Origin of the sequence: Pseudomonas frigoris, from assembly GCF_047758635.1 — a bacterium.
In the GTDB taxonomy this organism is placed as follows: Bacteria; Pseudomonadota; Gammaproteobacteria; order Pseudomonadales; family Pseudomonadaceae; genus Aquipseudomonas; species Aquipseudomonas frigoris.
Genome location: NZ_CP180479.1, coordinates 5430543 through 5887229, shown reverse-complemented (window position 1 = coordinate 5887229; position 456687 = coordinate 5430543). Strand labels below are relative to the sequence as shown.

General features: G+C 58.9%; 427 protein-coding genes, 5 tRNA genes, 1 other RNA gene, 6 pseudogenes and 1 riboswitch. Of the genes and pseudogenes, 248 read left to right on the top strand and 191 right to left on the bottom strand.

Going from position 1 to position 456687, the window contains the following annotated elements; all coding sequences use genetic code 11:
* The first annotated feature begins 53 nt into the window (after positions 1-53).
* Complete coding sequence (locus tag ACMXYH_RS27110; RefSeq protein ID WP_129441357.1) at positions 54-1190, top strand: acyl-CoA dehydrogenase family protein; 1137 nt, start codon at positions 54-56, stop codon at positions 1188-1190.
* A 104-nt stretch (positions 1191-1294) separates the two neighbouring features.
* Here the strand turns inward: ACMXYH_RS27110 and ACMXYH_RS27105 are convergent, their stop codons facing one another.
* Positions 1295-2335: an NADP(H)-dependent aldo-keto reductase gene (locus ACMXYH_RS27105; protein ID WP_415765496.1), complete on the bottom strand. Its 1041-nt coding sequence runs from the start codon at positions 2333-2335 to the stop codon at positions 1295-1297.
* A gap of 245 nt (positions 2336-2580) precedes the next feature.
* Between ACMXYH_RS27105 and rplM the strand changes: the two genes are divergently transcribed.
* From rplM to ACMXYH_RS27070, 7 genes are all read left to right on the top strand, one after another.
* Positions 2581-3009 carry a 50S ribosomal protein L13 gene (rplM, locus tag ACMXYH_RS27100; RefSeq protein WP_007905295.1) on the top strand — a complete coding sequence of 143 codons (429 nt, stop codon included), beginning with the start codon at positions 2581-2583 and terminating at the stop codon, positions 3007-3009.
* A 14-nt stretch (positions 3010-3023) separates the two neighbouring features.
* Positions 3024-3416, top strand: coding sequence for a 30S ribosomal protein S9 (gene rpsI / locus ACMXYH_RS27095; protein ID WP_003216038.1), 393 nt, complete (start codon positions 3024-3026; stop codon positions 3414-3416).
* A 267-nt stretch (positions 3417-3683) separates the two neighbouring features.
* Complete coding sequence (petA, locus tag ACMXYH_RS27090) at positions 3684-4277, top strand: ubiquinol-cytochrome c reductase iron-sulfur subunit (protein WP_129441361.1); 594 nt, start codon at positions 3684-3686, stop codon at positions 4275-4277.
* A complete protein-coding gene (locus ACMXYH_RS27085) occupies positions 4277-5488 on the top strand; it encodes a cytochrome b (protein WP_201185763.1) in 1212 nt (403 codons plus the stop codon). Before petA ends, ACMXYH_RS27085 begins: the two co-directional genes overlap by 1 nt.
* Entirely contained in the window at positions 5488-6270 is a 783-nt protein-coding gene (locus ACMXYH_RS27080) for a cytochrome c1 (RefSeq protein WP_129441363.1), read from the top strand. The genes ACMXYH_RS27085 and ACMXYH_RS27080 overlap by 1 nt, the downstream gene beginning before the upstream one ends.
* A gap of 148 nt (positions 6271-6418) precedes the next feature.
* The gene (locus tag ACMXYH_RS27075; RefSeq protein WP_008155978.1) at positions 6419-7036 is read left to right on the top strand and encodes a glutathione S-transferase N-terminal domain-containing protein; all 618 of its coding nucleotides are present in this window, start codon (positions 6419-6421) and stop codon (positions 7034-7036) included.
* A 16-nt stretch (positions 7037-7052) separates the two neighbouring features.
* A complete protein-coding gene (locus ACMXYH_RS27070; RefSeq protein ID WP_008155980.1) occupies positions 7053-7466 on the top strand; it encodes a ClpXP protease specificity-enhancing factor in 414 nt (137 codons plus the stop codon).
* A gap of 184 nt (positions 7467-7650) precedes the next feature.
* Here the strand turns inward: ACMXYH_RS27070 and ACMXYH_RS27065 are convergent, their stop codons facing one another.
* The 4 genes from ACMXYH_RS27065 to ACMXYH_RS27050 all read right to left on the bottom strand — a co-directional run bounded on the left by ACMXYH_RS27065 (position 7651) and on the right by ACMXYH_RS27050 (position 11097).
* Positions 7651-8229, bottom strand: coding sequence for a BON domain-containing protein (locus ACMXYH_RS27065; RefSeq protein ID WP_008147477.1), 579 nt, complete (start codon positions 8227-8229; stop codon positions 7651-7653).
* Positions 8226-8819, bottom strand: coding sequence for a phosphoheptose isomerase (locus ACMXYH_RS27060; protein WP_123365680.1), 594 nt, complete (start codon positions 8817-8819; stop codon positions 8226-8228). Before ACMXYH_RS27060 ends, ACMXYH_RS27065 begins: the two co-directional genes overlap by 4 nt.
* Positions 8820-8923: 104 nt before the next feature.
* Positions 8924-9286 (bottom strand): YraN family protein, encoded by a 363-nt coding sequence (locus ACMXYH_RS27055; RefSeq protein WP_019582357.1) that lies wholly within the window; start codon positions 9284-9286, stop codon positions 8924-8926.
* On the bottom strand, positions 9286-11097 hold the full coding sequence (locus tag ACMXYH_RS27050) for a penicillin-binding protein activator (protein ID WP_129441365.1): 1812 nt from the start codon (positions 11095-11097) through the stop codon (positions 9286-9288). Before ACMXYH_RS27050 ends, ACMXYH_RS27055 begins: the two co-directional genes overlap by 1 nt.
* Positions 11098-11273: 176 nt before the next feature.
* Between ACMXYH_RS27050 and rsmI the strand changes: the two genes are divergently transcribed.
* From rsmI to lpxC, 18 genes are all read left to right on the top strand, one after another.
* On the top strand, positions 11274-12179 hold the full coding sequence (gene rsmI / locus ACMXYH_RS27045) for a 16S rRNA (cytidine(1402)-2'-O)-methyltransferase (protein WP_165353260.1): 906 nt from the start codon (positions 11274-11276) through the stop codon (positions 12177-12179).
* 75 nt (positions 12180-12254) lie between these two features.
* Positions 12255-12608, top strand: an RNA gene (rnpB, locus tag ACMXYH_RS27040) — RNase P RNA component class A.
* 356 nt (positions 12609-12964) lie between these two features.
* On the top strand, positions 12965-13420 hold the full coding sequence (gene mraZ / locus ACMXYH_RS27035) for a division/cell wall cluster transcriptional repressor MraZ (RefSeq protein ID WP_008147486.1): 456 nt from the start codon (positions 12965-12967) through the stop codon (positions 13418-13420).
* Entirely contained in the window at positions 13417-14364 is a 948-nt protein-coding gene (gene rsmH, locus ACMXYH_RS27030) for a 16S rRNA (cytosine(1402)-N(4))-methyltransferase RsmH (RefSeq protein ID WP_008147489.1), read from the top strand. Before mraZ ends, rsmH begins: the two co-directional genes overlap by 4 nt.
* Positions 14361-14654 (top strand): cell division protein FtsL, encoded by a 294-nt coding sequence (ftsL, locus tag ACMXYH_RS27025; protein WP_033053422.1) that lies wholly within the window; start codon positions 14361-14363, stop codon positions 14652-14654. Before rsmH ends, ftsL begins: the two co-directional genes overlap by 4 nt.
* Positions 14654-16393 carry a peptidoglycan D,D-transpeptidase FtsI family protein gene (locus ACMXYH_RS27020; RefSeq protein WP_178084128.1) on the top strand — a complete coding sequence of 580 codons (1740 nt, stop codon included), beginning with the start codon at positions 14654-14656 and terminating at the stop codon, positions 16391-16393. Before ftsL ends, ACMXYH_RS27020 begins: the two co-directional genes overlap by 1 nt.
* Positions 16393-17856: a UDP-N-acetylmuramoyl-L-alanyl-D-glutamate--2,6-diaminopimelate ligase gene (locus tag ACMXYH_RS27015; protein WP_415765495.1), complete on the top strand. Its 1464-nt coding sequence runs from the start codon at positions 16393-16395 to the stop codon at positions 17854-17856. Before ACMXYH_RS27020 ends, ACMXYH_RS27015 begins: the two co-directional genes overlap by 1 nt.
* The gene (locus tag ACMXYH_RS27010; RefSeq protein WP_415765494.1) at positions 17849-19216 is read left to right on the top strand and encodes a UDP-N-acetylmuramoyl-tripeptide--D-alanyl-D-alanine ligase; all 1368 of its coding nucleotides are present in this window, start codon (positions 17849-17851) and stop codon (positions 19214-19216) included. The genes ACMXYH_RS27015 and ACMXYH_RS27010 overlap by 8 nt, the downstream gene beginning before the upstream one ends.
* Positions 19216-20298: a phospho-N-acetylmuramoyl-pentapeptide-transferase gene (mraY, locus tag ACMXYH_RS27005; protein ID WP_033061333.1), complete on the top strand. Its 1083-nt coding sequence runs from the start codon at positions 19216-19218 to the stop codon at positions 20296-20298. The genes ACMXYH_RS27010 and mraY overlap by 1 nt, the downstream gene beginning before the upstream one ends.
* A gap of 5 nt (positions 20299-20303) precedes the next feature.
* Positions 20304-21650, top strand: coding sequence for a UDP-N-acetylmuramoyl-L-alanine--D-glutamate ligase (gene murD, locus ACMXYH_RS27000; RefSeq protein WP_415765493.1), 1347 nt, complete (start codon positions 20304-20306; stop codon positions 21648-21650).
* A complete protein-coding gene (gene ftsW / locus ACMXYH_RS26995) occupies positions 21647-22864 on the top strand; it encodes a putative lipid II flippase FtsW (protein ID WP_095130486.1) in 1218 nt (405 codons plus the stop codon). The genes murD and ftsW overlap by 4 nt, the downstream gene beginning before the upstream one ends.
* Positions 22854-23924, top strand: a complete 1071-nt coding sequence (gene murG / locus ACMXYH_RS26990; RefSeq protein ID WP_415765492.1) for an undecaprenyldiphospho-muramoylpentapeptide beta-N-acetylglucosaminyltransferase — start codon at positions 22854-22856, stop codon at positions 23922-23924. Before ftsW ends, murG begins: the two co-directional genes overlap by 11 nt.
* A complete protein-coding gene (murC, locus tag ACMXYH_RS26985; RefSeq protein WP_415765491.1) occupies positions 23917-25377 on the top strand; it encodes a UDP-N-acetylmuramate--L-alanine ligase in 1461 nt (486 codons plus the stop codon). The genes murG and murC overlap by 8 nt, the downstream gene beginning before the upstream one ends.
* A complete protein-coding gene (locus ACMXYH_RS26980) occupies positions 25374-26342 on the top strand; it encodes a D-alanine--D-alanine ligase (protein ID WP_415765490.1) in 969 nt (322 codons plus the stop codon). Before murC ends, ACMXYH_RS26980 begins: the two co-directional genes overlap by 4 nt.
* Positions 26343-26346: 4 nt before the next feature.
* Entirely contained in the window at positions 26347-27216 is an 870-nt protein-coding gene (locus tag ACMXYH_RS26975) for a cell division protein FtsQ/DivIB (protein ID WP_008147517.1), read from the top strand.
* 14 nt (positions 27217-27230) lie between these two features.
* On the top strand, positions 27231-28490 hold the full coding sequence (gene ftsA, locus ACMXYH_RS26970) for a cell division protein FtsA (protein ID WP_033061341.1): 1260 nt from the start codon (positions 27231-27233) through the stop codon (positions 28488-28490).
* Between the two features lie 67 nt (positions 28491-28557).
* Positions 28558-29751 (top strand): cell division protein FtsZ, encoded by a 1194-nt coding sequence (gene ftsZ / locus ACMXYH_RS26965; RefSeq protein WP_134418962.1) that lies wholly within the window; start codon positions 28558-28560, stop codon positions 29749-29751.
* 112 nt (positions 29752-29863) lie between these two features.
* On the top strand, positions 29864-30775 hold the full coding sequence (gene lpxC / locus ACMXYH_RS26960) for a UDP-3-O-acyl-N-acetylglucosamine deacetylase (RefSeq protein ID WP_095130494.1): 912 nt from the start codon (positions 29864-29866) through the stop codon (positions 30773-30775).
* Positions 30776-30928: 153 nt separating this feature from the next.
* Here the strand turns inward: lpxC and ACMXYH_RS26955 are convergent, their stop codons facing one another.
* From ACMXYH_RS26955 to ACMXYH_RS26925, 7 genes and pseudogenes are all read right to left on the bottom strand, one after another.
* Positions 30929-32425, bottom strand: a complete 1497-nt coding sequence (locus tag ACMXYH_RS26955; RefSeq protein ID WP_134418961.1) for a sensor domain-containing diguanylate cyclase — start codon at positions 32423-32425, stop codon at positions 30929-30931.
* 147 nt (positions 32426-32572) lie between these two features.
* Positions 32573-33892, bottom strand: coding sequence for an OprD family porin (locus ACMXYH_RS26950; protein ID WP_415765489.1), 1320 nt, complete (start codon positions 33890-33892; stop codon positions 32573-32575).
* Positions 33893-34086: 194 nt separating this feature from the next.
* Positions 34087-34311 (bottom strand): hypothetical protein, encoded by a 225-nt coding sequence (locus ACMXYH_RS26945; protein WP_129441387.1) that lies wholly within the window; start codon positions 34309-34311, stop codon positions 34087-34089.
* Between the two features lie 298 nt (positions 34312-34609).
* Positions 34610-35674 (bottom strand): annotated as a pseudogene (locus tag ACMXYH_RS26940) (heavy metal sensor histidine kinase); the annotation flags it as partial.
* 28 nt (positions 35675-35702) lie between these two features.
* Positions 35703-36092 (bottom strand): annotated as a pseudogene (locus ACMXYH_RS26935) (response regulator); the annotation flags it as partial.
* 9 nt (positions 36093-36101) lie between these two features.
* Positions 36102-39203, bottom strand: a complete 3102-nt coding sequence (locus tag ACMXYH_RS26930) for a multidrug efflux RND transporter permease subunit (protein ID WP_415765488.1) — start codon at positions 39201-39203, stop codon at positions 36102-36104.
* Positions 39200-40360, bottom strand: a complete 1161-nt coding sequence (locus ACMXYH_RS26925; protein WP_129441393.1) for an efflux RND transporter periplasmic adaptor subunit — start codon at positions 40358-40360, stop codon at positions 39200-39202. Before ACMXYH_RS26925 ends, ACMXYH_RS26930 begins: the two co-directional genes overlap by 4 nt.
* Positions 40361-40672: 312 nt before the next feature.
* Between ACMXYH_RS26925 and ACMXYH_RS26920 the strand changes: the two genes are divergently transcribed.
* Both ACMXYH_RS26920 and ACMXYH_RS26915 read left to right on the top strand, forming a co-directional pair.
* On the top strand, positions 40673-40930 hold the full coding sequence (locus tag ACMXYH_RS26920; RefSeq protein WP_007943495.1) for a hypothetical protein: 258 nt from the start codon (positions 40673-40675) through the stop codon (positions 40928-40930).
* Positions 40931-41071: 141 nt separating this feature from the next.
* Positions 41072-42211, top strand: a complete 1140-nt coding sequence (locus ACMXYH_RS26915) for a transporter substrate-binding domain-containing protein (RefSeq protein ID WP_415765487.1) — start codon at positions 41072-41074, stop codon at positions 42209-42211.
* 60 nt (positions 42212-42271) lie between these two features.
* Here the strand turns inward: ACMXYH_RS26915 and ACMXYH_RS26910 are convergent, their stop codons facing one another.
* The 5 genes from ACMXYH_RS26910 to norR all read right to left on the bottom strand — a co-directional run bounded on the left by ACMXYH_RS26910 (position 42272) and on the right by norR (position 46800).
* Entirely contained in the window at positions 42272-43021 is a 750-nt protein-coding gene (locus ACMXYH_RS26910; protein WP_415765486.1) for a YkgJ family cysteine cluster protein, read from the bottom strand.
* Between the two features lie 83 nt (positions 43022-43104).
* A complete protein-coding gene (locus tag ACMXYH_RS26905) occupies positions 43105-43431 on the bottom strand; it encodes a hypothetical protein (RefSeq protein ID WP_129441399.1) in 327 nt (108 codons plus the stop codon).
* Positions 43432-43588: 157 nt separating this feature from the next.
* The gene (locus tag ACMXYH_RS26900) at positions 43589-44047 is read right to left on the bottom strand and encodes a GNAT family N-acetyltransferase (RefSeq protein WP_134419038.1); all 459 of its coding nucleotides are present in this window, start codon (positions 44045-44047) and stop codon (positions 43589-43591) included.
* A gap of 27 nt (positions 44048-44074) precedes the next feature.
* Positions 44075-44977 (bottom strand): chemotaxis protein CheV, encoded by a 903-nt coding sequence (locus ACMXYH_RS26895; protein WP_008147551.1) that lies wholly within the window; start codon positions 44975-44977, stop codon positions 44075-44077.
* A 272-nt stretch (positions 44978-45249) separates the two neighbouring features.
* Positions 45250-46800, bottom strand: a complete 1551-nt coding sequence (norR, locus tag ACMXYH_RS26890; RefSeq protein WP_415765485.1) for a nitric oxide reductase transcriptional regulator NorR — start codon at positions 46798-46800, stop codon at positions 45250-45252.
* A 157-nt stretch (positions 46801-46957) separates the two neighbouring features.
* Between norR and hmpA the strand changes: the two genes are divergently transcribed.
* A complete protein-coding gene (hmpA, locus tag ACMXYH_RS26885; protein ID WP_129441405.1) occupies positions 46958-48139 on the top strand; it encodes an NO-inducible flavohemoprotein in 1182 nt (393 codons plus the stop codon).
* 88 nt (positions 48140-48227) lie between these two features.
* Here hmpA and ACMXYH_RS26880 read toward each other — a convergent pair whose 3' ends face one another.
* From ACMXYH_RS26880 to ACMXYH_RS26860, 5 genes are all read right to left on the bottom strand, one after another.
* On the bottom strand, positions 48228-48884 hold the full coding sequence (locus ACMXYH_RS26880; protein WP_129441407.1) for a helix-turn-helix transcriptional regulator: 657 nt from the start codon (positions 48882-48884) through the stop codon (positions 48228-48230).
* Positions 48885-48976: 92 nt separating this feature from the next.
* The gene (locus tag ACMXYH_RS26875) at positions 48977-50104 is read right to left on the bottom strand and encodes an NAD(P)/FAD-dependent oxidoreductase (RefSeq protein ID WP_415765484.1); all 1128 of its coding nucleotides are present in this window, start codon (positions 50102-50104) and stop codon (positions 48977-48979) included.
* A gap of 157 nt (positions 50105-50261) precedes the next feature.
* On the bottom strand, positions 50262-51209 hold the full coding sequence (locus ACMXYH_RS26870; protein ID WP_415767755.1) for an ornithine cyclodeaminase family protein: 948 nt from the start codon (positions 51207-51209) through the stop codon (positions 50262-50264).
* Between the two features lie 126 nt (positions 51210-51335).
* Positions 51336-52823, bottom strand: a complete 1488-nt coding sequence (gene rhlB / locus ACMXYH_RS26865; RefSeq protein ID WP_415765483.1) for an ATP-dependent RNA helicase RhlB — start codon at positions 52821-52823, stop codon at positions 51336-51338.
* A gap of 98 nt (positions 52824-52921) precedes the next feature.
* Positions 52922-53578 (bottom strand): alpha/beta hydrolase, encoded by a 657-nt coding sequence (locus tag ACMXYH_RS26860; protein WP_129441415.1) that lies wholly within the window; start codon positions 53576-53578, stop codon positions 52922-52924.
* Positions 53579-54044: 466 nt separating this feature from the next.
* Here ACMXYH_RS26860 and ACMXYH_RS26855 point away from each other — a divergent pair, with 466 nt between their 5' ends.
* The 4 genes from ACMXYH_RS26855 (at position 54045) to ACMXYH_RS26840 (ending at position 58204) form a co-directional block, all read left to right on the top strand.
* Positions 54045-55073, top strand: coding sequence for an amino acid ABC transporter substrate-binding protein (locus ACMXYH_RS26855; RefSeq protein WP_415765482.1), 1029 nt, complete (start codon positions 54045-54047; stop codon positions 55071-55073).
* Between the two features lie 65 nt (positions 55074-55138).
* A complete protein-coding gene (locus ACMXYH_RS26850) occupies positions 55139-56320 on the top strand; it encodes an amino acid ABC transporter permease (RefSeq protein WP_149628835.1) in 1182 nt (393 codons plus the stop codon).
* A gap of 10 nt (positions 56321-56330) precedes the next feature.
* Positions 56331-57428 carry an amino acid ABC transporter permease gene (locus tag ACMXYH_RS26845; protein ID WP_046048227.1) on the top strand — a complete coding sequence of 366 codons (1098 nt, stop codon included), beginning with the start codon at positions 56331-56333 and terminating at the stop codon, positions 57426-57428.
* Between the two features lie 11 nt (positions 57429-57439).
* Entirely contained in the window at positions 57440-58204 is a 765-nt protein-coding gene (locus tag ACMXYH_RS26840; protein ID WP_129441418.1) for an amino acid ABC transporter ATP-binding protein, read from the top strand.
* Positions 58205-58267: 63 nt separating this feature from the next.
* Here the strand turns inward: ACMXYH_RS26840 and ACMXYH_RS26835 are convergent, their stop codons facing one another.
* Entirely contained in the window at positions 58268-58756 is a 489-nt protein-coding gene (locus ACMXYH_RS26835) for a type II toxin-antitoxin system MqsA family antitoxin (RefSeq protein ID WP_403144776.1), read from the bottom strand.
* A 32-nt stretch (positions 58757-58788) separates the two neighbouring features.
* The gene (locus tag ACMXYH_RS26830) at positions 58789-59064 is read right to left on the bottom strand and encodes a type II toxin-antitoxin system MqsR family toxin (RefSeq protein ID WP_129441422.1); all 276 of its coding nucleotides are present in this window, start codon (positions 59062-59064) and stop codon (positions 58789-58791) included.
* A gap of 165 nt (positions 59065-59229) precedes the next feature.
* Between ACMXYH_RS26830 and ACMXYH_RS26825 the strand changes: the two genes are divergently transcribed.
* From ACMXYH_RS26825 to ACMXYH_RS26805, 5 genes are all read left to right on the top strand, one after another.
* Positions 59230-59889, top strand: a complete 660-nt coding sequence (locus ACMXYH_RS26825) for a FadR/GntR family transcriptional regulator (RefSeq protein ID WP_129441424.1) — start codon at positions 59230-59232, stop codon at positions 59887-59889.
* The gene (locus ACMXYH_RS26820) at positions 59879-61186 is read left to right on the top strand and encodes a CynX/NimT family MFS transporter (protein ID WP_415765481.1); all 1308 of its coding nucleotides are present in this window, start codon (positions 59879-59881) and stop codon (positions 61184-61186) included. Before ACMXYH_RS26825 ends, ACMXYH_RS26820 begins: the two co-directional genes overlap by 11 nt.
* A 127-nt stretch (positions 61187-61313) precedes the next feature.
* Positions 61314-61784 carry a nuclear transport factor 2 family protein gene (locus ACMXYH_RS26815; RefSeq protein ID WP_415765480.1) on the top strand — a complete coding sequence of 157 codons (471 nt, stop codon included), beginning with the start codon at positions 61314-61316 and terminating at the stop codon, positions 61782-61784.
* Between the two features lie 40 nt (positions 61785-61824).
* Complete coding sequence (locus ACMXYH_RS26810; RefSeq protein WP_415765479.1) at positions 61825-62145, top strand: GIY-YIG nuclease family protein; 321 nt, start codon at positions 61825-61827, stop codon at positions 62143-62145.
* An 88-nt stretch (positions 62146-62233) separates the two neighbouring features.
* Positions 62234-63169 carry a glutathione S-transferase family protein gene (locus ACMXYH_RS26805; protein WP_415765478.1) on the top strand — a complete coding sequence of 312 codons (936 nt, stop codon included), beginning with the start codon at positions 62234-62236 and terminating at the stop codon, positions 63167-63169.
* A 113-nt stretch (positions 63170-63282) separates the two neighbouring features.
* Here ACMXYH_RS26805 and ACMXYH_RS26800 read toward each other — a convergent pair whose 3' ends face one another.
* Positions 63283-63633: a glutaredoxin family protein gene (locus tag ACMXYH_RS26800; RefSeq protein ID WP_415765477.1), complete on the bottom strand. Its 351-nt coding sequence runs from the start codon at positions 63631-63633 to the stop codon at positions 63283-63285.
* The gene (gene yejK, locus ACMXYH_RS26795) at positions 63633-64637 is read right to left on the bottom strand and encodes a nucleoid-associated protein YejK (protein ID WP_415765476.1); all 1005 of its coding nucleotides are present in this window, start codon (positions 64635-64637) and stop codon (positions 63633-63635) included. The genes ACMXYH_RS26800 and yejK overlap by 1 nt, the downstream gene beginning before the upstream one ends.
* A 395-nt stretch (positions 64638-65032) precedes the next feature.
* On the opposite strand from yejK, the gene ACMXYH_RS26790 reads away from it, so the two are divergent.
* Positions 65033-65314: an HU family DNA-binding protein gene (locus ACMXYH_RS26790; RefSeq protein WP_007905514.1), complete on the top strand. Its 282-nt coding sequence runs from the start codon at positions 65033-65035 to the stop codon at positions 65312-65314.
* 182 nt (positions 65315-65496) lie between these two features.
* Here ACMXYH_RS26790 and rlmF read toward each other — a convergent pair whose 3' ends face one another.
* The 5 genes from rlmF to ACMXYH_RS26765 all read right to left on the bottom strand — a co-directional run bounded on the left by rlmF (position 65497) and on the right by ACMXYH_RS26765 (position 72233).
* Positions 65497-66519 carry a 23S rRNA (adenine(1618)-N(6))-methyltransferase RlmF gene (gene rlmF / locus ACMXYH_RS26785; RefSeq protein ID WP_129441436.1) on the bottom strand — a complete coding sequence of 341 codons (1023 nt, stop codon included), beginning with the start codon at positions 66517-66519 and terminating at the stop codon, positions 65497-65499.
* A 267-nt stretch (positions 66520-66786) separates the two neighbouring features.
* Positions 66787-69633 carry a valine--tRNA ligase gene (locus ACMXYH_RS26780; RefSeq protein WP_415765475.1) on the bottom strand — a complete coding sequence of 949 codons (2847 nt, stop codon included), beginning with the start codon at positions 69631-69633 and terminating at the stop codon, positions 66787-66789.
* A gap of 217 nt (positions 69634-69850) precedes the next feature.
* Positions 69851-70246, bottom strand: a complete 396-nt coding sequence (locus ACMXYH_RS26775) for a DNA polymerase III subunit chi (RefSeq protein WP_129441440.1) — start codon at positions 70244-70246, stop codon at positions 69851-69853.
* A gap of 8 nt (positions 70247-70254) precedes the next feature.
* Entirely contained in the window at positions 70255-70683 is a 429-nt protein-coding gene (locus ACMXYH_RS26770) for a DNA polymerase III subunit chi (protein WP_046048214.1), read from the bottom strand.
* Positions 70684-70742: 59 nt separating this feature from the next.
* A complete protein-coding gene (locus ACMXYH_RS26765) occupies positions 70743-72233 on the bottom strand; it encodes a leucyl aminopeptidase (protein ID WP_415765474.1) in 1491 nt (496 codons plus the stop codon).
* Positions 72234-72539: 306 nt separating this feature from the next.
* Between ACMXYH_RS26765 and lptF the strand changes: the two genes are divergently transcribed.
* The 8 genes from lptF (at position 72540) to pdxJ (ending at position 81116) form a co-directional block, all read left to right on the top strand.
* Entirely contained in the window at positions 72540-73658 is a 1119-nt protein-coding gene (lptF, locus tag ACMXYH_RS26760; protein WP_415765473.1) for an LPS export ABC transporter permease LptF, read from the top strand.
* Complete coding sequence (gene lptG / locus ACMXYH_RS26755) at positions 73651-74712, top strand: LPS export ABC transporter permease LptG (protein ID WP_415765472.1); 1062 nt, start codon at positions 73651-73653, stop codon at positions 74710-74712. The genes lptF and lptG overlap by 8 nt, the downstream gene beginning before the upstream one ends.
* 171 nt (positions 74713-74883) lie before the next feature.
* The gene (gene lepA, locus ACMXYH_RS26750) at positions 74884-76683 is read left to right on the top strand and encodes a translation elongation factor 4 (protein ID WP_129441448.1); all 1800 of its coding nucleotides are present in this window, start codon (positions 74884-74886) and stop codon (positions 76681-76683) included.
* A gap of 5 nt (positions 76684-76688) precedes the next feature.
* Entirely contained in the window at positions 76689-77543 is an 855-nt protein-coding gene (lepB, locus tag ACMXYH_RS26745) for a signal peptidase I (RefSeq protein ID WP_415765471.1), read from the top strand.
* A gap of 184 nt (positions 77544-77727) precedes the next feature.
* Entirely contained in the window at positions 77728-78417 is a 690-nt protein-coding gene (gene rnc / locus ACMXYH_RS26740; RefSeq protein WP_033053426.1) for a ribonuclease III, read from the top strand.
* Positions 78410-79312, top strand: coding sequence for a GTPase Era (era, locus tag ACMXYH_RS26735; RefSeq protein WP_008151577.1), 903 nt, complete (start codon positions 78410-78412; stop codon positions 79310-79312). The genes rnc and era overlap by 8 nt, the downstream gene beginning before the upstream one ends.
* A 167-nt stretch (positions 79313-79479) precedes the next feature.
* Positions 79480-80163 carry a DNA repair protein RecO gene (recO, locus tag ACMXYH_RS26730; protein WP_140677777.1) on the top strand — a complete coding sequence of 228 codons (684 nt, stop codon included), beginning with the start codon at positions 79480-79482 and terminating at the stop codon, positions 80161-80163.
* Between the two features lie 209 nt (positions 80164-80372).
* Positions 80373-81116, top strand: coding sequence for a pyridoxine 5'-phosphate synthase (gene pdxJ / locus ACMXYH_RS26725; RefSeq protein WP_150654752.1), 744 nt, complete (start codon positions 80373-80375; stop codon positions 81114-81116).
* 126 nt (positions 81117-81242) lie between these two features.
* Here pdxJ and mltF read toward each other — a convergent pair whose 3' ends face one another.
* The gene (gene mltF / locus ACMXYH_RS26720) at positions 81243-82703 is read right to left on the bottom strand and encodes a membrane-bound lytic murein transglycosylase MltF (protein ID WP_415765470.1); all 1461 of its coding nucleotides are present in this window, start codon (positions 82701-82703) and stop codon (positions 81243-81245) included.
* A 274-nt stretch (positions 82704-82977) separates the two neighbouring features.
* On the opposite strand from mltF, the gene purL reads away from it, so the two are divergent.
* Positions 82978-86874, top strand: coding sequence for a phosphoribosylformylglycinamidine synthase (purL, locus tag ACMXYH_RS26715; protein ID WP_415765469.1), 3897 nt, complete (start codon positions 82978-82980; stop codon positions 86872-86874).
* Positions 86875-86894: 20 nt separating this feature from the next.
* On the top strand, positions 86895-87206 hold the full coding sequence (locus ACMXYH_RS26710) for an NGG1p interacting factor NIF3 (RefSeq protein WP_415765468.1): 312 nt from the start codon (positions 86895-86897) through the stop codon (positions 87204-87206).
* Positions 87207-87400: 194 nt separating this feature from the next.
* Here ACMXYH_RS26710 and nagE read toward each other — a convergent pair whose 3' ends face one another.
* The 7 genes from nagE to ACMXYH_RS26675 all read right to left on the bottom strand — a co-directional run bounded on the left by nagE (position 87401) and on the right by ACMXYH_RS26675 (position 96148).
* Positions 87401-89116 (bottom strand): N-acetylglucosamine-specific PTS transporter subunit IIBC, encoded by a 1716-nt coding sequence (nagE, locus tag ACMXYH_RS26705; RefSeq protein ID WP_415765467.1) that lies wholly within the window; start codon positions 89114-89116, stop codon positions 87401-87403.
* Between the two features lie 46 nt (positions 89117-89162).
* Positions 89163-91679 (bottom strand): phosphoenolpyruvate--protein phosphotransferase, encoded by a 2517-nt coding sequence (gene ptsP, locus ACMXYH_RS26700; RefSeq protein ID WP_415765466.1) that lies wholly within the window; start codon positions 91677-91679, stop codon positions 89163-89165.
* Between the two features lie 167 nt (positions 91680-91846).
* Entirely contained in the window at positions 91847-92869 is a 1023-nt protein-coding gene (locus ACMXYH_RS26695) for an SIS domain-containing protein (protein ID WP_415765465.1), read from the bottom strand.
* The gene (nagA, locus tag ACMXYH_RS26690; RefSeq protein ID WP_415765464.1) at positions 92850-93956 is read right to left on the bottom strand and encodes an N-acetylglucosamine-6-phosphate deacetylase; all 1107 of its coding nucleotides are present in this window, start codon (positions 93954-93956) and stop codon (positions 92850-92852) included. Before nagA ends, ACMXYH_RS26695 begins: the two co-directional genes overlap by 20 nt.
* 33 nt (positions 93957-93989) lie before the next feature.
* Positions 93990-94721 (bottom strand): GntR family transcriptional regulator, encoded by a 732-nt coding sequence (locus ACMXYH_RS26685; RefSeq protein WP_008151596.1) that lies wholly within the window; start codon positions 94719-94721, stop codon positions 93990-93992.
* Between the two features lie 307 nt (positions 94722-95028).
* Complete coding sequence (locus ACMXYH_RS26680) at positions 95029-95532, bottom strand: L,D-transpeptidase family protein (protein ID WP_129441472.1); 504 nt, start codon at positions 95530-95532, stop codon at positions 95029-95031.
* A gap of 64 nt (positions 95533-95596) precedes the next feature.
* Positions 95597-96148 carry an NUDIX hydrolase gene (locus tag ACMXYH_RS26675; RefSeq protein WP_415765463.1) on the bottom strand — a complete coding sequence of 184 codons (552 nt, stop codon included), beginning with the start codon at positions 96146-96148 and terminating at the stop codon, positions 95597-95599.
* A 304-nt stretch (positions 96149-96452) separates the two neighbouring features.
* Between ACMXYH_RS26675 and ACMXYH_RS26670 the strand changes: the two genes are divergently transcribed.
* From ACMXYH_RS26670 to purT, 5 genes are all read left to right on the top strand, one after another.
* Positions 96453-97052: a CoA pyrophosphatase gene (locus ACMXYH_RS26670; protein WP_129441476.1), complete on the top strand. Its 600-nt coding sequence runs from the start codon at positions 96453-96455 to the stop codon at positions 97050-97052.
* A 68-nt stretch (positions 97053-97120) separates the two neighbouring features.
* Positions 97121-97645: a gamma carbonic anhydrase family protein gene (locus ACMXYH_RS26665; RefSeq protein ID WP_007954617.1), complete on the top strand. Its 525-nt coding sequence runs from the start codon at positions 97121-97123 to the stop codon at positions 97643-97645.
* The gene (locus tag ACMXYH_RS26660; protein WP_129441480.1) at positions 97642-97857 is read left to right on the top strand and encodes a DUF1289 domain-containing protein; all 216 of its coding nucleotides are present in this window, start codon (positions 97642-97644) and stop codon (positions 97855-97857) included. The genes ACMXYH_RS26665 and ACMXYH_RS26660 overlap by 4 nt, the downstream gene beginning before the upstream one ends.
* Positions 97858-97992: 135 nt before the next feature.
* On the top strand, positions 97993-98460 hold the full coding sequence (locus ACMXYH_RS26655) for a preQ0 transporter (protein WP_415765461.1): 468 nt from the start codon (positions 97993-97995) through the stop codon (positions 98458-98460).
* Positions 98461-98559: 99 nt separating this feature from the next.
* A complete protein-coding gene (purT, locus tag ACMXYH_RS26650) occupies positions 98560-99741 on the top strand; it encodes a formate-dependent phosphoribosylglycinamide formyltransferase (protein WP_415765460.1) in 1182 nt (393 codons plus the stop codon).
* Positions 99742-99856: 115 nt separating this feature from the next.
* On the opposite strand, the gene ACMXYH_RS26645 is transcribed toward purT, so the two are convergent.
* The 4 genes from ACMXYH_RS26645 to ACMXYH_RS26630 all read right to left on the bottom strand — a co-directional run bounded on the left by ACMXYH_RS26645 (position 99857) and on the right by ACMXYH_RS26630 (position 104838).
* On the bottom strand, positions 99857-101173 hold the full coding sequence (locus tag ACMXYH_RS26645) for an MFS transporter (RefSeq protein WP_415765458.1): 1317 nt from the start codon (positions 101171-101173) through the stop codon (positions 99857-99859).
* 439 nt (positions 101174-101612) lie between these two features.
* Positions 101613-102638: an IS110 family transposase gene (locus tag ACMXYH_RS26640; protein ID WP_415764593.1), complete on the bottom strand. Its 1026-nt coding sequence runs from the start codon at positions 102636-102638 to the stop codon at positions 101613-101615.
* Positions 102639-102768: 130 nt separating this feature from the next.
* Positions 102769-104013 (bottom strand): transporter associated domain-containing protein, encoded by a 1245-nt coding sequence (locus ACMXYH_RS26635; RefSeq protein WP_415765456.1) that lies wholly within the window; start codon positions 104011-104013, stop codon positions 102769-102771.
* A 12-nt stretch (positions 104014-104025) separates the two neighbouring features.
* On the bottom strand, positions 104026-104838 hold the full coding sequence (locus tag ACMXYH_RS26630) for a cytochrome C assembly family protein (protein ID WP_046053341.1): 813 nt from the start codon (positions 104836-104838) through the stop codon (positions 104026-104028).
* A gap of 210 nt (positions 104839-105048) precedes the next feature.
* Here ACMXYH_RS26630 and ffh point away from each other — a divergent pair, with 210 nt between their 5' ends.
* From ffh to ACMXYH_RS26575, 11 genes are all read left to right on the top strand, one after another.
* Entirely contained in the window at positions 105049-106425 is a 1377-nt protein-coding gene (ffh, locus tag ACMXYH_RS26625) for a signal recognition particle protein (RefSeq protein ID WP_129441490.1), read from the top strand.
* A 249-nt stretch (positions 106426-106674) separates the two neighbouring features.
* Positions 106675-106926 carry a 30S ribosomal protein S16 gene (gene rpsP / locus ACMXYH_RS26620; RefSeq protein WP_045059142.1) on the top strand — a complete coding sequence of 84 codons (252 nt, stop codon included), beginning with the start codon at positions 106675-106677 and terminating at the stop codon, positions 106924-106926.
* 5 nt (positions 106927-106931) lie between these two features.
* Positions 106932-107468 carry a ribosome maturation factor RimM gene (gene rimM / locus ACMXYH_RS26615; protein WP_008014731.1) on the top strand — a complete coding sequence of 179 codons (537 nt, stop codon included), beginning with the start codon at positions 106932-106934 and terminating at the stop codon, positions 107466-107468.
* A complete protein-coding gene (gene trmD / locus ACMXYH_RS26610; protein WP_415765455.1) occupies positions 107450-108223 on the top strand; it encodes a tRNA (guanosine(37)-N1)-methyltransferase TrmD in 774 nt (257 codons plus the stop codon). Before rimM ends, trmD begins: the two co-directional genes overlap by 19 nt.
* Before the next feature lie 45 nt (positions 108224-108268).
* Entirely contained in the window at positions 108269-108619 is a 351-nt protein-coding gene (rplS, locus tag ACMXYH_RS26605) for a 50S ribosomal protein L19 (protein WP_063322826.1), read from the top strand.
* Between the two features lie 197 nt (positions 108620-108816).
* Positions 108817-109713: a site-specific tyrosine recombinase XerD gene (gene xerD / locus ACMXYH_RS26600; RefSeq protein ID WP_008151625.1), complete on the top strand. Its 897-nt coding sequence runs from the start codon at positions 108817-108819 to the stop codon at positions 109711-109713.
* A gap of 303 nt (positions 109714-110016) precedes the next feature.
* Positions 110017-110748, top strand: coding sequence for a bifunctional protein-disulfide isomerase/oxidoreductase DsbC (gene dsbC / locus ACMXYH_RS26595; RefSeq protein ID WP_129441493.1), 732 nt, complete (start codon positions 110017-110019; stop codon positions 110746-110748).
* A gap of 134 nt (positions 110749-110882) precedes the next feature.
* Positions 110883-112187, top strand: coding sequence for a homoserine dehydrogenase (locus ACMXYH_RS26590; RefSeq protein WP_129441495.1), 1305 nt, complete (start codon positions 110883-110885; stop codon positions 112185-112187).
* Between the two features lie 66 nt (positions 112188-112253).
* Entirely contained in the window at positions 112254-113663 is a 1410-nt protein-coding gene (thrC, locus tag ACMXYH_RS26585; protein WP_129441497.1) for a threonine synthase, read from the top strand.
* A 133-nt stretch (positions 113664-113796) separates the two neighbouring features.
* Positions 113797-115155: a transporter substrate-binding domain-containing protein gene (locus ACMXYH_RS26580; RefSeq protein WP_129441498.1), complete on the top strand. Its 1359-nt coding sequence runs from the start codon at positions 113797-113799 to the stop codon at positions 115153-115155.
* A 286-nt stretch (positions 115156-115441) separates the two neighbouring features.
* Entirely contained in the window at positions 115442-115729 is a 288-nt protein-coding gene (locus ACMXYH_RS26575; protein WP_129441500.1) for a DUF3509 domain-containing protein, read from the top strand.
* Positions 115730-115899: 170 nt separating this feature from the next.
* Here ACMXYH_RS26575 and ACMXYH_RS26570 read toward each other — a convergent pair whose 3' ends face one another.
* Both ACMXYH_RS26570 and ACMXYH_RS26565 read right to left on the bottom strand, forming a co-directional pair.
* A complete protein-coding gene (locus ACMXYH_RS26570; RefSeq protein ID WP_415765453.1) occupies positions 115900-116895 on the bottom strand; it encodes a TIGR02285 family protein in 996 nt (331 codons plus the stop codon).
* Positions 116822-118021: a CaiB/BaiF CoA transferase family protein gene (locus tag ACMXYH_RS26565; protein WP_129441504.1), complete on the bottom strand. Its 1200-nt coding sequence runs from the start codon at positions 118019-118021 to the stop codon at positions 116822-116824. The genes ACMXYH_RS26570 and ACMXYH_RS26565 overlap by 74 nt, the downstream gene beginning before the upstream one ends.
* A gap of 147 nt (positions 118022-118168) precedes the next feature.
* Here ACMXYH_RS26565 and ACMXYH_RS26560 point away from each other — a divergent pair, with 147 nt between their 5' ends.
* The 3 genes from ACMXYH_RS26560 to ACMXYH_RS26550 all read left to right on the top strand — a co-directional run bounded on the left by ACMXYH_RS26560 (position 118169) and on the right by ACMXYH_RS26550 (position 121873).
* A complete protein-coding gene (locus ACMXYH_RS26560) occupies positions 118169-118711 on the top strand; it encodes a YaeQ family protein (RefSeq protein ID WP_007897614.1) in 543 nt (180 codons plus the stop codon).
* 66 nt (positions 118712-118777) lie between these two features.
* The gene (recJ, locus tag ACMXYH_RS26555) at positions 118778-120487 is read left to right on the top strand and encodes a single-stranded-DNA-specific exonuclease RecJ (RefSeq protein ID WP_134101866.1); all 1710 of its coding nucleotides are present in this window, start codon (positions 118778-118780) and stop codon (positions 120485-120487) included.
* Positions 120488-120766: 279 nt separating this feature from the next.
* Complete coding sequence (locus ACMXYH_RS26550) at positions 120767-121873, top strand: NADH:flavin oxidoreductase/NADH oxidase (RefSeq protein ID WP_134418918.1); 1107 nt, start codon at positions 120767-120769, stop codon at positions 121871-121873.
* A gap of 222 nt (positions 121874-122095) precedes the next feature.
* Here the strand turns inward: ACMXYH_RS26550 and ACMXYH_RS26545 are convergent, their stop codons facing one another.
* Positions 122096-123721, bottom strand: coding sequence for a glucan biosynthesis protein D (locus ACMXYH_RS26545; RefSeq protein ID WP_415765451.1), 1626 nt, complete (start codon positions 123719-123721; stop codon positions 122096-122098).
* Between the two features lie 391 nt (positions 123722-124112).
* On the opposite strand from ACMXYH_RS26545, the gene ACMXYH_RS26540 reads away from it, so the two are divergent.
* Positions 124113-124298: a hypothetical protein gene (locus ACMXYH_RS26540; protein ID WP_129441512.1), complete on the top strand. Its 186-nt coding sequence runs from the start codon at positions 124113-124115 to the stop codon at positions 124296-124298.
* A 311-nt stretch (positions 124299-124609) separates the two neighbouring features.
* Here the strand turns inward: ACMXYH_RS26540 and ACMXYH_RS26535 are convergent, their stop codons facing one another.
* Positions 124610-125122 carry a BRO-N domain-containing protein gene (locus tag ACMXYH_RS26535; protein ID WP_415765450.1) on the bottom strand — a complete coding sequence of 171 codons (513 nt, stop codon included), beginning with the start codon at positions 125120-125122 and terminating at the stop codon, positions 124610-124612.
* A gap of 439 nt (positions 125123-125561) precedes the next feature.
* On the opposite strand from ACMXYH_RS26535, the gene ACMXYH_RS26530 reads away from it, so the two are divergent.
* Positions 125562-126815, top strand: a complete 1254-nt coding sequence (locus ACMXYH_RS26530; RefSeq protein ID WP_415765449.1) for an AAA family ATPase — start codon at positions 125562-125564, stop codon at positions 126813-126815.
* 2 nt (positions 126816-126817) lie between these two features.
* Positions 126818-127444, top strand: a complete 627-nt coding sequence (locus ACMXYH_RS26525; RefSeq protein ID WP_415765448.1) for an RloB family protein — start codon at positions 126818-126820, stop codon at positions 127442-127444.
* Positions 127445-127488: 44 nt separating this feature from the next.
* Here the strand turns inward: ACMXYH_RS26525 and ACMXYH_RS26520 are convergent, their stop codons facing one another.
* The 8 genes from ACMXYH_RS26520 to ACMXYH_RS26485 form a co-directional block, all read right to left on the bottom strand.
* Positions 127489-128973 carry an APC family permease gene (locus ACMXYH_RS26520; protein ID WP_415765447.1) on the bottom strand — a complete coding sequence of 495 codons (1485 nt, stop codon included), beginning with the start codon at positions 128971-128973 and terminating at the stop codon, positions 127489-127491.
* A 227-nt stretch (positions 128974-129200) separates the two neighbouring features.
* Positions 129201-130625, bottom strand: a complete 1425-nt coding sequence (locus ACMXYH_RS26515; protein ID WP_129441521.1) for a gamma-aminobutyraldehyde dehydrogenase — start codon at positions 130623-130625, stop codon at positions 129201-129203.
* A 179-nt stretch (positions 130626-130804) separates the two neighbouring features.
* Complete coding sequence (locus ACMXYH_RS26510; RefSeq protein WP_046048179.1) at positions 130805-131647, bottom strand: ABC transporter permease; 843 nt, start codon at positions 131645-131647, stop codon at positions 130805-130807.
* Positions 131637-132584 (bottom strand): ABC transporter permease, encoded by a 948-nt coding sequence (locus tag ACMXYH_RS26505; protein ID WP_415765446.1) that lies wholly within the window; start codon positions 132582-132584, stop codon positions 131637-131639. Before ACMXYH_RS26505 ends, ACMXYH_RS26510 begins: the two co-directional genes overlap by 11 nt.
* 1 nt (position 132585) lies before the next feature.
* On the bottom strand, positions 132586-133623 hold the full coding sequence (locus ACMXYH_RS26500; protein WP_129441529.1) for an ABC transporter ATP-binding protein: 1038 nt from the start codon (positions 133621-133623) through the stop codon (positions 132586-132588).
* A 191-nt stretch (positions 133624-133814) separates the two neighbouring features.
* The gene (gene ydcS, locus ACMXYH_RS26495) at positions 133815-134966 is read right to left on the bottom strand and encodes a putative ABC transporter substrate-binding protein YdcS (RefSeq protein ID WP_415765445.1); all 1152 of its coding nucleotides are present in this window, start codon (positions 134964-134966) and stop codon (positions 133815-133817) included.
* 82 nt (positions 134967-135048) lie between these two features.
* A complete protein-coding gene (locus tag ACMXYH_RS26490; protein ID WP_415765444.1) occupies positions 135049-136536 on the bottom strand; it encodes a gamma-aminobutyraldehyde dehydrogenase in 1488 nt (495 codons plus the stop codon).
* Between the two features lie 100 nt (positions 136537-136636).
* The gene (locus tag ACMXYH_RS26485; protein WP_008151654.1) at positions 136637-137551 is read right to left on the bottom strand and encodes a LysR family transcriptional regulator; all 915 of its coding nucleotides are present in this window, start codon (positions 137549-137551) and stop codon (positions 136637-136639) included.
* A 187-nt stretch (positions 137552-137738) separates the two neighbouring features.
* Between ACMXYH_RS26485 and ACMXYH_RS26480 the strand changes: the two genes are divergently transcribed.
* The 15 genes from ACMXYH_RS26480 to ACMXYH_RS26410 all read left to right on the top strand — a co-directional run bounded on the left by ACMXYH_RS26480 (position 137739) and on the right by ACMXYH_RS26410 (position 154230).
* On the top strand, positions 137739-138461 hold the full coding sequence (locus ACMXYH_RS26480; protein ID WP_415765443.1) for a tellurite resistance TerB family protein: 723 nt from the start codon (positions 137739-137741) through the stop codon (positions 138459-138461).
* A 156-nt stretch (positions 138462-138617) separates the two neighbouring features.
* Complete coding sequence (locus ACMXYH_RS26475) at positions 138618-140240, top strand: methyl-accepting chemotaxis protein (protein WP_415765442.1); 1623 nt, start codon at positions 138618-138620, stop codon at positions 140238-140240.
* Positions 140240-140776: a chemotaxis protein CheW gene (locus tag ACMXYH_RS26470; protein WP_415765441.1), complete on the top strand. Its 537-nt coding sequence runs from the start codon at positions 140240-140242 to the stop codon at positions 140774-140776. The genes ACMXYH_RS26475 and ACMXYH_RS26470 overlap by 1 nt, the downstream gene beginning before the upstream one ends.
* Positions 140773-142044, top strand: coding sequence for a CheR family methyltransferase (locus ACMXYH_RS26465; protein ID WP_415765440.1), 1272 nt, complete (start codon positions 140773-140775; stop codon positions 142042-142044). The genes ACMXYH_RS26470 and ACMXYH_RS26465 overlap by 4 nt, the downstream gene beginning before the upstream one ends.
* The gene (locus ACMXYH_RS26460) at positions 142041-142724 is read left to right on the top strand and encodes a chemotaxis protein CheW (RefSeq protein WP_415765439.1); all 684 of its coding nucleotides are present in this window, start codon (positions 142041-142043) and stop codon (positions 142722-142724) included. Before ACMXYH_RS26465 ends, ACMXYH_RS26460 begins: the two co-directional genes overlap by 4 nt.
* Positions 142721-145009 carry a hybrid sensor histidine kinase/response regulator gene (locus tag ACMXYH_RS26455; protein WP_415765438.1) on the top strand — a complete coding sequence of 763 codons (2289 nt, stop codon included), beginning with the start codon at positions 142721-142723 and terminating at the stop codon, positions 145007-145009. Before ACMXYH_RS26460 ends, ACMXYH_RS26455 begins: the two co-directional genes overlap by 4 nt.
* Positions 145006-146016, top strand: coding sequence for a chemotaxis response regulator protein-glutamate methylesterase (locus ACMXYH_RS26450; protein ID WP_415765437.1), 1011 nt, complete (start codon positions 145006-145008; stop codon positions 146014-146016). Before ACMXYH_RS26455 ends, ACMXYH_RS26450 begins: the two co-directional genes overlap by 4 nt.
* A 47-nt stretch (positions 146017-146063) precedes the next feature.
* On the top strand, positions 146064-147065 hold the full coding sequence (locus tag ACMXYH_RS26445; protein WP_415765436.1) for a diguanylate cyclase domain-containing protein: 1002 nt from the start codon (positions 146064-146066) through the stop codon (positions 147063-147065).
* A 282-nt stretch (positions 147066-147347) separates the two neighbouring features.
* Positions 147348-148443 (top strand): peptide chain release factor 2 gene (prfB, locus tag ACMXYH_RS26440; protein ID WP_149631234.1). Its coding sequence is split into 2 segments (ribosomal slippage): positions 147348-147419 and positions 147421-148443, totalling 1095 coding nucleotides; the frame shifts between segments, so codons are not numbered across the junction.
* A 71-nt stretch (positions 148444-148514) separates the two neighbouring features.
* Positions 148515-150017, top strand: coding sequence for a lysine--tRNA ligase (gene lysS / locus ACMXYH_RS26435; RefSeq protein WP_415765435.1), 1503 nt, complete (start codon positions 148515-148517; stop codon positions 150015-150017).
* Positions 150018-150119: 102 nt separating this feature from the next.
* Positions 150120-150836 (top strand): TetR/AcrR family transcriptional regulator, encoded by a 717-nt coding sequence (locus ACMXYH_RS26430; protein WP_046048164.1) that lies wholly within the window; start codon positions 150120-150122, stop codon positions 150834-150836.
* 136 nt (positions 150837-150972) lie between these two features.
* Positions 150973-151527, top strand: a complete 555-nt coding sequence (locus ACMXYH_RS26425) for a hypothetical protein (RefSeq protein WP_129441555.1) — start codon at positions 150973-150975, stop codon at positions 151525-151527.
* Between the two features lie 37 nt (positions 151528-151564).
* The gene (locus ACMXYH_RS26420) at positions 151565-152842 is read left to right on the top strand and encodes a flavohemoglobin expression-modulating QEGLA motif protein (protein WP_129441557.1); all 1278 of its coding nucleotides are present in this window, start codon (positions 151565-151567) and stop codon (positions 152840-152842) included.
* Positions 152843-152989: 147 nt separating this feature from the next.
* Positions 152990-153904, top strand: a complete 915-nt coding sequence (locus ACMXYH_RS26415) for an alpha/beta hydrolase (RefSeq protein WP_415765433.1) — start codon at positions 152990-152992, stop codon at positions 153902-153904.
* Positions 153901-154230, top strand: coding sequence for a hypothetical protein (locus ACMXYH_RS26410; RefSeq protein WP_033056344.1), 330 nt, complete (start codon positions 153901-153903; stop codon positions 154228-154230). Before ACMXYH_RS26415 ends, ACMXYH_RS26410 begins: the two co-directional genes overlap by 4 nt.
* 165 nt (positions 154231-154395) lie before the next feature.
* Here the strand turns inward: ACMXYH_RS26410 and ACMXYH_RS26405 are convergent, their stop codons facing one another.
* From ACMXYH_RS26405 to ACMXYH_RS26390, 4 genes are all read right to left on the bottom strand, one after another.
* A complete protein-coding gene (locus ACMXYH_RS26405; RefSeq protein ID WP_134418898.1) occupies positions 154396-155184 on the bottom strand; it encodes an OmpA family protein in 789 nt (262 codons plus the stop codon).
* Positions 155185-155232: 48 nt separating this feature from the next.
* The gene (locus ACMXYH_RS26400) at positions 155233-155646 is read right to left on the bottom strand and encodes a DUF4398 domain-containing protein (RefSeq protein WP_129441563.1); all 414 of its coding nucleotides are present in this window, start codon (positions 155644-155646) and stop codon (positions 155233-155235) included.
* 272 nt (positions 155647-155918) lie between these two features.
* On the bottom strand, positions 155919-156263 hold the full coding sequence (locus tag ACMXYH_RS26395; RefSeq protein ID WP_129441565.1) for a pilin assembly protein: 345 nt from the start codon (positions 156261-156263) through the stop codon (positions 155919-155921).
* Positions 156264-156510: 247 nt separating this feature from the next.
* On the bottom strand, positions 156511-157815 hold the full coding sequence (locus ACMXYH_RS26390) for an IS4 family transposase (RefSeq protein ID WP_415764263.1): 1305 nt from the start codon (positions 157813-157815) through the stop codon (positions 156511-156513).
* A gap of 796 nt (positions 157816-158611) precedes the next feature.
* Between ACMXYH_RS26390 and ACMXYH_RS26385 the strand changes: the two genes are divergently transcribed.
* From ACMXYH_RS26385 to ACMXYH_RS26350, 8 genes are all read left to right on the top strand, one after another.
* On the top strand, positions 158612-159916 hold the full coding sequence (locus tag ACMXYH_RS26385; protein WP_415764263.1) for an IS4 family transposase: 1305 nt from the start codon (positions 158612-158614) through the stop codon (positions 159914-159916).
* Positions 159917-160111: 195 nt separating this feature from the next.
* Positions 160112-162742 carry a phosphoenolpyruvate carboxylase gene (gene ppc / locus ACMXYH_RS26380; protein WP_415765432.1) on the top strand — a complete coding sequence of 877 codons (2631 nt, stop codon included), beginning with the start codon at positions 160112-160114 and terminating at the stop codon, positions 162740-162742.
* Positions 162743-163031: 289 nt separating this feature from the next.
* Positions 163032-163682, top strand: a complete 651-nt coding sequence (adk, locus tag ACMXYH_RS26375) for an adenylate kinase (RefSeq protein WP_415765430.1) — start codon at positions 163032-163034, stop codon at positions 163680-163682.
* 93 nt (positions 163683-163775) lie between these two features.
* Positions 163776-164450 (top strand): tRNA (adenosine(37)-N6)-threonylcarbamoyltransferase complex dimerization subunit type 1 TsaB, encoded by a 675-nt coding sequence (gene tsaB / locus ACMXYH_RS26370; RefSeq protein WP_415765429.1) that lies wholly within the window; start codon positions 163776-163778, stop codon positions 164448-164450.
* Between the two features lie 243 nt (positions 164451-164693).
* Entirely contained in the window at positions 164694-164999 is a 306-nt protein-coding gene (locus ACMXYH_RS26365) for a hypothetical protein (protein WP_008156859.1), read from the top strand.
* Positions 164996-165856, top strand: a complete 861-nt coding sequence (locus ACMXYH_RS26360; protein ID WP_415767754.1) for a DUF72 domain-containing protein — start codon at positions 164996-164998, stop codon at positions 165854-165856. Before ACMXYH_RS26365 ends, ACMXYH_RS26360 begins: the two co-directional genes overlap by 4 nt.
* Positions 165857-165889: 33 nt before the next feature.
* Positions 165890-166711 carry an isocitrate lyase/PEP mutase family protein gene (locus ACMXYH_RS26355; protein WP_129441571.1) on the top strand — a complete coding sequence of 274 codons (822 nt, stop codon included), beginning with the start codon at positions 165890-165892 and terminating at the stop codon, positions 166709-166711.
* A gap of 2 nt (positions 166712-166713) precedes the next feature.
* Positions 166714-167409: an extensin-like domain-containing protein gene (locus tag ACMXYH_RS26350; RefSeq protein ID WP_415765428.1), complete on the top strand. Its 696-nt coding sequence runs from the start codon at positions 166714-166716 to the stop codon at positions 167407-167409.
* A gap of 17 nt (positions 167410-167426) precedes the next feature.
* On the opposite strand, the gene ACMXYH_RS26345 is transcribed toward ACMXYH_RS26350, so the two are convergent.
* The gene (locus tag ACMXYH_RS26345; protein WP_415765426.1) at positions 167427-168047 is read right to left on the bottom strand and encodes an energy transducer TonB; all 621 of its coding nucleotides are present in this window, start codon (positions 168045-168047) and stop codon (positions 167427-167429) included.
* A gap of 93 nt (positions 168048-168140) precedes the next feature.
* Here ACMXYH_RS26345 and ACMXYH_RS26340 point away from each other — a divergent pair, with 93 nt between their 5' ends.
* On the top strand, positions 168141-168923 hold the full coding sequence (locus ACMXYH_RS26340) for a class I SAM-dependent methyltransferase (RefSeq protein WP_033056325.1): 783 nt from the start codon (positions 168141-168143) through the stop codon (positions 168921-168923).
* A 124-nt stretch (positions 168924-169047) separates the two neighbouring features.
* On the opposite strand, the gene ACMXYH_RS26335 is transcribed toward ACMXYH_RS26340, so the two are convergent.
* The gene (locus ACMXYH_RS26335; protein WP_129441577.1) at positions 169048-169692 is read right to left on the bottom strand and encodes a TetR/AcrR family transcriptional regulator; all 645 of its coding nucleotides are present in this window, start codon (positions 169690-169692) and stop codon (positions 169048-169050) included.
* Positions 169693-169786: 94 nt separating this feature from the next.
* Here ACMXYH_RS26335 and ACMXYH_RS26330 point away from each other — a divergent pair, with 94 nt between their 5' ends.
* The 3 genes and pseudogenes from ACMXYH_RS26330 (at position 169787) to ACMXYH_RS26320 (ending at position 175424) form a co-directional block, all read left to right on the top strand.
* Positions 169787-170887 (top strand): efflux RND transporter periplasmic adaptor subunit, encoded by a 1101-nt coding sequence (locus ACMXYH_RS26330; RefSeq protein ID WP_415765425.1) that lies wholly within the window; start codon positions 169787-169789, stop codon positions 170885-170887.
* A 6-nt stretch (positions 170888-170893) separates the two neighbouring features.
* On the top strand, positions 170894-173965 hold the full coding sequence (locus ACMXYH_RS26325; protein ID WP_415765424.1) for an efflux RND transporter permease subunit: 3072 nt from the start codon (positions 170894-170896) through the stop codon (positions 173963-173965).
* A 96-nt stretch (positions 173966-174061) separates the two neighbouring features.
* Positions 174062-175424, top strand: a pseudogene (locus tag ACMXYH_RS26320) (Fic family protein).
* A gap of 97 nt (positions 175425-175521) precedes the next feature.
* Here ACMXYH_RS26320 and ACMXYH_RS26315 read toward each other — a convergent pair.
* The 4 genes from ACMXYH_RS26315 to plsB form a co-directional block, all read right to left on the bottom strand.
* Positions 175522-176211 (bottom strand): DUF4197 domain-containing protein, encoded by a 690-nt coding sequence (locus ACMXYH_RS26315; RefSeq protein ID WP_415765423.1) that lies wholly within the window; start codon positions 176209-176211, stop codon positions 175522-175524.
* Positions 176212-176240: 29 nt separating this feature from the next.
* Positions 176241-176639: a YbaY family lipoprotein gene (locus ACMXYH_RS26310; protein WP_129441587.1), complete on the bottom strand. Its 399-nt coding sequence runs from the start codon at positions 176637-176639 to the stop codon at positions 176241-176243.
* A gap of 105 nt (positions 176640-176744) precedes the next feature.
* Positions 176745-177371, bottom strand: a complete 627-nt coding sequence (locus tag ACMXYH_RS26305) for a hypothetical protein (protein WP_415765422.1) — start codon at positions 177369-177371, stop codon at positions 176745-176747.
* An 86-nt stretch (positions 177372-177457) separates the two neighbouring features.
* Positions 177458-179941: a glycerol-3-phosphate 1-O-acyltransferase PlsB gene (gene plsB, locus ACMXYH_RS26300; RefSeq protein WP_415765421.1), complete on the bottom strand. Its 2484-nt coding sequence runs from the start codon at positions 179939-179941 to the stop codon at positions 177458-177460.
* 165 nt (positions 179942-180106) lie between these two features.
* Between plsB and ACMXYH_RS26295 the strand changes: the two genes are divergently transcribed.
* Positions 180107-180316 (top strand): cold-shock protein, encoded by a 210-nt coding sequence (locus ACMXYH_RS26295; RefSeq protein ID WP_008146705.1) that lies wholly within the window; start codon positions 180107-180109, stop codon positions 180314-180316.
* 135 nt (positions 180317-180451) lie between these two features.
* Here the strand turns inward: ACMXYH_RS26295 and ACMXYH_RS26290 are convergent, their stop codons facing one another.
* The 4 genes from ACMXYH_RS26290 to ACMXYH_RS26275 form a co-directional block, all read right to left on the bottom strand.
* On the bottom strand, positions 180452-180829 hold the full coding sequence (locus ACMXYH_RS26290) for a hypothetical protein (protein ID WP_074879738.1): 378 nt from the start codon (positions 180827-180829) through the stop codon (positions 180452-180454).
* 84 nt (positions 180830-180913) lie between these two features.
* The gene (locus ACMXYH_RS26285; RefSeq protein WP_134418745.1) at positions 180914-181723 is read right to left on the bottom strand and encodes a putative RNA methyltransferase; all 810 of its coding nucleotides are present in this window, start codon (positions 181721-181723) and stop codon (positions 180914-180916) included.
* Positions 181723-182874, bottom strand: a complete 1152-nt coding sequence (dapE, locus tag ACMXYH_RS26280; protein WP_415765419.1) for a succinyl-diaminopimelate desuccinylase — start codon at positions 182872-182874, stop codon at positions 181723-181725. The genes ACMXYH_RS26285 and dapE overlap by 1 nt, the downstream gene beginning before the upstream one ends.
* 240 nt (positions 182875-183114) lie before the next feature.
* A complete protein-coding gene (locus ACMXYH_RS26275) occupies positions 183115-185706 on the bottom strand; it encodes a glycosyltransferase (protein ID WP_415765418.1) in 2592 nt (863 codons plus the stop codon).
* 289 nt (positions 185707-185995) lie between these two features.
* Between ACMXYH_RS26275 and tcdA the strand changes: the two genes are divergently transcribed.
* Positions 185996-186814 (top strand): tRNA cyclic N6-threonylcarbamoyladenosine(37) synthase TcdA, encoded by an 819-nt coding sequence (gene tcdA, locus ACMXYH_RS26270; RefSeq protein WP_371927044.1) that lies wholly within the window; start codon positions 185996-185998, stop codon positions 186812-186814.
* Positions 186815-186906: 92 nt separating this feature from the next.
* Here the strand turns inward: tcdA and ACMXYH_RS26265 are convergent, their stop codons facing one another.
* From ACMXYH_RS26265 to ACMXYH_RS26245, 5 genes are all read right to left on the bottom strand, one after another.
* Positions 186907-187314: a SufE family protein gene (locus ACMXYH_RS26265; protein WP_415765417.1), complete on the bottom strand. Its 408-nt coding sequence runs from the start codon at positions 187312-187314 to the stop codon at positions 186907-186909.
* A complete protein-coding gene (locus ACMXYH_RS26260; protein ID WP_415765416.1) occupies positions 187311-188516 on the bottom strand; it encodes an aminotransferase class V-fold PLP-dependent enzyme in 1206 nt (401 codons plus the stop codon). Before ACMXYH_RS26260 ends, ACMXYH_RS26265 begins: the two co-directional genes overlap by 4 nt.
* Before the next feature lie 158 nt (positions 188517-188674).
* Complete coding sequence (gene dapD, locus ACMXYH_RS26255) at positions 188675-189709, bottom strand: 2,3,4,5-tetrahydropyridine-2,6-dicarboxylate N-succinyltransferase (RefSeq protein ID WP_123365799.1); 1035 nt, start codon at positions 189707-189709, stop codon at positions 188675-188677.
* 33 nt (positions 189710-189742) lie between these two features.
* Positions 189743-190105, bottom strand: coding sequence for an ArsC family reductase (locus ACMXYH_RS26250; protein WP_129441607.1), 363 nt, complete (start codon positions 190103-190105; stop codon positions 189743-189745).
* Positions 190106-190694: 589 nt separating this feature from the next.
* The gene (locus ACMXYH_RS26245) at positions 190695-191243 is read right to left on the bottom strand and encodes a peptidase M12 (protein ID WP_415765415.1); all 549 of its coding nucleotides are present in this window, start codon (positions 191241-191243) and stop codon (positions 190695-190697) included.
* Positions 191244-191601: 358 nt separating this feature from the next.
* Here ACMXYH_RS26245 and ACMXYH_RS26240 point away from each other — a divergent pair.
* Positions 191602-191928 (top strand): annotated as a pseudogene (locus ACMXYH_RS26240) (Na+/H+ antiporter); the annotation flags it as partial.
* A 39-nt stretch (positions 191929-191967) separates the two neighbouring features.
* Here the strand turns inward: ACMXYH_RS26240 and ACMXYH_RS26235 are convergent.
* From ACMXYH_RS26235 to map, 4 genes are all read right to left on the bottom strand, one after another.
* Positions 191968-192699, bottom strand: a complete 732-nt coding sequence (locus ACMXYH_RS26235) for a M12 family metallopeptidase (RefSeq protein ID WP_415765414.1) — start codon at positions 192697-192699, stop codon at positions 191968-191970.
* 159 nt (positions 192700-192858) lie between these two features.
* Positions 192859-194058 (bottom strand): succinyldiaminopimelate transaminase, encoded by a 1200-nt coding sequence (dapC, locus tag ACMXYH_RS26230; protein ID WP_134418752.1) that lies wholly within the window; start codon positions 194056-194058, stop codon positions 192859-192861.
* 43 nt (positions 194059-194101) lie between these two features.
* A complete protein-coding gene (locus tag ACMXYH_RS26225; protein WP_415765413.1) occupies positions 194102-196804 on the bottom strand; it encodes a [protein-PII] uridylyltransferase in 2703 nt (900 codons plus the stop codon).
* A 45-nt stretch (positions 196805-196849) separates the two neighbouring features.
* On the bottom strand, positions 196850-197632 hold the full coding sequence (gene map, locus ACMXYH_RS26220; protein WP_123365851.1) for a type I methionyl aminopeptidase: 783 nt from the start codon (positions 197630-197632) through the stop codon (positions 196850-196852).
* Between the two features lie 373 nt (positions 197633-198005).
* Here map and rpsB point away from each other — a divergent pair, with 373 nt between their 5' ends.
* The 23 genes from rpsB to ispD all read left to right on the top strand — a co-directional run bounded on the left by rpsB (position 198006) and on the right by ispD (position 224154).
* Positions 198006-198743 (top strand): 30S ribosomal protein S2, encoded by a 738-nt coding sequence (gene rpsB / locus ACMXYH_RS26215; protein WP_003219330.1) that lies wholly within the window; start codon positions 198006-198008, stop codon positions 198741-198743.
* 192 nt (positions 198744-198935) lie between these two features.
* On the top strand, positions 198936-199799 hold the full coding sequence (gene tsf, locus ACMXYH_RS26210; protein ID WP_129441615.1) for a translation elongation factor Ts: 864 nt from the start codon (positions 198936-198938) through the stop codon (positions 199797-199799).
* A 210-nt stretch (positions 199800-200009) separates the two neighbouring features.
* Positions 200010-200753 (top strand): UMP kinase, encoded by a 744-nt coding sequence (gene pyrH / locus ACMXYH_RS26205; RefSeq protein WP_003172271.1) that lies wholly within the window; start codon positions 200010-200012, stop codon positions 200751-200753.
* On the top strand, positions 200750-201307 hold the full coding sequence (gene frr, locus ACMXYH_RS26200; RefSeq protein ID WP_033056300.1) for a ribosome recycling factor: 558 nt from the start codon (positions 200750-200752) through the stop codon (positions 201305-201307). The genes pyrH and frr overlap by 4 nt, the downstream gene beginning before the upstream one ends.
* Positions 201308-201320: 13 nt before the next feature.
* Entirely contained in the window at positions 201321-202076 is a 756-nt protein-coding gene (uppS, locus tag ACMXYH_RS26195; RefSeq protein ID WP_074879695.1) for a polyprenyl diphosphate synthase, read from the top strand.
* Positions 202076-202882 (top strand): phosphatidate cytidylyltransferase, encoded by an 807-nt coding sequence (locus tag ACMXYH_RS26190; protein ID WP_415765412.1) that lies wholly within the window; start codon positions 202076-202078, stop codon positions 202880-202882. The genes uppS and ACMXYH_RS26190 overlap by 1 nt, the downstream gene beginning before the upstream one ends.
* On the top strand, positions 202879-204069 hold the full coding sequence (gene ispC / locus ACMXYH_RS26185; RefSeq protein ID WP_415765411.1) for a 1-deoxy-D-xylulose-5-phosphate reductoisomerase: 1191 nt from the start codon (positions 202879-202881) through the stop codon (positions 204067-204069). Before ACMXYH_RS26190 ends, ispC begins: the two co-directional genes overlap by 4 nt.
* Before the next feature lie 53 nt (positions 204070-204122).
* The gene (gene rseP / locus ACMXYH_RS26180; protein ID WP_129441623.1) at positions 204123-205475 is read left to right on the top strand and encodes a sigma E protease regulator RseP; all 1353 of its coding nucleotides are present in this window, start codon (positions 204123-204125) and stop codon (positions 205473-205475) included.
* Positions 205476-205549: 74 nt separating this feature from the next.
* Entirely contained in the window at positions 205550-207940 is a 2391-nt protein-coding gene (bamA, locus tag ACMXYH_RS26175) for an outer membrane protein assembly factor BamA (protein WP_134418754.1), read from the top strand.
* 45 nt (positions 207941-207985) lie between these two features.
* Positions 207986-208489, top strand: coding sequence for an OmpH family outer membrane protein (locus ACMXYH_RS26170; protein WP_008028980.1), 504 nt, complete (start codon positions 207986-207988; stop codon positions 208487-208489).
* A gap of 2 nt (positions 208490-208491) precedes the next feature.
* Positions 208492-209547 (top strand): UDP-3-O-(3-hydroxymyristoyl)glucosamine N-acyltransferase, encoded by a 1056-nt coding sequence (lpxD, locus tag ACMXYH_RS26165; RefSeq protein ID WP_415765410.1) that lies wholly within the window; start codon positions 208492-208494, stop codon positions 209545-209547.
* A gap of 107 nt (positions 209548-209654) precedes the next feature.
* Positions 209655-210095 carry a 3-hydroxyacyl-ACP dehydratase FabZ gene (gene fabZ / locus ACMXYH_RS26160; RefSeq protein ID WP_128607522.1) on the top strand — a complete coding sequence of 147 codons (441 nt, stop codon included), beginning with the start codon at positions 209655-209657 and terminating at the stop codon, positions 210093-210095.
* Positions 210092-210868 (top strand): acyl-ACP--UDP-N-acetylglucosamine O-acyltransferase, encoded by a 777-nt coding sequence (gene lpxA / locus ACMXYH_RS26155; protein WP_134418755.1) that lies wholly within the window; start codon positions 210092-210094, stop codon positions 210866-210868. Before fabZ ends, lpxA begins: the two co-directional genes overlap by 4 nt.
* Positions 210869-210870: 2 nt before the next feature.
* Positions 210871-212001 (top strand): lipid-A-disaccharide synthase, encoded by a 1131-nt coding sequence (gene lpxB, locus ACMXYH_RS26150; protein ID WP_134418756.1) that lies wholly within the window; start codon positions 210871-210873, stop codon positions 211999-212001.
* Between the two features lie 11 nt (positions 212002-212012).
* A complete protein-coding gene (rnhB, locus tag ACMXYH_RS26145; RefSeq protein WP_161990825.1) occupies positions 212013-212639 on the top strand; it encodes a ribonuclease HII in 627 nt (208 codons plus the stop codon).
* An 83-nt stretch (positions 212640-212722) separates the two neighbouring features.
* On the top strand, positions 212723-216244 hold the full coding sequence (gene dnaE, locus ACMXYH_RS26140) for a DNA polymerase III subunit alpha (protein ID WP_129441635.1): 3522 nt from the start codon (positions 212723-212725) through the stop codon (positions 216242-216244).
* 150 nt (positions 216245-216394) lie between these two features.
* Complete coding sequence (locus tag ACMXYH_RS26135; RefSeq protein WP_008154040.1) at positions 216395-217342, top strand: acetyl-CoA carboxylase carboxyltransferase subunit alpha; 948 nt, start codon at positions 216395-216397, stop codon at positions 217340-217342.
* A 126-nt stretch (positions 217343-217468) separates the two neighbouring features.
* Positions 217469-218797, top strand: coding sequence for a tRNA lysidine(34) synthetase TilS (gene tilS / locus ACMXYH_RS26130; protein ID WP_415765409.1), 1329 nt, complete (start codon positions 217469-217471; stop codon positions 218795-218797).
* 274 nt (positions 218798-219071) lie between these two features.
* A complete protein-coding gene (locus ACMXYH_RS26125) occupies positions 219072-220703 on the top strand; it encodes a CTP synthase (protein ID WP_140677631.1) in 1632 nt (543 codons plus the stop codon).
* 5 nt (positions 220704-220708) lie between these two features.
* Positions 220709-221554, top strand: coding sequence for a 3-deoxy-8-phosphooctulonate synthase (gene kdsA, locus ACMXYH_RS26120; protein ID WP_046054578.1), 846 nt, complete (start codon positions 220709-220711; stop codon positions 221552-221554).
* Between the two features lie 156 nt (positions 221555-221710).
* Positions 221711-223000, top strand: coding sequence for a phosphopyruvate hydratase (eno, locus tag ACMXYH_RS26115; protein ID WP_033059918.1), 1290 nt, complete (start codon positions 221711-221713; stop codon positions 222998-223000).
* A 171-nt stretch (positions 223001-223171) separates the two neighbouring features.
* A complete protein-coding gene (gene ftsB, locus ACMXYH_RS26110; protein WP_008028992.1) occupies positions 223172-223450 on the top strand; it encodes a cell division protein FtsB in 279 nt (92 codons plus the stop codon).
* Complete coding sequence (gene ispD, locus ACMXYH_RS26105; protein WP_415765408.1) at positions 223447-224154, top strand: 2-C-methyl-D-erythritol 4-phosphate cytidylyltransferase; 708 nt, start codon at positions 223447-223449, stop codon at positions 224152-224154. The genes ftsB and ispD overlap by 4 nt, the downstream gene beginning before the upstream one ends.
* Positions 224155-224254: 100 nt before the next feature.
* Here the strand turns inward: ispD and ACMXYH_RS26100 are convergent, their stop codons facing one another.
* A complete protein-coding gene (locus tag ACMXYH_RS26100) occupies positions 224255-225151 on the bottom strand; it encodes a LysR substrate-binding domain-containing protein (protein ID WP_129441643.1) in 897 nt (298 codons plus the stop codon).
* A 107-nt stretch (positions 225152-225258) separates the two neighbouring features.
* On the opposite strand from ACMXYH_RS26100, the gene ACMXYH_RS26095 reads away from it, so the two are divergent.
* The 8 genes from ACMXYH_RS26095 (at position 225259) to rpoS (ending at position 232393) form a co-directional block, all read left to right on the top strand.
* Positions 225259-226371: an S-(hydroxymethyl)glutathione dehydrogenase/class III alcohol dehydrogenase gene (locus ACMXYH_RS26095; RefSeq protein ID WP_129441645.1), complete on the top strand. Its 1113-nt coding sequence runs from the start codon at positions 225259-225261 to the stop codon at positions 226369-226371.
* An 8-nt stretch (positions 226372-226379) separates the two neighbouring features.
* Positions 226380-227225 (top strand): S-formylglutathione hydrolase, encoded by an 846-nt coding sequence (fghA, locus tag ACMXYH_RS26090; RefSeq protein ID WP_415765407.1) that lies wholly within the window; start codon positions 226380-226382, stop codon positions 227223-227225.
* 43 nt (positions 227226-227268) lie between these two features.
* Complete coding sequence (gene ispF / locus ACMXYH_RS26085; protein WP_010462780.1) at positions 227269-227742, top strand: 2-C-methyl-D-erythritol 2,4-cyclodiphosphate synthase; 474 nt, start codon at positions 227269-227271, stop codon at positions 227740-227742.
* The gene (gene truD, locus ACMXYH_RS26080; protein ID WP_415765406.1) at positions 227739-228797 is read left to right on the top strand and encodes a tRNA pseudouridine(13) synthase TruD; all 1059 of its coding nucleotides are present in this window, start codon (positions 227739-227741) and stop codon (positions 228795-228797) included. Before ispF ends, truD begins: the two co-directional genes overlap by 4 nt.
* On the top strand, positions 228785-229534 hold the full coding sequence (gene surE / locus ACMXYH_RS26075; RefSeq protein ID WP_415765405.1) for a 5'/3'-nucleotidase SurE: 750 nt from the start codon (positions 228785-228787) through the stop codon (positions 229532-229534). The genes truD and surE overlap by 13 nt, the downstream gene beginning before the upstream one ends.
* 41 nt (positions 229535-229575) lie before the next feature.
* The gene (locus ACMXYH_RS26070) at positions 229576-230211 is read left to right on the top strand and encodes a protein-L-isoaspartate(D-aspartate) O-methyltransferase (RefSeq protein WP_177327881.1); all 636 of its coding nucleotides are present in this window, start codon (positions 229576-229578) and stop codon (positions 230209-230211) included.
* Positions 230212-230422: 211 nt separating this feature from the next.
* On the top strand, positions 230423-231280 hold the full coding sequence (locus ACMXYH_RS26065) for a peptidoglycan DD-metalloendopeptidase family protein (RefSeq protein WP_415765404.1): 858 nt from the start codon (positions 230423-230425) through the stop codon (positions 231278-231280).
* 105 nt (positions 231281-231385) lie between these two features.
* Positions 231386-232393, top strand: coding sequence for an RNA polymerase sigma factor RpoS (gene rpoS / locus ACMXYH_RS26060; RefSeq protein WP_008154012.1), 1008 nt, complete (start codon positions 231386-231388; stop codon positions 232391-232393).
* Positions 232394-232878: 485 nt separating this feature from the next.
* On the opposite strand, the gene fdxA is transcribed toward rpoS, so the two are convergent.
* Both fdxA and mutS read right to left on the bottom strand, forming a co-directional pair.
* A complete protein-coding gene (gene fdxA / locus ACMXYH_RS26055) occupies positions 232879-233202 on the bottom strand; it encodes a ferredoxin FdxA (RefSeq protein ID WP_008154011.1) in 324 nt (107 codons plus the stop codon).
* 142 nt (positions 233203-233344) lie between these two features.
* Entirely contained in the window at positions 233345-235924 is a 2580-nt protein-coding gene (gene mutS, locus ACMXYH_RS26050) for a DNA mismatch repair protein MutS (protein WP_415765403.1), read from the bottom strand.
* A gap of 211 nt (positions 235925-236135) precedes the next feature.
* Here mutS and ACMXYH_RS26045 point away from each other — a divergent pair, with 211 nt between their 5' ends.
* The 4 genes and pseudogenes from ACMXYH_RS26045 to ACMXYH_RS26030 all read left to right on the top strand — a co-directional run bounded on the left by ACMXYH_RS26045 (position 236136) and on the right by ACMXYH_RS26030 (position 239794).
* Positions 236136-236870 (top strand): XRE family transcriptional regulator, encoded by a 735-nt coding sequence (locus ACMXYH_RS26045; RefSeq protein WP_134418891.1) that lies wholly within the window; start codon positions 236136-236138, stop codon positions 236868-236870.
* Between the two features lie 541 nt (positions 236871-237411).
* Positions 237412-237846, top strand: a complete 435-nt coding sequence (locus tag ACMXYH_RS26040; RefSeq protein WP_415765402.1) for a tail fiber assembly protein — start codon at positions 237412-237414, stop codon at positions 237844-237846.
* 141 nt (positions 237847-237987) lie between these two features.
* Positions 237988-239324 (top strand): annotated as a pseudogene (locus ACMXYH_RS26035) (IS4 family transposase).
* A 122-nt stretch (positions 239325-239446) separates the two neighbouring features.
* Positions 239447-239794: a phage holin family protein gene (locus ACMXYH_RS26030; RefSeq protein WP_056739181.1), complete on the top strand. Its 348-nt coding sequence runs from the start codon at positions 239447-239449 to the stop codon at positions 239792-239794.
* Positions 239795-239939: 145 nt separating this feature from the next.
* Here ACMXYH_RS26030 and ACMXYH_RS26025 read toward each other — a convergent pair whose 3' ends face one another.
* Positions 239940-240086 (bottom strand): hypothetical protein, encoded by a 147-nt coding sequence (locus ACMXYH_RS26025; RefSeq protein ID WP_415765401.1) that lies wholly within the window; start codon positions 240084-240086, stop codon positions 239940-239942.
* Positions 240087-240302: 216 nt separating this feature from the next.
* Here ACMXYH_RS26025 and ACMXYH_RS26020 point away from each other — a divergent pair, with 216 nt between their 5' ends.
* The 8 genes from ACMXYH_RS26020 (at position 240303) to recX (ending at position 245329) form a co-directional block, all read left to right on the top strand.
* Positions 240303-240908: a tail fiber assembly protein gene (locus tag ACMXYH_RS26020; RefSeq protein WP_415765400.1), complete on the top strand. Its 606-nt coding sequence runs from the start codon at positions 240303-240305 to the stop codon at positions 240906-240908.
* Between the two features lie 85 nt (positions 240909-240993).
* The gene (locus tag ACMXYH_RS26015; RefSeq protein WP_415765399.1) at positions 240994-241572 is read left to right on the top strand and encodes a gp53-like domain-containing protein; all 579 of its coding nucleotides are present in this window, start codon (positions 240994-240996) and stop codon (positions 241570-241572) included.
* Positions 241573-242019 carry a phage tail assembly chaperone gene (locus ACMXYH_RS26010; RefSeq protein ID WP_415765398.1) on the top strand — a complete coding sequence of 149 codons (447 nt, stop codon included), beginning with the start codon at positions 241573-241575 and terminating at the stop codon, positions 242017-242019.
* Between the two features lie 35 nt (positions 242020-242054).
* The gene (locus tag ACMXYH_RS26005; RefSeq protein ID WP_415765397.1) at positions 242055-242618 is read left to right on the top strand and encodes a glycoside hydrolase family 19 protein; all 564 of its coding nucleotides are present in this window, start codon (positions 242055-242057) and stop codon (positions 242616-242618) included.
* On the top strand, positions 242600-243136 hold the full coding sequence (locus ACMXYH_RS26000; RefSeq protein ID WP_415765395.1) for a lysis system i-spanin subunit Rz: 537 nt from the start codon (positions 242600-242602) through the stop codon (positions 243134-243136). Before ACMXYH_RS26005 ends, ACMXYH_RS26000 begins: the two co-directional genes overlap by 19 nt.
* Positions 243137-243216: 80 nt before the next feature.
* Complete coding sequence (locus tag ACMXYH_RS25995; RefSeq protein WP_415765394.1) at positions 243217-243717, top strand: CinA family protein; 501 nt, start codon at positions 243217-243219, stop codon at positions 243715-243717.
* A gap of 83 nt (positions 243718-243800) precedes the next feature.
* Positions 243801-244853 (top strand): recombinase RecA, encoded by a 1053-nt coding sequence (gene recA, locus ACMXYH_RS25990; protein WP_007907270.1) that lies wholly within the window; start codon positions 243801-243803, stop codon positions 244851-244853.
* Between the two features lie 8 nt (positions 244854-244861).
* Positions 244862-245329: a recombination regulator RecX gene (gene recX / locus ACMXYH_RS25985; RefSeq protein WP_046046277.1), complete on the top strand. Its 468-nt coding sequence runs from the start codon at positions 244862-244864 to the stop codon at positions 245327-245329.
* A gap of 39 nt (positions 245330-245368) precedes the next feature.
* On the opposite strand, the gene ACMXYH_RS25980 is transcribed toward recX, so the two are convergent.
* Positions 245369-246487, bottom strand: a complete 1119-nt coding sequence (locus tag ACMXYH_RS25980) for a TIGR00730 family Rossman fold protein (RefSeq protein ID WP_129441697.1) — start codon at positions 246485-246487, stop codon at positions 245369-245371.
* Positions 246488-246854: 367 nt separating this feature from the next.
* Here ACMXYH_RS25980 and ACMXYH_RS25975 point away from each other — a divergent pair, with 367 nt between their 5' ends.
* Positions 246855-247049 (top strand): hypothetical protein, encoded by a 195-nt coding sequence (locus ACMXYH_RS25975; RefSeq protein ID WP_123365876.1) that lies wholly within the window; start codon positions 246855-246857, stop codon positions 247047-247049.
* Here ACMXYH_RS25975 and ACMXYH_RS25970 read toward each other — a convergent pair whose 3' ends face one another.
* The gene (locus ACMXYH_RS25970) at positions 247050-247475 is read right to left on the bottom strand and encodes a PA3611 family quorum-sensing-regulated virulence factor (protein ID WP_008153984.1); all 426 of its coding nucleotides are present in this window, start codon (positions 247473-247475) and stop codon (positions 247050-247052) included.
* A gap of 189 nt (positions 247476-247664) precedes the next feature.
* Here ACMXYH_RS25970 and ACMXYH_RS25965 point away from each other — a divergent pair, with 189 nt between their 5' ends.
* From ACMXYH_RS25965 to ACMXYH_RS25955, 3 genes are all read left to right on the top strand, one after another.
* Positions 247665-248399: a tRNA-uridine aminocarboxypropyltransferase gene (locus ACMXYH_RS25965; RefSeq protein ID WP_129441701.1), complete on the top strand. Its 735-nt coding sequence runs from the start codon at positions 247665-247667 to the stop codon at positions 248397-248399.
* 234 nt (positions 248400-248633) lie between these two features.
* Positions 248634-249281 (top strand): response regulator transcription factor ErdR, encoded by a 648-nt coding sequence (gene erdR / locus ACMXYH_RS25960; RefSeq protein WP_415765392.1) that lies wholly within the window; start codon positions 248634-248636, stop codon positions 249279-249281.
* Between the two features lie 80 nt (positions 249282-249361).
* Positions 249362-249724 carry a diacylglycerol kinase gene (locus ACMXYH_RS25955; protein WP_008010143.1) on the top strand — a complete coding sequence of 121 codons (363 nt, stop codon included), beginning with the start codon at positions 249362-249364 and terminating at the stop codon, positions 249722-249724.
* Here the strand turns inward: ACMXYH_RS25955 and ACMXYH_RS25950 are convergent.
* Positions 249721-250647, bottom strand: a complete 927-nt coding sequence (locus tag ACMXYH_RS25950; protein ID WP_008153977.1) for a LysR family transcriptional regulator — start codon at positions 250645-250647, stop codon at positions 249721-249723. The two genes, ACMXYH_RS25955 and ACMXYH_RS25950, sit on opposite strands and share 4 nt — an antisense overlap.
* Positions 250648-250795: 148 nt before the next feature.
* Between ACMXYH_RS25950 and fpr the strand changes: the two genes are divergently transcribed.
* Positions 250796-251575, top strand: a complete 780-nt coding sequence (gene fpr / locus ACMXYH_RS25945; protein ID WP_003443014.1) for a ferredoxin-NADP reductase — start codon at positions 250796-250798, stop codon at positions 251573-251575.
* A 169-nt stretch (positions 251576-251744) separates the two neighbouring features.
* Here the strand turns inward: fpr and tsaA are convergent, their stop codons facing one another.
* The 6 genes from tsaA to rimO form a co-directional block, all read right to left on the bottom strand.
* A complete protein-coding gene (gene tsaA / locus ACMXYH_RS25940) occupies positions 251745-252446 on the bottom strand; it encodes a tRNA (N6-threonylcarbamoyladenosine(37)-N6)-methyltransferase TrmO (RefSeq protein WP_129445120.1) in 702 nt (233 codons plus the stop codon).
* 158 nt (positions 252447-252604) lie between these two features.
* Positions 252605-253375 carry an SDR family oxidoreductase gene (locus tag ACMXYH_RS25935; protein WP_415765391.1) on the bottom strand — a complete coding sequence of 257 codons (771 nt, stop codon included), beginning with the start codon at positions 253373-253375 and terminating at the stop codon, positions 252605-252607.
* A gap of 216 nt (positions 253376-253591) precedes the next feature.
* The gene (locus ACMXYH_RS25930) at positions 253592-254062 is read right to left on the bottom strand and encodes a DUF1456 family protein (protein WP_008153972.1); all 471 of its coding nucleotides are present in this window, start codon (positions 254060-254062) and stop codon (positions 253592-253594) included.
* A 75-nt stretch (positions 254063-254137) separates the two neighbouring features.
* Positions 254138-254848, bottom strand: a complete 711-nt coding sequence (locus ACMXYH_RS25925) for an rRNA pseudouridine synthase (RefSeq protein WP_008153970.1) — start codon at positions 254846-254848, stop codon at positions 254138-254140.
* Positions 254849-255038: 190 nt separating this feature from the next.
* Positions 255039-255512, bottom strand: coding sequence for a GNAT family N-acetyltransferase (locus tag ACMXYH_RS25920; protein WP_129441707.1), 474 nt, complete (start codon positions 255510-255512; stop codon positions 255039-255041).
* 113 nt (positions 255513-255625) lie between these two features.
* Entirely contained in the window at positions 255626-256963 is a 1338-nt protein-coding gene (gene rimO / locus ACMXYH_RS25915) for a 30S ribosomal protein S12 methylthiotransferase RimO (protein ID WP_064676142.1), read from the bottom strand.
* Between the two features lie 289 nt (positions 256964-257252).
* Between rimO and ACMXYH_RS25910 the strand changes: the two genes are divergently transcribed.
* On the top strand, positions 257253-259154 hold the full coding sequence (locus ACMXYH_RS25910; protein WP_129441709.1) for a potassium transporter Kup: 1902 nt from the start codon (positions 257253-257255) through the stop codon (positions 259152-259154).
* A 233-nt stretch (positions 259155-259387) separates the two neighbouring features.
* On the opposite strand, the gene ACMXYH_RS25905 is transcribed toward ACMXYH_RS25910, so the two are convergent.
* A complete protein-coding gene (locus tag ACMXYH_RS25905; protein ID WP_415765389.1) occupies positions 259388-259702 on the bottom strand; it encodes a DUF3077 domain-containing protein in 315 nt (104 codons plus the stop codon).
* Between the two features lie 519 nt (positions 259703-260221).
* Here ACMXYH_RS25905 and ACMXYH_RS25900 point away from each other — a divergent pair.
* Together ACMXYH_RS25900 and ACMXYH_RS25895 are read left to right on the top strand one after the other, a co-directional pair.
* A complete protein-coding gene (locus ACMXYH_RS25900) occupies positions 260222-260512 on the top strand; it encodes a type II toxin-antitoxin system Phd/YefM family antitoxin (RefSeq protein WP_134418782.1) in 291 nt (96 codons plus the stop codon).
* Between the two features lie 11 nt (positions 260513-260523).
* Positions 260524-260811, top strand: coding sequence for a type II toxin-antitoxin system RelE family toxin (locus ACMXYH_RS25895; protein WP_415765388.1), 288 nt, complete (start codon positions 260524-260526; stop codon positions 260809-260811).
* A 54-nt stretch (positions 260812-260865) separates the two neighbouring features.
* Here the strand turns inward: ACMXYH_RS25895 and ACMXYH_RS25890 are convergent, their stop codons facing one another.
* The 5 genes from ACMXYH_RS25890 to ACMXYH_RS25870 all read right to left on the bottom strand — a co-directional run bounded on the left by ACMXYH_RS25890 (position 260866) and on the right by ACMXYH_RS25870 (position 265774).
* Entirely contained in the window at positions 260866-262161 is a 1296-nt protein-coding gene (locus ACMXYH_RS25890; protein WP_415765387.1) for a virulence factor family protein, read from the bottom strand.
* Positions 262161-264803, bottom strand: coding sequence for a bifunctional lysylphosphatidylglycerol flippase/synthetase MprF (mprF, locus tag ACMXYH_RS25885; RefSeq protein ID WP_134418784.1), 2643 nt, complete (start codon positions 264801-264803; stop codon positions 262161-262163). The genes ACMXYH_RS25890 and mprF overlap by 1 nt, the downstream gene beginning before the upstream one ends.
* 278 nt (positions 264804-265081) lie before the next feature.
* A tRNA-Met gene (locus tag ACMXYH_RS25880) sits at positions 265082-265158 on the bottom strand.
* Between the two features lie 231 nt (positions 265159-265389).
* Positions 265390-265466, bottom strand: a tRNA-Met gene (locus ACMXYH_RS25875).
* A gap of 231 nt (positions 265467-265697) precedes the next feature.
* Positions 265698-265774 (bottom strand) — tRNA-Met (locus tag ACMXYH_RS25870).
* A 301-nt stretch (positions 265775-266075) separates the two neighbouring features.
* Between ACMXYH_RS25870 and dinB the strand changes: the two genes are divergently transcribed.
* Complete coding sequence (gene dinB, locus ACMXYH_RS25865; protein WP_056739239.1) at positions 266076-267137, top strand: DNA polymerase IV; 1062 nt, start codon at positions 266076-266078, stop codon at positions 267135-267137.
* Between the two features lie 93 nt (positions 267138-267230).
* Here dinB and ACMXYH_RS25860 read toward each other — a convergent pair whose 3' ends face one another.
* The 4 genes from ACMXYH_RS25860 to ACMXYH_RS25845 form a co-directional block, all read right to left on the bottom strand.
* Positions 267231-268184 (bottom strand): hypothetical protein, encoded by a 954-nt coding sequence (locus ACMXYH_RS25860; protein WP_415765385.1) that lies wholly within the window; start codon positions 268182-268184, stop codon positions 267231-267233.
* 17 nt (positions 268185-268201) lie between these two features.
* Positions 268202-269917: a proline--tRNA ligase gene (locus tag ACMXYH_RS25855; RefSeq protein ID WP_415765384.1), complete on the bottom strand. Its 1716-nt coding sequence runs from the start codon at positions 269915-269917 to the stop codon at positions 268202-268204.
* Between the two features lie 144 nt (positions 269918-270061).
* Positions 270062-271627 carry an AmpG family muropeptide MFS transporter gene (locus tag ACMXYH_RS25850; protein ID WP_046046261.1) on the bottom strand — a complete coding sequence of 522 codons (1566 nt, stop codon included), beginning with the start codon at positions 271625-271627 and terminating at the stop codon, positions 270062-270064.
* Between the two features lie 44 nt (positions 271628-271671).
* Positions 271672-272025, bottom strand: coding sequence for an MGMT family protein (locus ACMXYH_RS25845; protein WP_008153938.1), 354 nt, complete (start codon positions 272023-272025; stop codon positions 271672-271674).
* Positions 272026-272188: 163 nt separating this feature from the next.
* Between ACMXYH_RS25845 and ACMXYH_RS25840 the strand changes: the two genes are divergently transcribed.
* A complete protein-coding gene (locus ACMXYH_RS25840) occupies positions 272189-273196 on the top strand; it encodes a DUF481 domain-containing protein (protein ID WP_415765382.1) in 1008 nt (335 codons plus the stop codon).
* Positions 273197-273305: 109 nt separating this feature from the next.
* Here the strand turns inward: ACMXYH_RS25840 and ACMXYH_RS25835 are convergent, their stop codons facing one another.
* Positions 273306-273515, bottom strand: a complete 210-nt coding sequence (locus tag ACMXYH_RS25835) for a cold-shock protein (RefSeq protein WP_002554837.1) — start codon at positions 273513-273515, stop codon at positions 273306-273308.
* 354 nt (positions 273516-273869) lie between these two features.
* On the opposite strand from ACMXYH_RS25835, the gene dcd reads away from it, so the two are divergent.
* Together dcd and ACMXYH_RS25825 are read left to right on the top strand one after the other, a co-directional pair.
* Positions 273870-274436, top strand: coding sequence for a dCTP deaminase (gene dcd / locus ACMXYH_RS25830; protein WP_074874089.1), 567 nt, complete (start codon positions 273870-273872; stop codon positions 274434-274436).
* 106 nt (positions 274437-274542) lie between these two features.
* Complete coding sequence (locus ACMXYH_RS25825; RefSeq protein ID WP_134418892.1) at positions 274543-274752, top strand: hypothetical protein; 210 nt, start codon at positions 274543-274545, stop codon at positions 274750-274752.
* Positions 274753-274905: 153 nt separating this feature from the next.
* Here ACMXYH_RS25825 and ACMXYH_RS25820 read toward each other — a convergent pair whose 3' ends face one another.
* The 9 genes from ACMXYH_RS25820 to ACMXYH_RS25780 all read right to left on the bottom strand — a co-directional run bounded on the left by ACMXYH_RS25820 (position 274906) and on the right by ACMXYH_RS25780 (position 285665).
* Positions 274906-275670, bottom strand: a complete 765-nt coding sequence (locus tag ACMXYH_RS25820; protein WP_415765381.1) for an ABC transporter ATP-binding protein — start codon at positions 275668-275670, stop codon at positions 274906-274908.
* 13 nt (positions 275671-275683) lie between these two features.
* Positions 275684-276802 carry a succinylglutamate desuccinylase/aspartoacylase family protein gene (locus ACMXYH_RS25815; protein WP_415765380.1) on the bottom strand — a complete coding sequence of 373 codons (1119 nt, stop codon included), beginning with the start codon at positions 276800-276802 and terminating at the stop codon, positions 275684-275686.
* Between the two features lie 24 nt (positions 276803-276826).
* Positions 276827-277537, bottom strand: a complete 711-nt coding sequence (locus tag ACMXYH_RS25810; protein ID WP_415765379.1) for an ABC transporter permease — start codon at positions 277535-277537, stop codon at positions 276827-276829.
* Positions 277534-278262 (bottom strand): ABC transporter permease, encoded by a 729-nt coding sequence (locus tag ACMXYH_RS25805; protein ID WP_415765378.1) that lies wholly within the window; start codon positions 278260-278262, stop codon positions 277534-277536. The genes ACMXYH_RS25810 and ACMXYH_RS25805 overlap by 4 nt, the downstream gene beginning before the upstream one ends.
* 56 nt (positions 278263-278318) lie before the next feature.
* Complete coding sequence (locus ACMXYH_RS25800) at positions 278319-279101, bottom strand: transporter substrate-binding domain-containing protein (protein WP_415765376.1); 783 nt, start codon at positions 279099-279101, stop codon at positions 278319-278321.
* A gap of 341 nt (positions 279102-279442) precedes the next feature.
* Positions 279443-281131, bottom strand: a complete 1689-nt coding sequence (locus ACMXYH_RS25795; protein WP_415765375.1) for an ATP-dependent DNA ligase — start codon at positions 281129-281131, stop codon at positions 279443-279445.
* The gene (locus ACMXYH_RS25790) at positions 281128-282162 is read right to left on the bottom strand and encodes a ligase-associated DNA damage response exonuclease (RefSeq protein WP_415765374.1); all 1035 of its coding nucleotides are present in this window, start codon (positions 282160-282162) and stop codon (positions 281128-281130) included. Before ACMXYH_RS25790 ends, ACMXYH_RS25795 begins: the two co-directional genes overlap by 4 nt.
* Positions 282163-282359: 197 nt before the next feature.
* Positions 282360-284810, bottom strand: coding sequence for a penicillin acylase family protein (locus ACMXYH_RS25785; RefSeq protein WP_415765373.1), 2451 nt, complete (start codon positions 284808-284810; stop codon positions 282360-282362).
* Between the two features lie 210 nt (positions 284811-285020).
* Positions 285021-285665, bottom strand: coding sequence for a glutathione S-transferase N-terminal domain-containing protein (locus ACMXYH_RS25780; RefSeq protein ID WP_415765372.1), 645 nt, complete (start codon positions 285663-285665; stop codon positions 285021-285023).
* 146 nt (positions 285666-285811) lie between these two features.
* On the opposite strand from ACMXYH_RS25780, the gene ACMXYH_RS25775 reads away from it, so the two are divergent.
* Positions 285812-286363, top strand: coding sequence for a cysteine hydrolase family protein (locus ACMXYH_RS25775; RefSeq protein ID WP_415767753.1), 552 nt, complete (start codon positions 285812-285814; stop codon positions 286361-286363).
* Between the two features lie 146 nt (positions 286364-286509).
* Here the strand turns inward: ACMXYH_RS25775 and ACMXYH_RS25770 are convergent, their stop codons facing one another.
* The 4 genes from ACMXYH_RS25770 to ACMXYH_RS25755 all read right to left on the bottom strand — a co-directional run bounded on the left by ACMXYH_RS25770 (position 286510) and on the right by ACMXYH_RS25755 (position 288333).
* A complete protein-coding gene (locus ACMXYH_RS25770; protein ID WP_415765371.1) occupies positions 286510-286728 on the bottom strand; it encodes an SEC-C metal-binding domain-containing protein in 219 nt (72 codons plus the stop codon).
* On the bottom strand, positions 286725-287219 hold the full coding sequence (locus tag ACMXYH_RS25765; RefSeq protein ID WP_129441748.1) for an LEA type 2 family protein: 495 nt from the start codon (positions 287217-287219) through the stop codon (positions 286725-286727). The genes ACMXYH_RS25770 and ACMXYH_RS25765 overlap by 4 nt, the downstream gene beginning before the upstream one ends.
* Before the next feature lie 135 nt (positions 287220-287354).
* On the bottom strand, positions 287355-287831 hold the full coding sequence (locus ACMXYH_RS25760) for a YchJ family protein (protein ID WP_348127446.1): 477 nt from the start codon (positions 287829-287831) through the stop codon (positions 287355-287357).
* A gap of 4 nt (positions 287832-287835) precedes the next feature.
* Positions 287836-288333 (bottom strand): DUF6231 family protein, encoded by a 498-nt coding sequence (locus ACMXYH_RS25755; protein ID WP_415765370.1) that lies wholly within the window; start codon positions 288331-288333, stop codon positions 287836-287838.
* 191 nt (positions 288334-288524) lie between these two features.
* Between ACMXYH_RS25755 and ACMXYH_RS25750 the strand changes: the two genes are divergently transcribed.
* The 4 genes from ACMXYH_RS25750 to ACMXYH_RS25735 all read left to right on the top strand — a co-directional run bounded on the left by ACMXYH_RS25750 (position 288525) and on the right by ACMXYH_RS25735 (position 291202).
* Complete coding sequence (locus tag ACMXYH_RS25750; protein WP_129441754.1) at positions 288525-289220, top strand: OmpA family protein; 696 nt, start codon at positions 288525-288527, stop codon at positions 289218-289220.
* A gap of 90 nt (positions 289221-289310) precedes the next feature.
* Positions 289311-290027: an OmpA family protein gene (locus tag ACMXYH_RS25745; RefSeq protein WP_129441756.1), complete on the top strand. Its 717-nt coding sequence runs from the start codon at positions 289311-289313 to the stop codon at positions 290025-290027.
* Positions 290028-290172: 145 nt separating this feature from the next.
* Positions 290173-290451 (top strand): DUF1145 domain-containing protein, encoded by a 279-nt coding sequence (locus ACMXYH_RS25740; protein WP_283183272.1) that lies wholly within the window; start codon positions 290173-290175, stop codon positions 290449-290451.
* A complete protein-coding gene (locus ACMXYH_RS25735; RefSeq protein ID WP_415765369.1) occupies positions 290444-291202 on the top strand; it encodes a collagen-like triple helix repeat-containing protein in 759 nt (252 codons plus the stop codon). The genes ACMXYH_RS25740 and ACMXYH_RS25735 overlap by 8 nt, the downstream gene beginning before the upstream one ends.
* A 168-nt stretch (positions 291203-291370) precedes the next feature.
* Here ACMXYH_RS25735 and ACMXYH_RS25730 read toward each other — a convergent pair whose 3' ends face one another.
* Entirely contained in the window at positions 291371-291835 is a 465-nt protein-coding gene (locus tag ACMXYH_RS25730; protein WP_134418799.1) for a CopD family protein, read from the bottom strand.
* A 98-nt stretch (positions 291836-291933) separates the two neighbouring features.
* Here ACMXYH_RS25730 and dinG point away from each other — a divergent pair, with 98 nt between their 5' ends.
* From dinG to pdxH, 5 genes are all read left to right on the top strand, one after another.
* The gene (dinG, locus tag ACMXYH_RS25725) at positions 291934-294078 is read left to right on the top strand and encodes an ATP-dependent DNA helicase DinG (protein WP_129441764.1); all 2145 of its coding nucleotides are present in this window, start codon (positions 291934-291936) and stop codon (positions 294076-294078) included.
* Positions 294079-294173: 95 nt separating this feature from the next.
* The gene (locus ACMXYH_RS25720) at positions 294174-296702 is read left to right on the top strand and encodes a beta-galactosidase (RefSeq protein WP_415765368.1); all 2529 of its coding nucleotides are present in this window, start codon (positions 294174-294176) and stop codon (positions 296700-296702) included.
* A 242-nt stretch (positions 296703-296944) separates the two neighbouring features.
* Positions 296945-298090 carry a serine hydrolase domain-containing protein gene (locus ACMXYH_RS25715; protein ID WP_129441767.1) on the top strand — a complete coding sequence of 382 codons (1146 nt, stop codon included), beginning with the start codon at positions 296945-296947 and terminating at the stop codon, positions 298088-298090.
* A 113-nt stretch (positions 298091-298203) separates the two neighbouring features.
* Positions 298204-299319, top strand: a complete 1116-nt coding sequence (locus ACMXYH_RS25710; protein WP_415765367.1) for an OmpA family protein — start codon at positions 298204-298206, stop codon at positions 299317-299319.
* A gap of 24 nt (positions 299320-299343) precedes the next feature.
* Complete coding sequence (gene pdxH, locus ACMXYH_RS25705) at positions 299344-299991, top strand: pyridoxamine 5'-phosphate oxidase (protein WP_129441771.1); 648 nt, start codon at positions 299344-299346, stop codon at positions 299989-299991.
* A gap of 5 nt (positions 299992-299996) precedes the next feature.
* Here the strand turns inward: pdxH and ACMXYH_RS25700 are convergent, their stop codons facing one another.
* Positions 299997-300233, bottom strand: a complete 237-nt coding sequence (locus ACMXYH_RS25700; protein ID WP_415765366.1) for a hypothetical protein — start codon at positions 300231-300233, stop codon at positions 299997-299999.
* Between the two features lie 170 nt (positions 300234-300403).
* Here ACMXYH_RS25700 and ACMXYH_RS25695 point away from each other — a divergent pair, with 170 nt between their 5' ends.
* The 3 genes from ACMXYH_RS25695 to ACMXYH_RS25685 all read left to right on the top strand — a co-directional run bounded on the left by ACMXYH_RS25695 (position 300404) and on the right by ACMXYH_RS25685 (position 303925).
* The gene (locus ACMXYH_RS25695; protein WP_134418803.1) at positions 300404-300868 is read left to right on the top strand and encodes a glycine zipper 2TM domain-containing protein; all 465 of its coding nucleotides are present in this window, start codon (positions 300404-300406) and stop codon (positions 300866-300868) included.
* 91 nt (positions 300869-300959) lie between these two features.
* Entirely contained in the window at positions 300960-302534 is a 1575-nt protein-coding gene (locus ACMXYH_RS25690) for a recombinase family protein (RefSeq protein WP_415765365.1), read from the top strand.
* A 506-nt stretch (positions 302535-303040) separates the two neighbouring features.
* Positions 303041-303925 (top strand): hypothetical protein, encoded by an 885-nt coding sequence (locus tag ACMXYH_RS25685; protein ID WP_415765364.1) that lies wholly within the window; start codon positions 303041-303043, stop codon positions 303923-303925.
* Between the two features lie 485 nt (positions 303926-304410).
* On the opposite strand, the gene ACMXYH_RS25680 is transcribed toward ACMXYH_RS25685, so the two are convergent.
* Entirely contained in the window at positions 304411-304716 is a 306-nt protein-coding gene (locus ACMXYH_RS25680) for a hypothetical protein (protein WP_415765363.1), read from the bottom strand.
* Between the two features lie 118 nt (positions 304717-304834).
* On the opposite strand from ACMXYH_RS25680, the gene ACMXYH_RS25675 reads away from it, so the two are divergent.
* From ACMXYH_RS25675 to ACMXYH_RS25650, 6 genes are all read left to right on the top strand, one after another.
* The gene (locus ACMXYH_RS25675) at positions 304835-305083 is read left to right on the top strand and encodes a helix-turn-helix domain-containing protein (protein ID WP_415765362.1); all 249 of its coding nucleotides are present in this window, start codon (positions 304835-304837) and stop codon (positions 305081-305083) included.
* Positions 305084-305373: 290 nt separating this feature from the next.
* Positions 305374-305595: a hypothetical protein gene (locus tag ACMXYH_RS25670; protein ID WP_415765361.1), complete on the top strand. Its 222-nt coding sequence runs from the start codon at positions 305374-305376 to the stop codon at positions 305593-305595.
* A gap of 131 nt (positions 305596-305726) precedes the next feature.
* Complete coding sequence (locus ACMXYH_RS25665) at positions 305727-306296, top strand: recombinase family protein (protein WP_415765360.1); 570 nt, start codon at positions 305727-305729, stop codon at positions 306294-306296.
* 406 nt (positions 306297-306702) lie between these two features.
* A complete protein-coding gene (locus ACMXYH_RS25660; protein WP_415765359.1) occupies positions 306703-307368 on the top strand; it encodes a hypothetical protein in 666 nt (221 codons plus the stop codon).
* Positions 307369-307567: 199 nt separating this feature from the next.
* Positions 307568-308038 (top strand): hypothetical protein, encoded by a 471-nt coding sequence (locus tag ACMXYH_RS25655; protein ID WP_415765358.1) that lies wholly within the window; start codon positions 307568-307570, stop codon positions 308036-308038.
* 115 nt (positions 308039-308153) lie between these two features.
* Positions 308154-308873: a hypothetical protein gene (locus tag ACMXYH_RS25650; RefSeq protein ID WP_415765356.1), complete on the top strand. Its 720-nt coding sequence runs from the start codon at positions 308154-308156 to the stop codon at positions 308871-308873.
* Positions 308874-308880: 7 nt separating this feature from the next.
* On the opposite strand, the gene ACMXYH_RS25645 is transcribed toward ACMXYH_RS25650, so the two are convergent.
* The gene (locus tag ACMXYH_RS25645; protein WP_415765355.1) at positions 308881-309186 is read right to left on the bottom strand and encodes a hypothetical protein; all 306 of its coding nucleotides are present in this window, start codon (positions 309184-309186) and stop codon (positions 308881-308883) included.
* 147 nt (positions 309187-309333) lie between these two features.
* Between ACMXYH_RS25645 and ACMXYH_RS25640 the strand changes: the two genes are divergently transcribed.
* Positions 309334-310062, top strand: a complete 729-nt coding sequence (locus ACMXYH_RS25640; protein WP_415765354.1) for a hypothetical protein — start codon at positions 309334-309336, stop codon at positions 310060-310062.
* Between the two features lie 210 nt (positions 310063-310272).
* Here the strand turns inward: ACMXYH_RS25640 and ACMXYH_RS25635 are convergent, their stop codons facing one another.
* From ACMXYH_RS25635 to nhaA, 3 genes are all read right to left on the bottom strand, one after another.
* Positions 310273-310503, bottom strand: coding sequence for a DUF7683 domain-containing protein (locus ACMXYH_RS25635; protein WP_134418804.1), 231 nt, complete (start codon positions 310501-310503; stop codon positions 310273-310275).
* The gene (locus ACMXYH_RS25630; protein WP_415765353.1) at positions 310500-311684 is read right to left on the bottom strand and encodes a colicin E3/pyocin S6 family cytotoxin; all 1185 of its coding nucleotides are present in this window, start codon (positions 311682-311684) and stop codon (positions 310500-310502) included. The genes ACMXYH_RS25635 and ACMXYH_RS25630 overlap by 4 nt, the downstream gene beginning before the upstream one ends.
* A gap of 121 nt (positions 311685-311805) precedes the next feature.
* Positions 311806-312993, bottom strand: coding sequence for a Na+/H+ antiporter NhaA (nhaA, locus tag ACMXYH_RS25625; protein WP_134418806.1), 1188 nt, complete (start codon positions 312991-312993; stop codon positions 311806-311808).
* A gap of 208 nt (positions 312994-313201) precedes the next feature.
* Between nhaA and ACMXYH_RS25620 the strand changes: the two genes are divergently transcribed.
* Positions 313202-314296: a PLP-dependent cysteine synthase family protein gene (locus ACMXYH_RS25620; RefSeq protein WP_149629062.1), complete on the top strand. Its 1095-nt coding sequence runs from the start codon at positions 313202-313204 to the stop codon at positions 314294-314296.
* A 134-nt stretch (positions 314297-314430) separates the two neighbouring features.
* Here the strand turns inward: ACMXYH_RS25620 and ACMXYH_RS25615 are convergent, their stop codons facing one another.
* From ACMXYH_RS25615 to ACMXYH_RS25605, 3 genes are all read right to left on the bottom strand, one after another.
* Positions 314431-316044, bottom strand: coding sequence for an NAD(P)/FAD-dependent oxidoreductase (locus ACMXYH_RS25615; protein ID WP_415765352.1), 1614 nt, complete (start codon positions 316042-316044; stop codon positions 314431-314433).
* A gap of 95 nt (positions 316045-316139) precedes the next feature.
* Positions 316140-316793: a COG3650 family protein gene (locus ACMXYH_RS25610; RefSeq protein WP_415765351.1), complete on the bottom strand. Its 654-nt coding sequence runs from the start codon at positions 316791-316793 to the stop codon at positions 316140-316142.
* 180 nt (positions 316794-316973) lie between these two features.
* On the bottom strand, positions 316974-317573 hold the full coding sequence (locus tag ACMXYH_RS25605) for a short chain dehydrogenase (protein WP_415765350.1): 600 nt from the start codon (positions 317571-317573) through the stop codon (positions 316974-316976).
* Positions 317574-317678: 105 nt separating this feature from the next.
* On the opposite strand from ACMXYH_RS25605, the gene ACMXYH_RS25600 reads away from it, so the two are divergent.
* Positions 317679-318599, top strand: coding sequence for a LysR family transcriptional regulator (locus tag ACMXYH_RS25600; RefSeq protein ID WP_129441788.1), 921 nt, complete (start codon positions 317679-317681; stop codon positions 318597-318599).
* Positions 318600-318708: 109 nt separating this feature from the next.
* Here the strand turns inward: ACMXYH_RS25600 and ACMXYH_RS25595 are convergent, their stop codons facing one another.
* The 6 genes from ACMXYH_RS25595 to ACMXYH_RS25570 all read right to left on the bottom strand — a co-directional run bounded on the left by ACMXYH_RS25595 (position 318709) and on the right by ACMXYH_RS25570 (position 324507).
* Positions 318709-318960 (bottom strand): DUF6124 family protein, encoded by a 252-nt coding sequence (locus ACMXYH_RS25595; RefSeq protein ID WP_134418809.1) that lies wholly within the window; start codon positions 318958-318960, stop codon positions 318709-318711.
* 544 nt (positions 318961-319504) lie between these two features.
* Positions 319505-320206, bottom strand: coding sequence for an ABC transporter ATP-binding protein (locus tag ACMXYH_RS25590; protein ID WP_008147292.1), 702 nt, complete (start codon positions 320204-320206; stop codon positions 319505-319507).
* Positions 320207-320974, bottom strand: coding sequence for a high-affinity branched-chain amino acid ABC transporter ATP-binding protein LivG (gene livG / locus ACMXYH_RS25585; RefSeq protein ID WP_129441792.1), 768 nt, complete (start codon positions 320972-320974; stop codon positions 320207-320209).
* A complete protein-coding gene (locus ACMXYH_RS25580; RefSeq protein ID WP_129441794.1) occupies positions 320971-322227 on the bottom strand; it encodes a high-affinity branched-chain amino acid ABC transporter permease LivM in 1257 nt (418 codons plus the stop codon). Before ACMXYH_RS25580 ends, livG begins: the two co-directional genes overlap by 4 nt.
* Positions 322224-323147, bottom strand: a complete 924-nt coding sequence (livH, locus tag ACMXYH_RS25575) for a high-affinity branched-chain amino acid ABC transporter permease LivH (protein ID WP_046046220.1) — start codon at positions 323145-323147, stop codon at positions 322224-322226. Before livH ends, ACMXYH_RS25580 begins: the two co-directional genes overlap by 4 nt.
* A 232-nt stretch (positions 323148-323379) precedes the next feature.
* Entirely contained in the window at positions 323380-324507 is a 1128-nt protein-coding gene (locus tag ACMXYH_RS25570; RefSeq protein ID WP_056739311.1) for a branched-chain amino acid ABC transporter substrate-binding protein, read from the bottom strand.
* A gap of 338 nt (positions 324508-324845) precedes the next feature.
* Here ACMXYH_RS25570 and ACMXYH_RS25565 point away from each other — a divergent pair, with 338 nt between their 5' ends.
* Positions 324846-325151, top strand: coding sequence for a DUF2288 domain-containing protein (locus tag ACMXYH_RS25565; RefSeq protein ID WP_129441798.1), 306 nt, complete (start codon positions 324846-324848; stop codon positions 325149-325151).
* A gap of 316 nt (positions 325152-325467) precedes the next feature.
* Here ACMXYH_RS25565 and ACMXYH_RS25560 read toward each other — a convergent pair whose 3' ends face one another.
* A complete protein-coding gene (locus ACMXYH_RS25560; RefSeq protein WP_415765348.1) occupies positions 325468-327669 on the bottom strand; it encodes a hypothetical protein in 2202 nt (733 codons plus the stop codon).
* A gap of 199 nt (positions 327670-327868) precedes the next feature.
* Between ACMXYH_RS25560 and ACMXYH_RS25555 the strand changes: the two genes are divergently transcribed.
* Positions 327869-328765 carry an NAD(P)-dependent oxidoreductase gene (locus ACMXYH_RS25555; protein ID WP_129441801.1) on the top strand — a complete coding sequence of 299 codons (897 nt, stop codon included), beginning with the start codon at positions 327869-327871 and terminating at the stop codon, positions 328763-328765.
* On the opposite strand, the gene ACMXYH_RS25550 is transcribed toward ACMXYH_RS25555, so the two are convergent.
* On the bottom strand, positions 328656-330938 hold the full coding sequence (locus ACMXYH_RS25550) for a putative bifunctional diguanylate cyclase/phosphodiesterase (RefSeq protein ID WP_415765347.1): 2283 nt from the start codon (positions 330936-330938) through the stop codon (positions 328656-328658). The genes ACMXYH_RS25555 and ACMXYH_RS25550 overlap by 110 nt on opposite strands.
* A gap of 288 nt (positions 330939-331226) precedes the next feature.
* Here ACMXYH_RS25550 and ACMXYH_RS25545 point away from each other — a divergent pair, with 288 nt between their 5' ends.
* A complete protein-coding gene (locus ACMXYH_RS25545) occupies positions 331227-332576 on the top strand; it encodes a spinster family MFS transporter (RefSeq protein WP_415765346.1) in 1350 nt (449 codons plus the stop codon).
* Positions 332577-332757: 181 nt separating this feature from the next.
* Here the strand turns inward: ACMXYH_RS25545 and rapA are convergent, their stop codons facing one another.
* Complete coding sequence (rapA, locus tag ACMXYH_RS25540; RefSeq protein WP_415765345.1) at positions 332758-335604, bottom strand: RNA polymerase-associated protein RapA; 2847 nt, start codon at positions 335602-335604, stop codon at positions 332758-332760.
* Positions 335605-335856: 252 nt separating this feature from the next.
* Here rapA and ACMXYH_RS25535 point away from each other — a divergent pair, with 252 nt between their 5' ends.
* The 3 genes from ACMXYH_RS25535 (at position 335857) to ccoM (ending at position 336718) form a co-directional block, all read left to right on the top strand.
* Complete coding sequence (locus tag ACMXYH_RS25535) at positions 335857-336198, top strand: aspartate-semialdehyde dehydrogenase (RefSeq protein ID WP_095128015.1); 342 nt, start codon at positions 335857-335859, stop codon at positions 336196-336198.
* A 100-nt stretch (positions 336199-336298) separates the two neighbouring features.
* On the top strand, positions 336299-336460 hold the full coding sequence (locus ACMXYH_RS25530; protein ID WP_095128014.1) for a hypothetical protein: 162 nt from the start codon (positions 336299-336301) through the stop codon (positions 336458-336460).
* Positions 336461-336604: 144 nt separating this feature from the next.
* Positions 336605-336718, top strand: coding sequence for a cytochrome c oxidase subunit CcoM (ccoM, locus tag ACMXYH_RS25525; RefSeq protein ID WP_010462558.1), 114 nt, complete (start codon positions 336605-336607; stop codon positions 336716-336718).
* Between the two features lie 283 nt (positions 336719-337001).
* Here ccoM and ACMXYH_RS25520 read toward each other — a convergent pair whose 3' ends face one another.
* The 3 genes from ACMXYH_RS25520 to ACMXYH_RS25510 all read right to left on the bottom strand — a co-directional run bounded on the left by ACMXYH_RS25520 (position 337002) and on the right by ACMXYH_RS25510 (position 339364).
* Positions 337002-338477, bottom strand: a complete 1476-nt coding sequence (locus ACMXYH_RS25520; RefSeq protein ID WP_415765344.1) for an inorganic phosphate transporter — start codon at positions 338475-338477, stop codon at positions 337002-337004.
* A gap of 375 nt (positions 338478-338852) precedes the next feature.
* Positions 338853-339053: a hypothetical protein gene (locus ACMXYH_RS25515; RefSeq protein WP_007935837.1), complete on the bottom strand. Its 201-nt coding sequence runs from the start codon at positions 339051-339053 to the stop codon at positions 338853-338855.
* Between the two features lie 47 nt (positions 339054-339100).
* Positions 339101-339364 carry a hypothetical protein gene (locus tag ACMXYH_RS25510; RefSeq protein ID WP_415765343.1) on the bottom strand — a complete coding sequence of 88 codons (264 nt, stop codon included), beginning with the start codon at positions 339362-339364 and terminating at the stop codon, positions 339101-339103.
* 365 nt (positions 339365-339729) lie between these two features.
* Between ACMXYH_RS25510 and pcaR the strand changes: the two genes are divergently transcribed.
* The 11 genes and pseudogenes from pcaR to pcaC all read left to right on the top strand — a co-directional run bounded on the left by pcaR (position 339730) and on the right by pcaC (position 350621).
* Positions 339730-340572, top strand: a complete 843-nt coding sequence (gene pcaR, locus ACMXYH_RS25505; protein ID WP_150746117.1) for a pca regulon transcriptional regulator PcaR — start codon at positions 339730-339732, stop codon at positions 340570-340572.
* A gap of 141 nt (positions 340573-340713) precedes the next feature.
* Positions 340714-342060: an MFS transporter gene (locus ACMXYH_RS25500; RefSeq protein WP_111450928.1), complete on the top strand. Its 1347-nt coding sequence runs from the start codon at positions 340714-340716 to the stop codon at positions 342058-342060.
* A 284-nt stretch (positions 342061-342344) separates the two neighbouring features.
* Complete coding sequence (locus tag ACMXYH_RS25495) at positions 342345-343202, top strand: CoA transferase subunit A (RefSeq protein ID WP_007947285.1); 858 nt, start codon at positions 342345-342347, stop codon at positions 343200-343202.
* Entirely contained in the window at positions 343202-343981 is a 780-nt protein-coding gene (locus ACMXYH_RS25490; protein WP_415765341.1) for a CoA-transferase subunit beta, read from the top strand. The genes ACMXYH_RS25495 and ACMXYH_RS25490 overlap by 1 nt, the downstream gene beginning before the upstream one ends.
* Entirely contained in the window at positions 343978-345183 is a 1206-nt protein-coding gene (gene pcaF, locus ACMXYH_RS25485; RefSeq protein ID WP_415767752.1) for a 3-oxoadipyl-CoA thiolase, read from the top strand. Before ACMXYH_RS25490 ends, pcaF begins: the two co-directional genes overlap by 4 nt.
* 37 nt (positions 345184-345220) lie before the next feature.
* On the top strand, positions 345221-345925 hold the full coding sequence (gene pcaH / locus ACMXYH_RS25480; protein ID WP_129441815.1) for a protocatechuate 3,4-dioxygenase subunit beta: 705 nt from the start codon (positions 345221-345223) through the stop codon (positions 345923-345925).
* Between the two features lies 1 nt (position 345926).
* Positions 345927-346493 (top strand): protocatechuate 3,4-dioxygenase subunit alpha, encoded by a 567-nt coding sequence (pcaG, locus tag ACMXYH_RS25475; RefSeq protein WP_415765340.1) that lies wholly within the window; start codon positions 345927-345929, stop codon positions 346491-346493.
* A 194-nt stretch (positions 346494-346687) separates the two neighbouring features.
* A pseudogene (locus tag ACMXYH_RS25470) lies at positions 346688-347990 on the top strand (MFS family transporter).
* A 45-nt stretch (positions 347991-348035) separates the two neighbouring features.
* The gene (locus ACMXYH_RS25465; RefSeq protein WP_415765339.1) at positions 348036-349400 is read left to right on the top strand and encodes a 3-carboxy-cis,cis-muconate cycloisomerase; all 1365 of its coding nucleotides are present in this window, start codon (positions 348036-348038) and stop codon (positions 349398-349400) included.
* Positions 349401-349411: 11 nt separating this feature from the next.
* Positions 349412-350218, top strand: a complete 807-nt coding sequence (gene pcaD, locus ACMXYH_RS25460) for a 3-oxoadipate enol-lactonase (protein WP_415765338.1) — start codon at positions 349412-349414, stop codon at positions 350216-350218.
* Between the two features lie 10 nt (positions 350219-350228).
* Positions 350229-350621 (top strand): 4-carboxymuconolactone decarboxylase, encoded by a 393-nt coding sequence (pcaC, locus tag ACMXYH_RS25455; protein ID WP_033060940.1) that lies wholly within the window; start codon positions 350229-350231, stop codon positions 350619-350621.
* 159 nt (positions 350622-350780) lie between these two features.
* On the opposite strand, the gene ACMXYH_RS25450 is transcribed toward pcaC, so the two are convergent.
* The 7 genes from ACMXYH_RS25450 to emhA form a co-directional block, all read right to left on the bottom strand.
* Positions 350781-351599, bottom strand: coding sequence for a methyltransferase domain-containing protein (locus ACMXYH_RS25450; protein WP_415765337.1), 819 nt, complete (start codon positions 351597-351599; stop codon positions 350781-350783).
* Between the two features lie 20 nt (positions 351600-351619).
* Positions 351620-352003 (bottom strand): DUF1641 domain-containing protein, encoded by a 384-nt coding sequence (locus ACMXYH_RS25445; protein ID WP_415765336.1) that lies wholly within the window; start codon positions 352001-352003, stop codon positions 351620-351622.
* A gap of 22 nt (positions 352004-352025) precedes the next feature.
* On the bottom strand, positions 352026-353216 hold the full coding sequence (locus ACMXYH_RS25440; protein ID WP_129441826.1) for an NAD(P)/FAD-dependent oxidoreductase: 1191 nt from the start codon (positions 353214-353216) through the stop codon (positions 352026-352028).
* Between the two features lie 197 nt (positions 353217-353413).
* Positions 353414-354673, bottom strand: coding sequence for an OprD family porin (locus ACMXYH_RS25435; RefSeq protein WP_415765334.1), 1260 nt, complete (start codon positions 354671-354673; stop codon positions 353414-353416).
* A gap of 439 nt (positions 354674-355112) precedes the next feature.
* On the bottom strand, positions 355113-356573 hold the full coding sequence (gene emhC / locus ACMXYH_RS25430; protein WP_415765333.1) for an efflux RND transporter outer membrane subunit EmhC: 1461 nt from the start codon (positions 356571-356573) through the stop codon (positions 355113-355115).
* A complete protein-coding gene (gene emhB / locus ACMXYH_RS25425; protein ID WP_134418825.1) occupies positions 356573-359734 on the bottom strand; it encodes an efflux RND transporter permease subunit EmhB in 3162 nt (1053 codons plus the stop codon). The genes emhC and emhB overlap by 1 nt, the downstream gene beginning before the upstream one ends.
* A gap of 3 nt (positions 359735-359737) precedes the next feature.
* Positions 359738-360895 carry an efflux RND transporter periplasmic adaptor subunit EmhA gene (gene emhA, locus ACMXYH_RS25420; RefSeq protein ID WP_415765332.1) on the bottom strand — a complete coding sequence of 386 codons (1158 nt, stop codon included), beginning with the start codon at positions 360893-360895 and terminating at the stop codon, positions 359738-359740.
* A 265-nt stretch (positions 360896-361160) separates the two neighbouring features.
* Between emhA and emhR the strand changes: the two genes are divergently transcribed.
* A complete protein-coding gene (emhR, locus tag ACMXYH_RS25415; protein ID WP_415765331.1) occupies positions 361161-361799 on the top strand; it encodes an efflux system transcriptional repressor EmhR in 639 nt (212 codons plus the stop codon).
* 292 nt (positions 361800-362091) lie between these two features.
* Here emhR and ACMXYH_RS25410 read toward each other — a convergent pair whose 3' ends face one another.
* The 4 genes from ACMXYH_RS25410 to ACMXYH_RS25395 all read right to left on the bottom strand — a co-directional run bounded on the left by ACMXYH_RS25410 (position 362092) and on the right by ACMXYH_RS25395 (position 366032).
* Positions 362092-363192, bottom strand: coding sequence for a hypothetical protein (locus ACMXYH_RS25410; RefSeq protein WP_415765330.1), 1101 nt, complete (start codon positions 363190-363192; stop codon positions 362092-362094).
* A gap of 278 nt (positions 363193-363470) precedes the next feature.
* Positions 363471-364520: an alkene reductase gene (locus tag ACMXYH_RS25405; RefSeq protein ID WP_415765329.1), complete on the bottom strand. Its 1050-nt coding sequence runs from the start codon at positions 364518-364520 to the stop codon at positions 363471-363473.
* A gap of 21 nt (positions 364521-364541) precedes the next feature.
* Entirely contained in the window at positions 364542-365708 is a 1167-nt protein-coding gene (locus ACMXYH_RS25400; RefSeq protein ID WP_046055779.1) for an MFS transporter, read from the bottom strand.
* Between the two features lie 3 nt (positions 365709-365711).
* Positions 365712-366032: an ArsR/SmtB family transcription factor gene (locus tag ACMXYH_RS25395; RefSeq protein ID WP_129441841.1), complete on the bottom strand. Its 321-nt coding sequence runs from the start codon at positions 366030-366032 to the stop codon at positions 365712-365714.
* A gap of 154 nt (positions 366033-366186) precedes the next feature.
* Between ACMXYH_RS25395 and ACMXYH_RS25390 the strand changes: the two genes are divergently transcribed.
* Positions 366187-366765 (top strand): ACP phosphodiesterase, encoded by a 579-nt coding sequence (locus ACMXYH_RS25390; protein WP_129441843.1) that lies wholly within the window; start codon positions 366187-366189, stop codon positions 366763-366765.
* Positions 366766-366873: 108 nt separating this feature from the next.
* On the opposite strand, the gene ACMXYH_RS25385 is transcribed toward ACMXYH_RS25390, so the two are convergent.
* Positions 366874-367665: a lysophospholipid acyltransferase family protein gene (locus ACMXYH_RS25385; RefSeq protein ID WP_415765327.1), complete on the bottom strand. Its 792-nt coding sequence runs from the start codon at positions 367663-367665 to the stop codon at positions 366874-366876.
* On the bottom strand, positions 367665-368420 hold the full coding sequence (olsB, locus tag ACMXYH_RS25380; protein ID WP_008152922.1) for an L-ornithine N(alpha)-acyltransferase: 756 nt from the start codon (positions 368418-368420) through the stop codon (positions 367665-367667). Before olsB ends, ACMXYH_RS25385 begins: the two co-directional genes overlap by 1 nt.
* Before the next feature lie 154 nt (positions 368421-368574).
* Here olsB and ACMXYH_RS25375 point away from each other — a divergent pair, with 154 nt between their 5' ends.
* The 5 genes from ACMXYH_RS25375 to ACMXYH_RS25355 all read left to right on the top strand — a co-directional run bounded on the left by ACMXYH_RS25375 (position 368575) and on the right by ACMXYH_RS25355 (position 373015).
* Positions 368575-369462, top strand: a complete 888-nt coding sequence (locus ACMXYH_RS25375; protein WP_134418831.1) for an acyl-CoA dehydrogenase family protein — start codon at positions 368575-368577, stop codon at positions 369460-369462.
* 172 nt (positions 369463-369634) lie between these two features.
* On the top strand, positions 369635-370729 hold the full coding sequence (locus ACMXYH_RS25370; protein WP_415765326.1) for a serine hydrolase domain-containing protein: 1095 nt from the start codon (positions 369635-369637) through the stop codon (positions 370727-370729).
* On the top strand, positions 370726-371055 hold the full coding sequence (locus ACMXYH_RS25365) for an amidase (protein ID WP_415765325.1): 330 nt from the start codon (positions 370726-370728) through the stop codon (positions 371053-371055). Before ACMXYH_RS25370 ends, ACMXYH_RS25365 begins: the two co-directional genes overlap by 4 nt.
* Before the next feature lie 210 nt (positions 371056-371265).
* Entirely contained in the window at positions 371266-371856 is a 591-nt protein-coding gene (locus tag ACMXYH_RS25360) for a YceI family protein (RefSeq protein ID WP_415765324.1), read from the top strand.
* 1 nt (position 371857) lies between these two features.
* Positions 371858-373015, top strand: a complete 1158-nt coding sequence (locus ACMXYH_RS25355; RefSeq protein ID WP_415765323.1) for a phospholipase D-like domain-containing protein — start codon at positions 371858-371860, stop codon at positions 373013-373015.
* Between the two features lie 97 nt (positions 373016-373112).
* Here ACMXYH_RS25355 and bglX read toward each other — a convergent pair whose 3' ends face one another.
* On the bottom strand, positions 373113-375404 hold the full coding sequence (bglX, locus tag ACMXYH_RS25350; protein ID WP_415765322.1) for a beta-glucosidase BglX: 2292 nt from the start codon (positions 375402-375404) through the stop codon (positions 373113-373115).
* 236 nt (positions 375405-375640) lie between these two features.
* Here bglX and ACMXYH_RS25345 point away from each other — a divergent pair, with 236 nt between their 5' ends.
* The 4 genes from ACMXYH_RS25345 to ACMXYH_RS25330 all read left to right on the top strand — a co-directional run bounded on the left by ACMXYH_RS25345 (position 375641) and on the right by ACMXYH_RS25330 (position 379188).
* The gene (locus ACMXYH_RS25345) at positions 375641-376252 is read left to right on the top strand and encodes a LemA family protein (RefSeq protein ID WP_129441859.1); all 612 of its coding nucleotides are present in this window, start codon (positions 375641-375643) and stop codon (positions 376250-376252) included.
* Between the two features lie 43 nt (positions 376253-376295).
* Entirely contained in the window at positions 376296-377054 is a 759-nt protein-coding gene (locus tag ACMXYH_RS25340) for a TPM domain-containing protein (RefSeq protein WP_415765321.1), read from the top strand.
* Between the two features lie 43 nt (positions 377055-377097).
* The gene (locus ACMXYH_RS25335) at positions 377098-377715 is read left to right on the top strand and encodes a TPM domain-containing protein (protein WP_415765320.1); all 618 of its coding nucleotides are present in this window, start codon (positions 377098-377100) and stop codon (positions 377713-377715) included.
* 255 nt (positions 377716-377970) lie between these two features.
* On the top strand, positions 377971-379188 hold the full coding sequence (locus ACMXYH_RS25330; RefSeq protein WP_415765319.1) for a class I SAM-dependent methyltransferase: 1218 nt from the start codon (positions 377971-377973) through the stop codon (positions 379186-379188).
* Positions 379189-379280: 92 nt separating this feature from the next.
* Here ACMXYH_RS25330 and ACMXYH_RS25325 read toward each other — a convergent pair whose 3' ends face one another.
* Complete coding sequence (locus ACMXYH_RS25325) at positions 379281-380171, bottom strand: DMT family transporter (protein ID WP_415765318.1); 891 nt, start codon at positions 380169-380171, stop codon at positions 379281-379283.
* 330 nt (positions 380172-380501) lie between these two features.
* On the opposite strand from ACMXYH_RS25325, the gene ACMXYH_RS25320 reads away from it, so the two are divergent.
* The 3 genes from ACMXYH_RS25320 (at position 380502) to ACMXYH_RS25310 (ending at position 381889) form a co-directional block, all read left to right on the top strand.
* A complete protein-coding gene (locus tag ACMXYH_RS25320; protein ID WP_008152949.1) occupies positions 380502-381083 on the top strand; it encodes a DJ-1/PfpI family protein in 582 nt (193 codons plus the stop codon).
* Between the two features lie 14 nt (positions 381084-381097).
* The gene (locus tag ACMXYH_RS25315; RefSeq protein WP_415765316.1) at positions 381098-381397 is read left to right on the top strand and encodes a ribbon-helix-helix domain-containing protein; all 300 of its coding nucleotides are present in this window, start codon (positions 381098-381100) and stop codon (positions 381395-381397) included.
* 147 nt (positions 381398-381544) lie between these two features.
* On the top strand, positions 381545-381889 hold the full coding sequence (locus ACMXYH_RS25310; protein WP_134418842.1) for a YegP family protein: 345 nt from the start codon (positions 381545-381547) through the stop codon (positions 381887-381889).
* Positions 381890-381952: 63 nt separating this feature from the next.
* On the opposite strand, the gene ACMXYH_RS25305 is transcribed toward ACMXYH_RS25310, so the two are convergent.
* Complete coding sequence (locus ACMXYH_RS25305; RefSeq protein ID WP_415765315.1) at positions 381953-382972, bottom strand: DUF4917 family protein; 1020 nt, start codon at positions 382970-382972, stop codon at positions 381953-381955.
* A 157-nt stretch (positions 382973-383129) separates the two neighbouring features.
* On the opposite strand from ACMXYH_RS25305, the gene yiaY reads away from it, so the two are divergent.
* Complete coding sequence (gene yiaY / locus ACMXYH_RS25300) at positions 383130-384278, top strand: L-threonine dehydrogenase (RefSeq protein WP_415765314.1); 1149 nt, start codon at positions 383130-383132, stop codon at positions 384276-384278.
* On the opposite strand, the gene ACMXYH_RS25295 is transcribed toward yiaY, so the two are convergent.
* Both ACMXYH_RS25295 and ACMXYH_RS25290 read right to left on the bottom strand, forming a co-directional pair.
* The gene (locus tag ACMXYH_RS25295) at positions 384275-385441 is read right to left on the bottom strand and encodes an MFS transporter (RefSeq protein WP_415765313.1); all 1167 of its coding nucleotides are present in this window, start codon (positions 385439-385441) and stop codon (positions 384275-384277) included. The genes yiaY and ACMXYH_RS25295 overlap by 4 nt on opposite strands.
* Before the next feature lie 21 nt (positions 385442-385462).
* Entirely contained in the window at positions 385463-386698 is a 1236-nt protein-coding gene (locus ACMXYH_RS25290; RefSeq protein ID WP_134418846.1) for an aminotransferase class I/II-fold pyridoxal phosphate-dependent enzyme, read from the bottom strand.
* 239 nt (positions 386699-386937) lie between these two features.
* Between ACMXYH_RS25290 and ACMXYH_RS25285 the strand changes: the two genes are divergently transcribed.
* The 4 genes from ACMXYH_RS25285 to ACMXYH_RS25270 all read left to right on the top strand — a co-directional run bounded on the left by ACMXYH_RS25285 (position 386938) and on the right by ACMXYH_RS25270 (position 391733).
* Complete coding sequence (locus tag ACMXYH_RS25285; protein WP_415765312.1) at positions 386938-387846, top strand: LysR family transcriptional regulator; 909 nt, start codon at positions 386938-386940, stop codon at positions 387844-387846.
* Positions 387847-388097: 251 nt separating this feature from the next.
* Positions 388098-389291: a CaiB/BaiF CoA transferase family protein gene (locus tag ACMXYH_RS25280; RefSeq protein ID WP_415765311.1), complete on the top strand. Its 1194-nt coding sequence runs from the start codon at positions 388098-388100 to the stop codon at positions 389289-389291.
* Complete coding sequence (locus ACMXYH_RS25275) at positions 389288-390214, top strand: hydroxymethylglutaryl-CoA lyase (RefSeq protein ID WP_415765310.1); 927 nt, start codon at positions 389288-389290, stop codon at positions 390212-390214. The genes ACMXYH_RS25280 and ACMXYH_RS25275 overlap by 4 nt, the downstream gene beginning before the upstream one ends.
* 187 nt (positions 390215-390401) lie before the next feature.
* The gene (locus tag ACMXYH_RS25270; RefSeq protein ID WP_415765309.1) at positions 390402-391733 is read left to right on the top strand and encodes an MFS transporter; all 1332 of its coding nucleotides are present in this window, start codon (positions 390402-390404) and stop codon (positions 391731-391733) included.
* Positions 391734-391801: 68 nt separating this feature from the next.
* Here ACMXYH_RS25270 and ACMXYH_RS25265 read toward each other — a convergent pair whose 3' ends face one another.
* Positions 391802-392290, bottom strand: coding sequence for a DMT family transporter (locus tag ACMXYH_RS25265; protein ID WP_129441881.1), 489 nt, complete (start codon positions 392288-392290; stop codon positions 391802-391804).
* Positions 392291-392367: 77 nt separating this feature from the next.
* Here ACMXYH_RS25265 and ACMXYH_RS25260 point away from each other — a divergent pair, with 77 nt between their 5' ends.
* On the top strand, positions 392368-393279 hold the full coding sequence (locus ACMXYH_RS25260) for a LysR substrate-binding domain-containing protein (RefSeq protein WP_415765308.1): 912 nt from the start codon (positions 392368-392370) through the stop codon (positions 393277-393279).
* Positions 393280-393438: 159 nt separating this feature from the next.
* Here ACMXYH_RS25260 and ACMXYH_RS25255 read toward each other — a convergent pair whose 3' ends face one another.
* Complete coding sequence (locus tag ACMXYH_RS25255; RefSeq protein WP_415765307.1) at positions 393439-393630, bottom strand: hypothetical protein; 192 nt, start codon at positions 393628-393630, stop codon at positions 393439-393441.
* 54 nt (positions 393631-393684) lie between these two features.
* Between ACMXYH_RS25255 and fos the strand changes: the two genes are divergently transcribed.
* The 5 genes from fos to ACMXYH_RS25230 all read left to right on the top strand — a co-directional run bounded on the left by fos (position 393685) and on the right by ACMXYH_RS25230 (position 397090).
* Positions 393685-394101, top strand: coding sequence for a fosfomycin resistance glutathione transferase (fos, locus tag ACMXYH_RS25250; protein WP_415765306.1), 417 nt, complete (start codon positions 393685-393687; stop codon positions 394099-394101).
* Between the two features lie 62 nt (positions 394102-394163).
* Positions 394164-394802, top strand: coding sequence for a LysE family translocator (locus ACMXYH_RS25245; RefSeq protein WP_129441883.1), 639 nt, complete (start codon positions 394164-394166; stop codon positions 394800-394802).
* A gap of 85 nt (positions 394803-394887) precedes the next feature.
* Positions 394888-396237, top strand: a complete 1350-nt coding sequence (locus ACMXYH_RS25240) for a sensor domain-containing protein (RefSeq protein ID WP_129441884.1) — start codon at positions 394888-394890, stop codon at positions 396235-396237.
* Positions 396238-396354: 117 nt separating this feature from the next.
* Positions 396355-396513, top strand: a complete 159-nt coding sequence (locus tag ACMXYH_RS25235; RefSeq protein ID WP_129441885.1) for a KGG domain-containing protein — start codon at positions 396355-396357, stop codon at positions 396511-396513.
* 73 nt (positions 396514-396586) lie between these two features.
* Positions 396587-397090 carry a DUF4142 domain-containing protein gene (locus ACMXYH_RS25230; RefSeq protein ID WP_415765305.1) on the top strand — a complete coding sequence of 168 codons (504 nt, stop codon included), beginning with the start codon at positions 396587-396589 and terminating at the stop codon, positions 397088-397090.
* 45 nt (positions 397091-397135) lie between these two features.
* Here the strand turns inward: ACMXYH_RS25230 and ACMXYH_RS25225 are convergent, their stop codons facing one another.
* The 3 genes from ACMXYH_RS25225 to ACMXYH_RS25215 form a co-directional block, all read right to left on the bottom strand.
* Positions 397136-397546: a low affinity iron permease family protein gene (locus tag ACMXYH_RS25225; RefSeq protein WP_134418853.1), complete on the bottom strand. Its 411-nt coding sequence runs from the start codon at positions 397544-397546 to the stop codon at positions 397136-397138.
* A gap of 202 nt (positions 397547-397748) precedes the next feature.
* On the bottom strand, positions 397749-398288 hold the full coding sequence (locus ACMXYH_RS25220; protein ID WP_415767750.1) for an AidA/PixA family protein: 540 nt from the start codon (positions 398286-398288) through the stop codon (positions 397749-397751).
* 124 nt (positions 398289-398412) lie between these two features.
* Complete coding sequence (locus tag ACMXYH_RS25215) at positions 398413-398916, bottom strand: inclusion body family protein (RefSeq protein ID WP_415765304.1); 504 nt, start codon at positions 398914-398916, stop codon at positions 398413-398415.
* A gap of 445 nt (positions 398917-399361) precedes the next feature.
* Here ACMXYH_RS25215 and tam point away from each other — a divergent pair, with 445 nt between their 5' ends.
* A complete protein-coding gene (gene tam / locus ACMXYH_RS25210; RefSeq protein ID WP_134418854.1) occupies positions 399362-400132 on the top strand; it encodes a trans-aconitate 2-methyltransferase in 771 nt (256 codons plus the stop codon).
* A gap of 79 nt (positions 400133-400211) precedes the next feature.
* On the opposite strand, the gene ACMXYH_RS25205 is transcribed toward tam, so the two are convergent.
* Entirely contained in the window at positions 400212-400553 is a 342-nt protein-coding gene (locus ACMXYH_RS25205; protein ID WP_129441891.1) for a hypothetical protein, read from the bottom strand.
* 439 nt (positions 400554-400992) lie between these two features.
* Here ACMXYH_RS25205 and ACMXYH_RS25200 point away from each other — a divergent pair, with 439 nt between their 5' ends.
* The 5 genes from ACMXYH_RS25200 to ACMXYH_RS25180 are packed head-to-tail and all read left to right on the top strand — an operon-like array spanning position 400993 to position 406025.
* Complete coding sequence (locus tag ACMXYH_RS25200; RefSeq protein ID WP_415765303.1) at positions 400993-402465, top strand: c-type cytochrome; 1473 nt, start codon at positions 400993-400995, stop codon at positions 402463-402465.
* Between the two features lie 50 nt (positions 402466-402515).
* A complete protein-coding gene (gene ctaD / locus ACMXYH_RS25195) occupies positions 402516-404291 on the top strand; it encodes a cytochrome c oxidase subunit I (protein ID WP_415767749.1) in 1776 nt (591 codons plus the stop codon).
* Positions 404288-404974 (top strand): cytochrome c oxidase subunit 3, encoded by a 687-nt coding sequence (locus ACMXYH_RS25190; RefSeq protein WP_415765302.1) that lies wholly within the window; start codon positions 404288-404290, stop codon positions 404972-404974. Before ctaD ends, ACMXYH_RS25190 begins: the two co-directional genes overlap by 4 nt.
* 6 nt (positions 404975-404980) lie before the next feature.
* The gene (locus ACMXYH_RS25185; protein ID WP_415765300.1) at positions 404981-405694 is read left to right on the top strand and encodes a heme-copper oxidase subunit III family protein; all 714 of its coding nucleotides are present in this window, start codon (positions 404981-404983) and stop codon (positions 405692-405694) included.
* 13 nt (positions 405695-405707) lie between these two features.
* Positions 405708-406025 carry a cytochrome C oxidase subunit IV family protein gene (locus ACMXYH_RS25180; protein ID WP_033061398.1) on the top strand — a complete coding sequence of 106 codons (318 nt, stop codon included), beginning with the start codon at positions 405708-405710 and terminating at the stop codon, positions 406023-406025.
* Positions 406026-406057: 32 nt separating this feature from the next.
* Here the strand turns inward: ACMXYH_RS25180 and ACMXYH_RS25175 are convergent, their stop codons facing one another.
* The 13 genes from ACMXYH_RS25175 to ACMXYH_RS25115 form a co-directional block, all read right to left on the bottom strand.
* On the bottom strand, positions 406058-406618 hold the full coding sequence (locus tag ACMXYH_RS25175; protein WP_129441895.1) for a magnesium transporter: 561 nt from the start codon (positions 406616-406618) through the stop codon (positions 406058-406060).
* A gap of 293 nt (positions 406619-406911) precedes the next feature.
* A tRNA-Gly gene (locus tag ACMXYH_RS25170) sits at positions 406912-406985 on the bottom strand.
* Positions 406986-407164: 179 nt separating this feature from the next.
* Complete coding sequence (locus tag ACMXYH_RS25165) at positions 407165-408049, bottom strand: alpha/beta fold hydrolase (protein ID WP_129441896.1); 885 nt, start codon at positions 408047-408049, stop codon at positions 407165-407167.
* Positions 408050-408362: 313 nt separating this feature from the next.
* Complete coding sequence (locus ACMXYH_RS25160; RefSeq protein WP_415765299.1) at positions 408363-409055, bottom strand: pseudouridine synthase; 693 nt, start codon at positions 409053-409055, stop codon at positions 408363-408365.
* Positions 409056-409111: 56 nt separating this feature from the next.
* Positions 409112-409306 carry a cysteine-rich CWC family protein gene (locus tag ACMXYH_RS25155; RefSeq protein WP_008153014.1) on the bottom strand — a complete coding sequence of 65 codons (195 nt, stop codon included), beginning with the start codon at positions 409304-409306 and terminating at the stop codon, positions 409112-409114.
* Between the two features lie 6 nt (positions 409307-409312).
* Positions 409313-410800: a sensor domain-containing diguanylate cyclase gene (locus ACMXYH_RS25150; RefSeq protein ID WP_415765298.1), complete on the bottom strand. Its 1488-nt coding sequence runs from the start codon at positions 410798-410800 to the stop codon at positions 409313-409315.
* Between the two features lie 158 nt (positions 410801-410958).
* Positions 410959-412737 carry an allophanate hydrolase gene (atzF, locus tag ACMXYH_RS25145; protein ID WP_415765297.1) on the bottom strand — a complete coding sequence of 593 codons (1779 nt, stop codon included), beginning with the start codon at positions 412735-412737 and terminating at the stop codon, positions 410959-410961.
* Positions 412738-412762: 25 nt separating this feature from the next.
* Entirely contained in the window at positions 412763-416422 is a 3660-nt protein-coding gene (uca, locus tag ACMXYH_RS25140; RefSeq protein ID WP_415765295.1) for an urea carboxylase, read from the bottom strand.
* A gap of 306 nt (positions 416423-416728) precedes the next feature.
* On the bottom strand, positions 416729-417370 hold the full coding sequence (locus ACMXYH_RS25135; RefSeq protein ID WP_415765293.1) for an urea amidolyase associated protein UAAP2: 642 nt from the start codon (positions 417368-417370) through the stop codon (positions 416729-416731).
* An 11-nt stretch (positions 417371-417381) separates the two neighbouring features.
* The gene (locus ACMXYH_RS25130; protein ID WP_415765292.1) at positions 417382-418107 is read right to left on the bottom strand and encodes an urea amidolyase associated protein UAAP1; all 726 of its coding nucleotides are present in this window, start codon (positions 418105-418107) and stop codon (positions 417382-417384) included.
* 14 nt (positions 418108-418121) lie between these two features.
* Positions 418122-418910 (bottom strand): ABC transporter ATP-binding protein, encoded by a 789-nt coding sequence (locus ACMXYH_RS25125; protein ID WP_129441908.1) that lies wholly within the window; start codon positions 418908-418910, stop codon positions 418122-418124.
* Positions 418907-419722, bottom strand: coding sequence for an ABC transporter permease (locus ACMXYH_RS25120; RefSeq protein WP_415765291.1), 816 nt, complete (start codon positions 419720-419722; stop codon positions 418907-418909). Before ACMXYH_RS25120 ends, ACMXYH_RS25125 begins: the two co-directional genes overlap by 4 nt.
* 16 nt (positions 419723-419738) lie before the next feature.
* A complete protein-coding gene (locus ACMXYH_RS25115) occupies positions 419739-420806 on the bottom strand; it encodes a putative urea ABC transporter substrate-binding protein (protein ID WP_415765290.1) in 1068 nt (355 codons plus the stop codon).
* 62 nt (positions 420807-420868) lie between these two features.
* A riboswitch (guanidine-I (ykkC/yxkD leader) is annotated at positions 420869-420969 on the bottom strand.
* 277 nt (positions 420970-421246) lie between these two features.
* Here ACMXYH_RS25115 and ACMXYH_RS25110 point away from each other — a divergent pair.
* Both ACMXYH_RS25110 and ACMXYH_RS25105 read left to right on the top strand, forming a co-directional pair.
* The gene (locus ACMXYH_RS25110) at positions 421247-421489 is read left to right on the top strand and encodes a hypothetical protein (protein WP_134418866.1); all 243 of its coding nucleotides are present in this window, start codon (positions 421247-421249) and stop codon (positions 421487-421489) included.
* 167 nt (positions 421490-421656) lie between these two features.
* The gene (locus ACMXYH_RS25105) at positions 421657-422085 is read left to right on the top strand and encodes a hypothetical protein (protein ID WP_415765289.1); all 429 of its coding nucleotides are present in this window, start codon (positions 421657-421659) and stop codon (positions 422083-422085) included.
* Between the two features lie 60 nt (positions 422086-422145).
* Here the strand turns inward: ACMXYH_RS25105 and ACMXYH_RS25100 are convergent, their stop codons facing one another.
* Positions 422146-423249 (bottom strand): enoyl-CoA hydratase/isomerase family protein, encoded by a 1104-nt coding sequence (locus tag ACMXYH_RS25100; RefSeq protein WP_415765288.1) that lies wholly within the window; start codon positions 423247-423249, stop codon positions 422146-422148.
* Positions 423250-423381: 132 nt separating this feature from the next.
* Between ACMXYH_RS25100 and ung the strand changes: the two genes are divergently transcribed.
* A complete protein-coding gene (gene ung / locus ACMXYH_RS25095; protein WP_129441919.1) occupies positions 423382-424074 on the top strand; it encodes a uracil-DNA glycosylase in 693 nt (230 codons plus the stop codon).
* Between the two features lie 119 nt (positions 424075-424193).
* On the opposite strand, the gene ACMXYH_RS25090 is transcribed toward ung, so the two are convergent.
* From ACMXYH_RS25090 to ACMXYH_RS25070, 5 genes are all read right to left on the bottom strand, one after another.
* Positions 424194-425234: an AbrB family transcriptional regulator gene (locus ACMXYH_RS25090; RefSeq protein WP_415765287.1), complete on the bottom strand. Its 1041-nt coding sequence runs from the start codon at positions 425232-425234 to the stop codon at positions 424194-424196.
* Positions 425227-426741 carry a tripartite tricarboxylate transporter permease gene (locus tag ACMXYH_RS25085; protein WP_129441923.1) on the bottom strand — a complete coding sequence of 505 codons (1515 nt, stop codon included), beginning with the start codon at positions 426739-426741 and terminating at the stop codon, positions 425227-425229. The genes ACMXYH_RS25090 and ACMXYH_RS25085 overlap by 8 nt, the downstream gene beginning before the upstream one ends.
* Before the next feature lies 1 nt (position 426742).
* Positions 426743-427201 carry a tripartite tricarboxylate transporter TctB family protein gene (locus tag ACMXYH_RS25080; protein WP_134418869.1) on the bottom strand — a complete coding sequence of 153 codons (459 nt, stop codon included), beginning with the start codon at positions 427199-427201 and terminating at the stop codon, positions 426743-426745.
* Positions 427202-427260: 59 nt separating this feature from the next.
* Positions 427261-428238 carry a Bug family tripartite tricarboxylate transporter substrate binding protein gene (locus tag ACMXYH_RS25075; RefSeq protein ID WP_129441926.1) on the bottom strand — a complete coding sequence of 326 codons (978 nt, stop codon included), beginning with the start codon at positions 428236-428238 and terminating at the stop codon, positions 427261-427263.
* Positions 428239-428322: 84 nt separating this feature from the next.
* Complete coding sequence (locus tag ACMXYH_RS25070; protein ID WP_415765286.1) at positions 428323-429615, bottom strand: OprD family porin; 1293 nt, start codon at positions 429613-429615, stop codon at positions 428323-428325.
* Between the two features lie 235 nt (positions 429616-429850).
* On the opposite strand from ACMXYH_RS25070, the gene ACMXYH_RS25065 reads away from it, so the two are divergent.
* Positions 429851-430522 (top strand): response regulator, encoded by a 672-nt coding sequence (locus ACMXYH_RS25065; protein WP_415765284.1) that lies wholly within the window; start codon positions 429851-429853, stop codon positions 430520-430522.
* A complete protein-coding gene (locus ACMXYH_RS25060; RefSeq protein ID WP_415765283.1) occupies positions 430515-431900 on the top strand; it encodes a sensor histidine kinase in 1386 nt (461 codons plus the stop codon). Before ACMXYH_RS25065 ends, ACMXYH_RS25060 begins: the two co-directional genes overlap by 8 nt.
* A 127-nt stretch (positions 431901-432027) precedes the next feature.
* Here ACMXYH_RS25060 and ACMXYH_RS25055 read toward each other — a convergent pair whose 3' ends face one another.
* Together ACMXYH_RS25055 and ACMXYH_RS25050 are read right to left on the bottom strand one after the other, a co-directional pair.
* Entirely contained in the window at positions 432028-432849 is an 822-nt protein-coding gene (locus ACMXYH_RS25055) for an HDOD domain-containing protein (protein WP_129441932.1), read from the bottom strand.
* 34 nt (positions 432850-432883) lie between these two features.
* Positions 432884-433825 (bottom strand): YgfZ/GcvT domain-containing protein, encoded by a 942-nt coding sequence (locus tag ACMXYH_RS25050; protein WP_134418872.1) that lies wholly within the window; start codon positions 433823-433825, stop codon positions 432884-432886.
* Between the two features lie 149 nt (positions 433826-433974).
* Between ACMXYH_RS25050 and ACMXYH_RS25045 the strand changes: the two genes are divergently transcribed.
* Both ACMXYH_RS25045 and ACMXYH_RS25040 read left to right on the top strand, forming a co-directional pair.
* Positions 433975-434229 (top strand): succinate dehydrogenase assembly factor 2, encoded by a 255-nt coding sequence (locus ACMXYH_RS25045; protein ID WP_033054070.1) that lies wholly within the window; start codon positions 433975-433977, stop codon positions 434227-434229.
* The gene (locus ACMXYH_RS25040) at positions 434213-434665 is read left to right on the top strand and encodes a protein YgfX (RefSeq protein ID WP_415765282.1); all 453 of its coding nucleotides are present in this window, start codon (positions 434213-434215) and stop codon (positions 434663-434665) included. The genes ACMXYH_RS25045 and ACMXYH_RS25040 overlap by 17 nt, the downstream gene beginning before the upstream one ends.
* Here the strand turns inward: ACMXYH_RS25040 and nadB are convergent.
* Entirely contained in the window at positions 434634-436250 is a 1617-nt protein-coding gene (gene nadB, locus ACMXYH_RS25035; RefSeq protein ID WP_033054068.1) for an L-aspartate oxidase, read from the bottom strand. The two genes, ACMXYH_RS25040 and nadB, sit on opposite strands and share 32 nt — an antisense overlap.
* A gap of 558 nt (positions 436251-436808) precedes the next feature.
* On the opposite strand from nadB, the gene rpoE reads away from it, so the two are divergent.
* The 4 genes from rpoE to ACMXYH_RS25015 all read left to right on the top strand — a co-directional run bounded on the left by rpoE (position 436809) and on the right by ACMXYH_RS25015 (position 440582).
* Positions 436809-437390: an RNA polymerase sigma factor RpoE gene (rpoE, locus tag ACMXYH_RS25030; protein ID WP_007944079.1), complete on the top strand. Its 582-nt coding sequence runs from the start codon at positions 436809-436811 to the stop codon at positions 437388-437390.
* A gap of 30 nt (positions 437391-437420) precedes the next feature.
* Positions 437421-438008, top strand: coding sequence for a sigma-E factor negative regulatory protein (locus ACMXYH_RS25025; RefSeq protein ID WP_033054066.1), 588 nt, complete (start codon positions 437421-437423; stop codon positions 438006-438008).
* 8 nt (positions 438009-438016) lie between these two features.
* Positions 438017-438973 carry a MucB/RseB C-terminal domain-containing protein gene (locus tag ACMXYH_RS25020; RefSeq protein WP_415765281.1) on the top strand — a complete coding sequence of 319 codons (957 nt, stop codon included), beginning with the start codon at positions 438017-438019 and terminating at the stop codon, positions 438971-438973.
* A gap of 181 nt (positions 438974-439154) precedes the next feature.
* Positions 439155-440582 carry a DegQ family serine endoprotease gene (locus tag ACMXYH_RS25015; protein ID WP_129441940.1) on the top strand — a complete coding sequence of 476 codons (1428 nt, stop codon included), beginning with the start codon at positions 439155-439157 and terminating at the stop codon, positions 440580-440582.
* Positions 440583-440659: 77 nt separating this feature from the next.
* On the opposite strand, the gene ACMXYH_RS25010 is transcribed toward ACMXYH_RS25015, so the two are convergent.
* Positions 440660-442093, bottom strand: coding sequence for a M48 family metalloprotease (locus tag ACMXYH_RS25010; protein WP_415765280.1), 1434 nt, complete (start codon positions 442091-442093; stop codon positions 440660-440662).
* A 97-nt stretch (positions 442094-442190) separates the two neighbouring features.
* Here ACMXYH_RS25010 and ACMXYH_RS25005 point away from each other — a divergent pair, with 97 nt between their 5' ends.
* Both ACMXYH_RS25005 and ACMXYH_RS25000 read left to right on the top strand, forming a co-directional pair.
* A complete protein-coding gene (locus ACMXYH_RS25005) occupies positions 442191-442430 on the top strand; it encodes a sulfurtransferase TusA family protein (RefSeq protein WP_020300476.1) in 240 nt (79 codons plus the stop codon).
* Positions 442431-442461: 31 nt separating this feature from the next.
* On the top strand, positions 442462-443532 hold the full coding sequence (locus tag ACMXYH_RS25000) for an AI-2E family transporter (protein WP_415765279.1): 1071 nt from the start codon (positions 442462-442464) through the stop codon (positions 443530-443532).
* A 131-nt stretch (positions 443533-443663) separates the two neighbouring features.
* On the opposite strand, the gene ACMXYH_RS24995 is transcribed toward ACMXYH_RS25000, so the two are convergent.
* On the bottom strand, positions 443664-444137 hold the full coding sequence (locus ACMXYH_RS24995; protein ID WP_008153083.1) for a peroxiredoxin: 474 nt from the start codon (positions 444135-444137) through the stop codon (positions 443664-443666).
* A gap of 10 nt (positions 444138-444147) precedes the next feature.
* Positions 444148-444708 (bottom strand): glycine cleavage system protein R, encoded by a 561-nt coding sequence (locus tag ACMXYH_RS24990; RefSeq protein WP_008034925.1) that lies wholly within the window; start codon positions 444706-444708, stop codon positions 444148-444150.
* 329 nt (positions 444709-445037) lie between these two features.
* On the opposite strand from ACMXYH_RS24990, the gene dapA reads away from it, so the two are divergent.
* The 5 genes from dapA (at position 445038) to ACMXYH_RS24965 (ending at position 448727) form a co-directional block, all read left to right on the top strand.
* Entirely contained in the window at positions 445038-445916 is an 879-nt protein-coding gene (gene dapA / locus ACMXYH_RS24985; protein WP_046046122.1) for a 4-hydroxy-tetrahydrodipicolinate synthase, read from the top strand.
* A 17-nt stretch (positions 445917-445933) separates the two neighbouring features.
* Entirely contained in the window at positions 445934-447049 is a 1116-nt protein-coding gene (gene bamC, locus ACMXYH_RS24980) for an outer membrane protein assembly factor BamC (protein ID WP_129441948.1), read from the top strand.
* Positions 447050-447053: 4 nt separating this feature from the next.
* Entirely contained in the window at positions 447054-447812 is a 759-nt protein-coding gene (locus ACMXYH_RS24975) for an MBL fold metallo-hydrolase (protein WP_008153089.1), read from the top strand.
* 28 nt (positions 447813-447840) lie between these two features.
* Entirely contained in the window at positions 447841-448554 is a 714-nt protein-coding gene (gene purC, locus ACMXYH_RS24970) for a phosphoribosylaminoimidazolesuccinocarboxamide synthase (protein ID WP_008034929.1), read from the top strand.
* Between the two features lie 83 nt (positions 448555-448637).
* Positions 448638-448727: transfer RNA gene (locus ACMXYH_RS24965), tRNA-Ser, on the top strand.
* Positions 448728-448873: 146 nt separating this feature from the next.
* Here the strand turns inward: ACMXYH_RS24965 and ACMXYH_RS24960 are convergent.
* On the bottom strand, positions 448874-450040 hold the full coding sequence (locus ACMXYH_RS24960) for an MFS transporter (RefSeq protein ID WP_415767748.1): 1167 nt from the start codon (positions 450038-450040) through the stop codon (positions 448874-448876).
* A gap of 330 nt (positions 450041-450370) precedes the next feature.
* Here ACMXYH_RS24960 and ACMXYH_RS24955 point away from each other — a divergent pair, with 330 nt between their 5' ends.
* Positions 450371-450715, top strand: coding sequence for a hypothetical protein (locus ACMXYH_RS24955; RefSeq protein WP_415765278.1), 345 nt, complete (start codon positions 450371-450373; stop codon positions 450713-450715).
* A gap of 290 nt (positions 450716-451005) precedes the next feature.
* The gene (locus tag ACMXYH_RS24950; RefSeq protein WP_129441952.1) at positions 451006-451197 is read left to right on the top strand and encodes a YegP family protein; all 192 of its coding nucleotides are present in this window, start codon (positions 451006-451008) and stop codon (positions 451195-451197) included.
* 53 nt (positions 451198-451250) lie between these two features.
* Here the strand turns inward: ACMXYH_RS24950 and ACMXYH_RS24945 are convergent, their stop codons facing one another.
* Positions 451251-451457: a hypothetical protein gene (locus ACMXYH_RS24945; protein ID WP_129441954.1), complete on the bottom strand. Its 207-nt coding sequence runs from the start codon at positions 451455-451457 to the stop codon at positions 451251-451253.
* A 231-nt stretch (positions 451458-451688) separates the two neighbouring features.
* Here ACMXYH_RS24945 and ACMXYH_RS24940 point away from each other — a divergent pair, with 231 nt between their 5' ends.
* Positions 451689-452612 (top strand): LysR substrate-binding domain-containing protein, encoded by a 924-nt coding sequence (locus ACMXYH_RS24940; protein WP_415765277.1) that lies wholly within the window; start codon positions 451689-451691, stop codon positions 452610-452612.
* A 57-nt stretch (positions 452613-452669) separates the two neighbouring features.
* Positions 452670-453035, top strand: a complete 366-nt coding sequence (locus tag ACMXYH_RS24935) for a 5-carboxymethyl-2-hydroxymuconate Delta-isomerase (protein ID WP_415765276.1) — start codon at positions 452670-452672, stop codon at positions 453033-453035.
* A 3-nt stretch (positions 453036-453038) separates the two neighbouring features.
* Here the strand turns inward: ACMXYH_RS24935 and ACMXYH_RS24930 are convergent, their stop codons facing one another.
* The 3 genes from ACMXYH_RS24930 to ACMXYH_RS24920 all read right to left on the bottom strand — a co-directional run bounded on the left by ACMXYH_RS24930 (position 453039) and on the right by ACMXYH_RS24920 (position 456225).
* On the bottom strand, positions 453039-453974 hold the full coding sequence (locus ACMXYH_RS24930; RefSeq protein WP_415765275.1) for a LysR family transcriptional regulator: 936 nt from the start codon (positions 453972-453974) through the stop codon (positions 453039-453041).
* Positions 453975-454106: 132 nt separating this feature from the next.
* The gene (locus tag ACMXYH_RS24925; protein WP_415765274.1) at positions 454107-455024 is read right to left on the bottom strand and encodes a DMT family transporter; all 918 of its coding nucleotides are present in this window, start codon (positions 455022-455024) and stop codon (positions 454107-454109) included.
* 16 nt (positions 455025-455040) lie between these two features.
* Complete coding sequence (locus tag ACMXYH_RS24920; RefSeq protein WP_415765273.1) at positions 455041-456225, bottom strand: cyanate transporter; 1185 nt, start codon at positions 456223-456225, stop codon at positions 455041-455043.
* Positions 456226-456687: the final 462 nt, after the last annotated feature.

The window sequence follows — 456687 nt, the reverse complement described above, 5'->3', positions numbered from 1 at the left end:
CGAGGCATAGTCTCTGAAGGTCAATTCCGGCTAACAATAACGACAGGTGCCGCATGATCCCCAGAACCTTGTTCAGCTCCGAGCACGAACTTTTTCGCGACAGCGTGCGAACGTTCCTCGAAAAAGAGGCCGTGCCGTTCCATGGGCAATGGGAAAAACAAGGCTATATCGACCGCAAACTCTGGAACAAGGCAGGGGAGGCGGGGATGCTGTGTTCGCATCTGCCGGAAGAGTACGGCGGCCTGGGGGCGGACTTTCTCTACAGCGCGGTGGTGATCGAAGAGATCGGTCGTCTCGGCCTGACCGGTATCGGTTTTTCCCTGCATTCGGACATCGTCGCGCCTTACATCCTGCATTACGGCAGTGAAGCGCTGAAACACAAATACCTGCCGAAACTGGTGTCTGGCGAGATGGTCACGGCGATTGCCATGACCGAGCCGGGTGCCGGTTCCGACCTGCAAGGGGTGAAAACCACCGCGGTGCTCGATGGCGACGAGTATGTGATCAACGGTTCGAAGACGTTCATCACCAACGGCTTTCTCGCTGACCTGGTGATTGTCGTGGCCAAGACCGATCCGAAGGCTGGCGCGAAAGGCACCAGCCTGTTTCTGGTGGAAGCCAACACCCCAGGCTTTGCCAAAGGCAAGCGCCTTGAAAAAGTCGGCATGAAGGCTCAGGACACCTCGGAATTGTTCTTCCAGGACGTGCGAGTGCCAAAAGAAAACCTGCTGGGGCAAGCCGGGATGGGCTTCGCGTACCTGATGCAGGAATTGCCGCAGGAGCGTCTTACCGTTGCCATCGGCGGGCTTGCTTCGGCTGAAGCTGCGTTGCAATGGACGCTGGATTACACCCGCGAGCGCAAGGCATTCGGCAAGGCGATCGCCGACTTCCAGAACACCCGCTTCAAACTGGCGGAGATGGCGACCGAGATTCAGATCGGTCGGGTCTTCGTCGATCGCTGTCTGGAACTGCACCTGCAAGGCAAGCTCGACGTGCCGACCGCGGCGATGGCCAAATACTGGGGCACTGACCTGCAATGCAAGGTGCTCGACGAATGTGTGCAGTTGCATGGCGGTTACGGTTTCATGTGGGAATACCCGATCGCCCGGGCGTGGGCGGATGCGCGGGTGCAGCGGATCTATGCGGGGACCAATGAAATCATGAAGGAGATTATTGCGCGGTCGCTTTGACCTTGCGGTGACTGTTAGACCGCCATCTCGAGCAAGCTCGCTCCCACAGGTATTGCGCAAAACCTGTGGGAGCGAGCTTGCTCGCGATGGGGTCTATGAATCAATCAAGGTGCCGGGTTCGGGTGATCCTTGTGAATCGCCTCGATCCCCTCCAGTACTTCATCCGACAGTTTCAGCTCGAAGCTCGCTAAATTGCTTTCAAGCTGCTCCATCGTTGTTGCGCCAATGATGTTGCTGGTCACAAATGGCTGCTGAGTGACAAACGCCAACGCCATTTGCGCCGGGTCCAGGCCGTGTTCACTCGCCAGTGCCACATAACGACTGCACGCAGCTTCCGACTGCGGGTTGAAATAGCGGCTGAAGCGGCTGTAGAGGCTCAGGCGGCCTTTAGGCGGACGCGCGCCACCTTCGTACTTGCCTGACAGGAAACCGAACGCCAGCGGCGAATAGGCGAGCAGGCCGCACTGTTCGCGGATGGCGATTTCCGCCAGACCGACTTCGAAGCTGCGGTTGAGCAGGTTGTACGGATTCTGGATCGACACCGCGCGTGGCCAGCCACGGGCTTCGGCCAGGGCGAGGAAGCGCATGGTACCCCATGGCGTTTCATTGGACAGGCCGATGTGGCGGATCTTGCCGGCCTTGACCTGTTCGTCCAGCGCTTCGAGGGTGTCCTCCAGCGGCGTGAGGTTGGCTTCGATTTGGTGTTTGTAGCCGAGCTGACCGAAGAAATTGGTGCTGCGCTCCGGCCAATGCAGCTGGTAGAGGTCGATGTAGTCGGTCTGCAAGCGCTTGAGGCTGGCGTCCACGGCTTCGGTGATGTGCTGGCGGTTGTGCCGCAGGTTTTTGTCGCGGATGTAGTCGATGGTGTTGCCGGGGCCGGCGATCTTGCTGGCCAGGATCCAGTCGGCGCGATCACCGCGGCTTTTGAAGTAATTGCCGATGTAGCGCTCGGTGGTTGCGTAGGTTTCGGCTTTTGGCGGCACCGGGTACATCTCGGCAGTGTCGATGAAATTGATCCCGGCGCTTTTGGCCCGTTCAATCTGGGCGAAGGCTTCAGCCTCGCTGTTTTGTTCGCCCCAGGTCATGGTTCCGAGGCAGATGGCGCTCACGTTCAGATTGGTTCGGCCTAGCTGTCGATAGTCCATCGGGTGCTCCTTGGGCAAAACAATCATAAAAGCAGGTTGAATTATTTTTCGCAATCTGCATAATTGCGCACCTCTTTCTGCAGTGGAAGTGATGCGCCGCCGCCGAAGAATCTTGCCGTTGAACGGACGCGCCGACCCGAGCCCCCGAAAGCGTCTGTATCCGGCTGCCTTTGACTTGTCAAAGTACGCACTATTCAGTAAGATCCGCCGTCTAATTTACAGGGCGGCCCCTGAGGCTATAAAGAATGAAAACTTTTACTGCTAAACCGGAAACAGTACAGCGCGACTGGTTTGTCGTCGACGCTGCAGGTCAGACCCTGGGTCGTCTGGCCACCGAAATCGCGAGCCGTCTGCGTGGCAAGCATAAAGCTGAGTACACTCCTCACGTTGACACCGGCGATTACATCGTCGTTATCAATGCCGAGCAGATTCGTGTAACCGGTGCTAAAACCACCGACAAAATCTACTACTCCCACTCCGGTTTCCCGGGCGGCATCAAGTCGATCAACTTCGAAAAGCTGATCGCTAAAGCCCCTGAGCGCGTGATCGAGACCGCGGTCAAAGGCATGCTGCCTAAGAACCCGCTGGGTCGCGACATGTATCGTAAGCTGAAAGTCTATGCGGGCGCTGTACACCCTCATACTGCTCAGCAGCCCCAAGAACTGAAGTTTTAACGGAATAGTTCATTATGTCGGCGACTCAAAATTACGGCACTGGCCGTCGCAAGACCGCAACCGCACGCGTTTTCCTGCGTCCGGGTACTGGTAACATCTCCATCAACAACCGCACCCTGGAAAATTTCTTCGGCCGCGAAACTGCCCGCATGGTAGTTCGTCAGCCGCTGGAACTGACTGAGACTGTCGAGAAATTCGACATCTACGTCACCGTGATCGGTGGTGGTGTAAGTGGTCAAGCTGGCGCAATCCGCCACGGTATCACTCGCGCACTGATGCAGTACGACGAAACCCTGCGTGGCGCTCTGCGCAAAGCTGGCTTCGTTACTCGCGATGCACGTGAAGTTGAACGTAAGAAAGTTGGTCTGCGTAAAGCGCGTAAGCGTCCGCAGTACTCGAAGCGTTAATTCGCTTTTACGTTCAAAAAGAACGCCCAGTTTCCTCGCGAAGCTGGGCGTTTTTTTATGGGCGCGATTTATCAAAGAATTGCTCTGTGACAACTTGCCACAGCCGTAGAAGCCCTATACTGCAAGGCTTGGCAGTGGAGCCCCTCGGTAATTACCTTGTCAGAATTGGGGCTTTTCATTACCATTCGGCAAAATTTTTATAAGTTCAGATTTTTACTTAGTAGACGCCTGATTTAACAGGCCACAAAGCTGATGGGAGAGGACTGAATGAGCAATGACGGCGTGAATGCAGGCCGGCGTCGCTTCTTGGTAGCAGCCACATCCGTGGTGGGTGCTGCAGGAGCGGTGGGGGCTGCGGTCCCGTTCGTGGGGTCATGGTTTCCCAGTGCCAAGGCGAAAGCTGCAGGTGCACCGGTGAAGGTGAATGTCAGCAAAATCGAGCCAGGCCAGCAGATGATTGCTGAGTGGCGCGGTCAGCCGGTGTTCATTGTCCGCCGAACCGCGGAAATCCTGGGGAATCTGAAAAAGATCGAGGGCCAGCTGTCTGACCCGACCTCCAAGAACTCGACACAACCGACCTACGTCGATCCAGAAACGCGTTCGATCAAGCCAGAGGTTCTGCTGCTGATCGGTATCTGCACACACCTGGGTTGTTCGCCGACCTTCCGTCCAGAAGTGGCACCTGCGGATCTGGGCAAGGACTGGGTAGGTGGTTATTTCTGCCCTTGCCACGGCTCCCACTACGATCTGGCTGGCCGCGTCTACAAGTCGCAACCTGCGCCTTTGAACCTGCCAGTTCCCCCGCATTCCTATGAAACCGATGACGTCATTGTCATTGGCGTCGATACGGAGAAAGCGTGATGAGCAAGTTCATGGATTGGGTTGATGCGCGCTTTCCCGCGACCAAAATGTGGGAAGACCATCTCAGCAAGTACTACGCCCCGAAGAACTTCAACTTCTTCTATTTCTTTGGCTCCCTCGCACTGCTCGTTCTGGTCAACCAGATCGTTACCGGTGTCTGGCTGACCATGAGCTACACCCCGTCGGCGGAAGAGGCGTTTGCTTCCGTCGAATACATCATGCGCGACGTCGAGTACGGCTCGATCCTGCGTCTGCTGCACTCCACCGGCGCCTCGGCGTTCTTCATCGTGGTCTATCTGCACATGTTCCGTGGCTTGCTCTACGGTTCGTACCAGAAGCCGCGTGAGCTGGTGTGGGTCTTCGGCATGCTGATCTATCTGGCGCTGATGGCTGAAGCCTTCATGGGTTACCTGCTGCCGTGGGGCCAGATGTCCTACTGGGGGGCTCAGGTGATCATCTCGCTGTTCGGTGCGATCCCGGTCATCGGCAACGATCTGACTCAGTGGATCCGTGGTGACTACCTGATTTCCGGTATCACCCTGAACCGCTTCTTCGCCCTGCACGTTGTTGCGTTGCCGATCGTGATCCTCGGTCTGGTGGTGCTGCACGTTCTGGCGCTGCACGAAGTCGGTTCGAACAACCCGGACGGCGTGGACATCAAGAAATTCAAAGACGAAAACGGTGTACCGCTGGACGGCATTGCCTTCCACCCGTACTACACCGTGAAAGATATCGTCGGCGTGGTGGTGTTCCTGTTCATCTTCTGCTCGATCGTGTTCTTCTTCCCGGAAATGGGCGGCTACTTCCTCGAGAAGCCGAACTTTGAAGTGGCGAACGCCTTCAAGACGCCAGAGCACATCGCTCCGGTCTGGTACTTCACGCCGTTCTACGCGATTCTGCGGGCGATTCCGGACAAGCTCCTGGGCGTTATCGCCATGGGCGCGGCCATTGCTGTGCTGTTCGTCCTGCCATGGCTCGATCGTAGCCCGGTCAAGTCGATGCGCTACAAAGGCTGGCTGAGCAAGATCTGGCTCTGGGTGTTCTGCATCTCGTTCGTGATCCTGGGCGTGCTGGGCGTACTGGCCCCAACCCCTGAGCGGACGTTGCTGTCGCAGATATGTACCTTCCTGTACTTCGCCTACTTCATTCTGATGCCGTTCTACACCAGGCTCGAGAAGACCAAACCGGTTCCGGAAAGGGTGACTGGCTGATGAAAAAGCTATTTGCTGTACTGATTCTTGCTGCTTTGCCTGTGCTGTCCTTCGCGGCCGAACACGGTGGTCCTGAGCTGGAAAAGGTCGATATCGACGTTTCCGACAAAGCTGCAATGCAAGATGGCGCGCGTACATTCGCCAACTACTGCATGGGCTGTCACAGCGCCAAGTTCCAGCGTTACGAGCGTGTCGCCGATGACCTGGGCATCCCGCACGACCTGATGCTCTCGAAGGTGGTGTTCACCGGCGCCAAGATCGGCGACCACATGAGCATCGGCATGCAGCCGGCTGACGCCAAGACCTGGTTCGGTGCGGCGCCGCCCGACCTGACCCTGGTCGCCCGCGTTCGTGGCACTGACTGGCTCTACGGTTACCTGAAATCTTTCTACGAAGACCCATCGCGTCCTTGGGGCGTGAACAACAAGGTGTTCCCGAACGTCGGGATGCCTAACGTTCTGGTCGGCCTGCAGGGTCGTCAGGTGGTAGGCTGTAAACAAGTTCAAATCGTCGAAGACGGCAAGAAGCAATACGATCCGCTGACCGGCACGGCTTTGACTCATGAAGCCTGCGACCAGCTGACCATACTGCCGAAAACCGGCACGCTGAACGAAGAGCAGTTCGACGAGAAGGTCAAGAATCTGGTGACCTTCCTGGCCTACTCGGCCAACCCGGTGAAGCTGCAGCATCAGCGCATCGGTACCTATGTGTTGCTGTACCTGGCGTTCTTCTTCGTATTCGCATACTTGCTCAAGCGTGAATACTGGAAAGACGTCCATTGATAATGCTGTAAAATTGCTGTCAATCGCGCGCGCCCAAGGGCGTCTCTGAAGGTGTAACGAGCCTGGTGATCCAGGCGTTACGGGAGGCGCCCTCTGGGCGCGCGCGTTTTTCCGTTTCCGATAATTTCAACAAGCGAGGAGGACCGCCATGGGCGTGACCAATCGGTTGGCCTGTTACTCCGACCCCGCCGACCACTATTCCCACCGAGTGCGTATCGTACTTGCAGAGAAGGGTGTCAGCGCCGAGATCATTTACGTGGAAGCTGGTCGCCAGCCGCCTAAACTGATTGAAGTGAACCCTTACGGCAGCTTGCCCACCCTGGTCGATCGTGACCTGGCGTTGTGGGAGTCGACCGTGGTGATGGAATATCTGGATGAGCGTTACCCGCACCCGCCTTTACTGCCGGTTTATCCAGTGGCGCGTGCCAACAGCCGTCTGCTGATTCATCGTATTCAGCGTGACTGGTGTGGTCTGGTGGATCTGATCCTGGATTCCCGGTCCAAGGAAGCAGCCCGTGTCGTGGCTCGTAAAGAGCTGCGCGAAAGCCTGACCGGCGTGTCGCCGTTGTTCGCCGACAAGCCGTTTTTCCTCAGTGAGGAACAAAGCCTGGTGGATTGCTGCCTATTACCAATACTCTGGCGATTGCCGATTCTGGGTATAGAACTGCCGCGGCCTGCCAAGCCGCTGCTTGATTACATGGAGCGCTCGTTTGCGCGTGAGGCTTTCCAGGCGAGTCTGTCTGGTGTCGAACGCGATATGCGCTAAGGCTTAAGGAGCCGCTATGAACTCCAGTCGACCTTATCTGGTCCGCGCGCTCTACGAGTGGATTGTGGACAACGATTGCACCCCGCACATGCTGGTCAATTCCGAGTATCCGTCGGTACAGGTGCCTCAGGGTTTTGCCAGTGACGGACAGATTGTCCTGAACGTATCGCCGGCAGCCGTGCGTCATCTGCACATGGACAACGAAGCGGTCAGCTTCGAAGGGCGCTTCGGTGGCGTGCCGCACACCTTGTACGTGCCTATCGCATCGATCCTGGGCATTTACGCCCGGGAGAACGGTCAGGGTATGGTGTTCGATCTGGAATCGCCTATGGAAGACGAGGAAGAGATCGAGCCGGATGACGACATTCCGCCACCCGACAGCGAGCCGCCGCGTCCCAGCGGTCGACCGAGTTTGAAGGTGGTGAAATAAAAAAAGGGTGATCCGCAAGGATCGCCCTTTTTTTATTTCCTTCAAACGTAGGAGCTGTCGAGTGAAACGAGGCTGCGATCTTTTGATCTTTTAAAAGCAAAATCAAAAGATCGCAGCCTCGTTTCACTCGACAGCTCCTACAGGTCGATGGCGATCCAAGGATGCCATCACCTGCAAGCAAATATCAGTCGATGTACTCAAACAGTTTCACGATCTTCTGTACGCCGGAAACGCCTTGCACCAGGTTGGTCGCTTGGGCAGCTTCCTGTTTGGTCAGCAGACCCAGCAGGTAGACGATGCCGTTCTCGGTGACAACCTTGATGCGCGAGCCCGGAATGTTCGGATCGGTGAGCATCTGGGTCTTGATCTTGGAGGTCAGCCAAGTGTCGTTCTGGCGGGCAAGGAAGCCGGAAGGTGGCAGGACTTGCAGTTCGTTGTGGACTGTCTTCACCCGCTGAACAGCCGCAGCGGCCTGTTCGGCCTTGGCCTTGAGGTCGGCACGCGGGGTTTGCCCGGCGAGCAGCACGACGCCATTGAAGCTGGTGACGACGATGTGCGAGTCGTTATCCAGGGCTGGATCGGCCTTGGCAATGTTCACGCCGACCTTGGTGTCGATCAGAGAGTCGTCGATCTTGCTGCCGAAGGTGCGGGTGCCGCGGTCATCTTCGATCGGTGCTTCACGGCTGGCGTTAACCACCGAGGTGCAGCCGCTGATGCCGAGGCACAGGGTCAAGGCCAGAAGGCCTAGGCGATTAGGGGTCATTCTTCACTCCCGAACAGTTGGCTGTCGATCAAATCGCAAAGGCAATGGATCGTCAGCAGGTGGACTTCCTGAATACGTGCGGTGACGTTGGCCGGTACGCGAATCTCGACGTCCTCGGGCAATAGCAACGACGCCATGCCGCCGCCATCGCGACCGGTCAATGCTACGACAATCATTTCGCGATCATGTGCGGCCTGGATCGCTTGAATAATGTTTGCCGAGTTGCCGCTGGTGGAAATCGCCAGCAAAACGTCACCCGGCTGGCCGAGGGCGCGGATCTGTTTGGAGAAAATTTCGTTGTAGCTGTAGTCGTTGGCGATCGAGGTGATCGTCGAGCTGTCGGTGGTCAGCGCGATGGCTGGCAGGCTCGGACGTTCGCGCTCGAAGCGGTTGAGCAGCTCGGACGAGAAGTGCTGGGCATCACCGGCAGAGCCGCCGTTGCCGCAGGACAACATTTTGCCTTCGTTGAGCAGGGCGTTGACCATCACCTGGCTGGCTTGCTCGATGTGCGGTGCAAGTACGTCCATCGCCATTTGCTTGGTATCGATACTGGCCTGAAAAAGCTGGCGAATTCGGGATTGCATGTCCATCTGTGTGACCTTAATTAGCGCGGCTACTCGGCACATGAATGTGCAGCCCGCAAAGCAAAGAGCAAAAGTGTTGGGTGAAAGTGTCCGGTTCGGAACGTACGCGATCAGCTGTCGAAGGCATTCTGCAACCAGTTCAACTGATCGAGGTTGCTGTCGATGGCAACCACGTCGAAACGGCAAGGGGAATTGGCCCAACGCGACTCGCGCTGAAGAAAATACTGCGCGGCAAAAATCAGTTTCTGCCGTTTGCGCTCATCAATGCTATCGAGCGCGCCACCCCATTGAGTGTTTTTTCTGTAGCGGACTTCAACGAATACTACTGTATCGCCATCAAGCATGACCAGATCAAGCTCGCCGCGTTTACACAACCAGTTCTGCGCCAGCAGGCGCAGACCTTGTTGTTGAAGATGCTCGAGCGCATGGCGCTCGGCATCTTTACCGCTTTGCTGGCGTGACCTGTCGGGCATCAGCGCGGGGTGTCCGGCAGGCGTTGAACCTGACCGCTCACGAACTGTGCCCATGGCAACTGACGCACGACTCGCTGGTTTGCAGTCATGCCCAGGCTGCCCGATTGACCTTCGATGCGGCTGTCCGGCAATGCCTTGAGTTGCCCCAGGCGTGGTGCCAGGCGATAGGCGTCAACGCCCATCGCGTACAGACGACCCAGACTGCCAGCAGCTTGTGGCCATTGAGCGGTAACCTGTTTGCGCAGTGGATCGTTGGCCTCCAGCAACCATGGGGTTTCGCAGAAGCGAATGCCGTTCATGTCGTTGTACTGATTCACATCGCCGCTGGCGCTGAACACGTGGGAGGTGGCATAAACCGGCACGTCGCCAGCGTACTGGAAGTTCAGTGTCGGCTTGATCTGCTGGGCTTGCTGAGGCGTTGCGGCCAGGAAGATGAACTCGATGTCCTGGCGACGCGAAGGCTGGGCGGCTACCTGCCCGCCAACGGTGCTTTGCAGGCTCTTGGCACGACCTTCGCTCTGACGCAGCTGGAACATGTCGGCAATCTGCTGGGCCAGTTGAACCGGTTGGTCGACACGTTCGGTAGCGACGATGCTGCCACCGTTAGCCTGCCAATCCTGGCTGAACGCTCTCAACACGCGATCGCCCCATTCGCCTTTCGGCACCATGATGGCTGCGCGATGCAGGCCATCGGCGCGAGCACGGCGGGACACTTCACGGGCTTCGTCTTCAGCCGCAAGACCAAACTGGAACAGCTGGGCCGGACCTTGTTCGCCTTCGCTGTAGTTCAGCGCCAGGGTGGTGATCGGCAGTTGCGGGCGAGCGCTGAGCTGTTTGACCAGCGGCTTCTCCAGCGGGCCGACGACCAACTGCACGCCATCGGCTTGGGCCTTGCGGTAGAACTCGTCCATCGAAGTGAGTTTCGAGCTGTCATAGAACTCGATGGCTGGCGGCTTCTGCCCGGCTTGTTGGGCCTGGTAGTGAGCCGCCATGAAACCTTCGCGCAGTGCTTTGCCGACCGACGCCAACGGGCCGTCTTGTGGCAGCAGCAGGGCGATTTTGCTCAGGGGCTGGCTGGCCAGTTCCTTGAGTTTGGTCAGTGGCAACGGCAGTTGAATGGCGGCCGGGTGCTTTGGATTCTGTGCGCGCCAGTTGTCGATCGCCGCTTGCTGTTGTTCCACGGTGCCGGCACTTTTCACTGCCAGCGCCAGGCCCATCCAGCCGCCGAGGTCGTCGGAGGTGTTTGGCTGCAATTGGTCGGTCGGCAGCGAAGCGATCAGGGTCCAGATCGCTTCGTGGTTTTTGCTTGCCGCTTCACCTTCGAGCATTGGCGCAATGAAGATGCGCTCCCGTGCGGCAGCCAGGGTCTGGCCATCGGCTTCAAGGGCGCGGGCATGAACAGTGCCGGTGCGAACCTGTTGCTCAACCGGCAGTTCACTCAGGCGTTGCAGGCTCGGATGACTCAAGGCTGTCAGCGCCGCTTTCGGCTGATTGCGAACCATGGCCAATTCAGCCGCCAGGGTGCTGGCGAAAACCTGTTGGCCAGGCTTGAGTGTTTCGACGGGGACTTGTTGCAGGATTTGCGCGGACTGGCCGGCATTCCCCTGACGATAGGCCAGGTCTGCCGCGCTCAGGCGCAACAGGGAGGCTTTTTCCGGGTCTTTGCTTTGAGCGGCCTGTGCGAGCAATTGCTCGATACTGGCATCCGGGGTCCGTGGAAGTTCGCCAAGGCTGGAGGAGGGCGAGCTGGCGCAAGCCGCCAGCAAGGCAGCGAGGCAGAGGGCAGTGAACAGCCGCAGGCAAGCGATCATGTAGTGTTCCTGATACTCGATCAAATTAGCGTGGAATTGTACCCAAGCACTGGCCGGGGCGCGATGTTACTGGTGTGAATCGATCAATTTAGCTCGTGCAAATGTTGCGGCACTGCACAAAAGGCTGCAAAACCGAGGGTTGCTTGCGCGTATCGCGAACGTCGCGACGCGCTACAATGGCGGCTTTTACCGATCATGAGGTGTGCGCTTTGACTGCTCCAGGTGCTTTGAATTCCGCTGCTGGCTCGCTTTATGTGGTGGCGACGCCCATCGGCAACCTGGACGACATCAGTGCGCGTGCGCTGAAGATCCTGCGCGAGGTCGCCCTGATCGCCGCCGAAGATACCCGTCACTCTCAGCGATTGATGCAGCATTTCGGCATTCCTACACCGCTGGCGGCCTGTCATGAACACAATGAGCGGGATGAAGGTAGCCGCTTTATCACCCGCTTGCTCGCCGGCGACGATGTGGCGCTGATTTCCGATGCCGGCACGCCGTTGATTTCCGATCCGGGTTATCACCTCGTGCGCCAGGCTCGTGCTGCGGGAATTAATGTTGTGCCGGTTCCGGGCGCCTGCGCTCTGATCGCAGCGTTGTCGGCGGCGGGGCTGCCGTCAGACCGTTTCATCTTCGAAGGCTTCCTGCCGGCCAAGGCTGTCGGTCGGCGCGCCCGACTTGAGTTGGTAAAGGAAGAACCGCGCACGCTGATTTTTTATGAGGCGCCACACCGCATCCTTGAATGTCTGCAAGACATGGAACTGGTGTTCGGTGGGGAGCGCCCGGCTTTGCTGGCCCGTGAAATCACTAAAACCTTTGAAACCCTTAAGGGCTTGCCACTGGCTGAGTTGCGCGAGTTCGTCGAGTCAGACAGCAATCAGCAACGCGGCGAATGCGTGGTGTTGGTGGCGGGTTGGTCTGCCCCCGAGACCGAGGACGCCGTCAGCAGTGAAGCCATGCGCATTCTGAATTTGTTGCTTGAAGAAATGCCGCTCAAGCGAGCCGCGGCGTTGGCGGCGCAAATTACCGGCGAGCGCAAGAATGTGCTCTATCAGGTCGCGCTGGATAAACAGAAGGGCGAGTAAAAACCGACGTGCAGGCGCGGCCCAAGGCGTTTAGCGCTTGTCCTTCGGCCGCTCTGCCGTTAATCTTCGCGGCGGAGAGTCGATCGGACAGTCGCTGCCCTCTATGAAAATTAGGGGGGGGAGGAAAGTCCGGGCTCCATAGGGCGAAGTGCCAGGTAATGCCTGGGAGGCGTGAGCCTACGGAAAGTGCCACAGAAAATAACCGCCTAAGCGCTTCGGCGCCGGTAAGGGTGAAAAGGTGCGGTAAGAGCGCACCGCACGTCTGGCAACAGTTCGTGGCTAGGTAAACCCCACTTGGAGCAAGACCAAATAGGGTCCCAAGGCGTGGCCCGCGCTGGGACCGGGTAGGTTGCTAAAGATGTCCAGTGATGGCCATCGTAGACGAATGACTGTTCAAGACAGAACCCGGCTTACAGATCGACTCTCCACCTTTTTCCCCCTCCCTGCTTTAATCATTGAGCAGGGCGCCTGTAGTAGCAATTTCCCTCCTTACAGAATCAACAGCAGAAGCACTTTCCTAATACCGAAAAAATCTTACTCTTAACAAATTACTTTAACTTTCGAACGCAGCCTTCTGTGCTGATTCAAGTTATTGAGCAGGACGACAGGTCAGATTCTCGCTACCCCTCCTTTTACACTCCTAAATCTCAGTTCTGTAAGGGTTTTCCTTTAATCCGCGCCTTGACGGTGCGGTGGCCGCATTCCTATAGTGTGCGCAAGTGGCGGAAAGTGGCATGAAGTGGGTTTTTTGAGCTCAAAACGCTAATATTTGGAGAAACGCTGACGTGTTTCGCGGAGCTAACGCTATCAGTCTCGACGCAAAGGGCCGTCTCGCTATGCCGAGCCGGTACCGTGACGAGCTCGTTTCGCGTAGTTCCGGTCAGTTAATCGTCACAATTGATGCCGTTGATCCGTGTTTGTGTGTTTACCCCCTCGACGAGTGGGAAATTATTGAAACCAAACTGCGCGCACTGCCTTCGCTTCGCGAAGAGAACCGCCGCCTGCAACGTTTACTGATTGGTAATGCCGTCGACCTCGAGCTCGATGGCAGTGGTCGTTTTCTGGTTCCGCCGCGTCTTCGTGAATATGCCAAGTTGGATAAGCGCGCGATGTTGGTAGGCCAACTGAACAAGTTCCAATTGTGGGACGAGGATGCCTGGGATGCGGTTTCTGCCGCTGACCTGGCTGCCATTCAACAACCGGGCGCCATGCCTGATGAACTGCGTGATTTGATCCTGTGACTATTGATAGCGGCTTTAACCACATCACCGTACTGCTTGACGAAGCCGTGGAGGCTCTCGCCGTACGTCCTGATGGCTGCTATCTGGACGGTACGTTCGGGCGCGGCGGACACAGCCGGTTGATCCTCAGCCAGCTCGGCCCCGATGGTCGGGTGCTCGGATTCGACAAAGATCCTCAAGCGATTGCCACCGGGCAAACGCTAGCGGCCGAAGACGGCCGCTTTGTCGTTGTACAGCGCAGCTTCGCCGAGCTCGGTTCGGAAGTCGCCGAACGTGGTCTGGCCGGCAAGGTCAGCGGCGTTTTGCTCGACCTCGGCGTATCTTCGCCGCAGCTCGACGACCCTGAGCGCGGCTTCAGTTTCCTCAATGATGGCCCGCTGGACATGCGCATGGACCCGTCCCGCGGGATCAGCGCTGCCGAATTCGTCAACACCGCCCCGGTGGAAGAAATCGCCCGGGTGTTCAAGCAATACGGCGAAGAACGTTTCTCCGGCCGGATGGCCCGTGCCGTGGCCGAGCGTCGCGACATCAAGCCGTTCGAGCGCACTGCCGATCTGGCTGAAGTCCTGAAAGTCGCCAACCCTGCATGGGAAAAGGGCAAAAACCCGGCGACCCGTGCGTTCCAGGGCTTGCGTATTCACGTCAACAACGAACTGGGTGATCTGGAAGCCGGCCTCGAAGCCGCACTGGAATGCCTGGAGGTCGGCGGCCGCCTGGTGGTCATCAGCTTCCACTCGCTGGAAGACCGCATCGTCAAACTGTTCATGCGCAAACTGGTGAAAGGCGAAGCCGACAACCTGCCGCGCAACCTGCCGGTACGTCACGTCGCCTTCGAACCAATAATCAAAATCCATGGCAAAGCGCAGTCCGCCTCCGAGGCCGAACTCAAAGCCAACCCACGCTCCCGTAGCGCCGTCATGCGCGTCGCGGAGAAGCTGCGGTGAGCAAGCTTTTCGCCAAGCCACTTCCCGGCGGAAGCTTTTTCATGTTTCTGCTGTTTATTGGCGTGCTCGTGTCGGCCATCGGCGTTTCCTATAGCGCCCACTGGAACCGTCAACTGTTGAACTCCCTGTACAACGAGTTGAGCGTGCGCGACAAGGCGCAAGCGGAGTGGGGCCGTTTGATTCTCGAACAGAGCACCTGGACCGCCCACAGCCGTATCGAAGTCCTGGCGACCGAGCAATTGAAGATGCGCATTCCTGGCGCCGCTGAAGTGCAGATGGTGGCGCCATGATGAAACTCGAGGGCGCACTCTTTCCATGGCGGTTCCGCCTGGTGCTGGGTTTGCTCGGCGTCATGGTCGCGGCGATTTCCTGGCGCATTATCGATCTGCAAGTAGTCGACCGTGCCTTTCTTAAAGGTCAGGGCGATGCGCGCAGCGTTCGTCATATCCCGATTCCGGCTCACCGTGGTCTGATCACCGACCGTAACGGCGAGCCTTTGGCCGTGAGTACCCCAGTCACCACCCTTTGGGCCAATGCCAAGGAAATGCAAACGGCCAAAGAGAAGTGGCCTGCACTGGCGGCTGCCTTGGGGCAGGACCCGAAAGCCCTGGCCGAACGTCTCGAGGCCCAGGCCAACAAAGAATTCATTTATCTGGTGCGCGGGCTGACCCCCGAACAGGGCCAGTCGGTGCTCGATCTGAAAGTGCCGGGCGTTTATGGCATCGAAGAATTTCGTCGTTTCTACCCGGCCGGTGAAGTCACTGCCCATATGGTCGGTTTTACCGACATCGATGACCACGGTCGTGAAGGCGTCGAGCTGGCCTACGACGAATGGCTGGCCGGGGTCCCCGGCAAGCGACAGGTGATCAAGGATCGGCGTGGCCGACTTATCAAGGATGTTCAGGTCACCAAAAACGCCAAGGCCGGAAAGCCCTTGGCGTTGTCCATTGACCTGCGTCTGCAATACCTGGCCAACCGTGAACTGCGTAACGCGATCATCGAGAACGGCGCCAAGGCCGGCAGCCTGGTGATCATGGACGTGAAGAGCGGCGAGATCCTCGCCATGGTCAACCAGCCGACCTACAACCCGAACAACCGTCGCAACCTGCAACCGGCGATGATGCGTAACCGCGCGATGATCGACGTGTTCGAACCGGGTTCGACCATGAAAGCGATTTCCATGAGCGCCGCGATCGAAACCGGGCGCTGGAAACCAAGCGACACTGTCGAGGTGTATCCGGGCTCCTTGCAGATTGGTAAGTACACCATCAAGGACGTATCGAAGACCGAAGGCCCAGTGCTCGACCTCACCGGCATCCTGATCAACTCCAGTAACGTCGGCATGAGTAAGGTCGCCTTCGATATCGGTGGCGAAACGATTTTCCGTCTGGCGCAAAAAGTCGGCCTCGGCCAGGACACCGGCCTGGGCTTCCCGGGCGAGCGCGTCGGCAACCTGCCGAACTACCGCGAATGGCGCAAGGCTGAAACCGCCACGCTGTCGTACGGCTACGGTATCTCTGTGACCGCGATCCAGTTGGTCCACGCCTTCTCGGCCCTGGCCAATAACGGTCGCCTCGCGCCGTTGACCCTGATCAAAACGGACAAGCCACCGCAAACCACTCAGGTATTGCCGGAAGCGGTCGCGAAAACCATGCAAGGCATGCTGACCCAAGTGATCGAAGCCCCGCGCGGTGTGTTCCGTGCGCAAGTACCGGCGTATCACGTGGCAGGCAAGTCGGGTACTGCGCGTAAGACATCTGTGGGCACCAAAGGCTACGCCGAGAATTCCTATCGGTCGCTGTTCGCAGGCTTTGGCCCGATGAGCGATCCGCGTTACGCAATCGTGGTGGTGATCGATGAGCCGACCAAGGCCGGTTACTTCGGTGGTCTGGTATCGGCCCCGGTGTTCAGCAAAGTGATGTCCGGGACCTTGCGCCTGATGAACATCACCCCGGACAACCTGCCACCTACTCAACAAGCGAACGCAGCACCGGTCGTTCCGCTGAAAGCCAATGGAGGGCGCGGCTGATGTCTCTGAGTCTGAACAAGATTTTCGCCCACGCCGGCCGCGATCTGTTGATCCGCGAACTGACCCTGGACAGCCGCAACGTGCGGGCTGGCGATCTGTTTCTCGCCGTCCCTGGCGGCAAGTTCGACGGTCGCGCACACATCGCCGACGCCCTGCAACGCGGCGCTGCCGCTGTGGCGTATGAAGTCGAAGGCGCGACCGTATTGCCGATTACCGATGTTCCGCTGATTCCGGTCAAAGGCCTGGCGGCGCAGCTGTCGGACATCGCCGGACGTTTTTACGGTGACCCTAGTCGGCACCTGAACCTGATCGGCGTGACCGGCACCAACGGCAAAACCAGCGTGACGCAGTTGGTTGCGCAAGCCTTGGATTTGCTCGGCCAGCACTGCGGCATCGTCGGCACGTTGGGCACCGGTTTTTACGGCGCGCTCGAAAGCGGCTTGCACACCACGCCGAACCCGATCGCCGTGCAGGCAACCCTCGCCGACCTGAAAAAGGCTGGTGCCAAAGCCGTCGCCATGGAAGTTTCTTCCCATGGTCTGGATCAGGGCCGCGTTACCGCACTGGCGTTCGATGTGGCGGTGATGACCAACCTGTCCCGCGATCACCTGGATTACCACGGCACCATGCAAGCCTACGGTGAAGCCAAGGCCAAGCTGTTTGCCTGGAACGATTTGAAGTGCCGGGTGGTCAACCTCGACGACGAATTCGGCCGCCAACTGGCAGCCGATAAACGCGAGTCGCGCTTGATCACCTACAGCCTGGAAGATGCCAGCGCTTATCTTTATTGCCGTGAAGCGCAGTTCGATGACGAAGGCGTGCGCGCCACGCTGGTCACGCCGCAGGGTGAGCATCACTTGCGCAGCACCTTGCTCGGTCGCTTCAACCTGAGCAACGTACTGGCCGCGGTCGGCGCCTTGCTGGGTCTGGACTACGCGCTGGATGAAATCCTCAACGTGCTGCCGAAACTCGAAGGCCCGGCCGGACGCATGCAGCGCCTCGGCGGCGGTACTCAGCCGCTGGTAGTGGTTGATTACGCCCACACACCGGATGCGCTGGAAAAAGTCTTGATGGCCCTGCGTCCTCACGCCAAAGGCCGTTTGCTGTGCCTGTTCGGTTGCGGTGGTGATCGCGATCGCGGCAAACGTCCGCTCATGGCTGAAGTGGTCGAGCGTCTGGCTGACGGCGTGCTTGTGACCGATGACAACCCGCGCACCGAAGACCCTGCCGTGATCTTCGACGACATCCGCGCCGGTTTTACCGCTGTGGATAAAGTCACCTTCGTCGCTGGCCGTGGCCGGGCGATTGCACAATTGATCGCCAGCGCTTCGGCAGATGACGTGATTGTCCTGGCCGGTAAAGGTCACGAGGACTATCAGGAAATCAACGGCCAGCGTCACGCTTTCTCCGATCTGGTCGAGGCCGATCACGCCTTGACCGCGTGGGAGGTGGCCCATGCTTAAGGCCTTGAAACTGAGCGAACTGACCGGCGCGCTGAATGCCCGCTTGGTCACTGCCGATGCCAGCTTCGACGGGGTCAGCATCGACAGCCGCGCGATCAAACCAGGCCAACTCTTTATTGCCCTGACCGGTCCGCGCTTCGATGGTCATGACTATCTCAATGACGTAGCCGCAAAAGGCGCCGTAGCGGCGCTGGTCGAGCATGAAGTCGCCGACAGCACACTGCCGCAATTGCTGGTGAAAGATACTCGTCAGGCGCTGGGGCAACTCGGTGCGTTGAACCGTGCGGCCTACACCCATCCTGTCGCAGCGATCACCGGTTCCAGCGGCAAGACCACGGTCAAGGAAATGCTCGCCAGCATCCTGCGCACGCGCGGTCCAGTGTTGGCGACCCGTGGCAACCTGAACAATGACCTCGGCGTTCCGCTGACCCTGCTCGAACTCGCACCGGAACATACCGCTGCGGTGATTGAACTGGGTGCTTCGCGGCTCGGCGAAATTGCCTACACCGTCGACATGACCAAGCCTCATGTGGCCGTGCTCAACAACGCCGGGACCGCCCACGTCGGCGAGTTCGGCGGGCCGGAAAAAATCGTTGAAGCCAAGGGCGAGATTATTGAAGGGCTGGATGCCGATGGCGTCGCCGTTCTCAATCTTGACGACAAGGCGTTCGACATCTGGAAGACCCGCGCTGCCGGTCGCAAAGTGCTGACCTTCGCCCTGAGCAATGTCAGTGCCGATTTCTACGCCAGCGATCTGGACCGCGACGCTCGCGGTTGCCCGGTGTTCAACCTGCACACTCCTGAAGGTATGGAGCGCGTTCAACTGAACCTGCTCGGCACCCATAACGTCGCCAATGCCATGGCCGCCGCCGGCGCCGCCCATGCGCTGGGCGTGTCTCTGTTCGGCATCGCCACCGGTCTCGGCGCGGTGCAACCGGTCAAAGGTCGCACCGTCGCGCAACTGGCCACCAATGGCATGCGCGTAATCGATGACACGTACAACGCGAACCCCACCTCCGTGTGCGCCGCCGTTGATATACTCGCCGGCTTTTCCGGCCGCACCGTTCTGGTGCTCGGGGATATCGGCGAGTTGGGCGATTGGGCGGAGCAGGGGCACCGCGATGTGGGCGAGTACGCCCGCGGCAAGGTTTCCGCGCTTTACGCTGTCGGGCCAATGATGGCCCACGCCGTGAACGCTTTCGGCGAGCAGGCCTATCACTTCAGCACTCAGGCTGAACTGATCAAGGCCCTGGGCGCCGAGCAAGACACAAACACCACCATTTTGATCAAGGGCTCGCGCAGCGCTGCGATGGAAAACATCGTCGCCGCTTTGTGCGGGACCAGCCTGGAGAAACATTAATGCTGCTGCTGCTAGCGGAGTATCTGCAACAGTTCTACAAAGGCTTCGCGGTCTTTCAGTACCTGACCCTGCGCGGGATTCTCGGTGTGCTGACCGCGTTGGTTTTGTCGCTGTGCTATGGCCCGTGGATGATCCGCACTTTACAGAACCGTCAGATCGGTCAATCCGTTCGTAACGACGGTCCACAATCGCACCTGTCCAAGTCCGGCACCCCGACCATGGGCGGCGCGCTGATCCTGTCGTCCATCGGCGTCAGCACGTTGCTTTGGGCTGACCTGACCAACCGTTATGTGTGGACCGTTCTGCTGGTGACCTTGTTGTTTGGCGCGATCGGCTGGGTCGACGATTACCGCAAAGTGATCGAGAAGAACTCCCGTGGCTTGCCGAGCCGCTGGAAGTACTTCTGGCAATCGGTGTTCGGCCTGGGCGCGGCGATCTTCCTTTATATGACCGCAGCGACACCGGTGGAAACCACCCTGATTTTGCCGATGCTCAAGGACCACAGCATTCCGCTGGGCATAGGCTTCGTCGTCCTGACCTACTTCGTGATCGTCGGCTCGAGCAACGCGGTCAACTTGACCGATGGCCTCGACGGTCTGGCGATCATGCCCACCGTAATGGTCGGCGGCGGGTTGGGGATCTTCTGCTACCTGTCGGGTAACGTGAAATTCGCTGAATACCTGCTGATCCCGTATGTACCGGGCGCAGGCGAGTTGATCGTGTTCTGCGGCGCCTTGATCGGCGCGGGCCTCGGGTTCCTCTGGTTCAATACGTATCCGGCTCAGGTGTTCATGGGCGACGTCGGCGCACTGGCGCTGGGCGCGGCACTGGGCACCATCGCGGTGATCGTCCGTCAGGAAATCGTCCTGTTCATCATGGGCGGCGTGTTCGTGATGGAGACCCTGTCGGTCGTCATTCAGGTTGCTTCCTTTAAGCTCACCGGTCGCCGTGTGTTCCGCATGGCACCGATTCACCACCACTTTGAACTCAAGGGCTGGCCCGAGCCGCGCGTGATCGTCCGTTTCTGGATCATCACCGTGATTCTCGTGCTGGTTGGCCTTGCCACCCTGAAGCTGAGGTAGAACGAGTGTCTCTGATCGCTTCTGACCACTTCCGCATCGTTGTCGGCCTCGGCAAGAGCGGCATGTCCCTGGTTCGCTTCCTGGCGAACCGGGGCACGTCGTTTGCCGTCGCCGATACGCGGGAAAATCCACCGGAACTGGCCACGCTCAAGCGTGACTATCCGCACGTGGAAGTGCGTTGTGGCGAGCTGGACGTCGAATTCCTGTGCCGCGCCGACGAGCTCTACGTGAGCCCCGGCCTGGCGCTGGCGACCCCGGCCCTGCAGGCTGCCGCCGCCCGTGGCGTGAAATTGTCCGGTGACATCGAGCTGTTCGCGCGTAACGCGAAGGCGCCGATCGTCGCCATCAGCGGTTCCAACGCGAAAAGCACCGTCACCACACTGGTCGGCGAGATGGCTGCGGCGGCCGGCAAGCGTGTCGCCGTTGGCGGCAACCTTGGCACGCCGGCGCTGGACCTGCTCAGCGACGACGTCGAGCTGTACGTGATGGAACTGTCGAGCTTCCAGCTCGAAACCACCGATCAACTCAACGCCGAAGTGGCGACCGTGCTCAACGTCAGCGAAGACCACATGGATCGCTACAGCGGTCTGCCGGCCTATCACCTGGCCAAGCACCGGATCTTCCGGGGTGCCAAGCAGTTTGTGGTCAACCGTCAGGATGCCCTGAGCCGTCCGCTGATTGGCGAAGGCCAGCCGTGCTGGACCTTCGGTTTGAGCAAACCTGATTTCAAGGCATTCGGTATCCGCGAAGAAGACGGCGAGAAGTACCTGGCCTTCGAATTCCAGAACCTGATGCCGGTGCGCGAGTTGAAAATTCGCGGCGCCCACAACCAGTCCAACGCCCTGGCGGCATTGGCGCTGGGCCACGCGGTCGGCCTGCCGTTCGACGCCATGCTGTCGAGCCTGCGTACTTTTGCCGGGCTTGAGCATCGCTGCCAATGGGTCCGTGACCTGAATGGCGTGGGCTACTACAACGACTCCAAAGCCACCAACGTCGGCGCCGCACTGGCTGCCATCGAAGGCCTGGGCGCGGACATCGACGGCAAGGTCGTGCTGATCGCCGGTGGAGATGGCAAGGGCGCCGAGTTCAATGATCTGCGTGCTCCGGTGGCGGTCAACTGCCGCGCCGTGATCCTGATGGGCCGCGACTCCGACAAGATCGGTGAGGCCATTGGCGATGCCGTGCCGCTGATCCGCGCCGCTTCGCTGATCGAAGCAGTCGAGCAGTGCCGCGCCGCTGCGCAACCGGGCGACGTCGTGCTGCTGTCGCCCGCCTGCGCCAGTTTCGACATGTTCAAGAATTACGAAGACCGTGGTCACCAGTTCGTCCGCGCTGTGGAGGATCTGGTATGAGCCTGATGAACATCATCAAACCCTATCCGTCGCCGATCATCACCGGACGCGGCATCGACCTCGACTTCCCGATGCTCGCCGGCTGCCTGGCATTGATCGGCCTCGGGCTGGTCATGATTGCATCGGCATCGACCGAAGTGGCGGCTGTGCAGTCGGGCAGTGCCCTGTATTACATGATTCGCCACCTTATCTACATTGTGCTGGGCCTGGGTGCCTGCATCGTCACCATGATGATTCCGATCGCCACTTGGCAACGCCTGGGCTGGCTGATGCTGATTGGTGCGTTCGGTTTGCTGGTAATGGTGATCATCCCGGGGATCGGCCGTGAAGTGAACGGTTCGATGCGCTGGATCGGCTTCAGTTTCTTCAACGTTCAGCCGTCGGAAATCGCCAAGGTATTTGTCGTCATTTACCTTGCCGGTTACCTGGTGCGTCGCCAGAAAGAAGTGCGTGAAAGCTGGATGGGCTTCTTCAAGCCATTCATCGTTTTGCTGCCGATGGCGGGTCTGTTGCTGATGGAGCCGGACTTCGGTGCCACCGTCGTGATGATGGGGGCTGCTGCTGCGATGCTGTTCCTCGGCGGGGTCGGGCTGTTCCGTTTTTCCCTGATGGTTGTCCTGGCGGTCGCGGCGGTGGTGTTGCTGATTCAAGTGCAGCCGTATCGAATGGCGCGCCTGACCAACTTTGCGGATCCGTGGGCCGACCAGTTCGGTGCCGGCTATCAGTTGTCTCAAGCGTTGATCGCTTTTGGTCGCGGCGAATGGCTGGGCGTTGGCCTGGGCAACAGCGTGCAGAAACAGTTCTACCTGCCGGAAGCCCACACCGACTTCGTGTTCTCGGTCCTGGCCGAAGAACTGGGTGCCGTGGGTTCGTTGTGCACGGTAGCGCTGTTCGTCTTTGTCTGTATTCGTGGCATGTACATCGGTTATTGGGCCGAGAAGGCCAAGCAGTTTTTCGCCGCCTACATCGCGTACGGCTTGTCGTTCCTGTGGATTGGTCAGTTCCTGATCAATATCGGGGTGAACGTCGGTCTGCTGCCAACCAAAGGTCTGACCCTGCCGTTCCTCAGTTATGGCGGTAGCTCGTTGGTGATCTGCTGTGCCTGTCTCGGCTTGTTGCTGCGCATTGAATGGGAAAGTCGAACCCACTTGGGCAGCGAAGAGATGGAGTTCCATGAGAGCGACTTCGCCGAGGAGCCGACCCATGGGCGCTAACGTATTGATCATGGCGGGCGGCACCGGTGGCCACGTGTTCCCGGCGCTGGCCTGTGCTCGCGAATTCCAGGCCCGTGGTTACACCGTGCATTGGCTCGGGACCCCGCGTGGCATCGAGAACGATCTGGTTCCGGTGGCCGGCATCGAATTGCATCGGATCAATGCCAGCGGTCTGCGTGGCAAGGGCAAGCTGTCCCTGCTCAAGGCTCCGTTCATGTTGCTCAAGTCGATCTGGCAGGCGCGGGCGATCATTCGTCAGCTGCGGCCGGTGTGTGTCGTCGGCTTTGGCGGTTATGTGACCGGTCCTGGTGGCGTTGCAGCCAAACTGGCCGGCGTGCCGGTGATCGTTCATGAACAGAACGCCGTAGCCGGTACCGCCAATCGGTTGCTGGTGCCGTTGGCCGCCCGAGTCTGTGAAGCGTTCCCCGACACCTTTACCCTGTCGGGCAGCCGTCGGACCACCGGTAACCCGGTGCGCACCGAGCTGTTCCTCGAAACACCGCGACAGGCTCTGGCCGGTCGCAAGGCGCGTTTGCTGATCCTGGGTGGAAGCCTGGGCGCAGAACCGTTGAACAAGTTGCTGCCTGAAGCCCTGTCGCAAGTCGCCCCCGACCTGCGTCCGGAAGTGTTTCATCAGGCCGGCAAAAACCACGATGAAGTGACTGCAGAGCGCTATCGCGCGGCTGGCGTCGAGGCGCAAGTGCAGCCTTTCATCAATGACATGGCCCAAGCCTATGGCTGGGCCGACCTGGTGGTGTGCCGCGCAGGCGCGCTGACCATCAGTGAACTGGCCGCCGCCGGTCTGCCCTCGATGCTGGTGCCTTTGCCCCACGCGATCGACGATCACCAGACCCGCAACGCCGATTATTTGGCCCGTGAAGGCGCTGCCTTCCTGATGCCGCAAAGAACGACTGGCGCAGCGGATCTTGCCGCACGCCTGACAGAGGTCCTGATGCAACCACAACGACTCACCGACATGGCCACCGCGGCACGCCGCCTGGCGAAACCCGATGCAACCCGTAACGTGGTCGACACCTGCCTGGAGGTGGCCCATGGTTGAGAATCAGAAAGCCATGCCGCAACCGGAAATGCGCCGCATCCGTAAAATCCACTTCGTCGGTATCGGCGGCGTGGGCATGTGCGGCATCGCGGAAGTGTTGTTGAACCTGGGCTATGAAGTGTCCGGTTCCGACCTGAAAGCCTCGCCGGTGACCGAACGCCTGGAATCCTTTGGCGCGCACATCTATATCGGCCACCGCGCCGAGAACGCGGCGAACGCTGACGTGCTGGTCACCTCCAGCGCCGTGAACACCTCCAACCCAGAAGTCGCCACTGCCCTGGAACGCCGCATCCCGGTGGTGCCTCGCGCTGAAATGCTGGCTGAGCTGATGCGCTACCGCCACGGCATCGCCGTCGCCGGTACCCATGGCAAAACCACCACCACCAGCCTGATCGCTTCGGTGTTTGCCGCCGGTGGCCTGGACCCGACATTCGTGATCGGTGGCCGTCTGAATGCAGCGGGCACTAACGCCCAGCTTGGCACCAGCCGTTACCTGATCGCTGAAGCTGACGAAAGCGACGCCAGCTTCCTGCACTTGCAGCCGCTGGTGGCCGTGGTCACCAACATCGACGCCGATCACATGGCGACCTACGACGGCGACTTCAACAAACTGAAGAAAACCTTCGTCGAGTTCCTCCACAACCTGCCGTTCTACGGTTTGGCGGTGGTGTGCCTGGACGATCCGGTGGTGCGTGAAATCCTGCCGCTGGTCAAACGCCCGACGGTCACCTACGGCTTCGGCGACGATTGCGACGTGCGCGCGATCAATGTGCGCCAGCAAGGCATGCAGACCTTCTTCACCGTGCTGCGCCCTGACCGCGAGCCGTTGGATGTCTCGGTGAACATGCCGGGCAACCACAACGTGTTGAACGCACTGGCAACCATCTGCATCGCCACCGATGAAGGCGTCAGCGATGAAGCCATCGTCCAGGGCCTGTCCGGGTTCCAGGGTGTCGGCCGACGCTTCCAGGTCTACGGCGAACTGCCGGTAGAAGGCGGCAACGTGATGCTGGTCGACGACTACGGTCACCACCCGACCGAAGTCGCAGCGGTCATCAAAGCCGTGCGCGGTGGCTGGCCGGAACGCCGTCTGGTGATGGTCTACCAGCCGCACCGTTACAGCCGGACCCGCGACCTGTACGACGATTTCGTCAATGTATTGGCCGACGCCAACGTTCTGCTGCTGATGGAAGTCTACCCGGCCGGTGAAGAACCGATCCCGGGCGCTGATAGCCGCAAGTTGTGCAACAGCATCCGTCAGCGCGGTCAGCTCGACCCGATCTACATCGAGCGCGGCGTTGACCTCGCGCCCATCGTCAAGCCGCTGCTGCGTGCTGGCGACATCCTGCTGTGCCAGGGCGCCGGTGACATCGGCGGTCTCGCACCGAAACTGTTGAAAAGTCCGTTGTTCGCTGGCGCCATTGCCGCGCCAACTGTGGGGAAGTTGAAATGACTGCTGCTTACGCCAACCTCGTCTCCACTATTGCGCCGAAAGATTTCGGCCGCGTCGCCGTGTTGTTCGGCGGCAAAAGTGCCGAGCGTGAGGTTTCCTTGAAGTCGGGTAACGCAGTTCTCGACGCGTTGCTGAGCGCCGGTGTGGACGCGTTTGGTCTCGACGTGGGCGATGATCTTTTGCAGCGTCTGCTGAACGAAAAAATCGATCGCGCCTTCATCATTCTCCACGGTCGTGGCGGTGAAGACGGCAGCATGCAGGGCCTGCTGGAATGCCTGGGTATTTCGTACACCGGCAGCGGCATTCTTGCTTCCGCGCTGGCCATGGACAAGCTGCGGACCAAACAGGTCTGGCACAGCCTCGGTATTCCGACGCCACGCCATACCGTACTGAGCTCCGAGGCCGATTGTATTTCGGCGGCGACGGAACTGGGCTTCCCTTTGATCGTCAAACCGGCCCATGAAGGTTCAAGTATCGGGATGGCCAAAGTGACCTCCGCGTCGGAGTTGATCGACGCGTGGAAAGCGGCCAGTACCTACGATTCGCAAGTGTTGGTCGAGCAATGGATTCAAGGTCCGGAGTTCACCATCGCCACCCTGCGTGACCAGGTGTTGCCACCGATTGCCCTGGGCACGACGCACAGTTTCTACGACTACGACGCCAAGTACGTGGCTTCCGATACCCAGTACCGGATTCCGTGTGGCCTGGAGAGCAGCAAAGAAAAAGAACTGATGGACCTCACGGCGAAAGCCTGTGAGGCGCTGGGTATCGCCGGTTGGGGCAGGGCTGACGTGATGCAGGACGCCGACGGGCAGTTCTGGTTCCTGGAAGTCAATACCGCACCGGGCATGACCGATCACAGTCTGGTGCCGATGGCGGCTCGTGCTGCCGGTCTGGATTTCCAGCAACTGGTTTTGGCGATTTTGGCCGCTAGCGTTGCCAATAATGTTGAGCCGCGAGGTTAAGACCATGCAAGGCGCACAGCTGAGACATCAGCCCTCCGCACCACCCGGCCGCAAGCCGGTACCGCGGGGTGCCAGCCGAATGGTGGCCAAAGAGCCGATGTCTGCGCGCCTGCCGAAAGCCAATTTTGGTTTTCTGAAAAGCCTGTTCTGGCCCGTGCTGCTGGTCGCACTGGGTTTCGGTACTTACGAAGGCGCACAGCGTTTGCTGCCGTACGCCGACCGGCCGATCACCAAGATCAACGTGCAGGGCGACTTGAGTTACATCAGCCAGCAAGCGGTGCAGCAGCGGATCGCCCCGTACGTGGCGTCGAGCTTCTTCACCATCGATCTTGCGAGCATGCGCACCGAGCTTGAAACGATGCCATGGATTGCCCACGCCGAAGTGCGTCGGGTGTGGCCGGATCAAGTGGTGATCCGCCTGGAAGAACAACTGCCGGTGGCCCGTTGGGGCGATGAGTCGCTGTTGAACAACCAGGGGCAGGCGTTCACCCCGCGAGAGCTGGCGAACTACGAACACTTGCCACAGCTGTTCGGCCCACAACGGGCCCAACAGCAAGTGATGCAGCAATACCAGGTGCTGAGCCAGATGCTCAGGCCGTTGGGCTTCTCGATTGCGCGCCTGGAGTTGCGTGACCGAGGCAGCTGGTTCCTGACCACCGGCGCCGGCAGCGCAGGCCCGGGAATCGAACTGCTGCTGGGACGCGGCAACCTGCTGGAAAAGATGCGCCGCTTCATTGCCATCTATGACAAGACGCTTAAAGAACAGATTACGAACATTGCGCGCATCGATCTGCGCTACGCCAACGGCCTCGCTGTTGGCTGGCGGGAACCTGTAGCGCCCACGACAGCCCAACCCGCTGTCGCGAAGAATTAAGAAGAGGCAGGACCATGGCAAACGTGCAAAGCGGCAAAATGATCGTCGGTCTCGATATCGGCACCTCCAAGGTGGTGGCGCTGGTCGGCGAGGTCTCGGACGACGGCACGCTGGAAATCGTCGGGATCGGTACCCATCCGTCCCGTGGCCTGAAGAAAGGCGTGGTGGTGAACATCGAGTCCACCGTGCAATCGATCCAGCGCGCGATCGAAGAGGCGCAGCTGATGGCTGGTTGCCGCATTCACTCGGCGTTCGTCGGCGTGGCTGGCAATCATATCCGCAGCCTGAACTCTCACGGCATCGTGGCGATTCGTGATCGCGAAGTCAGCTCCGCCGACCTCGAGCGCGTTCTCGACGCCGCCCAGGCTGTAGCGATCCCGGCTGACCAGCGCGTGCTGCACACCCTGCCGCAGGATTACGTGATCGATAACCAGGAAGGTGTTCGCGAGCCGCTGGGCATGTCGGGCGTACGTCTGGAAGCCAAGGTTCACGTGGTCACCTGCGCCGTCAACGCCGCACAGAACATTGAAAAATGCGTGCGTCGCTGCGGCCTGGAAATCGACGACATCATTCTCGAGCAACTGGCGTCGGCCTACTCGGTCCTGACCGACGACGAGAAAGAGCTGGGCGTGTGCCTGGTGGACATCGGTGGCGGCACCACCGACATCGCGATCTTCACCGAAGGCGCGATCCGTCACACCGCGGTGATCCCGATTGCGGGCGATCAGGTGACCAACGACATCGCCATGGCGTTGCGCACCCCGACCCAGTACGCCGAAGAAATCAAGATTCGCTACGCCTGCGCCCTGGCCAAACTGGCCGGTGCCGGTGAAACCATCAAGGTCCCAAGCGTTGGCGACCGTCCACCGCGCGAGCTCTCCCGCCAGGCCCTGGCCGAAGTGGTCGAGCCGCGTTACGACGAGCTGTTCACGCTGATCCAGGCCGAACTGCGTCGCAGTGGCTACGAAGACCTGATCCCGGCCGGCATCGTGCTGACCGGTGGTACGTCGAAGATGGAAGGCGCGGTCGAATTGGCCGAAGAAATCTTCCACATGCCGGTTCGCCTGGGCGTGCCGCATGGCGTCAAGGGCCTGGACGACGTGGTTCGTAACCCGATTTATTCCACTGGCGTTGGCCTGTTGATGTACGGCCTGCAAAAGCAGTCCGACGGGATTTCGTTCTCGGGCATCAGCAGCCGCGACAGCTACAGCAACGAAGAACCGAAAGTCGCCTTGCTCGATCGCTTCAAGAGCTGGGTACAAGGCAACTTCTAAAGATTTACCGCAGCACCGCAGCAAAAAGCAGTAGGCGAAAAAACTAGAGAATGTAAGGAGAGGGAAAATGTTCGAACTCGTAGACAACATCCCCGCAAGCCCGGTTATTAAAGTTATCGGTGTTGGCGGAGGCGGCGGCAACGCCGTCAACCACATGGTCAAGAGCAACATTGAAGGCGTTGAATTCATCTGCGCCAACACTGATGCCCAAGCGCTGAAAAGCATCGGCGCGCGGACCATCCTGCAACTGGGCACCGGCGTGACCAAAGGTCTCGGCGCTGGCGCCAACCCTGAAGTAGGTCGTCAGGCCGCTCTCGAAGATCGTGAGCGCATTGCCGAAGTCCTGCAGGGCACCAATATGGTGTTCATCACCACTGGCATGGGCGGTGGTACCGGTACCGGTGCTGCGCCGATCATTGCTGAAGTGGCCAAGGAAATGGGGATTCTCACCGTTGCGGTGGTGACTCGTCCGTTCCCGTTCGAAGGCCGCAAGCGCATGCAGATCGCCGACGAAGGTATCCGTCTGCTGTCTGAAAGCGTCGACTCGTTGATCACCATTCCCAACGAGAAGCTGCTGACCATCCTTGGCAAGGACGCAAGCCTGCTGTCCGCATTCGCCAAGGCCGACGATGTACTGGCCGGTGCCGTTCGCGGTATCTCCGACATCATCAAGCGTCCGGGCATGATCAACGTCGACTTTGCCGACGTACGGACCGTGATGAGCGAAATGGGCATGGCGATGATGGGCACTGGCTGCGCCAGCGGTCCGAACCGTGCACGTGAGGCCACTGAAGCGGCCATTCGCAACCCACTGCTGGAAGACGTGAACCTGCAAGGTGCACGCGGCATCCTGGTGAACATCACCGCCGGTCCTGACCTGTCCCTGGGTGAGTACTCCGACGTGGGTAGCATCATCGAAGCCTTTGCTTCCGAACACGCAATGGTCAAGGTCGGTACCGTTATCGATCCGGACATGCGCGACGAGCTGCACGTGACTGTAGTTGCCACTGGTTTGGGCGCGAAAATCGAGAAGCCTGTGAAGGTTATCGACAACACCATGCACACGTCCGTGGCATCGCAGCCGCAGCAACAAGCTTCTGCTCGTCAGGAAGCGCCTGCGGTAAACTACCGTGACCTGGACCGTCCGACCGTCATGCGCAACCAGGCTCAGGCCGGTGCTGCGACTGCCGCGAAGATGAATCCGCAAGATGATCTGGACTACCTGGACATCCCGGCTTTCCTGCGTCGTCAGGCCGATTAATGGAATGTATCAGGGCTATGAAGGTGATTGGTGTTCAGCAAAGGTCTGGTCTGCTATCATCGCCAGCCTTTGTTGATACCAGTTCGCAATTTGCGCTGAAGCGGCCCAAGCCATGATTAAACAACGCACACTGAAAAATATTATCCGTGCTACAGGTGTAGGCCTGCACTCCGGGGAGAAGGTATACCTGACCCTCAAGCCCGCACCTATCGACACCGGCATTGTGTTTGTTCGTGCCGATCTCGACCCTGTGGTGCAGATTCCTGCCCGCGCGGAAAACGTTGGTGAAACCACGATGTCGACCACATTGGTCAGTGGTGACACCAAAGTGGATACGGTGGAGCACTTGCTCTCGGCCATGGCTGGCCTGGGCATCGATAACGCCTACGTCGAGCTCTCCGCGTCTGAAGTTCCGATCATGGATGGTAGCGCTGGACCTTTCGTATTCCTGATCCAATCGGCCGGCCTGGAAGAACAGGACGCCGCCAAGAAGTTCATCCGGATCCTGCGGGAAGTGACAGTGGAAGACGGCGACAAGCGCGCCACTTTCGTCCCTTTCGAAGGTTTCAAAGTGAGCTTCGAGATCGATTTCGATCACCCGGTTTTCCGTGACCGCACACAAAGTGCAAGCGTGGATTTTTCCAGCACTTCGTTTGTAAAAGAAGTCAGCCGCGCCCGTACCTTTGGTTTCATGAGTGATATCGAGTACCTGCGCAAGCACAACCTCGCACTCGGCGGCAGCGTTGAAAACGCTATTGTGGTCGACGCGGATGGTGTACTGAACGAAGACGGCCTTCGCTATGAAGACGAATTCGTGAAGCACAAGATCCTCGATGCAATTGGTGACCTCTACCTGCTGGGCAATAGCCTGATTGGTGAGTTCAAGGGCTTCAAGTCCGGACATGCATTGAACAACCAGCTGCTGCGCAAGTTGATTGAGCAGACAGATGCTTGGGAAGTCGTGACTTTCGAAGACGCCAGCACTGCACCGATCTCTTACATGCGTCCAGTTGCGGCCGTGTAAGTAAAAAACCTCTCTAGTTTTTTAAAGGCTGCCTTCGGGTGGCCTTTTTTATGCCTGGATCCAGGATCAAAAGATCGCAGCCTTCGGCAGCTCCTACAGAGAAACGCGTTCCAAAATGAGCTGCCGAAGGCTGCGATTTTTTGATTCTGGCTTCTAATCCGCGCAAACCACCCGATTACGCCCGCTTTCCTTGGCCTGATACAGCGCCTTGTCCGCTGCAAACAATAGCTGTTCCAGACTGATCTCGGCGGAGGTGGTCCAGGTACTGATACCGATACTGACAGTAATCGGCGACTCGGCATCTGCCACCAGCGGCAATTGCTCCACTGTCGCTCGGATGTGTTCGGCAATCTGTTGCGCACCCTGGCTGTCGGTTTCCGCGAGAATCACCGAAAACTCCTCACCGCCGTAACGGGCGACCAGATCGGCTGGTCGTCTCACATTGTCAGAGATCAACTTGGCCACCGAGCGCAACGCATCATCGCCAGCCTGATGCCCATGACGGTCGTTGAAGGCCTTGAAGTGGTCGGCATCAATCATCAGCAGCGATAACGGCTGGCCGGAACGTTGAGCGCGGAACCACTCATGACGCAGGACCTGATCCAGCGTTCGGCGGTTGGCCAGGCCGGTCAAGGCATCGGTGGCCGCCAGTTGCGCCAGTTCCTGTTCGGCGTTGTGGCGCAAGCGCAGTTCTCGGCTGAGCAGCCAAGTCAGCCAGAGCAAGCTGATGCACAGCGCAATAGTCGCAACGCTAACCACTACCGTCGTACGCTTCCACGAGGCAAACACTTCATCACTGGACAGTGCAACGATGACGATCAACGGCAAGTTGCCCACCTTGGAGAACGTGTACAGGTGTTTGTCCTTGTAGCGGCTTGAAACACCGGTGAAGCTGCCGTTGCCTTCTTTGACGATGCGCTGAAAGTTGGGACGGTTGCTGAAGTCCTTGCCAATCAGCTCTTCAGCCAAGCGGGGTTCCTGAGCCAGAAGAATCCCGTCCGAGCTGATCAGGTTGACCGAGCTGTCACGACCGATGCTCAAGCTGTTGAACAGCTGATCGAAATAACTCAAGCGCATGGCGGCTTCGGCCACGCCAAGAAATTCGCCCTGTGAGCCGCTGACCCGGCGACTGAAGCTGATTCGCCATTCATGTTCAGCCTGTCTGGACCGGAAGGGACGGCTGATGAGCATGCTCGGATCACGATTGGTCACGTGCGACTGAAAGTATTCGCGGTCAGCAAAATTGCCCTTTCTAGGCTCTACCGAGGCCGAGTCAGCGATCACGTCGCCCTTGTTGTCCAGCAACAAAATGTCGCCCTTGTACGGCGCGGCAGTGGCACGGTCAAACAAGGCCAGATGCCGGATAGCCGGGGAGACGTTCTTGAGGTCTTCACGCTGCGAGGCAGCGATCAAACCGAGCAAGGACAGGTCATAGAGTTCGACATTGCGCAGCACGTCGGCGTCGATCAGTTGCACGATGTTGGTTGCTGCGCGAGTGGCAGACTGTTCAGCATTGGCGCGTTCGCGTATGAGCAGGAACGCCACGATGCTCAATATCGCAATCACCAGCAGCAAACTGCCGAGAACCAGAAGCCGCTCCGATCGCGTCGACCGGATCGGCTGGTGAGATGTTGCACTGCTCACACTCATGGTTCTGACTTCTGCTAATGAGGCGTTATGAAAGTGTTTTGCAAGACTCGGGCAGAATCCCAGAAACCGTTTGCGTTCGGAGCGCCTGTATAAATCCCGGATAAAAAAAAGGCCAGCAAAACGTGCTGGCCTTTTACTTATTGAAGCTTAGAAGACATTGATCGGGTAGTCGACGATCACCCGGTATTCATCGGTGTCCTGATCCAGCGCGCCGTAGCCGTTGCCTCCACGGTTGGTCGCCCATTGCAGGCGCAGCGCCAGGTTTTTGGCCTTGCCGCCCTGAACCACGTACTTGAGATCAATGTCGCGTTCCCAGTGCTTGGCGTTTTTGCCATCAGCGCTGTACCACGAAGCATAACCGGGGCTGGCCGGATCGACCTTGGTCAGGTCCAGCTCGCCCCTGGAGTAAGAGACCGCCGAGGTCAGGCCGGGCAGGCCGAGCCCGACAAAGTCGTAGGCGTACTTGAGTTTCCATGAGCGTTCGTTCGGGCCGTTGAAGTCCGAATATTGCTGGGAATTGTCGAGGTAGACGCTGTCACCCTGGCTGATGTAGTCGAACGGCGTGTTGCCATTGACCCGCTGATAGGCCGCGGTAACGCTGTGATTGCCCACACCAACGGTGAAATGCAGGCTGTAGGTGTTGTTGTCGATGTTGCCCAGCAGCGCATTGCCGGTGTCTTGCGTGTGATAGGCGTGCAGACCCGGGTTGAGGCTGACCAGATCATTCAGCGCGTAGGTGTAGTCCAGATCGTAGTAATACTGGTTCCAGATGTCCTTGAGTTCGGAAGCATAGAGGCTGCTGGTCAACCCCGGCAGGCCGCTCCAGGCCACGCCGGCCCAATTCAGGTGCTTACTTTCGTCACCGTCCGCCAGGCTGCCGTAGGACGTGCCGATTCGGGTGTGTCCGCTCTGGTTGTAAGGCTTGGTGAAACTTGCCTGGCCACCTTCAATCATCCAGCCGTCAAAACTGTGGTTGGTCAGGCTGACGCCGCGAAAGGTCTGGGGCAGCATGCGGGTTTCGCCGCCGGCGATCACCGGGTTGGTGATAAACAAATCACCGGCCTTCAGTTCGGTATCGAAGGCACGCATTTTCAGCGTGCCGCCCGCCGTCGAGAACGAACTTGGCGCTTTGCCGTTGCCATCGCTGATCGGCAGGATACTCGACCCGTCGGTACCGCCACCGCCGTCGAGCTTGAGCCCGAGCATGGCGTGGGCATCAACACCGAAACCGACGGTGCCTTGGGTGTAGCCCGATTCGAAGAGGCCTAGGAAACCCTGGCCCCATTCAATATTGTCGTCCGTCTGCTGCAGGCGATTGCGGTTCATGTAGTAGTTGCGGGCGTTGAGGTTGAGGCTCGATCCTTCAACGAAACCTTCGGTGTTTGAGTCGTCTGCGGCGTGAGCAGCAGGAGCCACCGTTGCAGTGATTGCAATGAATAACGGGCTGAACCTAAGAGGGAAACGCACTAGCGGTAAAGCTCCTTGGGTCAACTAAGAGCCTCAATGTTTGAGACTCAGGATGTTTCTTGTTAGGGAAGACGAACTGAAGCTGTTTAAAACCACAACGAAAAAAAGCCGCTGATAGCAGCGGCTTTGAAGACAACTTTTCAAAGGGAAGAGCCGGTGAAAAGTGTCGAGGGAAACAAAGTGATACTGGGCAATCAGCTGTCTTTCTCAACCGTTGGCTGGGCCTGAGTGGTCGACGCTTGAGGGGTTTGCGCAGCTTCCTGAGCCTTGGCTGTCATTTCGCTCTGATACTGTTCGAATGCAGCAGCGCGTGCGGAATTTTGCGCGACGAACGTCTGCGACTCTTCAGCGATGGCGAACGGAGACAGAAACAAAGAGGACAAAACGAAAGCGCTGGCAATACCCATAGTGTTGGACATCTTTAAACCTTCTTGCTTGGCAAGTGCTGTTTGGTGCGGCAAAGATAAGGGGGATTGGAGAAGGGAAAAAGAGCGGATTCATGAAAGGACTGTTGCGCTGAAAGCAATAGTTGGCAGACCGGCGCCCGAACCTGTAGCAGCTGGCGAAGCCTGCGTCCGGCTGCGAAGCAGTCGCGAGATCAAGCACTGCGGTCTGTCAGATAGACCGCGCGTGTAGGGTTTACGACTGCTACGCAGCCGGACGCAGGCTTCGCCAGCTGCTACAGGACCGGGGGGGCAGTCCGGGTGTCGTATGGGGTCAGACAGGGAGGTGAATCCCAAACGTATTCATCCCATGATCACTGCGCACAAACACATCCCCGCCGTGCATCAGTGCAATCGCCTTGACGATCGCCAACCCCAACCCATGGTTGTTGCCACTGTTGCTGCGCGATGCATCCACCCGATAAAAACGCTCAAACAGCCGCGACAAATGCTCGCTGGCAATCGGCGACCCAGGGTTCGCAACTCCGATGCTCACCTGATGCTCCTCAACCTCGATGCGCACCTCAATCACCTGCCCAGGTTCGGTGTGTTGCACCGCGTTGCTTAGCAGATTAATTAACGCCCGGCGCAGATGAGCAATCTCGATCCTCACCTGCGCGTCTCCGCTGACCTGCACCCGAACCTGCGCGTCCTCAAGGATGAAATCCAGATACTCCAGCGTCGTCGCCACTTCATCGGCCAGCGACGTAGAGGTCAGTTTGGTGGCCTTGCTGCCTTGATCCGCGCTGGCGAGAAACAGCATGTCATTGATGATCGAGCGCAGTCGCTCAAGCTCTTCAAGGTTCGATTGCAGCACTTCAAAATAGTGTTCGGCGGATCGCCCGCGAGTCAGCGCAACCTGGGTCTGGCCGATCAGATTGGTTAGCGGCGAGCGCAGTTCATGGGCGACGTCCGCGTTGAACGACTCAAGGCGCGAGTAAGCCTGTTCGACCCGCTCCAGTGTCGAGTTAAACGAATTGACGAACTGATTCAGTTCCGGCGGCAGAGGCGACAATTGCAGGCGACCGGACAACAGCGGCGGGGCCAGCCGCTGGGCTTCCTGGGACAACTTGATCAGCGGTTTGAGGCCGATCCGCGCCACCCAATAACCGAGGGCCGACGCCAGCAACACGCCGATGATCGCCAGGCTGATCAGGGCAATCAGCAGATGATGTTGAGTCTGCAGAAACGTCTCGGTGTCGATGCCGATCATGAAGCGCAACGGTGGGCGTTGATCCTTGGCCGGGAACTGGCTGACCAGCACTTTCAGCGGATAAGGCTGATCCGGCAGATTCAAGTCGCGCATGCCCAGCGGGCCTTCGGCAAAGGCGCGGATCTGCGGTGTCAGGTTGCCGTATTCGTAGTGCGTCGGCGATGCTCACCTGCACCGGTTCATGGCCACCGCTGCGGCGGGTCAGCGCTTGTAGGCGCGCCACCAGTTCGAGGAAGGAAAATGGTTTGCCGAGGTAATCGTCGGCACCGTCGCGCAGGCCTTTGATCCGGTCTTCCACTCGCTCGCGGGCGGTGAGCATGATCACCGGGGTTTGCTTGCGCGCACGCAACGCGCGCAGTACGCCGAAGCCGTCGAGGCCCGGCAGCATGACGTCGAGGACGATCACCGCGTAGTCGCTTTCCAGCGCCAGGTGCAGGCCTTCGACGCCGTCTTGCGCCAGGTCCACGGTGTAACCCTGTTCCGTCAGGCCGCGGTGCAGATAATCCGCGGTTTTTTCTTCGTCTTCGATAATCAGAACGCGCATGACCCCGCCTCAGTCTGTGGTTGCCAGCGCCGGCATCGGTGCGGGTTTGGGCTTATGGAAAAGCCGCTCAAGCCACAAGTATATGACCGGAGTGGTGAACAGCGTCAGCGCCTGGCTCACCAGCAAGCCACCGACCACTGCGATCCCCAAGGGCTGGCGCAGTTCGGCGCCGGTGCCGTAGCCGAGCATCAATGGCAGCGCGCCGAGCAGGGCGGCGAGGGTGGTCATGATGATCGGCCGGAACCGCGTAATACAGGCCTGGTAGATCGCCTCTTCCGGCGGCAGCCCGCCCTTGCGTTGCGCTTCGAGGGCGAAGTCGATCATCAGGATGCCGTTCTTCTTCACGATCCCGATCAGCAACACCAGCCCGATCAGCGCCATGATCGAAAAGTCCTGCCCGCAAATCCACAACATGATCACAGCGCCGAGCCCCGCCGACGGCAGCGTCGAGATGATGGTCAGCGGATGCACGAAGCTCTCGTACAGCACGCCGAGAATGATGTACACCGCCACCAGCGCCGCCAGGATCAGCCATGGCTGACTGGCCAGCGAACTCTGGAACGCCTGGGCCGCTCCCTGGAAGTTGCCGCTCATGGCGGCCGGCATGCCGATTTCGGCCTTGGCCTGATTGAGCATGATCACCGCATCGCCCAACGCCACACCGGGCGCGAGGTTGAACGACAAATTGGCAGCCGGGAACATGCCGTCATGGGCGATGGACAGTGGGCCGACCGTCGGCGCATCGAATTTCGCCAGCGCCGACAGCGGCACCATTTCCCCGCTCAGGGGCGAGCGCAGGTAGAAATAGTTGAGGCTTTCGGCCTTGCCGCGCTGCTTGGTGTCCAGTTCCAGAATCACGTTGTACTGGTTGATCTGAGTCTGGAATTCATTGATCTGCCGCTGGCCGAAGGCGTCGTACAGCGCTTCATCGACATCACTGGCAGTCAGGCCGAAACGCGCGGCGGCGCTGCGGTCAATGCTGATGTGGGTGATGCTGCCGCCCAGTTGCAGGTCATTGGAAATGTCACGGAACGCCGGGTTACTGCGCAGTTTTTCCGTGAGGCGCTGGGTCCAGGTGCTGAGGACTGCACCGTCGTTGCTCTTGAGCACGTATTGGTACTGTGCGCGGCTCGGGCCGGAGCTGAGGTTGATGTCTTGGCCGGCGCGCAGGTACAGCACGATGCCCGGGACTTTCATCAATTGCGGACGAATCCGGTCAATGAACTGGCTGGCGGAGACGTCGCGGTCGCCGCGTTTTTTCAGGGATATCCAGAAGCGACCGTTGGCGATGGTCTGGTTACTGCCAGAGACGCCGACCGAGTGGGAAAACGCCGCGACCGCCGGATCCGCCGCGACGATTTCGGCCATCGCCAGGTGTTTTTTCACCATGTCGCCGTAGGAAATATCAGCGGCGGCCTCGGTGGTGCCGAGGACAAAACCGGTGTCCTGCACCGGGAAGAAACCCTTGGGGATAAAGATGTAGCCGGCAATCGCCAGGCCCAGAGACAGGCAGAAGACCCCGATCATCAGCTTCTGGTGGGAGAGGGCGCGGCGCAGAAGTTTTTCATAGCCTGCCAGCAAGCGTTCGCCAAACGTAGGTTTGCTGTGGGCGTGATGCACCGGCGCGCGCATGAACAGCGCGGCCAGCGTCGGCGCCAACGTCAGTGAGACCACCACCGATATCATGATGGTCGAAGTGGCGGTCAGGGCGAACTCCTTGAACAGCCGTCCGACCACGCCGCCCATGAACAGCAACGGAATAAACGCCGCCACCAGCGAAAAGCTGATGGAGACCACGGTGAAACCGATCTCGCCGGCACCTTTGATCGCCGCCTCGCGCATGCCGTCACCAGCTTCAAGGTGACGGTGAATGTTCTCCACCACCACAATCGCATCGTCGACCACAAACCCCACGGCCACCACGATCGCCACCAGCGTCAGGTTGTTCAGGCTGAAACCCATGATGTACATCAGGGCGAAACTGGCGACCAGCGAAACACCCAGCACGGCGGACACGATCAGGGTCGCCGACCATTGGCGCAGGAACAGCGCCATCACCGCCACCACCAGCATGATCGCGATCAGCAGGGTGACTTCCACCTCGTGCAGCGAGGCGCGGATGGTCTGGGTGCGGTCGACTAGCACCTTGACCTGCACCGAGGCTGGCAGCATGGCTTCGAGGCCGGGCAGGGCGGCCTGGATGCGATCCACGGTTTCGACGATGTTGGCGCCCGGTTGCCGGGAAATCACCAGGTTCACCCCAGGCTTGTCACCGGCCCAGGCTTGCACGTAGGCATCTTCCGAACCGTTGACGACTTTGGCCACATCCTTGAGGTGAACCGGGGCACCGTCCTTGTAGGAAACGATGAGTTGGCTGTATTCCTCAGGATGGAACAACTGGTCGTTGGTCGACAGCGTCGAAATGCTCGACTCGCCGTACAAAGCACCTTTGGCCAGGTTGAGGCTGGTTTGCTGGATCGCCAGACGGATGTCCGCCAGGGTCAGGCCGATGGCCGCGAGTTTGTCCGCCGAGGCTTGAACACGAATCGCCGGACGTTGCTGACCGGTAATGTTGATTTGCCCTACGCCGTCGATCTGACTGATCTGACGGGAGAGCAGGGTTTCCACCAGGTCACTGAGTTCGGTGCCGGGCATTTGGGTCGAGTTGACGCTGAGGATCAGCACCGGGCTGTCGGCCGGGTTGACCTTCCTCCAGGTCGGTAGGGTCGGCATGTCTTTGGGCAGTTTGCCGGCGGCAGTGTTGATCGCTGCCTGAACTTCCTGAGCGGCGGTGTCGATGCTTTTGTCGAGGGTGAATTGCAGGGTCAGGTTGGTCGAGCCCAGCGCGCTGCTCGAGGTCATCTGGGTCACGCCCGGGATGGCGCTGAATTGCACTTCAAGCGGCGTGGCCACCGACGAAGCCATGGTTTCCGGACTGGCACCGGGCAATTGCGCGGCGACCTGGATGGTGGGGAATTCGGCTTCCGGCAATGGCGCGATGGGCAGGCGCGGGAAAGCGATGACACCGAGCAGCACCAACGCAAAGGTCAGAAGAATCGTCGCAACCGGATGGTCGATGCACCAGGCAGAGACCGAGCCATGGCCCTTCATGGTTTCGGCTCCGATTGAACCACTTGCGGCGGGTCAGTCACTACGTGCACCGTCGAACCGGGCTTGAGCCGCGACTGGCCGTCGCTGACCAGCACGTCGCCCGGTTTGACACCTTTGATGATGTCCTGACCGCTGCCTTGATAGACCATTTGTACGGTGACGGTTTCGACCTTGTCGCCGTTGACCCGGTACACGAAATGTTGATCGAGACCGCGTTGTACGACAGTGGGTGGCACCACCAGCGCATCTTTATCCAGAGCCGTCTGAATCTTTACCGTCACCAGCAGGCCCGGCCAGAGTTTCTGCCCGGGGTTGTTGAATTCAGCTTTGGCGCGAATGGTCCCGGTGTTGGCGTTGATCTGGTTGTCGATCAGGGTCAGGTGGCCTTCGCCCAGTAGATTGCCGGTTTCGCCGTCAGTGTCGGCGCCGATGTAGGCCTTCACCTGAGCATGTTCCGGATCGTTGATCAGACCCTGCAGGGTCGGAAGCATTTGCTGTGGCAGGGAGAACTCCACGGCGATCGGGTCGATCTGGGTCACCGTGAACAGGCCTTGAGCGTCGGTCATGCGCAGGAAGTTGCCTTCGTCTACCGTGCGAATACCGACGCGACCGGTGACCGGAGATCGAATCTGTGTGTAGGAAAGCTGCACCTGAGCGGCGTCGATCGAGGCCTGGTTACCTTGGGCGGTGGCTTTGAGTTGGTTGACCAGGGCTTGTTGCTGGTCGTAGGTCTGCTTGGAAACGCCGTCGTCCACGCTCAGTAGCTTGTAGCGCTTGAGGTTGACCAATGCGACTTGCAGCTGCGCCTGGCTTTCACCGAGTTGCGCCCGGGCCTGATCGAGGCTGGCGCGGATCGAGCGGTCGTCGATGGTGGCGAGCAGGGCGCCTTTGTTCACCAGTTGGCCTTCATTGACCAGGATTTTGGTGAGGATGCCGTCGATTTGCGGACGCACTACCACGCTGTGCAGCGACAGCACCGAGCCGATGCCGCTGACGTAGCGGGGGACGTCTTTTTCGGTGACGCTGACGACCCGTACGGGAATGGCGGTCGGAGCGGCCAGTTTTGCCGTGGCGGGTTTGGTGAGGTACCACGTGCCCAGCGCTGCCAAGGCAATCAGCAGACCTGCGATCAAGGCGGTTTTTTTCTGAATTCGCATGCGAGTGAGGCGCCGGGCTAAGTGGTCGGGGTTTTGTCAGGTTTATACCTTCCTTTATAAACCTGTTCGCCCGTCAGGAAGGTGACTGCTAACTGACGGCGCTGTCAGTTTGGACCTCTGCGGATCGACGCCTATCCCCCCGTAGTTGCCGGAGGCTGCGATCTTTTGATCTTGGCGCCAGGTAGCCGACCAAGACACAAAACCCGACGGACTCGCTTGCGGCTTGAAGCTTGCAGCTCCCGACACAGGTATACTGCCGCCTTTCGCGGCTCGCTGACCGGGCCCGACTCTATGGCATCACCCGGAGCTTTCATGACTTCCCCGACACAACCGCCGGTTGCCGACGCTTTGAGCGACGACCAGGCAGACCTGCCAGACAGCGTCGACTCCAGCGCAGACAGCGAAACCAAGGCCGCGATCCCGGCGTTCAAGTTCCCGTTCAAACCGGGCGACCTGGCCGCTGCCAAGAACGCCAGCCAGCCTTGGTACAAGAATGGTGCCAAGAATGGCCATACCAAGACGCCGGGGGCGGCGCCTCCCGGCACTCGTCGCTCCATGGGTAAACGCTGACTGTCAGGTATTTTGTTGAGCGGTAATTGTCCTTCCTGTCATTGAGACATTTCCCACAAGGATGAGCGATTCGTCCTCTGGGAGGTCGGCGGCCACTCGTCAAAGATTCATACCCCTGAATTTTTGATGAAGGCCGCCAAAATGTCTCTTGTAAAAACCCTCTCTCTCCTTTCGCTAGTGGCCCTAACCACCGGCTGCATGTCGTTTGTGCCCGATCCGCAGATCCGTTTCGGTGTCGAAGCCCTGGTTCCACCGTTCGAGAGTCGTAACGACAAGGGTGAGCTGGTCGGATTGAATATCGAGTTGGGCAATGCACTGTGTGCCGAACTCAAATCCCGCTGTGTCTGGGTTGATCAGGATTACGCGACCAACATTCACGCCCTCGAATCCAACCTTTTCGACGTGATCATGCCGATGACGGCAACATCGGCGCGTCGAGAGCGGGTCGATTTCACCGATAATCTTTACCCCCTGAGCAGCCGTCTGGTGGCGCGCAAAGGGGCGAATCTTCAACCGGATGTGCAATCGCTCAAGGGTAAGCGTATCGGCGTCCTGACAGGCACCAGCCGCGAAGCGTTCGCCAAGTCCCGTTGGGCCCCGGCCGGAGTGACGGTGCGCAGTTTCGATTTCAACAACCAATTGGTCGCCAGCCTGCTGGCGGGTGAGCTCGACGCGACCCTGCAAGACTCGATTGAAATCACCCAGGCGCTTTTAAGTCAGCCTCAGGGGCAAGGTTTCGATTTTGTCGGTCCGGCGCTCAAGGACCCCATGCTGGGCAGTGGCGTGGCCATGGCTGTGCGAAAAACCGACACCCTGCTGCGCGATAACCTGAATGCGGCGCTTGAGCGTCTTAAGCAAAATGGCCAGTACCTGGCGATTACCCAGCGTTATTTGCCACCAGCAGCGCCGGATTCACCACGTTACTTTCCGAATGAGGAAGGTCTGGCATTCTCCGATGCGGTGCAGATCGGCGAGACCATTTACCTTTCCGGGGTGCTCGGCCTCGGGGCTGATGGTGAACTGGTGAAGGGCGGCATAGGCCCGCAGACGACGCAGGCCATGGAGAACTTGCGTACCGCGCTGCAACGCAACGGTTCGTCCCTGGCTCATGTAGCCAAATGCACGGTCATCCTTGCCGACATGAGGGATTTTTCCGCCATGAGTGCTGTGTATCGCAGCTTCTTTCCGGCGGATCGTTTGCCCGCACGTACGACGTTTGCTGGCAAGTTGGTCGAGAACGCGCGGGTAGAAGTGGAATGTCTGGCGGTGACGGGCAGCTAATTTTTTTGACGACGAGCCACTGCGCAACGGGATTGCGCAGTGGTTCCGAAGTCTTGCGTCTTAGGCTGCCCGCAACGAAATGAACGCGTAATTCTCGGGAGCATCAGTCGCCACGTGCGCCCCGGCCGCCTGTACTTGCCCGGCAATGTCCTCGCCCGACACATGAAACAACCAGTCAGCGCCTGACTCAGCCAATGGCTGCGCCGCAACCTGGTCGATGACCCTCGCAAACGCCGTCATGTCCGGCAGATAAGCGGTAAAGCCATCGCCCTTCAGTGCTGTAGTCCGAATCCCCAACAGCGCGCAAATCGCATCCTTGGTCCGAATGTCATCGCGATCCGCCTGGCGGGAGCGCTGGATTAATCCGACCAGTTCCTGATCCACCAATTCACCCCCTACAATCAGATCCGGTCCCTTTTCCCACGACTCGGACGGACATTCCTTTACGGCAGTGTTCAGGGGAATGTGTGGATTGATTTCCATCGGGTAGATGCGGCACACAAGCGGCCGGCGTTCGTAGATGCGGCAGAGGTTGTCTTCGTCAAGATTCCGGCAAGGACCGACGTTGTAGGCAGCAAAGGTGATGGCTATGTACGCGTCGGAGGCGCCGCTTCGAACACTCACCGAACGGCGTTCGGCGTGTTCGCGTTGCTGCACTGGCAGGCCCAGGCCATTGCCCAGGAAAGCTTCCACCAGCACGATCACCTGACCGCCGTCGGCCGCCCACATCCGGGCTTCGGGCAGGGTCAGGGGCACGTGGTGGTCGTTGCAGCATTTGCCACAGCCTACGCAGGAAAACGTCGTATTCATTGAACGGCCAGTCGCATAAAAGGATATGAAACGGCGACAGAATGCCGCCGCAAAGGCCGCTATCAAAGCAAGTTATGCGCCAGTCACTGTGCCTTGGTGGTTGGGCGGATGGAGTCCCATTCGGTGACGTAAGCGGTTTTGCTTTTCTTGTTGTAGAGACACAGTTCGGTGCCTTGCTGGCCTTTCATGTGTTTTTGCGGGTATTGGCCTTGCAGCAGAAGTGCGGTGTAGCCAACCCGGTCATCAAACTGCGCGGCGTTGCCCACGGGTTTGGCATTCTTCAAGCCGCTGGCGTTGGTGCAACTGGCGAGCACGGCTTTGTCGTAGGCGGCCCAGGCGTCGGGGCTGGATGCGTGGGCTTGGGTGGCGAGGGCGGTGAGGCAGAGGAGGGTCAGGGTGACAGCTTTCATGGGACAGGCATCCTTGGGCTCGTGTTGGCCGAGGTTGGAGTATGCCTCAAGACGTTTGGTTTGGCCGATATCGCCAAAAGATCGCAGCCTTCGGCAGCTCCTACGGTTGGAATGCGTTCTCCTGTAGGAGCTGCCGAAGGCTGCGATCTTGGCGATGTCAGGCCGGAACCGGTTCCCGGCGGATCACACGCATTCCGGCGTTTTCATACAAACGCTGCGCCCGAAGGTTGTCTTCCAATACCTTCAAATCCACAAAACCTTCGCGCCGTTGCTGAAATATGTTGAAAGCATGTAGCAGCAACGCGCGCCCTAATCCTTGCCCCTGAGCCCGTGGATGCACCACCAGGTTCTTGATATAGGCGCTGGTCCAGCACTGGCACACGCCGACGATACCTTCGGCATCCAGAGCGATAAAGCACAGACTCGGATCATATTCAGGATCGGTTTCAAAACGCTGTTGCCAGACGTCCAGTGCCGGCACGCGACCGCCACCTTGCTGATAACCCAGTTCCATCAAATGATGAACGGCTTCTGCCCGTTCGGGGCGGTATTCGCTGAGGACAATTCCCTGAGGCCAAGTGATCGCAGGCACAACTTCAGCGAGGTTGCGCCGCATCAGAAAGCAGAAGTCCTTGCTCAAGCTTCAATGACCTTGTTCAGCGACAGCCTTGGCCGCTTCGATCAGGCACTTGGTCAGTTCTGGCGAGGAGAACTTGGTCAGCACCGCGTTCGCGCCGGCAAGACGGGCCTTTTCACTGTTCATCGCACTGTCCAAAGAGGTGTGGAGCAGCACATAGAGGTGCGAGAAGTCCGGGGTTTCACGCAAGGTGCGGGTGAAGGCGTAGCCGTCCATCTCCGACATTTCGATGTCCGAGACGATCAGGTTGATCTGCTGGGCCGTGCCTTGCAGGTCCAGCAGGCAGTCGATGGCTTCCTTGGCACTGCGGGCGGTGTGGCATTGCAGGCCGAGGTTGCGCAGCGTGTGCACTGATTGCTGCAACGCCACCTGACTGTCATCGACCACCAGAATCCGCGCGTTGCCGAGTACTTCGGCGTCTTCCATGCTCAGTTCGGTCGGGGCCGTTTCGATTTGTGCCGGGGCGATGCCATGAATCACTTTTTCGATGTCCAGCACCTGTACCAACGTGCCGTCGACCGAGGTCACGCCGGTGATGTACGAACGCACGCCGCCAGAGCCAAAGGGCGGTGGACGAATGTCGGTGGTCAGGCAGTGGACGATCTTGCTCACCGCCTGAACGTGCAAACCCTGCTTGGAGCGGCTGACATCGGTGACGATCAGGCAACCACCGTTCGGGTCTTCCAGCGGCCGTTCACCGATGGCACGGCTGAGGTCGATCACCGACAGCGAGGCACCGCGCAGGGTGGCGATGCCTTTGACGTGGGGATGCGACTCCGGCAGCTTGGTCAGCGGCGGGCAGGGAATGATTTCACTGACTTTCAGCAGGTTGATCGCCATCAGCTTGCCGCTGCGCAAGGTAAACAGCAGAAGCGAAAGTGAATCTGCGCGGGCTTTGTTTGAAGACATAAAAACCTTCTGTGGAAAAAGGTGATGGGCGACCGCGAGGATCGCCAACAGCTATCGATGCCGGGTTATCGACTTGTTGCGGGCAGGCTTTAGGGTTATTCCCCGGTATTGCCGACCAACGCGATCCTGTGTAGCAGCTGCCGAAGGCTGCGTCCGGCTGCGAAGCAGTCGTAAATCCCGATCCCTCGGTGCACCAGATATAGCGCGGTGAATGGTTTGGCGAGGACTTCGTCCTAGGACGCAGCCTTCGGCAGCTGCTACAAGGGATCGCGTTATTTCATTCCCAGGCGTTTGGCCATCCGCCCAAGATTCGCCCGATCCAAGCCTAGCTCACGCGCCGCACTTGCCCAATTGTTATGGTGCCGTTCCAGACAGGCGTTGATCAGTCGACGCTGATAGTCCTCGGTCGCCGCCCGCAAGTCTCCCGAGACCAAAGCAGCAGGGCTGACAGGGACTGGCTCGGTTGCAAGCTCAACGCTGCCATTGGGCAAATCCAGATCCGCCGCGCTCAAGCTGAGAATCTTCGGTCGCTCCTTGCAGTTACCCAACGCCTTCAAGGCACTGCGGCCAATCAAGTGCTCCAGCTCCCGCACATTGCCCGGCCATGCATACGCCAGCAATGCAGCCTGCGCATCGCTGTTCAGGCGCAGGCTGTTGAGGCTCATGCGAGAACGGTTTTGCTCCAGAAAATAGCCGCTGAGCAGCAACACATCCCGCCCACGATCACGCAGTGCTGGCACCAGCAACGGATAAACGCTCAGGCGGTGATAGAAGTCGGCACGGTAGTGGCCGCTGCGCACTTCCTCGGCCAGGTCGCGATTGGTCGCGGCGATCAGACGTACGTCCACCTGATGTTCTTTATCCGAACCCAACCGCTGCAATTGACCGCTTTGCAGGACTCGCAACAATTTGGCCTGGACGGTCAGGGACAGCTCACCGACTTCATCGAGAAACAGCGTGCCGCCATTGGCCAGTTCAAACTTGCCGCGCCGATCGTTCATGGCACCGGTGAAGGCGCCGCGAACATGGCCGAACAATTCGCTCTCCACCAGCGTGTCCGGCAGCGCGGCACAGTTGAGGCTGATGATCGGTTTGTCGGCCCGGGGCGATGCGGCGTGGATGGCTTGGGCGACCAGTTCCTTGCCGACCCCGGTTTCGCCGGTGATCAGCACGGTAAGATCGCTGCCGCCCACCAGATTGATTTCTTCCACCAGCCGTTTGTGGGCCTTGCTCTGGCCAATCATCTCGCGGTTCTGCTGGCCGCTGGCCTGTCGGTAAACCTCGGCACGCTGATGTTCGTCTTCGACACGATTGGCCAGGCGTTCGATGCGCTCGGCGGCGTTGACGGTGGCGGCGGCGAGGCTGGCGAAGGCTTCCAGGGCGTCCAGTTCGATCGGTTCGAAGCGCTCTGGATCGAGCGCGTCGAGGGTCAGCAAACCCCATGGACGCTCGTCGATAAACAGCGGGCAACCCATGCAGTCGTGGACTTCCAGATGATCGTCGAGGCCATCGACCAGACCGTCGTAAGGGTCGGGCAAGTCGCTGTCGGCGGCGAAACGAGTCGGGCCGGGACTGCTGAGCAGCGCTTCGAAACGCGGGTGTTCGCTGACTTTGAAGCGTCGACCGAGGGTGTCGGTGCTCAACCCGTCGACGGCCAGTGGCACCAGCCATTCGCCATCAAGGCGCAGCAGGGCAGCAGCGTCGCACGGGAGCAAGGCGCGCATGGCTTCGAGCAAGCGCCGATAACGCTCGCCTTCGGGGAGTTCGCGGGACAGGTCGGAGACCAGTGGCAGCAGGGTGGTGAGCAAGGCTTTTGCAGTCATAGTGACTCCTTGTAGTCGGTATGACTATAAGTCAGTGTGTGTCGATATGACTATAAAGAATTTAAAGTATTGATTATTAATGGTTTATTTTCTGGCACGGAAACTGATAAGTACAAGGCAGTCAGTTAGCAAATCCAAGTAGATCAGGAGTCGCCTTATGCTTAGCGTTCAAGACCGTGCAATCGTCAAATCCACCGTGCCCTTGCTGGAAAGCGGTGGCGAAGCATTGATCACTCATTTCTACCGCATGATGCTCTCCGAGTACCCGGAAGTCCGCCCGCTATTCAACCAGGCCCACCAGGCCAGCGGTGATCAGCCGCGCGCTTTGGCCAACGGTGTCTTGATGTATGCGCGGCACATCGACCAACTCGACCAGTTGGGCGACCTGGTGGCCAAGATCATCAACAAGCACGTGGCCCTGCAAATCCTCCCGGAACATTACCCGATTGTCGGCGCCTGCCTGCTGCGAGCCATCTCCGAAGTGCTGGGCGATGAGATCGCCACACCTGAAGTGATGGCCGCCTGGGGGGCTGCTTACGGTCAATTGGCCGACATCCTGATCGGTGCCGAAACCAGCATCTACGACCAGAAGGAACAGGCACCGGGCGGCTGGCGCGGGGCGCGGGAATTCATCGTGGTGGCCAAGGTCGAGGAAAGCGCGGAAATCATCTCGTTCTACTTCGAACCGGCGGACAAAGGCCCGATTCTGGCGGCAGAACCCGGCCAGTACATCGGCATGAAACTGATCCTCGATGGCGAAGAGATTCGTCGTAACTATTCGCTGTCGGCCCTGGCCAACAAGGGTCAATACCGGATCAGCGTCAAACGTGAAACCGGTGGCCGCGCCTCTAACCATCTTCACGATCAATTGCATGTGGGCTCCAGCATCCAGCTGTTCCCGCCATCGGGTGAATTCACCCTGACCGACAGCGACAAACCGTTAGTGCTGATCAGCGGCGGCGTCGGCATCACTCCGACGCTGGCGATGCTCGAAGCGGCGCTGGCGACCGAACGGCCGGTGCACTTTATCCACTGCGCGCGTAACGGTAGCGTTCATGCTTTCCGCGACTGGATCGATGGCTTGGCCGAGCGTCATCCGCAGCTCAAACGCTTCTATTGCTACGACGAAGATGATGGCGTGAGCCCGGCGGCGCACCAGGTTGGCCTGTTGAGCCAGGAGCAACTGGGCGAGTGGTTGCCGCAGCAGCGTGACCTGGACGCTTACTTCCTCGGACCTAAGGGCTTCATGGCGGCGGTCAAGCGCCACCTCAAAGCCTTGGGTGTACCGGAGAAGCAAAGCCGTTACGAATTCTTCGGGCCGGCTTCGGCATTGGAATAGTACGCAAAACCTGTAGGAGCCAGGCTTGCCGGCGTAAGGCGATCTTGAATACGCCTTCGCCGGCAAGCCTGGCTCCTACAAATACGTATCAGCCCTTCAATTCCTTCAAATGTTTGTACACCGTTGCCCGCCCCATGTTCAGCACGTTCGCCACATAGTTGGAGGCGCTTTTGCCTTTGAAGGCGCCCTCGGCGTGCAGTGCCAGCACCAGTTCGCGTTTATGGTCACGGGTCAGCAGGTTCAGGCTCAGCTGACGTTCGCGCAGCCAGGCGTGGAGGAAGGTGTTGATGCGCTCCTGCCAGTCATCGCGAAACAGCGAGTCCGGTTGCGGAATCAACTTGCTCGGCGACAGGAACAGGTCCAGCGCGGCTTTGGCATTTTCGAACAACGAAATATTCAAATTAATGCACAGCACCGCCAGCGGATGACCTTCGCTGTCGCGCAGCACGCTGCTCAGGCTGCGAATCTTCTGGCCATCCCAGTTGAGCTTTTCGTACGGCCCGATGTTTCGTTCGCTGATATCGTCGCTGAGCATGTCCTCCAGCGCCGAGTCGTCACCGATTTCCCGTTTGGACAGGTTGTTGGCGATGTAGTCGACCTTCTGTGTGCGTAGATCGTGCAGCACCACCTCGGCGTGAGGAAAGAACAACGTGGCGATGGCATCGGCGATCGCGCGGAAATTGTCCAGCGGCGAGCTCTTCAATGCAGAGTCATCACCGGCCGGTTCTTGTTCTTGGGCGTTCATAAAGTGGAGCTCCAGACAGCATCAGCGCCCCGTCAAAAAAGGGCGCTGGAAGTTTGCCGCAATCGTGTCGACACGTCACCTGCGTCCAAAGGTCAGCCCAGTCGCGAAGGGGAGAGCATTTGGGTGTTCAGACCGAAGCGAGTCAGTTGCTCGGGCAAGGCTTCACCGCGCACCAGTGCGGCGCTGGCCTGGCCCATGGCCGGCGAGGTCTGGATGCCATAACCGCCTTGTGCCGCTACCCAGAATAACCCCGGCACCTGCGGATCAAAACCGGACAGCAAATCACCGTCGCTCACGAAACTGCGCAAGCCGGCCCAGGTGCGGGTCGGACGGCGGATGGTCAGGGTGGTGGCTTCTTCGATCTGGTAGATGCCCATCGCAATGTCCAACTCTTCGGGCTGAACGTCGTGCGGTTCCACCGGGTCGGCGTTGGCTGGCGAGCCGAGGAACATTCCGGCGTCGGGCTTCATGTAGAAGGATTCGTCGAGGCTGACCAGCATTGGCCAATGGTGGATGTCCACGCCCTCGGGACCGGCGAAGATGAACGCCGCGCGGCGCTTGGGTTGCAGGCCCAGTGGTCTGGCACCGGCCAGCTCGCCGATTTTGTCGGCCCAGGCGCCTGCCGCGTTGATGATGATCGGGGCGCTGAAGGTTTGACCGTTGGTTTGCACGTGCCACACACCTTCGGCGTCACGGGTCAGGCTCAGGACTTCGCTGTCGGTATGAACTTCGCCCTTGTTGCGTCGGATACCGCGCAGGTAGCCCTGATGCAAGGCATCGGTGTCGATGTCGCTGGCGGTCGGGTCGTAAATCGCACCATGGACTTTTTCCCGGCGCAGGATCGGCAGGCGCACACAGGCCTCGTCGGCGCTGAGTCGCTGCATCTCCGGCACCGTGGCTTTGGCGCTCAGGTATTGATTGTTCAGCTCGTCCGGGTCGCCGGTGAAGTCCACGGTCATCTCGCCACGCGGGGTCAGCAGCGGGTGTTCGCAGAAACCAGGCGGCGGTGCGTCGAAGAAGTCGCGACTGGCTTGGGTCAGCGCCCGAACCTGCGGTGTGCCGTAAGCGGCGGTGAATAATGCGGCTGAACGTCCGGTGGAGTGGTAAGCCGGATGGGATTCGCGTTCGAGCACGATCACTCGGGCGTGCTGCGACAACCAGAAACCGGTGGAAGCGCCGGCAATCCCGCCGCCGATGATGATGAAATCTGCCTGGCTCATGAACGTCTCCTGATGGGCGCAAAGGCCAAATTTGTAGTGATCCTTTGTAGGAGCTGACGAGTGGAACGAGGCTGCGATCTTTTGACTTTGCTTTTAAAGGCAAGATCAAAGGATCGCAGCCTCGTTCCACTCGTCAGCTCCTACAGGGATCGTGGTGTTAGTGCTGTAGGCGGTAAAGGGCATTGGCCAGTGCGATGTCTTCCAGGCCCAGGCCAATGGAGCGGAAGAACACATGGCGGTCGTAGTCGGGGCGCTGGACTTTTTCGCTGAGCAGGTCAGGCAGGTCGCCGATGATCGCGCCCTTATCCCAACCATGCTGTTCACCGGCAATCAGCATCTCGCCGGCCGAGCCCGGGGTGGTCAGACGATAGTCGCAGAACACTTGCATGTCATTGAGGCTCTGCGGCGGCACTTCGTGGGCACGCGGTGCGTTGGTGCTGATGGAGGTGATCAGTGCCGGTTTGCTCAAGCTTGACGGGTCGATCACCGGGGCTGCGGATGAGGTGCAGAGCATGATCACGTCGGCGTCTTGAACCGCTGCTTCACGACTGTCGACAATGGTCAGGCGTGGATCGAGACTTTGGAGCTGTGCCAATACTTCGGGATTCTTGTCGCTCAGACTCGGCGAGTAGAGGCTGATGCTCTGCCAGTCGCGCAGGCCTTTGACGTAGTGCAAGTGCGCCTGGGCGACCTTGCCGCTGCCGATGATCGCCAGGCGTCGAGCCTTCAGCGGGGCGAGGGCGTCGACCGCCACTGCGGTTGTTGCGGCGGTGCGTGCCGTGGTCAGTTCACCGGCATCGCAGAGCAGCAACGGCTGGCCGGTCTGCATCGACATCAGCAGCGTCCAGGCAGTCACCAGCGGGCCTTGTTCTCGAACGATGTACGGCGAGGTCTTGACCCCGTACACGCCGTCTTCGGCCAGTACGCCCAGGTAGTTGATGAAGTCGCCAGCACCCTGTGGGAACTCCACCAGTTGCTGCGCCGGTTGCACGGCTCGCCCGGCGGCCAGGTCGCGGAACAGTTTGCGCAGGATCTGCGGTACGTCGACCTGCGCCAGCAGCTCACGGGCCTGAGGTTGGGTAATCACATAAGGCGTACTGGTCATGGTCGGCTCCGGGAGCTGGAAGTAAACTAATTTGTCCATTATGGACTTTTAGTTGTCTTGATCAATGTCCGGACGAAAAAAAAGCGCAGTCCGTTTCCGGCTGCGCCTCTTTTAGTGCGACCCGCGTTACGGGCGCTTGCGCTCAACCGCCCGCAGCAGATGCGTCGGTGGCGTTTCACAGCTGATCTTGCGACCCAGCAGCGCCTCGATGGACGGTAGCTGGTAGGAGTCGTCTTCACCGGCAAAACTGATGGACACGCCATCGGCGCCGGCACGACCGGTGCGGCCGATACGGTGCACGTAATCGTCCGGGACTTCCGGCAGGGTGAAGTTGATCACGTGGCTGATGCCGTCGATGTGAATGCCGCGACCGGCCACATCGGTGGCGACCAGGACGCGGATCTTGCCTTCGCGGAAACCTTCCAGGGTCTTGATGCGCTTGTGCTGCGGCACGTCGCCGGACAGTTGCGCGGCGTTGACGCCATCACGCACCAGGCGTTCTTCGATGCGCCGCACTTCATCCTTGCGGTTGGCGAACACCATCACCCGTTCCCAACCGTTGTCGTTGACCAGGTTGTAGAGCAGTTTGTATTTGTCGGCACCGGCGACGGCGTAGATGTGTTGCTCGACGTTTTCGCTGGCCACGTTCTGCGACTCGATCTCGACGATCGACGGGTCGGTGGTCCATTGCTTGGCCAGGTTCATCACGTCTTCGGTGAAGGTCGCGGAGAACAGCAGCGTCTGACGCTCGTTTTTCGGCGGGGTCTGGCGAATGATCTGACGCACTTGTGGGATGAAACCCATGTCGAGCATTCGGTCGGCTTCGTCCAGGACCATGACTTCGACCATGTCCAGGTGCACGTCGCCGCGCTGGTTGAAGTCCAGCAGACGACCCGGCGTGGCCACGAGGATGTCGCAATGACGGGCTTCGAGGTTTTTGAGCTGCTTGTCGAAGTCCATGCCGCCGACAAACGTCATGACGTTGAGGCCGGTGTATTTGGTCAGGTCGGCTGCGTCCTTGGCGATCTGCACCACCAGTTCACGGGTCGGTGCAATGATCAGCGCCCGTGGCTCGCCCATGTAACGCTCTTTCGGCGGCGGGGTTTCCAGCAACTGAGTGATGATCGAAATCAGGAACGCTGCGGTTTTGCCGGTGCCGGTCTGGGCGCGGCCAATGGCATCTTTGCCGGCCAGGGTGAAGCCGAGGACTTGTGCCTGGATCGGCGTGCAATACGGGAAGCCCAGGTCCTGGATGGCGTGCATCAGTTCGGGGGCGAGTTTGAAATCGTGGAAACGGGTTTTGCCTTCCTGGGGTTCGACGGCGAAGTCTTCGAGTTTCCAGGGGATAACCGGTGCTTTTGGCTTGGGTTCGCGACGCGGTCTGGCAGGTTTCGCAGCTTCGCTGCTCGGTTCTTCAGAGGCCTGAGCCTCAACGGGTTGGACGGCCGGTGTGGTCATCGGCTCGTACTTCGGTACCGCTACGGTTGCGGTCCGGCCAGACTGATTACCGTCGGTGCGGTGGCTGGGATGGTGAGACGGAGCGCTGGAGACTGGCGCGAGCTGCTCAGTCTCGCTTTTACCGAACATTTTCTTGAGTGCTTTGAGCACGGTCATCTCATCAATTGGTTAAGGAATATACGCCGGCCAGTGTAATGCAAGAATCGGGCGCGGCGTAGTGGGATGGATCAATGGGCTGCTTTTCACATAAACAGTTAACGCAAGCGCTCGGCGAGCCAGACACCAATGTCGCGAATTTCCTCGGGTAACACTTCGTGGCCCATTGGGTATTCCTGCCATGTGACGGTGACACCATGCTGCTTTAAATACTCGTAGGCGGTTCGGCCCATGGAGTTTTGAACGACGTCATCGTACTGGCCGTGTAAAGACAGAACGGGAATGCGCTGCTGGCTGGCGGAAAGCTCCAGTTCATCGCTGAAGGTCGGTGCATAGGTCGAGAGGGCAAGTACGCCACCCAGTGGTCCCTGCCATTTCAGAAACGCGGCGTGTAACGCCACCGCGCCACCTTGGGAAAAACCTGCCAGAAATATCCGCGAGGCGTCTATTCCGCTGGCGCGCTGCACGTCGATCAATTTAACGATCCTGTCTGCCGACTCTTCCAGCTGCTCGCGGTTGATCGCGCGCGCGGGGCTCATGGCCAATATGTCGTACCAACTTGGCATCTCGTAACCACCATTGATGGTGACGGCGCAGGTTGGTGCCTGGGGCAGAACGAAGCGGGTGGTCAGCAGGCTTTCCTGCAGTGCTTCGGCCACCGGCAGGAAGTCGTAGCGATCGGCGCCCAGGCCGTGCAGCCAGATAACGCAGGCGTCTGCAGGCTTGACGGGCTGAAGAATCAAGGGCTCGGTCATGGTTGCTCCAATGTTGTGCAGGCGCTCTCATTGAGTGCGAGGTCTGAGGGCGTGCCTGGTTGATCAGTTAAGAAGATGTCGCAAGGCTACAAGTTTTGCTATTGACCTGTAGCGCAATCGCTTCAGCGAGCGGTCTGGTACGGGCTTTGCTATGGGAAAACGGTGCAACCCATCTCGCGCCTTGCGGTAACACTATCAGTGTACTGCTGGCGATGGGATAGCAAAGAATCCGGTGATGGATGTTCGCCAGTGGCCGCTACGGGCTTCGCGAACGTGAAAGGGCTACAGCCCGTTCGGCCGATTGGTGAGAAGTGAGTTGTCCATGATGTGGATTTTCTCCTACTAGACTCATAGCGCAGGTCTTACGTCGGTTGACCCCAAAAAAAGCCAACACGGGTCAACAACGCCTCATAAGGGTGCGACTGGACTCAGCTCCGACACAACAAGAGCAAAACTGGAGGTTTGAATGAAGATGTTGAAATCCACCCTGGCTATCGTGACTGCAGCCGCAGTACTCGGTGTCAGTGGGTTCGCTCAGGCGGGTGCAACCCTGGATGCAGTGCAGAAGAAAGGTTTCGTACAGTGCGGCGTAAGTGACGGTCTGCCGGGCTTCTCGGTTCCGGACTCGACTGGCAAGATCATCGGCATCGATGCTGACGTCTGCCGCGCTGTAGCCGCTGCCGTTTTCGGCGATGCGAGCAAGGTCAAATTCAGTCAGTTGAACGCCAAAGAGCGTTTCACCGCGCTGCAGTCCGGCGAAATCGACGTGCTGTCGCGTAACACCACCTGGACCAGCTCCCGCGATTCGGGCATGGGCCTGGTGTTTGCTGGCGTGACGTACTACGACGGCATCGGCTTCCTGGTGAACAACAAGCTGGGCGTGAAGAGCGCGAAAGAACTCGACGGCGCCACCATCTGCATTCAAGCCGGTACCACGACCGAGCTGAACGTTTCCGACTACTTCCGTGGCAACGGTCTGAAATACACCCCGATCACCTTCGACACCTCCGATGAAAGCGCCAAGTCGCTGGAATCCGGTCGTTGCGACGTGCTGACCTCCGACAAATCCCAGCTCTACGCACAGCGCAGCAAGCTGGCGACCCCGACCGACTACGTCGTTCTGCCGGAAACCATCTCCAAGGAGCCTCTGGGCCCGGTCGTGCGTAAAGGCGACGAAGAATGGTTCAGCATCGTCAAGTGGACCCTGTTCGCGATGCTCAACGCTGAAGAAATGGGTATCACCCAGAAAAACGTTGAAGCTGAAGCCAAAGCCACCAAGAACCCGGACGTTGCTCGTCTGCTGGGCGCTGACGGTGAATACGGCAAAGACCTGAAAGTGAAGAAAGACTGGGTCGTGCAGATCGTCAAGCAAGTGGGTAACTACGGTGAAGTGTTCGAGAAAAACCTCGGCAAGGGCACTCCACTGGCCATCGACCGCGGGCTGAACGCTCTGTGGAACAACGGCGGCATTCAATACGCACCACCAGTGCGCTGATGGTTCTATCACCCGGTGGGCCAACCGCCGGGTGATGTTCTGTTCCATTATTTGCGGGGCACTTCATGCAAAATTCAATCGGCGCACCAAAGCAGAGGCTCAGCCTCAGCGATCCAAAAGTGCGTGCGTGGCTATTTCAGATCATCACCATTGTGGCGGTGGTCTCGATGGGCTGGTATCTGTTCGACAACACACAGACCAACCTTCAACACCGGGGCATTACCTCCGGCTTCAGCTTTCTGGAGCGCAGTGCCGGTTTCGGCATCGCTCAACACCTGATCGACTACACCGAATCGGACACGTATGCCCGGGTGTTTGTCATCGGCCTGCTCAACACGCTGCTGGTGACCTTCATCGGCGTGATCCTGGCGACGATCCTCGGGTTCATCGTTGGTGTGTCACGGCTGTCGAAGAACTGGATCATCAGCAAGCTGGCGACTGTTTATGTGGAAGTCTTCCGCAACATTCCGCCGCTGCTGCAAATCCTGTTCTGGTACTTCGCGGTGTTCCTGACCATGCCGGGGCCACGCAACAGCCATAACTTCGGCGACACTTTCTTCGTCAGCAGCCGTGGCCTGAACATGCCGGCCGCGTTGACGGCGGACGGTTTCTGGCCGTTTGTGGTCAGCGTCGTCGTGGCCATCGTCGCCATCGTGCTGATGAGCCGCTGGGCCACCAAACGCTTCGAAGCGACCGGCGTACCGTTCCACAAGTTCTGGGTGGGCCTGGCGCTGTTCCTGGTGATCCCTGCGCTGTGCGCCTTGATCTTCGGCGCGCCGCTGCACTGGGAAATGCCGAAGCTGCAAGGCTTCAACTTCGTCGGTGGCTGGGTGCTGATCCCGGAACTGCTGGCGCTGACCCTGGCCCTGACGGTGTACACCGCGGCGTTTATCGCCGAGATCGTGCGTTCGGGCATCAAGTCGGTCAGCCACGGCCAGACCGAAGCGGCGCACTCGTTGGGATTGCGCAACGGTCCGACGCTGCGCAAGGTGATCATCCCGCAAGCCCTGCGCGTGATCATTCCACCGCTGACCAGCCAATACCTGAACCTGGCGAAGAACTCCTCGCTGGCGGCCGGTATCGGTTATCCGGAAATGGTCTCGTTGTTTGCCGGTACGGTGCTGAACCAGACCGGGCAGGCGATCGAGGTGATTGCCATCACCATGAGCGTGTACCTGGCGATCAGTATCAGCATTTCCCTGCTGATGAACTGGTACAACAAGCGCATTGCGCTGATCGAGCGGTAAGGAAAAGCGCATGACGACTCATACTTTCAAACCTGACATGCCACCCCCGAGCCGCAGCATCGGTGTCGTGGCGTGGATGCGCGCGAACATGTTCTCCAGCTGGCTCAACACCCTGCTGACCCTGTTCGCGTTCTACCTGATCTACCTGGTGGTGCCGCCGATCCTGCATTGGGCGATCCTCGATGCCAACTGGGTCGGCACCACGCGCGCCGACTGCACGAAGGAGGGCGCCTGCTGGGTGTTCATTCAACAGCGCTTCGGCCAGTTCATGTACGGCTACTACCCGACAGACCTGCGCTGGCGCGTGGACCTGACCGTGTGGCTGGCGGTCATCGGCGTGGCACCGTTGTTTATCTCGCGCTTTCACCGTAAAGCGGTGTATGGCCTGAGCTTCCTCTTCCTGTACCCGATCATTGCCTACTTCCTGTTGCATGGTGGTCTCTTCGGTCTGAGCACCGTGGCGACCAGCCAGTGGGGCGGGCTGATGCTGACTCTGGTGATCGCCACCGTCGGTATTGCCGGTGCGTTGCCGCTGGGTATCGTCCTGGCGCTGGGCCGTCGTTCGAACATGCCGGCGATTCGGGTGGTCTGTGTGACCTTCATCGAATTCTGGCGCGGCGTGCCGCTGATCACGGTGCTGTTCATGTCCTCGGTGATGCTGCCGTTGTTCCTGCCTGAAGGCATGAACTTCGACAAACTGCTGCGGGCACTGATCGGCGTGATCCTGTTCCAGTCGGCCTACGTCGCCGAAGTGGTGCGTGGCGGTCTGCAAGCGATTCCCAAAGGTCAGTACGAAGCGGCTGCAGCGATGGGCCTCGGTTACTGGCGCAGCATGGGCCTGGTAATTCTGCCGCAAGCCCTGAAGCTGGTGATCCCCGGTATCGTCAACACCTTCATTGCGCTGTTCAAGGACACGAGTCTGGTGATCATCATCGGCCTGTTCGACTTGCTCAACAGCGTCAAACAAGCCGCCGCCGACCCGAAATGGTTGGGCATGGCCACCGAAGGCTATGTGTTCGCGGCCCTGGTGTTCTGGATTTTCTGTTTTGGTATGTCCCGCTACTCCATGCATTTGGAACGTAAGCTGGACACTGGCCACAAGCGTTAGGAGCGTAGTTTATGAGTGAAGCGATCAAACAGCCTGTGAGCCCTGAAGGCATTATTCAGATGCAGGGCGTGAACAAGTGGTACGGCCAGTTCCACGTGTTGAAAGACATCAACCTGAACGTTAAACAGGGCGAGCGTATCGTCTTGTGCGGCCCGTCGGGTTCCGGCAAATCCACCACCATTCGTTGCCTCAATCGTCTGGAAGAGCACCAGCAAGGTCGCATCGTGGTCGATGGCGTGGAGCTGACCAACGACCTCAAGCAGATCGAATCGGTTCGCCGTGAAGTCGGCATGGTGTTCCAGCACTTCAATCTGTTTCCGCACCTGACCATCCTGCAGAACTGCACCCTGGCGCCGATGTGGGTACGCAAGATGCCCAAGCGCCAGGCCGAAGAAATCGCCATGCATTACCTTGAGCGCGTACGCATTCCGGAGCAGGCGCATAAATTCCCGGGGCAACTGTCTGGCGGTCAGCAACAGCGTGTGGCGATTGCCCGCGCCCTGTGCATGAAACCGAAAATCATGCTGTTCGACGAACCGACCTCGGCACTCGACCCGGAGATGGTGAAAGAGGTGCTCGACACCATGATCGGCCTCGCCGAAGACGGCATGACCATGCTCTGCGTGACCCACGAAATGGGCTTCGCCCGCACCGTGGCCAACCGCGTGATCTTCATGGACAAGGGCGAAATCGTCGAGCAGGCGGCGCCAAACGACTTCTTCGATAACCCGCAGAATGAACGTACCAAACTGTTCTTGAGCCAGATCCTGCATTGATCCTGCGCAGGTGTTGAAATGAACCCGGACTTGATCCGGGTTTATTTTGTCTGGGGTTTGAGGTCAGGAGGTGAGTGCCGCTTCCAGTTCCGGATGGCGGGCGGCCAATAGTTGTTTGAGGGCGGCACCTTCGTTCAATACCTGAATTTCCGCCAGTAAATAGGGATGACGATCCAACAGCTGCATCAGTGTGAGTAACGGTTTGGGCGCAGGCAGCTCTCCACGCTCATACCGCGAAAAGGCATTGTTCCCACCGCCGGACAGCAACTTCACTGCGTTTTTTTGCGTGAGGTGGAGTTTGCGGCGGATACGCTTGATCTCCGAGCCGATCAGTTGCAGGCAGTCCTGAAGCAATTGATCGCTGGCATCTGCATAACGCTCGGCGCTGTCGGTGTCATGATCGAATTCGATTTCACCGCAAACTCTGCATTCCCAACCCGCAAGCTCGTCAACAAGTCGCGACATCTGTTTGTAATTGACTGAGAGTGTGCGGCCTTCGAAGTGCCCCATCCCATCGTGTGTGCCACAGTTGACGCATTGCTGCGTTCTCATAGGTCTTTCTCCTTGAAGGAGACTACTGGATGTCAACCGCCGGGGCGGTAAGACACTTTTATGTAAATCTCCAATCCGTGAAATGTTGTGTGATAAACGTCCTGCCAAACCCGGTGGTCGACATAGGTGGTGATGGATTTGAAAAGCATTCGGCGTTCCAGTGCACAGATCACCTCGATCATTTGCCGGACGTTGAAACCCATGTAGCTGCCCGATTCCACAGCCCGTCGGGTGAATGCCTTTCTACCCAGCCTGACCACCTCAGCCTTGATCACCGCCAAGTCGTAATGGGGTGTGCTCTTTTCCATAAGAAACCAAAACCCTGCCCCTGAAATTACCCTTAAAGGGTAATTTTAACTAATCGAAAATCCCGCTTCATTCCCTCTCTCTGACCGTAGGCGGTTGCCGTCCTACTTGAAGCTGACTAACATGTCAGAAAATTCATCCTATGATTGGATGAAAGGGCGAATCCTATGTCAGACATTTCTCCGCTAGTTAAACGGTCCCTGGTCGACCAGGCACTGGACCAGCTACGCCTGCGCATCACCGAAGGCGTCTGGACGGTCGGCCAGCGTTTACCGACCGAACCTGAGCTGTCCGCCGAGCTGGGCATCAGCCGCAATACCGTGCGTGAAGCCATGCGTGTATTGGCGTTTTCCGGGTTGATCGAAATCCGTCAAGGCGACGGCAGCTATTTGCGGGCGGTGGTCGATCCGCTCGACACCATGAAGGCGTTGTCCCGCTGCTCCCACGAGCAGGCCCGGGAGACTCGGCACATTCTGGAAGTCGAGGCCATCGGCCTGGCCGCGTTGCGTCGTACCGACGAAGACCTGGTGGCATTGCGTGAGGCGTTGGGCGTCAGTGGCAGTCACTACCACGGCGATCTCGACACGTATATCGCCTGCGATCTGGTGTTCCACCGCCGCTTGGTTGACGCCGCACACAACCCGACCCTCAGTGAGTTGTACCGCTATTTTTCCAGCGTCATCGGGGCGCAGTTGCGCGAGACCCTGAACATTTCCCCTCGACGCCAAGAGGTGTTCGACCTCCATATCGAACTGCTTGATGCCGTCGAGCAACGCGACCCGGAACGGGCCAAAGCCCTGTCGAGGCAGTTGATCAATGAACCTTGAAACCGAGAATTCCATGTCCAGCAGCAACAGCAACATCACTCAGCCCAAGCGCACGGCGGAGCTCGAAGAGCTGCTGATCGACGCGGAGGCGGATGACGAACAGGTCCAGCAAAGTCACCCGATCCTGCGGCGGCCGTGGCTGCTGTTGCTGGGCCTGATTCTGGTGGCGCTGAACCTGCGTCCGGCGCTGTCGAGCATGGCGCCGATGCTCAGCGAGGTGTCGAAAACCCTCGGTTTGTCGGCAGCCCAGGCCGGTTTGCTGACGACGTTGCCGGTGCTGTGCCTCGGCTTGTTTGCACCACTGGCGCCCGTGCTGGCACGACGTTTCGGCGCCGAGCGAGTGGTGCTGGGCATTCTCTTGATGTTGGCCGGTGGGATCATCCTGCGCAGTTCGTTCGGCGAGATCGGCCTGTTTGCCGGCAGCGTGCTGGCCGGCGCGAGCATCGGTGTGATCGGCGTATTGCTGCCCGGCATCGTTAAGCGCGACTTCGCGAAACACGCGGGCACCATGACCGGCGTCTACACCATGGCCCTGTGCCTGGGCGCGGCGATGGCCGCGGGTGCGACCGTGCCGTTGAGCGAGCATTTCGACAAGAGCTGGGCCTTGGGCCTCGGCTTCTGGGTGGTTCCGGCATTGGTCGCGGCGATTTTCTGGTTGCCACAGGTCGGGCAGAAACACGGAGCGCACAACGTCGCGTATCGGGTTCGCGGTCTGTTGCGTGATCCACTGGCCTGGCAAGTGACGCTCTACATGGGCCTGCAATCTTCTCTGGCCTACATTGTGTTCGGCTGGTTGCCGTCGATCCTGATCGGTCGCGGCCTGACGCCGACCCAGGCGGGTCTGGTGCTGTCAGGCTCGGTCATTGTTCAGTTGGCGAGTTCACTGGCGGCGCCATGGCTGGCGACGCGTGGCAAGGATCAGCGTCTGGCGATCGTCATCGTCATGCTGCTGACCCTTGGCGGTTTGTTCGGTTGTCTTTACGCACCGATCGAAGGCTTGTGGGGCTGGGCGATCCTGCTGGGTCTGGGGCAGGGCGGTACGTTCAGTCTGGCGTTGACCCTGATCGTGCTGCGTTCGCGGGACGCCCATGTCGCGGCGAACCTGTCGAGCATGGCCCAAGGCTTCGGTTACACCCTGGCGTCCATGGGGCCGTTCGCGGTCGGCATCGTGCATGACTGGACCGGTGGCTGGAACGCCTTGGGCTGGATTTTCGGCATCATCGGCCTTGGGGCGATCATCGCCGGTCTCGGCGCCGGCCGTTCGCTGTACGTCCAGGTCGAAAGCGAAAAGGTCTGACACCCGCACACTGTCGGTATTCGGCTCACGAATGCCGATAGTGTTCCGCGCCTTTGTTGACTATCGTGCAGGCAATCTTTTGAAACCACTTTGCGCATCTATTTGCACATCCAGAGGGAGCCTGTCCATGAGTGATGCCCACAACGCATTGATCACCCAGTTCTACCAAGCCTTCCAGCGTCTGGATGCCGAGGCCATGAGTGCCTGCTATACCGACGACGTGGTGTTCAGTGATCCTGCGTTCGGCGAACTGCGCGGCCAAGAGGCCGGCGACATGTGGCGCATGCTCACTACCCGGGCCAAGGATTTTTCCCTGACGTTCGATAACGTGCGCAGCGATGAGCGAACCGGTGGTGCCCATTGGGTGGCGACCTACCTGTTCAGCCAGACCGGCAACACCGTGGTCAACGATATTCAGGCACGCTTCGTTTTTCGCGACGGCAAGATTTGCGAGCATCACGACAGCTTCGACATGTGGACCTGGTCCCGACAGGCGTTGGGTTTCAAGGGACTGTTGTTGGGCTGGACGCCGGCGGTGAGAAACGCCGTGCGCGCGCAAGCCTTGAAGGGGCTGAAGGCATTCCAGGCCAGTCGCTGATAAGATCGCGGCTTGTTTCCTTTCAAGCCTTGATCGTCACGTGAACACCGCCAGCGAATCTTCCGTCATTGCCGCCGAACCGATGCTGCCTGTCAGCAAACCCTGGTTCGTCTACCTCGTTCGCGCGGCCAATGGTTCGCTCTACTGCGGGATCAGCGACGATCCCGTGCGCCGCTTCGCCACCCACCAGAGTGGCAAGGGTGCACGCTTTTTTCTCTCCAGCCCTGCCGTGGCATTGGTCTACACCGAAGCCTGCCGCGATAAAAGCGAAGCGCTGCGGCAGGAACGACTGATCAAAAAACTCAAGAAAAGCGCCAAGGAATGTTTGGTGGCGAGCGCCGCTGCGGGCTTATCAATCTGACTGATAAGTGCCCATCAGGCAGATGGCTGGGCTGCACATGGAATGCGCGCTAAGCTGCGGATTCCCTATCCGTGCGGCGGAGCCGAGCATGTCCGAGTTAATTCTTCATCATTACCCGACGTCCCCTTTTTCTGAAAAGGCCCGCTTGCTGCTGGGCTTCAAGGGGCTGTCCTGGCGCTCGGTGAAGATCTCGCCGGTGATGCCAAAACCCGATCTGACCGCGCTGACCGGCGGCTACCGCAAGACGCCAGTGTTGCAGATTGGCGCGGATATCTATTGCGACACGTCGCTGATCGCCCGTCGTCTGGAACAGGAAAAAGCCTTGCCGGCGTTCTTCCCTGAAGGTCAGGAAATGATCGCCGCCACGTTCGCCGCATGGGCGGATTCGGTGGTGTTCCAGCACGCGGTCAGCCTGGTGTTTCAACCGGAATCAATCGCCGTGCGCTTCGGCAATATGCCGCCGGAAGCGATCAAGGCATTCATTGCCGATCGCGCGGAGTTGTTCAGCGGTGGCAGCGCCACACGGCTGCCGGCAGAGCAGGCCCGGCATCAGTGGCCGACCATCATGACGCGTCTGGAGCAACAGCTTCAGCGTGAGCAGGGCGACTTCCTGTTCGGCGAGCCGTCGATTGCCGACTTCGCCCTGGCCCATCCGTTGTGGTTTCTCAAGGCTACGCCCGTCACTTCACCGTTGGTCGATGCTTATCCGGCGGTTTCGGCGTGGCAGGGGCGCGTGTTGGGCTTCGGTCATGGCGCGTTCAGCGAGATGAGCTCCGAAGAGGCGCTGGAGGCGGCGCGCAATGCCACACCGGCCGCATTGCCGGATGAGCAATTCGACGAGCCAAATGGTTTTGAGGTTGGCCAGCAGGTGGTCATTGCCGCCATCGATTACGGCGTTGACCCGGTGGCGGGTGAGTTGCTGTTTGCGGGCAGTGAAGAATTGATTCTGCGTCGTGAAGACGAGCGGGGCGGTGTGGTGCATGTGCACTTTCCGCGATTCGGGTTCCGCATCGAAAAACGCTGATCCATTACTAATACTCTAGCGATAGGGATATCGCCAAGATCGCAGCCTTCGGCAGCTCCTACGCCGATCAACATGTAGGAGCTGCCGAAGGCTGCGATCTTTTGATCTTCAAATCATTTCAGTGCGGCGAGAATGCTGTCCGGGTCATACCCGCGAATCAACGTCCCGTTCACATCGATGATCGGAATCCCGCCGCCACCCAGCGCCTCGTAGTCCTTGCGCGCCTCGGCATCCTTCTCGATATCGAACTCCTTGTACGGAATGCCCTTCTGATCGAGAAAGCGCCGAGTCAGTTTGCAGTAACCACACCATTCAGTGGCGTAGAGCACGACGTTGGCCTTGGCCTGAGTCTGCTCCGACACCACCTGCGCCGGATGGAACACCCGCTCGATCTTGCCCCAGTTCTGGTAGACCACGACCACCAGCAGGATCAGCAGGAATTTCTTCAGTTTTCCGCCGAGCATCAGTTACGCCGCTTGAGCTGATCGGTGAGCTGGGTCGGCAGACCTTTGATGATCAGCGTGCCGGCTTCTTCGTCGTATTCGATCTTCGAGCCCAGCAGGTGCGCTTCGAAGCTGATGGACAGGCCTTCGGCGCGACCGGTGAAGCGGCGGAACTGGTTGAGGGTACGTTTATCTGCCGGAATCTCCGGCGACAAGCCGTAGTCCTTGTTGCGGATGTGATCGTAGAAGGCTTTCGGGCGTTCTTCGTCGATCAGCTCCGAGAGTTCTTCCAGGCCCATGGGTTCGCCCAATTTTGCCTGGCTGCTGGCGTAATCCACCAGGGTCTTGGTCTTCTCGCGGGCGGACTCTTCCGGCAGGTCTTCGCTTTCGACGAAGTCACTGAAGGCCTTGAGCAGGGTGCGGGTTTCGCCGGGGCCGTCGACGCCTTCCTGGCAGCCGATGAAGTCGCGGAAATACTCCGAAACCTTTTTGCCGTTCTTGCCTTTAATGAACGAAATGTACTGCTTGGACTGCTTGTTGTTCTGCCACTCGGACACGTTGATCCGTGCCGCCAGGTGCAGTTGGCCCAGATCCAGGTGCCGGGACGGGGTCACGTCCAGTTGATCGGTCACTGCAACGCCTTCACTGTGGTGTAGCAGGGCGATCGCCAGGTAGTCGGTCATGCCTTGCTGATAATGCGCAAACAGCACGTGGCCGCCCACAGAGAGGTTCGACTCTTCCATCAGCTTTTGCAGGTGTTCCACCGCCACACGGCTGAACGCTGTGAAATCCTTGCCGCCATCGAGGTATTCCTTCAGCCAGCCGCTGAACGGGTGTGCCCCGGACTCGGCATGGAAGAAACCCCAGGCCTTGCCTTGTTTGGCGTTGTAGCTCTCATTGAGGTCGGCAAGCATGTACTCGATGGCGCTCGACTCGGCCAGTTCGGAGTCGCGGGCGTGGAGAACTGCAGGTGTGCCGTCGGGTTTTTTGTCGACCAGGTGGACGATGCAATGGCGGATCGGCATGGGCTTCTCGGCTGATTGAAGAGAGGAGGGCGTGCTCCCCCGAAAAAGCGCCCAGTGTACCGCAACCACTGGTTTTGGCGCGGCACGAAGGGCAATTCGCAGGTGTCCAACGGCGCTTATGCTGTTTTTTACAGTTTTAGAGCAATAAAGCTGACCAAATGGGTAGCTAGAGGCGGATATTTCCCCGTCTCTGTGCTAGTTTTGCCCGGTCTTACGCGAAGTCACTGCGTTAAGCGTGCATTCAGCATTTGTCAGGTCGAACCAAACCCAGATTTCGGTATCTATAACCCCGATCCCGTGGTTATTGGCCGAGGGTGCCAGATCCAGAAGATCGGGCTCGATGGCTGACACTGCACTCTGCAATCCATATGAATTTGATAGGGAAGGAACACTACATGGCTCTTACTAAAGACCAACTGATCGCCGACATCGCTGAAGCTATCGACGCGCCAAAAACCACCGCGCGTAACGCTCTGGACCAACTGGGCCAAATCGTTGCCGATCAGCTGGAAAACGGCGGCGAAATCACTCTGCCAGGTATCGGCAAACTGAAAGTGACTGAGCGTCCTGCCCGTACCGGCCGCAACCCTTCGACTGGCGCTGCCATCGAAATCGCTGCCAAGAAAGTTATCAAGCTGGTTGTGGCCAAAGGCCTGACCGACGCTGTTAACAAGTAAGACGCAGTAAAAAAAGCCGTGCTCCGGAGTGATCCGGGCACGGCTTTTTTGTGTCTGCGATTTACCACAAACACCGCTAAACCAATGTGGGAGCGAGCTTGCTCGCGATGGCGGCCTGTCAGTCAACACTTGTGCTGAGTGTTATGGCCTCATCGCGAGCAAGCTCGCTCCCACAGGGTCACTCAGCTTTTGCGAGCCCAACGTTCGCGCCAGACCTGCTGCTCGGATTTGGTCTGGAAGGTCCAGGCGACGAAACGGCTTTGCTTCTGCCCCTGAGACATTTCCACGACCTGGCTTTCCAGTACGCCGGCCTTTTTCAGCGCCGTCTGGATCGCCGGCAGGTTGGAGGCTTTCGAGACCAAGGTGCTGAACCAAAGCACTTTGTGTTGGAAATGCGCGCTCTCGGCGATCAGTTGCGTCACAAACCGTGCTTCGCCACCTTCACACCACAATTCTGCCGATTGACCGCCAAAGTTCAGCACAGGCAGTTTGCGTTTTGGATCAGCACGGCCCAGCGCGCGCCATTTACGTTCGCTGCCCTTGGTCGCTTCGTCCATCGAGGCGTGGAACGGCGGGTTGCACATGGTCAGGTCAAAGCGTTCGCCGGGTTCGAGCAGGCCCAGCAGAATGTGCTTGGGATTGCTTTGCTGGCGCAACTGGATGGCTTTGTTCAGCCCGTTGGACTGCACGATGGCTTTGGCAGCGGCCACGGCCGTCGGGTCGATTTCCGAGCCGAGGAAGTGCCAGCGGTAGTCGCTGTAGCCGATCAGCGGATAGACGCAGTTGGCGCCCATGCCGATATCGAGCACCTTGACCGGCGCACCGCGAGGGATCTCGCCGTCGTTGACGCTGGCCAGCAGGTCGGCCAGGAAGTGCACGTAATCGGCACGGCCCGGAACCGGAGGGCAGAGGTAGTCGGCCGGGATGTCCCAATGGGCGACGCCGTAGAACGACTTGAGCAACGCACGGTTGAACACCCGCACTGCGTCCGGGCTGGCGAAGTCGATACTTTCCTTGCCGTACGGATTGATGATCACAAACTTCGCCAGTTCCGGCGTGGTTTTGATCAGCGCCGGGAAGTCGTAACGACCCTGATGGCGGTTGCGCGGATGCAGGCTGGCCTTCTCGCGGGGCTCCACGGCTTTGGCCGGGGTGGCGGTGTCAGGCTTCTTGCGCGCGGGGCGGGGTGTGCGGGGGGCGTTCATGGGCGTGGTCGATTCGGGTATGGCTAAAAGTGGCGGGTATTGTCCCACATCCAGCCGTTGTGAACGCAATTGTGACAAACACCGCCATCCCCCCTGTGGGAGCGAGCTTGCTCGCGATAGCGGACTGTCAGCCAACGTCGATGTTGAATGTTATGACCTCATCGCGAGCAAGCTCGCTCCCACAGGGGGGTGGGGTGTTTGGGAGAAAGCGTCGGGCATAAAAAAGGGAGGCCGTTTCGGGCCTCCCGTTTTCATTGCGATGTGCCGTTACAAACTGGCAATCCGCGCATGCTGCTCGGCCAACTTGCCCAAAGCCTGTTCAGCTTCAGCCAGTTTGGCGCGTTCCTTGTCGATGACTTCGGCCGGGGCCTTGTCGACGAAACCGGCGTTAGACAGCTTGCCGCCAACCCGCTGAACTTCGCCCTGCAGACGCAGGATTTCCTTGTCCAGACGGGCCAATTCGGCGTCTTTGTCGATCAGGCCGGCCATCGGTACCAGCACTTCCATCTCGCCGACCAGTGCGGTGGCGGACAGCGGTGCTTCTTCGCCAGCAGCCAACACGGTGATCGATTCGAGGCGAGCCAGCTTCTTCAGCAGGGCTTCGTTCTCCGTGAGACGACGCTGATCTTCGGCGCTGACGTTTTTCAGGAACAGGTTCAACGGCTTGCCTGGTCCGATGTTCATCTCGGCGCGAATGTTGCGCGTGCCAAGCATCAGCGTCTTCAGCCACTCGATATCGTCTTCGGCGCCCTGGTCGATGCGTGCTTCATTGGCCACCGGCCAAGGTTGCAGCATGATCGTCTTGCCTTCGATACCGGCCAGCGGCGCGATGCGCTGCCAGATTTCTTCGGTGATGAACGGCATGAACGGATGCGCCAGACGCAGCGCGACTTCCAATACCCGAACAAGGGTGCGGCGGGTGCCACGCTGACGTTCGACCGGCGCGTTTTCGTCCCACAGCACAGGCTTGGAGAGTTCCAGGTACCAGTCGCAATACTGGTTCCAGATGAACTCGTACAAGGCTTGTGCGGCCAGGTCGAAGCGGAACTGATCGAGTTGACGGGTCACTTCAGCTTCGGTGCGTTGCAGCTGCGAAATGATCCAGCGGTCCGCCAGCGACAGCTCGTAAGCCTCGCCGTTCTGACCGCAGTCTTCGCCCTTGTCCAGCACATAGCGCGCGGCGTTCCAGATCTTGTTGCAGAAGTTGCGATAGCCTTCGACGCGGCCCATGTCGAACTTGATGTCGCGACCGGTGGACGCCAGCGAGCAGAAGGTGAAGCGCAGAGCGTCGGTGCCGTAGCTGGCGATGCCGTCGGCGAACTCGTCGCGGGTCTGCTTCTCGATCTTCTTCGCCAGTTTCGGCTGCATCATGCCGGAGGTGCGTTTCTGCACGAGGTCTTCGAGCTCGATGCCGTCGATGATGTCCAGCGGATCCAGGACGTTGCCCTTGGACTTGGACATCTTCTGGCCCTGGCCATCACGCACCAGGCCGTGAACATAAACAGTCTTGAACGGAACCTGCGGCGTGCCGTCTTCGTTTTTCACCAAGTGCATGGTGAGCATGATCATCCGGGCAACCCAGAAGAAAATGATGTCGAAACCGGTCACCAGCACGTCGGTGGAGTGGAATTTCTTCAGGAATTCGGTCTGCTCAGGCCAGCCGAGCGTGGAGAAGGTCCACAGGCCCGAACTGAACCAGGTGTCGAGAACGTCGTTGTCCTGTTGCAGTGCAACGTCCGGGCCGAGGTTGTGCTTGGCACGTACTTCGGCTTCGTCGCGACCGACATAGACCTTGCCCGACTCGTCGTACCAGGCCGGAATCCGGTGGCCCCACCACAGCTGACGGCTGATGCACCAGTCCTGGATGTCGCGCATCCACGAGAAGTACATGTTTTCGTACTGTTTCGGCACGAACGCGATGCGACCGTCTTCAACGGCAGCGATGGCTGGCTCAGCCAATGGCTTGGTCGACACGTACCACTGGTCGGTCAGCCACGGCTCGATGATAGTGCCGGAACGGTCGCCTTTCGGTACTTTCAGGGCGTGGTCGTTGACGCTGACCAAGAGGCCGGCGGCGTCAAACGCAGCAACGATCTGCTTGCGCGCTTCGAAGCGATCCAGACCGGCGTATTCGGCCGGGATCTTGCCGTCGATGCTTTCGTTGAGCGTGCCGTCGAGGTTGAACACCTGACAGGCCGGCAATACGGCGGCGTTCTTGTCGAAGATGTTCAGCAGCGGCAGGTTGTGGCGCTTGCCGACTTCATAGTCGTTGAAATCGTGGGCCGGGGTGATTTTCACGCAGCCGGTGCCGAATTCTGGGTCGCAGTAATCGTCGGCGATGATCGGGATGCGGCGGCCGACCAGCGGCAGCTCGACAAATTTGCCGATCAGGGCTTGGTAGCGTTCATCGTTCGGGTTAACCGCTACGGCGGCGTCGCCGAGCATGGTTTCCGGGCGAGTGGTCGCGACGATCAGGTAATCGTTGCCTTCAGCGGTCTTGGCGCCGTCGGCCAGCGGGTATTTCAGGTTCCACAGGAAACCTTTCTCGTCATGGTTTTCCACTTCGAGGTCGGAAATCGCCGTGTGCAACTTGGTGTCCCAGTTGACCAGACGCTTGCCGCGGTAGATCAGGCCGTCTTCGTGCAGACGCACGAAGGCTTCTTTAACGGCTTCCGAGAGGCCGTCGTCCATGGTGAAGCGCTCGCGGCCCCAGTCCACGGACGAGCCGAGACGGCGGATCTGACGGCTGATGTTGCCGCCGGACTGATCCTTCCACTCCCAGACTTTCTCGAGGAATTTTTCGCGGCCCAGATCGTGACGATTCTGGCCCTGAGCTTCGAGTTGACGCTCCACCAGCATTTGCGTGGCAATACCGGCGTGGTCGGTACCCGGCTGCCACAGGGTGTTACGACCCTGCATGCGGCGGAAACGGATCAGGGCGTCCATGATCGCGTTGTTGAAGCCGTGACCCATGTGCAGGCTGCCGGTAACGTTCGGCGGCGGGATCATGATGGTGTAGGACTCGCCCGCGCCTTGCGGGGCGAAGTAATTCTCTGACTCCCAGGTGTTGTACCAGGAAGTTTCAATGGCGTGCGGCTGGTAGGTCTTATCCATGCGCGGCGGGACCCTATTGGCATTTATTCAGGAAAAGCCGGCAAGTATAGCGGGGCATGGGGCGTAGGGCGAGCAGGGGCAGACCGGGCGCATCATCAAAAACGACGCCAATCAAATGTGGGAGCGGGCTTGCTCGCGAAGGCGGTGTGTCAGTCAGCATTAATGTTGAATGTTGGACCGCATTCGCGAGCAAGCCCGCTCCCACAAGGAGGGTGGGTTATTCGTACTGGCTGAGGAGGCGTTCCATCCGCGCGCTGAGGCGGCGTTTGATTTCGGTTTCGATGTGCGGGGCGAAGTCGTCGATCACGTCTTGCATGATCAATTGCGCGGCGGCACGCAGTTCGCCATCCAGGTGCAGCAGCTCGTCGGGGCCCTTGCTGGCGACGGGCGCCGGTTGGGCGGCAGGGGCAGCAGGGGCGGGTGGCGCCGGTTCGAGGGTTGGCGGGCTGGCGCCGACCGTATCGAACAGCATTGGAATCTGTTCCTGATCACCTTCCTCGACCGTGTCGGTGAGCAAGGGCGGTTGCAGGTTGTCATCGCCGAGCAATTGACGGATCGACTCAAGGTCGTCCAGCAGATGCGCGGACTTTTGCAGCGGTTTTGGAGTGTCCATCGGAATGCTCAGAGTCGCTGTAAACGGTGATCTTGCAGAGGATAGCCCTGTTCGCGGTAGAAACGGAAACTCTCCCGCGCAGCCGTACGAATCGTCGGATCTTCCACCACCACTTCCGCCACGCGGGCGAACTTGTTGGCGAATGCCGGGACTTTCAGGGCGAGATTGACCAACAGGTCCTGATGCGGGCCGCAGTCATCGCCAAGACCCAACACAATCAAACCGTCCGGCTCATTTTCAGCAGGGCCGTGGGGCACGAAGCTTTCGCCCTTGAAGGCCCACAAACGCGCATCGAGATCGTCACGCTGGGCGGCATCGCTGCAATGCAGATAGATGCGGTGGCCCATGCGCCAGGCTTTTTCGGTGAGCTTGCAGGCAAAATCCAGCCGCGCCGAAGGATCGGCGCTGGGCAGGATATAGAAGTCGACTTTGGTCATTGCGGTTCCTGAGCCAAGGGCGGCGTCACCCGAAAGTGACGCCCCCTGGGTCATCGGTTTCAGGCTTTGGCGCGGTCCAGCAGGTATTGGGTCAGCAATGGAACCGGACGACCAGTGGCGCCCTTGTCCTTGCCGCCGCTGGTCCAGGCCGTGCCGGCGATGTCCAGGTGCGCCCAGTTGAGGTTCTTGGTGAAGCGCGACAGGAAGCAGGCAGCGGTGATGGTGCCGGCTTTCGGACCACCGATGTTGGCGATGTCGGCGAACGGACTGTCCAGCTGTTCCTGGTACTCATCGAACAGCGGCAGTTGCCAGGCGCGATCGTCAGCCGATTGGCCGGCGCTCAGCAGTTGGCCGATCAGTTCGTCGTTGTTGCCCAGCAGGCCCGACGTGTGGGAACCCAGAGCAACGACGCAAGCGCCGGTCAGGGTCGCGATGTCGATTACTGCTTGTGGCTTGAAACGCTCGGAGTAGGTCAGGGCGTCGCACAGCACCAGACGGCCTTCGGCGTCGGTGTTGAGGATTTCCACGGTCTGGCCGCTCATGGTGGTGACGATGTCGCCAGGACGCGAAGCGTTGCCGCTCGGCATGTTCTCGGCGCAGGCCAGGATGCACACCAGGTTGATCGGCAGTTTCAGCTCGAGCACGGCGCGCAGGGTGCCGAATACGCTGGCAGCGCCGCCCATGTCGTACTTCATTTCATCCATGCCGGCGCCCGGTTTCAGGCTGATGCCGCCAGTGTCAAAGGTGATGCCTTTGCCGACCAGTGCATACGGCTTCTCGGATTTCTTGCCGCCGTTGTATTGCATGACGATCAGGCGCGGTGGCTGGGCGCTGCCCTGGCCCACGGCGTAGAACGAGCCCATGCCCAGGTCCTTGATCTTCTTCTCATCAAGGACTTCGACTTTCAGGCTCTTGAATTCTTTGCCCAGGTTCTTCGCTTGCTCACCGAGGAACGTCGGGTGGCAGATGTTCGGCGGCAGGTTACCCAGGTCGCGGGTGAACGCCATGCCGTTGGCGATAGCGGTGGCGTGGGCCACGGCGCGCTCGACTTCAGCCTGTGCAGCCTTGATGGTCACCAAAGTGACTTTCTTCAGGGTGCGAGGCTCGGCTTTCTGGCTTTTGAACTGGTCGAACGTGTATTCGCCGTCCACCAGGGTTTCCGCCAGCAGGCGGGTCTTGCCGTAGCTGTCGCGGCCTTTGACCACGACTTCGTCGAGGGCCAGCACCGCATCGCTGCCGCCCAGGCCTTTAAGGGTGTTGAGGATGCCGGCAATGATTTTACGGAACGGGCGGTCGCCCAGCTCTTCGTCCTTGCCAACGCCGACCAGCAGCACGCGCTCGGCCTTGAGGTTCGGCAGGCTGTGCAGCAACAGACTCTGACCGACTTTGCCAGCCAGGTCACCGCGCTTGAGCACGGCGCTGATGGCGCCACCGCTCAGTTCGTCGAGTTGCTTGGCGACGGCGCCGAGCTTGCGGCCTTCGCCGACGGCGACCACCAGAGTGGCGGTTTTCAACGTTTCTGGGCTAACGCTTTTTACAACCAGTTCCATGTCCGGGTCCCTGAATTAATGGTCAACACGCAAGTGTTCGACGGCATGCGTTCGAGCTTGCTTATAAATAGAAAGACGCAGGTCACGGCCCGCGACAAAGGCCGCAGTTTGAACCTCGTGCCCCGAGCCTGACAACCCTCGGTTGTACGATCTTCAGCGCATTACCCGCCTGCTTGAGCATGCGCAGTGACAGGCGCACCCAATCACAGGATAATGCGCCATCTTTTTCGGCGGCTCTGCCCTGCGGGCTGTCTGATACGTTTGCTTGTTTGGCCGCCTTAGCCTGACAACCCTGGAGTGTCTGGTTTGATCGTCTTCCGTTATCTATCCCGCGAAGTCCTGTTGACCTTGAGCGCCGTCAGCGCCGTGCTGTTGGTCATCATCATGAGCGGTCGCTTCATTAAATACCTCGCCCAGGCGGCCTCTGGTCTCCTGGATCCGGGCTCGCTATTCCTGATCATGGGTTTCCGTCTGCCGGGCTTCCTGCAACTGATTCTGCCGTTGGGCCTGTTTCTCGGGATCCTGCTGGCTTACGGTCGCCTGTACCTCGAAAGCGAAATGACCGTGCTGTCGGCCACCGGCATGAGCCAGCAGCGTCTGTTTGCCATGACCCTTTTTCCGGCCACCCTCGTCGCACTGGTGGTGGCATGGCTGAGCCTGAGCCTGGCGCCACAAGGCGCCAATCAATTCCAGTTGCTGTTGAACAAGCAGGATGCCCTGACCGAGTTCGACACCCTGGAGCCAGGTCGCTTCCAGGCGCTGCGTGACGGAACGCGGGTGACCTACACCGAAACGCTGTCGGACGACCGCATCAACCTTGGCGGCGTGTTCATTTCGCAGAAGAACGTCAATTCCGATAACAAGGATCGCGGGATTTCCGTGCTGGTGGCCGAGAAGGGCCGTCAGGAAATTCGCCCCGACGGTAACCGTTACCTGATTCTCGACAACGGCTATCGCTATGACGGCAATCCGGGACAGGCTGATTACCGGGCGATCAAGTACGACGAGTACGGCGTATTGCTGCCCAAGCCGGACGTCAGCGATGAAGTGACCGACCGTGACGCGATGGCCACCAGTACCCTGATCGCCAGCGATGACATCCGCTCCCGCACCGAACTGCAATGGCGTCTATCCCTGCCGTTGCTGGTGTTCATCGTGACCCTGATGGCGGTGCCGCTGTCGCGGGTCAATCCGCGTCAGGGCCGTTTCCTCAAGCTGCTGCCGGCGATTCTTCTTTATATGGCTTATCTGAGCATTCTGATTGCCGCTCGTGGCGCCCTTGAAAAAGGCAAGATTCCGCCTGTTCTGGGGTTGTGGTGGGTTCACGCGATCTTCCTGGCGATTGGCCTGGGCTTGCTCTATTGGGAGGCAATGCAATTGAAGTTGGCGAGTCGCCGCAGCGCGCTGGAGGTGGCTCGTGGATAAGCTCGATCGCTACATTGGTAGCAGCGTTTTCGTGGCAATTCTGGCGGTACTGGGGATCATTCTCGGTCTGGCGACGCTGTTCGCGTTCATCGATGAGATGAGTGAGGTCAGCGATACCTACACCTTGATGGACGTGTTGAGCTACGTCTTGCTGACCGCGCCGCGTCGTCTTTACGACATGTTGCCGATGGCTGCACTCATCGGTTGCCTGATCGGCCTTGGCAGTCTGGCCAGTCACAGCGAGCTGACCATCATGCGCGCTGCGGGCGTGTCGATCGGGCGAATCGTCTGGGCGGTCATGAAGCCAATGCTGATCCTGATGGTGGTGGGTGTGCTGATCGGCGAATACGTCGCGCCGGCCACCGAAGTCACCGCTCAGGCCAATCGCTCGCTGGCCCAGGGCAGCGGCGATGCGCAAAGCGCCAAGCATGGCCTGTGGCACCGTCAGGGGGACGAGTTCATTCACGTCAACTCCGTGCAGCCAAACGGTTTGCTGTATGGCGTGACCCGTTATCGCTTCGACGATCAGCGCCACATGCTGTCCTCGAGCTTCGCCAAGCGCGCCGAATTCGACAAGGATCACTGGCAGCTCAGCGATGTCACGACCACGTTATTCCATGACAAGAACACCGAAGTAGTGACCGCTCCGGTCGAGCGCTGGAAAGTGGCGTTGAGCCCGCAACTGCTGGATACCGTGGTGATGTCGCCCGATTCGCTGTCGATTAGTGGTCTGTGGGGGTACATCCACTACCTGGCTGACCAAGGCTTGAGCAATGGTCGTTACTGGCTGGCATTTTGGGTCAAGGTGCTGCAACCGCTGGTCACCGCCGCGCTGGTACTGATGGCGATTTCCTTCATCTTCGGTCCATTGCGCTCGGTGACCCTTGGTCAGCGAGTGTTCACCGGCGTGCTGGTGGGCTTCACCTTCCGTATTGTTCAGGATTTGCTCGGTCCTTCGAGCCTGGTCTTCGGTTTCTCGCCGCTGTTTGCGGTGCTTATTCCGGCGGCTGTTTGTGCCTTGGCCGGGGTCTGGTTGTTGCGCCGGGCCGGTTGATCAAGGGTTTCTCCTGACCTTGCAGGTCACTCAAAACGCCCCTGTCGCAAGACCGGGGCGTTTTTGTAGGCGCCGTCTGACCTGCGAACGTGACGCTTGCGCCGTGGATCAGGTACAATTCCCGGCTATTTTTCGGCGGGCTATGCCTGCAGCCTTTTTGAGTGTTGATCCGTGAGTGATTTGAGTCATATCCGCAATTTCTCCATCATCGCCCACATTGACCATGGCAAGTCGACGCTGGCCGATCGCTTCATCCAGATGTGTGGCGGCCTTGCCGAGCGCGAAATGGAAGCCCAGGTTCTGGACTCCATGGACCTGGAACGTGAACGCGGGATCACCATCAAGGCCCACAGCGTCACCCTGTATTACACCGCTCGCGATGGCATCAAGTACCAGCTGAACTTCATTGACACCCCGGGCCACGTCGACTTCACCTATGAAGTCAGCCGGTCGCTGGCGGCCTGTGAAGGCGCGTTGCTGGTGGTCGATGCCGGTCAGGGCGTTGAAGCGCAGTCGGTAGCCAACTGCTACACCGCGATCGAGCAGGGCCTGGAAGTGATGCCGGTCCTGAACAAGATCGACCTGCCTCAGGCCGATCCGGACCGCGTGAAAGAAGAAATCGAAAAAATCATCGGCATCGATGCCACCGACGCGGTCGAGTGCAGTGCCAAGACCGGTCTGGGCGTCGACGAAGTGCTGGAGCGTCTGGTCAAGACCATTCCTGCGCCAACCGGCAATTATGAAGATCCGCTGCAAGCGTTGATCATCGATTCCTGGTTCGACAACTACCTGGGCGTTGTTTCCCTGGTGCGCGTGCGCCACGGTCGTGTGAAGAAGGGCGACAAGATCCTGGTCAAATCCACCGGCAAGATCCACCTGGTGGACAGCGTCGGTGTCTTCAACCCTAAACACTCCGCGACCGTTGACCTGAAGGCCGGCGAAGTGGGCTTCATCATTGCCGGCATCAAGGACATCCATGGTGCACCGGTCGGTGACACCCTGACCTTGAGCTCCACGCCGGACGTTGATGTACTGCCAGGTTTTAAACGCATTCAGCCGCAGGTGTACGCCGGTCTGTTCCCGGTCAGCTCCGACGATTTCGAAGATTTCCGTGAAGCCCTGCAAAAGCTGACGCTCAACGACTCGTCCCTGCAGTACACCCCGGAAAGCTCCGACGCCCTGGGCTTCGGTTTCCGTTGCGGGTTCCTCGGCATGCTGCACATGGAAATCATCCAGGAGCGCCTGGAGCGCGAGTACGACCTGGACCTGATCACCACGGCGCCGACGGTAATTTTCGAGCTGTTGCTGAAGACCGGTGAAACGATTTACGTCGACAACCCGTCGAAGCTTCCAGACCTGTCTTCGATCGAAGACATGCGTGAACCGATCGTGCGGGCCAATATTCTTGTGCCGCAAGAGCACCTGGGTAACGTCATTACCCTGTGCATCGAGAAGCGTGGCGTACAGCACGACATGCTGTTCCTCGGTACTCAGGTTCAAGTGACCTACGATTTGCCGATGAACGAAGTGGTCCTGGACTTCTTCGACCGTCTGAAATCCACCAGTCGTGGCTATGCTTCGCTGGATTACCATTTCGATCGTTATCAATCGGCTAATCTGGTGAAACTGGATGTGCTGATCAACGGTGACAAGGTCGACGCCCTGGCGTTGATCGTGCACAAGGATAACGCGCACTACAAAGGTCGCCAGTTGACCGAGAAGATGAAAGAACTGATTCCACGTCAGATGTTCGACGTCGCGATCCAGGCCGCCATTGGCGGGCAGATCATTGCGCGGACCTCTGTCAAGGCACTCAGAAAGAACGTATTGGCCAAATGCTACGGCGGTGACGTTAGCCGTAAGAAGAAACTGCTTGAAAAGCAGAAGGCCGGTAAGAAACGCATGAAGCAAGTCGGTAACGTGGAAATTCCACAAGAAGCCTTCCTTGCAGTGCTCAGGTTGGATAGTTAGGTCCTATGTCACTAAATTTCCCGCTGTTGCTGGTCATCGCCGTGTTCGTCTGCGGCCTGTTGGCGTTGCTCGATCTGGTTTTCCTGGCGCCGCGTCGGCGTGCCGCCATTACCTCCTATCAGGGCAGCGTCAGCCAGCCTGATGGGGTGGTGGTCGAGAAACTGAACAAAGAGCCGCTGCTGGTCGAATACGGCAAGTCGTTCTTCCCGGTGTTGTTCATCGTGCTGGTACTGCGTTCGTTCCTGGTGGAACCGTTCCAGATTCCTTCAGGCTCGATGAAACCGACCCTGGACGTTGGCGACTTCATTCTGGTGAGCAAGTTTTCTTACGGGATCCGCTTGCCGGTGATCGACAAGAAAGTCATCGAAGTGGGTGATCCACAGCGCGGCGATGTGATGGTGTTCCGCTATCCGAGCGATCCGAACGTCAACTACATTAAACGTGTGGTAGGCCTGCCGGGTGACCAGATTCGTTACACCGCCGACAAGCGTCTGTTCGTCAACGGTGAGTCGATTGCCGAACAACTGGTCGGCTCCGAGCCGGGCACGTTGGGCAGCGCCGAGCTCTACAAGGAAAAACTCGGCGCCGCCGAGCACCTGATCCGCAAGGAAATGAGCCGTTACCGCGCAACGCCGGACCATTCGTGGATCGTGCCTGCCGGGCACTACTTCATGATGGGCGACAACCGCGACAACTCGAATGACAGTCGCTACTGGGATGATCCGAGCATTCCCAAGGATCTGCTGGGCATGGTTCCCGACAAGAATATCGTCGGCAAGGCCTTCGCAGTCTGGATGAGCTGGCCGGAACCTAAACTCAGTCACCTGCCGAATTTCTCGCGGGTTGGCCTGATCAAGTAATCACACACGGCGCTGTTGAACACAGCGCCGAATGCATTTCTGGAGTCGGCACAATCGGCCCCGAAAGCATGAAGCCAATGATATTCAGGACGTTATTTTTGAACACAGCGTTAATTGTCCCAAGCCTGCGCCGCATCACGGCGATGGCGGTGGAATCCAACCACGAACTCAGCGTGGGTAAACCGTGAGCGTCTCCTTAAGCCGTCTCGAGCGTCAGCTCGGCTACACCTTCAAGGACCAGGAACTGATGGTCCTTGCCCTGACTCACCGCAGCTTTGCCGGGCGTAACAACGAACGCCTGGAATTCCTCGGTGATGCCATCCTTAACTTTGTCGCTGGCGAGGCGCTGTTCGATCGCTTCCCGCTGGCCCGCGAAGGCCAGTTGTCGCGGTTGCGCGCACGCCTGGTGAAAGGCGAGACCCTGGCCGTACTGGCTCGCGGTTTCGATCTGGGTGAATACCTGCGCCTGGGTTCCGGTGAATTGAAAAGCGGCGGGTTCCGTCGCGAGTCGATTCTGGCCGATGCCCTTGAAGCGCTGATTGGTGCGATCTACCTGGACGCCGGCATGGACATGGCACGCGAACGCGTACTGGCCTGGCTGGCCGGGGAGTTCGAAGGCCTGACGCTGGTCGACACCAACAAAGATCCAAAAACCCGCCTGCAAGAGTTCCTGCAGTCGCGGGGTTGTGAACTGCCGCGTTACGAAGTGGTGGATATCCAGGGTGAGCCGCATTGCCGGACGTTCTTCGTCGAATGTGAAATCACCTTACTGAATGAAAAAAGCCGAGGTCAGGGTGTGAGCCGTCGTATTGCCGAACAGGTAGCGGCCGCCGCAGCACTGATTGCCCTGGGCGTGGAGAATGGCCATGACTGATTCAACTGCAACTCGCTGTGGCTATGTCGCCATCGTCGGCCGTCCCAACGTGGGCAAGTCCACGCTGCTGAACCACATCCTCGGTCAGAAGCTGGCGATCACCTCGCGCAAGCCTCAGACCACTCGCCACAACATGCTCGGCATCAAGACCGAAGGCGCCGTGCAGGCGATCTACGTCGACACCCCCGGCATGCACAAAGGTGGCGAGAAAGCCCTGAACCGCTACATGAACAAGACCGCTTCGGCGGCGTTGAAAGACGTCGACGTGGTGATCTTCGTGGTTGACCGCACCAAGTGGACAGACGAAGACCAGATGGTCCTCGAGCGCGTTCAATACGTGACCGGCCCGCTGATCGTGGCGCTGAACAAGACCGACCGCATCGAAGACAAAGCCGAGCTGATGCCGCACCTGACCTGGTTGCAGGAACAGTTGCCGAACGCGCAGATCATGCCGATCTCGGCCCAGCACGGGCATAACCTCGAAACGCTGGAGCGCGTGATTGCCGGTTACCTGCCGGAAAACGATCACTTCTTCCCGGAAGACCAGATCACCGACCGCAGCAGCCGCTTCCTCGCCGCTGAACTGGTACGCGAGAAAATCATGCGCCAGATGGGCGCCGAGCTGCCGTACCAGATCACCGTTGAAATCGAAGAGTTCAAGCAACAGGGCAAAACCCTGCACATCCATGCCTTGATTCTCGTCGAGCGCGACGGCCAGAAGAAAATCATCATTGGCGACAAGGGCGAGCGGATCAAACGCATCGGCACCGAGGCGCGCAAGGACATGGAGTTGCTGTTCGACTCCAAGATCATGCTCAACCTTTGGGTCAAGGTGAAAGGCGGCTGGTCCGACGATGAACGCGCCTTGCGTTCGCTGGGTTACGGCGACCTGTAAGTCTCGGTTCCAGATACACCAGTGAGCCCCTGTGGGAGCGGGCTTGCTCGCGAATAGGATGTAACATTCAGCATTGATGTTGACTGTTACGTCGCATTCGCGAGCAAGCCCGCTCCCACATTGGTTTTGGGTTGTTTGTAAAATTGCGTTTCTCCATTGAGAACTCCATGTCCCAACCCATCGGCCAACCCGCCTTCGTGCTCCACAGTCGCGCCTACCGCGAAAACAGCGCGCTGGTGGATTTCCTCACGCCGCAAGGTCGGCTGCGGGCGGTGTTGCGTAGTGCTCGGGGCAAGGCCGGGACCCTGGCGCGGCCGTTCGTGCCGCTGGAAGTCGAGTTCCGTGGGCGTGGTGAGTTGAAGAACGTCGGTCGCATGGAAAGCGCCGGTGTTTCAACCTGGCTCAATGGTGAAGCGCTGTTCAGTGGTCTCTACCTCAATGAGCTGTTGATTCGGCTGTTGCCGTCCGAAGACCCGCATCCCGCTGTGTTTGACCACTACGCCGCGACCCTGCTTGCGCTTGCCGAAGGTCGTCCGCTGGAACCGTTGTTGCGTTCCTTCGAGTGGCGGCTGCTCGATGATCTCGGTTATGGCTTCGCCTTGACCACCGACATCCATGGCGATCCCATCGCGCCGGACGGTCTCTACCGTTTGCAAGTGGATGCGGGGCTCGAACGGGTCTACCTGCTGCAACCCGGTCTGTTCAACGGCACCGAACTGTTGGCCATGGCCGATGCAGATTGGTCAGCCCCTGGCGCACTATCGGCAGCCAAGCGATTGATGCGCCAGGCACTGGCCGTTCATCTGGGCGGTCGTCCCTTGGTGAGTCGCGAGTTGTTTCGCAAGCCATAGGGTCTGTTGATGCTTGGCAGCGGCCGCGCCGGGCGCCAACTTGGCGCAGGGCTGCGTTGCTCGGAACTTATTTGGAACAACCAAACTACGTTCCTCGCGCCTTGCCCTGCACCAAGTGGTCATCCGTCGCGGCCGCTGCCAAACATCAACAGACCCTATCTCCCCGTGTATGCTGTGCGCCGAACTTTTCCATTTTCAGGAGCGCTTCCGTGACCACCAGCAATCGCATTCTTCTTGGCGTGAACATCGACCATGTTGCCACCCTGCGTCAGGCCCGGGGCACGCGCTATCCGGATCCGGTCAAGGCAGCACTGGACGCGGAAGAGGCGGGCGCTGACGGCATTACCGTGCACCTGCGCGAAGACCGTCGGCACATTCAGGAGCGCGACGTGTTGCTGCTCAAGGATGTGCTGCAAACCCGCATGAACTTCGAAATGGGCGTAACCGAAGAAATGATGGCGTTCGCCGAACGCATTCGTCCGGCGCACATTTGCCTGGTGCCGGAAACCCGTCAGGAGCTGACGACCGAAGGTGGTCTGGACGTGGCGGGGCAGGAAGCGCGGATCAAGGCAGCGGTGGATCGCCTGGCGAAAATCGGCTGTGAAGTGTCGCTGTTCATTGATGCTGACGAGCGGCAGATTGAAGCGTCCCGTCGTGTTGGTGCGCCGGCTATTGAGCTGCATACCGGTCGTTATGCCGATGCCGAGACGCCGACCGATGTGGCTGAAGAGCTCAAGCGTGTGGCGGATGGCGTGGCGTTTGGTCTGGCTCAAGGTTTGATCGTCAACGCTGGCCACGGTCTGCACTATCACAACGTTGAAGCTGTCGCGGCGATCAAAGGCATCAACGAACTGAACATCGGCCACGCGCTGGTGGCTCATGCGTTGTTCGTCGGGTTCAAGTCGGCGGTGTCGGAGATGAAGGCATTGATCCTGGCCGCCGCAAAAGCCTAAAGCCAAACACCAAACCCTGTGGGAGCGGGCTTGCTCGCGAATGCGGTTTAACATTCAACATCTTCGTTGACTGATACACCGCTTTCGCGAGCAAGCCCGCTCCCACATTGGATCTAGGTTGTTCTGTTAGAGCTGCGGGGTGTCCTGATTCGGTTTGGTCTTGTCGACCCCCGGCACATGCAGGTTGCCCTCGGCGACCTGATTGCCTTCCAGCTGCGGCTGCGTCACCCACGTCAGGATGTCGTAGTAGCGGCGGATGTTCGCCACAAAGTGAACGGGTTCGCCGCCACGGGCATAGCCGTAACGGGTTTTGCTGAACCACTTCTTCTCGGACAGGCGCGGCAGGATTTTTTTCACGTCCAGCCACTTGTCCGGGTTCAGTCCTTCCTTGGCCGCCAGTTTGCGCGCGTCATCCAGGTGACCGCTGCCAACGTTGTAGGCCGCCAGTGCAAACCAGGTGCGATCCGGCTCCTGGATCGACTCATCCAGCTGATCCTTCATGTAGGCCAGGTACTTGGCGCCCCCCATGATGCTTTGTTTGGGGTCCAGTCGATTGGACACGCCCATGGCCTGCGCGGTGTTCTGGGTCAGCATCATCAGGCCGCGCACGCCGGTCTTCGATGTGACGGCCGGTTGCCATAGCGATTCCTGATAGCCGACCGCTGCCAGCAGGCGCCAATCGACTTTCTCTTTCTTGGCGTACGCCTTGAAGTGCTGCTCATATTTGGGCAGACGTTGCTGCAAGTGTTGGGCGAAGGTGGTGGCGCCCATGTAACCCAGTACATCGACATGCCCGTAATAGCGGTCTTTGAGACGTTGCAGGGTGCCGTTTTTCTTCACCTTGTCTAGGTAGTCGTTGATCTCGTTGAGCAAGCTGTTGTCGTCGCCAGCGGCCACTGCCCAGCTCTGGTTGCTGGCGTCACCGAGGTCGAAGGCTACCCGTACGTTGGGGAAGTAGACCTGGTTCATCGCGACTTCGTTTGAATCGACCAGGGTCAGGTCTATCTGATCTTCATCGACCATCCGCAGCAAGTCGACGACTTCAACGGCGTCGGACTCTTCGTATTCAATGCCGGGATATTTCTTTTTCAGCTCCGCCAATTGCTCGGCGTGGGTGCTGCCCTTGAGCACCATGATCTTCTTGCCCACCAGATCCTTCGCTTCGGTGGGCCGCGATTGGCCGTTGCGATAGATGATCTGCGAGGTGACTTCGAGGTAAGAGTGGGAAAACCGCACCTGCTGTTTGCGTTTGTCGCTGCTGACCAGGCCGGCAGCAGCGATCACCGGGCCGTTGGGTTTGCCCACCTGATTAAACAAGTCGTCGAGGTTGTCGGCGGTTTCGATTTTGAGTTCCACCCCCAGATCTTCGGCGAAGCGCTTCACCAGCTCGTATTCGAAGCCGGTTTCACCGTTGCGATCCTGAAAGTAGGTGGCGGGGCTGTTACGGGTAACCACCCGCAGCACGCCATCCTCCTTTACGCGCTCCAGCGTGTTGGGTTTATCAACACAGCCACTGAGCATCAGGAAGAGTCCGGTTGCGATCAGCCATTTGGCGTACCGCGGACGCAAAGCCGTTGGGGAAAACATCTGCGCAGTATACGCAAAGGACCACGAGCGCCATATCTCGACAGCGAAGGGCTTGTCTGCTAGGCAACTGAAAACCGCTCCGGAGCCCGCAGGAATGGGCCCGAGCAGCATTTTGTGACAGAAAAAATAACGCTCGGCGCGCACCGGTTTGCTGTCCGAACACCCGGCCCGACGCCCGGGTGCAGCCGCCCGTACCGTTTCGGGTGATGTCGCGGCCTGTTTAGGCTAGAATGCACGGCCTCAAAGCACACCCCTTCCCGAGGCTGTCCCGAAGATGTTGATCCTGCGCGGCGCTCCTGCCCTTTCTGCCTTTCGCCACAGCAAACTCCTTGAACAACTGAGCCAGAAGGTCCCGGCTGTCAGCGGCTTGTATGCTGAATTCGCTCACTTCGCCGAAGTTACCGGCGTCCTGACCGGCGACGAACAGCAGGTGCTCGCGCGCCTTCTGAAGTACGGCCCAAGTGTTCCAGTACAAGAGCCGACCGGTCGTCTGTTCCTGGTCTTGCCGCGGTTCGGCACCATCTCGCCGTGGTCCAGTAAAGCCAGCGACATCGCTCGCAACTGCGGCCTGACGAAAATCCAGCGCCTGGAACGCGGCATCGCGTTCTACGTCGCCGGCCAGTTCAGCGACGCCGAAGCGCAACTGATCGCAGGCGCGCTGCACGACCGCATGACCCAGATCGTCCTCGGCAACCTTGAACAAGCCGCCGGCCTGTTCAGCCATGCCGAGCCGAAACCGCTGACCGCGATCGACGTGCTGGGTGGCGGCCGCGCCGCGCTGGAAAAAGCCAACACCGAGCTGGGCCTGGCCCTGGCCGAAGACGAGATCGACTACCTGGTCAACGCCTTCGTCGGCTTGAAGCGCAACCCGCACGACATCGAACTGATGATGTTCGCCCAGGCGAACTCCGAGCACTGCCGTCACAAGATCTTCAACGCCAGTTGGGACATCGACGGTCAGAGCCAGGAAAAAAGCCTGTTCGGCATGATCAAGAACACCTACGTGATGCACAGCGAAGGTGTTCTGTCGGCTTATAAGGACAACGCTTCGGTGATCGTCGGTAACGTCGCCGGCCGTTTCTTCCCGGACCCTGAAACCCGCCAGTACGGTGCGGTGCAGGAACCGGTGCACATCCTGATGAAAGTCGAAACGCACAACCACCCGACCGCGATTGCCCCGTTCCCGGGCGCATCCACCGGCAGTGGCGGCGAGATTCGCGACGAAGGCGCCACCGGTCGCGGTGCCAAGCCAAAGGCTGGCCTGACCGGTTTCACCGTGTCCAACCTGCAAATCCCGGGCTTCGAACAGCCGTGGGAAGTGCCGTACGGCAAGCCTGAGCGCATTGTCACCGCGCTGGATATCATGATCGAAGGCCCACTGGGTGGCGCCGCGTTCAACAACGAATTCGGTCGTCCAGCCCTGACCGGTTACTTCCGTACCTTCGAACAGTCGATCACCACCCCGCGTGGCGACGAAGTTCGCGGATACCACAAGCCGATCATGCTGGCCGGCGGTATGGGTAACATCCGTGCCGAACACGTACAGAAAGCCGAGATCACCGTTGGCTCCAAACTGATCGTCCTCGGCGGCCCGGCAATGCTCATCGGCCTGGGCGGCGGCGCGGCTTCCTCCATGGCCACCGGCACCAGCTCGGCTGACCTGGACTTCGCTTCCGTACAGCGCGAAAACCCTGAGATGGAACGTCGCTGCCAGGAAGTCATCGACCGTTGCTGGCAACTGGGTGACAAGAACCCGATCAGCTTCATCCACGACGTCGGCGCGGGCGGTCTGTCCAACGCCTTCCCGGAACTGGTCAACGACGGCAACCGTGGCGGTCGCTTCGAACTGCGCAACATTCCAAACGACGAGCCGGGCATGGCCCCGCACGAAATCTGGAGTAACGAATCCCAGGAGCGTTACGTTCTGGCGGTCGGCCCGGCTGACTTCGAACGCTTCCAGGCGATCTGCGAGCGCGAGCGTTGCCCGTTTGCCGTTGTTGGCGAAGCCACTGCCGAGCCGCAACTGACCGTCACCGACAGTCACTTCGGCAACAGCCCGGTGGACATGCCGCTCGAAGTGCTGCTGGGCAAAGCCCCACGCATGCACCGTTCGGCCGTTCGTGAAAACGAACTGGGCGACGATTTCGATCCGTCGACCCTCGAGATTGCAGACTGCGTCGAACGCGTTCTGCATCACCCGGCCGTGGCGAGCAAAAGCTTCCTGATCACCATCGGCGACCGCACCATCACCGGCCTCGTGGCCCGTGATCAGATGGTCGGCCCGTGGCAGGTTCCGGTAGCCGACGTTGCCGTCACCGCCACCAGCTTCGACGTTTACACCGGTGAAGCCATGGCCATGGGCGAGCGCACTCCGCTGGCTCTGCTGGACGCTCCGGCGTCGGGCCGTATGGCCATCGGCGAAACCCTGACCAACATCGCGGCTTCGCGCATCAACAAAATCTCCGACATCAAACTGTCGGCCAACTGGATGTCCGCTGCCGGTCACCCAGGCGAAGACGCGCGTCTGTACGACACCGTTAAAGCGGTCGGCATGGAACTGTGTCCAGAACTGGGCATTACCATTCCGGTGGGCAAGGACTCCATGTCCATGGCCACGCGCTGGAACGATGAAGGCGTCGACAAGACCGTGACCTCGCCGATGTCCCTGATCGTGACCGGTTTCGCGCCAGTGGCTGACATCCGTCAGACCCTGACGCCGGAACTGCGCATGGACAAGGGCACCACCGACCTGATCCTGATCGATCTGGGCCGTGGCCAGAACCGCATGGGCGCCTCGATCCTGGCCCAGGTTCACGGCAAGCTCGGTTCGCAAGCGCCGGACGTCGACGATGCCGAAGACCTCAAAGCCTTCTTCGCCGTGATCCAGGGCCTCAACGCCGACGGTCACCTGCTGGCTTACCACGACCGTTCCGACGGTGGTCTGCTGACCAGCACCGTGGAAATGGCCTTCGCCGGCCACTGCGGTCTGAGCCTGAACCTCGACGGTCTGGCAGAAACCTCCGCCGACATCGCAGCAATCCTGTTCAACGAAGAACTGGGTGCCGTGATCCAGGTTCGTCAGGACGCTACTCCAGACATCCTTGCGCAGTTCAGCGCTGCCGGTCTGGGCGAGTGCGTGTCGGTGATCGGTCAGCCGATGAACAACGGCCAGATCAACATCACCTTCAACGGCGAAACCGTGTTCGAAGGCCAGCGTCGTCTGCTGCAACGTCAGTGGGCTGAAACCAGCTACCAGATCCAGCGTCTGCGTGATAACGCCGACTGCGCCGAACAAGAGTTCGACGTGTTGCTGGAAGAAGACAACCCGGGCCTGAGCGTCAAGCTGAGCTACGACGTCAACCAGGACGTCGCCGCGCCTTACATCAAGAAAGGCATCCGCCCACAGGTTGCCGTGCTGCGTGAGCAGGGCGTCAACGGTCAGGTGGAAATGGCGGCCGCGTTCGACCGCGCCGGTTTCAACGCGATTGACGTGCACATGAGCGACATTCTGGCCGGCCGTGTCGACCTGAACGAGTTCAAAGGCCTGGTGGCGTGCGGCGGTTTCTCCTACGGCGACGTTCTCGGTGCCGGCGAAGGCTGGGCCAAGTCCGCGCTGTTCAACAGCCGCGCTCGCGACGCGTTCCAGGGTTTCTTCGAACGTAACGACAGCTTCACCCTCGGCGTGTGCAACGGTTGCCAGATGATGTCCAACCTGCACGAGCTGATCCCTGGCAGCGAGTTCTGGCCGCACTTTGTGCGTAACCGTTCCGAGCAGTTCGAAGCCCGTGTGGCGATGGTTCAGGTCCAGGAATCGAACTCGATCTTCCTGCAAGGCATGGCCGGTTCGCGTATGCCGATCGCTATTGCTCACGGTGAAGGTCATGCCGAGTTCGCCAGCGAAGAAGCGTTGCTGGAAGCTGATCTGTCGGGTTGCGTGGCGATGCGTTTTGTCGACAACCACGGCAAGGTCACCGAAAACTACCCGGCCAACCCGAACGGCTCGCCGCGCGGGATCACTGGTTTGACCAGCCGCGACGGTCGCGTAACGATCATGATGCCGCACCCGGAGCGTGTGTTCCGCGCCGTGCAGAACTCGTGGCGTTCGGAAGACTGGAACGAAGACGCACCTTGGATGCGTATGTTCCGTAATGCGCGCGTCTGGGTAAACTAAAAGCGGGTTAACTAAGCGCCGTGTACAAGCTCAGCTTTTTTGTTCCAACCAGTCACGTCGAAGACGTGAAAAGTGCCGTATTCGCCGCCGGTGGTGGACGGATTGGTACTTACGACCATTGCGCCTGGCAAGTGCTCGGCCTCGGCCAGTTTCGCCCGTTGGATGGCAGTCAGCCGTTTATTGGTGAAGCGGGGCAGGTCGAGCAGGTTGAGGAATGGAAGGTTGAGCTTGTCGTGGCGGATGAGTTGATTCGCGCTGTGGTGATGGCTCTGAAGCAGAGTCATCCCTATGAGACGCCGGCTTATGAGGTGTGGCGGCTGGAAGATTTCTGATCTCACCGACCGCTGAATGAGAAACCCGTTGAATTAGCGTTCAGCGGGTTTTTTGTTGCCTGAACAATCAATGAATGCACCACCCCTTGTAGGAGCTGTCGAGTGAAACGAGGCTGCGATCTTTTGATTTTGATTTTTCAAGATTAAAAGATCGCAGCCTCGTTTCACTCGACAGCGCCTACAGAGGGCGTGGTTTAAACCTTGGCACTCACCTCACTGCGATTCACCAACGCCTCCAGCGCATCACTCAACGTCGGTGCCTTATCGCCAATCAGCAGATGCCAAACCCCACCGTCCAACTGGCTGATACCCTGGCATCCCAGCGCCTTCAGATCACATTCCGACAACGCCTTGCCATCTGCCAGTTGCAATCGAATCCGGGTCATGGCGATGCAATCCATCTGCAACACGTTCTCGCCACCGCCCAACGCATTCAGCCATTGCTGCGCTTCTGAATTCGCCACCGCCGCAGGTTTCGGCGCATCGATAACAGCAGGAGGGGAGGAAACAAGTGCGCGCCCCAATGCAGGCATCGCCAAGCGAATCTCATCGGCAATGCTGTCGGCCATCGGCCCGACCACGACCTGCAAACTCCCACCCTTGCCCGGACGCACAACCGCCATCGCACCCAGCGCTTTCAACTCCGCATCGTTTGCCTTGTTGCGATCCACCATGTCCAGCCGCAACCGAGTGGTGCACGCACCCACGGTGATCAAATTCTGCGCACCACCCAGCGCCTTGATGTAAGCCCCGGCCCGTTCATTCTCGGCGATGACTACTTTGTCGCCCTTCAGAACATCTTCGCGCCCTGGCGTCTTCAAGTTGAAACGACGAATGCAGAAATCAAACACCACGTAGTAGATCACCGCATACGCCAGGCCGACCGGTACCATCAACCAGCCGTTGGTGGATTTTCCCCAGCCGAGAATCATGTCGATCAAACCACCGGAAAACGTAAACCCGAGGTGAATGTTCAGCAGGTTGGTGATCGCCATCGACAGGCCAGTCAGCAACGCATGCACGAGATAAAGCAGCGGCGCGAGGAACATGAAGGCGAATTCTATCGGCTCAGTCACACCGGTTAAAAACGACGTCAGCGCCATCGACAGGAAGATCCCGCCCATGACTTTGCGGCGCTCCGGCAAAGCATTGCGGTACATCGCCAGGCACGCGGCGGGGAGGCCGAAGATCATCATCGGGAACATGCCGGTCATGAACTGGCCGCCCTTCGGGTCACCGGCGAAGTAGCGCGACAGGTCGCCGGTGACGATGGCGCCCGTGGTCGGGTCAGTGAAGTTGCCGAAGACGAACCACGCCATGTTGTTGAGGATGTGGTGCAGCCCGGTGACGATCAGCAGGCGGTTGAAAACGCCAAAGACGAACGCGCCGAAGCTGCCGCTTTCCATCATCAACGTGCCGAAGCTGTTGATGCCGTGCTGGATGGGCGGCCAGATCAAGCCGAAGATGACGCCCAGGCCGACGGCGGCGAACCCGGTGACGATCGGCACGAAGCGCCGGCCGCCGAAGAACGCCAGGTACTCCGGCAGCTTGATGTCCTTGAAACGATTGTACAGCGCGCCCGCCATCAGGCCGCTGACGATCCCGGCGAGCATGCCCATGTTGATGCTCGCGTCGAGCACCTTGAGGGTGGAGATCATCACCAGGTAGCCAATGACTCCGGCGAGGCCTGCGGTGCCGTTGTTGTCCTTGGCGAAACCGACCGCGATGCCGATGGCGAAGATCATCGCCAGGTTGGCGAAGATGACCTGGCCGGCGTCGTGGATGATCGCGATGTTCAGCAGATCGGTGTCGCCCAGGCGCAGCAACAGGCCGGCGATGGGAAGGATCGCGATCGGCAGCATCAGCGCGCGGCCGAGGCGCTGCAGGCCTTCGATGAAGTATTGGTACATGGCGGTTCTCCCTGTGTTCTTTTTGTTTTAGAGCTGTTGTAGTTGTTCAGCTCAGAGGCCATTGCTGGTGACAGGCGTGACGCACCGCGCTGGCGCTGCTCAACTTGAGCAGGTCCTGGCTGATGCGTCGGCATTCGCTCGCGTCCAGGTGACGGACGCGGTCCTTGATTTCACCGATCTGCACCGGGCTGACCGACAACTCGCTGACGCCCAGGCCGATCAGTACCGGCGTGGCCAGCGGATCGGAGGCCAGCGCGCCGCAGACACCGACCCAACGGTTATGCACCGCAGCACCGGCGCAGGTCTGGGCGATCAGCCGCAGCAGCGCCGGGTGCATGGCGTCTACCCGCGAGGCGAGGCCGGCGTGATCGCGGTCCATGGCCAAGGTGTATTGCGACAAGTCGTTGGTGCCGATGGACAGGAAGTCCGCATGCTCTGCAAGCTGCTCGGCCAGCAGTGCGGCGGCGGGGACTTCGATCATCACGCCCAGCTCCGGGCGCTCACTCACACCAAGTTCAGTGCACAACGCGTCGAGACGCTGGCGGATGTGCAGCAACTCATCGACTTCGGTCACCATCGGCAACAGGATCCGGCAGCGCGACAGCGGGCTGACATGCAGCAAGGCGCGCAGTTGCTGATCGAGAATTTCCGGACGGACCTGAGCCAGGCGAATACCGCGTAGGCCAAGCACTGGATTGGCCTCAGCCGGTAATGGCAAATAGTCGAGTTGCTTGTCTCCGCCGACGTCGATGGTGCGGATGATCACCGACTTGTCGCCCATGGCATCGAGTACGGCTTGATAGGCAAGACGCTGTTCTTGTTCGTCCGGCGCGGTGTTGCGATCCACAAACAGAAACTCGGTACGCAGCAAGCCGACGCCGTCGGCGCCATTGGCCAGGGCATCAGCCGCTTCGGCGCTGGAAGCCACATTGGCGGCGACTTCAATGTGCAAACCGTCGAGCGTCAGCGCCGGGGTGTGTGCCTGAGCCTGTTGCTCGGCGCGGCGCTGTTGATGATCGAGTTGTGCTTGATGCACTTCGGCCAAACGTTCGCCATTTGGCATCAGTTCGAGGCGAGCACCATCGGCATCCAGCACAACCGCTTGGCCTTGCTGCTGATCCAGCAGCGTAGAACCCAGCGCGACCATGCACGGCAAGCCTTTGCCTCGCGCGAGAATCGCCACGTGGGAAGTCGCGCCGCCCTCAACCATGCACAACCCGGCGACACCTTGCTGGCTCAGTTGCAGCAGATCGGACGGCGTCAGTTCATGGGCGGCGACGATGGCGCCGGCCGGCACGTCGTAGTGCCAGGTTTCGCCGAGCAGGGCACGCAGCACGCGTTGTTTGAGGTCGCGCAGATCGTTGGCGCGTTCGGCCAACAACGGGCTGCCGAGTTGCTGGAGCACCTCGCACTGCACGTCGATCGACTGGCTCCAGGCGTGGGTTGCGGCCATGCCCTGATCGATGGAAGTGTTCGCTGCGTTCAGCAGCGCGGGGTCTTCGAGCAAGGCGAGGTGCGCGGCAAAGATCGCTTCTTCGTCGGTGTTTTTATGTTTCCTGGCTTGGGCCAGCGTGTGGTCGATTTGACTGCGCACAACGGTCAGCGCGGCGTCGAGAACGTGTAGCTGTTGCTCGGGATCATGGTTGCCGGCGTCCACCGGCAGGCTGATAGCGGTCAAGCGGAACAACGGCCCGCCAACCAGACCGGGAGCGGCGCAGACGCCGTGCAGCACACCCGCTTCGGCCGCTCGAGTGCGTCGGGCAATCGGTGTCGGCGCGGCGGCGTGGCTGTCTTCGGCCAGTGCTGTGGATAACGCGATCAGCAACGCTTGCAACGCGGCTTCGGCGTCCGGGCCCTGGCAGCTGACCTGAACCTCGTCCTGCTCGCCGACAGCCAAACCCATCAACCCGATCAAGCTGTCGCAGGTCGCCGATTTGCCAGCGAAGTGCAGCTGCGATTTGCTCTTGAAACCTTGTGCCGTCTGACGAATCAGCGCTGCCGGACGGGCATGCAGACCGCCACGATGGGCGATGCGAATGTGGCCGTAAATCTCTTCCCCGGAGAGCTCCGCTTCAGCCTGCGCGCCCGACGCGTGCCGACGAATGATGTGCAGCAATGGCTCGCCAACTTTCACCGACTTCAGCGTGATTGGCCGCGCCTGAAAGTCCTGGCTGTTGGTCAGGATCATCAGGCTGACCAGGCTTTTGCACTGTTGCGCGACCTTGTCCAGGTCATAGCGCAACAGCGGCTGGCCGTTGCTGACCCGCGCACCTTCCTTGACCAGCATCGAGAAGCCTTCGCCCTGCAGCTCGACCGTGTCGAGGCCCAGGTGCAGCAGCAATTCGGCGCCGTTGTCGGCACGCAAGGTGACGGCGTGGCCGGTGCGCGCGACGTGCACCACGATGCCGGCGCACGGGGCGTGGAGGGTGTCGTTCAGCGGATCGATGGCGATCCCGTCGCCCATGGCGCCGCTGGCGAACACCGGGTCCGGGACTTTGGCGAGCGTGAGCACCGGGCCGCTGAGCGGGGCGCTGAGGGTCAGCTCTTTATTATTGTTGTGCATGGCTCGGTCTCATCAGTAAAAACGGTTCGGATCAACTCGCCCTGTAGCAGCTGTCGAGTGAAACGAGGCTGCGATCTTTTGATCTTGTTTTTAAAAATCTAAAGTCAAAAGATCGCAGCCTCGTTTCACTCGACAGCTCCTACAGAAGTTTTCGTGCGGCCTTCGAGTTAGTGCGTGCGCGTCACTTTGCTCAAATGCCGCGGCTGGTCCGGGTCCATGCCTCGGGCGACGGCCAAACCGGCGGCCATGACGTAGAAACTCTGGATCGCCAGAATCGGGTCGAGGGCCGGGTGCTCGGCGCGGCTCAGGGTGAGGTCGCGTTCGGCAATGTCATCCGGTGCGGCCAGCAAAACGCGGGCACCGCGCTGGCACATGTCGGCGGCGAGGCTCAGCAAACCGGCCTGCTCGGCACCGCGCGGGGCGAAGATCAGCAGTGGATAATTTTCGTCGATCAACGCCATCGGGCCGTGACGAACCTCGGCGCTGCTGAAGGCTTCGGCCTGGATCGCCGAGGTTTCTTTGAATTTCAACGCAGCTTCCTGGGCGATGGCGAAACCGGCGCCACGGCCAATTACCATCAGGCGCTGGCAATCACGCAGGGCATCGATGGCCAGGCTCCAGTCCTGTTTCGCCGCCTCGCGCAAACCTTCCGGCAGCGCGAGACCGGCCTCCAGCAATTGCGCATCCTCTTTCCAGTGGGCGATCAAACGGGCGCTGGCGCTGAGGGTGGCGATAAAACTCTTGGTCGCGGCGACGCTGCTTTCGGTGCCAGCGCACAGCGGCAGGCTGAACTCACACGCGGCCTCCAGCGGCGAACTCTCGGCGTTGACCATCGAGATGCTCAGGGCGCCGCGCTTGCGCAGCAGACGCATGCTGTTCACCAGATCGGGACTTTGCCCGGACTGCGAAAAGGCGAACGCCACTTGGCCGCTGACCTTCAACGGCGCTTGCAGCATGGTCACCACCGACATCGGCAACGACGCCACCGGGAAGCCCAATTGCTGCATGGTCAGGTAGGCGAAGTAACTTGCAGCATGATCGGAGCTACCGCGAGCGACCGTCATCACCACTTGCGGTGGCTGACGGCGCAGGCGCCCGGCGATCTCGATCATCTGTGGGTCGAGTTGCTGCAATTGGGCTTGCACGGCCTCGAATGAGGACAGCGCCTCTTCAAGCATTTTTGAAGTCAATGTCTTCTCCTTCGACCATGACGGCGGTCAGTGTGAGTGAGCGATCCAGCCGCACGCAGTCGGCCCAGCTGCCGGGTTGCAGGCGCCCGCGTTCGGTGAGGCCGAGGTAGTCGGCGGGGAATTGCGAAAGACGTTGCGAGGCCTCGGCGATCGGCAAACCGATCTTCACCAGATTGCGCAGGGCCTGATCCATGGTCAGCGTGCTGCCGGCCAGCGTGCCGTCGGGCAAGCGCACACCGCCCAGGCATTTCGTCACGGTGTGGCTGCCGAGCTTGTATTCACCGTCGGGCATGCCGGCGGCGGCGGTGGAGTCGGTGACGCAATACAGGCACGGGATTGAACGCAGGGCCACACGGATGGCGCCGGGGTGCACGTGCAGCAAGTCCGGAATCAACTCGGCGTATTTGGCGTGGGCCAGTGCCGCGCCGACGATGCCCGGCTCGCGGTGATGCAGCGGGCTCATGGCGTTGTAGAGGTGAGTGAAGCTGCTGGCGCCGGCGTTCAGCGCGGCAACGCCTTCCTCGTAACTGCCGAGGGTATGGCCGATTTGCATGCGTACGCCACGAGCGCTGAGGTTGCGGATCAAGGCGTCGTGGCCGGCGATTTCCGGGGCGATGGTGATCACCCGGATCGGCGCCAGTGCCAGGTACTCTTCGACTTCGGCCATCAACGCGGTGTGGGCGAAATTCGGTTGGGCGCCGAGTTTGCCGGGGTTGATGTACGGGCCTTCGAGGTGCACGCCGAGGACTCGGGCGCTGCCTTTCAAGCGTTGCTCGCAATACTCGCCGAGGGCGTTAAGCACGCTGGAAATTTCTGCAGGCGGCGCGGTCATGGTGGTCGCCAGCAGCGAGGTCGTGCCGAAACGCACGTGGGTTTTGGTGATGGTCTCGAAGGCTGGCGCGCCTTCCATAATGTCTTTTCCGCCGCCGCCATGAACGTGCAGGTCGATGAAACCCGGCAGCAGGTAAGGCAGGTCGTTGTCGGCCGGATCGCACGGCTGGCCTTCGATCGACACGACCTTGCCGTGTTCGTGAATCAGCCGGCCGCGAACCCAGCCGCGGGCGGTGAGGATGTTGTCTTCGGACATGATCAGCTCTCGGTTCTTTAGCGGCGAAGCGGGTTATCGACGAAGCTCTGCGACAAAGTCGTAGTAGTCGTTGCGGCAATAGGTGTCGGTGACTTCGATCGGCGTGTTGTCTTCCAGGTACCCGACCCGGGTCATCAGCAGCATGGCGGTGCCGGGCGCGATGCCGACCAGTGCGGCGAATTCGTCCGAGGCGTTGATCGCCTGAATGTGTTGCAGCGCGCGGACAATCGGTTTGCCGATGCCGTCGAGGTATTCGTAGAGGGAGTCGCCCACGGCTTGCGGCTTGGGAATGATCGAGGCGGGCAGGGTGCTCATCTCGATCGCCATCACCGTGTCGTCGGCTTTACGCAGGCGTTTGAGCCGCGCGACCTTGTCGTTCGGCGAGAGGCCCAGGCGGATCAGTTCTTCGTGGGTCGGCGGAGTGATTTCACGCTCCAGCCATTGCGAGCCGGGGACGAAGCCCTTCAGCCGCAGCATTTCGCTGAAACCCGAGAGGCGCGACAGCGGTTGTTCCAGGCGCGGGGTGATAAAGGTGCCGGAACCCTGGTTGCGGCGGATCAGACCTTGCTCGAACAGAACTTCCAGCGCCTTGCGGGCGGTGACGCGGGAGATGCCCAGCATTTCGCTGAGGTTGCGCTCCGACGGCATGGCCTGTTCGGCTTTCCACTGGCCGGCATGGATCGCCGCTTCCAGATTGCGCGCCAGTTGCAGGTACAACGGCGTGGGCTGGGTGTCGTCAGGGCGTAGGGCCTGGAGGTCATTCATGTAGGTTTGGTCCGATGCGGATATTGGAGAGTTGTCGCCCGGTGGCGGGGTGAAAACTAATACCACTTAAATACCATGTCAATGAGACCACATTGCTGTTGGCGTGGGAAAGCCTGCCCGGATTGATGGGTAATAGAATTTCTGGTTTGAAGTGGTATTAGAGGTGGGAGTTTTGAAAGCAAAGATCGCAGCCTGCGGCAGCTCCTACTGACGGGAGTGGTATCTACCCGGTAGGAGCTGCCGCAGGCTGCGATCTTTTGAATTAATTTTTCGAGGAGCGACCAACGGTAGCAAATTTGCGTGGGGATTACGGACGGATTTCGATCATCGTGCCGTCCGGCACCAAACCCCAGACCTCGCGCATGTCCATGTTGCGCATGGCAATGCAGCCGTCGGTCCAGTCCAGCGTATGGAACAGGTCTTCTGGGTTTTCTTCAGTGTCCGGGGTGCCGTGGATCATGATCATGCCACCGGGTTCGACGCCTTCACGCCGGGAGCGCGCGGAGTCACTGATGTTCGGGTAGGAGATGTGCATCGCCAGATTGAAACGGTCACTGACCTTGCGCCAGTCCAGCCAATAAAAACCTTCAGGCGTGCGTTTGTCGCCTTCCATGAGTTTCGGGCCGATGGGTCTTTTTCCCAATGAGATGCGATAGGTCTTGATCGGCTTGCCGTCATTGATCAATTGCATTTGGTGGGCGGACTTGAGTACGAGAACTTTTTCGATGACTTTGCCGTCCAGGGTTTCAGCGACGGAAGCCTGGGAGATAGCAACGAACGACAAGCAAAACACGGCAAGCAACCAGCGCATTGAAACGATATCCCTAAGAGGTGTCGCGACTATTTAGTTATAGGTGATTTTAGATCAAGGAGCTTTATGTAATGGCAGGCTGAGCAAGCGGCGGGATCGACTCGGACCGCACGGGGTAGACCTCGGTCAGCCGGTCAGCGAATAAGCATTCTAAGGTACGGCCCACCGTGCGGAAAGCCAGCTCGGACCAAGGGATGTCGGCTTCTTCGAAAAGCGCTACTTCCAGGCTCTCGGGACCGGCGGAAAAGTCCAGGTCCACCAGCTCGGCGCGGAAGAACACATGCACCTGGCTGATGTGCGGCACGTCGATCAACGTATAGATGCTCAGGTTGCGCACCCGCGCGCAGGCTTCTTCGGCCGTCTCGCGAATGGCCGCCTGCTCGATGGTTTCACCGTTTTCCATGAAACCGGCGGGCAGGGTCCAATAACCGAGCCGAGGCTCGATGGCGCGGCGGCACAGCAAGACCTTGGAGCCCCAGGTCGCCACGCAACCGGCGACGATATTGGGGTTCTGGTAGTGAATCGCCTGACAGCTGTCACAGACAAAACGCAGGCGCGAATCGCCCTCTGGAATGCGCTGGGTCACCGGGTTGCCGCACTGACTGCAAAATTTCATGCTTGGGTTCCTGAATGCTGCGCCTATCTTGGCGTGCGGCGGTGTCTGTCGGCAAGTTGTCGTTTAGCGACATGCAGTGGTTATGGGGTTGGGTGGTCGGTTCGATTGGTGCATGATGCATAGGGTCTGTTGACGTTTGCTGGCGAACTGCGTTGCAGTGCCAACGCGTGCGAGGCAAGGCGCGGGATGCAGCTAATGGCTGTTCCCTTGGCAAATCCCGCAACGCAGCATCGCGCGCGTTGGCGCGCAACGCGGTTGTCAGCAAACGTCAACAGACCCTACGGCCAACAGATCGAGAAGACTCATGCTGGACGAGCTACTGCATCGAGTAAGCAACCACACCCCATGCACATTGGAAACCGATAAACGTTTCCCCGAGGCCGCAGTGCTGGTGCCCATCACCCGCAGTGACGAACCAGAACTGGTTCTGACCCTGCGCGCCAGCGGGCTCTCGACCCATGGCGGCGAAGTCGCCTTTCCCGGCGGGCGGCGCGACCCCGAAGACCCTGATCTGATTTTCACCGCCCTGCGCGAAGCCGAAGAAGAAATCGGCCTGCCGCCGGGGCTGGTCGAAGTGATCGGCCCGCTGAGCCCGTTGATCTCCCTGCACGGCATCAAGGTCACACCCTATGTCGGTGTGATTCCGGACTTTGTCGAGTACCGGGCCAACGATGCCGAGATCGCCGCAGTCTTCAGCGTACCGCTGGAGTTCTTCCGCAAGGATCCGCGCGAACACACCCATCGAATCGATTACCAGGGTCGCAGTTGGTACGTGCCGAGCTATCGTTATGGCGAGTACAAAATCTGGGGCCTGACGGCGATTATGATCGTCGAGTTGATCAACCTGCTCTATGACGCCAAAATCAGTCTGCATCAACCACCCCAAACGTTTATCAACACCTGAAGCCATCGCTCGTAGGGTGTGAACCCCGCTTTTTGCAAGTGAGCCTGCCTGGCCTTGAGGACAATAAGATGAAATATCGCCTGGGCGACGCCCGCGTCGAAACCCATCCGCAGAGCTGGGTCGCACCCAATGCCGTGCTGGTGGGTAAGGTCAAACTGGAAGAGGGCGCTAACGTCTGGTTCAACGCTGTGCTGCGTGGCGACAACGAACTGATCCTGATCGGCAAGAACAGCAACGTCCAGGATGGTACGGTGATGCACACCGACATGGGTTACCCGCTGACCATCGGCACCGGCGTGACCATCGGCCATAACGCCATGCTTCATGGCTGCACGGTGGGCGATTACAGCTTGATCGGGATTAACGCGGTGATCCTCAACGGCGCGAAAATCGGCAAGAACTGCATCATCGGCGCCAACTCGCTGATCGGTGAGGGCAAGGAGATTCCAGACGGTTCGCTGGTCATGGGTTCCCCCGGCAAAGTGGTGCGCGAGCTGACCGAGCCGCAGAAAAAAATGCTGGAGGCCAGCGCTGCTCACTATGTGCATAACTCGCAACGGTATGCCCGCGATCTGGTTGAGCAGGAAGAATGAGCACGCCCGAGCGCCCGGTTCGATCGCCTTGCGTAAATATCTGCGCGCTGGACGAGGACGATATTTGCACCGGGTGTCAGCGCACAGTGGAAGAGATCACGCGCTGGAGCCGGATGGAAAACGAAGAGCGCCGTAAGGTGTTGGGGTTGTGTCATGAGCGGGCGAAGTCGAGCGGGTTACTTTGGATGATTAACAAAACGCCTGACCTGTAGGAGCTGACGAGTGCAACGAGGCTGCGATCTTTTGATCTTGCCTTTATAAAACAACGTCAAAAGATCGCAGCCTCGTTGCACTCGTCAGCTTCTACGATACTCTGTGCGCCAAATTGACAGGTATCCCGCCGCCTCATGTTCTTCCTGATCGCTTACATCAGCAGCGTCGTGCTGATCAACTTCGCCTTTTCCACCGCTCCGCACCTGGACATCATCTGGTCGGCCTGGGGTGGTTTGGTGTTCGTTTTGCGCGATATGGTGCAAACCCGTTTCGGCCATGGTGCGATCGCGGCGATGCTGGCGGCGCTGGTGTTGTCTTACGTGACGTCCGATCCCTCCATCGCGCTGGCCAGCGCCACGGCGTTCGCAGTGTCCGAATGCATCGATTGGCTGGTGTTCAGCATCACCAAGCGTCCCTTGCACGACCGCCTGTGGATAAGTTCGGCCCTGAGCATTCCGCTCGATAGCTTCATTTTCTTCGGCATGATCGATGCGTTCACCCCGGGTGTGATCCTCACCGCCATGGGCTCGAAGTTCGCCGGCGTGACTACCGTGTGGTTGATCATGGCCTGGCGCTTGCGCAAGCAGGCCGTCGTCAGCTGAAGCCAAACCCGCAGGTTCATGTAAAATGCCGCGCTTTCTCCCCATGGGAAGCGCGCCAGGCGCAGCTACCCTCGATGATCCGCTTCTTGAGGACCTGAGATGACCCGTATCGGAACTCCATTGTCGCCAACCGCGACCCGCGTATTGCTGTGTGGCTGTGGCGAGTTGGGCAAGGAAGTGGTGATCGAGCTGCAACGCCTGGGCGTTGAAGTGATTGCCGTGGATCGCTACGCCAATGCGCCTGCCATGCAAGTCGCCCATCGCAGCCATGTGATCAACATGCTCGACGGCGCCGCTCTGCGTGCGGTGATCGAAGCCGAAAAACCGCATTTCATCGTGCCGGAAATCGAAGCCATTGCCACCGCGACCCTCGTGGAGCTGGAAGCCGAAGGCTTCACCGTGATCCCGACCGCTCGCGCCGCGCAGCTGACCATGAACCGCGAAGGCATCCGTCGCCTGGCCGCTGAAGAGCTGGACCTGCCGACCTCGCCGTACCACTTCGCCGACACCTTCGAGGATTACAGCAAGGCAGTCCAGGACCTGGGCTTCCCGTGCGTGGTCAAGCCAGTCATGAGCTCCTCGGGCAAAGGCCAGAGCCTGCTGCGTAGCGTCGATGATGTGAAGACGGCCTGGGATTACGCTCAAGAAGGCGGCCGCGCCGGTAAAGGCCGCGTGATCGTCGAAGGCTTTATCGACTTCGACTACGAAATCACCCTGTTGACCGTGCGTCACGTTGGCGGCACTACGTTCTGCGCGCCAGTCGGCCACCGTCAGGAGAAGGGCGACTATCAGGAATCCTGGCAGCCACAAGCCATGAGTCCGATTGCCTTGGCCGAATCCGAGCGCGTTGCCAAAGCCGTCACTGAAGCCTTGGGCGGCCGTGGTCTGTTTGGTGTTGAGCTGTTCATCAAAGGTGATCAAGTCTGGTTCAGCGAAGTCTCGCCGCGTCCACATGACACCGGTCTGGTGACGTTGATTTCCCAGGACCTGTCGCAGTTTGCGCTGCACGCACGGGCGATTCTGGGCCTGCCGATTCCATTGATCCGTCAGTTCGGCCCATCGGCTTCGGCGGTGATTCTGGTGGAAGGGCAGTCGACTCAGACGGCTTTCGCCAATCTTGGTGCTGCGTTGAGCGAGCCGGATACAGCGTTGCGTCTGTTCGGCAAGCCTGAGGTCAATGGTCAGCGTCGGATGGGTGTGGCGTTGGCGCGTGATGAGTCAATTGACGCGGCTCGTGCTAAAGCGACCCGTGCTTCTCAGGCTGTTGTTGTAGAGTTGTAAACCGAGTCGCGGCTATCGCGAGCAAGCTCGCTCCCACATGGGAATTGGGGTGTACACACAATCTGTGGCCAACCAAGAACCCTGTGGGAGCGAGCTTGCTCGCGATGGCGATCTGTCAGGCAACCCGATTCAGATCGTTATTGCGCGTTTCCTTCAGGCACAGCACAGCAATCAAACTCAGCACAGCCGCCCCCGACACATACCCGCCGACATAACTCAAACCACCCATCGCCACCAGCTTCTGTGCGAAGAACGGTGCCGCCGAGGCCCCGACAATGCCGCCCAGGTTGTAGGCCGCCGACGCACCGGTATAACGCACGTGGGTTGGAAACAGCTCCGGCAGCAGCGCGCCCATCGGCGCAAACGTCACGCCCATCAGAAACAGCTCGATGCACAGGAACAGCGCCACGCCCCAGGTCGAACCTTGGGTCAGCAGCGGTTCCATCAGGAAGCCGGACAGAATCGCCAGCACACCGCCGATGATCAGCACCGGTTTGCGCCCGTATCGATCACTGGCCCAGGCCGACAGCGGCGTAGCGGCGGCCATGAACAGCACGGCGAAGCACAGCAGCGCGAGGAAGGTCTCGCGGGTGTAGCCGAGCGTCGACACGCCATAGCTCAGCGAAAACACCGTCGAGATATAGAACAGCGCGTAGCACACCACCATCGATCCGGCACCCAGCAGCATCGGTGCCCAATATTGGCTGAACAGCTCGACTAGCGGGATCTTCACCCGCTCCTGGCGTGCCATTGCATTGGCAAATACCGGCGTTTCGTGAAGCTTGAGGCGCACGTACAGACCAACCATCACCAGCGCGGCGCTGAGCAGGAACGGAATCCGCCAGCCCCACGAGCGGAACTGCTCGTCGTTCAGGGTCATGGCCAGCGTAAGAAACAGGCCGTTGGCCGCGAGGAAGCCGATCGAGGGGCCAAGCTGCGGGAACATGCCGAACCAGGCGCGTTTGCCCTTCGGCGCATTCTCCGTCGCCAGCAACGCAGCGCCGCCCCATTCACCGCCCAGTCCCAGGCCTTGGCCGAAGCGCAGCACGCAGAGCAGAATCGGCGCCCAGGCCCCGATGCTGTCGTAACCCGGGAGCACGCCGATCAGCGTGGTGCATACGCCCATCAGCAGCAGCGAGGCAACCAGCGTCGATTTGCGCCCGATGCGGTCACCGAAGTGGCCGAAAAGCGCCGATCCTAGCGGTCGAGCAAGGAAGGCGATGCCGAAGGTGAGGAACGCCGACAGCATCTGGGCCGTGCCGGAGGTCTGCGGAAAAAATACCGGACCGATCACCAGCGCAGCGGCAGTGGCATAGACGTAGAAGTCGTAGAACTCGATGGCGGTGCCGATGAAACTCGCGGTGGCCACGCGGGTGGCGGAGTTCGTCGGTTGCGCAGGCGCGGTGTCGTTATAAGTCGTGCTGGTCGTCATGCAGTTATCCCTGACAGTCATGTGCCCCAGTGGAGCGAATTATTATGGTCGAACACCCAGGGATGTGGGCTTAACGCAGAGTGCGGGTAGCACTTGGGTATGGCGGGGCTTGGGTAAGCGGCTCGATTATAGGAAGGAGGCTAACGATTCAACAAGGGCAAAAAGATCGCAGCCTTCGGCAGCTCCTACATCTATGGTTACCCCCTTTTCTGCAATACTGTTTTTGATGCGTGTTTGGCTTGCTTTCATCTATCCGGCGTCTGAGTGGGGGTTGTGGTCCCCGCGCCTCGATGAGAATCGATGCCCGACGATCCTAATTAGTGGAACGGCCTTTCAGCCGTGTAGGAGCTCAGGGTTGTCGTCAGGCCGGTTGGCCGTTCACGTCATCTGTTATCCAGCATCGCAAAACCAGGTGGGTGGTGCTCGGGTGACAGCAGGGTCAGGCGTTCATCTTGGCTGGCCCTGCATCGAATTCAGTGTGGTGTGCTGCGATTGCCCAGGCGATCCTCGCCAGCTTGTTGGCCAGCGCACAGACCACGAGATTGGAGTGATGGTGGGACGCTAATAACTGGCGGACCCAGTCCGCCAAAGCGCCTTTCTGTCGCTCCAGCTGGATCAGGTAGACACGGGCGCACTGGATGAGCAGGCGCCTCTGGTTTCGATCACCGCGCTTGCTGATGCCCAACAGGACGGTCTTGTCGCCCGTGGAATGCTGTTTGGGCACCAGCCCGATGGAGGCTGAATAGCCTCGGCCGCATTTGAATTGTTTGCCATCGCCCAACTCGGCAGCCAGGACGGTGGAGGTGATCGGGCCTAAGCACGGTATTGTCATCAAGCGCGATGCCAGATCATCTTCAGCGGCCTGGCATTGCACTCGCTTATCCAGTGTCTTGATCCGCTCAGTCAGGTAGTTGAAGTGCTCATGCAGCATCGTCAGATTTAGTTTGATGGCCTCAGAGAATGAACTCGTCTCAAGCAGCCCCGGCAGTTCATTGATCGACTTGAAGCCGGGGGCCAGGCTGACGCCAACCTCCAGAAGGGCGGCGTGAATCCGATTGACGGTTGCGGTGCGGTCTTTGATGAACGCATCGCGGGTGGAGTTGAGCATGGCCAGCGCCTGTTGGGCCTGGGTTTTGGGCGGCACAAAGCGCATGGTGGGGCGAGTCGCCGCCTCGCAGATCGCCTCGGCATCGGCGAAGTCGTTCTTGTTGCTTTTCACGTAAGGACGCACGAGATGAGGGGCGATGAGCTTGGGCGTATGGCCCAGCTTGGCGACCTGTTGTGCCATGAAGTGGGCGCCGCCACAGGCTTCCATCACGACGGTGCAGGGTTCGAGATTCGCCAGATGTTGGATGAGCGTCATTCGAGTGAATTTTTTGCGGTAGAGCTCATTCCCGCGCTCATCTTGTGCATGCAGATGGAAGGTACGTTTTCCTAAGTCGATGGCGGCAATAGCTACTTTCATGGCAACGGTCTCCGATGAGCCCCCTGTGAAAGCTTAGTGGGCGATCACGGGCGGCGGCGGGGGTAGCCATTTCATTAGGGGAGCGCATTCCAGATGTAGGAGCTGCCGAAGGCTGCGATCTTTTAGCGATCTATCGTGCAGGTACAACCGCTGGGGCCGAACTCGTATGCCAGATCAGTACCCGGCTGACCCGATTGTCTTCCGTCTCCAGAATCTCCAGCCGATAACGCCCGATCTTCAGGCATACCGCACTTTCCGGAATCGTCTCCAGCGCCTCGGTCACCAACCCGTTGAGGGTTTTCGGACCGTCGCTAGGCAAGTGCCAGCCCAGGCTCTTGTTCAATTCGCGAATCGACGCTGCACCTTCGATCACCAGGCGGCCATCGGCCTGTGGATGGATGTGCGGGTTATCCAGGCTGTGCTGGCTTTCGAACTCGCCGACGATTTCTTCGAGAATGTCTTCCAGAGTCACGACACCGAGCACTTCGCCGTACTCGTCGACCACCATGCCCAGGCGTCGCTGTTGTTTGTGGAAATTCAACAGCTGCAGTTGCAACGGGGTGCTTTCCGGCACGAAGTAGGGGTCGTGACAGGCTGCCAGCAGTGCTTCTCGGGTCAGACTGGCGTCGGACAGCAGATGGCGGATCTGCCGGGTATTGAGCACCGCCTCGACGTGGTTGATGTCGCTGTGGAAAACCGGCAAGCGCGTGCGTTTATTGGCGCGAAGCTGCTCAATTATTTCCTCGAGGGAGTCGTCCAGATTGACCCCATCGACGTCACTGCGTGGCACCAGAATGTCGTTGACCGTGATGTTGTCCAGCGCATGGATGCCTGACAGTGGGTGTGGGCGGCAGACGGCGTGTTCGTGATCGTCGTGACGATCGTTCGGGGCTTCGTCTTCGCTCTGCTGCACCACTTTGACTTTGCGGGCGAACGGTCGCATCAGCAACTGGCTTATGCCATTGAGCAACCAGGCGGCGGGATAGATGATTTTCAGTGGCGCACCAAGCAAGGTGTTGCCCAAGGCCAGGACGGCGTCCGGATAACGGACGGCGAGGGTGCGCGGCAGGTAGTCGGCGAACACCAGAAGCACGGCGCCAGCCCCCAGGCAGGCCACCCATGGACCGTTTTCCGCCCAGGTGAAAATCGCCAGCAAGGTGCTGATGACCACGACCAGTGCGCGGCACAGGGTGTTGCAGAGGATCAGGCTATTGAGCGAAAAGCTCAGCTTTGCCACCGGCTTGTCGCTCGAACGCGAAGCTGTCCGCTGGGCGAGCAAGTGCTGTTGCGCAGCTTCGATGGCGGTAAACAGCCCCGACCATAAAATCAGCAGGGCCACTACCGCGAGCATCGGCCCTATGGGCAAGTCGTCCATTAATGCCGCCCGTCAGATATGCAGGATGTATTCACGAACCAGCTTACTGCCGAAATACGCCAGCATCAGCAGGCAGAAACCGGCGAGGGTCCAGCGAATGGCTTTGTGTCCGCGCCAGCCGAGGCGGTTACGGCCCCAGAGCAGCACGCTGAAAACGATCCAGGCGAGGCATGCCAGCAAGGTTTTGTGCACCAGGTGCTGGGCGAACAGGTTGTCGACGAACAGCCAGCCGGAGATCAGCGACAGCGACAGCAGGGTCCAGCCGGCCCAGAGGAAACCGAACAGCAGGCTTTCCATGGTTTGCAGCGGCGGGAAGTTCTTGATCAGGCCGGACGGATGCTTGTGCTTGAGCTGATGGTCTTGAACCAGCAGCAGCAACGCCTGGAATACCGCGATGGTGAACATGCCGTAGGCGAGGATCGACAGCAGGATGTGGGCGAGGATGCCCGGTTCTTCGTCGATGATCTGCACTGTGCCGGCGGGGGCGAACTGTGCGAGCAGCACGGTGGCGGCGCCGAGCGGGAACAGCAATATAAGCAGGTTCTCCACCGGGATCCGCGAGCAGGCCAACAGCGTCAGGGCAATCACCGCGGCAGCAATCAGGCTGGCGGCGCTGAAAAAATCCAGGCCCAGGCCAATCGGTGTCAGCAGGTGGGTGAACAGGCTGGCGCTATGAGCCAGCACGGCGAGCACGCCGAGCGTGACCAGCAGGCGTTTGTTCGCCTTGGCACCGGTGGCCAGACGAGTGCCCTGATAGAGGGTCGCAGCGGCATATAAGCAGGCGGCGGCGAGGGTAGTTAGCAAACTGGGTGACAAGGGGAGCATAAATCCTGTTAGGCAAGCCCGAAAGGCGCTGAGTTTGGCATAGAATCCCCGCAGCACGAAAGACCATGCAACCTGACGACGAGGTGTCCGCCAGACGCAGTCTTCGCTATAATCCGCGACCTGCCCACGCCGCAGGCTCGCCGAGCACATGTTTATTCCGGTCTGGGCCGCCATTATCCCGGTCTACACAGGGCCTGAAAGGATCGCGCAATGTTTGAAAACTTAACCGACCGTCTCTCGCAGACGCTGCGCCATGTCACCGGCAAGGCCAAGCTGACCGAAGACAACATCAAAGACACCCTGCGTGAAGTGCGCATGGCGTTGCTCGAAGCTGACGTCGCCTTGCCGGTGGTGAAAGACTTCGTCAATTCGGTCAAGGAACGCGCCGTCGGCACCGAGGTGTCGCGCAGCCTGACGCCGGGCCAGGCCTTCGTGAAGATCGTCCAGGCCGAACTCGAAAGCCTGATGGGCGCGGCCAACGAAGACTTGAACCTGAGTGCCGTTCCTCCGGCCGTCGTGCTGATGGCCGGTTTGCAGGGTGCGGGTAAAACCACCACCGCCGGCAAACTCGCGCGCTTCCTTAAAGAGCGCAAGAAGAAGTCGGTCATGGTCGTGTCTGCGGACGTTTACCGTCCGGCGGCGATCAAGCAGCTGGAAATGCTCGCGGGTGAAGTCGGCGTAACCTTCTTCCCGTCCGACCTGAGCCAGAAACCGGTCGACATCGCGCAAGCGGCTATTAAAGAAGCAAAACTGAAGTTCATCGACGTGGTCATCGTCGATACCGCCGGTCGCCTGCACATCGATGAAGAGATGATGGGTGAGATCAAGGCGCTGCATGCCGCGATCAACCCGGTCGAAACGCTGTTCGTGGTCGACGCCATGACCGGTCAGGACGCCGCTAACACGGCCAAGGCCTTCGGCGATGCTCTGCCGCTGACCGGTGTGATCCTGACCAAGGTCGACGGCGACGCCCGTGGCGGTGCCGCGCTGTCGGTTCGCGCCATCACCGGCAAGCCGATCAAGTTCATCGGTATGGGCGAGAAGAGCGACGCGCTCGAGCCGTTCCATCCTGAGCGTATTGCTTCGCGCATCCTCGGCATGGGCGACGTGCTCAGTCTGATCGAGCAGGCCGAGCAGACCCTCGACAAGGACAAGGCCGACAAACTGGCCAAGAAGCTGAAGAAGGGCAAGGGCTTCGACCTCGAAGACTTCCGCGATCAGCTGCAACAGATGAAAAACATGGGCGGCCTCGGCGGCCTCATGGACAAACTGCCAAACATCGGCGGCATGAACCTGGCGCAGATGGGCAACGCCCAAGGCGCGGCAGAGAAACAATTCAAGCAGATGGAAGCCATCATCAATTCCATGACCCCGGCCGAGCGCCGCGACCCTGAGATGATCAGCGGTTCGCGCAAACGCCGGATCGCCATGGGTTCCGGCACTCAGGTGCAGGACATCGGTCGCTTGATCAAGCAGCACAAGCAGATGCAGAAGATGATGAAGAAGTTCTCCGCAAAAGGCGGAATGGCCAAAATGATGCGCGGCATGGGCGGTATGTTGCCCGGCGGCGGCATGCCGAGAATGTAAATAATTTACGCAGGGGCTTGCCCTTGCACCTCCCACACGGAAGTGGGATCTCCAGCAAACCCGCACTTGGCGGGAGCTGACTGGCCGTTTTCAACGACGGCTCTATAGCAAATCTTGATGGCGACTGAAAGGCCGCCGGAAAAAGTCATTTGCAAAAGTCCGGATATTCCTTAGAATATGCGGCCTTTCGGGCACCTATGCCCGCTGTGCCTTTAGATTTGCAGCACCGACTACAGGAACGATGTTCACATGCTAACAATCCGTCTTGCCCTTGGCGGCTCCAAAAAGCGCCCGTTTTACCACTTGACCGTAACCGACAGCCGCAACCCGCGCGACGGTTCGCACAAGGAACAGGTTGGTTTCTTCAACCCTGTTGCTCGTGGTCAAGAAGTCCGTCTGTCCGTGAACCAAGAGCGCGTAGCCTACTGGCTGAGCGTTGGTGCACAACCTTCTGAGCGTGTTGCTCAGTTGTTGAAGGACTCGGCTAAGGCTGCGGCCTGAGCAATATGAACGCGACGCCAGCTGTTGCTGATGATTTGATCGTTATCGGCAAAATTTATTCGGTTCATGGCGTTCGCGGCGAAGTGAAGGTGTATTCCTTTACTGATCCGACAGAAAACCTGTTGCAGTACAAAACCTGGACGCTCAAGCGCGAAGGTAATGTGAAACAGGTCGAGCTGGTCAGCGGACGTGGGAACGACAAGTTCCTGGTCGCAAAGCTCAAGGGTCTTGATGATCGTGAAGAAGCGCGTCTTCTGGCCGGTTATGAGATCTGCGTGCCGCGCAACCTGTTCCCTGAATTGACCGACGGCGAGTACTACTGGTACCAGCTGGAAGGTCTGAAGGTCATTGATCAACTCGGGCAATTGCTCGGGAAAATCGATCATCTTCTGGAAACCGGCGCCAATGATGTAATGGTGGTCAAGCCTTGCGCTGGCAGCCTGGATGATCGCGAACGCCTGTTGCCCTATACGGAGCAATGCGTGTTGGCCGTCGACCTTGCCGCAGGCGAGATGAAGGTGGAATGGGATGCGGACTTCTAAGCGTGGCTAACTTGCGCGTAGAAGTGATCAGTTTGTTTCCCGAGATGTTCTCCGCCATCAGCGAGTACGGCATCACCAGTCGTGCGGTGAAACAGGGGCTCTTGCAGCTCACCTGTTGGAATCCGCGAGACTACACGACGGATCGACATCACACTGTGGACGATCGCCCATTTGGCGGTGGTCCGGGCATGGTGATGAAGATCAAGCCCCTGGAAGATGCGTTGGTTAAGGCCAAGGCAGCAGCCGGGGAGGCGGCGAAGGTAATTTACCTGTCCCCCCAAGGCCGTCAACTGACTCAGTCGGCGGTACGCGAGTTGGCGAATCTGGATGCATTGATCCTGATTGCCGGCCGCTATGAAGGCATTGACGAGCGTTTTATAGAGGCTCATGTCGATGAAGAGTGGTCGATTGGCGACTATGTACTGTCTGGCGGCGAGCTGCCGGCGATGGTCCTGATCGATGCGGTTACACGACTGCTGCCTGGAGCTTTAGGGCATGCGGACTCCGCCGAGGAAGATTCCTTTACGGATGGTTTGCTGGATTGCCCGCACTACACCCGACCGGAGGTGTATGCGGATCAGCGTGTTCCCGACGTGTTGCTAAGTGGCAATCACGCGCATATCCGGCGTTGGCGTTTACAGCAGTCCCTTGGTAGGACCTTTGAACGACGCGCCGATCTTCTGGAAAGCCGCTCGCTTTCTGGAGAAGAGAAGAAGCTGCTCGAGGAATACATCCGCGAGCGGGACGATAGTTAACAACGTATCGATGGTAGATCCGACGATTTACCTTAGGAGCACAGCATGACTAACAAAATCATTCTTGCACTCGAAGCAGAGCAGATGACCAAAGAGATCCCTACCTTTGCCCCGGGCGACACTGTTGTCGTTCAGGTGAAAGTGAAGGAAGGCGACCGTTCGCGTCTGCAAGCGTTCGAAGGTGTTGTTATCGCCAAGCGTAACCGCGGCGTAAACAGTGCATTCACCGTTCGCAAAATCTCCAACGGTGTTGGCGTAGAGCGTACTTTCCAGACCTACAGCCCGCAAATCGACAGCATGGCCGTTAAACGTCGCGGTGACGTACGTAAAGCCAAGCTGTACTACCTGCGTGACCTGTCCGGTAAAGCAGCTCGCATCAAGGAAAAACTGGCTTAAGTCCAGCTTCCGATGCAGAAAAAAGCAGCCTACGGGCTGCTTTTTTGTTGCCTGCGATTTACCTGTGGGAGCGTGCGGTGCGGCGATCCGACTTGCCCGCGAATCGATCTAACAAGCACCGCGTTTACATCAGGCTCTATAAAGCCTCAGCAGGCTATGAAAGACTTGCCGTCAGTTTTCCAGTGACCTGAGCCTTTATGCCTGCCATCGATCATCCCCTGATAGACCAATTCCTCGACGCTCTGTGGCTGGAGAAAGGTCTTTCCGATAACACCCGTGATGCCTATCGCAGCGACCTGGCCCTGTTCAACGGCTGGCTGCAGGAAAAAGGGTTGGAGTTGATCAATGCCGGCCGCGAATTGATCCTCGATCACTTGGCCTGGCGTCTGGAGCAAAACTACAAACCCCGCTCGACGGCGCGATTCCTCTCCGGCGTTCGTGGCTTTTATCGCTATTTGCTGCGGGAAAAGTTGATTGCAGTCGATCCGACCTTGCGTGTCGATATGCCGCAGCTGGGTCGACCACTGCCTAAATCCTTGTCGGAAGCGGATGTGGAGGCCTTGTTAAAAGCCCCTGACCTGAGCGAAGCCATCGGCCAGCGCGACCGCGCCATGCTCGAAGTGCTTTATGCCTGTGGCTTGCGTGTGACGGAGCTGATCAGCCTGACACTGGAGCAGGTCAACCTGCGCCAAGGCGTGCTGCGAGTGATGGGCAAGGGCAGCAAGGAGCGGCTGGTGCCGATGGGCGAGGAGGCGATTGTCTGGGTCGAGCGTTACCTGCGCGATGGCCGCCAAGAGCTGCTTGGCGGGCGTCCCAGCGATGTCATGTTCCCCAGCCAGCGCGGCGAGCAGATGACTCGGCAGACCTTCTGGCATCGCATCAAGCACCAGGCCAAGGTTGCCGGGATCGGCAAGTCGCTGTCGCCGCACACCTTGCGCCATGCCTTCGCCACTCACCTGCTCAACCACGGCGCCGACCTGCGGGTGGTGCAAATGCTGCTCGGTCACAGCGATCTGTCGACCACGCAGATCTACACCCACGTCGCCCGCGCCCGCTTGCAAGACCTGCACGCCAAACACCATCCCAGAGGCTAACCGCAACCCTTGTAGCAGCTGGCGAAGCCTGCGTTCGGCCGCGCAGCAGTCGTAAAATCAAGCGCTGTGGTGTTTCAGTTAAAACGCGGACTCAGGATTTACGGCTGCTACGCAGCCGAACGCAGGCTTCGCCAGCTGCTACAAAGGTCCGGAGCCATTTGAACTAGGTATCCTGCATCACCCGCATTCGGCCACAGGGGCCTTATGTGGTAGGCTTTGCCGGTTTGCACGATGGGCGTTTATGACCCGGTGTTTCGGTACGGGCGTTCTGATCGTCCCATTTGTCCGCCTTCAGGAGTTCTCATGCGTCTGACCCAGATTTTCGCCGCCGCAGCCATTGCGTTGGTCAGCACCTTTGCCGTCGCCGATGACGCGGCCGACAAAGCCATTCGTAAAAGCCTGGAAAACCTCCAGCTCGACGTACCGGTAGAAACCATCACTGCCAGCCCGCTGCCAGGTCTGTACGAAGTCAAGCTCAAGGGCAGCCGCGTGCTTTACGCCAGCGCCGACGGCCAGTACGTCGTTCAGGGTTACATGTTCCAACTCAAGGACGGCAAGCCGGTCAACCTGACCGAGAAGACCGAACGCCTGGGCGTTTCCAAACTGGTCAACGAGATTCCAGTGGCTGAAACCGTGGTCTACCCAGCGATCGGCGAAACCAAATCGCACATCACCGTGTTCACCGATACCACCTGCCCGTATTGCCACAAGCTGCACGCCGAAGTGCCTGAGCTGAACAAGCGCGGCATCGAAGTGCGTTACGTCGCGTTCCCGCGCCAGGGTCTGGGCTCGCCGGGTGACGAACAGCTGCAAGCGGTCTGGTGCTCGAAAGACAAGAAAGCCGCCATGGACAAGATGGTCGACGGCAAGGAAATCAAGGCCGCCAAGTGCGATAACCCGGTTTCCAAGCAGTTCGCCCTCGGTCAGTCGATCGGCGTGAACGGTACACCGGCCATCGTTTTGGCCGACGGCCAAGTCATTCCAGGCTACCAGCCTGCGCCACAAGTCGCCAAACTGGCACTGGGCGCGAAGTAAATTCGCATCGTCACGGTCAGCCATTGACGATCATGGTTCGGCGGCAGCATTCGCCGGGCCATTAATAGAGAACCGCGAGCATGCGGTTGTTTTCACGGCCGGCCTTGAGTCGGCCGTTTTATGGGGAGTTCACAGTGAAACCGGTCAAAGTAGGCATCTGTGGGTTAGGGACCGTCGGTGGCGGTACCTTCAACGTACTTCAGCGTAACGCCGAGGAAATTGCTCGTCGTGCCGGGCGTGGAATCGAAGTGGCACAAATTGCCATGCGCACGCCAAAGCCTCAGTTCCAGACGACCGGTATTGCGATTACCAACGATGTCTTCGAAGTGGCCACGAACCCTGAGATTGACATCGTCATAGAGCTGATGGGCGGCTACACCGTTGCCCGCGAGCTGGTACTCAAAGCGATCGAGAACGGAAAACATGTTGTGACCGCGAACAAGGCGTTGATCGCCGTTCACGGTAATGAAATTTTCGCCAAGGCCCGGGAGAAGGGCGTGATTGTGGCGTTCGAAGCCGCCGTGGCCGGTGGCATTCCGGTGATCAAGGCGATCCGTGAAGGCCTGTCGGCCAACCGCATCAACTGGGTCGCCGGCATCATCAACGGCACCGGCAACTTCATCCTCACCGAAATGCGTGAGAAGGGCCGCACCTTCGAAGACGTACTCGCCGAGGCGCAAGCCCTGGGTTACGCCGAGGCCGATCCGACCTTCGACGTTGAAGGCATCGATGCGGCCCACAAGCTGACGATCCTGGCCTCCATCGCCTTCGGCATCCCGCTGCAATTCGACAAGGCCTACACCGAAGGCATCACCAAGCTGACCACCGCTGACGTGAACTACGCCGAAGCGCTGGGCTATCGCATCAAGCACCTGGGTGTGGCGCGCAGCACAGCGGCCGGTATCGAACTGCGCGTGCACCCGACGCTGATTCCGGCCGATCGCCTGATCGCCAACGTCAACGGCGTGATGAACGCGGTGATGGTCAACGGTGATGCCGCCGGTTCGACCCTGTACTACGGCGCTGGCGCTGGCATGGAGCCGACCGCTTCGTCGGTGATCGCCGACCTGGTGGACGTGGTTCGCGCCATGACTTCCGACCCGGAAAACCGCGTACCGCACCTGGCCTTTCAGCCGGATTCGCTATCGGCCCACCCGATCCTGCCGATCGAGGCATGCGAAAGCTCTTACTACCTGCGGATTCAGGCCAAGGACCATCCGGGCGTGTTGGCGCAGGTGGCGAGCATCCTGTCGGAGCGCGGCATCAACATCGAATCGATCATGCAGAAGGAAGTCGAAGAACACGACGGCCTGGTGCCGATGATCCTGCTGACTCACCGCGTGCTGGAACAGCACATGAACGACGCGATCGCCGCTCTGGAAGCCTTGGCGGGCGTAGTCGGTCCGGTCGTACGGATCCGCGTCGAGCACCTGAACTAAGCCGTTATCGTTCACCGGGCTCGCCTGCGAGCCCGGGTTTGCGAACACTGTCTATTGGAGCCAGTCATGCGTTATATCAGTACCCGCGGCCAGGCACCGGCCCTGAATTTCGAAGACGTCCTGCTGGCCGGTCTGGCCACGGACGGCGGTCTGTACGTCCCGGAAAACCTGCCACGTTTCACCCAGGAAGAAATCGCTTCCTGGGCTGGCCTGCCTTATCACGAGTTGGCCTTCCGGGTGATGCGCCCATTCGTCACCGGTAGCATCCCCGATGCCGATTTCAAAAAGATTCTTGAAGAAACCTACGGCGTGTTCTCGCACAACGCCGTGGCACCGTTGCGTCAGCTGAACGGCAACGAATGGGTGCTGGAGCTGTTCCACGGCCCAACCCTCGCGTTCAAAGACTTCGCCTTGCAGCTGCTTGGTCGTCTGCTCGACTACGTGTTGGAAAAACGCGGTGAGCGCGTGGTGATTGTCGGCGCTACGTCCGGCGACACCGGTTCGGCCGCTATCGAAGGCTGCAAGCACTGCGAAAACGTCGACATCTTCATCCTGCACCCGCACAACCGCGTGTCCGAAGTGCAGCGTCGCCAGATGACCACCATTTTCGGCGAGAACATCCACAACATCGCCATCGAAGGCAACTTCGATGACTGCCAGGAAATGGTCAAGGCGAGCTTCGCCGACCAGAGCTTCCTCAAAGGCACGCGTCTGGTGGCGGTGAATTCGATCAACTGGGCGCGAATCATGGCCCAGATCGTTTACTACTTCCATGCAGCCCTGCAGCTGGGCGGCCCGGCACGTTCGGTATCGTTCTCGGTACCGACCGGCAACTTCGGTGACATTTTCGCCGGTTATCTGGCGCGCAACATGGGCCTGCCGATCAACCAGTTGATTGTCGCCACCAACCGCAACGACATCCTGCACCGCTTCATGAGCGGCAATCAGTACGTCAAGGACACCCTGCACGCCACGCTGTCGCCGTCGATGGACATCATGGTGTCGTCGAACTTCGAACGCCTGCTGTTCGACCTGCACGGTCGCAACGGCGCAGCGATTGCCGGGCTGATGGACACCTTCAAGCAAGGTGGCGGTTTCAGCGTCGAACAGGAACGTTGGACCGAAGCCCGCAAGCTGTTCGATTCGCTGGCCGTGGATGACGCTCAAACCTGCGAAACCATTGCTGAAGTTTTTGAGCAAACCGGCGAACTGCTGGATCCGCACACCGCTATCGGCGTGAAGGCTGCGCGCGAGTGCCGTCGCAGCCTGGATATCCCGATGGTGATCCTCGGTACGGCGCATCCGGTCAAATTCCCGGACGCAGTGGAAAAAGCCGGCGTAGGAAAAGCGCTCGAACTACCTGCACATCTTTCTGATTTGTTTGAGCGAGATGAGCGCTGCACCGTGCTGCCAAATGACCTGAAAGCCGTGCAGGCCTTTGTCAGTCAGCATGGCAACCGCGGCAAGCCTCTGTAACCGATTAAAACTGTCACATTTTGAAGCCCGTCTCCTGACGGGCTTTCTCATTTCTGCATGCCACACTTGTCGGGTTTCGTAAATGAAGAGCCGCCCATGAAGGGCGGGCGAGACGATCACCAAGGAAGTGGCAATGCTGTTTTTCAGAGGGTTAAAACCAGCCGCGTGCTGGATGTTTTTTTTAGTCGGCACCCTGGGCTTTGCTCAATGGGGGAGCGCGTCGCAATTGGCGGCGACCGATTCCAAAGGATCGATTGCTGGCCCAATGATCGAGCTGGATGCTCAGGAGTTGAAATGGATTGCCGAGCATTCGAAAGTCATCGTCGCATCGGTGCAATATCCGCTGTACCTGTTCAAGGATGAGCACGGCCAATGGAACGGCTTGAACAATGATCTGCTCAACCGCATCAGCGCGATGACGGGATTGCAGTTTGTTCACGAAGAATCGTTTTCCACCGATCAGTTGCTCGGGCGACTGGAAAGTGGCGCAGCGGACATGAGCACGACGCTGGCGATGAATGACGAACGCAAGACGTTTCTGGATTTCAGTCATGCGTTCGGTGGCGCTGGCTGGGTGTTCGTCGGGCGGGCCGGGGCGCCAGAGGTGCAATCCCTGGAGCAGCTGTCGGGAAGGGTTCTGGTGTTACCGACCCGGCATGCGCTGGAGGCCACGATTCGCCGCGACCATCCGGACATCGAGCTGCGCTCGGTTAAAACCTACGCGGAGGCCCGGGCGCTGGTCGAGAGCGGTGAGGCCTATGCCACCATCGAAAACGAAACCGGAGCACAACTCTATCCGTCCGGGCAGCTCAAGGTCGGGTATACGGTGGAGGGCAAATGGGAGGCGGACCACTTGGCCGTACGCAAAGGTCAGCCTCAGCTGTCGAGCATCCTCAACAAGGCGCTTGAGGCGCTTGATCCTGCCGAATTGCGCGCCATTCGCCTGAAATGGCTCAATGGGATTGCCCCGGTCAAGGTGCCCGGCGTCTGGCACCGACTCACCGAGTGGGGCTGCTGGGGAATGTTTATCGTCAGTCTGTTCGGCCTGTTGTCCCTGCTCTGGAACCGACGACTCACGGTATTGATCCAGCAGCGCCTGGATGCCGAGAAAAGCCTGAGTGATCAGCTTGCCTTCCAGCATGCGTTGATGGACGCCATGCCCGATCCGATGTTTGTTCGTGATCTGGAAGGACGTTTGATCATGTGCAACAAGAGTTATGAGGAGGGCTTGTCGACCCGTTTCGACCAGGTTCAGGGACGAAAGCTGATTGAACTGGACGTCTTGCCCAAAGAGACCGCCGAACTGCTGCATGCAGAGTTCATGGCCCAGCTCGGTACGCGCAAGACGCGCTTCAGTGAGCGTCAATTGATGTTCAACAACGGCGTCAGGCATGTCTATCAGTGGACGGTGCCTTTTTACGGTGCCGACGGACAATTGCGGGGCCTGCTGGGAGGATGGACCGATATTGGCAAGCGTAAGCAGCAGGCGTGACGCCTAATGCCGATCAGTTAAGCAATTTCAGCTGCGACGCACTTCCTTGTAGCAGCTGCCGAACGCAGGCTTCGCCAGCTGCTACGGATTGTGTCGTTCCTTAACTGATTGGCTTTAGGCGTGAGGCGGCTGTTTTTTCTCTGTCATCTTGGCCGTGCATGCTCTATTGACCCGCGGCGCAGGTTCACCAGCAGTCGGTATCCAGAACTTTCTTCTCGAGCCAGTGGTCATTTCTTGTAGGCACGCCCCAGGCACTTTGTTTTCGGACTAATGAGTGGTGATCGAGATGGAAAGTATCAGTCTATTGCTCGGTGAAGCTCTGAGCCCGTATCAGGTAACGTTGACCCCGTCGGGAAACCATGGCGAATGCCTGGTGACACTGAAAAATGCGACCGGCGCGATCGTGGTCGAGCGGGCGTTCAATCAGGCCCAGTTGACCAGCAAACGTCTGCTGACGGATGTCGTCGACGGTTTGCATCGCGACGTGCTGATCGCCGAAGGCAGGCTGGAGCCCTGCGTCATCGCGGCGTTGCGTAATGCTGCTCAGGACAAGATCCTGGCCAACCGAAATTGAATTGTTTTTTGTGGGAACCTTCCTGCGCTTAGGTCAGTCAGACCTTGTAACAGCAGGATCAAGCATTGTGCTCCGGTGCTTGTAGCTTGCTGCCACTGGTCTTTATGTAGGCCACGTTTAACCCCGAGTCGTCTCCCCACTTCTCGGGGTTTCTTTTTGCCTGCGATTTGTCATTGCTCGGCCTGCTGCAGGAAAAATGCCCGGCTGGCTTCCAGGTAGTCGCTTCGACTCTCGGGGTCCAGCCAGGCGGCGTATGCTTCGCTCAAGTGATCGTGGGGCAGGGTGCTCAGCAGTTGGTTGATCTCGATGATCGCCTGCCGGCCCTGGGGGGTGTCAGTACAGCCGATGTAACCGGACAGGTATTTGCCCGTGCCGCGAATCGGGTAGAACTGCAATTCATCTTCCGCGATCCCTTGCTGCTGGGCCTGGTAGCGGATCTCCGAGCGGTACCCCAACAGCATCCGCAAGCGCCCCAGGCGTTGCATTTGCAACAGGCTGCCCAAAGCATCGTTACCGTAGTGGAGGGTCAGTGAGTTGGCTGGCGCTTGTTTGAGGAGCGCGTCGAGATATTCGCCGTAGTTGCGCTCGGCAATAATGCCCAGTTTCTCGCGGCCACTGGCCAGCAGGGCCGCCAGGTCCACTTCGCCATCATTGATAAAGGGCGTCAGCATCTCCCGATCAACGCGGCGCACGGCCAGGCCGTTACTCATGGCCCGAAAGACCGGGATGGAAAATGCGATCCAGTCATCGCGCTCCTTGCTCCAATTCAGCGCCGCATCGCACGTGAGGGATGGCTCGTGGAGCATTTGCAAGCCGCGAGCGCGATTGACTCGCATCAGGGTGTGTTCGTATTGCGGCATGCGGGCGATCAGCAGCGGCAGCAGTTGATCGATGACGCCCTGGCCCTTTTTCGATCCTTCGAAAATCATCAGCGGAGGAAGGTCGCGCAATAACCAGACCAGGGTTTCCTTCGGTTGCGCCAACGTTGGCTGAGCCTGGCCGGCGAGCAACAGGAAAAACGCGCACGCGCACAATGCTCTTCCGCCGCGCGTCAGGCAGTGGTTGATGGGCCGCGCAAGCAGACGCCTCAGCTTAGATGGCCCCGTCTTCACGCAGCTTTGCGATCTGTTCCTTGTCGTAACCAAGATCGTTGAGTACCTGCGCATTGTGTTCGCCCAACTGCGGCCCGACCCATTCCGAAGTGCCGGGTGTCTCTGATAGTTTCGGCACGATTCCCGGCATCTTGAAATCTTTGCCGTCCGGCAGCTTGGCCTTCAGGAACATTTCCCGGGCCAGGTACTGTGGATCACTGAACATGTCTTCGGCGCTGAAGATCCGGCTGGCCGGTACGTCGGCCTGATTCAACTGCTCGATGATGGTGTCCAGAGGCAGCGAGTTGACCCAGCGATCAATCACCCCATAAATTTCGTCGCGACGGCTATCGCGTCCGTCGTTGCTCGCCAACGCAGGGTCGTTGGCCAGGTCCTCGCGACCCATGATCAGCATGAAGCGTTTGAAGATCGCATCGCCATTGGCGCCGATCTGCACATGTTTGCCGTCGGCACTGGTGTGGATCGAGGAGGGCGTAATGCCCGGCATGATGTTGCCGGTGCGCTCGCGGATGAAGCCGAACACGTCGAACTCCGGGACCATGCTTTCCATCATGGCGAAAATCGCTTCATACAGCGCCACATCCACCACTTGGCCGAGTCCACCGTTAACCTCGCGATGACGCAACGCCATCAGCGCACCGATCACGCCCCAGAGCGCGGCAATCGAGTCACCGATGGAAATACCGGTGCGCACCGGTGGCCGGTCTTCGAACCCGGTGATGTAGCGCAGACCGCCCATGGATTCACCGACGGCGCCAAAGCCTGGTTGATCTTTCATCGGCCCGGTCTGGCCGAAACCCGAGAGGCGCACCATCACCAGTTTCGGGTTCAGAGCGTGCAAGACTTCCCAGCCCAGACCGAGTTTTTCCAACACGCCCGGGCGAAAATTCTCAATCAGAATGTCCGCTTCGCTGAGCAGTTTTTTCAGGATCGCCAGGCCGTCGGGGTGTTTGAGGTTCAGGGTCAGGGACTTCTTGTTGCGTGCCTGGACGAACCACCACAGCGAGGTGCCTTCATACAGTTTTCGCCATTTGCGCAACGGATCGCCGCCATCGGGGGACTCGATTTTGATCACCTCGGCACCGAACTCGCCGCAAATGCGCGAGGCAAACGGCCCGGCGATCAGCGTACCCAATTCAATGACTTTCAGACCTGAGAGCGGTTTTCCGGTGAGCGGCATACTGGATCCTGTAGGACAAAGGTTGAGCGAATACAGGGTTTTAACATAGCCGAACGTCAGACGACCAAGGTTGATCGCCTTCAATTCGTGGATTGTCTACCGCATCGGTTAGACTTGCCGCCTTTCCCCGTATCAAGAAGCCCGTTCATGGCCCAGCCGTCCACGACCTACAAGTTTGAACTGAACCTTACCGACCTCGACCGCAGCGTGTACGAGAGCGTGAAGCAGACCATCGCCCGTCACCCTTCGGAAACCGAAGAGCGCATGACCGTGCGGCTGCTGGCCTACGCCTTTTGGTACAACGAGCAGTTGTCGTTCGGTCGCGGTCTGTCAGACGTGGACGAACCAGCCCTGTGGGAAAAGAGCCTGGACGACCGTGTTCTGCACTGGATTGAAGTCGGCCAGCCAGACGCCGATCGCCTGACCTGGTGCTCTCGTCGCACCGAGCGCACCAGCCTGCTGGCTTACGGCAGCCTGCGCGTCTGGGAGACCAAAGTGATCCCGGCGATCAAGAACCTGAAAAACGTGCACATCGCTGCTGTTCCACAGGAAGTGCTGGAAACCCTGGCCAAGGACATGCCCCGCGTTATCAAGTGGGACGTGATGATCAGCGAAGGGACGATTTTTGTCACCGACGACCGTGGTCAGCATGAAGTCCAGTTGCAATGGCTGAGCGGCGAGCGCGGCTGATTATTCGCTGCTAACTTGCGTTATCCGCTTTTATCCTACGTATTCAAGAGAAGCACCTGTCACCCCATGCGCATCGAACCTCGCCTGTTGCCCGACACCCTGCCATTCCTCGGTGATCTGCCGCCGCTGCTGACCCGTCTGTACGCGGCGCGGGGCGTGCTGTCCGAGGCTGAACTGGACAAGAGCCTGGCGCGGTTGATTCCATTCCAGCAACTCAAAGGCATCGATGCAGCGGTGGATTTGCTGGTGACGGCGCTGGAGCAGCGTCAGCGGATTCTGATCGTCGGTGACTTCGACGCCGATGGCGCGACGGCCAGTACCGTGGGCATGTTGGGTTTGCGCCTGCTGGGCGCGGCGCACGTCGACTATTTGGTGCCGAACCGATTCGAGTACGGCTACGGCCTGACGCCGGAAATCGTCGAAGTGGCGCTGACCCGTACACCACAGTTGCTGATCACTGTGGACAACGGTATCTCCAGCGTTGAAGGCGTGGCGGCGGCGAAAAAGGCCGGGCTCCAGGTGCTGGTCACCGACCACCACTTGCCCGGTGACGAATTGCCGCTGGCCGATGCCATCGTCAATCCGAACCAGCCAGGTTGCGAGTTCCCGAGCAAGGCGCTGGCCGGCGTCGGGGTGATTTTCTATGTGCTGATGGCCCTGCGTGCGCGTTTGCGCAGCCTCGGCTGGTACGAGAGCAAGCCGCAGCCGAACATCGGCGAGTTGCTGGACTTGGTGGCGCTGGGCAGCGTCGCCGACGTGGTACCGCTGGATGCCAACAACCGGATACTGGTGCACCAAGGCCTGGAGCGGATTCGCGCCGGGCGCGCGCGGCCGGGGATCAAGGCGATCCTCGAAGTCGCCAAGCGTGACCACACGCGCATCACCTCTACTGACCTGGGTTTCATTGTTGGCCCGCGTCTGAACGCGGCGGGGCGTCTGGATGACATGAGCCTGGGCATCGAATGCCTGCTCACCGAAGACGCTGGTCTGGCGCGTGAAATGGCCGCTCAACTCGACGGCATGAACCAGGACCGCAAATCCATCGAGCAGGGCATGCAGCGTGAAGCGCTGGCTCAACTGAAGGATTTGCCGGTCGAGTCGATGCCGTTCGGCTTGTGCCTGTTCGATCCCGAGTGGCACCAGGGTGTCATCGGAATCCTCGCATCGCGTATGAAAGAACGCTATTTCCGCCCGACCATTGCCTTTGCCGATGCTGGCGATGGCTTGCTCAAGGGCTCGGGGCGTTCGGTTCAGGGGTTTCATATTCGCGACGCGTTGAGCGTGGTGGCGGCGCAGCATCCGAATCTGATCAGCAAATACGGCGGCCATGCCATGGCCGCCGGCCTGACGCTGCCGGAAGCGAATTTTCCGTTGTTCGCCGAAGCCTTTGACGCGGAAGTGCGTAGGCAATTGCGCGAAGAAGACCTGACCGGGCGCCTGCTGTCGGACGGCACCCTGGCGGTCGAGGAATTCCACCTAGAACTGGCCCGCGCCCTGCGCCATGCCGGACCTTGGGGGCAGCACTTCCCGGAGCCGCTGTTCCACGGCGTGTTCCAGTTGGTCGAGCAGCGAGTGGTCGGCGAGCGGCACCTCAAAGTGGTGCTGAAGAGTGAATGTGGTTCGGTGAAGCTGGATGGCATTGCCTTCGGAATCGACCGCGACATCTGGCCGAATCCGACCATCAAATGGGTGGAATTGGCCTACAAACTCGACCTCAACGAGTTCCGTGGCAACGAGACGGTGCAGTTGATGATTGCCCACATCGAACCGCGTTGACCCCATCGCAAGCAAGCTCGCTCCCACATTGGTTTTGTGAACAACGCAGATCCACTGTGGGAGCGAGCTTGCTCGAGATGGCGATCTCCCAGGCGCCAAATCTCCCCGGAACCCTCCACCTTCCCCCGTTGTCGACTAGGCTCTAAGCACTGCTTGATTATCCTTGTGACGTCTTGTCGAATTTTTTCCCGCGGGGGCGGGTGCTGCACCTTTTTCCTGTCACTCGTCGACTTTTCAAACAGAACCCTGGAGCCTGCCCACTGATTCGAGAGGTGCCCCATGAGTCTGCTGCTTGAACCCTATACCCTTCGCCAATTGACCCTGCTCAACCGCATTGCGGTGTCGCCGATGTGCCAGTACTCCAGCGTCGATGGACTGGCCAATGACTGGCACCTGGTCCACCTCGGCAGCCGCGCTGTCGGCGGGGCCGGCCTGGTGTTTACCGAAGCCACGGCGGTCACGGCCGACGGGCGCATCACTGCCGAGGACCTCGGCCTGTGGAACGATGAACAGATCGAACCGTTGCAACGCATCACTCGATTCATTGCGGCACAAGGCGCGGTGGCCGGCATTCAGTTGGCTCACGCCGGGCGCAAGGCCAGCACCCATCGGCCGTGGATCGGTAAACATGGCAGCGTCAAACCCGAAGACGGTGGCTGGGTTCCGGTGGGCCCTTCGCCGATTGCTTTCGACCCGCAGCACACCCACCCCAAGCAGCTCGATGATGGCGAGATCGCTGAGGTCATTCAGGCCTTTGTCGCTTCGGCCAAACGGGCGCTGACCGCCGGTTTCAAAGTGGTGGAAATACACGCCGCCCACGGTTACCTGTTGCATCAGTTTCTTTCGCCCCTGAGCAATCAGCGGCGCGATCAATATGGTGGTTCGTTCGAGAATCGCATCCGGCTGGTGCTGCAAGTCACCGAAGCGGTGCGTGCGGTGTGGCCTGAAGAGCTACCGCTGTTCGTGCGGGTGTCGGCCACCGATTGGGTGGAAGACGGCTGGAATCCCGATGAAACGGTCGAGCTGGCGCGACGCCTCAAGGCGTTAGGCGTAGACCTGATTGACGTCTCGTCGGGCGGTACGGCGGCGAATGCCGAGATTCCTACAGGTCCCGGGTATCAGACCCGCTTCGCCGAACGTGTGCGCAAAGAGTCAGGTATTGCCACCGGCACGGTAGGAATGATCACCGAGCCGGCACAGGCCGAGCACATTCTGCGCACCTGCCAGGCTGACATCATCTTTCTCGCCCGTGAACTGTTGCGCGATCCGTACTGGCCACTGCATGCCGATGATGACCTGGGGGGACGCAAGGCCATCTGGCCGGCGCAGTATCAGCGGGCCACCCATCGTGAACAGCCGATTCACGAGTCGGATTTGCGTGACTGATTGATGCTGTAAAACCAAAAAGCCCCGACCATCGTGATCGGGGCTTTTGTGTTTCTGTGCACTGAGGTTTGTTGTCGGTCAGGCCCTCATCGTCGGAACGCCGCCCAGAGCAAGCTCGCTCCCACATTGGATCTCCATGAGACACAGGTTTTGTGTACACCTCAGATCACCTGTGGGAGCGAGCTTGCTCGCGATGGGGCCAGCCAAGACACCCAATTACCCTCAGGTGTACTTGCGCTTCTCAGGTGCAGGCGGGAAGTACTGGTACAACCAGGTCTCACTCAACGTCCGGTCATTGGTGCGAATGAACAACCGCAGCTCCACCGGCGCCACGCTGTCATTGGTCGGGTACCAGTCAAAGGTAATGCGGTAACCCTTGATGTCATCCAACACCAGCACGTTGAAATCCTTCACTTGCCCATTCGAACACGTAACCACCGGCTCGATCCCTGCGCCTTCAGGCAAGCGGTCCAGACCGCCACCCGTGAAGTCCACGGCAAACCGTCGAGCCCAAACTTCCGGGTAATGCTCGCCAGGTGCCCAACCTTCGATGAAACCGCCCATGCCCGAACGAGTGGCGTTGACCCGTGCCAACGGCGTGCCGACCGGTGGCAGTGCGCTCCAGTACAGCTTGTAGCCGTAGTTCAGGGAGTCCCCGGCCGCGACCGGTTTTTTCGGGGTCCAGAACGCGACGATGTTATCCAGGGTTTCGCCGGTTGTAGGAATTTCCATCAGATCAATAGAGCCTTCGCCCCACGCGGTCGTAGGTTCTACCCACAGGCTCGGACGCTTGCTGTACCAGTCAACGGTGTCTTGATAGCTGTCGAACTCATGATCGGTCTGCACCAGGCCGAAACCTTTCGGGTCGGTGTCGGCGAAGGCATTGAATTGCAGGGTGGCCGGGTTGTTCAGCGGGCGGCAGATCCACTCGCCGTTGCCACGCCACATGGCCAGGCGATCAGAGTCGTGGATTTGCGGGTGAATCGTGTCGCACATGCGCCGTTCATGGGTGCCGCAGCTGAACATGCTGGTCATCGGCGCGATGCCCAGTTGTTCGATGGCGGTACGCGCGTTTATGTGGGCATCGATGCCCATGACGACCTGGCTGGCCTGACAGTCGATGTCGAAACGGTAAGCGCCGGTAGCGCTCGGCGAGTCCAGAAGGGCGTAGACCACGAAACGGGTGCTGTCCTTGTCCGGGGTCTCGAACCAGAATTTGGTGAAGTCCGGGAATTCTTCACGCTTCTTGGCATAGGTATCAATCGCCAGACCGCGAGCCGACAGACCGTACTGGCCCGAGGCATCGACCGCACGGAAATAGCTGGCGCCGAGGAACGACAACACATCGTGCTGGTCCAGCTCCGGGGCCTTGAACAACTTGAACCCGGAAAACCCCAGGTCGCCCGTGAGCTGCTTGGTATCGACCGTGGTTTTTTCATAGTTGAACAGGGACGGGCGAAAATGTACCTCTCGCGCCTGACGAGTCTTGGGATCGACGCTGTACATGCGCACCGGTTGTTTGAAACCCATGCCCACGTGGAAGAACTGCACATCCAGCTGACCGCTGAGGTCATTCCACAGCGAGTGGTTGCCGTCGTAGCGGATCGCGTTGAAGTTCTGCGGCGTCATGGTCGCCAGGGTCGGCGGCAGCACCTGCTTGGTGTCCTGATAGCGATTGCCGGCGAGCTGCTTGGCCTGGATCTTCAGCGCTTCGAAGTCGAACGCCTGAGCCTCGCCATCCGCCGCGCCGGTACCGGCCCAGGCCCATGAAGCCAGCAGGCCGGTGGCTGATAATCCGGTATAGGCAGCGATGGCCATGGATGCTTTGAGCAAATTCCTGCGGTGCATAAGTTCAACCTGTCGTGAACAATCCCGCGCCGTTCCTGGCACGTGCTGGATCAAAAATAAAGGTTCGGACATGCCTTCGGCCAAACGCAACGGACATTAAACAGATAACAAATAGCTTAAACCGTTCGGTTGTGTAGAAAAAATGATTGGTAGCACTTTGGCTTCGTGGCAATGAAACAAGAAATGTCGGTTAAGTTTTCCGACAGTACTTTCTGATTTATAGGGCATTTCTGCTTTTTTCGACTAATTACTCTAAAAACGCTTTTCAGCGCCCGGATAGTTTCTATTCTGTGGTCATGACCGGTTTCTGCCCTTCAGGCCGGCGACTAACAAGAAGGAGAGGGCGATGCGGTTTTTGAAGTTTTCTCGGGCTTATAGAAGGACATCGTCCATGACGAAAGTACAAGGCATCACCCAGTTGCTGGGAATCTTTCCTTGCCTGACCACTGTGCGCCGAAGGCGTCGGCTCAGTTCGGATGAGATGAAGTTGCTAGAGCGCTATCGGGAGCTGTCGGAAAGCGACCAGATTGCGATGCGGTATCTGGTGGATGCGATGAGGAGTGTTTCGAGGTTTTGACCGAGGATGGTTGCCGTGAAGGCCATTTGGCTTTTACGGTGGCCAGGCTGGTCAGCTTGCCAGTATCGGCGTCGATGATGCCTTCGTGGATTGCTTGGCGACGAGCCTCGATATTTTTTTGCTCGATGGTTTGTTGCAGATACTTTTCTGAAAAGGCGCTATCACTTGGAATCACTTCAGTGACGCTTTGGCTGGTGATGCGCGGTTTGCTCATGGCTGCGGATTGCTCTTGCGGGAGATTGAACAGGCGTATTCAAACCAAAAGGGGCGGACTGTGAAGTCCGCCCCTTTTTCATTTTTTCACTCTACCTTCAACTGCAAGTGCCCACGATCGTGAACGGCCGTTGTGCCTGCATCAGATCAGGCATGTCCCGCCACTTGATCCACGCTTGATGCTGCCAATGCAACAGCGGCACCGAGATGCCTGCCCACTGCAATGAACTCAGGCTTGGAATGTTATCCACAGATGTCGCTTTCGACTCACGCAGCGAAGGTATGACTTCGTTGCTCAGCCATTGGCGCAGGTTTCGGTTTTCCGGGACAAAATGGTGAATCAATAGGGCGTACATCCCTGATTCGCTGACCATCAGCGATTCGACCGTTTTGCCGTTCTTGAGCAGCCAGACGTATCGACGCTGGTCCGGATCGAGTTTCAGGGTGAGGCGTTGGTCCATCGGGCGGCCCATCAAGCGACCGAGATCCTGGACGCAGAACCAGGCTTGGTTGTCCTGCATGAAGGCATGGAGGAAGCGGTTGTGGCGGGTGAAGACGGTAGGGGTGAAATGAGGATGGATTTCAGGCGGATTTTGTGTGTACTCAAGCATTTTTTCGACTCCATGTTGAAAAAGGAGCCGCCACTAATCCTTCGACAGATTTGGGTGGCGGACCATGTGGCGTTCGAAGTCGGAACATTCTCGATCAACACGGAAGCCGAGAGGCCCGCGCCACACGGCCCACCATAAAGCGAAGCTGAAAGGCAAAAATGCCCCAGTTCATATGGGGGCGCGGATGCGCCATGTTGATGATATTCCGGCTTCGACCCCGGGTCGCTGATGTTGCAGCGACGGGTTGAAGCCTATCTGCAAGGCGCTCGCGGCGCCAAGTCTACTCTGGCGCCGCGTGTTGTAGGAATCAGTGTCTTTTCTGGAAGGTTCGATCTGTAGGAATTGCCTGTTTTTGCATGAGGTGCAGTCAAGCAGCATCACAGCCGTGGTTTTTCCTATAGTTTTTTCCGCATTCAGGAACGAACTGCAGGTTTGCTACATGTTGATCGAATTTTCAGTTTCCAATTATCGCTCCTTCCGTGACAAACAAACCCTGTCCATGGCTGCGACACCGCGCTTGAGCAAAAAGCGCAACGTGTTCACACCAATCGTAAATGGAGAAAAACTGCCTGATTTATTGAAGGTGGCGGCGATTTACGGACCGAACGCATCCGGTAAGTCTTCGCTTATCCGGGCGATGGGGATCATGGGGAGTTTGCTCGCTTCGATACCTTCATCAAATGATGAGCCGCTACCGGTCTCGCCATTTCGTTTTGACCCGCAACTTCAAAACGAACCCAGTTCTTTTGAGTACAACTTCATTCAACGCGGGATCCGATATCGGTTTGTTCTGCGCATGACTGCGCAGCGGATTATCGAGGAACAATTGGTTTCCTATCCCAAAGGTAAGGAAACGCTGTTGTATTCACGTCGTTTTGTTGATGAGGGGGAGCATTATGTTTTTGGCTCAAGCCTTGAGGGCGGTAAAGAGGTGCACAACGCTTGGCGGCGTCTGACGAGTCCCAAGATGTTGTTTATTTCGCAGGCGGTTGCGAACAGTAGCGAAGAGTTGACTCAGTTGCGGGCGCCGTTTAGCTGGTTTCAAACCGGTCTACTCGTTATTGAGCAGAACAACATGATGGGGTTGTCAGCAGCGTCCATCAGATTTCTTCGGATGGCATCGGATTACACACATGATTTACGAGACTTTCTAAAAGAAGTGGATATCCCGGTGTCAGCGATCCGGCTCAACACCGAAGACGCAGAGTCTGTTCAACGCACCAAAAAACTCACACTGAAAGAGCTCTTCGCAGCAGCCCAAAAAGACAAAGTGACCCTGACGCACACGAGTCTTTTAGGCCAGGCGGAGTTTGATTTTTCCGAGGAGTCAGGCGGTACGAAAAACCTGGTTGGATTCTGGCTGCCCTGGTTCATGATCAATCACGCCGATGGTAGCGGGATACTGTCTGTCGATGAGTTGGACAGCAGCCTTCATCCCTCAATAGTCGCGGACTTGATTGAGAAACACCTGGACAGTGGGTTGGAGAATCAACTGATCTTTACCACTCACGACACTCATCTAATGAACGCCAAAGCGCTTCGCCGCGATCAGTTCTGGATCACCGAAAGAGACGCTAACGGTGCAACCTGCCTTTTTTCTGTTTACGACTTTGAAGGACGGGAAGGGGAGGATGTCGAGAAACGCTACTTTGAAGGCCGTTATCGCGGGTTACCACTGATAAGGCGGGGTTGATCATGGCGCGTTCGATACGACTATTTGATCGAAAGGCACCGCGGTTCAAGCCTCAGCCCAAAGTGTTGATCCTCTGTGAAGACAGCAAGTCAGGAAAACGATATCTGGAGGAGGCTGCATTTCATTTTCGCGCCAAAGCTCAAGTGGAAATTTCCCACTGTGGCGTCACACACCCAAGCGGCATTGTAGAAACAGCAATAGCCCGCCAGAAATGCTTCGACAAGGTGTTTTGTGCATTGGATCGCGATACACATCTGTGTTTTGAACGAGCAATAAATCTGGCGAGGCCTCATCCGAAAATCAAAGTCATCGCTTCCTACCCCTGTTTTGAGTTTTGGCTGCTTCTGCACTTCGGTTTCAATCGAAAGCCATTTCGAGCGGTTGGAAAGCACTCTCCAGGCGACTTGGTGGCCAAGAGCCTCAGAGAGAAACCCAACATGGATAAGTACGAAAAAGGCGAAGACACCAACTATTTCGCACAACTTTTAGGTGAGCCCTTCCAAAGGGCGAGAGATTTAGCACCAAAGATTATCGAGGACGTTGCTATCAGCGGCGAACCTAACCCCAGCACCGAAATCCATCTGCTGATGGACGAATTCGAAATTCTCTCCAAACCCCTACCGATCTAACACCTCAAACCCAGCCCGCATCACTGCGGGCTGGGTAATTACCCTTATCGACCAACCTTCCAAGCGTCCCCCGCAGGCGCAGTCCCATGGTCATACGGCTTGGCAAGCCACATGTAAACCAGCCCCAACCCAATCACGATCGCAGTACTCAACACCATCGCGTAGTTGATGTACCACGCCGCATCCGGCGTGCGCGGCCAGGCCATGTTGATGATCGCACCGACGCCATACACCAGCGCGCCAATGTTCACTGCCCAACCCCAGGCGCCGAGGGTGAATTTGCCGCTCGGTTTCCAGCCCTTCATGCGCGCATACAACGCGGCGAGCACGATCATCTGGAACGCCAGGTAGATGCCGATGGCTGCGAAGCTGACGATGGTTGCCACCGCATCCTGCAGGAAGAAGCCCAGCACAATGATCAGCGCCGGCAGGACGCCGGACACGAACAGCGCCGCAACCGGAACCTGAGTCGTAGGGGAAATCTTCTTCAGCAGTGAGCTGCCGATGACCATTTCATCCCGAGCGTAGGAATACAGCAGACGACTCGCCGCCGCTTGCAGGCTGATGACGCAGGAGATGAAGGAAATCATCACCACGCCCATCACCACTTTCGAACCGACCGGGCCGAAGGCGTTGTTGAGGATGGTGGTCACCGGGTCCTTGTCGGTGCCGTTGATCACCGCTTGCATGTCCGGCACCGCGAGGATCAGCGCCAGGCAGGCGAACATCGCCGCGATGCCGCCGATGTAGATGGTCATGCGCATGGCCACCGGGATCTGCTTGCTCGGGTTCGGGGTTTCTTCGGCCACATCGCCGCAGGCCTCGAAGCCGTAGTACAGGAACATCCCCGCCAGCGAGGCTGTGAGGAACGCCGGCAGGTAGGAGCCATCAACGCTGATATCGAAGGTGTTGAACAATACACTGATCGATTGATGACGCTCGAAGATCAGCAAATAAAGGCCGACGATCACCGCACCGACCAGTTCGCAGAGGAAGCCGAACATGGCGATCCGTGCCAGCACCTTGGTGCCGCTGAGGTTGACCAGGGTGGCGAACAACGTCAGGAACAGTGCGATGACGATGTTGGTGTTGTTGCTTGGTTCAAAGCCCATCATGGCGGCCAGGTACGGACCGGCGCCCACCGCAACGGCGGCGATGGTGACGCACAGGGCGATGGAGTAGATCCAGCCGACCATCCACGCCCAGCGCTTGCCCACCAAGCGACGAGCCCACGGGTACACGCCACCGGAAATCGGGAACTGCGAGACCACTTCACCGAAGATCAGGCACACCAGCAACTGGCCGCATCCGACCAGCAAATAAGCCCAGAACATCGGTGGCCCACCGGCGGCGAGGCACAGGCCGAACAGGGTATAAACCCCTACGACCGGAGAGAGATAAGTGAAGCCCAGGGCGAAGTTTTCCCACAGGCTCATGCTGCGATTGAAGTTCGAGGTGTAACCCAGCTTGCGTAGTTGCTCGGCGTCGCTGTCGGCAACGGCTGCGGAGAGTTCGGGTGATGCACTCATGGTGTGTTAGCTCCGGAAAATCGGCAGATTTCGGATGTCCGAAACCGTGACAGGGCCATGACGGCGCAGCCCGGATCGGTGGTTATTGTTTTGGCTTCTTTGGGGTGGAACCTGGGTGGTGCTTAGTGCCGGTTTCTTCCTTGATGTTGCGGTGAGGCCATCGCGAGCAAGCTCGCTCCCACAGGGGAATGCGATCAAATGTGGGAGCGAGCTCGCTCGCGATGCTTTTAATGCTTGAACATCACATGCCGAACGACGGTGTAGTCCTCCAGCCCGTACATGGACATGTCCTTGCCATAACCGGACAGTTTCTGACCGCCGTGCGGCATTTCGCTGACCAGCATGAAGTGCGTATTCACCCAGGTGCAGCCGTACTGCAAGCGTGCGGACAAGCGATGCGCACGACCGACGTCCGAGGTCCAGACCGACGAGGCCAGGCCGTAGTTCGAATCGTTGGCCCAGCCCAGCACCTGTGCTTCATCGGTGAATTTGGTCACCGACACCACCGGCCCGAACACTTCGCGACGGACGATTTCGTCGTCCTGTTGCGCGTCGGCCAACACCGTTGGTTCGAAGAAGAAGCCATTACCTTCAACAGCTTTGCCGCCGGTGATCAATCGGATATGCGGCTGCGCCACAGCGCGCTCGACAAACCCGGCCACGCGGTCGCGGTGTTGAGCGGTGATCAACGGACCCAACTCGGTCGCCGGATCATCCTGCAAACCGTACTTGATGCTGCTGACCGCTTCGCCGAGCTTCTCGACGAACTTGTCGTAGATACCTTCCTGCGCGTAGATGCGGCAGGCGGCGGTGCAGTCCTGGCCGGCGTTGTAGAAACCGAAGGTGCGGATGCCTTCCACGGCGGCGTCGATGTCGGCGTCGTCGAAGATAATCACCGGCGCCTTGCCGCCCAGTTCCATGTGCATGCGTTTGACGCTGTCGGCGGTGCTGGAAATGATGTTCGAGCCGGTGGCGATCGAACCGGTCAACGAGACCATGCGCACTTTCGGGTGTGTGACCAGTGGGCTGCCAACCGTAGGACCACGACCGAACACTAGGTTAAGCACGCCGGCCGGGAAAATCTCCGACGCCAGTTGCGCCAGACGCAGCGCAGTCAGCGGGGTTTGTTCCGACGGCTTGAGCACCACGGTATTACCCGCCGCGAGGGCCGGCGCGATTTTCCAGGCGACCATCATCAGCGGGTAGTTCCACGGTGCGATGGACGCGATCACGCCAACCGGATCGCGACGGATCATCGAGGTGTGGCCGTGCAGGTATTCACCGCCCGCCGAACCGCTCATGCAACGGCTGGCGCCGGCAAAGAAACGGAACACGTCGGCAATCGCCGGGATCTCGTCGTTCAGCGCGGCGCTGTAAGGCTTGCCGCAGTTGTCCGACTCCAGTTTGGCCAGCTCTTCGCCGTGGGCTTCAATGGCGTCGGCGAGTTTGAGCAGCAGCAGCGAGCGTTCTTTCGGCGTGGTTTGCGACCAGCCTTCGAAGGCGCTGTCGGCGGCACGCACGGCGGCATCGACCTGGGCTTCACTGGCTTCGTTGATTTCCACCAACACACGACCGAGGGCCGGGTTGAACACCGGTTGGGCGGGGCCTTCGCCGTCGATCAGTTGGCCATTGATCAAGAGTTTGGTTTGCATGGCTTTGTCCTCTTCGGAACGGTTGTTTTTCCTCTATAGGAACCGGCTCTAAATGTGGGAGCGGGCTTGCTCGCGAAGGGGCCATCACATTCAAAATTGATGTTGGCTGATACACCGCTTTCGCGAGCAAGCCCGCTCCCACATTTGAACCGGTTCCTACAGGGAGTAGTCGTTGTTCGTTATTTCCCGCCACTGCCCGCAACGCTTTCGCCGCCACGGGTCAGGTAATAGGCGCCGAGGATTGGCAACATGGTCACCATCATCACCAGCATCGCGACGACGTTGGTCACCGGCACGTCCCGTGGGCGGCTGAGCTGATTGAGCAGCCACAGCGGCAGGGTGCGTTCATGGCCGGCGGTGAAGGTGGTGACGATGATTTCGTCGAACGACAGGGCAAACGCCAACATGCCGCCGGCCAGCAACGCCGAGCCGAGGTTCGGCAGGACGATGTAGCGGAAGGTCTGCCAGCCGTCGGCGCCGAGGTCCATCGAGGCCTCGATCAAACTGTGAGAAGTGCGACGCAAGCGGGCGATGACGTTGTTGTAGACGATCACCACACAGAAGGTCGCGTGGCCGACGATGATGGTGAACATTCCCGGCTCGATCCCCAGCGTCTTGAAGGTCGCCAGCAACGCGATGCCGGTGATGATCCCCGGCAAGGCAATCGGCAGGATCAGCATCAGCGAGATGCCTTGCTTGCCGAAGAAATCCCGGCGGTACAACGCCGCCGATGCCAGTGTGCCGAGAACCAACGCAATCAACGTCGCGACGGAGGCAATCTGCAGCGACAGCTTGATTGCTTCCAGTACGTCGGGACGGGAGAACGCCACGCCGATCCACTTCAGGGTGAAGCCCTTGGGCGGAAAACTGAACGCCGCGTCTTCGGTGTTGAAGGCGTACAGGAAGATGATCAGGATCGGAAAGTGCAGAAACACCAACCCGCCCCAGGCCGCGATGCGCAGGCCGAGCGAGGCTTTCTCCCCGTGCGTTTCTGGCCTTTGTTTTTTTGCATCAGAGCGCATCGAAGGCCCCCAGTCGTTTCACGATAGTCAGGTAAATGGCGATCAACACAATCGGCACCAACGTGAAGGCCGCGGCCATCGGCATGTTGCCGATCGCGCCTTGTTGGGCGTACACCATGCTGCCGACGAAGTAGCCCGGCGGACCCACCAGTTGCGGCACGATGAAGTCGCCCAGGGTCAGCGAAAAGGTGAATATCGAACCGGCCGCAATGCCTGGAATCGACAGTGGCAGCGTCACTTGCATGAAGGTCTGGCGTGGCTTGGCACCAAGGTCGGCCGAAGCTTGCAGCAACGAGGGTGGCAGGCGTTCCAGCGAGGCCTGGACCGGCAGGATCATGAACGGCAGCCAGATGTAGACGAATACCATGAACCGGCCCAGGTGTGAGGTCGACAAGGTGCTGCCGCCGACGCCCGGAATACCCAGAATGAACTGCAAAACCGGCTCAAGACCCAGGTGCTGAACGAACCACTGCGCCACGCCGCCCTTGGCCAGCAGCAAGGTCCAGGCATACGTCTTGACGATGTAACTGGCCCACATCGGCATCATCACCGCGATGTAGAAAAACGCCTTGGTTTTGCCGGTGGTATAGCGCGCCATGTAGTAGGCAATCGGGAACGCGACGATGGCGCTGGCGATCGACACGACGACGGCCATGCTCAAGGTGCGCAGGATGATGTCGAAGTTCGACGGCTGGAACAGGGCAGCGAAGTTCGCCAGGGTCAGGTCGGGCGTGACCGCCATGGTGAAGTCATCGAAGGTGTAAAAGCCTTGCCACAGCAGAACCAGCAGCGAGCCGAGGTAGATCGCGCCGAACCAGAGCAGCGGCGGTACCAGCAGCAGCGACAGGTAAAAGTTCGGCCGGCGATACAGCAGGTTGGAAAACCTGCGCAGCGGCGAGCCGCCGGCCGGGGTTTGAGGGATAACCACGCTGTTCATCTCACACCCCGCCGACAACGTTGTCGTGCAGCGGGATCATCGCTTCCCGTGCCCAGCGTGCGCTGATGCGTTGGCCGGTCTGATGTTGCGCGCTGACGTCCAGCCACTGGACGTTGGCCTGGCTGATGTTCAGGGTCTGGCCGTTCTCCAGTTTCAGTTCATAACGCGTGGCGCTGCCCTGGTACTGAATGTCATGGAGCAAACCGCTGACTTCGATTTCATGACTGGCCAGCGGACCTTCGGCGAAACGCACGTGTTCCGGGCGAATCGAAAACGGTTGTGGATTGCCGCTCAATTGCTTCGCCAGATCCCCGCGAATCACGTTGGAGGTGCCGACGAATTCGGCGACAAAGGTTGTAGCCGGTTTCATGTAGAGGTTGCGCGGTGTATCGACTTGCTCAATGCGCCCCTTGTTGAACACCGCCACGCGATCCGACATCGACAGCGCTTCGGTCTGGTCGTGGGTGACGAAGATGAAGGTGATGCCGAGCTGGCGTTGCAGCTTCTTCAGTTCACCCTGCATTTGCTCGCGCAGCTTCAAATCGAGGGCGCCCAACGGTTCATCTAGCAGCAGCACTCGCGGCCGATTGACCAGGGCGCGGGCCAGGGCCACACGCTGGCGCTGTCCGCCGGACAGCTGCACCGGTTTACGCTCGCCGTAGCCGCCGAGGGCGACCATGTCGAGGGCTTCTTCGGCGCGTTTCTGGCGTTCGGTTTTGCCGACGCCTTTGACTTTCAAACCGTAGGCGACGTTGTCGAGTACGTTCATGTGCGGGAACAGCGCGTAATCCTGGAACACGGTGTTCACGTCACGCTGATACGGCGGCAGCCCGGCGGCCTCGAAGCCGTGAATACGGATAGAGCCTGCACTCGGTTGTTCGAAACCGGCGATCAGGCGCAGACAGGTGGTTTTGCCCGAGCCGGAAGGGCCCAGCATGGAAAAGAACTCGCCGTCCTGGATATCGATGGAAACCCGGTCAACGGCCTTCACTTCGCCGAACTGACGGGAAACGTTGGTGAACTGGACTGCAAGCGTCATGGTGCGGTGCTCCAAAAAGGCGAGGGTCCTCACAGCGACCCCAGCCTGGACTTCTGAAAAACTGAAACTTAATGAACAGCGTCGTAGCAGCTGTCGAGGTACGAGGCTGCGTCGGGCTGCGCAGCGGCCCTGGGGGCGGTCCCTGCGGACACGCAACGCTGCCTCGTGCCTCGGCAGCTGCTACAGGGGCCTTAACGACCGCCCATGATCGCGATGTAGTCCTGGGTCCAGCGGCTGTACGGTACGAACTTGCCGCCTTCAGCTTGCGGGGTTTTCCAGAAGGCCAGGTTGTCGAATTGATCGTAACCATTGGTTTTGCAACCTTCGGCGCCGAGCAACTCGCTTTCCTTGCACCCGGCCGGAACCGCCGGCAGCGAACCGAACCAGGCCGCCAGGTCACCCTGGACTTTCGGTTGCAGCGACCAGTCCATCCACTTGTAGGCGCAGTTCGGGTGCTTGGCTTCGGCGTGCAACATGGTGGTGTCGGCCCAACCCGTTGCACCTTCTTTTGGAATGACCGAGGCAACCGGCTGCTTGTCTGCCACCAGGCCGTTGACCATGTAACCCCAGGTGCTGGACGCCGCGACGCCTTCGTTTTTGACGTCACTCATCTGGACCGTTGCGTCATGCCAGTAGCGGTGGATCAAGGGCTGTTGCTTGCGCAGCAGCTCCAGCGCCGCTTTGTATTGCGCTTCGTTGAGCTGGTACGGGTCTTTGATGCCCAGTTCCGGCTGTTTTGATTTGAGATAAAGCGCCGCATCGGCGATATAGATCGGGCCGTCGTAGGCCTGGACCCGGCCCTTGTTGGACTTGCCGTCCGGCAGGGTTTGCTCTTCGAACACCACACTCCAGCTGTCCGGCGCCGTTTTGAAGATATTAGTGTTGTACATCAACACGTTCGGGCCCCATTGGTACGGGGTGCCATAGGTTTGCTTATTGACGACATACCAAGGGCCATCTTTGAGGCGAGGGTCAATGTTCTTCCAGTTCGGGATCAACGCCGTGTTGATCGGCTGCACACGCTTGCCGGCGATCAACCGCAGGGAGGCGTCGCCGGATGCAGTCACCAGGTCGTAACCACCCTTGGACATCAGGCTGACCATCTCATCGGAAGTGGCGGCTGTCTTGACGTTGACCTTGCACCCGGTTTCCTTTTCGAAGCCGGTGACCCAGTCGTAGGCCTTGTCGCTTTCGCCACGTTCGATGTAGCCAGGCCAGGCCACAATATCCAGCTGACCTTCGCCGGCGCCAACGGCTTTCAGCGGTTCGGCGGCCTGGATACTGGCACTGGCCAGCAGCGCCGTGGTGATTGCACTGAGCAGTGCGGTCTTGTGCACGAACATGGGGTTTCCCTCTTCTTTAATTATGGTCGGGGCAGTTTTGAACGTGGTGAAGCATGCCGTTAGCGGCTTGTTATAAGCGTAGTCAGAGATGCTGGCCGTGACGGGCCATGATGTGCCGCACCACGCTGTAGTCCTGAAGCGAATCGCTGGATAAGTCTTTGCCGTAGCCCGAACGCTTCAGGCCGCCGTGGGGCATTTCGCTGACCAGCATGAAATGGCTGTTGATCCAGGTGCAGCCGTACTGCAAGCGCGCCGCGACCTGCATTGCCTTGTCCAGGTTCTGGGTCCAGACCGAGGAGGCGAGGCCGTATTCCGAGTCGTTGGCCCAGTCCACGGCTTGTTCGAGCTGATCGAAACGGGTCACGGTGACCACCGGCCCGAACACTTCGCGCTGGACGATCTCGTCGGTCTGTTTGCAACCGGCCAGCAAGGTTGGCTGGTAATAGAAGCCGGCACCGGAATGCACTGCCGCGCCGGTCACCCGCTCGATATGCGGCTGGCCAAGGGCGCGCTCGACGAAACTGGCCACGCGGTCGCGTTGGCGGGTGCTGATCAGCGGGCCGATCTCGTTGTCGGCGTCGCGCTTGCCGGCAAACCGCAGGCTGCTGACCGCCGCGCCGAGTTCGGCCACCAAGCGATCATGAATCCCGGCCTGTGCATAAATTCGGCAGGCCGCGGTGCAATCCTGGCCAGCGTTGTAATAGCCGTAAACGCGTACGCCTTCGACCACGGCTTGAATGTCCGCATCGTTGCAGACAATCACCGGGGCCTTGCCGCCGAGTTCGAGGTGAGTGCGTTTGAGGGTTTTTGCTGCGGCTTGGAGGATTTTTTGCCCGGTGACGATATCGCCGGTCAGCGACACCATGCGCACTTTAGGATGACTGACCAAGTGACTGCCGACGCCTTCACCACCACCGCAAATGATGTTGATCACACCACGCGGCAGGATCTCGGCCAGCGCGGGCGCCAGGGCCAGAATCGACAGCGGCGTGTGTTCGGAGGGCTTGAACACCAGCGTGTTGCCGGCGGCCAGTGCCGGGGCGATTTTCCACGCGGCCATCATGATCGGGTAGTTCCACGGCGCAATCGAGGCGACCACGCCAATCGGATCGCGGCGGACCATGCTGGTGTAGCCCGGCAGGTATTCGCCGCTGAGCTGACCAGTCTGGCAACGCACGGCACCAGCAAAGAAGCGGAACACATCGACCGTCGCGCTCAAGTCATCCTGACGGGCCAGATGCAACGGCTTGCCACAGTTCAAGGATTCGAGGCGGGCGAGTAGGTCGGCTTGTTTTTCGATGGCGTTGGCGATGTCCAGCAACAGGTTCGAGCGTTGTTGCGGCGTGGTCCGCGACCAGCCGGCGAAGGCGCGGTGGGCGGCGAGGATCGCGGCTTCGACTTGTTCGGTGCTGGCTTCGGCAATGTGCGTCAGCACTTCCCCGGTGGCCGGGTTGAGGATCGGTTCGACAAACCCCTGGCCCGCGACCAATTCGCCATCGATCAACAACGCGGTGAACAACTGAGTCTGCGCGCCAGCCATTTTTCGGGTTCTCTTTTCTTGTGTGGCCATGCTGCTCCCTGTGACCGGGGCGCGGCCGTCTTATAGATGTACCAAGACTAGGCGCCGCACCCGAGGTCGACAAATACTAAATACTGAAGGTGGCGTTCGATTAAATAGATGGCTTGCGTCCGCCGTGGGGTTGCTCGCGGGCGACGGTCAGGAATGGGTCCACCAGCGCTGGGCGCGCGGTGCCACGACGCCAGGCCAGGCCGACGTCGAGGGTCTGACTAAGGTCGGCGATCGGGCGGGCTTCGATGATGTCGCCCTCCAATGACCATGGGCGATAGGTCATGTCGGGCTGGATCGACACGCCCAAACCCGCGGCCACGAGGCTTCGCACCGCTTCCGTCGAGGCCGTTCTCAAGGTGATGCGCGGTTGTAGGGAGGCCGCTGTCCACATGCGCTGGGCGTTGCGGTCCATTTCATCGACGTTCAGCTGAATCAGCGGCTCACGGGCCACGTCGGCGAGGTTGATGCTGTCGTGTTCCAGCAGCGGATGCTGGGCTGGCAGCCATAACCGATGGGGCGAGTGGGTCAGCACTTCGGTCTGCAAGGCGTGGCGATCTTCGAGGTTGGAGAGGATCAGCACGCCAACATCGATCTCGCCGCTGACCAGCAAATGCTCGATGTACGGCCGCTCGTCCTCCATCACGCGGATCTCGACGTTGGGGTAGGCGCGCTGGAAACGGGTGAGTAGATCCGCAAGGTAGTAACCGGCCACCAGGCTGGTCACGCCGATGATCAACTGCCCGGCGACCTGATCGGTGCTCTGTTGCAGGCTGCGTTTGGCGTTGTCCACCGTCGCCAGAATCAGGTGCGCCTGACGTAGGAATTGGTGGCCCTGGTGGGTCAGCGTCATGCCCTTGGCGTGACGGTTGAACAGGCCGACGCCGATTTCCTGCTCCAGTTGCTGGATGGCCAGGGTCAAGGTGGACTGAGAAATGAACGCGGTTTGCGCGGCGGCGGAGATTGAGCCGGTCTCGGCCACGGCGATGAAGTGACGGATCTGACGCAGGGTCATCATGGGGAAGTACCCGGTGGGCGGTTTTTATCGATTTTTCTGAGTTTATATCTTTTTTTCTGAATGGCTGCGGTCAGCTAAAGAGCGCTGCGCAACATCTCGAAGCACTCTCGCTCCCGGACACCGGGCACTTTCGATCTAGGCTGGTGGCCTTAAAGATCTGGTTAACCCGAATGCGTGGAGGCAGCAAATGAACACCCGTGGATTGCTCGATCAGCTACTCAAGTCCGGTCAGGACATGTTGCAGAACAAGGCCGGCGGCTCACAAAACAAGACCGCTGGGGGTGGCTTGGGCGGATTGCTCGGCGGCAGCGGTGGTTCGGGCGGCCTTGGCAGCCTGCTCTCTGGCGCGGGCGGCGGAGCGTTGGCGGCGGGTGCCATGGGTTTGCTGCTGGGCAGCAAGAAAGGGCGCAATGTCGGCGGTAAGGTCCTGACTTATGGTGGCCTCGCCGCATTGGGCGTGATTGCCTACAAGGCGTATGGCAACTGGCAGGCCCAGCAGGGCACTGCGCCGAAGACTGAACCGCAAACCATCGACCGCTTACCGGCGGCGCAAGTTGAACAGCACAGCCAGGCGATTCTCCAAGCGTTAGTGGCTGCGTCTAAAGCTGATGGTCATGTCGACGATCGCGAGCGTGCGCTGATTGAAGGCGAATTCACCAAGCTCGATAACGATCAGGAGTTGCAGCACTGGTTGCACGCCGAACTCAACAAGCCGCTGGACCCTGCCGACGTTGCCCGCGCTGCCAGTACGCCGGAAATGGCCGCAGAGATGTACATCGCCAGTGTGATGTTGGTGGATGAAGAGAGCTTCATGGAGAAGTCCTACCTCGATGAGCTTGCACGTCAGTTGAAGCTTGAGCCGGGGTTGAAGGCTGAGTTGGAGAAGCAGGTGCGTCAGGCTTCTGTGTAAGTCAGCAGGCCGCCTTCAGTCGCGCTACATGCCCCCCCTCAGGGCCAATTCCGGCTGTTTTTGCCGGGGATGAGACGTGGCGCGCAACCCTTTCCAGATGCAACCCCGCCCTCGGCTATACTCCGCAGCATTTGAAATGCACCCCGAGGACTGACTGTGAAGAACTGGACGTTGCGCCAACGCATCTTGGCGAGCTTTGCTGTGATTATCGCCATCATGTTGCTGATGGTCGTCGTCTCGTATTCCCGGCTGTTGAAGATCGAAATCAGCGAAACCAGCGTCCGTGAAGACGCGCTTCCCGGGTTGTATTACAGCTCGATGGTTCGCAGCGCCTGGGTCGACACTTATGTTCGCACCCAGGAAATGCTGGGCTTCAAGGCGGGGCAGGGCTTCAGTGCGGAAGAGGCCGAAAGCTTCAAAAACTTTGAGGTGCGTCTGCAAGAGCAGATGAGAAACTACCAAGGCACCGTCATCAGGGATGAAGACAAGGTCGAGTACGCCGTTTTTGAAAAACTTCATGAGAATTACAACAAGGCGCTGGCGGCCATGCTCGATTTGCATAAGCGCAATCAGGAAGCCGAAGCCATCAAGATGTTCAACGAGCAACTGACCCCGACATGGACCGCCGGTCGCATGAAACTCAATGACATTATCCGCGACAACAAAGCGGTGGCCGACCAGGGCATCGCGAACATCGATGACGCCGTGGTCACCGCGAAAGTCATCATGGGCATTTCCCTGCTGGTCGCGGTGCTGGCCGCCAGCCTCTGCGGTCTGCTGCTGATGCGCGCGATCATGGCGCCGATGAACCGGATCGTCGAAATTCTCGACGTCATGCGCACCGGTGATCTCAGCAACCGCCTGAACCTGGCGCGCAAGGACGAATTCGGCGCCGTGGAAACCGGCTTCAACGACATGATGACCGAGCTGACGTCCCTGGTGTCCCAGGCCCAGCGTTCCTCGGTGCAGGTCACCACCTCGGTGACCGAGATTGCCGCCACCTCCAAGCAACAGCAAGCGACCGCCACCGAAACCGCCGCCACCACAACCGAAATCGGCGCGACGTCCCGTGAGATTGCGGCCACTTCGCGGGATCTGGTGCGCACGATGACTGAAGTCTCCACCGCCGCCGATCAGGCCTCGGTGCTCGCCGGTTCCGGGCAGCAAGGCCTGGCGCGGATGGAAGAGACCATGCACTCGGTGATGGGCGCGGCCGATCTGGTCAACGCCAAACTGGCGATCCTCAATGAGAAGGCCGGCAACATCAATCAGGTGGTGGTGACCATCGTCAAGGTCGCCGACCAGACCAATCTGCTGTCGCTCAACGCGGCGATTGAGGCCGAAAAGGCCGGTGAATACGGTCGCGGGTTTGCCGTGGTCGCCACTGAAGTGCGGCGTCTGGCGGACCAGACCGCCGTCGCCACGTACGACATCGAGCAGATGGTGCGCGAGATCCAGTCGGCAGTGTCGGCCGGGGTGATGGGCATGGACAAGTTCTCTGAAGAAGTGCGCCGTGGGATGTCCGAAGTGCAGCAAATCGGCGAGCAGCTGTCGCAGATCATCCATCAGGTTCAGGCATTGGCGCCGCGGGTGTTGATGGTCAACGAAGGCATGCAGGCCCAGGCCACGGGCGCCGAACAGATCAACCACGCGCTGGTGCAGTTGGGCGATGCCAGCAGCCAGACCGTCGAGTCCCTGCGCCAGGCCAGTTTCGCCATCGATGAGCTGAGCCAGGTGGCCGTAGGGCTGCGCAGCGGCGTTTCGCGATTCAAAGTCTGATGAGCGAACCCACGGCCAAGCACACCGCCGTGAAGCCGGCGTTGCAATCATTGTTTCTGGTGTTCCGCATCGGCAACGAGCGCTATGCCTTGCAGGCCATCGAGGTGGCGGAAGTGCTGCCGCGTCTGCCGTTGAAACCGATTCCCCGCGCGCCGGACTGGGTCGCCGGGGTGTTCGCCTACCGCGGCGCGGTGGTGCCGGTGATCGACCTGAGTGCGCTGACGTTCGGCCAACCGGCCCAGGCCCGCACCAGCACGCGCCTGGTGCTGGTCAATTACCGTCCGGATGAGTTCGCTGAGGCGCAATTGCTCGGGCTGATTCTGGAACAGGCCACCGATACCTTGCGCTGCAACCCGGCGGATTTTCAGCCCTATGGCCTGGACAATCGCCAGGCGCCGTACCTCGGGCCGGTGCGTGAAGATGCCCAGGGTTTGCTGCAATGGGTGCGGGTCGCCGACTTGCTCGACGATCAGGTTCGCGCGCTGCTGTTTCCGTCGACGCCGCTGGACCTGGCGCTGCTTGAGGAGCGGCCATGAGCAGTGATCAGCGGTTTTTCGATTTCCTCAAAGAGCGCATCGGTCTCGACGTGACCTCGGTGGGACCTGCGATCATCGAGCGTGCGGTGCGCCAGCGCAGCACGGCGTCCAACGCGCTGACGGCCGATGAGTATTGGCACACCTTGCAGGGCTCGCGGGATGAGCAGCAGGCGCTGATCGAAGCGGTGATTGTCCCTGAGACCTGGTTTTTCCGTTACCCGGAATCCTTCGCCACGTTGGCGAAACTGGCCACCAAACGCCTGAGCGACATCAACAACATGCGCGCGCTACGGATTCTCAGCCTGCCGTGTTCCACCGGTGAAGAACCGTATTCCATCGCCATGGCGTTGCTCGATGCCGGGTTGCAGCCGCACCAGTTCAAGGTCGAAGGCATGGATGTCAGTCCGCTGTCGGTGGAAAAAGCCCGGCGCGCGCTGTACGGCAAGAATTCGTTCCGGGGTCAGGACATCGCCTTTCGCGACCGGCATTTCACCGCCGAAGGCGAGGGCTATCGCCTCAGCGGGCGAGTGCTCGAACAAGTGCGTTTGCAGGTCGGCAATCTGCTGGATCCGACGTTGCTGGCCAACGAGCCGCCTTATGACTTCGTGTTTTGCCGCAACCTGCTGATCTATTTCGATCAGCCGACCCAGCAGCAAGTGTTCGAAGTGCTCAAGCGTCTGACCCATGTCGATGGCGTGCTGTTTATCGGCCCGGCCGAGGGCAGTTTGCTCGGCCGTTTTGGCATGCGTTCGATCGGCATCCCGCAGTCCTTTGCCTTCAGTCGTCAAAGCGCACCAGAGCCAGAACCCTTCCCGACTTTCGTGCCAACGCCTCTGCCCGTGCACCCCCCGGTGCGCAGCGTGGCACCGCCGCCCGTTCGCAGCCGGCCCTTCGCAACGGTGGCGCCGCTGCCTGTGGTGACGAAAGTCGCCAACCCGGACACCGCCGTGCTGCTGGCGAATATCGCCGCGCTGGCCAACGAAGGCAAAAGTGCCGAGGCCCGCGCCGCGTGCGATAGCTATTTGCGCAGTCATGAACCCGTGGCCCAGGTCTTCTACTGGCTGGGCCTGCTCAGCGATGTCGCCGGCAGAGTCCTTGAGGCTCAGGGTTTTTATCGCAAGGCGTTGTACCTCGACCCGCAACATCCCGACGCGTTGATGCACCTGGCGGCGTTGCTGCAATCCTTGGGCGACACGGCGGGAGCCAGACGATTGCAGGACCGCGCCGCCCGCAGTGAGCGCGCCGCTGACAGTGAGCGTAACCGATGAACGCCACCGACACCTTTAGCCTCACCCATGAAGATGCCCAGGCCATCGACGACTGCTGGAACCGCATCGGTATCCACGGCGACAAGTCCTGCCCGCTACTGAGCGATCACATTCACTGCCGCAATTGTGCGGTGTATTCGGCCGCGGCGACGCGCTTGCTCGACCGCTACGCGTTGCAGCAGGAAGACCGCGGGCAAGTCTCCACGACGGTCGAGAGCGAAGTGAAAGCCCGCTCGCTGTTGATGTTCCGTCTCGGCGAAGAATGGCTGGCCCTGGCCACTCGCAGTCTGGTGGAAGTGGCGCCGCTGCAAGCGATTCATTCCTTGCCGCACCAACGCTCCCGGGCGTTGCTCGGCGTGGCGAATGTGCGCGGCGCGTTGGTGGCGTGCCTGTCGCTGGTGGAATTGCTGGGGCTCGACGGCGCCAGCAGCGTGGCGTCCGGCGCGCGGGTCATGCCGCGAATGCTGATCATCGCCGCCCACGGCGGACCGGTGGTGGTACCGGTGGATGAAGTGGACGGGATTCACGCCATCGAAGAACGCGTCCTCGAGGCGGCGTCCCGCTCTGGTACTCAGGCCAGCGCCAAATACACCCGTGGCGTGTTGCAATTCAAAGGTCGCAGTCTGCGTTGGCTGGATGAAGAACAGCTGCTGTCCGCCGTGACCCGGAGCCTTACATGACCCCCGAGCAAATGCGCGACGCCTCTTTGCTGGAACTGTTCAGTCTGGAAGCCGAGGCCCAGACGCTGGTGCTGAGCGCAGGTCTTCTAGCGCTGGAGCGCGACCCGACCCAGGCCGATCACCTCGAATCGTGCATGCGCGCGGCGCACTCGCTCAAGGGCGCTGCGCGGATCGTCGGCGTCGATGCCGGGGTCAGCGTCGCGCATGTGATGGAAGATTGCCTGGTCAGTGCCCAGGAAGGGCGCCTGTACCTGCGGCCCGAGCACATTGATGCGTTGTTGCAAGGCACCGATTTGCTGACGCGCATTGCGACGCCGGACAACAACCCTGAACCTGCCGAAATCGAGGCCTATGTGGTCTTGATGGCGTTGTTGCTTGATCCGATGGCGGCACCCGCGCCGGTCACTGCGCCTGTCGCCCCAGTGATGGCGGAACTTCAGCTCGAACCACCGACGCCCAGGGTCGAGACGCCCATCCCGGTCGCCGAACTGCAACCCGCAGAGCCGCCGCGCAAGGCCAAACGCACCACCGAAAACGGCGAGCGGGTACTGCGAGTCACGGCCGAACGCCTGAACAGCCTGCTTGACCTGTCGAGCAAATCCCTGGTGGAAACCCTGCGGCTCAAACCGCACCTGGCCACCATGCAACGCCTCAAGCGTATGCAGAACAACGGCCTGCGGGCCCTGGAAAACCTCAACGTCCACCTCAAGGAACATGCCTTGAGTCTGGAAGCACAGGAAGCTCTCGAAGTCGCTCGTCGGCTACTGGCCGAGTCTCAGCAATTGCTGGTGGAAAAGAACGCCGAACTGGATGAGTTCGCCTGGCAGGCCAGTCAACGGGCGCAAGTGTTGTACGACACCGCGCTGGCCTGCCGCATGCGGCCGTTTGCCGATGTGTTGGCCGGGCAAGAGCGCATGATCCGCGACCTCGGCCGCAGCCTTGGCAAACAGGTACGACTGGAGATCGAGGGTGAGAAAACCCAGGTCGACCGCGACGTGTTGGAGAAACTTGAAGCGCCGCTGACTCACCTGCTGCGCAATGCCGTGGATCACGGCATCGAATCCCCGGAGCAACGGCTATTGGCGGGTAAACCCGCTGAAGGCCTGATCCGTTTGCGCGCTTCCCATCAGGCCGGTTTGCTGGTGCTGGAGCTGAGCGATGACGGCAACGGCGTCGATCTGGAAAAGGTCCGCCGCAGCATCATCGAGCGCCAATTGTCCCCGGCCGAAACCGCCGCGCAATTGAGTGAAGAAGAGCTGCTGACGTTCCTGTTTCTACCGGGTTTCAGCCTGCGCGACACGGTCACCGAAGTCTCCGGGCGTGGCGTCGGACTGGATGCGGTCCAGCACATGGTCCGCCAGGTGCGCGGCGCGGTCGTGCTGGAGCAGGCAGCGGGCGAGGGCAGTCGTTTCCATCTCGAAGTGCCGCTGACCCTGTCGGTGGTGCGCAGTCTGGTGGTGGAGGTCGGTGACGAGGCCTATGCCTTCCCGCTGGCCCACATCGAACGGATGTGCGATCTGGAGCCGGCGGACATCGTTCAGGTCGAAGGCCGCCAGCACTTCTGGCACGAAGGCCGGCATGTCGGGCTGGTCGCGGCCAGTCAGCTGTTGCAGCGTCCAGCGAGCCAGAACAGTCAGCAAACCCTCAAAGTGGTGGTGATCCGCGAGCGCGAGGCGATTTACGGCGTGGCGGTCGAGCGTTTTATCGGCGAGCGGACGTTGGTCGTATTGCCGCTGGACGAGCGTCTGGGCAAGGTGCAGGACATTTCCGCCGGGGCCTTGCTCGACGATGGTTCGGTGGTGCTGATCGTCGACGTCGAAGACATGCTGCGTTCAGTGGACAAACTGCTCAATACCGGGCGTCTTGAGCGCATTGCCCGTCAAGGCAGCCAGGCGGTTGAAGCGGCTCGGAAACGGATTCTGGTGGTCGACGATTCGCTGACCGTACGTGAGCTGCAACGCAAGTTGTTACTCAATCGCGGCTACGACGTGGCGGTGGCGGTGGATGGTATGGACGGCTGGAACGCCTTGCGATCGGAGGATTTCGATCTGCTGATCACCGACATCGATATGCCACGCATGGATGGCATCGAACTGGTGTCTTTATTGCGTAGGGACAATCGCCTGCAATCCCTTCCGGTTATGGTGGTGTCTTACAAGGATCGTGAAGAGGACCGTCGCCGTGGACTGGACGCTGGAGCCGACTATTATCTAGCCAAAGCCAGTTTTCATGACGACGCCCTGCTTGACGCGGTGGTTGAGCTCATTGGAGGAGCGCGTGCATGAAAATAGCGATCGTCAACGACATGCCCATGGCGGTGGAGGCTCTGCGCCGCGCCCTGGCATTTGAGCCGGCGCACGAGGTGATCTGGGTCGCCAGTAATGGGGCCCAGGCGGTGCAGCGTTGCGCTGAAAACACGCCAGATCTGATCCTGATGGACCTGATCATGCCCGTGATGGATGGCGTGGAGGCGACCCGGCGGATCATGGCCGAGACGCCGTGCGCGATTGTCATCGTGACGGTCGACCGCGAGCAGAACGTGCATCGGGTGTTCGAGGCCATGGGCCACGGCGCGCTGGATGTGGTCGATACGCCGGCCCTCGGTGCCGGCAATGCCCAAGAGGCAGCGGCCCCGTTACTGCGCAAGATCATTAACATCGGTTGGCTGATCGGTGACCGGGGCAATCGGGAGCGATCGGCTCCGAGCCCGCTGCGCAGTTCGGCTTCGCGCCAGCGCCTGATCGCCATTGGCTCATCCGCCGGTGGGCCGGCCGCGCTGGAAGTATTGCTCAAGGGGTTGCCGCTAGATTTTTCGGCCGCCATCGTACTGGTGCAGCATGTTGACCAGGTGTTCGCCGCCGGCATGGCCGAATGGCTCAGCAGCGCCAGCGGCCTGATCGTGCGCCTGGCCCAGGAAGGCGAGCCTCCGCAGGCCGGCACGGTGCTGCTGGCGGGTACCAATCACCATATTCGCTTGTTGAAAAACGGTACGTTGGCCTACACCGCCGAACCGGTCAACGAGATCTACCGGCCCTCGATCGATGTGTTCTTCGAGAGCGTGGCCAATTACTGGAACGGCGATGCCGTGGGTGTTTTGCTCACTGGTATGGGACGCGATGGCGCGCAGGGGCTTAAACTCATGCGCCAGCAGGGCTACCTGACCATCGCTCAGGATCAGAACAGCAGTGCAGTGTACGGAATGCCGAAGGCGGCAGCGGCCATCGACGCCGCTGTGGAGATTCGCCCACTGGAAAAGATAGCGCCACGATTGCTGGAGATTTTCCCCAAATGAAGACTTTTCACAGCAATCTGGCCCAAGTAGTACTCAGGTGACTGCCCATGAATGATTTACAGCTCGACGACTTCAAAACCGACGAAAACGCCGCCATGGTGTTGTTGGTAGACGATCAGGCAATGATCGGCGAGGCGGTGCGCCGCGGGTTGTCGAACGAAGAAAATATTGACTTCCACTTCTGCGCCGACCCGCACCAGGCCATCGCCCAGGCGATCCGCATCAAACCGACGGTGATCCTCCAGGATCTGGTGATGCCCGGTCTTGATGGCTTGAGCCTGGTGCGCGAGTACCGCAACCATCCGGCGACCAAGGACATCCCGATCATTGTCCTGTCGACCAAGGAAGACCCGCTGATCAAGAGCGCGGCGTTTGCGGCCGGGGCCAATGATTACCTGGTCAAGTTGCCGGACAACATCGAACTGGTGGCGCGCATCCGCTATCACTCGCGCTCCTACATGACGTTGCTGCAGCGTGACGCAGCGTATCGCGCGTTGCGGGTCAGCCAGCAGCAGTTGCTCGACACCAACCTGGTGCTACAACGCTTGATGAACTCCGACGGCCTGACCGGGCTGTCGAACCGCCGGCATTTCGACGAATACCTGGAGCTTGAGTGGCGCCGTTCGCTGCGTGACCAGAGTCAACTGTCGTTGCTGATGATCGATGTCGACTACTTCAAGACTTACAACGACAGTTTCGGCCACCTTGAAGGCGATGAAGCCCTGCGCAAAGTAGCCACGGCGATTCGTGATGCCAGCGCCCGTCCTTCGGACCTGCCGGCCCGTTATGGCGGCGAAGAATTCGCCCTGGTGCTGCCCAATACTTCGCCGGGCGGCGCGCGACTGGTCGCGGAAAAACTGCGCCAGACCGTGGCTTCGCTAAAGATTCCGCATATTTTCCCGGTCGAAGGTTCGAGCCTGACCATCAGCATCGGCCTGTCGACCATGACCCCGCAACCGGGCGGCGATTGCCGTCAATTGATCTCGGCGGCGGACAAGGGGCTGTATCTGGCGAAGAACAATGGGCGTAATCAGGTGGGGATTGAGTAACCCACTGACGCACGATACCTGTAGCAGCTGCCGAGCCCGCGAGGCTGCGTTCGAGGACGAAGTCCTCGCAAACCCTGTACACGCGGTTTGCCTGAATGACCGCGTTGTCCGGCTTTACGACTGCTTCGCAGCCGAACGCAGCCTCGCGGGCTCGGCAACTGCTACAAGTGCTCAGCACCGCGAAATCCATTCGCCCCTAAAGCCGCCAGGCGGGCTGCCGTGACAGCCTGATTACGTTATACTCGCCGGCTTTCAAAAGTTCGCCAACGAGTGCTGCCCGCCATGGAAATCAACCCGATCCTTAACAGTATCAAGGACCTGTCCGAGCGCTCCGAAACTATTCGGGGGTATCTTTGACTACGATCAAAAGCATGAGCGTCTGACTGAAGTCAATCGCGAGCTTGAAGATCCGAATGTCTGGAACAACCCGACGTACGCTCAGGAGCTGGGCCGCGAGCGGTCCCTGCTGGCTCAGATCGTCGAAACCCTCGACGAAATGCACACAGGCCTGGCCGACGCCAAAGACCTGCTGCTGATGTCCGCCGAAGAAGAAGACCAGGCTGCCGTCGATGACGTCGCTGCCGAAGTCGAGCGTCTGCGCGAGTCCCTGGAAAAACTCGAATTCCGTCGCATGTTCAGCGGTGAGATGGACGCCAACAACGCTTACCTGGACATCCAGGCCGGCTCCGGCGGTACCGAGGCCCAGGACTGGGCCAACATCCTGCTGCGCATGTACCTGCGCTGGGCCGACAAACGCGGTTTCGACGCGACCATCATGGAACTGTCGGCCGGTGAAGTCGCCGGGATCAAGGGCGCCACAATCCACATCAAGGGCGAATACGCCTTTGGCTGGTTGCGTACCGAAATCGGCGTGCACCGTCTGGTGCGCAAGAGCCCGTACGACTCCGGTAACCGCCGCCACACCTCGTTCTCGGCCGTGTTCGTGTCGCCGGAAATCGATGACAACATCGAAATCGACATCAACCCGTCGGACCTGCGCATCGACACCTACCGCTCCTCCGGTGCCGGTGGTCAGCACGTAAACACCACCGACTCGGCCGTCCGTATTACGCACGTACCGACCAACACCGTGGTCAGCTGCCAGAACGAACGCTCCCAGCACGCCAACAAAGACACCGCGATGAAAATGTTGCGGGCGCGCTTGTACGAGCAGGAAGTGCAGAAACGCAACGCCGCCTCCCAGGCCCTGGAAGACACCAAGTCGGACATCGGCTGGGGTCACCAGATTCGCTCTTACGTGCTCGATGCGTCGCGAATCAAGGATTTGCGCACTAACATCGAACGCAGTGACTGCGACAAGGTGCTCGACGGCGACATCGACGAATACCTGGTGGCCAGCCTGAAGCAAGGCCTGTAAACCGCCAGTCAAGACCTCAAGTCCCCTGCCACCGGTGGGGGCAACGAACCTGTGATGGAATTTTTAAAGACATGAGCGACCTAGAACTCGACCCGCAAGCCCTGCAACAGGAAGAAAACTCCCTGATCGCCCTGCGCAAGGAAAAGCTGGCTGCCGAGCGCGCCAAGGGCAATGCCTTCCCGAACGACTTCCGCCGCGACAACTACTGCGAAGACTTGCAGAAACAGTACGCGGACAAGACCAAGGAAGAGCTGGCAGAAGCTGCAATCCCGGTCAAGGTTGCCGGTCGTCTCATGCTCAACCGTGGCTCGTTCATGGTGATCCAGGACATGTCCGGGCGCATCCAGGTTTACGTCAACCGTAAAACGCTGTCCGAAGAAACCCTGGCCGCGGTGAAAACCTGGGACTTGGGCGACATCATCGCCGCCGAAGGCACCCTGGCCCGTTCCGGCAAGGGCGACCTGTACGTCGAAATGACCAGCGTGCGCCTGCTGACCAAATCCCTGCGCCCACTGCCGGACAAGCACCACGGCCTGACCGACACCGAATCCCGTTATCGTCAGCGTTACGTTGACCTGATCGTCAACGAAGACGTGCGCCAGACTTTCCGCGTTCGTTCGCAAGTCATCGCGCACATCCGCAGCTTCCTGATGAAGCGAGACTTCCTGGAAGTCGAAACACCGATGCTGCAAACCATTCCAGGCGGTGCAGCGGCCAAGCCGTTCGAAACACACCACAACGCCCTGGACATGGACATGTACCTGCGCATCGCGCCGGAGCTGTACCTCAAGCGCCTGGTGGTCGGTGGTTTTGAAAAGGTGTTCGAGATCAACCGCAACTTCCGTAACGAAGGCGTTTCGACTCGTCACAACCCTGAATTCACCATGTTGGAGTTCTACCAGGCTTACGCCGACTACGAAGACAACATGGACCTGACCGAAGAACTGTTCCGCGAACTGGCACAGCTGGTTCTGGGCAGCACCGACGTGCCTTACGGCGACAAAGTGTTCCACTTCGGCGAACCGTTCGTGCGTCTGTCGGTGTTCGAGTCGATCCTCAAGTACAACCCTGAGCTGACCGCTGACGACCTGACCGACATCGACAAGGCCCGTGCTATCGCCAAGAAGGCCGGTGCCAAAGTGCTGGGCTTCGAAGGTCTGGGCAAATTGCAGGTGATGATTTTCGAAGAGCTGGTCGAGCATAAGCTGGAGCAGCCGCACTTCATCACTCAATACCCGTTCGAAGTGTCGCCGCTGGCCCGTCGTAACGACGAGAACCCGAACGTCACCGACCGTTTTGAACTGTTCATCGGCGGCCGCGAAATCGCCAACGCCTACTCCGAGTTGAACGACGCGGAAGACCAGGCCGAGCGCTTCATGGCTCAGGTGGCCGACAAGGACGCCGGCGACGATGAAGCCATGCATTACGACGCCGACTTCGTTCGCGCGCTGGAGTACGGCATGCCGCCAACGGCCGGTGAAGGTATCGGCATCGACCGTCTGGTGATGCTGCTGACCAACTCCCCGTCGATCCGCGACGTGATCCTGTTCCCGCACATGCGGCCACAAGCGTAAGTGTTTCAATAAAAAAGCCGCCTAAAACAGGCGGCTTTTTATTGCCTGTCTGGTACAAACGTATCAATTGGTTACTTTTGAAGTAAGAGAGGAATACCTGTCGTGAACCGTGCAATTGCTCAAGAGGGTGCAGCGGACGTCGCCACTGCGGTCGCTGAAAGTGTTCAGTACCAGGGTCGCAAGGCCAGCCGACAGGGCAGTGAGCAGCGTCGACAGGACATTCTCGATGCGGCGATGCGCATTGTCGTGCGCGATGGCGTGCGGGCCGTGCGTCACCGCGCGGTGGCCGCCGAGGCTGGTGTGCCGCTGTCGGCCACCACTTACTATTTCAAGGATATCGATGACCTGCTCACCGATACCTTTGCCCAATACGTGGAACGCAGCGCGGCGTTCATGGCCAAGTTGTGGGCCAGCAACGAAGGCCTGCTGCGCGAGATGGTTGCTTATGGCGATGGCAGCCCCGAGTCGCGTTCCCAGCTGGCTGACGATATCGCGCGGCTGACCGCCGATTACGTGCAGCGCCAATTGCACAACCGTCGGGAACACTTGATGGCCGAGCAGGCGTTCCGCCAGGAGGCCCTGTTGAACCCGCGTTTGGCGGAGTTGGTGCGCTCGCATCAGCAAATTCTTCTGCAAGGCACCTGCCATTTTTTCGAGGTGTTGGGTTCCCGCGAGCCACAACAGGATGCCAAAGTGTTGACGGCGATTATCGGACGGATGGAATATCAGGGCCTGCTCAACGACGCCGAGCCTGTCGCCGAAGCCGAAATGCTCGGCATCCTCACGCGGTATATGCACCTGGTATTGGCGTCGGTGTAACCCTGTCCCCAGTAGGAGCTGCCGAAGGCTGCGATCTTTTGATCTTGATCTCTTGATACCGCAGCGAAGCAGGATCAAAAGATCGCAGCCTTCGGCAGCTCCTACAGGTCCGCGTGTGTTCATAGGGAGTTGTTGAATGAAAGCCTGGCGTGTCGTTGTGATCGCCTTGTCGTTCCTGCTGCTCAGCGGCTGTCTGGTGACCTTCAAGGAGCCGCTGCCCTCGAGCGAGCCCGCGCCTAAAGGGTTGCTCGGCAAATGGACCAGCACCAACGCCTGGGGCGAGCCGCTGAATCTGGAGCTGACGCGCCTGGGCGACAATCACTATCAGGCCGTCAGCTACTTCAAGGCTAAGCCCAAGGAGCGTGAAGCCTATCCCTTCACGGTGACCCGCCATGGCAGTCGCTGGTACCTGTCGGCCAGGGTGCCGGCGCAATTCGGTGGGCATTTCACTCTCTTGGGTTTTGAACTCACCGATAAGCATGAGCTGGTGGTCTACAACCTCGACCTCGAGCAGATCAACCAGGCCCTGAGGCAAAAAGTCCTCAGCGGCGAAGGCTTCCAGACCGACGACGGCGACGGCGTGTTGATCAACAACAATCTGGACCAGGTCTTCGCCTACCTAGACGACCCGGCCAATTCCGATGTGTTCGTCGAGGCTGTGCGCTATCAGCGCCTGGCCAAAGCCAAATAAACCCAGCACGTAAACGGTTTTTCTACAGGAGTTTCGGGTGGACGATTACCAGCAGTCGATACGCATTTTGTCCGATCGCATTGTGCTGGCGCAGACGCCGATTCGCGTCCTCGATGCAGTCAAGTGGGACGACAACATTCGCAAGGGTTTCCTCAAGGCCAAGGGCAAGGAAATGCCGGCGGTGGACCGCGATTACTACCTGAACCGGCCGCTGGCGTTCGATTCCAGCAAGGTGAAGCTGGAATTCCAGAACATCGAACGCGACATCACCCGTCAGCTCGGACAGTTCAACCCGGTTGGCCAGATCATGCGCCGCATGTGCAAGGAATACCGGATGGTGGTGCGCATGCTCGAAGCGCGCGGCACCGAGGACTTCGGGCTGATTTCACAGGAGCTTTACGGTGCCGCTTCCGACGCGTTCCACGCCGGCGACCCGACCCTTTCCGACCTGGGCCTGATGCTCTCGGATTACCTGAACAATATCGATGGCCGTGGCGACCTGAAGGACGAACCGAAAATCCTCACCGCCAAGGAAGCCGTCCACCTGCTGCAAACCCGCTTGAACAAGGTATTCGGCGAAGCCGAGGAAACCATTCGCGTATTCGAGTCCGACGGGATCGTCGCCGATGCGGCGGCTGGCGCCGACTACATCAAGATCCGCGCCGACGCGATGTTCAACGACCGTGACGTGCGCGCCCTGGAAGTCCACGAAGGGCTGGTGCATGTGGGGACCACGCTCAATGGCCTGAACCAGCCGATCTGCACCTTCCTCTCCAAAGGTCCGCCGTCGTCGACAGTGACTCAGGAAGGCCTGGCGATCCTGATGGAAATCATCACTTTCGCCTCATACCCGAGTCGCCTGCGCAAACTGACCAACCGCACCCGCGCCATTCACATGGTGGAAGAGGGCGCGGACTTCCTGCAGATCTTTGAGTTCTTCCGCGAGCAAGGTTTTGAAATGGCGGAAAGCTACGGCAACGCCAGTCGGGTTTTCCGTGGCTCGGTGCCGACAGGTCTGCCATTTACCAAAGACTTGTCCTACCTCAAGGGCTTTATCATGGTTTACAACTACATTCAGTTGGCCGTGCGTAAAGGCAAGCTTGAGCAGATACCGCTGCTGTTTTGCGGCAAGACCACGCTGGAAGACATGCGGACCTTGCGCCAGTTGGTGGATGAAGGGCTGGTGGTGCCACCGAAGTATCTGCCGGATCAGTTCCGTGACCTGAACGCGCTGTCGGCGTGGATGTGCTTCTCCAACTTCCTCAACCACTTGAGCCTGGACCGGATCGAAGCGGATTATTCCAATATCCTCTAAGGATCACCCGAATTCAATGTGGGAGCGAGCTTGCTCGCGATAGCGGTCTAACATTCAACACTTCTGTTGTCTGACACGCAGCCATCGCGAGCAAGCTCGCTCCCACAGGTACAGTGTTCCAACTCCATTTTCGCGAGGTTTCATCGGATGAGAATCCTCGGCTTTTTCTGCCTTCTCCTGACCTTGAGCGGCTGCAGCTCGCTGCTGTTCTACCCCGAGACGGGCCAGCTGTTTACCCCGGAAAAAGCAAAACTCGAATACCGCGACATCACCCTCACCACCGCCGACGGCCTAAAGCTGCACGGCTGGTGGTTGCCGGCCAAACAAGGTGTCGAGGTCAAAGGCACGGTGCTGCATCTGCACGGTAACGGCGGCAATCTGCCCATGCATCTTGGGGGGAGCTGGTGGTTGCCCAAAGAAGGGTATCAAGTGCTGCTGCTGGACTATCGCGGTTATGGATTGTCCGAGGGTGAAGCGACGCTGCCGGAGATCTATCAGGACATCGACGCCGCGTTCAAATGGCTCGATCAGGCGCCGGAGGTCAAGGGCAAGCCGCTGATCCTGCTCGGCCAAAGCCTCGGTGGTTCGATGGCCGTGCACTATCTGGTTCAGCACCCTGAACGCCAAAAACAACTCAAGGCCTTCGTCCTCGACGGCGTGCCCGCCAGCTACCGCAGTATCGGTCAATTTGCCCTGAGTCAATCCTGGCTGACCTGGCTGTTTCAGGTGCCGCTGTCCTGGCTGGTGCCGGACGGCGACAGCGCGATCCATTCCATGGAGCAGCTGGGCGGCGTACCGAAACTGATCTACCACAGCATCGACGATCCGATCGTGCCCCTTTCCAACGGCATCCGTCTGTATCAAGCTGCGCCGCCGCCGCGAGTACTGCAACTGACCCGTGGCGGTCATGTGCAGACGTTCGCCGACCCGGTCTGGCGCAAAGTCATGCTGCGTTATCTCGACGACCCGCAGCATTTCAACGGTTTGCGCCGCCTGGGTGAAATCCCGAATTACCCGGCGCCGAAAAATTCTGAAGATGAACCACCAGAGAGTCCGCAATGAGTGAAGAACGTAACGCCATCCCGCTGATCATCACCGGTATCTGCAGCATCCTCGGCACCGTCGGGGCCCTGTGGTTCTACGGCTACCTGCACTTCGCCAAACCCGAAGATGCGCTGCTGCTCAGCGACTTCACCATGCTCAAGACTGTGCCGGGCGAAGACTATAAAGTCTCCCTGGAGCCGGCCCCGCAAGTCGCGCAATGCATCGATGGCGTGCTGGTGATGTTCGACACCGAACAGAAAGGCCTGAGCGGCGTGTTGGTCAACAACAAGAAAAAAGCCGTGCGCTGCATGGGTGAGGAAACCCCGCAGAAGCTGCAACCGTAGCGCGCCCGAAAAGATCGCAGCCTCGTTTCACTCGACAGCTCCTACAAAAGCACGCGGTCTATGTAGGAGCTGTCGAGTGAAACGAGGCTGCGATCTTTTGATCTTAAAAACAAAAGCCCCGCCTGATCAGATCAGGCGGGGCTTTTGCGTTACAGCAGGTTCAACTCAGTTCGAGCTGACCGCAGAACGCGGGATCACCGGCTGGTTGTCGTTGGAAATGGTCACTTCCACCCGACGGTTCATTGCACGACCCGAGACGCTGCTGTTCTCGGCCACCGGGTATTCTTTGCCATAACCCTGCGACACGATACGCGCTGGATCAACGCCCATTTTCACCAGCGCCGTTCGCACGGAACCGGCACGACGCTCGGACAGCGACTGGTTGTGGTTCGCGGTGCCCGTGCTGTCGGTGTAGCCCTCAACGATCACTTTGCGATCAGGGTTTTCCGAGAGGAATTGCGCCAGTTTGTTGATATTCACCAGACCGCTGGACTTCAGATCAGCCCTGTCAGTGGCAAACAACACATCACCGAATGTCACCAAGGTGCCGCGATCGGTCTGCTTGGCGTTCAGGCTGTCCTGCAATTGCTTGATCTGCGCGTCGCGGGCATCCAGACGAGCTTGGGCGCGCTGCGCGGAAGCATTTTTCAGATTGGCTTCGGCGTTGCGCAGGGCGATGGTCTGCTTCGCCACTTCAACACGTTGATTGGTCAGGTAAGCCAGTTGATCGACCTTGGCCTGGTCCTCTTTGTCCTGGTAAGCCTTGTCAGCCTTGTCCAGGTAATCGCTGGCTTCTTTGGTTTCCAGCGCCGCGACTTTGCTGGCTTGCGGGTTGGTTTGCAGGCCGGTGTAGTTGGTGCGGGCCTGTTCCAGGTTCGCGTTCGGCGGCGTGGAGCAGGCGGCCAGTGCAACGCTTGCGGCCAGCAGGGCAGGGATCATCAATTGTTTACGCATGGTGGTTTCGTCCTTTTAGTCGAGTAAGAAGTACGTCGTGCCGGCCGCTTATTGAACGGTGCGCTGGCTTTCCTGACGCAGTTCTTGAACACCTTTCTGAGAGTCCTTCACAGCCTGTTCAGCTTTCAACGCCTGGGCTTTGCGCTCAGCCACGCGAGCGTCCCACTCGGCCTGTTCGGCCAGTACTTTGGCTTCGTCATACTTTTTGTCGTGCATGGCGATTTCGGCTTGTTTGAGCTTGTCCTGCGCGGACTTCATTTCCACTGCCGCGAATTCGGTACCGCCGGCACTGACGGCGCTGTTGACCGCCGATTCCGTCACGGCGAATTGCTCGCTTGGCGGGTTACCGGCACAACCGGCCAGGACGAAGCTGCTGCCGATGGCCAGTGCAGCCAGTTTCAGGCTACGCAGAGGGGGGAACGAGGATTTGGCAGTTCGGGTCTTCATGGTCTTCAACTCCATTGGAAAAACTCCTGAAAAACTTAAAAATCCATCCTGGGCAAGGAGCCGCAACCTTCAATTTTCGGGGGTGTTTTGAAACGGCCGTCCCAGGCGTGGTTAATGGGTGTGACCCGAGGCGTTTTTCAAAAGTTCAGAGAATATGGCTCATTGCCCAAAAAACTTTGACCGGGCGGACAAGGCTCTAAACCGGGTATTTTTACCGCAAGCAGCAGTACTCCCGGCCCTGTAGGGGGCCGGGAGTACGCATTTTTGGAGGGGAAGAAGTGCGGTAATCAGTGTTTCTGTTTGTCGTCGATGGCCGACAAATCGTGCAAATGACGACGGGACAATGCGAGAAAACGCGGAGTCGGACCGACGTCTTCGTACAGCGGATCACCTTCTTCGTCGGTGGCCACGACGGTCGAGCCCTTCACATACGGAAAGCTCTTTTCGAGCTCTTCCAGGGCGGCGCCGATCAGCTCGCCGAGCAGTTCTTCGGGCTGCCGTTTGGGGTACATATCGATAATGGCCGCCAGCCGTGCGGCGGCCTCCACATCCAGATGAATCGAGTATCCGGTGTCGGTCAGGCGACCCTTGGCGTTTTCTTCCCAGTGATGGGCAAGCTCGCGGATTTTCATAGTGACCTCAATGCGCACCTGCTCGTGGCAGGCAGTGTCAGTGTCCGGCAAAGGCCGGCGGCAGCCGTTGTACGGCTTACTCTTCAGACTAGCTTTAACGCCCAAGGTTTAAAGTCCCTTCGTCGTCTAATGGTGAACGTTGCCTTGGTGCTTCAGGCGTTCACGCTCATTTATGGCGGGGGGATTGGGTGTATATCCGTTACTTCGGTGATGGCTGCTGGTGGTTTCGCTTTTACAGCCAGCCCTTTCAAGGTCTTTTGACTTTCGCGGCTTTGAGCACCCGATCCGTCGACACGTGGGCATTCACTGCCTTACCCTCCAGCCACTCTTTGGACTTGAGCACCTTCGGACCTCGTTTGCTTTTGGCGACCGCTTTGGGCTGGACGTTTCGGGCTAGCGTCAGCAGGTACTGAGCCAGCCCTCCTGCGGGGATGGGGAGGGATAAGTGCTCTGGCGGCAAGGCTATTTGCATACCCTCATAACCGCTGCGAACCTGTACCGTCAGGTGAAAGATCGACGCTTCCCAGCCCTCGGGTTGGGTCTGGCAATGAGCCTGTTCGACACTGCGTTTAAGCACGGACAAAACGTTGTAAGCCAACACGGCGGACGCGAACCCCAGCAGGGCGGCTTTGGGGTTGCCCAAGGTTTCGATTTCACTGTCCAGCACCGATTCCAGACGCTGGAACATCCCTTCAATACTCCAGCGACGTCGGTACAAATCGGCGATCTGCTCTGCGCTGATGGTGTCGGGCAAGTTGCTCCAGAAGGACAGCGTGGTGTCGCCGGATTCGGTGGGGTTTTGCAGGTTCAGTTCGACACGCCGCCACTGGCGTCCGCCTTTTACTTCGATGGTTTGCTCGCGCACGCTGCCGGTTGCGACCGGGACAGGCTCCTGCCAGTCGCTTTCTTTAAGCAGGCGTGGATGCTTGCTTTGTTCGCGAATGATGAATGAAGCGCCGGCATCTTCGCAGGCCTCCATGACCGGGAGCGTGCAGTAGAGCCGATCAGCCATCCATAGCTGGCCCGCCGTGGCCTTTTCCAGCAACGGCAGCACGCTGACGCGCTCGCTGGCATAGGCATCTTCACAGGGCTGAAGGTCGACGACTTGGTCGAGATCAGGGTCGTAAACCACGACCGAAAAACCAGGGCGGGCGGCACCTCGTTCGCGGCGCAAAGCGCCCAGACGTTTTTCGCTGGAAGGCAGATGGTTGCCGTCGACGACGCGTAATTGCCAGCCAGGCAAAATGGCCGAGCAACCCAATTCTTGAATCGTCGGAGCCAGGCGCTGCGCGCTACCAGTTACCAACGCGCGCAACAGCGCAGGTTCGGTTCGGCTGACCTTGTCATAAAGCGCCGCCAGGCTGACGGGAAGATCCTCCATCTGCCGCGCGGCGGCGTGTAGGGAGGGCCGCAAACCCAGAGAAACAAGGGACATCAGCTCAATAATGGTCGAAAACAAAAGCTCGCGCGGGTACTGGCGCTGACGATGTTCTTCGAACACCTGATCAACCCACTCTGCCGCAACGGCCTGCTCCAAAACCAATTTGGCCATGACACTGGCCGGTGCTTTTTTCTCGAACCGCGCTAAAACTTCTGCCCACATCGTCTCGCCGTCCTGACTGGAGTTTTGAGGATTTTATCAAAGACCTTGAAAGGGCTGGCTTTTACAGCGAGTCACTTTGAAGAGCACAAAGTAACCAAACGCTTTTGCCCCTTTCGTTCGGTGCCTCGCCTAGGCTCGGCATGCCCTCGCTCCGGTCCTGCTCCGTGGGCCCGCCGCCATCGGCCATCCATGGCCGGGGGCGGCTAACCCGGCATCCATGCCGGGTTGCCCACTGCGCAGAACCTCCACTCGGCCTCTCGAGGGGGCGGTGCATCAAAATCAAAAGCTGCAGGCGAGCTAACGCTCGGCCTGTTGAGTGGTGAGAAGCAAAAGATGTGCGCCGATCTGCTTTATGTGGGAGCGGGCTTGCTCGCGAAGCTGTTGATCTTGCCGTTGCTGTTGCTTTGCTTTGGCTTCAGATCTGCCGCCCCTTTCCCAGAGGCCGAACGCAGGCGTTGCGCAGGGGGCACCGCGGCAAGGATGCCGCGGTAGCCGCCCCCGGCCATGGATGGCCGATGGCGGCGGGCCCCCGGAGCAATGCCGGAGTGAGGGCATGCCGAGCCTAGGCGAGGCACCGAATGGCGGGGCAAGAGCCCTTGGTTACTTGGGGCTTTTCCAAGTGACCCGCCGTAAGGGCCAGCCCTTTCAAGGTCTTTGATAAAATCCTCAAAACTCCAGTCAGGACGGCGAGACGATGTGGGCAGAAGTTTTAGCGCGGTTCGAGAAAAAAGCACCGGCCAGTGTCATGGCCAAATTGGTTTTGGAGCAGGCCGTTGCGGCAGAGTGGGTTGATCAGGTGTTCGAAGAACATCGTCAGCGCCAGTACCCGCGCGAGCTTTTGTTTTCGACCATTATTGAGCTGATGTCCCTTGTTTCTCTGGGTTTGCGGCCCTCCCTACACGCCGCCGCGCGGCAGATGGAGGATCTTCCCGTCAGCCTGGCGGCGCTTTATGACAAGGTCAGCCGAACCGAACCTGCGCTGTTGCGCGCGTTGGTAACTGGTAGCGCGCAGCGCCTGGCTCCGACGATTCAAGAATTGGGTTGCTCGGCCATTTTGCCTGGCTGGCAATTACGCGTCGTCGACGGCAACCATCTGCCTTCCAGCGAAAAACGTCTGGGCGCTTTGCGCCGCGAACGAGGTGCCGCCCGCCCTGGTTTTTCGGTCGTGGTTTACGACCCTGATCTCGACCAAGTCGTCGACCTTCAGCCCTGTGAAGATGCCTATGCCAGCGAGCGCGTCAGCGTGCTGCCGTTGCTGGAAAAGGCCACGGCGGGCCAGCTATGGATGGCTGATCGGCTCTACTGCACGCTCCCGGTCATGGAGGCCTGCGAAGATGCCGGCGCTTCATTCATCATTCGCGAACAAAGCAAGCATCCACGCCTGCTTAAAGAAAGCGACTGGCAGGAGCCTGTCCCGGTCGCAACCGGCAGCGTGCGCGAGCAAACCATCGAAGTAAAAGGCGGACGCCAGTGGCGGCGTGTCGAACTGAACCTGCAAAACCCCACCGAATCCGGCGACACCACGCTGTCCTTCTGGAGCAACTTGCCCGACACCATCAGCGCAGAGCAGATCGCCGATTTGTACCGACGTCGCTGGAGTATTGAAGGGATGTTCCAGCGTCTGGAATCGGTGCTGGACAGTGAAATCGAAACCTTGGGCAACCCCAAAGCCGCCCTGCTGGGGTTCGCGTCCGCCGTGTTGGCTTACAACGTTTTGTCCGTGCTTAAACGCAGTGTCGAACAGGCTCATTGCCAGACCCAACCCGAGGGCTGGGAAGCGTCGATCTTTCACCTGACGGTACAGGTTCGCAGCGGTTATGAGGGTATGCAAATAGCCTTGCCGCCAGAGCACTTATCCCTCCCCATCCCCGCAGGAGGGCTGGCTCAGTACCTGCTGACGCTAGCCCGAAACGTCCAGCCCAAAGCGGTCGCCAAAAGCAAACGAGGTCCGAAGGTGCTCAAGTCCAAAGAGTGGCTGGAGGGTAAGGCAGTGAATGCCCACGTGTCGACGGATCGGGTGCTCAAAGCCGCGAAAGTCAAAAGACCTTGAAAGGGCTGGCCGTAAGGGCGGAACCATTAGCGGCCGTTACCGAAGAAACGGATATGTACCCCCACCAATCCCAAAACTTTCTCGGGCGAACAGCATTCCCTTCGTCGTCTGCTTGTAAGAACCGCTTTACAGCGGCACTCTCTAACTCAAGAGCATGGACACCAAGTCACCCGGATTTTCGCTGGAGAACTGCTGATGACCGATATTGATGCACGCTTGCGCGAGGATGTTCACCTGTTGGGTGAGCTGTTGGGCAACACCATTCGCGAGCAGTACGGGGACGGTTTTCTCGACAAGATCGAGCAGATCCGCAAAGGCGCCAAGGCCGACCGTCGCGGTTCGATGGACGCTGAACTGAGCGCCAGCCTCAACCAATTGAGCGAAGAAGAGTTGCTGCCGGTGGCGCGGGCGTTCAACCAGTTTCTCAACCTGGCCAATATCGCCGAGCAATATCAGCTGATTCACCGTCGCGAAGAGTCGCAGCCTGCACCGTTCGAGGCGCGGGTACTGCCGGAACTGCTCGCCCGCCTGAGTGCTGAAGGTCATGGCGCCGAATCCCTGGCCCGGCAACTGGGACGGCTGGAGATTGAGTTGGTCCTCACCGCTCACCCGACCGAGGTGGCGCGCCGCACGCTGATCCAGAAATACGACGCCATTGCCGCGCAACTGGCCGCCCAGGACCATCGCGACCTGACCACCGCCGAACGCGAGCAGATCCACACGAAGTTGCAGCGTCTGATCGCCGAAGCCTGGCACACCGAAGAAATCCGTCGCACCCGCCCAACCCCGGTGGATGAAGCCAAGTGGGGCTTCGCAGTGATCGAGCATTCGCTGTGGCAGGCGATCCCCAACTATTTGCGCAAGGCTGATAAAGCCCTGCATGACGCCACTGGCCTGCACCTCCCACTGGAGGCCGCGCCGATTCGCTTTGCCTCGTGGATGGGCGGCGACCGTGACGGCAACCCCAACGTGACCGCCGCCGTAACCCGTGAAGTCTTGCTGCTGGCGCGGTGGATGGCCGCGGACTTGTACCTGCGCGATGTCGATCGCCTGGCGGCCGAGTTGTCGATGCAGCAGGCCAGCGATGACTTGAAGGCGAAGGCCGGGGACAGCGCCGAACCTTACCGCGCGGTGCTAAAACAGTTGCGTGAACGTCTGCGCGCGACGCGTAACTGGGCTCATGCCTCCTTGACGCAGACCACGCCGGCACCCGCCGATGTGTTGCAAAACAACCGCGAGCTGCTCGACCCGCTGGAGCTGTGCTACCACTCGCTGCATGAGTGCGGCATGGGCGTGATCGCTGATGGTCCGCTGCTCGATTGCCTGCGCCGGGCGGTGACGTTCGGGCTGTTCCTGGTGCGGCTCGATGTGCGTCAGGACTCGACGCGACATACCGCGGCCATGACCGAAATCACCGATTACCTGGGGCTGGGGCGCTACGAGGACTGGAGCGAGGAAGAGCGCATCGTCTTCCTGATGCGTGAGCTGAACAACCGCCGGCCGTTGCTGCCGGCGTACTTCAAGCCATCGACGGACACCGCTGAAGTGCTGGCGACCTGCCGGGAAATCGCTGCGGCACCGGGTGCATCGCTCGGTTCTTATGTGATCTCCATGGCCGGCGCCGCTTCCGACGTGCTGGCCGTGCAACTGCTGCTCAAAGAGTCTGGCGTGTTGCGGCCGATGCGCGTGGTGCCGCTGTTCGAAACCCTTGCCGACCTCGACAACGCCGGCCCGGTGATTGAAAAGCTCTTGCTACTTCCGGGTTATCGCGCGCGCTTGCAAGGGCCGCAGGAAGTGATGATCGGCTACTCCGACTCGGCCAAGGATGCCGGCACTACCGCGGCGGCCTGGGCGCAGTATCGGGCGCAGGAGCGCTTGGTCGACATCTGCCGCGAGCAGCAAGTGGAACTGCTGTTGTTCCACGGTCGCGGTGGCACCGTGGGTCGCGGCGGCGGCCCGGCACACGCGGCGATTCTGTCGCAACCGCCGGGTTCGGTGGCGGGGCGTTTCCGTACCACCGAGCAGGGGGAAATGATTCGTTTCAAATTCGGCCTGCCAGACATCGCCGAGCAGAACCTCAATCTGTACCTGGCAGCGGTATTGGAAGCGACCTTGCTACCGCCGCCGCCACCGGAGCCTGCCTGGCGCAATCTGATGGACGAATTGGCCGCCGACGGTGTCAGCGCTTATCGCGCCGTGGTGCGGGAAAATCCGCAATTCGTTGAGTATTTCCGCCAGTCCACCCCGGAGCAGGAACTGGGACGCTTGCCGTTGGGCAGTCGCCCGGCCAAGCGCCGCGCTGGCGGGATTGAAAGCCTGCGGGCGATCCCGTGGATCTTCGGCTGGACCCAGACGCGTCTGATGTTGCCGGCGTGGCTCGGCTGGGAAGCTGCGCTGAGCAAGGCGCTGGAGCGCGGCGAAGGCGAGCTGCTGGGGCAGATGCGCGAGCAGTGGCCGTTCTTCCGCACGCGCATCGATATGCTGGAAATGGTGTTGGCCAAGGCCGATGCCGATATCGCCCGGTCTTACGATGAGCGTTTGGTCGAGCCGGATCTGCTCCCTTTGGGTGCGCACTTACGCGACCTATTGTCGCAGGCGTGCTCGGTGGTCCTGGGGCTGACCGGTCAGTCGCAGCTACTGGCACATAGCCCAGCCACGCTTGAATTCATCCGCTTGCGCAACACTTACCTCGACCCTCTTCATCTATTGCAGGCTGAGTTGTTGGCGCGTTCGCGACAACAGGAAGTGGCGCAGGGCAGCCCGGTAGAACAGGCGCTACTGGTGTCTGTGGCGGGGATTGCCGCCGGTTTGCGTAATACCGGCTAAGGTTTTCGTCGTGGGGCAAGGCACTCGGCGCGAGCGTCGAGTTGCCTGTGGGCGAGGGCTTGAAAAGTGCTGCCAGGCGACAGTTAGTGATGGGGTTGCGACTAGGGTTACCCCGACGAAAGGCCACATCAGGCGTGGGTTTCTCCGACTTTCGGCGGCTTGTGTGGTCCGGGCCTGCTGTGTATCTTGATCAGCCTTTGACCGTTTGGGCGGTCACGACCCTTTTATTGAGATTGGCCCCACGAGGCGAATCTGACGTTATCTATATAAAAAATTGAGGAGCACATCGATGCGCGTCATTCTGCTGGGAGCTCCCGGGGCCGGTAAAGGTACTCAGGCTAAGTTCATCACCGAAAAATTCGGTATCCCGCAAATCTCCACCGGCGACATGCTGCGTGCAGCGGTCAAGGCCGGCACCGAGCTGGGCCTGATCGCCAAGAGCGTCATGGACAGCGGTGGTCTGGTTTCCGATGACCTGATCATCAACCTGGTCAAGGAACGCATCAGCCAGGCCGATTGCGCCAACGGTTTCCTGTTCGACGGTTTCCCGCGCACCATTCCTCAGGCTGAAGCCCTGGTGAAAGCCGGCGTGGAGCTGGATCACGTGGTCGAAATCGCCGTCGACGACGAAGAAATCGTTCAGCGTATCGCTGGTCGTCGCGTTCACGAGGCCAGCGGCCGCGTGTACCACACCGTCTACAACCCGCCGAAACTCGCCGGCAAGGACGACATCACCGGTGAAGCACTGGTGCAGCGCAAGGACGACACCGAAGAAACCGTGCGTCATCGCCTGTCGGTTTACCATTCCCAGACCAAGCCTCTGGTCGAGTTCTACCAGACGCTGTCTGCTGCTACTGATGGCAAGCCGAAGTACAGCCACATTGCGGGCGTTGGCTCGGTTGAAGTGATCACCGGCAAGGTGCTTGAAGCACTGAGCTGAAAAGTCTGAATCGCTTCATCTTCTACGGCCCGCTTGCGGGCCGTAGTTGTTTATACTGGCGCACTTTTTCTGACCTCTCTTACGGAAACATCGATGAGCACCTTGCTGGCCCTGGACACCGCGACTGAAGCTTGCTCCGTTGCCTTGCTGCATGACGGTAAAGTCACGAGCCATTACGAGGTGATCCCGCGCCTGCATGCGCAGAAGCTGCTGCCGATGATTCAGCAGTTGCTGGCGGATGCCGGGACCACCCTGCAAGCGGTCGATGCCATCGCTTTCGGACGTGGTCCGGGTGCGTTCACCGGTGTGCGGATCGCCATCGGCGTGGTGCAGGGGCTGGCGTTTGCGCTGGATCGTCCGGTGTTACCAGTATCGAACCTGGCCGTGCTGGCGCAGCGGGCTTATCGCGAACACGGCGTGAGCCAGGTGGCGGCCGCCATCGATGCGCGCATGGACGAAGTGTATTGGGGTTGCTACCGCGAAACGGCGGGGGAGATGCGACTGGTCGGCAATGAAGCCGTGCTGCCGCCGGAAGTGGCCGCGTTGCCGGCAGACGCCAGCGGTGAGTGGTTTGGCGCCGGCACTGGCTGGGGTTATGCCGAGCGAATCGCCGTCAGCCTGACCGGGCAGGATGCGGGCATGTTGCCTCACGCTGAAGACCTGCTGACCCTGGCGCGTTTCGCCTGGGCGCGTGGCGAGGTGATCGTGGCTGATGAGGCTCAGCCGGTGTACCTGCGCGATAAAGTGGCGACGCCGAAAGCACGTTGAACGCAAAAGATCGCAGCCTTCGGCAGCTCCTACATTGGAATGACGTACACCTGTAGGAGCTGCCGCAGGCTGCGATCTTGGCGGGCTGAAGGTATTGGTTGATCTAAAGGCGAAAGCCAATCGACGTTTTATACCCCCCGCTTTTAAACCTTTTCGCTTTTATGTGTTCTAGTTATCACTCGACAGTTTGCGAAGTGGCTTGCGCGCCACTAAACTGCCATCATTGATCCCGGACATGTACTCATGCGTATAGACGGCGTTCCCTCTCAGTCCTACCCCATCAAACGCAAGCCTCGCAAAGGGCCTGTGGCGGATGACGACTACGTCGATATTGACGGCGAGCTGGAAATTCCATCCGAAGAGCAAATGGCTGCCCGCGCTGCCAAAGCCTCTGCACAACGCTTGAGCAATCTCCCCGCCCGTCAACAAGACATGCTTTATCACCGTGCCATGAGCAGCAGTGTCGCGAAGGCCCTGGCCAGCTACCTGAGCACCGCCGGTTTTGTCGATTGGGATTCGGATGTGCTGGGCCTCGACCTGTACATCTGATGCTGCCTTACTACCTGGGCTGTCCGTCCTGGAGTGAAAACGCCTGGCGCGATTATCTTTATCCGTCAGACGCCAAACCCGCTGAGTTTCTGAATCTCTATTCCCAAGTGTTTAACGCCGTGGAAGGCAATACGACCTTCTACGCGAGCCCGGCTGCGACTACTGTGCAACGTTGGGCCGAGACCATGCCCGAACACTTTCGCTTCACTGCCAAGTTCCCCGGCGACATCAGCCACAGCGGTGACCTGCGCGAACAATTGACCGCTGCCGAAACCTTCCTGCAATTGCTCAGCCCCCTCGGCGAACGGGTTTCACCGCTGTGGCTGCAACTGTCCAAAAGCTTTACGCCGCAGCGACTGTCGGAGCTTGCCGGTTTTATCGATGCTGTGGACCGGCCTCTGGCGGTTGAAGTGCGGCATGACGACTTCTTCGCCAAGGGCGATGCCGAGAGAATGCTCAATCGCCTGCTACTGGATCGCGGTGTCGAGCGTATCTGCCTCGATCCCCGCGCGCTGTTCAGCTGCACATCGACCGATCCTTCTGTACTTCACGCCCAATCGAAAAAGCCCAAGGTGCCGCCCCGTCCGGCAGCCTTCACGCAATGTCCGCAGGTGCGCTTCATTGACCATCCGCAGCTTGAGGCCAACGACCCGTTCCTGCTGCCGTGGGTCGAGAAAATCGCCGTGTGGATCGAAGAGGGTCGTACGCCTTATATCTTCCTGCACACCGCCGACAACCTGCTGGCCGCCAAACTGGCGCAACGTTTCCACGCAAAACTGATGCTGCGTTTGCCTGGCCTGCCGCCGCTGCCTGAGCTATACAGAGAGCCCGCTTCCGAGCAACTTGGCCTGCTCTGAAGCGGATTCCCTGCCCTTTTCAGGAGCCTGCCAATGGATGCGCAAACCCTTCGAGCCCAAGCGTTTAAAGCACTGCACGAACGCGCGGGGGCTTTTGTCATTCCTAACCCGTGGGATGCCGGCTCGGCGAAAATGCTCGCCAGCCTTGGTTTCGAAGCGCTGGCGACCACCAGTGCCGGTTACGCCTTTTCCAACGCCCGCCCCGATGGCGCGCTGACGCTGGACGACACCCTGGCAAACGTTCGGGCGATTGTCGCGGCAACTGATCTACCAGTCGCCGTCGACCTGGAAAACGGCTTCGCTGACGATCCAGCCGAATGCGCACAGAGTATTTTGCGTGCGGCAGAGGCCGGTGCGGTTGGCGGCTCTATCGAAGATGCCACTGGCCGTGCAGCAGCGCCGATCTACTGCTTCGAGCATGCCGTCGCGCGCATCGAGGCTGCCGTGGCAGCCGCTCGCAGCTTGCCGTTTCCCTTTATGTTGACCGCTCGCGCGGAGAACTTTCTGCACGGCAATCCTGATCTCGCCGATACCATTCGCCGCTTGCAGGCGTTTGCCGAGGCGGGTGCCGACGTGCTTTATGCGCCGGGTCTGCGCAGTGCTGAAGATGTGTTGGCGGTGGTCCGCGCCGTGGCGCCCAAACCCGTCAACGTATTGATGTCCGGTGGGCTCAAACTGACGGTCGAGCAGTTGAGCGAAATGGGCGTCAAGCGGATTAGCGTCGGTTCGGCCCTGGCGCTGGCGGCATATGGCGAGTTCTTCCGCGCTGCCGAAGAGATCAAGACGTCGGGCACATTCGGGTTCACGTCGCGGTCCATGCCGTACGCCCAGGCCAATCAATTGTTCAAAGGCTGACGATGCGGTTTCGGTGGTGGCTGCTGTTGATGCTGTTAATCATTGGCACGGCGGCGGTGAGCGTCTGGCGCGGCTGGATCTCACTGCCGCCGCAGTGGAATCCCTGGGCACCGCTGGACGTGAAGGCCGCGCCCAATTTTCTGACCCGCTATAAACTGATGCGTCTGAGCGATGATCCGCAGTTGTGCGATCAAGCCCTGAGCAGCTCTGGATTGCGCGTAACCCATCAGGCCGACAGCCCCGATGCGACGTGTCCGTTGATCAACACCTTGCGTGTGCAAGGCGGCGAGGTGGCGCTGAGCAGCAGTTTCCTTGCCAGTTGCCGCCTGGCGGTGTCGTTTGCCCTGTTCGAACACCACGCCCTGCAACCCGCCGCGCAAGCGGTCTACGGTCAAGCAGTAACGCGTGTCGACCATCTCGGCAGCTTTGCCTGTCGCAACGTCTACAGCCGCGAAAACGGCAGACGCAGCCAGCATGCCAGTGCCAATGCGCTGGATATCGCCGGTTTTCGCTTGGCCGATGGCCGATCCATCAACGTGCTCAAGGATTGGCCGAAGGATAATCAGGACGCACGGTTTTTACGTCAGGTTCGCGATAGCGCCTGCGACATGTTCAGTGTGGTATTGAGTCCGGACTACAACGCCGCCCATCGCAATCACTTTCATGTGGATGTCGGGCCGTGGTGGGTGTGTCGCTGAAGGCCTGTTATTGAAGGTCAGGCGGCGATACGCAGGTTCTGCAGGACGATCGGGCGAGCCCAGCCGTTATCGAAATCGAGTTGTTTCTGTTGCTCCACCAGCTCTTCGGGCGAGAACGGCGGGAATGGCTTGTCCAGCAGATCGAGTTCGAACTCGGCGATCGGCAGGTGCAGCGGACGCGGTTGCGGTGCGGCTCCAGGCACTGGCAGCGGTTGACCGGCAGTAAGCACGATCGGGCGGACCCAGCGGCTTTCGAAGTCCTGTTGCTTCTGTTGAACGACGATTTCTTGTGCCGGGAACGGTGGGAAAGGTTTGTCGGCCAGGTCCATTTCGAACTCGGCAATCGGCAGGAACAGTGGCTCGGGAGGGCGGACCTCGGTTTCTTTCACATCGCATTCGCGCTGGGAAATGATATGAGCCAGCAGTTCGCTGCCAACGGTGGGTTCGACCGGGCTGTCGAGATCGACCGGTGGAAAGTTGAGAGAAGCCGGTTGGACATCGCCCGACTGATCGGCCAGGGCCTGGGCAAAGAAATCTTGCCACAGGTGACTGACGCCGCTCAGTGCTTGGGAGTTTCGCAGACCATAATCGCCATGACGCGATATATAGCCTACGGATGTGCTTCGAATGTCTGACATTTCTCTCGGTCGACGCTCAGCTCTGGCAAAATGCTCGATAGTTTTGTTATCGGCCGTTTTTGCCGATCATTAATTTTTTGAGCGTGTTTTCCCATGATTGAGCAACCTGCGGCCTGCCGCATCCATGTCGAGGCCCTGGCCGCGACTTTTCAGCCACAGGCCGAACAATGGGCCGAGCGCCTGGGTTTGCCGATGCAGGTGGATGACGGTGAGTTTGCCTTGCAGGTCGGTGACCAGGGTTTGCAGCTACAGCAACTGGGCCCGGACGCGCCGGGGCCGGTGCGGGTGGACTTTGTCGAGGGCGGTGCGGCCCATCGCCGCTTGTACGGCGGTGGTAGCGGTCAGATGATCGCCAAGGCGGTCGGGGTTGCCCAAGGCGTGCGTCCGCGTGTGCTGGACGCCACGGCGGGGCTGGGCAAAGATGCGTTCGTGTTGGCGAGCCTGGGCTGCGAGATGAGCCTGATCGAGCGTCAGCCGCTGATTGGCGCGTTGCTTGAAGATGGCCTGGCACGCGGCGCGGAAGACTTTGACGTGGCGCCGATTGTGGCGCGGATGCGCTTGCTCAAGGGCAATTCGATCGAGGTGATGCGCAATTGGGAAGGCGAGCCGCCACAGGTGATCTACCTCGACCCGATGTTTCCCCATCGTGAGAAAACGGCCTTGGTGAAGAAGGAAATGCGCCTGTTCAGGCCGCTGGTAGGCGATGACCCGGATGCGCCTGCACTGCTCGAAGCGGCGTTGGCGTTGGCCAGCCATCGAGTGGTGGTCAAGCGCCCGCGCAAGGCGCCGTGTATCGAAGGGCCGAAGCCGAGTCATGCGCTGGATGGGAAATCCAGCCGGTATGACATTTACCCGAAGAAAGCGCTCAAGCCTTAAGACCGCGTCGCTCCCATCGCGAGCAAGCCCGCTCCCACATTCGACCGCGTTCCCTTGAGAAGACTCGGTCAAATGTGGGAGCGGGCTTGCTCGCGAAGGGGCCAGAACAGACAACCGAAACCTATCAGGCTGTCTCTGGTCGATACGCCCGCATAAACAACCCCACCACTTCCTGCACATGGCTCTCGGCCGCATCCCCGGTCAACGGCTCGCCACAGCCATAAAGCAGCCTGAAATTCCCCGCACCCTTGAGCAGGCAGAAGAAATGCTCGGCCGCATTGCGCGGTTTGTCGATGCTCAACGCGCCGCTCTGATCAACCTTGGTCAGCAACCGCTCCATGCCCTGCAGCATGCGCTCAGGCCCGGCCTCGAAGAAGATCAGCGAGAGTTTCGGGTCCTGGCTGCCCAGGGTCATCATCAGCCGGTGCAGGTTCACCGATTCGTCACTGTTGATCAGTTGATGAAAACCGCGCGCGATGTTCAACAGCACCGTTTCTACGGCAGTGCCGTCCGGCAATTCGAAAAACAACGTCGGCAATTGCTCTTCGCACTTGGCCATCACGGCGGCGGAGAACAGCGTCTCCTTGTCGTTGAAATGGCTGTAGACCGTCAGCTTCGACACACCGGCATCGGCCGCGACGGCGTCCATGCTGGTATTCGCATAACCCTTGCTCAGAAACAGAATTTTCGCCGCATCGAGGATCGCCTGGCGCTTGGCCAGATCCTTGGGACGGCCCGGACCGTTGGGTGCTGAAAGATTGTTCGACATTATTCGCTTTTAATACTGGACTGGTGAGTTTGCTATTAATAACATACCGCTCAGTATAATTATTCCAAGCACCATTAGCGAAAGGTCCTTCACCATGTTCCGCTATGCCTTGCCCCTCGCGTTGCCAGTCAGTCTGGCGTTTTTATTGTCTGCGTGTGGTCACGAAGAGGCGCCTCAAGTCACCGTTCGCCCGGCCATGGTCGTGCAGCCAGAGCCTTCGGCTCAGGCGATGGAAAGTTTTCCCGGTGAAGTGCGCGCACGGTATGAGCCGGACCTGGCGTTTCGCATTGGCGGTAAAGTCAGTCGACGACTGGTCGAAGAGGGGCAGCGGGTCAAGGCTGATCAACCTTTGGCGGAGCTCGATCCTCAGGACGTGCGCCTGCAACTGGAAGCCACCCGTGCCCAGGTCGCCGCTGCCGAGGCCAACCTGAGCCTGGTGCGCGCCGAACGTGATCGCTACAAGACCCTGATGGACCGTCAGATGGTCAGCCGTTCGCAGTACGACAATTCCGAAAACCTTTACCGATCCGGTGAAGCACGCCTCAAGCAAATCAAAGCTGAATTCAACGTTTCGACCAATCAGGCCAGTTACGCCGTGCTGCGTGCGCCTCAGGATGGCGTGGTGGCTAAACGCGCGGTTGAAGTCGGGCAAGTCGTGGCGGCGGGGCAAACCGTATTCACCCTCGCCACCGATGGCGAACGTGAAGTGTTGATCAGCTTGCCGGAGCAGAGCTTTGGCCGCTTCAAGGTCGGTCAGCCAGTGTCAGTTGAACTGTGGACCCAACCCGATCAACGTTTCGCCGGGCGCATCCGTGAGCTGTCGCCCGCTGCCGATCCCAAATCGCGCACCTTTGCCGCCCGCATCGCGTTCACTGCCGGCGAGGTCCCCGCTGAACTCGGCCAGAGCGCCCGGGTGTTCGTTCAGACATCCGATGTGGTGCCGCTGTCGGTGCCGCTTTCCGCGCTGACCGCGGAAAACGGCGCGACCTACGTCTGGGTTGTCACTACCAACAACACCTTGAAGAAAACCCCGGTGCGGGTCGGTGCCTTCGGCGAGAAAACCGTACCGGTGCTCGAAGGCCTGAATGCCAGCGACTGGGTGGTGGCCGCTGGCGTCCATGTGCTGCTTGAAGGGCAGCAGGTGCGTCCGGTGGATCGCTCCAACCGCGTGGTCAATCTGGCGGACAAGGAGTAATCCCCAATGGGTTTCAATCTTTCCGAATGGGCGCTGCGTAATCGCCAGATCGTACTGTTCCTGATGCTCTTGCTGGCCATTGTCGGCGCACTGTCCTACACCAAGCTCGGCCAAAGTGAAGACCCGCCGTTCACCTTCAAGGCCATGGTGATTCGTACCAACTGGCCTGGGGCCACGGCGCAGGAAGTGTCGCGCCAGGTCACCGAGCGCATTGAAAAGAAATTGATGGAAACCGGCGAGTACGAACGCATCGTTTCGTTCTCCCGTCCGGGCGAATCCCAAGTGACGTTCGTTGCCCGTGATTCCATGCACTCGGTGGAAATCCCGGACCTCTGGTACCAGGTTCGCAAGAAAATCAGCGACATTCGTCATACCCTGCCACCGGGCATCCAGGGGCCATTCTTCAATGATGAGTTCGGCACAACGTTTGGCAACATCTACGCGCTGACGGGCGAAGGTTTTGATTACGCGGTGCTCAAGGACTACGCCGACCGCGTGCAGATTCAGCTGCAACGGGTCAAGGATGTGGGCAAGGTCGATCTGCTCGGGTTACAGGACGAGAAGATCTGGATTGAACTCTCCAACGTCAAACTTGCCACCCTCGGCCTGCCTTTGTCGGCGGTGCAGCAGGCCCTTGAAGAGCAAAACACGGTGTCCACCGCCGGGTTCTTCGAGACCTCCAGCGAGCGATTGCAGCTACGCGTCTCGGGGAATTTTCAGACGGTCGAAGAGATCAAGAGCTTCCCGATCCGCGTCGGTGATCGTACGTTCCGCATCGCCGATGTGGCGGATGTGCGTCGGGGTTTCAACGATCCGCCAGCGCCGAGCATGCGCTTCATGGCGGAAAACGCCATCGGTCTGGCCGTGGCCATGAAGGACGGTGGCGACATTCTGGTGCTGGGCAAGGCGTTGGAAATCGAATTCGACCGCATCCAGAAAAATCTCCCTGCCGGTATGCAACTGCGCAAGGTCTCCGACCAGCCCGCCGCTGTGAAAAGCAGTGTCGGTGAATTTGTTCAGGTGCTGGTGGAAGCACTGGCAATCGTCCTGCTGGTGAGCTTCTTCTCCCTCGGCGTGCGCACCGGCATGGTGGTCGCGTTGGCGATTCCTTTGGTATTGGCGATGACGTTCGCCTGCATGTATTACCTGGGAATCGGCCTGCACAAGATTTCCCTCGGGGCGTTGGTGCTGGCGCTGGGTTTGTTGGTAGACGACGCGATCATCGCCGTGGAAATGATGGCGATCAAAATGGAGCAGGGCTTCGACCGGATCAAGGCGGCCAGTTACGCCTGGACCAGCACCGCCTTCCCGATGCTTACCGGTACGCTGATCACCGCGGCCGGCTTCCTGCCGATTGCCACTGCGCAATCGGGGACCGGCGAATACACGCGCTCGATCTTCCAGGTGGTGACCATCGCGTTGCTGGCTTCGTGGATTGCGGCGGTGGTGTTTGTGCCGTACCTGGGGGAAAAACTCCTGCCGGATCTGGCGAAGATTCATGCAGCCAAACATGGCACCGGCGACGGTCAGCCCGACCCTTACGGCACTCCGTTCTATCAGCGCGTCAGACGCTTGGTTGAGTGGTGCGTACGGCGGCGCAAGACGGTCATTGTCCTGACGGCCGTGTTGTTTATCGGTTCTGTCATCCTGTTTCGCTTTGTGCCGCAACAGTTCTTCCCGGCATCGGGTCGTCTGGAGTTGATGGTCGATCTGAAACTGGCGGAAGGTGCCTCGTTGAGCAACACCCGAGATGAGGTCAAACGCCTCGAAGCACTGCTGAAGGATCACGCCGGTATCGACAACTATGTCGCTTACGTTGGCACCGGTTCGCCACGTTTTTACCTGCCGCTGGATCAACAACTTCCTGCAGCGAGCTTCGCGCAGTTTGTAGTCCTGGCCAAAACCATCGAGGAGCGCGAAACCCTGCGCACCTGGCTGATCGAAGCCCTCAAGGAACAATTCCCGGCCCTGCGCGCGCGGGTGACGCGTCTGGAGAACGGGCCACCGGTTGGCTATCCGATGCAGTTCCGGGTCACCGGTGAGCACATCGAGGAAGTCCGCGCGCTGGCCCGTAAAGTGGCCGCCAAGGTTCGCGAGAACCCGCATGTGGTCAACGTCCATCTGGATTGGGAAGAACCGAGCAAAGTCGTTTATCTGAACGTCGATCAGGACCGCGCCCGGGCGCTTGGCGTGAGCACCGCGAACCTGTCGAAGTTCCTGCAAAGCTCTCTGACCGGTTCCAGCGTCAGCCAGTACCGTGAAGACAACGAGTTGATCGAGATTCTATTGCGCGGCACGTTGCATGAACGTACCGAACTGTCATTGCTGCCAAGCCTGGCGGTGCCGACTGACAACGGTCGCAGCGTGGCGCTGTCGCAAATCGCGACGCTGGAATACGGCTTCGAAGAAGGCATCATCTGGCACCGCAACCGCTTGCCGAACGTGACGGTCCGCGCCGACATTTACGGTAAGGAGCAACCGGCGACGCTGGTGCAGCAGATCATGCCGACCCTCGATCCGATCCGCGCCGAACTGCCGGACGGCTACTTGCTGGAAGTCGGCGGCACTGTAGAGGACTCGGCTCGCGGGCAGAATTCGGTGAAGGCCGGTGTGCCGCTTTTCATCGTGGTGGTGCTGACATTGCTGATGCTGCAACTGCGTAGTTTCTCACGCACGGTAATGGTGTTTCTGACGGCGCCTTTGGGTTTGATCGGTGTGACCTTGTTCCTGATGGTGTTCCGTCAGCCGTTCGGTTTCGTCGCCATGCTCGGCACCATCGCGCTGTCCGGGATGATCATGCGTAACTCGGTGATTCTGGTGGACCAGATCGAGCAGGACATCGCTGCAGGGCTCAAGCCTTGGCAGGCGATTATTGAAGCCACGGTGCGGCGTTTCCGGCCGATTGTGTTGACTGCACTCGCGGCGGTGCTGGCGATGATTCCGCTATCACGCAGTGTGTTTTTCGGGCCGATGGCGGTGGCGATCATGGGCGGGTTGATTGTCGCGACGGCGTTGACGTTACTGTTCCTGCCGGCGTTGTATGCGGCGTGGTTCAGGATCAAAAAGGACCCAGCCTAACGTCCTACGTGTATTTCAGATCCCTCTGATATTGAGTCAGAGAGATCTGAATGCTGTACTCAAAACTCAGTTTTACGAGTTTTTGAGACAGCAATAATGAAAAAGCCGCCCATTTTGAGGGGAAGGACCGACCCGGTATTCGACCTGTTGGGGAAGTCGCCCCACAAGGAACGCCTCTCGGATTACCTCGCCTTGCTCAAGTCGATGGACGACCAGGGGCGTTATCTGCCTTTCGATGAGTTGCGCTACCGCTGGGCGCCGGGGCTGGATTCGAATCTGTGCTGGGCGCTGGTGAAGAAAGCCCGGACTGCGCAGTACTCAAGTCTTTTGCCGCTAGGCGAGCCGCTTCAATGGGGCAACTTCGTGCTCACGCCGTTGGCGCAGAAAGCTATTTCCGCCGTCGATCGGCAAGCCACAACGGCCGCGCTCGAGAACATGACCAGTCAGATCGGTGAACACGCGCATTTCAGTTATCTGTTGAATGACTTGATCGAAGACGAAGCCATCAGCAGCAGCCAGCTCGAAGGCGCTGCGACCACCACGCGGGTGGCCAAGGACATGCTCAAGCGCAATCGCCTGCCGCGCACGCCGGATGAGCGAATGGTGATCGGCAACTACAAGATGATGAATTTCGCCTGGGAAAAGCGTTATGACGCCCTGAGTGTCGAACTGATTTCAGCCATGCACCGGGTGGGTGTCGAGGGCATTGATGACACGCAGTATTCGCCGGGGGCGTTCAGGGGCAACGATGATGTGGTGGTGCAGGACGGCGAGGGCAACACCGTGCATACACCGCCGCCCGCAACAGGGCTGTTGTCTCGCTTGCGGGTGCTGTCGACGTGGATCAACCAGTCCCGCCACGATCCCGATCAAGTGGATTACCTTCATCCACTGATCAAAGGCTTCGCACTGCATTTTGCTCTGGGCTATGAGCATCCGTTCCGCGATGGTAACGGACGGGTCGCGCGGGCACTGTTTTATTGGTTCATGTTCAAGAATGACTTCTCTGCCTTTCGCTACATTGCGATCAGCATTTTGCTGCGCAGTGCGCCGGTGAAATACGGGCGGTCGTATCTGAACTCAGAAGCTGATGACTTGGACCTGACCTATTTCATCGACTTTCAATGCTCGGTGATCCTCCGGGCTGTCAGCGGTTTTACCGATGCATATCGGAAAAGTCTGGCGTATGCCGAAAGCTTTGATCGCTGGTTGTTGGAGTCCGGATTTTTTGACCGATTGACCGATTGACCGATTGACCGAGAAGCAGCGAGCCGTATTCCAGGTTGCCAAGAGCGGGATGGCCAAGGAGTTTACGGCGGTCAATGTGAAGGAGAATCTGGACTGTTCTTACAACACCGCGTCAGCCACGTTGAATGGGCTGGTCGAATTGGAGGTGTTTGAGAAAAGGAAGATGGGACGCGAGTGGGTGTTCTTTCTGCGGGCTGCATCGACTGCTTGACCCTATGTGGGAGCGAGCTTGCTCGCGATGGCGGTGTATCAGCCACAGTTAATGTCGACTGACACGGCCTCATCGCGAGCAAGGTCGGTGTTAAGGCTTAGAGCGTACCGAAGACTTTCTTCGCCAAACTCGTCGCTGCCGCCGCAGGATTCTGGCGAATGGCTTCTTCCTGTTTACCAATCATCTCGAACAGACCGTTCAATGCCTGCTCGGTCACGTAGCTTTCGATGTTGGCGCTCTTCGCATCCACCACACCCATCGTCGCGGCTTGCCCGGCGAACGAGTTGTACTGCTTGGCCAGGCCCACCTGGTCGGTGGCTTGCTTGACGATTGGCAGGAACTTGACGCGGATCTGTTCGCGGCTGGTTTTGCTCAGGTACTGAGTGGCCGAGTCCTTGCCGCCGCTGAGAATGCCCTTGGCATCCTCCACGCTCATCTTCTTCACCGCGTCCACCAGGATCGGCTGGGCTTGCGTCACGGCGGTTTCAGCCGCTTTGTTCATGCTGGTTTCCAGCTGGTCAACCTGGTCGCCCATGCCGAACTGTTTCATCTTGCTGGCGACTTTGCCCAGTTTGCCCGGCAGCTCGATTTTCACGTCCGGGTTGTTGCTGAACCCGCCCGGCGTGCCGAGTTGTTTCACGGCCAGCTGCGCGCCTTGGGTCAGGGCATCCTTGAGGCCGCCGGTGGCGTCCTTTTGCGACAGGTCGTTGAGCGACAGCGCCAGGGCGCTGGCGGAGATCATCAGGCCTGCGCACAGGCCGGCGAAGCGAAGGGTAGGACGGAGCATGGCAGCTTCCTTTGTTCAAAAAATGAGAGTTAGCGAGCGGCGTCGACGCGGATTTTCAGAGGCTGAGGGTCGCTTCCATCCAGCTGCACGGCGTGATGTTCGGTGGTGATGAACATCAGCTCGCCGTTGACTTCGATCCGAGCGCTGACCGAATAACGATGGCCCGGTTTGACCTGCGTTGGATCGTAACTCAGATGAAACGGCAGCGGCACCTGGCCTTTGACCGGGCCTTTCTGTTCGTCGAGGACCACGGCGGGCGCGTCGGCCAGGGAAACGTCCTGCAAGCTCACGCTTAACGTGGCGCTCGGCGGCAGGGCGATGCGTTGCAAGTAGAAGACTTCGCCATCGAGGCTGGTTTTGGCGGCAGGTTGTACGGTCTGGCAGGCTCCGAGCAAGGCAGTAAGCCCCAGAAGCGAGAGTTTTTTCATGAGTTGAATCCCTGTCGTTGGCGCCCGAAGTAGATGAACGCCGACGACAATTTAACGGATTTTTCCGGTGATTTCGCCCTATGGATCTTTTGATATGCGCTTTTTTCAAATTCTACTAAAGGGTTTCAATACAACGGACCCGGGATATATCGCAATTGAATTGTGGTATTCATTTTCAGTGGCTGTCAGCGTATAGCGTTTGCCAGGTACGACAGTCTCCGGGTCGTATTCCAGATAGAACGCCTCGGCCATTTCTTCGCTGATATGTATTGGCGCCAGTTGCGCAGTCGTATCGTCGTGCTCGTGGGCGACAACAGTGACTGTGTGTTCAGGTTGAACCGCTTGAGGCGCTTGCGCCTGCAGGTAGAGGCGGCCAACAGGGCTGAGATGCAAGGTTTGTCGGTGCGGCGCACGATGGACAATCACGAAGTAGTCCAGGTCAATCAGCAGTGGAACGCCGTTGTGGGTCATGCTGATCGTGACAAGGTATTTGACGCTGATATCGGAATAGTTGTGCATGAATGAGAAATTCCAACGCCCGCTATACAGTTCCGGTTTGCGGGATTGCGCAACTTTGATGGGAGTGGTTGAGTTGGCAGTTTGCACGCTTATATAGGTTTCGCCTTCACCATCATCCGGGGGTAGAAAGTCTTCAGGCAAACTGAAAGTTAGAGTGACGTAGTTGCGGGTGTTTTCTAATGGGTTCATCGCGATATCCGTATCGGGATTCAAGTGGGCCTCTATTAATCCATAATGGACAGGTTATAAGAACATCCTTGTTCCTATGGTTATTGTCAGAAAGTTACAGCCAACTCCAACTAAGCCTGATCCGCCGCATCTTCACTGCGATGCAACGCGACCTGACGGATTGACAAGCGAATCTCCGCCGGCAACACCCGCTTGGCCGCGCCTTCGGCCAATTCGCCGAGCAGTTCGTGATAGCTCAGCTTGCCGGCTTCGTCGCGCTTGAGTACGTCCAGATCCAGCATTGTCTGGATGAAATGGCGGAACAGGCTCTTGTCGAAGAACTCCGGGGCGTTGAGGCCATGGAGGATGGACAGGCGCTGGGCCATGACCGTGCACAGGTCTTCCAGCTCTTCGGCGCTGATGCTGTTCTGACCGCTATTGAGCAGCAGCGAGACCGTCATGTAGAAGCGTTGCAGGGTCTGGGCGATGCTTTTCGATAGCAGGGTCAGCAGCACGAAATGCCGCGAGCTCGGTGCCGGACGCAGGTAAACGTCATTCTCAAAACGCAGCATTCCTTGCTCGACGAAGGCTTCGAGCCATTGGTCGATCACCGCATCCAGCTCGTCCAGCGACCAGCGAATGAACAGCTCCGATTGCAGGTACGGGTACAGCGCGCGGGTGTAGCGCAGGATCTGTTCGCGGCTCATGCGCGAAGCGCTCTGGAAGAAGCTCGCCAGCAACGCCGGCAAGGCGAAGATGTGCAAAACGTTGTTGCGGTAGTAGGTCATCAGGACGGCATTCTGTTCGTCCAGATACAGAATCTTGCCCAGGGCATCGCTCTGCTCGGACAGAAGATCCATGTCCTTCACATGCTCGATCAACGCGCGGCCGTCACCTTCCGGCAGAGTGGTGTGCGGTGAGTACGGGACCTTGCGCAACAGCGCCAGGTACAGATCGAGCACCCGCGCCATAGCGCGATCATCCAGCGCGAGACGGCTGGTGGACAGCAGCGCCAGGGCCACGAGGTTGACCGGGTTGATCGCCGCCGCTTCGTTCAGATGCTGCGCGACTTTCTCGCCGAGGCGGTTGGTGGTTTCGTTGAGCCAGGCCGGTTTGAACTGTGGGCCGAGTTCCTGTTTACGCCAGTCCGGCTGTTCGCTGTCGAGGAATTCCGCCAGTTTGATCGGCTCGCCGAAGTTCACCGCCACTTGACCGAAACGCTGCTTGAGCGCGCCGATGACTTTGAAGATGTCGAAGATAGATTCTTTTTTCTTGCTCGCGCCACGCAGTTCGCCGAGGTAGGTCCGGCCTTCCAGCACACGCTCGTAACCGATGTAGACCGGGATGAAAACGATCGGCATCCGCGACGAACGCAAGAAACTGCGCAGGGTAATTGCGAGCATTCCGGTTTTTGGTTGCAGCATGCGCCCGGTTCGCGAACGACCACCCTCGACGAAGTACTCCACCGGGAAGCCTTTGGTGAACAGGGTGTGCAGGTATTCGTTGAACACCGAGGTGTAGAGCGGGTTGCCCTTGAAGGTGCGGCGCATGAAGAACGCACCACCACGACGCAGCAGGCTGCCGATCACCGGCATGTTGAGGTTGATCCCGGCGGCGATGTGCGGCGGGGTCAGGCCGTTGCGAAACAGCAAGTAGGACAGCAGCAGGTAGTCGATGTGGCTGCGATGGCACGGCACGTAGATCACTTCGTGACCCTGAGCGACCTTCTGCACGCCTTCGATGTGGTTGACCTTGATTCCGTCGTAGATCTTGTTCCAGAACCAGCTCAGCACCACTTCCAGAAAGCGGATCGCGGTGTAGGTGTAGTCGGAGGCGATCTCGTTGCCATAGCGCAGGGCTTGGGCCTTGGCTTTCTCCGGGGAAATGTTTTCACGCTCGGCTTCGTCGAGGATCGCTTGCTTGACCAGCGGCTGATTGAGCAGGCCTTTGACCAGGTTGCGGCGGTGGGAAATGTCCGGACCGATCACCGCCGCTTTCAGGTTGCGAAAATGCACCCGCAGAATCCGCTGGGCCATGCGCACGGTGCGCTCGTGGCCCTTGTTGTGGTCGATCAGTTCGCGCAAATGGATCGGCGCCGAGAACTGCACCCGGGTTTTGCGCCCCAGCACGATGATGCTCAACAACCGACGCAGGCGCCCGGTGACTGCCCAGCTGTCGGCGAAGAGCAGTTTCCACGGGCTCGATTCGCTGTCCGGCGACTGACCCCAGAACACGCTGACCGGAATGATCTGCGCATCTTCGGCGGCGTTCTGGCTCAGGGCGCTGACCAGGCGAGTCAAGGTCGGCGGCGCGCCGCGTTTGTCCTGACGGCCGAGCCAATCGGGCTCTGGCGTCAGGTAAAAGAACGCGGCGGGTTCCTCCAGCGTACCTACCGAGACCGGCAACACCGGGCGGGGCAAACCCGCCTTGCTGCACTCGGTATCGACCACGGCCAGGTCGGTCAGCGAAGGGTTTTGCAGGACGTAGAACACCGGACGGCTGCGGTCGAGGTTGAGGGTGAACGACGACTGATTGATCGTCTCCGAGCGAACCCAGAGATACAACAGTCGGCGCAGGGTGCCAAACACAAGACGGCGGAGCGGGGAACGGGTCATACGGCTTCTGCATGAGTGAATAAAACCGAGCGTTTGCTCGGGCGGTCGATAGTGTGCCGTATTCGCCGAAAATCGGCAAAAAAGCGCCTAAGTAAACTTGAGTTGAGAGTTTTGGCGGCTGTCATATACTCGGCCGTTCAAAATAAAAACAAGGGGGGTACAGATATGGCTACGCGCGAAACCGGCAATGTGAAGTGGTTCAACGATGCCAAAGGTTACGGATTCATTCAGCGCGAGGACGGGGTGGACGTGTTCGTGCACTACCGCGCGATTCGCGGCGAGGGGCATCGTTCGTTGGCTGAAGGCCAGCAGGTTGAATACGGCGTGGTGACGGGCGAGAAGGGCTTGCAGGCCGAGGATGTGGTGGGGCTCTAAACCCACTCTTCAGATCACACAAAATCAATGTGGGAGCGGGCTTGCTCGCGAATGCGGTGTGTCAGTCGACATAAACTTTGACTGACACACCGCATTCGCGAGCAAGCCCGCTCCCACATTTGATCCGCTTCGTTTTTAAGCGGTTTTCCAGGTGATCTCTTCTTCACCGTCAGCGCTGATGCGCATCCAGCGATCCGCTGTCTCTTCACCTTCTTCTTCGACCCAGCTACCCGGTGCGCAACGCACTTCGACGTTCAGCGCGGCAAAGGCGGCGCGGGCGCAGGCGATGTCGTCTTCCCACGGGGTCTGGTCGCTGTCCAGGAACAGGCTGTTCCACTTGCCCACGGCTTTCGGCAACCAGGTGACCGACACGTTGCCGGCCTTGCACTTGTAGGTCTGGCCTTTCTGGACCCAGTCGGTGCATGGGCCCAAAGCAGTGCCGAGCCAGGCTGCGACGGCTTTATAGTCGACGTCGGCGTCTTTCAGGTAAATCTCGATATCGGGTTGGCGCATGGATGTCCTCACTGCGGGTCTGAAAAATCCATTCGCGGATTTAGCCGGCCTACGGCAACTGCCGAAGACCAAAAAATTAAAGAGTTATTGAAGAACAAAGTAATCGTAGCGCATTGAAACAGTGACCTCGAACGGCTCGACCTGTTCGATGACCGACGCCCGGCGTTCGGCACTGGCGCGCCAGCCGTGGGGCGTCATGGCCAACAGGTTCGCACGGTCCTGACCCTTTTCCAGCGTCAGTTTGAACTCCAGAGTTTCGCTGTGTTGCAACGCCATGCCTTCCGGCACCAAAGCCAAATGCTTGTCGTCGGTGTATTCACGCACTTCGTCGTACAGACGCTCGCGCAATTCCATCAGATGGCCGCTGGTCGGCCCGACTTTCATCAAGCCACCACCGGGGCTGAGCAGACGTTTGGCTTCCTCCCAATCCAGCGGGCTGAAGACACTGGCGAGAAACTGGCAGCTGCCAGAGGCCAACGGCACCCGCGCCATGCTGGCGATCAACCAGGTCAGTTGCGGGTTGCGTTTGCAGGCGCGTTTGACCGCTTCCCGGGAGATGTCCAGCGCGTAACCGTCGGCGTTCGGCAAAGCCTCGGCGATTTGCGCGGTGTAGTAACCCTCGCCACAACCGATGTCCAGCCAGCGCTGAGGCGCGTATTGCGCCGCCAGTTCGGCCAGACGTTTGGCCACTGGTGCGTAATGCCCAGCGTTCAAAAAGTCGCGTCGGGCTTCGACCATCGCCAGGTTATCCCCAGGGTCGCGGCTGTTCTTGTGCTGCACCGGCAACAGGTTCAGGTAACCCTGACGCGCACGGTCGAAACGATGCCCAGCAGGGCAGGCCACGCCGTTGTCCACCGCGTTCAGCGGTTCACTGCAGATCGGGCAGGCCAGCATCAGGCGAGCAACTTGATCAGGGTCTGGTAGTAGATTTCGGTCAGCACATCCAGGTCGGCAGCCAGCACGCGCTCGTTGACCTGGTGAATCGTCGCGTTGACCGGGCCCAGTTCAACCACCTGCGTACCCATGGTCGCAATGAAGCGACCATCGGAGGTGCCGCCGCTGGTGGACGCCTTGGTTTCACGACCGGTGATGTCCTTGATGCTCGACGCGACGGCATCCAGCAACGCACCCGGTTCGGTGAGGAACGGCAGGCCGGACAGCGCCCAGTCGATGTGCCAGTCCAGGCCATGCTTGTCGAGGATGTCAGCGACGCGCTTTTGCAGGCCTTCAACGGTGGATTCGGTGGAGAAGCGGAAGTTGAACACCGCCACCAGATCACCCGGAATCACGTTGGTCGCGCCGGTGCCGGAATTGACGTTGGAGATCTGGAAGCTGGTCGGCGGGAAGAAATCGTTGCCGTGGTCCCAATGCTCGGCGGCCAGTTCGGCCAGCGCCGGGGCGGCGAGGTGGATCGGGTTTTTCGCCAGGTGCGGATAGGCCACGTGACCCTGCACGCCGCGCACGGTCAGCTTGGCGCCGAGGGAGCCGCGACGGCCATTCTTGACCACGTCACCCACCAGGGTGGTACTCGACGGTTCGCCGACGATGCACCAGTCCAGACGCTCCTTACGGGCGGCAAGGCGTTCGATCACCGCTTTGGTGCCGTGGTGCGCCGGGCCTTCCTCGTCGCTGGTGATCAGGAAAGCGACCTTGCCCTTGTGATCCGGGTAGTCGGTGACGAAACGCTCGGCCGCCACGGTCATGGAGGCGAGGCTGCCTTTCATGTCCGCCGCGCCACGGCCGCAGAGCATGCCGTGTTCGTCGATCAGCGCGTTGAACGGGTCGATTTGCCAGGCGGTCACCGGGCCGGTCGGCACCACGTCGGTGTGGCCGGCGAAGCACAGCACCGGGCCGTCGTGTTTCCCGTGGGTCGCCCAGAAGTTATCCACATCTTCGATGCGCATTGGCTCAAGCGTGAAACCGGCATCGCCCAGGCGCTGCATCATCTGCTTCTGGCAATCGGCGTCGACCGGCGTCACGGACGGACGGCGGATCAGGTCGATGGCGAGTTGAAGGGTCGGCGAAAGGTCGGCGTGGGCCGTCATGGAAAACTCCGGAAAACTTGAATATGGGCGCGGTCTAAATGTGGGAGCGGGCTTGCTCGCGAATGCGGTGTGTCAGTCAGCATAAAAGTTGATTGTTACACCGCATTCGCGAGCAAGCCCGCTCCCACAGGTTTTGAGTACGGTCAGAAAGACCGTATATCACGCCAAGGCCTGCAAAATGGCGGTTATCTTAAAGCAAAACGGCGGCCATTGGCCGCCGTTTAGTGCATCCGGAACGATTTAGACCGCCGGAGCCGTCTCGCCCTCGACTGCCGGTTTCGGCAGCGAAGACAAGAACGCCATGATCAGCGCCGCCAGGTACGGCAGCGACTGCACGAGCAACATCGTCACCCAGAAGCGCATGTCGTTGCTCGGCAGGCCGTTCACCAGGAAAATCCCCAGCGCCGCGCCCCACAACAGCAGCATGATGAACATTTCTTCGCGAGCTTCCGAAATCGCCACCCAGAAGCCGTGGTTATCGGCGTTTTTCGGAGTGCGGAAGAACGGAATGCTGCTGGTGAAGAAGCCGTACAGCACCGCTTTGGCGATGGTGTGCGACAACGCCAACCCTGCCAATGCCGCGCAGAACGCATCCTTCAGGTTGACCCCGACCGCACGGCGGTACAGGAAGATGATCTTGCCCACCTTGAACACGAACAGCGCCAATGGCGGGATCGCGAAAATCAACAACGGTGGATCGACCCGCTGCGGCACGATGATCATCGCCGCCGACCACAACAGGGCGCCCACGGTGAAGAAGATGTTCATGCCATCCGCCACCCACGGCAACCAGCCCGCGAGGAAGTGGTAACGCTGGCCACGGGTCAGCTCGGTGTCCTTACCGCGCAACAGACTGGCGGTGTGACGCTTGATGATCTGAATCGCACCGTAAGCCCAGCGGAAACGCTGTTTCTTGAAGTCGATAAAGGTATCGGGCATCAAGCCTTTGCCGTAGCTGGTGTGGTAATACGCCGCCGACAGGCCTTTTTCGAATACGCGCAGACCCAACTCGGCGTCTTCACAGATGCACCAGTCAGCCCAGCCCAGTTCCTCGAGCACCGAGCGCCGGGTCATGGTCATGGTGCCGTGCTGGATAATCGCGTCACGGTCGTTACGGGTGACCATGCCGATGTGGAAGAAACCTTTGTATTCCGCGTAGCAGAGCTTCTTGAAGGTGCTTTCGTTCTGGTCGCGGTAATCCTGTGGCGACTGCACCACGGCGATTTTTGGATCGGCGAAGTGCGGCACCATGTGCTTGAGCCAGTTCGGGTCGACGCAGTAGTCCGAGTCGATCACCGCAATCACTTCGGCATCCTTGGCGGTGTGCGGAATCAGATAATTCAGCGCGCCACCCTTGAAGCCGGCCAATGGCGCGACGTGGAAGAACTTGAAGCGCGGGCCGAGGGTTTCGCAATAATCGCGCACCGGTTCCCAAACCGCCGGGTCTTTGGTGTTGTTGTCGATGATCAGGACTTCGAAGTCCGGATAGTCGAGGTTGGCCAGGGCGTTGAGGGTCTGTTTGACCATCTCCGGCGGCTCGTTGTAGCAAGGCACGTGAATCGAGACTTTCGGTCGGTAGTCCGAATCGCCGACCACCGGCAGAAATTCACGCCGACGCTTGTGGGTCCAGACCGCTTCGGCCAGTTCGTGGGCCTCGGTCAGCAGCACGATAAACACCCCGAGTGCGCCAAGGGCAAGCAAGAAGCCCACCGTCAGGCTGAACCAGGTGCTGTATTGCTGGCTGTAGTCGTAACCGATCCACACCAGCACCGAACCACAGAGGAACGCGATGAAGGTCAGGAAGGTGCGGCCGCGCTGACGCAAGGCCGAGCCGTCGATCATCAGCAGGGTCAGCGACAGCAGAGCCAACACCACCGAACCGATGGCCAGCACGCGCCATTGCGGGATCGCGACGACCGGGCCTTCAAAATTGAATTTCTGCTGGCGCGCGGCGTTGAAAACGCCCCAGTAAGCGCCCACGGAACCTTCATCACTGGCCTTCCACGGTTGGTCAAAAGCTTCGATCACGAAGTAGTTGAAGCCCTGGCGATTGAGCTTGTTGACCAAGGTCCGCAGATAAATCGCCTGGTCTGCCGGCGACGCGTCGGCGCCACCGCGCATACGACCGTTGCTCGGCCAGCCGACTTCGGACAGCAGCAGCGGTTTTTTCGGGAACATCTTTTTCAGGTCACGGGCGCGGTCGAGTACGAACTGCCCGGACTGCTCCATCGGAACATGTTCCCAGTACGGCAGGACGTGGGCGGCGATCAGGTCGACGTGCTTGGCCAGGCTCGGGTTTTCTTCCCAGACGTGCCATTGCTCGGAGGTCGTCACCGGTACTTTCACTGCCGCGCGGACGCGATCAAGGATCACGCTCAGTTCGGCGGCGGTAATTTCCTTACGGAAGATCGCCTCGTTACCAACCACCACGCGAACCACGCTGCGGGAGGTATTGGCCAGGTCAATGGCGCGCAGGATTTCACGCTCGTTGCGTTCCAGGTCCGGGCTGATCCAGATACCCAACGTCACGCGCAAACCGAATTCTTCGGCGAGCTTGGGAATATCCCCCAGGCTGCCATCGACCGAGTAAGTGCGGATGTTGTCCGTCAGCTTGGTCATGATCTCCAGATCGCGACGCATTTCATCGTCGGTCGGGTATTGCTCTTTTTGTGGGTACTGCCCTTGCTGGAACGGCGAGTACGAAAAGCCGGAGATCTGTTCAGGCCAGTTGGGGGCGGTGACCGGGCGATTGATCAGCGCCCAGAAGCCGGTAAACAAGGCAGCGATGGCGAGCACCACGACCAGGTTGAGTCCAAATTTACGCGATGACATAGCTTATTCAGGTTCCGGAGGCTGTGGAACGAAGGAACGGTCTGCGGCTGGCTGCTAAAGGGGCAGGGGGCGCGCATCCTACACCGGGCGTTCACTGACCGTACAGCGGACAGGGAAATGCCGGACGTTGGGCAATCCAACTCGGTTTAAGTTCTTTCGTTGGACCTTGTAGGTTAAATCTTGGTTCTGTGTAGGCTGACTAAAGAGGTAAAGACGCCCGTTCATAGCCCAAAGATGCTCTTGGCCGCTGACGGCCCTATAATGCGCGCCGGTTTTTGGGGTAATGGTCATGAGTACAGAAGATCCGCGGTTTGCAGGCATCGCCCGTTTGTATGGCATCGACGGCCTGGAGCGTTTGCGCGCGGCCCACGTGGCGATCGTCGGCGTTGGTGGCGTCGGTTCCTGGGCGGCGGAAGCCGTCGCCCGTTGTGGCGTGGGCGAGATTTCGCTGTTCGACCTGGACGACGTCTGCGTCAGCAACGCCAACCGTCAGTTGCACGCGCTGGACAGCACCGTCGGCAAACCCAAGGTTGACGTGATGGCCGAGCGCCTGCGCGGGATCAACCCGGACTGCACCGTGCACGCTGTGGCGGATTTCGTCACCCGCGAGACCATGGCCGAATACATCACGCCGAACATCGACTGCGTCATTGATTGCATCGACAGCGTGAATGCCAAGGCTGCGCTGATCGCCTGGTGCAAACGCCGCAAGATCCAGATCATCACCACCGGCGGCGCGGGCGGGCAGATTGATCCGACGTTGATTCAGGTTTGCGACTTGAACCGGACCTTCAATGATCCGTTGGCCTCGAAAGTGCGCTCGACCTTGCGCCGGGATTACAACTTCTCACGCACCGTGACCCGCCACTACAGCGTGCCGTGCGTGTTTTCCACCGAACAACTGCGCTACCCGAAACCGGATGGCAGCATTTGCTTGCAGAAGAGTTTTGTCGGGGATGGCGTGAAGCTGGACTGTGCCGGCGGGTTTGGTGCGGTGATGATGGTGACGGCGACGTTTGGCATGGTCGCGGCGACCAAGGCTGTGGATAAGATTGTGGCCGGGGTACGGCGCCCCGCGGATCGCATTAAACCTCAAGCTGAAACGTAAACCCGCGTAGGAGCTGCCGAAGGCTGCGATCTTTTGATCTTTAGCGTGACCACTGGCGCCGAAGATCAAAAGATCGCAGCCTTCGGCAGCTCCTACACGTCGCTCAGGCTCTGCATTCGCTGTAACACGGCATTAAGGCCATTACTGCGCGAAGGGGACAGTTGCCGGGAAAGCCCAAGCTGATTAAACCAATCCGGCAAATCCACTTGCTGCAGCTCAACCGCCGACAACCCGTTAACCCGCGCCAGCAGCAACGCCATCAGCCCGCGAATCAACCGCGCATCGCTGCTCGCGGCAAACTGCCAGTGACCATCCTGCAATTCACCCACCAACCACACCTGGCTTTCACAGCCATGCACGCGGTTGGCGTCGATCTTATCCACATCGCTCAATGCTGGCAGACGCTCCCCCCATTGCATCAACAGCCGCGCCCGTTGTTCCCAGCCGGCAGCATTCTGAAAAGTCTCCAGCGCCGTGGCCGCATCGGCAGGCAAGTTCATCGCAACAACTCCAGCGCCTGATCCAGCGCTTCAAAAAACCGCTCCAGGTCTTCGGAATCGTTGTACAGCGCCAACGACACCCGGATCGCCCCGGCCAGTTCAAAACGCTTGAGCAATGGCATGGCGCAATGATGACCGGCGCGCACCGCGATCCCCTGTTCGGTCAGCAAATGCGCCAAATCAGAGTTATGCACACCCTCGACGACAAAACTGGCCAGCGCCAGTTGCGGCTTGCCCAGCAATCGAATGCCGTTGCGTGCTTCAAGGCCTTTGAGCAAATAGTCATGCAGCGCTGCTTCGTGGGCGGACACGGCGTCCTGATCAAGCCCGGCCAGATAATCCAGCGTTGCCCCCAGACCAATCACACCGGCAATCGGCGGCGTACCCGCCTCAAACCCCAGTGGCGCAGGGCGAAAGCGAGCGGTGTGGTAATCCGCATCCAGCACCATTTCACCGCCGAATTGCCAATGGCGCAGTTGCTCAAGCGCTTCGTTGCGTCCGAACAGCACGCCCAGCCCATCGGGGCCATAGAGCTTGTGACTGGAAAACACATAGAAGTCGCAACCCAGCGCCTGCACATCGTGCCGGCCATGAACCACGCCTTGGGCGCCATCGACCACGGTCAGCGCGTTATGCGCCTTGGCCATCGTCAGGAGCGCGGGCAACGGCTGCCAGGCGCCAAGTACATTGGACAGCTGACTGACCGCCAGTAAGCGGGTTCGCGGACCGATCAACTGCGCGGCAGCATCAAGGTCAATCAAACCGTCGGCGTCCAGTGGCAGGATCACCAGCTTCAGGTCGCGACGGTGGGCCAGTTGCTGCCACGGCAACAGATTGGCGTGATGCTCCAGGGCGCTGATGACAACTTCATCGCCGGGATTGAAAAGATGTTCCAGGCCATAAGCCAGGAGGTTCAGCGCAGACGTTGCGCCATGGGTAAAGATGATCTGCCCGCAATCGCCGGCATTGAGCCAATGGGCGACTTTGCTGCGGCTGGCCTCGAACGCCTGGGTGGCGTGGGCGCCGGGCAGGTGTTGCGCCCGATGCACGTTGGCCGCGCCGCTGGCGTAGTAATGCGCCAGGGCATCCAGCAGGGCTTGAGGTTTTTGCGTGGTGGCGGCGTTGTCCAGATAGGTCTGGTCTTGCCGTTGCAATGCGGCGATGGCCGGAAAATCGGCGCGCCAGGGAGAGGGAATCATCATGTGTTGAGCCCTGTGAACTTGGGCGGGTGTACACCGGACCTTGTGGGAGCGACGGTGCGACGATTCGACTTGCTCGCGATGGCGTCCGTCAGGGCGCCAAAAAGCATCGCGAGCAAGTCGAATCGTCGCACCGTCGCTCCCACAGGTGCCTGCGGCACTTAGTTGTGAGCGTGCAGCGCTTCGTTCAGTTCGATCGCCGATTTGTGGGTTTTGCATTCCACAGCGCCGGTTTCCGAATTACGGCGGAACAGCAGATCCGGCTGACCCGCCAGTTCACGAGCCTTCACGACTTTGACCAGTTTGTTGTTTTCGTCCAGCAGCGCCACTTTGGTACCGGCGGTCACGTACAGGCCCGATTCAACGGTGTTGCGATCGCCCAACGGAATGCCGATACCGGCATTCGCGCCGATCAGGCAGCCTTCGCCGACCTTGATCACGATGTTGCCGCCGCCCGACAGGGTGCCCATGGTCGAGCAACCGCCGCCCAGGTCCGAACCCTTGCCGACGAATACGCCAGCGGAAACGCGGCCTTCGATCATGCCTGGGCCTTCGGTGCCGGCGTTGAAGTTGACGAAACCTTCGTGCATCACGGTGGTGCCTTCGCCGACGTAAGCGCCCAGACGAATACGTGCCGCGTCAGCGATACGCACGCCGGCCGGAACCACGTAGTCGGTCATTTTCGGGAATTTGTCCACCGAGAACACTTCCAGCAGCTCGCCACGCAGACGGGCTTCCAGTTGATGCTCGGCCAGTTCGGCCAGGTCGATTGCGCCCTGGCTGGTCCAGGCCACGTTCGGCAGCAGTGGGAACACACCCGCCAGGTTCAGGCCGTGCGGCTTGACCAGGCGATGGGACAGCAGGTGCAGCTTCAGGTAGGCCTCAGGGGTGGAGGTCAACTGAGCGTCTTCGGCCAGAATGGTCGCGACCAGCGGCTTGTGGCTCTCGGCCAGACGGGTCAGCAAGGCAGCCTGGGCAGCGTCGACGCTTTTCAGGGCTTCAGCCAGTTGCGACGCCTGAGCGGTGGTGAACGCGATGGCCTGATTGCCTTCGGTGTAGCCCAGAACAGGCGCGATGGCAGCGACCAGTTCGGCCGACGGGTTGAGCAGTGGCTGCGCGTAAAACACTTCCAGCCATGCACCTTGACGGTTTTGAGTGCCGACACCAAAGGCCAGGCTGAACAGGGTAGTGGACATGTTGATACCTCTAACAAAATGGAACGGGCTGCCTTACTTGAGCGCTGCCGCGTAGATATCTGGCTTGAAGCCAATCAGGGTTCGGTCACCGAGATCAAGCACCGGGCGCTTGATCATCGAGGGTTGTGCGAGCATCAGTTCGATGGCTTTCGGCTGGTCGAGATCGGCTTTGCGTTCGTCGTCGAGCTTGCGAAAGGTCGTGCCTGCACGGTTCAACACCACTTGCCAGCCGTGCTCGTCGCACCATTGGCTCAGGTGTTCACGGTCGATTCCGACCGTCTTGTAATCATGAAAGTTGTAGCTGACAGCGTGTTCATCGAGCCAGGTGCGCGCCTTTTTCATGGTGTCGCAGGCTTTGATGCCGAAAAGGTGCAACGTTTTGCTTGAAACGGTCAAGGAATTGCCCCCTTTGCAGGTGCTGGAAATAAAAGGTGACGGATTATGCCATGACCGGACGGTTTCGCGTCGGTCGTGGTTGATATGCCACCGCAAAACCTGTGGGAGCGAGCTTGCTCGCGATGGCGGCGCAGCAGGCAACCATGATGCTGAATATTATGGCCTCATCGCGAGCAAGCTCGCTCCCACAGAGATTGCGGTGTTTGCGGTGTGCGGCATTGGTACAACGGCCAGCCAGCAGTCTAAGCGGATAATATGGCACTTCCACTGCAGCCTGTTGCCTGAAGTGTGCCGCTTCGGCTGGGCAATACCTTAGTCTGAATAGATCTTGTGCATGCATCGCTGGTCAAGTTGGCGGGGTAACCGTATTGCATCCCTCCAGCCCGCCATCGATGGTGAAACTGTTAAATACTGAGTAATGCCTGAATAACTATTTGCTGTAAGCACTTTTACGTGTTTCGGTAATCATTTAAGTGCTGAGTAATTTTGAAGCTGTTTCTTTGTCTGGTCGCAGGGGAAGTGTCGGCGCAAGTACCTTGTCAGAGGGGGAACTGCCATGGTGAATAAGGGCGGTGTAACAGGCGCTGGATTAGGGGTAAATTCGACGAATAAACGCGATGTCGGCTGCGCTGATATGTGGGTTTTCTGTTTGCTTCCAATCACCCAGGGTGTACTCGTTGGATATCTCATAGTGCATGACCGAATGTCGGTCATACGCCGCATAAGTCCGGCTGGCATCGCGGGGGAGAGGAAAGACGTTCAGGTCCACCTGCGCCCTCGACCAACCAAATTTTTGTCGATACAACTCGTAGGTTTTTTTCTTGTCCCAAGGAATGTTTGCCTCAGGATGTTGATGCGCGTGCATCAAACCCAAAGCGTGTCCGAACTCATGAATAGCGGTGAATTCAAAGCGGGGCGAGGAGTAGCTGGTTCCCAGTAACATGGTTGGACTATGAGCTTGAACCGCCAGAGCATCTGTTCCGATTTCCGACCTCCCAGTCCCATCATAGTGATGAGACAAGTAAACGCGGATATCCCCCTCGTATTCCATGTCGTTGTCAGAAAGCTCCACAAAATCGAACGTGAGGTTGACGTAGGGTTGCCATTTGCTGGCTGCAGCCTTTACTGCCTGGAACAAATCCTCGTCATGTCGGGAGATTGCGATCTTTAATGTTCTGCCAGGTTTCCAGTATTTCGTGTGTTCAGCGACGCTTCGTTTTTTTTCGGTTTGATTTGTGTTGAGTGGAATTGTCGCGGCGTTCAGAAGTTGCTACTTCATAGGAAGCCAGTTCGTGAATGCTTTTGATGATGCTGCAGGGTTTAAAGTTTGGCATTGACAGTGTCCTTGTTGGCCGCTCCCGAGAAAGTTCGGAAGTTGCGGTAAAGTTTGAGGTTAGTCGTTGGAGGGTTGTGGGGTAAAGTTGTGATTTTTTAGTGTTTGTTGCTGGGTGGTTAAGTTCGGCCTGCACTACGTTGCGCAGTGCAGGGGAGAACTAAAAACCGCACGAACGGCCATTCATGCGCTCGAAGCCGCAGAAGCCAATCCTCAGGGCGCCGCTCAGTCCACGCTGGCTGCAGAGCTCAAGGCGCGGATCATGTCCGATTATCGGCATTAACGGGAGGTGTTCAACGATTCGGCGGAGGCCCAGGCACTGGCGTTTCAGATGGACTTGCTGGAGCGACGACTGCGGTTGAAGGCGCTGCGAGCGCAGCGCCTGGAGTTGTACAAGCTCAGTCGTCATCACCAGATTGGGGATGACGTGTTACGAGAAGTATTGGGTGAGCTGGACTTGAGTGAGGCCAATCTTGGGCTAGCTAAATAGTCTAACCGTGCTCACTCGAATCTATGGGCCACTTGACTGCTAACGTTTGGGATAAAGCAACTTCATAAGTTTTTTATCTTTTTTACTGATCTTTCGGTTAATAGGGATTTCCCAATCGCCCAGTGTCAGCGTGTTAGCCACCGGGTGGTGCATGATGGACTTTCTGTCGTAAGGCGTATAAATCGCTGCAATCGTATCGAAGGAAGCAAAGAGGTTTCTGTCGACTTGCTCTTTGGTCAGCGGATTCATCTCGCGATTCTGATAGAACGCATACACTTTCGGTTTATCCCAAGGGATATCAGCGTCGGGGTGTTGGTGTTCGTGCATCGCCCCTAATGCATGCCCGAACTCATGAATCACGATCACTTCAAAGTCGTCATGTTCAGGTTTGACACCCAGGTTCATGGTTGGCCAGTCCGGATGAATCAATAGAGAATCAGTGCCCAGCATTGAGCTGTTGTCATTGTTTTTTGTTGCGATTCTGATGTCACCCTCGAGCCCATCAACGAAGTCGAAGCGCAGATTGATATAGGGCAGCCACTGGCTGGCCGCATTGATGATTTTCTGTTTGTGTTCATCGTCGGGGCCGTCGATAAACGCGATTTTGAGTGTGCGTCCGTTTGCCCACAGTTTTGAATAATTGATCAGAGAGCGCTTGCGACGAGCGCCGCCGCCGGTGCCGGCATTCTCAGGGTTCTCGTTGATGGCGGCTTCGTAGGATTGTTGATCGTCGGGCCATTGGATAAGGGTGCAATCTTCAATACTGTTCATTGGCTACTTCTTCCTTGAAGTGAGGTTGTGTGAATACGCACGCTAATGCGCTGCACGAGAGTAAAGGGGACTATGCAGTTCGGTAAGCTTTGATTTCGGCTGAAGTGTTACCGGTTATAAAAGTGTACCCGCACTGCGTTGCACAGTGCGGGCGGGAGACTACTTGTTGCGGGTAATAAACGCGCGAATTCGTTCTGCGGCTTCGATGCATTCGGCTAACGGCGCGACTAAAGCCATGCGCACACGACCAGCGCCCGGATTAGCACCGTCGACGTCACGGGACAGATAAGAACCCGGCACCACAGTCACATGCTCTTCGACAAACAGGTCGCGGCAAAACGCTTCGTCATCACCGTCAACGCTCGGCCACAAGTAAAAGCCGCCATCCGGGCGCTGCACATCCATCACCGGGCGGAGGATCTCCAGCACCGCATCGTATTTCTCGCGGTACAGCGCACGGTTGGCACGCACGTGCACTTCGTCATTCCACGCGGCAACGCTGGCCAGTTGGGTCTGAACCGGCATCGCGCAGCCGTGGTAGGTGCGATAGAGCAGGAAGCCTTTGAGAATATCGGCATCACCGGCCACAAAACCCGAACGCAGGCCCGGCAGGTTGGAGCGCTTGGACAGACTGTGGAACACCACGCAACGCTTGAAGTCCTTGCGGCCCAGTTCCACGCAGGCGCTGAGCAGCCCGGCCGGCGGGGTTTGTTCGTCGAAATACAGTTCGCTGTAGCACTCGTCGGCGGCGATCACGAAGTCGTATTCGTCGGCCAGGGCGATCAGCTTCTTCAGGGTCTCGACGGGGATCAGTGCGCCGGTCGGATTGCCCGGCGAGCACAGGAACAGGATCTGGCAGCGTTTCCAGATGTCAGGGGAAACGGCGTCGAAATCAGGGTTGAAGCCGTTTTCGTCCAGGCACGGCAGGTAATGCGGCTTGGCCCCGGCTAGGAAAGCGGCGCCTTCATAGATCTGATAGAACGGGTTCGGGCTGACCACCAGTGCATCGTCGCCACGGTTGACCACGGTCTGGGTGAACGCGAACAGCGCTTCGCGGGTACCGTTGACCGGCAGCACGTTGCGCGCCGGGTCGAGCCAGCCTTTTGGAACGCTGAAACGACGTTCGCACCACGCGGCGATGGCTTCACGCAGGACCGGGATGCCGAGGGTGGTCGGGTACACGGCCATCTGATCCAGATTGCTTGCCAGGGCTTCGGCGACAAAGCTTGGCGAACGGTGTTTCGGCTCGCCGATGGACAGTGCGATGGCACGTTTGTCCGGGTTTGGCGTGACGCTGCCGAGGAGGGCGCGGAGCTTCTCGAACGGGTAGGGCTGCAATTGGTTAAGAGCGTTGTTCATCGGTGCGGGGTCTCGTTCAAAGCGGCTGAATCCTGGCGCGCAATCAGATGCTGATGCGCGACAGTTTGATATCGGGTTCGTTACTGACGGTCAGCTGTTCGACGATTGCATCCTGCAAGCGGCTGCACAGCAATGGGTCGGACAACGGCTGGTTGTTCGCGTCGGTGATGAAGAAAACGTCTTCCACGCGCTCGCCGAGGGTCGCAATCTTGGCGTTCTGCAGCGATAGATCGAATTCGAGGAAAATCGTGCCGATCCGCGCGAGCAAGCCAGGGCGGTCGGGGGCGCTGAGTTCCAACACGGTCACCGGACGCTGGGCGTCGTTGTGGATCGTCACCTGTGGCGCAAACGCGAAATGCTTGAGCTGGCGCGGTACCCGACGCTGAATGATGGTCGGGTAGTCGTCCGGGTTGCGCAGGGCTTCGGTCAGGCCTTCGCGAATCTGTTTGACCCGCGCCGGGTTATCGCCGATCGAGTCGCCGTCGGTGTCGAGCACGATGTAGGTGTCGAGGGTGAACTGGCTGCTGGAGGTGATGACCCGGGCGTCGTGAATGTTCAGGTTGAGCTGGTCCATTGCCGCCACGGTCACGGCGAAGAAGTCGTGCTGGTCCGGCGCATAGATAAAAATCTGCGTGCCGCCTTCGAACTCGCGCTGGGTGGTTTCCTTGATCAGCACCAGCGGCCCGCCATCGGCCGGCTGCTGGAGGATCGCGTCACTGTGCCAGGCCACGTCGCCGGCGGTGTGGCGCAGGAAGTAGTCATCGCCCAATTGCGCCCACAACTGCTCGACGTCGTCCGGATCGGTGCCGCCGCGTACCAGAATGTCCAGCGCTGCACTCTGGGTCTGGCGAATCTGCTCTTCGCGATCGACCGGGTTTTCCAGGCCGCGACGCAAGGCACGCTTGGTCTCGGTGTAGAGCTGGCGCAACAGGCTGGCGCGCCAGGAATTCCACAGCGTCGGGTTGGTGGCGTTGATGTCGGCGACGGTCAACACGTACAGATAATCGAGGTGGGTTTCGTCGCCGACGATTTGCGCGAAATCGTGGATGACCTGCGGGTCGGATAAGTCCTTGCGCTGGGCGGTGGTCGACATCACCAAATGGTTCTGTACCAGCCAGACGATCAGGCGGCTGTCCCACACCGGCAACTGGTGGCGTTGGCAAAAGGCTTCGGCATCCACGGCGCCGATTTCCGAGTGGTCGCCATGCCGGCCCTTGCCGATGTCGTGGTACAGGCCGGCCAGGTAGATCAGCTCGGGTTTGGGCAATTTGCCCATGAGCTTGCTGGCCAGCGGGAATTTTTCCGACACCTGGGTGTACTGCAACTTACGCAGGTGCTTGATCAGGTTCAGGGTGTGAGCATCGACCGTATAGATGTGAAACAGGTCGTGCTGCATCTGCCCGACGATGAAGCCGAACTCCGGCAAGTAACGGCCGAGGATGCCGTAACGGTTCATCCGTCGCAGGTTGCGGTGGATGCCGATCTTGCACTTGAACAGTTCGATAAACAGGCTGGTATTGCGGATGTCGTTGCGGAAATCGTCGTCGATCAGGTGACGGTTTTCTCGCAGCAGACGAATGGTGTCGGCGCGCACACCTTTGATTTCCGGCTGCTGGGCCATCAGTACGAAGATTTCCAGCATGGCGAACGGAGTTCGGCGGAATACGTTGTCGTTGCGCGCCTCGATGTAACCGTCGTGCAGTTGGAATCGCGAGTTGATCGGCTGCGGCGGCGCTTCGTCTTCCGGCGCGAGGATGACTTCCTCGAAGTGCTGGATGATCAGGTCGCTGAGCTGGGCAATGCTCATGACCACCCGGTAATACTGCTGCATGAAGTTTTCGATGGCTTGCTTGGCGTCATCGCCTTTGAAGCCCAGCAGCCCGGCGATGGTGCGCTGGTGATCAAACAGCAAGCGGTCTTCGGAACGGCCGGCGAGCATGTGCAGGGCGTAACGAACCTTCCACAGGAATTCCTGGGAGGAGGCCAGCAGCGCGTTTTCGCTCTCAACCAGGAAACCTTCGCCGGCGAGGGCCCGCAGGTTCAGGGTGCCGTATTCACGACGGGCCACCCACAGAATCGTCTGAATATCCCGTAGGCCGCCGGGCGAGCCTTTGACGTTGGGTTCCAGGTTGTATTCGGTGTCGTTGTATTTGTGGTGACGGGCCTTCTGCTCGGCGCGTTTGGCCAGGAAGAAGTCCTTGCTCGGCCACATGTGCGCGGTGCTTGTGACGTCCAGCATGCGCTGGCGCAAGCGCTCGGGGCCGCAGATGGTACGGCTTTCCATCAGGTTGGTGACGACCGTCAGGTCGGCGCGGGCCTCCTGGACGCACTCGTCCACGGAGCGAACGCTCTGGCCGACTTCAAGGCCGATGTCCCACAACAGCGTCAGAAAACGCTCGATGGAATCTCGGAAAACTTCGTGATCGGCGCTGTCCAGCAAGATCAGTAAATCGATGTCGGAATAAGGGTGCAACTCGCCGCGACCGTAGCCGCCGACCGCCACCAGCGCGATGTCGGCTTCGGAACTCAAGCTGAACTGCTCCCAGGCCTTTTGCAGGATGTTATCGACGAACCAGGCGCGATCCTCGATCAACCGGCGAATGTCGCGGCCGCTGCGAAAGCGCTCGTCGAGCACCTCGCGGGCCTGGCGAATCGCCTTCTTGAAGGCCGCGATCGGGCTTGCCTTCAGAGCCAGTTCAGCCTGGAACTGGCCACGGTCGAAGAGTTCGGGATCCACCTGCGGCATCGATTGGCTTTCCTGTCTATAAGGCTGAGGAGCTGCGCGCCCGGATCAGGCCGAAACGCGCGGGATGGTGTCGTCGGCGCGCAGGGTGAAGATCTCGTAACCGGTTTCGGTTACCAGCAGGGTGTGTTCCCACTGTGCCGACAGCTTGCGGTCCTTGGTGATCGCGGTCCAGCCGTCGCCCAGTACCTTGGTGTCGGCTTTGCCTTGGTTGATCATCGGCTCGATGGTGAAGGTCATGCCGGCTTTCAGTTCCATGCCGGTGCCGGCGCGGCCGTAGTGCAGGATCTGCGGCTCTTCATGGAACACCTTGCCGATGCCGTGACCGCAGAATTCGCGAACCACGGAAAAACCGTTCTTTTCAGCGTGCTTCTGAATGACTTCACCGATGTCGCCCAAGCGGCAGCCGGGTTTGACGATTTCGATGGCCTTGTACATGCATTCCTGGGTGATTTGCGACAGGCGCTCGGCCCAGACCGGCACGGTGCCGACATGGAACATGCGGCTGGTGTCGCCGTGGTAGCCGTCCTTGATGACGGTGACGTCGATGTTCAGCGTGTCGCCATCCTTCAATGGCTTCTCGTTCGGAATGCCGTGGCAGACCACGTGGTTGATCGAGGTGCAGATCGACTTCGGGAAGCCCTTGTAGTTGAGCGGGGCAGGGATGGCTTTCTGCTCGTTGACGATGTAGTCGTGGCAGATGCGGTCCAGTTCTTCAGTTGTAATGCCCGGCTTGACATGTTCGGCAATCATTTCCAGCACATCGGCGGCCAGTTTGCCGGCGATGCGCATTTTTGCGATGTCCTCTGGGGTTTTGAGGGTGACGGTCATACAGGCTCTCTCTGCGCTCGATGGCGCCTTCTAAAACGGAATGGGCGTTGCGCGGTCGATCTTCGCGGCCCTGAAAAACGCGATTCTAACAGACGAGCAGCGCAAATCTGAGCCTCTGTGCATCGCTTCTCCTTATAGAATGGCGCATTCTTGGAGGATTCCAAGGGCTGGAACCAAAGCACGCGCCAGGATTTAACAATCCGGGTTCCGTTTTTTTCAGCCTTGTGATATAAAATGCGCCGCTTTCCGGGGATCCCCTGAAAAGCCTAAATCCACACACGTGTCGACACGATGACCTGGGTGCCTTCAGCTGATGCTGCTGGTTGGTCATTGGGATACGTGGAGGCCAAACCCGACTTATTAAGGAACTATCATGTCCCAAGTCAACATGCGCGATATGCTGAAGGCCGGTGTGCACTTCGGTCACCAGACCCGTTACTGGAACCCGAAAATGGGTAAATACATTTTCGGCGCGCGTAACAAGATCCACATCATCAACCTTGAAAAAACCCTGCCAATGTTCAACGAAGCTCTGACTTTCGTAGAGCGTCTGGCCCAGGGCAAAAACAAGATTCTGTTCGTCGGCACCAAGCGTTCCGCTGGCAAGATCGTTGCTGAAGAAGCAGCACGTTGCGGTTCGCCGTACGTCGATCACCGCTGGTTGGGCGGCATGCTGACCAACTTCAAAACCATCCGTGCTTCCATCAAGCGTCTGCGTGACCTTGAAGTGCAAGCCGAAGACGGTACTTTCGCCAAGCTGACCAAGAAAGAAGCGCTGATGCGCACTCGCGATCTTGAGAAGCTCGATCGTTCCCTGGGTGGTATCAAGGACATGGGCGGTCTGCCAGACGCTCTGTTCGTTATCGACGTTGATCACGAGCGCATCGCGATCACCGAAGCCAACAAGCTGGGCATCCCGGTTATCGGCGTAGTCGATACCAACAGCAGCCCGGAAGGCGTTGACTACATCATCCCAGGCAACGATGACGCAATCCGCGCTATCCAGCTGTACATGGGTTCGATGGCTGACGCTGTAATCCGCGGTCGCAACCACGTTGCTGGCGGCACCGAGCAGTTCGTTGAAGAAGCTCCGGTAGCAGCAGCTGAGTAATTGACGCCTTGGCGTTGACTCAGTAAGCAAAAAGGGGGCTTGGCCCCCTTTTTGCCACCTCGAAAACCGTTTGTCGGTAGCGCAGTTGCATTGTCTGTAGCATGCAGCGACCCGCAGCGGTGGTTCGGGAAGAATTGATCGCCCGTTCGATCGGGTGGAATGGTTGAAAACCTATCCAAGAGGAATTTTGAAATGGCAGAGATTACTGCAGCGTTGGTCAAAGAACTGCGCGAGCGTACTGGCGAAGGCATGATGGACTGCAAAAAGGCCTTGACCAAGGCTGGCGGCGACATCGAGAAAGCCATTGATGACATGCGTGCTTCGGGCGCCATCAAGGCTGCCAAGAAAGCTGGCAACGTTGCCGCTGAAGGCGCGATCGCTTTGAAGGAAGACGGTAAATCCGCCGTTCTGCTGGAAGTGAACTCGCAGACCGACTTCCTGGCTCTGCAGGACGACTTCAAGGCATTTGTTGCTTCCAGCGTTGAAAAAGCGTTCGCTGACAAACTGACTGATGTCGCTCCGCTGATCGCAGCTCAAGAAGCCGATCGCCTGGTTCTGGTCGGCAAGGTTGGCGAAAACGTCAACATCCGTCGCCTGGCTCGCGTTGAAGGTGACGTTGTTGGTGGTTACCTGCACGGCAACAAGATCGGTGTTGTGGTTGCCCTTAAAGGCGGCACCGTTGAGCTGGCCAAGGACATCGCTATGCACGTAGCGGCCACCAACCCTGAATTCCTGCTGCCATCGGAAGTTTCCGCTGAAGCGGTCGAGCGTGAGAAAGGCGTGTTCCTGACCCTCAACGCTGACAAGATCGCCGGCAAGCCGGAAAACATCGTTGAAAACATGGTCAAAGGTCGTATCAGCAAGTTCCTGGCTGAAGCGAGCCTGGTTGAGCAGGCGTTCGTCAAGAACCCTGAAATCAAGGTTGGCGAACTGGCCAAGAAAGCCGGTGCTGAAATCGTTTCCTTCACCTACTTCAAAGTAGGCGATGGCATCGAGAAGCCGGTTGACAACTTCGCTGAAGAAGTTGCTGCCCAGCTGGCTGCCGCCAAGCAATAAGACGGTTTTTTAACTGTCGCCCTGAAGAGGCTGCCCGCTCACGCGCGCAGCCTCTTTTCAGATGGGGCACCAATTTTTAATTGGTTTCCCTTTGGAACTGGCTTACAAAGCCATGTTCCGATGGCGCTGAAGCAGTGCCAAGTTAGAGTGAACGCCAGCTGTAAACAGCTCGCAAAGAATTTTTAAAATACGCCGCAGGAGAGATTCGCAATGGCTCAGCAGGGCAGTGGTTATCAGGCTCGCTATAAACGCATTCTACTCAAGCTTAGCGGCGAGGCCCTGATGGGCTCGGAAGAGTTCGGGATCGATCCGAAAGTTCTGGATCGCATGGCGCTGGAAGTCGGCCAACTGGTCGGCATCGGTGTTCAGGTCGGTCTGGTGATCGGCGGCGGTAACCTGTTCCGCGGTGCAGCGCTGAGCGCGGCCGGCATGGATCGGGTCACCGGCGACCACATGGGCATGCTGGCCACTGTGATGAACGCCTTGGCCATGCGCGATGCGCTGGAACGTGCCAATATCTCGGCCATCGTGATGTCGGCCATTTCCATGGTTGGCGTAACCGATCACTATGATCGCCGCAAAGCCATGCGCCACTTGAACGCCAAGGAGGTCGTGATTTTCGCGGCCGGTACCGGCAATCCGTTCTTCACCACGGATTCGGCAGCGTGCTTGCGTGCAATCGAAATCGATGCCGATGTCGTGCTCAAGGCGACCAAGGTCGATGGCGTCTACACCGCTGACCCATTCAAAGACCCGCATGCCGAGAAGTTCGATCATCTGACTTACGATGAAGTGCTGGATCGCAAGCTGGGCGTGATGGATCTGACCGCCATTTGCCTGTGCCGCGACCACAAGATGCCGTTGCGCGTATTTAACATGAACAAGCCCGGCGCCCTGCTGAACATCGTGCATGGCGGCGCTGAAGGGACCCTGATCGAGGAAGGCCAACAATGATCAACGAAATCAAGAAAGACGCTAAAGAGCGTATGCAGAAATCCGTCGAGTCGCTGATGCACAACTTCGGCCGTATTCGTACTGGCCAGGCGCATCCAAGCATTCTGGAAGGCGTGATGGTGCCGTATTACGGTTCCGACACTCCGATCAAGCAGGTGGCGAACATCACCGTCAAAGACGCCCGTACCCTGCAAGTCGTTGCCTTTGAGCGCAACATGCTGGGTGCCGTCGACAAAGCCATCGGTAGCGCGGGTCTGAACCTCAACCCGACCAACCTGGGTGAATTGCTGCTGATCTCCATGCCGGCCCTGACCGAAGAAACCCGTAAGGGCTTCACCAAGCAGGCTCGCGATGTCGCTGAAGATGCCCGTGTTGCGGTGCGCAACATCCGTCGTGATGCGAACAGCCAGCTCAAGGATCTGGTCAAGGAAAAAGAAATCAGCGAAGACGAAGAGCGTCGCGCCACTGGCGAGATCGATGACCTGACCAAAAAGTTCGTGGCTGAAATCGACGCGAATTTGGCGCAGAAAGAAAAAGACCTGATGGCCGTATAAGGGTCGCGTTTTAATGGATAAGACCAAGCAGACTGCGCCGTCCGCGGTGCCGCGCCATGTCGCGATCATCATGGATGGGAATAATCGCTGGGCGAAAAAGCGCTTTATGCCGGGTGTCGCCGGTCATAAAGCGGGCGTGGATGCGGTTCGTGCGGTGATCGAGGTGTGTGCCGAGGCCGGGGTCGAAGTATTGACCCTGTTCGCCTTCTCCAGCGAGAACTGGCAGCGCCCGGCCGACGAGGTCAGCGCCTTGATGGATCTGTTCTTCAAGGCATTGCGTCGCGAGGCCAAGCGCCTGAACGAAAACAACATCAGTTTGCGCATCATTGGCGACCGTTCGCGCTTTCATCCAGAGCTTCAGGCTGCCATGCGTGAAGCTGAGGCAATGACGGCGGGCGCCAATCGCTTCGTTCTGCAGATCGCTGCCAACTATGGTGGACAGTGGGATATCGCGCAGGCCGCACAGCGTCTGGCTCGGGAAGTTCAGGCCGGGCACCTGCGTCCGGAAGACATTACCCCGGAACTGTTGCAAACCTGTCTGGCTACCGGCGATTTGCCGTTGCCGGACTTGTGCATCCGTACCGGTGGCGAGCACCGCATCAGTAACTTCCTGCTGTGGCAACTGGCTTACGCCGAGTTGTACTTCTCCGACCTGTTCTGGCCGGACTTCAAACACGATGCCATGCGTACCGCGCTGGCCGATTTTGCTTCTCGGCAGCGCCGCTTCGGTAAAACGAGCGAGCAGGTCGAGGCTGGAGCCCGGGTTTAATGCTTAAACAACGAATCATCACCGCGCTGATCCTGCTGCCGATTGCCCTGTGCGGGTTTTTTCTGCTCGAAGGCACCGGTTTTGCGCTGTTCATCGGGCTGGTCGTGACCCTCGGTGCATGGGAGTGGGCTCGCCTGGCGGGCTTCACTGAGCAGCCGATCCGCATTGCCTATGCAGCGGTGGTCGCGTTGATGCTGTTTGTCATGCATATCGTGCCTGGGCTCGCGCCTTGGGTATTGGGCGCTTCGGTGCTTTGGTGGGGCGTTGCAACCTATCTGGTGTTGACGTATCCGCGCTCCAGCGAACTCTGGTCCAGCGCTGCCTGCAAGCTGGTGATCGGTCTGCTGATCCTGCTGCCCGCCTGGCAAGGTCTGGTTCAGATCAAGCAGGAGTCTTTGGGCAACTGGCTGATCATGGCGGTGATGGTGCTGGTCTGGGGTGCTGATATCGGTGCTTACTTCTCTGGCCGGGCCTTTGGCACGCGCAAGCTGGCGCCACAGGTCAGTCCCGGCAAAAGCTGGGAGGGCGTCTACGGCGGCCTCGCGGTGAGTCTGGTCATTACTGTCATTGTCGGTCTGGTTCGAGACTGGACGGTGGCGCAGCTGTTCAAAGGTCTGATTGGTGCAGCCATCATCGTGTTTATCTCGGTGGTAGGTGATCTGACTGAAAGCATGTTCAAGCGTCAGTCCGGGATCAAGGACAGCAGTAATCTGCTGCCGGGTCACGGCGGCGTGCTGGACCGTATCGACAGCCTGACGGCAGCGATTCCGGTGTTTGCCGTGCTGCTGTGGATGGCGGCACCGTGAGCCGCCCGCAGCAGATTACCGTCCTGGGGGCGACCGGTTCGATTGGTCTGAGCACGCTTGACGTCATCGCTCGCCATCCCGAGCGTTATCAGGTTTTCGCCTTGAGCGGTTTCACCCGTCTGAGCGAGCTGTTGGCGCTGTGCATTCGTCATACGCCGCGGTTCGCCGTGGTGCCTGAGGCGGGTGCTGCCCGAGGCCTGCAGGACGACTTGCGCGCCGCAGGCCTGCCGACCCGAGTGTTGGTGGGAGAGGAGGGCCTGTGTCAGGTTGCTTCCGATCCTGAGGTCGATGCGGTCATGGCGGCCATCGTTGGCGCTGCGGGCTTGCGACCGACTCTGGCGGCGGTCGAAGCCGGCAAGAAAATCCTCCTGGCCAACAAAGAAGCGCTGGTGATGTCCGGTGCGCTGTTCATGCAGGCGGTGCGCAAGAGTGGTTCGGTGTTGCTGCCGATCGACAGTGAGCACAACGCGATTTTCCAGTGCATGCCACAGGATTTCGCTCGTGGACTGAGTGCCGTCGGGGTGCGTCGGATTTTACTCACGGCCTCTGGCGGTCCGTTCCGACAGACACCTATGGCTGAACTGGTGCATGTTTCCCCTGAGCAAGCGTGTGCCCACCCGAACTGGTCCATGGGGCGCAAGATTTCAGTGGATTCGGCCAGCATGATGAACAAGGGGCTGGAGTTAATCGAAGCCTGTTGGCTGTTTGATGCCAAGCCGTCCCAGGTCGAAGTGGTGATTCATCCTCAAAGCGTGATTCATTCGCTGGTCGATTACATCGACGGTTCGGTATTGGCCCAGTTGGGTAACCCTGACATGCGCACGCCGATCGCCAACGCGCTGGCCTGGCCGGAGCGGATCGATTCGGGTGTTGCGCCGCTGGACCTGTTTGCAATTGCGCGGCTGGACTTCCAGGCGCCTGATGAAGAGCGATTCCCGTGTCTGCGTCTTGCGCGTCAGGCGGCTGAATCCGGCAATAGCGCGCCGGCCATGCTTAATGCGGCGAATGAAGTGGCGGTCGCGGCCTTTCTCGACGGGCGGGTTCGCTACCCGGAAATCGCGAGTATCATCGAAGAAGTGTTGAATCTCGAGCCCGTGGTTGCGGTTGACGATCTCGAGGCAGTGTTCACGGCCGACGCGAAAGCGCGAGTACTGGCCGAACAATGGTTGAGTCGTCACGGGCGGTAAGTGCTGCAATACGTTGACCCATGCGGCACTGGACAGGATTGCGGAGAAAGTAGATGAGCGCGCTCTATATGATTGTCGGCACCCTGGTGGCTTTGGGTGTGCTGGTCACCTTCCACGAATTCGGCCATTTTTGGGTCGCACGTCGCTGTGGGGTCAAAGTGCTGCGTTTCTCCGTAGGCTTCGGTATGCCGTTGCTGCGCTGGCACGACAAGAAAGGCACTGAGTTCGTCGTCGCCGCGATCCCGCTGGGCGGTTACGTGAAAATGCTCGACGAGCGCGAAGGCGAAGTTCCGGCCGATCAGCTTGATCAGTCCTTCAATCGCAAATCCGTCCGCCAGCGTATCGCTATCGTATCGGCGGGTCCGATTGCCAACTTTTTACTGGCGATGATTTTTTTCTGGGTGCTCGCCATGCTCGGCAGCGAGCAAGTGCGCCCGGTCATTGGTGCAGTCGAATCCGGCAGTATCGCCGCCAAGGCTGGTTTGAGCGCGGGCCAGGAAATCATTGCCATCGATGGCGAGCCAACTTCCGGCTGGGCCGCGGTGAACCTGCAGTTGGTCCGTCGTCTTGGGGAGAGCGGTTCCCTGCAGTTGCTGGTCCGTGATCAGGGTTCCACAGTGGATTCGCCCCGTGAACTGATGCTGGATAAATGGCTCAAGGGTGCCGATGAGCCGGATCCGATTCGTTCGCTGGGTTTACGCCCTTGGCGTCCGGCGCTGCCACCGGTCCTGGCCGAACTTGACCCGAAAGGCCCGGCACAGGCTGCTGGCCTGAAGACCGGTGACCGACTGTTAGCTCTGGACGGCAAGTCGCTTGATGACTGGCAGCAGGTGGTGGACACGGTCCGTATGCACCCTGATACCAAAATCATGCTGCGCGTCGAGCGTGATAGTGCTCAAATCGACGTCCCTGTGACGCTGGCCGCTCGCGGCGAGAAGAAGGCACCCAGTGGTTATCTGGGCGCTGGGGTGAAAGCAGTTGATTGGCCGCCAGAGATGATTCGCGAAGTGAGTTATGGTCCTGTGGCCGCGATTGGAGAGGGCGCTCGACGCACCTGGACCATGAGCGTACTGACCCTCGATTCGCTCAAGAAAATGTTGTTCGGTGAGCTCTCGGTAAAAAACTTGAGTGGACCGATAACCATTGCTAAAGTGGCGGGCGCTTCTGCCCAGTCGGGTGTCGCTGATTTCCTGAATTTCCTTGCTTATCTGAGTATTAGCTTGGGAGTTCTGAATTTGTTGCCCATTCCTGTACTGGATGGGGGGCATTTGTTGTTTTATCTGATCGAGTGGGCGCGTGGTCGCCCCTTGTCGGATCGGGTGCAGGGTTGGGGGATACAGATCGGTATCAGTTTGGTGATCGGGGTGATGTTGCTTGCTCTGGTCAATGATCTAAGTCGACTGTAACGCTTCGCTGAATTGCGAATCTGCCGCATTTTGCGGCAGTTTGTTTATTGCCAGTTGGAATAAGAAAGGACTTCATGAAACGTCTGCTGCTAACTGCGGTTCTCACCGTATTGATGATCGCCGAAGTTCACGCCGAGTCCTTCACTATCTCTGATATTCGCGTCAATGGCCTCCAGCGGGTCTCCGCGGGTAGCGTCTTTGGTGCTTTGCCGTTGAACGTCGGTGAACAGGCGGATGATCGTCGCCTGGTGGAATCCACTCGTGCGTTGTTCAAAACCGGTTTCTTTCAAGATATCCAGCTGGGCCGCGATGGCAACGTCCTGGTCATCACGGTAGTCGAGCGCCCGTCGGTCGCCAGTATCGAGATCGAGGGTAACAAGGCGATCTCCACTGAAGACCTGATGAAAGGCCTCAAACAATCCGGTCTGGCCGAAGGCGAGATCTTCCAGCGCGCCACCCTCGAAGGTGTGCGTAACGAGCTGCAGCGCCAATACGTCGCTCAGGGTCGCTACTCGGCTACCGTCGACACTGAAGTGGTGCCGCAGCCGCGTAACCGCGTTGCGTTGAAGGTCAATATCAACGAAGGCACCGTTGCTGCTATCCAGCACATCAACGTGGTGGGTAACACCGTCTTCCCTGATGAAGACCTGATTGACCTGTTTGAACTCAAGACCACCAACTGGCTGTCGTTCTTCAAGAACGATGACAAGTACGCTCGTGAAAAACTTTCCGGTGACCTGGAGCGTCTGCGCTCCTACTACCTGGACCGTGGCTATATCAACATGGATATCGCTTCGACCCAGGTGTCCATTACCCCGGACAAGAAACACGTCTATATCACCGTCAACGTCAACGAAGGCGAGAAGTACACCGTCCGTGACGTCAAGCTGAGCGGCGACCTGAAAGTCCCTGAAGACCAGGTCAAGTCTCTGCTGCTGGTCCAGAAAGGCCAGGTGTTCTCGCGCAAGTTGATGACCACCACGTCCGAACTGATCACCCGCCGTCTGGGTAACGAGGGTTACACCTTCGCCAACGTCAATGGCGTGCCTCAGCCTCACGATGAAGACCACACCGTCGACATCACGTTCGCCGTCGATCCGGGCAAGCGAGCTTACGTGAACCGCATCAACTTCCGTGGCAACACCAAGTCCGAAGACGAAGTGCTGCGCCGTGAAATGCGTCAGATGGAAGGCGGCTGGGCTTCGACCTACCTGATCGACCAATCCAAGACTCGTCTTGAGCGTCTGGGCTTCTTCAAGGAAGTCAACGTCGAAACACCGGCCGTGCCGGGCGTCGACGACCAGGTAGACGTGAACTACAGCGTTGAAGAACAGGCTTCCGGTTCGATTACCGCCAGCGTCGGTTTCGCCCAGAGCGCTGGTCTGATCCTCGGTGGTTCGATCACCCAGAACAACTTCCTGGGAACGGGTAACAAAGTCAGCATCGGTTTGACCCGCAGTCAATACCAGAGCCGCTATAACTTCGGTTACGTCGACCCGTACTGGACGGCTGATGGCGTGAGCCTGGGTTACAACGCGTTCTATCGCACCACTGACTACAAAGACCTCGACGTCGACGTAGCCAGCTATGCCGTGGACAGCCTGGGTGCAGGCGTTAGCGTCGGTTATCCGATCAGCGAGACTTCGCGTCTGACCTTCGGCTTGACCGCGCAACAAGACAAGATCAAGACCGGTCAATACACCGTTGACGAGATCTTCGACTTCGTTAACAGGGAAGGCGATAGCTACCTGAACTTCAAGGCTTCGGCCGGCTGGTCCGAATCCACACTGAACAAAGGCGTATTGGCGACCCGTGGTCATTCCCAAAGCCTGACACTGGAAACCACCACGCCTGGCAGCGACCTGTCGTTCTTCAAGCTTGATTACCGTGGCCAGTTGTTCCAGCCATTGTCTGAAAACTACACCATGCGCCTGCACACGGAACTGGGCTATGGCGATGGTTATGGTTCTACCGATGGCTTGCCGTTCTATGAAAACTACTATGCTGGTGGTTTCAACTCGGTTCGTGGCTTCAAGGACAGTACCCTCGGTCCTCGCAGTACCCCAAGTCGCGGTGCGGCTGTGACGGGTAACACCGGCACGCTGGCCGACCCGGACCAGGATCCGCTGCCGTTCGGTGGTAACGTTTTGATCCAGGGTGGTGTCGAGGTGCTGTTCCCGCTGCCATTCGTCAAGGATCAGCGTTCCCTGCGCACTTCCGTATTCTGGGATGTGGGTAACGTATTCGACTCCAAGTGCGATAAAACGACGAACGCAAATGTCGGTTCAACCGCTCAAACAGCGTGTAACGACATCAGCCTGAGCAACATGGCCAGCTCCGTCGGTGTCGGCGTGACCTGGGTTACCGCACTGGGTCCTTTGAGCTTCGCGTTGGCAATGCCAGTCAAGAAACCGGATAACGCTGAAACCCAAGTGTTCCAATTCTCCCTCGGCCAGACGTTCTAAGCGTCTGACCCAAGATAACGACAATGGATTTTGTAGGAGTGCATCGTGCGTAAGTTGACTCAATTGGTTCTCCTGGCGACCGTACTGGTAGCAGGTCCGGCTTTTGCCGACATGAAAATCGCCGTTCTGAACTATCAGATGGCGCTGCTGGAATCCGACGCGGCCAAGAAGTACGCCGTGGATGCCGAGAAGAAGTTCGGCCCACAGCTGACCAAGCTCAAGACTCTGGAAAGCAGTGCCAAAGGTATCCAGGACCGTCTGATGGCTGGTGGCGACAAGATGCAGCAAGGCGAGCGTGAGCGTCTTGAGCTGGAATTCAAGCAAAAGGCCCGTGACTTCCAGTTCCAGTCCAAGGAATTGAACGAAGCCAAAGCCGTTGCTGACCGTGAAATGCTGAAGCAGCTCAAGCCGAAACTGGACAGCGCTGTGGAAGAAGTCATCAAGAAAGGTGCTTTTGACCTGGTCTTCGAGCGTGGCGCAGTGATTGATGTCAAACCGCAGTACGACATCACTCGCCAGGTTATCGAGCGCATGAATCAGCTGAAGTAACCATGACAGCGACTATAAAGCTCGGCCAGTTGGCCGAGTTCCTCGGCGCCACACTGCGTGGCGACCCGGAGAAAGAAATTACTGGGCTAGCCACTTTGCAAGAGGCTGGCCCAGCTCAGTTGAGCTTTCTCGCAAACCCCCAATACCGTAGATACCTGCCTGACAGTCGGGCCGCAGCCCTGTTGCTGAAAGCCGCTGACGCTGAAGGTTTTGCAGGTGATTCGCTGGTGGTGCCGGATCCCTATCTGGCCTACGCGCGGGTTTCCCATCTGTTCGATCCCAAGCCAAAGGCGGCTGCCGGTATTCATCCGACAGCAGTGGTGGCAGCGGATGCAGTGGTCGATCCAGCGGCGAGCATTGGTGCTTTTGCGGTGATCGAAAGCTGCGCACGTATTGCTGCGGGTGTGACCGTTGGCGCGCACTGCTTCATTGGTGCCCGCTGCGAGATTGGCGAGGGCGGCTGGCTGGCCCCGCGAGTCACGCTGTACCACGATGTTCGCATCGGTAAACGGGTGGTGATTCAATCGGGTGCCGTACTCGGAGGCGAAGGTTTCGGTTTTGCCAACGAGAAAGGTGTCTGGCAGAAAATCGCTCAGATCGGTGGTGTGCTGGTCGGTGACGACGTGGAGATTGGCGTGAATACCGCTATCGATCGCGGTGCACTGGCCGATACCGTTCTGGGTAACGGGGTGAAACTCGACAACCAGATTCAGATCGCCCACAACGTCCAGGTCGGTGATCACACCGCCATGGCCGCGTGCGTGGGGATCTCCGGCAGCACCAAAATTGGCAAGCATTGCATGCTCGCCGGTGGCGTAGGGCTGGTGGGGCATATCGAAATTTGCGACAACGTTTTCATCACCGGGATGACCATGGTGACCCACTCGATTACCGAAAAGGGTTCCTATTCTTCCGGTACAGCCATGCAACCGGCAGCCGAGTGGCGCAAAAGCGCGGCACGCATCCGTCAGCTCGACGACATCGCGCGGCGGTTGCGACAGCTGGAAAAGCGTGTAGGGGAAGTGACCCCTGACGGTAATGCTTCATCAGATGGCTGATACCATTTCCATATCAAGTGTGCACAGCCGCTAGACTGCCTCCTTGATTTGCTAGAGGGGTGCGCGTCAGTCGCGCCTCCCAATCTTTACATAGGCTTCCCCCCGAAATGATGGACATCAACGAGATTCGCGAATACCTGCCCCACCGTTACCCGTTCCTGCTGGTGGACCGAGTCGTGGAACTGGATGTGGAAGGCAAGCGCATTCGCGCCTACAAGAATGTCAGCATCAACGAACCCTTCTTCAATGGTCACTTCCCCGCGCATCCAATCATGCCGGGCGTATTGATCATCGAAGCGATGGCTCAGGCTGCCGGGATCCTTGGTTTCAAAATGCTCGACGTGAAACCGGCCGACGGCACCCTTTATTACTTTGTTGGCTCCGACAAGCTGCGCTTCCGCCAGCCGGTGTTGCCAGGCGATCAACTGATCCTGGAAGCCAAATTCCTGAGCTGCAAGCGTCAGATCTGGAAGTTCGAGTGCCAGGCTTCGGTCGATGGCAAGCCAGTCTGCTCTGCTGAAATCATCTGCGCGGAACGCAAACTATGAGTTTGATTGACCCTCGCGCAATCATCGATCCGACGGCTATCCTGGCCGACGGCGTCGAGGTCGGCCCTTGGTCGATCATCGGTGCAGGTGTGGAAATCGGCGAGGGGACAGTGATCGGGCCGCATGTGATTCTCAAAGGCCCGACCCGAATCGGAAAGCACAACCGCATCTACCAGTTTTCTTCGGTAGGCGAGGACACGCCCGATCTGAAATACAAGGGTGAAGAAACCCGTCTGGTCATCGGTGACCACAACGTCATCCGTGAAGGCGTGACGATTCACCGTGGGACCGTTCAGGACCGTTCTGAAACAACCCTGGGCGATCACAATCTGATCATGGCCTATGCCCACATCGGCCACGACAGCGTCATCGGCAACCACTGCATCCTGGTCAACAACACTGCGTTGGCCGGCCATGTGCACGTTGAAGACTGGGCGATCCTGTCTGGTTTTACCCTGGTTCATCAGTATTGCCATATCGGCGCCCACAGCTTTTCCGGTATGGGCACCGCCATCGGCAAGGACGTCCCAGCGTACGTCACGGTGTTCGGCAACCCGGCCGAAGCTCGCAGCATGAACTTCGAAGGCATGCGTCGTCGCGGTTTCAGCGAAGATGCGATCCACGCGTTGCGTCGTGCCTACAAGGTGGTTTATCGCCAGGGTCTGACGGTCGAGCAAGCGCTCACCGAACTGGCCGAGCCTTCTGATCAGTTCCCGGAAGTCGCGGTGTTCCGTGATTCCATCCAGTCTTCGACCCGCGGCATCACTCGTTAATCATGGCTAATCTGCGTATTGCGCTGGTGGCGGGTGAGGCTTCCGGCGACATTCTTGGCGCGGGTCTCATGCGCGCACTCAAGGCTCAGCACCCGGCAGTCGAGTTCATCGGTGTCGGCGGTCCGCTGATGCAGGCCGAAGGCCTGACCTCGTATTTCCCGATGGAGCGTCTTTCGGTCATGGGTCTGGTGGAAGTGCTGGGCCGATTGCGTGAGCTGATGGCTCGTCGCAAGAAGCTGGTTGCCGACCTTATCGCCGAGAAGCCGGATGTGTTCATCGGTATCGATGCCCCGGACTTCAACCTCAATATCGAACTCAAGCTGCGTCAGGCCGGGATCAAGACCGTGCATTACGTTAGCCCGTCGGTTTGGGCGTGGCGGCAGAAACGGGTGCTGAAGATTCGCGAAGGCTGCGACCTGATGCTGACGCTGTTCCCGTTCGAAGCGAAATTCTATGAAGAGAAGGGCGTGCCGGTGCGGTTTGTCGGGCACTCACTGGCCGATGCGATCCCGCTAGAAGCCGATCGTGCCGCCGCGCGGGCTGAACTCGGCTTGCCCGACGGGCCGCTGGTTGCTCTGATGCCGGGCAGCCGTGGTGGCGAAGTTGGCCGTCTCGGTGCGTTGTTCCTCGATACCGCCCAGCGTCTGCGAGCCCTGCGCCCTGGTGTGCGGTTCGTCATGCCTTGCGCCGGCCCCGAGCGCCGCAAGCAACTTGAAGAGCTGCTGGCGGGCCGAGATCTGCCGCTGACATTGCTCGATGGCAAATCCCATCTGGCCCTGGCAGCCTGCGACGCGGTACTGATTGCCTCCGGAACGGCGACCCTGGAAGCGTTGTTGTACAAACGGCCGATGGTGGTCGCGTACCGCTTGGCGCCGCTGACGTTCTGGATTCTCAAGCGCATGGTGAAAAGTCCCTACATCTCCTTGCCGAACCTGCTGGCCCAGCGCCTGTTGGTGCCCGAGTTGTTGCAGGACGATGCGACCGTTGAAGCCTTGGCCCAGACGCTGTCGCCACTGATCGAAGGCGGTGAAGAACAGACCCGCGGCTTCGATGAAATTCACCGTACCTTACGTCTGGACGCCTCCAATCAGGCGGCGGACGCGGTACTGAACCTGATCGGCAAAACACAATGAGCAAAGCAAGCATTCAGATGGGCCTGGACTTCACCCTGGTCGCCGAAGTTGAAGATTTGGTCGCTGGCGTTGACGAAGTCGGTCGCGGCCCACTTTGTGGTGCGGTGGTGACAGCCGCGGTAATCCTCGATCCGAACCGTCCGATTCTGGGCCTGAATGATTCGAAGAAGCTCACCGAAGCACGCCGCGAAAAACTCTACGACGAGATCTGCGAAAAAGCCCTGAGCTGGTGCATCGCCCGGGCTGAAGTCGAAGAAATCGACGAGCTGAACATTCTCCACGCCACCATGCTGGCCATGCAGCGCGCCGTCGAAGGTCTGCACATCACGCCGAAACTGGCGATGATCGATGGCAATCGTTGCCCGAAGCTGTCGATGCGCGCCGAAGCAGTGGTGCAGGGCGATGGTAAGGTACCGGCCATCGCGGCAGCGTCGATTCTGGCCAAGGTCAGCCGCGACCGCGAGATGGCAGCGTTCGAATTGATTTACCCGGGTTACGGCATCGGTGGCCACAAAGGCTACCCGACGCCGGTTCATCTGGAGGCGCTGGCCCGCTTGGGGCCAACGCCGATTCACCGCCGCTCGTTCGCCCCGGTACGCCTGGCTTACGAGGCGCGGGAAAACCTGATCGAGAGTTAGTCGCAAGGCTGATGTTTTTGCCAAGGCCCGGTACAATCCGGGCCTTGTTGTCTTCACGTTTCTAGTTTCTAGACAGGATCACTATGCCGGCTTCATTCGTTCATCTACGCCTGCACACTGAGTATTCCCTGGTCGACGGTCTGGTGCGGATCAAACCGCTGGTCAAGACCCTGGTCGGCATGAACATGCCTGCCGTAGCGGTCACGGACCAGAACAACATGTGTTCCCTGGTCAAATTCTATAAAGCCGCCATGGGTGCCGGGATCAAGCCGATCTGCGGCGCCGACCTCTGGCTGTCGAACAAGGATCCAGATAACGCTCTGAGCCGGATCAGTCTGTTGGCGATGAACGCCGTGGGTTATCGCAACCTCACCGAACTGATCTCCCGCGGCTTCATCGACGGCCAGCGCAATGGGTCGGTCATCATCGAGCGCGAGTGGGTGGCCGAAGCCAGCGAAGGCTTGATCATGCTGTCGGCGGCGAAAGAAGGCGAGATCGGTCTGGCGATGCTCAGTGGCAACCCGGCCGAAGCGGAAAACCTGGCACGTGAATGGATGGCCGTGTTCCCGGATCGTTTCTATCTGGAGATCCAGCGCACCAACCGCCCCAATGACGAAGAACAGCTGCACGGCGCGGTGGCCCTGGCCGAGAAAATCGGTGCGCCGCTGGTCGCTACCAACGACGTGCGCTTCATCAAGCAGGAAGACTTCGCCGCTCACGAAACTCGCGTTTGCATCGGTGAGGGCCGTGCCCTCGATGATCCGCGGCGTTCGAAAAATTACAGCGATCAGCAATACCTCAAAAGCGCCGAGGAAATGGCCGAGTTGTTCAGCGACATTCCCGAAGCGCTGGAAAACACCGTCGAGATTGCCAAGCGCTGCAACATTGAAGTGAAGCTGGGCACTCACTTCCTGCCCAACTTCCCGATCCCCGATGGCATGACCATCGACGAGTATTTCCGCAAGGTTTCCTTCGATGGTCTGGAAGATCGCCTCAGCGTTCTGCTGCCCAAGGACACCACCGAAGACTACGAAACCAAGCGTCAGGTCTACGTCGACCGGCTGAATTTCGAGCTGGATATCATCATCCAGATGGGTTTCCCCGGTTACTTCCTGATCGTTATGGACTTTATCCAGTGGGCCAAGAGTAACGGCGTGCCGGTAGGTCCAGGCCGTGGATCGGGTGCCGGGTCGCTGGTGGCCTACGTGCAGAAGATCACCGACCTTGACCCGCTGGAATATGACCTGCTGTTCGAACGTTTCCTTAACCCGGAACGGGTATCCATGCCCGACTTCGACGTCGACTTCTGCATGGACGGTCGCGACCGTGTAATCGACTACGTGGCCGAGAAATACGGCCGCAACGCGGTAAGCCAGATCATCACGTTCGGTTCCATGGCGGCCAAGGCTGTGGTCCGTGACGTAGCGCGGGTGCAGGGCAAGTCCTACGGTTTGGCGGATCGTCTGTCGAAGATGATCCCGTTCGAAGTCGGCATGACCCTGGAAAAGGCCTACGAACAGGAAGAAATCCTGCGTGACTTCATCAAGGTTGATGAAGAGGCCGCCGAAATCTGGGAAATGGCCCGCAAGCTGGAAGGCGTTGTGCGTAACGTCGGTAAGCACGCCGGTGGTGTTGTTATTGCCCCGACCAAGTTGACTGACTTCTCGCCGATTTATTGCGATGAGGCCGGTGATGGTCTGGTCACCCAGTTCGACAAGGACGACGTTGAAGCCGCTGGCCTGGTGAAGTTCGACTTCCTCGGTCTGCGGACCCTGACGGTCATCGACTGGGCGCTGAAAACCATCAACCGCGATCGCGCCAAGGTTGATGAGCCGCCGCTGGATATCGCGTTCATCCCGCTGGATGACAAGCCGACTTACCAGTTGCTGCAAAAAGCCGAAACCACCGCGGTGTTCCAGCTCGAGTCGCGTGGCATGAAAGAGCTGATCAAAAAGCTCAAGCCCGACTGCCTGGAAGACTTGATCGCACTGGTGGCCCTGTTCCGTCCGGGCCCGTTGCAATCGGGCATGGTGGACGACTTTATCAACCGTAAGCACGGTCGCGCCGAACTCGCGTACCCGCACTCGGACTACCAGTACGAAGGCCTCAAACCGGTTCTGGCACCGACTTACGGCATCATCCTGTATCAGGAACAGGTGATGCAGATTGCTCAGGTCATGGCCGGTTACACCCTCGGCGGTGCGGACATGCTGCGTCGAGCCATGGGTAAGAAAAAACCCGAAGAAATGGCCAAGCAGCGCGGCGGTTTCATTGAAGGCTGCACCGCTAACAATATCGACGCGGACCTTGCTGGTAACATTTTCGACCTGGTGGAAAAATTCGCCGGTTACGGCTTCAACAAATCTCACTCGGCTGCTTATGGCCTGGTGTCGTATCAGACCGCTTGGCTGAAAACGCACTACCCGGCGCCATTCATGGCCGCGGTACTGTCGGCGGATATGCACAACACCGACAAGGTCGTGACCTTGATCGAAGAAATTCGCACCATGAAGCTGCGTCTCGACGCGCCGGATGTGAATACTTCGGAGTTCAAGTTCACGGTGAATGACGAAGGCCGGATTATTTATGGCCTCGGCGCGATCAAAGGTGTGGGCGAAGGTCCGGTTGAGGCGATCACCGAGGCGCGTCAGGCCGGTCCGTTCAAGGATCTGTTCGATTTCTGCGCCCGTGTCGATCTCAAACGTATCAACAAGCGCACCCTGGACGGTTTGATCCGCAGCGGTGCGCTGGATCGTCTGGGCCCTTACTTCCATGACGAGCAGAAAGCCTATCAGGCCAATATCGACCGCAACCGCGCGGTCTTGCTGAACGCAATGGAAGGGGCGATCAAGGCGGCCGAACAAACCGCGCGTACCAAAGACAGCGGTCACGTCGATCTGTTTGGCGGCTTGTTCGTCGAAGAAGACGCCGATGTCTACGCCAATCACCGCAAAGCCAAGGAACTGACGCTCAAGGAGCGCCTGAAAGGCGAGAAAGACACCTTGGGTCTGTACCTGACCGGTCACCCGATCGACGAATACGAAGGTGAGATCCGCCGTTTCGCCCGTCAACGCATCATCGACCTGAAACCGGCCCGTGATACCCAGACCGTCGCGGGCATGATCATCGCCTTGCGGGTGATGAAGAACAAAAAGGGCGACAAGATGGGTTTCATCACCCTCGACGACCGCTCCGGGCGGATTGAAGCCTCGCTGTTTGCCGAGGCGTTCCATTCCGCGCAATCGTTGTTGCAGACCGACGCGATGGTGGTGGTCGAAGGCGAAGTCAGCAACGACGATTTCTCCGGTGGCTTGCGGCTGCGGGTCAAGCGGGTGATGAGCATGGAAGATGCGCGCACCAACCTGGCCGAAAGCCTGCGCTTGAAGCTGCAGACCCAGGATTTGAAAGGCGATCAGCTACGCTGGCTGGGTGAGTTGTTCAAGCGTCACCGTGGCGCGTGCCCTATCACCATGGAATACACCAGTCCCGATGCGAAGGCCTTGCTGCAGTTCGGCGAGACCTGGCGGATCGATCCGGCGGATGCCTTGATTCAAGCCCTGCGTGACCAGTTCGGGCGAGACAACGTCTTCCTCCAATACCGTTGACGGTCAGGTGCCGCTCTTCCAAAAGGGAGCAGCTCTGATCTCGACCCAATTTTTAATCTCGACCTGAACGCGCCTCTCCCTTAAGGTAGGGCGCGAATAGACAACCGGCCGGCCCAAGCTCTCTTGGAGGTCGACCCAAGACGGACGCCTATGAACCCGAATTTTCTAGATTTCGAACAGCCGATCGCCGACCTGCAAGCCAAGATCGAAGAGTTGCGCTTGGTCGGTAATGACAATTCGCTGAATATCGGCGATGAGATCTCCCGCCTGCAGGACAAAAGCAGCACGCTGACCGAAGACATCTTCGGCAAGCTGACCAGCTGGCAGATCGCGCGTCTGGCGCGTCACCCGAAACGTCCGTATACCCTGGACTACATCGAACACATCTTCACCGAGTTCGACGAACTGCACGGCGACCGTCACTTCTCCGACGACGCTGCGATCGTCGGCGGCATTGCCCGTCTGGACGACCAGCCGGTGATGATCATCGGTCACCAGAAAGGCCGTGAAGTGCGCGAGAAAGTTCGTCGCAACTTTGGCATGCCGCGTCCGGAAGGCTACCGCAAGGCGTGCCGTCTGATGGAAATGGCCGAACGTTTCAAAATGCCGATCCTGACCTTCATCGACACCCCGGGTGCTTACCCTGGTATTGACGCTGAAGAGCGCAACCAGAGCGAAGCGATTGCCTGGAACCTGCGCGTCATGGCACGCCTGAAAACCCCAATCATCGCCACCGTGATCGGTGAGGGTGGTTCCGGTGGTGCTCTGGCGATCGGCGTTTGCGATCAACTGAACATGCTGCAGTACTCGACTTACGCGGTGATTTCGCCGGAAGGTTGCGCCTCGATTCTGTGGAAGACCGCCGAGAAAGCGCCGGACGCTGCTGAAGCCATGGGCATCACTGCAGAGCGCCTGAAAGGCCTGGGTATTGTGGATAAAGTGATCAGCGAGCCTTTGGGCGGCGCACACCGTAATCCGGCCGCTGCGGCTGCATCGATCCGTGCCGAGCTGAGCTCGCAGCTGGCGATGTTGAAGAAGTTCGATAACGAAGCGCTGTTGGCTCGCCGTTACGAGCGTCTGATGAGCTACGGTCTGTAACTGTACTCGCTACACCCCTGTAGGAGCTGCCGAAGGCTGCGATCTTTTGATCCTGAAAATGCAAGATCAAAAGATCGCAGCCTTCGGCAGCTCCTACAGGGGATTTATGTGGAATGATCGATCTCTATGAGTCCTTCCAATATCGATCTGTCTGCCAGGTTCCTGCTAAACCTGAGCCCCTGGCGCACCGCCACAACCTGGCACGTCGCCTTCTCCGGTGGTCTCGACTCCACCGTTCTGCTGCACCTTCTCGTACACCTCGCGAAAACCGAATCCCTGCCGGCGCTAAGCGCCATCCATGTTCATCATGGCCTTCAGGCTGTGGCTGATGCGTGGCCGGATCATTGTCAGTCGGTCTGTGATGCGCTGGGTGTGCCGCTGCAGGTTGTTCGCGTACAGGTTCAACCCGGCGCCAGTCTTGAGCGTGCAGCCCGGGATGCGCGATATGCCGCGTTCATCGAGGCGACTCAGGCCAATGAAGTGTTGATGACCGCCCAGCACCGTGACGATCAGGCGGAAACGTTGTTATTCCGGCTGTTGCGTGGGGCAGGGGTGAGGGGATTGTCGGGGATGCCACGCCAGCGCCCGCTCGGTAAAGGGCAGTTGCTTCGGCCATTGCTCGATGTCACTCGGGCTGAGCTTGAAGCCTATGCGGCGGAGCATCGGCTGAGCTGGATCGAAGACCCATCGAATCAGGATCGGCAATTCTCGCGAAACTACCTGCGCCATCAGGTGTTCCCGGTATTGACCAAGCGTTGGCCGCAAGCGGTAACGACCATGGCCCGCAGCGCTGCGCACCTGAGCGAAGCGCAGGGATTGCTCGATGAGCTTGCGCAAATCGACCTGGCTGGCGCCAGCACTGCCAATGATTTTGATTGGCTGGGATTGCCGTCCCTGAAACTGGGGGCATTTGAAACGCTGTCCGCTGCTCGTCAGCGTAATGCCTTAAGTCATTGGCTCGAACCGCTGACGCGAATGCCGGACAGTGACCATTGGTCGGGTTGGGAGAATTTACGTGATGCCAGCGGCGATGCCTGCCCGATCTGGCGGCTGGCGGATGGCGAACTGCATCGGGCGGGTGGGCGTATCTGGTGGTTGTCCGGCAGTTGGTTGCGCACGTCGCCCGCCGTCGGAAACTGGCCCGACCCCTCGCTATCGCTGGTGTTGCCGGACAACGGCGTGCTCACACTCACCGGCCAAATCCCCGATGGCCTGCTGCATATCCGCTATCGTGAGGGAGGTGAGGTGATGAATTTGCCCGGTCGCGGCCATCGCGATCTGAAGCGTTTGCTCAATGAACGTGGTGTGCCGGCGTTCGCCCGTGGCAGATTGCCGCTGCTCTACCGAGACGAGCAATTGCTGGCGGTGGCCAACCTGCGGGGCTTGGACGGCAGTGCAAAGGACCGTTGGAATTTGCATTGGCAGCCACCGCACGAAGATCTAGGTTTGAGCTGAAAGGGGCTTTCCGGTAGACTACGCTCCCTTCTTGATACAACTTCTGTGGATTCGCCTGAATTGCAGGAGTTGCCGATTACCAAGCAGTCTTTGCTGGGCGATTCCAAAAAATGTGTAGCGAGCAACGTACCGGTGTTTCATCTTCCGGTCTGTCCCAACGCGGCGGTTTTTTTGAAAGGTGCACTGTGATTAATGCAGGTGATCGGGGGCTTCGGCCTTCCTTCGCTTTCCCCGGCGGCTCGGACCGCTTTAACGCAGACTTCTAGGGTTTTTCATGACGCGCTACATATTCGTCACGGGCGGTGTTGTTTCTTCATTGGGGAAAGGCATCGCATCGGCTTCATTGGCGGCCATCCTGGAGGCGCGGGGACTTAAGGTCACCATGCTGAAGCTGGACCCGTACATCAACGTTGACCCGGGCACCATGAGCCCGTTCCAGCACGGTGAAGTGTTCGTCACCCACGACGGCGCCGAGACCGACCTGGACCTGGGCCACTACGAGCGGTTCATCCGCACGACCATGACCCAGAACAACAACTTCACCACCGGCCGTGTCTACGAACACGTCCTGCGCAAAGAGCGCCGTGGTGATTATCTGGGCGCCACCATTCAGGTGATCCCGCACATCACCGACGAAATCAAGCGCCGGATCATCAAGGGCGCTGGCGATGCCGACGTGGCCATGGTCGAGATCGGTGGCACCGTGGGTGACATCGAATCCCAGCCGTTCCTCGAAGCGATCCGCCAATTGCGTTTCGAAGTCGGTGCCAAGCGCGCGATGCTGATGCACCTGACGCTGGTGCCGTACATCGCCACTGCCGGCGAAACCAAAACCAAGCCTACCCAGCACTCGGTCAAGGAACTGCGTTCCATCGGCCTGCAACCAGACGTGCTGGTCTGCCGTTCCGATCACCCGATCGACATCTCCTCGCGTCGCAAGATCGCTCAGTTCACCAACGTTGAAGAACGTGCGGTGATTGCGCTGGAAGACGCAGACACCATCTACAAGATCCCGGGCATCCTGCACTCCCAGGGCCTGGATGATTTCGTCGTCGAGCGTTTCGGCCTGCAATGTGGCGGCGCCGATCTGTCCGAGTGGGAAGCCGTGGTCGACGCCAAGCTCAACCCTGAGCATGAAGTCACCATCGCGATGGTCGGCAAGTACATGGAATTGCTGGACGCCTACAAGTCGCTGATCGAAGCGATGAGTCACGCCGGCATCAGCAACCGCACCAAGGTCAACCTGCGCTACATCGACTCCGAAGACATCGAAAACCAAGGCACTGCGCTGCTGGAAGGTGTCGACGCGATTCTGGTACCTGGCGGCTTCGGTCTGCGTGGCGTGGAAGGCAAGATCACCGCCGTTCAATACGCTCGCGAAAACAAGGTTCCGTACCTGGGCATCTGCCTGGGCATGCAAGTGGCCGTGATCGAGTTCGCTCGTAACGTGCTGGGCTGGAAAGACGCCAACTCCACCGAGTTCGATCGTGCCAGCGGTCATCCGGTCGTGGGTCTGATCACCGAGTGGGAAGATGCCACCGGCGCAGTCGAAACCCGTACCGAAGCGTCCGATCTGGGCGGCACCATGCGCCTTGGCGCTCAGGATTGCCTGCTGGAGCCAGGTTCCCTGGTGCACGATTGCTACGCCAAGGACGTGATCGTCGAGCGTCACCGTCACCGCTACGAAGTGAACAACAACCTGCTTCCGCAAATCATGGAAGCCGGTCTGAAAATCACCGGTCGTTCCGGTGATGGCGCCCTGGTGGAAGTGATTGAAGCCCCGGATCATCCATGGTTCGTCGCTTGTCAGTTCCACCCTGAGTTCACCTCGACACCACGCGACGGTCACCCGTTGTTTAGCGGTTTCGTTAAAGCAGCATTGATTCAACACCAGAAGAAGGCATAAATCTGATGGCGCAGAAGATCATCCGCGTAGGCGATATCGAGATTGCCAACGACAAGCCAATGGTGCTTTTCGGTGGCATGAACGTGCTGGAAAGCCGCGACATGGCGATGCAGGTCTGCGAAGAGTACGTGAAGGTCACCGAGAAACTCGGTATCCCTTACGTGTTCAAGGCCAGCTTCGACAAGGCCAACCGTTCCTCCGTGACCTCTTACCGTGGCCCCGGCCTGGAAGAGGGCATGCGGATTTTCCAGGACATCAAGCAAGCGTTCGGCGTGCCGATCATCACCGACGTCCACGAGCCTGATCAGGCCGCGGTCGTCGCTGAAGTCTGCGATATCATCCAGCTGCCAGCCTTCTTGTCGCGCCAGACCGACCTTGTGGTCGCGATGGCCAAGACCGGTGCGGTGATCAACATCAAGAAAGCCCAGTTCCTCGCACCTCAGGAAATGAAACACATCCTGAGCAAATGCGTGGAAGCGGGTAACGATCAGTTGATCCTCTGCGAACGCGGATCGAGCTTCGGCTACAACAACCTGGTCGTCGACATGCTCGGCTTCGGCATCATGAAGCAGTTCGAATACCCGGTGTTCTTCGATGTGACCCACGCGCTGCAAATGCCCGGCGGTCGCTCCGATTCCGCCGGCGGTCGCCGCGCTCAGGTCACCGACCTGGCAAAAGCCGGTATGAGCCAGTCTTTGGCGGGCCTGTTCCTTGAGGCCCACCCGGACCCGGACAACGCCAAATGCGACGGCCCTTGCGCCTTGCGTCTAGACAAACTGGAGCCATTCCTGGCCCAGCTCAAAGCTTTGGACGAACTGGTGAAGAGTTTTCCGACGGTAGAAACCGCGTAATCCTCATTTCTCCGGTAAAGTACCGCACGAATTAATGCTCAGGCCCTCGGGTCTGAGCCTTATCGTCCGCAAGTCTGCCCGCTGCACATCACTTGCCGGCGATACAAGATTTCCTTCAGCTGCGTCGTTTTCGTCAACTTTGGAGTGTTTACAACAATGGCAAAAATCGTCGACATCAAAGGTCGTGAAGTTCTCGACTCCCGTGGCAACCCCACCGTGGAAGCGGACGTGCTTCTCGATAACGGCATCATCGGCAGTGCTTGCGCGCCGTCCGGTGCTTCCACTGGCTCGCGTGAAGCGCTCGAGCTGCGTGATGGCGACAAGAGCCGTTACCTGGGCAAGGGCGTACTCAAAGCCGTCGCCAACATCAACGGTCCGATCCGCGACCTGTTGAAAGGTGCAGACCCAAGCGACCAGAAAGCGCTGGATCACGCGATGATCAAGCTCGACGGCACCGAAAACAAAGGCTCCCTGGGCGCCAACGCGATCCTCGCCGTTTCCCTGGCAGCCGCCAAGGCAGCCGCACAGGATCAGGACCTGCCGCTGTACGCTCACATCGCCAACCTGAACGGCACCCCGGGTGTTTACTCGATGCCGGTTCCGATGATGAACATCATCAACGGTGGCGAACACGCCGATAACAACGTCGACATCCAGGAATTCATGGTTCAGCCGGTTGGCGCCAAGTCTTTCTCGGAAGGTCTGCGCATGGGCACAGAGATTTTCCATCACCTGAAAGCTGTTCTGAAGGCCCGTGGCCTGAGCACTGCTGTGGGTGACGAAGGTGGTTTCGCACCGAACCTGGCCTCCAACGAAGACGCTTTGAAAGTGATCTCCGAAGCCGTGGCCAATGCCGGTTACAAGCTGGGCACCGACGTGACCCTGGCACTGGACTGCGCTGCCAGCGAATTCTACGAGGACGGTAAATACAACCTGTCCGGCGAAGGCCAGGTGTTCACCGCTGAAGGTTTCGCTGATTACCTGAAAGGCCTGACCGAGCGTTATCCGATCATCTCGATCGAAGACGGTCTGGACGAGTCCGACTGGGCTGGCTGGAAAATCCTCACCGACAAGATCGGCGAGAAAGTCCAACTGGTTGGCGACGACCTGTTCGTAACCAACACCAAGATCCTCAAAGAAGGCATCGATAAAAAGATCGCCAACTCGATCCTGATCAAGTTCAACCAGATCGGCACCCTGACCGAAACCCTGGAAGCCATCCAGATGGCCAAGGCCGCTGGTTACACTGCTGTTATCTCGCACCGCTCCGGCGAAACCGAAGATTCGACCATTGCCGACCTGGCCGTGGGCACCTCGGCAGGCCAGATCAAGACCGGCTCCCTGTGCCGTTCGGACCGCGTTTCCAAGTACAACCAACTGCTGCGTATCGAAGAGCAGTTGAATGGCAAAGCCAAGTACAACGGTCGCAGCGAATTCCGCGGTTAATCGTTAATTGGTAAAAAGACACCGGATTGTGTCGGAAAAATCGCTACAGCGATGGATTTGCCACTAATCTGATGCCTTATAAGCACAAGCCTGGGTCTTCCAGGCTTCGTGCTATCAGAAGCTTCAAAGTTTTGGCATGGCTGTCTTTTTTCACTGGATACCTGATATTCGATGCGCAGTCCCAATTGGTTGTTCCTCGTCTTGCTCCTGCTGCTGGCTGGCCTGCAATACCGCCTGTGGGTGGGTAATGGCAGTCTGGCGCAAGTGGCCGAACTGACTCAGCAGATCGCAGATCAACACGCTGAGAACGAGGGGCTGCTTGAGCGCAATCGGGTGATGGACGCGGAAGTCAGTGAGTTGAAAAAGGGCATGGAGACCGTTGAAGAGCGAGCTCGTCATGAGTTGGGCATGGTCAAGGACGGTGAAACTCTTTACCAGCTGGCCCAATGAACCCTTCGTTACCGGCCTTCTGGGCTGTAATTCCTGCCGCGGGCGTCGGTGCCCGTATGGCCGCGGACCGTCCCAAGCAATACTTGCAACTGGGTGGGCGCACTATTCTCGAACACAGCCTTGGCTGTTTCCTTGATCATCCTTCCCTGAAAGGGCTGGTGGTCAGTCTTGCTGTCGATGATCCTTATTGGCCGAACCTGATGTGTGCTAGCGATCCGCGAATTCAGCGGGTTGAAGGCGGCTCCGAGCGTTCCGGGTCGGTACTCAATGCGTTGCTGCATTTGCATGCGCAAGGCGCTGACGATGAGGATTGGGTGCTGGTTCACGATGCCGCGCGGCCAAATCTGAGCCGTGATGATCTGGACAAGTTGCTGGGTGAGCTCGCAGATGATCCTGTCGGTGGACTGCTGGCGGTTCCTGCACGCGATACCCTCAAGCGGGTCGACAAGCACGGTCGTGTGGTCGAAACCGTGGATCGCAGTGTGATTTGGCAAGCCTATACGCCGCAGATGTTTCGCCTTGGCGCATTGCATCGGGCGTTGGCCGACAGTCTGGTGGCCGATGCAGTGATTACTGACGAAGCATCAGCCATGGAGTGGTCCGGCATGGCGCCGCGCCTGATCGAAGGTCGGTCCGACAACCTCAAGGTCACGCGCCCTGAAGACCTGGAATGGCTTCGTCAGCGTTGGGCTAACCGCCGTTAAAAGATCGCAGCCTCGTTTCACTCGATAGCTCCTACACATTGCGGTGAACGCAGGCAATGTAGGAGCTATCGAGTGAAACGAGGCTGCGATCTTTTGATCTTCAAACGCTGTACTCCGGCCTCAACGCCAACCCCTCCTTCAAGTAATCCACCAACTTGCGCACCTTCGGCGACAGATGCCGTTGCTGTGGATAAAGCGCCCAAACGGCCGTGTTGGGCGGTTGATGCGCATCGAGCAGCGAAATCAATTCGCCGTTTTTCAGATGCTCCAGGACGTAATAGTCCGGCAGCTGACACAAACCCACGCCCTGTAACGCCGCATCCAGCACTGCTTGCCCACTGTTGCAGCGCCAGTTTCCCTGTACCCGCTGCGAAAATTCCCGCCCGTTCTGTTCCAGTTGCCAGATGTCCGAGCTGCCGATGAGGCAGTTGTGGCGGCTTAGTTCCGACAAGCTATGCGGGCGACCATACCGTTCCAGGTAGGACGGCGATGCGCACAGGTACATTCGCCGTGGCGCCAGACGTGTCGCCACCAGTCGTGAGTCTTGCAGACGGCCAAGGCGGATCGCCAGATCCAGGCCTTCATGGACCAAATCGAGAGGGCGGTTACTCAGTTCTATGTCAACGCGCAGTTGCGGATACAACCCCATGAATCGCGTCACCAGCGGCACGATGAAGCGCTCGCCGTAAGCCACGGCGCAGGTCATGCGCAGCATGCCTTTAGGTTCGCTGGTAAGGTCGCCGACCGCCCGCAGCGCTTCCTCGCGGCCATCCTGTAGGCGCTGGCAATGTTGCAGAAAGGTTTGCCCGGCCTCGGTCAAGGTGACCCGGCGGGTGCTGCGATAAAGCAGGCGGGTTTGCAGACGCTCTTCGAGGCGTACTATTTGTCGACTGATGTGGGAGGACGAAACCCCGAGGCGTTCCGCGGCAGCCGTGAACTGGCTGCACTCGGCCACGGCGACGAACTCGTCGATACCTTCCCAGCGGTTTTCGGACATCAAGGATTATCCCTGTATGGCAATAATGTTTTGCTTTTGGCCGGATTATTCACCGTCAGGTGGTGTATTACACTCCCTGTCTCGTTTTTATGCACTGGAGAATCCACATGATCAAGTCGCGCGCTGCCGTTGCCTTCGAGGCCAAGAAACCCCTCGAGATCGTTGAAGTCGATGTCGCCATGCCCAAGGCAGGTGAAGTCCTGCTGCGTGTGGTTGCTTCCGGTGTCTGCCATACCGATGCCTACACGCTGTCGGGCGCGGACCCGGAAGGCATCTTCCCGTCGATCCTAGGTCACGAAGGTGGCGCGGTGGTTGAGGCGATTGGTGAGGGCGTGACCTCCGTCGCTGTCGGCGATCATGTAATCCCGCTGTACACCCCGGAATGCCGCCAGTGCAAATTCTGTCTGTCGGGCAAAACCAACCTGTGTCAGGCAATTCGCGCGACTCAGGGCAAAGGCCTGATGCCTGACGGTACTTCGCGCTTTTCCTACAAGGGCCAACCAATTTTCCACTACATGGGGACCTCGACGTTCTCCGAGTACACCGTGCTGCCGGAAATCTCCGTCGCCAAAATCCCAAAAGAAGCGCCACTGGAAAAAGTCTGCCTGCTGGGCTGCGGTGTCACCACCGGCATCGGGGCAGTTCTCAATACCGCCAAGGTGAAACCAGGTGATACCGTCGCCATTTTCGGCCTCGGCGGCATCGGTCTGTCGGCAGTGATCGGCGCCGTCAAAGCCAAGGCTGCGCGGATCATCGCCATCGACATCAACCCGGCCAAATTCGAGATCGCCAAGCAGTTGGGTGCAACCGATTGTGTGAACCCGAAAGATTTCGATCGTCCGATCCAGGAAGTCATCGTCGACATGACCGACGGCGGCGTTGACTTTTCCTTCGAATGCATCGGCAACGTCCAATTGATGCGCGCCGCACTTGAGTGCTGCCACAAGGGTTGGGGCGAATCGGTAATCATCGGTGTTGCCGGTGCCGGCCAGGAAATCGCCACGCGTCCATTCCAGTTGGTGACCGGTCGAGTCTGGCGCGGTTCGGCGTTCGGTGGCGTGCGTGGCCGTACCGAGTTGCCAAGCTATGTCGAGATGGCTGAAACCGGCGAAATCCCGCTGGATACTTTCATCACCCACACCATGGGCCTGGAAGATATCAACAAGGCGTTCGACCTGATGCATGAAGGCAAGAGCATCCGTTCCGTCATCCATTTCTGAGGTCGGTCATGAGCCTGGAAAATATCTCCTGCCAGAAAAGCTTCGGCGGCTGGCACAAACGCTATCGGCACCGCTCCGATGTGCTCGGCTGCGACATGGTGTTTGCCGTGTACCTGCCGCCGCAAGCGGAGCAGGGCGGCAAACTGCCGGTGCTGTATTGGTTATCCGGCCTGACCTGCACCGACGAAAACTTCATGCAAAAGGCCGGCGCCATGCGCATGGCCGCCGAGCTGGGGCTGATCATCGTTGCCCCGGACACCAGCCCTCGCGGTCCCGATGTGCCGGGTGATCCGGATGGCGCCTGGGACTTCGGCCTCGGTGCCGGGTTTTATCTGAATGCCACGCAGGAACCCTGGTCGCGACACTATCGGATGCATGACTATGTCGTGCAGGAATTGCCTGCATTGGTCGAAGCCCATTTCCCGGCCTCGGACAAGCGCGGCATCAGCGGTCATTCCATGGGCGGTCACGGCGCGCTGGTCTGCGCGTTGCGTAATCCGGGGCGTTATCAGTCGGTGTCGGCATTCTCGCCGATCAACAATCCGATCGACTGTCCTTGGGGGCAGAAAGCCTTTTCCCGCTACCTGGGTGAAGACCGATCGAAATGGCGTGAGTGGGATGCCTGCGTCCTGATTGCCGAAGCAAACGAGAAGTTGCCGCTACTGGTCGACCAAGGTGATCGCGACGATTTCCTGGCCACCCAGCTCAAGCCTGAAGCGTTGCAGCAGGCTGCCAAACTGGCCGGTCATCCGCTGACGTTGCGCTTGCAACCCGGCTACGACCACAGCTATTTCTTCATCGCAAGCTTCATTGATGACCACTTGCAGCATCACGCACGCGCCCTAGGCGCCTAATGCAGGTAGAATCACGCCCTGACAAAAATCGGGGCGTTTTTTTATGCGTATTGGCCACGGCTATGATGTGCACCGTTTCGCTGAAGGCGATTTCATTACTCTGGGCGGCGTGCGCATTGCACACGGCTTCGGGCTGCTCGCTCACTCCGACGGTGACGTCCTGCTGCACGCCTTGAGCGATGCCTTGCTCGGCGCCGCTGCGCTGGGTGATATCGGCAAACATTTCCCGGACACCGACCCGACATTCAAGGGCGCCGACAGCCGTGTGCTGTTGCGTCATGTCGTCGCACTGATCCACGCCAAGGGCTGGAAAGTCGGCAACGTCGATAACACCATCGTCGCCCAGGCGCCGAAAATGGCCCCGCATATCGAATCGATGCGCGCGCTGATTGCCGCGGATCTTCAAGTTGAGTTGGATCAAGTGAACGTGAAAGCTACCACCACCGAAAAGCTCGGCTTTGTCGGTCGCGAAGAAGGCATTGCCGTGCATTCCGTTGCCTTGTTGCTGCGCGCATGAACGAACTGCAATTGCTCGGCCCGCGGGCCTATGGCGAAGCCCTCGGCACCGCGGCACTGAAAGCCACTGCGGAAGATTTTCAGGTCGATGAAGTCCTCAACATCCCCCTCAGTGGCGACGGCGAACACTTGTGGATCTGGGTGGAAAAACGCGGTCTGAATACCGAAGAAGCGGCACGGCGGATCGCCAAGGCGGCGGGCGTGCCATTGCGCACCGTCAGTTACGCGGGCCTAAAGGATCGTCAGGCACTGACTCGCCAGTGGTTCAGCGTGCAGCTGCCGGGCAAGGCTGATCCTGATCTGTCGGCGGCGGAAAACGATACGCTGAAGATCCTCAAGACCGGTCGGCACAAACGCAAGCTGCAGCGCGGTGCTCACTCGGCCAATGGCTTCACGTTGCGACTGACGCAATTCGCTGGCGACAAAGCGGCGATCGAAGAGCGTCTGCAACTGATCGCCAAGCAAGGTGTTCCCAATTATTTCGGCGCCCAGCGTTTTGGGTTTGACGGCGGTAACGTGGTCGATGCCCGTGCGTGGGCGGCGCGTAAAGCCTTGCCGGAACAGCGCAACGTGCGTTCGCGTCTGCTCTCTACGGCGCGCAGTTTTCTGTTTAATCAGGTGTTGGCGGCGCGTGTCGCCGATGGCAGCTGGCAGCGTGCCCAGGTTGGCGATCTGCTGGCCTTCACCGACAGTCGCAGCTTTTTTCCGGCAGGTGTTGCCGAGTGCAGCGACCCGCGTCTGGCAATTCTCGATCTACACCCGACCGGTCCGCAGTGGGGCGAAGGTGACTCGCCGGCCACTGGCGCTGTCCATGAACTGGAGCAGGCAATCGCCACTCGCGAAGCGGACTTGCGTGATTGGTTGATTAACGCCGGTATGAGCCACGAACGTCGCATCCTGCGGCTGCCCATTGGTGGGTTGACGTGGCATTATCCCGAGCCTGACATTCTGCAACTGGAATTCGTCCTCCCGGCCGGATGCTTCGCCACCGTATTGGTGCGCGAGCTCGTTGATCTGGTGCCGGTGGGGCAGACGGACAGCCCATGCGTATTCTGATTTCTAACGACGATGGGGTAACCGCACCCGGTCTCGCCGCGCTTTATGCTGCGCTGGCGGATTACACCGAATGCGTGGTTATCGCCCCGGACCAAGACAAAAGCGGCGCCAGCAGCTCGCTGACGCTCGACCGTCCGTTACACCCGCAAACCCTGTCCAACGGCTTTATCAGCCTCAATGGCACACCGACCGATTGCGTGCACCTGGGCCTCAATGGCTTGCTGGAGCGCGAGCCGGACATGGTGGTTTCGGGCATCAACCTGGGTGCCAACCTGGGTGATGACGTGTTGTATTCCGGCACCGTGGCGGCGGCCCTTGAGGGACGTTTCCTGGCGCGGCCTTCGTTTGCCTTTTCGTTGGTCTCACGGCAAGTGGAGAACCTTCCCACAGCTGCGTACTTTGCGCGCAAACTGGTAGAGGCTCACGCGGACCTTGAACTGCCACCGCGTACGGTACTGAACGTGAACATTCCCAATTTGCCGCTGGATCACATCCGCGGTATTCAGCTGACCCGCCTCGGACATCGCGCACGTGCTGCAGCGCCGATGAAAGTGGTCGATCCGCGCGGTAAATCCGGTTACTGGATTGCGGCGGCGGGGGATGCCGAAGACGGCGGCCCGGGCACCGACTTTCATGCGGTGATGCAAGGCTATGTTTCAATCACCCCACTGCAACTGGATCGCACCTTTAATGATGCCTTCAGAAGTCTCGATGGCTGGCTGGAGGGGCTGAACTAATGGCTCGTGAACAAGACGATATTCTACGTCGCGGCATCGGGATGACCTCACAACGGACCCGTGAGCGCCTAATTCAGCGCCTGTATGAAGAGGGAATTTGCAACGCCAAGGTGCTGGAAGTCATTCGCCGTACACCGCGTCACCTGTTCGTCGACGAGGCGCTGGCTCACCGTGCCTACGAAGACACGGCGCTGCCGATCGGCAATAACCAGACCATCTCGCAGCCTTATATGGTGGCTCGCATGAGCGAGCTGCTGCTGGAGGCAGGTCCTCTCGACAAGGTGATGGAAATCGGCACCGGCTCGGGCTACCAGACTGCGGTGTTGTCGCAACTGGTCGAGCGAGTATTTTCCGTCGAGCGCATCAAGGTTCTGCAGGATCGGGCCAAGGAACGCCTGGTGGAACTGAACCTGCGCAACGTGGTTTTCCGCTGGGGTGATGGTTGGGAAGGCTGGCCGGCTCTGGCGCCGTACAACGGCATTATCGTGACCGCGGTGGCGACCGATGTACCTCAGGCGCTGCTTGATCAATTGGCGCCGGGAGGGCGGCTGGTGATCCCGGTTGGATCGGGTGAGGTTCAACAATTGATGCTGATCATCCGGGAAGAGCAGGGCTTTTCCAGGCGTGTTCTGGGGGCTGTTCGCTTCGTCCCGTTACTCAATGGGCCGCTCGCCTGAGCATTTGTTTCAGCGCGCTGAATTCTCTTCGATTGCTCCTGTCTTACAGCGGCATCGATCAGTTAAACGGGATTCATCGTCAGGCAGCAAACGTGTGCGCGAAGCCATTTCGCTTCATTAAAGGTAAAGCCTGCACGGCCCGTTATACTTGCGACATTTCATGCCGGAACACGGCAATCCACATTTTCAGCCACCACAAAGGGAGCGGCGGGTGAGTCTCACAGTCATTGCGCAGCGAATGGGTAAAACGAGCTTTCAGCGCCTGGTGACTGGCCTTGTCTTGAGCACCTTGCTGGTCGGTTGCTCCAGCAACAAGTCGAGTGATGTACGCGTCGTCGATCGCAATAACGCCGTCGCGCAGCGTCCGGCAGTGACCACGGGTCAATACGTCGTTCGACCTAAAGACACCTTGTTCTCCATTGCCTTTCGCTACGGCTGGGACTACAAAGCCCTCGCTGCACGCAACAACATTCCTACGCCTTATACGATCCATCCGGGTCAGACGATTCGCTTTGACGGTCGCACCGGCTCAACGCCGACGCCGGTGGTCAGCGCCACCGATTCAACGCCTTCTTCGTCGCTGAAAACCACGGTTATCCGGCGCCAGGCGAATGGCGCAACTACGAGCACAGCAGTGGTTGCACCGTCCGTCGCCAGCAAGCCGACCCCTGCTCCGATGCCTCCTGCCGGTCCGGCCCCGACCGGCTGGGGGTGGCCATCTAATGGCATTCTTATTGGAAAATTCTCTTCAAACGGCAGTTTGAATAAAGGAATTGATATCGCTGGGGATTTGGGACAGCCTGTTTTAGCTGCGTCTGATGGGACGGTGGTATACGCCGGGAGTGGCTTAAGGGGCTACGGCGAATTAGTCATCATCAAACACAGCGATACCTACGTAAGTGCCTACGGACATAACCGCAGGCTGTTGGTTCGGGAGGGGCAGCAGGTCAAAGTCGGACAGACAATTGCCGAAATGGGGTCAACAGGTACAGACCGGGTGAAGCTGCATTTTGAGATTCGCCGACAAGGTAAACCTGTAGATCCGCTGCAATTCCTTCCACGTCGTTGATCGCTTTCCAGCCTGTTCCGTCGCGTAGAGGGAACAGGCTCCAGCGTTGCCAAGGATAAAGGCGCCGCTTGAGCCTGAGGTCGAACTCACCAAAGGACTATAACAATGGCTCTCAGTAAAGAAGTGCCGGAGTTTGACATCGACGATGAGGTTCTCCTGATGGAGACCGGCATCGGTACGGATTCGATGTCGAATGATGAAGGGGCTGCTCCACCTTCCGTTCGTGCCAAATCCAAACACTCCGCCTCGTTAAAGCAACACAAGTACATTGACTACACGCGTGCACTCGATGCCACGCAGCTGTACCTCAATGAGATTGGATTTTCCCCTCTGCTGTCCCCCGAAGAAGAAGTTCATTTTGCGCGCTTGTCGCAAAGTGGAGATCCGGCTGGGCGCAAACGCATGATTGAAAGTAACCTGCGGCTGGTGGTGAAAATCGCCCGGCGTTACGTCAATCGTGGCCTGTCGCTGCTGGACCTGATCGAAGAGGGCAACCTCGGGCTTATCCGGGCGGTAGAGAAGTTCGACCCCGAACGCGGCTTCCGCTTTTCGACCTACGCGACCTGGTGGATTCGTCAGACCATCGAGCGCGCGATCATGAATCAGACCCGGACCATCCGGTTGCCGATTCATGTGGTCAAAGAGCTCAACGTGTACCTGCGGGCTGCACGGGAGCTGACGCAAAAACTCGATCACGAACCCTCACCCGAAGAAATTGCCAACCTGCTGGAAAAACCAGTGGGAGAGGTCAAGCGCATGCTCGGCCTGAACGAGCGGGTTTCTTCGGTCGACGTCTCGCTGGGTCCGGATTCGGATAAAACCCTGCTGGACACCCTTACCGATGACCGTCCAACCGATCCATGTGAACTGTTGCAGGATGACGACCTGTCCCAGAGCATCGATCAATGGCTCTCGGAGCTGACCGACAAGCAACGCGAAGTGGTGATACGCCGCTTCGGCCTGCGCGGTCACGAGAGCAGCACGCTTGAAGATGTAGGCCTGGAGATTGGCCTGACCCGGGAGCGGGTCAGACAGATTCAGGTTGAAGGCCTGAAGCGTCTTCGGGAGATTCTCGAGAAGAATGGCTTGTCGAGCGAGTCGCTGTTTCAATAAGCAATTTGCTGAGTAAGCCCTATAAAGCCCCGACTGGTTCGGGGTTTTTTATTACCTGGGAAACAGGCTGGGAGTTCCCTCCGTAATCACATCTGCTTTGTAGTCTCTCGCTGTAAGTGTTTGCTTACTCTTTCGTAAGTGTTCGCTAATTCCATGGGTAGCAGCCGTACATATTCCTACGTGAGAGATGATTAACTAATTGATTTATATGCTTATTTTTTAAGATTAATAGCTTGTGACAGCCAGTTTCAGCTAACGGGGGTGATTGCTCTTGGTAGGGAACTCTCTAGTATCTGAACTGTGTCGACGGACAGACACGCCCTTCAAGGATGAGGGGAAAGGACATCGCAGGAAGCGATTCATCAGGACGATGAAAAGGAACACAGGGAATAGGGAAAAAATGTGGGCGGGTCAAACCGCCCCTTTTTTTGCCTGCAGAAAAGCAAAAAGGCCCGCAAGGGGCCTTTTCGAGAACGCGGGGGTAATCAGCGTTCGAGATCTTTGATCTTGCCTTTGACGCCATCCCACTCTTCGGCATCGGGCAACGATTCTTTCTTCTCGGTGATGTTGGGCCAGATTTCCGCCAGCTCAACGTTCAGCTGAATGAATTGCTGCATGTCTTCCGGGACTTCATCTTCGGAGAAGATGGCCACGGCAGGGCATTCTGGTTCGCACAGTGCGCAGTCGATGCACTCATCCGGGTGAATCACCAGGAAGTTCGGGCCTTCGTAAAAGCAGTCCACCGGACAGACTTCTACGCAGTCGGTGTACTTGCACTTGATGCAGTTGTCGGTGACGACGAAGGTCATTTCTAATTTTCTCCTCAGGCGGCGGCAGCGGAGCCCCTTCACGTTGGGGTCGCCAGGTTTGGGAGCGATAGTCTGCTGGTCAGGCTATAAGCCAGCAGCATCCCAAACCGCGCGAGATTCTAACAGCTTGCAGGCAAGTGCGTTAGATCCGTGTCTTTAGTGTATAGAGCATTTCTAGCGCCCGACGCGGTGTCATGTCGTCCAGATCAAGTTTGGCCAGATCATCCAGCACCGGATGCGGCAGGCTGGCGAACATGTCGCTCTGCTGCGGCGCGGCCGGTTTGCCTTTGGCAGTCTTGGGAACTTCATGAGGCAGGGCGGTCGCTTCCAACCGGCCCAGGTGTTCGCGAGCGCGCACGATCACTTCGCTCGGCACACCGGCCAACTGCGCAACCGCAAGGCCGTAGCTCTGGCTGGCAGGCCCTGGCAGCACGTGGTGCAGGAACACGATGCGTTCGTTGTGCTCGGTGGCATTAAGGTGCACGTTGGCTACCAGCGGTTGCGCCTCCGGGAGTACCGTCAGCTCGAAGTAGTGGGTGGCGAACAGCGTATAAGCCCGCAGATGCGCCAGGCGTTCGGCCGCCGCCCACGCCAGGGACAGACCGTCAAAGGTGCTGGTGCCGCGACCGACTTCGTCCATCAGCACCAGGCTGCGCTCGGTGGCGTTGTGCAGAATGTTCGCGGTTTCGCTCATTTCGACCATGAAGGTCGAGCGCCCGCCGGCCAGGTCATCGCTGGAACCGATCCGGGTAAAGATCCGGTCCACCAGAGACAGCTCGCAACTGGCTGCCGGCACGAAGCTGCCGATGTGTGCCAGCAGCACGATCAGAGCGGTCTGGCGCATGTAGGTGGATTTACCGCCCATGTTCGGACCGGTGATCACCAGCATGCGGGTGTTGTCGTCGAGGCTCAAGTCGTTGGCCACGAACGGCGTGGTCAGCACTTGCTCGACCACCGGGTGACGACCCTGGCTGATGCGCATGCACGGCTCACTGACGAAGCGCGGGCAGTTCAGATCGAGGTTCAGTGCACGTTCGGCAAGGTTGGTCAGCACGTCCAGCTCGGCCAGTGCCGCGGCGGTGTCCTGCAACGGTGGCAACTGGGCGATCAAATCTTCGAGCAGTGCTTCGTAGAGCATCTTCTCGCGCGCCAGGGCGCGGCTCTTCGCTGACAGCGCCTTGTCTTCGAACGCCTTCAGTTCCGGCGTAATGAAGCGCTCGGCCCCTTTCAACGTCTGGCGACGGATATAGTCTGCCGGCGCCGATTCAGCCTGCTTGCTTGGCAACTCAATGAAGTAGCCATGAATGCGGTTGTAACCGACTTTCAGGTGCGACAGACCGGTACGGGCCTTCTCGCGTGCTTCGAGGTCGATCAGGAACTGCCCGGCGTTTTCGCTGAGCGATTGCAAATCGTCCAACTCGGCGTCGTAACCGGTTTTCAACACGCCGCCGTCACGGATGACTGCTGGTGGGTTGTCGATGATGGCTTTTTCCAGCAGGGCCGCCAGTTCCGGGTAGGTGCTGGTGGTCTTCGCCAGTTGAATAATGTGCGGAGCTTCCAGCTCGGTCATCGCAACCTGCAACTCAGGCAATGCACCCAGCGCATCGCGCAGGCGAGCCAGGTCACGAGGACGGGCATTGCGCAGGCCGATCCGCGCCAGGATCCGCTCGATGTCGCCGATCTCCTTGAGCTGCGGTTGCAGTTTCTCGAAGCGGTAACCGTCGAGCAGGCAGGTAATCGAGGTCTGGCGCGCCAGCAATACGGTCAAATCCCGCAGCGGACGGTTCAGCCAGCGGGTCAGCAGACGGCTGCCCATGGCGGTCTGGCAGCGATCGACCACCGATTGCAACGTGTTGTCGCGACCGCCAGCCAGGTTAGTGTCCAGTTCCAGGTTGCGACGGCTCGCGCCGTCCAGCACCACGGTGTCGTCCAGGCGTTCATGACGCAGGCTGCGCAAATGGGGCAGGGCAGTGCGCTGGGTTTCCTTGGCGTAGCTGAGCAGGCAACCGGCGGCGCCGATGGCCAGGGTCAGGTTCTCGCAACCGAAACCTTTCAAGTCCTGGGTCGAGAATTGTTGGCAAAGACTTTTCAGTGCCGAGTCACGCTCGAAATCCCACGGCGCACGGCGACGAACCCCACGACGTTTCTCCGCCGGCAGATCCTTCGGCCAGTCGTCCGGGATCATCAGCTCTACCGGATTGACCCGCTCCAGTTCCGCCAGCAGGTTTTCCCAGCCCTTGATCTCCAGCACGGTGAAGTTGCCGCTGGTGATATCCAGAACCGCCAGGCCGAACAGACGCTCGTCACCCAGGACCGCTGCGATCAGGTTATCCCGACGCTCATCCAGCAGCGCTTCGTCACTGACCGTACCCGGCGTGATGATCCGCACCACCTGACGATCCACCGGGCCCTTGCTGGTCGCCGGGTCGCCGACCTGCTCACAGATCACCACCGACTCGCCGAGCTTGACCAGTTTCGCCAGGTAACCTTCCGCGGCGTGGTAAGGAATCCCACACATGGGAATCGCCTGACCTGCCGACTGCCCACGGGCGGTCAGGGTGATGTCCAGCAATTTGGCGGCTTTCTTCGCGTCTTCGTAGAAGATCTCGTAGAAGTCGCCCATGCGATAGAACATCAGCTGGTCTGGGTGCTGGTTTTTCAGGCGCCAGTACTGCTGCATCATTGGCGTGTGGGAGGACAGATCGGAGAGCGCTTTATTCATCGGATAATCAGGCAAATTCGTTGAAAGGTGTAGGGCAAAGGAGGGGCATCGGCCCGGCTTTTCCGCGATGGGCGCAAGGTTAACATGGGCGGTCCACCCGAAGCAGGCATGAAAGCCCTGCGATACATTTCTTCTGTCTATGCACGGCATATGCGCAACTTATGCAATTTGGCATTTGTCTTCCACGAAAAGAACAAGCACTATGCGCTTTATGCAAAAACGCAATGTTTCTACCGTCTTAAGAGCGCTGCTCGATCAGCACGGGATCTCCCCCACGGAGCTTCACCGTCGCACCGGCGTGCCTCAATCCACTCTCTCGCGGATCCTCGGCGGGAAGATCGTCGATCCCTCGGATAAACACATCTCGAAGATCGCCGAGTACTTCGCCGTGAGCACCGACCAGTTGCGGGGCCGTGCGGATGTCGCGCCGGCAGCCAGCACCGGGCGCGATCAATTGCATTCGGAACTCAAGGACATAAGTCTGTGGGACGACGATACGCCCGTCGATGATGACGAGGTATCAGTCCCCTTTCTTCGCGAGGTTGAATTGGCTGCAGGATCAGGAAGGTTCGTCATCGAAGAGAGCGAACGCTCTAGCCTGCGCTTCGGCAAGCGGAGTCTGCGCCACAACGGCGTGCAGTTCGACCAGGCCAAATGCGTGACGGTGCGCGGCAACAGTATGTTGCCGGTACTGCGCGACGGCGCCACCGTCGGCGTTAATGCCGGCAAGTGCGGGATCGGCGATATCGTGGATGGCGACCTTTATGCCATTAACCATAACGGCCAGCTGCGGGTGAAACAGCTTTATCGCCTGCCTACCGGGATACGCCTGCGCAGCTTCAATCGCGATGAACATCCGGACGAGGACTACACCTTCCAGGAAATCCAGGAAGAGCAGATTGTCATCCTCGGTCACGTCTTCTGGTGGGGCATGTACGCCCGATAACCTCACCGCTGTCAGATAAAACCCGCCACCGAGCGGGTTTTTTTTCGCCTGCCGAAAAGCGGCCAGCGCCTTTGCCTACGGGACTTTCATGCGCCTATGCATTTCAAACGCATAAATAAATGCATTAATGCATTGACTGTATATGCATCCATGCATATTCTTTGTCTCAAGCCGCTCAACAAAGCAGCTCGAAACGAAGCACTTTAGTTCCACCACAAGGCAGCGATGAACCGGCCTCAACGGTTCAGAGGGTTGGCAACTGACCCGGGTGTGCAGCGTAAAGCACCAAAAGCAGTTATCCGGCGGGCAGGGACCGCGGTCGGAAAAACAATTTGAATCGATCCGTACCGCGCCAGTAGCGCCGAAAAGTCAGCTTCCTTTTTGACGCAGGATTAAAGGAAGGCGAAGGACCGCATTACTGAGAAGCCCGGCAAGCGCCGGGCTTTTTTTTTGGAATGCCTACCTGACGTTATCAACGCGCCGGCAGGTGGGCAGAACGGAAGATCATCGTGTGTTCAGAATCAATCATAAGGACAACAGAATGAACCGTTATGTACTCATAGAGACAGCCTATAAAACCACCTATTTAATCGTTATTCAGGTGTTGGACACTGAAGAAGCCATGCCCACTACCCAGCCAGATGGAGTGACTGGTTCATGGCTTGATGTAACAGGTGACACTACTGCTCAAGTGGGATGGAAGGCTGAGTATTTTTTTGATAGGGGATGGGTCTTCGCTGAGCCGACTCATGAGGAGTATCTCATTCTTACCTCTGGTCGCATGCAAAAGCGGTTTGATGAAGCTGCTCGTTGGCTGATGTTCAACCCCTTGCAATACAAGGTAGATCTCGGCCTCGCCACTCCTGCAGATGAAGCGGTATTGCTTGCTTACAAGCAATACGTTGTTGCCGTCAGCGAGGTAAAAAATCAACCCGGCTATCCGTCCACGATCAACTGGCCGGTAGCGCCCTGGTAATTCGCCAGGACAGTCAAACCCAGAGACGGGACCGCATTACTGAAAAGCCCGCCTTGTGCGCAATGCTGTTCACTTAAGGATTGTTGACTAATCCTCAGGCAGCAGGAAAATCCGGAATCTGATAAGGATTCCGGATTTTTTATGTCTGTTACTCAGGATTTAAGCGCGGTTTTGGATTTTGCTGAGCAACCGCTCTCTCGCCTTGAGGTGTTCACCGATCATATTCCTCATAATTGGATTACCGCGGCGGCCGCTCTGGCGGATAAAGCCACGATCCGACGTCGGCGCTTGCCTTCTGACGTAGTCCTTTGGCTGGTAGTCGGGATGGCACTTTTCAGAGGTGAGCCAATAGTCGAGGTCGCTCGCCGACTGAATATTTGTGCCGACGGTCTTGCTAATGAGGTGCTGTTAGCCAAAAGCGGGTTGTCGCAGGCGCGCCAGCGTCTGGGGAATCAGCCTGTCGCTTGGTTATTTCAACAGTGCGCCAATGTCTGGGGATACGAGCGCTACCCGCAAGATGACTGGCACGGTCTTCAAGTCTTTGCCGTCGACGGTGTCTTGTTTCGAACCCCGGAAACGTCGTCATTGCGGGACCATTTTGGCTCCGGCAATACCTCCTCCGATCGTCAAACCCCTTATCCGGTGCTGCGCCTTGTTGCGTTGATGAACGCCCGTTCTCATATCATCGCCAACGCGGCCATCAGCCCTTACCGCAAAGGGGAGATCCCGCTGGCCAAGGACTTCATCGAGAGCATACCCACCACTCAGTGACCCTGCTGGACAAAGGGTTTTTCAGTGCGGACCTATTGTTGAGTATCCAAAGTACTGAAAAAAACCGGCATTGGATGATCCCGGAGCGCAAGGGCACTGTTCGCACGGAAATTGAACACTACGGCGATGGTGATTACCTAGTCCAGATGAAGGTCTCGCAGCAAGCGCGTAAAAAGAACCCACTGTTGCCTGAGTACTGGCAAGTACGGGCGGTCACCTACGAGGTCGCCGGGAAAGAAAAAACCGTCTTCACCTCCCTGCCAGCCTCGCACTTTAGCGCTGAGCAGGTCGCCACCCTTTATCACGAGCGATGGGAAATCGAACTGGGTTTCAGGGATATCAAAAGCTCAATGCAAGACAATGCCTTGACCCTTCGCAGCAAGACTGTAGATCTGGTGTATCAAGAATTATGGGGGCTGTTACTGGCTTATAACGTAGTGCGTCGAGAAGCCAGTCAGGCGGCTGTAGCTCATAAGCGGGCTCCCAGCGAGGTGAGTTTCAAGTTTGCCTGTCAGCACATCGCCAGCCATCTAGTGGTCATGGCCGGAGCGGTCTCGCCCTCACACACGCCAAGACGCCTGGACGAGCTTCGCGGCAGCATTGGTGTGCTCTTCATAGTAAAACGCCCCAGGCCTGCGAGGCCTAGGGCGGTGAAGATGTCTAAAACCCGGTATCCGGTTAACCGCAAGGCTGCTCCGCTTAAGTGAACAGCATTGCGGTTAGCGCCGGGCTTTTTGGAATGCCTACCTACCCTCAGGCAACTCAAGAGACACCGTTTGAAAGACACACACACACATACCGCTCATCAATCACCCCCAGGAGGCGTGACATGACAAACGAGCAACAAGCGTTGCTGGACATGCCGATCTGGCTCGTCATCGTCCTCGCCTTGGTGGGCGGGGTGTCCGGCGAAATGTGGCGCGCCGACAAGGAGGGCGCCCGCGGCTGGTCATTGCTGCGGCGTCTGGCCTTGCGATCCGGGGCCTGCATGGTCTGCGGGGTCTCGGCAATCATGCTGCTCTATGCCGCCGGCGTGTCGATCTGGACAGCTTGCGCGTTCGGTTGCCTGACGGCGATGGCCGGGGCAGACGTTGCCATTGGCCTTTATGAGCGCTGGGCGGCCAAGCGGATTGGCGTTTGCGAAGTTCCGCCGCGAGATACCCGCCAGGACCACTGAACACAAAGCCCAATGGAACGGCGAGCAGCGGTGCCGACCGGCATCCGACCCGCAAGGACGCGGGTTTCCCAAGGCCAGTACCTTTCACTCAAACCCGCCAACAAGGGGGGTATTGCTTGGTGAAAAACCATGAAGATCACCCCCCCTAATTACCCAACTGCGTGATCACTGCCCAACCCTCGCCGGTCGCGTGGCTGCCGGCATCGACCTCGAAACGCTGCAAGTCAGTACCCCGAGGGTTGTTGACGAAGGTCGCAGTGTTGACCCAGGTCGAATGGCTGGTAGTTGGCAAGTTGATATATTGAAGTCACACAGACATGAACTAAAAAGCGACATGTTGGGTGTTCCCTCAGGTGCCGGGTCAGTCGCTCTCGATGCTCTATTCAATCAAGGTCCTAGCAGTCTTGGTTTTACCGAAGTTACCGGCGGTATAGAAACGCGTCCACGAAATGTCACCTACCCAGGCAGAATAAAACTCATCTGAAATTAACGTTGGTCTGCGTTTTTAATGGATGCTCAAGATTTTTCAATAGAGGTGTTTATGGTTTATTACTATGTTTATGAAACAACGCAGGAATTGGTCGGTCCGGTGGAGTTGCCGGAGATCCCCGGTATGGGCGTTGTCCTGCCAGGCAATGCCATAGAGTTGCCGGAAGCATTGCCGGCCGCCGAAACGGGTTATGTATGGGTATGGCGTAACGGTGCCGCTTCGCAACTGATCGATTTGCGCAACCGCCCGGTGTATCGCAAAGACACAGGTGGCCTTCAATTCTGGTACGAGTTGGGCCCGTTGCCTGACTATCTGACCGTCAAGCCTCGCCCCGGCGAATATTATGTTTGGCTGAATGATGACTGGGAGCTGGACTTGGCTGCCGAACGAACAGGCAAAACCGCTCAAGTCAACGCCGAGCGAGACAATCGTCTGCGTGAGATTGTTATTCGCGTCGCGCCGCTGCAATACGCTTATGAACTAGGTGAGGCCACCAATGTTCAACTGGCCACTCTGCAAGAGTGGAAACGCTATACGCTCAAGTTGATGAACATTGAACAGCAACCGGACTTCCCGCTGATCATTGACTGGCCGGCTTCACCTGTCAGTGTCGTAACCGTATAAACTCTGAAACTTATTGATAACTGGAAGTGCAGTCTTGTGTTGCCAGCACACGGCTGCCTGCAAAATACCAACGGAAGGATATACCGTGGACTATCCCAATAGTGTCCCCAGCGGGGTGGCGAGTTTTGCCAGCGCCACGCCGAACACGGCGACGTTGCCGTCCATCAATGGACTTGCCCATGCCAGCACAATCCATGTCATCAACGCCGGAAACGGCGTGCTGACCATCAACCCGGCTGGCGCCGAAGTCATCAAGACCTGTAACAGCACGTTTGGGCCGGTCAAGCTCGGCGTCGGTGACTCCGCGCACTTCATCAAACTGAGTAGCGAGTGGCGCCTGTATGGGGGCTCGGTCAGCGACAAGTACGCTTCGTCCTTCTCCGGCGTCTATGGCAACGTCGGTTACCAGAAGTATCCCAGTGGCAACATTGAACAATGGGGCGTTGGCACCACGGATGCCAATGGCGATGTCTATATCACTTTCCCGATCTCGTTCCCGACGGCTTTTTCTTCGCTCGTCGCCACCCATGTGGGCGGCGACGGGGCGATGGTCATCCTGGTTGTGGGCACCGGGACCAAACAGGGCTGCCGCCTGAAAGCCCGGAATTTTTCCGGTCAGGTACACGCGGGGTGGAGCGTGAACTACTTTGCAAAGGGTTATTGAATGAACGCGTTCAATGTTTTGTTTAGCGCAAGTACCTGTGGTGTTTATGTTCCTGGAATCAATGCGTCGGATATCCCTTCCGATGTCATTGAAATCCCCCAGGCTTATTGGATTTCGTTACTCCAACAGTTGGCTGTAACCCCGAAAATGATTTCTGTACGGGCCGATAATGGCTATCCCGTTCTTGTGGATACACCGCCTCTTGTGCCGGAGGAAGCAGCGAAGGCCGAGCGTCTTTGGCGTGATAGCCAGCTATCGGCCACGGACAGTATGGTCGTCCGCGACAGGGACGAACTGGAGGACGGTGGCGGCACGACATTGACCACCGATCAATACGCCGAATTGCAGGCCTATCGCCGTGCACTTCGGGATTGGCCGCAAGGGTCATTCTTTCCTTTCAGCGAGCATCGACCCAGTGCGCCACTTTGGCTGGCTGGATATCTTTGACACGAACCAGACACTCTCCAGGGCCTGGGGGCTATATGACAGTTACGCAGCAACAACTACAGATCGTTATGCCCAGCGCTCGCTCCCAAGCGGGCGTTTTCATTTCCGCCCTGAACACAGCCATGTCTCACCGCAACATCAACACCCCAAAACGTATCGCCGCCTTCCTCGCGCAAGTCGGTCACGAATCGGGGCAGTTGCAATACGTGCGTGAGTTGGGGAGCGATCAATACTTGAGCAAGTACGACATTGGCGCACTGGCTGCGCGCTTGGGAAATACACCGGAGCCCGACGGCGACGGTCAAAAATATCGGGGGCGCGGCCTGATCCAAATCACCGGCCACAGCAACTATCGCCTATGCAGTCTCGATTTGTTTGGCGATGAACGCCTTCTGTCGCTGCCGGAACTGCTGGAACAACCCCAATGGGCCGCCGAATCGGCCGCGTGGTTCTGGGAGCAAAATGGCTTCAACGAACTGGCCGACCGCGACCAGTTCAACAGCATCACCCGCCGCATCAACGGCGGCCTGAACGGGCTGCAAGACCGTTTGCAACTCTGGGCGCGGGCGAGGGCGGTGTTATGCCAGCCTTCGGTTTGATCCCGATGTCTTACCGCGTCATTGGTGTTGTTGTGTTTCTGGCTGTGTTGGGCGGTGGCTCGGCGGCGCTGGCCTGGCGGTTTCAGGATTGGCGTTATGGCCGGCAACTGGCGGAGCTGACCAGCGTGCAAGCTGAGACTCTGAATCAACTGACGCTGGCAGCCGCAACGCAGCAACAGACCGAGCAGGACAAGCGCCTGGCACTGGAGCAGCGTCTTTCGACCAGCGAACAAACCCACTACCGAGCGCTTAGCGATGCCCAACGTGATCAAGGTCGCCTGCGCGATCGTCTTGCCACTGCTGATGTGCGCCTGTCAGTCCTCCTCGATGCCCATGACGCTGCCTCTGTCTGTGCAGTGCCAACCGCCTCCGGAGCCAGCCGCGTGGATCATGGAGCAGCGCGCGCCCGACTTGACCCGGCGCATGCTCAACGAATTGTCGCCATCACCGACGCCGGCGACCGCGGACTGATTGCCTTGCAGGCCTGTCAGGCTTATATCAGAGCCCTCGCTCGCTAACATTTTGATCGATCCTGCGCCTTGCAAGCGCTATCCGCTCGTGTACGGTAGTTCTCATTCCGCTTGCTCAGGAGATGACCGTGAAAGAAATCACCCAACTGGCCGCTGAACTTGGCAGGCGCTTGCAGGTTCTCAATGCCCACGTCACTGCCGCCGAGTCCTGTACCGGCGGCGGGATCAGCGAGGCGATCACCCGGGTTCCGGGGAGTTCGGCGTGGTTCGAGGCTGGTTATGTCACCTATTCCAATCGCCAGAAAACCGAGCAATTGAATGTCCCGGTCGAGTTGTTTGCGACGGTGGGGGCGGTCAGTCGCGAGGTGGTCGAGGCCATGGTCCGCGGCGCGCAGGAGAAAAGCCGGGCGCGATTTGCCGTGGCGGTCAGCGGTGTGGCGGGACCGGATGGCGGTTCGCCGAGCAAACCGGTGGGCACCGTGTGGCTGGCCTGGGGCGTTGGAGAACAGGTGTTCAGCGAGGTGCAGTACTTTCCCGGCAGCCGTGACGAGGTCCGCCGACAAACGGTGAAGGCCGCGCTAGAGGGGCTGCTGCGCCATGCCGCAGGAGAAATCTCAAATCAGGGGTAGGCGATCCTGAAACGCTGTGGAATAATACTGGCTACTTATACAGGTGTTGGCCGTCAGGCCTTATTGATTACGTGAGGACTTTAATGGACGACAACAAGAAGAAAGCCTTGGCTGCGGCCCTGGGTCAGATCGAACGTCAATTCGGCAAGGGTGCCGTAATGCGTATGGGCGATCAGGACCGTCAGGCGATCCCGGCTATCTCCACTGGCTCTCTGGGTCTGGACATCGCGCTCGGCATTGGCGGTCTGCCAAAAGGCCGTATCGTTGAAATCTACGGTCCTGAATCCTCCGGTAAAACCACGCTGACACTGTCGGTGATCGCCCAGGCTCAAAAAGCCGGCGCGACCTGCGCATTCGTCGACGCCGAGCATGCCCTCGACCCTGAGTACGCCGGCAAACTGGGCGTCAACGTCGACGACCTGCTGGTTTCGCAGCCGGATACCGGCGAGCAAGCCCTGGAAATCACCGACATGCTGGTGCGTTCCAACGCGGTTGACGTGATCATCGTCGACTCCGTGGCGGCTCTGGTTCCAAAGGCTGAAATCGAAGGCGAAATGGGTGACATGCACGTGGGCCTGCAAGCCCGTCTGATGTCCCAGGCGCTGCGTAAAATCACCGGTAACATCAAGAACGCCAACTGCCTGGTTATCTTCATCAACCAGATCCGTATGAAAATCGGCGTGATGTTCGGCAGCCCGGAAACCACCACCGGTGGTAACGCGCTGAAGTTCTACGCTTCGGTTCGTCTGGATATCCGCCGTACCGGCGCGGTGAAAGAAGGTGACGAGGTTGTCGGTAGCGAAACCCGCGTCAAGGTTGTGAAGAACAAGGTGGCTTCGCCGTTCCGTCAGGCCGAGTTCCAGATTCTTTACGGCAAGGGTATCTATCTCAATGGCGAGATGATCGACCTAGGTGTTCTGCACGGTTTCGTTGAGAAGTCCGGCGCCTGGTATGCCTATGAAGGCACCAAGATCGGTCAGGGCAAGGCTAACTCGGCCAAGTTCCTGGCAGACAATCCGGAAATCGCCGCCAAGCTCGAAAAGCAACTGCGTGACAAGTTGCTGACTCCAGCGCCGGACGTTAAAGCATCGCCAGTCAAAGAGACGGCTGATGACCTGGCTGACGCTGATATCTGATTGATCCGATGACCGCCGTACTCGATACACTCGTCGCGGTGCGGCGAACCGCAATGGACCTGCTCGCGCGACGCGAGCACGGTCGAGTCGAGTTGACGCGTAAACTGCGTCAACGCGGCGCCCTCCCTGAAATGATCGACACGGCACTCGACCGTTTGACGGAAGAAGGCCTGCTGTCCGAATCCCGTTATCTCGAAAGCTTTGTTTCCTACCGGTCCCGTTCCGGTTATGGCCCTTTGCGTATTCGTGAAGAGTTGAGCCAGCGCGGCCTGCAACGTACCGACATCGAACTTGCTTTGCGCGAGAGCGGTATCAACTGGCAGGAACAACTGGAAGACACCTGGCGGCGAAAGTTTTCCGGGCATTTACCGATAGACGCCCGGGAACGTGCCAAACAGGGCAGGTTCCTGAGTTATCGGGGATATTCCATGGAAATGATCAGCCGCTTGTTCAGCGGCCGAGGGATGGACGATTGACTGACGGCTCGCTATTTCGATAGCGGGCCGTTTTTTTATCTACGTAACCTTGGACGGTTCCCGAGTGCGCTGTTGCGCCTGGGGTTGGGATTGCGCCCAGTTTTCCGGCAGGTTGATGTAGTCCACCAGTTCCCGCAGGCGTCCATGATCACGGGCGTTGAAGGTGAAGGCGAGTCGTGCAAGGTGGCTGAACTGCGGTTCGTCGTGTTCCTCTCCGCTGTAGGCGTGTTGATGGAAGTGATCGCTCAGACACAGGTCGGCAAATGCCTCCTGCATGTGTTCGAGCGCCTGGTCGCTGAGCTTGTGATTCATGCGGATCACGAATTGATGCTTGAGCCAGCGGCTGGAGTGGAAGTTGCTGTAGAACTGGTTGATCTGCTCCACCGCCTCTTCCGCGCTGTAGACCAGACTGACGAGTTTCATATCGGTCGGCAGGATGTAGCGATTCTCCTCCAGTTGATGGTGGATGAAGTCCAACGCACCTTGCCAGAATTTGCCGCCGGGAGCGTCCAGCAATATCACGGGCACCAGCGGGCTTTTGCCAGTCTGGATCAGTGTCAGCACTTCCAGCGCTTCATCCAGGGTACCGAAACCGCCAGGGCACAAGACCAGCGCATCAGCTTCCTTGACGAAGAACAGCTTGCGGGTGAAGAAGAAGTGGAAGGGCAGCAGGTTGGTGGTGCCATTCACGGTGGGATTGGCATGTTGCTCGAAAGGCAGGGTGATATTGAATCCCAGGCTGTGTGCCAGGCCAGCACCTTCGTGGGCCGCCGCCATGATGCCGCCACCGGCACCGGTGATGACCATCAGGTCTGAGCGCGCCAGCGCGGCGCCAAGTTCCCGGGCCAGACCGTATAAAGGATGTTCTATCGGTGTTCGGGCCGAGCCAAAAACGGTGACCTTGCGGCGCCCCCTGAATTGCTCCAGAACACGGAAAGCGTGCTCCAGTTCACGCAGGGCTTGAAGGGTGATCTTGGCATTCCAGCGGTTGTGATCTTCCTGGGCCATGCGCAGCACGGTCAGGATCATGTCGCGGTAGATCGGGATGTTCGGGCTGTTGGGTGAAACCAGGTTGAGTTGCTCTTCGACCTTGCTGATGAGGTCGTGGCCGCTTTCTTCAAAATGACGGCTCAGGAGGTCATTCGGTTGGTAAGGCATCAACTTCTCCTTCCATACAGGCTCTGTTTTTCCCTTGGATGAAGGAAACATTCGCACTACAAGACGTGCAATGGGCAGCCCTTTCCTGCCCTGAAAATTGAACGTGAACACTATGAATCTAGACCCTCGCGGAGATTTCCGCTGATTTGATCATTGCGCCGCAAAGTCTTTCCTGGCAACCGCTTATTGGCGATTTGCAAGGTGCTTTCACCGCTCGTCTGAACGCAAGGCGAGTGTCTGACAGTCTGATTTACTAAATTACAGGCATGGCACGACAACTTTGTTGCGTCAAAGGCAGGACGCACGGTACAAGCGGTTCAAGGATTTTTCGCTCAAGCAAGGGCGAGGTGCAGGGAGGCGGGAAGCTATGACCAGAGTCATTCTGGAGATCGATACGCAACTGTATCGATTGCTGAAATCATCAGCCGAGACCAATCATTTGAGTCTCGAAGAAGAGTGCTGCCGGCGTCTGGAGGGGGCCGACCGACGTTCACGTTATTTGCAGGCGTTGTTGGCAGAACTGCGCGCCGAGGATGAGCAGCGGCGCGCCACTTCCCGATGATTACTTCTTCTTGGCCGGAGCCGCTTTCGGGCAGTCCGATTCCTGATAGCTGGCCGAGCCGACTGAGCGGTTGGTCTTCACCTCAGTGAAGTCGTAACGCATGACCGCGCCCTTGGCCATCAGTTTGCGGAACGATGGGTTGTTGCATACAGAGGCGCCAAGCTGGAAATACACGGCTTTCGGGTCGGCACGCATCTTGTTGGCGTGGCTGCTTTGTACGCTTAGATGGTTGATCAGCGTGTTGCCTTCGACGGTGTAGCCCTGATCAAGAATGTCTTCGTTGATCGCCCGTGGAGTACCAACACTGCTTTGTGTGGCGACGTTTCGCAGCTCTCTGTTGAGATTCTGCTCACTCAAGGAAGCAGCCTGAGCGCTGAAGGACGACGCCAGCAAAATGGCAGCGGTGGGAACGATAAGGCGCAGCATGAAACTCTCCTGGTTCAGTGACTGGTGGTTCGACCCGTCACATGACTGTGCGTTCAGTGGCGGCGAATTATAGGGGACGAGGCCTGGGCGGTACAGGCTTGCGCCGGCTGCTCTGATAAACTGCCGCTACTTTCTGCCCTGCCGAGTGTTTTTCGTGTCGATTTTCTTCCCCTGCCGGCGTTGCCTGCGATGAACCCTGCAACCCCACGCTTTGCTGCCAACGCAGTCGCCCGCTTGCGCGATGAGCGAGAGGAAGAGGGCATCAAGCCGATTCAGGCCCGAGGCTGGAGGGCACCGCGTTGCCGAGCCTGCCGCGTGATCGAGAGTCACTGTCTGTGCGCCTGGCGCCCGCAAGTCGAGGCCCGCTCTGGCGTGTGCCTGATCATGACCAACAAGGAAGTGTTCAAGCCGAGCAACACCGGTTGGCTGATCGCCGATGTGGTGCGCGACAACCATGCATTCATCTGGTCGCGTACGGAGGTTGATGAGCAATTGCTGGCGCTGCTGGCCGACCCGCAATGGCAACCTTATCTGGTGTTTCCGGGTGAGTACGTCGAACCCGAACGTGTTACAAACAGCGTCGATGCCGATAATTCGAAGCGTCCGCTGTTCATTCTGCTGGATGCCACCTGGACAGAAGCCCGGAAGATTTTCCGCAAAAGCCCCTACTTTGATCGGCTTCCGATCCTGAGCCTGTTGCCCGAGAAGTTGTCGCGGTACCGGTTACGCCGATCGACCCGCAGCGAGCATTTATGCACAGCCGAAGTGGCGGCGTTGTGTCTCGATCTGGCGGGGGATACCGAGGCTGCGTCGGCACTGGACGCTTATTTCGACGTGTTCAGCCAACATTACCTCGATGCCAAACATCAGCTTGAAATGAATGTTTCAACACCGGCACACGCCGAGCTGATGCCTTTTGTGTAAATCGGCGCCCCTGTCACGCGCTGATTGTCGCCCATACTGCAAAGAACTGTACTGGCCATGCACCTTGACCACCCCGGCTTCGCTGGGCATGCTTGGCGCCGATTAGGGCGCGGCCAAAGTTTGATACGCCGTATTCTTTACGTGGATAGCCACGTGATTGGCGTTGAACGTGCCCTGTTGGTACAGCTCCGTGGCTGTACCTCGAGTTGTTTGAAAAACAGGATCATTTGAAAAATGGCCACATACGAAATCCTGATTGCCGATGACCACCCTCTTTTTCGTAGCGCCCTGCATCAAGCGTTGACCCTGGGTCTGGGCCCGGAAGTCCGTCTGGTGGAAGTGGCAAGCATTGCCGAGCTGGAAACCCGTCTGGACGAGAAGTCCGACTGGGATCTGGTGCTGCTGGACCTGAACATGCCGGGGGCCTACGGTTTTTCAGGGCTGGTGCTGCTGCGCGGTCAGTATCCGCAGATTCCGGTGGTCATGGTGTCGGCCCAGGAAGAAGCCTCGATCATGGTCAAGTCCCGTGAGTTCGGCGCCAGTGGCTTCATCCCCAAGTCCAGTGATCTGAGCGTCATCCAGAAAGCCGTACGCGCGGTGCTCGATGGTGATGTGTTCTGGCCGCGCCAGGCGTTCGAGGCGATCAGCGTTTCCGCCGAAGCCAAGGCCGCGAGCGAAGGCCTTGCGAGCCTGACGCCTCAGCAGTTTCGTGTCCTGACCATGGTCTGTGAAGGCTTGTTGAATAAGCAAATTGCCTACGAGCTGAGCGTTTCCGAAGCGACGATCAAGGCCCATGTGACGGCGATTTTTCGCAAGCTGAATGTGCGGACCCGGACCCAGGCGGCGTTGCTTTTGCAACAACTTGAGTCAATTTCGAACTAATAAGGCGCGGCGCGTTCACGCTTTTTTGACTGTGCTTAATCTAGCCTTCCCACTTCATTTTTTGGTCAGTTGCCTACTTTATGTCACCTTTCAAAGGCCAAACCGGCCTAAAACGCATCCTCAACGCCTCCGGCTATTCGCTGGACGGTCTGCGTGCAGCCTTCACCGGCGAAGCGGCCTTTCGGCAACTGGTGTTGCTCAACGTCATATTGATCCCGCTGTCGTTCTTCCTGAACGTCAGTCGTGTCGAGCAGGCGTTGTTGATTGCAGTCTGCCTGTTGGCGTTGATTGTCGAATTGCTCAATTCGGCAGTGGAAGCGGCCATCGACCGCATTTCCCTTGAATTGCACCCGTTGTCCAAGAACGCCAAGGACATGGGCAGCGCCGCTCAGTTTGTAGCCTTGAGCATGATCGCGCTGGTCTGGGCGGTCATCCTGCTTTAAGCGATGGTGGGCAGAACGATCTCGTCGCTGCGCTGAACCCCGGCGGTGAAAGCGCGGCACAGGTCGAGGAATTCACGCATCGCCGACGTCTGATATTTCTGTTTGTGCCAGATGAAATAGAACTGCCGCGCCAGATCCAGATCCGGCGTCTCCACGGGCACCAGGCTGCCGCGGCGGAATGCATCGCGCAGTGCCAGGCGAGAAATGCAGCCAATCCCCAATCCGGACTCCACCGCACGCTTGATCGCTTCGGTGTGTTCCAGTTCCAGTCGGATATTCAGCGAGCTGCGATGGTGACGCATGGCTTGGTCAAAGGTCAGACGCGTGCCAGAGCCCTGTTCACGCAGAATCCAGGCCTCGTGGGTCAGCTCTTCCATGGTCGCCGTGCCGCGCTTGGCCAGTGGATGCTGGGGCGCGCAGAACACCACCAATTCATCCTCGACCCAGCTCTGCACTTCTATGTCTGGATGACTACAGTCGCCTTCGATTAGACCCAGATCAATTTCATAGTGGGCGACCTGCTGCACAATGTTGGCAGTGTTCTGCACGTGCAGCTTCACCTGGCTTTCCGGATGGCGCTGCATGAAGCTGCCGATCAGCAAGGTGGCCAGGTAATTGCCGATGGTCAGTGTCGCGCCGACCGCCAGAGAGCCGAATCCCGACTTGCCATTGAGCAAGTCTTCGATTTCTTTGGACTGGTCGAGCAGCGCCACCGCTTGCGGCAGCAGCTGTTTGCCGAGGGCGTTGAGGCTCAGCCGTTTGCCGGCGCGGTCGAACAGCTGACAGCTGGACTGACGCTCTAGCTCGGTGATCGAGGTGCTCGCCGCCGATTGCGAGAGGTTGAGCAGACCCGCAGCACGGGATACGCTTTCCTGCTGGGCGACGGCGACGAATACTTGAAGTTGACGGAGAGTAAATCGCATATCTATATAACCGATAACCCTTATCTTAATAATCCAGTTAACAGATATTGTGGCTGCCATTAGAATGCGATGCAATTGCGCACAGCAGCTCATTTTTCGCAGAGCAGGCGCAGAGCATGCGCAGACAATCTCCAGGAGTCCCACGTACATGAGCAACATGAACCACGAGCGTGTCCTCAGTGTTCACCACTGGAACGACACTCTGTTCAGCTTCAAGTGCACCCGCGATCCGGGCCTGCGCTTCGAGAACGGTCAGTTCGTGATGATCGGCCTGCAACAGCCCAACGGCCGGCCGCTCATGCGCGCTTACTCGATTGCCAGCCCGAACTGGGAAGAGCATCTCGAGTTCTTCAGCATCAAGGTGCCTGATGGCCCGCTGACTTCCCAGCTGCAGCATCTGAAGGAAGGCGACGAAATCATCATCAGCAAGAAGCCTACCGGCACGCTGGTGCTGGATGACTTGAAGCCTGGCAAACATTTGTACCTGCTCAGCACCGGTACCGGTCTGGCGCCGTTCATGAGCGTCATCCAGGACCCGGAAACCTACGAGCGTTTCGAAAAAGTGATCCTGTGCCACGGCGTGCGTTACGTCAACGAAGTCGCTTACCGCGAGTTCATCACCGAGCACTTGCCGCAGAACGAGTTCTTCGGCGAGGCCTTGCGTGACAAGTTGATCTACTACCCGACTGTGACCCGTGAGCCGTTCGAGAACGAAGGTCGCCTGACCGACCTGATGCGCAGCGGCAAGCTGTTCAGCGACATCGGTCTGCCACCGATCAACCCGCAGGACGACCGCGCCATGCTGTGCGGCAGCCCGAGCATGCTCGACGAGACCAGCGAAGTGTTGAACAGCTTCGGCCTGAAAGTGTCGCCGCGGATGCGCGAGCCGGGTGATTACCTGATCGAGCGAGCGTTCGTCGAGAAGTAAGCACACCGCATCACTGAAAAGCCCCCATTGCCTGTGCAGGCAATGGGGGCTTTTTTATGCCCAATGCAAACCTTGTAGGAGCTGTCGAGTGAAACGAGGCTGCGATCTTTTGATCTTGTTTTTTAAAAGCAACATCAAAAGATCGCAGCCTCGTTTCACTCGACAGCTCCTACAGGTTGGAGGCGGGAATGACTTCAAGGACGCGAATTACACCCGCCTCGGGGTAATGCCAACGTACGTCCAGGTCCCAGAACTGCGCGCCGTATTCCCGTTCGGGTGTAGGAATCTGATACGCCGGACGTGGGTCTTGTGCCAGGCATTGCTCGATCAGCGCCACCAGCGGTTCTTCAAGGCGCTGAGCATGGCTGTGAGCCTGTTGCAGCGCTGAGTCCGTCCACTGCACGGGAATCAGCTGCGGCGCAGCGCTGGCGATGCTGTTGGAGGCCGTATCGATGATGTCGGCGTAAGGCACGTAGGGTTTGATGTCGAGAATCGGTGTGCCGTCCAGCAGGTCGATGCCGGATATCCACAGGCGATTGGCTTCAACCTTGTCCAGTTTGACCACTGACTGGCCGATGCCATTGGGGCGATGCGTCGCGCGGGTGGCGAACACGCCCATGGATTTGTTACCGCCGAGGCGAGGAGGGCGGACTTTCAGCCGTGGCTTTTCTTCCAGTGCCTGATGAAACAGGAACAGCAGCCACACGTGGCTGACCTGTTCCAGACCTTGCACCGCATCGCCCTGATCGAACGGCGCCACCAGTTCCAGTACGCCGCGAGCGGCCGGGGCCAGTTGTGGCTGGCGCGGGATGGCGAACTTCTCCTTGAAGCAGGAGCGCACAAAGCCGATGGGGGAGACGCTGTAGGTCATGGTCTGGGGTCGAGGCGGGGTGAGGGCGGGCATGATAACCCGAGCGACCGTCGGACCGGTGGTGCCTGTCTATCCGTCATCGCGAGCAAGCTCGCTCCCACAGGGAAACGCGGTCAAATGTGGGAGCGAGCTTTCTCGCGATGGCCGCACCGCCGACTTTAGAGACTGAACCCGCCATCCAAAGGGATGATATTGCCGGTCATGTAGGCCCCGGCCGTACTCGCCAGACTGATCGCCAGCGCCGCCATCTCTTCCTCCCGGCCCCAGCGTTTCATTGGAATCAACGCCGTGTCGTCGGCCAACGCCTGCTCATCATTGCCAATGTGCTGAGTCATCTTGCTCGGAAAACGCCCCGGTGCGATGACGTTGATGTTGATGTGCTGGCTCACCAGCTCCCGCGCCAGAATCCGTGACAGTTGATGCAGGGCCGCCTTACTCGGTCCGTAGGCATATGCCTGCTCGCCAAAAGATGAAATTCCCGCTACTGAACCGATATTGATAATTCGCGCCGGATTCGCTGCCGAACCGGCCTTGCGCAGCAGCGGCAAAAACTGCTGAATGCAGTTGAACACCGAGGTCACGTTCAGCTGCATGACCTTTTCCCAGCCCTTGACCGGGTAGCTCTCCAGCGGCGCACCCCACGTAGTGCCGGCGTTGTTCACCAGAATATCCAGATGAGTGATCTGCTCGCCCAGTCGCGTAGCCAGCTCAAGTACGCCTTCTTCGGTGGCCAGGTTGGCCGCCACTCCGTGGCAACGACCGAATGCGCTCAATTCATCGGCCGTTTGCTGACAGGCTTCGGCATCCCGGGCGCAGACGTATACGGTGGCGCCAGCCTCGACAAAAGCCTTGGCGATCATTTTGCCGATACCGCGGGTGCCGCCGGTCACCAGAGCGGTGCGGCCTTGCAGGGAAAAATACGGGTGCATGGCGAATCCTGAGAGCGGAGGGTCAATACACCCTAGTCGTCAGCCGCGGGAAGCGGAGCCACTATTTTTGCGAGGAATGAGGGTTTATACGGTCTTGTAGGAGCTGTCGAGTGCAACGAGGCTGCGATCTTTTGATCTTGTTTTTTAAAATCAAAGTCAAAAGATCGCAGCCTCGTTGCTCTCGACAGCTCCTACACAGTAGATCCGTCTCGCACGTTATTGCGGGCGAACGCGCAGGGTCAGGCCCTTGAGGAAGTTGCGCAGCAACTGGTCGCCGCACGGGCGGTAGTTGGTGTGGCCGAACTTGCGGAACAGCGCGCTCAGCTCAGGCTTGGACACCGGGAACTCGGAGGCCTTGAGGATGGCGTGCATGTCGTCTTCTTTCAGTTCGAAAGCCACACGCAGTTTCTTCAGGATGATGTTGTTGGTCACCGGCACTTCGATCGGCTGTGGCGGACGGCTTTCGTCCTTGCCGCGCTTGAAGATCACCAGGCCATCGAGGAAATGCGCAATGACTTCATCCGGGCAGCGTACGAAGCCTTCCTCGTCTTCCTCTTTCTTGTCGAGGTACGTCACCAGGTCTTCCAGGGCCACGTCCATGCCGCCGAGCTTGATGATCTCGATGACTTTCTTGTCGCTGATGTCGAGCATGTAGCGCACGCTGCGCAGTACGTCGTTATGAATCATGGTGTGCAGTCCTGATATTCAGCAGTGGGCGCCGCATAAACAGCGGCGCCAAAATGTATGGCGGCGTGAAAAGTCTTAGAACTTCTCTTTGCCGGACAGGTAGCGCCATTGCCCCAACGGCACTTTGCCGATGGACACGCCGCCAATGCGGATGCGGCGGATGGCGACGACCTTCAGGCCTACGGCCTGGCAGAACAGGGCGATGACGCCCGGTTGTGGGTTCTTCATCGCAAAACGCAGGCGGTTTTCGTTCTGCCAGCTGGCTTTGACCGGCGGCAGTTCCTTGCCCTTGTAGGTCAGGCCGTGGTTCAGGCGGTTGAGGCCGTGAGCCACCATGTCACCTTCAACTTCGACCACATACTCTTGCTCGATCTTGGCGGAGTCGGCAGTGAGTTTGCGCAGGATCTTCCAGTCCTGGGTGAACACCAAAAGACCGCTGGCGTTGGCCTGCAGGTCGGTGCTGGCGGTCAGCCGCAGGAAGTGGCCCTTGAGCGGACGTTTGCTGAAGCGGTGTTCTTCGCTCAAGGTCTCGGCGCTGATCGTTGCCATGGCCGTTTCCGCATCCATGCCCACGGGCACGTTCAGCAGGATGGTCACCGGTTCCGGCGCCGTGGCCTTGGCTTCTGGATCAAGCTCGACTTTCTGGTTCTCGACCTTGAACTGCGGCTCGTCGATGACTTCACCGTCCACGGTGACCCAGCCGCCCTCGATGAACAGCTCAGCCTCCCGACGGGAACAGCCGACGAGTTCGATGAGGCGTTTGGAGAGACGAATCGGGTCAGTCATGACAGGGCCGTAACAAAAAAGGGGTGGGCATTGTACCTGCGTGGCGCCGGTTAATCCCGGCTCCATTTGCCGCATTTGCTTTTAATATGGGAGCGGGCTTGCTCGCGAATGCGGTAGATCAGTCAATTTATCTGTTGAATGACACACTGCATTCGCGAGCAAGCCCGCTCCCACATTGTTCGATGTTGTGTCAGCCATTGCGTGTCAATTGTTGTGCCCGACGCAAACGCATATGCAGCAGCGGATAAGGCTGGCCCATGCCATCGACTTCCGAGCGACCGATCACCTCAAAGCCTTGCTTGAAGTAGAACCCCAGCGCCTGCGGGTTCTGTTCGTTGACGTCCAGTTCGTCGGCATTCAGGTGTTCCATCGCATAGCGTAGCAACTGCTTGCCCAGGCCCTGACCGCGGTGAGCAGGGTCGATGAAAAGCATTTCGATCTTGCCCGCTGCGATCCCGGCGAACCCGGTGATGCGCTGGCGCGGGTCTTTGGTGCAGATCAGCATCACCGCATCGAGGTAGCGCGTCAGCACCAGGTTCTTCAGCAGTTCAATGTAGCTGTCCGGCAGAAAGTCATGGGTGGCGCGCACCGAGGCTTCCCAGACCTGAGTGAGTTCTTCGTAGTCGCTCTGTTTCGGCGTGTGGATGACCGAATGTTGGCGCATGGCCGGCTGCCCCTTTTGCAGTTGATGATGCGAATCCTTTCTCCTACAAAACGATAGACGTAAAAAAGCCCCGCATCTCGTCAAGAGAGCAGGGCTTTTCGTATTTTTTGCGTTTAGATCTGTTCAGCCCACAGGTCGTATTCGTCGGCGTCGGTCACTTTGCACCAGACTTTATCGCCTGGTTTGAGGTTGCTGCCGTTGTCGATGAACACATTGCCGTCGATTTCCGGGGCATCGAAGAAGCAGCGGCCGACTGCACCTTGCTCGTCGACTTCGTCGACCAATACTTCGATTTCACGGCCAACGCGCATTTGCAGACGAGCCGAACTGATCGCTTGCTGGTGCGCCATGAAGCGATCCCAGCGGTCTTGCTTGACGTCGTCCGGCACGATGGCCGCGTCCAGCAGGTTGGCCGGTGCGCCTTCGACCGGCGAGTACTGGAAGCAGCCGACGCGGTCCAGTTGGGCTTCGGTCAGCCAGTTCAGCAGGTACTGGAAGTCTTCTTCGGTTTCGCCGGGGAAGCCGACGATGAAGGTCGAACGGATGATCAGGTCCGGGCAGATTTCGCGCCAGTTCTTGATGCGCGCCAGGGTCTTGTCTTCGAAGGCCGGGCGTTTCATCGCTTTCAGGACTTTCGGGCTGGCGTGCTGGAAGGGGATGTCCAGGTACGGCAGGATTTTCCCGGCGGCCATCAGCGGAATCAGCTCGTCGACGTGCGGGTACGGGTAAACATAGTGCAGACGAACCCAGACGCCGAGGGTGCTCAGGGCTTCGCAGAGTTCGGTCATGCGGGTTTTCACCGGCGCGCCGTTCCAGAAACCGGTGCGGTATTTCACGTCGACACCGTAAGCGCTGGTGTCTTGCGAGATCACCAACAGCTCTTTGACGCCGGCCTTGACCAGGCGCTGGGCTTCGTCGAGCACGTCGCCGACCGGACGGCTGACCAGTTTGCCGCGCATCGACGGGATGATGCAGAAGCTGCAGCTGTGGTTGCAGCCTTCGGAAATCTTCAGGTAGGCGTAGTGGCGCGGGGTCAGCTTGATGCCTTGCGGCGGCACCAGGTCGATCAGCGGGTTGTGATCCTGACGCGGCGGCACGGCGTCGTGCACGGCGTTGACCACTTGCTCGTATTGCTGCGGACCGGTCACGGCCAGCACACTTGGATGCACCTTGCGAATGTTGCCTTCTTCGACGCCCATGCAGCCGGTCACGATGACCTTGCCGTTTTCCTTGATGGCTTCGCCGATCACTTCCAAAGATTCAGCCTTGGCCGAGTCGATGAAGCCGCAGGTATTGACCACCACGACGTCAGCGTCCTGATAAGTGGACACAACGTCATAGCCTTCCATGCGCAGCTGGGTAAGGATGCGCTCGGAGTCGACCAGTGCTTTGGGGCAACCCAGGGATACGAAGCCAACCTTTGGATTGGCCGGCGCAGGAGTGGTGGACATGTCTAACCTCGGTATTTGTGACGCCTCCAGCCGAAGACGGCAAGGCGACAGACGGGCGCTTTGCTGCGCCTCTGATCAAAAAGTGCGCAATTCTAGCGATGAGAGGCGCACTTGACCAGCTTTATGCAGGGAAATACGACGAGTGCTGCGCTATGCTTCGCGCCGTTACGCTTTACCGATTTTTTACAGCCAACAAAACGTCTGTAACCTTAAGTAAAACAGCGCATGCTGCACGGCAAAGCATAGTGCTTCTTATAAGAAGTCCGGGTCTGAGTAGTAGGAGTTTTGGATGGGGCAGGCAAGTAGTCAGACGGCGGGCTCTGAGCATTCGGCGGCAAAGCCGATCGGCATGCTGGTCGCGGCGGTCGGGGTGGTTTATGGCGATATCGGCACGAGCCCGCTATACACCCTCAAAGAAGTGTTTTCCAGTGCCTATGGCGTGCCCGTCAATCATGACGGCGTGCTGGGGATTCTGGCGCTGATCTTCTGGTCGCTGATCTGGGTCGTGTCGATCAAGTACATGATGTTCGTACTGCGCGCCGACAACCAGGGCGAAGGCGGGATCATGGCCTTGACCGCTTTGGCTCGACGGGCCGCAGCGGGGCATCCGAAGTTGCGTAGTTTGCTGGTGGTCTGCGGGCTGATCGGCGCGGCGTTGTTCTACGGCGACAGCATGATCACCCCGGCGATTTCCGTGCTCTCGGCGATTGAAGGCCTGGGGCTGGCATTCGACGGCATCGACCATTGGGTGGTGCCGCTGTCGTTGGTCGTGCTGGTGGCGCTGTTCCTGATTCAGAGTCACGGTACCGCGCGGATCGGCATTCTGTTCGGGCCGATCATGGTCACCTGGTTTGTGGTGCTGGGGGCGCTGGGTGTCTATGGCATTCTGCAGCACCCGGAAGTGTTGCACGCGATGAACCCTATGTGGGGCGTGCGCTTCTTCATGGACCACCCGGGCATGGGCGTGACGATCCTCGGCGCGGTGGTGCTGGCGTTGACCGGTGCCGAAGCGCTGTACGCCGACATGGGCCACTTCGGTCGCAAGCCGATCGCCCGTGCATGGTTCATCCTTGTGCTGCCGGCACTGGTGCTGAACTACTTCGGCCAGGGGGCGCTGCTGCTCGGTGATCCGGAAGCCGCGCGCAACCCGTTCTATCTGTTGGCACCGAGCTGGGCGCTGATTCCATTGGTGGGATTGTCGACCATGGCCACGGTGATTGCCTCCCAAGCGGTGATTTCCGGTGCGTTCTCCCTGACCCGTCAGGCGATCCAGCTCGGCTACATTCCGCGCATGCACATTCGACACACCTCCAGCGCCGAACAAGGCCAGATCTACATTGGCGCGGTGAACTGGGCGCTGATGGTCGGCGTGATTCTTCTGGTGTTGGGTTTCGAATCCTCCGGCGCGCTGGCCTCGGCCTATGGCGTGGCGGTGACTGGCACCATGCTGATGACCAGCATTCTGGTATCGGCGGTGATATTGCTGCTGTGGAAATGGCCTCCGGTCCTCGCGGTTCCGCTGTTGCTTGGTTTCCTGTTTGTGGACGGTCTGTACTTCGCTGCCAACGTGCCGAAAATCATTCAGGGCGGGGCGTTCCCGGTGATCGCCGGTATCGTGCTATTTGTGCTGATGACCACCTGGAAACGCGGCAAGCAACTGCTGGTCGATCGTCTCGACGAAGGTGGATTGCCGCTGCCGATCTTCATCAGCAGCATCGCCGTGCAACCACCGCATCGCGTTCAGGGCACTGCCGTGTTCCTGACGGCGCGGCCGGACGCCGTGCCCCACGCGCTGTTGCACAACCTGCTGCATAACCAGGTGCTGCACGAGCAAGTGGTGCTGCTGACGGTGGTATACGAAGACATTCCGCGGGTGCCGGCATCACGGCGTTTCGAGGTGGATGCCTACGGCGAAGGTTTCTTCCGCGTGATCCTGCACTTTGGCTTCGTCGACGAGCCGGACGTGCCGCAAGCGCTGAAGCTGTGTCATCTCGATGACCTGGACTTCAGTCCGATGCGCACCACCTACTTCCTCAGCCGCGAGACGGTCATCGCCTCCAAGCTCGAAGGCATGGCCCGCTGGCGTGAGGGGCTATTCGCCTTCATGTTGCAGAACGCCAACGGCAATTTGCGCTTCTTCAATTTACCGTTGAACCGGGTGATTGAACTGGGGACTCAGGTAGAGATGTAAGCCACAACAAAAAGCCCCCGTGCCATTGAGGTAGCGGGGGCTTTTTTGTGGGCGGCGCATTTCCCTGAAGGCAATGAAGATCCCTTGTGGGAGCGAGCTTGCTCGCGATGGCGATCTGTCAGTCGACATCGATTGTGATTGCTAGTCCGTCATCGCGAGCAAGCTCGCTCCCACAGGGGATGTGCGGTGTTTGCACGTATTCCGTCTCTGCTCCTTTACTTGCTTTCGGGCAGCTATTTTTTAGATTCGGCTTTTGTCCGGGCAGGTGGCGGTAGCGGCGTCAGTACCTTCACCACATCATCAATCACGGCCTTACTCATTGCCGTCAGGTAATGCGCGGCCCAGGCGTGTCGGTCGGTGTCGCGGGCGTAGGCAGCATCTTTAGTCAGCTCCTTGGCAAGGAACAGAAAATCAGAGGCCATGGCTAGCGCATCGCCGAGAGGTACGTCTCGACTGACACGGAACAGTGCCTGGTTCGAGCAGTAGATGAAGGGGGTTAGGCCGATGGTTTTCAGTTCTGAAATCGCGGACGAATCTGTTTTAGTCATGATTAAACTCCTAGTTGAAGAGCTGTCACATTCGTTTCCAAGCGAATGGGTGACAGCTATGCGCAGGTTGGAAAACCGGGAAACTAGGAACCGGCACGCCCGAAGGCGTCCCACGCACAGCCGCCATATCTCTGATCACAAAAAACGCATGCAATCGTGATGGGGGCGCTGTTGCGGCTAGTATTCGACGGGTTTCCAAGCCCGATCGCTGAATGGTCAGCGACGTCCGGAGAGTATCCCGTCGAAGAAAAGCGCAACAAGGCATCAAAGTGCCCAAACGCGAGATTCGGAGTTTGCCTACAAGGTCTGCGGGCGTCATCCGATATTGCGACACCTTAAGTAAACGAAGTTAAACATGGCGAGAGGATTTACAAATTGTTCGGTTCGCTTTTTTTATAGGCGTGAAACACGCAGGTTGATCAGTTCGCGTTTTTTGCAGCTTGCCGTATGTCGAATTCGACGCAATACTCTGCGTAGAACTGTGTGTTCAAATTTGCATGATTGTGTAGAGAGGTGAGTATGACGGCATTACTGGAACGTGCTGACCAAGCGATATCGGTGACTGCAATGGTCAGGGGGTTCAGCGCAAGGCTCAAAGAGATTTCCAGCCGAGCCACCGAGCGGCTGGTCATTTTCAAGGACAATCAGCCCGCAGCGGTCATTATCAATGTCGATGCGTATCAGGAAATGCTCGATGAACTTGAAGATCTGAGGGTTGAAGCGGCCGCTCGGGAGCGACTGATCGGTTTTGATCAGAGCAAGGCAGTCAGCCACGACGATTTGCGGGCGCGGTACGCCAGGAAAGACTAAAGGAGCTGTGGATGGTTTGGGGCGTTATCTATCATCCGGAGGTTCAGAAGGATCTGGATCTGTTGGGAGCTGTGGCAGCGAACCGCATTCTTGATGTCATCGAAGAGCGGATTACCAATGGTGAGCCGGACAAGAGCGGCAAACCCCTAAGAGCCAGTCTTGCAGGCTGTAGACGGATCCGAACAGGCGACACGCGAATTGTTTATCGAGTCGATGGCAAGGCGATTCAGGTATTGATCGTTGCCGTTGGTGCTCGACGTGACGAAGAGGTCTACGGCGCGGCAGAGCGTCGTCTCTAACCAAAAAGCCCCCGCTACCGTAAGGTAACGAGGGCTTTTTCAGCAGGACTCAGATCACTCCTGAGCCGCCGTCTCCTTCGCTTGACGCTTCTCGATCACATCCACCAACCGCTGCGCCAGTTTCGGGTAGTTCTCGTCGAAGTGGTGACCACCCGGCAGTTTCATCGCCTCGCCCACGGCAGTCTTGTCGGTACAGCCGCTCTCGTCGACTTCCTCTTCGCCGTAGATGCATACCACTTTCTCCGGCGGCAGCTTGGCCATTTCCGGGCCGGTGGCGGCTTCTTTGCCGGCGTTGCCGAGCCAACCCTCGACTTCGATTTCGAAGCTGCCGGTGCGGGCGAAGGCCAGCAGGATGATTGCGTCGACACGCTGCTGTTCCGATGCCTCCAGGCGGTTGTAGATCGCTGGCAGGACGTCGGCGCCGAACGAGTAACCGGTCAGGATGAAGCGCTTGGAGCCCCATTTCTGCCGGTAGTGCTGCATCAGCTCGGCGAGGTCCAGGGCGCTTTGCTCGGGGCTCTTGTGCTGCCAGTAGTAGCGCAGGGTATCGATGCCGACCACCGGGTAGCCGATCTTCGCCATCTCGCCCGCTACGTCGCGGTCCAGGTCGCGCCAGCCGCCGTCACCGGACAGGAACAGGGTCACGGTGTCCTTGGCTTGGCCGGCAGGCACTTCGACCACCGGGATCTGCAAGCCGCCAGCGGCTTTATCGCCGCCAACGAGGATCTTGCGCAGTTCGTTGTTCAGCACTTGCGGCAGGTTGATGTCGTAGTCACTGATGCTGGTTTCGGCATTGGGTTGGTCGCGCACGAAGCCGGCACTGGTGTCGTCCGGGTTGTCGTTCCAGGCCACCAGCCAGTGCCCGTGAGCGGCGCTTTTCGGTAGCAGGTGAGTGCAGCCGGGTCTTTCCAGGGCCAGGTCCACCGAGACGGCTTGAGCCTTGTCGTCCTTCTGCTCGGACAACCAGCGCCATGCCAGCACGGCGCCAGGGCCGATGCCGCTGACCAGGGTTGCCGGGCCTTTGAGTTCTCTCAGGGCCGATTGCAGGGCGCGACTTTGCAGCAGGCAGTCTTTGGGCAGAATCACCTGAACAATCTGCGCCGAGCCAGCGCGGCTCAGGGTCATCAACTGTTTGTTGCTGAGCTTCTGCTCTTCATTTACCGCCACCAGCACCTGCGCGCGTGGCGTGTTGCCGGGGATGACACGGGTCATCGCGGCGCCATCGGCCGGCGTCAGCTGTTCGAGGGTCGGTTCGGGTGCCGGGCGTTTCAGGTACCAGTAACCGCCACCGAGAATCAGGGCCAGCACTACCAGTGTGGCCAGTACGTACCGCAATGAGCGTTGAATCATCAGCGTTTCACCAATCCAGTCAAGCCGCCCGCAATCAGGGCAGCAGTGTCGGCCAGGGCAACCAGCGGATCGAGTCCGGCGGGCACGGCCATATAACGGGGTTCCCAGTCAGGCTGGAATTTGTCTTTGAAACGGCGCAAGCCTTGAAAGTTGTAGAGCTGCTCACCACGGCGGAAAACCATCGAGCCCAGACGCTGGGTCAGGGGTGCACCACGACGGGGTTGCAACCCCGACAACGGCACCATGCCCAGGCTGAAGCGCGCGTATCCATGATTTTTATAATGTTGAATCAGGCCGACCATCATGAACTCCATGGTCAGCTTGGGGGCATCCGGGTGCGCGCGCATCAGGTCGAGGCTGGCCAGTTCATGGCCATAAGTCTCGAGCAGGTTGGCGAACGCCACCGGGCGCCCTTCGAAACGAATCACCGCGACGCGGAAATGTTTGAGGTAATCATCGCTGAAACGGCCGAGCGAGAAGCCTTTCTCGCGCACGTTCTTGCCAGTCAGCCAGGCATCGGAAATTACCTTGAGCTCATCCATCGGTGCTTGCCCTGGATCAAAGATCTCCAGCGACAGGCCATCGCGAGTGCCGCGGTTCCAGGTGTAACGCAGGTCTTTCATCTCTTTGCCTTTGGCCTCGAGATCAAAGCGCAGCAGATCGACCCGGGCTTCTTCGCCGAGCTTGATCGCGGTCAGGCCGATGTCCATGTAGTACGGCAGGTTCTCGGCGCGCACTTGATAGAACACAGGACGGGCGTGGTGGATGTCGCAAAGGTCGCGGAACTGCCAGATCATTTCCGCCCGCTGCTGGGTCGGACCGATCGGGTCATACAAGGCCACCAGGCTGCGACCACGGCGTGCGTACATCAGGAACGCCTGGTCGTTGGGGTGAAACAACAGCGCCTTGTCACCGGTCAGGGCGAGGCCGCCATCCGGTTGTGCGGAGGCCATGAGGATCTTTACCGCGCGACCCAGTTCATCGGGTGTTGGCAAATGAATAATCGGGCGCGCGGTGCGCAGCAGCCAGGTCAGGGACACCACCACCAGCAGCACGGCGGCGCCGAGCAGCGAGCGCAAGCCACGCGGGGCATCGGCGTCGAGGGTGAACTGCCACCAGAGTTGATGGCTATACGGGACGTCCTGATAGGCGAACAGCAGCAGCCAGATCGACGCACCGAGTACGCACAGGCTGGCCACCAGATACAGCGGCGAGAACGGCACCTCGGTCAGACGGCTCGGGCGATAGAACGAGCTGCGGAAAACCCCCAGCAGGCTCGCAGTCAGGGTCAGCAGGCAGGCTTCTTCCCAGTCGAAACCCTTGAGCAGAGAGAGCAAAGCGCCGACCAGCAACAGAATGGTGGTCAGCATCCACGCGGCGGACAGCCGACGGCGCAAGCCTTGAGCGAGCAGCAGGCAGAGGACGCCGGCCAGGCTGGCGCCGAAGTGCGAGGCGTCGACCAGTCGGTGCGGAATCAGAAAACCGATGTGTTCCAGGCGGGTGTCGATTTCCGGGGTCACACCGGAGAACAGCAAAACGACACCGGACAGAAACACCAGTACCGCGAGGATCGGTGCGGCCAGACCAGAGGCTGCGCGCAGTGTCTGACGTGTCTGAAACAGGCGCTGGCCTTCATTGATCAACAAGAACACACAGGCCACCAGCAAGGGCAGCACGACATAGATCAGGCGATAGAGCAGCAGCGCGGCGGCCAGTGGTGCGGCGCCGAGTGTGTCGGCGAAGGCGGCCAGCAGGATGGCTTCAAATACGCCGACACCGCCGGGCACATGGCTGAGTACGCCTGCGGCCAGGGCCAGCAGGTACACCAGCAGGAACGCACCGAAGGGCGGTGCTTCCGGCAGCAACAGATAGAGCACGGTCGCGGCGGCGGCCACGTCCAGGGCGGTGATGATCAATTGCAGGAAGGTCAGGCGGCGGCCGGGGAGGCGCAAGGTGCGGCGTCCGACCTTGACCAGCAGGTTGTCCGGGGAAGGCTGGTCCGGAAGGCGACGGCGGTAGATGCCGATAGCCAATACGCTGAAGAGCAGCAAGACGGCCGCGGCAACGATGCCCAGCAAACCTTCGGACAGTCCCAGGGCAGCCGAGGCGGCCGGCAGGTTGCTGAGGGTCGCGAGGGCGGCCAGTGGGGGCAGGGCGCAGCCGAGCGAAAGGCTGGCGAATAGCGTCATATGGGCGACGTCCGAAGCCCCCAAACCATGACGTGCATATAAACGGTAGCGGACCGAGCCCCCCGAGAGCATCGACAGGCCGATGGCATTGCCAATGGCAAAGGCGGTGAAGCCGCCCAGCGCCAGGATTCGCGGTGCCAGTGTCACACCTGCGTAGCGGCTGGCGGACCATTCGTACCCGAGCAGAATGATGAAGCCGATCACGGTCGCCGCCAGTGCGCCCAGCAGTGCCGGTTTCGGAACTTCGAGAATCGAGTCATGCAAAGCGTACAGGTCGAGTTCGCTCAGCAGATGACGACAGGCAATCAGCGCGATAGCGAACAACAGCAAAGTGACCGCCAGGCCGATAGGCTGACGATATTTGCTGACCAGATCCAGCAAGCGCAGACGCTCGGCCTTGATCGGTTGTGTCGCTGTGACGGTGTCTTGTGGATCAGACGAGTTGGCGCGCATCAATCACCTCTTGGATTGTGCGCGACAGGATGGGGGTATCCAGCCAAGTTACCAATCCCTGTAGAAAAAAATAATCACAAATATTAACGCCTCTCACCGGCTATCGGCGATGGTACGTCATCAGTCGTAGAGGGTTCTGTCTGTGGCTCAGCATAGTCTGGGCTCAGAGCATCGGTGATCCTGAACGGCTCGCTACACAGTGGCAGATCATTGTTGCGAAAGGACTTTTTCAACAGATACAAAAAAGGCCACTCTTTCGAGTAGCCTTTTTTGATGTTTGGTTGCGGGAGCCGGATTTGAACCGACGACCTTCGGGTTATGAGCCCGACGAGCTACCAGACTGCTCCATCCCGCGTCTGTGTGGCGGCATTCTACAGGCGAACGCCGGAGTGTCAACCGTTAATCCGGAATAGGGTCAAATAAGCGTAAATGAGCGGCGAACGGTAGTGGGGGAGACTTAAGTTTCGGAATCAGAACGATTTCTCAATCCTGCGCCGTCAGACGTACCCGCTCGTTTCTATGATCATTTTTACAAAAGAGACGCGCACAAAAAAGGCCACTCTTTCGAGTAGCCTTTTTTGATGTTTGGTTGCGGGAGCCGGATTTGAACCGACGACCTTCGGGTTATGAGCCCGACGAGCTACCAGACTGCTCCATCCCGCGTCTGTGTGGCGGCATTCTACAGGCGAACGCCGGAGTGTCTACCGTTAATCCTGAATACGGTCAAATAAGCGTCAATGAGCGGCGAACGGTAGTGGGGGAGACTTAAGTTTCGGAATCAGAACGATTTCTCAATCCTGCACCGTCAGCCGTTACCCGCTCTTTTCTATCTCGTTGCTACAAAAGAGACGCGCACAAAAAAGGCCACTCTTTCGAGTAGCCTTTTTTGATGTTTGGTTGCGGGAGCCGGATTTGAACCGACGACCTTCGGGTTATGAGCCCGACGAGCTACCAGACTGCTCCATCCCGCGTCTGTGTGTCGGTATTCTACAGAGGATCGGCGGGCTGTCAACCTTCAATCCAGAGAAAACCTCTTCCCGTTCAATCGCTTAGCTTGAAAATAGGGCTGGGTGATTGGCTGTAAGGTCGGTGTGGCAAGGCTTTCAGCTCTATCGGGTGAACCTTTTCGATTGAAAAAATAAATTCATCTGGCACTTTTCCTACGGGTGGAAAAGAACATTCAGAGTACTGGTGCTATATACAGGTGTCAGTGAGATACTGCCGATCTGACTCGCCAATACGCCATTTCTTCACCATGAACACTGCTTTTATATGACGCAGCGAAAAATCATCCACGTCGATTGTGACTGCTTCTACGCCGCCATCGAGATGCGTGACGACCCGCGCCTGGCCGGTAAGCCCCTGGCAGTGGGCGGTTCTGCGGATCGACGTGGAGTGATCGCTACCTGCAATTATGAAGCGCGGGCTTATGGGGTGCGCTCGGCCATGTCTTCCGGGCATGCCTTGAAGCTGTGCCCAGACCTGACCATAGTCAAGCCACGCATGGAGGCCTATCGAGAAGCCTCCAAGGAAATTCACACGATCTTTCGCGATTACACCGACTTGATCGAGCCGCTTTCGCTGGATGAGGCCTACCTCGACGTGTCCGACAGCGCGCATTTCGGTGGTAGCGCCACGCGGATCGCCCAAGACATTCGCCGTCGCGTCTCTAATCAGCTGCACATCACCGTTTCGGCGGGCGTTGCGCCGAACAAGTTTCTGGCCAAGATCGCCAGCGACTGGAAGAAGCCCAACGGCTTGTTCGTCATTACGCCGGATCAGGTCGAGGATTTTGTCAGTGGTTTGCCAGTGAGCAAGTTGCACGGTGTTGGCAAAGTGACCGCAGACAAATTAGGCAGGCTCGGCATCGTCGATTGTTCGCATCTGCGCGAATGGGACAAGTTGGCGCTTGTGCGCGAATTCGGCAGCTTCGGCGAGCGACTCTGGAGCCTGGCCCGTGGGATCGATGACCGGTTGGTGCACAACGACAGTCGTCGGCAGTCAATCAGTGTCGAAAACACCTACGACGTCGACCTGCCGGATCTGGTGAGCTGCCTCGATAAATTACCCGAGTTACTGGAGACCCTCGCCGGCCGCATGGCGCGAATCGACAGCAGCTATCGACCGGGCAAGCCGTTCGTCAAAGTGAAATTCCATGACTTCACCCAGACCACTCTGGAGCAGGCCGGGGCAGGGCGGGATTTGGGGAGCTATCAGTTGTTGCTGACTCAGGCGTTCAATCGCGGCGGGAAACCGGTGCGGTTGTTGGGTATTGGGGTAAGGCTGGAGGATTTGCGGGGCGGGTTTGAGCAGATGGAGTTGTTTGAGCGTTGATAGTCAAAAGCAAAAGATCGCAGCCTTCGGCAGCTCCTACTTTGGAATGCGTCCTCTGTAGGAGCTGCCGAAGGCTGCGATCTTTTAAGGGCCTTAATACGGTCCCGGATCCGCGACCAGTCGCCCGGCATCCTTGGTCAATGACTTGAGGAATTCGGTCTGCAACTCAGGATCGTTGCGCGTCAGTTCGATCAGGCTTTGTTCCAGCTCGGTGGCTTCTTCTTCCAGCCCCAGTTCCGACAAGCGTTTGACCCGGTGTACCCACTGGCTCACTTCGTCGTCTTCGAGGTCGTCGTAAATCAGCCCGTGAGCTTCGACCAGCTTGCCGCGCAAGGAGCTACTGACCGCCAGGGACGAGTTGGTGTGCACGTCGTCCTGAGCATCCTGGACACTGATCAGTAGCCGGCTCAAATGATTGATGTCGTGTTCGGCGAACGGGCTGTCCAGCAGGTTCACGCGCAATACACCGTTTTTGTCGGTGCTTAGCTCGAACGTTTCCTTGCCGGCCTTGACCTCAACCGGGCGCTCGCTCCATGGCAGGCTCGAGTACTCGGTGCGTTTGTCGAGCTGGACCTCGTCGATTCCCGCCAGATTCTGCTGCGCGCGACCATGAGACTGCGTGTTCATGAACGGGTTGAGCCCGGCGAAACCGTAGCTCAACCAATCCTTGGTCACGCTGTCCGGCAGGTTGCCGAGGGCGAACACGTTGACCACGTTCGCACCGACACCGGCCACCACGGCCACCGCGCCCAGCGGAATCTCGTAAACCTCCCGCCAGGGTTGGTAAGGCGTATAGCGATCGTAGTGACGCGTGACTTCGAATTCGGTGACTTCGAAAGTCTTCTGCTCGTGGATCTTCACCCGACGTTGCGGCAGCTCAAGCACCTTTGGCTCGCCGACATCAATCTGCAGGCTGTGATCGAGCAATTTACGCTCGACACGTTCCTCGTGCTCGCTGCGTTGTGACATGTGGTTGGCACAGCCGCTGACCAGCAGGGTGCCGCACAGGGCGGCACCACCGAGGCCTAAGGTGTTTCGCTTGAACATGACTTCTCTATCTGGTGTCAGCGGCGGATACGGGACTGAAGGAAGGACAGCACGTCTGCGACCGGCAGCGCTTGCGCTTCGGGCTCGGTGCGGCTCTTGTATTCCAGATTGCCTTCGGCGAGGCCGCGGTCACTGACCACGATCCGGTGAGGAATGCCGATCAGCTCCATGTCCGCGAACTTGATGCCCGGGCTGGTTTTCTTGTCGCGGTCGTCCAGCAGTACTTCGAAGCCGGCGGCAGTCAATTCTGCATACAGCTTGTCGGTGGCTTCGCGAACCTGTTCGGTTTCGTAGCGCAGCGGTACCAGAGCGATCTGGAACGGGGCCAGCGTGTCACTCCAGATGATCCCGTTGGCGTCGTTGTTCTGCTCGATGGCCGCAGCCACCACGCGGGAAACGCCGATGCCGTAGCAACCCATTTCCAGGGTCACTGGCTTGCCATTCTCGCCCAGCACTTCGCACTTCATCGCTTTGCTGTACTTGTTGCCCAGCTGGAAGATGTGCCCGACTTCGATGCCGCGCTTGATTTCCAGGGTGCCCTTGCCATCCGGGCTCGGGTCGCCGGCGACCACGTTGCGCAGGTCGGCAACGGTCGGAACCGGCAGGTCACGCTCCCAGTTCACGCCGAAGTAGTGTTTGTCGTCGATGTTGGCGCCGATGCCGAAGTCGCTCATCAGCTCGACGGAACGGTCGATGATGATTGGCAGCGGCAGGTTCAACGGACCGAGGGAGCCGGCGCCGGCGCCAATGGCGTCGCGCAGCTCGGCGTCGGTGGCCATGACTAGCGGGCTGGCCACGCCAGGTTGCTGGGCAGCCTTGATTTCATTGAGTTCGTGGTCGCCACGAATGACCAGGGCGATCAGCTTGCCTTCTTCCTCGGCGCGCACGATCAGGGTCTTGATGGTCTTTTCAATCGGCAGATTGAATTTTTCCACCAGCGCGGCAATCGTCTTGGTCTCTGGGGTGTCGACCAGGCGCAGCTCTTCAGCCGGCGCTGGACGGGACGTTTCCCGGGGCACCGCTTCGGCTTTCTCGATGTTCGCTGCGTAGTCGGAAACGTTGCTGAAGGCGATGTCGTCTTCGCCGGATTCGGCCAGCACGTGGAATTCGTGGGAGCCGGCGCCGCCGATCGAGCCGTTATCAGCTTCAACCGGGCGGAATTTCAGGCCCAGACGAGTGAAGATATTGCAGTACGCCAGGTGCATGCGGTCATAGGTGATCTGCAGCGACGGTTGGTCGGCGTGGAAGGAGTACGAGTCCTTCATGATGAATTCGCGACCGCGCATCAAACCGAAGCGTGGACGGATCTCGTCACGGAATTTGGTCTGGATCTGGTACAGGTTGATCGGCAGCTGTTTGTAGCTGCTCAACTCGTTGCGCATCAGGTCAGTGATGACTTCTTCGTGAGTCGGGCCGGCGCAGAAATCGCGACCGTGGCGATCCTTGAAGCGCAACAATTCAGGGCCGTATTCTTCCCAGCGACCGGATTCCTGCCACAGCTCAGCCGGTTGGGTGCTCGGCATCAACACTTCGAGAGAGCCAGCGGCGTTCATTTCTTCACGAACGACGGCTTCGACTTTGCGCATTACTCGCAAGCCCATCGGCAGCCAGGTGTACAGGCCCGAGGCGAGTTTGCGGATCATGCCGGCGCGCAGCATCAGCTGATGGCTGATCACGACCGCGTCGGAAGGCGTTTCTTTCTGTGTGGCGAGCAAAAATTGACTGGTGCGCATGGTTGGCCGTTGTCGGTTGCTGATGACGAGAAATGACGGAGCATTGTACGGGCGAGATCTGCTGGCGTACAGGCGTGCGGTCGGCGGGGTGTGGCGGGAGGGCGGGAATCCCCGCGCCCTCGGCGCTGCTTCCTGCTCAAGAACCTACGATTCTTCCGCGACCTGGGTCGGAACCGGTTCTGGTGTCGGCGTTGGCGTCGGACCTTCGCGGCGGCTCTCCTGGAACCAGTGCAATGCGATCAACAGCAGCGTCGGAACGCCCAGCAGGGCGGTGATCAGGAAGAAGTTGTGATAGCCGAATTTCTCCACCATGACCCCCGAGTAGCCGCCAATCAGGCGTGGCAGCAAGAGCATGATCGAGCTGAGCAGGGCGTACTGGGTCGCGGAGAACTTCAAGTTGGTCAGGCTCGACAGGTAGGCGACAAACGCCGAGGTCGCCAGGCCCGAGCTGAAGTTATCCAGGGAAATGGTGAGGATCAGCATGTTCAGGTTGGCGCCCATGTCGGCGAGCATCAGGAACAGCAGGTTGGTGCCCGCTGATGCAATGCCGCCGATGAGCAGAATCGGCAAGATGCCGAAGCGCACGATCAGCAAGCCGCCCATGCCGGCACCGACCAGGGTCATGATCAGGCCAAAGATCTTGCTGACGCTGGCAATCTGATCCTTGGTGAAGCCCTGGTCGATATAGAACACGTTAGCCATCACGCCCATGACCGTATCGGACATCCGATAGGTGGCGATCAGCCCAAGCAGCAGGAACGCTTGCCAGCGGTAACGCAGAATGAAGTCGTTGATCGGCGTCAGCACCGGCGCCAGGCCGCGGCGGCCAATGGCCGACAGGCACAGGGCGGTGAGGGTGGTGTAGAGGATCGCCCGCAGGAACGCGCGGTCTTCGAGCAGCAGGTCGAGCACGCTCACGCCTTGGAAAAGCACGCTGGCGAAATCGGTGTTGTACAGCTGGGTGAACATGGCCGGCACGGAAACCAGCAACACAATCAGCACAAACACTGAGGCCAGTTGATGCACAAAGCTGTAGCGCCCGGCCTGAAGCTGCGTGCGTAGCGGCACCGGCGGTTCGCGCATGAAAAAGGAGGTCAGCAGCGCCGGAACCATCAAGGCGCCGAACAGGATGTAGGTGCCGGCCCATGCCGAATGCTTATAGTTGAAACCGGTGGAACCGAAGCCTTCAGCGAAGAACAGGGCACCGGCGGTGGCGAGCAGCGCGGCGATCCGATAACCGGACATGTAACTGGCGGCGAGCGCGGCCTGACGGCTGTCTTCAGCGATTTCCAGGCGATAGGCGTCGACCGCGATGTCTTGCGTCGCCGAAGCGAAGGCGACAACCACAGCAATGGCGATCAGCCAGGACAAATGCTTTTGCGGGTCGCAGAAACCCATCCCTATCAGGCCGAGGATGACCAGTGCCTGGGAAAGCACCAGCCAGGAACGTCGTCGACCGAGCTTGCCGAGAAATGGCAGGCGCCATTGGTCGAGCAGCGGTGACCAGACCCATTTAAAGGCGTAGGCCAGGCCGATCAGGCTTGCATAGCCAATGGTTTCGCGAGCCACACCGGCTTCGCGCAGCCAGACCGAAAGTGTCGAAAACACCAGCATGTAGGGCAGGCCGGCGGCGAAACCAAGCAGCAACAGTACAAGGGTCGATGGGCTGGCATAGGCGGCGAGCGCGGCGCGCCAGGTTTTACGGGGCATGGGCTGGAGTCTGCCTCAAGAAATACGGAAACAAAGCGCGCACTCTAACCGCTGTGCTCTACCGGGCGCCAGCCATGGCGCTGAATATCAACACGATTGTTCAGGATACTGATGCCCTCCATGCGCAAACGCGCGCGTTGTTCATCCCCTGACGGGCTGCCCGCAGGCAGGCTGATACGCCCGCCGGCGCCGAGCACGCGGTGCCAGGGTAATTTGCTGTCGCCCGGCAGTTGGCTCAATGTCCGTCCGACGAAGCGGGCGGCACGACCCAGTCCCGCCAGCTCGGCGAGCTGACCGTAACTCACGACTTTGCCCTCCGGGACTTGCGCCAGTGTCAGGTACAGCGCCGTGCGTCGGATTTGCGCCGGACTATCGGTTTCAGTGGTTGAGTCGGTCACGTCGGCAGTTCCTGAAAAAGTTCGCCTTACCGTCTGTAGAGTAAATCCTGGATCACCCATTGAGAAATGAACTCAATAGAAATAGTCGGGTCAGTCCTTGCTAGGGTTTTATTCGTATGGATAATGCCGACTTTTTTTCGCAAACTTGAGCCTGTATTTGCTTATGTTGTCCAGAACCCTGCTGTGCCTGGCTGTCGTCAGTGCCTCCACGCCCTTGCTCGCCGATACCGTCTGGTTGAAGAACGGTGACAAGCTGAGCGGCAAGATCACCGTTTTCGATGGCGGCAAGCTGTTGATCCAGACCGAATACGCCGGTGCCGTCCCGATTGACTGGAAACAGGTCAAAACCCTGGAAAGCGATCAGCAGTTGCTGGTCAAGCAGGATGCCTACACTGGCGAAAAGGCCAAGGCGCTGCATGCGGCAGAAGATGGCAAGGTCATCTTGGCTAACGGCGAGGCTCCCAAGACTGTGGAGCTGGCAAGTATCCAGCAGATTCTAAAGCCCAAGCCTGTCGTCGAGGATTTGGTGTGGAAGGGTAATATCGATGCAGCACTGGATTATCAGCGGGCCGAGAAGGACACCGACGATTACGATATCGACTTCAAGACCACTGCGCGTCATGGCAGATGGCGGCACACTGCAGAAGGCGAGTACAACCGCGAATTTCAGGATGGCGTGGTCACTACCGACAACTGGCGGGGTGAATACTCGCTAGACCGCTTCCTGACCGAAAAATGGTTCTGGCAAGGGCGCGCGGTCTATAAGCGCGACAAGGTCGAAGAGCTGGCCCGCCAGCGCACAGTCGGTACCGGCCCCGGTTACCAATTTTGGGACGACGAGCTGGGCGCATTTTCCCTGGGGTCGCTGGTCAACCGCACGGACTATGAGTTCGCAGACGGTGGCAAGGAAAACTTCTATTCCGTGGCGATGAAGTGGGACTACAACCGCTACCTGATTGGTAAGAAGGTGGAGTTTTTCACGAACGGCGAAGTGGGCAAGCCGTTGTCGGGCGTGGCGGATTACGCCCTCGATGCCGAAATGGGCTTGCGCTACAAAGTGACCGAATGGGCGTCGCTTAACCTGAAGGCTGAGCGCGACATCATCAGCGGCACCGACGATGCTGATTTGGACAAGACCCGTTACACCGCAGGGTTTGGCGTGGCCTGGTAGGACGCAAAAAATCGCAGCCATGGGCTGCGATTTTTTTTGCCTGCAAAACAGGCAGGCACAAAAAAGCCCCGCTTTTGAGGGCGGGGCTTTTTACTAAAGCAAGTACAAGTTAGATAACTTGAACTTCTTCAGCTTGCATGCCTTTCTGACCGCGGGTAGCGATGAAAGAAACCTGTTGGCCTTCTTTCAGGCTTTTGAAGCCGTCGGATTGGATTGCTTTGAAGTGAACGAACAGGTCGTCACCGGATTGTGGAGTGATGAAGCCGAAGCCTTTTTCATCGTTGAACCACTTAACGGTACCAGTTTGGCGATTAGACATGGTGTAACTCCTTGAACAAAGATAACTGCGACGCAGGAAGAACCCTGGCCGAGACTGAGTGCAAAGAGCAGGAAAAATTCTTGTAGATGGTTGGATCGAAATTCAACATATCGTGTAGAGATTCTCAGTGACACAAGCAGCACAGTGGCGCCACCTTAACCCTTTTTCCGGAACGTGCCAATGCTTCCTGCGAAGGTTTCTCTGTTTTCATGACTGACGGTCCGCCGGTTTACCCGCAAGGGCCGGAAATTACGGGGGATCGGCAAGATTTGTGACCCGGACTTTGAACCCGAAGCGCGCGCCCGGTAAGATGCCGGACAGATTTTTTCCACCTCGCTATTCAGGACACCCGCCATGAGCATCAAATCGGACAAGTGGATTCGCCGCATGGCGCAAGAGCACGGCATGATCGAGCCCTTCGTAGAGCGCCAGATGCGCGGCGAAGGCGCCGACCGAGTGATTTCCTACGGCGTGTCGAGCTATGGCTACGACGTACGCTGCGCCGATGAATTCAAAGTGTTCACCAACATCAATTCGGCGACCGTTGATCCAAAGAACTTCGACGAGAAGAGCTTCGTCGACGTCAAGAGCGATGTCTGCATCATCCCGCCGAACTCCTTTGCCTTGGCACGCACCGTGGAATTCTTCCGTATTCCGCGCAATGTGCTGACGATCTGCCTGGGTAAAAGCACCTACGCGCGTTGCGGCATTATCGTCAACGTGACGCCGCTCGAGCCCGAGTGGGAAGGCCACGTGACCCTGGAATTCTCCAACACCACCACGCTGCCGGCAAAAATCTACGCCAACGAAGGTGTGGCACAGATGCTGTTCTTCGAATCCGACGAAGAGTGCGAAGTGTCCTACAAGGACCGTGGCGGCAAGTATCAGGGCCAGCGCGGCGTCACCCTGCCACGCACCTGATCCGTTCGTCTGGCAAGTCGTGGGAATTCTTCAGCGGGTGGACACTCTATTGGGTGTACTGCCCGGTTCGCGCAACGCGGACGGGGCCATCGCTCAGGAGTGCCCTATGAAGATCGATCCGCGAATAAGTGCCGAACTGGCAAGGCTTGAGCCCAATCAGGTTGGCGTTTTGGCCTGGTCCTTGTTGGCACATCCACCTATCAGCACGGCAGGGGGCATCCCCGGTCAGCCTGATCCCGATACCCCCAACGAACAACCCAACGAGCCCGGTGAGCCTACGCTGCCGGATGAGCCGCCTCCCGCGCCCGTTGCCTAAGGTCTGACTACATCAGTCCTGCAACCTGGAGCTGCCGAAGGCTGCGAGCTTTTATGGATTGCGAGATTTTATAGCCGAAAAGCAAGATCAAAAGATCGCAGGCTTCGCCAGCTCCTACAGTGATCTGTAGCGGCGGGCGAAACCTGTGATTTTTTACTTCAGGTTGCCGCTCAGAAACTGCTTCAACCGCTCACTTTTCGGATTGCCCAGCACATCGTCCGGCGCACCTTCTTCCTCCACCAGCCCTTGGTGCAGGAACAACACCTGGCTCGATACTTTGCGGGCGAAGCTCATTTCGTGGGTCACCATGATCATGGTCCGGCCTTCTTCGGCCAGGCCCTGGATCACCCTGAGCACCTCACCCACCAGTTCGGGATCGAGTGCCGAGGTCGGTTCGTCGAACAGCATGACTTCTGGTTCCATGGCCAACGCCCGAGCAATGGCGACCCGTTGCTGCTGACCGCCGGACAAAAACGCAGGGTACTGATTCGCCACCCGCGCCGCCAGCCCGACCTTGTCGAGATAACGCCGCGCGCGGTCTTCGGCTTCCTCTTTGCTGCAACCCAACACCCGACGTGGGGCCATGGTGATGTTTTCCAGCACCGTCATGTGGCTCCACAGGTTGAAGTGCTGGAACACCATGGCCAGGCGGGTGCGGATCCGTTGCAGTTCGTCGTCATCGGCCACGTGCATGCCGTGGCGATCCTTGATCATGCGGATGTTCTGGCCGTCCAGACTCATGGCGCCGTCGTTGGGCTGTTCGAGAAAGTTGATGCAACGCAGGAAGGTACTTTTGCCCGAGCCGCTGGCGCCGATCAGGCTGATGACGTCGCCGGTGTTGGCCTTGAGCGAAACGCCTTTGAGTACTTCATGTTCGCCATAGCTTTTATGCAGGCCTTCAATGGTCAGTTTGTACATGGGGCATGCATCCTCAAGGCGAAAGTAGGTAGCCGCTGCGATAGGCTTCGGTGCCTGCGACGTGGGCGATCACCATGCCGGCAGTGGCCATGCGCCGTAGAGAGCGGGCGTACAACAACCCGGCGACGGTGCAATGAACGGGGGTGACGCGGTCAAAGATCGGGTCGATGATTTCAGCGATCAGTTGCCCGGCTTCGAGGTATTCCCCTGGTAGCGCGGTGAACACCAGCAGCCCGCCGACCGGTGTTGCCACCGGTTCAACACCGGCCAGCGGCGTAGCCGGGTAGGGCAGCTCGGGCAGCGACGCGGGTTCGCCGGCAATGGCGCCGAAATGAATCAGGTAATTGATCAGCGCCTGGCAATCAAGGCTGGCCAGCGGGTGATTGACGTCACCCTGACCGCGCAATTCGACGGTGACCGAAAAACTGCCCAGCGGAATATCAAAGTGTTCGCCGAAGCGTTCCTTCAACTGCCACCAGAGCAGGGTGAAGCATTCATCGAACGACTGACCGCCGGAATCGGTGGCCAGCAGGCTGGCTTCGGCACCGATGTACCGCGCCAGCGGCTCGACCTGCGGCCACGCCTCGGGCGTGGTGTAAAGGTGGGCGACCGCTTCGAAATCGCAATGCAGGTCCAGCACCATGTCGGCATCGCAGGCCAGCCGTTGCAGAACCAGGCGCTGGGATTGCAGTTGCGTGCTGGCAGTCTGTTGGGCGAGGGCATTGCGCAGGCTGCTGCGAATCAGTTCGAGGTTGTGCTGCGGATCGTCGCCGAGCAGGCCTTCGATCTCGTTGCCGACGGCTTCGCTCAGATCGACGAACCAGCGGTTGAAGTTTTGTCCGCTTTCGAGGTCGTAACGGCCCAGCGGCACATCCATCAGCACTTGTTCGAGGCCGACCGGGTTGGCGATTGGCACTAGCACGATTTCGCTGCGCAAACGGCCGGCGGCTTCGAGTTCCGCCAGACGTTGCTTGAGGTGCCAGGCAACCAGCATGCCGGGCATTTCATCGGCGTGCAGGGACGACTGGATGTAAATCTTGCCTTTGGCCGATGATGGGCCGAAGTGAAAGCTGTGAATCTGTCGCGCGGTCCCCGGCAGCGGGGCCAACAGGTCATGAATCTGGTGGCGCATGTCTCTTTATCCCTAAAGCGGGTCCTAGTGGGTCGGCCCGAGGAAGGCCAGCCATCGGCGTTCGGCGAGGCGGAACAGGCCGACCAGCGCAAAGGTAACGGTCAGGTAGATCAGCGCAGCGATGCCGAACGACTGGAAAGTCAGAAAGGTCGCCGAGTTGGCGTCTCGCGCGACTTTCAAGATGTCCGGGATGGTCGCGGTGAAGGCCACGGTGGTTGAGTGCAGCATCAAAATCACTTCGTTGCTGTAATAAGGCAACGAACGACGCAGGGCCGAAGGCATGATCACGTAGGCATAAAGCTTCCAGCCTGTCAGACCGTAAGCCTTGGCCGCTTCGACTTCACCATGCGCCATGCTGCGAATCGCCCCGGCGAAAATCTCTGTGGTGTAGGCGCAGGTGTTCAGGGCGAAAGCCAGGATCGTGCAGTTCATCGCATCGCGAAAGAACGCATCCAGCACCGGTTGCGCACGGATCGCGGCCAGGCTGTAAATCCCGGTGTAGCAGATCAGCAGCTGGATATACAACGGCGTACCGCGGAACAGGTAGGTGTAGAACTGCACCGGCCAGCGGATGTAGAAGTTCGGCGAAACCCGGGCGATAGAGAGTGGAATCGACACCAGAAAACCGATGAAGATCGACGCACTGAGCAGCCACATGGTCATGGCCAGGCCGGTGATGTTGTAGCCGTCGGTATAAAGGAAAGCTTTCCAGTATTCCTGCAAGAGCTCGATCATCGTACGGCCTCCCGGGAACCGGCGGCGTAGCGGCGTTCGAGCCAGCGCAAGACGAAGTTGGAGGCACTGGTGATCAGCAGGTAAATCAGTGCTGCAAGCACCAGGAAGTAGAACAGCTGATAAGTGCTTTTACCGGCGTCCTGCGCAGCCTTGACCAGGTCGGCCAGGCCGATGATCGAGACCAGTGCGGTGGCCTTGAGCATCACCATCCAGTTGTTACCGATACCCGGCAGGGCAAAACGCATCATCTGCGGGAACACCACGATCCAGAAACGCTGGCCGCGCTTGAGGCCATACGCGGTCGCCGCTTCTACCTGGCCCCGTGGGACCGCGAGAATCGCGCCACGGAAGGTTTCAGTGAAGTACGCGCCATAAATGAAGCCCAGGGTGATGACCCCGGCGCTGAACGGGTTGATCTCGATGTATTCCCATTCCATGAAATCGGTAAACGACGTCAACCAGGTCTGCAGGCTGTAGAAGATCAACAGCATCAGCACCAGGTCCGGCACACCGCGAATCAGTGTGGTGTAGAGCTGGGCCGGAACCCGTACCAGTTTGACTTTTGACAGTTTGGCACTGGCGCCGAGCAAGCCGAGCAAAACGGCCACCAACAGCGACAGCACCGATAATTTGATGGTCATCCAGGTGCCTTCCATCAGCAGCGGACCGAAGCCCTTGAGGCTGAAGGCTGAGAGCCCCAGGTTTTGTAAGAGGTTTTCGAACATAAATCAGCAACCTGATCGAGTAAAAAAAGCGCCCATCGCAAGATGGGCGCCTGGCATTATTTGCCGCTGTACAGATTCAGATCGCCAAAGTGTTTCTTCTGAATGGTGGCGTAGGTGCCATCGTCGTGTAACGCTTTGATACCTTTATCCAAAAGTGCCTTGAGGTCTTTGTTACCTTTCGAGATACCGACAGCCGTTTTGGCTGGCAGCAATTCGCTGTCCACCGGCTTGCTGATTTCGTAACCGGCGCCATTTGGCGATTTCAAAAAGCTCAGTTCGGCTTGCAGCATGTCCTGGATCGCTGCGTCGAGGCGACCGGAAGTCAGGTCGGAATACACCTGATCCTGGTTCTGATAGGCCTGGGTTTTCACGCCAGCCTTGTCCAGAACGGCTTTGGCATAGGCTTCCTGAATGGTGCCTTGCTCGTAGCCGACGGTTTTGCCCTTCAGCGAAGCTACGTCTTCGGTCAGGCCGGAACCTTTCTTGAATACGTAAGCGGTTGGGCCGGAGAACAGCTCGCTGGAGAAGTCGATGACTTTTTCGCGGGCCGGGGTGACGGTCATCGAAGAGATCACACCGTCGAATTTATTGGCCTTCAGGCCCGGAATCATGCCGTCGAAATCGCTTTCGACCCATTTGCACTTGACCTTCAGCTCGGCGCAGATCGCGTTACCCAGATCGATGTCGAACCCTACCAGGCTACCGTCAGCCGCTTTCGACTCGAACGGAGCGTAGGAAGGGTCAACGCCAAAACGCAATTCCTTGTATTCCTTGGCCAGCGCGGAACCGGCTGCCATGCACAACGCCAGTGCAGAAAAGGTCAGCAATGCTTTTTTCATTATTCAATCCCTAAAAACCAATATGAGCGCTTGTGGCGCAGAATTATTGTTACTGGAAAGCGTAAGACCCTATGAAAGTAGCAATTTCCGAACCAGAGTCCCGAACAAGTGTTTTAAAAGGTGATTCAAGAAATGGCAAGGAGGGATTTGTGCACGAAAACGGGCATTGAAAATTTGATGCACCAACTTGGTTTGGAATCGCACAAATCCCTGTGGGAGCGGCGGTGCGGCGATCCGACTTGCTCGCGAAAGCGGTGTATCAGCCAACATAGATGTTGGATGTGATGGCCTCTTCGTGAGCAAGTCGGATCGCCGCACCGCCGCTCCCACAGGGATTCGGTTTAGCTCAACAGGTCCTGAAGCGTCGCCAGGTTGTCCGCTTCTTCGACGGTTTTATCCTGCCGCCAGCGCAACATCCTCGGAAACCGCACCGCAATCCCGCTCTTGTGTCGTTTGGACAGGGCGATGCCCTCAAATCCCAGTTCAAACACCAGGCTCGGCGTCACGCTGCTCACCGGCCCGAATTTCTCTACGGTAGTCTTGCGCACGATGCTGTCGACCTGGCGCATTTCTTCGTCTGTCAGCCCCGAATACGCCTTGGCGAACGGCACCAGTGCGCGTTCGCTCGCCTCAGGCGGGCCGTCCCACACGGCGAAGGTGTAATCGCTGTAGAGACTGGCGCGGCGACCATGACCACGTTGCGCATAAATCAGCACCGCATCGACGCTGAACGGGTCGACTTTCCATTTCCACCAGACGCCCATGTCCTTGGTACGCCCGACGCCATACAACGCATCCCGGGCCTTGAGTATCATGCCTTCGACACCGAGCTTGCGGGAGGCTTGCCGTTGTCGGGCGAGGTCGAACCAGTCTTCGCCGGTGAGCAGGGGTGAAAGGAGTAACACCGGGTTGTGGCCGCTGGCGACGACGTGCTCCAGTTGAGTGCGACGCTTGGCTTGAGGCTGGTTGCGCCAGTCTTCGCCCTGCCATTCCAGCAGGTCGTAGGCGAGGACCACCACCGGCACTTCTTCGAGGATTTTTTTATCCAGGGTTTTACGGCCGATTCGTTGTTGCAACAGAGCGAAAGGCTTTACCGCCGGTGAAGTCGGGGATTGAGGGCTGAAGGCGTCCTCTGTGGTGGGTTGTTCGGTTTTCCAAGCGACGATTTCACCGTCGATCACCGTGCCATCGGGCAAGCAGTGAACCAGACGCTCGAGTTCGGGGAAGCGCTCGGTGACCAGCTCTTCACCTCGCGACCAGATCCACAGTCGCCCCTCGCGTTTGACCACCTGGGCGCGGATGCCGTCCCACTTCCATTCCACTTGCCAATCGCTGGCCGGGCCGAGCAGGGCTTCGAATTGTTCAACGGGTTGTGATAGCGCGTGAGCGAGGAAAAACGGGTAGGGCTGACCGCCACGTTGGGCATGTTCATCAGACGATTCGGTGGCAATCAGCTTCAAATAACTGGACGCACTCGGGCGGTTGGACAGGTCGGTGTAACCCACCAGTCGCTGGGCGACGCGTTTGCTGTCGAGCCCGGCCATGGCCGCCAAGGCGCGGGTGACCAGCAACTTGGAGACCCCGACGCGGAAGCTGCCGGTGATCAGTTTGATGCAGAGCATCAGGCTCTGGCGGTCCAGTTGCGACCACAGGGCAGGCAGTCGCTCGGCAAGGACTTGCGGGGTTTCACCGCGCAGCGGCAGCAGTTTGTCTTCAATGCAGACCGCCAATCCATCGTTGGAGCTGTGAAGCGCTTCGGGCAGCACCAGCGATATGGTTTCCGCCAGATCGCCGACTGCCTGATAACTCTCTTCGAACAGCCACGGCGAGAGGCCGGAGATCTCCACCGCCAACTCTCGCAGGATGCTCACCGGCACCAGTTGCCGAGGCCGCCCGCCGGACAAAAAGTAAACAGCCCATGCGGCATCTTCCGGCGCGGCCTCGGCGAAGTAGTGTTGCATCGCCGCCAGTTTGGCGTTGCTCGACGTCGTGGCATCGAGTTCGGCGTACAACTCGGCGAACGCCTTCATGGCAGCACCTCGGCGCTCTCGGGGTCGACGGCTGCATTTTCTTCCTCATCGTCGCCGTACTCGGTGCTGAAACTCATGGCATCGAGACCCTGTTCGCGCAGATGGCGCACCAGTACTCCGACCGAACCGTGGGTCACCATCACGCGCTCAGCACCGGTCTGTTCTATGGCCCAGAGCAGGCCGGGCCAGTCGGCATGGTCAGACAGTACAAAGCCACGATCCACGCCACGTCGCCGCCGTGTGCCACGCAAACGCATCCAGCCGCTGGCGAAACCATCGCTGTAGTCACCGAAGCGACGCATCCAGGTGCTGCCGCCAGCCGAAGGCGGGGCCAGGACCAACGCCTTGCGCATCATGGGGTCGCTCTTTTTTACCTCGCCGGCATAGATCGTTGGCGGTAAATAAATACCACCTTGGCGATAAACCTGATTGAGCGGTTCCACGGCGCCATGCACCAGAATGGGGCCTAGGCTGGCATCGATGCCGTGGAGAATTCGCTGCGCCTTGCCGAAGGCATAGCAGAACAACACGCTGGTTTTGTCGGCGGCGGCGTTGGCTTGCCACCACTGATTGATCTCGGCAAACACGTGCGCCTGGGGCTGCCAGCGATAAATAGGCAGGCCGAAGGTCGATTCAGTGATGAAGGTATTGCAGCGCACGGGTTCGAACGGCGCACAGGTGCCGTCGGGCTCGATCTTGTAGTCGCCCGAGGCGACCCAGACTTCGCCGCCGTATTCCAGACGCACCAGTGCCGAGCCGAGGACATGGCCGGCGGGGTGAAAACTCAAGGTGACACCATGGTGGGTCAGGGGTTGACCGTAGGGCAGGGTTTGCAGGTTGATGTCCTGGCCCAATCGCGCACGCAAAATCCCTTCGCCGGGAGCGGCCGCCAGATAATGCTGATTGCCGGTGCGGGCATGGTCGCCGTGAGCGTGGGTGATGACTGAACGCTCGACCGGCCGCCACGGGTCGATGTAGAAATCCCCGGCCGGGCAGTACAAACCTTCAGGACGCGCGATAACAAGATCCATGTTGTTACCAAAATCTAGGGACTTGTTAGCTATGAGGTTTGCGCGAAGCCAGAAGTTCTATCGAGTTTTTGGGGCAAGTGACATTCAAGTGTGGGAGCGGGCTTGCTCGCGAAAGCGGTGTGTCAGGCAACGATGATATTGACTGATACGACGCCTTCGCGAGCAAGCCCGCTCCCACATTGGTTCGGTGTTGAGCCTTACTTACCGGGTGTCAGCGTCAACCGCGTCTTCCCATACACCTTGTCAAAGTTCTGCGGCTGCATCGGCAAACTCATGTATTGCCCCTTCAGCCAAGGATCAATGCTGTCGAGGTAGTTTGGACTCGCCGGATTACCGGATTGCCCCGTACCGTTCTGCCCCATCAGCGGTTCGGCCTGGCCGAAGTCGACGATAAAGCGCGTGGCCGGCGCCAGCGTGGTGTTGAAGTCCTGACCCCAGGCGAGCGCTGCGGTATTCAGCGTGGTGTGGTCGCCACCGGCCGCGAGCGGACCGCGTACTGTCTGGCCACTGGCGTTTTTCCACTCGTAGCGGTGCAGTTTGCCCCACTGCCAGGCTTTGTGAACGCCGCCCAACTGGCTGTCGCCCGCGCTGATCGTGGCTGCCAGGCTGCGGGCGAGGATCGCCGGTTTATCTTCTTTCTGCGGTGTGCGAGCGTCATCCCAGAACGGACTGTCCTCACGCCCCAGCAGGTGATCGGCCTGGGCCGCGTAGGACAACTTACCGTTGGCGATAAAGGCTTTCCACGTCGGGCTGCTTTCCGGGCCCAGTTCGTCGAGGAAGATTTGCTGGGTGCTTTGCTGCAGGAACAATTCGTAAATCGCTGCATCAGCGGAGGTCGGGCTGAGTTTGCCGTCGAAGGCCATCAAGCGGGTATACGCCTCGCGAGCCTTGCCACGATCCGCCACAGGCAACGCTTCAATGGCCTGCTTGAGCGGTTGCGACATGCCCGGTGCGTCGAACATTTTCTTCAGCTTGGCAGCGAAGGTTGTGGTCTGGTCGTATTGCATGGCGATCAGGCTGCGCGTGTCGTGTTTGCCCACGCTCGCCAGTTCGGCCAGGCGTTCGCCACGCTCCGGCGCCGACCATGAATTGGACAGCTGCATGCCGTAGCCATGGGGAATGACGCGCTGGTTGGCAGTGCCGAGCCAGCCCTGGGCCGGATCCTGGTCATAGGGATGGAGCATCGGGTCGGCGTAACCATCCCAATCGTAACGACCTTCCCAGCCCGGCGACGGCAGCAGGCCTTCACCTTCGCGACGGTTTGGGTAGCGACCGGTGACTTGCCAGCCGATGTTACTGGCGTCGGCAAATACCAGGTTCAGCGCGATGGCGCGGATTTCGCGGCTGGCGTCCGAGGCTTTCTCGACGGTCTGCGCCCGGGACAGGTCGAAAAACGCATCCAGGGTCTTGTCATCGGTGAAGTTCGGCGTCTGCAAGGCCAGGCCGAAACCGTTGGCCAGCGTCGTGCCTTGGGCACTGTTGAGCAGCGGGCCATGGCGGGTTTCGTACACGACTTCGCGAATCGGCCGCTGGCCTTTGACGAAGTAGGTTTCGTTTCGCACGATCGCCGGCTGCCATTTGCCGCCGACTTCGTAGGAAAGACCATTGCCCTGGCGTTTGATTTTTTCCAGGAACAGGTCCTGGTTGTCGCCCATGACGGTGGTCATGCTCCACGCCACTTTGCCGTTGAAACCGCCGAGCACCATCGGCAAACCGGCAATCGTCACACCAGAAGCCTGGTACTTCGGCGCGCGAATCTGCACGTAACTGAACAACGACGGCACGCCCAGTGGGCCATGACTGTCGCTGGCCAGCAGGCTTTTGCCGCTGCGACTGCGTTGCGGGCCGATCGCCCAGTTGTTCGACGAGGTGGCGCCCAGCAAATTCAGATCGGACAGTTGGCTCGTGGCTTTGCTGATCTCGGCCAGGCCCGGGATTTGCCCGTTGAGCTTGATGCCCTGAAGTTTTTCAGCTTCGGCTAGCGGTAGTTTTTCATCGGGAGCGGACGGCGTCAGCCATGGGAGCTTGTCGGTGCTGACGGTCTGGGCCAGCATCAGCGAGGCAATCTCTTCCGGCAGGTTGGCCGACTGGCTGAAGTTCAGCAGGCAGAAAATCAGCGCCGAATCTTCCGGCTTCCAGTATTCAGGCTTGTAGCCGGTGGCCGCGAGGTCCGCTGGCAGCTTGTCGCGATAGCGGAACAGGTAGGCGTTGACGCCGCGGGCATAGACTTCGAAGAAGCGTTTGAGGCGCGGCGAAGACGCCTTGTACAGCTCGCCGGCGCTTTTCTTCAGATTGACGGCGCGCATGTAGCGGTCAGCGTCCAGCAGGTCTGAGCCAGACATCTCCGACAAACGGCCCTGAGCCAACAGGCGCAGGGTGACCATTTGCGTGATCCGGTCGGTGGCGTGGACGTAACCCAGGGTGAACAGCGCGTCGTGGAAGGTGTTGCTTTCGATCAACGGCATGCCCATGGCATTGCGGCGTACCGAAACGTTCTGCGCCAGGCCCTTGAGCGGCTGCACACCGGTGGTCGGCGGGAGGGTGTCCTGGGTGTTCCAGGTCTGACAACCGGTCAGGCTCAAAACACCGGCCACTGCAGCGGCAACGCCGAACCGGGGAAGAAAATGTGTAAGGGCTGGCGAGGCCATGGCAAAGCTCCTGCGGGGGGGTAGCGTCATTAAAGGCGCTACGTTAGTGAGCAGGAGGTGGCCGCGCAAGCGGGGTATCAGGTTATTTCAGGATTTGTCTGTGGAACGGAAAAAGATCGCAGCCTCGTTTCACTCGACAGCTCCTACACGGTTTTGCATTCCCTGTAGGAGCTGTCGAGTGAAACGAGGCTGCGATCTTTTGATCTTCCATCAGGATTTAGGCGGGTTGATCTTGGCCGCGAGGGCATACGCCTTCACCGTCGCCGGACGGCTCTGGATGTGGTTGAACCAGCGCAGCACGTTGGGGAAGTCTTCCAGGTTCTGGCTCTGCCACTTGTGGGAAACGATCCACGGGTAGATCGCCATGTCGGCAATGCTGTATTCGCTGCCGGCGACGAAGTCTTTATCGGCCAGCTGCTTGTCGAGTACCCCATAGAGGCGGGCGGTTTCGTCGATGTAGCGCTTGATTGCGTAGGGGATCTTCTCCGGCGCGAACTGGCTGAAGTGATGATTCTGCCCCGACATCGGGCCCAGGCCGCCCATCTGCCAGAACAACCATTGCAGCGCTTGTTGGCGACCGCGCAGGTCTTTGGGCAGGAACTTGCCGGTTTTCTCTGCCAGGTACAGCAAAATCGCCCCGGACTCGAACAGTGCCAACGGCTCACCGCCATCGGCCGGTTCGGGATCGACGATGGCCGGAATTTTGTTGTTCGGGGAGATTTTCAGGAATTCGGGTTTGAACTGGTCGTTCTGGCTGATGTTGATCGGGTGCACGTTGTAGGGCAGGCCGGCTTCTTCAAGGAATATCGAGATTTTGTGGCCGTTGGGGGTGGTCCAGTAATACAGGTCGATCATGGAGTACTCCAAATCTAGAGATGTCGTTACTTGCGGACAGCAAACGCCGGCATCAGGTCGTCCTGTTTGCGTTCGATAGCTTGCCTGTAGGAACAGGTGATGCTGAAGTGCGTGAAATTCAATGACCCCGCATGAGAAAAACCGGCATGGAGCTCAAAACAAACGCGGCACTGATCATCATCGATCAACAAAAAGGCATTCTGCATCCCAAACTCGGTCGCCGAAATAATCTTCAGGCAGAGCAGCGAATCCTCGATTTGCTAGGGCATTGGCGCCGAACCGGGCGACCGGTGATTCATGTGCAGCACCTGTCCCGTTCACCTGGCTCGGTGTTCTGGCCGCAGCAATCGGGGGTGGAATTTCAGGAGCGGTTTCAGCCACAGGCCGGTGAGCAGCTTATTCAAAAGCAGGTGCCGGATGCGTTTTGTGCGACGGGGCTTGAGAAAATTTTGCGAGAGGCGGGGATCGATCAGTTGGTCATTGTCGGCGTAGCGACCAACAACTCGGTGGAATCCACGGCGCGAACGGCCGGGAATCTGGGGTTTGAAACGTGGGTCGTGGAGGATGCGTGTTTTACCTTCGACAAGGCTGACTACTTTGGGAAAACCCATACAGCCGAGGAAGTGCATGCGATGTCGCTGGGTAATCTACAGGGCGAATACGCGACGGTCGTGAGCGTTGCGCAGATCCTGAAGTGAGGGTGACTTTGAGGGCCTCTTCGCGGGCAAGCCCGCTCCCACAGGGGATTTGCAGTGGCCGCAAAAATTGGGCCTGGTGCAACTCAAATGTGCGGGCTTGCTCGCGAAGGCGATTCAACAGGCGAAGAAGTTCTCCACCCGAAGCATCAAGCGCCGTGGCACTTCTTGAATTTCTTGCCGTTGCCGCATGGGCAAGGGTCGTTGCGGCCGACGTCTTTCAGGGCGTTGCGCACCGGTTCCTGGTGGGCGTGGCCGCAGTTCGGGCCGTGGACATGGCCATGGTCGTGATCATGGTGGTCGTGATGGTCATGATCGTCATGATCGTGGTTGCAGTCAGGGCCATGGACATGGGGTTGCTGGGTCATCGGTTTTGCTCCGGAATTAAATCGGCGGGGATTATCACGCCATTGCGCGCCAGGTGCACGTAGTGCGCGATGAATAAACCGGTTTCCAGTTCACCTTCCAGACGATAGGGAATGGGCTGCTTGGGTTTTTTCAGCAGTTTCACCAGATCCCGCACCTTGGGCCACAGGTTGGTGCGGATCGGCACTTTGAAGTAGGCACTGCGTTTGGGGCCGACTGTGAACCAGTGTTCGTGCTCACCTTCGGTCAGCAGCATGTCGCCCAAGTGAATGCGGTACTCGATGCCCCGCACCGTCAGGTCACTGTCGTTGGGGTTGTCGACGCGAAAGTGCAGCAGGAATTTTTGCTGCATCAGTTTGGCCTGGACCACTTCGACCTTGACCAGATGCACCTGCGGTTCCGGTTCATCATCGCCGAACCAGGACGCACAGCCGCCAAGCCCCAGAAACAGGAGCAGGGTGAACAGATAAAGTGCGGGTCGCCGGGTGATCATGGTCGGGTTTCTCCCTTGAGCACCAGTCTAGCCCTAAAAGATCGTAGCCTTCGGCAGCTCTTACACTGGATCGGCGTACACCCGTAGGAGCTGCCGAAGGCTCGGGCCGCGTTCGGACGATCTTTTGACGTCACTTCAACTGCTGAAATAACCCGCACAACACTTCTTGAACTTCTGCCCGCTGGCACAAGGGCACGCATCGTTGCGCCCGGCCTTGAGTTGTACGGTGGGGTCGATGAAGTACCAGTGGCCGGCGTTCTGCACGAACGACGAGCGCTCGCGGTGGCTGTGTTCACCGCTGCCGTCGTGCCAGCGCGCGGTGAACGTCACGAAGGCGTGTTCCGGCTGACCGCCCAAGACCTCGGAGCTTTCCACCTCAAGGCCCAGCCAGGTGCTTTGGGCGCTCCAGTCGCTGATGGACTGTCGATCCAGCCCTGCCTGTTGTGCGGGCAGGGTGGTCGCCACCAGATAATCGATCAGCCCCAGTACGTAGGCGCTGTAGCGCGAGCGCATCAAGGCTTCGGCACACGGTGCCGGATGACCGGCATGGTAATGGCCGCAGCAGGCATCAAGCAGGGTGCCGCTACCGCAGGGGCAAATGGATGTACTCATTGCGTTACCACCAATATTTCCCGAAGTTTTCCGGATTGGCCCAGAACCGTGAGTTGAGCCAGTCGGGGACTTGTTTGTAGTCAAGCAGATCATAGGTGAACAGGGTCAGCACTTGATCGTCGCGCTGGAAGCGTTCGCTGGCTTGCAGGGCCAGGGAGAAAAAGTCGGTCTCCTGCCAGCCGCTGGCCGGCAAGTCCGCCAGCACCGCGATGCGACTGGCGTTGAGGTTACGGATCCCGCCAAGCAGGTTCAGGCCATCGCGTTTGGGCAAGTGTTCGAGGCAATCGACCACCAGCGCCAGGTCAAACCGGCGCGCCGCCAGTTCAGCAGGCAACGGTCCAGGTGCCGCATGAGCCACACGAGTGTCCGGGTGCGCCAGCTTGAAGGCCTCAAGCGCGGGGAACTCGCTGGCGCCAATCAGCAACAGGCGCGCGGGGGCGTAAAGATCAAGCAAAGCGGCCAACGCCTGCTGGGGCGTGCGCGAAGAAATACCTGCAATCATCGAAGATCCTCAATCAGAGCTGCCAAGACTAGCCTGCTCCAAGGGCCGGGCCTAGAGCTGGTTCGTCCTAAAAGCGCCGATCTGCCGTGAACACGGGTTAAAACTGCAATGGCCTATTGCTGGCGGAGATTAAAACTCGGGTCTTTACTACCTGAATCGGTTCTCTGCCGATCCCCTCAGGAGAAAACTAGATGAGCATAGTTCGCACAGCATTACCCTTGGTTCTGCTAACCAGTGTGTTGACTGGTTGCGCAGGTTTGCAGAAAACCGACTGGCCGACCTGTGCGGCGGTCGGTGGTGTCGTGGGTGCAGGTCTCGGCGCGACCGAGAGCTCGGCATGGGCGGGGTATGGCGCGCTGCTCGTCGGCGGCACGGCTGCGGCCTATTGCTGGGTTCACGGTGATGGCGACGAAGACGGCGATGGCGTGCCGGATAGCCGCGACAAGTGCCCGGGAACACCTAGAGGCGTGCGGGTCGATGCCGACGGTTGCCCTCCACCGGTGCCTGCGCCAGTGGTCGAAGAAGCGGCCGTGGTTAAAGAAGAAGTCATCGTCATTCGCGATGTTCACTTCCAGTTTGACAAGGCCACACTGACCCCGGCCGACAAATTGGTACTCGATAAAATCGCCACTCGCTTGAAAGGGGAAGCGCCTAACGCCCAACTGACTGTAACCGGTCACACCGACAGCGTTGGCAGCGATACCTATAACCAGAAATTGTCGGACCGTCGAGCGCACTCGGTGGTCGAGTACCTGATTTCCCAAGGCGTACCCCGCAGCGAATTCGTGTCTGTTACCGGTGCCGGTGAAAGCCAGCCGGTTGCCGATAACAAAACCGCTGACGGCCGCTCGATGAACCGTCGCACGGAAATCAAAATCAACCGCTAACCCCCTCGTACTCCGCGGCTTGTGCAGTCGCGGATGCGGGTCTTTACTCCTGTGTGACCGGCATTGGCCGGTAACACAGGAGCTTTCACCATGAGTGTTCTCACACGGACCGTCTTGCCGGTTGTGCTGCTTGGCAGCCTGTTGACCGGTTGCGCTACTCACAGCGATGGCACCGCCCCCCTCAATCAACGAACCTGGCCAATCTGCAGCGTTATCGGCGGCCTGGTCGGTGGCGGTCTGGGCGCTCTCCAAAGTAGCGGTTGGGCGGCCGGTGGGGCGGCGCTTGGTATCTTGACCGGTGGCTTGATCTGTTACGCCCAGGATGGCGACGAAGACGATGATGGAGTCTTCGATCGACGCGATCGCTGCCCTGATACGCCGGCCAATACCCCCGTCGAACATCATGGTTGCCCATTGCCGCAGTACCCGGCCAGCGTGAAACCTGAACCTGCTCAATCGGAGGTCATCACCCTGAGCGACGCGGGCGACGTACTGTTTGCCTTCAACCAATCCGAACTGACCCCAGCCGCGCAGAGCAAGCTGGATTCGCTGATGCCCAAACTGCAAAGCGCCGATGTGGTGAGCATCAAGGTGATCGGTCATACCGACAGCATCGGCTCGGACACCTATAACCAGGCACTCTCGGAACGTCGTGCCAGTAGCGTGGCGGCCTACCTGTTGAGTCAGGGCGTGGCGCCGAACAAGCTCACCAGCGAGGGCAAGGGCCAAAGTCAGCCAGTGGCCGATAACGAAACGGAAGAAGGGCGGGCGAAAAACCGTCGGGTGGAGTTGCACATCAATCGCTGAGCCCCGTGATAGAGCCGTCGGACCACAATAGTCAGTCCGACGGCCATTCGGCGGTCTTAATGAAGAATTTTCCGTTGCCCTCTGGCTTATCCCGCGTGGAAGCCGGTACTGTGCGCGCAAAGAATAATTCTCAACGGGGAAGCGTATGAACGTGTTTTGGGGGCTTGGGAAGTTGTTGACCCTGCTGTTCTGGCTGGTGGTGCTGGTCAATCAGCTCATGCCGTTTGTCAATCCTCTGCACCTGCTGGTCGATCTGGCCGGCAGCCTGCTGGCATGCCTTCATCTTCTTGAGGCGGTGTTCTGTTTCCGCAGCCTCAGAGGTCGCGCTCACCCTTGGCTTGATCGCCTGAAGATCCTCTTTTTCGGCGTTTTCCACCTGCAAACCATCCCGGCTCCGACCGCGTCTAAGGCTTCCCATGCGTAAACTCTGTCTGCTCGCTGCACTCATCAGCCCGTTGGCCTGCGCCCAGGTGGTGAGCGTCGAAACCAACTCGCTGATGCGTTTGCCCAACACCGCCAGCACCTTGCAGCTGGAACGCTTGGAAGTGGCCGACTACGGAACGTTATTGATTCCCTCGAATGTGACGGAGGTATCCGTCGGTGAATTGCGTCTGGGTCGTGAAGCGCGGATCGCCATCGTACCCGGCGAACAGCCGCTTGAGCTGAAGGTCAGTCGTGCGCAGTTGTCGGAAGGCAGCCAGATCACGGCTCGCGGCGCGCCGGGGACTTACCTCAAGGCCGCCCGCTCCGGGCGTAACCTGAACATGCAGATCAAGGCACTGAGTGCGCCGCAATTGTTGGTGGACGCTCGCGGCGGCGCGGGCGCACCGGGTTTCGTCGGTCTCGATGGGGCCAACGGTCAGGCACCGGGTTGTACCTGGGGCCAGGCCGGCCGTGGTGCCGACGGCAGTGATGGAAGTGACGGTCAGCCGGGCGCGCCGGGTGCACTGGTTCGTCTGGAAGTGCCGCGTGATTACCCGGCGGAACTGATCAAGGTCCAGGTGGCCGGCGGTGACGGTGGTGTGGCCGGGCCTGGCGGTAAACCGGGCGCGGGTGGCAAGGCCAAGGGCTGTTTCGTTTACAAGGCCGATGGCGGCAAGAGCGGCCGCCCTGGGGTTGATGGTCAGACGGGGCCTGCCGGTGCGGCGGGTTCGGTGACCTTGCAGCGGTTGTAAGAATGACTGAGCTCCCCTGTGGCGAGGGGACTTGTCGGAATGCCGCATCACCCCGTTCGGCTGCGAAGCAGTCGTAAAACCTGAGTGTGCGGTGTATCTGTAGGAATGCAGGAGACCGCTGCGCGGTCCAACGGGGACAAGTCCCCTCGCCACAAAAGCTGTGAGGCTTTAGAACATCGGCCGAGCCGCAGCAATCGCCACCAGCACCAACCCGACAATCAGATTAATCCCCACCAACTTGCGAATTTTCCCAAGCGTAGCAGCCCCGGTCGGCCAATCCTGCGCCGCCACCGCCGTGCGCAACTCTGGCAACAACAACGCCTGAATCCGGATAAACAGCGCCGTCATCACCACGTACAACCCCATCATCACCTGCACATACCGCGGCGCCGCTTCAAAACCGCTGTACTGCAAATGAATCATGCCCACACCGCTGACCGGCAACAGCACCACCGCGACCCAGACCCAGCGGAAAAAACCTTGAAACACTTCTACCCACAGCTTCAAGCGGGCAGGGCCTTCCAAAGCCTTCATTGCCGCGGGGCGCAAGACCATCCACGCGAAAAACATGCCGCCAACCCACACCAGGGCTGACAGTACATGCAGGGTATAAACAAGGCCAAAAGGTGTCATTGGGGTACTCCGTTCTGCGCGGGATTAATTAGCGGGGTATGATAGCGGCCCATCCGAACCACTGAAAATTTATCCAGCGTTTTTCGCGCCCGACAATCATGATCAGCACCGAACTTAAAACCACGATCCAGGGCGCCTACTCGCGTTTTCTCGAAGCCAAGAGCCTCAAGCCGCGCTACGGCCAACGCCTGATGATCGCCGAAATTGCCAAGGTCCTCGGTGACATCGACACCGACGACGAAGGCCGGCGCAGTGGCGACCCCGCGATTGTCGCGGTGGAAGCCGGCACCGGTACCGGCAAAACCGTGGCCTACAGCCTGGCCGCCATTCCCACTGCCAAGGCCGCCGGCAAGCGCCTGGTGATTGCCACGGCCACCGTGGCCCTGCAAGAGCAGATCGTCTACAAGGATTTGCCCGACCTGATGCGCAACAGCGGGCTGAATTTCAGCTTTGCCCTGGCCAAGGGGCGCGGGCGCTACATGTGCCTGTCCAAGCTCGACATGTTGCTCCAGGAAGGTCACGCGCAAACCGCCACGGCGCAGCTGTTTGAAGAAGAAGGTTTCAAGATCGAGGTCGACGAGGCCAGTCAGAAGCTGTTCACCAGCATGATCGAGAAACTCGCCGGCAATAAGTGGGACGGCGACCGCGACAGTTGGTCCACCGCCCTGGAAGATGCCGACTGGGCGCGCCTGACCACCGATCACAGCCAATGCACCAACCGCCATTGTCCGAACTTCGGCCAGTGCGCCTTCTACAAGGCCCGCGAAGGCATGGGCAAGGTCGACGTGATCGTCACCAACCACGACATGGTCCTGGCCGACTTGGCGCTGGGCGGCGGCGCCGTGCTGCCGGACCCGCGCGACACCATCTACGTGTTCGACGAAGGCCACCACCTGCCGGACAAGGCCATCGGCCATTTCGCCCATTACACGCGTCTGCGTTCCACCGCCGACTGGCTGGAAACCACCGCCAAGAACCTCACCAAGTTGCTGGCCCAGCACCCGCTGCCGGGCGATCTGGGCAAGTTGATCGAACAAGTGCCGGAACTGGCACGGGAGATCAAAACCCAGCAGCAATTCATGTTCACCGCCTGCGAGCAGGTCGCCGATTTCAAACCCGGCGAAGACGTTGAAGGTCGCGAGCGGCCGCGTCATCGCTTTGTCGGTGGGGTCGTTCCCGAGCACATGCGCGAAATGGGCATCGAGCTGAAGAAGGGCTTTGCCCGTCTGACCGATGTCTTTACCCGACTGACCGAACTGCTCAAGGAAGGCATGGACGGCGAGGTCAACATCGGCATCGCCAGCAACCAGGCTGAAGAGTGGTACCCGCTGTTCGGTAGCCTGTTGTCCCGCTCTTCGGGCAACTGGGAATTGTGGGGCGCTTTCACCGCTGAAGACCCGGAAGACAACCCGCCGATGGCCCGCTGGCTGACCCTGGCCGAAAGCGGTTCGCTGTTCGACATCGAGGTCAACGCCAGCCCGATCCTCGCGGCAGAAATGCTCCGTCGCAATTTGTGGAACGTGGCCTACGGCGCTCTGGTGACCTCCGCGACCCTGACCGCGCTCGGTACCTTCGACCGCTTCCGCATGCGCGCCGGCTTGCCGAAAAAAGCCGTGACCGCAGTGGTTCCAAGCCCGTTTCATCATGCTGATGCTGGCGTGCTGCGAGTGCCGGACCTGAAGGCCGATCCGCGTGATGCGCCGGCCCACACTGCAGCGATCATCCGCGACTTGCCGGCCTTGGTGGAAGGTTCGCGCGGTACCCTGGTGCTGTTCTCTTCGCGCAAACAGATGCAGGACGTGTTCGACGGCCTTGACCGCGACTGGCGCAAGCAAGTGTTCATTCAAGGCAACCTGTCGAAACAGGAAACCCTGAACAAGCACAAGGCGCGGGTCGATGGCGGCGATTCCAGCGTGTTGTTCGGCCTGGCGAGTTTTGCCGAAGGGGTCGACTTGCCCGGCGCGTATTGCGAGCACGTGGTGATCGCGAAGATTCCATTCTCGGTGCCCGATGATCCGGTCGAAGCGGCCCTGGCCGAGTGGATCGAGGCTCGGGGTGGCAATCCGTTCATGGAAATCTCCGTGCCGGATGCTTCGCTGAAGCTGGTCCAGGCCTGCGGTCGCTTGCTGCGCACCGAAGAAGACCGCGGCACCATCACCTTGCTCGATCGACGTCTGGTGACCCAGCGTTATGGCAAAGCGATCCTCAATGCGTTGCCACCCTTCCGTCGTGAAATTTCCTGATACAGGGCTGGGCAATTTTGCCCAACCCGTTGTCTATCTCTCTGCCATCGCATTTCCACTGGCCCATCTGGGTCGTTAGGGAGAATTTCGTTCTCATGATTCGCCGTTCGCTGCGCCGTTCGTTACCTGCCGTTTTCGCTCTGATGTTCGCAGCCCCTTTGCTGGCGGCTCCTGCCGGCCAACAGACGCTGTTCAACTTTGTGCGCCCCACCGATGTGGTCCAAGTGGCGACTCAGGACGCCAGCCTGCCGCAATCCAACGCCGAGCAAACGGCCGAAGGCGAAGTGCTGCGTCGGGTGACGTTCAACCCGGTGGCACAACCGACCTTGCGTCTGACCCCGCAGACTGGCGTCTGGGACTGGTCCCAGGCGGGCTTCATGAGTTTGCGGATTCAGAGCGCAATGAACTGGGCCGTGACCCTGTACGTGACAATCCAGAGCAACGACGGCAAGACACTGGTCAGCCGCGTCGACTTGCCGGCCGGCCCTGCGCAAACTTTATGGGTGCCGCTGCAGCCATTTACGCCATTGAACCTTGGCCTGAAAGCCGGCCCGCCGATGCCGATCACTTTTGAGGGGCAGCGCGTATTGCTGGCCAGCAGCGCCGGTGAGCTGGAGCGCAGCCAGGTGGTGTCGGTGACCTTGTCGATGGATCAGCCGAAAGTCGCCCAGAGCATCCTGCTGGAGCGCTTTGGCGTGCAGGACGGCGATGCGGTCACCCAAGCGGCTTTTGGCGGCCTTGTAGACGCTTACGGCCAGTCGACACGGGCCAAATGGCCAGAGAAAGTCAGCAGCGACGAGCAACTGAAAAGCGCCGCCGCCAAGGAACATCAGCAACTGAAAACCTGGCTGGCCGAGCGCGAGAAGTCGTCCCTGGACAAGTTCGGTGGCTGGAACAAAGGCCCGGCATTCAAGGCCAGCGGGTTTTTCCGCACTGAGAAGCGCGACGGTCGCTGGTACCTGGTGACCCCGGAAGGCCATCCGTTCTATTCGCTCGGGGTCAACACCGTCACCCCGGACGTCGACCAGACCTACGTCGCGGGCCGCGAGTGGATGTTTGAATCCCTGCCCAAACCCGACGAGCCGCTGGCCAGCCACTATGGCGAAGGCGATAACCCTGGCGGCAACGGCGTCGATCAGGGCCGAGGCTACAATGCCGGTCGTTGGTACGACTTCTATGGCGCCAACTTGCAGCGTCTGTATGGCGCGCCGTGTGTGGTGACAAGCGACACTAAGGCCGGTGTCGCCGAAGCGGCCAAGGCTGACGCGGTTGCGGCAACGGCAACGGTGGAGAAGGCTGCTGAGCAACCTGTCGTTCCTTCGACGGCCGAATCCGGTGTCGCCGAAGCCGCCAAGACCGGCGCCGTTGAAGCGACCGCCGCGAAAGCAGCTGAGCAAACACCTGCCGAACCTTGCAAAGCGGTGGTTGATGAACAGCGCTGGGCCAGTCACACCCTGGATCGCCTGCAAGCCTGGGGCTTCAACACCCTCGGCAACTGGAGCGCCCCGGCGCTGGCCAACGCTGATCGCGTGCCGTACACCTTGCCGCTGTCGATCGTCGGCGATTACGCCAGCATCAGCACCGGCACCGACTGGTGGGGCGGCATGCCCGACCCGTTCGACCCACGATTCGCCATGGCCACCGAACGTGCCGTGGCCATTGCCGCGCGCGATCATCGCGATGATCCATGGCTGATCGGTTACTTCGCCGATAACGAACTGGCCTGGGCCGGCCCCGGCGACGACCCGAAAGCCCGTTACGCCTTGGCCTATGGCACCTTGAAAATGACCACCGACGTACCGGCCAAGCGCGCATTCCTCAAGCAATTGCGGGACAAATACCGCAATCAGGCGGGCCTATCCAAAGCCTGGGGCATTGATTTGCCGGCCTGGGAATTGATGGAAGACCCGGGCTTCGTGCCGCCGCTGCCAAGCGCCGAACACCCGGAAATCGAAGCCGACTTCAAATACTTCCAGAAGGTTTTCGCCGACACGTACTTCAAGACCCTCTCCGATTCGCTCAAGTGGCACGCGCCGAATCAGCTGTTGCTGGGTGGCCGGTTTGCCATCAGCACACCGGAAGCGGTTGAATCCTGCGCCCAGTATTGCGACGTGCTGAGCTTCAACATGTACACCCTGCAACCGCAGGACGGTTATGACTTCGCCAAGCTGCGCAGCCTGGACAAACCGGTGCTGATCACCGAGTTCAACTTCGGCTCCGCGGATCGCGGTCCGTTCTGGGGCGGCGTGACGCAATTGGCGAAGGAAGAGGACCGTGGGTCGGCTTACGCCAATTTCCTCAAACAGGCGATGAGCGAACCGTCGATCGTCGGCGTGCACTGGTTCCAATACCTTGACCAACCGGTTACCGGTCGTCTGCTGGATGGCGAGAACGGGCACTTCGGGCTGGTGGGCATTACCGATCTGCCGTTCCAGGGGTTCGTCGACAGCGTTCGCAAGAGCAATTTGCAGACCGTCGATCAGCTCGGTAAAGAGGCCGAGAAGGCCAAGGCTGAGGCGGATAAAGCCGGTCAAACAGCTAAGGGCGGCAGAAAAGGCGAGGCTGGCAAAGGCGCAGGGCAGGGCGCTGGCCATGCGGGTGGGCATTCCGGCAATGGCCATTAAATAGCTGAAACCGTGTCATCGTTCTTCGCGAGCAAGCCCGCTCCCACATTCAATCGCATTCTTTCTGAAAGAACTCGGTCGAATGTGGAAGCGGGCTTGCTCGCGAAGGCGTCCGCCAAGGCACCCTAAAGATCTGATCCAATCCATAGGTGAGCGACCGCCCAGCTTGCCACAGTTCCCAAAACCCTCTAGGGCTGGAACAATGCGGCCACTTTGTAGAACATTATCCAGAGGAGTTGCGGGTGCAGATTCAGGGTTTTTACGAGCTGAAGTTCGAAGCGGTGCGTGAGGCTTTCGCGGCGCTGTTCGACGATCCTCAGGAACGTGGCGCAGCGTTGTGCATCCAGATTGGCGGTGAAACCGTGGTCGACCTTTGGGCCGGTAGCGCTGACAAGGATGGCACCGAAGCCTGGCACAGCGACACCATCGCCAATCTGTTCTCCTGCACCAAGACCTTCACCGCTGTCACCGCCCTGCAACTGGTGGCCGAAGGCAAGCTGCAACTGGATGCCCCGGTTGCCCGCTACTGGCCCGAGTTCGCCGCCGCCGGTAAAGAGTCCGTGACCCTGCGTCAATTGCTCTGCCATCAGGCCGGTCTTCCGGCGCTGCGTGAGCTGCTGGCCCCGGAAGCCCTTTACGACTGGCAAACCATGGTTGACGCCCTGGCCGCCGAAGAACCGTGGTGGACGCCGGGCGTCGGTCACGGTTACGCCGCGATCACCTACGGCTGGCTGGTCGGTGAGTTGCTGCGTCGTGCCGACGGTCGTGGGCCGGGTGAGTCCATCGTGGCGCGGGTCGCAAAGCCTTTGGGGCTGGATTTCCACGTCGGCTTGGCGGACCAGGAGTTTCATCGCGTGGCGCACATCGCCCGTGGCAAGGGCAATGTCGGCGACGCCGCCGCCCAGCGCTTGCTGCAAGTGACGATGCGCGAGCCGACGGCCATGACCACGAGGGCGTTCACTAACCCGCCGTCGATCATGACCAGCACCAACAAACCCGAGTGGCGGCGCATGCAGCAACCCGCCGCCAATGGCCATGGCAATGCCCGCAGCCTGGCCGGGTTCTATGCCGGTCTGCTCGATGGCAGCTTGCTGGAAAGCGAAATGCTTGACGAAATGACGCGCGAGCACAGCCTCGGCGAGGACAAGACTTTACTGACCCGGACCCGTTTCGGCCTGGGTTGCATGCTCGATCAACCGGACGTCCCCAACGCCACCTACGGCCTCGGCCCTCGTGCGTTCGGTCATCCGGGGGCGGGCGGTTCCACCGGTTTTGCCGATCCGGAACACGATGTGGCCTTCGGCTTTGTGACAAATACCCTTGGGCCGTACGTCTTGATGGATCCGCGCGCACAAAAACTTGTGCGAGCACTGGCCACTTGTCTGTAAAACGCGCTCAGGGGTTCCAGGGCCGGAACCCCAATGCCTTTTTGATTTCCAAGCGTCTGTTTATCCGGGTCAATCCGGCCTGATAGTTCATTACTTCATTTTGTGGATATCCAATGTCTTCCAATAAAACCCTCGCTTTGGCCCTGTGCTTCGCTATTACCGGTTGCGCACAAACTCCACAAAATGACTCGGATGGCGGCAGCTGGTGGCCGTTCGGTTCCTCCGACAAAGTCGCTGCTAAAACCCCGGCCCCGGCACCCCTCAAGCCTGCCGCGACCGCTCCGGTGGCCAAGACTGAAAGCGCCAGCCATTGGTACTGGCCGTTCGGTTCCGATGACGGCGCCGACAAGACCCCGGCCAAGCCAGAAGTAAAACCAGAGGTAAAACCTGAAGCCAAACCTGCCGCTGTGGCCAAAGCTGAGGCCGATGCAGGTGGCAAATGGTGGTGGCCGTTCGGCGGCAAAGAGCAAAGCACTGCCAAAGCCGTTCCGATGCCTGATCCTAAAGTTACCCAAGCCTGGCTCGACGACTACGAACCGCGCCTGCGCGAAGCGATCAAGGGCAGCAATCTGCAACTCGAACGCCGTGAAAACGTATTGGTGGTTACCGCGCCAGTAGAAGGCTCGTTCAACCCTGACCGTCCGGCCATGCTGCTGCCGGTGACCCTCGGCCCGTTCACTCGCGTCGCGAAAATCCTTGAAGTTGATCCGAAAACTGCCGTGCTGGTTCTCGGCCACAGTGATACGTCGGGCTCCGCACCGGCCAACGTGAAACTGAGCCAGGAGCGTGCCCAGGCCGTTGCCGCGATTTTCCGCCTCAGCGGTTTGCAGCGTGATCGCCTGATGCTGCGCGGTATGGGCGGCGAAGCCCCGCGTGCTGCCAACGACAGCAATGAAGGCCGTGCCTTGAACCGTCGCGTCGAACTGCTGGTGACCCCGCAAAACACCATGGTCGCGTTGCTGAGCAAGTACAACATGCCGGCGCCGGCGCCAGTGAGCCAGGTCGCTGCCAAGGACATCAAGCCAGTGGCCACGCCGGTCACCCCTGCGCCAGCCGCGAAAAAAGCGGCTGTACCCGCCGCGAAAAAGGCCCCGACCAAGAAAGCCGCCGCCAAGAAGTCGCCAGCTAAAACCGCGACTCCGGCGAAAAAGACTGCTCCAGCCAAAGCCGCTGCCGACTCGAAAAAAGTCACCGCCGCTGCCCCCGACGCCGACGCCACAAAGAAGTAATTCGTTAACTAAAAGGAATGCGCCATGACCCAGGGCCTGGCTGATATGCGTCGCGACTACACCCGTGATGGCCTGACCGAGGCGCAAGCCCCGGCCGAGCCATTCGCGCTGTTCCATCAGTGGTTCGCCGACGCGGTGAAAACCGAGCAGGCGCCGGTGGAAGCCAACGCCATGACCCTGGCCACCGTCGATCAGGACGGTCGGCCGCATTGCCGCATTCTGCTGCTCAAGGGGCTGGACGAGCAGGGTTTCACCTTCTTCACCAACTACGACAGCGCCAAGGGTCAGCATCTGGCCGCGAACCCGTTCGCGGCCATGACCTTTTTCTGGCCGGCCCTGGAGCGTCAGGTGCGCATCGAAGGGCGGGTGGTGAAGGTTACGCCTGAAGAGTCCGACGCCTACTTCCAGGTCCGGCCGCTGGGTAGTCGCCTCGGTGCCTGGGCTTCGCCCCAGAGCCGGGTGATCGCCGATCGTGCCGAGCTGGAAGCGCTGCTCAAGAACACCGAGCAACGTTTCAGCGACACGCAACCTCATTGCCCTGAGCATTGGGGCGGTTATCGTTTGTTACCGGAGCGCATCGAGTTCTGGCAGGGCCGTTCGAGCCGCCTGCACGATCGCCTCAACTATCGTTTGCAGGGCGCCGACTGGATTCTTGAACGTCTGGCACCTTAAGCCGTCTACCGATTGGAATAACCTGCCGCAGCGGCTTCAAGCCACTGCGGCAGGTCTCGGCGCTTGATCTTCTGCGCTTGAGCGTTCGCCAGTTGCTGGAGCATGAACGCCTTTTTCTGCTCGTCTTTACCCGCCAGCGCTAGCGCCAGATCGCGGTCCATCCAGCGTTTGATCCGCACGTATAACCACCCGTGGAAGTACAGACCGGGGACGGTGGTGATGACAATGATGAAGTAATCCATGAAAATCCTTGGTTCAGTGGGCGCAGATTACGGAATTTGCCGCTACTGTGTGTCAAGTTCGTGGCAGCGCCCTGTACCGGGCCTGAATCAAACCAATTTTATCCGGGCAGGGCCGTGACAGGCGTCAAGCCGCGGAGTTTAATGAATACCTGTCCTTTGGAGTTGATGCTATGCGTAAGTCTGTTCTGCTGGTTGCTTCTTTTTCCACGATGGCGATGTTGCTCACTGGTTGCCAATCCAGTCTGACCGGTGACTCCTACTCCCGTGACGAAGCGCGTCGCGTGCAGACGGTTCGCATGGGCACTATCGAGTCCCTGCGACCGGTCAAAATCGAAGGCACCAAAACCCCGATCGGCGGCCTTGCCGGTGCGGCGGTGGGCGGTGTTGGCGGCAGCGCTATCGGTGGCGGTCGTGGCAGCATTGTTGCTGCGGTTATCGGCGCCGTCGCTGGCGGCCTGATCGGCTCGGCCACTGAAGAAGGTCTGACCCGCGCCCAAGGCGTCGAAATCACCGTTCGCGAAGACGACGGCAGCATGCGCGCCTACGTGCAGCAGGTTCAGGAGAATGAAGTGTTCCGTGTTGGCGAGCGGGTGCGGATTGCTACTGTTAATGGGACTAGCCGCGTTTCGCATTAAGCGGGAATACGGGTAAAAGAAAACCCCGATCAGGTGGAAGAAGTCGGCGATGTTATGATCGCTGGTTTCGTCTATCCAGTCGGGGTTTTTCATGCCTGTTGCATTTTCGTATATTCGTTTCAGCAGTGCAGAACAGGCTCATGGCGATAGCCTCACGCGCCAGCAAGAGTACGTCGCTAAGTGGCTGCTGTCCCATCCTGAATACGATCTGAGTGGCGCAAGTTTCCAAGACCTTGGCATAAGTGGTTACTCCGGCAAGCATCTCGAAAATGGATTCGGCAAGCTTCTCGCTGCTGTCGAAAGTGGTGTTATTAAATCCACTGATGTTGTGCTGATCGAAGCCATCGATAGGGCAGGGAGACTTGAGCCGTCAGTGATGCTCCACCTGCTTACAGGTATTGTGAACGCGGGAGTAAAGCTGATCACGCTGGACGATGGAATCACGTACAGCAACGATCCCAACAATTCGAACAACCTTTTTCTCCTAGTCGCCAAGGTGCAACAGGCACACCAGTACAGCGATGCGTTGAGCCGAAGGATAAAAGACGCCTACACGCGGAAAAGGGAGAAGGCGGCTGCCGGTGCTGGCGTAAAACGTCACACGCCTATCTGGCTCACTTCCGAAGGCGAACTTGTCGAAGGTCTTGCACCGATCATTGTCCAGGTGTTCGAGGACTATGCAGACGGACTTGGCGAGCGTCGAATCCTCTCCCGCATTCGTGGAAAGCACCCATCTGTTGAAACTACAAATCCGACGACGTTGAAGCGTTGGTTGCGGAATCCAACCGCGATTGGACGTTGGAACGACATCGAGGATGTCTACCCATCTGTCGTCAGTAAAGAACTTTGGTACCGAGTACAAAAGCGTTTGGAGGAAGGGTATGTACCCCGGTCAGCTCCTTCGAAATATCTACTGTCTGGCTTGGTTCGATGCGGGCGGTGTGGCACAAATTACTGTGTCGTGGACACGAAACGCTCTCCTGCTGTCATGCGTTGTTACCGACGCCATCGACAGGGTGCTGAGGGGTGTTCAAATGGAAGTTCGATACCTATGCACGTACTCGATTTTGTCCGTAGTCAGACAATGTATGGAGCTATGCAGCGTGCAGCTCAGAGTCGGAACCTCACGTCAGGCGAGAAGCGGTTGATTGAGATCGAAGGTGAGTTGAGCGAGCTACGTCGTCAGTCGGATAACGCTGCGGAAGGGTTGGCAAAGTATGGAATGGTTCCTGCGATCACCGCCGTCCTCGACAGGCTGACGGAGCAAGTCCAACAGCTTGAACAGGAGAGGGCGTTGCTTAAGATCGCACCGGCCCCAGCGTCCATGGATGACATGGTCGACCTACAACATACGTTGCTGGATGGCGATCAAATGAGGTTGAACGCTCTGCTGCAAGGAGTGGGTTACGTCATCGTATGTGACGGTACTACGATCACCGTAGACGAGCCTCACCTTCAGACTGAGGGCGAGCGTCAGGTGTACGAATACATGGGCTCACATCGTCCTACAGAGACGTACAGGGTGATTGAGAACAACCATTCGGAGCATCACCTTGATATGCCAAACTCCAAGCGAGTGGCTGCTGCTAAAGCCGACTTCGAAGCAACTCCAATCACTCAGCACCTACGCTGGAATGGCACCGAGTTCGTTGAGGAAAGTGCTTGAACAGGTGGAGCATATCGGGAATCTGACGTTGCCTAATCGACGTCGGAAACCCATTCAAAACGTACCGTAAACCGTATTAAAACCTCCCCAGTTTTGGTTGCTTTTCGATCTATCACTTCCTTTTCGTCCCGTGTTTACGGGCTCAAATTGGAGTTCTAACCAAGCAAAGGGCGTATGCCGCACCGGAAATCGGTTTTGTTAAAAAGTTGCAGTTACTAGCCCTGATACCTGCATGCCGTTGAACGGCAGTCCAAACCCATGGACTATACAAATTTTTATATGTCAATGCCCTTCGCAAAAGAAGATGGACATTTCGTCGAAATCCTGTATCGTGCATCAACTGTCTCGACGGACAGAACGACACCATGAATAGCCTCTAACGCGACAGCTGTTAACCACAGTGTGTTGAGAAAGGGGCTTTTTAACGTCTGCGATTTATCAAACCAACCGGCAGCCACCCGAGAGGAATTGCCTACTGAAATGAACTAACCAGAGGAGAACAATCCATGTCGCACCCATTCGTTTTAAATTTGATTCCCACCGCCCACGCCGCAAATGATGATGCCCCCTCCAGGGCGCCAGCCCTCCTTGATCCTCGCAAAGAAAAAGTTCTCGCACTCCATACAGCTGGCATGTCTCGCCGAAAGATCATTGAAGCAACAGGTGAGACCGAGCACTACGTTCGTCAAGTCATCAAGGGTGTGCCTGTAACCGAGAAAGTCCCAACATCCCCCTTCGAGCGTGCAGTCGCTCGGTGTTACCCGATGGCGATTGGTCGCACCGGCATCAAGGACTATCAGCTTCGGCAGATTCTTCACGAATGCTACGGTGTTGAGTGGAACACCGAGACGGGGAAATTCGAAAGCCTGTACACCGCTGACCACATCAATCGAGTTCGCACCAAAATCAGAACCTTGGCGGAAGAAAGGGCTGACAGTCCGCTCTTCGTAATGGACTGGGTCAACACATGTCGCCCTACCGAGTCGAGAATTTCCATCGAAAAATGCGCTCTTAGGATCGAGCAGGCTATCGTGGAAATTGTTGATCAGTACATGGACGAGCATCGCCAAGATGCGGTAAATGACGAGATTGAACTGAACGAAGCACAGAGAAAGCAGGCGTATGCTGCGCGTCGTCACATCCTCAAGCTGGCGATACGCGAGTATCATTCCGAGCCAACCGAGACTCTACTCGAACGGTCACTGACGCTGACCGATGCGTTGGCCCAGCACCCTGATGTACCGATGAATTCAGTCAGCCGGACACGAAAAGACTACTTCCCGAAACCCAGTGGACACGATGCTTTCTTGGATCATTGCGAGGCGAAAGGCTGGCTGCACCCTGCCCACTATGCAGAGGTGGAACAGGTCATTACGGCGGCCGGGTACTGATCACCCAGACGTATTCACCCACCCACGCGTACCATATATATGTGAGTGGGTGGGTGGACGTACCGTCCAATAATTATTACTCCAGACGTCGACGTCTGAGTGGGATACCCGCTTCGAAGACAATAGTCGTATCGTCCCGATTCTGGATCAGCACTCCAATTAATAAAATGAAATCAACACACATCCAAGCTCTTTGCTCTTGATCTGCTCCACCGAAGGTGACGTGCAATAACTGTCAGTGGACACTGACGGGATACTACCGAATACGTCCGTATTCGTTTCTGCACCAACAAACAAGACCAAGATCAAAATCACAAGCGGAGAGCTGGATTTGAGTAATTTTTGTTTGCTACTGGAGTACATCCGCAGAATGTCGGCGGTCACGCCGTAGCAGAATACAGTTGAAAACTGACGTTTTCGGTGCAAACACTTCGGCGGAGCCAAGAGGGTATCCTTTTCAAAACTCCGCCTTTCGTGTGCAACGACTACCGGAAATAGAAGTACAGACACACAACCACGATTCCAAATATCACTTTCAGTTGAAAGGCGTCGTCATCCGCCTTGTCCAACTTCGTCTGTTTGAAGGTGTCTGCGTCACTGAGCCCGTCAACCTTATACTCGACGATCCGATCAATCTGTCGATCAATCTTCTTGTTGTGGCTGTTGTTGCTCGAAATGGTCAGCCCCCAAACAATCAGCCACAGGCCGAATGTCGGGATGCACAGCAACAGATGCAACACGTGATTTGTGGTTCGCTTCCGGCTGGTTAGCACGTAGAGCTGTTCGTTCATGGTTAATCCACATTCTGCTGGCGGTTGGCATTGCTCCGTAGCGTGCAATTTATCCCAAATTCAGATATCTGAAAACCAGATATAGGTTGGGAGGCTGTCCACTCGTAGACGGTCAGCCATGCCCAAGACGATCTATAGGCCCGAACACACTGTTCTTTTGTCACTACTGAAGAAGTACAGGAAAGCTGCTGATTTGACTCAAGTGCAGTGCTCAAAGGCTTTGGAGCGGCCACAGTCATTCATGAGTGACGTTGAAAGCGGAACACGTCGCTTGGATATCGTTCAGCTTCGCGACTTGTGCAAAGTCCTGGGAATTGGTCTGCAAGACCTGATCGCAGAGTTTGAAAAGTCATTGTCGGAGGAATGACAGGACGCTCTCCCCCTCAGTCTGAACCCTTGCGGAACTACCGGCCTGAGCTAGCGTTGATGGTGTCGCCAGCGTGGCGATTGGCTATTAAGGAGCGAGCATGCCTACAAGATATCGTGATGCGGTCAACGGGGAGTACGTAACTCCTGAGGAAGCAAAGCGCAGGCCAAGGGAAACCATGAAGGAGACTGACAAGCCAACGAAGCCAACGAAGCCGACGAAGCCAAAGGGTAAATAGCATCACCGTGAGGGTGTCGCTAGGCTCCCTCACCCCCTCAAGGACGACCGCCATGCCAGACAACACAGATGCCCACATAGCTACAGCAGACGTGTTAACCCTTCTGCTGCACAACCAGCACGCCTTAGCCGCAGCAATCGAAGAAGTGGCTCTATGGGCTAAATCCAGTGGGTCGAGCGGCACGTATGAAAACGCCGTCACCGCATTGGAAACTCTCGACGCGAACGCAGCCGCCATCACCGCAGGGATTCTCAAGCTCAGACAGGGTCGGTAAAACGAACGTCAAGTGGACCTGCTGGGAACCATCGGGTGAACGGGCCATAAATTAGGGTTTACTGCAAACAGACCCTTCGCTATTATGGACCTACGTTAAAGCGATCCACCCAATCAGGCAGGAGCAGCACAATGGCCCGCACTTTTATTTATGCCCGTGTATCGACCAGCGATCAGACCACCGACAACCAAGTCCAAGAAGTGCAGCGTGCTGGATTTGACGTGCGGGAGGATCGGGTAGTGGTTGAGACGGTATCGGGTTCGGTAAGTGCCAGCGAACGCAAAGGGTTTCAATCCCTCCTGCACAAGATGGAAGCGGGAGACGTGCTGATCGTAACTAAGCTGGATCGTCTAGGCCGTAACGCCATGGATGTACGCGCCACCGTTGAACATCTGGAATCAATTGGTATCCGTGTTCACTGTCTCGCCCTTGGCGGCGTGGACCTGACCAGTGCTGCGGGCAAGATGACAATGCAAATCCTTGGAGCTGTCGCTGAGTTCGAACGTGACTTGCTGATCGAACGCACACAAGCAGGTTTGGCCCGTGCCAAGTCCGAAGGTAAGGCGCTGGGTCGCCCTGTTGCAACTGCCACCATCGAAGGTGTGAAAACCTGCAAGGCAAACGGCCTGACACAAGCTCAGACAGTCCTTCACCTCTCCATCGGCCTCACTACAGTGAAGCGCTACTGGAAGGCTTCATAACTTCTACGACGCCCATAAAAGTTCACACGACACCCTATAGCCCCGCCCGGGGCTTCGTCATATCTATGACCTGGAGATGGGCGCTCCAACTTATTTTATATTTGCGTCAGCTTTTAAATGGGCCTCCCGTGTCATGTTAAGAGGTGCCAGAAAATCTGAGTGGGATGTCTAGATGTCATTAGGCACCACCCACCACACACCCGCATCACACACTCTCTGTACATTATTTTTCTGGATAGATTTCTAGAAGACATTGAATGTGCATCATATTTTTCGGCGGGACCTTGGGATATTTCCAGAAAGATCCACTTGTCATTAAGCCAGGCTAGTTAATTGGGCACCCTAGTCGATAGGGCACTCTGCCACCCCGGCTCTGGTAGACTGGCCTTTTGCCTATGAGGTAGCCATGACGGCGAAGGGTGTGTGGGGATTGGCGATAGCCGGGCTAATGGTCTTGGGTAGCTGGGTCGGGGCACCTCTAGGTGATTCGTTGGTGAAGGAAGGAAAACTCCCTGATTGGATTTCAGCAAAGCTTGCTGGGCTATCGGAATTCCTTTCGCAGTATGTCCAGTTCGCTTTATGGGAGTTCATCCTAGCTGTCGTGGTTGTTGGGGTGGTGGTGGTCGCAATTTATAGAGGTGCTCTTACAACCAGCGATCAAGAGGAATACATCGCTCACTTGAGAACCGAGTGCGAAGAGCGCGAACAGCGTTGCCTTCAGCTGGAGGATTACAAGGTCTTGCTCATGGAGCAGCTTGCTGAGAAGACTCAAGCCCTAGAAGCGATGGAAGCCCTTGAAGCCCAAAAAGCGCTGCAAGCGCCGGAAGCGGTTGATGTGCCTGCTCTCGGCTTCAAGGTGCTGACAATCGTTGCTAGGTGTGCTGATAGGGAGGCCAGACCACTGTTGTCTACGATTGCCTCCGCAATACCTGTAGGGCATGTGGAAGCTCACGCTGCTATCGACGTTTTAATAGAGCAGAACCTTTTGGAAAAGGTTCCTGCTATTCGTGGTGCGTATTTTAGGTTCACCCCTGAGGGCCGGGCATACTACTTGAAGCACAGGGATTCGTAGGTGTTATGTGTCATTTTTGTTGTTGGTGGATGATGTGTCATGTGCGGCGTGTGATGTGTCATCTGTTGTGTTTAATATGCAAATTACACATCGAGTGTTGACGTGTTATGAAGTGTGTCATATTCTCTGCTTCACACGCCAAGCAGGTGGAAATCTAGCAAGGCAATTTCATAGCGCTTCATGGAAACGGGGAATTGACATGACCACCGACACCACCAAGAAAACCACAACACCTACCTTTCCAGCACCGAAAGATCAGTTTTACAAGCCGGGGCAGTCTTGGAACAACCAGCACGGTTACGTGCAAACCGCAGCTGGGATGTGCGACGAGGAAGCTTTGAAAGCTGCTTATAACGCTGCTGGTCGTCCTCCGATGCGTACATGGGTCAAAGAGCAGGCGGGGAAAGGTGTCGCCGTTCCGTCCTATCCGACGTGCATGGCATGGTTCAAGCTTGACGATGGAAAAGTTGTCGCAGGTTCGTTTGCCATTGGTGCAAGCTCTAGCACTGCTTTCAACTTCGCACAGGAGTTCGAAGCCAAGTTCGAAGCTGAAAAGAAAGCTGCGTATGTCGAGTTCCTGCATGGCAAAGCAAACGACCTTCGTGCACAGCTGGCTGCTGTAGAACACGAGATTACCAAGCTGACAAGCGATCCTGTTGTAGCTGATTGAATGAAGCTGCTACACCCAAGAGCCCGCCTTGAGCGGGTTTTTTCACATGTACACGCTGCACCGAGTCCCGTTGACGGCGTGCTGGCATTCTTGCATTAAGTGATGGAGTGGTCTGATGGACGATGGAGGGGATTATAAGAAAGCCCGTGGTGTACTGCTGACGTATTCCACCTTTCTACTGGCGATGTGGTTTTTCCAAGCGAAGCTAACCCAGTTCAATCTGCTTGGTGTGAGCCTGACACTGGAACACCACAAAGAAAGTATCTGGTTGGTGTTGGCTGTTCTCAACATCTACTTCTGGTTTCGCTTTTTTCAGCGTTTGCCCCGTCTTGGTTTGTACTTCGATGAGCCCATGCACGACCTGTACGATGATGCACTGGTGTGGTTGACGGTGGTGTTCAAACGGCGAACGCTCAAGCGGTTAGCGGAACAGCGTTTCTCGCCTCTGCGTGAACAGGGCGAGCAGATGAAATTACTCGGGTACGGTGGTAATGCTACGGCACGCAGTTCTCTTGCAGAGGATCAGGAGAATCATGGAGATGAAGCGCCGGAGTTACATCAGATCAGCCGGGAAGCCCGTACCAAAATAAAACTGTGGGCAGGGTACCAGTGCACCGATGAAGGTAAGTGGTTGTCATATTCCAGTTATGCACGCCTTGACTATCAACCGAATGTTGTCATGACTTGGGCCGCCAAAGCTTTTGCCATTGTCAAAGGTGCCTTCGTCACACCGTGGTTCACAGACCATGTTGCTCCGCTGGTACTGGGCGGGATCAGTACAACCATCGCTCTGTGGAAATGGTGGGAAATGAATTTCCTAACAGTTGCTGCCTGACAGCGTTTCACTTCTTGCTGTAGTCACCGTATTGGTAGCCCATGCGTGCCGTTTCCCGTTCACTCTCGCGCCGGTACACGTCACTCAGCGTCCACTTCAGCCGCTCGTGTTCAATCTTCAGGGCAGCAAGCTCCGTCGAGCTTTCTCGGTACATGACGATCATTCCGGCGATGGTCTTGTGTGCCCTGCGTAAGTCCCTGCGTGTCATCTCAAGCTCTGAGCACAGAAGGTCGTATTGATGCTTGAGCAATTCCTCACGGGACGGAAGGCCCAGCTCAAATCCAGAATCATCGATCAAATCGTCTTCCATCATGCACGTACCAAATACTGTATGCATACACAGCATATATGACTCCGGCGAGCTTCAAGAGTTGTGTTCCTGGGATGCGCCACATCGGTTGGCTTTCGGACGAATGACTCAGTTAACATCCGACGAAATCGGGTGGGTACAGGTGAAGAAATGCAATCGAACGACGTAAAGCAGGCCTATGGATTGAAGCTGTTGAAATGGCTAGCGGCAGCGATGCTCGTTCCCGTCTTGGGCGTTCCTGCTACAAAACTGGCGGAGAGCTACTACGACGTGTCATTTTTCAGCCCCGCGATTGCCGGGTTATGGAACTGGATACTGAGCGTGGGCACTTGGTTAGGTCAGCCGGTATCCGTGCAGTTGTGGTTGCTCCTTACCATCGCGATTTGCACGGTATCCACGGCTGTTGCACTGGTTCGAGTCTTCAGGGATTCAAATAGGGAGCGAGAGGCCAAAGACGCAATTCTAGACGCTACTTATGCACGGATTGACGCTGCCATTTCGGAGATTGATTCTCTAGATGAGGAACTGGGCAAGACCCGCGTAAAGCTGGACACCGCTGAATTGGAGTTGGCTGCCGCCCTTGCGAAAGTTGAAAGTTTGCTGACTCCGAAGATGCAACCGCTTAGCGAGCACCAACGTACAGTCATCGCTGGTATCACGACTTACGACAATGCTGACAAGGAGTGCTACGTGAAAGACCTCTGCCAAAAGATCAATTTCACGATGGTTCAGACTGACGGTGCCGTTGATGTATTGCTGAAGCGAAAGCTTATTGAGGAGTACTACACCAACGGTGGCAGGGTCGTTTCTTTGACTCCAGACGGTCGTGCGTACGTCCTAGACCCTGATTTCGACATGCCGTCGCTGACCAGCCGCTAGAAGGGCGAATACCTGTCATACGAACAATGCCGATCTTGGTGGCGCGGTGGCGTTGAAAATTTCCGAGAGCTGCGGGATAGCCTGTAGTGGCGTCATCTAATGAGAGTGCCCGCCCCGAGCGGGCTTTTCATACTCGTTGTCATAATTTTGCAGATTGTTGCTGACTGGTCGGGGTTTTTTGTTTGGGATGAGAAGCAGGCGCTGCAATTTCTAAACGTTGCAGGTCAGTTGAAAAAGATAGGCTGGGTCGTATATTTTCTTCCCCAGTATTTCTTCCAAGGCATCAAGCTGCTCTGTCGTGAGGTTGTATCCTTCCCAGCCCTGTTGGTCCACCGTCCATCCCATAATTGCTTTCAGTTTTTCATCGTAGCCATTCGGTAATTCTTCTTCGAATACGAGCAGTTCGGTTTTTTTATCAAATGCCTCGATGAGGTAAATCATGGTTCCACTTTCCTAGTGTTGTCTGCGAGTTTTGTTTGCTCGCCAGTAATCGGATCATATTCACCGAGATGACGGCCACGTTTGTCGTACATCTCGACAGTTCCGTGCTGTGAGTCCCATTCAAAAATTGTCCCCTTTGGGGTTTTCCAGCGTTTTCTAAGATTTCCGCCTCCTTTAACCGCAGTCTTACGATTTGCTTTCGTAGCGTCAGGAAACGCGCTTAAGCCAGTCGGTGCTGGATGGTATTTATGGTCAGAAACACTGACCACAATATAAACCGGCTTCACCAACGACCCCGCCGGAAACACAAGAATGAAATCCTTGTACTCAGGCGGGTAAACCGGATTCACGATGATGCTATCCGCCGCTTTCGTCGGCGGGTAAACCCAAATGTGCGGTGCTTGCGGAGCTGCTTCCAGCGCGGGAATACCGAGGATGTCGGAACCATCCACGGCCGGTGTCCAGATCAGTTCAACGCCATCCTCTAGATCCGCCACCTGCTGGCTGCCGCGCAAACTGAACTGCGCGACATCAACCATTTCCCAATCGCGGTTCTTGCCGGTGTAGAAACCGTATCCCTTGAGACTGCCGTCAGCCTGTTGCTCGACTCTCAGCCGAACGCGGGTGCGGGCCTGTTTCAGGGTGCGTAATTGTTCTTCGGTGTAGAGGGCGCTGTCGTCCAGGCCGGGTACCCAGAAAATTGCGGCCAGACCGGCCAATACGGTAGCTCCAGTAGCGCCGAGTGCTGCGGCCGGAATGACGAGAGTCGGCGTACGCAGTGCAAGTCGGCCAATACCGAGCGAGACGGTACTGCCACTGATGGTTTCGAGATTCAGCAGCCCGGCGTCGTCTACCTCACAAGCACCGAGCCAGGCGACTTCTCCGTAGTCCTTGAGGCTGTCGGTGGGCACCATTCCCGAAGGATTCGAGTAATCGATGATGGCGTCCGGCAGCTTGCAGGACTTGGCGAATACGCATCCTGCGCGAACGGCTTCGTGTTTTTTCGCGACAACTTCACGACTCCGTTCGAAGGCGTCTTGCCTCGCGAGCATGGCGTCGTAAGCGTTTTGTCTGGTATCCCGCGCGGCCAGTTCGGTGGCCGTCATGAAGCGGTGAGTGACGTGATGCCCGTCGCCTGACGGTGGGTTCTGAACCCGGGGAATGTCCTTATTGCCAGCCACTGATCTTCCTTGCGTTCGTACGTCGACAGCCCCCAAAAAAGGGGCTGTGCGACGTTAACGAACGAGGCTGATCGTGGCTGTAGGACGAGTCTTCAATGACTCTAAGAGTTGTCTCTGATTATCAGGATGGCAACGCAGTGCTCTTGCGACTCGCTGCCGCCGTCACCGCATAACCCATCAATGCCGCCAATATCGAACCGGTCAAAATCCCCATCCGATCCATCCCGGCGTATTCACTGACACCCGGCTCAAACGCCAGGGAGCCGACAAACAGACTCATGGTGAAACCGATCCCGCAGAGGATTGCCACGCCCAGCACCTGGCCCCAGTTGGCGCCTTGGGGCAGGGCGGCGATGCCGATTTTCACGGCCAGCCAGGTCAGGCCGAACACGCCGAGGGTCTTGCCCAGCAGCAGGCCAACCGCGATGCCCATCGGCACGTGGTGGGTGAAGCTTTCGACGGTCACACCGCTCAGGGACAGGCCGGCGTTGGCGAAGGCGAACAGCGGCAGGATGCCGTAGGCCACCCATGGATGCAGAGCGTGTTCCAGGGTAAGCAACGGCGAGGGTTCGGCGTTTTTTGTGCGCAGGGGAATGCAGAAGGCCAGGGTCACACCGGCCAGTGTCGCGTGGACACCGCTCTTGAGCACACAGACCCAGAGGATCAAACCGATGATCATGTACGGCCCGAGCTTGACCACGCCGAGCCGGTTCATCGCGATCAACGCCACGATGCACGTCGCGGCCAGAGACAGCGAAAGGGTCGAGAGCGTACCCGAGTAGAAGATCGCAATGACGATGATTGCGCCGAGGTCGTCAATAATCGCCAAAGTCATCAGAAAAAGCTTCAGCGACACCGGTACCCGCTTACCCAGCAGGGCCAGTACGCCGAGGGCGAAGGCGATGTCGGTGGCCATCGGGATGGCCCAGCCACCCAGGGCTGCCGGGTCATCGCGGTTCAGAAACCAGTAGCTCAGCGCCGGCACCACCATGCCGCCAATCGCCGCCGCGCCGGGCAGGACGATTTGCGACGGTTTCGACAGTTGGCCGTCGAGGACTTCGCGCTTCACTTCCAAGCCGATCAGCAGGAAGAACAGGGCCATCAGGCCGTCGTTGATCCACAGCAGCGCCGGTTTGGCGATTTGCAACGCGCCGACCTGCGCCACGACCGGAGTGTCCAGAAAACTGCTGTAAAGCCACGACAGCGGGGAATTGTTGATGATCAAAGCCAGAGCAGCAGCGGCGATCAATAACAGTCCGCTGGCAGCTTCCAACTGGAAGAAACGCGTGAAAGTGCTACGCAGAGGCAAGGTCGCTCTCCATCGATGAATTCAAAAGGTGGCACACACTAACCCGTACCGTTAGTTGTTAAAACAAAAGTTATATTCTTTTTTGTTATATACCGTTAAGCAGTTGCCGGGCGTATTGAACCTCAGCTGTACCTGTGCGTGATGTAGGTTTTTTCCTAAGCTTGTTATCTGAGCCTTGCAACAAGGCCGACTCAACGAGAAAAACACCATGAGCGACAATCGACAGTGGGCCCGCGAAGCCATCCGGATCATCGAAGCCGACTTTCAGCGCAGCGCCGACACCCACCTGATTCCCTTGCCGCTGCCGGGTTTTCCGGGCATCGAGTTGTATTTCAAGGATGAGTCCAGTCATCCCACCGGCAGTCTGAAGCACCGTTTGGCGCGCTCGCTGTTTCTGTATGCGCTGTGTAACGGCTGGCTCAAGCCCGGGGCGCCGGTGATTGAAGCGTCCAGCGGTTCGACGGCGATTTCCGAGGCGTACTTCGCCAGTTTGCTGGGCTTGCCGTTCATTGCGGTAATGCCGGCGACCACCTCCAAAGAGAAGATCGCGCAGATCGCTTTCTACGGCGGCAAGAGTCATCTGGTCGATGATCCGACGCAGATCTACGCCGAATCCGAGCGCTTGGCCCGCGAACACGATGGGCATTTCATCGACCAGTTCACCTATGCCGAGCGCGCTACCGACTGGCGGGCGAACAACAACATCGCCGAGTCGATCTTCCAGCAAATGCGCTTCGAGCTGCACCCTGAGCCGAGCTGGCTGATCTCCAGCCCCGGCACTGGCGGCACCACCGCGACGCTAGGCCGTTACGTGCGTTACCGCCAACATTGCACCCGCGTGCTCTGCGCCGATGCCGAGCGCTCGGTGTTCTTCGATTACTACCAGACCGGCGACGCCAGTCTGCGCCTGGATTGCGGTTCGCGGATTGAAGGCATTGGCCGGCCTCGGGTGGAAGCGTCGTTCCTGCCCAAAGTGATCGATGCGATGGTCAAGGTGCCGGACGCGTTGTCGCTGGCGGCCATGCATTACCTGGCACAGCGTTTGGGACGTCGGGTTGGCGGGTCGAGCGGGACCAACCTGATCGGCGCCTTGATGGCGGCCCAGCAGATGGCGGCGGCGGGGGAGTCGGGGTCAATCGTGGCGATTCTGTGTGATGGCGGCGAGCGCTATGCCACCACCTATTACGATCAGGCTTGGCTCAAGGCCCAGGGGTATGAGTTGAGTGGTTTGATGGATGCCGTGGCGGGGAGTGTCGAGCGCGGCGAGCCGCTGCCGGCCAGCGTGTTGCGCGCCAATATCTGATCCACCGCAGAGCAAATGTGGGAGCGGGCTTGCTCGCGAATACGGTTTAACATTCAACGAAGATGTTGACTGATCCACCACTTTCGCGAGCAAGCCCGCTCCCACAGGTTCTGCTTTGTTTCATTGATTGCGTATCAGGCTTCGAGGCCGAGGATGTCGCGGGCCACAGCTTCTGCAATCCGAATCCCATCGACACCCGCCGACAGAATCCCGCCCGCATAACCCGCGCCTTCACCCGCCGGGAACAAGCCTTTCACGTTCAGGCTTTGCATCGACTCGTCACGGGTAATCCGCAGCGGCGATGACGTACGTGTCTCGATCCCGGTCAACACCGCGTCGTGCAGCGAGTAACCGCGTATCTGCTTCTCGAACGCTGGCAAGGCTTCGCGAATGGCTTCGATGGCAAACGCCGGCAAGGCCAGCGCCAAGTCACCCAAGGCAACCCCCGGTTTGTAAGACGGTTCTACGCTGCCCAACTCGGTGGACGGCTTGCCGGCAATGAAGTCGCCGACCAGTTGCGCCGGCGCTTCATAGTTGCTGCCGCCCAGCACAAAGGCGTGGGATTCCAGGCGTTCCTGCAACTCGATACCCGCCAGCGGGCCGCCCGGATAATCGACTTCCGGGGTGATCCCGACGACGATCCCGGAGTTGGCGTTGCGTTCGTTACGCGAGTATTGGCTCATGCCGTTGGTGACCACGCGGCCCGGCTCGGACGTCGCCGCCACCACGGTGCCGCCCGGGCACATGCAGAAGCTGTAGACCGAACGTCCGTTGCTGGCGTGGTGCACCAGTTTGTAGTCGGCAGCCCCGAGTTTCGGGTGGCCGGCGTACTTGCCCAAGCGTGCGCGGTCGATCAGCGACTGCGGGTGTTCGATGCGGAAACCCACCGAGAACGGCTTGGCTTCAATGAACACGCCACGGCCATGCAGCATACGGAAGGTGTCCCGGGCGCTGTGACCGAGGGCCAGAATCACGTGTTTCGAATGGATCTGCTCGCCGCCATTGAGCTCGACGCCGACCAGTTGGCCATCCTCGATCAACACATCGGTTACCCGCTGCTGGAAGCGCACTTCGCCACCCAGCGCACGAATCTGCTCACGCATGTTTTCCACGACACCGGTCAGACGGAACGTACCGATGTGCGGTTTGCTGACGTAGAGAATTTCTTCCGGCGCACCCGCTTTGACGAACTCGTGCAGGACTTTGCGACCGATGAATTTCGGGTCCTTGATCTGGCTGTAGAGCTTGCCGTCAGAGAACGTCCCCGCGCCACCTTCACCGAACTGCACGTTGGATTCCGGGTTAAGCACGCTTTTACGCCACAGGCCCCAGGTGTCCTTGGTGCGCTGGCGCACTTCGGTGCCGCGCTCGAGGATGATCGGCTTGAAGCCCATTTGCGCCAGCAGCAGCCCGGCGAAAATCCCGCACGGACCGAAACCCACGACGACAGGACGTTGCTCAAGATCAGTCGGCGCCTGGCCGACCGCTTTGTAGCTGACATCCGGCGCTACGTTGACGTTACGGTCATCGGCGAACGTGTGCAGCACCGCCGCCTCATCGCGAACGTTGAGGTCGATGGTGTAGATGAAGCACAGTTCGGAGGACTTTTTGCGCGCATCGTAGCTGCGCTTGAACAAGGTGAAATCGAGCAGGTCATCACTGGTGATGCCCAGGCGCTGCACGATGGCAGGGCGCAGGTCTTCTTCGGGATGGTCGATCGGCAGCTTGAGTTCGGTGATTCGTAACATGACAGGATCCGGTTCGCGGGGCGCACAACTGCGCCAAGGCGTTTGAAGCCCGCGATTATAAGCCTCAAAGAATGATTCCCGTGAGGCTAAAACGATCAGTCGTTACGCGATCCGCCGAAATACCCGCAGCCACGCTGAACCTGACCGTCTACGCGCAGCTCGGCGCTCATGTGCTGGACACTGCCGGTGCTGCTGTCGACGCAACGTTGCGGTGCAACCCACAGTTCGATGTGCTGGTTATTGGCTTCGGTGCTGAGGTTGAAGCGGCCATCGCCCAGTTGCTCTTCAACGTAGGGCACGGCCAATGGCGGCTGACCGGCGCGTTCGATGACCATGCCTTTGCCGCTGACTTTCACGTTCCACTCAGGCCCATGGCCGGCGGCGCGCAGGATAAGCAATTTGAAATTCGGATCGTTGCACGCGGTGCCCGAGCGCTCGACGCGGTACAGCTGCGCAAGATCGAGGCGGCTGTCGACGATTCGCCCGCGCACGTCGGCGAACAGCTTGCCCTGGGCGTCGGCCAGGGTTGCGGCCTCTTGCAGGACGCTGGTGCCGCCGGTGTCGTTGACCACGTAACTGCGTTGTTCATTGCACGGTTGGAACTGCAACTTGCCGTCCGCCGCCGTCAACTGGCCCTGCATGCGGGTCTGGCCCACGTGGGAGGCACTTTCACGCGGGCCGTCGAGCAACTGGCAAGCGGCGAACAACGGAAGCAGGGCAATAAGGACTAAGGAACGGGCAACACGCATCTTTGAGTCTCCAGACAAGTGCCGCCACGTTACTCAGCCTGACCGTTCATCACAACCCTGCATGTCCTCGCTTTCCTGAAATCAAGATCAAAAGATCGCAGCCTGCGGCAGCTCCTACGGGGCGTACGCCGAGCCTTTTGTAGGAGCTGGCGAAGCCTGCGATCTTTTGATTCTGGCTGTTTAGCCGACGTGGAAGGTCTGACCTGTTTGCAGGCCTTCCACACTTTTGGCGTAGGCCAGAGCCACATCCGCTGCCGGAACCGGTTTGTAGCCGCGGAAATACGGCGCGTATTTGCCCATGGCCTCGACCAGTACGTTAGGGCTCACCGAATTGACGCGCAGACCGCGAGGCAGTTCGATCGCTGCGGCACGGACAAAGCTGTCGAGGGCGCCATTGACCAGCGCTGCCGAGGCGCCGCTGCGAATCGGGTCGTGGCTGAGCACCCCGGTGGTGAAGGTGAACGACGCGCCGTCGTTGGCGAATTCGCGGCCGATCAGCAGCAGACTGACCTGGCCCATCAACTTGTCTTTCAGGCCCAGGGCGAAGCTTTCTTCGGTCATTTCACCGAGGGGTGCGAAGGTCACGTTGCCGGCAGCGCAGACCAGTGCATCGAACTTGCCGGTTTGCTCGAACAGCTTGCGAATCGAAGCGCTGTCGCTGATATCCACATGGAAATCACCGCTGTTGCGGCCGATGCGGATGATCTCGTGACGCTCGGACAGCTCCTTGTCGACCGCCGAACCAATGGTGCCGCCTGCGCCTATCAAAAGAATTTTCATCGTGTTGTTCCTCGAAGTGGTTAAACGAGGTTGAAGTCTAGAGTGGTTTTTTCCATTGATAAGCGCGCTAATAGGCAACCTTTGGTTTTCAAATGGAAACAATCCATGAGCGAAATGGATGATCTGGCAGCGTTTGCGGTGTTGATCGAAGCGGGGAGTTTTACCTTGGCGGCGCAGCAATTGGGGTGCAGCAAGGGGCAGCTATCCAAGCGCATCAGCCAACTGGAATCGCGGTTTTCAGTGGTGCTGCTGCAACGCACCACCCGCCGATTGAGCCTGACCGCTGCGGGTGCGGCGCTGTTGCCGCAAGCCCAGGCGCTCGTAGTCCAAGTCGAAAGGGCGCGTCAGGCATTGGCGCGACTGAAGGACGACATGGCCGGGCCGGTGCGGATGACGGTTCCGGTATCGCTGGGGGAAACCTTTTTCGATGGCTTGTTGCTGGAGTTTTCCGGCAAGTACCCCGAGGTGCAGATCGAGCTAGACCTGAGCAACAGCTACCGTGATTTGTCCCGCGACGGGTTTGATCTCGCGGTTCGCTCCGAGGTGGGCAATGACGAGCGCCTGGTGGCCCGGCCGCTATTAGCCTGGCACGAAATGACCTGCGCCAGCCCGGCTTACCTTGAGCAATACGGCGAACCGTTGACGCCTCAAGCCCTCGCTGACCACCGCTGTCTGCTCAACAGTCATTACAGCGGCCGCGAAGAGTGGCTCTATCACCAGCAACACGAGTTGTTGCGGGTTCGCGTATCGGGACCGTTCGCCAGCAACCATTACAGCCTGCTGAAGAAAGCGGCACTGGCCGGCGCCGGCATTGCGCGGTTGCCGTCCTACCTGCTGCAATCGGAATTGGCTGACGGACGTTTGCGCTGGCTCCTGCGTGACTATCAGACCCGCCGCATGCCGATGTACCTGGTTCACCCGTATCAGGGCGGTTTGCCGAAGCGCACGCAGGTGTTGGCGGATTACTTGATTGGCTGGTTCAAGCGCAGCGGTGAGGCGCTGGATAGACTCCAGCACACCACATAGATCCCTGTGGGAGCGAGCTTGCTCGCGATAGCGGTGAGTCAGTCAACATCACTGTTGAATGTGAAATAGTCATCGCGAGCAAGCTCGCTCCCACATTGGATCTTCGTTGTCAGGATTCTTGTGGGTCGATTTGATCCAGCGCCCGATTCACCGCCAGCTCGCCCAGCATGATGCTTTGCTGGATACCGAGCAGCATGTTGCGGTGCGAACCTTCCAGGGAAGCGGCGAAATTGCTGGCCATCACACTTGCCGACGCTAGTGATTCGCAGGCATGGCCCAACAGGGTTTGCACATCGATACCGGGCGCGACGACAAACATCGGGCTGGGATTGTGTGGGGGGTTGGGTGAGTTCTTGAACATAGGTTTGTGCTCGCTGTAAGGGCTACGCCCGGTTCGCGACTAAACGAATGGGTGGCAGCTGTATGCAGGTTAGTCGACCGATGAGCACAGAAACTCGGCGCGCCCGAAGGCGCCCTGCACACAGCCGCCATCAAGTGCAGGAAAGGGATACCTGACTTTTTGGCGCTTATGCGTTTCTGTGCAAAACAACCGAGCGACTAAACCCGACCACTGATGGGCAGTGGCAGGGAAACGATAGAGGCCGGTCCCCAGGCGCACAAGCCGGCGGATTCTGGCGTAGCTGTAGGCAACGACGCAAGGCGTTGTAGCTTGCAGGAAGTAACACGGACACTGATTAAACACGCTCTCCAAAACACTAAAAAAACCTGGTAGGAGCTGCCGAAGGCTGCGATCTTTTGATCTTGATTTTCACCAGAACCACCGAAGATCCAGATCAAAAGATCGCAGCCTTCGGCAGCTCCTACGGGGAAATCTTCATTGTCATGAAGTTTGTGACAGGCATAAAAAAACGGCCCGAAGGCCGTTTTTTGTTTACCGCGAAGATTCAACCACCCAAGTACGCTTCACGCACTTTCGGGTCGGTCAGCAGCGCTTCACCGGTGCCTGTCATCACCACCCGGCCGTTCTCCAGAACGTACGCACGGTCAGCAATTTTCAGCGCCTGGTTGGCGTTCTGCTCCACCAAAAACACCGTCACGCCATCTTTGCGCAGCTGTTCGATGATGTCGAAGATCTGCTGGATGATGATCGGTGCCAGGCCCAACGAAGGTTCGTCGAGCAGCAACAGTTTGGGTTTGCTCATCAGCGCACGGCCGATGGCGAGCATTTGCTGTTCGCCGCCGGACATGGTGCCGCCGCGTTGGGCGAAGCGTTCTTTCAGGCGTGGGAAAAGTCCGAGAACCTTGTCCATCTGTTCCTGATAATCGCCCTTGTCGGTGAAGAACCCGCCCATGGCGAGGTTTTCTTCCACGGTCAGACGGGCAAACACCCGACGGCCTTCCGGCACGACTGCGATGCTTTTGCGCATGATCTGCGAGGAGCTCTGACCGACCAATTCCTCACCCATGTAGCGGATGCTGCCGCTGTGGGCTTGCGGCGAACCGCAGAGCGTCATCAGCAGGGTCGACTTGCCGGCACCGTTGGCGCCGATCAGGGTCACGATCTCGCCCTGGCGGACTTCGACGTTGACGCTGTGCAGGGCCTGGATCTTGCCGTAGAAGGTGGAAACGTTTTCGAATTGCAGCATTTACGCTTCCCCCAGGTAGGCTTTGATCACTTCGGGATTGTCGCGGATCTGTTCCGGCGTGCCGTTGGCCAGAGGCGTGCCCTGGTTGATCACGACGATGTGGTCGGAAATGCTCATGACCAGTTTCATGTCGTGTTCGATCAGCAGCACGGTGACGTTGTGCTCTTCACGCAACATGCTGATCAGCGCCTTGAGGTCTTCGGTTTCCTTCGGGTTCAGGCCGGCGGCCGGTTCGTCGAGCATGAGGATCCGCGGGCGGGTCATCATGCAGCGAGCGATTTCCAGACGACGTTGCTGACCGTAGGCCAGGGTGCCGGCCGGACGGTTGGCGAAGGCCTTGAGGTTGACCTTGTCCAGCCAGAACTCGGCGAATTCCATGGCCTCGCGCTCGCTCTTGCGGAACGCCGGGGTCTTGAACAGACCGGCCAGGAAGTTGGTGTTCAGGTGACGGTGCTGGGCGATCAAGAGGTTCTCGACCGCCGTCATGTCCTTGAACAACCGCACGTTCTGAAAGGTGCGCACCACGCCTTTGAGGGCGATTTTGTGGCCGGGCAGGCCCTGGATCGGCTCGCCGTCCAGCAGGATGCTGCCGCCACTCGGCTGGTAGAAACCGGTCAGGCAGTTGAACACGGTGGTCTTGCCGGCGCCGTTGGGGCCGATCAGTGCCACGACCTGTTTTTCCTTCACGCTCAGGGCTACGCCGTTGACCGCCAGCAAGCCGCCGAAGCGCATGCTCAGATTTTCGACTTTAAGGATCTCGCGGCTCATTTGCGCAGCTCCATGTGGGGGCGTTGCATAGGCAGCAGACCTTGAGGACGCCAGATCATCATCAGCACCATCAAGGCGCCGAACATCAACATGCGGTATTCACTGAACTCACGCATCATCTCCGGCAACAGGATCATCACCGTGGCAGCAAGTACGACGCCCAGTTGCGAGCCCATGCCACCCAGCACCACGATGGCGAGGATGGTCGCCGACTCGATGAAGGTGAACGACTCCGGTGTCACCAGGCCCTGACGCGCGGCGAAGAAGCTGCCGGCGAAACCGGCGAAGCACGCACCGAGGGTGAAGGCCGAGAGCTTGATGACCGTAGGATTGAGACCCAACGCACGGCAGGCGATTTCGTCTTCACGCAGCGCTTCCCAGGCACGGCCCAGCGGCATGCGCAGCAAGCGATTGATGACGAACAGGGCAAACAGCGCCAGCAACAGCGCAACGAGGTAAAGGAAGATCACCTTGTTGATCGAGTTGTATTCCAGACCGAAGTACTCGTGGAACGTCTGCAGGCCTTCAGCGGCTTTACGTTCGAAGGTCAGGCCGAAGAACGTCGGTTTCTCGATGTTGCTGATGCCGTTCGGACCACCCGTGAGGCCGGTCAGGTTACGCAGGAACAGACGGATGATTTCACCGAAGCCCAGCGTCACGATCGCCAGATAGTCACCGCGCAGACGCAGGACCGGGAAGCCGAGCAGGAAGCCGAAGGTGGCCGCCATCATCCCGGCGATTGGCAGGCAGATCCAGAAGCTCAGACCGTAGTAGTGCGACAGCAGCGCATAGCTGTAGGCGCCGACGGCATAGAAGCCGACGTAACCGAGGTCGAGCAGACCGGCCAGACCGACCACGATGTTCAGGCCCAGGCCGAGCATCACGTAGATCAGCACCAGGGTGGCAATATCCACCGCACCGCGGGAGCCGAAGAACGGCCAGACCAGCGCACCGATGATCAACGCGATGATGATCCAGCGCTGAGTGGTCGGCAGGGTCAAGAAAGTACTGGCCTTGGCCGGCATCACCGGCATGTTCGGCGAGGATTTCCAGGCTGCGCTGATCTGGTGGTCGAACAGCACCCGCAGGAACATCAACACCGAGCATACGGCGATGGTGATCAGCGTTGCAGTGCTGGTGCCATGGACTTCGAGGTTGATGCCGACAATGGTCAGTTTCAGACCGAGTACCGGGTAGGCAACAGCCCACACCAGCAAGGCGCTGAACAACGCCTGTTTAAGATTCCTAGTCATACTTTTTCAACCTCCGGACGGCCCAACAGGCCGGTTGGCCGGAACAACAACACCAGAACCAATAAGCCGAACGCCACGACGTCCTTGTACTGGTCGCCGAAGATATCGGCACCAAAGGCTTCCGCCACCCCAAGCACGATCCCGCCGAGCATGGCTCCGGGGATGCTGCCGATGCCGCCCAGTACCGCTGCGGTGAAGGCCTTGAGGCCGACCAGGAAACCGGCATTCGGGTTGATCACGCCGTATTGCATGCTCAGCAACACAGCCGCGATGGCTGCCAGTGCGGCACCGATGACGAAGGTCAGGGCGATGATGTTGTTGGTGTTGATACCCAAGAGGTTGGCCATCTTGATGTCTTCGGCACAGGCGCGGCAGGCGCGACCCAGGCGAGAGCGGGAGATGAACAGCGTCAGGCCGAGCATGGCGACAAAGGTCACCACGAACACCACGATTTGCATGTAGGAAATCAGCACTTCTTGTGCGCCACCTGGCCCGATGGAGAAGTTACCGGGGATCAGGTTGGGGATGGATTTGTCCTTGGAGTCTTGCGCCAGCAGAACCGTGTTCTGCAGGAAGATCGACATGCCGATGGCGGAAATCAGCGGGATCAGACGGTTGCTGCCGCGCAAAGGGCGGTAGGCGATCCGTTCGATGCTGTAGCCGTAGGCACTGGTCACGACGATGGTCGCGAGAAAAGCGGCGGTCATCAACAGCGGAACACTGTCGAGTCCCATCATGGACAGGCCCGCAATGGCGATGAACGCCACGTAGGAACCAATCATGTACACCTCGCCGTGGGCGAAGTTGATCATTCCAATGATGCCGTAAACCATCGTATAGCCGATGGCGATCAGGGCATACGTGCTGCCAATGGTCAGACCATTAACCAGCTGTTGGAAAAAGTGATAGATGTCAGGCATTACAGCGCTCCTAAAAACCTGATACGCATTTCACTGGTGGAGTCATTTTCCCGCTCGAGCCCCGTGGATCTGCATCCACTTCGAACGCGAGGTTTGCCAGCGAACCGCTGATGACGGTTTTGAGATTTTCAGGTGGGGAGACTGGCGGATCACGCCAGCGCGGCCCAATACGTTCGTAAAACAAAGCCCACGGCACGCCGTGGGCTTTATTGGCAGTCAGTCAGGCAACGCCTTACTGAGGCTTGGCTTCAGTTTTAGGTTTGCCGAAGTGCCACTCGTAAACCACAAATTTGAAGTCTTTCAGGTCGCCCTTGGCGTCGAAGCTCAGGTCGCCAGTCGGGGTTTTGAATGTGCCGGCGTGGATAGCTTCAGCCACTTTGGCAGCGTCTTCGCTCTTGGCAGCCTTGATGCCGTCGGCAATCACGGTCACAGCCGAATAGGCCGGGAACACGAACGGACCGCTCGGATCTTCTTTCTTGGCTTTGAACGCATCAGCCAGGGCGATGTTGGCCGGATCCTGGTCGAAGGATTTCGGCAGGGTTACCAGCAGACCTTCGGAAGCGTCTTTGGCAATCTGCGAAATGGAGTCGTTACCCACGCCTTCCGGACCCATGAACTTGGCTTTCAGACCTTTTTCCTGTGCTTGACGCAGGATCAGACCCAGCTCCGGGTGGTAGCCGCCGTAGTAGACGAAGTCGACGTTGGCTTGCTTGAGCTTGGAGATCATCGAAGAGAAGTCTTTGTCGCCGGCGTTGATGCCTTCGAACACGGCAACCTTGACGTTTTTGCCTTCCAGGGTTTTCTTCACGGCGGTGGCGATGCCTTCACCGTATTGCTGTTTGTCGTGCAGAACAGCAACGATCTTCGGTTTTACGAAGTCGGCAATGTAGTTACCGGCGGCAGGGCCCTGGGCGCTGTCCAGACCGATGGTGCGGAACACCATTTTGTAACCACGGGAAGTGATGTCCGGGCTGGTGGCCGCCGGGGTGATCATGATCACGCCTTCGTCTTCGTAAATGTCCGAAGCCGGTTGAGTGGAGCTGGAGCACAGGTGACCGACCACGAACTTGACGCCGTCGTTGACGACTTTGTTCGCAACCGCTACCGCTTGTTTTGGATCACAGGCGTCATCGTATTCAACGGCTTCGAGTTTCTTGCCGTCTACGCCGCCTTTGGCGTTGATCTGTTCGATGGCCATTTTGGCGCCACTGAACTGCATGTCGCCGTATTGGGCTACAGGGCCGGTTTTAGGGCCGGCGATGCCGATCTTGATGGTGTCAGCTGCGAACGAATGGCTGGCAACCCCGGCCAGAACCATAGCGGCAAACAGTTTGGAAATCTGCTTAGTAGCCTTAGTCATAGTGCTCCACTCTTACTGTTGTAGTTTTTATAGTCCTGGCGCCGTAGCAGCAGAACCGGGTCAGATATCTTCGATATCCTCCGGAAAATGCCCCCGGCAACTGTACCGGTACAGTGTAGAGCGCCAATTGTTAGCCTGGGAAGCTGGCGCCAGGGGGCAAAACCTGAGGGTGTCGCTTTTTTGAAAGAAAAAGACAGAATGGCGGCGGGGGTTATAGCTGAAATATCAGCAATCCTTGGCTTTCCTGCTGTTTTCAATCGGTAACTCAATTGCATCCGGGTTTTTCTGCCAGAACACCAACGTTATGATGACGTCGATTTGTTTTCCGGACAGGACCCATGACTCAAGAACCTAGCACCCTCTATGCCAAGCTGCTTGGTGAAACCGCATCTATTACCTGGAAGGAGCTGGAGCCGTTCTTCGCCAAGGGTGCCCTATTGTGGGTCGACCCCGGTCTGGATTTGATTGCTGCAGCGCAGGCAGTGGCAACCGACGAAGGCGAGAAAGTGGCTGCCTGGCTGGCCGCCGACAAGGTCGCCAAGCTGTCTGAAACGCGGGCGCTGGATCTTTTTGAACGTGATCCGGAGCTGTGGGCAGTGGTCGTATCGCCGTGGATTCTGATCCAGGAAAGGGCGACGAGCTGAATGCTTGCACTCTATTGGTGCGTGGCTTTGTCGGGCAAAAGTGTGTAGCCGAGTAGCGTGATGGCATGTTGCCGTAGAGAAAGGCCACAGGCGGGCCAGCATCACGGTGACGTAAACGTAACGGGAACAGTTTATCGAGCAGCCTGATGGCTGCTTAATTGTTTCTGAATGTTGGGATTGGTGTCGGATGTGAGACCGCTTTCGCGAGCAAGTCGAATCGTCGCACCGCCGCTCCCACATTTGATCGCATTCTTTCTGAAAAAATACGGTCAAAATGTGGGGGCTTGCTCGCGAATGGCCGCGACGCGGTTTTGTGTCAGACCGAGAACGTCTTGCCAGTATGGTTATTCAGCGAAATAACCTTGGTCTTGCCAATCCGGTGACGATAAATCTCGCGCAAGTACTTGATCGCCTTCTTCACGCAATCCCGGGACAGGCGAATGTCATTGATCGAGACGAACTTGTCTTTGTCATTGATCAACTCGCGGTACTTCTTCTCGTACATCGGTTTGATTGCGTACCAGTTGGTGTCGAGGATCTTCGCCGGGTTCTCGAACTCATTCAGCAGCTCGTCGATCCGGTCTTCGTCGAAATCTTCATTAATGATGAAGTCCAGGATCGAGTTATCCAGGGTCTCGTCGAAGCGGTACGGGTTTTTCGCGAAGCAACGCTTGATGAAGGCCACGATCAGCGTCAGGAAATCGTCCGACAGGCACGGGCTCTTGGCGATCAGGGTGGTCAACGACAAGTTGGCCGAGGCGCCGATGACCAGCGCATAACGCTTGAGCGTGGTGTTCGGGAACAGGCTGTTGAGGTGAGTCTTCAACCGGTTCAGGTCCATGTAGGACAGCTTGTAGTCCTTCGGCAAGGACACGATCGAGACCACCGACGAGCAGTTCTTGAAGAAGTGCAGGTCGTGCAACGCGGCCGCGTCGTATCCCGAATTCTTGTACTGCTCCAGCGAGGCGCGATAGCGCTTGGATTCGATCGGCAACAGGCTGATGCCTTCGATCGCCTGGGTCACTTTGTTGAAGTGCGGCAAGTCGATGGAGCGGAAGAACAAGTCGTCGATGTTCAGGCGCTGAGGTTCTTTCTCGAACACCTTGAACTTGTCGCTACTCGGCGGCGGAGTTTCCGGCACCACGGACTCGGCGTAGGCAATCGCTACAGGGCCTGCCAGGCTCATGAACAGGTCGTTGGCGTCCAGGCGAATGGTTTCGCCAATGTCGATGCCGGCGCGACGGAAATAGTTCTGGTCGTAGTCGGTGGTGACCGCTTGCGCCGTCAGAATGTTGAAGATCTGCTGTGAGATGTATTGGTTAGCGTGCTTTTCCATCGCATTGACGTCGATGTTCTGGATGTTGCCGTCATCGCTTTCTTCGGCGTAACGCATGATGTCGTTGGAGATCAGCATCATGGCGTTCCATGGGCGGATACGGCCCATGACACTGGCTTCGCTGCTGTCTTCGTTGGCGAAGTTGTAAGAGAAGTCCCACTCTTCCGACAGGTATTTGCACAGCAGGCGACCGGCGTTGATGTGCAGCGCCTCGGACATTTCGCTGCGGTGATCGGAAATGTTCGGCAACACGCAAATGCCGCTGGTGAAGATCGGCTCGAAGACGAAGGAATGACCGCTCTTGCCGTCGTGCTCGTCCATCGGCTTGGTGTCGAACGTCTTGTTCATGTACGAGTGCTGCTGAGCCAGGCCGAATTCCGAGGCCATACCCGAACCGGTACCGCCGCCGGCACTGAAGATCGAGAAATACAGGCGCGACTGGTTGGCCTTGATCCCGCAGCTGTCGATCAGGTACGAGTGAATCATCTTCCAGTCAGGGCTGGAGAAACGCTGGGTGTCCTTGTTCAGGATGATCTTGGCCAGGTACTGACCGAGGATCGGCGCGTTACCGGCGCCACCGGCGTGGACTTCCGACAAGTCCATGATTTTCATTTTGCTGTAGTCGCGCAGGAAACCGCTTTTTTCGCCTTTGCGTGAGAAACGGATGCGGCCGGCGATGTCTTTGTCCAGGTCGCCGAGCATGACCAGCGGTTCTACCAGGAACACCGGTTTGGTGGCCTTGTTCGGCCCCAGACGCAGGTTGTTGCGAATCCACTGTGCCGGGCTGTAGCCCTTTTCGGCGAAGCGCTTGTCCGGCGACAGGCGATCTTCGTTGTTGAATTCGTTGAGGTAGAACTTGCGGGCGTTGTACACCAGCTCGGCGACGTCCAGCGCGATGTTCGAGCCGCAGCGGCCCAGGCCGATCAGGCACACCGACGGGAATTCCTGATCGCTGTGCTGTTCGCTGTCACCGTCCAGGTGCGGTGGGCGCGGGAACACCATGTCGCGCAGGCCGTCGAGGTTATCGAGGATGCGGTCGGTATTGGTTTCGGTGAAGTACAGGTATTGCTGAGTCGATAACGGGCGCGATGGCGTCAATGGCTTCGACGGTGCGGGGCTGTTCGCCGCGGGGCTCAACGTCAGATCGGATATCGCAGTGGCCGGATTGTTTTTAGAAGTCATTGTGCGCCATGTACCTGGGCTGGTTGGTTGAGCGACACGATGTCGTCGAACCATCACGGATGGGATCTTGCGTCTTTTTTCAGCGCGTATTTGGCCCAAGCGTCAGGGCCTTGGCCTGAGAGCATCGCTCGGGGGAATCCTTTCCTAAGTCATGATGAATCGGCCAATATTCGATGATCTTTAATCAAAAGGAGGCCAAATGATGGCAGCGTTACCTTCACTCGGGTTTGCCGGGGTCGGCTTGATGGGCTTGCCGATGTGCCGTCGACTGCTGGCAGCGGGTTATCCGCTGACGGTGTGGAACCGCAATCCAGCCAAGTGCGCGCCGCTGGTCGAGGCCGGTGCACGACAGGTCGCCACGCCGGCTGAGCTGTGTCAGCACGCTGACGTGGTGATGCTGTGCCTGGCGGACACCTCGGTGGTTCGCGAGGTGGTGTTTGGCCCGGCCGGGGTTGCGGAGGGTGGTAAAAGTGGTCAACTGCTGGTGGATTTTTCCAGCCTGGAACCTACCGCGACGCGGGAAATGGCGACAGCGCTGGTCAGCCAAACCGGCATGAGCTGGCTGGATGCACCCGTGTCCGGCGGAGTGGTCGGTGCCGAGGCCGGCAGCCTGGCGATCATGGTGGGCGGTGAAACGGCGGATCTTGAGCGCGTCAGGCCTGTGCTGTTGAGCCTCGGCCAGCGCGTGACCCACATGGGCGCCGTCGGAGCGGGGCAGGTGACCAAGGCTTGTAATCAGATGATCGTCGCCTGCAACGCGCTGGTGATCGCCGAAGTGGTGGCGTTGGCCGAGCGTTCCGGGGTCGACGCCCGTCTGATCGCCGAGGCGCTGGCCGGTGGTTTCGCCGATTCAAAGCCGTTGCAGATTCTGGGTCCGCAAATGGCCGACAGCCGTTTCGAACCGGTGAAATGGCATGTGCGTACGTTGCTCAAGGACCTCGATACCGCGGTGAAGTTTTCCCGTGAGCAAGGCTCGGCCACGCCGATCAGTGGACTGGCCGCACAGTTGATGCGCCTGCATGGGAGCCAGGGATTCCTGGAAAAAGATCCGTCGACGCTAGTGCAGTTGTACCGCGAGCCAGACTCAAAGGGCTGACAGTGTGCGAGTGCTTGCGCTGGTTGATTTCGCTCAGCACGGGACGCAATTGCGCGAGCGGTACCGGACGACTGAGCAAGTAGCCCTGCACGAAGTCGCAGCCGTTACGCTCCAGAAACTCGTATTGCTCAAGGGTTTCGACGCCTTCGGTCACCACCTGCAAATGCAGCGTGTGGGCCATGACGATGATCGCTTGAACGATTTCCATGTCCTGGGTGGCCTTGGGAATGTCCTGAATGAACGAGCGGTCGATCTTCAGCGTATTGAGTGGTAGGCGCTTGAGGTAGGCCAGAGAGGAATAACCGGTGCCGAAGTCGTCAATCGACAGCGAAACGCCGAGGGCGCGAATCTGGCGCAGCAACACCGCCGTGTTGGCGATGTTGCCCATCAAGGCGTTCTCGGTCACTTCCAGTTCCAGCCGCTGCGGCGCCACTCCGGCGCGCCGCAGTGCGTGTTCGATTTCATCGGCCAATTCTTCGCGCGCCAGGTTCAGGGGCGAGCAGTTCACGGCGATGTGGAGTTCTTCGCAACCCTGACGCGACAACTCGCCCAGATCCTCACAGGCTTTGCGCAGGACCCAGTGGTCCAGTTCGGCGATCAGGCCGTTGGCCTCGGCGATGGCAATGAACCGGTCCGGTGCCAGCAGTCCGTGAACCGGATGTTGCCAGCGGATCAGCGCTTCAAGCTTGCTGACTTGGCCGGTTTTCAGGTCGTAGATCGGTTGGTAATAGAGCATCAGCCCAGTGTTTTCGCGCAGGGCGTGGCGCAGTTCTTCTTCCAGTTGCAGTTCCAGCGTTGCGCGGGTTTTCAGGTCTTCGCTGAAGAAATTCAGGCCATTGCGTCCGCTGTCCTTGGACTGATACAGCGCCAGGTCAGCGTTTTTCAGCAACTCTTCACAGGTCTTGCCATCTTGCGGAAACAAGCTGATGCCGATACTGGTGGTCATGACCATGCGCCGGCCGGACAGCTCGATGGGCTCCTGCATTTTCAGCATGATGCGTTGGGCCATGTGCCGCGCTTCTTCACGATCGTGCAGGCCGATGAGGATGCAGAATTCGTCTCCGCCGAAACGCGCAACCACATCTTCGTGGCTGCGCACCGAACCCTTGATGTGGCTGGCCAATACTTTGAGCAATTCGTCGCCGGCATCATGGCCGAGGCTGTCGTTGATCCGCTTGAAATGGTCGATGTCCAGGAACAGCACCGCCAGCATGCCGCCTTCGTTGGTTTTCTCCATGAGCTTCTCGGCGAAGATCTGGTTGAAACCACGGCGGTTGATGAGGTTGGTCAGGGGGTCGTAGTGCGCCACCTGTTGTAACGACATCCTCGCCTGGTCCAGTTGACTGAGCAGGGCGTTGACCCGTTGCAGGTCGCGCTCCTTGTTTTGCAACTTCTTGTCCGCCAGCGCCGCGCTGATGCTGCTGCCGATGATCAGCAGCGTCATGATCGCCACCGTCAGACCCAGTTGCAGATGATTGTTTTCGCCGGGCAGCGGCTGGAGGCTGTCGGCGGGCAGCACCAGATTGAAGGCGGCCATGCCCGTGAAGTGCATGCTGATGATGCCTGCCCCGAGCACCAGACTGGCGCTGTATTTGAGCAGTTGATGGAACAGACCGGTGCCGTCGCGCAGATGACTTGATATCAGCAGGGCTGCAAGGCTGGCACCGATGGCGATCACAATGGAGAGGGCGAATAGCGCTGGTTGGTAATAGGCCATCGCACTCGAACGCATGGCGGTCATGCCCACGTAATGCATGGTGGCAATACCCAGGCCAATGCAGATCGAAGCCTGGAGATATTGCCAAAAACTCAGGCGGGGATGACTGAGAGCATGCATGGCCAGCCACGAGGCGAGCAGGGCGATCAACAGAGAAAGGAGGGTGATGGGCAATTCATATTGAATGTCGATCGGAGCCTGAAACGCTAGCATGCCAATGAAGTGCATGGCCCAGATCCCGCCCGCCAGGCAACCGGCGCCGACCCAGCGCCAGAGCCGCTGCGAGGCGGGTTTTTCCGAGTGACCGACCCGTTCGGCCATGTCCAATGTGGCAAAGCTGCCGACACAGGCGACTAAATACGCCAGCAGTACCAGAAAAGGGTCATTTGTGCAGTTGAGTATTACCTGGCCGTTCGCCGTCAGCTCGGTAATGAAATGCAAACCAAGCCACTCCATAGCATGCCCCATTGTCATCCTGGCTGGCGCCATGAACGCTGGCGAATGCTTTGGAGTATAGAAGGCATGTTTAGAGTGCAAACGATAGTGGCACATCGGCCCTAACCATTTTGGAATCAGCGTTAGAGCGTTTGGAAATAAAAGTTGTATCAGCTGCGACATCCTCCATGGGCGGATATCAGCTTTACAAATAATGACAGACAGCTCTGGCGGGCCTGACTAGATTGCAGGTTCTGGGCTCGGATGCGTTGGCAGTGAAGCCCCAATAACAATAAAAGAGACGGACCCATGCAGAACTCGACCCAAGCGGCGAATGCCTGGCGCATTCTGTTCCTGCTGTTCCTGGCGAACCTGTTCAACTTCTTCGATCGCACCATTCCGGCCATCATCATCGAACCGATCCGCATGGAATGGCACCTCAGCGACTTTCAGCTGGGGATCATCGGTACTGCATTCACCCTCGTTTATGCCATTGCCGGCCTGCCTCTCGGGAGGATGGCCGATACCGGTTCACGCAGTAAATTGATGGGCTGGGGCCTGGCGGCGTGGAGCGGGCTGACAGCGGTCAACGGACTGGTGGGGAGTTTCTGGGCTTTCCTGATCGTGCGCATGGGCATTGGCATCGGTGAAGCCAGTTACGCACCGGCCGCCAACTCGCTGATCGGCGACCTGTTCCCGGCCCACCGTCGGGCGCGGGCGATGGGTATCTTCATGCTGGGGCTGCCGTTGGGGTTGCTGTTGGCGTTCTTCACCATCGGCGCGATGGTCAAGGCGTTCGACAGCTGGCGCGCGCCGTTCTTTATCGCGGCAGTGCCGGGGCTGATCCTGGCGGTCTTCATGTTCTTTATCAAGGAACCGAAACGCGGCGCCGCAGAGAGTGTGCAAGTCTCGCAGGAGCGCATAGACCGGCCGATCCGTCGGGTGCTGGCGGTGCCGACTTTCCTGTGGCTGGTGATGGCGGGGCTGTGCTTCAACTTCGCCACGTATGCCTGCAACTCGTTTCTGGTGCCGATGCTGCAGCGCTATTTCCTGATGCCGCTGCAGGAAGCGGCAGTGGCGACCGGGGTGATCGTCGGTGTGACCGGGTTGTTCGGCCTGACACTGGGCGGTTGGGTGGCTGACAAGATTCACCAGCGGGTGGCCAATGGGCGACTGCTGTTTGCCGCGTTCAGCTTGATCATCTCGACCTTGTGCACCGCTTGGGCGCTGCATTCCGGGCGGATCGAGATCGGGGTATTTGTGGCGGTGTTCAGTGTGGGCTGGTTGTTTGCCTACAACTTCTACACCTGCGTTTATACCGCCATTCAGGACGTAGTCGAGCCGCGCTTGCGGGCCACGGCCATGGCGCTGTTCTTTGCCGGATTGTATTTGCTGGGTGGCGGTTTGGGGCCGGTGGTGGTGGGCGCATTGTCCGACCACTTTGCGCATACGGCGATGCTCTCGGCCGGTGCTGAACAGATGACCGAGGCGTTCAAGGCTGTCGGCTTGCATGACGCGATGTATTTGATCCCGGTGGCGCTGTTTTTCACCATGGTGTTTCTGTTCCTGGCTTCACGGTGTTTTGTGCGTGATGCCAAGCGGATGAAGGAAGGGTTGGTGGCGGTGGTTGAGCCTGTGGGGGCTGCGGTGACTGCATGATAGCCTTCGCGAGCAAGCCCGCTCCCACAGTTGACCGAGTTCTTTCAGGAGAAATGCGGTCGAATGTGGGAGCGGGCTTGCTCGCGAAGAGGCCATCAGCAGCACAGCAACAATCAAGCAGACAAAAAAAGGCCCGCATCGCTGCGGGCCTTCTTTGTTTTAGCGGGGCAGAGCAGGGGACTTAACCCGCCACCAACACCCGAATCGCTTCCAGTCGCAGCGCAGCCTTGTCGAGCATGGCCAGGCCTTGCTCGCGTTGCTTGCGCAGGGCAACCAGTTCGCTGTCACGCACGGTCGGATTGACCGCTTGCAAGGCAGTCAGGCGCGCCAGTTCTTCGTCGGTGTCGGCGGCCAGACGACGCTGCGCCTCAGCCACGCGCTCGGCGTGACGCGGGAAGATCTTCTCTTCGCCGGCGTTGATCCGTGGCGTCAGCTGGTCGCGCTGGGCCTGGATGAACTTGTTGGCACTGGCACGCGGCACGCTTTCCAGCTGATCGTTAAGGGTTTCGAACGAGACCCGGGCCGACAGGTCGTTGCCATTGGCATCGAGCAGGCAGCGCAGGGCGGCCGGTGGCAGGTAACGGCCCAGTTGCAGCGAGCGCGGGGCAACCACTTCGCTGACGTAAAGCAGCTCCAGCAACACGGTGCCTGGTTTCAACGCCTTGTTCTTGATCAGCGCCACGGCGGTGTTGCCCATGGAACCGGACAAGACCAGGTCCATGCCGCCCTGAACCATCGGGTGCTCCCAGGTGATGAACTGCATGTCTTCGCGAGACAGCGCCTGGTTGCGGTCGTACGTAATGGTCACGCCTTCGTCGTCGCCCAGCGGGAAGCTGGCGTCGAGCATTTTTTCGCTCGGCTTGAGGATCAGCGCGTTTTCCGAGTGGTCTTCGCTGTCGATGCCGAACGCGTCGAACAGGGTTTCCATGTAGATCGGCAGGGCGAACTGATCGTCTTGCTCAAGAATGTCTTCGACTAGCGCATCGCCTTCGCCAGCGCCGCCGGAGTTGAGCTCCAGCAAGCGGTCGCGGCCAGTGTGCAACTCGGCTTCCAGACGTTCACGCTCGGCACGGGCTTCGTCGATCAGCGCTTGCCACTCGCCGTCATCGGCATTTTCCAGCAGCGGCAGCAGGCGCGGGCCGAACCGATGCTGCAGGGCGTTGCCGGTCGGGCACGTGTTGAGGAATGCATTCAGTGCTTCGTGGTACCACTGGAACAGGCGCTCTTGCGGGCTGGTTTCCAGGTACGGCACGTGCACTTCGATGATGTGCTTCTGGCCGATCCGGTCCAGACGGCCGATACGCTGCTCCAGCAGGTCCGGGTGCGCGGGCAGATCGAACAGCACCAAGTGGTGCGAGAACTGGAAGTTGCGACCTTCACTGCCGATTTCCGAACAGATCAGCACTTGCGCGCCAAATTCTTCGTCGGCGAAGTAGGCCGCGGCGCGGTCACGCTCGAGGATGTTCATGCCTTCGTGGAAGACCGTGGCCGGAATGCCGGAACGCACGCGCAGGGCGTCTTCCAGGTCCATGGCAGTTTCAGCGTGGGCGCAGATCACCAGCACTTTGGTGCGCTTGAGCATCTTTAGCGTGTCGATCAGCCACTCGACCCGCGGGTCGAATTTCCACCAGCGTTCTTCTTCGTTGGCGTCCGGCTGGGCCTGGAAGCTGACTTCCGGGTACAGCTCGGCGTGATCGCCCAACGGCAGTTCGAGGTATTCGTCGGGGCATGGTAGCGGGTACGGGTGCAGCTTGCGCTCCGGGAAACCCTGCACGGCGGCGCGGGTGTTGCGGAACAGCACGCGGCCGGTGCCGTGGCGGTCAAGCAGTTCGCGGACCAGACGGGCGCTGGCTTCGATATCGCCATCGTTAACTGCCGCCAGCAAGGCTTCCCCTTCGTTGCCGAGGAAACCGTGAATGGTTTTGTGCGCTTCAGGCGACAGGCGCCCCTTGTCCAGCAGCTCCTGAACGGCTTCGGCCACCGGGCGATAGTTTTCGCTCTCGGCGCGGAAGGCGTGCAGGTCATGGAAACGGTTCGGATCGAGCAGGCGCAGACGCGCAAAGTGGCTGTCCTGGCCCAGTTGTTCCGGGGTCGCGGTCAGCAGCAGGACGCCGGGAATCACTTCGGCCAGTTGTTCGACCAGCGAGTATTCCGGGCTGGCCTTGTCTTCGTGCCACACCAGGTGGTGGGCTTCGTCGACCACCATCAGGTCCCAACCGGCGGCGAACAGCGCGTCCTGAGCCTTCTCGTCTTCCACCAGCCACTCGAGTGCAACCAGCGCGAGCTGGGTGTCTTCGAACGGGTTGGCGGCATCGCTTTCGATGAAGCGTTCTTCGTCGAACAGCGCGACTTGCAGGTTGAAACGGCGGCGCATCTCCACCAGCCACTGGTGCTGCAGGTTCTCCGGAACCAGGATCAGCACGCGGTTGGCGCGGCCCGAGAGCAGTTGGCGATGGATCACCAGGCCGGCTTCGATGGTTTTACCCAGACCCACTTCGTCTGCCAGCAACACCCGCGGCGCAATGCGGTCGGCGACTTCACGGGCGATGTGCAGCTGGTGCGCGATCGGTTGCGCACGCACGCCACCGAGGCCCCAAAGTGCGGACTGCAACTGGCGGCTGGTGTGTTCCAGGGTGTTGTATCGCAGGGAGAACCAGGCCAGCGGGTCGATCTGCCCGGCGAACAAACGATCGCTGGCCAGACGGAACTGAATGAAGTTCGACAGTTGGGTTTCCGGCAGGGTAACCACTTCGTTATGCCCGTTGAGGCCGTGGTAAACCAGCAGGCCGTCGACGTCGTCGACTTCTTGTACGGTCAGTTTCCAGCCTTCGAAGTGAGTGATCGAGTCACCCGGCGAAAACCGCACGCGGGTGAGGGGCGCATTCCGTAGCGCGTACTGGCGAGTCTCGCCAGTGGCCGGGTAGAGCACGGTCAACAAGCGGCCGTCCTGTGCCAGAACGGTGCCTAAACCCAGCTCGGCTTCGCTGTCACTGATCCAGCGTTGCCCCGGTTGATACTGCTGCGCCATGCTGCCTGACTCCCACCTTGAAAAAGCGGGCTATCTTAACGGAATCGGCCCTCCAGACCAAAAGGTTTACGGCATAGAAGCTGCCGAAGGCTGCGATCTTTTGATCTTGGGGAACGCTTGAGTTCTATGTTGTCCGATAAAGATCGCAGCCTGCGGCAGCTCCTACAAGTGCCAAACGGGTCACAGTTTGCGACCGATGGCTCAAGTCGGCATCCCCGCAGCCGACAGACTGCTGACAGGAGACTAATAATTATGCTTCCACCGATGCTCCCCTTGAGTGCCGTGCCAATCACCTCACAGCAGGATCCGATTCGCCAGCGGCCGGATATTCCGCCCGTGGTGCCGGTGCAGGAAAGCTCCAACGAAAGCACCATCGACCTGCAACAGCGCGATCCGGAAGAGGCAGCGTTTCAACTGCGCGAGGAACAGCGCCGCAAGCAGGAACAGCAAAGGCGTCGCCGCGAAGCCGATGAAGATCCCGAAGAGCACCTGGCGATTCCCGGTGACGAGCTCAACGCCGACAATACCGTACCAGTGGCGCCATTGATGGAAGATCAGCCACGGCAGGGTTTGTGGGTCGATATCCAGATTTGAGGTCACGGCTGGTCAGCGCTGCCATCAGACCGCATTATTGGCACATCCTTGCCTGCAAATGCGGCAACTGAATTTCATTCCAAGCGATGCACTGAGCACCATGAGCCAAGACGACAAACTGATCGACCTCAATGCCGAACGCGCCAAGCGGGTTCATGACCTTAATGAAAAGCGCCTGAACGAAGTGCGCCAGGCGTTCGAGCACGCCATGCCGTTGGGTAAAGCGAAGAAGAAGCCGAAGAACAAACCGAAAAAGCGTTGAAACACCCTGCATCGGTTGATGCAGGTCAGTTATTTCCCCTCCTTTACGCCCAGTCTCGGGCGACATTGATCCCGGTCAATTTCTTCTCCTGCCTGATTGGTTAACTTAGCCCCATCGCAACAAGGCAAGTGCAGGAGGCCAGTCATGTTTTTCGACAACGTGGTGATCGCCGGAGTGCTGACAGTCGGCCTCATGGTTCTGTTTTTTGCAGGGTTTGGATTTTTTATCTGGAAGGATTCGCATAAGCGCAAACCGTAGGTCTTTCTGGAAGCAATGAGCACGCAAGGCATTTTGGGCAACTTCGGTTGCCCTTTTTTTTTGCGTGCGAAAATCTGTCGGATGTACATAGAACTACTGTGGGAGCGGGCTTGCTCGCGAAGGCGGCTTGGCAGCCAATATAGATGTTGAATGTTATGGCCTCTTCGCGAGCAAGTCGGATCGCCGCACCGCCGCTCCCACAGTTGATCGGTGGTGTAGCGAAGATTGCGGCATAAAAAAGGCGCGAACCTCACGGAACGCGCCTTTTTTGTGCGGCTATGTATCAGCTACCCAGTGCCTTCGACGCCAGCCAGAACAGGCCGGCCGACAGGCTCACTGTGGCTGGCAGGGTCAGGACCCAGGCCAGCAGGATGGTTCTAACGGTGCCGCCTTGCAGGCCGCTTTTGTTGGCGACCATGGTGCCGGCCACACCCGAGGACAGGACGTGGGTGGTGGACACCGGCAGGCTGAAGATGTTGGCCATGCCGATCAGGCTTGCGGTAGTGATCTGTGCCGACATGCCTTGGGAGTAAGTCATGCCCTGCTTGCCGATCTTCTCGCCGATGGTCAGAACCACGCGTTTCCAGCCGACCATGGTGCCCAGGCCGAGTGCCAGAGCGACTGCCAGAATCACCCAGAACGGGGCATATTCGGTGGTGGTGGTCAGGTCTTTGCGCAGCTTGTCCAGGTCAGCCTTTTCACGGGCGTTGAGGCCAGGCAGCTTGCCGACTTTCTTCGCCGTGTCGTCCAGGCAGAGCAGATAACGACGCACTTCGATGCGGCTTTCCGCCGGCAGCGAGTGGTAGTCGGCTACACCTTTAAGGGTGCCAAGCAGGGCGGTGATGGTCGGTTCGGTCTGTTGCGGATTGCAACGGAATTTCTCCGGCAGATCGCCCTCCACGCTTTTGCCCAGGGCCAGGAATTCACCCAACGTATCGGCATTGCGCTTGTAGAACTGGCTCAGGTGCAGGGTCGCGTCGCGAGTCCGTTCGATCTGGTAGGTCGTGCTGCCCAGGTCGAGTACGAACTGCGCCGGAACGATGCCGATCAGCACTAGCATGATCAGGCCGATACCTTTCTGGCCATCGTTGGAGCCGTGCACGAAGCTCACGGCCATGGCCGAAATGACCAGCACCAGGCGGTTCCAGAACGGCGGGTGTTTCTTGTCGTCGATCTTGCGGCGTTGTTCCGGCGTCTTGTGCATCTTCGACAGTGGACGCCACCATTTAAGGCCGATCAGTATCAGTGCGGCGACCAGGAAGCCCGCCATCGGCGAGAACACCAGGGACGCACCGATATCAATTGCCTTCTGCCAGTTCACGCCATCAGCCAACGGAATGTCGTTGATCAGGGCGTTGGCCAGGCCGACACCGAGGATCGAACCGATCAGCGTATGGGAACTGGAGGCCGGGATACCGAAGTACCAGGTGCCCAGGTTCCAGGTGATGGCGGCGGCAAGCAACGAGAACACCATGGCCAGCCCGTGACCGGTGTTCACATTGATCAGCAGCTCTACCGGCAGCAGGTGGACGATGGCATACGCCACGCCGACACCGCCCAGCAGCACGCCGAGGAAGTTGAATACACCGGAAAAGAACACCGCCAGATGAGGCGGCATGGCTTTGGTGTAGATAACAGTGGCCACCGCGTTAGCGGTGTCATGAAAGCCGTTGATGAACTCGAAGGCGAGGACAAAGGCCAGGGCGAGCAAGAGGCTCACAAGCACCCAAGCATCTAGTCCGCTGAATAAATCGATCATGAAGGTTTTCTGACCCGGTCGTAAGGGGGCGCGATTATGCCAGAAAAGACTGCTAATCGATGCACTAGGTGCTCATCGGTAACATTCTTCAACGAATTAATTTGTGGCAGTAGCCCAAACCCCAGGTTTTTACTGGGTTTTGCAAGTCATTGAATTTCTTTGAAAAGGCCGCAGCCACAAGGCGTCCTCTCGTAGGAGCAAGAGGTTTTAACGCTTGTGTGAAATATCTGAAAAGAGGGCCAGACATGAGCCATTTGCCTCATCCGGGGGGTGAGGTGGCCGCTGCCCGCTGGTAGCGGGCACGAAAGGCATCATCGATACATCCCGTTTTTAACGGGTGCAGACGCAGACCCTTGAAAGGATTCAGGCGAGGGCTTATGGCTCTTCGGCTTTGAGTTCCTTTTCCATTTTCTGCAATTCTTGAGTGAAAGCCTGATCCTGAACAGTGGCGCGTTTACGCCAGGGTTTGCGTTCCGGTTCGGGCTGAGCGGCGTAGGTGGTGACTTCCCCGCCGTAAACTTCCTTGTAACGTTGTTCCTGGCGCTCAAGTTCCGCGCGCAGTTCGTCTTTCGTCACAGTGCTACCTGATTGAGTTGAGATAAATTCTGGTGAAACGCGCTGCATCAAATGTATTTGACCACGCTCGCCGAAAGGACAAGGCCCGCAAAGGCATCATTTTTTACGGCATTGCGATCAATTACTTCCATGTTGCAGGCGGCCACGGCACCAGAGATAAACAGCTGACGTAGCATCAGTTCCTGTTCCAGCGAACGCCTTGGCCAAGCATATGAAATAGTGTCAGGTGCTTGCTGCGGGCAACGGCGATGGAACATCGCGCTACCGGTGGCGGAATCGGCAATTAAAAACCGGACACCACTGAATTGCATTATAGCGGTCGATTCGAAGAACACTATCGCCAAAGAGTTAAAAGTGGGTCTTGATGTGTGATTGTTTTGATACTCGCAACTTTATACGGCTAACTAGGTCGTTCGGCGGCACGACGTTACAGTGATGCCTTTCTGACGCCATTAAGTCGAACAAGTTAGGACAATTACATCGGTCCTTCTAATCTGCGTCAGAGTCAGTATAAAAATAGGTGCACCCCCGTTCAATAGTCGGCTGCCCCTGGTGGGAGTCCATTGCGATTACCGGTCGATGGTTCGATAATCGCACAGTCTTGGCTGCTCGGGCTTGTGTGAGGGACCGGCTGCCGCTTGTAATAGCCGCTGATCCGCGTGGAAAAGGACCTTATATGAACGATCAAATGCGCAATTCCTTCGCTTCAGTGGCGCCACCGATCGTTGCCTCGCCCGCCAAGCGGATCCAGGCAATGACCGGCGACCCGGATTTCATGACCTCCCTGGCCCGTGGCCTGGCCGTGGTGCAAGCCTTTCAGGAGCGCAAGCGTCACCTCACCATCGCCCAAATCAGTCATCGCACGGAAATTCCCCGCGCCGCTGTGCGACGTTGCCTGCACACGCTGATCAAACTCGGCTACGCCACCACCGACGGCCGTACGTATTCGCTGCTGCCTAAAGTACTGACGCTTGGCCATGCCTATGTGTCCTCGACGCCGCTGGCGGTTTCCGCTCAGCCCTACCTGGACCGCATGAGCGAGCAACTTCATGAAGCCTGCAACATGGCCACTCTGGAAGGCGATGACATCTTGTACATCGCTCGTTCGGCCACCACCCAGCGACTGATTTCCGTCGACCTGTCGGTGGGTGGACGTCTGCCGGCCTATTGCACCTCGATGGGGCGGATTCTTCTCGCGGCGCTGGACGATACGTCACTGCGCGAGTACCTCGACCATGCAGAGCTGCAAGCCAAGACCAGCCGAACCTTGCACACCCCCGAGGCGTTGCTCGAATGCCTGCAAGAGGTGCGGCAGCAAGGCTGGTGCATCGTCGATCAGGAACTGGAACAAGGTCTGCGCTCGATTGCCGTTCCGGTTTACGACGCTTCCGGCCAAGTGGTCGCGGCGCTAAATGTCAGTACCCACGCCGGCCGAGTCAGCCGCAACGAGCTGGAACAACGTTTCTTGCCTGGCCTTCTGAGCGCGAGCCGCGACCTTAGCGCGCAACTCTTTGCGTAAGCCATTTGCCTAAGCTGTTCGATAAACGCACAGACTCGCGTTTATCGAATTGACGCTCTTTCCCCAAGATCACTAATGTCGCGGCAGCGCCAGCCTTGGCTGGCTCCCGTCCGACTGCGTTCTTTGCGTGGAATAAAAATAATGAACCAGCCCCAGTCTGCTGTAGGAAACTGCCTCGACGTGCAGTCCTTCATTAATGCTCAACCCATTTCGCGCTACCAATGGCGAGTGGTGATCCTGTGTTTCTTGATTGTTTTCCTCGATGGCCTCGACACGGCGGCCATGGGTTTCATCGCGCCCGCCCTGTCTCAGGATTGGGGCATCGACCGCGCCAGTCTCGGCCCGGTGATGAGCGCGGCGTTGATCGGTATGGTCTTTGGCGCGCTGGGTTCTGGCCCATTGGCTGACCGCTTCGGGCGAAAAATCGTACTGGTGGGCGCGGTGCTGTTGTTCGGCGCGTTCAGCCTAGCTTCGGCTTACAGCACCAATGTCGATCAGTTGCTGGTGCTGCGTTTCCTCACTGGCCTGGGCCTTGGCGCCGGCATGCCGAACGCCACGACGCTTCTGTCCGAATACACCCCGGAGCGCAAGAAATCCCTGCTGGTGACCAGCATGTTCTGCGGCTTCAACCTCGGCATGGCGGGCGGCGGTTTCATTTCCGCCAAACTGATTCCGGCCTTTGGTTGGCACAGTCTGCTGATGATCGGCGGGATTTTGCCGCTGATCCTCGCCGTCGTATTGCTGTTCTGGCTGCCGGAATCGGCGCGCTACCTCGTCGTCCGCAATCGCGGCACTGACAAAGTGCGCAAGACCCTGGCGCCCATCGATCCAACCGTAGTAGCTCAGGCTTCCAGCTTTAGCGTGCCGGAACAGAAAACCGTGAAGGCCCGCAACGTGTTCGCGGTGATCTTCTCCGGCACCTACAGCACCGGCACCTTGTTGCTGTGGCTGACCTACTTCATGGGGCTGGTGATCGTTTATCTGCTGACCAGTTGGTTGCCGACGCTGATGCGTGACAGTGGCGCGAGCATGGAGCAGGCGGCATTCATCGGCGCGTTGTTCCAATTTGGTGGGGTATTGAGCGCGGTGGGCGTGGGCTGGGCGATGGACCGATTCAATCCGCACAAGGTTATCGGCATTTTCTATCTATTCGCCGGGGTATTTGCCTACGCGGTAGGGCAGAGCCTGGGCAACATCACGCTATTGGCGACGTTGGTGCTCGTGGCCGGGATGTGCGTCAACGGCGCGCAATCGGCGATGCCTTCACTGGCGGCGCGGTTTTATCCGACGCAGGGGCGGGCGACTGGGGTGTCGTGGATGCTCGGAATTGGCCGCTTTGGCGCGATTCTAGGTGCGTGGATGGGCGCAACGCTGCTGGGCCTGGGCTGGAACTTCGAGCAGGTGCTGACAGCGCTGGTGATTCCAGCGGCATTGGCGACCACGGCGGTGGTGATCAAGGGCATGGTCAGTCATGCGGATGCGACCTGAGGGTCTGATCCGAATCTCATGTGGTTTTGATGACCTCTTCGCGAGCAAGCCCGCTCCCACAGTTGATCGCATTCCCCTGTGGGAGCGGGCTTGCTCCGGGCGGCGTTCCGACGAAGCATTTGATCTTATCGATAGCCAGACAACAATCTGTTCGATAAACGAACACTCAGTCGATTATCGGATTGTTTGGCGTTTTTCAGGGGCTTACTCTTCAGTCATTCCGGCGCTGCGCATCGCGCCTTTTTCTTCCACTGTCGGTTCATAACAAAACGGGAGCCTGCCCCATGGCTGAAATCCTTTCGCTGCACGACGCGGTGAAGCAATTCGTTAACGACGGCGATACCGTCGCGCTCGAAGGCTTCACTCACCTGATCCCTACGGCGGCGGGTCACGAAATCATTCGCCAGGGCAAGAAAGACCTGACCCTGGTGCGGATGACGCCTGACCTGATCTACGACCAGTTGATCGGCGCCGGTTGTGCTCGCAAGCTGATTTTCTCCTGGGGCGGAAACCCGGGCGTCGGTTCGCTGCATCGCCTGCGTGACGCCGTCGAGAAGCAGTGGCCGCACGCGCTGGAAATCGAAGAGCACAGCCACGCCGACCTGGCCAATGCCTACGTCGCTGGCGCTTCCGGCCTACCGTTCGCGGTGCTGCGTGCCTACGCCGGCTCCGACCTGCCAAAGGTCAACCCGCTGATCAAAACCGTCACCTGCCCATTCACCGGTGAAGTATTGGCGGCCGTGCCTTCGGTGCGCCCGGACATTACCGTGATTCACGCACAGAAAGCCGACCGCAAAGGCAACGTGTTGCTGTGGGGCATTCTCGGCGTGCAGAAAGAAGCCGCACTGGCCGCCAAGCGCTGCATCGTCACCGTCGAGGAAATCGTCGACGACCTCAATGCACCGATGAACTCCTGCGTTCTGCCGACCTGGGCCTTGAGCGCGGTCTGCCACGTTCCCGGCGGTGCGCATCCGTCCTACGCTCACGGCTACAACGAACGTGATAACCGTTTCTACCAGGCTTGGGACCCGATTGCCCGCGACCGTGAAACCTTCACCGCGTGGATCAACGAGTACATCCACGGCTGCGCTGACTTCAGCGAGTTCCAGGCCAAACTGGCCGCTGCTTCGGAGGCCAAGTAATGACTTACACCACCAACGAAATGATGACCGTCGCCGCTGCCCGCCGTCTGAAAAACGGTTCGGTGTGTTTCGTTGGCATCGGCCTGCCGTCGAAAGCCGCCAACCTGGCGCGTCTGACTTCTTCGCCGGATGTAGTCCTTATCTATGAATCGGGTCCGATCGGTGCCAAGCCGAGCGTACTGCCGCTGTCGATCGGTGACGGTGAGCTGGCGGAAACCGCCGACACCGTCGTCCCGACCGGTGAGATTTTTCGCTATTGGTTGCAGGGCGGGCGCATCGACGTCGGTTTCCTCGGCGCCGCGCAAGTCGACCGCTTCGGCAACATCAACACCACGGTGGTGGGCGATTACCATCAGCCGAAAGTCCGCCTGCCGGGTGCCGGCGGTGCGCCGGAGATCGCTGGCTCGGCAAAAAGCGTGCTGATCATCCTCAAGCAGTCGGCGCGTTCCTTTGTCGACAAACTCGACTTCATTACCTCGGTCGGCCATGGCGAGGGCGGTGATTCGCGCAAGCGTCTCGGCCTGCCGGGCGCCGGTCCGGTCGGCATCATTACCGACCTGTGCATCATGGAGCCGGAAGCTGAAACCCATGAATTCGTGGTCACCGCGCTGCACCCAGGCGTGACCCGCGAGCAAGTCATCGCGGCTACCGGTTGGGCGATTCGTTTTGCCGAGACAGTTGAAAACACCGCCGAGCCGACCAAGGTCGAACTGAAGGCGCTCAGGGATCTGGAAGCCCGCACTGCCGCGGCCCACGGCCAAGCACCCGGAGAAGCCTGATGCGTGACGTTTATATCTGTGATGCGATTCGCACCCCCATCGGCCGTTTCGGCGGTGGCCTGTCGGCGGTTCGCGCCGACGACCTGGCCGCCGTGCCGATCAAGGCGCTGATGGCGCGCAACCCGTCGGTGGACTGGAATGCAGTGGACGAGGTGTTCCTCGGTTGCGCCAACCAGGCCGGCGAAGACAACCGCAACGTGGCGCGCATGGCGTTGTTGCTGGCGGGCCTGCCGGAAACCATTCCGGGCGTGACCCTCAATCGCCTCTGCGCCTCGGGTATGGATGCCATCGGCACCGCTTTCCGGGCGATCGCCAGTGGCGAGATGGAGCTGGCAATTGCCGGCGGCGTCGAGTCGATGTCCCGCGCACCGTTCGTGATGGGCAAGGCGGATGCCGCGTTTTCGCGCAACATGAAGCTGGAAGACACCACCATCGGCTGGCGCTTCATCAACCCGTTGATGAAAGCCCAATACGGCGTGGATGCGATGCCGCAGACCGGCGATAACGTGGCTGACGATTACGAAATTTCCCGCGAGGATCAGGACGCTTTCGCACTGCGCAGTCAGCAGCGGACAGCCGCCGCGCAAGCTGCAGGATTTTTCGCCGAAGAAATCGTCGAAGTGCGGATTACCCACAAGAAGGGTGAAAGTGTCGTCAACCAGGATGAGCATCCGCGCGGCGACACCTCGCTGGAAGTCCTGGCCAAACTCAAACCGGTCAATGGCCCGGACAAGACCGTCACCGCCGGCAACTCCTCGGGTGTGAACGACGGTGCCGCGGCGTTGATTCTGGCCTCCGGCGACGCCGTGAAAAAGCACGGCCTGACCGCTCGCGCCAAAGTACTGGGCATGTCCAGTGCCGGTGTCGCACCGCGTGTAATGGGCATCGGCCCGGTGCCGGCGGTGCGCAAATTGACCGAGCGCCTCGGCCTGGCCGTTAGCGATTTCGACGTGATCGAACTCAACGAAGCCTTCGCCAGCCAGGGTTTGGCAGTGCTGCGGGAACTGGGGCTGGCGGACGACGCGGCCCAGGTCAACCCGAACGGTGGCGCCATTGCCTTGGGCCATCCGTTGGGCATGAGCGGCGCCCGTCTGGTACTGACCGCGCTGCATCAGCTGGAAAAGACCGGTGGAAAGAAAGGTCTGGCGACCATGTGCGTCGGCGTGGGTCAGGGTCTGGCCTTGGCGATCGAACGGGTCTGACGCGCAGCGTTGATGAATAAGAACTGAGGAATGCTTCATGACTGACAAGCCTGGTTACCGCCGCCCGCAAGAGGGCACCCAGCCGGACTACCTGCACCCGGCCTATCAATCCACCAACCGTCGCTCGCCGTCCAAACCATTGGTGTTTTTGCCCCATTCGCTGTCGGAAATTACCGGTCCGACCATCGGTGCCGAGCGCATTCAAGCGCAGGACAACGACCTGACCGCCCAGCACAAGGGTGAGCCACTGGGTGAGCGCATCATCATTCACGGCCGTGTGCTGGATGAAGATGGTTTGCCGGTGCCGGGAATTCTGGTGGAGATCTGGCAGGCCAACGCCGCCGGTCGCTACAACCATGACCGTGACCTGCACGATGCGCCGCTGGACCCGAATTTCACTGGCACTGGCCGCACCGTGACCGACGCCGATGGCGGGTACCAATTCCAGACCATCAAACCCGGTGCCTATCCGTGGGGCAACCACCACAACGCGTGGCGCCCGGCGCACATCCATTTCTCACTGTTCGGGCCGAGCATTCTGACGCGCCTGGTCACGCAGATGTATTTCCCGGGCGATCCGCTGCTGGCCTATGACCCGATCTACAACTGTGTACCGGATACCAGCGCCAAAGAGCGTTTGATCGCCAGTTTCGACCTGGAAAAAACCATCCCTTCCTATGCCCTCGGTTATCGCTGGGACATCGTCTTGCGCGGCCGCGAAGCCACGCCGATGGAGAAATAAGATGACGCTGAACGCGACCACATCCCACACCGTCGGGCCGTATTACCATATCGGTTTGACCTGGCTGAACCGCGAAGACCTGACGGTCGAACAAACCCTGGGCGAGCGCGTGGCGATCACCGGGCAAGTCATCGATGGCAACGGCGACGTCGTCAACGACGCGATGCTGGAAGTCTGGCAAGCCAACGCCGCCGGCAAGTATGACCACCCCGAAGACGATCAGGACAAACCCCTGGACCCGAACTTCGAAGGGTTTGGCCGGGTGCCGGGGGATGCCGAAGGGCGCTTTCGTTTCACCACGATCAAGCCGGGTACGGTAGAAGGCTTGAAAGGCACGACCCAGGCGCCGCATCTGGTGGTGCTGGTGTTTGCTCGCGGGTTGGTGAAGCACTTGCTGACACGGATTTACTTTGATGGCGAACCGACCAACGTGGGGGATCCGTTGTTGGAGTGTGTGCCGGCTGAACGTCGCAGTACTTTGCTGGCGAAGAAGGATGCGTCGGGTGTTTACCAGTGGAATGTGATCCTGCAAGGCACCGATGCCGAGACAGTGTTCTTCGACTATTGAGTAAACACCACAACCCCTGTGGGAGCGGGCTTGCTCGCGAAGGCGTCGTGTCAGTCGATATCAATGTTGCCTGACACACCGCTTTCGCGAGCAAGCCCGCTCCCACAGGGGGATCTGTGTTGCTAATGCTTCTGTGGAACGGGACTGTTGCGAGGTGTGTCTAGACTCTCACAGTCCCCATTGAGTAAAAAACAATGACAACTAACACTGCTACTACAGCGCACTACACCGGCGAAGAGCGCAGTAAACGGATCTTTGCGATTGTCGGCGCCTCGTCCGGCAACCTCGTCGAATGGTTCGACTTCTACGTCTACGCCTTCTGCGCGATCTATTTCGCCCCTGCCTTTTTCCCGTCCGATAACCCGACTGTGCAGCTTGTGAATAGCTTGCGTATTCGCCGCCGGCTTCCTGATGCGGCCCATTGGCGGCTGGATCTTCGGCCGGCTGGCGGACAAGCACGGACGCAAGAATTCGATGATGATTTCGATTCTGATGATGTGCTTCGGTTCGTTGCTTATCGCCTGCCTGCCGACGTACAACAGCATCGGCGTCTGGGCGCCGATCATGCTGTTGTTCGCCCGCTTGATCCAGGGCCTGTCGGTGGGCGGTGAGTACGGCACCACCGCGACCTACATGAGCGAAGTCGCCCTCAATGGCCAGCGCGGTTTCTTCGCCTCGTTCCAGTACGTGACGCTGATCGGTGGGCAACTGCTGGCGGTGTCGCTGGTGGTGATCCTGCAACAGTTCCTCACTGAAGATGATTTGCGTGCCTATGGCTGGCGGATCCCGTTTGTGGTGGGTGCGTTGGCGGCGTTGATTTCGCTGTTCCTGCGCCGTTCGCTCAAGGAAACCACCAGCAAGGAAATGCGCGAAAACAAGGACGCCGGCAGCATCCGTGCGCTGTTTCGCGACCACAAGGCTGCGTTCATTACCGTGCTCGGTTACACCGCCGGTGGCTCGCTGATTTTCTACACCTTCACCACGTACATGCAGAAGTACCTGGTGAACACCGCCGGCATGCAAGCCAAGACCGCCAGCTACATCATGACCGGCGCACTGTTCCTTTATATGTGCATGCAACCGTTGTTCGGCATGCTCGCGGACAAGATCGACCGACGTAACTCGATGCTCTGGTTCGGCGCCCTCGGTACGCTGTTCACCGTGCCGATTCTGTTGAGTCTGAAAAGTGTCAGCAGTCCGTTCCTGGCCTTCGTGCTGATTACCGTGGCGCTGGCAATCGTCAGTTTTTACACCTCCATCAGCGGCCTGGTAAAAGCCGAAATGTTCCCGCCGGAGGTGCGCGCCTTGGGCGTCGGCCTGGCGTATGCGGTGGCGAATGCAATCTTCGGCGGTTCGGCGGAATACGTGGCCCTGAGCCTCAAAGCCGGGGGCATGGAAAACTCCTTCTACTGGTACGTGACGGTGATGATGGCGGTGGCGTTCCTGTTCAGCCTGCGCTTGCCGAAACAGGCGAAGTATTTGGAAAACGACCTTTGATCTTTACCCGTGGGCCTGACCGGCCCACGCCTCCAGGGACTGTTTATGAACGAGCGACCGGGCAATCAATTGTTCGAAGCCTATTTCACTGCCCGCGACATGCGTGAGGTGTTCTGCGATCAGGGTCGGGTTCAAGCGATGCTTGATTTCGAAGCGGCACTGGCCCGGGCCGAGGCGCGAGTCGGGCTGATTCCGCAAACGGCTGTCGCGCCGATTGAAGCGGCCTGTCAGGCCGGGCATTACGACTTCACCGCCCTCGGCGAGGCGATTGCCACGGCGGGCAATTCGGCGATTCCGTTGGTCAAGGCGCTGGGTAAACAGATCGCGGCCAACCATGCCGAAGCCGAGCGCTATGTGCATTTGGGCGCGACCAGCCAGGACGTGATGGACACCGGCCTGGTGTTGCAACTGCGTGGCGCGCTGGAGCTGATCGAAAGCGATCTGGCGCAACTGGGCGAAACGCTGGCGACCCAGGCGTTGCGCTATGTCGCCACACCACTGGCCGGACGCACCTGGTTGCAGCACGCGACGCCCGTCACCCTCGGTATGAAAATCGCCGGTTGGCTGGGCGCTGTCACTCGAAGTCGTCAGCGTCTGCGGGAACTCAAGCCGCGACTGCTGGTGCTGCAATTCGGCGGCGCCTCTGGAACCCTCGCGGCCCTCGGCGAGCAGGCAATGCCGATTGCCCAAGCGCTGGCTGAAGAATTGAAACTGACACTGCCGGATCAACCTTGGCACACCCAGCGAGATCGCTTGGTGGAGTTCGGCTCGGTACTGGGATTGATCGCCGGCAGCCTCGGCAAACTCGGCCGCGACATCAGCCTGTTGATGCAGACCGAAGCCGCTGAAGTGTTCGAACCCTCGGCACCGGGCAAGGGCGGTTCTTCGACCATGCCGCACAAACGCAACCCGGTGGGCGCGGCGGTACTGATCGGCGCTGCGACGCGCGTTCCGGGTTTGCTCTCGACGCTGTTCAGCGCCATGCCTCAAGAACACGAGCGCAGCCTGGGCCTGTGGCATGCCGAGTGGGAAACCCTGCCGGAGATTTGCTGCCTGGTGTCCGGCAGCCTGAAGCAGGCGCGGCTGGTGGCGGAAGGACTGGAAGTGGACGCCGAGCGCATGGCCCGCAACCTCGACCTGACTCAAGGGCTGGTGCTCGCCGAAGCGGTGAGCATCGTCCTCGCTCAACGAGTGGGGCGCGACACTGCGCACCATTTGCTGGAGCAATGCTGCAAGCGCGCAGTGGCTGAACAACGTCATCTGCGAGCGGTACTCGGCGACGAGCCGCAAGTGACCGCCGAACTCTCGCCTGCTGAACTCGATCATCTGCTGGACCCCGCCCATTACCTCGGTCAGGCCCATACCTGGGTCGAGCGAGCGGTGGCTGAACATTCTGCGTTGACTGCCTGAAGGAGATTGCTGTGGCTTTCGTACAACTCGCCGAGGGCGAACTGCATTACCAAATTCAAGGGCCGCAACTCGATGGCCCGGCTGATGCGCCAGTGCTGGTGCTGTCCAACTCGCTGGGCACTGATCTGCACATGTGGGACGCGCAAGTTGCGGCGTTCACAGAGCATTTCCGCGTGCTGCGTTTCGACACCCGGGGTCATGGCAAATCGCTGGTCACGCCGGGGCCGTACAGCATCGAGCTACTGGGCCATGACGTGCTGGCGCTGCTGGATGCGTTGCACATCGAGCGCGCGCATTTCTGCGGTCTGTCCATGGGCGGGCTGATCGGCCAGTGGCTGGGGATCAACGCTGGCGATCGCCTGAACAAACTGGTGGTGTGCAACACCGCGGCAAAAATCGGCGATCCGTCGGTGTGGAACCCGCGCATTGAAACCGTGCTGCGTGACGGTCCGGCCGCCATGGTTGCGCTGCGTGATGCGTCGATTGCGCGTTGGTTCACCGCGGATTTTGCTGAAGCCAATCCTGCTGCCGCGAAGAAGATTACTGACATGCTCGCCGCCACCTCGTCTGAAGGGTATGCCGCTAACTGTGCCGCCGTGCGCGATGCCGATTTCCGCGATCAGTTGTCCTCGATCAAGGTGCCGCTGCTGGTCATCGCCGGCACCGAAGACGCGGTCACGCCGCCGTCTGGTGGGCACTTCATTCAGGAACATGTGCAGGGTGCCGAGTACGCCGAGTTCTATGCGGCGCACCTGTCCAACGTTCAGGCCGGTGCTGCGTTCAGTGACCGGGTAGTGACGTTTTTGTCAGCTCATTAAGGGGATTGTTGTGGACGAGAAACAACGTTACGACGAAGGCCTGAAAGTCCGCCGTGCCGTACTCGGCGACGCCCATGTCGACCGCAGCCTGAACGCGCTGACCGAGTTCAACTCGGAGTTTCAGGAGATGATCACCCGTCACGCCTGGGGCGACATCTGGACCCGTCCGGGCCTGCCGCGTCATACCCGCAGCCTGATCACCATGGCCATGCTGATCGGCATGAACCGCAATGAAGAACTCAAACTGCACCTGCGTGCCGCCGCCAACAACGGCGTGACCCGTGGCGAGATCAAGGAAGTGATCATGCAGAGCGCGATCTATTGCGGCATTCCGGCAGCGAATGCGACGTTCCACCTGGCGGAGTCGGTGTGGGATGAGTTGGGGGTTGAATCGCGGGAGTGATCCTGGCGATTTGCGGTATCTGAGCTGACGCCATCGCGAGCAAGCTCGCTCCCACAGTTTTCCGGTGTGAATTCAAATGATGTGTTCACCCAAAATCCCCTGTGGGAGCGAGCTTGCTCGCGATGGCGGTGGCCGGCTTGATACATCATTAGCGGTCAATCAAACCGTGGCCACAATGAAGATCCGCTTGAACGGAAACAACGTGTGCCCGTCGCTCTCCGGCGGGTAATGCGCATGCACGCGCATCAGGTAGTGGTAAATGAACCGCGCCTGTTCATCATCCTTCAGCCCCTGCATCACCGGCCGCAACGCCGAGACTTTGACCCAGTCATAGATCGGCGACTTGCCGTCGACAACCTGAAGCTGCTCGGTCTCCCAGATATCCAGTGTCTGGGTAATCGAAGAGAGCAGCCGATAATAACTTTCCAAAGACAACAGCGGCCGCGCAGCCATGGCCTCGCGCAACTGCGGGGGGCCGAGTGGTTTGCCACCGGGGCCTGCCTCTTCAAGGGTGTCGAGCATCAGTTGGTACCACAGTGCATCCCGCCAGTCGGGCATGTGCGCTGCCAGGCATCCACCCGGATTGAGCTGGCCGAGCAGTCGCGGCAATAACTGTTCGTGACCACTGACGAAGTGCAGTACGGCGGCGGCGAACAGCAGGTCCGCCGGTTGTTCGGGTTGCCAATCGAGTAGATCGCATTGTTTCCACGATGCCTTGATCGGCAGGTAACGGGCCTCGTCCAGCATTTGCTGCGAACTGTCGATGCCCTGCAACTGCGCTCGAGGCCAACGCTTGGCCAATAGTTGCGTGGCTATGCCGGTGCCGCATCCCAGGTCATAGATGCGTTTGGGCTGTTTGAGTTCGACACGGTCGAGCAATTCATTGACCGGTCGTTGCCTGAGGCGGGAAAACTGCTGGTACGCCTTGGCGTCCCAGTCGGTGCAGGCTTTCCCTGCCGATTCAAGTTTGACGCTCATGAGGTGATCCTCTCTGGCGGTTACAGCTGCCTTCCGATGACGTTCAGTGTTTTCAGGACAACGGCCACGCCTTTGCGCGTGTCCGGCTCGTTTAGCAGTTTGATCAAGGCATAGGCCCCCGGCGGCTCGGGGGCGGCTGCGACCTCGGCCTTGGCCAGGCGCACGGCGTTACTGACGGTCCAGGTGGCCGCCGTAGCGTTTTCGAACAGCCGCGCCAGTTTTTCCACCATCGCTGCGTCCAGCAGGTCGGTCATGTCCGAGACCAGCGATAGCACATCGACAATGTTGTCCAGCCGACCGCCGTCGATCAGCGGTTGAATTTTCGCCATCAAGGCGGCGATTTCCGGCGTCGCTGGCATGCCGGCAGCGCTGGTCGCCAGCGTTTCATCTGATAGGTTCGTCATTGTTTACGCCTCCCTGAGCGGATCAAAGCATTCCACGGGCAACCGCCCAGTACAGGCCACGATTGAAGCCATTTCTCAACAGGCCGCCGAGCTTGGTCGGCGGTGTCGGCAGGACGTCATGGGCGTAGTCGTACCACAGCGGCATACCGGCGTTGAGACCCATCTGCGCCACGGCCTGAACCCGTCCGTCGTAGACGCTGTTGGGCGCACCGAGGCGAATCTCGGCAGCAATGTTGTTGGCGATGACCGGCGCCTGGTTATGGCAAGCACCACCGGCCTTGCTCACCGGCAGATCGACGGTGTCGCCAATCACGTAGACGTGTTCCAGGCCGTAGACCTGCAGGGTCTCGTGGTGGGTCGGCAACCAACCTTCGTTGTTGGGCGCTTGAGACGCTCCGGACTCCAGCACGGCATCGACGGCGCGGATCGGCGGTGTCGCCATCAGGATGTCGAAGGGTTGCTCTTCGCCTTCTTCTGAATAGGCGATTTTTCGTTCGGGATCGACACGGCTGAGGGTGAAACCGCGTTGGAAGCGGATGTTCTTCTGCTCGAAAATGCCGGGCAGAATGTCCCCGGTGGGGCGTTGCAGAAACAGGCAGTTACGCAGCAACTGAGCCGTGGTCGGGTAGGTGTAGACGATTTCCACCTGGTCCCGCACGCCCCGACGACGCAGGAAGTCGTCGAGCATCAACGTCGTTTCTACCGGTGCAATGCCGCATTGGTGCGGCACGTTGGGTGTCTGCGGGAAAGACACAGTGATGAAGATCCGGCCTTTTTTGATCGTGTTCAGCCGTTCTGCCAACTGCCGGGCGGGCTGATATTGGTAGAAGTGGTCGCCGGCTTCTTTCAAGCCATCGATGCGTTCCGGCGCAGGCACGCAACCAGTGGCGATGACCAGAAAGTCATAGCCATAGCGCTTGCCGCTGCGGGTTTTCAGGCCTTGCCCGGGGAAATCGAAACCCGTGACCTCTTCGACGTAAAAGCTGATTTCCGGGCGCAACAGTGAACGTTCCGGACGCTTGAGTTCTTCTTCAAAGAACTGATTGAACGCCACGTACATGAACGCAGGTTTATAGAAGTGATCGGGGGAGTTGGACAGCAGTGCAATCGAGACTTCGCCGCGCAGGATTTCTGGATACAGCTTGCTGGCCAGTTGATTGGCCAACATGGTTCCACCTACGCCGCCACCGACGATAACTATTCGCTTGCTCATACCTGACCTCCGTGGTCATGGCCGCTTCGCGTACAGCATCCGGAGATAACGGAAGAAAAAAAGGGGCTCCTACATCAGGATGGAGAATTAAACACGCTTCTTGACTGTATCTGCGAACAAACAAAGCGCTAGTTTGCGCCGACAGGTGGTTACAGGCACGCGACCGCCTCAATCCAACGGTCGCTGCCAGAACGCGGCTATAGCAGGCTGATCGGATAGCTGGCGATTAACCGGTTCTCGTCAAACTCGTTGTTGCTGAAGTCGCGGCGAATGGTCGAGTTGCGCCATTTGACGTTGAGGTTTTTGAGCGCGCCGCTTTGCACGGTGTAACCCAATTCGCTTTCGCGGCCCCATTCCTTGCCGTCGGTAATGGTGCCGGTGTGCACATTGTCGCCGCTGATGTAGCGGTTCATCAGGGTCAGGCCGGGAATGCCGAGGGCGACGAAGTTGTAGTCATGACGTACCTGCCAGGATTTTTCCTGAGCGTTGTCATAACTGGCGTTGTAACTGTCGTTGGCCAGGGTGCCGCCGCTGGTGCCGTTGACCCGCATCCAGGCGTTGTCGCCGGTGAGTTTTTGCAGGCCGACGTAGAAGGTGTTGCCGCCGTATTTGGCCGAGAACAGGCCCGACCAGGTCTTGTTGTCCAGCTCGCCGGCCCGGGCGCTGCCGTCATCCTTGCCGTAGAAGAAACCGAGGTTGGCGCCCAGGGTCCAGTCGCCGATGGGCTGGCTGTGGATCAGATTCACGTACTGCTGGCTGTAGATGTCCTTGAGTTCGGCATTCCACACACCGATCTGGGTGCGCTTCTCGTTGAAGACGTATTCGCCGCCCTGAAAGTTGAAACGGTCGGAGGTGAACGCTGGTTTTCCGGTCATCGACATGTCGCTCATGCTGCTGTCATTGCGCGGGCTGTTGGCGCGGAATTGGCCGCCATAGAGCGTCAGGCCGTTGATTTCCTTCGAGGTGATCTGGCCGCCGCGGAAGGTTTGCGGCAGGGAACGACCGTCGTCCGAACGCAGGATCGGCAGCACCGGCATCCATTCGCCCACCTTCACTTCGGTCTGCGACAGCTTGGCCTTGAACGCCACGTTGGTGCGCCCGAAGTTATCCGCCGGGCGACCGTCGTGATCCAGCGGCAGCAACTGCGTACCACCGGTGCCTTTTCCGCCGTCGAGTTTCACCGAGTACAGGCCCAGCACATCCATGCCGAACCCGATGGTGCCTTGAGTGAACCCGGACTTGGCGTCGAGGATGAAGCTTTGTGTCCACTCTTCTGCCTTGCCCTGAGCTTTGGTCGGGTTGGTGAAGTTGCGGTTGATGTAGAAGTTGCGCAAGTTCAGGTTGACCTTGGCACCTTCGACAAAGCCTGACTCCTCGGCCAAGGCAGGCAGAGCCGTACTGGCCAGTGCAACGGCGATGAGGCTGGGGAACAAGTATTGCGTGCTGGAAGGTGTCATGTGTTCGGGGCTCTCTAGTTTTTAGGCGTGAAACGGGGCGCTGCCGCAACTTGGGGTTGCAGACAAAAATTTGAAATCAGGGCAAAAACGAAAGGGATCAGCCGGACAGGGCAGGGCGTGGGGGCATGGTGTCGAACCTGTTGTTATTGGTCTTGTGCGACGAATGGTGCGGGGGATGGGCGGGGCGATTCAATTGGGGAAAGCGGGTTTTGGGCGATTATCGAACGTAAGATTGGCTCGGAATTTGTGTTGTCTGTTCCGGCCTCATCGCGAGCAAGCTCGCTCCCACAGTTGATCTCTGCTGGTCATCAATATTGTGTTCACCCTAGATCCCCTGTGGGAGCGAGCTTGCTCGCGATGAGGCCAGTCCTGGCGCCACAATTTTCCTGCAGACAACAAAAAGCCCACCAATCGGTGGGCTTCTTGTTTTACAGCGCTATCAGAACAACTTCAGCTTCGGCGCTTCTTCTTTCAGCGGTTCGTTCTGCGCCGTCTGCTCGTTCCAGCCACCGCCCAGTGCCTTGTACAGATTGACGGCACTGACCAGTTGCGCCAGACGGTCGGTGATCAGTACCTGTTGGGCACTGAACAGCTGGCGCTGGGCATCGAGGAAGGTCAGGTTGCTGTCGACACCAATGCGGTAACGACGCTCGGCCAGACGGTAGTAGTCCTGGTTCGCGGTGACGAAATCACGCTGGGCCTGCAACTGATCGGTATAGGTCTGGCGGGCAGCCAGGCCATCGGCGACTTCCTGGAAGGCCGTTTGAATGGACTTCTCGTAGTTCGCCACGCCGATGTCTTTCTGGATTTTTGAATAATCCAGGCTGGCGCGCAGGCTGCCGGCGTTGAAGATCGGCAGGTTGATCTGCGGCTGGAACAACCAGGTGCCCGAACCGCCCTTGAACAGACCGGACAGGTCCGGGCTCAGGGTCCCGGCATTGGCCGTCAGGCTGATGCTTGGGAAGAACGCAGCCCGTGCTGCGCCGATATTGGCGTTGGCGGCTTTCAGGTTGTATTCGGCCTGGAGGATGTCCGGGCGGCGTTGCAGCAAGTCCGATGGCAGACCGGCCGGCACTTCGCTCAGCAGGTCGTCAGCCAATGGCTTGGCCGCTTGCAGGTTGGCCGGGACGCCGGTGCCGAGCAGCAGCACCAGGCTGTTTTCATCCTGGGCAACCTGACGGGTGTACTTGGCCTGTTGCGCGCGGGCGTTTTCCACCGAGGTACGCGACTGGGCCAGGTCCAGCGCCGAGGCGACACCCACTTCGTTGCTGCGGGCGGTGAGCTTGTAGCTCTCCTCGAACGCACCCAGGGTGTCCTGGGTCAGTTTCAGCAGCTCCTTGTCAGCCTGCCAGGCCAGGTAAGCATTGGCCACGCTGGCCACCAGGCTGATCTGGGTGCTGCGTCGTGCTTCTTCGGTGGCGAAGTACTTCTGCAGCGCTTCTTCGCTCAGGCTGCGAACCCGACCGAACAGGTCGAGTTCATAGGCGCTGATGCCGACCGTGGCCGAGTAGGAACTGGTGATGTCCGCTTCGCCGGTCTGCGAGGCCCGAGCCGGGACCCGCTGACGGCTGCCTGTACCGTTGGCCGACACGGCCGGGAACAGATCGGCACGCTGGATGCGGTATTGAGCCGCAAAGGCGTCGATGTTCAGCGCTGCGACACGCAGGTCACGGTTGTTTTCCAGGGCGACCTGGATCAGCTGTTGCAGTGCCGGGTCATGGAAAAACTGCTTCCAGCCCTGTTCGGCGGCAGCCTGGGCAGGCGCCTGGGCCGACGAATACGCCGGACCTTGCGGGTACTGACCCGCCACCGGAGCTTCAGGCTGCTGATAATCGGGAATCAGCGAGCAGCCGCCGAGCACGAAGGCGGCAACAGCCAGGGAGAGTAGCGACTTGCTCATTAGCCAGCCTCTTTAGAAGGTTCAATAGCGTCGTCCTGGTCAGCGGTTTTGCGCTGCCCCATGGCCGACACGGTGACGAAAAACAGCGGGACCCAGAAGATCGCCAGGATCGTGGCCGTGAGCATACCGCCAATCACCCCGGTACCGATCGCATGTTGGCTACCCGAACCTGCACCCGTGGAAATCGCCAGTGGTACCACACCGAGGACGAAAGCGAGCGACGTCATGATGATCGGTCGCAAACGCATCCGGCAGGCTTCAATTGCCGCATCGCGCAGGCTACGCCCTTGTTCATGCAGTTCCTTGGCAAATTCGACAATCAAAATGGCGTTTTTCGCCGCCAGACCAATGGTCGTCAACAGGCCCACCTGGAAATACACGTCGTTGGACAGGCCGCGCAGGCTGGTCGCCATCAGCGCACCGATGATCCCCAGTGGTACCACCAACATCACGGCGATCGGGATCGACCAGCTTTCGTACAGCGCCGCCAGACACAGGAACACCATCAGCAGCGACAGGGCGTACAGCGCTGGCGCTTGCGAACCGGACAACCGTTCCTCGTACGACAGACCCGTCCAGGAAATACCGACACCGGCCGGCAGTTTCTTGGCCAGGGCTTCGACTTCGGCCATGGCTTCACCGGTGGAATAACCGGGTGCCGGAGCACCGAGGATTTCCATCGCTTCGACGCCGTTGTAACGCGACAGCTTCGGTGCACCGTAGATCCACTCACCCTTGGCGAACGCCGAGAACGGAACCATGGTGCCGGCGCTGTTGCGCACATACCATTTTTTCACGTCTTCAGGACTCATGCGCGCACCCGGCTGGCCTTGCACGTAAACCTTCTTCACGCGACCGCGGTCGATGAAGTCGTTGACGTAGCTACTGCCCAAGGCAATCGACAAGGTGTTGTTGATGTCGGTGAGGGTGATGCCCAGGGCACTGGCCTTCTCGTCATCGATTTCCAGTTGGTATTGCGGTTCGTCGTTTAGACCGTTGGGGCGCACTTGCGACAGAATCTTGCTTTGCGCCGCCATGCCGAGGAACTGGTTACGCGCTTCCATCAGCTTGTCGTGACCGATACCGGCGCGGTCTTGCAGGAACACGTCGAAACCGGTGGCGTTACCCAGTTCCAGTACCGCCGGCGGTGCGAAGGCAAACACCATGGCGTCACGGAAGGTGAAGAAGTGCTGTTGGGCACGGGCCGCGAGTTTGAACACGCTGTTTTCGGCGTTACGTTCGCCCCACGGTTTGAGCATGATGAACGCCATACCCGAGCTTTGGCCACGGCCGGCGAAGTTGAAGCCGGTCACGGTAAACACCGAGGCCACCGCATCGCCTTCACCGCCGTCCTTGCTCGGACGCAGCAGGAATTCACGCATTTCATCCACGACCACTTGCGTGCGCTGGGCACTGGAACCGGCCGGGGTTTGCACCTGAGCAAACAATACGCCCTGGTCTTCTTCCGGCAGGAACGCCGTTGGGATGCGGGTGAACAGCCAGATCATGCCGACTAGGATGATGAGGTAGGCCAGCAAGTACGGGGCCTTGTTCGCGAGCATGTTGCCCACGCCACGCTCGTAGCTTTTGACGCCACGGTCGAAATTGCGGTTGAACCAGCCGAAGAAGCCGCGTTTCGGCACGCCGTGCTCGCCTTTCGGAATCGCCTTGAGCATGGTTGCGCAGAGTGCCGGGGTGAAGATCAGTGCGACCAGTACCGACAGGGCCATGGCCGAGACGATGGTGATCGAGAACTGCTTGTAGATCACACCGGTGGAACCGCTGAAGAACGCCATCGGCAGCAGTACGGCCGACAGCACCAGGGCGATACCGACCAGTGCACCCTGGATCTGCCCCATGGATTTCTTGGTGGCCTCCTTGGGTGACAGGCCTTCTTCGCTCATGACCCGTTCGACGTTCTCCACCACGACGATGGCGTCGTCCACCAGCAAGCCGATGGCCAGCACCATGCCGAACATGGTCAGGGTGTTGATGCTGAAACCGAACGCCGCGAGGATCCCGAAGGTACCCAGCAATACGACTGGCACGGTCATCGTGGTGATGACGGTGGCGCGGAAGTTTTGCAGGAACAGGAACATCACCAGGAACACCAGCACGATCGCTTCGACCAGGGTTTCAACCACACCCTTGATCGACTCGGTCACCACCGGCGTGGTGTCGTACGGGAACACCACTTCCATCCCTTGCGGGAAGAACGGTTTGAGGGTTTCGATGGTCTTGCGCAGGGCTTTTGCAGTGTCGAGGGCGTTGGCACCGTTGGCCAGTTTCACTGCCAGACCGGAGGCCGGGCTGCCGTTGAACTGGGCGCTGATCGAGTAGTTTTCACCGCCCAGACCGACATCCGCCACGTCGCCGACACGCACTTGCGAGCCGTCCTTGTTGACCTTGAGCAGGATCGCCTTGAACTGCTCGGCGGTCTGCAGGCGGGTCTTGCCGATGATCGTCGCGTTCAGCTGTTGGCCTGCAACGGCAGGCAAACCGCCGAGTTGACCGGATGACACCTGGACGTTCTGCGCGGCGATGGCGGTTTTCACGTCCACCGGGGTCAGGTTGAAGTTATTCAACTTGGCCGGGTCGAGCCAGATCCGCATTGCGTACTGCGCACCGAAGACCTGGAAGTCACCGACACCGGCGGTCCGCGAGATCGGATCCTGCATGTTCGACACGATGTAGTTGGACAGGTCGTCCTTGGTCATGCTGCCGTCGCGCGACACCACGCCGATCACCATCAGGAAGTTTTTCACTGACTTGGTCACGCGGATACCCTGTTGCTGCACTTCTTGCGGCAGCAGCGGGGTGGCCAGGTTCAGCTTGTTCTGGACCTGAACCTGCGCGGTATCGGAGTTGGTGCCCTGCTCGAAGGTCGCGGTAATGGTCATGCTGCCGTCGGAGTTACTTTCCGAGGAGACATAACGCAGGTTATCGATACCGTTGAGCTGTTGCTCGATCACCTGCACCACAGTGTCCTGCACGGTTTGTGCGGACGCGCCCGGGTAGGTCACCTGGATCGCAATGGCCGGAGGCGCAATGCTTGGGTATTGGTTGATCGGGAGTTTGAGGATCGAGAGTGCCCCGACCAGCATGATGACCAGGGCAATTACCCAGGCGAAAATCGGACGGTCGATAAAAAATCTGGACATGGTTTACTCCCCTTTGCCGCTGGAAGCCTTGTTAGCTGCCTGTGCGGGGGCCGGGTTCTTTGCGCCAATGTTAGTCGCTTCACTGGCTTTTACTTCAATGCCAGGTTTGACGTATTGCAGCCCTTCGGTGATCAGTCGATCGCCGGCCTTCAGACCGTCTTCGATCAGCCACTGGCTACCGACAGTGCGGCTGGCCTTGAGCTGACGCAGTTCGACTTTGTTGTCCGCACCGACGACCAGCGCGGTCGGGGTGCCTTTGAGATCACGGGTCACGCCTTGTTGCGGAGCGAGGATTGCCGCGCTGTTCACACCGGCCTGCAATTGGGCGTGTACAAACATGCCTGGCAGCAGGGTGTGGTCAGGGTTGGGGAATACCGCACGCAAGGTCACGGAACCGGTGGTCTGATCTACCGAGACTTCGGAGAACTCGAGCTTGCCTTCCTGTTTGTACTGGCTTCCGTCTTCGAGGGTCAGCTTGACCGCGGCCGCGTTGTCGCCAGATTTTTGCAGACGACCGCTTTCCAGTTCGCGGCGCAGTTCCAGCAGCTCTACCGAAGACTGGGTGACGTCGACGTAGATGGGGTCCAGTTGCTGAATCACTGCCATTGCGTCGACCTGGCCGCTGGTAACCAGCGCGCCTTCGGTCACGGTCGAGCGGCCGATGCGGCCGGAGAGTGGCGCGTAAACCTTGGTGTAACGCACATTGATCTGGGCGCTTTGCAGGGCGGCTTCCGATTGCAACCGGTTGGCCAGGGCCGTGTCGTATTCCTGACGGCTCACAGCCTGTTCGCTGACCAACTGCTTGTAGCGATCCGAGATCGATTTGGTCTGTTGCAGGCTGGCTTCGGCACTTTTCAGAGTGGCTTCATAAACGGCCGGATCGATCTGATACAGCTGCTGGCCGGCCTTGACGTCGCCGCCTTCCTTGAACAGGCGCTTGAGAATGATGCCGTTGACCTGGGGGCGAACTTCGGCGATGCGGTACGCGCTGGTACGGCCCGGAAGCTCGGAGGTCAGGGTGAAGGCTTGAGGTTGCAGAGTAACGACGCCGACCTGAGGGGGTGGTGCGGCAGGTGCCGCCTCTTCCTTTTTGCATCCGCTGAGTAGCGATGCCAAGGCGAGGGCGGTGACCAGAGCGGTAACAGCTGGCTTGAATTGCATGAAAATCCTCGGGTCAGGCGCGCAAATTGCGCACTAGAAATGTGGAAAGGTAAAAAATGTGCGCTGAGTGGATAAGTAGCTTGCTAAGGAATATACTTACGTTCATGGTTGTTTGTAAATACCTTGGCCGCGTATCCACACCGTTACAAAAGCCGTTCAAGGGTTCGAATTGTAGGCCGGGGACGACGCCCAAGAACGCTCGCCCCACTTTTATTCAGCGGATGTTCAGACATCGCTGAAGCATCCTGATTGAGGTTGTACTGCCATGGTCCGTCGTACCAAAGAGGAAGCTCAAGAAACCCGCAGCCAGATACTGGAAGCGGCAGAAAAAGCCTTTTACGAAAGGGGCGTGGCGCGCACGACACTGGCGGATATCGCTACCCTGGCCGGGGTCACGCGCGGCGCTATCTACTGGCATTTCAGCAACAAGGCGGACTTGGTGCAGGCCATGCTTGATACCCTGCAAGAGCCGCTGGATGAAATGGCCAAGGCCAGTGAAAGCGAAGATGAACTCGACCCCCTCGGCTGCATGCGCAAGCTGCTGATTCATTTGTTTCATCAAGTTGCCCTGGACCCGAAAACCCGACGCATCAATGAGATTCTGTTTCATAAGTGCGAATTCACCGATGAAATGTGCGACCTGCGCCAGCAGCGTCGAGAGGTCAGCCTTGATTGCAATGAGCGGATCGCCCTGGCCCTGAGTAATGCAGTGAATCGGGGGCAGTTGCCGGAAAACCTCGATACGGCCCGCGCGGCCATTAGCCTGCATGCGTACATCGATGGCATCCTGTATCAGTGGCTGTTGGCGCCCGACAGTTTTCAACTGCACGCCGACGCCGAGCGTTGGGTCGATACAGGGTTGGATATGCTGCGCTTCAGCCCAAGCCTTCGACAAAATGCGTAATTGGATCCGGTTGTGTCAACATTTTAGGCGAGCAGAGGTTCATTCCTTTGCTCGCCTTTTCGTCATGGGCTGCTTTTATATACGGATGCTGATTCGGTTGAAAGCTAGCGAGCTACGTATTTTGTAGGGGATTTGTGCGAGTCTTTGAACGAATGTGGGCGACCCCGTTTTCGAGAGCGCCGGGTAGCCGATCAACGGCAACGCGCTGATTCGTCTTCGCGACCTGGTGGTTGTGCGAATGCCGGGTAAACGTTGTAAAACACTACGCAGAGCAGTTTCACGCGATGAGCGTTTATCCGATCTGGATATCTATCAGGTAACTGTAAGGTGCTCTATTCAATGTGTTATTCAGTGTGGAGGAGCAGCTCACGTGAGCAACTCCGATTGAATCTACCTTGTGATTCCAGGTTTTGGCATGAGTTGGAGTTTCAGGTCTGAAATCTGTAGTGATCTGAAAGACATGGTCACCCTTGGCATCGCTGTAAGTGAAAAGTCGCTGTGCGTGGGCCCTGTTATTTTGATCGGTGGTGCTCGGATCAAGGAAGTTGGACACGGTTTTTTCGCAGAAGTAGGTGGTTTCTTTAGGCCTTAGAAGTTTCGCTACTGGGTGTAAGTGCTCTGGATGGATGTTGCTGTCTATGAGTTTAAAGTTTTCGGATGTATTATTGGTAATAAAAAATACAGCAGTGGTCGTGGTTATATTTGTTGTGCCCTGGCTGGCAAATATGGCGTCTTTAAAATCGTCCATATTAGGAAAGGAGGTTGGATGTTTTCCTTCTGACTCGCTGTATTCCAAGTTGTCCAGGTAGGTCTGTTCTGCCAGTTCTATACTGTCCAGATCGGTCTGTGATGCGTTTGCGATCAGGGTTCCGGGTTGTTCCGTCCCGATATGGACATCCAGCCAGTAGCTGTAAGGCGCTTGGAGGTCGCGGTTTCTCAATTGGGATGAGCAGATCAGAGATTTTCGGCCTGTGGAGCGTGCTTGATGATCCCAAACCGGCGTGCGTGTAGGCTCAAAAACGCCGAACGAGGATTTCACCACCAAGCGTGTATCAAAATGACATTGCTTGTCGCCTGCAGCATATTTGAAAAACTTATCGATAAAGGTTTTGTTGCCGGGGCTCAGCGCCCCGAGTCTGTCGTGGTTAAAGCGACTCTGTGCGCCCATTGAGGCGATGGAGTAGGGTGGGATATCACATTCGGACAAGTCTTCGACTTCGAAGTCTGTTTCGGTAAGCTGGATCGTTTCAGGTGTGTTGTTATGGATGTAGACCAATAGTTCTATTGTGTTTTTACCCTGGTTGAAGTTTTTCCAGTCGGCGATTTTACGGTTTTCGTATATGGTTTTAAGTTTTTCTTCTTTGATGAGTTGTGATTCTTGTTCGTAGTTCATTGTTTGTTCTCTACTCAATATGGGTTGGTGTTGAAGTGTGTAAGAGGTTGCTGTTGTTGGTGAGGTGGTGTGTCGACAGAATGGATAATGATTTTTTGTGGATGGTTCCGCAAGTTTTTAGATTGGATATTGTTTGCTGGATATTTTAAGTAGAAGCAGGCTCGGTTTTTTTGTCTGGGTTTATGTTGTATGTTTGTGATTGTTTTATTTGTGGATAGTTGGTGACAAAAAAGCCCCGGCTCTTTCGAATCGGGGCTTTTTCATTTTAATGTTGAAGTTTATATCGTCGGGTAGTCGATGTAGCCGACCGCGCCCTTGGAATAAAACAGCTCAGGACGCGGCTCGTTCAGCGGCGCATCGGCCTTCAAACGTGCCGGCAGGTCCGGGTTGGCAATGAACGGCACGCCGAAGGCGACTGCATCAGCCTTGCCGCTGGCCAGCCAGGCGTTGGCGCTGTCCTTGGTGAAGCGTTCGTTGACGATATACGAGCCGCCGAACGCTTCTTTCAATTGTGGACCCAGGCTGTCGCCATCTTCTTTCTCGCGGGAGCAGATGAAGGCGATGCCACGTTTGCCCAGTTCGCGAGCGACGTAAGTGAAGGTCTCTGACAGGTTGTCGTCGCCCATGTCATGGAGATCGGCACGGGGTGACAGGTGCACACCCACGCGGCCCGCGCCCCAGACTTCGATCGCGGCATCGGTCACTTCCAGCAACAGACGCGCACGATTTTCCACGGAACCGCCGTAGTTGTCGGTGCGTTGGTTGGTGCTGGTTTGCAGGAACTGGTCGAGCAGGTAACCGTTGGCGCCGTGGATTTCCACACCGTCGAAACCGGCCGCCTTGGCGTTCTCGGCACCGACGCGGTAGGCGTCGACGATGTCGGCGATTTCAGCGGTTTCCAGGGCGCGTGGGGTAGGGTAGTCGGCCAGTGGACGAACCAGGCTAACGTGACCTTTTTGCTGGATGGCGCTCGGTGCAACCGGCGTTTCCCCGTTGAGGTACGACTCGTGGGAAACCCGGCCGACGTGCCACAGTTGCAGTAAAATCTTGCCGCCCGCGCCGTGGATCGCTTTGGTGACGTTAGCCCAGCCACGCACCTGATCGTTGGACCAGATACCCGGGGTGTCCGGGTAACCGACGCCCATCGGCGTGACCGAAGTGGCCTCGCTGAGGATCAGGCCGGCCGAGGCGCGTTGTACGTAGTACTCGGCCATCAGCGCGTTTGGTACGCGGCCTTCGTCGGCACGGCAACGGGTCAGCGGCGCCATGATGATGCGGTTGGCCAACTCAAGGTCGCCCAGTTTGATCGGATCGAAAATAGTCGTCATGAAATAGCTCTCTTGTAGAGATCAGTTGGTAGCAGGGGCCAGTTCGGGATCACCGTTCTGACGGAAAGTAATCAGGGTCACCAGCAGGGCGAGTACCGCCAGTGCAGCCGCCGCGAGAGGAACGCTGGTCAAGCCGAAACCGTGGGCGATGACGCTGCCACCGACCCAGGCACCCAGTGCGTTGCCGATATTGAAAGCGCCGATGTTCAGGGTCGACACCAGGTTCGGTGCGGCCTTGCCGTAGGTCACGACGTTCACTTGCAGGGCGGGCACGGCGGCAAAGCACGCGGTGGCCCAGAGGAACAGGGTGATTTCGGTCGGAATCAGCGCGACGCTGGTCCAGGTCAGTACGGTGGAGATCACGGCCATCGAGATAAAGACGCCGATCAACGTTGCGGCCATGCTTTTGTCAGCCAGCTTGCCGCCGATGATGTTGCCGACCGTCAGGCCCAGGCCGATGAGCATCAGGGTCCAGGTCACGCCTTTGGGCGAGACGCCGGTGACATCGCCGAGCAGCGGGGCGACATAGGTGAACAGGGTGAATACGGAAGCCGCGAACAACGCAGTCATGCTCAGGGATAACCAGATCCCGGCGCCTTTGAGGGCGCGCAGTTCGGCGCGCATGTCGAGTTTCTCTTCATCGCGCTTGGCCGGCAGGAAACGGATCAGGCCGATCAACGCGATGACACCAATCACGGTCACCGCCCAGAAGGTCGAACGCCAGCCGGCTTCCTGACCGAGTGCGGTGCCCAGCGGAACGCCAAGCACGTTGGCCAGGGTCAGGCCGGTGAACATCAATGCCACGGCCGAAGCGCGCTTGTTCGCCGGAACCAGACCCGCTGCCACCACCGAACCAATGCCGAAGAACGCACCGTGGCAGAGGGCAGTCACCACACGGGCAAACATCAGCACGTTGTAGTCGGTCGCCATTGCGCAGAGCAAGTTGCCGACGATGAAAATCCCCATCAACGCTACCAGCGCGGCCTTGCGCGGCAATCGGGAGGTGGCCAGTGCCATGAACGGCGCACCAATGGCCACGCCGAGGGCGTAACCGGTCACCAGCCAACCGGCGCCGGGGATCGACACACCGAGGTCCGCCGCCACATCGGGCAGCAAGCCCATGATGACGAACTCGGTGGTGCCGATGGCGAAGGCGCTCAAGGCCAGAATGAGTAGCGAGAGGGGCATTGTTCAGTTCCTGGTCGGAGCGCTGAGCTCCTTGACGATGGCGTCGAGGAACGCCTGGATCACGTCCTCGTTGCGTTTAAAGAAGTGCCATTGACCGGCTTTCTGGCTGCTGATCAGTCCCGCCCGTTGCAAGTTCGCCAAATGGGCGGACACAGTCGACTGCGACAGGCCGCAGCGTTGGTCGATCTGTCCGGCGCAGATGCCGTACTCGTGGTTGTGGATCTGTTCCGGGAACTGGGCTTTGGGGTCTTTCAGCCAGATGAGGATGTCTCGGCGTACTGGGTGTGCCAGGGCTTTTATTATTTCGTCGAGGTCGATGGTCATGATTTGGGCTCGTGATGAGTAAAACGCTATATCGCGATGGGGCGAACTTTAAATCGGTACTTCGCGATATACAAATATGATTTTGGTCTGATGACCGTGCAAATCGGTATATCGAGTTATAACGATATGTATGACGCAGTGCTAAGCTGCGCGCATGAACTATCTCGCACATCTGCACCTCGGTGGCCAGCGCCCCGGTCAATTGCTCGGCAGTCTTTATGGCGATTTCGTCAAAGGGCGGCTGCAAGGGCAGTTCGATCCGGAGATCGAAGCGGCCATCCAGTTGCATCGCAGCATCGATGTCTTTACCGACCGCCACCCGTTGGTGGACGTTTCGTTGTCACGGTTTTCCATGACCCGCCGGCGTTACGCCGGGATCGTGCTCGACGTGTTTTTCGACCATTGCCTGGCGCGTGACTGGACGCTTTACTCGGATCAGCCACTGGAACAGTTCACTTCGGGCGTGTACCGGGTGCTGTCCGCCGAGGCGCAATTGCCGGAACGTCTGGCGCAGATCGCGCCGCACATGGTGGCCAATGACTGGTTGGGTTCTTATCGGGAATTTGCGGTGCTTGAGCAGGTGCTGCGAGGGATATCACGGAGGCTGACGCGGCCGGAGGAGCTGGCCGCAGCGATGCAGGAATTGCGGGTGTTGTATGAGCCGTTGAGCGATGACTTCAGATTGTTCTACCCGCAGCTTCAGGACTTCGCGCAGAACTACCCAGCAACATAAACCCCTTGTGGGAGCGGGCTTGCTCGCGAAGGCGGTGTATCAGTCAACATCAGTGTTGGATGACAGACCGCCTTCGCGAGCAAGCCCGCTCCCACAGGGGATGTGTGTTTAAGCCGCGATTGCGGGGCGCAGCGGTTCCGGTTGTGCCTGCGGGATCGCCCCAAACAACGCCTTCTGCACCGCCTGCTGCGCCTCGAACGCCAGCGCTGCACGCTCGCGACCTTCACACGCGATCGGTTTGAGCAGATGGATCTCCACGTCCCCCCGATCATGGGCAAACAAGCGCATCAAGTGCGAGAGCAAATCATCATCGCCAATGAACGGCGCCAGCGAATCGAGCTTCCCGTCGCGCAGATAACGAATCGCCACCGGCTGCAACTTCACTTCGGAGTCGATTGCCGCAGACAGCAGGCGACCGTGGAAAGTGCGCAGCGAACGGCCGTCGGTGGTAGTGCCTTCCGGGAACATCAGCAGCGGATGTTCCTGCTCCAGATGACGGGTCATCTGTTTGCGGATCAACTGACTGTCGCCCGACCCTCGACGAATGAACAAACTGCCAGCCTTGGCCGCCAACCAGCCCGCCACCGGCCAGGTGCGCACTTCGGCCTTGGACAGGAACGACAGCGGCGTGAGCATGCCGAGCAGCGGAATGTCGGTCCATGAAACATGATTGCTGACCCAGAGCATCGGCGCCTTCGGCAATTCACCGTTCAGGGTCACGCGAAAGGGCAGGGCATTGCTCAGGCGCGCCATGAAAAATCGCGACCAGCGCTGGCGACGGACCATCGAATGAGCAATCCCCAAGCGCTCGAATAGTCCAAACACTCCAGCCATGCTCAAACCTAATGCCACCACCACCAACACTCGCGCAATCCGCGCGTATACCCGTAACCGACTCATCACACGGCCGCCTTGAAGTGTTTGGCATAACGCGGGCAGAGTTCGTCGCGCTTGAGCAGGATGAACACGTCGGCAACCTGGAAGTCTTCGTCCCAGCACGGCTCGCCACAGATCTTCGCGCCAAGACGCATATAGGCCTTGAGCAGCGGTGGCATTTCGGCGATGACGTTGGATGGGATGTCGAGGCTCGGCAGCGGCTTTTTCGGTTCGGCCCGCAGGTGTTCCGTACATAGATAACGTTCGCGCAGTCGCTGCATGATCGCGTGGGCCTGGATGCCGCCGTCCTGCATCGGGATGCTCGCGCAACCCATCAAATAGCTGTAGCCGCCCTGGTTCAGCACTTCGGCCAGTTCGCCCCAGAGTACGGCGATGGTGCCGCCGTTGCGGTAGGCCGGGTCGACGCAAGTGCGGCCGATTTCCAGGATCGGGCCTTTCAGATGGACCAGGCCATGCAGGCTGAATTCTTCTTCGCTGTAGAACTTGCCCAGGCTGCTGGCGGCTGTGTGGTCGAGCAAACGGGTGGTCGCCACCAGACGTCCGGTGTTCAGGTCACGCACGCCGATGTGGGCGCAGTGAACATCATAGTCATCCATGTCCAGACCCAGCTCCGCGCCTTTCAGTTTGGCGTTGAATTCGCCGCTGAACACGTTGAAGCGCAAGGCCTGGGCTTCCTGCAAGGCCTCGGCGCCCACCAGGCGTTCGGCTTGCAGGCGGCGTTCATTGCCGGTGTCGCTGATGCGGGCGATCTGAGTCATTGTGAATCTCCATACGGGCCGGTCACCCGTCTTGGGTTGCAGCCGATCGACTTTCTTTATGCAGCCGTGTTGTGCAAAGTCAGGCTATGTAGCCCCGGTGTCATCGCCATGAAGCTTTGGTGATGCTTATATGACAGCCCACGAGGAGCCTCTTATGCCCTGGCAAAACCTGCTGCGCCGCCGCGATCGTCTGCCCGCCAACCCGGACCTGGGCGAGGGGTTCGCGACCTTGTTGCACCAGTTGGGCAACGTCACGCCGTTCGAACTGGCGGTGGCCGGCGGGCGTTTGATGTCGACGCCGGGGCTGGCGTTTCTGGTGGGCTATCAGGCGGCGTTGCGCATGCTCTGGCCGAGCGCGCCGCTGAGCCTCGGCGCCTTGTGCGCGACCGAACAGCGCAGCCTGCGGGTGGCGGACATGCGGACCCGTCTGCACGATTTGCGTCTGAGCGGGCGCAAGGATTTTGTCACCGCAGGCGATGCCGCTGATTGGCTGCTGATTGCTGCTCGCAGTGAAGCACCTGACGAAAAACCGCGTCTGAGTCTGGCGGTGGTCTATCCCGATGAACCGGGCGTGCGTCTGGAAAAGTTACCGGCGATCCCGTTGATGCCAGACATCAGCCATGGCCGGCTGTTTCTCGATAACGCTCAGTGCGAACTGTTGGCGGGGGATGGCTGGGATGCTTACATCAAACCGTTTCGCACCCTTGAAGACATTTACGTTCTGAGCGCCATGACCGCCTGGCTGTACGGCATCGGTCAGGACAGCGACTGGCCGCAAGCCTTGCAACTGCGTTTGCTGGCGTTGCTGGCCGGGTGTGCGGAAGTCAGCCGGCAGGCGCCGAATAATTCGTCCGGGCATGTATTGCTCGGTGGCTTGTTTGCGCAGTTCGATGGGCTCAAGACTGAGGTGGCTCAGGCACTGGCCGATGGCCCGCAGCATTGGGCCGCGATGTGGCAGCGTGATCAGGGCGTGATGGATTTGGCGGCAGGTGCGCGGGGGAAGCGGTTGGCCAAGGCGCTCGCGGGATCTTCGCTGGATTGACTGGCCCCTTCGCGAGCAAGTCGAATCGTCGCACCGCCGCTCCCACATTTTGAAATGCATTCCCCTGTGGGAGCGGGCTTGCTCGCGAAGGCGGCCTCATTGGCAACACAAATTCCAGAACTGTCATCAACCGCGACTAGGCTCAGCAGGTCCATCCTTCCGAGCCCCCACCATGTCCAAAGGCTTGTCCCTCATTTTCCTGCTCCTGCTCAGCCTCACGGCCCACGCCGAGCATTGGCCTGCCGAACAATGGTCGACCGGCCCGACAGTCACCGGGCCGGCGCTTCAAGCCCTGGAGACTTACGCCTTTGCACCCCGTGATGAGGCCACCCGAAAAGGCATCCGCACCGACGCCTTGCTGGTGATCCGCGACGGCCAATTGATCTACGAACGCTACGCCGGCCCGACCACCGCTGACACCCCGCACCTGACCTGGTCCATCAGCAAAAGCCTGATGGCCACGGTCCTCGGCGTGGCCTATGGCGAAGGTCTGTTCAAGCTCCAGGACCCGGTGCAGAAATTTTATCCACCGCTGGAAAAACACCCGACGATGACCATGGCCGACCTGCTGCACTGGGCCTCGGGCCTGGACTGGCAGGAAGACTATGAATACGCGCCGTTGAAATCCTCGGTGGTCGCGATGCTCTACACCCGCGGTCACCAGGACATGGCCGCATTCACCGCCAATCACGGTCAGTACGCCAAGCCCGGTCAGGCATTCCGTTACTCCAGTAGCGACAGCAATCTGTTGTCCGCCGCGCTGAAAACCATCGTCGGCCCGAGCCAGTATCCGGACTATCCATGGACTGCTCTGTTCGAGCCCTTGGGGATTCGCCACGCCGCCTGGGAAACCGATGCCACGGGAACCTTCGTCGCTTCGTCCTACACCTATCTCACCGCCCGGGACCTCGCGCGAGTCGGTCTGTTGATGGCTCGCGATGGTCGTTGGGGCGACCGGCAACTGCTGCCCAAAGACTGGGTCGCCTTCAACCGCGAACCGTTCGCCCGCTATCAAGCCCATCAGGACGACGCTGTGCCCGGCGGCCATTGGTGGCTTAACCGCGCGGTGGAAGGCGCCGCAAAACCATGGCCCGATGCACCCGCCGACACCTTCGCCGCGCTGGGTCATTGGGGTCAGGTGATGTACGTGATTCCCGGCGAAAACCTGGTGATCGTGCGCTACGGCGATGACCGCGACGGAAGTTACCGGCACAACGATTTGCTCAAACTCGCGCTCAAGGCATTTGCCGCGAAGGGGCAGCCATGAAGCGTCGCAGCTTTGTTCATCGTCGACCGTTCAGCACGTTGTTGTTGATCCTGCTGATCGCCTTGCTCGGCTGGATCTGGCAGGAGCGCGTGACGCTGTGGGCATTCCCGGACATCATCAGCGCCTACACCGCCAAGGAATATTGTTCGTGCCGTTATGTGATGAACAACCCGGCCGAGTACTGCTACAGCTATGTGAAGCAGTGGCTGCCGACCAGTGGCTTTACTGATGACACCGCCAGCAAGCGCGTGACGGTCAGCGGCATGGGCCGCAGCAATAGCGCCGTGTGGATTGGTGAACGCCAAGGCTGCCGCCTGAATCCCTGAGCACCACTGTCCTTGTAGCAGCTGGCGAAGCCTGCGTTCGGCTGCGCAGCAGTCGTGAAATCAGACACCGCGGTGTGTCTGGAGAATCTTGCATGCAGGATTTACGACTGCTTCGCAGCCGAACGCAGCCTTCGGCAGCTGCTACACAAGTTTGCAATTGGCTCACGGGCGGTTAAGGTTCGTGCAGGTTTATCTGCCCCACGAGTCTCTATGTTCAACCGCTTCCTCTGCAAAACCCTCGCCTTCCTGCTGCTGGCCGGTGCCACGCTGTCGGCCCACGCCGATTGGTATCTGGATGGCGAGTCCTCGCGGCTGTCGTTCATCAGCACCAAAAACACCAATATCTCCGAAGTGCAGCGCTTTCTGGTGCTGCACGGCAAGGTCGATCCCAAAGGCCTGGCCGAGGTGGAAGTCGAGATGGACTCGGTCAACAGTGGCATCCCGCTGCGCGATGAACGCATGCGCAAGGACCTGTTTGAAATCCAGACTTTCCCCGAAGCACTGATCACCGCGCAGATTGATCTACGCCCGATCAACGATCTGGCGCCCGGCGCGCAACTTGAATTGCGCCTGCCGCTGACCGTCACCCTCCATGGCAAACAACACGAATACAACGCCGAACTGCTGGCAACCCGTCTCGATGACCGGCGTTTCCAGGTGGTGACCCTCGAACCGCTGATCATCAATGCCTCGGATTTCGACCTGGCCCCCGGCCTGGAAAGTTTGCGCAAGATCGCCGGTTTGTCGGCCATCAGTTTGTCGGTGCCGGTGGGTGCGGTACTGATTTTCACGGCGCGCTGACATGGCCGGCGCGATTTTCCCCTGGCGTGAAGGCAACCGTTTTGAACTGCTGATCGACGGTCCGCAGTTTTTTCCACGGATGTTGGTCGCGATTGCCCGCGCCGAAGAGCAGGTCGAGCTGGAGTTGTACCTGGTGGAGGCGGGTGCCTGTGCCGAGGCGATGGTTCAGGCGTTGGTCCAGGCTGCCGAACGTGGCGTGCGCGTGCGCTGCCTGTTCGATGATTACGGCAGCCTCGCGTTCACCCTGACCTTGCGCCAGCGTTTGATGGCGGCGGGCGTGGAGCTGCGTTTGTACAATCGCCTGAGCTGGCGGCGCTGGGTGGGCAACTTCTACCGGGATCACCGCAAGCTGTTGCTGGTCGATCAGAGCATGGCCGTGGTGGGCGGCACTGGGGTGACCGATGAGTTCTGGACACCGGGTGACGACACCAGCGAATGGCACGAGGTGATGGTGGAAATCACCGGCCCCTTGGTCATCGACTGGCAGTTGCTGTTCGACCGCCAATGGATCGCCAACCGGTATCGGCGCGCCTGGAAACCCGCTTCGCATTTCGGCCTGCCGCGTCTGCCACGCGTGCCGTCCATGGGCGAGGGCATGGGCCGGGTTGCCTATGCCGACGCCCGCCAGCACCGGGACATCCTGCAATCGTTGATTCGCGCGCTGAACAGCGGCCAGCGGCGGATCTGGCTGGCGACGCCGTATTTTCTGCCGACCTGGAAAGTCCGTCGCTCACTGCGCCGGGCTGCCGCCCGAGGTGTCGATGTGCGCTTGCTGCTGACCGGGCCACGCACCGATCACCCGTCGGTGCGCTACGCCGGGCATCGCTACTACCCGCGATTGCTCAAGGCCGGGGTGACGATCTTCGAATACCAGCCGTGTTTCCTGCATTTGAAAATGGTCCTGATCGACGACTGGGTGAGCATCGGCTCGTGCAATTTCGATCACTGGAATTTGCGCTTCAACCTGGAAGCCAACCTTGAGGCGCTGGACCCAGGGTTGACGCGTGCGGTGGCGGCAAGTTTCGAGAGGGACTTTGCGCAGAGCCAGGAAGTCAGCCTGGAGGCATGGCAACGCCGGCCGCTGTGGCGCCGAGTGAAGCAAAGGATTTGGGGATGGGTGGATCGGCTGGTGGTGAATCTGCTGGATCGACGCGGGTAGGGCAAGATCAAAAGATCGCAGCCTGCGGCAGCTCCTACATTGGGATGATGTACATCTTGTAGGAGCTGCCGCAGGCTGCGATCTTTTGCTTTAAGGGTTACAGCAGTTCAAAGCTCTGCTGTGTCACGTCCTGTGAATCCAGGCCGATCTCCACGTTGAACTTGCCCGGCTCGGCAGCGAACTTGAGCTGGGTGTTGAAGAACTTCAAGTCATCCTCGGTGATGGTGAAGTGCACGACTTTCTGTTCACCGGCCTTCAGCGTGATTTTCTGGAAGTTCTTCAGTTCCTTGATCGGTCGGATCATCGAGCCGGTCACGTCCTGGATGTACAACTGCACCACGGTTTCGCCGTCACGCTTGCCGGTGTTTTTCACCATGACGCTGGCGTCGAGTTTGCCGGTTTTGTTCAGCGTGGTCGACGACAGCGCCATGTCGCTCAGGCTGAAATCGGTGTAGCTCAGGCCGAAGCCGAACGGGAACAGGGGCCCAGTGGTGTCATCGAAATACTGCGAGGTGTAGTTGCCCGGTTTGCCCGGCGTGAACGGCCGGCCAATGCTCAGGTGGTTGTAGTAGGTCGGAATCTGACCCACCGAACGCGGGAAGGTGATCGGCAATTTGCCCGACGGGTTGTAGTCGCCGAACAGCACGTCGGCGATGGCGTTGCCGCCTTCGGTGCCGCTGAACCAGGTCTCCAGAATCGCGTCAGCCTGTTCCTTCTCTTCGAGAATCGACAGCGGACGACCGTTCATCAGCACCAGCACCAGCGGTTTGCCGGTGGCCTTCAGGGCCTTGATCAAATCGCGCTGGTTGGCCGGGATGTTCAGGTCGGTGCGGCTCGACGATTCGTGGGACATGCCACGGGACTCGCCCACCGCTGCCACCACCACATCGGCATCCTTGGCGGCTTTCACGGCTTCGTCGATCAGCACTTGGGCCGAACGCGGATCATCCACCACTTCCGGTGCGTCGAAGTTGAGGAAGTTCAGGTAATCGAGGACTTTCTTATCACTGGTGATGTTGGCGCCACGGGCGTAGATCAGCGTCGATTGCGCGCCCAGTGCGTTGGTCATGCCGTCGAGCAGCGTCACCGATTGCGCGGGTTTACCCGCGGCGGCCCAGCTGCCCATCATGTCGATCGGTGCCTTGGCCAGCGGACCGACCAGGGCGATTTTCGCGGTTTTCTTCAGCGGCAGGGTTTCGCCCTGGTTCTTCAGCAACACCATGCTGCGACGCGCGACATCACGGGCCTCGGTGCGGTGCAGACGGCTTTCGGCGTAAGTGTCGGCCGGATCATCCTCAGCCTTGCCGATGCGCAGGTACGGGTCCTTGAACAGGCCCATGTCGTACTTGGCGGCGAGCACTTCACGCACGGCGTTGTCGATGTCGCTTTGCTGGATCTCACCCGCCTTCAACAGCCCCGGCAGCTCTTTGCCGTAGAGGGTGTCGTTCATGCTCATGTCGATGCCAGCCTTGATCGCCAGCTTCGCGGCTTCGCGACCGTCACGGGCAACGCCGTGTTTGATCAGCTCGAAAATCGCCCCGTGGTCGCTGACGGCCAGGCCTTTGAAGCCCCATTGCTTGCGCAACAGATCGTTCATCAGCCAGGTGTTGGCGGTGGCTGGCACGCCGTTGATCGAGTTCAGCGCGACCATTACCCCGCCAGCACCGGCGTCGATGGCGGCGCGGTATGGTGGCAGGTAGTCCTGGAACATCTTGACCGGGCTCATGTCGACGACGTTGTAGTCGCGACCGCCCTCGACCGCGCCGTACAGGGCAAAGTGCTTGACGCTGGCCATGATGCTGTCGGCCGCGTTCGCGCCCGTGCCCTGGAAGGCTTTGACCATGACGCCGGCAATGCGCGATACCAGGTAAGTGTCTTCACCGAAGCCTTCGGAAGTCCGGCCCCAGCGCGGATCACGGGAGATGTCGACCATCGGCGCGAAGGTGATGTCGAGGCTGTCCGCCGCGGCTTCCTTGGCGGCGATGCGCCCGGACAGGCCGATGGCGTCCATGTCCCAACTCGAGGCCAGGGCTATCGGGATCGGGAAAATGGTGCGGTGGCCGTGGATCACGTCATAGGCGAAGAACATCGGGATCTTCAACCGGCTGCGCATGGCCGCGTCCTGCATCGGACGGTTTTCCGGTCGGGTAATCGAGTTGAACGTGCCACCGATGTTGCCGGCTGCGATTTCCTTGCGGATCAGCTCCCGAGGCATTTCCGGGCCGATGCTGATCAGGCGCAGCTGGCCGATTTTTTCATCGAGGGTCATCTGCTTCATCAGGTTGCTGATGAACGCGTCCTTATTTTCCAGAGGTGCGGGCGTCGTGGCGGCCAATACGGTATGACTGGCCAGGCTGACGAACAGGCCCAGCAAACACAGCTTCTTCATGAATAGTTTTCTCAAAAGCCTAAACGGCAGTGAATACGCGCCGGTCAGCCAAAATTTAGGGAGCGACTATTGTTGTTCAGGTAAATGCAGCACACTTCTGCGTGTTTTCGCGCTGGGGCATCTTTTAGCCCATTGGCTCGATGCAATCCAGTGGCGGCGGCAGATTATGCCCCAAGAGCCGGTTTCAAAGTTCGTAGGTTGTTTTTCAACGGAATGTGCAAGGGAGCATCAACCAGATGAATGTACGACACCACTATCGGTCGAGCCTGCAGGTTGCAGCCTTGATGTTGCTGACCACGCTGCTGGCCGGCTGCGGCATCAACACGATCCCGACCCTCGACGAACAGGCCAAGGCCGCCTGGGGCCAGGTGCAGAACCAGTACCAGCGCCGCGCCGACCTGATTCCCAACCTGGTGGAAACCGTCAAGGGCTACGCCAAACACGAAGAAGAAACCCTGACCGCCGTGATTGAAGCCCGGGCCAAGGCCACTTCGATCCAGGTCGATGCCAAGACCCTGGATAACCCGGAAAAACTCAAACAGTTCCAGCAGGCCCAGGATCAGCTGACCGGTGCCTTGAGCCGTTTGATGGTGGTGTCCGAGCGTTACCCGGACCTCAAGGCCAACCAGAATTTCCTGGCCCTGCAATCGCAACTTGAAGGCACCGAGAACCGCATTGCCGTGGCGCGTCGGGACTTCATCCTCGCCGTGCAGAAATACAACACGGAAATCCGTACGTTCCCTGGTCGCCTGTGGCACACCGTGATGTACAGCGATTTGCCGATCCGCGAAACTTTCGAGGCTACCAGCCCCGATGCGGAAAAAGCGCCGCAAGTGAAGTTCCAGTAAGCACCGGGACGGATTTGAAGCGTCACCACGGATGAGGTTGCCCATGCGCGTGTTGAAAATTGGCCTGGTGCTGTTGCTCTGGGTGTTTGCCCTGACGGCCCAGGCTGCGTTGAAGTTTCCGGAACTGACCGGGCGGGTGGTCGATAACGCCCAGATGATCGAGCCAGCGGTGCGTGAGCAGCTGACGCAACAGCTTCAGGCCCATGAAAAAGCCACCGGCGAGCAGCTGGTGGTGGTCACGTTGCCGGATTTACAGGGCACCGACATTGCGGACTTCGGTTATCAACTGGGGCGCTACTGGGGCATCGGCCAGAAGGACAAGAACACTGGCGCGCTGCTGATCGTTGCGCGTGACGATCGCAAGCTGCGGATTGAAGTCGGTTATGGCCTGGAAGACCGGCTGACCGATGCGCAAAGCTCGGTGATCATCAATCAGGTGATCACCCCGGCGTTCAAGACCGGTAACTTCAGCAAGGGCATCAGCGACGGGGTCGCGGCGATGCTCGTGGTATTGGGCGGCAATCCGCTGGATGAGCCTTCCACGGTGTATGACTCTGGCGGCAATCAGGAAAGCGACTTCGTCTCACGGCATCCGGGGATCTTCGTGTTTCTGGTGATGCTGTTCATCCTGACGATGTTTGTCTGCCAGATGCTCGGGATCCTGCCTAGCGGCGGCGGCGGTGGTCGAGGCGGTTCGAGCGGCGGGTTCGGCGGTGGAGGGTTTGGTGGCGGCGGTGGAGGCGGGGGCTTCAGCGGTGGCGGGGGCAGTTTCGGGGGCGGTGGTTCCTCGGGCGGTTGGTGATAACACTGCAGTTAATAACAATAGCGAACGGGCATTGGTGAACATGGCTTTATTGACTGAACACGAACAACGCAAAGTTGCCGAGGCGATAGCCCGGGTCGAGCGCGACACCGACGCCGAACTGGTGACCGTGCTCGCGGCCCGCGCGGACGACTACGCGTACATCCCGCTGCTCTGGGCCAGCCTGCTGGCGCTGGTGGTGCCGGGTATCGTGCATTACCTCACGGGCTGGCTGACCCTGCACAGTTTGCTGCTGGTGCAATGGATTACGTTCATCGTGCTGTGCCTGGTGTTCCGCATTCCGAAAGTCACCACGCACCTGATTCCGCGCTCGGTGCGTCATTGGCGCGCCTCGAACCTGGCGCGCCGGCAGTTTCTGGAGCAAAACCTGCACCACACGGTGGGCAGCACCGGCATGCTGATCTTTGTCTGCGAAGCCGAGCGCTATGTGGAAATCCTGGTGGATGAAGGGATTTCCAAACGGCTGGACAACAAGAACTGGGATGGGATTGTTGCGGCGTTTACTCAGCAGGTGAAGCAAGGGCAGACGTTGCAAGGGTTTGTGACGTGTGTGGAGGCGTGTGGCGAGTTGCTCAAGGTGCATGTGCCGGTGACGCATGTGAGGAATGAGTTGCCGAATCGGTTGGTGGTGTTGGGCTAAAAGCCCTCGGCAACGACTCGTACTTTGTAGCAGCTGGCGCAGCCTGCGTTCGGCTGCGAAGCAGTCGTGAATTCAGGCGCTGCGGTCAATCAGGCAAACCATGCATACCGATTTTGCGACTGCTGCGCAGCCGAACGCAGGCTGCGCCAGCTGCTACAGATCGCACCGTTCGGGAAATTACCCGTGCCCTGCATCCACATCCCCCCTAAAATACCCGCCATTCCCCGATCCGCACCGCCCGAGGCCGTTTTTTCCATGTCTGTCACCGCCACTCCCGCCAGCCTCGTGCCGGATCATCACGCCCAGTTCATCGACCTGCTGCAATCCAGCCTTGACCAGAACGCCTTCATCAAACTGGTGCTGGCCAAGTACGTCGGCACTGAAGCGGACTTGCAGCGGCTGATCATCAAGCAGCTGACGGTCAAGGATCAGCCCTGCCTGTCCTTCGTCTACCGCTACAAGACGCGCGACATCACCAAGAATTTGCCGATGGCCGAGGGTGTAGCGACCATCGCCGCACTCTTGCCGGCATCGTTCAAAAATGCGCATTTGCTGTCGCTGACGGATGAAGCTCAGCTGGAATACAGCAAAAAGGGCAAGTCTTCGCTGTTCAAGAGCAAACCTCAGCAATTGCGTGAAGTGCCATCCGCCGAGCATAACCGCGAGAAGAACCGCTTTCTCGACCTGAGCCGGCCGTTCCTGGCCGACCTTGGTGTGACGAACAGCAAGCACGAGCTGATCCCGGCGATGTCGCGCAAGTGGAAGCAGATCAACAAGTTCATCGAAGTCTTCAGCCACGCGCTGACCACCTCACCCCTGGCGCTGGACAAACCGGTTCAGGTGGCGGACTTCGGCTCGGGTAAGGGTTATCTGACGTTCGCGATCCATGACTATCTGCGCAACACCTTGAAGGCCCAAGGCGTTGTGACCGGCGTCGAGCTGCGTGAAGAGATGGTGGATTTGTGCAATGCCGCGGCCGCAAAGCTCGAGCATCCGGGGCTGGTGTTCAAGTGCGGCGATGTGCGCAGTGTCGCGCCGAGCGAGCTGGACGTGATGATCGCGCTGCATGCCTGCGACATTGCCACCGACTATGCGATTCACACCGGCATCCGTTCCGGCGCCTCGATCATCATGTGCTCGCCGTGCTGCCACAAGCAGATCCGCCTGCAAATCCAGAGCCCGGCGCTGCTCAAGCCGATGCTGCAATACGGTCTGCATTTGGGCCAGCAAGCGGAAATGGTCACCGACAGTTTGCGCGCGTTGTTCCTAGAAGCCTGCGGTTACGAGACCAAGGTGTTCGAGTTCATCTCACTGGACCACACCAACAAGAACAAGATGATCCTGGCGGTCAAACGTGCCGAGCCGGTTGATCCGGCCCAGCTGTTGGTGAAGATTCAGGAACTGAAGGATTTCTACCACATCAGCGAACATTGCCTCGAAACGCTGCTGCGTTCCGACGGTTATTTGGGTTAACGGCAAAAGATCGCAGCCTTCGGCAGCTCCTACATTTGGACGGCGTACGCCCTGTAGGAGCTGCCGAAGGCTGCGATCTTTTGATTTTATTTTCAGGCTGTAGCCACTCGTGCTGGCTTCACGGCGGTCTTGCGTCCCAACATCACGGTCACGATCACCCCGGCGGCAAACAGCCAGGTGATCGGCTCAATGTGTTCGCCGAAGAACAGTGCCGAAAAGGCGATGGTGAAGAAGATCTGTAGCAATTGGATCTGACTGACCCGGGCGATGCCGCCCATCGCCAGCCCGGCGTACCAGGCAAAGAAACCGATGAATTGCGAAAACAGCGAGACGTAACCGAAGGCCCACCAGGTCTTGGCCGAAATCTCGCCCTGATGTTGCAGCGCCAGGTACACCACCGGCCCGATCAGCAACGGCGTCGACAACACCAACGCCCAGCAGATCACCTGCCAACCGCCCATCTCCTTGGCCAATCGGCCGCCCTCGGCATAACCCAGGCCGCCAACGGCAATCGCGCCGAGCATCAGCAAATCACCGGCCTGAATGCTGCCGGCCCCGCTGATCAGCGCATAACCCAGCACCAGCGCGCTGCCCAGCGCAGCGCAGGCCCAGAAGGCTTTCGACGGTCGTTCGTGGGACAACCACGCGGCGTACAGCGCCACGCACAGCGGTTGCAGGCCGTTGACCAGTGCGCCGTGGGACGCCGGCAAGGTTTGCATGGCCCAGGCCGACAACACCGGGAAGCCGAGGATCACCCCGGCAATCACCAGGGTCAGGCCTTTGACCTGTTTCCACGTCGGCCACGTCTCCCGGCGCCACAGCAACAGCAACGCCGCAGGAACCGCCGCGAACAGCGCACGGCCCAGGCCGTTGAGCAGCGGATGGAGTTCCTGCACGACGATCCGTGTGAAGGGCAGGGTGAGGCTGAAGATCACAACGCCGAGCAGGCCGAGGGCCATGCCGGTGTTTTCGCGCGAGGACATGATGGCAACCAGAATCGAGGGTGGCGGGAAGAGTCTTCATCTAGCCATAAACCGGAGGCGTTGCTCTGTTACAGCTAGGTGCAGAGTTATCCGTACAGTTGCGAGTAATGCTCGCAACGTAGGAGCTGCCGAAGGCTGCGATCTTTTGAACTTGATCTTCAACAATCTTCGAAATCGCTTAAAGATCGCAGGCTTCGCCAGCTCCTACACTGACCGCGTACAACCATCAACTATAGGTTGTCGTAGTAGCTGGTTATTACCCGACTCGCTGGATAAGGACTACCTTGAATACTCCTGCAGGCCCACGTATTTCCCAGAGGAGTCCTCCCCATGGCGGCTAAAAAAATTCTGATGCTGGTCGGCGATTACGTCGAAGACTACGAAGTGATGGTGCCGTTTCAGGCGCTGCTGATGGTTGGCCACACGGTGCACGCCGTTTGCCCGGACAAAACCGCCGGTCAGACCGTGCGCACGGCCATCCATGACTTCGAAGGCGACCAGACCTACAGCGAAAAACCCGGTCACCTGTTTGCCCTGAACTTCGACTTCGCCAAGGTCAAGTCCGAGGACTACGACGCCCTGCTGGTGCCGGGCGGTCGTGCGCCGGAGTACCTGCGCCTGAACGAAAAAGTCCTGGAACTGGTGCGAGCGTTCGACAAGGCCGGCAAACCGATTGCCGCCGTGTGTCACGGCGCACAATTGCTGGCGGCAGCGGGGATTCTTGAAGGTCGCGAGTGCAGCGCCTACCCGGCCTGTGCTCCGGAAGTGCGCCTGGCGGGCGGTACGTTCATCGATATCCCGGTGACGGAAGGTCACGTACAAGGCAATCTGGCCACTGCGCCAGCCTGGCCGGCGCACCCGAGCTGGCTCGCCGGTTTCCTCGGGTTGCTGGGCACTAAAATCACGCTGTAACGAGGGACCTGTCCATGTGCGAGCTCTACGTCAAAGCCGATCCGATTCTCTACGAATCGCGCTCACGCTCGCTGCGCATCTGCGGGGTGGTCACCACCCTGCGGCTGGAGAATCAGTTCTGGGACATCCTCAGCGAAATCGCCGAGGTCGACGGCATGACCACCAACCAGTTGATCGCCAAGCTGTATGAAGAGGTGATGGACTACCGCGGCGAGGTGGTGAATTTCGCCTCGTTTTTGCGGGTCAGTTGTACGCGCTATCTGAGTCAGCGACGGATTGCTCCTCCACAGATGAGCGTGGTGCGGTCGGCCTGAACATCAAAAGATCGCAGGCTTCGCCAGCTCCTACAGAGGTACGCGATCCCATGTAGGAGCTGGCGAAGCCTGCGATTTTTTGATCTTGCGGTTGAGGTGGTCTTTACTCTGAAGCGCGAAACCTCTCAATTGCCAAGGAGAAAGAGCATGTCTGGATGGTATGAAGTGAGCAAAAGCAGCAATGGTCAGTTCAAATTTGTACTGAAGGCCGCCAACGCGGAAACCATTCTGACCAGCGAGCTGTACACCACCCGCGCTGCCGCTGACAAAGGCATCGCGTCGGTTCAGAGCAACAGCCCGAAGGATGAACGCTACGAGAAGAAAACCACCAAGGATGGCCATCCTTACTTCAACCTCAAGGCCGGTAACCACGAGATCATCGGTAGCAGCGAGGCTTACACCTCCGCTGCCGCGATGGATAAAGGCATCGCCAGCGTGAAGGCCAACGGGCCGACCACGGTGATAAAGGACAAGACCTTGCCGGTGCTCTAAATCCTCCCTTCAAGTCCTACCATACAAGCGAACCTGCTCGCGATGGCGTCAGCGGCGTCGCCGCTAAACCTCAACCGGGACTGTGAGCTTCGGACTGCCGAGCGAATGCGTCTTCGAATCAAAAAACCGCAACTCACTCCCGGTTCCTTCAAAAACCTTCGCGTAGTGCCGCTTCTGGTGCTGAATGAACGCCTTGCTGCGAGGATAAATCGAGATCGCCACCACCTGCGGTTTCGCCTGGCGCAAGGCGTGAATGATGTGGCTGTCCTGCTCACCCAATGCATGACCGAACAGGCACAACCCGTCGCCATGGCCAAGTAACTGGTCGTAGCAGAACGACAGATAGTCCGAGCTGCGAATGGTCTTCAGCTTGTCCTGCGCCGGACCTTCATTGACGAACAGCGGCACGTCGTCGAGGGTCTTGATCGTGTTGTTGATCGCGAAACTGCCGAGCAACGTGCCCTCGGTCGACATCAGCTTGCGCGCCGTGCCGTCCTGATTCCGCACCAGATGCAACCCGCCATGCAGGTAAAGCAGCCGGGTTTTATCGGTCGCCGTGGCGCTCAGATCAAAGCTTGATTCTGCACCCTGAAACAGGTCGCTGATCGCATCAGGCTGGTGCTGGGTCGCCCAGTAATTGAGCAGATCGTAGTTGGTGGTGAACACCGTCCGATAGCGGCCCAGTTCCTGATTGATCGCCGCCAGCGTCGAAGGCACCACCAGCCGCCACGGGATGTGCACCGCGTGCACGGTGTTGATCAGCGCTTCCTTGATCGCGTAGTAACGATTGCGTGGTGCGGCGGAACTCACAGCCAGGGCCTTGTTGACCCGACTGGTGGTTTTCAGCGCGCTGAGCACCTGCTCGAAGCTGCGCGTCTGCATCGCGTCGAACACGCTCAGCTCGGACTGGCTCAGGGGTTTTTCTTCGACGGTGCGGGCGTTTTCGAACAGCGAGTCGTAGCCGAAGTCGTCCCACACGGCGCGACTGGCGCCGTTGCCCACCAGCAGGCCGCTGAACGAGGCGGTGGCGCGCAAGGCGTTCCAGTCTTCAAGTTGGGCATCAACATCCTGGAAATCGGTCATTGCGGTCAAAGTCTCAAAGCAAAAGGTCTTGATGGGCGGCGACTTTATCACGACCAAGACTTGAGCCAGATCAAGTTACTGCGTGACCGATAGGTCGATCCTGTGGGTACCCGCTGGATCGGCGCTGCCGATTCGGCCTCAGCCAGGAGACTCGCTCATGAGCAGCACGTTTTTCATCCCCTCCGTGAACATCATGGGCATCGGTTGCCTCGACGAAGCCATGGACGCCATTCGCAAGTACGGTTTTCGCAAGGCACTGATCGTCACCGACACCGGGCTGGCCAAGGCGGGTGTAGCGAAGATGATTGCCGAGAAACTGGCGATGCAGGACATCGATTCGGTGATTTTCGACGGCGCCAAGCCTAACCCGAGCATCGCCAACGTCGAGAGCGGTCTGGGGCTGCTGAAAGAAACCCGCTGTGACTTCGTGGTGTCCCTGGGCGGCGGTTCGCCCCATGACTGCGCCAAAGGCATCGCTTTATGCGCAACCAACGGCGGGCAAATACGCGATTACGAAGGCGTCGATCAATCCACCCAACCGCAACTGCCGCTGATTGCCATCAACACCACCGCCGGCACCGCCAGCGAGATGACCCGTTTCTGCATCATCACCGACGAATCCCGTCACGTGAAAATGGCCATTGTCGATCGCAACGTCACGCCGCTGCTGTCGGTCAACGACCCGGCGCTGATGGTCGCCATGCCCAAGGGCCTGACGGCTGCCACTGGCATGGACGCACTGACCCACGCCATCGAAGCCTACGTTTCCACGGCGGCCAATCCGATCACCGATGCCTGCGCACTGAAGGCGATCACGTTGACCAGCAACAACCTGCGCCTGGCCGTCCGCGACGGCAGTGACATGGCCGCGCGGGAAAACATGGCGTACGCGCAGTTCCTCGCCGGCATGGCGTTCAATAACGCATCCCTGGGTTATGTCCACGCCATGGCTCACCAGTTGGGCGGGTTCTACGACTTGCCGCATGGTGTGTGCAACGCGATCCTGCTGCCTCACGTACAAAGCTTCAACGCGCTGGTTTGCGCCGATCGCCTCACCGATGTCGCCCTTGCGATGGGCGCCGATGTTCACGGTTTCACCCCGGAAGCGGGCGCCCAGGCGGCCATCGTGGCGATCCGCAGTCTGTCCAAAGACGTGGAAATTCCCGCCGGTTTGCGTGAGCTCGGCGCCAAGCTCAACGACATCCCGATCCTCGCCACCAATGCCTTGAAAGATGCGTGTGGCCTGACCAACCCTCGCGTAGCGGATCAGCGTCAGATCGAGGAGATTTTCCGCAACGCCTTTTAGGAAGTTTTACGACCGGGCGCGAGCATCACGCAGAGCATTGCGCCCAACGCCAGCAAGGTACACAGCAGTGAAAGCGGCCATGCTTGCGGGCTCGCGATCAAACTGGCGATCCCGCCGATAACGGCAGCCATCAGTTGATGAATGAAACCGCTCAACGCCATCGCATACGCACCGCCGACCGGCGAACCGTCATTGGCCAGGGACAGGCTGATCGGGTAAGTCAAAGACTGGCCAAACACCGGAACGCAATAGGGCAACCAGAACAGCAGCGCCACTGAAGTGCCCGTCAAACTCCCCAGCAACATCACCGCGCTGCCGGCCAGCACCAGCCCTACGCCCGCCGTCATCAACCCGTGTTGACCGGTGCGAAGTACAAAGCCATTGACCGCCAAAGCCCCCAGAAAATACGCCGCGCTGATCGGCCAACCCAACACCCCGTATTCCACGGCCGACCAGTTGAACGGTCCTTGCAGAATCAGCGGCGCGGCGGTGTTGAACGCGACAATCACCCCATACCCAAGGCCGCCGGTGAGGGCCGGCAGCAGAAAGGCGCGATGACGCAAAATGCGCCAGTAACTCGGCCAGGCGGATGACGGGACATTCTCCTTGGCCAGCACCGGGAACGTAACCCGAGCCACGACCAGCCCCATCATCAGACTCACAGCACCCAACAGGTAGAAAATCGCTGGCCAGCCCAGCGCCACCTGGATGATCGACCCCAGGTATTGGCCGATCCCCAGCGCCACCACAAAGGAAATCGAAATCCAGGACAACGCCTTTGCAAGCAGGTCGCCGCGGAAACTGTCGCGGATCAGCACCCGGGCCATGACCGAAATGCCGCTGGCGCCAATGCCCTGAACCAGTCGAAACGCCAGGAACGATTCAAGCGTCTGGCTCAGGGGCAAGGCCAGATTGCCCAGCCCGTAGATGCCCAGCGCGGCGAGCAGCACCGGTTTTCGGCCGATGCGCTGGCCCAGGCTGCCCCAGAACAACATCGGCAACGCCATGCCGATCAGATACACCGCCAGCCCCCAGGACACCTGCGAGGCGGCGGCGGACAGATCCCGGGCCATGTCCGGCAGCGCCGGCAGGTAAATGCTCATGCCCAACTGGGCGAGGAAAACCGTGCAGCAGGTGACGAGGAGGGTGGTACTGCTCTTCATTGAATCTTCCCTGATTTCAGTTCAACAGCCGATGTCCCGGCCTTGAGTGCGTAAAAGCTCGGTAATGAGTTCACAAAAGTGGCGGATCAGCGTCGGCTCCATGTCGGCGCGCAGGGTGATTCTGATGGCCGCCTTGCCTTGTGCGACCACCGGAAAAAACACGGCCGAGGTGAAGAAACCGTGATTGGCCAGTTCCATGGCGATGTTGTTGGCCAGCGCTGCTTCGCCGCAGTTGACCAGTCGAATGGCCATGTTGCTGTTGTGTTGATCGGTGCGTATGAGGCTGTCGAACAGCCGGATATTAACCTGAAGTTTTTCCTGCAACGCGGCAAATTCCGGTGTGCGATGAAGCAGGATGGACGCTCTGCCCGCGCCAATGGCTGCACTGTTCAGGCTTTGCGACCAATTGCTGGGGCCGCCGTAACGGGCAATGAGCTTCTTCTGCCGTTCATTGCCCAGCATTACCAGACCACCGCTGGCGCCAAACGACTTGGCCAACGAGGCGACGATCAGGCAGTCATCCTCCAGTGCGTGCAACCTGGGGCGCACGAGGCCAGCGCCCATTGTCCCGACGGCGGACAGCGCGTGGGAATCGTCCAGGTAGAGAAACAACCCATAGCGGTCCTTCAGATACAAAAGACTGTCCAGGTCTGCGACCCCGCCCATGCTGTAGGCGCCGTCTGCGACATACGCGACGGTGCGGTGCTGCTGGCACTGCTTCTCGAGAAAATCCATGTCGTTATGAGGGCAGGTCACGACCGTGGTTTCATCCGCGCAGGCGGCTTTGAGGTGATTCATCGAGTAATGCGCCAACCGGTCGAAGACCATCACGGGAGGGCGGTTTTCCGTGAACACGCCGCTGGCCAGCAACGGCAGGATTCCGGCACTGGCCGCACTGCACGACAAGGTGCTCAGGCAACTGGCGCCGAACAACTCGGACAGTTCGGTTTCGTACTGTTCCAGAATTGCCAGCTTGCAGCGGTTCTTTGAGTTGGCGACGCGAAGGGTGCCGGTTTCCCACAGGGTATTCATGGCGCCGTCGAGAATATCGGGATGGTGATCCAGGCCTAGGTACGACGTCGTGCAGAAATGATGAAACGCGCGCCCGTGCTGATCGAGCATTCGGTTGGCACTTTTGATTTCGACGTTAAGCCCCGAAATTTTCCCGGCTTCAGCGCTCTCCCAATCGTGATCGGCCAACGCAATGACTTTGCGGTAGTTGGTGTAGCGGTTTGCCGCGTGTGCTGTCTGGTCCATGTGAAGATGACTTTCCTTGAGTGAAACGATCCATGGGGTTGTTGCAGTTCGTGTGTGTTTCCAGACTTTACAGAGCGCGGCGGAGGCTTTGAATCGGCTGTTTCCGGTATGGCTGAGTGTTACAAGAGATTTATGCGTAGGGCGATGCCTCGTGATGTTGTGGGCTAATTGCTTTGCCGAGTCGCGTAGAAACCGGGCTATCCTGCCGACTCAGTCGAACAGAAGTCATCGAGCCCTCCATGCTGCAAAAAAGCCTGATCCGCCGCCTCGACCTGATCACTCTCCAGCTGTTTGTCGCCGTTCATGAGGAGGGCACGCTGACTCGTGCGGCCGCGCGTGAAGCCATCGCCGTGTCGGCGGCCAGCAAGCGGCTGATGGAGTTGGAAGAAGCGCTGGGCATCAGTCTGTTCGTGCGCCAGGCCAAGGGCATGACCCTGACGCCGGCCGGTGAAACCTTGTTGCACCATGCTCGGCAGATGCTGTTCAACGTCGAGAAAATGGGGCTCGAACTGGGCGAACACAGCCACGGTATCCGCGGCTATGTGCGGATGCTCGCCAACCTGTCGGCGATCATTCAGTTTCTGCCCGAAGACCTGCGGGACTTTTCCGAGCGTCATCCTCAGGTCAAGACCGACCTCGAAGAACGCCCCAGCAGCGGGGTGATTCAGGGTGTGCTCGATGGCGTGGCGGACCTTGGGATCTGCTCCAGTGACAGCGACGTCAAAGGTCTGCACAGCGTGCTTTATCGACAGGACAAGCTGATGGTGTTGATGCTGCCCGATCATCCGTTGGCGAGTCGTTCCAGCCTGGCCTTCGCCGATACGCTGGGCAGCGATTACGTCGGTCTGCATTCCGCCAGTTCGATCAATATGCGTACCCACGCAGCCGCGCGCGAGGCCGGCAAAGTGCTGCGGCTGCGGATTCATGTACCGGGTTTTGACGCCATGTGCCGGATGGTCCAGGCCAACATGGGCATCGGCATCCTGCCGCAAAAGGCCTATGAACTGTTTGGCCGGGCGCTGGGCTTGCACGCGGTGCCGTTGACGGATGACTGGTCGGATCGTGCGTTGGTTCTGGTGGTACGCGATGAAGCGGCACTGTCGCCGGTGAGCCGGATGTTGTTTGAGCAGTTGCGCGGGCAGGTCTGATCATTCTCGATTGGATGGACTGGCCTCATCGCGAGCAAGCTCCCACAGTGGATCTTCGGTGTGACATAGATCGAGTGTGGGAGCGGCGGTGCGACGATTCGACTTGCTCGCGAAGGCTGACCTGAGGTCGCAGTAATCTTCCAGACCGTTCGCGTTTCGCGAACGCTCGTTGCCAACTGAAGGTTGGATTCCAGCCCCCGTGGTCCTCTAGCCTTGGCTCATATTCCAAGAACAACATGAGGTACCCCGCGATGACTGCCCCCTTGAGTGCAATCAAAGTGATCGAGATCGGCACGCTGATCGCCGCGCCGTTCGCCGCGCGCATGCTCGCCGAGTTCGGCGCCGAAGTGATCAAGATCGAAGCCATGGGTCAGGGCGACCCGCTGCGCAAATGGCGCAAGCTGCACGAGGGCACGTCGCTGTGGTGGTACCTGCAATCGCGAAACAAGAAGTCCCTGGCACTGAATCTGAAATCCCCCGAAGGCATTGAACTGGTCAAGCAACTGGCGACCAGCGCCGACGTGCTGATCGAAAACCTGCGCCCCGGCGCCCTGGAGAAACTCGGTCTGGGCTGGGACGTGTTACACGCCCTCAATCCTAACCTGACGCTGGTGCGTATTTCCGGTTATGGGCAGACCGGCCCGTACCGCGATCGTCCTGGGTTCGGCGCCATCGGCGAGGCCATGGGCGGGATCCGCTACACCACCGGCACACCCGGTTCACCCCCGGCTCGGGTGGGCGTCAGCCTCGGCGATTCCCTGGCTTCGCTGCATGCGGTGATCGGTGCCTTGATGTCGCTGCTGCGGGTCAAGACCGGGCAGGGCGGTGGGCAAGTGGTCGATGTGTCCCTGGCTGAAAGTGTGTTCAACGTCATGGAAAGCCTGGTGCCGGAATACGACATGCTCGGCCATGTTCGTGAGCGCAGCGGCGGGGCCTTGCCGGGCATCGCGCCCTCCAACACCTATCTGACGGCCGATGGCGCCTACGTGGTGATCGCCGGCAACAGCGACCCGATCTACAAGCGCTTGATGGACGTCATCGGTCGCCGTGATCTGGCCGATGCGCCGGAGTTTGCCCATAACGACGGGCGTGCCGCCAAGAGCAACGTGCTCGATGCGGCGATCACTCACTGGACCAGCAGCCTGCCGATCGACGATGTGTTGTCGGCACTGGAAGCTGCCGAAGTCCCGGCCGGGCGCATCTATTCAGTCGCCGACATCGTCGCCGATCCGCACTATCAGGCGCGGGACATGTTGCTCAACGCCGACCTGCCCGGCGGCGCCACGGTGAAGATGCCCGGAATTGTGCCGAAAATGTCCGAGACTCCCGGTGGCGTGAACTGGTCCGGACCTACATTGGGCCAGCACACCGACGGCATTCTCGCGGGACTGGGCCTTACCGGTTCGGACATCGAACGGCTGAAAGCTCAAGGGGTGGTGCAATGATCACTGATTTTTCCGAGACCCTGATTGTTCAGGAAGTCTCCCCCCGCGACGGCTTGCAGATCGAGCCGACCTGGGTCGAAACCGTCGACAAGATTGCCTTGATCGATCAGCTGTCACTGGCCGGTTTCAGCCGCATCGAAGCAGGCTCGTTCGTTTCCCCCAAGGCGATTCCGGCGCTGCGCGATGGTGATCAGGTGTTCAAGGGCATCACCCGGCAACCGGGGGTGATCTACGTCGCGTTGATCCCCAATCTCAAAGGCGCGCAACGGGCGCTGGCGACGGGGGCCGACGAGTTGAATCTGGTGATGTCCGCCAGTCAGACCCACAACCTGGCCAACATGCGCATGCGTTGCGAAGCCTCATTGGCCGCGTTCGGCGAGATCGTGCAATACGTTCGCGGGACGACGGTGCGACTCAACGCCAGCATCGCCACCACCTTCGGCTGCCCGTTTGAAGGCAAGATCGATGAGGATCGCGTGCTGCAAATCGTCGAGGCCTATCAGGAGCTCGGGATTCAGGGCATTACCCTGGCCGACACCACCGGCATGGCCAATCCGCGGCAGGTTGATCGTCTGGTGCGGCGGGTTTTGCAGCGAGTTTCGCCGGCTGATTTGACCCTGCATTTCCACAACACTCGCGGGCTAGGTCTGTGCAACGTGCTGGCCGCCTATGAGGCCGGTGCCCGACGCTTCGACGCGGCACTGGGCGGGCTCGGCGGATGCCCGTTCGCGCCGGGTGCCTCCGGCAATATCTGCACCGAAGACCTGGTTAACCTGTGCGATGAGATCGGCATTCACACCGGCATCGATCTGCCGCTGTTGCTGCAATTGTCGCGTGGATTACCCGCGCTGCTGGGCCACGAAGTGCCCGGTCAGCTGGCCAAGGCCGGACGCAATTGCGATCTGCATCCGTCCCCGTCCTGACCAAACCGAATCCCCTGTGGGAGCGGGCTTGCTCGCGAAGGCGGCGTGTCAGTCGACATCAATGCTGAATGTCAGACCGCATTCGCGAGCAAGCCCGCTCCCACAGTAAAAGCATTCATACCCGAGCATCTCAACCAGACAACAAAAACAATCGGACACCCACGGGCAGTCCGCCTGGAGAACCATCATGAGCCTTAATGTACTGGAGGCGGGCGCGAGCCCGTCCGTTAGCCACGACGAAGAAAAAGCCCTGGTCAGCAAAGTCGCCTGGCGACTGATGCCGCTGATCATGGTCTGCTACCTGTTCGCGTTTTTCGACCGCATCAACATCAGCTTCGCCAAGTTCCAATTGCAGACAGACCTGAGCCTGAGCGACACCGCTTACGGCCTCGGCGCCGGGCTGTTCGTGGTTGGTTACGTGATCTTCGAAGTGCCGAGCAACATGATGCTCTACAAGGTCGGCGCCCGGCGCTGGATCGCCCGGATCATGATGTCCTGGGGCCTCGCCACCGCGGCCATGGTCTTCGTCAATAGCGAATGGCAGTTCTACGCGCTGCGCTTCGTCATTGGTGCGATGGAAGCAGGTTTCGCCCCAGGCGTGCTGTATTACCTGACGCTGTGGTTCCCGCAGCACTATCGCGGACGCATCACTTCGATGTTGTTTCTGTCGTCGGCATTTGCAGGTCTGGTCGGCGCTCCGTTCTCCGGGCTGGTGCTGCAGCACCTCGACGGTTTTATGGATATGCGCGGCTGGCACTGGCTGTTTCTGCTGGGCGGCGTGCCTTGCATTGCCCTCGGCTTGCTGGTGCTGACGTTGCTCAAGGACCGCATCGAAGACGCTCACTGGCTGACACCGTCAGAGAAGACGCTGCTGGCCAGCCGTATCGCGCACCATGAACCGCACAAGAGCGGTGGCTCGTTGCTCGCCGCACTGCGGATTCCGGGTTTCCTGACCCTCGGGCTGATCTACTTCCTGATTCAGGTGGCGTCCTACGGCTTGAACTTCTGGGCCCCGCAACTGATTCGCAGCGCCGGCGCCGAGAGCCCGGTGATGATCGGTTTGCTGACCGCCATCCCTTACATCTGCGGCGCCATCAGCATGGTGGTGATCGGGCGGTTGTCCGATTCGACCGGTGAACGGCGCAAGTTTGTGGCAGGTCTGGTCGCGGTGGGCGCGGTGGGGTTCTTCTGTGCAGGGATTTTCGCTAACCACACGACCTTCCTGATTGCCGCGCTGGGCTTGCTCGGTGCCGGGATCATCGCCTCCATCCCGAGCTTCTGGACCCTGCCGCCCAAACTGCTGGCCGGTGCTGGTGCAGGGGCTGCTGGCGGAATCGCAGTGATCAACACCCTCGGCCAGTTCGGCGGCATCGTCAGCCCGGTGATGGTGGGGCGGATCAAAGACCTGACGGGCAGCACCACGCCGGCACTGTATGTCATCGGCGTCGCTGCGCTGATCGCCGTCGCGCTGTTGATGTGGGGGTTGCCACAGAAGCTGCGCACGCTCGACAAGTTTTAAAGGTTTCGCAGGCTACGCCAGTTTCTGCATCGACCACGCATCGCTGCAGGCGCTGGCGAAGGCTGCGATCAAGACGTTGCTGTTATCGCTTTTTCCAATGTGCCACCGAACTGAATCAACACCACTCCAGCCATTAACAACACCGCCCCAAACACCCGCGGTACTGTCATCTCCCGCTCCACCAACCCAAACCACCCGAAGTGATCCAGCACTAGCGACGCCACCACCTGTCCCGCCAGCGCCAAAGCAATAAACCCCGATGCCCCGAGTTTGGGCAGCAACATCAGCGCCAGCGAGATGAAGCACACCCCAAACGCGCCACCGGCCCACATCCACAGTGGCGCCTTGCTGATGAACGCCAGCGACGGCAACGGCAAACGCAGCGCCAACATAACCGGCAACAACACCACAATACTCACCAACAACGACGCGAGGGTTGCCCACAACGGATGACCCAAGCCGCGACCGAGGTTGGCGTTGATCGCGCTTTGAAAAGGCACCACCGCCCCGGCTATCACGGCCAGCAGCAACAGCCCGGCCCAATGCAACGTACTCATGATAAATCTCCAACAGGTTTTGCTGGACTCTAGAGTATTCGTCGCGCAGATTTAAATTCCAAATAGCTATCAAGAACATGCATCAGATGAATGATCTGCGCCGTGTCGACCTCAATTTGCTGGTGATCCTCGACGCCTTGCTCAGCGAGCAACACGTGACCCGTGCCGCCGAGCGCTTGCACCTGAGTCAGCCGGCCGTCAGTCATGCCTTGGCGCGACTACGTGATCTGCTTGGCGATCCTTTACTGGTGCGGGCGGGCGCAAGTCTTGTACCAACCCCACGAGCCCTGGAGTTGATGGCACCTTTGGCCGAAGCCCTGGCTCAGGTGCAATCGCTGCTGGCACCGAATACTTTCGATCCGGCCACCGCCAAGCGCACGTTTCGACTGGCGATGTCCGACTATGGCGCTGCAATCGTCCTGCCGGGGTTGATACGGACCTTGCGCCGGGAAGCGCCGGGCATCGATCTGCAAATCAGCCATGCCAGCCGCGAAGGCATGCTCGAGGGGGTGCTCAACGGCGACATCGACGTGGCGGCAGGTGTCTTTCCAGAGTTGCCGAACGAGTTGCGCAGTACCCCGCTGTTCGAAGAGCACTACGCCTGTCTGGTCGACCGCAACAGCCTGCCCGCCGATGGCGTGCTCGACCTGCCGACCTACCTCGCCCGCCCCCATGTCCTGCTGGAAATGCGCGGCAGCGGCACCCCGGAAATCGAACGGGCCCTGACAGCCCTGCGTGAACGCCGTCGCGTGGCGATCAGCCTGCCGCACTGGAGCGTCGCCCCGGAGTTCATCAGCGGCACAGACCTGATCCTCACCGTCGCTTCCCGAGGGTTGCTCAATATCGATGAGCAGTCGTTGATTGTCGTCCCGCCGCCGTTTCACATTCCGTCGTTTGCGTTTGTGTTGGTTTGGCACAAGCGACGGGGCGGGGATCAGGCGTTGAACTGGTTGAATGGGCGGATTGAGGAGGGGATTGGACGCGGTTGATGACGCAATACTGTTCACTTAAACGTGGTATTTCAGGTATGCCTGCATTTGTGGCAAGGGGGCTTATCGGAATGCCACAGATTTCTCGCTCGCCTCAAGATTTTCTTAAGCGAACAGCATTGTGGTTGATGACGAGCATTTTGGTTTGAAAGCGGCGCATCAGCTGATGTTTGTCACCCACTTGCTTAAAACCGCTTTCATTTCTTTTGGACTCGCGAAATCACCGCTATCCGCTTCACTCAGCGCTTGCTGGATTTCGTCGAACATCAAGGCCTGGCGTGCTGAGTGTCTGTGCGATATGTCTGTTGTATGAAACGCATCGCTGTGTCTTTTGGTTTTAGGCTTTTCCACTGCTTTTACGCTCCAGATACCGTTGGTTCAGAAAATACCCTTGAGGAAATAAAATTGCTAACAGGCCTCAACCACCTGACCCTCGCCGTCACCAACTTGAACCGCAGCGTGGCGTTCTATCACGATCTGCTGCAACTTCAGCTTGAAACCACGTGGGACACCGGCGCCTATCTCTCGCTGCCGGGTCTGTGGTTGTGCCTTTCCCTCGATCCACTGCGCAACTCCGAATCCGCCGCCGATTACACCCATTTCGCCTTTAGCATTAACGCAACAGACTTCCCGCTCTTCGTCGAACGCCTGCGATCCGCCAACGTGCAGGAATGGCGCGACAACCGCAGTGAGGGCGCGTCCTTCTATTTCCTCGACTCGGACGGTCACAAGCTCGAAGCCCATGTCGGTAATCTCGAATCGCGTCTGGCAGCCTGTCGGCAGCGGCCCTATGCGGGAATGAAGTTCTTCGACGATCAGTAAGTCGGGTCCCGGAGACCTGAGATAGACTTGCGTGCATTCACCCCGGCTCAACAGGACTTCCAATGACCCCATCGCTGCTAATGGCTGTTCTCGCCTCGGGCTTTATCTACGGCATCACGCCGGGGCCGGGTGTGTTGGCGGTGTTCGGCATCGGTGCGGCGCGTGGTCGGCGGGCTGGGGCGGGGTTTCTCTGCGGGCATTTGCTGGGGGATGTGGTCTGGTGCAGCACTGCGCTGATCGCAATTGTTGGTGCACGGGAAATCGGCAGTACCGCGTTCGATGTGCTGGGTGTGCTCAGCGGGTTGTATCTGTTTTGGCTCGGTCTGCGTGCGGTTCGCGCTCGTCGCAGCAGTGTCGAAGCCCCTCAAGGCCCGGCGCGGCAGCCGTTCTGGCACGGCATTCTGTTTGGCCTGACCAATCCGAAGGCTTACCCGGTGGCGGTAGCGACTTTTACGGCGCTGCTGTCCAGTCGTGCCGAATTGCTGCACTGGTCGATGCTGCCGTGGCTGATTGTCCTGAGCTTCGTCGGTGGCCTCATGGCCTACGCTATCCTCATTGGCATTGTCGGTGCGCGGCAGGTGCGCATGTTGTACCAGCGCCATGAGCTGTTGATCACCCGGTTGTGTGGGGTGATGTTTATCGGATTCGCCATCAATGCCCTGGCGCATGCATTGCCGGGGCTGGTGACGAACAAGGCGTGAGGCTGATTGCAAGGAGGCGTCAGTTGTACTGATGGGTCAGGGAGGGTTCTTTATTGCTGCATTGGCCGGACACGCTCACCGCACTATGGCAACCAGAAATTCCGCGCCGTTGGCGAGCTTCATCGATCTCTTGCTGGACGCCGTCTGTGCGGTCGACAAACAAGGTCGCTTCGTATTTGTCAGCGCGGCGTGCGAGCGTATTTTCGGTTATACCCCCGAAGAGCTGATCGGCCAGCCGATGATCGACCTGGTGCATCCCGCCGATCGTCAGCGCACCCTCGATGCCGCGCGGGAGATCATGGGTGGCGACCCCAAGCTCAATTTCGAAAACCGCTACCTGCGTAAAGATGGCCGAGTGGCGCACATCCTCTGGTCGGCGCGCTGGTCGGAGGTCGACCAACTGCGCATCGCCGTGGCACGCGACATCACTGAGCGCAAGCAGGCCGAATCCCGACAAGCGGCGTTGTATGCGATTTCCGAAGCGGCCCACGCGGCGGAAGATTTACTGGCGCTGTTCAAACGCATCCATTTGATTATCGGAGAATGGCTGCCGGCGCTGAATTTCTCCGTGGCGCTGTATGACGAACACTGTGCACAGCTGAATTTCCCTTATCACGTGGACGACCTGGAGCTGCAACCTGAGCAGCCCGGAACGATCACCGGACGTCTCTGCGCCGAGGTGATTCGCAGCGGTCAGCCGATTCTACTGACCCCGGATCAGGACAATTTGCCGGAAGGGTTTGAGGCGCTGGTCGCGGGCCAGCATTCGCCTTGCTGGCTGGGTGTGCCGTTGAGTTCACAAAACGGCACCATCGGTGCGCTGATCGTTAAAAGCGTGCCCGGTGGTGAGCGCTACACCGAACAGGACAAGGAGCTGCTGCAATACGTTTGCGCCCAGGTCGCCACAGCGATTGAGCGCAAGCAATTGCATGCCAGACTGCAGCGCATGGCCCAGTACGACCAACTGACTCAACTGCCCAACCGAGAGTTACTCCGTGACCGGCTTAAAGACTCACTGACGCTGGCGCGGGCGGATTCCGGGCGTATGGCATTGCTGTATGTCGACCTCGACCGTTTCAAAGAAGTCAACGACACCCACGGCCATGCGGTCGGCGACATGCTGCTGCAAGCGGTCGCCAATCGGCTCAAAGGCTGCGTGCGCGAAACTGACACGGTGGCGCGCATTGGCGGTGACGAGTTCGTGGTGTTGTTGCACAGCATCCGCGCCTCGGAAGACGCCGACAGCGTGGCGGGAAAAATCCGACAGGTCCTGGCTCAACCCCTGCGTCTGGACGGCCACAGTCTGAGCATCCAGATGAGCATCGGCGTTGCGCGATACCCCGACCATGGCACTGAAGAAAAGCAGTTGTTCCGGCATGCCGATGAGGCCATGTACGCCGCCAAGCGCCAACATCACCAGCGCCTCGGGGCTTGAAAAATCTGCCACCGTTCGTCGCGGCGATATCAACTTTTCTAAACCTTTGCGGCGATCGAAATTCTGATTCTATGCGGGCTCCTGCTCGCAGCGATCATCACCAAGAGGTAGAGAATCATGCCTAATTCAAGAAACTCGAACTCGGGAAACTTCGCCAACGATCGAACGAAGGCGTCTGAAACCGGTCGCAAAGGTGGGAAAACTACCACCACGACTGTCGATAAAGACCCTGTGAAACCCGACATGGGCCGCAAAGGTGGTCAGAAATCGAAATAGCGGTGAAGGTAGTTTTGATTGAGAGGCGGGAGCGTAAGCTCCCGTTTGAATTTTTTACGAGGAGGGCGCGACCATGAGCTGGATGGCCACCCGATTACGCAATACCAGTTTTGCTATGTTACTGGGCCTGTGTGCCAGCAGTGCCTTTGCCCAGTCCCCCGCCGAATTCATCAACGAGGCATCGGCCAAAGGCATGGCCGATATCGAAGCCAGCCGCCTGGCGCATCAGAAAACCGAATCCAAAGAGGTCAAGGACTACACCATCGTCGTTATCAACGACCGCACCACCGCCAACCAGCATTTGGCGAAAATCGCCAAGCAACTGGATTTACCGGTGGCCCCGCGCGAAGAGGTCGTTGATAAAGCCAAAGCCTTGATGCCGGACGTGAAGGACGGCGCGAGCTTCGACCAGGCCTACGCGGCCAGCCAGGTGAAAACCACCCAGGAAGCCATCGAACAGCTTCAACAGGAAGCGCAGACCACCGACGTGCCTGAAATCAAAGCCTTCGCCGAAGAAATGTTGCCAAAACTGCAGAACCATCTGCAAATGGCCAAGGCGCTGCAAGCCAGTCGATAGCTGTCAGGTTGCGCGGGTGACCTCGGGCCGCCCGCGATCCTCCAATCAGCTTTCATTCAAATCCTGCTTACCTTTTTCCTGGACGACGGTGCCGTCCAGGGAAATCGTTTCGCCCTCGCCAAGTTTCCGATACTGCTTTCTCAGCGCTTCCAGCTGCTTTAGGTCCAATGCCTCAAGCCCCAGCATCGCGTTCTGCGCCTCCTTCGTCACCCGCAGCAACTCATCGACCTTCAAATGCAAAATGTCCGTGTCGCGGTTCTGGGTGTTCTGGATCAGGAACACCATCAGGAAGGTGATGATGGTGGTCGACGTATTGATGATCAGCTGCCAGGTGTCGTTGAAGTGAAAAATCGGCCCACTCAGACCCCACAGAAAAATCAGAATGATCGCCCCCATGAACGTCTTGGGGCTGCCCGCCCACAGGGCAAGTTTCTGAGCGACTTTTGCGAATTTCATTGCCGTGTTCCTTATAGGGATGCGCCTGATTTTCAGACAGCGACGGCGTGTTGGAAATTCTAATTACATTTTCATATCCAATAAAAAACCGGCCCTTGAGGCTAATGTCAGTCAGTTAAGCCGCGATCCGTAGTTGCTACGGATTACATTGCAGCTTAACTGACTGGCATTTGCCCTTGAGGCCGGTTTTTTAGGCGTCCATTCACTCCGCCAACTTCACGTCCACCGACCAACTGAAGTACCCCAATGCCTCGCAACTTTTATTGATCAACATGAATTTCAGTTCGCACGACGCCACCCCAGCCGCCAATTGCGTGCAGTGCCAGTAATGATCATCGGCCGTATGGCTGCCCGGTTGGGTTGGGTTTTCGGGGTCGGGTGCGGGGACTGTCAGGTCTGTGTGGACCACCAGTTCAGGCGGTGAAAGGACCCCGGCATTACCTACATGTATCTCGTAGAACACCACGCTGTGTTCGGCGAGCAAGCTGACGGTCCTGCCACGGATTTGGAAGTTCTTTCCGTTATTGGCGGTAAGCGTCATTAAGCTGTCATTAATTGTACTTTGTGTTGGTTTTGTGCCGCTGATGGCAAAGATGAAGCCTTCTTCAATCTCGGTCGGGTTTTGCGGCTCAACACTGGGTTGTGGATAACGTGAAAGCAGTGATTCGGCATCGACGATCAGCAGCACATTATTGGCTGGCGCGATACTCGCCGAGGGGGAGGCAATCGGTTCGGAAGTCATCATGGATTCCTTTCATGATGTTGATTCAAGACGGCAGCCGCATCGGTTCAAGCAAGGCATCCCGTCCCGGCCGAAGCGGCAACGAACTCGGTAGACCCCTCGTCGCCAAGGGGCCTGGTCATCGTCAGTTACGGATGGTAATGAACGGATCCCACGAGCAGCAGCCTACGATCCTGCAGTCGCGATCAACGATCAGGAAATGGAAGTGGTAGGTCACGCTACCGCACGAAAGTGTTTCCGAAGACCAGTAATGGTTATCAACTTTCTGGCAGCTTGGAACCGACGGGTTGCTGGTGTTGGGAACGGCAACGCACGCTGTAGCCTTGCGGGGCGTGGGTGTGGAGATCAACTCGTTGCCGACGTTGCCAACAAACTTGTAGAAAATCACTGCAGTCTCGAAACTCTGCGACAGACTGGTTTCACGCCAGCGAATCAAGTCGCCTACCTGGGCTTTCAAGTTGAGTTCGCCACCGGCCTGGCCGCTGACCACGTTGTTCTGATTGGTCACCATGTACACATGATTGACGTCGATTAACGTCGGCGCGGCAGGGTTTTTGCTGATGTTCGGGTAGTTTTTCAGAATGGTTTCAGTGTCGATTGAAACAAGTACATCCGTGACTCGAGACATAGTAAAGCTCCTTGTTCATAGTGAATGCCTGGCATCTTCCAGGCACAACAACGCTTGCTTGCCTTACGGCCGTTGCGAACACACTACGGGCGGAACCCACCTGTCACGGGCATGAGCTGGCCTTGCTCCTTGCGTGCAAACTAACGGGTTCGGGTTCCTTCCGACGGGCCGCGATAGGACTATAGATGTGAATTTTAGGCTGTCAAAATTGCTTGGCTTCTAGTTCGACGAACGGTCGATTTGGTTATGACTTCAGAAGATTTTGCGATAAAAATGCTCATTCAAATCCTCTTTGTGCGTTTGGTCCCGTGGGTATGGCAACGAGGGGTTGGGTTACCTGACACCTTTCGCCATAGGTCGGATAGGGCAGAGCGCACCGGTCGAGGTATCGTAGCGAACCGGTTTTCCGCCTCTTGCTACAACAACGCACCGACAGGAGAACGCAATGAGTTGGTCCGCCAAACAATACGTCGCCTTTGAAGATGAACGCACACGCCCCGCGCGTGACCTGCTGGCCGCGATCCCTGCTGTGGACGCGCGCTCGGCAATCGACATCGGTTGCGGCCCCGGTAATTCGACCGAGTTGTTGGTTGAGCGCTTCGCCAATGCCACGGTACGTGGCTTGGACAGTTCGACCGATATGATCGACGCCGCCCGCAAGCGCTTGCCGCAGGTGCAATTCGATACGGCTGATATTGATACCTGGAACGAAAACGGCCCGTTTGATGTGATTTTCGCTAACGCGGTGTTGCAGTGGGTTCCCGACCACGCGAAGTTGCTACCTGCACTGGCGAGCAAGCTGGCCCCTGGTGGCAGCCTGGCGATCCAGATGCCGGACAATCTCAACGAACCTTCGCATCGCTTGATGCGCGAAGTTGCAGCCGATGGCCCATGGGTTGGCAAACTGGCGGGCGCCGCCGGGCAGCGGACAGAGATGGCAGACGCCAGTGGTTATTACTCGATGCTGCGAGCCCACTGTTCCCGTGTCGATGTGTGGCGCACGACTTACCATCATCCACTGGCTGGCGGCGCGTCTGGTGTGGTCGAGTGGTTCAAGGGCAGCGGTTTGCGGCCGTTTCTCGATCCGCTGGATGCGGCGGAGCGGGCGCAGTATCTCAAGCAGTATCAAGCGGCAATCGAACTGGCCTATCCGCCGTTGGCCGATGGTTCAGTGCTGCTGCCGTTCCCACGGTTGTTTATCGTTGCGACGCGCTGATGCGTTAATGAAAAAGGGACAGATCCCGCTCTTTTCGTCTGTCCCTTTCGCGTACCAATGGCCGAGAATTCCGTCGTAGCTAGGCGTCAATCAGCTGATCAATCAAAACCGCGTTGCTATAGATCAAGCTTCCATCACTCGCGCGATGCCCGACCAGATGGAACTGACCACGTTCGTTGTGTATATAGACGCGCATCTGGCAGTCGGACAAGGGGGCGTATCCCTCCGGCAATTGCAACTCCAGTGTGTCCATGTCGACATCCACCATGGCTTCACGCTCATGGGTCTTCTGCAGGCGTTCTTCTGCTTGCTCCAGACCCAGATGGAGGGGGCCATCGACGTAAAAATGGATTTCACCCATCGGGGTCGACTTTTGTTCTCCGTTGACTTTGCACCAGCCTTCGATCGTCAAGGCACTCATGACGAAATCTCCGTTGTGGACGGCTGGACGCTATCGCCCTTGGCCGTCTTGTCTGACCGCTATACATAGGCGAGGATCTTTGCGGGCGCTTTTAGCCGATCTTTGCCTTCCGTAATCAGACCTAATTATAGCTGGCAACCGGACCTCGCTTGCTCGACGTGTCGTCCAGACGAGATGTGTTGCTGAATAGTTACAGCTATATATAGCGAATAGGTTTCAAGTAATGAAGTTGGTGCTGAGGTTGGAATATCCAGGCAACACGGCTTTTCAGGAAAAGCGCTTGTTCCGGCCATGAACTATACTTCCTGCGGACTTTGCCACGAAGATAGGTGGTATTTGTCTAGCCTGTTTTGGCGTCAGATTAGTATTGATTTGACGATGTTGTTCTGTGGCGATGCTTATGCATACCGATGAGTAACAGGAATAGGATGAAAGCAAAATGGCAATGGCAATTATTCTTGTACTAATCGTTATTGCATCTGTGCTGTTCCATATACTTGCGCCTTGGCATGCGACACCGGCAGCTTCCAACTGGGGGTCAATAGACACCACCCTGTTCATCACCCTGATCATTAGCGGAATATTTTTCATCGCCGTCACCCTCTTCATGGCGGTGGCCGTGATACGTTTCCGTCACAAGGAAGGTGCCAGGGCGGCCTACCAGCCAGAAAATAAAAAGTTGGAAACATGGTTAATTATCGTGACCTCGGTAGGTATTGCCGCGATGTTGGCGCCAGGTCTGGTTGTTTACAGTGACTTTGTCCGGGTGCCGAATAATGCTTATGAACTTGAAGTGGTCGCCCAGCAGTGGCAGTGGGCCTTTCGTTTTCCCGGCCAGGACGGGAAACTGGGCAAGTCGGATATTAAGTTTGTTGATTCCGTCAATCCCTTTGGCCTTGACCCCAAGGATCCTGTTGGGCAAGACGATGTACTTATAATAAACAATGAAGTTCGCCTTCCGCTCGATAAGCCGGTAAAAGTTTTACTGCGCTCTAAAGATGTGCTGCACGATTTCTATGTACCACAAATGCGCAGCAAGATGGACATGGTGCCAGGGATGGTGTCGTACTTTTGGTTTACACCGACTAAAACCGGAAAGTATGAAGTCCTTTGCGCTGAATATTGTGGCGTAGGTCATTACAACATGCGCGGTCATATGATCGTGGAGGAACAGGACGCCTTCGATCAATGGCTGAACAGCCAACCGACTTTTGCGCAGACATTAACGACAGCTGCCAAGCCCAGTCGGGACAGCGTGCTGGAAAAAGGTCGGCTGTTGGTCGAAAAATACGGCTGCGGTGCCTGCCATAGCCAGGATGGCAGTGCCAGTCTCGGCCCGGGATGGAAGGGTCTGTACGGCCGCACTGAACAGTTTGCCGATGGCACCAGTGCGCTGGTCGATGAGGCCTACGTGAAAGAGTCGATCCTCGATCCGAAGGCCCGACTGGTACAGGGCTACCCGCCAGTCATGGTGGCCTATACTCTCACTGACGATGAGCTGGGCGCACTTGTAGCCCTGATCAAATCACTGGGTGCCGCGCAGCAAGACAATGAACCTTCTGCCAGCGAAGCGTCGGGCCCAGGTGACGACTTGGCGGCGCAGGGACAGCGGCTGGCTCAGTCGCTCGGCTGCCTGGCCTGCCACAGTGTCGATGGCAGCAAGGGTGTCGGCCCTAGTTGGCAGGGCCTGTATGGCAAGACAGAAGCCCTTGCCGACGGTACGAGTATCAAGGCCGACGAGGGCTATATAAAAGATTCGGTTCTTAATCCCGGAGCCAAAATCGTCAAGGGCTATGCAGCCGTCATGCCGCCCTTTACTCCGAGCGACAAGGACCTGAACGCACTGATCGCTTTTATCAAATCCAAAGCGAATGCCGACGCTGATGCGAGCAAGGCGGAGCCAGGGAAGTAGCCGTAAAGCAGCCAGGAATGCACCGAAACTTCGAACCGGAGGATGACGTGATGGCCTATGCGGAGCAAGCCGAAACAGAAGCACTGCATGAACCCAAAAGTTTCCTGACCAAATATATCTGGAGTCAGGACCACAAGGTCATAGCCATTCAATATTCCTTGACGGCTCTGTTCGTGGGGCTTATCGCCATCGTGTTGTCTGACTTGATGCGCATACAGATAGGCTTCCCCGGTAGTTTGGCGTTCATGGACGCCAGTACTTACTATCAGGCGATGACCATGCACGGCATGATCATGGTCATTTATTTGCTGACGGCCTTGTTTCTGGGGGGCTTCGGCAATTATCTGATCCCGCTGATGGTGGGCGCCCGCGACATGGTCTTCCCCTATGTCAACATGCTGAGTTACTGGTTCTACCTGCTGGCGGTACTCGTGCTGCTCTCCAGTTTCTTTGTCCCTGGCGGCCCCACCGGTGCGGGCTGGACGCTCTATCCGCCACAGTCCATTTCTCAGGGGACACCGGGGGTCGAGTGGGGCATCGTCCTGATGCTCGTCTCACTGGCGATTTTCATTGTCGCAGCCACCATGGGCGGGTTGAACTACGTCACCACGGTATTGCAGGCGCGCACGCACGGCATGACATTGTTTCGCATGCCGCTTTCCGTATGGGGAATCTTCATGGCCTCGATCATGGCCTTGCTGGCGTTCCCGGCGTTGTTCGTCAGTGCGGTCATGATGCTGTTTGACAAGCTGTTGGGCACCAGCTTCTTTATGCCGGCGATGATCTCGCTGGGGCAGCAGCTCGATCACCAGGGTGGCAGCCCGATCTTATTCCAGCACCTGTTCTGGTTCTTCGGCCACCCGGAGGTCTACATCGTTGCTCTCCCGGCGTTTGGTCTGGTCTCCGATTTGATCAGCACGCATGCGCGTAAAAATATCTTCGGCTACCGAATGATGGTGTGGGCCATTATTGCGATTGGCGTACTCAGCTTTGTGGTCTGGGCGCACCATATGTATGTCAGCGGAATGAACCCGTACTTTGGCTTTTTCTTCGCCGTCACCACCTTGGTCATCGCGGTGCCGACGGCGCTGAAAGTCTACAACTGGGTGCTGACCCTGTGGCGCGGCGACATCCATCTGACCGTGCCGATGCTGTTTGCCCTGGCCTTTATCGTCACCTTCCTGGTCGGCGGTCTGACCGGGTTGTTTCTGGGCAATGTGATCGTGGATATTCCGCTCTCGGACACCTATTTCGTCGTAGCCCATTTTCATATGGTCATGGGGGTTGCACCGGTACTGGTGGTGTTCGGTGGCATTTATCATTGGTTCCCGAAAGTCACCGGGCGCATGTTGAACGACACCCTGGGCAAGTTGCATTTCTGGATTACCTTTCTGGGCACCTACGCCATCTTCTTCCCCATGCACTACCTGGGTTTCCAGGGCATGCCACGTCGCTACTACGCCTATGAAAACTACGCGTTCATCCCGCAGTCGGCGCAAGAGTTGAATGCCTTCATTACGGTGATCGCATTGACCGTCGGCGTTTCCCAGTTGCTGTTCCTGTTTAACCTGGCCTGGAGTGTGTTTAAGGGCAGGCCCGCAGGCAGTAATCCCTGGGGCGCGGCCAGTCTGGAATGGCAAACGCCGAACACCCCGCCGATACACGGTAACTGGGGAGCGAAGCTGCCGGTCGTGCATCGCTGGGCCTATGACTACAGTGTGCCGGGGATAGAACAGGATTTCGTTCCGCAAACAATCTCCGCCGAGGAGCTGGAGCACATGCGGCAACTGAGTGCCGGAACCAAGATAGCGGACGTTAAAACATGAGCCGAATGCTATTGAGAAACGCCGATGGCGCTGACCCCGGCGGCAGTTGGAGTCGCGATCCTGAAGGTATTCAGGCCGCCGCTGATAGAAGCAAAACTGCAAGAATAGGCCTGCGCTTGTTTCTGGCCGTGGTGAGTTCGTTATTCTTTCTCTTCCTGCTCGCCTTTATCGCCCGCTCACAAATGGCCGACTGGCTACCCCTGACAGACCCCTTGGCCCCGTTAGCCAATCCATGGCCGCTGTGGGTGAATTCGGCTTTTCTGGTATTCAGTTGCATCGCACTGCAGTGGTCGCGCATGGCCGCGCGACAGGCTCGACTGGACGCAACGGTCATTGGCTTTGTATTGGGGGGCGTATTTGCAATTGCCTTTCTGGTGGGACAATTCTGGGTCTGGCAGCAGTTTGTCGCCTGGGGCTACTTTGTCGCCAGCAATCCGGCCAACAGCTTCTTCTACCTGTTGACCGGTGTGCATGGGCTCCACCTGCTGGGCGGGTTGATCGCCTGGGGCAGAACCGTCGCCAAATTCCTGCGTCATGTGCCGTTGCCGCAACTCAGCGCCAGCGTAGAGCTGTGTGCCATCTATTGGCATTACTTACTGGGTCTTTGGTTCGTGCTATTCGCTCTGCTGACCAGCACGCCGCAAACCTATGAAGCCATCGCCAGATTCTGCGGCCTGAGGTGAAAAGCCATGGCATCGCATTCACCCGCCCCAGGCGAGTCCAGTTCATCCAATCCACCCAGCTTGCCGCCTACAGCAGGATGGCAGGGGATCGCCAGCGACTGGTCCTCGGATAAGGAGGCTTTCAAGCAGGTCCCTTGGGGCAAGGCGATGATGTGGATATTCCTGCTCAGCGATACGTTTATATTCACCTGTTTTTTAACCGGCTACATGTCGGTACGCATGACCATCACTACCGCCTGGCCGAACCCCAGTGAAGTGTTCGCATTGACGATCGGCGGTAGAGAAATCCCGCTTATTCTGATCGCCATCATGACCTTTGTGCTGATCAGCAGCAGTGGCACCATGGCCATGGCAGTCAATTTCGCCTATCGCCGTGATCGTGCGAAAACCACTGCCCTGATGCTGGCGACCGCTGCCTTGGGTGTGACCTTCGTCAGCATGCAGGCATTCGAATGGAGCAAGCTCATCGCAGAAGGGGTGCGTCCTTGGGGGAACCCTATGGGGGCGGCGCAATTTGGTGCCAGCTTTTTCATGATTACCGGTTTCCACGGACTGCATGTGTCAATCGGCGCCATCTACCTCAGCATTGTGGCGATGAAAGTATTGCGGGGAGATTATGAGCGCTCCGGAAACTATCAGAACGTCGAGATAGCCGGGCTTTACTGGCACTTCGTGGATCTGGTGTGGGTGTTTATTTTTGCTTTCTTCTATTTATGGTAGAGGAGCACGGGTGATGGCACATGCTCAGGGTCAGCAACATCCGATCAGCTTGTACCTTAAAATCTGGGGGCTGTTGTTCGTCCTCAGTACGATGTCGTATCTGGTCGACTACTTTCACTTCCATGGTTACCTTCGTTGGGCCCTGATTATTACTTTCATGTTGTTGAAGGCAGGTTTAATTGTCTCCATCTTCATGCATATGGCCTGGGAACGGTTGGCCATGGTCTACGCCATACTGGTGCCACCGTTGTGTTTGCTGGTACTCGTCGGACTGATGGCCACCGAGGCGGACTATGTTTTCCTCAGCCGGGTCATTTCCTTCGGCCAATAAGCAGCTTCCGGATGGCCTTCAGTCTCCAGGGGCTAACCCGATATCACTCGCTTGAACTGATGCCATTTGTGCTGCCAGGCGACTGTCCAGTGGGGGGCTGCCGTTCCCGTACCGGCGATCTCCAGCATTGGATGATGTTCGATAACCCCGTCCAATACCGACTCCTGATTCGGCTCGACATCTACGAAGAAAATATGTTTTCCCTCTGCTACCACCTGTTTAAAACTGCGGAAGTGAGTGTTTGGCACCTGGATACCAAAAAAACCGCCTTCCCAGATGCAGAAGCCACATACAACAATGGCAAGAAAGATGAAAGGCATCCAGCCTGCGGCGGATTCGGTCCAGCCCAGCCAATAGGCGCCGCCAAGAACCAGCGCCGCGAGTGGCACACCGATCACTGCACCAATTTCGCCAGAGTGGACAACATCCTGTTCCATTAACGAGTTAACTTCGTGAAGGTGATGTTGTTCAACATCGGCAACGTGCTCACTGAGCACATGAATTTGTTCGGAATTGATGCCGCTGGCTTCCAGCTCATTTTCAACGGCTTCAAGATCGTCGAGATTGTTGCTGATGTAATAGTGTCGATTCATGCCAAACCTCCCATCTCGTGCTTGCCGTAGACCTCCTTTGTCTTGCAGCTGCCAGTCGAGATTTACAGTCGGTATCAGTACCCGTGGGCAACGCAGTACGCTTCATTCAAACCATAAAAAAGTATAGCACTGCATATCATTCAGGCATGGTGACGGGATGCATGCGGTCTGATGCTCCCGGCAGGTTCCCCGGCACCCCAAATCCTGGACACAAAAAAACCGGTCACAACGGACCGGTTTTTGTGTTCCTGCATCTCCCGTCAAAACCCGCCTGACGTGAGATCAAATTCGATTGGAGCGGGTGAAGGGAATCGAACCCTCGTTATCAGCTTGGGAAGCTGGAGTAATGCCATTATACGACACCCGCTCAGAGCGGCTGACTTTGTACCAGATGTGGGCGTGGAAATGAAGTTTTTCTTTGCGTGGGACGGCTTTAGCGCAGGTGAAACAAGACACAGACCGGGTGGCGGTCTATCGCGGGCAAGCCTTGCTCCTACAGGAATGCATTCAACACTGTAGGGCGGGGCTGCTCGCGATGACGCTGTTTCAGATGGCCAATGCATGTTGGTCCTGGACGTAGTGATAACGCGGTCGACTTTCGTGTTGCGAAGGTTTCAGAAAGCCCAGCAATGCGTTGCGGCTATCTCGGCAAGCAGCTTTGTGTTCCATGTCGAGAAAGTGGCCGGTGGCCTGCAGGGTGGTGAAAGTAGCGTGTTGCACATGGTTGGCGAACAGTTGCGCGCCGTCGGCAGCGGTGTACTCGTCCCATTCGCCGTTCATGAACAGCACCGGCACGTTGATTTTCTCCGCGGCTTTGAAGAAGCACTGGCGATCACTGTGCAGCAGATCGCTGATGTGGAAGTGCATCTGTCCGTACTCATGCTCGGCCAGGGAACTGACGTGCCGATAATTGAAGCGCTTGAACAGTGTCGGCAGGTGTTTGCCGATGGTGCTGTTCACCAGGTTGCCGACCCGGTCACCGTCCCGGCTGCCGAGGTAATCGATGCCGCGCTCGAGGTAGTCGAGCATGTGCGCGTTGATCTCCGGAGAGAACGAGCTGATCACGGCTTTCTCGATGCGTCGTGGCTGGTGGGCCAGGGCGACCAGGGTCGCGGCGCCACCCCAGGAAAACGACAGCACGTGTTCGGCGGCGAAGTGGTCGATCAGCTCCAGGAGGATCTGCCCTTCGATTTCCTTGGTCAGCAATTTCTCGTGCAGGTTGTGGGCTTTCGACTTGCCCGCGTAGGGCTGGTCGTAGCAAACCACATTGAACTGCGGGTGAAGGTTTTTCACGGTTTGTGCAAACGACGCAGTCGTGGCCATCGAGCCGTTGACCAGAATAATGGTCTTCTCTGCGGCGTCTGCGCGATAGAACTCCGTGTAAACCCGATACTGACCCTGTATATCCAGCACAGCGATTTCTGGCCTCATGTCATAAGACTCCTAGCAAGCGGGTATGCGTGCAAATCAGATTGCACGAGCTTTGTGACAGGTAGGCATGCGCCTGGAATTTGAGAGGCCCATGTCGATCCATTGCAGTCCGGTCGACGGGTATTGTTATTGGCGGGCAGTCTGCCGGGGGAAGGCGGAACCTGAGGGTTCTCTACCGGCAAAAAGTTTCTTAGAAGTATGTTGTGACTCGTCGGTCACATTTCGGCCGACGTCCTGATTCAAGCAGGGGTCACGTCATCGCGCAAGTATCTTTGGCAAATTGTTCGACAACTTCTGCTGAGCGGTCGCCTGCTTAGATCAATTGAATCTCTTCGGTGCGTAATGCGCGGTACTCGCCCGGTTTCAGGGCACTGTCGAGCACCAGCGGGCCCATGCTTTCACGGTGCAGGCGCAGCACCTTGTTGTCGAAATGGCCGAACATCCGCTTCACCTGGTGATAACGGCCCTCGACGATGCTCAGTCGTGCGGAGTTTGGCCCGAGTACGGCCAGCTCGGCGGGTTGGGTGGTGAGGTCTTCGAAGGCGAAGTACAGGCCTTCGGTGAATTTCAAAGCGTATTCCGGGCCAATCTCTTGCTCAGTCTCTACGTAGTAGACCTTGGGCAGTTTGGTTTGCGGCTGGGTCAGGCGTCGCGACCAGCCGCCATCATTGGTGATCAGCATCAGGCCGGTGGTGTTGAAGTCCAGGCGCCCGGCGATGTGCAGGTCCTCCTTGTCCGGTTCATGGATCAGGTCGAGCACGGTCGGGTGTTGCGGATCGCGGGTGGCACTGACGCAGCCGGGCGGCTTGTGCAGCATGAAGTAGCGTGCAGGCTTGCCGACTTGCAGCTGCTCATCGTCGACTTCCACGCGGCTGAATTCCAGTACGTCGGCGTGAGGGTCGCTGACGACTTTTCCGTCGATCCTGACGCGCTTTCCCACCAGCAACAGACGCACCTGCTTACGGTTGAAACGCGGCAGGTTGCTGAGGAAACGGTCAATGCGCATGACGAGGGATCGGTAGGAAAGGGGCGCGTATCTTACGTGATCGGTTGCGCGGTTGCTTACAGCTGCGCCTCGACTTGCGCGCAGCGTGGGCACAAACAGGATTTGTCGCGCAGTTCGGGCGGCAGTGCTTCGAGCACTGCCGGGTCGATGCTGACGCCGTAGCACCAGCAGGCCCGATCGGCGGTTCGCGGGTCGGCCAGAGTGCAGTCGTTGGAGGCGCCGCAGGCCGGGCAGAAATCTGGCTTATTCATTTAGGGTTATGCATAACTGGAGTGAGGCATTTCCACGCAGGTGCGGTTACGGCCGGCTTGCTTGGCCCGGTACATCGCATGATCCGCTCTCGAGAGCAGCGTGTGCAAGGTGTCATCGGTCTGCAGGGTGGTCAGGCCGATGCTCACGGTCAGCTGCAAGGCCTTATCGTTGTAGGCATAACGCTGTTGCTCGACATGCTGACGAATTTTCTCGGCGACCATCAGACCGGTCTCACCATCAGTGTCCTTGAGCAGCACGATAAATTCCTCCCCGCCCCAACGGCAGACGATGTCGGAGTGCCGCAGGCAACTCTCCAGATCCCGTGCAAAGCCGATCAGCACCTGATCGCCGGCAAGGTGACCGTAGGTGTCGTTCAAAACCTTGAAGTGGTCCAGATCCAGCAGCAACGCGGTCAGCGGTTTGGGCTCGCGCTGGGCTTCGTGCATGGCTTGCGCCGCCAACAGGTCGAAACCGCGTCGGTTCGGCAACTCGGTCAGGCTGTCGAGGATCGCCTGGGCCTGGATCTTGCCCTGGTAGCGCTTGATCACCCGGTTGAGCAGGGCCAGCACAATCAGCGTGACGATCAGGCAGATCAAGAGGTTGAGGTACAGCGACTGGCGGATTTCACTGAGGGCACCGTCTTCGCGTTTGTCGACGAACAAGTACCAGTTCAGCTCCGGAATGAAACGCACATTGAGGAAATGTCCCTGGCCCCGGACGGAATATTCGTAGCTACCGCTGTGAGGTTTGGGCAGTTGGCTGACCAGGTCCTTCATGCTGTCGAGCTCGCCGAGGGTCCGCCCGATCCGCGCGCCTTCCGGGCCACCCTCGGCGCCCGTAAGCGCCAGGCGCCCGAAGTTGTCGACGAAAAACACGCTGCGTTGATAACGCTGCTGGTACTTGTCGATCAGCTTGATCACCGCATCGACTGTCAGACCGACGCCAGCCGCGCCAATGAAACGGTTGTTGTAGTCGTAGACCTTGTAGTTGATGAAGAAGGTCAGGTTGTCCTTGTTGGCAAGGTCCGGGTCGACATTGATTTCGTAGGGATCGGCCATGTCTCGTACGCGGAAATACCATGCATCGCGGGGTTCAGTGGCTTTGACCTGTTTGAGTACGCCCTTGGCGTGGTAGTAGGTGAGGCTGGTGTTGGAGACGAAAAATGCGGTGTAGGCCCCGTAGTGGGTCATGACCTCGTTGAGGTAGCGGGTCATTTTCTCGGGGTCGTTTTCGCCGTTTACCACCCAGTCACGCATGAAGGTGTCGCGGGACATCATCGAGGAAATCAGGATCGGTCTGACGAGGTCTTTCTGGATTTCCGAGTAGACCGTGTCCGACGTCAACGGCAGTTCGGTGTTGATGATGTTGTCGCGGATCGACGCTCGCGAGGCGTAGTAACTGAGGAAAGACGTGGCGAGAAAACCTGCACCCAGCAGCGCGATCAGCGTGAGGACCAACGAACGTTGCGAATACAGCGGCGAGCGAAGCGGCATGACGATTCCGTTGGCAGTGACCCGATGGCAGGCATTCTAATGGCACCGCCGGGAAATAACTGCTCTATGTGCAGCGCGAATGATTGTTCACACACGCCATGCAAGATGCCCCCGGACCCTGTGGGAGCAAGCTCGCTCCCACAGGTTCCTGCGTGCTGTCAGACAAGACTTTTCAGATATGCACGCCACCCACCCAAGTGACTGATATCCACCGCTCCCTCCAACCCATACGCCTCACAAATAAACCCGCTCTCCCAACGCCCATCCGCCAATTGAACCTTGCCCAATCCCAACGGTGCCGGTATTCCGGTCAAAAACGAGCCCAACTCACGGCTCGGCAATTCCCAAACCTCCACTGCAATCGCCACACCCCCGTCCTTCACGCGAACCATCCCGGGACGAAACGGCGGGCCGCCAGCCAGGGCATACAGTTGATAGTCCGGCGAGCTGAACGTCGTCTCGACCCGTCGAGCCCCGCGCTGCTTGAGCTGCCAGTTCAGCGCCAGCCCATCCAGATGCGCACCACACACCACCAACCGCGCCCGGTCATTGCGTGCGGCAGCCGACGGAACCGGTGTTGCCAAACCTTGCTGGCGCTGCAAGGCATCCGCCACGCTCAACAAATACTGATCAGTAAACGCCCGCCCGAACAACGTCACGCCCCAAGGCAAACCATTGCCCATGAAACCGCTGGGCACGGCGACGGCGGCGTAATCGAGCAGGTTCATGAAGTTGGTGTAGTAGCCCAGTTCCGAATTGCGCAGCACCGGTTCGGCATCCAGTTCCGCCCGCGTGACGGGGCGGCCGATGGTGGGTGTGAGCACGCAGTCGAGGCCTTCCAGCGCCTGGTCGCACAGGGCTTTCAGCGCTTGCAGCCGGTACTGGGCGCGGAAGGTTTGCACGCCGTTCACCGCTGGAGCCTTGGCCAGCACCGCGCGAATCACCGGTAGCACAGCTTCTGGATTTTTCTCCATCAACTCACCGGCCACGCTGTAGCGCTCAGCCACCCACGGCCCTTCATACAGCAACCGCGCCGCTTCGAGAAATGGCGACAAATCCAGTTCCACGGCTTCACCGCCCAAAGCCTTGAGCTGATCGATGGCATCACCAAACAACAACGGGCCTTCAGGGCAGCCGAAGAACTTCAGATCCTGAGCACGCGGCACGCCGAAGCGGAAGGGGCGAGGTGCACCAAACGCCGAGCCGTCATTCCACAACGGATTGCTACGGCTGTATTCATCGCGGGGATCAATGTGCGCAGTGAGCGCGAGCAACTGACTGGCTTCCCGAGCAGTCGCGGTGAACGTGGTCACGCAATCGAGGGTGCGGCAGGCCGGAACCACACCGGCCGTGGAGATCAACCCTTTGGTGGCTTTCAACCCCACCAGATTGTTCAGCGCCGCCGGCACGCGCCCGGAACCCGCCGTGTCAGTGCCCAGGGAAAAACTCGCCACGCCGAGCGCCACCGCCAGCGAAGAGCCGGCGCTGGAGCCGCCCGACGGATACTCCGGCAACACGCTGTTCGGGCACGCGCCATACGGTGAGCGACTGCCGTTAAGCCCGGTGGCGAATTGATCAAGATTGGTCTTGCCCAACGGAATCGCACCCAGCGCCAGCAATTGCTCGACGATGGTCGCCGAACGTTCCGGCACGTAGGCAAACGCCGGGCACGCCGCGGTCGTCGGAATGCCCGCCAGGTCGATGTTGTCCTTGATCGCGAACGGCACGCCGAACAGCGGCAAGCTGTCGGGGTCGCGACCGTCGAGCGCGGCAAGGTACGGTTCCAGTTCTTCAACACTGAGCAAGTGGATGAACAGGTGATAATCCGGGTTCAGCGCAGCGGCTTTGTCGCGCAGGTTCAGGAGCAGTTGCCGAGGTGTGATGCTGGCGTCGCGATAGGCGTTGCGCAGGGCATCGAGTTGCAGATTGATGTTCATCGCGTTAATCCTTTTCAACATGGGTTCACTCAAGTTCCAGCACCACGACGCGCTGTCCGGCGCGCACTGCCGAACCCGGTTGCACGCGAATCTCGCGCACCACCCCGGCCATAGGCGCGAGCAGCGGGATTTCCATCTTCATCGACTCCAGAATCACCAGCACATCACCCGCGGCAACCCGGCTACCGGTTTCAACCTGAACCTGCCAAAGGTTGCCGGCGATGTGGCTGTCGACGCTCTGTTGACCGCTGGCCAACGGCGCGTCTTCGGTCACCTCCGGGGTCAGCTCTTCACTGTCGAAATGCGCCTGGCCACTGGCGATCCAGCGCTCGCGCTCGGCGTTGAATGCACCTTTTTGCTGATCGCGAAACGCGGCAATGCTCTCGGCTTCCTTCGTCAGGAAGGCTTGGTAATCCGCCAGATTCAGCTGACTGTGCTCGATATTCAGATCGAAGCGCCCGAGTGGGAAATCCCGTCGAATGCGCAGCAGTTCATCGGCACTGACCGGGTAGAAACGGATCTGATCGAAGAAGCGCAGCAGCCACGGTTTGCCATCGAATGCGGCGACCTCGCGATAGCGATTCCACATCTGCAAAGTGCGGCCGACGAACTGATAACCGCCGGGGCCTTCCATGCCGTACACGCACATGTAAGCACCACCGATGCCCACCGAGTTTTCCGCGGTCCAGGTGCGGGCCGGGTTGTATTTGGTGGTCACCAAGCGATGCCGCGGGTCGAGCGGCGTGGCGACCGGCGCACCGAGGTAGACGTCGCCCAGGCCCATCACCAGGTAGCTGGCGTCGAACACCGTGCGCTGCACTTCGTCGAGGTTTGGCAGGTCGTTGATGCGGCGGATGAACTCCAGATTGCTTGGGCACCACGGGGCGTCCTTGCGCACGGTGGTCATGTATTTTTCGATCGCCAACTGGCAGGCCGGGTCGTCCCAGGACAACGGCAGATGGACGATGCGCGAGGGCACTTGCAGGTCCTTGGCGGCGCACACGGCATCCCATTCGCCGGCGACGATGCCGAGCAGATCGGCCAGCGGCAGTTGTTCGGGTTGGTAGTGCACTTGCAGCGAGCGGATGCCGGGTGTCAGGTCGATGACGCCGTGCAGGTTTTGGCTTTCCAGGGCTTGCATCAAGGCGTGGGCGCGGAAGCGCAGGACCAGGTCCAGTTCGGGGGCACCGATTTCCAGCAGCAGGTGGGTGTCGCCTGACAGCCGTGCAACCAGCCGCGTATCCCCCTGGCCCAAATCCAACACCACAGGCGACACAATCCCCTGTGGGAGCGAGCTTGCTCGCGATAGCGGTGTGTCAGTCACATCAATGCTGGATGTGCCGACGTCATCGCGAGCAAGTCGAATCGTCGCACCGTCGCTCCCACATTGATTCCATTTCAGGGCGAGGTTGCGGGCGGTCTTGAGATCGACCGGGAGGAACTGCACTTTATCCCCAGCCTTGAGCTGCCCAAGCTGCCAGAGGTCAGCTTCGATCACGGTCACCGGGCAGACAAACCCGCCGAGACTAGGGCCGTCGGGGCCGAGGATCACCGGCATGTCACCGGTAAAATCCACCGCCCCAATGGCGTACGGATTGTCATGAATATTCGACGGATGCAGACCCGCCTCGCCACCGTCGGCACGTACCCATTCAGGCTTCGGCCCGATCAACCGCACACCGGTTCGGCTGGAGTTGAAATGTACTTCCCACTGGGTGGCGAAGAAGGTGCCGATGTAGTTTTCGGTGAAGTATTCCGGTGCGCCATGAGGGCCGTAGATCACCCGAATTTGCCGCACGGTGGGCAACTCGGTGACCTGTTCTTCAGCCAGTTGTTGACCGGCACTGCGGTCGTTCAAAGCAGGGAGATGCAACACGTCGCCGGCTCGCAACGCACGACCACCATGCCCACCAAACTGGCCGAGGGTGAAGGTGCTTTTGCTGCCCAGATAGTCTGGAACCTGAAGGCCACCACGCAGGCACAAATAACTGCGAGCGCCTGCTCCTGCAATCGTGCCGAGGCTCAATGTCGCGCCCGCCGGAACCAGCAGCGCGGTGTTCATCGGCACGGTTTCACCGTTTAGCGCCAATGGAATCATCGTGCCTGTGACCGCCACCACCGCGTCGCAATTGAAGCGCAGCAGCGGCCCGCTCATGGTGATTTCCAGTGCCGCGGCGCCTTCGTCGTTACCCAGCAAAAGGTTGCCCAGACGTAACGCGCGACTGTCCATCGGCCCTGACGGCGGCACGCCCACGGCCCAGTAACCGAGGCGGCCGGGATAGTCCTGAACGCTGGTTTGAGTCCCGGCGCTGAACACTTCAAACGTGTTGGCCTGATACACCAAACCTTCCAGGCAACGGGTCCACGGCTGACCGCTGGCGAAGGGCACATCGAGCAGAATCTGCCGCAAATAGTCGCGGTTGGTTTCCACTCCGTAGAGCAGGCTGTCGCCCAACGCCTGATGCAGATCGGCAGCAGCTTCTTCACGGGTCGGCGCCCAACTGATGACTTTGGCGATCATCGGATCGAAGTACGGTGGGATCTCGCAACCGGCTTCAACCCACGTGTCGATACGCAAGTGTTTGCCATCGGCGGCAGGGAAGTTCACGGCGGTCAGCAAGCCGGGGCTTGGCTGAAAATCGCGGCCCGGATCTTCGGCATAGAGCCGTGCTTGAATCGCATGACCATCGGCTTTCAAACCTTGGCTCAACGTGCCCAACGGTGGCAAATCACCCGCCGCCAGTTCGACCATCCAGCGCACCAGATCCACACACCAGACTTGCTCGGTGACGCCGTGCTCCACCTGCAAGCGGGTGTTCACTTCGAGAAAGTAGAAGCGTTGAGCCTCGCTGTCGAAGACGAACTCAACGGTGCCGGCGCTGCGGTAATTCACCGCTTTCGCCAGTTTGATCGCCGCCGTACACAGCTCTTCGGCCATGCCCTCGGGCAGGTTCGGCGCCGGGGTTTCTTCGAGGACTTTCTGGTTGCGGCGCTGAACCGAGCAGTCGCGCACGCCGAGGGCAATCACTTCGCCCCGGCCGTCGCCGAACACCTGCACTTCCAGATGTCGGGCGCGCTGGATGTACTTCTCGATGAACACCCCGGCGTCGCTGAAGTTGTTCTGGCCGAGGCGCTTGACGGCCTCAAAGGATTCGCTCAACTCGGCCGCACTGCGACACACGCGCATGCCGATGCCACCACCACCAGCGGTGCTTTTGAGCATCACCGGGTAGCCGACCTGTTCGCCGGCAATCAGCGCCGCGTCGAGGCTGTCGAGCAACTCGGTGCCTTCGAGCATCGGCACGCCGTGTTGCTTGGCCAAGGCGCGCGCGGTGTGCTTGAGACCGAACACTCGCAGCTGCTCTGGCGTCGGGCCGATGAAGGCGATGTTGGCGGCTTCGCACGCTTCGGCGAACGCGGCGTTTTCCGAGAGAAAACCGTAGCCGGGATGGATCGCCGTGGCGCCGGTGGATTTGGCGATGGCGAGGATTTTTTCGACGGCCAGATAGGTGCCGGCGGCTGCGCCTTCACCGAGACTGTGGGCTTCATCGGCTTGCAGGATGTGCAAACTGGCGGCATCGGCTTCGGAGTAAACGGCAACGCCCTGGACCTGCAACTCACGCAAGGTACGCAGGATGCGACAGGCAATGGCGCCACGGTTGGCAATCAGGACTTTTTCGAACATGGCATAACCCCTGGAGGCGATAACGCATCAGCCTCGACCTGGGATGCGGGCCGTCCCGCAGTTTTTCGATAGGCGCCAGGGTCGTCCCCGACGGCAAAAACAGTTCGCTTCAAACCACCGCGTAACCCTGTGGGAGCGGGCTTGCTCGCGAAGGCGGAGTGTCAGTCGACATTAATGTTGAATGTGACGGCCCCTTCGCGAGCAAGCCCGCTCCCACAGTAGATTTAGGGTGTTCTTACTGTTTGATGCACTGGCCTGAACGGGCCTGGCACAGGCCAAACAACCATCTACGTAACCGCACGAATTTCAGTTCCATACCAGCAGCTCCGCAGGGGTGGGGTTATAGGCATTGCACGGATTGTTCAGTTGCGGGCAGTTGGAGATCAGCACGATCACGTCCATCTCGGCCCGCAGGTCGACGTATTTGCCCGGCGCCGAGATGCCGTCTTCAAACGTCAGCCCGCCATCCACCGTGACCGGTACGTTCATGAAGAAGTTGATGTTCGGCCCGATGTCGCCCTTGCCCAGTCGTCCATCGTGAACGCAGGCCCGCAGGTAGTTGTCGCGGCAGCTGTGCATGTAGCGTTTCTCCAACGCGTAACGCACTGTGTTGCTCTCTTGTGCGCAAGCGCCGCCGAGGGTGTCGTGCCGACCGCAGGTGTCGGCGACGATGGTCAGCATCGGCTTGCCGAGGTTGGAATAAAGCACGCTGCCGGTGCTCAGGTAGACGCTGTTCTGTCGGCGCAACGTGCGTTGCACGTCGTAGCGCTCCTTTGGGTTGGCAACGCTGTAGAACAACGTGTCGACGGCCTGATTGCCTTCCAGATCGAGGATGCGCAAGGTCTGGCCAGCCTTGACTTCCATCAGCCACGGTTCGCCGGCCGGGATGGTGGCGCGGTAGACCGCAGTTTCTGGCAGCTGTTGAGCGGTAGCGATTGCAAGTGACATGGCAGCGATCCTCAGGCGAACAGACGGTCGGTGTTGATGAAGCCGCGCTCGTTTTCCGGGCGCGAGGTGCGGCAGTGTTCGGCGACGCTGGCATCGGCGTTCATCCAGCTCAACTTCAGCGGTTTGGGCGCGTATTCAGGCGAAGGGTCCATCGGATGTTGCAGCGCGGTGAGCACCACCAGCGTGTCCATCGGCGCATACAACTCGATGTAGTCGCCGGCCCTGGAATTGCCTTCGACGAAGTGGAAATGCCCGGCCTCATCGACGTTCACCCGGCTAAACAAATTGAGCGTCATCAGCAGGTCGGAAAGGCCCAGCCCCCACTTGCCCAGCTCCACCAACAAGTTGTCGGTGCCGTTGCGGAAGAAGCCGTTGCGCAGTTCCTGATAGCGCCCCGCGCCGTATTTTTCAGCGACCTCTTCAGCACAGAGCACACCACCGAGGTTGTCGCTCCAGCCGCAGGTGTCAGCAGTGATGGCGGCCAGCACGCGACCCATGTCCGAGTACAGGCAATGGCCGGTGGTGAGCTTGGCGGTGTGTTGGCATTTGAGGCTGTCGGGCAGGTTCAGGCGTTCGGTTTTTTCATTGGCGTTGAGCAGCGTCAGGCTGACGTTGGCGCCGCCACGCAGGTCGGTCAGGCGCAGCAGTTGGCCGCGTTTCAGGACGAAGGAGCGATGACCGCCGCCGGGGAGCATTTCTTCGACGAAGGGCGGGAACAGTTGGGTCGAATCAGTCATGTGCAAAAGTCCTCTTAAGCGGTACGAAGCGTGCCTGCCAGCTCAGCCGGCAAGGCGTCGACGGCGGCGCGATGGGCGCGGCGGTCGCTGTTCAAAGGGATGTCGTAAGTGATGCGCGCGCCATAGGCGCCAGGGGCGTGCGGGTCGAGGCGGACCTTGTCGAACACCAGCAGGCGAGTGCCGAGGCTGAAACCTTCGGACAGGTCGTGGGTGACCATGAACACGGTCAATTGCGTCTCGCGCCACAGCTCCAGCAGCAGGCCGTGCATGTCTTTGCGGATGCCTGGATCGAGGGCACCGAATGGTTCGTCGAGCAGCAACACGCGCGGTTTCATGATCAGCGCCTGGGCGATGGCCAGCCGTTGTTGCATGCCACCGGAGAGCTGCGCCGGGTACTTGTCCAGCGAATGGCCGAGGCCGACTTTGTGCAGCAGTACTGAGGCTTGTTCGCGTGCATCTTTTTTTGCGCTGCCGAACAACCGCCCGAGCAACGGTGAGCGCGGCAGTTCAAGGCCCAGGGCGACGTTGTCCAGCACGCTCAAGTGCGGGAACACCGAGTAACGCTGGAACACCACGCCACGGCTGGCATCCGGCTCGCCAGCCAAGGCCTGGCCATCCAACAGAATCTCGCCGCGACTGGCGCGTTCCTGGCCCAGCAATAGCCGCAGGAAGGTCGACTTGCCGCAACCCGACGCACCGACCAAGGTGCAGAACTCGCCCTCGTTGACGTTCAGGTTCAGCCCTTCGAGCACCACCTGATCGGCGTATTGCTGCCAGACGTTTTTTACCGTGATGAAGCTCATGCGCGGGCTCCCTCATACCAAGGGAACGCCCGTTGGGTCAGGCGTTTCAGGCCCCAGTCCATCAGCCAGGCGAGCAGGGTGATCCAGACCACATAGGGCAAAATCACGTCCATCGCCAAGTAGCGGCGCACCAGGAAAATCCGGTAACCGAGGCCGTTGGTGGAGGCGATGGCTTCGGCGGCGATCAGGAACAACCACGCCGAGCCAAGCATCAGCCGCAGCGAGATCAGCAGCCGTGGCAGCAGTTGCGGCAGCACTACCCGCAGCATCAGCGTCCAGGTCGAGGCGCCGAGGGTCTGGGCTTTGATCAGCAACTCGACGGGGATTTCCCGGGCGCGTTGCTCCAGATCACGGGCCAGGCACGGGGTGATGCCGATCACGATCAGCATCACTTTCGACAATTCCCCCAACCCGAACACGATGAACAGAATCGGCAGAATCGCCAGCGGCGGCACCATCGACAGCACCGTCAGCAACGGCGACAACGGCGCGCCAAACAGCGGCAAAGTCCCGGCGGCGATGCCCAGGCACAGTCCGGCCAGCGCACTGATGCCGAGGCCGATGGCCAGGCGTCGCAGACTGGACGCGGTGTCTTGCCACAACACGTATTCACCGGTGCGGGTGTCGGCGGTAAACGCCAGGCGTTTCACCGCGTCAGTCATCTGCACGGCGCTCGGCAATAGCTTGTCGTTGGGGTTGTCCATCAGCCGCTCGGCCGAGCCCATGAAGTAGGCGAACAGCACCAGGGCGAACGGCAGGATCACCAAAAGCAGGCGACTCGGGCGATCCGGGTGGCGATTGATCAGGCGCATGGCCAGGTCCTCCTGATTACAGCTTCGCGTCGGCGGCCATCTGCACGTAGGTCGGGTCGAAGCGCAGTTTGAGGTTGGTTTTGTCGCCGCTGGTCACGCCATTGGCGAACGCCATGCCGACGGCGCTGGTGTCCTTGGCGCCTTCACCGAGCAAGCCGTGCTGGAACGAGAACTCGGCCACCTTGCGCATGGTTTCCGGCAGTTGCTTGCTGGTGGAGAACGCCAGGGCTTCTTTGGGGGTGGCGAACAATTTGGTGGTGTCCAGTTGCGACTGGAAACCGGTCAGATCGGTGCCGGAAGCTTTAGCCATGTGTTCGAGGGCGGCTTTGCTGGCGGCGTTTTTCGCGTTCATCAACTCGACCACTTCAAACCAGGCGCCGGTCAGCGCTTTTCCCAGCGCCGGGTTGTCTTTGAGAGTCGATGAGTTGACCACCATCATGTCCATGATTTCGCCGGGGATCTGGCTGGAGTTGAACACTTCGGTCACCGCAGGCTTGGCCTTGATGTCCGAAAGCATCGGGTTCCAGGTGGTGACAGCGTTGACCTGATCGGTGTTGAAAGCGGCCGAGATATCGGCGTCGGAGGTGTTGACCACTTTCAGGTCTTTCTCGGTGAGATCGACCGAATCCAGCGCCCGGGCCAGCAAGTAGTGGGAGACAGAGAGCTCCACCAGATTGACGTCCATGCCTTTGAGGTCGGTGACTTTCTTACCGTCGCCCTTGAGCACGATGCCGTCGTTGCCGTTGGAGAAGTCGCTGACGATCAGCGCGGTGCTGTCGACGCCACCGGCTGCCGGAATGGTCAGCGCGTCCATGTTGGTCATGGTGCAACCGTCGAATTGGCCAGAGGTGTATTGGTTGATGGATTCGACGTAGTCATTGAGCTGCACCACATCAATCTTGATGCCGTACTTCTTTGCCCATTTGTCGACGATGCCTTGGCTGCCAGCGTATTCCCAGGGCATCCAGCCTGCGTAGATGGTCCAGCAGACGCTGAAGTGGTCTTTCTGGGCGGCCTGGGACGAAACGCTCACGAAGGCTGCGAAAGCAGCGGCGAGCAGGGCGGGTAAACGAAGCTTGAGCATGGGTGGTTCTCCAGTTGATCAAGGGCGGGCAGGAGTCAACGCGGCACCGTGAACGGTGGCTTGTCTCCCGGGCTTTTGTCCCGCCGTGTAACCTCAACTGGAGGTCGCCAACTCTCGGACCAGCCACTCGCCTTAGCGAGCCGGAACCCTAGTCAGCCATTGCAAATTGTGGTGCCGCGAACCTGTGATGACTCCTGCACGTCTTTGCTAAAGCGAGAGCCGTGCCAAGTCGGCTTGAGCCGTCTGGCCTGCGGCATTGCGCGATTGGCGCTTATGGACGGGGAGAAATACTTGCCTTGTGATGGTGCGCCGGCGCACCGCAATGGGACGTATCGGCCGCCGATCTGAAGGTTGGCGTCGCCCGGCACTCGATGGAGCATTGCCAGTCAAAACAGGTGTCAGCCGGCCTGTTCCGGCTGTGGGTCTTTCAGGAGGCCGCCATGTTTCGTCGACTGTTGCTTGGTGTTTTTCTGGGCCTTGGGCTATCCGGCTGCTACTACTACGCCGGTGGCTACGATGCGTATTCCGCGCCTTATTACTACCCCGGTTACTCGCCCTATTCCTACTATTACGGACCGCGTTATTACTATGGTCCGCGCTTTTATGGCGGCTATCGCTACTACTATTGGGGCGGGCATTCACCACGTTATTACGGAGGTGGATATCGTGGTGGTCACCCTTAGTCAGCGGGTGAATGGATGAAAAACCTTTCATCGGCGACTTGTTTCAATGTGTTTCAGGAACGCACCAGATTTGGAAAACGATGTCTGATCTTTCGACAGTCACCGAATAATTGACTGTCGCCTGCCAGCGTCGCTGGTGTGGCTCACTCGCGGTCCAGGAGGCCGCCATGTATCTGCGAATTCTTCTGATTGCTGTATTGGGATTGTCTCTTGGTGCATGCGTGCCTTATTCCGATGGAGGAGCCAGCTACTACAGTTCCGAGGTCTATTCCTCGCCAGCCTATTATGACGGCGGACCTTACTATTCAGGCGGCGGCGGTTATTACACGCAACCACGCCGGTACTACGCACCGCCAGCGCGGTACTACCAACCAACGCCGCGGTATTACCACCAGCCGCGGGTTTATCAACCGGCACCGCGTTATTACCAGCCGCAGCGAGGCGACTATCGGGCCCATCAGAATGAGGGTTGGGACGGCCGTAACCGTGGCGGTTGGAACAACGACTACCGTGGCAATGGTGGACGCAATAATCACGGCGGACGGGGCGACCACAACGGTCGCGGTGATCACGATGGCCGAGGCGGCCACCGTTAAACACTCATAAAAAAAGCGGCGCATGAAGCGCCGCTTTTTTATGCCCGGCTTTCAGTATTCCTACAGATCGGCCAGGGGATGCCGGCCTTCCCAGGCCTTGTGGAAATGCGCGTCTACCACTGCATCCGGCAGATTATTGATATCTGGCCAGTGCCAATGAGGTTTTTGATCCTTGTCGATCAACCGTGCGCGCACGCCTTCGCTGAACTCAGGATGACGGCAACAGTTGAGGCTCATGGTGTACTCCATCTGAAAGACTTGAGCCAGCGACATGTGCCGGGCGCGGGTGATCTGTTCCCACACCAGATGAGCGGTCAGGGGCGAGCCTTCGCTCATGGTTTTCGCGGCACGGCTGAGCAGCAGATCCGTGTTGTCGCGCAGCTGGCTGATGGCCTTCCAGGCGCAGCGCACGTCACTGACATCCAGCAGCTCATCGATTTGCTGGCGTCGTGGCAGCCACTGGGCTTCGGGCATTTGCGCGATGGCTTCCTGTTGCAAGGCCTTGAGCAGGCTGTTCAGCTGCATCGGCGTCTGTTCCTGCCAGTTCAACTGCAGCAGGCCTTCCATCAACTCTTCCTGCTGCTCATCGAGCAGGAAGCGGTCGGCCAGGTCGAGATCGATCGCATCGCGACCGTTCATATGGGCGCCGGTCAGGCCGAGAAACAATCCGAGCTTGCCGGGCAGGCGCGACAGAAACCAACTGGCCCCGACATCCGGGTACAAACCAATACTGATCTCCGGCATCGCCAACCGGCTGCTCGGCGTGACAATCCGGATGTTCGACCCTTGCAGCAGTCCCATGCCGCCGCCGAGCACATAGCCATGCCCCCAGCAGATCAGCGGTTTAGGGTAAGTGTGCAGATTGAAGTCCAGGCGATATTCCGCCGCAAAGAAATGCGCTGCCAGCGGCGGCACTTCGCCGGGATGGGCGCGACAGGCTTCCACCAGACTGCGTACTTCGCCACCGGCGCAAAAGGCTTTGGCGCCGTTGCCGCGCAACACGACGCAGACGATTTGTGGCTCTTTGGCCCAGGCGTCCAGTTGATCGCGCAAAGCGTTGATCATCGGCAAGGACAGGGCATTGAGGGAGTTTTCGGCATCCAGGCTGGCGACTCCGATGCGTGCGCCGTCGGTGCCAGTGAGTTCTTCGAAGTGCAAATTCATCGTGACCTCGATCGGGAATTTGAGCGTTCAGTATGATCGCTGTACAGGAAAGTGCCGGATCTGCGTCAGATCAATTGACAAGCGTGATGGGCTTTCCTAGGGTTCGCCCCATTGTTTTTGCCGGATGTAACCATGACTGCTGACGACCGTATCAAACTCGAACCGAGCTGGAAGGAGGCACTGCGTGCCGAGTTCGACCAGCCCTACATGGCAGAGTTGCGTAACTTCCTGCAAGAGGAGCGCGCGGCCGGCAAGGAAATCTACCCTCCCGGACCGATGATTTTCAACGCGCTCAATTCGACGCCGCTGGATAAAGTCAAAGTCGTCATCCTCGGCCAGGACCCGTACCACGGCCCGGGACAGGCCCACGGCTTGTGCTTTTCGGTGCAACCGGGCGTACCGGCGCCGCCGTCGCTGGTGAACATCTATAAAGAGTTGAAACGCGATCTGAACATCGACATCCCGACCCACGGTTGCCTGCAAAGCTGGGCTGACCAGGGCGTGCTGATGATCAACACCACCATGACCGTGGAACGCGCCAACGCCAATGCGCACAAGGACAAGGGCTGGCAGTTTTTCACCGATCGGATCATTGAAGTGGTCAGCGAACATCAGCCGCATCTGGTGTTCATGCTGTGGGGCGCCCATGCGCAGAGCAAGCAGAAACTGATCGATGCCACCAAGCATCTGGTGCTCACGTCGGTGCATCCGTCACCGTTGTCCGCCTATCGAGGCTTCCTCGGGTGCGGGCACTTCAGCCGAACCAATAAGTATCTTGAGCAGAATGGCGAGACGCCGATCGAGTGGCGGTTGCCGCCAGTTTGATGCGTTGACCGAGTTGGCCCCTTCGCGAGCAAGCCCGCTCCCACATTTGACCGAGTTGTCCAGGCATACACGGTTTAATGTGGGAGCGGGCTTGCTCGCGATGGGGTCGACTCGGTCTGTTAGACAGAATCCGGCACTCGATTCCAATACTTGAACAACGGTTCCGCCAGAAACAACACAAACAACAGCCGCATCACCTGCATCGCCGTCACCAGCGGCACCGACAACTGTAATGTCTCTGCCGTCAGGCTCATCTCCGCAATCCCGCCGGGCATCATGCCGAGCGTCAACGAGCGCAAATCCAGGTGGGTCAGCGCACTCAACCCCAATGCCGCCAGTGTGGCGATCAACATGGTCAGCACCGTGCCGATCAAGGTCCGCCCCATAAAAGAAGGCGCACGCCGGAAAAACTGCCGATTGAAGTGACACCCCAACCCGCTGCCAATCAGCCATTGGCCGATCTGGCTGCCGCCGTTGGGCAAGCCGATGTGCAGGTCCCAGCCGATACTCACCGCTGCACTCACCAGCAACGGCCCGAACAGCCACGGATTGGGTTGACGAAGACGTTCCCATAGCCACGCGGCCAATGCGCCGGCCGGGAATAGAAAGGCCAGCCACCACCAATTGACGGCGGACGGATGAAAAACCGGCGTGCCGCTGCCCAGCAAATACTTGAACGCCGCCGGCACACACAGCACCACCACCAACACCCGCAGACTTTGCCCCGCCGCAACACGACTGAGCACCGCGCCGTTACGCGCGCCGAGGTTGACCATCTCCCCGGAGCCGCCGGGCATGCTGGAAAAGAACGCGGTGGCGCGATCTTCACCGGTACGCCGCATCAACCAGACCCCGACCACGGCCGAGAGGCTGGTGACCAATGCACCGAAGAAGATCAGACCGAAGTGGCTCAGCACCTGCTCCATCACCACCGGGGTGAAGTGCAGGCCGATACCGATGCCGACAATCCACTGGCCGCACTTGCGGCCGCCAGGGATTTCCGCCAATTGCCAGGGTGTCAGGCAACGCACCAGGATGATCGCCAGCAACGAGCCGACCATCCACGGCAGTGGCCAGCCGATCTGGCTGGCCAGGTAACCGCCCAGCAGACCGACCAGCGGAGTTCCCCACCAGGCTTTGAAGGGTGTTCGATCAGACATCGGCGATGGCGCGACGGGCGACCGAACGTTTGCGCCAGATTCGGATGATCGGCATCAGGAGCATGATCGCGGTCAGTACCCAGCAGCCGAAGGTGATCGGGCTCGACCAGAGGATTTCCAGCGCACCATTGGAAATCGACAGGGCGCGACGCAGGTTCTGCTCCATCAGGCCACCAAGGATGAAGCCCAACAGGACCGGCGACAAAGGGAAATCCAGCTTGCGCAGGATGTAACCGAAGATGCCGATACCGATCATCAGGAACAGGTCGAAGGTGGTGGCATGCACCGCGTAGACGCCGATCCCGGTGATGATCGCAATCACTGGTACCAGCGCCCAGTTCGGCACGGCAAGGATGCGGGTGAAGATGCGGATCATCGGAATGTTGAGGATCACCAGCATCACGTTGGCGACGAACAACGAAGCGATCAGGCCCCAGACAATGTCCGGTTGCTGTTGGAACAACAGCGGACCCGGGGTGATGTTGTACAGCGACAGCGCGCCGATCATCACCGCCGTGGTGCCCGAACCTGGAACACCGAGGGTCAGCATTGGCACCAGGGCACCGCAGGCTGCGCCGCCGATGGCGGTTTCCGGGGCTGCGAGGCCGCGCATGTCGCCCTGGCCGAAGGTGCCTTTGGCGCCGGCGATACGTTTCTCGGTCATGTAAGCCACGGCGCTGGCCAGCGTTGCGCCCGCACCCGGCAACACGCCCATGATGAAGCCCAGCACGCCGCAACGAATGTTCACCACGAACACTGCCGAGGCTTCCTTGAAGTTGAACATCATGCGGCCGGTGGCTTTCACCGCTTCCTGGCCGTGATGGGTTTTTTCCAGCAGCAGGAGGATTTCACTGATGGAGAACAGGCCCAGCACCAACACAACGAATTGAATGCCGTCGGTCAGGTGGATGTTGTCCCCGGTGAAACGGTACACGCCGCTGTTGGCATCGATCCCGACGCTCGACAGAAACAACCCGATCAACGCGGCAATAAAGGTTTTCAGCGGTCGGTCACCGGCCATGCCGCCCAGGCAGACAATCGCAAACACCATCAACACGAAATATTCGGCCGGGCCAAAGGCAATCGCCCATTTCGCCAGCAACGGGGCGAACAGCACCATGCCGCAGGTGGCGATGAACGCACCGATAAACGAACTCCACGCCGACAGCGACAAAGCTACACCGGCCAGACCCTTGCGGGCCATCGGGTAACCGTCGAGGGTGGTCATGACGGTGGAGGCTTCGCCCGGAATGTTCAGCAGGATCGAGCTGATCCGGCCGCCGTATTCACAACCCAGGTACACCGCCGCCAGCAGAATCAGCGCCGACTCCGGTGGCAGACCGAGGGCGAACGCGATCGGGATCAGCAGCGCCACGCCGTTGATCGGGCCCAGGCCCGGCAACAGGCCGACCACGGTGCCGATGAGGGTGCCGCAGAGCGCAGTCACCAGGTTGTACGGGGTCAGCGCAACGCCAAACCCTTGTCCCAAATAGCCAAGAGTATCCATATCAGTTCTCCAGAACGTCGAGCACGCCCAACGGCAGTGGCACGTCCATCACCTTGTCGAACAGCAAGTAAAGGCCGACAGCCATCAGGCTGATGATCACCACACTGGGCAACCAGCGGCCGCCGTACAGGCGCGCCATCGGGATACCGATCAGGATGCTCGCGACAATGAAGCCAAGGGGTTCGAAGGTGCCCGCGAACACCAGCAACAGCACCACGCAGATGCCGATTTTGGTCAGGGTTTCGCGGTCCATCGGCGGTTCGTCAGGGTTGTGCTTGATCGGTGCGGGACGAAACACCATGTACAACAGCGCCAGGCCCATCAGTCCGAGCATCAACAGCGGGAAGGCCCGAGGCCCCACCGGTTCGTAGGAAAAAGCCGCTTGGTACGGCCACGCCATCAGCGCCAGGCCAATACAGGCCAGCAACAGCACCGAAGCAAAAATGCGTTGTAAGAGCATGGGAAACTCCTGTGCCGCAGCCCCGCGCAAACGGGGCCGCAGCCGCTAGACAGAGGCGATCACTGAATCAGGCCGAACTCTTTGGCCAGCACTTTGTAGTCCGCAACCTGCTTCTTCACGTAGGTGTCCAACTCCGGGCCGGTCATGGCGAACGGGAAGAGCTCACGTTGATCGCGAAGCTTGGCGAATTCCTCGGAAGCCAGCAGCTTGTCGAAAGCGTCTTTCCACCAGGCGTAGTCTTCGTCGCTGACCTTTGGCCCGAGGTAGAAGCCCCGAACCACTGGCCAGACGATGTCGTAGCCTTGTTCTTTGGCGGTCGGAATGTCTTTCATTTCCGGCTCGTCCAGACGCTTCTCGGAGAACACAGCCAGCAGGCGCATGTCACCGCTCTGGATGTGCGGCATGGAGTCGGAGATGTCGGTGCTGCCGACCTGGATGTGGCCGCCGAGCAGGGCGGTGGCGATTTCACCACCGCCTTCGAGGGCGACGTAACGCAGGTCGCGCGGGTTGATCCCGGCAGCCTTGGCGATCAGGGCGGTCTGCATCCAGTCCTGGCTGCCGACGGTGCCGCCGGAGCCGATCACCACTTTGCTCGGATCTTTCTTCAACGCCTGAACCAGATCGTCCAGAGTCTTGTAAGGCGAATCGCTTTTCACCGCGATGGCGCCGTAGCTTGTTCCAACCGCCGCCAGCCAGCGCACGGCGCTTTCATCGAAACGACCGAATTTGCCTTGGGCCAGGTTCAACAGCGAACCGCTGGACCACGCCACCAACGTGCCAGCGTCGGCTGGACGCTGAGCGACCACCGCGTTGTACGCCACCGCGCCGACACCGCCGGGCATGTAGGTCACGCGCATCGGTTTGGTCAGCAGTTTCTGATTCACCAGCGCGCTTTGCGCCAGCTTGCAGGTCAGGTCGAAACCGCCGCCGGGCGAGGCCGGGGCGATGCATTCCGGACGTTTGGGTTCAGCGAGCAATTGGCCGGCGAACAGCAGGGCGCTGGCGGTGAGAGCAAACTTACGCAGTGACAAATTCATTGGATTCTCCACAGATTTTTTGTTGTATGGATATGTAGGAGCTGCCGAAGGCTGCGATCTTTTTGGCTTCGGCGGTTCAATCAATTACCAAAGGGCAACGCTATAGCTCACCAGCAGACGCACTTCATCGGCATCGCGAGCGGAGTAATTGGAACGGTAAGTGGCATTACGCAGGCGCACGGCAACATCCTTGAGCGCGCCGCTTTGTACAACGTATTTGATTTCGGTGTTGCGTTCCCACTCTTTGCCTTCGTCACCGTTCTTGAGCTTGATGTTGTCACCGCTCACGTAACGGCTCATGAAACTCAGGCCGGGGATGCCGAGTTTGGCGAAGTCGTAGTCGTAGCGTGCCTGCCAGGAATGTTCTTCGGCACCAGCAAAGTCGTTGATCTGCACGAAGTTGACTAGATACGGGTCACTGCCATCGACGTACGGGAACGCGCTGTCGCCGGACATGTGCTGGTAGCCGGCGCTGAATTTATGCCCGCTCAATGCGTAGCTCACCAGGCCGTTGAGGGATTTGTTGTCAATCTTGCCGCCACGGGCCGCGCCCTGGTCATCACTGATGGCCAGGCGCAGATCGGTGCCGAAAGTGCCGGGGCCGAACGGTTGCGAAGCGACAGCACCGAGGAAGTGCTGGTTGTAGACTTCATCAAGTTGCGCGAAGTGGTAGCTGCCGGTGATTTTGTCGGTGAACTTGTAGTCCAGGCCGCCAAAGTCAAAATGCTTGCCGGCGGCCGTGCCAGCAAAACGGCTGTTCTTGTTGTTGAGGGCAATGTCCTCGAAGTCGGTACTGTCGCGGTCCTTGGCTTTCTCCAGACGCCCGCCGGTGAAGGTCAGGTTCTTGATCTCTTTGGAGGTCAGCAGGCCGCCTTCGAAGGTCTGCGGCAGGATGCGCCCGTCGTTGGACTTGAGGATCGGCAGTTCCGGAATCAGGCTGCCGATTTTCAGTTCGGTGGCGGAGATCTTCACTTTGCCGGTCAGGCCCAGCTTGGAGTACTCATCGGCGGCGCGGCCGTCGTCATGGGTTGGCAACAGGCCTGTGCCGGTGCGGTCAGGACTCGAATCGAGTTTGACCCCCAGCATGCCCAGCGCATCGACACCGAACCCCACGGTACCGTCGGTGTAGCCCGATTGCAGATTGAGCATGAAGCCCTGGGCCCATTCGTCACGCTTGGATTGCTGGGCGCTGGTGCCGTCGCGAAAGTCGCGGTTGAAATACATGTTGCGGGTTTCGAGTGTTGCCGTACTGTCTTCGAAGAAGGCAGCCTGACTCAACGGCGAAAAGCCGGCGAGGGCGGCGGCACTGGCAAGGGCGGTGTGGCTGAGGCGGGGAAAACGAACAGGCGGACGAGCCTGTGGCTGCATGGACAGCATCTTGAAGTACTCCGGTTATTGTTCTTATTGGCGAAAACGCTTCGAGGCGTTTTTCGTATCGCTATGTGCGGTAGCGCACGGCAGTCGAAACTGTCCGTGGCTGGACTCTAACCGTCCAACCTTTCGCTAACCTTTCAGAAGACTTTCACGGTTTTCGGGCTTCACAGCGGCGGTTGCGGCTGTAAACTCCGCGCCAAACAATGGCATCGACCATCCCTGAATGAGGTAAAGATCCATGCGTGTTCTGCTCGTCGAAGACCACCTGCAGCTCGCCGAAAGTGTCGCCCAGGCGCTCAAGAGCACCGGGCTGACCGTGGATGTGCTGCACGACGGTGTGGCGGCGGACCTGGCGTTGAGTAGCGAGGAATACGCCATGGCGATCCTCGACGTCGGGCTGCCACGCATGGATGGCTTCGAAGTGCTGGCGCGCTTGCGGGCGCGGGGCAAGAACCTGCCAGTGTTGATGTTGACCGCTCGCAGCGACGTCAAGGATCGGGTCCACGGCCTGAACCTTGGCGCTGACGATTACCTGGCCAAACCTTTCGAACTGACCGAACTCGAAGCCCGGGTCAAAGCCCTGCTGCGCCGCAGTGTGCTCGGCGGTGAACGCCAGCAGCGCTGCGGTGTGCTGGCCTATGACCTGGACACTCGGCGCTTCACCCTCGGTGAAGAATTGCTGACCCTGACCTCTCGCGAACAGGCTGTTCTTGAAGCGCTGATCGCCCGTCCTGGCCGGGTGATGAGCAAGGAACAACTGGCCTCGCAAGTGTTCGGTCTGGACGAAGAGACCAGCCCCGACGCCATCGAGATCTATGTCCATCGCTTGCGCAAGAAGCTAGACGGCCAACCGGTCGTCATCGTGACCTTCCGCGGTCTCGGCTACTTGCTGGAAAGCCGCGATGCATAAGCCCAGCAGCCTGCGCTGGCGGTTGCTGTGGAACCTGGCACTGTTGCTGGTGGTGTTGATGTTGGCCAGTGGTTTGAGCGCTTACTGGAACGGTCGCGAAGCGGCCGACACCGCCTATGACCGGACCTTGCTGGCCTCGGCGCGGACCATCGCTGCCGGTGTCTCCCAGCGCGACGGCTCGCTGAGCGCTGACGTACCGTACGTGGCCCTCGACACCTTCGCCTACGACAGCGCAGGACGGATTTTTTACCTGGTCAACGACATCAATCAGAAACTGATCTCGGGCTACGAAAACCTGCCACCGCCGCCGCCGGGAACGCCGCGCACCGATGACTATCCGGCACTGGCGCGTTTCTATAACGCCAAGTACCAAGGGCAGAACGTGCGCGTGGTGAGCCTGCTCAAACCCGTGAGCGACCCGAACATGAACGGCATGGCGGAAATCCGCGTGGCGGAAACCGATGAAGCGCGGGTCAGCATGGCCCGCAGCCTGGCAGCGGACACGTTACTGCGTCTGGGCATGCTGGCGGTGGGTGCGTTGTTGCTGGTGTGGTTTGCGGTCAGCGCCGCGTTGCGTCCGCTGGAACGCTTGCGCACTGCGGTGGAAGAGCGTCAATCGGACGATCTGCGGCCATTGCCGTTGGTGGAAGTGCAGCACGAATTGTGGCCACTGGTGCGCGCGCTCAATCACTTTACCGAGCGCTTGCGCGAGCAGTTCGAGCGTCAGGCGCAGTTCATCGCCGATGCCGCCCATGAGCTGCGTACTCCCCTGGCGGCGCTCAAGGCACGACTGGAACTGGGTTTGCGCTCGACTGAACCCGAAACCTGGCGCAGTACGTTGGAAACCGTCGCCCAAGGCACGGATCGTTTGACCCACCTTGCCAATCAATTGCTCTCGCTGGCACGGGTCGAAAATGGTGCCCGGGCCATCGCCGAGGGCGGCGCGCAGTTGCTTGACCTCAGTCAGCTGGCTCGCGAACTCGGCATGGCCATGGCACCGCTCGCCCACGCACGCGGTGTGGCGCTGGCGCTGGAAGCGGACGAACCGGTGTGGTTGCGCGGCGAGCCAACGCTGTTGAACGAACTGTTGAGCAATCTGGTGGATAACGCGCTGGCCCATACACCGTCGGGTGGCAACGTGATTCTTCGGGTCACGGCACCGGCCGTGTTGGAGGTCGAGGACGACGGCCCCGGCATTCCTCTTGAAGAGCGCGATCGGGTGTTCGAGCGCTTTTACCGGCGTAACCAGCAGGTGGCCGGTTCGGGGTTGGGGCTGGCGATTGTCGGTGAGATCTGCCGCGCACACCTGGCTCAAATCAGCCTGCACGATGGCGAACAGGCCGGGTTGAAGGTGCGGGTGAGTTTTATCGCCGGGTAGTTTTTTGGTGTCTGGGCTGACCCCTTCGCGAGCAAGCCCGCTTGTGTCATTTGATCGCATTTTTCCATGAAGAACTCGGTCAAGTGTGGGAGCGGGCTTGCTCGCGAAGGGCGCGCTACGGTCTCGACTAATAAAACATCGACCGCGATTCTTCCAGATCGCGGCACATCGCCTCGTTCTCCGGATCAATCCCCAGCTTTTTGAACGCCGGCACGCTGAATGCGTCGATGCGCGCGAGGGGATGGTCGGTGTCCTTGTGGCAATACAGGCTGGCCACTTGCACCAGATCGACATAGTCGACCCGCTCGGACTGTCGATTGAAGTCCAGATAAAGCCCCGGCACCTGTACCAGCATTTCCGGAAACTCCCAGACCCTAAGCAGTTTGTCGCCGAGCAGTGGATGAATGTGATCGATCACATGGTTGAGGCTGACCGGGTCAGACAGCAGTTCATAGTGATCTTCGGCGTAGGTCAGGATCGGCAACACACCGATCTGATGCACCAGTCCGCCAAGGGCTGCCTGATCGGGCTTGAGTTGCGTGTACCTGCGGCACAATGCATAGCTGATCCCGGCGATTTCCAGGCTTTTGCGCCAGACTTCGCGCATTTTCTGTTCCACCACCTCGGAGCGGGCATTAAAAATCTGCTCCATGACCAGACCGATGGCCAAGTTGCTGCTGTAATTGACGCCCAGTCGAGTGATTGCCGTGTGCAGGTCAGTGACTTCCTGGGTCGCACGCAACAGCGGACTATTGACCACTTTGATCAGACGCGCCGACAACGCGGTATCGCGGCCGATCACTTTGCTCAGGGTGCTGACGCTGATTTCCGGGTCTTCAGCGGCCTTGCGAATCTGCAGGGCCACTTCCGGTAACGTTGGCAGAACCAGGTCGTCGTTATCGATGGCCTCAACCAAATCCTGTTGGACCTTTTCCGCCAGCTCGCTCATTTCGTTTCTCTAGGTGTTGCGACAAGTGCTGCTGTTAGCGCTGGATTTCGCGATCGCGATCCAGTGGGTACGGCAGGTCGAGCAGGTGCAGGGCTGGCCCTTCGAGCGCGCCCAGATGGATATCACCCCCTTCTGCTGCTTCGGCTTGCAGCACGGCCAGGAGTTCAATGTTTTGCTCGGCGCGGGCGGCCAGCACCACTTCACCGATGGAACTGCCATGGGTCGGGGAGAACAGTGGCGTACCAGGTTCAGGCAGCTCGTTGGCATCCAGTTTCAGGCGATACAAGCGGCGCTTGAGTTTGCCCAGGTACTGCATGCGCGCGACGATTTCCTGGCCGGTGTAGCAACCTTTCTTGAAGCTCACGCCACCCACGGCTTGCAGATTGAGCATCTGCGGGATGAACAACTCGCGAGTGCTCGACATGACCTGACCGATCCCTGCGCGGATCTGGCCCAACAGCCATTGATTCAGATCGCCTTCGGCCAATACGGCGGACAGCTTGCCCTTGATAAGGTCGGCCTTGTCAGCGGCGACCCAGAGTTCGGCGCGGTCCGGCGAGACGCGAATGGCGATCAAGCCGTCATTGCGCGCGACGCTGTCGGTGTCGGTCGGAAGCTCAAGACCGAGGCTGATCATTGCCGCATCATCATGGTCGATACCGAAGCGGACCCAGGCAGCGCTTTCATCGGTCAGTTTTGACTTGGAAAACACTGCGTACTTTTTCAGGTCAGCCAGTTGCGGTTCCAGCAGTTCGGTGGCCATGGCCATCAGAACGCCGTCGCCTTCCAGCAGGATGCGGAAACTCGACTGCATCCGGCCCTTCTGCGTGCAGCGGGCGCCGAGGCTGGCCTGGGTGTCACTGAGGTAATTGAGGTTGCAGGTCAATTGGCCTTGCAGGAATTTACTAGCATCCGCGCCGCGTACTGCGAGAACGCCTTCGTGAGACAGGGTGCAGAAAAAAGCAGAATCGGCCATGGGTCATCGCAGGGTAAAGAGTCTGGGGGACATCATAAGGGGGCGCTCTTGAAATGGGTAGTTCACAAAGGATCGTTGGTGGCCGACCAAAGCCGAGTGTTCGACTGTGCCTGGGGCTGTATACTTGCCGCCTATTTGAGGAGCGCTCCATGGTCGAAGATGTTGAACTGAATCGCCTCTACTGGCACAGCCGCCGCGGCATGCTTGAGCTTGACGTGTTGCTGGTGCCGTTCGTGAAAGAGGTCTATCCGCACCTCAATGATGTCGACCGCGATTGCTACCGCAGGCTGCTCGAATGCGAAGATCAGGACATGTTCGGCTGGTTCATGGAACGCGCCGAATCGGAAGATCCGGAGCTTCAGCGCATGGTTCGCATGATTCTGGATCGTGTCCAGCCCAAGTAATGCGTTCGAATGCCGCTGGCATGCCTCACGGCAATTGCTGGCGGCGTATCTCTTGGCCCAGCTGTTCGCGCTGGGTTCGCTGTTCCTTCTCTCAATACCGGTCTGGGCCAGTCTGCTCGGCGCTTTTTGCTGTCTGGCTCATGGCGTTTGGGCGTTGCCGCGTCAGATTATGCTGACACACCCTCAGGCATTTCGCGGCTTGCGTCGCAATGCAGATGGCTGGCAGTTGTGGAATCAGGAGGAAGGTTGGCAATCGGTGCAGCTACGACCGGACAGCCTGGCGCTACCTTTGCTCGTTGTGCTGCGTTTTCGTCTGCGGGGTGAGCGGCGGGTCAGGGCGATTTGTGTGCCCCGTGACTCGCAGGCGGCGGATCTGCACCGGCGCCTGCGGGTTCGGCTCACGTTCAGTCGACGTAGGTGGGCGGCACCAGAATAGTGTCCAGGGCAACCGGCAGCATGTTTGGATAGTCGAGGGTGTAATGCAGGCCGCGACTTTCCTTGCGTTCCATGGCGGACTGGATCATCAGCTCGGCCACTTGGGCCAGGTTACGCAATTCGATCAAATCGCGACTGACCTTGTAGTTGCTGTAGAACTCGTCGATTTCGTCCAGCAACAACCGCACGCGGTGCTGTGCCCGTTGCAAGCGCTTATTGGTGCGCACGATGCCGACATAGTCCCACATGAATCGCCGCAGTTCGTCCCAGTTGTGCGCAATGATCACGTCCTCATCGGAGTCGGTGACCTGGCTCGCATCCCAGACGGGCAGGGCGATCGGAACCGAAACCTGCGGCAGCTGCTCAAGAATGTCCGCCGCCGCCGAACGCGCGTAAACGAAACACTCGAGTAACGAGTTGCTGGCCATGCGGTTGGCGCCGTGCAGGCCGGTGAAGCTGGTTTCGCCAATGGCATATAGCCCCGGCACGTCGGTGCGACCCTGCTGATCGACCATCACGCCGCCGCAGGTGTAGTGCGCCGCCGGAACCACCGGAATCGGTTGCTTGGTGATGTCGATGGAGAATTCGAGGCAGCGTTCGTACACCGTCGGGAAGTGAGTCTTGATGAACGCTTCCGGCTTGTGGCTGATGTCCAGATAGACACAATCGACGCCCAGGCGCTTCATTTCATGGTCGATGGCCCGGGCGACGATGTCGCGTGGGGCCAGCTCGGCGCGAGGGTCGAAGCGTTGCATGAAGCGTTCGCCGTTGGGCAGTTTCAGGTGTGCGCCTTCGCCGCGCAGGGCTTCGGTGATCAGGAAACTCTTGGCTTGCGGGTGATACAGGCAAGTGGGGTGAAACTGGTTGAATTCCAGGTTCGCCACCCGGCAGCCCGAACGCCAGGCCATGGCAATGCCATCACCGCAGGCGCCGTCGGGGTTGCTGGTATAGAGATAGACCTTTGCTGCGCCGCCCGATGCGAGGATCACAAAGCGTGCACCGTAGGTGTCGACTTCACCGGTCCCGCGATTGAGGACGTAGGCGCCGAGGCAGCGATCACCTTCAAGGCCCAGGCGCTTTTCGGTGATCAGGTCGACCGCGACCCGCTGCTCCAGCAGTTCGATGTTCGGTCGTTGCCTGGCCTTGTCGAGCAAGGTTCTGAAAATCGCTGCGCCCGTGGCATCGGCGGCATGGATGATGCGCCGATGGCTGTGACCGCCTTCGCGGGTCAGGTGGAACTCGAATCCGCCATCTTCGGTGCCGGACTGTTCATCGCGGGTGAAAGGCACACCTTGGTCGATCAGCCATTGAATCGCCTCTTTACTGTGCTCGACGGTAAAGCGCACGGCGTCTTCGTGGCACAGGCCGCCGCCAGCATTGAGGGTGTCATCGACATGTGATTCAACGGTGTCGGTGTCATCCAGGACGGCAGCGACGCCACCCTGGGCCCAGAAAGTCGAGCCATTGGCGAGGTCGCCTTTGCTCAGTACGGCGATGCGCAAATGACCGGGCAAGGTCAGCGCAAGGCTCAAGCCGGCAGCACCGCTGCCAATTACCAGAACATCGTGTTGAAACTGTTGGCTCATTTCAGGATTCCGCTCAAAGCGACCCGGGTCGGGGTTGGCGCAAGACACCTGGATCGGCGAGTCAAGACAGCCACACAGCCCACTAGTATATAGAGGGGGGGAGCGGCACAATAGCGAGCACACATGGCATTGTGAAACTACTGTGACGGAAAATACCTGACGCTTCGTCGGATGGTTTTTCGGTCGGTTTGGCGACAAGACGACTGTATCAGCGATTTAACAGTCTTTTTCTATTCACGGTTGCACAATGTCGGTTCTGCGCAGCTATAAATATTTGGAACTTTTGCCAAAGGCCCAAGATCAATAGACCGTTACCTGATTCAAGGGACAGTGTCGGCTTCAACGCGGGATCTGTGATTTGATCCTTGCCGGCGAATCCGATGACTAGATTATTCGCGCAGCCGGGTTGACCCGCGCTGCGCTTTTCGTGCGTGCCAAATCAGAGCCCGCAGGAAACTTGCTTGGAGGGGGAGAACTTTTGCGAAAAGCCCGAGTCTATGTTTGCAAGTCTGGTTGTTTAGTTATGCAAGCCTCCTCCGAGCTTATCGAGGAGTGTTCATGCTAACCCAGGAAGAGGATCAGCAGCTGGTCGAACGCGTTCAGCGCGGCGACAAGCGAGCTTTCGATCTGCTAGTGCTGAAATACCAGCACAAAATTCTCGGGTTGATCGTGCGTTTCGTGCACGACACCCATGAAGCCCAGGATGTGGCGCAGGAAGCCTTTATCAAGGCGTACCGTGCACTTGGAAATTTTCGCGGGGACAGCGCGTTTTATACGTGGCTTTACCGCATCGCCATCAACACGGCGAAAAACTATCTGGTTTCACGCGGCCGTCGGCCGCCGGATAGCGATGTCAGTTCCGAGGATGCAGAGTTCTACGATGGCGATCATGGCCTCAAGGATCTCGAGTCGCCAGAACGTGCATTGCTGCGGGATGAGATCGAAGGCACCGTCCATCGAACCATTCAGCAACTGCCAGAAGATTTGCGTACGGCTTTAACTTTACGTGAATTCGATGGTCTGAGTTACGAGGACATTGCGGCCGTCATGCAATGTCCGGTGGGTACCGTGCGCTCCCGGATTTTCCGCGCTCGGGAAGCCATCGATAAAGCCCTGCAGCCGTTGTTGCAGGAAAACTGAGACAGCGGCGACAGCCAAGAGAGGAACGCCATGAGTCGTGAAGCCCTGCAGGAATCGCTGTCCGCGGTGATGGATAACGAAGCGGACGAATTGGAATTGCGTCGGGTATTGAATGCCTTTGACGATGTTGAAACCCGTGATACCTGGGCTCGTTATCAAATCGCTCGGGCAGTTATGCACAAGGATTTGCTGCTTCCACGTCTGGATATCGCTGCGGCAGTCTCTGCTGCGCTGGCTGACGAAGCTGTACCTGCAAAAGCCTCCCGTGGTCCATGGCGCAGCCTGGGTCGTCTGGCGGTCGCTGCTTCGGTAACCCTCGCCGTACTGGCAGGTGTTCGTCTGTATAATCAGGACGAGATCGCCGGGGTCGAGCTGGCTCAACAATCCAGTCAACCAGGTCTGGCCGTTCCTCAGGTCAAGGGTCCAGCTGTATTAGCAGGCTACAATGAGAGTTCGGAAGCCACTGGCCCTATGGCCAACGGCGTATTGCAAGGTCAGCCAGGCTGGCACGATCAGCGTCTGCCAGGCTACTTGCGCCAACATGCTCAACAGGCTGCACTGAAAGGTACTGAGAGCGCTCTGCCTTACGCTCGTGCAGCAAGTCTGGAAAACCGTTAAGGAGGATCATGCGCGCCATCCCTCTACTTACGCTTCTGCTCGGTGGCTGGTTTGTTGTTCCAGCCCATGCTGATGAAGCCCAGGACTGGTTGACCCGTCTGGGCCAAGCCGAGCAACAGCAAAGCTTTCACGGTACATTCGTCTACGAGCGTAACGGTAGTTTTTCTACCCATAACATCTGGCACCGCGTCCAGGATGGCAAGGTCCGCGAGCGGTTACTCCAGCTCGATGGCTCGGCACAGGAAGTCGTGCGCATTGATGGGCGTACTCAATGCGTCAGTGGCATTCTGATAGCAGGGCTTGGAGATTCCCCCAGCTCCTCTGCTCGTGCACTCGATCCACAAAAGCTAAAGAATTGGTACGACCTTGCCGTCATTGGCAAGTCGCGTGTGGCTGGGCGTGCGGCGGTGATCGTTTCACTGACGCCTCGCGATCAACACCGCTACGGTTTTGAATTGCATCTGGATAAAGAAACCGGCCTGCCTCTCAAATCATTGCTTCTGAATGAACGAGGGCAGTTGCTGGAGCGATTCCAGTTCACGCAACTGGATACCGCCGATGTTCCGTCCGACAGCGACTTGAAGCCTGGCACCGATTGCAAAACTATTGCCCTCGACAGTGACAAGGCTTCTGCAATCAAGACAGCGCAAGTATGGCGTTCGGACTGGTTACCACCTGGTTTCGAGCTGACCAGCAGTACCTCCCGCAAGGATCCAGAGACCAAAACCCAAGTCAACAGTCTGATGTATGACGATGGTCTGGCCCGTTTCTCGGTTTTCCTTGAGCCGTTGAATGGCGCAACAATTACTGACACTCGCACCCAGTTGGGGCCGACCGTTGCAGTTTCCCGACGCTTGACTACCCCGCAAGGCGAGATGATGGTGACCGTGGTCGGTGAGATTCCGATTGGCACCGCCGAACGGATTGCGCTATCCATGCGCAGCGACGCCACTGCAACCAAGTAGTGAGCTGAAATCGAAATGTTTGGTGAGCATTTCAACTTGCAAATATCCCCGATTTTTTCTATAGGTCAGAGCCTCTCGGCTCTGGCCTTGTTTGTTGTTCCCGGAACAAAAATACCGGCGTATCGTTCCCGGTGTTCCTTGCTCCATATCGCTTAACCATGCTCGTCGTAACGGGAGCCGTATGTCGATACCACGCTTGAAACCTTATCTTTCTATTTTTGCCACCGTGCTGGTGCTTGGTCAGGCGGTCGCTGTTCAGGCGGCCGAGTTGCCTGACTTTACTCAGTTGGTCGAGCAGGCCTCGCCTGCGGTGGTAAACATCAGTACCACGCAGAAACTGCCGGACCGCAAAGTGTCGAGCGAGCAGATGCCTGACCTTGAAGGCTTGCCGCCAATGCTGCGCGAGTTCTTCGAACGCGGCATGCCACAGCCGCGTACGCCTCGCGGTGATCGTCAGCGTGAAGCCCAATCCTTGGGTTCGGGCTTCATCATTTCGCCTGATGGCTACATCCTGACCAATAACCATGTGATTGCCGATGCCGACGAAATTCTCGTTCGTCTCGCCGACCGCAGCGAATTGAAGGCCAAGCTGATCGGCACCGATCCACGTTCCGACGTGGCGCTGTTGAAAATCGAAGGCAAGGATCTGCCGGTCCTGAAACTCGGCAAATCCCAGGATCTGAAAGCCGGCCAGTGGGTCGTGGCGATTGGCTCGCCATTCGGTTTCGACCATACCGTGACCCAAGGTATCGTCAGCGCCATTGGTCGCAGCCTGCCGAACGAAAACTATGTGCCGTTCATCCAGACCGACGTGCCGATCAACCCGGGTAACTCGGGTGGTCCGCTGTTCAATCTGGCCGGTGAAGTGGTGGGCATCAACTCGCAGATCTACACCCGTTCCGGCGGCTTCATGGGCGTGTCGTTCGCGATCCCTATCGATGTCGCCATGGACGTTTCCAATCAGCTCAAAAGCGGCGGCAAAGTCAGCCGTGGCTGGTTGGGTGTGGTGATTCAGGAAGTGAACAAGGACCTGGCCGAGTCGTTCGGTCTGGAGAAGCCAGCCGGCGCGCTGGTGGCTCAGATCCAGGATGACGGCCCGGCTGCCAAGGGTGGCCTGCAAGTAGGGGACGTAATCCTGAGCATGAACGGCCAACCGATCGTCATGTCCGCCGATCTGCCACACCTGGTGGGCGCGCTGAAGGCCGGCTCGAAAGCTGATCTGGAAGTGATTCGTGAAGGTAAGCGCAAGAATGTCGAGTTGACAGTCGGCGCTATCCCGGAAGAAGGCAAAGAGCTGGATGCGCTGCCGAAATCCAGCACCGAGCGCAGCAGCAATCGCCTGGGTGTTTCCGTGGTCGAGCTGACTGATGAACAGAAGAAAACCTACGACCTCAAAGGCGGCGTCGTCATCAAGGAAGTCCAGGACGGTCCTGCTTCTCTGATTGGCCTGCAGCCAGGCGATGTGATCACTCACCTGAATAATCAGGCAATCGGTTCCACCAAGGAGTTCACGGATATCGCCAAGGCGCTGCCGAAGAACCGCTCGGTGTCGATGCGGGTTCTGCGTCAAGGACGCGCCAGCTTCATCACCTTCAAACTGGCTGAATAATCCGGTTGTCGGTTGAATAAAAAACCGCCTCGAAAGAGGCGGTTTTTTTTATGTCTAAAATTTTTTTCTGACAAGCGTCAGCCCATCATGTCCTTGATCATGCGCTCTTCCTCCATCAGCTCACGTTGCCGTGCGTCGATCCGCGATGACAGCGGGAAGTTGGTGCCTGCCTTGCGCTTGGCGAAGTCCAGTTGTTGAATGGCCTGACGGTAATCCCCGACCAGGGCGAAATACTCGGCACGGGCCTGATGCAGGCCGATGATGTTGCCTGAGAGACCGCGAGTCTCGGCCACCATGTACCAGACGTCCGGATCGTCCGGACGGCTCTTGAGCAGATTCTCCAGCGCTTTTTCCGCGTCGGGCGCACGGTTCTGCTTGAGCAGCAGATCGACTCGCACCGAATTCAGCGGATAGTTACCGGGATACTGCGTCAACATTCGGTCAACCCGGGACTGGGCGTCCGGCAGACGATTGTTGGTGATGTCCAGATCGACCAGCGCCAGGTTGTAGATGATCTCGTTCGGAGACTTGGCCAGCAGCAACTTGAGGTTTTCCCGTGCTTCATTCAGCTGGCCGCCCTTGATCTGGGCGATGGCCAGGCCATAGCGAGCGACATCATTTTTCGGGTTTTCATCAAGCTGGGCGCGAAAGCGTTTGGCGCCCAGGCCTGGGGTTTCTTCATAGATCAACTGGACCCGTGCACGAATCAGCTGATAACGCATCGTGTCTTCGATGCCGCCGGGTTTTGCCTGTTCGGCGCGGTTGCGCGTGTCAGCGATCCGCGACTCGGTCACCGGGTGAGTCAGCAGAAATTCCGGTGGCTTGGCGTCAAAGCGATATTGGCGCGCCAATCGCTCGAACATGGTCGGCATTGAGCGCGGATCGTAACCGGCCTTTTCTAGATTGAGGATACCGATGCGGTCTGCTTCCTGTTCGTTCTGGCGAGAGAAACGCCGTTGTTCCTGAACGGCTGCCGCCTGCGTGCCCGCAATGGCTGCAATCCCGGCATCGCCGGCGCCGGCTGCGGCAATCACGATCCCGGCCAGCAGCGCGGCCATCATCGGCACCTGCATGCGCTGTTGGGCTTCGACGCCACGGGCGAAGTGGCGCTGCGACAAGTGAGCCAATTCGTGAGCGAGTACCGAGGCGTATTCGCCTTCGGTCTGGGCATTGAGGAACAAGCCACCGTTAACCCCGACAATGCCGCCCGGTGCGGCGAAGGCGTTGAGTTGCGGGCTGTTGATCAGGATGAACTCCAGGCGCCGGTCATTGACCTGGCTGGTCTCGACCAGTCTGTAGACGCTGGATTCGACGTAGTCCTTGAGCTGTGGATCGTTGAGCTGCGAAACCTGGCTGCGCAACAGCGCCAGCCAGGCACGGCCCAACTGATGTTCCTGTTGCGGCGAGACGATGGCAGAACTGGCGTCGCCGAGTGACGGCAGGTCGTCGGCGAAGCCCGGTGAGGCGAGCAGGCAAGCGAGCGTCAGCAGGGTAGGGCGCAAAAAAGTCATGCACAAAGCCTTAGTCGACAAAGACCTTACTGTAGCCGGACACTACGCTTGGGACCAGATATTCTAGCCGCTCAACCACCTGAACCGGAGTGATGCAATGACCGACGCTGTAGCCCATGACGCCGAACTCGACGCCAGTGGCCTGAATTGCCCCTTGCCGTTGCTGAAGGCCAAGCTGGAACTCAATCGACTGGCCAGCGGCGCGGTGCTCAAGGTGATCGCCACCGATGCGGGCTCGCAGCGCGACTTCCGCACCTTTGCCCGATTGGCTGGTCATACGCTGCTTCGTGAAGAAGATGAAGCGGGTGTTTACCGCTACTGGTTGAAAAAAGCCTGAATTCTACTGCGTTCGTTTCTAAGGATTATTGATGTTCAAGGTGTTACGCGACTGGATTCAGCGCTACTTCTCCGATGAAGAGGCCGTGGTGCTGGCGGTCCTGCTGTTTCTGGCGTTTACCGCCGTGCTGACGCTGGGCGGCATGCTTGCGCCCGTGCTGGCCGGGATGGTGCTGGCGTATCTGATGCAAGGGTTGGTCGTCACTCTCGAACGCCTGCGCATGCCGGGCGGGGTGGCGGTGGGGTTGGTCTTTGCGTTGTTCATGGGGCTATTGCTGGTGTTCATCGTGATTGTGGTGCCGTTGCTCTGGCATCAGCTGATCACGCTGTTCAACGAGTTACCCGGCATGCTCGCCAAATGGCAGTCGCTGTTATTGCTGCTGCCCGAGCGCTATCCGCATCTGGTATCCGACGAGCAGGTGCTGCAAGCCATCGAAGTGGCGCGGGGCGAGATTGGCAAGTTCGGTCAGTGGGCGCTGACGTTCTCGCTGTCGAGTCTGCCGCTGCTGGTGAACATCATGATCTACCTGGTGCTGGTGCCGATCCTGGTGTTTTTCTTTCTCAAGGACCGGGAGATGATCGGTCAGTGGGTGCGTGGTTACTTGCCCCGTGAGCGGGCGCTGATCACCCGCGTCGCTCACGAGATGAACCGGCAGATTGCCAATTACATTCGCGGCAAGGTCATCGAGATTTTCATTTGCGGTGGCGTGACCTACATCGGTTTCGTTGTTTTGGGGCTGAACTACGCGGCGCTGCTGGCATTGCTGGTGGGTGTGTCGGTGGTGGTGCCTTACGTCGGCGCCGTGGTGGTGACCGTGCCGGTCATGCTGATTGCGCTGTTCCAGTGGGGCTGGAGCGATCAGTTCATCTATTTGATGGCGGTCTACGGGATCATCCAGACGCTGGACGGCAACGTGCTGGTGCCACTGCTGTTCTCGGAAGCGGTCAATCTGCATCCGGTGGCGATCATCTGCGCGGTATTGTTGTTTGGCGGGCTGTGGGGCTTTTGGGGTGTGTTCTTTGCGATTCCGCTGGCGACGCTGTTCAAGGCGGTGCTGGATGCGTGGCCGCGCAAGGAGCCAGAAGTCGCGCCGTTGCTTTAACAGCTAGCCAGAATGGAGGGTGGGGCTGATGGCCTCATCCCGAGCAAGCTCGGTCCCACATTTGATCTGTGTGAACACAAAACCAATGTGGGAGCTTGCTCGCGATAGGGCCCGAACAGGTGCCAGATGAATCAGGCCTTGTTCAGCGCTTGAGCCGCAGCCAATACCGCATCCACATGCCCCGGCACCTTCACGCCGCGCCATTCCTGACGCAGCACACCGTCCTTGTCGATCAGGAACGTGCTGCGATCAACGCCCATATATTCTTTGCCATAGAGCTTTTTCAGCTTGATCACGTCGAACTGCTGGCAGAGCGCCTCTTCCTTGTCGCTGATCAGCTCGAAGGTGAACGCCTGCTTGGCCTTGAAATTTTCGTGTGATTTAAGGCTGTCGCGGGACACGCCGAAGACTTCGGTGTTGGCGGCTTTAAAAGCATCAAGCTGATCACGAAAGCCCTGACCCTGAGTGGTGCAGCCTGGCGTGCTGTCCTTCGGATAGAAGTAAATCACCACCTGCTTGCCTTTGAGGCTCGCGAGGTTGACGGTCTGCCCGCTGGTGGCGGGTGCTTCGAAGTCGGCAACCGGTTGGTCGATGGCAACGGCCATGAAAGCTTCCTTACATTGGGTTTTGTGGGCGCCACGGTTCGATCAGGGCATCCAGGTTCAGCGCGTCGGCGAAATCCAGGAACTGATCGCGCAGCCAGCTGATCTGCACACCGGCCGGCAAGGTCACGGTAAACGTGGCATTGAGCATGGTGCCGCCGGTTTGCGGAGCCTGATAGGTGTCGCAGGTCAGGTTCTCGAGCTCGACGTTGTGGTCCATGAAGAACTGGCACAGCTCGTTGATGATGTCCGAGCGGTAAGCCGAGCTGACATAAGCGACGTATGGCAGGGCTTGAGGACGATTCTCCAGCGCTGCGCTGCGCACCACATTGACCGTAAAGGCGTGCTTCTTGGCGAGGCTCGGCAGGCTGCCTTCGAGGCGCGCCAGGGCGTCCCAGCTGCCGGAGATCTCGAGGATCAACGCACTGCACTCGCCATGACGCGTCAGGCGAGAAGTGACCACGGCGCAGCGGTTTTCATGGCTGGCGCGGCACAGGACGTTAGTCAGCTCCATGGGGTTGGCGCCGAGGGCACTGATGACAAGGAATTGTTCGCGAACTGTGGGGGTGGACATGCAGCATTCCTAAAGCGATGAGCGGTCGATACTTCTACGGGCTTTTTTTACCGAGAGCGAGCCTGCGGATGCGAATTCAAAAAACCCGAGCCGCAAGGTTGCAACGTGCTCCAGAGTGGCAAGAGCGAGGGGTGGCAACGCTGGATCGGGGCTTGTGATGCCGAAAATGGAGGCTGGAACCCGGCGTACGAGCTTATCAGTACCGATCAAAGTCTGAAGGGTAGCGAAAAGCAGCGCCAAGGGGAATGGCAGCAGCGCAGTACTTCGCTTGTACAAGCATCTTGGCGCCAGTACCATTACCGCTCTCTTTTTCCGGCAGGAGCGGTTTCATGATTGCGGGCAGTATGGTGGCACTGGTCACACCCATGGATGCACAAGGGCGTCTTGACTGGGACAGCCTCAGCAAACTCGTGGACTTCCATCTTGAAAACGGCACCCATGCCATTGTCGCGGTCGGTACTACCGGCGAGTCGGCAACCCTCGATGTAGACGAACACATCGCCGTCATCAAGGCCGTGGTCAAGCAGGTCAATGGCCGTATTCCGGTCATCGCCGGTACCGGCGCCAACTCGACCCGCGAAGCCGTTGAACTGACCCGCAACGCCAAAGAGGCCGGCGCCGACGCCTGTCTGCTGGTCGTTCCGTATTACAACAAGCCGACTCAGGAAGGTTTGTACCTGCACTTCAAGCACATTGCTGAAGCGGTCGACATTCCACAGATCCTCTACAACGTTCCTGGCCGCACCTCCTGCGACATGCAGGCCGAGACCGTGATTCGCCTGTCCACTGTGCCGAACATCATCGGTATCAAGGAAGCCACCGGCGACATGAAGCGTGCCAAGGCAATCCTTGATGGCGTGAGCAAGGACTTCATCGTGCTGTCCGGCGATGATCCGACCGCCGTCGAGCTGATCCTGATGGGTGGCAAGGGCAACATCTCCGTCACCGCCAACGTCGCCCCGCGCGAAATGGCTGACCTGTGCGAGGCCGCGCTCAAGGGCGACGCCGAGACTGCACGGGCAATCAACGAAAAATTGATGCCGCTGCACAAGGATCTGTTCATCGAAGCCAACCCGATTCCGGTGAAGTGGGCTTTGGTCGAAATGGGCCTGATGCACGAAGGCATTCGCCTGCCACTGACCTGGTTGAGCGCACCTTGTCATGAAACGCTTCGCACGGCCCTGCGCCAGTGCAGCGTCCTGGTTTAATTGAGGAAGTACTACGCATGAAGCGATTGGCCGGACTTTCCGCACTTGCCTTGATCATCTCCAGCACCAGTGGCTGCGGATGGGTCTGGGGCCCGGAAGGTTATTTCCGTGACCGCGGTAGCGATTACCTGGAAGCGCAACAGACTGCACCCATGCAATTGCCGTCGGATGTCAGCACCGCCAAACGTCTGGATCCGCTGTTGCCGATCCCGCGCAACGTGGCCGATGACACCGTCAAGGGCGAGTACATCGTGCCTCGTCCGCAGCCGTTGTCGGCAGGGGCCGACGCCAGCGCCTACTCCCTGCAAAAGACCGGTGATTCGCGTTGGATCGTCGCACAGAACCCGCCGGCCGAAGCCTGGCCAGTGGCCGTGCAGTTCTTCCAGGACAACGGTTTCCGTCTGGACGAACAGCGTCCGCAAACCGGCGAATTCACCACCTCCTGGCAGCATTCCGACGAACTGTCCGCCGCAATGGCCAAGCGCCTGAGCGCAGCTGGTGTCGGCGCTGACAGCGAAACCCGCGTGCGGGTCCGCATCGAGCCAGGCGTGCAGCGCAACACCAGTGAAATCTACGTGGTCAGCGCCGAGCGTCCTGCCGGTAGCACCTCTGACGTGGCCTTCACCAACCGTTCGGTCAACAGTGGCCTGGACGCGGCACTGGTCGACGACATGCTCGCGAGCATGAGCCGCACTTCGGAGAAGGGCGGTTCGGTCTCCATGCTGGCGTCGCGTGATTCCGATACGCCAAGTCGTGTCAGCCTGAGCGAAGACGGCAGCGGTAACCCTGTCCTGAACGTCGGCACCGATCTGGATCGTGCCTGGTCGAGCGTCGGTCGTGCGCTGGAACAGGGCGAATGGCGCGTAGAAGACATCAACCGCAGCCTGGGTCTGTATTACATCAACCTGTCTGAAAAAGCCGAGAAGAAAGACGAGAAACCTGGTTTCTTCAGCGGCCTGTTCGGCAGCGCGCCGAGCAAGGAAGAAGTTGAAGCCCGTGCCGAGCGTTATCAGGTTCGCCTGAGCAAGGTTGGCGACAACGTCCAGGTCACCGTCGAGAAAAACATCAACACCGTGGCGCCGGCAGATGTGGCGCGCAAGGTATTGAGCGTGATTCAGGACAACCTGGGCTGATCACATGCGTTTTGCCGTTCTCGGCAGCGGTAGCCAAGGGAACGGCACGCTGATAGCCAGCGCTGACACGTATGTGCTGGTGGATTGTGGTTTCTCCCTGCGGGAAACCGAAAAGCGCCTGCTGCGCCTGGGTGTGAACCCTGCGCAGTTGAGCGCGATACTCGTGACCCACGAACATGCCGACCACGTGCATGGCGTGGGTTTGCTGTCTCGGCGCTACAATCTGCCTGTCTACCTCAGTCGCGGTACCCTGCGCGGGATGCGCAAACCAATTGAACCGGCTGGCCTTCTGGCCGGCGGCGAGCAACTGCAGATCGGCGCACTGAGCATCGGCGTCATTGCCGTGGCCCATGATGCACAGGAGCCGACGCAATACGTCTTCAGTGACGGTGAACGGCGCTTTGGCCTGTTGACCGACCTGGGCTCGTATTGCAACAAGGTGCTGGACGGCTATCGGGACCTCGATGCGTTGATGATCGAGTCCAACCATTGCCGTGACATGCTGGCTCGCGGTCACTATCCGTACTTTCTCAAGCAACGGGTAGGCGGTGAACTGGGGCATTTGAACAACCATCAGGCGGCATTCCTGGTGTCCGAGTTGGGCTGGCAAGGCCTGCAACACCTGGTCCTGGCCCATCTGAGCAGCAAGAACAACCTGCCGCAGCTGGCCCGGCAATGTTTTGTCGACACCCTCGGGTGCGACCCGGACTGGCTGCAACTGGCCGATCAAGATTCAGGGCTCGACTGGCGACACATCGCCTAGCCCACCTACTTAGCAAGCGGAGCCCATCATGGAAAAACGTGAAGAACTCTACCGCGGCAAAGCCAAATCGGTTTTCAAGACCGACGACGCTGACCGCTTGATCCTGCTGTTTCGCAACGACACTTCGGCGTTCGACGGCAAGCGCATCGAGCAGCTCGACCGCAAAGGCATGGTGAACAACAAGTTCAACGCCTTCATCATGCAGAAACTCGAAGCAGCCGGCGTGCCGACCCAATTCGACAAACTGCTGGGTGACAACGAATGCCTGGTGAAGAAGCTCGACATGATCCCGGTCGAGTGCGTCGTGCGTAACTACGCCGCCGGCAGCCTGGTCAAGCGCCTGGGCGTCGAAGAGGGCATGAAGCTCAACCCTTACACCTTCGAACTGTTCCTGAAGGACGACGCCAAGGGCGACCCGTTCATCAACGAATCCCACGTCGTGGCATTCGGTTGGGGCACTGCCGAGCAACTGGTTCGCATGAAAGAACTGTCGCTCAAGGTCAACGAAGTCCTGAGCAAACTGTTCGACGACGCCGGCCTGCTGCTGGTCGACTTCAAACTGGAATTCGGCGTGTTCTCCGACGGCTCCATCGTCCTGGGCGACGAATTCAGCCCGGACGGCTGCCGTCTGTGGGATAAGGCCACCGGCAAGAAAATGGACAAGGACCGCTTCCGTCAGGGCCTCGGTGACGTCATCGAAGCCTACGAAGAAGTCGCCAATCGTCTGGGCGTACCGCTTTAATCGACGCAAGCATCTGATAGCACGGAAAAATTTCGCTTAGGGGGTTCGCTTCCGGCAAAAGTGTTGTTATGATGCGCGCCGTTGGAGAGATGCCAGAGTGGCCGAATGGGACGGATTCGAAATCCGTTGTACCTTCACCGGTACCTAGGGTTCGAATCCCTATCTCTCCGCCATTATTGGATAAGACTAAGCCCCTGAAATTGTTAAAGATTTCAGGGGCTTTTTCGTTTCTGGCGTTTCGTTTCAGGGCAAATTGGCCGCCTGTTTTCCCGGCGAGCGGTACGACTTTCTCGCGAAACATCAGCGGTATCGCTCTTTGCTATCGAACCTGAGCTCTCGCCCGGATCACCCACAATCCCAGCAAAGTCAGAACGGCAAAGCCCCCACCCATCAAGAAAGTGCCTTGGAAGCCTACCGTGTCCCACAACGCCCCAGCGATGACGCTGGCCAGCAGCAAGGTCAACCCGGTCAACAGATTGAACATGCCAAATGCCGTCCCGCGAAGTTCAGCCGGCGCGCAATCGGCGATCAGGGCGGCGAATATCCCTTGGGTAAACCCCATGTGCAGCCCCCATAGAACGACGCCGACGACCAGGCCATCGATACCCGGCGCGAACGCCAGAGTCAGGTCGGCAGCAATCAGCAATATCAAACCTGCGCCGAGCACCGCCACGCGGCTGACACGATCAGACAAGGCCCCGGCGGGATAGGCTGACAGTGAGTACGCCACCCCCATCAGGACAAGCACCGCTGGCGCCCACTTCGGCGCCAACCCGACAGCCTGACCGCGCAGAATCAGAAAGGCTTCGCTGAAACGCGCCAGGGAGAACACCGCAGCGACACCCACCACCCACCAGTAGCCAGCGCCCAGTCGGGCTAATTCCCGCCGGCTCAAAGGCGCACGCACCCGGTGCGTCCCTTCCACTTGTTTGGGCTCATGAACGAACACGAGCAGCACCGCGACGGCGAGGAAGGCCGGGATGACGGCCACCCAGAACACAGTCTGGAAGTGGTTCGCGGTTAGCCACATCAATCCGATCGCCAGCAACGGTCCCAGGAATGCACCAACGGTATCCAGAGTTTGCCGCAGGCCGAAAGCGGCCCCCCGTATCGCGGGCGGCGTGATGTCGGCCACCAACGCATCGCGCGGGGCGCCGCGAATACCTTTGCCAATGCGGTCGATAAAGCGAGCCCCGATCAGCCAGTCCAGCGAGCCCGCCAAAGGAAAGATCGGTTTGGACAGCGCCCCCAGCCCATAGCCCAGCGCCGCGAGCAGTTTGCGCTTGCCCAATCGATCACTGAGTGCCCCGGAGAATACCTTGGTGATAGAGGCCGTAGCCTCGGCTATGCCTTCGATGAGACCCACGGCCAAAACGGAGGTACCCAGTACTGTGACCATATAGAGCGGCAACAACGCATGGATCATTTCTGAGGAGATGTCCATCAGCATCGAGACGAAGCCCAGCGCCCAGATACCGCCAGGCATGGTGCGCCAGACGTTGCCGGTTGACGCCTTCTCGATTGGCGCAGTAACCGAAGTGTCACCCGACTTGTCAGTGGTTTTCATCATGAGCCTCGAAAGCCTGTTTTGGCGTAGGCATCTAATAGCGCCTCGCACCCCAGCAGCCGCGTTGCCGCTACCTCCGCCAAGATACGCTGTATCGATGAGCGATTTCGATCAAACAGTTGCGCAATCTGCTGAAGAAAGTCGCCTTTCTGCTAGCGATCCCACATCAGCTTTTTCTGGCTTTCGGTGTAACCCTGGTCATTAGCTATCATGCAATACAGAGCAAATCACCGGATGACGGGGGAATGCATGAAGAGATGGCGACGGTTTTGGGTGTTTGTGAAGCTGCTGGCAGCATTTACAGCCTGCCTGGCCGCTGCTGTTCAGGCTTTTAGCTACATGTTGGAAAGTCCCGACGCAGCGCAAATGCACCCGTTGAGCATTGTGGTGGTTGGACTGATCTTTGGCTTCATCACCTATGGAATCCTTTCACTGATTGAAAGGGCTGTACGGAGTTTTCTGCCCCATCCTGACCCAGTCACCACCACGGTAGCGGCTCAACCCCAGACAGAACTTGAGGAAGATGCCGTGCTGATGGAAGAACAGCCTTTGGCCCTGTCGACTGACGATTCAACTCAGCAGAAAAATCAGTGAACAGTCTGTATGGCATGTATTACTGGACGATCACCAAAGGCTCGAATCAGAGTTTTTGCGTCGGACCAGACAGCACCGCAGCGTAAGAAAAATATGCATCTTCAAGGGAAAAGTTACTCTGCGCAGTCATCCAATTTACCGCCGCCCGGATCTATTGGTCGTCCCGCCAATCAAGGCTGGATCTGCGAAACATCCCCTGACATTGAAAGACCCTGCCTCAAAAAGACCTCATCTACTCTGGTTTCGCAGGTCACTGATCTGCCGTCATCAGCAATCGCAAGGAGCGAGCAATGTATTTTGAGATTTACAGGCAAACCCGTGGCATCGTACAGACCGGCAAAGGTCAATGGCGGTGGCGTTTGAGGGCGGGAAACCATGAAACGATTGCCAGCGGGGAGGCTTACGTCAACAAGTCTGATTGTGTGCATGCCATCAGTTTGATCAAAGGGACCCACGATCAGACCCCGGTCAAGGAAATCTAGGCTTCAGGTGGTGAAGCTGCTCCATAAGAGCAGCTTCGTTTCAACGGGCGGTCTTACGGTTGTGAGTGGCCCAGTTTTCGTTTGATCAGGTCGTAGACTTCCTTGTGGGTGGAGTTGTGCAGGGTATTACTCTTGCAGGCCAATTTGAGAAACGTTTTAACCTCTTCTTTGGCGTGAGGGTAAAGGCCGGCGACGTAGTCGGCTTCATGGTCCTGAGTGCAGTTGAAGTGTTTGTCGTCTTTCGCTTTATCTCTAGCCATTGATGGGCTCCTTTGAGTTCAAATGGTTGGGTGGTCAGGGCTGTTTTGCCCTAAACGTTGCTGAGCTTAGAGACGCAATCGCTTCCCGCCAGATGAACAAAGAAATCAGGAAGAGGATGTAAGACCAAGCCGTTGCCTTAATCCGGATTAAACGCAAACTGCTTGAGTCGCATAGACGCCGATTGCGACAGCTACCTAAACTGTCATCAGATTTGGGAGCGGGGTCAGTGGATGAATCGTAACGAACTACGCAAGGCCGACATCAACCTGATGGTGGTGTTTGAAACGCTGATGCTCGAACGCAACGTCACCCGGGTGGCGGAGAAATTGTTTCTCGGCCAGCCGACCATCAGTTCTGCGCTCAATCGCTTGCGCACGATGTTCAACGATCCACTGTTCATACGTGTTGGGCATCGTATGGAGCCGACGGCGCGGGCCGAGGAGATTATTCTGCACCTGTCGCCGGCGCTGGATTCGTTGTCGGTGGCATTGAGCCTGACCCATGATTTCGACCCCGCCAGCAGCACCATGACCTTTCGTATCGGGCTGTCGGACGATGTCGAGTTTGGCCTGCTGCCGCCGTTGCTGCGTGCCTTGCGCCATGAAGCACCAAAGGTGGTGTTCGTGGTGCAGCATGTCGATTACTGGCGGATTCCGGATTTGCTGGCGTCCGGCGATATCACCGTTGGTATCAGCCAGACTCGTGGGCTGCCGGCCAACGCCAAGCGCAAGTTGTTGCGGCACATCCTGCCCTGCATTTTGCGCGCGGACGCATCGGACACACCGTTGACGCTTGATGAGTATTGCGCGCGACCGCACGTGCTGGTTTCCCACACCGCCAATGTCAGTGGTTACGCCGATGAGTGGCTGGCGGAGATCGGTCGTACGCGCCAAGTCGTCCTTTCCGTGCCGCAATACAGCTCGCTACCAGCCTTGCTAGCCGGGACCGATCTGATCGCCAGTCTGCCGGACTACGCCGCCGAAGCGATGGCCGCGTCCGGCCAGCTGTTCAAGGAGCCGTTCCCGTTCAAGACGCCAACCCTGGATCTGTCGATGGTCTGGCTCAGCCATGTCGATACCGACCCTGCCGAGCGCTGGTTGAGGTCGCGGCTGGAGGCGTTCATGAGTGAACGCGCGGTTTTATCGCCTGAGTGAGTAGGGCGATGCTGTGTAATATGTACGACCTTTCTGCCAACTTTCAGGAGCTCAGTCATGCCTCACCTGCGCATGGAATACACCGCCAACCTGCCCGGGCTCAATGCCGACGTGGCGTTGATCCGGCTCAACAATGCGTTGGTGGCCTCCGGTCAGTTTGCTGCCGAATACGACATCAAGAGCCGAGCGGTGAAGGTTGATACGTTCAAGGTCGGCACGGCGTTAGGTGAACGGGCCTTTGTGCATGTGAAACTGTCACTATTGAGCGGTCGCTCACCTCAGATCAAGAAGCAGTTGTCCGAAAGCTTGCTGGCGGTTGTTCAGGATCTGTGTGAATGGCCAGCGGATGTTGAAGTCCAGCTGGCCGTGGAAATCCTCGACATTGATCGAGAGTCCTACACCAAGGTCGCCATCAGCCACTGAGTTTCAGGCCATTTCCTGCTCGGCGCAGGCCTTGACCACTTGCTCGCGCAGCCAGGTGTTGGCGCTGTCCTGATCGACATTCTGGCTCCATTGCATGTCGAGGCTGAAACCCGGCAAGCCATTGGGCGCTTCGCAATGATTGAAGATCGCGTCGTTGGCCAGCAATTGTTGGATACGTCGAGGCAGAGTCAGGATGAAGTCGGTGCCGGTGATCATCTTCAGTGCCGCGCTGTAGCTGTTGGAACGCGCGACGATCTGCCGTTTTTGCGCCTGCTGCGCCAGCCAGCCGTCGACCATGTTGGTGGTGGAGGTCCAGGGTGTCGGGAACACATGCCTGCGTTCGACGAAGGCTTGCAGGCTTAAACGCGGCTCCGGCGGTGTGGCACGTTTATCGAAGACACAGACCAGGTCGTCCTCCAGCAGCATCCGGGATTTGAAATCGCCGTGACTGCGATGAAAGTTCGGGCCGAAGCAAATCACCAGGTCGAGGCTGCCGTCGCGCAGTTCTTCGGCCGGGATGTCGGTTTCGAATTTGTGCATGTTGACCATCACTGGCAGGTCGGCGAAATCGAAGCTTTTCAATAGCCGCGGCAAGATCAATTGCTCGAAGTATTCCGGTGCGCAGATATTGAAGGTGACTGGTTGCAGGGTGGGGTCGAATGCTGGTGCACCGGCGTGACACAGGTTGATGCTTTCCAGGATCTTCAGCACGTGGGCGTACATGGTGCTGGCTTTGTAGGTGGGGCGCATACCCGCGCGGGTATTGATGAACAGCTCGTCTTCGAAACTGGTGCGCAGCTTTTTCAGGCAGTAACTCACGGTGGACTGGCTGACGCAGAGCGCCTCGGATACACCGCTGACGCTGCTTTGCTCATACACGGCGATAAACACCATGAGGTCCTGCATATCGAGCTTTCTAAGCAAGTTACTGTTCAGCATCCGTTGGGTCTCGCTGTGCTCCTTGCGCTGACTGTGCGCAAACTTGTGCGAGTGATCCTAACGGAACGATGGTGCCAGGAGAATGCCTTGTAGGAGTTTTCATGGAAAGTTGTGGGACGGTTCCAGAGGCCTTCAGCCTTGAACGGCTGCAGGCACCCCGCGGCGGCTGGACATCAGCAGTGCCCACATACCGACTCCCACCAGCAGCGCGCCGATGATTTCCAGCGGCAGTGGCGACTGACGTAACCAGAACCAGTGAAACAATGTGAGGAGCAGCGTGCTCAGGTAAATGTAGGAAATGACCGAGGAAGGGGCGATAACGCCGATGGCCCGATGCAGCAGCCAGAAGGTCGCCAGCGTGGCGAACACCGCCAGGTAAATCAGCCACCAGAAATCGCTCACGGTCAGCAATGACGCGGATCGCCAGCCGCCGCTGAACCCACAGAATGCCAGCAGAAACAGCGCGCCGAACAGCATGTTCCAGAAAGTCATGCCCACTGGGCCGCGACCCTTTAGGCTGCTGACCTTGAGCCGTTGACTGAGGGGCGAGTAGAGCGCCATCGCCAGGCAACCGACGCCATACACCGACACTGCATACAGCGAAGGCAGCTCACCAGGGCCTGCGCCTTTCAAAACCAGCAACACGGCCCCGGCAGCGGCAATCAGCATCGGCAGCACCCGCTGTTTCAGGTTGCGGTCGGGCATCAATATGGCTTCGAACAACAATGTCAGCAGTGGTACCAAGGTGAACATCGTTCCGGTATTGACGGCCGAGGTGTAGCGCAATGCCTCGAACAGCGAGCCGAAATACACCGCCAGCAGCAAGCCGAGCGCGGCATGGCCGAACAGTCCGCGGGCGGTCATGGCGGTATCGCCTTTGAACAGCAGCAGCGGCAAAAATACCAGGGCGCAGAATAACAGGCGCAAACCGGTCAGCAGGATCGGGTCGATGGCCTGGCTGACCTGTGCTGCCGCAGAAAACGATGCAGCGATCAACAGTGCCCAGAGCAGCATGCCGACGTGAGCGGCGGCGAAACCGGTGTGTTTCATGATGTGAGTTCCTGGGTCAGCGAATGTGTTGGGCGTAATGCCGCGGATCGAAGCGCAAGACCATCAGGATCATCAGTGCCATGACGCCGGTCAGTGACCACCAGGCCCATTCGAAGCTGCCGAGCTGATCGCGGATCAACCCGGCAATCAGCGGTGAGAGACCGGCGATCAGGTAGCCGATGCCTTGCACGAACGCGGTCAGGCCGCCGGCACGCTGGGGATTGTCCAGATGATCCAGGGACACAATCAGGCTCATCGGGAACAGTCCGCCGATGCCGAGCCCCAATAGACATGGCCACAACAGACTCAGGTACTGCGGGCTGAGAATAAGCCCGCAAAAACCCGCCATGATCAGCGCCAGCAACACTACCAGCACCACGCGCCGGTCACGGCTGCGGTTGGCGATGGCCGGTGTCAGCAGGCCAGACAACACTTCCATGGCGGTCAGGAAACCCAGCAGCAACCCGGCGTTTTGTTCGCTCCAACCCTTTTCCACGTAGTACGGCGCCAGCCAGGCCAGCACACAGGTGTAGGACGCCGTGCCCAGGCCGAAGAAGATGGCGAGCAGCCAGGCGCGGGAATTGCCGAAGAAGGATTCATTGCGTTGCGTCTGAGCAGGCTGCGCCGGCAGCCTTTCACGTTGCACGCACCAAAACAGCAGCGCTACCAACGCCAGCGCCGCCCAGATCGCCAGGCCTACGCGCCAGCTGCCGGTGCGAATCATCACCAGCGGCGCAAACGACGCCGCAATCGCTGCGCCGCCCATGATCGACGTGACGTAGAGCCCCATGCACACGGAAACGTTATCGCTGAAGCGGGATTTGATCAGCGCCGGCATCAATGCCTGGATCAGCGCGATACCGATACCCGCCAGTACGGCGCTGAGGATCAGTTCGGCCGCCGAATCGAGGAACATCCGCGACACCGTGGCCACGCCGATGATCAGCAGCGAAAGCACCACGGTGCGTTGTTCGCCGATTCGTTGGCTGACGCCCAGCCCAAAGAACATCGCCAGCCCCATCGCCATCACCGGCAGCATGGTCAGCAGCGAAGCCAGGCTGAAACTCAGTGCAATATCGTCGCGAATCGCCGACAGCAAAGGACCGACGGCGGCCATGGAAGGCCGCAGGTTCAGAGCGACAAGAATGATGCTGAACATCAGCCAGAGGGCGGGGCGGGAGATTGCGCGAACGTTTTCCATCTATCGGACCTTGAATGACCAGGAGCCGATTAGGCGCGCGAGGCCTGCAGGCCGCAAATCAGAAAGTCCGGAGTAGTATTTAGAAATCAAATAACACTCCGTTCACCTGTAGCAGCTGCCGAAGGCTGCGTCCGGCTGCGAAGCAGGCGCAAATTCTGCCACCGGATGAACCTGCCATACCGCATTGGCTGATTTAACGTCTGCTTCGCAGCCGAACGCAGCCTTCGGCAGCTGCTACAAGTAGCGTGGTGCTACTCAATTGTTTAGCCAACCCGCAACCAAAGTTCTTCAAATCCCGATTTAACGACTTAACCTCCCGTGTGACGCTGCTGCTCATCTGTTCTCTGCGGTTTTCTCTATGGACGATCGTCCAGTCGCACTTCCCTCCGAATTAGCCTTTTGGGCGCTGTGGCACTGCCGTCACGCGCGCCCACCGGATTCCTGCATTTCCCGTTGATTGTT

Coding starts and splice junctions, on each gene's coding strand:
- ACMXYH_RS25835 (WP_002554837.1), bottom strand. CDS start 273,515: ATGTCTAATCGCCAAACTGGTACCGTTAAGTGGTTCAACGATGAAAAA.
- ACMXYH_RS25440 (WP_129441826.1), bottom strand. CDS start 353,216: ATGAGCAAGCGAATAGTTATCGTCGGTGGCGGCGTAGGTGGAACCATG.
- ACMXYH_RS26930 (WP_415765488.1), bottom strand. CDS start 39,203: ATGAAGGGCCATGGCTCGGTCTCTGCCTGGTGCATCGACCATCCGGTT.
- ACMXYH_RS25240 (WP_129441884.1), top strand. CDS start 394,888: ATGGCAACCAGAAATTCCGCGCCGTTGGCGAGCTTCATCGATCTCTTG.
- ACMXYH_RS26295 (WP_008146705.1), top strand. CDS start 180,107: ATGGCTACGCGCGAAACCGGCAATGTGAAGTGGTTCAACGATGCCAAA.
- ACMXYH_RS25510 (WP_415765343.1), bottom strand. CDS start 339,364: ATGCAATTCAGTGGTGTCCGGTTTTTAATTGCCGATTCCGCCACCGGT.
- ACMXYH_RS26910 (WP_415765486.1), bottom strand. CDS start 43,021: ATGAATACGACGTTTTCCTGCGTAGGCTGTGGCAAATGCTGCAACGAC.
- ACMXYH_RS25280 (WP_415765311.1), top strand. CDS start 388,098: ATGACTGCCCCCTTGAGTGCAATCAAAGTGATCGAGATCGGCACGCTG.
- ACMXYH_RS26875 (WP_415765484.1), bottom strand. CDS start 50,104: ATGAGCCAGGCAGATTTCATCATCATCGGCGGCGGGATTGCCGGCGCT.
- ACMXYH_RS26355 (WP_129441571.1), top strand. CDS start 165,890: ATGGATGCGCAAACCCTTCGAGCCCAAGCGTTTAAAGCACTGCACGAA.
- ftsA (WP_033061341.1), top strand. CDS start 27,231: ATGGCAAACGTGCAAAGCGGCAAAATGATCGTCGGTCTCGATATCGGC.
- petA (WP_129441361.1), top strand. CDS start 3,684: ATGAGCAATGACGGCGTGAATGCAGGCCGGCGTCGCTTCTTGGTAGCA.
- ACMXYH_RS26525 (WP_415765448.1), top strand. CDS start 126,818: ATGGCGCGTTCGATACGACTATTTGATCGAAAGGCACCGCGGTTCAAG.
- ACMXYH_RS25810 (WP_415765379.1), bottom strand. CDS start 277,537: ATGATCGAGCTCTTGCAGGAATACTGGAAAGCTTTCCTTTATACCGAC.
- ftsB (WP_008028992.1), top strand. CDS start 223,172: ATGCGCAGTCCCAATTGGTTGTTCCTCGTCTTGCTCCTGCTGCTGGCT.
- fabZ (WP_128607522.1), top strand. CDS start 209,655: ATGATGGACATCAACGAGATTCGCGAATACCTGCCCCACCGTTACCCG.
- ACMXYH_RS25780 (WP_415765372.1), bottom strand. CDS start 285,665: ATGATCGACCTGTATTACTGGACCACCCCCAACGGCCACAAAATCTCG.
- ACMXYH_RS26460 (WP_415765439.1), top strand. CDS start 142,041: ATGAACGCCACCGACACCTTTAGCCTCACCCATGAAGATGCCCAGGCC.
- ACMXYH_RS25825 (WP_134418892.1), top strand. CDS start 274,543: ATGAAGATCGATCCGCGAATAAGTGCCGAACTGGCAAGGCTTGAGCCC.
- dapA (WP_046046122.1), top strand. CDS start 445,038: ATGATTGCGGGCAGTATGGTGGCACTGGTCACACCCATGGATGCACAA.
- ACMXYH_RS25570 (WP_056739311.1), bottom strand. CDS start 324,507: ATGACTAAGGCTACTAAGCAGATTTCCAAACTGTTTGCCGCTATGGTT.
- fpr (WP_003443014.1), top strand. CDS start 250,796: ATGAGCAACATGAACCACGAGCGTGTCCTCAGTGTTCACCACTGGAAC.
- ACMXYH_RS25800 (WP_415765376.1), bottom strand. CDS start 279,101: ATGAAAAAAGCATTGCTGACCTTTTCTGCACTGGCGTTGTGCATGGCA.
- ACMXYH_RS26635 (WP_415765456.1), bottom strand. CDS start 104,013: ATGGACGACTTGCCCATAGGGCCGATGCTCGCGGTAGTGGCCCTGCTG.
- rsmI (WP_165353260.1), top strand. CDS start 11,274: ATGGCGGCTTTTACCGATCATGAGGTGTGCGCTTTGACTGCTCCAGGT.
- lepB (WP_415765471.1), top strand. CDS start 76,689: ATGTCACTAAATTTCCCGCTGTTGCTGGTCATCGCCGTGTTCGTCTGC.
- ACMXYH_RS25335 (WP_415765320.1), top strand. CDS start 377,098: ATGGCTTTATTGACTGAACACGAACAACGCAAAGTTGCCGAGGCGATA.
- ACMXYH_RS25320 (WP_008152949.1), top strand. CDS start 380,502: ATGGCGGCTAAAAAAATTCTGATGCTGGTCGGCGATTACGTCGAAGAC.
- ACMXYH_RS25135 (WP_415765293.1), bottom strand. CDS start 417,370: ATGTCACTTGCAATCGCTACCGCTCAACAGCTGCCAGAAACTGCGGTC.
- ACMXYH_RS24925 (WP_415765274.1), bottom strand. CDS start 455,024: ATGAAACACACCGGTTTCGCCGCCGCTCACGTCGGCATGCTGCTCTGG.
- ACMXYH_RS26450 (WP_415765437.1), top strand. CDS start 145,006: ATGAAAATAGCGATCGTCAACGACATGCCCATGGCGGTGGAGGCTCTG.
- ACMXYH_RS25435 (WP_415765334.1), bottom strand. CDS start 354,673: ATGACACCTTCCAGCACGCAATACTTGTTCCCCAGCCTCATCGCCGTT.
- ACMXYH_RS25935 (WP_415765391.1), bottom strand. CDS start 253,375: ATGCACCCGTATTTTTCCCTGCAAGGCCGCACCGCTCTGGTGACCGGC.
- ACMXYH_RS26225 (WP_415765413.1), bottom strand. CDS start 196,804: ATGCCGCAGGTGGATCCCGAACTCTTCGACCGTGGCCAGTTCCAGGCT.
- ACMXYH_RS25535 (WP_095128015.1), top strand. CDS start 335,857: ATGCTTCCACCGATGCTCCCCTTGAGTGCCGTGCCAATCACCTCACAG.
- tcdA (WP_371927044.1), top strand. CDS start 185,996: ATGAGTACAGAAGATCCGCGGTTTGCAGGCATCGCCCGTTTGTATGGC.
- ACMXYH_RS25855 (WP_415765384.1), bottom strand. CDS start 269,917: ATGCGCACCAGTCAATTTTTGCTCGCCACACAGAAAGAAACGCCTTCC.
- purT (WP_415765460.1), top strand. CDS start 98,560: ATGACCCGTATCGGAACTCCATTGTCGCCAACCGCGACCCGCGTATTG.
- rpsB (WP_003219330.1), top strand. CDS start 198,006: ATGTCCCAAGTCAACATGCGCGATATGCTGAAGGCCGGTGTGCACTTC.
- ACMXYH_RS24945 (WP_129441954.1), bottom strand. CDS start 451,457: ATGGCTAGAGATAAAGCGAAAGACGACAAACACTTCAACTGCACTCAG.
- ACMXYH_RS25560 (WP_415765348.1), bottom strand. CDS start 327,669: ATGACTTCTAAAAACAATCCGGCCACTGCGATATCCGATCTGACGTTG.
- ACMXYH_RS26550 (WP_134418918.1), top strand. CDS start 120,767: ATGAGTCTGCTGCTTGAACCCTATACCCTTCGCCAATTGACCCTGCTC.
- ACMXYH_RS25685 (WP_415765364.1), top strand. CDS start 303,041: ATGTCGCACCCATTCGTTTTAAATTTGATTCCCACCGCCCACGCCGCA.
- ACMXYH_RS25355 (WP_415765323.1), top strand. CDS start 371,858: ATGGCCGGCGCGATTTTCCCCTGGCGTGAAGGCAACCGTTTTGAACTG.
- ACMXYH_RS27080 (WP_129441363.1), top strand. CDS start 5,488: ATGAAAAAGCTATTTGCTGTACTGATTCTTGCTGCTTTGCCTGTGCTG.
- ACMXYH_RS25125 (WP_129441908.1), bottom strand. CDS start 418,910: ATGAGCTTCATCACGGTAAAAAACGTCTGGCAGCAATACGCCGATCAG.
- ACMXYH_RS26780 (WP_415765475.1), bottom strand. CDS start 69,633: ATGGATAAGACCTACCAGCCGCACGCCATTGAAACTTCCTGGTACAAC.
- ACMXYH_RS26900 (WP_134419038.1), bottom strand. CDS start 44,047: ATGCGGCGCAACCTCGCTGAAGTTGTGCCTGCGATCACTTGGCCTCAG.
- rpsI (WP_003216038.1), top strand. CDS start 3,024: ATGTCGGCGACTCAAAATTACGGCACTGGCCGTCGCAAGACCGCAACC.
- ACMXYH_RS25085 (WP_129441923.1), bottom strand. CDS start 426,741: ATGGATACTCTTGGCTATTTGGGACAAGGGTTTGGCGTTGCGCTGACC.
- recJ (WP_134101866.1), top strand. CDS start 118,778: ATGCGCATCGAACCTCGCCTGTTGCCCGACACCCTGCCATTCCTCGGT.
- ACMXYH_RS25920 (WP_129441707.1), bottom strand. CDS start 255,512: ATGCGCCAACATTCGGTCATCCACACGCCGAAACAGAGCGACTACGAA.
- ACMXYH_RS25975 (WP_123365876.1), top strand. CDS start 246,855: ATGACCAGAGTCATTCTGGAGATCGATACGCAACTGTATCGATTGCTG.
- ftsW (WP_095130486.1), top strand. CDS start 21,647: ATGAGCCTGATGAACATCATCAAACCCTATCCGTCGCCGATCATCACC.
- ACMXYH_RS25755 (WP_415765370.1), bottom strand. CDS start 288,333: ATGATTGCAGGTATTTCTTCGCGCACGCCCCAGCAGGCGTTGGCCGCT.
- ACMXYH_RS25015 (WP_129441940.1), top strand. CDS start 439,155: ATGTCGATACCACGCTTGAAACCTTATCTTTCTATTTTTGCCACCGTG.
- pcaR (WP_150746117.1), top strand. CDS start 339,730: ATGAACGATCAAATGCGCAATTCCTTCGCTTCAGTGGCGCCACCGATC.
- ispD (WP_415765408.1), top strand. CDS start 223,447: ATGAACCCTTCGTTACCGGCCTTCTGGGCTGTAATTCCTGCCGCGGGC.
- ACMXYH_RS25605 (WP_415765350.1), bottom strand. CDS start 317,573: ATGAAAATTCTTTTGATAGGCGCAGGCGGCACCATTGGTTCGGCGGTC.
- ACMXYH_RS26820 (WP_415765481.1), top strand. CDS start 59,879: ATGAACCTTGAAACCGAGAATTCCATGTCCAGCAGCAACAGCAACATC.
- ACMXYH_RS25150 (WP_415765298.1), bottom strand. CDS start 410,800: ATGCCGCTTCGCTCGCCGCTGTATTCGCAACGTTCGTTGGTCCTCACG.
- ACMXYH_RS25530 (WP_095128014.1), top strand. CDS start 336,299: ATGAGCCAAGACGACAAACTGATCGACCTCAATGCCGAACGCGCCAAG.
- ACMXYH_RS26405 (WP_134418898.1), bottom strand. CDS start 155,184: ATGCGTAAACAATTGATGATCCCTGCCCTGCTGGCCGCAAGCGTTGCA.
- ACMXYH_RS25045 (WP_033054070.1), top strand. CDS start 433,975: ATGGTCGAAGATGTTGAACTGAATCGCCTCTACTGGCACAGCCGCCGC.
- ACMXYH_RS25080 (WP_134418869.1), bottom strand. CDS start 427,201: ATGCTCTTACAACGCATTTTTGCTTCGGTGCTGTTGCTGGCCTGTATT.
- ACMXYH_RS26190 (WP_415765412.1), top strand. CDS start 202,076: ATGCTTAAACAACGAATCATCACCGCGCTGATCCTGCTGCCGATTGCC.
- ACMXYH_RS27010 (WP_415765494.1), top strand. CDS start 17,849: ATGCTTAAGGCCTTGAAACTGAGCGAACTGACCGGCGCGCTGAATGCC.
- ACMXYH_RS25785 (WP_415765373.1), bottom strand. CDS start 284,810: ATGGCCTCGCCAGCCCTTACACATTTTCTTCCCCGGTTCGGCGTTGCC.
- dapE (WP_415765419.1), bottom strand. CDS start 182,874: ATGACGGCCCACGCCGACCTTTCGCCGACCCTTCAACTCGCCATCGAC.
- ACMXYH_RS26400 (WP_129441563.1), bottom strand. CDS start 155,646: ATGGAGTTGAAGACCATGAAGACCCGAACTGCCAAATCCTCGTTCCCC.
- ppc (WP_415765432.1), top strand. CDS start 160,112: ATGACCGATATTGATGCACGCTTGCGCGAGGATGTTCACCTGTTGGGT.
- pcaG (WP_415765340.1), top strand. CDS start 345,927: ATGACGCTGAACGCGACCACATCCCACACCGTCGGGCCGTATTACCAT.
- ACMXYH_RS26850 (WP_149628835.1), top strand. CDS start 55,139: ATGCAAAATTCAATCGGCGCACCAAAGCAGAGGCTCAGCCTCAGCGAT.
- ACMXYH_RS26575 (WP_129441500.1), top strand. CDS start 115,442: ATGGAAAGTATCAGTCTATTGCTCGGTGAAGCTCTGAGCCCGTATCAG.
- ACMXYH_RS25545 (WP_415765346.1), top strand. CDS start 331,227: ATGCAGAACTCGACCCAAGCGGCGAATGCCTGGCGCATTCTGTTCCTG.
- ACMXYH_RS25650 (WP_415765356.1), top strand. CDS start 308,154: ATGGACGATGGAGGGGATTATAAGAAAGCCCGTGGTGTACTGCTGACG.
- ACMXYH_RS25710 (WP_415765367.1), top strand. CDS start 298,204: ATGTCTTCCAATAAAACCCTCGCTTTGGCCCTGTGCTTCGCTATTACC.
- ACMXYH_RS25655 (WP_415765358.1), top strand. CDS start 307,568: ATGACCACCGACACCACCAAGAAAACCACAACACCTACCTTTCCAGCA.
- ACMXYH_RS26070 (WP_177327881.1), top strand. CDS start 229,576: ATGACCTCACAACGGACCCGTGAGCGCCTAATTCAGCGCCTGTATGAA.
- ACMXYH_RS25235 (WP_129441885.1), top strand. CDS start 396,355: ATGCCTAATTCAAGAAACTCGAACTCGGGAAACTTCGCCAACGATCGA.
- uppS (WP_074879695.1), top strand. CDS start 201,321: ATGGATAAGACCAAGCAGACTGCGCCGTCCGCGGTGCCGCGCCATGTC.
- tsaA (WP_129445120.1), bottom strand. CDS start 252,446: ATGACCTACAGCGTCTCCCCCATCGGCTTTGTGCGCTCCTGCTTCAAG.
- ACMXYH_RS25750 (WP_129441754.1), top strand. CDS start 288,525: ATGAGCATAGTTCGCACAGCATTACCCTTGGTTCTGCTAACCAGTGTG.
- ACMXYH_RS25700 (WP_415765366.1), bottom strand. CDS start 300,233: ATGGATTACTTCATCATTGTCATCACCACCGTCCCCGGTCTGTACTTC.
- ACMXYH_RS25345 (WP_129441859.1), top strand. CDS start 375,641: ATGAATGTACGACACCACTATCGGTCGAGCCTGCAGGTTGCAGCCTTG.
- ACMXYH_RS26680 (WP_129441472.1), bottom strand. CDS start 95,532: ATGCGCTGGTTGCTTGCCGTGTTTTGCTTGTCGTTCGTTGCTATCTCC.
- ACMXYH_RS25840 (WP_415765382.1), top strand. CDS start 272,189: ATGTTGTCCAGAACCCTGCTGTGCCTGGCTGTCGTCAGTGCCTCCACG.
- ACMXYH_RS26340 (WP_033056325.1), top strand. CDS start 168,141: ATGATTGAGCAACCTGCGGCCTGCCGCATCCATGTCGAGGCCCTGGCC.
- ACMXYH_RS26560 (WP_007897614.1), top strand. CDS start 118,169: ATGGCCCAGCCGTCCACGACCTACAAGTTTGAACTGAACCTTACCGAC.
- ACMXYH_RS25245 (WP_129441883.1), top strand. CDS start 394,164: ATGACCCCATCGCTGCTAATGGCTGTTCTCGCCTCGGGCTTTATCTAC.
- ACMXYH_RS26880 (WP_129441407.1), bottom strand. CDS start 48,884: ATGAACGCCCAAGAACAAGAACCGGCCGGTGATGACTCTGCATTGAAG.
- murG (WP_415765492.1), top strand. CDS start 22,854: ATGGGCGCTAACGTATTGATCATGGCGGGCGGCACCGGTGGCCACGTG.
- ACMXYH_RS26800 (WP_415765477.1), bottom strand. CDS start 63,633: ATGCTCGGCGGAAAACTGAAGAAATTCCTGCTGATCCTGCTGGTGGTC.
- ACMXYH_RS25215 (WP_415765304.1), bottom strand. CDS start 398,916: ATGTCTCGAGTCACGGATGTACTTGTTTCAATCGACACTGAAACCATT.
- ACMXYH_RS25970 (WP_008153984.1), bottom strand. CDS start 247,475: ATGCTGCGCCTTATCGTTCCCACCGCTGCCATTTTGCTGGCGTCGTCC.
- ACMXYH_RS25635 (WP_134418804.1), bottom strand. CDS start 310,503: ATGATTTACCTCATCGAGGCATTTGATAAAAAAACCGAACTGCTCGTA.
- ACMXYH_RS26335 (WP_129441577.1), bottom strand. CDS start 169,692: ATGTCGAACAATCTTTCAGCACCCAACGGTCCGGGCCGTCCCAAGGAT.
- ACMXYH_RS25735 (WP_415765369.1), top strand. CDS start 290,444: ATGCGTAAACTCTGTCTGCTCGCTGCACTCATCAGCCCGTTGGCCTGC.
- ACMXYH_RS25165 (WP_129441896.1), bottom strand. CDS start 408,049: ATGAGGCCAGAAATCGCTGTGCTGGATATACAGGGTCAGTATCGGGTT.
- ACMXYH_RS27020 (WP_178084128.1), top strand. CDS start 14,654: ATGAAACTCGAGGGCGCACTCTTTCCATGGCGGTTCCGCCTGGTGCTG.
- ACMXYH_RS24995 (WP_008153083.1), bottom strand. CDS start 444,137: ATGGCCGTTGCCATCGACCAACCGGTTGCCGACTTCGAAGCACCCGCC.
- ACMXYH_RS25980 (WP_129441697.1), bottom strand. CDS start 246,487: ATGCCTTACCAACCGAATGACCTCCTGAGCCGTCATTTTGAAGAAAGC.
- atzF (WP_415765297.1), bottom strand. CDS start 412,737: ATGAACATCAATCTGCAACTCGATGCCCTGCGCAACGCCTATCGCGAC.
- ACMXYH_RS25555 (WP_129441801.1), top strand. CDS start 327,869: ATGATGGCAGCGTTACCTTCACTCGGGTTTGCCGGGGTCGGCTTGATG.
- ACMXYH_RS25065 (WP_415765284.1), top strand. CDS start 429,851: ATGCGTGTTCTGCTCGTCGAAGACCACCTGCAGCTCGCCGAAAGTGTC.
- ACMXYH_RS26860 (WP_129441415.1), bottom strand. CDS start 53,578: ATGACCGAGCCCTTGATTCTTCAGCCCGTCAAGCCTGCAGACGCCTGC.
- ACMXYH_RS25500 (WP_111450928.1), top strand. CDS start 340,714: ATGAACCAGCCCCAGTCTGCTGTAGGAAACTGCCTCGACGTGCAGTCC.
- ACMXYH_RS26895 (WP_008147551.1), bottom strand. CDS start 44,977: ATGTCTTCAAACAAAGCCCGCGCAGATTCACTTTCGCTTCTGCTGTTT.
- ispF (WP_010462780.1), top strand. CDS start 227,269: ATGCGTATTGGCCACGGCTATGATGTGCACCGTTTCGCTGAAGGCGAT.
- ACMXYH_RS25375 (WP_134418831.1), top strand. CDS start 368,575: ATGCCCTGGCAAAACCTGCTGCGCCGCCGCGATCGTCTGCCCGCCAAC.
- ACMXYH_RS26330 (WP_415765425.1), top strand. CDS start 169,787: ATGTTCCGCTATGCCTTGCCCCTCGCGTTGCCAGTCAGTCTGGCGTTT.
- ACMXYH_RS26505 (WP_415765446.1), bottom strand. CDS start 132,584: ATGAACAGCGTGGTTATCCCTCAAACCCCGGCCGGCGGCTCGCCGCTG.
- ACMXYH_RS26010 (WP_415765398.1), top strand. CDS start 241,573: ATGAACGCGTTCAATGTTTTGTTTAGCGCAAGTACCTGTGGTGTTTAT.
- tsaB (WP_415765429.1), top strand. CDS start 163,776: ATGAGCACCTTGCTGGCCCTGGACACCGCGACTGAAGCTTGCTCCGTT.
- purC (WP_008034929.1), top strand. CDS start 447,841: ATGGAAAAACGTGAAGAACTCTACCGCGGCAAAGCCAAATCGGTTTTC.
- ACMXYH_RS26630 (WP_046053341.1), bottom strand. CDS start 104,838: ATGCTCCCCTTGTCACCCAGTTTGCTAACTACCCTCGCCGCCGCCTGC.
- ACMXYH_RS25955 (WP_008010143.1), top strand. CDS start 249,362: ATGTCACCTTTCAAAGGCCAAACCGGCCTAAAACGCATCCTCAACGCC.
- ccoM (WP_010462558.1), top strand. CDS start 336,605: ATGTTTTTCGACAACGTGGTGATCGCCGGAGTGCTGACAGTCGGCCTC.
- ACMXYH_RS25795 (WP_415765375.1), bottom strand. CDS start 281,131: ATGAAGGCGTTCGCCGAGTTGTACGCCGAACTCGATGCCACGACGTCG.
- ACMXYH_RS27075 (WP_008155978.1), top strand. CDS start 6,419: ATGGGCGTGACCAATCGGTTGGCCTGTTACTCCGACCCCGCCGACCAC.
- ACMXYH_RS25205 (WP_129441891.1), bottom strand. CDS start 400,553: ATGAGTGCCTTGACGATCGAAGGCTGGTGCAAAGTCAACGGAGAACAA.
- fghA (WP_415765407.1), top strand. CDS start 226,380: ATGAGCCTGGAAAATATCTCCTGCCAGAAAAGCTTCGGCGGCTGGCAC.
- ACMXYH_RS26310 (WP_129441587.1), bottom strand. CDS start 176,639: ATGAAAAAACTCTCGCTTCTGGGGCTTACTGCCTTGCTCGGAGCCTGC.
- ACMXYH_RS24920 (WP_415765273.1), bottom strand. CDS start 456,225: ATGGAAAACGTTCGCGCAATCTCCCGCCCCGCCCTCTGGCTGATGTTC.
- ACMXYH_RS26905 (WP_129441399.1), bottom strand. CDS start 43,431: ATGAAAGCTGTCACCCTGACCCTCCTCTGCCTCACCGCCCTCGCCACC.
- rapA (WP_415765345.1), bottom strand. CDS start 335,604: ATGGCGCAGCAGTATCAACCGGGGCAACGCTGGATCAGTGACAGCGAA.
- ACMXYH_RS26565 (WP_129441504.1), bottom strand. CDS start 118,021: ATGCCGCTCACCGGAAAACCGCTCTCAGGTCTGAAAGTCATTGAATTG.
- map (WP_123365851.1), bottom strand. CDS start 197,632: ATGACCGTCACCCTCAAAACCCCAGAGGACATCGCAAAAATGCGCATC.
- ACMXYH_RS26275 (WP_415765418.1), bottom strand. CDS start 185,706: ATGTCATCGCGTAAATTTGGACTCAACCTGGTCGTGGTGCTCGCCATC.
- ACMXYH_RS27070 (WP_008155980.1), top strand. CDS start 7,053: ATGAACTCCAGTCGACCTTATCTGGTCCGCGCGCTCTACGAGTGGATT.
- ACMXYH_RS26835 (WP_403144776.1), bottom strand. CDS start 58,756: ATGAGAACGCAGCAATGCGTCAACTGTGGCACACACGATGGGATGGGG.
- hmpA (WP_129441405.1), top strand. CDS start 46,958: ATGCTTAGCGTTCAAGACCGTGCAATCGTCAAATCCACCGTGCCCTTG.
- ACMXYH_RS25815 (WP_415765380.1), bottom strand. CDS start 276,802: ATGCGCCACCAGATTCATGACCTGTTGGCCCCGCTGCCGGGGACCGCG.
- ACMXYH_RS25965 (WP_129441701.1), top strand. CDS start 247,665: ATGAACCCTGCAACCCCACGCTTTGCTGCCAACGCAGTCGCCCGCTTG.
- ACMXYH_RS26840 (WP_129441418.1), top strand. CDS start 57,440: ATGAGTGAAGCGATCAAACAGCCTGTGAGCCCTGAAGGCATTATTCAG.
- ACMXYH_RS25050 (WP_134418872.1), bottom strand. CDS start 433,825: ATGGCCGATTCTGCTTTTTTCTGCACCCTGTCTCACGAAGGCGTTCTC.
- bglX (WP_415765322.1), bottom strand. CDS start 375,404: ATGAAGAAGCTGTGTTTGCTGGGCCTGTTCGTCAGCCTGGCCAGTCAT.
- ACMXYH_RS25400 (WP_046055779.1), bottom strand. CDS start 365,708: ATGCCCCTCTCGCTACTCATTCTGGCCTTGAGCGCCTTCGCCATCGGC.
- ACMXYH_RS25775 (WP_415767753.1), top strand. CDS start 285,812: ATGGAGCTCAAAACAAACGCGGCACTGATCATCATCGATCAACAAAAA.
- nagE (WP_415765467.1), bottom strand. CDS start 89,116: ATGTACCAATACTTCATCGAAGGCCTGCAGCGCCTCGGCCGCGCGCTG.
- rpoE (WP_007944079.1), top strand. CDS start 436,809: ATGCTAACCCAGGAAGAGGATCAGCAGCTGGTCGAACGCGTTCAGCGC.
- ACMXYH_RS25005 (WP_020300476.1), top strand. CDS start 442,191: ATGACCGACGCTGTAGCCCATGACGCCGAACTCGACGCCAGTGGCCTG.
- ACMXYH_RS25910 (WP_129441709.1), top strand. CDS start 257,253: ATGGGGCAGGCAAGTAGTCAGACGGCGGGCTCTGAGCATTCGGCGGCA.
- pyrH (WP_003172271.1), top strand. CDS start 200,010: ATGGCTCAGCAGGGCAGTGGTTATCAGGCTCGCTATAAACGCATTCTA.
- ACMXYH_RS25900 (WP_134418782.1), top strand. CDS start 260,222: ATGACGGCATTACTGGAACGTGCTGACCAAGCGATATCGGTGACTGCA.
- ACMXYH_RS24930 (WP_415765275.1), bottom strand. CDS start 453,974: ATGCTGAACAGTAACTTGCTTAGAAAGCTCGATATGCAGGACCTCATG.
- ACMXYH_RS25220 (WP_415767750.1), bottom strand. CDS start 398,288: ATGACTTCCGAACCGATTGCCTCCCCCTCGGCGAGTATCGCGCCAGCC.
- ACMXYH_RS26510 (WP_046048179.1), bottom strand. CDS start 131,647: ATGCGCTCTGATGCAAAAAAACAAAGGCCAGAAACGCACGGGGAGAAA.
- ACMXYH_RS25610 (WP_415765351.1), bottom strand. CDS start 316,793: ATGCGTGTTGCCCGTTCCTTAGTCCTTATTGCCCTGCTTCCGTTGTTC.
- ACMXYH_RS26020 (WP_415765400.1), top strand. CDS start 240,303: ATGGATGCTCAAGATTTTTCAATAGAGGTGTTTATGGTTTATTACTAT.
- ACMXYH_RS26125 (WP_140677631.1), top strand. CDS start 219,072: ATGACGCGCTACATATTCGTCACGGGCGGTGTTGTTTCTTCATTGGGG.
- ACMXYH_RS26315 (WP_415765423.1), bottom strand. CDS start 176,211: ATGCTCCGTCCTACCCTTCGCTTCGCCGGCCTGTGCGCAGGCCTGATG.
- ACMXYH_RS26975 (WP_008147517.1), top strand. CDS start 26,347: ATGCAAGGCGCACAGCTGAGACATCAGCCCTCCGCACCACCCGGCCGC.
- ACMXYH_RS25295 (WP_415765313.1), bottom strand. CDS start 385,441: ATGAAGAGCAGTACCACCCTCCTCGTCACCTGCTGCACGGTTTTCCTC.
- ACMXYH_RS25745 (WP_129441756.1), top strand. CDS start 289,311: ATGAGTGTTCTCACACGGACCGTCTTGCCGGTTGTGCTGCTTGGCAGC.
- ACMXYH_RS25600 (WP_129441788.1), top strand. CDS start 317,679: ATGAGCGAAATGGATGATCTGGCAGCGTTTGCGGTGTTGATCGAAGCG.
- ACMXYH_RS25060 (WP_415765283.1), top strand. CDS start 430,515: ATGCATAAGCCCAGCAGCCTGCGCTGGCGGTTGCTGTGGAACCTGGCA.
- purL (WP_415765469.1), top strand. CDS start 82,978: ATGTTGATCCTGCGCGGCGCTCCTGCCCTTTCTGCCTTTCGCCACAGC.
- ACMXYH_RS26540 (WP_129441512.1), top strand. CDS start 124,113: ATGACGAAAGTACAAGGCATCACCCAGTTGCTGGGAATCTTTCCTTGC.
- ACMXYH_RS25010 (WP_415765280.1), bottom strand. CDS start 442,093: ATGACTTTTTTGCGCCCTACCCTGCTGACGCTCGCTTGCCTGCTCGCC.
- ACMXYH_RS25390 (WP_129441843.1), top strand. CDS start 366,187: ATGAACTATCTCGCACATCTGCACCTCGGTGGCCAGCGCCCCGGTCAA.
- ACMXYH_RS24960 (WP_415767748.1), bottom strand. CDS start 450,040: ATGCCTGGCGGTATCTGGGCGCTGGGCTTCGTCTCGATGCTGATGGAC.
- rimO (WP_064676142.1), bottom strand. CDS start 256,963: ATGTCCACCACTCCTGCGCCGGCCAATCCAAAGGTTGGCTTCGTATCC.
- ACMXYH_RS27015 (WP_415765495.1), top strand. CDS start 16,393: ATGTCTCTGAGTCTGAACAAGATTTTCGCCCACGCCGGCCGCGATCTG.
- ACMXYH_RS25895 (WP_415765388.1), top strand. CDS start 260,524: ATGGTTTGGGGCGTTATCTATCATCCGGAGGTTCAGAAGGATCTGGAT.
- ACMXYH_RS25115 (WP_415765290.1), bottom strand. CDS start 420,806: ATGCTCAAGCTTCGTTTACCCGCCCTGCTCGCCGCTGCTTTCGCAGCC.
- ACMXYH_RS25740 (WP_283183272.1), top strand. CDS start 290,173: ATGAACGTGTTTTGGGGGCTTGGGAAGTTGTTGACCCTGCTGTTCTGG.
- livG (WP_129441792.1), bottom strand. CDS start 320,974: ATGAGCCGCGAGATCCTTAAAGTCGAAAATCTGAGCATGCGCTTCGGC.
- ACMXYH_RS26365 (WP_008156859.1), top strand. CDS start 164,694: ATGCGTATAGACGGCGTTCCCTCTCAGTCCTACCCCATCAAACGCAAG.
- ACMXYH_RS26095 (WP_129441645.1), top strand. CDS start 225,259: ATGATCAAGTCGCGCGCTGCCGTTGCCTTCGAGGCCAAGAAACCCCTC.
- ACMXYH_RS26415 (WP_415765433.1), top strand. CDS start 152,990: ATGAGAATCCTCGGCTTTTTCTGCCTTCTCCTGACCTTGAGCGGCTGC.
- ACMXYH_RS25175 (WP_129441895.1), bottom strand. CDS start 406,618: ATGAATCGACACTATTACATCAGCAACAATCTCGACGATCTTGAAGCC.
- ACMXYH_RS25790 (WP_415765374.1), bottom strand. CDS start 282,162: ATGGATCTTGTTATCGCGCGTCCTGAAGGTTTGTACTGCCCGGCCGGG.
- ACMXYH_RS25260 (WP_415765308.1), top strand. CDS start 392,368: ATGCATCAGATGAATGATCTGCGCCGTGTCGACCTCAATTTGCTGGTG.
- ACMXYH_RS24975 (WP_008153089.1), top strand. CDS start 447,054: ATGCGTTTTGCCGTTCTCGGCAGCGGTAGCCAAGGGAACGGCACGCTG.
- ACMXYH_RS25110 (WP_134418866.1), top strand. CDS start 421,247: ATGTTTCGTCGACTGTTGCTTGGTGTTTTTCTGGGCCTTGGGCTATCC.
- dsbC (WP_129441493.1), top strand. CDS start 110,017: ATGCGTCTGACCCAGATTTTCGCCGCCGCAGCCATTGCGTTGGTCAGC.
- livH (WP_046046220.1), bottom strand. CDS start 323,147: ATGCCTGACATCTATCACTTTTTCCAACAGCTGGTTAATGGTCTGACC.
- ACMXYH_RS25370 (WP_415765326.1), top strand. CDS start 369,635: ATGTCCAAAGGCTTGTCCCTCATTTTCCTGCTCCTGCTCAGCCTCACG.
- ACMXYH_RS25360 (WP_415765324.1), top strand. CDS start 371,266: ATGTTCAACCGCTTCCTCTGCAAAACCCTCGCCTTCCTGCTGCTGGCC.
- ACMXYH_RS25765 (WP_129441748.1), bottom strand. CDS start 287,219: ATGATCACCCGGCGACCCGCACTTTATCTGTTCACCCTGCTCCTGTTT.
- emhA (WP_415765332.1), bottom strand. CDS start 360,895: ATGCAATTCAAGCCAGCTGTTACCGCTCTGGTCACCGCCCTCGCCTTG.
- ACMXYH_RS25860 (WP_415765385.1), bottom strand. CDS start 268,184: ATGTTCAAGCGAAACACCTTAGGCCTCGGTGGTGCCGCCCTGTGCGGC.
- ACMXYH_RS25325 (WP_415765318.1), bottom strand. CDS start 380,171: ATGTCCTCGCGCGAAAACACCGGCATGGCCCTCGGCCTGCTCGGCGTT.
- ACMXYH_RS25025 (WP_033054066.1), top strand. CDS start 437,421: ATGAGTCGTGAAGCCCTGCAGGAATCGCTGTCCGCGGTGATGGATAAC.
- ACMXYH_RS25340 (WP_415765321.1), top strand. CDS start 376,296: ATGCGCGTGTTGAAAATTGGCCTGGTGCTGTTGCTCTGGGTGTTTGCC.
- ACMXYH_RS25000 (WP_415765279.1), top strand. CDS start 442,462: ATGTTCAAGGTGTTACGCGACTGGATTCAGCGCTACTTCTCCGATGAA.
- ACMXYH_RS26480 (WP_415765443.1), top strand. CDS start 137,739: ATGAACACCCGTGGATTGCTCGATCAGCTACTCAAGTCCGGTCAGGAC.
- ACMXYH_RS25925 (WP_008153970.1), bottom strand. CDS start 254,848: ATGACTGACCCGATTCGTCTCTCCAAACGCCTCATCGAACTCGTCGGC.
- ACMXYH_RS25950 (WP_008153977.1), bottom strand. CDS start 250,647: ATGCGATTTACTCTCCGTCAACTTCAAGTATTCGTCGCCGTCGCCCAG.
- rpoS (WP_008154012.1), top strand. CDS start 231,386: ATGGCTCTCAGTAAAGAAGTGCCGGAGTTTGACATCGACGATGAGGTT.
- ACMXYH_RS25070 (WP_415765286.1), bottom strand. CDS start 429,615: ATGCTGTCCATGCAGCCACAGGCTCGTCCGCCTGTTCGTTTTCCCCGC.
- ACMXYH_RS25620 (WP_149629062.1), top strand. CDS start 313,202: ATGAGCGACAATCGACAGTGGGCCCGCGAAGCCATCCGGATCATCGAA.
- recO (WP_140677777.1), top strand. CDS start 79,480: ATGTCCCAACCCATCGGCCAACCCGCCTTCGTGCTCCACAGTCGCGCC.
- ACMXYH_RS25520 (WP_415765344.1), bottom strand. CDS start 338,477: ATGATCGATTTATTCAGCGGACTAGATGCTTGGGTGCTTGTGAGCCTC.
- recX (WP_046046277.1), top strand. CDS start 244,862: ATGACCGCCGTACTCGATACACTCGTCGCGGTGCGGCGAACCGCAATG.
- ACMXYH_RS26670 (WP_129441476.1), top strand. CDS start 96,453: ATGCTGGACGAGCTACTGCATCGAGTAAGCAACCACACCCCATGCACA.
- ACMXYH_RS25160 (WP_415765299.1), bottom strand. CDS start 409,055: ATGCGCATTGACCGTTTCCTCAGCAACCTGCCGCGTTTCAACCGTAAG.
- dcd (WP_074874089.1), top strand. CDS start 273,870: ATGAGCATCAAATCGGACAAGTGGATTCGCCGCATGGCGCAAGAGCAC.
- ACMXYH_RS25285 (WP_415765312.1), top strand. CDS start 386,938: ATGCTGCAAAAAAGCCTGATCCGCCGCCTCGACCTGATCACTCTCCAG.
- ACMXYH_RS26570 (WP_415765453.1), bottom strand. CDS start 116,895: ATGCGCAGGTACTCAACGATCTTGGTTACGACAAGGAACAGATCGCAA.
- ACMXYH_RS25200 (WP_415765303.1), top strand. CDS start 400,993: ATGGCAATGGCAATTATTCTTGTACTAATCGTTATTGCATCTGTGCTG.
- ACMXYH_RS26955 (WP_134418961.1), bottom strand. CDS start 32,425: ATGAGTGTGAGCAGTGCAACATCTCACCAGCCGATCCGGTCGACGCGA.
- ACMXYH_RS25270 (WP_415765309.1), top strand. CDS start 390,402: ATGAGCCTTAATGTACTGGAGGCGGGCGCGAGCCCGTCCGTTAGCCAC.
- ACMXYH_RS26520 (WP_415765447.1), bottom strand. CDS start 128,973: ATGAGTGCATCACCCGAACTCTCCGCAGCCGTTGCCGACAGCGACGCC.
- ACMXYH_RS25395 (WP_129441841.1), bottom strand. CDS start 366,032: ATGACCATCGACCTCGACGAAATAATAAAAGCCCTGGCACACCCAGTA.
- ACMXYH_RS25675 (WP_415765362.1), top strand. CDS start 304,835: ATGCCCAAGACGATCTATAGGCCCGAACACACTGTTCTTTTGTCACTA.
- kdsA (WP_046054578.1), top strand. CDS start 220,709: ATGGCGCAGAAGATCATCCGCGTAGGCGATATCGAGATTGCCAACGAC.
- ACMXYH_RS26030 (WP_056739181.1), top strand. CDS start 239,447: ATGACAAACGAGCAACAAGCGTTGCTGGACATGCCGATCTGGCTCGTC.
- ACMXYH_RS26845 (WP_046048227.1), top strand. CDS start 56,331: ATGACGACTCATACTTTCAAACCTGACATGCCACCCCCGAGCCGCAGC.
- ACMXYH_RS26815 (WP_415765480.1), top strand. CDS start 61,314: ATGAGTGATGCCCACAACGCATTGATCACCCAGTTCTACCAAGCCTTC.
- tsf (WP_129441615.1), top strand. CDS start 198,936: ATGGCAGAGATTACTGCAGCGTTGGTCAAAGAACTGCGCGAGCGTACT.
- ACMXYH_RS26395 (WP_129441565.1), bottom strand. CDS start 156,263: ATGAAAATCCGCGAGCTTGCCCATCACTGGGAAGAAAACGCCAAGGGT.
- ACMXYH_RS26325 (WP_415765424.1), top strand. CDS start 170,894: ATGGGTTTCAATCTTTCCGAATGGGCGCTGCGTAATCGCCAGATCGTA.
- ACMXYH_RS26870 (WP_415767755.1), bottom strand. CDS start 51,209: ATGACCAGTACGCCTTATGTGATTACCCAACCTCAGGCCCGTGAGCTG.
- rpsP (WP_045059142.1), top strand. CDS start 106,675: ATGCTAACAATCCGTCTTGCCCTTGGCGGCTCCAAAAAGCGCCCGTTT.
- lpxC (WP_095130494.1), top strand. CDS start 29,864: ATGATTAAACAACGCACACTGAAAAATATTATCCGTGCTACAGGTGTA.
- ACMXYH_RS25850 (WP_046046261.1), bottom strand. CDS start 271,627: ATGCCCCGTAAAACCTGGCGCGCCGCGCTCGCCGCCTATGCCAGCCCA.
- bamA (WP_134418754.1), top strand. CDS start 205,550: ATGAAACGTCTGCTGCTAACTGCGGTTCTCACCGTATTGATGATCGCC.
- ACMXYH_RS26445 (WP_415765436.1), top strand. CDS start 146,064: ATGAATGATTTACAGCTCGACGACTTCAAAACCGACGAAAACGCCGCC.
- ACMXYH_RS25075 (WP_129441926.1), bottom strand. CDS start 428,238: ATGAATTTGTCACTGCGTAAGTTTGCTCTCACCGCCAGCGCCCTGCTG.
- ACMXYH_RS26775 (WP_129441440.1), bottom strand. CDS start 70,246: ATGGACACTCCAAAACCGCTGCAAAAGTCCGCGCATCTGCTGGACGAC.
- ACMXYH_RS26855 (WP_415765482.1), top strand. CDS start 54,045: ATGAAGATGTTGAAATCCACCCTGGCTATCGTGACTGCAGCCGCAGTA.
- ACMXYH_RS26515 (WP_129441521.1), bottom strand. CDS start 130,625: ATGCAAACCAAACTCTTGATCAATGGCCAACTGATCGACGGCGAAGGC.
- ACMXYH_RS25490 (WP_415765341.1), top strand. CDS start 343,202: ATGACTTACACCACCAACGAAATGATGACCGTCGCCGCTGCCCGCCGT.
- ACMXYH_RS24940 (WP_415765277.1), top strand. CDS start 451,689: ATGAATCGTAACGAACTACGCAAGGCCGACATCAACCTGATGGTGGTG.
- mutS (WP_415765403.1), bottom strand. CDS start 235,924: ATGAATAAAGCGCTCTCCGATCTGTCCTCCCACACGCCAATGATGCAG.
- ACMXYH_RS26500 (WP_129441529.1), bottom strand. CDS start 133,623: ATGACGCTTGCAGTCCAGTTCACCAACGTTTCCCGTCAGTTCGGCGAA.
- trmD (WP_415765455.1), top strand. CDS start 107,450: ATGGGATGCGGACTTCTAAGCGTGGCTAACTTGCGCGTAGAAGTGATC.
- era (WP_008151577.1), top strand. CDS start 78,410: ATGACTGATTCAACTGCAACTCGCTGTGGCTATGTCGCCATCGTCGGC.
- mprF (WP_134418784.1), bottom strand. CDS start 264,803: ATGCGCGCCAACTCGTCTGATCCACAAGACACCGTCACAGCGACACAA.
- ACMXYH_RS25665 (WP_415765360.1), top strand. CDS start 305,727: ATGGCCCGCACTTTTATTTATGCCCGTGTATCGACCAGCGATCAGACC.
- rimM (WP_008014731.1), top strand. CDS start 106,932: ATGAACGCGACGCCAGCTGTTGCTGATGATTTGATCGTTATCGGCAAA.
- ACMXYH_RS24935 (WP_415765276.1), top strand. CDS start 452,670: ATGCCTCACCTGCGCATGGAATACACCGCCAACCTGCCCGGGCTCAAT.
- ACMXYH_RS25225 (WP_134418853.1), bottom strand. CDS start 397,546: ATGAAATTCGCAAAAGTCGCTCAGAAACTTGCCCTGTGGGCGGGCAGC.
- ACMXYH_RS25275 (WP_415765310.1), top strand. CDS start 389,288: ATGATCACTGATTTTTCCGAGACCCTGATTGTTCAGGAAGTCTCCCCC.
- yejK (WP_415765476.1), bottom strand. CDS start 64,637: ATGCCGATCCGCCATTGCATCGTCCACCTGGTCGACAAAAAACCCGAC.
- ACMXYH_RS25310 (WP_134418842.1), top strand. CDS start 381,545: ATGTCTGGATGGTATGAAGTGAGCAAAAGCAGCAATGGTCAGTTCAAA.
- ACMXYH_RS27085 (WP_201185763.1), top strand. CDS start 4,277: ATGAGCAAGTTCATGGATTGGGTTGATGCGCGCTTTCCCGCGACCAAA.
- rplM (WP_007905295.1), top strand. CDS start 2,581: ATGAAAACTTTTACTGCTAAACCGGAAACAGTACAGCGCGACTGGTTT.
- rlmF (WP_129441436.1), bottom strand. CDS start 66,519: ATGAACGCCCCCCGCACACCCCGCCCCGCGCGCAAGAAGCCTGACACC.
- ACMXYH_RS25185 (WP_415765300.1), top strand. CDS start 404,981: ATGGCATCGCATTCACCCGCCCCAGGCGAGTCCAGTTCATCCAATCCA.
- ACMXYH_RS27105 (WP_415765496.1), bottom strand. CDS start 2,335: ATGGACTATCGACAGCTAGGCCGAACCAATCTGAACGTGAGCGCCATC.
- ACMXYH_RS25230 (WP_415765305.1), top strand. CDS start 396,587: ATGAGCTGGATGGCCACCCGATTACGCAATACCAGTTTTGCTATGTTA.
- ACMXYH_RS26235 (WP_415765414.1), bottom strand. CDS start 192,699: ATGAACAGTATTGAAGATTGCACCCTTATCCAATGGCCCGACGATCAA.
- ACMXYH_RS25100 (WP_415765288.1), bottom strand. CDS start 423,249: ATGAATTTGCACTTCGAAGAACTCACTGGCACCGACGGCGCACGCATC.
- recA (WP_007907270.1), top strand. CDS start 243,801: ATGGACGACAACAAGAAGAAAGCCTTGGCTGCGGCCCTGGGTCAGATC.
- emhR (WP_415765331.1), top strand. CDS start 361,161: ATGGTCCGTCGTACCAAAGAGGAAGCTCAAGAAACCCGCAGCCAGATA.
- ffh (WP_129441490.1), top strand. CDS start 105,049: ATGTTTGAAAACTTAACCGACCGTCTCTCGCAGACGCTGCGCCATGTC.
- erdR (WP_415765392.1), top strand. CDS start 248,634: ATGGCCACATACGAAATCCTGATTGCCGATGACCACCCTCTTTTTCGT.
- ACMXYH_RS26655 (WP_415765461.1), top strand. CDS start 97,993: ATGTTCTTCCTGATCGCTTACATCAGCAGCGTCGTGCTGATCAACTTC.
- ACMXYH_RS25180 (WP_033061398.1), top strand. CDS start 405,708: ATGGCACATGCTCAGGGTCAGCAACATCCGATCAGCTTGTACCTTAAA.
- truD (WP_415765406.1), top strand. CDS start 227,739: ATGAACGAACTGCAATTGCTCGGCCCGCGGGCCTATGGCGAAGCCCTC.
- ACMXYH_RS25820 (WP_415765381.1), bottom strand. CDS start 275,670: ATGTACAAACTGACCATTGAAGGCCTGCATAAAAGCTATGGCGAACAT.
- ACMXYH_RS25315 (WP_415765316.1), top strand. CDS start 381,098: ATGTGCGAGCTCTACGTCAAAGCCGATCCGATTCTCTACGAATCGCGC.
- ACMXYH_RS26925 (WP_129441393.1), bottom strand. CDS start 40,360: ATGCGAATTCAGAAAAAAACCGCCTTGATCGCAGGTCTGCTGATTGCC.
- ydcS (WP_415765445.1), bottom strand. CDS start 134,966: ATGTTCGTGCACAAGACCGCACTGCTCAGTGCAATCACCACGGCGCTG.
- rhlB (WP_415765483.1), bottom strand. CDS start 52,823: ATGACCGTGCTCAAAGCACTCAAGAAAATGTTCGGTAAAAGCGAGACT.
- ACMXYH_RS26470 (WP_415765441.1), top strand. CDS start 140,240: ATGAGCGAACCCACGGCCAAGCACACCGCCGTGAAGCCGGCGTTGCAA.
- ACMXYH_RS25445 (WP_415765336.1), bottom strand. CDS start 352,003: ATGACGAACCTATCAGATGAAACGCTGGCGACCAGCGCTGCCGGCATG.
- olsB (WP_008152922.1), bottom strand. CDS start 368,420: ATGACTCAGATCGCCCGCATCAGCGACACCGGCAATGAACGCCGCCTG.
- nagA (WP_415765464.1), bottom strand. CDS start 93,956: ATGTCCGAAGACAACATCCTCACCGCCCGCGGCTGGGTTCGCGGCCGG.
- ACMXYH_RS25385 (WP_415765327.1), bottom strand. CDS start 367,665: ATGAGTCGGTTACGGGTATACGCGCGGATTGCGCGAGTGTTGGTGGTG.
- mltF (WP_415765470.1), bottom strand. CDS start 82,703: ATGTTTTCCCCAACGGCTTTGCGTCCGCGGTACGCCAAATGGCTGATC.
- ACMXYH_RS26040 (WP_415765402.1), top strand. CDS start 237,412: ATGAACCGTTATGTACTCATAGAGACAGCCTATAAAACCACCTATTTA.
- ACMXYH_RS27060 (WP_123365680.1), bottom strand. CDS start 8,819: ATGGACATGCAATCCCGAATTCGCCAGCTTTTTCAGGCCAGTATCGAT.
- thrC (WP_129441497.1), top strand. CDS start 112,254: ATGCGTTATATCAGTACCCGCGGCCAGGCACCGGCCCTGAATTTCGAA.
- ACMXYH_RS26765 (WP_415765474.1), bottom strand. CDS start 72,233: ATGGAACTGGTTGTAAAAAGCGTTAGCCCAGAAACGTTGAAAACCGCC.
- ACMXYH_RS26265 (WP_415765417.1), bottom strand. CDS start 187,314: ATGAACTTGCCTGCCGATGCGGCCACGGCGCTGGAGACTTTTCAGAAT.
- ACMXYH_RS25905 (WP_415765389.1), bottom strand. CDS start 259,702: ATGACTAAAACAGATTCGTCCGCGATTTCAGAACTGAAAACCATCGGC.
- ACMXYH_RS24955 (WP_415765278.1), top strand. CDS start 450,371: ATGAAGAGATGGCGACGGTTTTGGGTGTTTGTGAAGCTGCTGGCAGCA.
- ACMXYH_RS26915 (WP_415765487.1), top strand. CDS start 41,072: ATGTCTCTTGTAAAAACCCTCTCTCTCCTTTCGCTAGTGGCCCTAACC.
- ACMXYH_RS26830 (WP_129441422.1), bottom strand. CDS start 59,064: ATGGAAAAGAGCACACCCCATTACGACTTGGCGGTGATCAAGGCTGAG.
- dinB (WP_056739239.1), top strand. CDS start 266,076: ATGACGCAGCGAAAAATCATCCACGTCGATTGTGACTGCTTCTACGCC.
- rseP (WP_129441623.1), top strand. CDS start 204,123: ATGAGCGCGCTCTATATGATTGTCGGCACCCTGGTGGCTTTGGGTGTG.
- ACMXYH_RS25265 (WP_129441881.1), bottom strand. CDS start 392,290: ATGAGTACGTTGCATTGGGCCGGGCTGTTGCTGCTGGCCGTGATAGCC.
- ACMXYH_RS25695 (WP_134418803.1), top strand. CDS start 300,404: ATGCGTAAGTCTGTTCTGCTGGTTGCTTCTTTTTCCACGATGGCGATG.
- ptsP (WP_415765466.1), bottom strand. CDS start 91,679: ATGCACAACAATAATAAAGAGCTGACCCTCAGCGCCCCGCTCAGCGGC.
- ctaD (WP_415767749.1), top strand. CDS start 402,516: ATGGCCTATGCGGAGCAAGCCGAAACAGAAGCACTGCATGAACCCAAA.
- ACMXYH_RS25190 (WP_415765302.1), top strand. CDS start 404,288: ATGAGCCGAATGCTATTGAGAAACGCCGATGGCGCTGACCCCGGCGGC.
- dinG (WP_129441764.1), top strand. CDS start 291,934: ATGATCAGCACCGAACTTAAAACCACGATCCAGGGCGCCTACTCGCGT.
- mraY (WP_033061333.1), top strand. CDS start 19,216: ATGCTGCTGCTGCTAGCGGAGTATCTGCAACAGTTCTACAAAGGCTTC.
- ACMXYH_RS26535 (WP_415765450.1), bottom strand. CDS start 125,122: ATGCTTGAGTACACACAAAATCCGCCTGAAATCCATCCTCATTTCACC.
- ftsZ (WP_134418962.1), top strand. CDS start 28,558: ATGTTCGAACTCGTAGACAACATCCCCGCAAGCCCGGTTATTAAAGTT.
- lpxA (WP_134418755.1), top strand. CDS start 210,092: ATGAGTTTGATTGACCCTCGCGCAATCATCGATCCGACGGCTATCCTG.
- ACMXYH_RS26100 (WP_129441643.1), bottom strand. CDS start 225,151: ATGTCCGAAAACCGCTGGGAAGGTATCGACGAGTTCGTCGCCGTGGCC.
- ACMXYH_RS26645 (WP_415765458.1), bottom strand. CDS start 101,173: ATGACGACCAGCACGACTTATAACGACACCGCGCCTGCGCAACCGACG.
- ACMXYH_RS25020 (WP_415765281.1), top strand. CDS start 438,017: ATGCGCGCCATCCCTCTACTTACGCTTCTGCTCGGTGGCTGGTTTGTT.
- ACMXYH_RS25660 (WP_415765359.1), top strand. CDS start 306,703: ATGACGGCGAAGGGTGTGTGGGGATTGGCGATAGCCGGGCTAATGGTC.
- ACMXYH_RS25130 (WP_415765292.1), bottom strand. CDS start 418,107: ATGACTGATTCGACCCAACTGTTCCCGCCCTTCGTCGAAGAAATGCTC.
- ACMXYH_RS25290 (WP_134418846.1), bottom strand. CDS start 386,698: ATGGACCAGACAGCACACGCGGCAAACCGCTACACCAACTACCGCAAA.
- ACMXYH_RS25465 (WP_415765339.1), top strand. CDS start 348,036: ATGAACGAGCGACCGGGCAATCAATTGTTCGAAGCCTATTTCACTGCC.
- ACMXYH_RS26285 (WP_134418745.1), bottom strand. CDS start 181,723: ATGCTGGCCTGCCCGATCTGCAGTGAACCGCTGAACGCGGTGGACAAC.
- ACMXYH_RS25720 (WP_415765368.1), top strand. CDS start 294,174: ATGATTCGCCGTTCGCTGCGCCGTTCGTTACCTGCCGTTTTCGCTCTG.
- tilS (WP_415765409.1), top strand. CDS start 217,469: ATGAGTCCTTCCAATATCGATCTGTCTGCCAGGTTCCTGCTAAACCTG.
- murC (WP_415765491.1), top strand. CDS start 23,917: ATGGTTGAGAATCAGAAAGCCATGCCGCAACCGGAAATGCGCCGCATC.
- ACMXYH_RS25930 (WP_008153972.1), bottom strand. CDS start 254,062: ATGATTCATAACGACGTACTGCGCAGCGTGCGCTACATGCTCGACATC.
- ACMXYH_RS26660 (WP_129441480.1), top strand. CDS start 97,642: ATGAGCACGCCCGAGCGCCCGGTTCGATCGCCTTGCGTAAATATCTGC.
- ACMXYH_RS25770 (WP_415765371.1), bottom strand. CDS start 286,728: ATGACCCAGCAACCCCATGTCCATGGCCCTGACTGCAACCACGATCAT.
- ACMXYH_RS26260 (WP_415765416.1), bottom strand. CDS start 188,516: ATGATGATTCCCTCTCCCTGGCGCGCCGATTTTCCGGCCATCGCCGCA.
- ACMXYH_RS26345 (WP_415765426.1), bottom strand. CDS start 168,047: ATGTCAGACATTCGAAGCACATCCGTAGGCTATATATCGCGTCATGGC.
- plsB (WP_415765421.1), bottom strand. CDS start 179,941: ATGACCCGTTCCCCGCTCCGCCGTCTTGTGTTTGGCACCCTGCGCCGA.
- ACMXYH_RS26005 (WP_415765397.1), top strand. CDS start 242,055: ATGACAGTTACGCAGCAACAACTACAGATCGTTATGCCCAGCGCTCGC.
- fdxA (WP_008154011.1), bottom strand. CDS start 233,202: ATGACCTTCGTCGTCACCGACAACTGCATCAAGTGCAAGTACACCGAC.
- ACMXYH_RS25680 (WP_415765363.1), bottom strand. CDS start 304,716: ATGAACGAACAGCTCTACGTGCTAACCAGCCGGAAGCGAACCACAAAT.
- ACMXYH_RS25365 (WP_415765325.1), top strand. CDS start 370,726: ATGAAGCGTCGCAGCTTTGTTCATCGTCGACCGTTCAGCACGTTGTTG.
- ACMXYH_RS27055 (WP_019582357.1), bottom strand. CDS start 9,286: ATGCCCGACAGGTCACGCCAGCAAAGCGGTAAAGATGCCGAGCGCCAT.
- ung (WP_129441919.1), top strand. CDS start 423,382: ATGACTGCTGACGACCGTATCAAACTCGAACCGAGCTGGAAGGAGGCA.
- ACMXYH_RS26350 (WP_415765428.1), top strand. CDS start 166,714: ATGCGGTTTCGGTGGTGGCTGCTGTTGATGCTGTTAATCATTGGCACG.
- ACMXYH_RS26485 (WP_008151654.1), bottom strand. CDS start 137,551: ATGATGACCCTGCGTCAGATCCGTCACTTCATCGCCGTGGCCGAGACC.
- lysS (WP_415765435.1), top strand. CDS start 148,515: ATGAGCGACCTAGAACTCGACCCGCAAGCCCTGCAACAGGAAGAAAAC.
- ACMXYH_RS26980 (WP_415765490.1), top strand. CDS start 25,374: ATGACTGCTGCTTACGCCAACCTCGTCTCCACTATTGCGCCGAAAGAT.
- eno (WP_033059918.1), top strand. CDS start 221,711: ATGGCAAAAATCGTCGACATCAAAGGTCGTGAAGTTCTCGACTCCCGT.
- ACMXYH_RS26770 (WP_046048214.1), bottom strand. CDS start 70,683: ATGACCAAAGTCGACTTCTATATCCTGCCCAGCGCCGATCCTTCGGCG.
- ACMXYH_RS26685 (WP_008151596.1), bottom strand. CDS start 94,721: ATGAATGACCTCCAGGCCCTACGCCCTGACGACACCCAGCCCACGCCG.
- pdxH (WP_129441771.1), top strand. CDS start 299,344: ATGACCCAGGGCCTGGCTGATATGCGTCGCGACTACACCCGTGATGGC.
- ACMXYH_RS25805 (WP_415765378.1), bottom strand. CDS start 278,262: ATGTTCGAAAACCTCTTACAAAACCTGGGGCTCTCAGCCTTCAGCCTC.
- ACMXYH_RS25730 (WP_134418799.1), bottom strand. CDS start 291,835: ATGACACCTTTTGGCCTTGTTTATACCCTGCATGTACTGTCAGCCCTG.
- ACMXYH_RS25580 (WP_129441794.1), bottom strand. CDS start 322,227: ATGACTAGGAATCTTAAACAGGCGTTGTTCAGCGCCTTGCTGGTGTGG.
- dnaE (WP_129441635.1), top strand. CDS start 212,723: ATGCCGGCTTCATTCGTTCATCTACGCCTGCACACTGAGTATTCCCTG.
- ACMXYH_RS26545 (WP_415765451.1), bottom strand. CDS start 123,721: ATGCACCGCAGGAATTTGCTCAAAGCATCCATGGCCATCGCTGCCTAT.
- ACMXYH_RS27050 (WP_129441365.1), bottom strand. CDS start 11,097: ATGATCGCTTGCCTGCGGCTGTTCACTGCCCTCTGCCTCGCTGCCTTG.
- ACMXYH_RS26530 (WP_415765449.1), top strand. CDS start 125,562: ATGTTGATCGAATTTTCAGTTTCCAATTATCGCTCCTTCCGTGACAAA.
- ACMXYH_RS25450 (WP_415765337.1), bottom strand. CDS start 351,599: ATGAGCGTCAAACTTGAATCGGCAGGGAAAGCCTGCACCGACTGGGAC.
- ACMXYH_RS26425 (WP_129441555.1), top strand. CDS start 150,973: ATGAAAGCCTGGCGTGTCGTTGTGATCGCCTTGTCGTTCCTGCTGCTC.
- frr (WP_033056300.1), top strand. CDS start 200,750: ATGATCAACGAAATCAAGAAAGACGCTAAAGAGCGTATGCAGAAATCC.
- ACMXYH_RS25890 (WP_415765387.1), bottom strand. CDS start 262,161: ATGATTCAACGCTCATTGCGGTACGTACTGGCCACACTGGTAGTGCTG.
- ACMXYH_RS26390 (WP_415764263.1), bottom strand. CDS start 157,815: ATGGCCAAATTGGTTTTGGAGCAGGCCGTTGCGGCAGAGTGGGTTGAT.
- ACMXYH_RS25155 (WP_008153014.1), bottom strand. CDS start 409,306: ATGAATAAGCCAGATTTCTGCCCGGCCTGCGGCGCCTCCAACGACTGC.
- ACMXYH_RS25120 (WP_415765291.1), bottom strand. CDS start 419,722: ATGCGCCTGATCAATCGCCACCCGGATCGCCCGAGTCGCCTGCTTTTG.
- ACMXYH_RS25565 (WP_129441798.1), top strand. CDS start 324,846: ATGACTCAAGAACCTAGCACCCTCTATGCCAAGCTGCTTGGTGAAACC.
- ACMXYH_RS25640 (WP_415765354.1), top strand. CDS start 309,334: ATGCAATCGAACGACGTAAAGCAGGCCTATGGATTGAAGCTGTTGAAA.
- rplS (WP_063322826.1), top strand. CDS start 108,269: ATGACTAACAAAATCATTCTTGCACTCGAAGCAGAGCAGATGACCAAA.
- ACMXYH_RS26000 (WP_415765395.1), top strand. CDS start 242,600: ATGCCAGCCTTCGGTTTGATCCCGATGTCTTACCGCGTCATTGGTGTT.
- ACMXYH_RS25495 (WP_007947285.1), top strand. CDS start 342,345: ATGGCTGAAATCCTTTCGCTGCACGACGCGGTGAAGCAATTCGTTAAC.
- ACMXYH_RS25105 (WP_415765289.1), top strand. CDS start 421,657: ATGTATCTGCGAATTCTTCTGATTGCTGTATTGGGATTGTCTCTTGGT.
- ACMXYH_RS25595 (WP_134418809.1), bottom strand. CDS start 318,960: ATGTTCAAGAACTCACCCAACCCCCCACACAATCCCAGCCCGATGTTT.
- lpxD (WP_415765410.1), top strand. CDS start 208,492: ATGACAGCGACTATAAAGCTCGGCCAGTTGGCCGAGTTCCTCGGCGCC.
- ACMXYH_RS25760 (WP_348127446.1), bottom strand. CDS start 287,831: ATGAGTACATCCATTTGCCCCTGCGGTAGCGGCACCCTGCTTGATGCC.
- bamC (WP_129441948.1), top strand. CDS start 445,934: ATGAAGCGATTGGCCGGACTTTCCGCACTTGCCTTGATCATCTCCAGC.
- emhC (WP_415765333.1), bottom strand. CDS start 356,573: ATGAGCAAGTCGCTACTCTCCCTGGCTGTTGCCGCCTTCGTGCTCGGC.
- ACMXYH_RS26665 (WP_007954617.1), top strand. CDS start 97,121: ATGAAATATCGCCTGGGCGACGCCCGCGTCGAAACCCATCCGCAGAGC.
- ACMXYH_RS25670 (WP_415765361.1), top strand. CDS start 305,374: ATGCCAGACAACACAGATGCCCACATAGCTACAGCAGACGTGTTAACC.
- ACMXYH_RS26945 (WP_129441387.1), bottom strand. CDS start 34,311: ATGTCCAACACTATGGGTATTGCCAGCGCTTTCGTTTTGTCCTCTTTG.
- ACMXYH_RS26465 (WP_415765440.1), top strand. CDS start 140,773: ATGAGCAGTGATCAGCGGTTTTTCGATTTCCTCAAAGAGCGCATCGGT.
- uca (WP_415765295.1), bottom strand. CDS start 416,422: ATGTTCGAAAAAGTCCTGATTGCCAACCGTGGCGCCATTGCCTGTCGC.
- ACMXYH_RS26640 (WP_415764593.1), bottom strand. CDS start 102,638: ATGAAAGTAGCTATTGCCGCCATCGACTTAGGAAAACGTACCTTCCAT.
- ACMXYH_RS26805 (WP_415765478.1), top strand. CDS start 62,234: ATGTCCGAGTTAATTCTTCATCATTACCCGACGTCCCCTTTTTCTGAA.
- tam (WP_134418854.1), top strand. CDS start 399,362: ATGAGTTGGTCCGCCAAACAATACGTCGCCTTTGAAGATGAACGCACA.
- pcaH (WP_129441815.1), top strand. CDS start 345,221: ATGACTGACAAGCCTGGTTACCGCCGCCCGCAAGAGGGCACCCAGCCG.
- surE (WP_415765405.1), top strand. CDS start 228,785: ATGCGTATTCTGATTTCTAACGACGATGGGGTAACCGCACCCGGTCTC.
- ACMXYH_RS26290 (WP_074879738.1), bottom strand. CDS start 180,829: ATGCGCCAACCCGATATCGAGATTTACCTGAAAGACGCCGACGTCGAC.
- ACMXYH_RS26135 (WP_008154040.1), top strand. CDS start 216,395: ATGAACCCGAATTTTCTAGATTTCGAACAGCCGATCGCCGACCTGCAA.
- ACMXYH_RS26790 (WP_007905514.1), top strand. CDS start 65,033: ATGGCTCTTACTAAAGACCAACTGATCGCCGACATCGCTGAAGCTATC.
- ACMXYH_RS24990 (WP_008034925.1), bottom strand. CDS start 444,708: ATGTCCACCCCCACAGTTCGCGAACAATTCCTTGTCATCAGTGCCCTC.
- ACMXYH_RS25055 (WP_129441932.1), bottom strand. CDS start 432,849: ATGAGCGAGCTGGCGGAAAAGGTCCAACAGGATTTGGTTGAGGCCATC.
- emhB (WP_134418825.1), bottom strand. CDS start 359,734: ATGTCCAGATTTTTTATCGACCGTCCGATTTTCGCCTGGGTAATTGCC.
- ACMXYH_RS24950 (WP_129441952.1), top strand. CDS start 451,006: ATGTATTTTGAGATTTACAGGCAAACCCGTGGCATCGTACAGACCGGC.
- lpxB (WP_134418756.1), top strand. CDS start 210,871: ATGGCTAATCTGCGTATTGCGCTGGTGGCGGGTGAGGCTTCCGGCGAC.
- ACMXYH_RS25405 (WP_415765329.1), bottom strand. CDS start 364,520: ATGACGACTATTTTCGATCCGATCAAACTGGGCGACCTTGAGTTGGCC.
- ACMXYH_RS26490 (WP_415765444.1), bottom strand. CDS start 136,536: ATGGCCACACAAGAAAAGAGAACCCGAAAAATGGCTGGCGCGCAGACT.
- ACMXYH_RS25590 (WP_008147292.1), bottom strand. CDS start 320,206: ATGCTGCAATTCGAAAACGTTTCCACCTTCTACGGCAAGATCCAGGCC.
- ACMXYH_RS26045 (WP_134418891.1), top strand. CDS start 236,136: ATGCAAAAACGCAATGTTTCTACCGTCTTAAGAGCGCTGCTCGATCAG.
- ACMXYH_RS26675 (WP_415765463.1), bottom strand. CDS start 96,148: ATGAAATTTTGCAGTCAGTGCGGCAACCCGGTGACCCAGCGCATTCCA.
- ACMXYH_RS25615 (WP_415765352.1), bottom strand. CDS start 316,044: ATGTTACGAATCACCGAACTCAAGCTGCCGATCGACCATCCCGAAGAA.
- ACMXYH_RS25330 (WP_415765319.1), top strand. CDS start 377,971: ATGTCTGTCACCGCCACTCCCGCCAGCCTCGTGCCGGATCATCACGCC.
- yiaY (WP_415765314.1), top strand. CDS start 383,130: ATGAGCAGCACGTTTTTCATCCCCTCCGTGAACATCATGGGCATCGGT.
- ACMXYH_RS27065 (WP_008147477.1), bottom strand. CDS start 8,229: ATGACCCCTAATCGCCTAGGCCTTCTGGCCTTGACCCTGTGCCTCGGC.
- ACMXYH_RS25410 (WP_415765330.1), bottom strand. CDS start 363,192: ATGAACTACGAACAAGAATCACAACTCATCAAAGAAGAAAAACTTAAA.
- nadB (WP_033054068.1), bottom strand. CDS start 436,250: ATGAGCCAACAGTTTCAACACGATGTTCTGGTAATTGGCAGCGGTGCT.
- adk (WP_415765430.1), top strand. CDS start 163,032: ATGCGCGTCATTCTGCTGGGAGCTCCCGGGGCCGGTAAAGGTACTCAG.
- xerD (WP_008151625.1), top strand. CDS start 108,817: ATGCCTGCCATCGATCATCCCCTGATAGACCAATTCCTCGACGCTCTG.
- ACMXYH_RS26385 (WP_415764263.1), top strand. CDS start 158,612: ATGGCCAAATTGGTTTTGGAGCAGGCCGTTGCGGCAGAGTGGGTTGAT.
- ACMXYH_RS26410 (WP_033056344.1), top strand. CDS start 153,901: ATGAGTGAAGAACGTAACGCCATCCCGCTGATCATCACCGGTATCTGC.
- ACMXYH_RS25690 (WP_415765365.1), top strand. CDS start 300,960: ATGCCTGTTGCATTTTCGTATATTCGTTTCAGCAGTGCAGAACAGGCT.
- ACMXYH_RS25090 (WP_415765287.1), bottom strand. CDS start 425,234: ATGTCTGATCGAACACCCTTCAAAGCCTGGTGGGGAACTCCGCTGGTC.
- ACMXYH_RS25645 (WP_415765355.1), bottom strand. CDS start 309,186: ATGATGGAAGACGATTTGATCGATGATTCTGGATTTGAGCTGGGCCTT.
- dapD (WP_123365799.1), bottom strand. CDS start 189,709: ATGTCCACTACCCTGTTCAGCCTGGCCTTTGGTGTCGGCACTCAAAAC.
- ACMXYH_RS26825 (WP_129441424.1), top strand. CDS start 59,230: ATGTCAGACATTTCTCCGCTAGTTAAACGGTCCCTGGTCGACCAGGCA.
- ACMXYH_RS26455 (WP_415765438.1), top strand. CDS start 142,721: ATGACCCCCGAGCAAATGCGCGACGCCTCTTTGCTGGAACTGTTCAGT.
- ACMXYH_RS25305 (WP_415765315.1), bottom strand. CDS start 382,972: ATGACCGATTTCCAGGATGTTGATGCCCAACTTGAAGACTGGAACGCC.
- ACMXYH_RS25550 (WP_415765347.1), bottom strand. CDS start 330,938: ATGGAGTGGCTTGGTTTGCATTTCATTACCGAGCTGACGGCGAACGGC.
- ACMXYH_RS26580 (WP_129441498.1), top strand. CDS start 113,797: ATGCTGTTTTTCAGAGGGTTAAAACCAGCCGCGTGCTGGATGTTTTTT.
- ACMXYH_RS26920 (WP_007943495.1), top strand. CDS start 40,673: ATGACTTCCCCGACACAACCGCCGGTTGCCGACGCTTTGAGCGACGAC.
- dapC (WP_134418752.1), bottom strand. CDS start 194,058: ATGAACAACGCTCTTAACCAATTGCAGCCCTACCCGTTCGAGAAGCTC.
- ACMXYH_RS27110 (WP_129441357.1), top strand. CDS start 54: ATGATCCCCAGAACCTTGTTCAGCTCCGAGCACGAACTTTTTCGCGAC.
- norR (WP_415765485.1), bottom strand. CDS start 46,800: ATGACTGCAAAAGCCTTGCTCACCACCCTGCTGCCACTGGTCTCCGAC.